The following is a 461373-nucleotide window of genomic DNA, read 5'->3' on the forward strand; positions in this document are numbered from 1 at the left end:
CGACGGATGGATCGAGGATTACAACGAAATCCATCCACATTCAGCGCTGAAGATGGCTTCCCCAAGGGAGTTCATCAACGCTTCATCTCAATAGCTGACCTGTCCGGCGAAACGGGGAGCACTCCAAGGGTGCTACAGGTGTAATTCGCTGGGCGCATCGTGCTTACAAATTTAGTTCTATTCACTCACCTGTGGCATCTTCCCGACGGCGAGATATGGGACACGCCGGTGCATCATCGCGGAGGATCTCAGAAAAAGCTTCGGGTGACTTTGGCTCAACTGCCCGGCGGAATGGCCACTCGGAACCTTTCTTGGCGGGCGTTAGCCGGGAACGGCGTGTACAAGTGTTTTAGCCGATCTAACCGTATGTATAGTATCTGCCATCGCGTTGTCCTCCTACACTTCATGCAAACTCAAGCAAAGGGGATAGCGATGGCGCCAGCTGATCTGATTCATTCGAGCGAACATCCGGCTGCGACAAGACGAACCGCGGTCCTGATTGCTGATCCCGATGTCGGTCCGACCTCGCCGCTCGTCGAGCGCCTGGTTCAAAGTGGGCTGCACGTGTGCCTTGCTGACACCGCGGATGCGGCGAAGCGGCACCTGCGAGAAAGGACGGTGTCCTTCGCCATTGTTGAACTTGTCCTGGATGACGGGGACGGTCTGGACCTTGTCGAGGCAATTGCCAATAGCTATCCGCGCTGTCGCACACTGGTCCACAGCCGGTTCTGCAACCTCTCCAACGCCGTGAGTGCAATCAAGTCGGGTGCCAGCGATGTGCTGCCCAAGCCGACCGATGTCGACCTATTGGTCGGTATTCTCTTGAATAAGCATGCCAACTACCTGACGCTCCCGCCATCCTTCCCGGCCCCTAACAGCATCCGTCACGAGCATATTAGAGAGGTCTATGCATCGTGCGGTTCCAATGTGGCACGTGCGGCGCGTCAGTTGTCGATGCATCGACGAACGCTGCAGCGTCTGCTTAAGCGGCCTCCGTCGCTCTAGGGGCAATGACCTTATGTCGGACGCGCGTCTACTCTCCGTCCCGGTCAGTCGTCTTTCCTATCGAAACGCTGTGTTGTCGACGGGAATGCGTACCGTGCCGGAGGAAGTGCCGATAGCAATTTCATACGCCGGCTCATCGCATGCCGTGATGATGGCAACACCGGGCGACCTTGAAGATTTCGCGATCGGCTTCAGCCTTACCGAACGAATAATAGGCGACGCCAGCGAGATTGCCTCGATCGATGTCGTCGAGACCGAACTCGGGATCGATGTCCAGATATTCCTCACGGAGGATGTCACACAGGCTCTGCGTGCGCGTCGGCGTAGCATGGCGGGTCCCGTCGGGTGCGGTCTTTGCGGCATCGAGTCCATCGAGCAAGCCGTTCGGAAAGTACCCGATGTGTCAGATTCACGCCTCGCCCTCACAGGCGACGATCTGGCTGACGCGGTTTTCCTGCTCAATGGCGCCCAGCCACTCCATCATGAGACACGTGCTGTCCATGGCGCTGGTTTTTATGTGCCGGGCGCGGGGCTGCTCGCGGTTCGCGAGGATGTTGGGCGGCACAATGCACTCGACAAGCTCTGCGGCGCCGTGATGCGGAGCGGCGCAAGTGGACAGCATGGGGCTGTTGTGGTCACGAGCCGCATCTCCGTCGAAATGGTCCAGAAATCGGCAATCCTCGGCAGCCCGGTGCTGATTGCAATCTCCGCTCCAACGGCACTTGCCATACGCGCGGCTGAAGAAGCAGGGATGACACTCGTCGGTCTCGTGCGGGGCTCCGACTATGAAGTTTTCACCGGTGTGGAGCGTATAGCAATTGGGCCTAACATCGGTCAGCTATACAAAATAGGCTGAGGGCGTTAGAGCCCACCTGTTTGATGGGCGGCACCTCAAGTTCATCACCGTCCGATCCCCATTTGCCCTGACAAGCCCCTCATGGCCCAGGTCCGCTTTGCGGCCACTTGTTGTCTTGTCGCGTCTCAATGATATTCCTGACCTCTTCGGACTTTCCCTTTGAACAGATGGTAGACAAGGACAGTGTAGGCGAGGGTCAGCGGCAGAACGAACACTCCGGCGCCCCAGAACATGAAACTTAATGCCGATGCCGGTGCTGCGGCCTGCTTGATGGTCAGCGAGAATGGCACCATGTAGGGCAGGAACGAGACGGCCAGCGTTCCAAAGGCGGACATGAACAGGATTACAGCACCGGCAAATGGGAGCGAATCCTTCTTCGTCCGCGTGCCGTAACAGATCGCCACGACACCCAAGAAGCCGAATAGCGGGAAGACAAAGAGTACTGGCCGATCGAACCACCGTGCCATCACCGGAAGGTTCTCAATCAAGCTATAGACGAAAGCAATCGCCAAGAATGCCAGTAGGCCAAGAAGAAGGCGAGGAATCTGCCGATAGGCTACCGCGCGTGTTTCTCCTTCGGTTTTCTTAACTAGCCAGCCAGCTCCAATCAACGCATAGCCAATGCAAAGGCCGATACCGCAGAGTATGGAGAACGGCGACAGCCAGCCGAACATGTGGCCGGTAAAGCGACCGTGGTCGTTCGGTAAACCGCCCACTAACGCACCGACCGTTGCACCCTGTACGAAAGCGGCCACAAGCGAGCCAGCGACAAATCCTGAATCCCAAAGCCAGCGGAGCCTCGTGCTTCTTTCGCGAAATTCGAAGGCAACCCCTCGAAAGATGAGCGCTCCAAGCATGAGGAAGATTGGAATATAGTAGGCACTGAGCAGCAACGAATAGACCACCGGGAAGGCGCCGAACAGGATCGTTCCTGTCAGGACCAACCAGGTCTCGTTACCGTCCCAAATTGGCGAGATCGCGGAAACCATTTCATGCTTGTGGCTTTCGGATCGCGTCAATCCGAAAAGAATTCCTATTCCAAGATCGAAACCGTCAAGGAGCACGTAAAGAAGCAGCGTGAGTGCGAGTGCAGCAGCCCAGAAATCAATCATCGGATCTACTCCGCGAGGTTAGGGTGGCTTTGGGCTATGGCCAAAGGGCGTTTCGGATTCGCGTTCTCATCAATTTCCTCGGCTACTGGATCGGGACCGGCACATAGCATGCGGTAAACGTAGGCGACACCAGCAACGAAGATCGTGAGATAGATCATCGCGAATACGGCAAGACTGATCGCAACTTCGGGCGTGGTTAGAGAGGGCGTGACAGCGTCTGCGGTGCGTAACACACCATAGACCGCCCAGGGCTGTCGACCGACCTCAGCCGTAAACCACCCGGTCAATGTTGCAATGAAGCCGAGCGGAAAGCTGAAAAACAGCGCCCATAGGAGCCAGCGCCTGCTGGTCAACGATTGCCGGTAAGTGGCCCAGGAGCCGTACCAGGCGAGTGCAAGCATCAGCAAGCCACAGCCAACCATTGCGCGAAACGCGAAGAATGGAATTAGAACCGGAGGTCGTTGGTTGACGGGGAAGGACTTAAGCCCGACTTCCTCCGACGTAAAGCTCATAGATCCGATAAAGCTACCGAGATAGGGAATGCTGAGCGAAAAGTCGTTTGCCTCGGCGCTCTGGTTTGGCCATGCGATCAACACCTCGGCCGCCGGCTTCTCGTTTTCCCAGCGGCCCTCGATGGCCGCAAACTTCGCAGGTTGCTTGTCGTGAACGTAGTCGCCCGTCAGATGACCAAAGGCAATCTGTAATGGAACCAGAATAGCGGCCAGCCCAAGCCCCATGCGAACCATGGCAACTCCTTCCTCGTTGAGCCGTTGGCCCAGCAGATACCATGCACCCGTTGCGGCGACGCAGAAGGATGTCGTCACATAGGCGGCAAGAAGCATGTGCGGAAAGCGGACCCAGACGACCGGGCTGAAGATGATCGCCGCCCAGTTGGTAGGCACGAATACGCCCTCGGCGTTTGTCTCGAAACCTACCGGCCACTGCATCCAGGAATTATTGACCATGATCCAGAATGACGAAAGGCTGGTCCCGAGCGTCACCATCGCACACGCGAAGAGATAGAACCACGCTGGTACCCTTTCTCGACCGAAGATCATGATGCCGAAGAAGCTTGCCTCAAGCGCAAATGCGGTAAAACTCTCGTACCCCAGCAGGGGTCCCTGAATTGCTCCGGATTTCAGGGAGAGCTCGCTCCAGTTGGTGCCGAACTGGAACGCCATGACGATGCCGCTGACAACGCCAAGGCCGAAGGCTATTGCGAAGATCTTCAGCCAGAAGTCGAACAGGCGGCGATAAAGGCCGCGCCCCGTCCAGAGCCGAAGGGCTTCAAGAAATGTCAGCCAGGCGGCCAGACCCACGGTGAAGGCGGGAAAAATGATATGGAACGACACGGTAAACGCAAATTGTAACCGCGAGAGGAAGAGCGCGTTGTCCATTTATCTGAGCTCGCTGAAACTTTACGGGATGGCGGATACTGGTGTTCAGTGATCTGAGGCCGCGGATCCACGCCTGGCGCTGTCGGATGGAACCATTAGCTCCGACGTGCCTGAACTCGTGCGCCCATTGCGGGAGACAGCCCGCCAGAGGACGCGGTACACACCAGGTGATAGCTGGATCTTTATCGGCGCAACGAGGTCTGTACCGTGACCACCAGTACGCAAATCTTCAATCGCTATTTCGTGTCCGGAAGGAGTGAACACGCGTACTGTTGATCGATCCGCATCCACCTGATCAGAGAAGGAGAGAACGACGCTTTGTGTCGTCAAAACCGGAGCCTCGTTGACTGTTGCTTCCAGTGCTGCTTCGGCGCTGCTGGCAAGCGCCAGTGAAAGCGTGAGTGCTACTGCCATCAGTAGTGCCTTGAACATGGTCGTCTCCTGGGTCCACAGCTTGCATTGAGCGTATCGGGATCGTGATGATCCAAGAATGCCGGCCAATCCTGGGGGGCGGCATCATCTGTCGGTCTAGTCGACCTGAACGATGGTCTAGGCAGGGGACGAGTTTTGGAGCACGCGCTTGCGGGGGCATCCGCTCAAGATCGAAAGCCGATCTGAGGGGCTCGCCCTCTGATCGGCATCGCGGTGAATGGAAGCGCGAGGATTGGGTTCAGCGCGGCATGATGCCCGGCTGATCTGCCGGAAACTTGGCGATATCGGCAAGGCTGACATTGAGGTGCTGCGCCACGAGCGCGGCGGGTGTGTGCGTCAGCCACGACGATAGGCCAACCTCCTGGTACTCTGCCACCTTGAAGACGGCTACGAATTGCAGATCCGTCTTGCCGGTGTTCTCAATAATATGCCCTTGGCTTTTCTTGACATAGCCAATGTCGCCTGGCCGGAAATCTGCGGTCTGGCTCCGGGGGCCGGCGTCGAACACCGTCATGCGACCCTCGCCCTTGATCCAATATTGCCATTCGTCTGCGTTCGGATGCCAATGCATCTCACGCACTGCGCCGGGCTTGATCGTCTCGATCGCCGCTGCAATCGTCTTGGATACTTTGAAGGAATTGCTGTCGGCGAGTTGGAGCGTTCCTGATGCATTCTGCTTCAATGGGACCGAGGCTGTCAGTCTGTACGTGAAGGGGTAGGGAGGCAAACCTGCCGATGCTACTGCCTTCTGATCTGCAGAAAGCGGTCCGGGCTCTTTGCCCTGGAAGATCCAGAGATCCTGCAATGGAATGTTCTTGAAGGTATTCTGGGGAACGCCGAAATTCTTGGCCAGCAGCTCCGGTGACGTGTGAGCCAACCAGTCAGTTAGGAGCAACGTGCCGTATTCCGACTGATCGCCCTCGTCAAAGACGATCACAAACTCGCAACCGTCGGGTCCAAGCCCCTGCAGCGAATGCGGGAAGCCGGCTGGAAAATACCAAAGGTCACCTGCTTCTACATCCTGGACGTAGGCCCGCCCCTGAGCATCAAGGACCGTTACACGGCAGCGCCCATTGGTCATGATCGCCCACTCGGCGGCGCGGTGCCAGTGCATTTCCCGGATTCCACCGGGGCCGAGGCGCATGTTGACGCCGGAAACCGCATCGGAGATCGCAAAGTCCGACTTGGTCACTTGGCGCGCCCAGCCGCCATTCTGAATGCGCTTTGCAGCATTGTTGAACGATCCCCAGAACAATTGCATGTCGCCAACATCTGTTGCCGGGGGGCTTTGAAACGAGGGGAATTGCTCGCCGATCGCAGGATTCTTTGGACCGGGATCCGAAAGGCCCGCGGGATTGGCGTTGATGGCACCCTCGGCCGGCTGATCCGGATTGCCGAAACTGGCAGCATGGGCAGCGCCAGCCGCGAGTGCGGTGCCTCCCATTGCTCCAAGGGCAAGCACTGTGCGTCGTGATAGAGGCTCCATAGCTGTCACTCCTTTGACATGGATGGGTTAGGAACTATTCCGCCGGTGCCTCTGCACCGGTAACGGAGCGGCGTTTCCGACTGATGAGTTCGCTGAGTCTTTCGAGGTAGAGGAAGACGACAGGTGTCGTGTAGAGCGTCATGACCTGGCTGATCAGCAAACCACCGACGAGCGCGTATCCGAGCGGCTGGCGAAGCTCTGAACCTGTGCCGTGACCGATCATCAATGGCACGCCTGCAAGCAGTGCCGCGCAAGTGGTCATTATGATCGGACGGAAACGCAGCAGGCAGGCCTGCCGGATTGCTGCTTCCGGCGATAACCCGTCTTGACGCTGCGCTGCGATGGCGAAGTCGACAATCATGATGCCGTTCTTTTTGACGATCCCAATCAGCAGAATGACCCCGATCAGCGCTATCACGGTAAAATCAAATCCAAACAGCCACAGCATCGCCAGCGCTCCAAGACCGGCAGAAGGAAGCGTCGAAAGGATAGTCAAGGGGTGGACATAGCTCTCGTAGAGCACCCCAAGGATCAGGTAGATCACGGCGAGAGCGGCAAGCACGAGCAGTGGTTCGCTCGCCAGCGAGCTTTGATAGGCCTGCGCATTGCCTTGGAAACTGCCGATCAAGGTGGCCGGCTTGCCCATCTCTATTTCGGCTTTGGTAATCGCAGCTACCGCCTGGCTGAGTGCCACGCCCTTACTAAGGTTGAAGGACAAGGTCACCGAAGGAAATTGGCTCTGATGGTTGACCGCAAGAACTGCGGTAGGCTCGGTCGTTTGTGTGACCAGTTGATTGAGCGGTACCTCCTCGCCTGTTAGCGGCGACTTGATGTAGATGCCGTTGATTGCGAGCGGCGAATTCTGGAACTGTGGCGCCAGCTCGAGTACGACGTGGTAGCTGTTCAGATCTGTGAAGTACTGCGTGACCTGACGTTGACCGAACGCATCATAGAGCGTGTTGTCGATGGTCTGTGGCGAAATGCCATAGCGAGAGGCGCCATCCCGATCAATCTTGAGGGTTACAGTAGCGCCTCCGTTCTGCTGGTCTGTTGCCACGTCGGCAAGCTCAGGCAACGTCTTGAATTTGGCGAGCAGTTTGTCTGCCCAGTCGTCCAACTCCTCAGTGTTCCCATCCTGCAATGTGTATTGAAATTGTGTCGCCGAGCTTCTTCCACCCACATTGATATCCTGTGCCGGTTGCAGGAAGACCTGCGCACCTTCCATCTTTGCAAGCCTAGGTCGCAGACGGTTGATGATCTCGCTGGCGGATGCGTCCCGCTCGTCGAGGGGCTTAAGGGTAATGAACATTCGGCCAGTGTTCACCGTCTGGCCCGAGCCGCTTCCTACTGCCATGCCAATTGTCGCAACGCCGGGATCACTGGCGATGATGTCGCCTGCCTCGATCTGATGTCGCGACATCTCGGCGAACGAGATATCCTGGGAAGCCTCGAGGATTCCCGTTATCAGGCCGGTGTCCTGGGTCGGAAAAAACCCCTTCGGGATATTGATGAAGAGGTAGCCCGTCGCCGCCAGCGATGCGAGGAACGCGAGCATCGTCACGCGATGGTGGCGCAAGGCAATATCCAGTGTCCGGTGATAGCCGGCAAGGAGCAGGTCGAAGGCATGTTCGAACGCCATATATAGCGCGCCATGGCTGGACGCGCTCTCATCCCTGAGAAACCTTGCTCCCATCATCGGCGTGATGGTCAGTGAAACAAGTGCGGAAATGCCGATCGTCAATGTCACCGTAATGGCGAACTCACGAAACAGCTCTCCGACGATGCCGCCCATTAGCAGCAGCGGTATGAAGACGGCAACGAGCGAGATACTGATCGAAATGATGGTGAAGCCGATTTCGCTCGCACCGTCGATTGCAGCCTGCGTCGGCGACTTCCCCATCTCCATATGGCGGTGAATGTTCTCGACCATGACGATTGCGTCATCGACGACGAAGCCGGTGGCAATGCTCAGTCCCAACAGCGACAGATTATCGAGGCTGAATCCGGCGACATACATCAGCGCCAGTGTCGCCAGCAGGGCTAATGGGAGTGTGACGCTCGGGATGACGGTCGCCCAAAGATTGCGCAAAAACAGAAAGATCACCATCACGACCAACACAACGGTAATCATCAGAGTCTTTTCGACGTCGAGTACCGAGGCGCGGATTGTGACTGTTCGATCGCTCAAGATCGAAAGGTGGATCGCAGCAGGCGCGATCGCTTGTATCTGTGGCAGTGTCGCCTTGATCTGCTCGACTGTGTTGATGACGTTTGCACCGGGCAGCTTGAAGATCGGAAGCAGGATTGCGTGCTTGCCGTTAGCCCAGGCCGCAAGCTGCGTGTTCTCCGGACCGTCGATCGCCTGACCAACGTCGCTGATGCGCACCGGCGCGCCGTTGCGATATGCAATGATCGCATCATTCCATGGGGCCGCGTCTAATAGCTGATCATTGTCGTAGATCGTGAAGGTCCGCTCTGCCCCTTGAACACTTCCCTTGGGCGCGTCCGTCGTGATGCCTGTGACCGCCGTCCTGACGTCTTCGAGCGAAAGTCCTATATCTGCGATCTTTCGCGGGTCGACCTGAATCCGCACGGAGGGTTTCTGTTGACCGAAGACCAAGACCTGAGAGACACCGTTGATCTGGCTGATGTGCTGCGCAAGAACGCTCTCGGCATAGTCATCGACCTGTGTAAGCGGTAAAGTGTCCGACGTCAGCGCCAGCACCATGATGGGGGGATCGGCAGGGTTGACCTTTCGATAGGTAGGTGGCGAAGGCAGTCCCGTCGGAAGCTGTCCGCCTGCAGCGTTGATCGCGGTTTGCACATCCTGCGCGGCGCTGTCGATGTTACGCGAAAGGTCGAACTGAAGGGTGATGGAGCTGCTGCCGAGAGTACTCGTGGACGTCATTTGCGTGACGCCTGGGATCTGACCGAATTGCCGCTCAAGGGGCTGCGTTACGGACGACGCCATCGTCTTTGGATCTGCACCCGGCAGCTGCGTCGATACCTGGATGGTCGGAAAATCGACTTGCGGCAGAGGGGCAACGGGCAGAAGCGGGTAGGCGACAACCCCGATCACAAGAAGTGCAGCCATAAGCAATGAAGTTGCGATCGGCCGGTGAATGAACCACGTGGAGATAGACATCGTGCTACTCCCCGGATGTCGCAGTGGGTGAAGCCGGCTGCACGGACACACGCGTTCCCGCATCAAGGCGGTACTGACCCGCGGTCACAACCTGCTCGTTGCCGGTCAGGCCATTTGTTATGACGGCGCGCCCGTTTTCGATCGGTCCAACAGTCACCTTGCAGACCGTCGCGTTGCCTTTGGCGTCGATCGTATAGACGAAGAAGCCGTTGGCGCCCCGCTGCAGCGCTGACGACGGGATCGTGACAGCCTGATGCAGTGTCTTCTGTGTCACCCTCAGCAGCACCAGTTGCCCGGGCCAAAGGGCATCGTCCTGATTTTGGAACGTCGACTTGATCCGTACCGTGCCGCTGTTCTGATCAATGACATTGTTGATAACGGAAAGAACACCGGTTGCCAGCGAACGGGATTGATCCATCGAAAGTGCGGCAACCTCAACAGGACCGGATTTCATTGCGTCGCGGACAGCTCCGAGATCGTCCTCCCGAAGCGTGGACACGACAGTGATTGGCTGGATTTGCGTGATGGTAACGATAGGTGTCGTATCGGTCGTATGGACCTGATTTCCTGCATCGATTAGCCTGATTCCTGCGCGACCATCGATCGGTGACATGATCTCAGTGTAGGACAAAGAAACGTCGGCGGCCTCCTTGGCGGCCTGGTCTTGAGCCAATTGAGCAACAAGACTGGCTACCTGGCTCTGCTGCTGTTCCACTGTCTCCTGGGTTGTGATCTGCTGCTGGGCCAGCTTCTGGTCCTTCGAAAGCAAATACTGCGCATTCGCAAGATCGGCCTGGTCCTGTTTAATTTTAGCAGCTGCCTGATCTGAAGCGGCCTGATAGGGACGAGGATCGATGACGGCGAGAAGGTCTCCCTTCTTCACCGGGGCGCCTTCCTTGAAAAGGACGCTCTGGAGTTCACCGTCGACGCGGGTCGTAATGTTCACGGTGAAGTTTGCCTGCACCGTACCGATTCCATCGAGATAGACCGGTACGTCTTCCAAAGTCGGCTTTGTGACCTGTACCGGTACTGTCTGGACGTCAGGCGCCGGTGCTGCCGCAGTCGGCTCGGTTCCGGCAACCCAAAACAGTGCTGCCGATACACACGCGGCCGCCAGCGTGATGATAGCGAATTGCGTCAGCGACCAACCATGCTTGCGAGGGGTCGGAATGGTGCGAATTGTTGTCATTGCCAGGCTCCGGACAATCCAGGGGCTGTGTCAGCGGTGACGGGAATCGTGGATGCGGACAGGCACATACCGCGGCTTGGCCCACAGCCAGTTGGAATGTTGGGCGCTCACCTCGATGGCGTCTTTGAATAGGAACGAGAGGAACTTGACGATGGCGTACAGCACGTGAGCCGGGACAGTCGGTCTGATTTTGAAGCGGAGCATAATGCCCTCCTGTCAAGTTGGTCATGACGAGAGGGTAGGGCCGAAGCGGCATCGACGCACCTATACGCAGGTCTAATCAGCTTCGCGAAAGGTATGAGTTTCCTGGCTTGTGACCCAATTCCTGAGGACACGTTCAACCATTTGCCAGGAGGTAATGACAACCGGAAAGGTTTGGATTGTGGTCTGGACGTCCGACAACGGTGCTTGTTGGCCATCGCCTGAACGCGGTTGATGTCACCTGACGGAAGACCGTGCACCGATGACCATTCGACCCGCTCAGAGGGGGCGATTGGTTTATGAGAATGCTCGGGAGGCTAGTTGTCGGAGAAGGAGTTGTCGATCGATCTGCGCAACGACTCCAGCCGCTTGTCGAAGGTGGCAACGTCGGTCGGCTGAACAGGTTCGCAGCGTCGAAGCTCGCACCGAAACGTGTATGATCGGCGCGACAGGTGATTAAGGAGGCTGACGCTCAGCGACAGCTTTCCGTCGGTCTCAGACAGGTGGGTGTTCGTGAATGAAAACATCATCTTGTCTCCTTGTGCTGGTCTGCCCGGGACAAGCCCGAAACAGGCGACGTGAAGCCACGTGCCCAGACGGCCTGTCTGGGCAGTTATCTGCAAACACCGGCGTGGTGATGCACTCCTCAGCGCCAGTCTCAAGGGACCGCCGTTACCGCGTGTTGAAACTTCGGGCGTAACCCTTGCGTTTTAACGGGGCTTTTGGTCTCAGGCCGCGAGCGCGGACTCCAGGCAACCGATCAGCTTTTCGATATCGACCGGCTTTCCCAGAAACGCGAACGCGCCACCGTTCATTGCCGTGTTGCGCGTCCGCTCATCCTTGTACGAGGTGACAAAGATCATCGGGGGACGCTCGGAGTGCTTGTTCAACTCGGCCTGCAGTTCAATCCCGCTCAGGCCGGGCATCTTGACGTCGACGAGCATGCAATCGATTGCAGATCGCGGCTCGAATGCTAGGAATTCTTCCGCCGAGGCGAACAAACGGCACTCGTAACCGAAGGACTTGACGAGATCATCCATAGCTTCACGGATGGCCTGATCGTCATCGACAACGGCTATGGTAGGTACTGGGGGCAATGAACCGACCTTTTCTTGCTTTTTGGTAGTTCCAGTTATGCGCTCGTGCCCGATTCAAAGATACCATACTAAGATACAGGTGGTCGTACCTCTTCGCCCAGCATTTCGGTCTTCCTCACCAGTTCGGCAACCGAACGGACGTCCATTTTCCGCATTACGTTGCCTCGGTGCAATTTTACGGTGACTTCGCTGATGCCGAGCGCATAGGCGATCTGCTTGTTCATCAATCCCTTGACGACGGCTTGCATGACTTCGCGCTCGCGCGGGGTTAGGCTTTCCGCGAGGGAGGCAACCGCTTCGCTTTGAGCATTTTGGCGCCGGCGGGCGGAATCGCGTTCCATCGCCGTCGCAACTGCGTCAAGAATGTCCTGATCCTTGAATGGTTTGGTCAGAAAGTCGACGGCACCAGCCTTCATTGCCTTCACGCTCATTGGAATGTCGCCAAAGCCGGTCATGAAGATGATAGGCATCTTGTTGCCAATACGCTCCAACTGTGTCTGGAAATCCAGGCCGCTAACGCCAGGCAAGCGGACGTCGAGGAGAATGCAGCCTGGACGGTTGAAGTTCGCCATCTCCAGGAAATTCGCTGCGCTTTCGAATGCCTCTGCATCGAATTTCATCGATCGGAAAAGGTCCGTCAGAGCCTCGCGCATCGACTGGTCATCATCGACAATGAAAATGACAGGTCCAAGCGGTTCGTTTCGGCGCTCGCGTTTATCAGGCATGTTCCATCTCCGGCTTGATCAGCAGGTACATTTCAAAGATCGCCCCACCTTCACGATGATTGCTTCCCTCCAATCTGCCGCCGCGTGCTTCCAGAGTGCTGCGGCAGATAGAAAGCCCCATGCCCATGCCGGTCGCCTTCGTCGTAAAGAAAGGCGAAAACAGTTTGTCTTTCACACCTTCGGCGATTCCAGGGCCGGTGTCACGAACTGCGATGCGGACATGCTCGATGTCAGGCCGCTCTGCTGCAATCTTGATGGTTCGCTTGGGGCTCTTGTTCTCGTCCATCGCCTGAATAGCGTTCGTGATCAGGTTGATGAGGACCTGCTGCAACTCGATCTTGACCGCTGCGACCGCTGGCAGCTGAGGGGAGCGATCAACGAGTACGGTTGTTCCGCTCCGCTGCAGTTCATGCTCCATCAGCGCCATCGTCTCGTCGATGAGGCTTTCCAGGCTGATGGTCTCAAGCGTGTTGCTTGAAGGGGACAGGAGATTGCGCGTGTTCTGAATGATCTCGCTTGCACGCTGACTATCGCGGATCATGCGCTCGGCGGAACGGCGCACTGCAGCAAGATCCGGCGGGTCACGGTCGAGCCATCTCAGCAGGGTCTGCGAGTTGACGACGATAGCACCAAGCGGCTGGTTGAGCTCATGGGCAAGCGATGCCGACATCGCACCGACCGTTGCGGCCTTCGATGCCTTTGTCAGTTCGGCTTGTGCTTCGGCAAGCGCCTTTAAAGCCATTTCGCGCTGGGTTACGTCGACCATGCTCACGACCACGCGATTGAAAGCGGCCGGATCTTCCGGGAAGCTGATGCTAAGCAGTACGAGCTTGTTTTCACCAGCCTCGGTCCTGACCTCGACCTTGTCTTCAAATATCCTGTCGCCATCCAAGAGAGCCTGCAAGACATCAACAAAACTTGCCTTGCCGGGGACGATCGAGCGCCTGAGTGCGTCGGGTGTCGAAGACTGTGTCCCCATCAACTCGCGCGCAGCTTCATTTGCAGCCACGACGTCGATCAGGCCGACGCAGTGATCGACGAAGGCTGGATTGGCATGTGCGTGCGCCCGGATGTCAGTCACCCCCTGCGCCTTGATATTCATCAAATAGTTGCGCAGCCTGGAATAATCACGTTCCCAGAGTGCCACGCGGGTTCGATCGAAGATCGAGCGGTACCTGGCCTCGCTCTCCTTCAGGGCGGAGTTGATGGCAAGCGTCGTAAGGCGCGCTGTTTCTGTCTTCAAAAGCAGGATGGTAGTGACGAACAACGCTGCAAGGGAGACGATCAGGCGGATTGTTGATTGCAGGTCGGCGTCGTCGCTATGCGTCATGGCATAGGAGAGCAGGGTGAGGCCGGCGCAGACGGCTGCTGTGATCAGGAGCCCTAGCCGCGTTGTTGCCTGGGCTGCGATAATCATGACAACGACATAGAGAACCGCGATGGCACCCTCGATGTCGGTATAGGTATCCACATAGAAGACGGCTGCTGCGAGCGCAATGGCGATCAGGCCGAAGGCCACGCTGTGACCCCACTCCGTATCGTGAGGCCGAATTAAAGTTGTCGCTATAGACATTGTTCCCCCAGTCTATTTGGTCGCGAGCATACCCTGTTTCGGGACGGGTCTAACCTATACATAGGTGTGGTCTGCCATATCGATGCAACTGTATCCTGGGCGCTCTTTTGCCGCTGGCAATTGCACTGCGGTTTCAAGGATCGTGCCCACACCGCTGCGAGCCGGTCAAGCCGCCTTCTCCTCTACGGTCTTTCGTGCCCCGCGTTGAAAATCGGGATGCAATGGGCCAAATGGCATGGCTCCCATGAATGCGACCAGCAGCAGGCCGGCAATTGCAAACCAAAACGACAACACGAAACCATCCGCATAGGCGAGGACGTAGGCTTGTGTGCGGACCTCGGTCGCGATTGCCGATAGGGCTTCCAGGCCTCCTCGAGCAGAGGTGCCAAACAGTGTTTCCAGCTTGCTGATCGTACCATGGAGATCGCGCGACGAGGCCGCAATCGGACCGCCTAGGATGTTGGAGTGAAATTGCTCGCGTTGCCGCAGCCATGTGTTCAGTATGCTGACAGCCAGTTCGGCACTCCCGAGCCGTATGACCTGGATGTAGGCGGAAGCAGCCGTTGAACGCTTCGGATCGGTGTTGGCAAGCAGATAGACGACCGTCGAAAAGAACGTGAATGACTGGCCGGCGGTAAACAGGAGAACGACGGGGAGAAAGTTCCACGGTGACCATTCAATCGTCAACCTTGAGCCCAGAAGGGCTCCGATTGCCATCGCCACGAGACCGAGGAGGATGCCCACCCTGGAATCCACCCGGCGCTGCAAGTGCACAGCCAGAGTGATGAAGGCGAAAACGGGAATAACTGCTCCCACAACGTAGAGTTCTGCGATCGAGATTGGCCTCAGCCCGACAACGTTCTGAAGAAAGGACGGGATGACGATCGATCCGCCCGAGCTCGAAAATGTGAAGGCAACGATGATGGCATAGCCGATTCCAATGTTACGCGACAGGATGACGCTGGCGTGAGCCCACGGAGACTTCACCAGGTTCTCATTGATGAAGAATCCGATGGCAAGGATGGCACCACCGATAAAAAGCGATGTGACGATGCCCGACTGAAACCAATTGAGCCGGTTTCCCTGGTCAAGCGCGACGTAGAGCATCGTCATTGAGGAACCAAGAAGCAGCATTCCGCCCCAATCGGCCGTTGCAAGCAGACTGACATTGATCTCTTCCTTCGGGGCCGCAATGATGAGCAACAGCGCGATGAGCGGCGCTACGATCACGTCCTGCCAGTACATCCATTGCCAGCCAAGGTAATCGCCATACACGCCGACGAGAACGAAGCCGAGATTTTGCGAAAGAGGAAGCCGAAGCGCGTAGATCGCTATTCCGACCAGCCAGTACTTCATGTCGAGATTGCGGAAGATCACCATGATGGTGGCGGGAATGAAGAAGCCCAGCAAGAGCGCTCGTACGGCATGAAGCGCAAACAGTGCCGAACCGTCATGCACCAAGGGGATCGAAAACGAGATGCAGGCGTAGATGAGAGTTGAAGGGATCATCACCCGGCGCACGCCAAATACCGTGGCGAGCCATGCCACCGCCGATGAGATGAGGATTTGCGGTGCGTTGGCAATGGTGCTCAGCCAGGACGCCTCGTCGACCCCCAATGAGTAGGCGCCTCGAAGGTCTGGAAGGCCGACGGTAAACACCCTCGTGTCGAAACCAACCACGAAGGACGCGAGCAAAAGGGCAGCGACAATGAGATGTGGGCGGCTGGCAGTGGTGCCGCTTGTCACCGGACCGAAGGCGCTCGGCGCGAGGCTCATGGCTTCGTCTCTACCGCTGTATCGACGTCAACGATCGCCGACATCCCGGGCCTGAGCCTATCGATCAACGGCTGGCCCGGGTCGAGGTCAATCCTGACCGGAATGCGCTGTACAACCTTGGTGTAGTTACCGGTCGCGTTGTCGGGCGGAAGGAGTGCGAAGATGGAACCACTTGCTGGCGACAGCCTGGAAACCTTGCCGCTGAGCGTCTGGCCAGGAAATGTGTCTATCGAAATCCTTGCCGAGCGTCCGGGCGTCATATGAGCCAGCTGTGTTTCCTTGAAGTTTGCCGTGACATAGACGTTCGGAAGCGGGACTTCCGAATTGACGCTGGTGCCCGCTGCAACGAAATCGCCTTCGTGGACTAGTTTGCGCCCAAGGATGCCGTCAAAGGGCGCATATATGCTCGTATAGCCTTGATGAATGAGCGCGGTGTCGAGATTCCCCTGTGCGGCGCCAACCTGAGCGTGCAGCAGGGGTTCTTGTCCATCAAGTACCTTGAGCTGGGCCTTTTGCTGATCGATCGCAGCCGCGGTGGATTTCACGGCGGCCTGGGCCTGTAGATAAGCCGCTTGTGCCTGTTGCAGTTGTTGCTGCGACGTGGCATCCCCTAGACTGGTCTGCCGGTGGAACTCAAGTTCTGTCTGCGTCTGGGCGGCGAGCGCCGACGCGTTTTGCGCTTCGGCGGCCTCAATGACTGCCTTCTGCAATTCGATCTGGTTGGCAAGGTTTGCAAGTGAGGCATTGGCGGACGAAAGGTTTGCCCTTGCGACCTCGACGGCGGCATCAAATTCGCGGGGATCGATCTGCGCGAGCAACTGGCCCTTCATTACCCGCTGATAGTCGCCAACGGGCACGCTCTTTATCGTGCCGCTCACTTGCGAGCTGAGTGTGGAAACATCGGCATTGACGACGGCGTCATCGGTCGATTGCCTGGCTGCGCCCGCCACCCATTGGTTCCAGTCGGCCATGACGAGGGCAACGCTACCACCGACGACGGTTACCGCAAGAAGGGGAATGGCGAGGCGCTTCATTGTCGCGGTGGTCGTCGAGGGTTGTGGGTTCGCACTGGGGGCCTCTTCAACTGGTGCTCGACTGGACGGCGGCGACGGGCTGAGACTTGTAAGAGCGAGTTGGTCGGCCATGGCGGGTTCACTTCCTGTTTCGGTCGGCTGGGACCTTCGCACGGGCAGTTACCGCTGGCGGCACGAACGAAACGTGCCCGCTGCTATGAAACTGTAACCAATAGCCGAGCGCCATGAACACGGAACCCCCGATCAGGTTGCCAAGCGTAACCCAGACCAGATTATGGATCGCGCCAGTGAGGGTGATGTTTGCGGGATGCTCGCCAAGCAGAGCCATCGAGAACGTGAACATGTTGGCGACCGAATGCTCGTATCCAGCTGCCACAAAAATTGTGATCGGCCAGAAGATCAACATGATCTTGGCTGCAGCGTTATCTGTGCGCCCTGCCATCCAGATTGCCAGGCACACCAGCCAGTTGCAAAGGATACCGCGCGCGAAGAGTTCGACAGAGCCTGCTGACATCTTTGCCGAAACCGCCGAAAAGAACGCCTGGCTTCCATCGCCCAAAAGAACGCCACCACCTGCCATATGGAAAAGGGCGGCAAGCATCACGGCACCGATCAGGTTTCCGATCCACGCGCTGGCCCAGACAAGCATCACGTCGGAGGGGCGCGCACGTCCTGTCAGAACGGCGAGCGGCATATACATCGCGGTGCCGGTAAAAAGCTCCGATCCCGCGAACACAACGATTGTCAGGGCCGAGGAAAACACCACGCCCATGACGAGATGAGCCCAGGCGGGGTCGGCATGCGCGCCGGCGGTGAACATGAGGATATCGCCGAAGCCGATATAGGCGCCTGCCATGGCGGCTCCAATCAGGAAAGCGAAGAACTGCGTACGGACAATGAGCGCCTTGTGCTCGCCCGCCTCGGCAAAATTCGTGATGGAATCCTGATACATTGTGAGTTCCTCGCATCTTGCTCGGAGCGAACCGAGTGCCTCGATTGTTGCTTGGGGGAGGCTAGCCCCAGACGCTGGAGCGTTGAATTATACGTAGGTGTAGGTGCACTGGGAGGAACGTGTAGCGCGATGCAAGATATGCGGGCAAACCCTACTGGGCTCGCCCGCATCGATGACACGCAAAGCATGTACTTAACGGGTACTGGTTTAGCCGTTGCTGGCCGCGACCATGACGGGCACGCCCTTGTAAGAGGGGGTGCCCGAGAGACGGTCAAAATGGCGCAGGGACATCACAGCATTCAATTCAGGATAGTACCCAGCTGCCGAGCCTTTCGGGATGTTGTATTCAACCGCCGTAAAGCCCTGGACGACGTGTGTTCCCTCCTTGGCGCCGACGAGACCGCGAACGTCGATGCGATCGCCGTCCTTCAGGCCAAGGCGATTAAGATCGTCCTTGTTCAAAAAGATCACGTCACGCCTGCCAAAGACGCCGCGATAACGGTCGTCCAGGCCGTAGACCGTGGTGTTGTACTGATCGTGGCTTCTGATCGTCGTGAGAACCAGCGCGTCCGGGTTTTTGATCAGTGGATCCTCGTCGAGGCCGGCCGCGACAAGGAAGTTTGCCTTGCCGCTTTCGGTGTTCCATCGGCGAAATGAGGCGGCGACATCGAGGCGGAAGCCTCCGCGCACCCGCACTCGCCTGTTAAAGTCATGGAAGTCAGGGAAAACCACTTCGATCTTCTCCCGGATCCTGTCATAGTCGGCAATCAACCCGTCCCAGTCGATGCCGTAACGATCGCCGAGTGTCGCTTTGGCGATGTTGGCGATAATGGCGGGTTCTGACTTCAAGGCCGCACTGGGTGGCGTCAGGAAGCCGCGTGAGGCATGCACCATGGACATGGAGTCCTCGACAGTCACCGCTTGTGGGCCGGAGGCCTGCGTATCGAGATCGGTCCGTCCAAGGCAGGGCAGGACGAGGGAGGTCTTTGCCGTCAGGAGGTGGGAGCGATTGAGCTTGGTGGCAATATGAACTGCAAGATCGAGCTTGCGCATGCCTTTCCAGGTGACTTCCGGGTCGGACATTGCGACGGCGAGGTTGCCTCCGAGGCAAATCAGCGCCTTCGATTCACCGGCGATGATCGCTTCCACTGACTCGATCGCATTGTGACCCTTTTCCCCGGACGGACGAAAGCCGAATGCCCGCTCCATTCCGTCGAGCAATGCCTTGTTTGGAATTTCGGTGATTCCAACGGTGCGATCGCCCTGGACGTTGGAATGGCCGCGGATCGGTGCAATCCCGGCGCCCTGACGCCCGATGTTGCCACGCAGCATCAGCAGATTGGCAATTTGCTGGACGTTGCCTGTTCCATTGGCGTGCTGGGTTATGCCCATGCCATAGCAAATAATCACATTCTTGGCGTTAATGTAGACGTCGGCCGCGCTCTCGATTGCACTTCGTGCAAGGCCGCTGACGGCAACGATCTGATCCCAACTGGTCGCTTCCACGTCCGCGCGAACCGCTTCAACGCTGAGCGTGTGCTCGTCGATGAACGGGCGGTCGAGGACGCCTGGGCCGCCGGCAGCGATGTCGGTGGCATCTCGCTCAAACACGGCCTTCATCATGCCCTTCAGCGCAGCGAGGTCGCCGCCCGTTCGCAATTGGTGATAGGCTGAGGCAATCGGCGTCGAGGAAAGAGTGACCATCTCAACGGGATCTTGAGGTGCAGCGAAGCGCTCCAGCGCACGCTCCTTAAGAGGGTTGAAGACGACGATCGGCACACCGCGGCGCGACGCATTGTGCAATGTCGTCATCATTCGCGGATGGTTGGTGCCAGGATTGTGACCGAAGCTGAAGATAGCGTCGGCGTAGTCGAAATCCTCGAGCGTTACGGTTCCCTTGCCGACCCCGATCGACATTGGAAGCCCGACGCTCGTTGCCTCATGGCACATGTTGGAACAGTCGGGAAAGTTGTTGGTGCCAAAGGCGCGAACGAAGAGTTGGTAGAGAAAGGCCGCTTCGTTCGAGGCGCGGCCGGATGTGTAAAATTCCGCCTTGTTCGGGTCATCGAGCTTGTTCAATTCGATGGCGATCAGCTTGAACGCTTCGTCCCATTCGATCGGCTCGTAGCGATCGGTCTGGCCGTTGTAGTGCAGCGGCATTGTCAACCGCCCTGCATCTTCCAGCTGATGGTCAGACCACTTCCACAGCTCGGAGACCGTATTGTTCTCAAAGAGCTCCGGTCCTGACCGCTTGGCTGTGGATTCCCAGGTTATTGCCTTCGCGCCGTTTTCGCAGAATTCGAATGACGAGGTGTGCTTGGGGTCCGGCCAGGCGCAGCCGGGGCAATCGAAGCCCTCCGGCTGGTTGGCCTTCAGCAGAGTCAACGTGCCCTGTGCCACCACCTGTTGATGCGCAAGTGTCTTGGCAACCGCCTTGAGCGCGCCCCATCCACCTGCTGGCTGATCGTATTGCTCGATACCTTCTGGACGCTGATCCTTCATGTCGAAGCTCCTTCGTGCTGTTCCGCAGTTGAGTGGCACAATCATTTGTCAGGCTAGCAACGCTGGTGGACGCTGCCCATTATACAGAGGCATAGGGTGTTACCGATCGCTCGCCCGGTATGCGCACATGCGAATAGCGCATGCCCCGGCCATTTAGTGCGTGATATCGCTCTGGGGACTGCGGTTTGATGAACAGGGCGATGATCTGGGGGTGGCGCCGGCGCAAGTCGTCTTCAATATTGGCAATTGCCTGCTCTACACCGGCCTTGGACAGCTCGTCCTCGAACCAAACGCTCATCGCCACCATCAGTTGCTCTGGAGCCAGGTGAGCGCTGATCATGCCGTTTACACATTTGACCGTCGGGTTTTTCCTAGTGTCCTCGATGATCGCGGTAACGACGGAAGGATCGGCCGGAACGCCGATCAGCAACGACTTGCTTTGGGCCGCAAGCTTAAACGCTGTGATCGCCAGGATGGCGGCGATCACCAGTGAAGCCAAGCCATCGAAGCGCGGATCACCCGTTATGCTCGAGGCAAGAATCCCGCCTCCCGTTGCCCCAATGCCGACCAGTGAGGCAACGCCGCCAAACAGGATCGTGGACGCAGTCGGATCTCTTCGCCGTTGTAGGAACCGGAGCAGGCTGTCCTTGCCGCGGCCGGCGCCGGTACGGCGGATCGTGGCCCAGAGAGCTGCACCATCTATGACCGCAGAGGAGGCAAGCACGATGTAGCTGACCGCCTCGTTGTCGATAGGTTTCGGTCGGGCGAGCTGGTGAAGTCCTGCGAGCAGAGCAACGCCGGCGCCGAGCGCAAAGATCAAAACGGCAACGACGAAGTTCCAGAAGTAGAGTTCGCGGCCGTAGCCAAGCTGATGCTCAGGATTGGCCCTCCTTCCCGAGGCAAGCAGGCCATAGAGGAGGATAACCTCGGTTCCGGCATCCACTAGGGAATGAACACCCTCGCTCGACATGGCGGTGCTGCCCGAGATGTTAGCGGCAACGAATTTGATTGCGGCGATTGTCAGGTCGGCGATGAGGCTGAGGACGACGATCCCGAGACTCGCGTGGCTTGTGCTTGAGGCTCCGGATAGATTGGAGATATTGCCATGCATGTCATGCCCTCATACGAGCTAGGTGCCATTTTCTCCTTGGGTTTCAAGGATGTCTTGCAAAGAGCGCAACGATGCGCACCTGAGCTGTGCGAATCGTCCGACGAGGGCATCGGTTCGAACCATTTGCCCTTGTCATCTTTTGAAATTCCGAGCGGTTCTCAAAAAAAGGCCGTCTCCGGGCGGATGGAGACGGCCTTTGCGGACCTTGGGAGGATCCGTAGGCTCGGGCGGAGGGGAGGACGCCGGAGCCCGATAGCGGCAAGTGCGCTACCCGCCTCATTGAGGGGTTGAGGCGATGAATGAACACTAATCCTGTCCCATCGACTGCGTAACTACACTTAGGTATGGCCTGGCCTACACCAGCGGGCGATTTCGGCGTGCGCGTCACCTTCTCTATTCTCTGCCGCGATAAAGGCCGCGTACCGTGCCGGCCTGCAGTCGGTCCACCAGAAAGGAAAGTCACTATGGTTACCCGCTCAGCCGCCAGCGCCCGCAGCCTTCCGCTCGCAACGCCAACCGATCTTGGGCCCAATGCGACACAGGACATTGCAGCAGCCCTCACGGCGTTGCTGGCAGACGTGTTCGCCCTCTATCTGAAAACGAAGAATTTCCACTGGCATGTTTCGGGGCCACACTTTCGCGACTACCACCTCATGCTTGACGAGCAGGGCGCGCAGATATTTGCAATGACGGACGACATCGCCGAACGCGCACGCAAGATCGGTGGAACGACACTGCGCTCGATCGGACATATTGCGCGCCTGCAGCGGCTACTCGACAATGATGCGGATTTTGTTACGCCGGAAGACATGCTGGCAGAGCTTCGCGATGACAACAAGCAACTCGTCTCCGTCCTTCGACAGCTACATGAGCTGACCTCGTCCCACGACGATCATGCGACAACGAGCCTCATCGAAAACTGGATCGACGAAACCGAACGGCGTCTGTGGTTCCTCTTCGAGACCACTCGCCGATCCCTCTGATCGCTTTCATGGGGGAGGTTTCTCCGATTGTGTGTCGCGATACGGGGCGTCGTTCTCGACGGCCATGCCGCTATCCAGACCGGGTAGGCATGCACCTGAAGGCGCTCATGTCCTGACCCAATCGACAAGTGACGTTCCTTCCCCAAAAGACGCAAGCCATCTCATCGCTCTAATCGAGGCAAGGCAATGGACGCTCCTCCCAATTTGAGCCTGCCGGTAGTACGGCCCTCTTTTTCTGGTGAGGGTCTTAATGCAACTCTCGATCCGAGCTTGGAAAATCAGGAGGCGATCCGTGCGATTTCTGGCGCAATGCTGCTTTTGGCGTGGCGCGCATCGAGCCTTGGAAGAGCTGATTTGCATGGGGTTCTAACGAAGATATCTCGAGAACTCGATGCAAATGCCGAAGAGATCGGCGCTTCAAATCGCTTTGCTGAAATCCTGATTGATCGGGCGATGCTCAGCCTCGAACGGATCAGCCAAAGCCTGAACGAGATTGGATAGGGGGCTAGGTGCCCGCGGGTCCCTCAAACTGGGAACCACCCGGCCCGCGAGATATCGTCAAGGGGCGTATCGAAGTGCCGACACACGGCGGTCAATTTTTGGTGGATCTAATTATTGACAGATCGTTCCAGTATCCCTATATCGCTTCCATGGCTAGGACCAAGGAATTCGACAAGGATGAGGCGCTGATCGCGGCGATCGAGGTGTTTCGTGAGCACGGCTTCGAAGGCACCTCGACGGAGATGCTTGTAGGTGCGATGAAAATCGGCAGGCAGAGCCTTTATGATACCTTCGGGGACAAGTGGAAGCTCTACTGCCTGGCAGTCGAGCGCTACTCGGCCGACGAGGCCAGTGCGCACATCGCGGTGATGCGCGGCGAGGCGAATGCCCTGGATGGGATCCGCGCAATGATCTTGAGGGTGATCGAAAATGCCGGCAAGGCTTGCCTCGGCGTAAACTCCATCTGTGAATTCGGCCAGAGCCGACCGGACCTGTCCTCGTTGCGCAACGCTGCCGACCGGCGATTGAAGGCCGCCGCGTGCGAGCGAATTGGCGAGGCGCAATTGGCTGGAGATGTGGACAAAAGCCTGTCGGCCGAAGCGGTTGCCGATTTCCTGTTTGCCAACATTGCCGGTATGCGCATCGCCGTGCGCGCTGGCGCCGGCAGGGACCATCTTCAGTCACTCGGTCAGTTGGCAATTCGGGCGATTACCTGAAGACCAAAAAATTTTGCGCAATAATGGAATGATTAGTCAAGAAAAGGGAAGTGCTATGAAAGCTGTCGTTATGAACAGCATCGGCGGAGCCGATGTGTTGGAGTTTGTCGAGCGTCCGGAACCAGTTGCGGGACCTGGACACGTCGTCGTCGATATAGCCGCTGCCGGTGTGAACTTCATGGATATTGGCGTGCGGCAGGGCATGGCCTGGACGGAAATGCAGAACCCGAAAATTCTCGGTGTCGAGGGGGCCGGTCGCGTGCTTGCTGTTGGCGATGGTGTCGCTGCCTTTAAGCCCGGTGACCGCGTCGCCTGGGTCTATGCACCGGGAAGCTATGCCGAGCGTCACTCGATACCGGCAGATTCTCTTGTCAAACTTCCCGATTCCATCGACGACCGCACGGCTGCCTCCGTGATGATGCAGGGCCTTACAGCCAGTCACTTCGCGACGGACTTCTATCCGGTGCAGCCGGGTGATACGGCGCTCGTTCATGCCGCGGCCGGCGGGGTCGGATTGCTCCTGACCCAGATCATCAGGCTGCGCGGTGGTCGCGTGATCGGGCGGGTTTCGTCCGAAGACAAGGTCGTCGCTGCGAAGCGGGCCGGCGCCGAACACGTCATCGTGGACACAGAAGGACATTTTGCGGACGAGGTTCTGCGTCTTACCGATGGCACCGGCGTGCATGTCGTATACGATGGCTCCGGTCCCAGGACCTTCGAGGGGTCGCTTGCTGCGCTGCGTCGCTCAGGCACGTTTTGCTGGTACGGACCAGTCCTTGGTGGCCCGGGAGCGCTCGATATCATGAGCCTGCCGAAAAGCATCAAGATTGGCTACGCGGTCTTCTTTGATCATATCCACACGCCGCAACTCTTTCGCGAACGCACGCAACAGCTCTTTCGTTGGATCGAAGACGGATCACTACAAGTCAGCATCGGTGGAACCTATTCGCTCGCTGATGCAGCCCGCGCCCACAAAGACATGGAAAGCCGCTCGACGACCGGCAAGTTGCTCTTGATACCTTAGGGGAGGGCGTTCAACTGTTCCCGGCTCGATCAGGGACATGCGCGGAGGTTCACAGCCTGACGTCCGATGTCCTGTAGTCCGTTTGAATTGGAGCTACCGCCGCTAACCGCGCCCGAGCGCAATCAAAACATTATACATTAATTGAGTTCGTTTCTCGGCCCAGCGGCCGAGAAACGGGCAGGTCAGCCAACGAATCGTGCGCAGCCAAGCTCGCACGCGGCAGACCACCTTTGCTCTGCCAAACCGGCTAGTCCGGCGCCCGGACTGCTCTGAGGCAGGTGGCGGCGGTTGCACCTACACCAATGTATAAGTTCAGCCGGCTCATCAATCCTATACATTCACGAGCATGTAATATCGGCGAAATACCCTTCGCCTGGGTTAGTGGTGTGATTTGCAGCCATGAAGTGTCGCAACGGGCGCGCCAGACCCGAGTTCACGTGCCCTGCCAAGAGTTGAGGATCCCACCATGATAAGGATGATTGAAGACCCGGCTGAGCTCGACGGAGTCGACATCACTGGCAAGTATATATTACGGAAATTGAACTACCATTGGTTTGCCTACGGCAAAGCCGGTATCGTGACCGCATGCAAAGGAAGCATATTGCAGATTGACCGCGAGGAGACTGTATATAGCGAGCGATGGGGTCGGCGTGCATACGTCGGTACTGGCAAGCGCTATCCAGGAGGGACCTGCCCTATCTCGGCGGTCGCATGTATTTGCGACACACCCGATGATGTCAATGCGGTCATTCAGCTGGACGTGGACGCGCAGGCCGAATTCTATGAGTTGATCGCAAGGACCGAGGCAAAGATACTGGCGCTCGCCTCCTCGTCAAGGAACGATTATTTCTCGGTGGCTGCCGAATAGGCCTGCAGTCGATTGCCTTTTTCTGTTGCATTTTGACTAGGATTGAGCGCGCCCCGAGCATTTTTGCTGGCAAGAGGATGCTCACTTATCAGTAAGGCCGTGGAGCCGGGATGAGCAGGTTCGCGATTGCTGCCCGTGGCGTCAGGGCACTGAGACAACCCTATGCTTGGCCGGGCCAACCGTCCGAGAGTTCCTCGAGAATGGGACACTCCGGTCTATCATTTCCGTGGCACGCATGGACAAGGTGTTCAAGCGTGCGACGAAGCCCCGTGAGCTCCCGGATCTTGCGGTCGATCTCCGCCAGCTTTGCCTGGGTTAATTCTCGCACGTCAGCGCTCGCCCGCCCCTTGTCTTCGTAAAGTGCCAGTAACTGACGGCATTCCTCTACGGAAAAGCCTAGCCCGCGTGACCGCTGCAAAAAGCGCAGTTTGTGAACGTCAGTCTGCGCATAGTCGCGGTAGCCGTTTCCGCCCCGGGTGGGGCGGATAAGACCGATATCCTCGTAGTAACGAATTGTCTTCGGCGCCAATCCGGACTGGTCCGCTGCTTGCCCGATATTCATGGCATCTCCTATAGTTTGATAAGCCGCAGCCTCAGCGCATTGCTGATGACGGAGACAGACGACAGGCTCATTGCGGCCGCCGCGATCATTGGCGACAATAACAGTCCAAAAACGGGATAGAGGACACCAGCTGCCAAAGGCACTCCGAGTGCGTTGTAGCCGAAGGCAAAGCCGAGATTCTGCCGGATGTTGCGCATTGTCTCCGTTGCAAGTCTCCTCGCCCTGACGATACCGTTCAGGTCGCCTTTGACGAGCGTCAGGCCGGCACTCTCCATCGCAACATCAGCACCTGTGCCCATGGCGATGCCCACGTCGGCTGCGGCAAGCGCTGGTGCGTCGTTGACGCCGTCACCTGCCATGGCGACTGTTGCCCCATTGGCTCGCAGCTCGTCGACCAGATCCTTCTTTCCCTCCGGCAGGATATCGGCGCGAACCTCGTCAATGCCGAGGCTCTTTGCGACGGCGCGGGCGGTGCGCTCGTTGTCCCCCGTTGCCATGATGATCTTCAGACCCTGCTCGTGCAGCGCCTTGATGGCGGCGGCGGTGGTCTGCTTGATGCGGTCGGCAACGGCAACAAAGCCGGCAAGCTCGTTGTCAATAACCACGAACATGACTGTCTTGCCGCCATCGCGCAGCGAACGAACCTGTTCCGCGACAATGACAACGTCGATGCCGAGATCTTCCATCATGGCGGCATTGCCAAGCGCTACTGTTGCGTTGTCGACGTTGCCGACGACGCCTTTGCCGGTTCTAGATTCAAAGTCGCTGACGTCGCTCATATCGACGCCGCCCTCCTGTGCACCGGAAACGATGGCCTCGGCCAGAGGGTGCTCGGATCCTCGCTCAAGGCTGGCTGCAAGCTTCAGCAGGCGCGTGTCTTCGATGCTGCCAAGCGCGACGACATCAGTAAGCCTGGGTTTTCCTTCCGTAAGCGTTCCCGTCTTGTCAACGATCAGCGTGTCCACGCGCGCAAAGCGTTCGAGTGCTTCGGCGTCCTTGATCAGAACACCCTCGTGGGCGCCCCGGCCTGTTGCGATCATGATCGACATCGGGGTCGCCAGGCCGAGTGCGCAGGGGCATGCGATGATCAGTACGGCAACTGCTGCGAGCAACGCATGCGCCATTCGGGGCTCGGGACCGACAACGGTCCAGGCAATGAAGGCAATCACGGCGGCGGCAACAACGGCAGGAACGAAGATTGCCGAAACGCGGTCGACGGCTCCCTGTATGGGTGCGCGCGATCGCTGTGCCTTTGCGACCAAGTCGACTATGCGCGCCAAAGTCGTGTCGGCACCGATTTTCTCGGCGATCATAACCAGGCTGCCGTTCTTGTTGATCGTACCGCCAGTGACGGCATCGCGCTTGTGTTTTTCAACCGGAATCGGCTCGCCCGTGATCATCGACTCGTCGACGGTCGATTGCCCATCCACGACGGCACCGTCAATCGGGATGCGCTCGCCTGGCCGAACACGAAGATGATCGCCCACCTGGATGTCATCAACGGCAATGTCGACTTCCGAACCGTCGGCATTGAGACGTCGTGCAGTCTTTGGGGCAAGATCCAGCAGTGCGCGTATGGCTGAGCCAGTTTTCTCTCTTGCCTTCAATTCCAGAACCTGGCCGACGAAGACGAGAGCGACAATCACGGCGGCCGCCTCGAAATAGACCGGAACAGCGTCCCCATGGCCCCGGAAGGTGTGCGGGAAGATATTGGGCGCGATCGCTGCAACGACACTGTAAAGATATGCTGTTCCAACGCCGAGCCCGATCAGGGTCCACATGTTCGGGCTGCGATTAACGAGCGAAGCCCAGGCACGACGGAAGAACGGCAGGGCCGCCCATAGGACAACGGGCGTGGCGAGGGCGAGCTCTATCCACGTCGCTTCCGGTTCGCCGATCCAATCGCGCAGGGGAAGGCCGACCATCGGACCCATGCTGATTGCCAATAGGGGAACGGAAAGCAGGCTGCTGACCCAAAGCCGGCGCGTAAAATCAACCAGCTCGGGGTTCGGGCCCTCGTCAGCGGGCGGAACCCCCATCGGCTCCAGCGCCATGCCACATTTTGGGCAATCGCCTGGATGATCGCTTATAACTTCGGGGTGCATAGGGCATGTGTAGAGTGTTCCCTTTGGCACCGGTTTCGACGCAGGACCGATCCCGTCGAGATAGGCGGCAGGGTTGGCTTCGAACTTTGCCTTGCAACCAGCGGAACAGAAATAGAACTTCTCGCCACTATGCTTTGCGAAATGCCGGGCGCTGGCGCGCTCGACAGTCATCCCGCAGACAGGATCCTTCGCAGTCAGGTAGTCCTGAGGCATTGCCTCGAACTTTCTCCGGCATCCGTCCGAGCAGAAGTGGTAGGTTTGCCCGTCATACTGAAGCGAGGGCTTGCCAGCTGCGGGGTCAACGGTCATCCCGCATACGGGATCGCGAACAACGGCGTCCGTGGCTGGGTGGTCGTCATTGTGGTGGTGATTGCAATTGGTATGATTGTGATGGGAATGGTCCGGACTGCTGTCCATGCGGTTCTCCTTTGCCCGATCCGGCAGTGGATAACCTTATGAACCTTCCAGCAACTGGAAGGTCAAGCGAAAAATCTCTTCAGTAGATGGGTGCGGCAAAAGGCTCGGATCGGTTTCGGGTTCAGCGGCAAAAAGCGGTCCTTTCGATGAAGGATTACTCGACGAAAACGCCCACGCTCGCCGCCCTCCCCATGGCGTCGATCACCGTGAGCTTCGAGTAGCCGCCACCATCCGGAATCCACTGGTTGGTGCGACGTCTGGTTATATCAGGCAGCGGTTTGCCATTGGCAAGCCAGCGGAATGGCGCACGCCCTCCCTGCAGCTTCAGCATCAAGGGTGAGAGTACGCCCCTCTTCGCACCAAGGTCTACACGCGCACCCTCGGGAGGGTAGACGATCTGTGGTGCCGGCTCGCGACCCGACGTTGCCAGCAGACCGCTTTGGGTGATGGCGAAACGACGCTGGCTGATCGGCAATTGCGCCTGTGCGATCCGCATTGCTCCCGATGGCGCACGGGGCAGGGGCGTGGTGGCGATCCCCGATTTTGCGAAGCCTTCGAACAGGATGGGGGCAGCCGTTCCGTAACCCGTCAATCCTGGCACCGCTCCATTGTCCGGACGGCCGACCCAAACGCCGAGAACGTGGCGTCCGTCGTAGCCGACGGACCAGGCATCGCGATAGCCGTAGCTCGTGCCGGTCTTGTAGGCGATCCCTCGTTTCGGAGCGCCGGGCGGCTGAATGACGCCGGACAGAATGTCGGCGACATTCCAAACGGCCACCGGGTTCAAAAGGGTCTCTCCGTCGAGCTTGCCCGGGTGTTCATTGACGCCGTCGCCGATGCGGGCTGGTTGGCCGCGATTTGCAAGCGCGGTATAGAGTTGCACCAGGTCCTTCAGGGTGATGCCAAGCCCTCCGAGCCCAATGGCGAGTCCCGGCGTTTCATTTGGAGGCAACTGTGGGCGCACTTCGGCGCGGCGAAAGCGGATCAACAGCTTTGCCGGGTTGACGGCATCCAACAACCTCACGGCCGGAACGTTCAAGGACAGTTGCAAGGCTTCACGTACGGTGACGTCGCCCTGATAGGTCATGTCGAAATTTCGCGGGCGATAACCGAAGAAATCGGCCGGGCGATCCTCGATGATCGTCTCCTGGCTGACCAGGCCTTCTTCAAAGGCAAGCCCGTAGATGAAGGGCTTCAGTGTGGAGCCGGGCGAACGGCTGGCCCGGGTCATGTCGATCCAGCCCGAGCGGCTGGCGTCGAAATAATCGGCCGAACCGACCTCACCGATGATATCACCCGTTTGTGCGTCTGCCATGACCATCGCGATCGATAACTTCGGCCCAATCTTGAAAGCGGCAGCACGGGCAACGCTCTCGAGCCCCACTTGCACTGACTTCTTCAGCGTCGTCTCGTGTCTTTTGGCATTTGCATCCTTGCGCCGGGCCGCTTCAGCCACATGCGCCGCGAGCGCAGGCAGCGCCAGGCGTTTCTCCGGCACAGCCACCAGTTCTGCGCGCGCCGCCTCGCCCTCACCAACAGCAGCCGCGACCGCGACACGTTTCAGCACCTTTTCGCGGGCCGCCTTAGCAACCGCAAGATTTCGGTCCGGGCGTCGCTTTTCGGGCAATTGTGGCAGGGCGACAAGAAGTGCTGCCTCGGCGACGCTCAGCCGTCGCGGCTCCTTTCCAAAATAGGCAAGACTTGCTGCGCGCACACCTTCGAGATTGCCGCCATAGGGGGCGTGGGTCAGGTAGAGATCGAGGATCTGTTGCTTGGACAGCCGCCGCTCGATCTGGACCGCGCGCACGATCTGCAGGAATTTGGCCGACAACGACCGTCCCTGGCGGGGTTCAATCAGCCGGGCGACCTGCATCGACAGTGTCGATGCACCCGATACAATGCGACCGTTGGTCAAAAGCTGGATAGCGGCACGCCCGATTGCCTGCAGATCGACACCGCCATGACTGTAAAATCGCTGGTCCTCATATGCGACAAGCATCTTGATGAACTGCTGGTCGACATCGCCGGCAGTTGTCTTAAGTCGCCAGAGACCTTCAGGCGTTGCGAAGGCGCGCAGCAACTGGCCATCGGCGTCCAGCACTTCCACCGATACGGTATCGGTCTTATCAAGCGGGGGCGGATAGGCCCGGTCCGCGGCGTCAAGCAGGAAAACCCCCGCGCCGGCAAGGACAATGCCGGCGGCGCTGACGATTGCAAGTTTCCTCGTCAGTTTCATGGTTGCGCTGCGGTAACCTCCATTTTGCCAGTCGCAGTGCGCGCAGAAAGCACTGGTCGATACATGTCCTCGACGACGGCAGCCGGATGATCGTAGGTGCCGGGCGTAACCGCCCGTACGACATAGGCCACGTTGATTTCGCGATTGTCGTCCGCAGAGCGGTTGAACGCGGCCACAAACCGGTCGGTACGGAATTCGGTGTGGGCGGCTGTCACTTCGCCGATCCAGTCGAAGTTCGTAAGTTGCGCACTGTCGACGAGGCTCGGATTGTCGATTTGAAAGCCCGCCGGCAGCAGATCCGTAACGACGATGCGCGATGGCCAGTTATTGCTTTCCGTGATGTGAAGGACAACGACATAGCGTTGGTTTTGTTTCGCTTCGGTCACGTTCGCGGGTTCGCCGTCCATCGTGTAGTAAGTGCGCTCGATGGCAAAACCATCGCCGCCGGCTGGTGGTGGCACGACTGGGGCGGCGACGGTCGTCACGACCGCCGAAACGGGTTCGCCGGTCTGATTGGTGAGCGTCAGCGCGTTACCCATCAATGCCTCGCCGCTCATCTTCGCCATGTAGGCGCCGTTGTGCAGCGCGCCGTTCACATCGATCCTTATCGAGTCATCGCCGCCCTGAATGGCGCGTGCGGCAAGGAGCATCCATGCTTGCTCCTGGGTGCTGGTGTATTTGCTGCGGTTCCATTCCTTGGCGACGGACTTGGCAAGTTCAGGCACCACGGGTGGAACCGGACGGCTTTCGGCGGCAAGCGCAAGAATTGCGGCACCATCGCGCAGGATCGAACCGTAGTCTGTTCTAGAGAGATTGACGCGTGTGATCAGCGACTGTTCCGACATCTGCAGGGCGTCGACAAAGATGTTCCTCGATCGGGTCGCATCGCCATAGAGCGCTAGCGCTGCCGCGATATGGGCCTTGGCCAGTGGCGTTGGGAAGTCGTTGATCATTGTATCGGCATAATAGCGAAGATCGCTGATCGCCGCCTTCTTGTTGCGGGCGAGAACATAGAGCGCGTAGGCGATCTGGTCGCCCTGGTCCTTGACGTTGACGTCGTAGCTCAGTGCGTTCTGGAGGTTTTCAAGCGCTTGTACAAACGCGCGATCAGGAACGTCGTATTTCTGCTCGCGAGCACGGGTCAGGAAATCGGTCACGTAGGAATCGAGCCAGAGGTCGCCGCTGTCGGGACCCCAAAGGCCGAAGCTGCCGGCCGAGGCCTGATAGGAAAGCACGCGGTAGATGGCGTCCTGAACGCGTTTCTTTATATCGGCGTCATCATCCAGGCCAGCTTGCCTAGCAAGCTCGCTCAAATATAGCAACGGCAGGGCACGGCTCGTTGTCTGCTCGGCACAGCCGAACGGATAGCGGTCAAGCGACATCATGAGGGCGGGAATGTCGAAGGCGGCCGAACGTGTGACGCTGACGCTGACTGAGGCACCTGGTAGCACGCTGTCTGCCAACAACGCCTTGTCGATAGTGAGCTTTGTGCCTGGATTGAATGCCAGAACCCGGCGCTCGGTCATAGGCAAAACAGCGGGTCGGACAGGGACTTCGACCGTCTGGTCCAGCGACAGGCCTGCTGCGTCGGAAAGATTGATCGAAACGCTGCCATTCCCTGGCTGCTTGGCGGTGACGGCAAGCGTCAGGGCCGATTTCGCGCCGGCCTCAAGGCGGATCGTCTGCGAGGCTTGGGCAATGTCCACCGCCTCGTTGCCTGCAACTGTCAGCTTGAAGTCACCTGCCGGTGCGTCCGTGTTGGCAATATCCAGCCGAAGCTCCGAGGTATCTCCTGGGGCAAGGAAGCGTGGCATGCTTGCCGTCACGACGACGGGGTCCCGGATGACGACATCCTTTGTTGCATGGCCAACGCCGGTTTTAGACCAGGCGACCGCGATGACGCGTGCAGTGCCGTTGAACTGCGGCATGTCGAAGGTGACAAGGGCCTTGCCGTCGGCACCCAGTTTCACGGGACCGGAAAAGAAGGCGACCAGCTTCTGCGTTGGGGGGCTTCCCTGGAGGGCGACTGCGCCGCCATCACCGCCGGTTCTAAGTTTACCGGTGGCGCCGAGCGATCCGTCGATCAGCCGCCCGTAAAGATCGCGGATCTCAAGGCCCAGTTGACGCTGGCCAAAATACCAGTCTTCAGGATTTGGAGGCTCGTATCGTGTCAGATTGAGAATGCCAACATCAACAGCTGCTACTGTCACGTAGGCGTCCTCATTTGCTCCTGCACCGGCAACCGCAAGCGTGATCGGTAGCGGCGCTCGTGGTAGCATCTTCTCCGGTGCATCGATCGCGACCTGCAGTGCACGGTCGACCGGGTCCACCTTCAGCCATTTCACGCCAATGGCGCGCATCGGCATATGACTGTCTTGTGCATCACCGGGGCGGAACAACGTTGCGGTTACATACGCTCCCGCACCCCAATCGGAGGTAACCGGAATGTCGACTTCGCCGCCATTCTCTCCAACCGGCGCGTTCTGAACGGCGACGAGACTTTCGGTGCCAGCCGCGATCATCAATTCGCCGGCATATCGCGACGAGACCTTGAGTTTGGCTGTTTCGCCAACCTTGTAGCTGTCCTTGTCGAGAGCGATCTCAAGCCCGTCAGGTGTTTCTGTCGATGTCGCCTGAACGAACCAGCCCGCATCGAATTCGACACTGGAAACGGGGCCATCTGTCTCTGTGCTTTCAACTTCGAGGCGATATTGCCCCCAGGCAACAGCAGAAGATATCTTGCCTCCGTCGACGGAGGCGTCGATATTGCCATTGGCAACCTGCTCGGCAGTATAAATCGGCTCGTATTTCCAGGCGGTGCCGTCCCGATACCATTGATAGTCGCGGTTCAATTTATAGAGCTTCCAACGCAGGCCACTCATTGCCTGCCTGCTGCCGCCTGCATCAACTCCGATGACCGTGAAGTTGGCGATCGAATTCTCGCCAAGGTCGCCGGAAAACTCTGGCTTGATACCGATTGCCGGACCCTCGTTTTTGACGGGAAGAACGAGGGAACGCTCAATGGCACGGCCACCGGCTTCCTGCATACGGACATAGACCGTGGCATTGAGAAGCTGGGTCGTTGCTGGCAGATCACCGACAGTCAGTTCCGTAATACCCTCACCCTTCTCATCGAGCACGGGAAGGCCTTCGATGGTCTGGCGTGTGTCCTCGCTCGCATCCTCGTCAGCGAGGCCGAAGAAGTAACCCGGGAATGCGTCTGCCTGCCGCGTTGGCTTGATGACGACGTCGCCCTCAAGCGAAAGCCCTGCGGCTGGCGCGCCGTAGAGGTACCTGCCGTTGATTTTGATCGTCGCGGGCGTCTCAGGACCGATGACCTTAGCTTCGGTCGTGATTTCCATGTCGGTGCGATCGGGCACGAAGTCATCGACGAGGAAGGTCTTCGTGGCGATGGGAGAGCCTTTTGGGTCGGTGTGAATGTTCATCGTCCAGGTGCCGCGCATGGCGTTTTCCTGAACGGGCAGGTCGATCGCGTAACCGCCGACATTGCTGGTCTGGCTGACGACACGGCGGTCTTCGACCCCATCGGGACGCAGGAAAATGAAGGTGAGCGGCAGGTTCAAGATGGCGTTGCCATCTGTATCGCGGGCAAGCGCAACTGCATGAACAGTCTCGCCGGCGCGGTAGATGCCGCGTTCGGTCCAGCTCAAAACGTCGATGGCGCCCGGCGAGGCTCGTCCGGTTACACCGCGGTCCGAGAGGTCGAAACCAGCACGCGTCATATCAAGGAAGACGTAGTCTGCGCTGCCATTCTTCGCCGTGATCACTGCAGGCGTCAGGGCAGCCGTTGCCCGCATGAGGCCTGCCGTGAATGTCGCCTGGCCGTTCTCATCCGTTGTTGCTGTTCCGAGCACTTCGTTGTTTTTCGCCAGGAGCTGCAATTGAATGCCAGCGAGCGGCTTTGCCGAGGCGAGTGAACGGGTGAACACGTTGAGGCCATCTGTTCCCGCGTAGGTCGTGATCCCAATGTCAGAGACAACAAACCATTGTGTGGCCTGCGCATTCCAGTCCTGGCTCGGGGCGTTCTGGGCCGTTGCGGTCAGCACATAGACGCCAGGCTTGCGTTCAGGCAGCGCCTCGTCCACCGGGAAGCTGGTGACGACGTCCTTGTTCAGGTCGTTGGCAAGGTCGATCGAACCTTGCCAGACAAGCTCCCCGCTTTCATCTTCGATCCGTTGTGCGCTATAGCCGTCGAGCTGGGTAAGGAACTGCGAGCTGGTCAGAAGCGGGGCGATGCCTCGATCGCCGATGCGGTAGAGCTTTAGATTGGCGGCGGTCATATTGACCGAAACGATCGGTATTCCGCGTCGCGCCGTCGACGGCAGCACGAAGCTGTCGCCGGTAAAGCGCACGCTTGCTGTCCGGTCCTTGACGTAGATATCGAGGCTCACCGGGGCCTCGAGGACCTCGTCGACCGAAGAGGGTAGGCCAGTCCGGAAGGTGATCTTGTAGTTTTCGCTATGGGTCAGACCCTCGACGCAAACCTGCTTGTCCTTGGTTTCGAGAGCCTTGGGGGCAACCCCGTTCAGCGTCACGAAAGGCGTGTAGTCGAGGGTCTTCACAAGGGACTCGGAAAATGTCGCGCAGGCGCGCGGATTGGCGCTGTCTGTGTCAACAGTGTGTTCGGTAATCCGGAAGCCCTGTGTTGATATTAACTGCAGGAACGCTGCCTGGACCTCCTTGGAGTCCACCAGCGCCAGGCTTGCCTTGTAGGCGTTGAGGGCGGCGCGATAATTGGTGTTCTTCTCAAGCGCAGCAGCAAGGACGGAAAGTGCCTCGGCGCGACCCGACGTCGTGCGTGTCAACTCATAGCCATTTATGGCAGCAAGCACAGCCTGTCCGTAAATGTCGCTACCGTTGTTGTCGTCGGTCTTGACGAAGCTATCACCAGCACGGGCCGCTTCCAGCCATAGATCAGCGTTTTCGGGGGAGAGAGCGAGCGCACTGCGGAAGGACTTTACCGCATCGATGGCATTGCCTGCTGTCAGGTCGAGGCGCCCGTTGGCGATCAGACTATCGGCGCTCTGGCCCTGCTGATCGTCGGCCACTTCAAGATTTGTCTTGTCATCGCGCGCTTGCTGGATCACATCGCCGGAGAGGAAACTGAGACGAGGGGCAGCGCCGATGTCTGGCTCTGGTTTTGCGGCAGCCGTCGTCTCGACGATCTTGCCCGCAATGGCACCGGGGAAGGCATTCATCGTTTTGAAGTCGGACTTCAGGAAGCACCATTTCACCTTCGGATTATAGGTGAAGGCCTTGCAGGACCTGTCACCGATGCAGGATGCCTTGCACTGATCCAGTGTGAGATTCTGTTCGGTGCGCAGATCGAAGCCGAAGTAATCAGCGTCCTGAATTGTTTGTATCTCACGCTTTGCGTCCGCGCCGAAGGCTGGAAGGCTCACGGAGATAGATGAAAGGACAATGGCGGTGATGGCAAAAAACGCGCGTACGGGCATTGGTCCCCCCAAGATGCTGGCGCAAATCCGCTGCACTCTCCGCACTCCATGGGCGGTTGTCAACTCGAGCACAACCGAGTCGTGGGGCGTGCCAAACTGGAGCAAGGTGCTTTTGTCGTCGAGCCGAGCCGAATCCTGCTTCGCTAGCTCGAGGCACGATTAGTCCTCCCCTTTTGTGCGTTTACTCGTCGCCATTCGCTAGCAAGCAGAACCATACCTATCCCGGCTATCTCCAGGATCCAGTTCCACTCGAAGCCCAAGTAGCGGTTGCTGATGAAGCGGTCAAAATGGTTGAAAGATGCCGTGCGGATTATCACGTACGCGAGTACGAACGTTGAACCGACCAAGGCAAGCCGCGCTTGAAATGGAGACTTTCTGGCTCGGGAAGCAATTGCTGGGGTCGCGGCCAGACAAAAGACCACAGCGACAACAGTGAAGATGGCTTGCAGCGTCCGACGTTGCTCATACCAGCCACCCGATCTCGAGACGACCCTGCCCATTTCCATCAGAGCAGACTGAAGGTCAAGCTGCTTATTTATACCGAGAAAGAGAAAAGCAACGGAGATGACGCGCCAAAGGCCGACATCCGAATAGCGGGTTTGCTTCTCAAGGCAGACAGCCCCCGCAGTTCTCCAGCAGTTGATGCTCGCAATCAGGTACAAGACAGCTGCAATCCATCCGCTAACCGTTGGGTCGCCAATCCCAGGGTGCCAATTCATGCTCAAAGCTCTGTCCAAAATGATGTTGAGGCCATCGAAATTGTAGAATTTTGCTGTCTGCTCGAATTTTGCCCAGTCCCACTTTAGAGGTAATTATTGACGTCAGGACCCCAAGTCTCATGGGGAAAAATTCTTTAATCCTTCGATATCAATGGTCGTGGTGGATAAGAGCCGCCTCTTTCTGCAACGCCTGTAACCTGTTCTAGGTTGTCGTTATTCGTAATAACTGCCTTGGATTGTGGTGAGGTGGTCGGTGTCTGTGGTGCGAAACCTGCGTTTTGCAGGGTTTTATCCTTCTGGATAACCGGTTGATATCCCGGCAGAATTTTAGAGGCCTTACGGACATTGCGGTTCGTGTTAACAATTTGTCAATGTTAACAACGATTTGCCGCTAAACTATTTCGCTCCAGTGCGGAACATATCGCCACAAGCCCCGTTATTTATCCGCCAACATACAGTTGGGCCTAACCAGTTTCCTGGAATGAATGAACAGGGATGATTTATGGACAGTCGTGTCGAAACCAAATCGCGGATGGACGAGCTCGCTACTCAAGGCGTATTGATCGTTGAGGACGAGTTCTTGATAGCCGTCGACCTTGAATCGATTGTCAAGGACATGGGGCTCGATGTCGTCGGACTTGCAAGCGACAAGGAGCAAGCAATGAGACTGGCTCCTTGCGCGGATATCGCGTTTGTCGATGTAAACCTCGCTGACGGAGCGACAGGGCCTGATATCGGGCGACGTCTCGTCGAGGAGTTCGGCGTGACGGTGGTTTTCATGACCGGCAATCCCGAAGCAGTCGCCGGGCGGTTGCAGGGAGCACTTGGCGTCGTCAGCAAGCCAACGACGCCTTCGATCGTGCAGAACTCGCTAAGGCATGCACTTGAGGCCCGAGCCACGGCAAGCCGGTAGCCTACGCAGCCTGAACGTCAAGCTGGTCCACCGCTGCAATCACACCCCTCAGTTCCGCCAGGCCTTTGAGCCTGCCTATGCACGAGTAACCCGGATTGACCTTCTTCGTCTGATCGTCGATCAGAAGGTGGCCATGGTCGGGACGCATCGGAATGACGCTGTCCGTCCTGCCGGATGCCGCCCGACGGCGCTCCTCGCGGCGAAGGACCGAGATCAGTGACACCATGTTGACGTCGCCAGCAAGATGTTCTGATTCTATGAAAGAGCCATCGGGCTCCTTGCTCACGTTGCGCAGGTGGGCGAAATGGATCCGCTCAGCAAAGCGGTCAGCAATGGCAACCACGTCGTTGCCATGGCGCGAGCCATAGGACCCGGCACAAAGGGTTATGCCATTGGCCGTGTGATCGACCGCTGCCAAAAGGACATCTAGATCTTCCGTCTTCGAGACGACGCGAGGCAGCCCGAACAGCGAGAATGGCGGGTCGTCCGGATGGATTGCAAGGCGAACATTGTTTTCGACAGCGACTGGCACGACCTCCTTGAGGAACTCGACGAGATTGCTGCGCATATCGTCGTCCGAAAGGTCGTCAAAGGACGTGATGTGTCTGCGGATCGTTTCGCGGGTATAACTGTCCTCGCCACCCGGCAAACCGGCGATGATGTTCCTTTCCAGGGTTTCCACATCGTGTTCGCTCATGCCCTCCAGCCGCTTGCGAGCGGCTTCGACAAGGGCTCCTTCATAACCTGCTTCCGCACCAGGACGTTTAAGTACGAAGGCATCGTATGCAATGAAATCGATCATGTCGAAGCGAAGAGCCAGTCCGCCGACCGGGGTAGGGTAGAGTAGATTGGTGCGCGTCCAGTCAACGACCGGCATGAAATTGTAGCATACGACGGGCACGCCGCCCTTGCCGAGGTTGGCGAGGCTTTGCTTCCACGCGTCGACATAGCGGCGCCAGTTCTCGTTGCGCAGTTTGATGGCGGAGTTGACGGGAATGGACTCGCAGACTGACCAGACCATGCCGGCATTGCGGACAAGCGCCATCCGCTCGGCAATATCATCCGGGGTCCAGACACGGCCATCATAAAGATGGTGGAGGGCTGTCACGATACCATGCGCACCTGCCTGACGGGCGTGCGACAGCGTGACTGGGTCCTGCGGTCCAAACCAGCGCCAACTCTCGAGCATTTCATCCCCCGTATTAAATGTTGGGCAATTAAGCGCTGTATTGTTGTAAAGAGCCAGAGAAGAACGATACATTGCCAAATTAAGTCCAACATATTAGCTTTGCGGAAACGGAGGTCGTTGGAATGGAGACAAGCAGTCGCGGCTCGGCAGTCGATGATGTCGTCCGACAAATCCGGCTTCTCATCCGTGAGCGCGGTCTTGGAGTGGGCGATGTATTGCCGAGCGAGGCTGAGCTGGCAGAAATGTTCGATTCGAGCCGTAATACTGTGCGCGAGGCCTTCCGCACGTTGAAAGCATATGGTGTTGCCGAATCCAGGCAGAAGGTTGGCGCGGTTCTGACTGACCAGCATCAGAATGCGATGCGCGACCTTTTCTCCTTTGCCATGGAGATTTCAGTTGATGCATTTCGCGATATACAGGGATATCGGCGACTGACGGAGATGAACCTTTTCGATCTTCTCTCCGAACACCTCACAGAAGCGGCCTTGACTGAACTGGAAACAGTTAACGCGGCGATCCTGACAGCGGAGGACGCTGAGCGCGCATCAGAGCTCGATTTCCAGTTTCACCGCCTGCTGGTGGATGCGGCTGGGAATCGCACGATGTCGGAGACCTACGGAATGCTGAAACCGGTCATTCAGCGGCTGATGCTGGCAGGAAAATCGCAGCGACTGGCGTTGCAGACGGTTGTCGTCGAACACAAGGACATCCTCCAGGCGCTCCGCTGTCGCGACCGGATCGGCTTCGTCTATCACATGGATCGACATTTGAGTGCGGGCCTCGAGTTTATTTCCGAATAACGCGATAAGAGCATGGAGAGCCTTTATGGGAGAATTCAGCGGCAAGGTTGCGATCGTCACGGGGACGTCAGGGATCGGACGCGCGATTGCATTGTATCTTGCACGGGAGGGTGCCTCCGTTGCCTCGCTTGGAATTGATAGTGGGGCGAACGGAGAGTTTGAGGAGATTGCTGTCGCAGCTGGGTTGCGGATACGCGTGATCCATGCCGATGTCTCGGCGCCTGCAAGCGTCCGTGACGCTTTTGCACAAGTCGTAGCTGACTTTGGCGGTATCGACATTATCGTCAATTCGGCGGCCGTGCATCCCTATGGCAATGCCACGAATACGCCCTTCGAGACCTTCATGCATTGCATGGCTGTCAATGTCGGGTCCATTCATCTGACAGCGGAGCACGGCGTCCCGGAGATGCGTAAACGTGGGGGCGGCGTGATCATCAATATCTCAAGTGTGCAGGGGTTTGCGTGCCAGCGCGGTGTTTCGGCCTATGTCGCGTCGAAGGGCGCGATCCACGCGCTAACAAGGGCAATGGCGATCGATTTTGCCGATGACCGGATTCGGGTCGTATCGATCAGTCCTGGCTCGGTACGCACACCGATCCTTGAACTGGCGGCACGCATGTTCGAGGGAGAGGATGCGGACGTCGATGCCGTCTTTGAACGTTTCGGCGAAGCACATCCGCTTGGCCGCATCGGGGAGCCGGAAGAGGTTGCTTCGCTCGCGGCCTTTCTCGCGTCCGACAAGGCCGCATTCATTACCGGCTCAGATCACCGCATTGATGGGGGATTAACGGCTGGCATTGGAGTGAGATGAAGGCTGCCCGGTCCTGACCGGGCAGCTAAGTGTCAGACCAGACCAGTGAACAGCGCTACACCAGCCAGCGCGGCGATCCCGCCGGCCGAACGCATCACAATTGCTCCCTTCTGCTCGCTGACCTTGCCAATCAGGAAGCCTGCAGCAATGCCGGCAATGTGCAATGCTGCCGTTGCCAGCATGAAACCCGCTGCATAGGCAAGGCCTCCGGCCGCGGCCGGCATTTCCGAGCCGTGCGCGTGACCATGAAAGATCGCGAACAGGCCAACAACGCCCGCCATGATAGCGACCGGAGCCTTGATTCCCAACGCGACGACGGCTCCAAGCACGATGACGGAAAAGGCAATTCCGGCCTCGACGAAAGGAACGGCGATGCCCATCATGCCGAGTGTGCCGCCAACGGCCATCACGGTCACGAAGGTTGCCGGGACAAGCCAAAGTGCGCGACCTCCAAGCTGCCATGCAAGGATCCCGACGAGAACCATGGCGAGAACGTGATCGAGGCCTGAGATCGGGTGGCTGAAGCCGTGAACGAAGCCAACAGTTTGTCCGACCCCGGTGTGTGCGAAAGCCAGGGAGGGCGCAAGGACGCAGGCGGCAAGCGCGGCGTTAAATTTGGTGGTCTTTGAAAACATGTGTGCCCCTGATTATCTGCAAATATCAGGGCGGAAAATGGCACGACGAGTTCGTGGGATAAAGCAAAAAATCGGAGCCACCGTCATTTGACGTAGATCATCCGGGTGCCGCTGACGCTCAGATCGGTTGCAGCGTGCCGAGCACGGCAACAAGGCCGAGAACGGCAAAGCCCAGCGCTAGTTCTGCGGTGGTCACGCGGATCAAGGGTCGAAGCGACGGATTGCGCGCGAGCCGCGGCACAAGGAGGTAACGATTGGTGAGCGCAAGTGCGACGAGGAGGCATACGAACAGAATCTTGACGCTGAGCAGAAGCTGGTAGTTGAGCCGCCAATCCAGGGGAGGGGATCCGACGATCAGGATCGTATTGATGATTCCGGTCGCAATCACCACTGCGACCGCCACATGTCCGGCGGACGAAAATCGCATCAGTGCTGCGCGTGCGGCCTTCTGCCATCGTGTATCGCGGAGCATCGCTAATGTCACCAGGACGGGCGCCAGTCCCCCGATCCAGAAGCCGCCAGACAGGAGATGGAGGCCATCGTTCAGCCGGTGCAGCGCCCGTAGCCAGCCGCTGTTCATTGCGGCATGGCCGCTGATTGTCAGAGTAACCAGCAGCAATCCGGCGATGATCGCGGAGATCCGGTTCCCCAAACGCATCAGACACGACGCTATCAGTAGAACCGCGGCGCAGGCTTGAAGGATCCAGGCCTGCCCGACATTAGTGTCGGTCAGAATGGACAGTAGCATGTCAGGCTTTAGCGCATCGGCCCAACCTTCCCCGATCGTTGCCGCGCGCAGAGGCAACATCGATACAGTCGTGCCAGTGATCAGGAATAGCGCGAAGGTGAGCCAGTTCCGAAGTCGCTGGAAGACTGGTTGAGCGAGCTCTGCTGGTATTAGCCAGGATAGGCAGGCAAATACCCCCCAAAGGAAGATGGCGGAGCTATCAAACAGGAAGCGGCACAGGACAAGTGCAGCGTCTGGTGTCACGGCTTGACCGTGAAGCTATAGGTGCCATTCGTCTTGTGGCCGTCCGTCGAAAGGACATGCCATTCGAGTGTGTAGACCCCTGGTTCAAGCTTTTCGGGAAGTGGAACCATCAACGTCTTGCCCTCGTCCATCAAAGCAGGCTCTCCCGCCTTGACGGCGGCCTTGCCCGGCCCGGTAATCTTGATACCGGAGAACTTGACGTTGAGTTCTTCTGAGAAATGCAGGTCGATTTCGGCCGGGGAGGTTGCGACAACTGCTTGGTCAGCGGGTACGCTCTTGGTCAGATGGGCGTGCGCGAGGGCCTGCCCGGCAATGCCCACGAGAGCAATGGCGGAGAGCGCGGTCAGACGGGAGAGCTTTGACATTTTCAGGCCTTCTATTCGGGTCGTGGTTGTAGTGCGTTGGCTAGCAGAACTGTCGACCGACCTATTGCGGCTTGGACATGTCTGTGTGGTGGTCCGTTGAGGGCGAATTTGCCCCCGCACCGCCGACAGCAAATTCGACCTCGACCTTACCTGCCTTTTCAAAAGTCATGACCGCCTTGATCGTCTCGCCCGCCTTGAAAGGCTTTGATACATCCATGAACATCAGGTGATAGCCACCCGGTTTCAGTTCGACGGTTTGTCCCGCTGGAACCTCGAGCCCACCGGCGACGGGCCGCATGGTCATCACCCCGTTGGTGACGCTCATCTGATGGATCTCTGTTGATATCGCCCTGTCGGATGTCAAGCTGATCAGGCGGTCATCGGTGGAACCGGTGTTGGTAAGCTTCATATAGCCGGCGCCCACCTTGGCGCCCGGTACCATGGCACGCGCCTGCGGCTGTCGGATCTCTATGGCGCCGACCCTGACGTCATCGGCGGCGGCGATTGAGGCGAAGAGGCCAGCAAAAAGGAAGGCCGTGACAATGTTGGAAAGCTTTTTCATGTGTTCTCCCGACGCAACTCACTGCCCGGCAGGGGCGTGCGAAATAGAAATGGGTACCGCTAGAATATACTTCGAGCCGATATGCCAACTGCCACAAATACAAATGCGGGCATCAGCCGAAGCAGGCCTTACACAAGCGCAGGATCGAGAGGCGGCGCCCGCGGTCCGGAGTTTGGCGGCAGGTTGCGTTGGGGAGAGATGGTTTCCTCGTAAGGGGCAGCTAAAGTAGCCACGACACGAACGTCGATGGCCTGATCCTTGTCAGGAATCGGCAGGAGAACCGAGGCAGCGATCTGGCAAGCCTCGCAACCATGCACCTTCGCCTTGTCATGCTTGTGTATTTTGTCTGCTTTTCCGGCAATGCAGATAACGGGCAAAGTACCGTTTGGAAGAACATACTCCGCAAGCTCTGGGGGAACCGAGGCTCCCTTGGCAAAGGACGGGGGCTGATGAGCAGAACCGACAAACAGCAGCGCAATGATGCAGATCATGCGCACCACCCACTGCGTAATCATGGCGTTCTTGGCTCGCAACAGTCATCCCTCCTGATGGAGATGTCTCTATGCGAGAGTTCAATAAATCTCAATGCGGCATTTTGAAAGTGCACAGTGATCGCCGTATTGATCAGTGGTCCGACCCCATCAATTCTCACCGTTGAATGGAAAGGAGGACTTGTTCATTGTCTTGGGCGAAGAACCGGGGCATTCAATGCGATGCTTGAGCGGCTGAACGGAGCAAGTACATGTCAGACGGAGTGTGGGACTTCTGGATTGATCGTGGGGGCACATTCACGGATATCGTGGGGCGTGCTCCCGACGGAAGCTTGCACCCTAGGAAGCTCCTCTCGGAGAATCCGGGGGCCTATCGAGACGCTGCGATCCATGGGATTCGTGGATTGCTTGGGCTTGCAGGGACAGAGCCCATTCCACCAGATCGGATCGGTGACATCCGCATGGGAACGACGGTGGCGACCAATGCATTGCTGGAACGCAAGGGCGAGCGGGTATTGTTGCTGATCACAAAAGGCTTTCGGGACGCGCTTCGCATCGCCTATCAGGCACGTCCGGATATATTTGCCAAAGAGATCATATTACCGGAGCAGTTGTACGAGCGCGTCGTCGAGGTCGATGAGCGAATACGGGTTGATGGGTCGATCGAGCTCCCGCTTGTTCTTTCGGACCTCGAGCTGGCGATTGCAGAAGCACGAGCGGATGGCTTTGATGCTGTGGCGATTGTGTTCATGCATTCCTATAAATATCCGCAACACGAGGAAGCTGTCGCCAAACTGTGTCGGGCCTCGGGGTTTGCACAGGTCTCCGTCAGCCACGAAGTCTCGCCGCTGCTCAAGCTCATTGGTCGGGGCGACACGACTGTCGTCGATGCTTATCTCTCACCGATCCTGTCTCGCTACATCAGGCAGGTTGCGAGCGACTTGGGGGTCGCGGCCACCGGCAGGTCCATTCCACGACTGAGTTTTATGATGTCATCGGGCGGCCTGACTGCCGCAGACAAATTCCAGGGCAAGGACGCTCTCCTCTCTGGGCCTGCCGGTGGCGTTGTTGGCATGGTGGAGACTGCAAGGCTCGCCGGGTTCACCAAGGTTATTGGTTTTGACATGGGAGGTACCTCAACGGATGTAGCTCACTATGATGGCGACTACGAACGCGCATTCGACACGGAAGTTGCAGGGGTGCGTGTCAGGGCGCCGATGATGCGAATTCATACGGTGGCGGCTGGCGGCGGCTCCATCCTTCATTTCGAAGCTGGCCGCTTCCGTGTCGGGCCTGATTCTGCAGGCGCAAATCCCGGACCAACCTGCTACCGGCGCGGCGGCGAACTAGCGGTCACCGACGCCAATGTGATGCTTGGCAAGTTGCAGCCAGATCTGTTTCCGGCAATCTTCGGACCGGGCCAGAACGAGCAACTCGACGCCGATGAAGTACGGCGCAAATTCGAGGCCCTGGCCGAGCAGGTGGCCACCGGACACAGTGCCGAACGCATTGCTGAAGGGTTTATCAAGATTGCGGTCGAGAACATGGCAAATGCCATCAAGAAGATCTCGGTTCAGCGCGGCTATGATGTCACCGGGTATCTCCTGAACTGCTTTGGGGGTGCGGGCGGGCAGCATGCCTGCCTCGTTGCGGATGCTCTGGGCATGTCTACTGTACTAATCCATCCACTTTCGGGTCTTCTTTCCGCCTACGGCATGGGGCTGTCTTCTGTTTTTGCATCGCGCCAGCGAGCGTTTATTAAAACCTTGTCGGCAGAGGTGCTCTCAGAGTTGGGGGGGCTGATCGGTGCACTGGGCGCCGAGGTTCGTGCAGAACTGGCAGAGCAAGGCGTCTCCGCTGGTTCAGTTGATGTGAAACCTGTTCTGCATTTGCGCTACGACGGTACTGATACCGCCTTGCCGATCGACTTTAGCGGCGGATCGATTGTTGACGCCAGGGCCAGCTTCGAGAAGGCCCACAAGGGACAATTCGGTTTCATCTACGACGGGAAGACAGTCGTCATTGAAACGGTTGCCGTTGAAGGAGCCGATCGGTCGCCTGGCCACCATCACGAGATTGATCGCGAGGCTCTGCCAAGCGCTGCGCGTTCTGTCGAAAACCGTCGGGTGTTCTTCGAAGGAAACTGGTGTGATGCGGCGGTCTTCCTGCGTGCGGATCTGGTCGCCGGTAACCAGGTCTACGGTCCGGCACTAATTATCGAGACCAACCAAACGATCGTTGTCGAACCTGGGTGGCGCGCCGAAATCACATCGAAGGATCATGTGCTGATGCGTCGTGTGCAGAAAAAACGGAACGCAGCCGCACGGGGTACCGAGGCTGATCCGATCATGTTGGAGATCTTCAATAACCTCTTCATGTCGATCGCCGAGCAAATGGGCGTAACTCTTCAAAACACCGCCCATTCCGTCAATATAAAGGAGCGGCTGGATTTCTCGTGTGCAGTCTTTGATCGAACCGGCGCCCTGGTGGCGAACGCGCCGCACATGCCTGTGCACCTTGGATCGATGGACAGATCGGTCGAAACCGTCATCAAGCTGAACGCCGGCCAAATTGGCCCCGGTGACGTGTTCGCCTTGAACGCTCCTTATAACGGCGGCACGCATCTGCCTGACATAACTGTCGTGACGCCTGTTTTTGATGACGCGGGAGATCACATCCTATTCTACGTCGCCTCCCGCGGACATCATGCTGACATCGGAGGAACTGCGCCGGGGTCCATGACGCCCTTGGCAACAACCGTCGACGAGGAAGGTGTGCTTTTCGACAACTTCCGGCTTGTCGAAGGCGGCCGCTTTCGGGAAGCAGAGATCTCCAACTTGCTTACTGATCATCCCTATCCTGCTCGCAATCCGTATCAGAACATTGCTGATCTAAAGGCCCAGATCGCCTCAAATGAAAGAGGAGTGGCGGAACTGCGCAAGATGATCGCACACTTCGGGCTACCTGTGGTGGAGGCGTATATGAGGCATGTGCAGGACAACGCTGCAGAAAGCGTGCGATGTGTCATCGACCGTCTTCCAGATGCGGCCCAATACGAGTATCCAACTGACACGGGCCAGGTAATCAAGGTGAAGATTACGGTTGATCGTCGAAGGCGCGAGGCAACGGTCGATTTTTCTGGAACGTCTGAAGTGCAGGCAAACAACTTCAATGCGCCAGAACCGGTCACGCGCGCTGCCGTTCTTTATGCATTCCGCGTGATGGTTGAAACCAGCATTCCAATGAATGCCGGCTGCCTTCGACCGATAAACATAATAATCCCGGATGGCTGTATGCTGAGGCCCGCATATCCGGCCGCCGTTGTTGCCGGTAATGTCGAGACATCACAGCATGTGACGAATGCCCTATTCGGCGCCATGGGAGCGATGGCCAATTCGCAAGGAACGATGAACAATCTGACGTTCGGAAATGCAAGATACCAGTACTACGAGACGATTTGCTCGGGCTCACCTGCCGGACAGATGAACGATGGCCGGGGCTTTGGAGGAACGGCTGGCGTCCATACTCATATGACGAATTCGCGTCTCACTGATCCGGAGGTTCTGGAACTTCGATTTCCGGTTATTCTGGAAGACTTTCACATCAGAGCGGGGTCAGGTGGAAAGGGGCGATGGACCTCGGGCGACGGAACACAGCGAACCATTCGGTTTCTCGAGCAGATGGAGTGCGCAATTTTATCCTCCCACCGCAATCACCCGCCTCGTGGCGCGGCCGGAGGAGGTGTCGGCGATGTGGGAACTACGAGCGTACGGCGTGTGGATGGCAGCGTGGAGACGCTGAAGGCAAGCGATCAAACCATCTTGAAGGCCGGCGAAGCAATTACAGTGATAACGCCGACACCTGGCGGTTTTGGAACTGATTCTTGACCTAATCACTTCAGTCATCAGTCACTGCGGCTCGAGCATGGTTCCATCGTCCCAGACATTGCCGTGCCAGATGTTGCCCTCGCCCTCAACGTAGAAGGAGGTTGTCGGTCCATATCCGGCACACCGACCGTTAGGTCCGCGTTGCCACACGTTATCCTTAACTACGATGTGTGTAGGGTTGTCGCCATATGGTTTCCCAGGGTTTAATCCGAACGACGTGCAATAGCCACCTGGCGTTGCCAGAAACAAGTTGCGTTCAAACGTGAACCCGGAAAGCGCTGCAAAATCACCGTAAATCTGGGCGCTCCCGGAGCATCCACCTCCCACGTCGTTGTCCGGTACGTCGCAACCAATCGTGTTGTGGCGAAGTGTGACATCGCCCCAACCGAACGCGGCATAACCGCCAAGATGTTGTGGTTGCCCAGGTTGCATGTACTGACCATGCAGCCACGAGTCCTCGATGATGCAGTTTGGCGCGCAATGGATGCTGGCCCCGCCGCCTCGTACTTCGACACGTCTCACAGTCAGATTGGAGTAACCGAGAGCAGCGGCCTGCCAGCGCCCGGCATCAATTACACTGTCCTCGATTGTAAGCGAGGCGCCCGGGGTATCGACATCGATGCGGTTTGTCATACTTCGTGTTATTCGAACACCAGGCGCCTTGATATACAAATCGCAGGTCACACGTCTGGAATCGATCACCGTATTCGGTTCGGTTATCGCGCATGGACCGGCGTAGGGCGTGAGTTCGACTGCCTTGGGTATGCCCGTGTTATGCGGGCCAGGGAACGAGTTGCGGTCGAACGCCTGCGCCCTGCCGGCAAGCTGCGCCAGCCCCAAGGCAGCCGTTAGGCACGCCAGCGCGGTAAGTCTATTCGCTACCTTCTCCATAGCATTTCACCTCGACGGGTAGCAAAGTTCACCAAGTCTCGACGGATCGCCAATGATCGAAGCAACTACGGTGCTTTAGTTATTCTTCAAAGTTTCCAGCAAGGACTGTGGGTTCCAGCGACGACTGAGCGTCGTCGCATCCGTCGCGCCGCAGGCAAGGGAGAACATGATTGCTGCTCTATAGCTACGGATGAGGAATAGCCCCGCAAACGCCAATCCTCGTGCCTTCCACCCAGTGAGACGGTCTGAGGTGCAGATCCGCAGGAGTTCCGCAGCAGGCGAAAGAGCGACCGCGGCAGCGCGCACGATCCAGCGCAACCTCCAGGCGCGCTTGTGCCTTGCCCGCGCCAGGTCGTGGGCAGTGTGCCGTTGCCACTTAAGGGCAAGCTCGGAGAATGTCTTTCGAGCAGGATGGTAGACGATCATTTTTTCGCAGTAATGCGTACGAAACCCCTTCGCCAATGCGCGTTGACCCCAATCGCGGTCTTCGGCGATATCGATGCCGCCGAATTTACCAACTGAGGTGAAGACGGTTGCGCGGACCGCCAAGTTGCCGGTCCCAGTAAAACCCTGCTTGGATATGTATTCTTTCATGCGGTAGGCGAAGACGCTCTCGTATGCTTCCAAAAGAGTGGGTTGGCCTGGCCTTTCCAACCCGATGCGAACGTCGCCGCCAAGAATCGATTTCGTCGCGTCTGCCGAAAATTGACGTTCAATTTCCGATAGCCACCCGTCATCGGCAATGCAGTCAGCGTCGATAAATGCGAGGTATTCACCGTTAGCATTCGCCGCGCCAAGATTGCGCGCGGGGCCTGGGCCAGGAACCGTTTCCGACAGAAGGGTGACGTTTGGAAAGGCTGCGCACACCTCTGATGGCAAGTGGTTGGATCCGTTGTCTACCACGATTATCTCAACTGGCCCCGTTGGGCCGGTCTGACGTGACAGAGCGGCCAAGCAGGTCCGGAGCATCTCGGGTTGGTTAAGATGCGGGATAATGACGCTTATCATTGACATCCAGTCTCCTGCGAAACACCGTGCGATAGGCAGTCAGATAGCGGCGAGCTTCATTCGTCCATTGGAACTCACGTTCGGCTATTGCTTGACCCGCGACTGACATCTCCAAGCACCGTTGCGGATCATCCACTAGTGCAAGAATACCGTTTGCCAGTGCTTCGGGTGAGTGCTCCTTGACGACCAGAGCGGCGTCAGCAGCGTCGCGTGTCGCCTGCCGCAGATTGAACTGAACGATCGGCAGGCCGAGCATCATGTATTCGAAGACTTTGTTCATCGAGAGCTTGTCGTTGAACTCATTGGGTGGGTCGGGAATGATTCCAATATTGAGAGCCGATAGATGCGCCATGAGCGGTTGGCCGCTGAGATAGCCACTGAAGTGCACGGCATCACCGAGATTAAGGTCGGCAGCGAGCTTCTTTAGTCGAGCGAGCTCCGGACCGTCGCCGATGATAAGCCCGTGAACATCGCTTCGCTTGCGCACATGCACAATTTCGGCGAGTGCCCGAACCATGGTCTCTACACCGTCCTGCTCTCCCATGATGCCGAGATAACCGATGAGGTGTTTACCGGGGACGACCAGTGATTGATCGGCGAGCGTGCGCCGGAAACGTGATGCCTCCGGGTAACTCTTGACTACGACCACGCGATCAGGGGCCATCCCGCCGCGAGAGATGGCAATCTCACGGAAGGTCTCGTTCGTCGCAATACTGGCGTCCGCTATCTGGAAAGTGCGGCGCTCAAAGAAGCATAGCAAGCGGTGGAGCAGATCCTTGCGCCCGAACTTTGTGACGTAGAGTTCTGGGCTGAGGTCGTGGTGGTCGAATACAAAGCGGGTACCGAATAGCAGCTTGTGAATAAGCGCCACGAGGAACATCAGGTCCGGCGGATTGCACGCCTGGATGGCGTCGATCGATTGGCGTCTCCGAACGCGAAATGAAAGATAGGTCTGATGAAAAAGCGCAAGACAATACTCGCGCAAGTATCCGGCCGCGCGGGTGGCTTCGCGAAGAGGGTGCCGGTAAATGTGGACCCCGTCCAGGACTTCATAGCTTTCGTTGTGCCCCTTGCCCTTGGGGCAGATCACCGACACTGCGTAACCCGCCTCAACGAGCGCCTTGGCTTCTTGCCAGACCCTGCGATCGAACGGGACGGGTAGATTTTCGACCAGGATCAGAATGTGATGGTTGCTAGAAATGGCAGCCTCCCCCCGTGTGCGTGGAAACACATGAAGGCACGACAATAATGTTCTCGGGTAGCGCCGCTCCAGTTACCAAACCGGTTAAAAAGGGTCGTCTTTGGTTGATCTTTGGCTCAACCATATGGGTATCTATGAATCGATGTAATATTACATGTAAATGCTTTTGAAGATTTGCTTGTTTACATGAGTAGCAAAAGGAAAACACTGCTGTGTCGCGGGAAACGTCTCAAGAAAGCGATAGAAGTACATTGCTTCGTCCGATTTCTTCTGACGACGTGCAATTGGTGGCAGATTTCCTTCACGCGGAACTCAACGGCCGGCTATCGCCCGCAGCCTGGGCATCTGCCATTCAACCTTCATGGCAATCAACAGCGCCCAATCACGGTTACATGTTAACCAATGGAGGGCGGATTGTCGGTGTTCATATCGCCTTTTACTCGGAGCGGCGCGTTGGCAGTAAGATCGAGAGGTTCTGCAACCTAAGTGCCTGGTGTGTGCTGGACGGCTATCGATCGCATGGGCTGCGCCTTTTGAAAGCGCTGCTTGATCAGGGCGGCTATACCTTCACTGATCTTTCGCCGAGCGGAAACGTCGTTCCCCTCAATCGTCGGCTTAAGTTTCAGCAGATCGACACCGCTGCCGCATTGGTCATAAATCTACCTCGACCTCGATGGAGAAGCGGCATTTCGATTGTGACCGATCCGCAATCACTGGAAGGCCTCCTCGACGCGCGTGATCTTGAAATCTATAGGGACCATGCGCTTGCTCCCGCCGCACACCATCTTGCTGTGATCAAGTGTGATCGACACTGCTATGTGATGTTCCGCAAGGACACCCGCAAACGGTTGCGGGTGTTCGCATCGATCTTGCATGTGGGAGACCGTGCCCTTTTTGCGGAGACCGCTCATCACATTTACAGCCACCTGCTGACGCAATTTGGAATTGTGGGAACATTCGTCGAGAAGCGCTTTGCCGACGTGCACCCCCGATTTTCCATGCCTCTTCGATCGCCGCGCCCGAAGATGTTCTTGAGCAACAGGGTGTCTCCAAGCGAGGTCGACTACCTCTACAGCGAACTTACGTGCGTACCGTGGTAGGGAGTTTGGGATTCAATGCAGTCGCCGATCAAGATCAATATTGCCGATCTGCTCCGCCAGGGAGCATCCAACTTTGGTAGTTCTCCTGCACTGACATACAAGGGCGCCACCACCGGCTATATTGAACTGTGGCTGAACGCCTGCGGATTTGCATCTGCCCTTGATACCCTCGGAACGGCTTTGGGCGATCGGGTTGCCGTTCTTCTCGACAAACGGCTCGAAACTGTGGTCTCGATATTTGGCACTGCTGCTGCTCGCTGCGTGACTGTGCCGATAAACCCGATACTGAGACCACAACAGGTCGCCTACATAATGGCTGACTGTGACGTCAGTGTATTGGTAACATCTGCAGATCGACTGGCCCAACTCCATGGCCACCTCGTCGAGACGCCATCGCTCAAACATGTCATCCTTGTCGATGGCACGCGGGCTGAAGCAGGTACGGATGAAACGCACCCAAGGACGCACTCATGGGGCGAACTCGTTTCAAGCGAGGCCCCCCCTCCGCCATTTGGAGGTGTGGACTGCGATGTCGCTGCCATTCTCTATACGTCTGGAAGCACCGGTAAGCCTAAAGGCGTGGTTTTAAGCCATCGCAACATGATCGTCGGCGCCGAGAGTGTAAGCCACTATCTCGGCAATGGTCCGCACGACACGATCCTGTCGGTCCTGCCATTGAGTTTCGATGCGGGCTTAAGCCAACTGACGACAGCGTTCAATTCGGGCGCTCATGTCGTGCTGATGAATTATCTTCTGCCCGGCGATGTCATACGGCTCTGTGAGAAGTACGCGGTTACAGGGATCACTGGCGTTCCGCCGTTCTGGATCCAGGTCGGGGCTCTTGATTGGCCGGCCGAGGTCGGAGGGCGACTGCGTTACTTTGCAAATACAGGCGGACGGATGCCGAAGGCAACACTTGACCGGCTGCGTGCGTCCTTTCCCAATGCGGCTCCATATTTGATGTATGGGCTGACCGAGGCTTTTCGGTCGACCTACCTCGATCCGTCAGAGATCGACCGGCGGCCGGACTCGATCGGAAAAGCGATCCCTAATGCAGAAATTCTGGTGGTCCGGCCCGATGGGACACTCTGCAGTCCTGGGGAACCGGGCGAACTGGTTCATAGGGGCCCCCTCGTCGCGTTGGGATACTGGAACGATCCTGTTCGTACCGGCGAGCGGTTTCGGCCGTGGCCAGGAACGGGCGCTGCCTGGCGGCAACCGGAAATGGCGGTGTTTTCCGGAGATACTGTCGTCAGGGATGAGGAGGGCTTCCTGTACTTCGTTGGGCGTCGTGACGAAATGATCAAGACGTCTGGCTATCGTGTCAGTCCAACCGAAATTGAGGAAGTTGCTTACGCCTCGGGCCTGGCGCGCGATGCCGTTGCCATGGGCATTGACGATCAAGCACTCGGCCAGCGGATCGTGCTTGTTGCTAGCCCGATTGCCGAGACACTTGATGTAGGCGCCCTGCTGACGGCGTTCAGACATCGACTGCCACAATACATGGTACCTTCAAAAGTCGTCGAAATGGCATCCATTCCAACAAACCCAAATGGCAAGTTCGATCGCGTACTCTTGAGGGAGCAACTGGGACAGTGAGCGTACATCCTTCCATTGACATGTTCGAGGTAGCCGAAGACTGTTTGGCAGTTGGCGGCGTCCGCCTTGATCGACTCGCCGAGCGGGTCGGAACAACACCGTTCTTCGCGTATGATCGACGTTTGATAACTGCTCGGGTGGCCTATCTTCGTTCTGTTCTCCCGAAAGACGTCAAACTCAGCTATGCCGTCAAGGCCAACCCGATGCCGGCGGTGGTCCAACACCTTTCTAGCCTTGTCGATTCACTCGACGTTGCGTCAGCGTTCGAGATGAAGACTGCACTCGATACGGTCGTGCCCGCTTCCTGCATAAGCTTCGCAGGTCCTGGCAAGACGTCGGCCGAACTGACGCAAGCGGTCGCCGCTGGCGTGACGATCGAGATGGAATCGGAAACGGAGGCTTGGCGCATCATCGAAGCCGGCAATCGTCTTGGTATCCGCCCCAAAGTGGCCTTGCGGGTAAACCCCGATTTCCAGGTCAAGGGCTCCGGGATGAAGATGGGCGGCGGCCCGCAACAGTTTGGTGTAGATGCGGAAGAGGTACCGTCGCTGCTTTCAAAACTTGCCAGTGCAGATCTGGATTTCCTTGGCTTCCACGTATTTGCGGGTTCGCAAAATCTCCATTCGCACATACTTTGCGAAGCCTTGTCTCGTAATGTCGAACTCCTGCTAAAGCTAGCTGAAAGCTACGGGCAGTCTGTTCGATACCTGAATCTCGGCGGTGGTTTTGGGATTCCGTATTTCGAAAAAGATGATCCGCTCGATCTAGTGCCCGTTGGCAAAAGGCTGAATGAACTGGTTGAAACTGCTATACGGCCTTCAATGCCTGATGCAAGGATTGCGATCGAACTCGGTCGCTACCTCGTCGGGGAGTCTGGCGTCTACGTAACCAAAGTTGTTGACCGCAAGGTTTCGAGAGGACGCACCTATCTTGTCGTCGACGGCGGGCTTCATCATCAGTTGGCCGCATCAGGCAATTTTGGCCAGGTGATCCGTCGGAACTACCCGATCGTCATTGGAAACAAGATGAGCAGACATGAGCGCGAGACCGTGTCGGTAGTCGGTTGCCTCTGTACTCCATTGGACTTGCTGGGGGACAATGTCTGCTTGCCACCCGCCGACGTCGGCGACCTTGTCGTGATCTTTCAAGCGGGTGCCTATGGTCTGACAGCCAGTCCTACCGCATTTTTGGGGCATCCGATGCCGCCGGAAGTGCTCGTCTAATCGTCGTCGTTACCGAGATCCGCTTTTCGATCTCCAAAATAAATGTGAGGCATCATGAACCCTTCAACATTTGAGTCCGTGAAAGATGTTATCGCCGAAACCCTCGGCATCGAAGATAGGACCCGCATCGCGGATCCCTCGACTCCGCTTTTCGGCAATTTGCCTGAACTTGATTCATTCGCTGTGCTGAGCTTGGCGCAAGCTCTCGAAGCCCGCTTTGGCATCCATATAGATGACGAGGATTTCAGCGCTGAGTTGTTCGAGACGGTCGGCTCGCTCGCGTCATTTGTTGATCAGCAAATTGCGGCGCCGCAAGTTGCCGTCGGTTAGGGACAGGGGTCGTGAACCACTCGCAATGGCCCTTTGCAAATTGCGAGTAAGGCGAAACTCAGGTTGGTGAGGGGAACATGACGGCCGTGGCGAGCAATGCACTTGATCATGGACGTAGGCCCAACGACAAAGGGTCGAGCGTTGCAGTGGTCATCGTGACGTTTAACAGTGCCGATGCCCTGCCGGCGCTATTGAATTCCCTCGTCGATGGCTTGGACGAGGTGAATGGGTTTGAAATCATTGTCGTCGATAATGATTCCAAAGACGGATCGGCAGAAATCGCGGAGGCTCACCGGCTGCGCCCCACCGTCATTCGAACGGGGAGAAACGCCGGCTACGCTGCAGCGATCAATATCGGTTCAGAAAGAGCAAACACTAGCTCTCACTTGCTAATTCTAAATCCCGATCTGCGGCTCTATCCGGGGGCGGTGAAGCCACTAATTGAACTCGTTGCGTCATCGACTGTGGGAGTGGTCGTTCCGATAAACTTTAGGGAAGATGGGACGATCGATCCCACGCTACGGCGCGAGCCCTCGATTGTCACAGCCTGGGCAGATGCGATTCTAGGCGGCAAGCTGGCTTCGCGGCTCGGGTTGGGAGAAATAATTGATGAGTCGCGTCATTACGATCAGCGTCGGCCTGTTCAATGGGCGACGGGATCCGCTCTCCTCGTTTCGGCTAACGCGCGCAAAACTGTCGGTGCGTGGGATGAATCATATTTCCTTTACAGCGAAGAGGTGGATTATCAACGAAGGATCCGCGAGGCTGGATTTGAGATTGTGTATGAACCGCGCTCGAAGGTAATGCATGCCAGCGGAGGAAGTGGTACGGGGCCTCGGCTCTTTGCATTACTAACCGCAAACAGAATTCGCTACTATCGCCGTCACCATGGGGCGCTACGAACTTTGATTTTCAAACTGGGGGTAGTCTTTGGACACGCTGCCAGATCGTGGCGTGGTGCATCCCATCGTGCTGCGATGATGAGTGCGGTCACTCCACATAGGTCGGCGGAAGCATTCGTGGAAAGCACGCGGGGCTAGTATGGCAACCACAGGCGCATACCCAATTGTCAATTTCCATGGCATAGGAGCGCCGCTGCGTCCGCTTGAGCCAGGAGAAACAGACTATTGGCTGGGTCGCGAGCGGTTCCAGACAATTCTTGACCTGATCGCGGATCACCCCAATCGTGAGAATATCCAGATCACGTTCGACGATGGCAATACCTCCGATCTATTGATCGCGGCCCCTGAATTGAAAAACCGTGGTCTCAGCGCGGAGTTTTTTGTCCTGACCGGCCGCATCGGGCAACACGGATCTCTCGACATAGACGACATCCGGACCCTTCTCGGGATGGGGATGCGTATCGGAAGCCACGGTGTTGATCATCAAGATTGGACCAAACTTCCTGCCTCAATCCTTGCCTACGAGCTTGAAACGTCGCGGGAACGACTTACAGAAATATGTGAGGCGGACATTCGTACCGCATCGTTGCCATTCGGGTGGTACAACAACTCTGTTCTGTTGGAATTAAAGCGTTGTGGATACACCACGGCCTATTCAAGCAGCGGTGGAAACGCGAGGGTCGCGGATTTTCTGAAGCCGAGGACGTCAGTTCGAGCCGATACGACAGATATCACCGTAAACAGCGTCCTGGCGGGCCAAACTCCCATCTGGCGAAGTCTTCGCAGCCAAGTGCGGGCGCGATTCAGAGTGTAGACGGAGGTTTTGAGATGGCAAAGCTATTGCTGGTTGCACCGACGTGCAATGGAGAGGACATTGGAGAGGCGTGGGTCGCACATCAGTGGGCCCGGCGGCTCGGTGAGCGTCATGACGTGACCCTGCTTACATATCATAAGCAAGGCGCAACTCCTGCTTCACAACAACTGAGCAATGTCAAAATAGTCGAGTGGAGTGAGCCACCAATTCTAGGTCGGGCGGAGCGGCTGAACAGCATTTTAAAGCCGGGCTATATACCGTTTTACTACCGCGCACGACGTTGGATACGCCAAGCGATATCGGACGGGGTCCGCTTCGATATCGTGCACCAGCCTGTGCCAGTTGCTATGCGCTATCCCTCACCGGCCGCAAATCTTGGTCTGCCACTGGTTATCGGGCCGGTGGGCGGTGGACTGTCGACCCCGCCGGGATTTGCCGCTGATGACGGTTCGGCGCCGTGGTATACTAAGCTGCGGAGCATCGATCAGTATCGCCTGCGCTGGGACCCCCTTTTGCGCGCCAGCTACGCGAGCGCTGATTGCGTTCTCGGTATCGCTGGATATGTCGAGGAGATCTTGTCCCCTGTCCGGGTGCGACGGTTCGAGGTGATGAGTGAAACGGGCATTGATGTCGTTCCCCCCTCCATCGACCGCTCAGCACGAGCAGGCCCGGTGCGCTTGCTGTACGCCGGGCGGCTCATCAGAACGAAAGGAGCACGTGACATCATTCGAGCCATGGCAGTGCTTCGCGATCTACCTGTTGAGCTGGCGATAGTTGGAGACGGTCCCGATCGGGGCGAATGCGAGGCACTTATCGCATCGCTTGATCTCGGTAAACGGATCTCAGTTTTAGGGTGGCGTCAAAAAGGTGAGCTTCCGCAGTTCTACCGGGATGCCGACATCTTCGTGTTCCCAAGCTATCGCGAGCCAGGCGGAAACGTTGCGCTTGAAGCGATGAGCTTTTCACTGCCGCTTATCGTGGTTGACCGTGGCGGTCCTGGTAGTGCGACATCTGATCTTTGCGCAATCAAACTCGGGATTTCAACGCCAGAGGCCCTTGCTAATGACATCGCGGCTGCGGTGCGTAAGCTTGTGGCGAACCCCGAATTACGTGCGCGAATGGCTGCGGCGTCGTACGCTCATGCGCAGAAAACCGCACTGTGGTCAGCAAAGCTCGACCAGATGGATGCGATTTATGCCGAATTAATGAACACACCCAAGCTCAGCTTAAGCCAGTCACGCTCGGCATAGGCAGCGAATTGTCGTGTGTACTGCCCTCAAGCCATCCCTGGGCTAGTCCCTTTGGAGGACACAAGCATCGGAAGAACTAGTCGCCGCAGCAGATGGCTACGATTATTATTTTGGTCTGCTCATCTAAGAATTATCTCGAATGACAGGCAAGCGAGAATGAGACCAGGCAGAAATGATAGCAATTAGCCACCGTGGCTCTCACAAGGAGCAGCCAGTTCTGCGCAGTTCTGCTGCCGATCCGGGCGTTCGTTTGAATGTCAATGGTCGCACAAGGATCCATGGTCTAGCTTCCGAACACACGCGTTTGGCGTGGCCGGTCAAAGTCTTCCTATTGGGTCTGATAATCCCCTGGGTATTTCCGATTGGAACCGTGAATCTTTCTCTTTATCGGATTGTTCTCCTAGCCCTGCTCGTACCTTGTCTCTTCATGTGGCTGCGGGGAAAAGCTGGCAAGAAGAAACCGGCCGATTTCGGCCTTCTCCTTTTTTGTGCGTGGGCCGCGATTGCGTTCATCGCTGTTGAGGGTGTCGATCAAGCAATTGAGCCCGCGGGAATTCTCTTTATTGAGACCATGGGCTCGTACTTGCTGGCTCGCGTTTACATAAGAAATGTTCAAGACTTTCAAAATATGGTGATCTTTGTCGCCAAGTTGATTGTTTGCGTGTTGCCATTCGCTCTATACGAATGGGTAACAGGAAAAAATCTCCTCCTGTTGGCCTTTGGATCAATTTTCCGCACGGAAGCTATAACTACGATGGCTCCCCGGATGGGATTTTGGCGCGTCCAGGGCCCTTTTAGCCATTCCATACTGTTTGGTACCTTCTGCGGGAGCATGGTCGCGCTGACTTGCTTGGCAACAAAGGGGAGACTTTCCAATCCTTCACGCCGTTCCCTAACATTTCTCGTGGGATTCGCTGCGTTACTATCGATGTCCTCTGCGCCCATCGGTGGTGTGTTTTTTCAAATTTCGCTGCTGTTGTGGAACTGGATTCTTGGCGGCTTCGCGGGTCGGTGGAAGTTGATTTGGACAATCGCCCTTCTGGGCTACCTTGTTGTCGAGCTTGGTTCGAACCAAACACCTGCGCAGTTCTACATCTCGCATTTCACATTCGAACAGCAAACCGGATGGTATCGGCTTTCGATTTGGGAATATGGCTCTGCGTCTGTCGCCAGCCATCCGTTTTTCGGAATCGGGCTGGGCGATTGGGCGCGGCCGGCTTGGATGGGAGACAGTGTCGACAACTTTTGGCTTTTGATGGCGATGAGGCACGGGTTGCCAGGCCTTTTGCTGATAGTCCTTTCCATGCTTAGTATCTGCTTTGCCATCGCGAAGACTAAGGGTAGTAGTCCTCAGGTCGACGATTGCAGAACGTCATATCTGATCTGCATGGTCGCGTTTGCTTTTGTAGGCTCAACCGTGCACTTCTGGGTGGCTGCATACGCTTGGTTTTTCTTTATTGTCGGATCTGGCGTATGGATTCTTGACAGCAAACTGAGCCGGCACGCGGAAGGTAATCGCCTGCTGGGAATGGGACGCTATGCCCAAGGGGGAGGCCGGGCGGAAACGCCGTACCAGACAGCTCGCTGAAGCACTCGTCACTGCGCGGCTGACCATTGCGAGATGCGTACTTCGAAAATCGGAAGTTAGGCGGCGAGCGCAGGGCAAAAGGAATATCCCTGCCCAAGAAGCCGTCAAGATCGCGCTTCCTGGAAATGCTGCGGACGTTCACAAGGATGAAGCGAGGTTTGCCCTTTATGCTGAGTGAGCCTATTGGTTGCGATCATAAGGCATACCGCAGTCTTAAGGGGGGCGAGGCCGTTTTCGCGGTGCGTGGCGCAGGACGGCCTGGCGCCGTCAGGCTCTTGCGCCCAAAAGCTGTCGTGCCTTTCTATAAGCGCGTTTCGGATTTCGTATCGCCGTGAGTGCAGGGGTCAGGACGTCTCTGTAGTTGCCGTATTTGTTTATCGGGATCTCGGAAATTTCCTTCCACGACCGCTCTATCTGTTGCAAATAGATGTGTCCCTTACGTCTGACATCAGGCGGCAACGAGAGCATGTCCGCGTAGTTTGCCCTGGAAATCATCGGATGCAACTCTTGCTGCTTGGGTTTTACATAAGAATCGCAAAACCCCCATGAGCTCATTCTAAGCTCGATATACGCGAGATCGAGGATCAGGAAGGCGTCGAAATGTGAAATCGGAGCAAGCCACGCGGCGACCGAACGCAATAGCTCGTCATCCTGCGGTAGCTTTAGCCGGCCTATCAGAGTTTTTGCGTCGATTGGAAGGTCCGGTCTGGCATTGAGCCAGAGGAAGCCGCGCCCAACCTCCCCGCCGAGGCCGCCGACAAAGTATCGTCCCTCCAGGGGGATGACGCTCGGATGCATCTTTACATTGTTCCCACCCACGCAATGACCGGCTCTGAGTTTCCAGAGTTCCGCCTGTTTGGGCGTTGCCTCACGATAGGCCAACAATTCGTGCGGTAATTTGAATTTTGTCGCTAGGCGTCGTGCACAGGCGACATCGATGTCAGCATTGGGTGCTCTGACTGTTGCGAAGGACACCTCACCAAGGAGGTCTCGACAACAAGAAAGTAATAGGCGTGAATCGCTACCCGCAGTCAAAGCCACGCTTGTCGTTCCGGTCCGAGCCAGAATTTCGATGGTTTGTCTAACCCGTTCGAATATCCTTGCGCAGGTCAATGTCGGATCCGAAGAAACTTCGAGGGGACGGCTTGGCCAGTGACGAGTAACGGCCCAAGTGTCGAGATCCAGATAATGATTGCAGAGGAGGCGATTGATCCCAGTGTGAGCTGTTAGGTCGCCTGTAAACCAACCGGCGTTGTCGACATCAAGAGCCTTGTAAAGCCGTGCTCGAAAACGCTGTTTATATTTATCACCGGCTAGCAGGGCGGCCGCCGTTGCTCCAGCTATCCGAGCGTCGCGATCATAAACAAGCGATATGGTGCCGTTTGCGTCGAGGTAGATGCGCCTGTGCATTGCAGTGCTTAGCAAGAAAAGAAAGCTGCCTGACAGCTTATAAATGTGCTCCTCGACGAACTCATCAATATTGTCACCTTCTCCAAGTGCGGCTGGGAGCGTGTAGCGACCGGTGATCACCCGGCCGCCCTCGAGATCGATCGGTGTCCCCACAAGCACCCCAATTTGGTCGCCATCCGCACCATACACGTTCAGGACTCTTGTGAGCGGAGCGAGGGAAACGTGCAAACTGCCAACTTGTAGCTGAGACCAGCCACTTCGAAATTTAGGCTCGGTGGAAACGAGAAACTGCCCGTCGAGTTGTTCAGATTCTGTCAACATTTGCTTATCCCTCAGCTCTCAGTGGATGACTGCCCACTTGGCCAACCCCGGGACTCCAGGCGTCCCGGAGCTCCTGCTAGATTCAATTGGCTCGCTATCGCGAGACACCGAGCGCTCCGCGCAGAAGGCGCCAACCTTGTTGGCCAACCAGCTTGTGAAGATACAGCCGTAACCATGGCGCCGTGTAACAGATACGCGGATATATCTCCCTTGCTAAGTCTGCTAGTTGACGTGAGACCTCGGCCTCGTCTTCATCGAATGCTGCCGAGGCCTGTGCAGCGGCGTTCCCGGCCAGATCACGCAACAACAGTCGCCGGAGGCGATCCGCGTTTTTCTGTCGGCTTCCACCAGTAGCGAGGAAATGCATAATTGCGGCATATCTCTGTTGGATGTCAGGCAATCGCGCCGCTGAATATGAATGAGACATGTTGTGCGAATGCATTCTGTAGATCGCCTGATTTGCCCCCACAAAGCCGACCGGTCCTACCGCCGACAAACTAAGCCACATCGCCATGTCGCCGGCATGCGGAAGCTCATGCGAATATCCACCTACGCTCTTTTGGGCGGTCGTCCGCACAACTGCTGTTGGCGTCGGTACGATGTTTCTGCCTTGCATTGCCTTGACGAAATCATTGCAGGAAAAAACAGCGGTCCGAGCGTTCAGCGAGTCACCAAATGGCTTGCGCGCAATTTGCGACCCGTCATCATACTTCAGTGTCGCGTTACCAAACGCGAATGACATTTCCGGTGTTGCTCCGATTAGACTTGCTGCACGAACGAGAGCGCCTGGCGCAAGATAGTCATCTGCCGAGAGAAGAAGAAATAGATCGGAACTCGCCCAATCTATTCCTTCATTATAAGTCGCAATGTGCCCTTGATTTGTTCGGTGCTGACGGAACTCAACTCTGCAGTCCTCTCGAGCAAGCGCCGCTCCAATCTCGCCGGACCCATCAGGTGAGGCGTCATCAATAATAAGCACTCTAACATCAACGCCCACTTGCGATGTCACACTCTCAACACACTCCTTGAGAAACTTTCCGTAGCGATAGCAGGGAATCACGACATCAACGGTTGTCATGGTGACCTCATTAGAACTGGCATGGGGCGGACTCTTGAGCGCGTCTGCTCGAACTCGCCGATCGGCGGCCCTTGGGGTCTAGTGAGCGCTTGACGCAGTGCTCTGTCGACGGCTTCTCCTGCTGCGGCCCAAGACGTGGCTTTAACACTCTCAGCTGCCCGTCGTGACGCGAGGAAAAAGTCGGGCATGGTGACAACAGCCTCTAGGGCCTCCGCGAGGGCATGAGGAAGCAGGGATGCATACCTCACATTGTCATTTTCAAGGACAATCCGGTTGTGTTCAGCATCGTTCACAACTGGTAGGCACCCGCAGGCCAGCATTTCATGCGGAACGAGCGAGACGTTGGTCAACGATAAGCTCAATCCGGCAAAGCAACTATTGTAAATATTGTTGAGCTTCTCCGGAGAGACGAGCCCGTGATTGATGAACTTGAAAGGAAGACGTCCCATCCGCTGGCCAAAAAGATGGAGCTCTATTTCGGGCTGTCGCTTGTTGAACAATTCCAAAGCAAGCAGGCCTATCTCTACTGCACGGCGTGGTGTTCCTCCTCTGGCGTAGAATGCAATCCCGGAGCGTCGCGAACCGGGATCAAACTGATAGCGCCCAGTATCGCACCCGAAGGGAAACCAATCAGTCTCCATCGCGAACTCACGGGAAAGCTTCTCTGAGAGCCAGCGCCCGGCAGTAATGCCGTGAAACCCCATTTTGTATGTGGCCTCTGCCAGGGCGCTGTTGGTCCCGACTGGATAGAAGTGTGGCTCATAGTCCTGGATGAAATAAAACCTCTTGCCGTCGCAGGGCGCATTGAATGCGGCATATGCGGTGGGCCAGCAGGTTGCCACAATGCCGTGTGCATTCCTCATCCCGAGGCGAAGGTCTTCGATGTCGCAGGTAAGACCATAGTGGGACCGTGCGACATGCTCGTAGTATTTTGGATCACCGCCATAGGGGTCGTAAAAATAGACTCGGTTTCGGTAGCCGGCACTCTGGAGGTGCTTTAGTGTCCGGAATATGGTTGTGTGACCGCCCGACCCAGGACTGGCGGGACCAACGAGCCAGTTCATTTCGATCGGTTCACCGTCACTGATAGTAGGAATGGTCGGCTTCGTTGGCTTCGAGAGGTCAACTTGCAGCACATCAGATGGAAACACATGCCACAGGAATGTCTTGGGGCGAAGTGCATCCGACAGCTTGGTTCTGATTTTATCGGATAGAGCCTTCGGACCCTCATTGATGATCAGTCGCTTGGCCTGGCGCTTACAACGGTTGGTTTGCACGCGAGCCGTCATCCAGATCGAAGCTGCCTGCTTCATGAACCTGAAGCTTGCATTCTTTCCCAGTTTAAATGGCAATCGCGACCTCCCCGCTCCACGTATTTTTGGTCGGATCTGAGCGCGGTCCCCGCAAAACATGCGCTATGACGGCTCAAATAAATACATGCGTTTATCCATACAATACTTATCAAGCTGATGTAAAAATGGAAAAATGGTTCCTTGCGTACTCCTTTCGATCGATAAACTACCGATTTTTGTTTCCTTTACTCGAGGGCTGAAAAGAGACTTTTCTATCCTCAGTGCAAAATCATCTGAGGGGCGCGTTATATGCTCAAGTTAAGTGACGATCTGTTGGGGTCGATCGGATGCTGCGCGAGGCAGGCGCCATGATCGCACAAAGCGTAATGCTGGGTGATGATGTTGTCATCCATCACCCAGACCTGGTCAATCTGTACGGATGTTCCATTGGTCGCGGCTCGCGTATTGGGACCTTCGTCGAGATTCAGAAGAACGCTTCGATTGCAGAAAACTGCAAAATCTCCAGCCACTCCTTTATCTGTGAAGGCGTGACTATCGAAGACGGGGTTTTCGTAGGTCATGGTGTGATGTTCACCAATGACCTCCATCCACGCGCGGTCAACCTCAATGGTTCGCTTCAATCGGATGCTGATTGGTCCGTTGTGCCGACGCTTGTCAAGCGCTACGCGTCAATTGGCAGCAACGCCACCATCGTCGCGGGTATTACGATTGGGGAGGGCGCGCAGATTGGTGCGGGTGCTGTCGTCACCAAGGACGTTCCTGCTTACGCAATTGTTGCCGGCGTGCCGGCACGGATTATCGGCCGCGCAAAGGATGCGCCAGTCGAAGTCGTTTCATCCGGGGGGGCACGATGATCGGTATTGCTGTTGTCGGTTACGGATATTGGGGACCAAACCTGGTTCGGAACCTAGCTGAGACGCCGGGCGCAAAGCTTGTTTGGGTATGCGATCTGAAGAAGGATCGCCTTGCTGGCGTTCAGCTGCGATACCCAACGGTTCAGATCACCGACGATTTCGACGAGGTATTGCGCGACCCTCGCGTTGATGCGGTGGCCATCGCGACGCCGGTATCTGCTCATTACATGCTGGCGATGAAGGCACTTATGGCGGGCAAGCACGTGTTTGTCGAAAAGCCTATGGCTTCGACCTCAGAAGAGGCTCGCCGAATGGTAGACGAGGCCGCACGTCGCCGGCTTATTCTCGCGGTTGACCACACCTTCATTCATACTGGTGCTGTTCGCAAGATGCGCGAGATCATAGAGAATGGCCTCGGAGACATCTACTATTACGATTCCGTACGCGTAAATCTCGGCCTTTTCCAGCACGATGTCAGCGTCATCTGGGATCTTGCTGTCCATGATCTGTCGATCATGGACTACGTCCTCCCGGAAAAGCCTGTGGCGGTTTCCGCAACGGGCATGGGTCATGTCGCCGGCGAGCCCGAAAACATCGCTTATCTGACGCTCTTTTTCGAAAGCAAGCTGATCGCCCACATCCACGTTAACTGGCTAGCACCCGTCAAGGTTCGTCGTACTTTGATTGGTGGCAGCAGCAAGATGATCGTCTATGACGACCTCGAGCCGAGTGAGAAAATCAAAGTTTATGACAAGGGCATTACGCTCAACGGCAATCCGCAGACGGATGGCGAAAAAGTCTACGACATGCGTGTGGGCTACCGCACAGGCGATATGTACGCCCCGCAGCTCGATATGACCGAGGCGCTTGGCCGTGAGCTCAAGCAGTTTGTCGATTGTGTCATGACAAACAGTCAGCCGATCGCCGATGGCCATGCGGGGCTGCGCGTCGTGCGTATCCTCGAAGCTGCAAGCCAGTCCCTTGCTCAGCGCGGGCGTGTTGTCGAACTTGAGCCGGCGAGGTTGATTGCATGATCCCCCTTCTCGATCTTAAAGCTCAGTATGCGGCTATCAGGAGTGAGGTTGAGCCCGCGGTGATGCGCGTGCTCGCGTCGGGTCACTACGTCCTTGGCGAAGAAGTCGCCCGCTTTGAGGAGGAGTATGCGACATATTGCGATGTAAAACATGCGATCGCCGTAAACACAGGCACAAGCGCGTTGCATCTAGCTTTGCTTGCTGCTGGCATCGGTCCAGGTGACGAGGTTATCACCGTATCCTTCACGTTCGTCGCGACTGCCTCGGCTGTCTGCTACACGGGCGCTCGCCCGGTCTTCGTCGATGTCGAGCCGATGACGCTGACAATGGATCCTGCCAAGTTGGAGGCAGCGATAACGCCAAGGACCAAGGCCATAATCCCAGTCCATCTTTATGGGCAGATGGCAGACATGGATGCAATCAAGGCGATTGCGGACAGGCATGGAATTCCGGTGATCGAAGACGCCTGCCAGGCCCATGGCGCCGAATACAAGGGACGGCGGGCGGGAAGCATTGGCGTGTCGGGCTGCTTTAGCTTCTACCCCGGTAAAAACCTAGGCGCTTGCGGCGAAGGCGGTGTCGTCGTTACCAATGATGACGACCACGCCAGGCAGATCCGAATGCTGCGAGACTGGGGCCAGGAGCAGCGGTATCACCATACGTTAAAGGGTTTCAACTATCGAATGGATGAGATCCAGGGCGCAATCCTTAGAATCAAGCTTCGGCACCTAGAAACATGGACGGAAGCACGTCGGGTTCGGGCAGATCGCTACTCAACGCTCCTGGCGGACTCGCGCTCTGTGCGTATTCCGGCCGCGATGAAGGATCGTCGCCACGTCTTCCATGTTTATGCGGTGCGCACGCGCGAGCGCGAACATCTCCAGCACTCCTTGAGATCAGAAGGCATCTCTACCGGGCTCCACTATCCGATCCCCATTCATCTTCAAAAGGCGCATGCCGATCTCGGATACCAAGCCGGAGATCTCCCAGTATCTGAGGCTGCGGCTTGTGAGGTTCTCTCGCTACCGATCTATCCAGAGCTGACATTAAAGCAGGTGGAGCAGATTGCAGCCGCCGTGGAGCAGGACGCCTATGTCAGCTGACCCTCTCACCGGCGTGCGCGTCGTACTTGCCGTGCACGGGCGTCAGCAAACCGCTGCGGATCCCGACTACATCGTTCATCTGGCAGAGGAACTGACGCGCTCCTATGGCACCTCAGGTCTTGTGGAACTTTATGCGCGTTTTGCGACGGGAGATGGCTTCGTCGACAGCTTCATGCGCAAGACAATATGGAAGAGCCTAGCACAGGTTTGTGGTGACGGCTTGCAGGTTGGAAGCGGAGCTGGGTTCAAACACCCCGAGACGTTTGAAATTGGCAGCGGGGTCTTTATCGGCGCACAGGCATACATTCAGGGTAGGTTCGACGGTACCTGCCGGATAGGAAACAATGTTTGGATCGGCCCTCAGGCCTACTTTGATGCGCGCGACCTCGTACTTGAGGACCATGTTGGATGGGGCCCGGGTGCGAAAGTCCTTGGTTCAAGTCACACTGCAATGCCGGTCGACATGCCGATTATCCGCACTGACTTGGAAATCAAGCCAGTGCGCATCGGCGCATGGGCAGACATAGGCACCAATGCCACCATCCTTCCTGGTGTAACCGTCGGCAAAGGCGCGATTGTTGGCGCAGGTGCCGTTGTCGTTGAGGACGTTGCACCCTTCTCTGTTGTTGCAGGTGTTCCCGCAAAATTCCTACGCTGGCGAGCGGATCAGGATGCGAGCGGATCAAATTCGGAGAGTTGAAATATGAAGAACAAGCGGATTTTGATCACTGGTGGTGCTGGTCTCATCGGCTCACATATCGCGGATCTCGTCGCGCGAGAGGAGCCCCGGGAAATAGTGATCCTGGATAATTTCGTTCGCGGCCGACGCGAAAACCTCGCTGAAGCAGTGGATAGAGCTAATGTAACTATTGTTGAAGGAGACATCAGGGATCGTGCCCTTCTTAAGGAGGTCAGCAAAGGTATTGATGTCGTCTTCCATCAGGCCGCCATTCGCATCACCCAATGCGCCGAAGAGCCTCGCCTTGCCTTTGACGTTCTCGCAGGCGGGACATTCGATGTACTCGAAGCGGCTGTGCAAGCGGGGGTTTCAAAGGTAGTGGCTGCATCTTCGGCCTCGGTGCTGGGGTTGGCTAATAGCTTCCCGACCACTGAGGAACATCATCCTTACAACAATCGTACCATCTACGGCGCCGCCAAAGCATTCAACGAGGGGCTGCTGAGGAGCTTCGCGGAGATGTATGGCCTGCGATACGTTGCCCTTCGCTACTTCAACGTATACGGGCCGCGTATGGACGTCTATGGCGCCTACACGGAAGTTCTGATCCGGTGGATGGAGCGAATTGCCAGCGGGTTGCCGCCAATCATCCTCGGTGATGGTACGCAGACGATGGATTTCGTGCATGTGCATGACATTGCGCGTGCCAATCTACTCGCGGCGAAATCCGATGTGACCGATGAGGTCTTCAACGTCGCGAGCGGCAGCGAGACGAGCCTTGGTGAACTTGCCGCGCTGCTGACCAAGGTCATGAGCTCTTCACTGGAGCCGCAATTCGGCCCGGCGCGGAAGGTCAACGCCGTGCCGCGGCGCCTTGCCTCGACGGCCAAGGCTGAGACTCTCCTTGGTTTCACTTCGCAGGTGACATTGGAAGAAGGATTGCTTGATCTCGTTGAGTGGTGGCGCCAGGAGAAGTGCTTGAACGCGGGAGAGGCCGCATGAACCCGGTTCCAGTTGCCAAGCCTGTTCTCGACGAGCGCGAGGTCGAGGCAGTCCGGCGGGTCATTCTGTCAGGGTGGGTAACCCAAGGACCTGAAGTTGCAGCCTTCGAGGAAGAGTTCGCCGACTTCGTTGGTGCACGTCATGCCTGTGCCGTTTCCAATTGCACGACCGCGCTCCACCTTGCTTTGCGGGCAGTAGGGGTAGATGCTGGCGATGAGGTCATCACCGTAAGCCACACCTTCATCGCCACCGCGAATGCGATCCGTTACTGCGGCGCTGTGCCTGTCTTCGTCGATATTGAAAAGGGCGGCTATAACATCGATCCGGACCTTATCGAAGGAGCCATCACGCCTCGTACCAAGGCGATAATCTGCGTTCACCAGCTTGGAATGCCATGCGACCTGGCTCGTATCGTTGCCATCGCGGTAAGTCACGGTATACCTGTGATCGAGGATGCTGCTTGCGCGACAGGGAGCGAGATACTCTGGAAAGGTCGCTGGGAGAAAATCGGCAAGCCGCATGGCGACATTGCCTGCTTTTCGTTCCACCCCCGCAAGGTGGTGACCACCGGTGATGGTGGTATGCTTACGACCGCCAATCCAGAATACGACCGAAAGTTCCGCTTGTGGCGGCAACATGGCATGAGTGTCACTGATGCTGTTCGACACGGCTCGAAGCAGGTGATTTTCGAATCCTATCCCGAGCTCGGCTATAATTACCGCATGACGGACATGCAAGCGGCGGTTGGCCGCGAGCAACTGAAGCGACTTCCTACGATCATCGCGCAGAGGCGCAAGATTGCAAAGCAATATGCCGAACAATTATCTGGAAGGTCTGCGCTTGCACTGCCAGTCGAACCTACATGGGCTCGCAGCAATTGGCAGAGTTTTTGTTTGAGGCTTTCAGAAGATCTCGACCAACGCGAAGTAATGCAGCAGTTGCTTGACAAAGGTGTCTCCACGCGGCGCGGGATCATGAACATCCACCTCGAGGATGCCTACACACAAACAGGCTTGCACTTCGTCGCATCTAGCCTGCGCGAAAGTGTATTGGCGCAGCAGCATTCAATCATTCTCCCACTGTTTGCGCAGATGACAAACTATGATCTTGCCGCTGTTATAGAGGCAGTGAGCCTGTCCGTTTCCGAGCGTGACTTGGCAATAGAGCGGGCAGTCTGATCGGTCGGTGCCATCGGCGCTCTTGGGCGCAACAGTGGGTGCCGTATCGGTTTGAAGGCGTCGAGACGCGACCGTTTGTAATCGCTCCAACTTCCCCCAGGAATGCCGTGGCAAGCTGTCGCGGCTATTGGAGTGGCGAACCGGGGCGACAACATCCCTAGCGAGCCACTGGTTCAGTCAATGGCGAACGGTGTAGATCGCTGCAGCTCGATGTCGCTATGTCGGTCAACGTGCACGACCAAAACGCTGATAGATTCTAACCTGTGTTCGTTCTAGCTGGCCACCGACATTAGATGGTTTACACGCTGCGCATACTCTCGAGCAGTGGGCGGATGGCTTTCGGGAGCGTGTGTTGTGGCAGCAGGCTAGCAACCATCCTCAGCGATAGGAGACCCACCAGGATTGCGACAACCAGGCCAAGGGTCGTTGCTTGCCAGAGCGGCAGGAATTGGAATGCGGCGAAGACGAGCGTCGAAACCGGCAGATATGCGGCGATCAGCTTCCGATTGGCGGGTGACCAACGAAATTCCGTGAAGCGTCGCGCCACAAAATACATCAGAACGCTGTGCCAAACATACAAACCAAAGAAGGCAAAGCCAGCGCCAGCAGCACCAAATGCTGGTACGCACAGCCATGCAAGTCCAACGTGCACTATAGCAGCGGCGACTTCCGACCAGAAGAAAATCGCCTTCGCGCCCTTAGCAAGAACAATGAATCCGATGGGCCAAGCCACGATCCGCAGCATCATTCCTAGGCAGATCCAGCGCAGAATATCGACCGCTCCCTGAAAGGCCGATGAGTAGAATAAAGCCATGATGGCGGGTGCTAGCGTCAGCGTCGCGATCAGCCCGGGCCCGGCCAGCAGTATGCTGATTTCGGTTTGCTCATTAACTAGCCGATTGCATTCTTCATTGTCTTGCGCCACAGCCGTGAGGCGCGGGTAGAAATCGGTGCCCATGGCCTGCAGGATGAAGCCTGCATAAAGTCCACCCAGTGACCAAGCGGCTTGATAAAGGCCGGCGGCGTGCAATCCACTCTCTGACGAGACGATAAGGCGGATAGCGTAGGCGCTTCCCATCGTTAGAAACCCGCTTGCCATGAAGATGATGCCAAGCCTTAACAAGGCACTTGTTTCCTGCAATGCCCGTCGCGTCGAGAGGGACACACGCGGGATCTCGATCTTTCGGCTGAACCACCACGAGGTCGCAAAGCTTGCGATCGCCGCAGCAACCAGGGAGATCGCAATTCCAGGCTCTCCGAGGAGGTAAATGATCGGAACTCCGATCAATACACTGAAAAGACCGCCCAGTACGCTCATCCAGGCGAGGCCGGATATATTGCGCATGCCCTGAACCAGCGCCACTCGTCCTCCTGCCGCTACCTGGAAGGCGACGGCCAGTGACAAGACCATTACGCCGAGCGTGTATTGGGAATTTCCGAAGGTCAATTGCGCGACAGGTGCAGACAACATCAGCAAAAGGGCTGCCCCAGCGACACCCAAGAGTATGGAAACGCGACGTAAAACTGCTGCGACCTCGGCAATTCGCCCGGTTTCCTCTGAACTGACAGCTGCAATCTGGCGTACACCGCTAGCGCTGATCCCGACTCCTGCCACGGTCTGTGAAATATCAACAATCGAATTGTAAAGAGCCATCACCCCTATGCCCTCGGGCCCAAGGAGAATAGCCATAGCCTTGTTGCGGACAATGGAGAAGATCACGTTGATGGCCGACGATCCGCCGATAAGCATCGTCGATTTGACTATCTGCACATAGCTCTTGCTATTGCGGCACGTTCCATTGGGAGAACGTATTGTTGAAGGGCCACTAGTGGGCTCGTCAACGTCATCTTCGTTGTCGAATTTGCTGATCATTGGCTATTTTTGTCTGCAGTCGCGTCGGTCGCCTTCGGGGAGGTCGATGCGCTTCGGACAACTTTAAGGACGTCTCCGGGCATCATTGTCGTTGTTTCATACGCGACAATTTCATTGCTTTTCCCAGCGGTAGTCCTGACTATACGAAATTGTAGCTTCGCTTCTTCGTCTGATTTTTGGGCGTCGCCGGACGATAAGCTTTCCATAAGGACCTTCTGGCTAGTTTCTTTTTTTAACCTCAACTGTTCAGCGTTTGCACGCTCAGCCTGCAGTTCCGAAGCAACTTGAGTCCGTCTCTTGTCTTGTAGACCTTCGAGGTCACGCGTCGCCTGACTAATGTTCTGGCGAGCCCGCATGATTGCGACCGTGAGATCAAGTCGATCATTTTGATAGCCCCTCATCATACGCTCGACCTCCGCCTGTCGCGCTGGAACAGCGGCTCCCCGCGCAATTAGGGCGATTGTGCTGTCAAGTTGCTGCTGCACGGAGACGATGTTGGCATCGGTGCCCTTTATCTTTTCCTGCAACACATCGATCTCTTCGGCCATAAGATCACGTAGGCCTGACAGCGATTTCGCTTGCCTCGCCAGTTCATTTGCTCTGGCGGCGAATATTGCCTCTTCCTGCTTGTAAATAGCTGCAGCTAAGGGATTCAAGTTCTCGTTCTCTTGGCGCGAGTGGAAAGTCGTCTCACCGGCCATCTCCGCTTCGAGGCGCTCGATCTTTGCAGCATTGCGGATCGTGGAGTCGTCGATTTCCTTCAAACCACCAACCATCTTGGTGATGTCCAGTGAGCTTTGCATTCCCGCCGCAGCACGTACTTGGCCCCCTCCCATTGCAAGGGCCTGCAGGACGGTGATGTCGTTGTGAAACTCGTACTCACCAGGATTCGTGACGTCTCCTACGACGTAGATTGGGGGGTACTTGAGGATTTCGACTGTGGCGGCCGGCTCATCAACCAGTCCGATCTTTTCCTTCAGCATCTTTGCGACTGATGATGCCAGCGCTGCCTCATCCATGTTGTCGATGGAGACAGGTCCTAGAAGAGGAACCGAAATAGTGCCCATGTTCGAGACGGTGTACTCGCCTCCGACTGTAGCCCATTGCTCGTAAGTCCCCTTGGTCGGGATCCACTGCACAAGTGTTAGTCGGATCTTGGTGTTTGGAAGAAGGGGAGCGCTGAAAGCTGCACTGACGCTGAGAAAAGCCAGCCCAGCAAATGCTGCGGCGGATAGCTGTGCTAGCCGCCGCAGAATAATTCTTAATCTCATCCTCAATATAAATTGATGCATTAGCAGGGGTCCGGAACTGTTAATGCGAACTAGAAATATAAAATGGGGTCATGGCCGCAATTTATACATTCTAATATTCGCCATTGCTTTAATGATACATTGGGCCGCTGCGTCAATGCAATAGAGTGGCGCCTCAGCAAAAATGATTAGCATCTGAGAGACGTGACGGGCAGGGCGGCGCCTCTTGGCTAGAAGATACGGGAAGGCCCAAACCAAATACTAGTCAAATGTACTAGGAGCCATCGGACAGGCACCCACTATCGATCAACTATCGTGGTTCCCGAAACTGGTCGAAGATGTCATCTCCACAGTAGGCCGCTCTCGTTTCTTTTGTTCGGATGACTTCGTGATGGGTGACATTGATGTCCGTTTTTATCTTTCAATTTTGCTGCGGAGATTGCCGTTAATTTTAGCATGCGTGGTTGTGACGACGGCCATCGCTACTGCTGTCGCTCTCCTCCTACCGCGTAGCTATCAATCCACCGCGAAAATCCTCGTAGAGGCGCCTCAGATACCTGTTAATCTTGTGCGGTCGACAGTGCCAACAAGTTCATTGGGCCAACTGCAGATCATCCAACAACAGCTGACGACACGAGACAATCTCGTAAAGCTTGCGAGCAAGCTCGAAATTTATGCAGATGAAAAAGAGAAGCCGCCGATCGAACATGTAGTGAGGGACCTACGCTCACGACTCATTTTTGAGGAAACAGAACTGAGTGGCGGGGACGGTGCATCGGTGTTCACCGTTGGGTTCGAGGCGGGCACTCCGGCATTGGCAGCAAAGGTTGCAAATGAACTTGCGACATCGATTTTGAACAGCAACCAGAAACAACGAACAGATAGAGCAGGAGATACGCTCGAATTTTTCAACGAGGAGGTAAAGAGACTTGACAGTGACCTCGGTCGAATTGAAGGGGATCTCTTGAAATTCAAAAACGACAATCGGGATACCCTCCCTGAGAGTCTCGAGTTTCGCCGGACTCAACAAAGCACTCTACAGGAACGTCTGATATCGCTCGAACGTGAGCAATCGGATCTTCGCACGAGGCGAAGTCTTCTGGTCGAGACTTATATGGTTACGGGCAAATATCCGACAGGCGAGCCTCTTACTGCGGATCAGCAGATGCTTTTGGACCTGAACAAAGCCCTTGCCGACCAGCTCTCCGTTTTTTCCGAAACGAGCCCCAACATCATCGCGTTACGAGCGCGAATTGCCGCCCTGCGCGGAAATGTCGTTCCAAAGAAGCAAGAGGGTGTCGATACCAAGGCGCAAACCGGACTTGATCTTCAGCTGTCCGACGTTGACCGGCGGATAGCCGCGATCGATAAGGAGCAAGGTCAGATAACCGCGAAGATTGCTTCACTCACTCAGTCGATCAGCGCCACGCCTGCCACCGACATCCGTCTAAACGCGCTTGAACGAACGCTCGCGAACACACAGACACAATACAACACGGCAATCGCCAAACGAGCCGAAGCATCGTTAGGTCAACAGATAGAAGCACGCTCGGATGGCGGCCGGTTTTCATTGTTGGAGGCGGCCACAGAACCGCAATCACCGTTGCGATCGCGGCGGCGAATGATCGTGCTCGCGGGCTTCATGGCCGGTGTTGCAATCAGTTTCGCGATCATCGCCTTGCTTGAAATCCTGAACAAAACAATCCGTCGTCCGACCGAGTTGGTCCAGATGCTCCAGGCGCAACCGTTGGCGGTTATCCCGTTCATCAACACCCCCTATGAAGCAAGAACACCTCCACTGAAACGAAGGATCAATAGCGTCAAGCGAGTACTCAGCTTTCGGTAGAATATGTCAACGCCGGACCGTGGGCTGAAAAAGTGAACCCGAATAGCGTCAGGCTTCGACGCAGTGTTAAGGACCTGTAATGGAATCTGTAGGTAGATCGTCGCGTAGTAGAGGGGTTGTCGAACTCGACGATCGGGGCCCGACCTTGCCGGAAACACTGGAGATTGTGAGAGGGACGTGGGAAGGGTTATCCCCACTTGCCATCGACAACGATGCGGCAGCCAATAATCGCATTGTCACTTTGAACCGATCATCACCGGCCCATGCTGCATTTGACATGATGCGGACGAAGCTGCTCCGCCTCCTCAGGGAAAATCACTGGACTTCGGTTGCCATTACCTCCCCGACCGCGGCATGCGGCAAGACTTGCATTGCCCTCAATCTTGCCTTCAGCTTGGCCAACCAGAGGGATTGTCGAACGGCACTTGTTGATCTCGACCTACGGCGACCGCAGATCGGGAAGGCTCTTGCGATAAAGAAGCCAGGTGCGATGGAGAGTTTCCTGAAAGGCGAGGCTGGCCTGCGCGAGACCTTTTTTCGGTACGGAGATAACCTGGCGATCGCACCAAATCGGCAAGCTGTCCAGTTCTCGGCCGAACTTCTTCAAAGTGCCTCGGCAGCCCAGGCCATCCAAACTATGCGTCAGGAGATAAAGCCGGATGTCATTTTATATGATTTGCCTCCTATGCTGTCGACCGATGACGTGCTTGCGTTCCTGCCGAATGTCGATGGTGTCATCCTCGTTGCCGCGTCCGATCAAAGTACAATGAGTGAGGTCGATATCTGCGAACAGAGCCTGCGTGAGAGAACGAATGTGCTTGGTGTTGTCCTCAACAAAAGCCAATATAGCCAGGAACAGTACGGCTACTGACTGACGTCCTGCGTTTGCAGCCTAAACGACGCTTCGTGCCGAAACGTCGTGCCTGCTTCAGTCACCTGTGAAATTGGCGGGCTCGGCCAGATCCATTGCTGCAAGCTCGCTGAGCTTTACGGCAATCTCCGCCAACCCTCGCGCTTCGGCATAGTGCATCAAGCCACCACGCCAACGGGGGTATCCGTATCCATGGATTTCCACGAGGTCGATGTCTTCCGCCCGCAATGCGACCTTCTCTTGCAGGATTTTTGTCGCCTCATTGACCATTGGCAAGATAATGCAGTCGATGATCCCTGATTCATCCCACTGGCGTTGCGGTGTCCGTCCAGCTTCTTCAGCGATAATGCCAGCGACGACTTTCGAGGGCTGTGGACTGCGATCGCCTTTTGCATAGTCGTACCACCCACCACCGCTTTTTTGGCCAAACCGTTCCAATGCGCAGAGACGTTCCGCGATGGGGGCGAAGGGGGTTTCACCGCGTGCCCGCGCCGCCCGGCGCTGGAATCCCGCGATATCGAGCCCGCCGAGATCCTGAGCCTCGAACGGGCCCATTGGCAGACCAAAGGCGCGCATGGCCGTATCGACGGCCTGCGGTGTCGCGCCCGAAAGCAGCAGTCGCTCAGCCTGGGCGCGTGTGGTCTTGAGGATACGATTGCCGATAAAGCCGTCGCAGATGCCGGCACGCACGGGGACCTTGCCGAGCATCCGCGCAAGGGCAAAGCCCGTTGCAAGGGTCGCGGGCGCGGTCTGGGCGGTGGGAACGATCTCCAGCAGCTTCATGACATGGGCCGGACTGAAGAAGTGCAGCCCGAGGAAGCGTTCGGGATGCCTGATATTACCCGCTATCTGCTCTGGATCGAGGTATGAGGTATTGGTCGCCAGGACAGCATCGAGGCGGCAGACCGCAGAGAGCTTGTCGAAGACTTCGCGCTTCACCTCGAGATCCTCAAAGACCGCTTCTATGACTAGGTCAACCCCCGCCAGGCGGCTGTAGTCTATCGTATCGGTTACGCCAGACAGCCGTTCAGCCGCGGTCTCCGCGGTGATTTTTCCGCGCTTGACCGCGCCTTCGAAGATTGATCGCAGATTGGAGAGACCGCGCTCGAGCGCAACTTCATCGCGCTCAACGAGCGTGACTGGAAGCCCCGCATCGCGAAGGGCCGCCGCAATGCCTGCCCCCATTGTGCCGCCGCCGATAACCGCGGCGGAACGGATCGCCCGGGGCTCGACGCCGGTGAGTTCCGGGGGCCTTGGTGCTGCGCGCTCTGCAAAAAACACGTGACGCAAGGCCGCCGCCTGAGATGAACCGCGCAACTCCAGAAATGTCTGGCGCTCGAATGCAATCGCGCCTTCGAAGTCAGCCTCGGCCGCCTTGCGCACGCAAGCCAATGCACGAAGCGGCGCATCCTCGCGCTTGGCACGGCTGGCGACGGCTCTCCGGGTTGTCTCCCAGAACGTCTCGTCCACTGTGGGCACCCCACGTTGGCTAAGGGGGAGCGGTAGGGATTGATCAAGCGCGGCGTGAGCAAAGTCGATTGCGCCTTTTTCCAGGTCCCCCTCGACGATCGCATCGATCAAGCCTTGCGAGCGGGCCTTGGGCGCAGCGACCGGCGTACCGGTCGTCACCATTTCGGCGGCCAATGCCGGACCGACCAGCCGCGGCAGTCGGACTGTCCCGCCTGCGCCGGGAACGATACCGAGCCGGACCTCAGGCAAGCCAACGCTCGCTGACGGTACAGCCACGCGGAAACGGCAGCCGAGCGCCACTTCGAAACCACCGCCGAGAGCGCTGCCATGAATTGCCGCGACCCATGGCTTGGCAGCCGTCTCGATGCGCGCCACCAGATCGGGCAGGTGAGGGGGTATCGGCGGCTTGCCGAACTCGTTGACATCGGCACCGGCGATGAATGTCCGTCCCTCACATATCAGAATGACCGCTCGTACCGACGGATCGGCATCCAGCGCCTCGGCCGCATTCCACAGATCCTGCCGCAGGGCATGCGAAAGTGCGTTGACGGGCGGATTGTCGATGGTGACGACGGCGATATCGCCGGTGCGTTCAATGCTCACGGTCATGGCGTCAGATTCCCAGGTAGGCTTCGCGAATTCGTTCGTCGGCAATCAGATCCTGCGCTGGTCCCGACATTGTAATACGGCCGGTCTCCATCACATAGCCGCGGTCTGCGATCGACAACGCCCCAAAGGCGTTCTGTTCAACGAGCAGTACAGTGACGTCAAGCGCGCGAAGGCCTTTGACCACTTCAAAGATCTGGGCGACTAAGATCGGAGCCAGCCCCATGCTCGGTTCGTCGAGAAGCAGGCAGGAAGGACGTGCCATCAGCGCGCGTGCGATTGCAAGCATCTGCTGCTGGCCGCCTGAAAGGCCACCGGCCGCCAGGTTTCGTTTCTCCCGAAGCACCGGAAACATGGTGAACGCCTCGTCCATGTCACGGTCGACCTTGTCGTCCGAGAACAGAAACGCTCCGAGGCGGAGGTTTTCCTCGACAGTGAGATTTGTGAAGATCTGCCGGCCCTCCGGCGATTGCGATAGACCGAGCGCCGGCCGACGGTAGGCAGGAACAGTGTTCAAGGCTTCTCCCCGGAACACAATGGAACCCGCTGAGACCGGCTGAATGCCGGACAGACACCGCAGGAGTGTCGTCTTGCCAGCGCCGTTCGCGCCGACGACAGTAACGATCTCCCCTGACCCGACCTCAAGATTGATGCCATGCAGTACCTCGATGCGGCCATAGCGCGACCGCAGCCCTTCAACCGTCAACATTGGCTGCCTCCACACCTTGCGCCCCAAGATAGGCTTCGATGACCCGCGGATTGCGTGAGACCAACGCTGGTTCACCTTCCGCGATCTTTTCTCCGTGGTCGAGGACGACGATGTGGTTGGAGATCCGCATGACCATCTTCATGTCGTGCTCCACGAGAAGAATGGAGACGCCCTGAGCAGCGACCTCGACTATCAGGTGATCGATTTCTTCCGTCTCCACTGCATTGCAGCCGGCAGCCGGTTCATCGAGAAGAAGGATGCGCGGCTGCAGCGCAAGCGCTCGTGCTATCTCAAGCCGCTTCAGTGCGCCGTAAGAAAGCGACCCAGCGGTCCGCTGAGCAGCCTGGGCGAGACCGACACGTTCCAGAAGTTCATGAGCGCCAGCCTCGGACACCTGACTGCGGCGCCGTGACGAGGGCAGCGAAAAGAGGTCGGCCAGGATAGAACCTCGCTCATGCAGATGGTGTCCGACGGTCACGTTCTCGAGAACGGTCATGGCCTGGAAGATCTGCAGGTTCTGGAAGGTGCGCGACAGCCCGCGTTCGGCGAGCAGATGCGGGCCAAGACCGGTAACATCCTCGCCAGCAAGCAGAATGCGGCCCCGACCGGGCAGATAGACGCCGGAGATCATGTTGAACAGTGTCGTCTTGCCGGCGCCGTTTGGACCAATCACCGAGACGATCTCACCGGCTTTTACGGAAAAGCTAACGTCATTGACCGCCCGCAATCCGCCAAAATCAATCCCGAGACCCTCGACTTGAAGCAGGCTCATTCTCCCCTCCCTTTGACGAGGCGTGCCAGGCTCGGTAGCAGGCCGTTGCGCATGAAGATCATGACGAGCATCATGATCAGGCCGAGTGCGAGCTGCTCATATTCCTGGAAGACAGTCAGTACCTGCGGCAGCGTTGTGAGGATCGCAGCGCCGAGGATCGCGCCGGCAACCGAACCCGCGCCGCCGAGAACGGCCATGGTGATCAGTTCGATCGAGTGCATGTAGCCTGCGACGTCGGGTGTGATGAACTTGTTCTGCAGTGCCAGGAGCGATCCCGCCACCGACGCATAGACTGCCGAGATCACGAAGGCTTGCAGCTTGTATTTGGCGACATCGACGCCGACTGTACGGGCGGCGACCTCCGAGCCGTGCAGCGCACGCAAAGCCCTGCCGGTCGGGCTGTGAAAAAGGTTGAGGGCAAGCCAGGCGCCAATCAGCATGATGAGGCCGGTAAAGGCATACCAGAAGACGGGGTTTGACATGTCGAGGCCGAGCGATTTCAGCAGCGCCCGGAGTCCGAGATCGGCGACAGCAATGCCGTCAGGACCGCCAGTCCACGCAGCCTCATTGGCAAGCACCATGGCAACCAGTGCTCCGAGCCCAAGGCTTGCGACGGCGAGGTAGTATCCTTTGAGCCGCAAAATCGGTCGGCCGACGAGCCATGCAACAAGACCCGAAAGTACTGCTCCGAGGATTGCCGCCAGGGCAGGGTGCAGGCCGATGTGAACAGGTGCAAGAGCGCAGCTGTAACCTCCGATGCCGACGAAACCGGCGTGCCCGAGGCTGATCTGGCCTGCATAGCCTGTCAGTATGACGAGACCAGTCACAGCAACCCCGTTTACGAAGATCAACGAGCCGACGCGGAAATAGTAAGAGGATGGAAACACGAAGGGCAACGCGACGATGATGAGCGCGAGCACCAGGAGCGTTGTTGCTTTTGAGGAGAGTTTCATCGTCATACCCGATCCGTCACTTTGCGGCCGAAGATGCCCTGTGGCATGGCGAAGAGGACGGCGAGGATCACGATGAAGGCTGCCGCGTCCTTATATTGCGAACTGATGTAGCCCGCGGTCATCGCTTCGAGGATGCCGAGCAGAAGTCCGCCCACCAACGCCCCTTTGGGATTGCCCATGCCGCCTAGCATCGCAGCAGCGAAACCCTTCAGCGCGAGTGATATGCCGACGTCATAACTTGTCAGTGTGATCGGTGTTACGAGAACGCCTGCCAAAGCGCCAATTGCCGCCGAAAGTGCAAAGCTCAGCGTCATGATGTAGCGGGTGTTGATGCCGACTAGTTGTGCAGCGATGCGGTTGTTGGCCGTCGCCAGGACGGCGCGTCCGGTCAGCGTCTTGGTGAAGAACACCCAGAGGCCAATGAAGACCGCAAGCGCTCCGGCCACCACCCACAGGCTTTGCGGTAGAATGGTTGCTCCAGCAAGCGCAATCGGCGTGTCGCCGGAGAAAGCGGGAAGACTGTGCAGTTGCTTGTCAAAAGTGATTTGTGTGAGGCCGCGAATGAAAATCGAGGCACCGATCGTGATAATGATCAGCGACACGACAGGAGCCCCCCGCGCCGGCTCGATCGCGAGCTTGTTCAATGCAACCCCGATTGCCGCCGTGGCAAGGATGGCAAGGATTGCCGCCAGTGGCAGGGGGATGCCCGCCTGGTAGGAAAAGACTGTGATCATCCCGCCGAGCATGACGAACTCGCCCTGGGCGAAGTTCACGACATCCGATGCGTTGTAGATGATGGTGAAGCCGAGTGCGACCAGCGCGTAGACCGCGCCGACCGTCACACCGGACAGCAAAAATTGCATGAACTCGGCCATTTGTGCCTCCCCAATTGGCGCCGCGCAACGGCGGGAGCACTTTTCTGCCCCGACCGTTGCCTGCTCAGTGGCTTACTCGACGATCTTCCAACCGCCGTCACGGATCTCGAGCATGCGGAAGGCCGTGAGGTCGAGCCCCAGGTGGTCGTCGCCGGACATCGTCACTGTCCCAGTTGTCCCCACCAGACCCTTGGTGGACTCAATGGCATCTCGGATTGCCTCAGGTTCGGCTTTGCCGGCACGGTTAATCGCGTCGACAAGAATGCGCAGCGCATCATGCGCATAGCCGCCAAAGGTGGATACCGGTTTGCCGGTGGCCGTCTCGTAGCTCTTTTTGTACGAGGCTACGACGGCGCGCTGTGGATCATTTTCCGGCAGGATGTCCGCGACCAGAAGCGCGGTGCCCGGCAGGCGAATGCCCTCGGCAGCACTTGCGCCGGCGAGATCAATGAAGCCGTTGGAGGCAACGCCGTGCGACTGGTAGAGTGGCAGGCCGACGGCAAGCTGCGCATAATTGCGCGTGACAATGGCGGGCCCATGGCCGAAGCCCGGGTTCAGGATTGCCTGTACACCGGCCGTGTTCTTGATGTTGGTGAGTTGTGGGGTCATGTCGGCGTCAGTCGGCCCGTAGGTCTCATCCGCGACGACCTCGATGCCGTACTCGCCAACGATTGCCAGGCATTGCTTGTGCATCGACGCGCCAAAGCCGTCTGAGCCGGAAATCATGCCGATTTTCGTAAAGCCCTTTTTCTTCATGTCATCGAAGATTTTTGCGCAGGCCATGCGATCAGTATGCGGCGTCTTGAAGGTGTAGGGCTTGACCGGGTCGATGATTTCGATTGCTCCGGCAAGCGAAATGAACGGAATCTCCGCGTCCTCTGCAACCGGGATGATAGCCATTGACGTTCCCGTTGTGGTGCCGCCGATAACCGCGGTCACTTCGTCATCCTCGACAAGCCGTGTCGCGAAGGTACGTGCCTTGTTGGGGTCGCCGCCGTCGTCATAGATAACGAGCTCAAGCTTTTCGCCGAGGACGCCGCCGGCAGCATTGATCTCATCGACCAGGAGCTTCAGCGTCTTTGCTTCGGGATCGCCGAGGAACGAGGCGGGGCCGGTTTCCGAGACGGTTGCGCCGATACGGATATCGGCAAGGGCGGGGCTTGCCAGGCCGAGAGCAAACGCTAGCGTGCCCGCCAGCGCGGTCGTTGTCGCAAATTTCATGTCAGTCTCCTCCCAAGAGAACAAAGGGTTAAGTCAAAGCCATCACGCCGCCTTCGGGCGACGCCACATGACGGTACGGAAGCGGTTGGCTACGAAAGCGGCGTCGGTCAGGCTGGCATTGCCTGACGGATTGGCGCCTGTAACGTGGAAATCACTGAAGGCAGCGCTCTGATTGACGAAGATTGCGCCGGTGAGATTGATCGAGAGGTTGACGCCTGAAGCTGCGAAAGCGTCCACAGCTGTCGCCAATCGTTTCTCGTCGGTCTCATAAAGTGCTGCAGTGATCGCTCCCTTCCGCCGAGCAAGCGAGTTGGCCCGGCCAACGCCGTCGGCCGCATCGGCGACAGCGATGATGAAGGTGATCGGGCCGAAGCGTTCTTCTTCGTAGACGGCCGTTTGATCTGCTTGGACGGCGAGAATAAGCGGGGTAGCGGTGCGCGCCTCTCCGGCAGCGACCGGAGCAGATCGACGAATGACTTTGCCGAGGCTAAGGACGCTTTCGACACGGGCCATAGTGGTCGGATTGGCGATTGCGCCACAGATGCCGGCGGCGCGCGCCGGATCGGCCAAGAGATCATCGATTGCGGCGACAATGCCATTTGCCACGTCGTCAAAGCTCTTATGACCCTCGTTCGACCCTATCCCTGCCTTGGGAACGTAGATGTTCTGGGGGGCGGTGCACATTTGACCGCTGTAAAGGGAAAGCGAAAACGCAATATTTGCGCACATGCCGGCAAAGTCGTCGGTCGAGGCGATCACGATCGAATTGACGCCGGCCTCTTCTGTGTAGACCTGGGCATTGCCCGCATGGTTTCGAACCCATTCGCCAAAGCTGCTGGATCCGGTGTAGTCGATAAGGGAGACCGCATCGTTCTGCACGAGGTCACGGGTGATTTCTGCACCGGGTGCATCGGCTGCAAGCAGCACGATATCGGGCAAGAACCCTTCCTCGCTTAGGACCTCGCGCATAACCGAGATTGTGATCGCCAGGGGCAGGATGGCGCCGGGATGGGGCTTGACGATGACCGTGTTGCCGGTCGCAAGGCTGGCAAAGAGACCCGGATAACTGTTCCAGGTCGGGAAGGTCTGGCAGCCGATCACCAGCGAGATGCCGCGTGGCACGATGCGCCAATGCTTTTCGAGTACGATCGGTTCGCCCTTGCCCTGCGGCTTGGTCCAGGTGGCCTCTGGCGGGGTGCGGACCATCTCTGTGTAGGCGTAGGCAACAGCCTCAAGGCCCCGATCCTGCGCATGCGGTCCGCCGGCTTGAAACGCCATGGCAAAGGCTTGCCCAGTTGTATTCATGACGGCGTTGGCCATTTCGAAACTGAGACGATTGAGGCGGGCTAATATCTCGAGGCAGATGCCAACGCGCGTCTCGACGGAGGCTGCTGCCCATTGCGGTGCGGCAGTGAGAGAAGCCGAAATCAGGGTCTCGGGATCAGACGCGGGATATGTGATGCCAAGAGCGGGGCCGAAAGGCGAAACTTCGTCTCCAACCGTGGTGGTTGCTGGATGTGCGGGAAGTTCAAAAAGCTTGCCGAGTCGCGCATTATAGGATGCGAGACCTTCATCCTTGGCCGTCTCGCCATAGATCTTGCCACTTGGAATTTCGGGATAGGCAGACCAATAGCCGCGTGCCTGCGCCGCCTTTTGGGCTGCTGCGAGCGTTGGCTGGTGGCGGTCGAAAAGGGCATCCATCACATGTTCCTCTCATGCTGTGGTTTTATAATTGACCGGCCGGTCGGTTTATGCAAGAGTTTTTTCATGAACCGCCCGATCCTGGCGGAACTGGAGGAAACATGTCCGAATCCGACACCGTCCTATCGGCGTTTGCCGAAGGCGTCCTTACGTTGACGCTCAATCGCTCCGACAAGCTCAATGCTTTCAACGAAGAGATGCATCTGGCCCTTCGTGCCGGCTTCGAGCGGGCACACCAGGATCTGTCCGTGCGAGCCGTGCTGCTCACCGCTGCAGGTCGAGGCTTCTGCGCCGGGCAGGATCTCGGAGACCGCGATCCCCGAAAGGGAGGAGCTGCTCCGGACCTCGGACGTACAATCGAAACGTACTACAACCCGCTCATTCGGCTAATCAGGACGCTGGACAAGCCAGTCGTTTGTGCGGTGAACGGTGTTGCAGCGGGGGCCGGTGCGAACATCGCGCTTGCCTGCGACATCACTTTGGCCGCCCGCTCAGCGCGGTTCATTCAAGCCTTTGCCAAGATTGGTCTGGTGCCGGATTCTGGTGGCACGTGGAGCCTACCTCGCCTGCTTGGTGAGGCGCGCGCCAAGGCACTCGCACTGACAGCGGAGCCGATCGACGCCGAAACGGCGGCAAATTGGGGTCTGATCTGGAAGTCAGTCGACGACGCCTCGCTCCTTGAAGAAGCGCGCGCCCTCGCAACGAAGCTCGCAGCAGGGCCGACAAGGGGGCTCGGTATGACCAAGCGCGCCATACAGGCCGCCGCCACCAATTCGCTCGACGAGCAATTGGAACTCGAGCGCGATCTCCAGCGCGAAGCCGGCCGCAGTGCGGATTACGCCGAGGGTGTCGCAGCGTTCCTCGAAAAGCGCAAGCCGGAGTTCAAGGGACGATGACGGACAGGACGGCCCTGACGGCGCAGGGGCTCGCCGATGCCTGCGCAGATGCGATGTGGCGGGAGGATAACGCCTCGCGCAATCTCGGCATGGCCCTGGAAAGTGTGGCGCCAGGCATGGCGGTCATCTCCATGATCGTCAAGGGTGAAATGACCAATGGTCACGGAACGTGCCATGGCGGGTATATCTTCACTCTGGCCGATTCCGCCTTTGCCTTTGCCTGCAATACCTACAACCAGCGGGCAGTCGCGCAGCATTGCTCGGTCACCTTCATCGCACCGGCTTTTGCCGGCGATCTGTTGACGGCAACCGCGCGCGAGGTCTCGCGGCGTGGTCGCGGCGGCATCTACGATATCAACGTGACCAATCAGAATGGCGAGCATATCGCCGAGTTCCGCGGTCATTCGCGCACCGTCAAGGGCACCCTTTTATCGGAAGGGGCGTAACGCCGCGGTTGTTTAATTCGGAGGAGACAGACATGGAAGACCTATCACCCCGCCCAGGCGATCTCGAGGCGATTGAAAGAGCCTCGCGTGACGAGATTGCGGCACTTCAACTTGACCGGATGAGATGGTCGCTGAGCCACGCTTATGAGAACTCGCCATTCTATCGCGCGCGCTTCGACGAAGCGGGTGTGCATCCGTCGGATTTGAAGTCGCTGGCCGATCTGGCAAAGTTCCCGTTCACCACCAAGAAGGACCTTCGCGACACCTATCCGTTCGGCATGTTTGCCGTGCCGCGCGAAAGGCTGGTCCGCATTCATGGGTCTTCGGGTACCACGGGCAAGCCGACCGTCGTCGGCTATACGCAAAAGGATATCGACACCTGGGCAGATATGGTGGCCCGTTCAATCCGGGCAGCCGGCGGCCGGTCAGGCGATATGGTCCATGTCGCTTACGGTTATGGGCTCTTCACCGGTGGCCTTGGCGCTCACTACGGTGCCGAGCGACTCGGCTGTACCGTTGTGCCGATGTCAGGTGGCATGACCGAGCGCCAAGTCACATTGATGCAGGATTTCAAGCCACGCATCATCATGGTGACACCCTCCTACATGCTCTCCATCCTCGACGAGTTCAAACGCCAGGGCATAGATCCCCGCGAGAGTTCGCTGGCGGTCGGTATCTTCGGCGCGGAGCCCTGGACGAACGCAATGCGACAGGAGATCGAACAGTCGTTCGACATGCATGCTGTCGACATCTATGGTCTTTCTGAAGTGATGGGTCCCGGCGTTGCCAGCGAGTGCGTCGAGACTAAGGACGGCCTGCACATCTGGGAAGATCACTTCTATCCCGAGATTATCGATCCGGCGACGGGTGAGGTTCTTCCTGACGGTGAAATGGGCGAGCTCGTCTTCACAACGTTGACCAAGGAAGGCTTGCCCATCATACGTTACCGCACGCGCGACCTGACACGCCTGCTGCCGGGAACGGCGCGTTCCATGCGGCGCATCGAAAAAATCACCGGTCGATCCGACGACATGATGATCCTTCGCGGCGTCAATGTCTTCCCGACTCAGATCGAGGAGCAGATCCTGAAGTGTCAGGGACTTGCGCCACACTTCCAGATCGAGCTCAGCCGGGCCGGCCGGATGGATCAGATGACCGTTCATGTGGAATGTACACCGGAGGCCGCAGACGAAATCGCACGTGCCTCCTCGGCAAAATCCCTTGCCCACTACATCAAGAGCGTCGTTGGTGTTACCACAAGGATCGAGATTCGCGACCCGGGCGGAGTCGCCCGTTCCGAGGGCAAGGCAAAGCGGGTCGTCGATAACAGACCGAAGGAATAGGGCGATTGCTTCCCGGCATGCCGAAACGGCCGGGAAGCACCGCCAAAGCTTTCATGAGCTCGTCGCGTGGAGGGCGCGAAGAAGGACAGGACAAAGGATCATATGGCACGAACGCGCGCGATCGATTTTGAAGAGAAGCAACGGAGCCTTTTGAGCAGCGCCGCTGCGGTTTTTGCAGAGATGGGGATGGAAAAGGCTTCCATGGCCCACATTGCATCGCGCAGCAATGTCTCCAAGGCCTTGCTTTATCACTACTATCCGAGCAAGGACGCGCTGATCTTTGACATCATCCGCAATCACCTCGAGGAACTGGAAGCTGCCGTGGCCGCCGCCGACCAACCCGGTGCGACACCCCAGGAGCGGCTTCGGCTCCTCGTTCGCCAGGTGCTGGAAAATTATCGGGGCGCCGACAACGAGCACAAGGTACAGCTCAATGGCACGAGTGCCCTGTCACCCGAACAGCTGGACGAGCTCAGGGCTATCGAGCGCAGGATCGTCAAGCGCTTCTCCAACACGATCATCGAGATCAATCCGGATCTCAATGCCAACAAGCCACTGCTGATGCCAGTGACGATGTCGCTGTTTGGCATGATGAACTGGGTCTACATGTGGTTTCGCCCCGGCGGTCCGGTTAGCCGTGACGAATATGCAGATATCGCCACAACACTGATCCTGGAGGGTGTCAAGGCGGTGCGCTGAGTACTTCAATCACCGAGCTTCAGTCGCTCCAGGATCAGCGGATCATATGCGGGTGCTTCAATCCGGCGACGGTCAACTTCCGGTTCCCTCAGCGGCTTGACGGGTTTGAGTTTGTCCTTCGCTTCCAGCGCAAGGCGTTGATAGACGCCCGTGCCCTGTCGCTTCCAGGCTATCTCCTTTTCGCTGAGCTCCCGGATGACTCTCGCCGGCGATCCGACAGCAAGACTGTTTGCCGGAATTTCTGCGCCGGCCTTTACGAACGCCATGGCGGCAACAATGGCATTTTCGCCAATAACCGCCTCGTCCATGACGACTGCATTCATCCCTACCATTGCATTGCGGCCAATCCTGCAGCCATGCAGGACCGCGCCGTGGCCAATATGACCGTCCTCGCCGATGATAACCTCGACGTTAGGGAAACTGTGCACGACTGAGGTTTCCTGAACGTTTGAACCACGCTCCATGGTAATCCGTCCGAAATCTCCCCTGAGCACGGCGCAAGGCCCGACATAGCAGGCCGGTCCAACGATGACGTCGCCGATCACCACGGCGGCGGGATGGACAAACGCCGTCGGGTGGATGACAGGCACAACACCATCATAGGAATAGACCTGCGCCATTTGATCAGTCCCTTGTCTTGGCGACCATCGTCAACACGTCGTATTGCGCAACCGTCGCGCCATGCTGGTTTGTTACCCGGCAATCCCAGCGCACCTCACCATGCTCTGCGCCGATGCGCGGGTTGATCTCCTTGCAGGTAAGCTGCACCTGCAGCGTGTCGCCCGGATTGACTGGAGTGAGGAAGCGCAGGTTGTCGACACCGTAGTTCGCAAGAACCGGGCCGGGAGCCGGGTCAACGAAGAGGCCGGCGGCAAAGGAGACGATCAGATAACCGTGTGCCACGCGCCCATCGAAGAACGGATTGGCACGGGCAGCCTGCTCGTCCATGTGGGCGTAGAACGTATCGCCAGTGAAATTGGCGAAATGTTCGATATCTTCGAGGCCGACTGTTCGCGTACCGGTGACGAGTTGGTCGCCGATGCGGAGTTCCGCGAGCGATTTGCGGAATGGATGTACGTCGTCTTTGCGCACTTCCGCGTCGGGAACCCAGCGGCCGGTCACAGCGGACAGAAGTGTCGGCGAACCCTGGACGGCAGTCCGCTGCATGTAGTGCTTCACGCCGCGAATTCCGCCGAGTTCCTCGCCGCCGCCAGCGCGCCCTGGGCCACCATGAACAAGGCCGGGCAATGGCGAGCCGTGGCCGGTTGAAGACTTGGCGCTCATGCGGTTACCAATCAGCACGCGGCCGTGGAAAGGCGCCATGCCGAGGACGACCTCTTCGGCAAAACCGGGATCGTTTGTGAACACCGACGAGACCAGGCTTCCCTTGCCGCGGCGAGCAAGATTGACGGCCTCCTCAACACTGTCATAGGGCATGACCGTACTGACCGGACCGAAGGCTTCCACGTCGTGAACTGCCTGCGCTTCCCAAGGCCTGTCGCAGTAGAGAAGAACCGGATTGAGGAACGCTCCTTTATCTGCATTGCCGGAGACAACCCGCACATCGTCAGGATCGCCGGCAACAATCTCGGCATCGGCAAGCAGATCGCGTATTCGCGCGCGCACCTCGTCTCGTTGGGCGAGGCTCGCAAGCGGCCCCATTCGGACGTTTTCATCGGCGGCATTGCCGAGGGTTGTTTTGCCAAGCCTCTCGCCAAGCGCCGAGACCAGCGCGTCGCAATAGGCGCGTGGCGCAATGACACGGCGGATCGCTGTGCACTTCTGGCCCGCCTTTGCTGTCATTTCACGGGAGACTTCCTTGACGAAAAGCTCAAATTCCTCTGTGCCAGGGCCAGCGTCTAGGCCGAGGACAGAGGCGTTCAGGCTGTCCGCCTCCATTGTGAAACGGACCGAATTGTCGATGATTGCCGGATGCGTCTTCAGCTTTCGTCCCGTCCAGGCGGATCCCGTAAAGGTAACAACATCCTGTCCATCGACATGGTCAAGAAGATCGCCGACCGAACCGCAGACCAGTTGTACGGCGCCTTCCGGCAGAAGGCCGGTCGCGATCATGCGACGCACGACGAGCTCGGTTAGATAGGCAGTCTGGCTGGCTGGCTTGATAATTGCCGGCATGCCGGCAAGCAGGGTCGGGGCCAGCTTCTCCAGCATGCCCCAGACTGGGAAGTTGAAGGCGTTGATATGGATTGCGACGCCTTGCAGCGGCGACAGGATGTGCCGGGCCGAGAAAGTACCGTCGCGCGACAGGGTTTCGACGTCTCCATCGACGAGGACGCGAGTGTTTGGCAGTTCGCGCCGACCCTTGGAGGCATAGGAGAGAAGGGTGCCGATCCCGCCGTCGATGTCGATCCAGCTGTCGGTCTTTGTGGCGCCGGTTGCCGATGAAAGGGCGTAGAACTCGTCCTTCCGATCCATCAGCGCCTGACCAAGCGCCTTCAGCATCGCTGCGCGCTCATGGAATGACAATCGTCTCAGTGCAGGTCCGGCTTTTTCGCGGCCATAGGCCAGAGACGCCGCAAAATCGATGCCACTGGAATCGATCAGTGCGACCGGCTCGCCCGTCGAGGCGTCGAGCAGTTGCGTGCCGTCCTTCGTGCCCGGAACCCAGCGCCCAGAAACAAAGCTTTCCAGCCGGCGTGGCGGGTTTACCAGAACGTTCATTGTTTCATCCTTCCGGTCAGTTCAGGTTGAGCGCTGCAAGCTGCGCATCGATGGCAGCCTGCCATTCGGACAGCAGCGCCTCGTTGGGGGTGTGGCGTAGCCCGAAGCGGGCCAGCGTTTCGTAGCGGGCCGAGCCGGAGAGGCCGAAACTTGCCGTAACGCGCGGGCGCCAGTAGGCGATCGCTTCACGTGCCGCCGACGTTCCGTCTTCACTTTCAGCAACCCGCTTCAGTCCCTCGATGCCGAGTTCGGTGTGATGTGCCTCGCGCGGCAGAATAGCGCGGAACACTTCGGCGAGCGGCTGGTAGGAAACATGGGTGAGTTCTCTGAGCTGGATGGCGCCAGCAGTCCCCATCAGGACGTTCATGACGACCGCGTCGATCCAACCGTGCAGGGGATAGTGGAAGACGGATAGTCGCATGTCGCCGCCCTGACGCGCAGACCCGATATCGGCCTCACGGGTGAGGCGGGCGTCCCAGGGGTGATGGACGGCGTATCGTTCGGTATCAGCGCCGAAGCTGCCCATGATTTCGAGGACACGGCCAGCATGGTCGGTCTTCTCGAGAACGATTTTCGCGGAGGCAATGCGCTCCTTGATGCCGGGCGCATCGTTGATCGTGTCGGCAAAGCCGGCTGCGCCAGCAAGCTCGCTATCAACGAAACTCGCCATCAGGCGCAGAAGTTCGCCGCGATAGCGCGGTGTCACATTGTCGGGCGACGTCAGCACACCGCCCTTGAGCAGATACTCCTCGATCGGCATCGTATCGGACATCAGCATTCCTCCCTCGCTTCTGCGCGCCTTACTGGTCGTAGCTGACTACGACCCGGTCGCTCAGCGGATAACATTGGCAGGTCAACACGTAGCCTTGGCGAACCTCGTAGTCCTCCAGCGCGTGGTTGACTTCCATCTCGGTCTCGCCCTCGATCACCTTGGCCCGGCACGTGGAACAGACACCTGCCTTGCAGGCGTAAGGTGCGTCCATATTGTTCTCGAGCGCGGCTTCGAGGAGTGTTTGCCCCTGCTTTGGCATCTTGAATACCCGGGTTGCACCATCGAGGGTGACCGTCGCCTCACAGGCAGCGGACCGATCCTGAGAGCTGAGGCTTTCCGTCTTCCGGCGCGCCCGACCCGGCTGCGAGGATGCAAAGAGCTCGAACTTGATCTGCTCTTCGCGCATGCCGTGATCACGAAGGGCGGCAGCGATCGTCAGCATCATCGGCTCTGGTCCGCAGATGAAAGCGGTGTCGACGGTTTTGAGGTCGATCCAGTGCTTGAAAAGTGCTGTGCACTTGTCAGCGTCGATGCGACCGGTGAAAAGGTCGATATCCTGGGCCTCGCTTTCCAGCACATGCAAAATGGAAAGGCGCCCGAGGTATGTGTTCTTCAGATCTTCCAGTTCCTCACGGAACATGATCGAGCTTATCTGCCGGTTAGCGTAGACGAGCGTGAAGCGGGAGCGCGGCTCACGCGCCAGCGTGGTCTTGATTATGGACAGCACTGGCGTGATGCCGCTGCCGGCGGCAAAGCCAAGATAGGTCTTGGAAATCTCCGGTTCGATCGCCGTGAAGAACGCACCCATCGGAGGCATCGCCTCCACTGTGTCGCCAATCTGCAGTTCTTCATTTGCCCAGGTGGAAAAGCAGCCGCCGTCGACCCGCTTGATGCCGACCCTTAGGACGCCTTCGTCGCGTCCTGCACAGATCGAGTAAGAACGGCGCAGTTCCTCACCATCGAACTTCCGGCGGAACGTCAGATACTGGCCTTGCGTGAAATCAAATGCATCGCGCTCCTCGTCCATCGGAGCGAGGGTAACGACCACGGCGTCACGTGTCTCGCGGCGGATATCGGTGACCTGAAGAGAATGGAAACGTGCCATATTGCGGACCTCACTGGGCAAAGCGTCAGATGCACTTGAAGTAGTCGAATGGTTCCAGACAATCGGTGCAGCGATAGCTGGCCTTGCACGGCGTCGAGCCAAACTGGCTGATCTTTTCGGTGTTTGCCGATCCGCAGCGCGGACAGGCGATCGTCAGGTTGGAGCGACCCGAGAGGCGCTCGACACGTTGGCGCAGCAGGCCATCTATCGCGGTGCCATCAACGGGTGGCGCAATGCCGTAGGCCTTGAGCTTCTCGCGACCCTCGTCGCTGATCCAGTCCGTCGTCCAGGCCGGTGAAAGCTGACGTTCCAGCCGCAGCTTTTCGATCCCCTTTTCAATGAGCGTCCGCTCAATGTCGAGGTTGATGATCGCTGTTGCCGGACAGCCCGAGTAGGTCGGCGTCACCGTTACCACCAGTGTCTCGTCATCCCAGGCGACATGGCGGATGATGCCGAGGTCGACCAGAGAAATCACCGGAATCTCGGGATCCGGAACCTCTGCGAGCCACTGCCAGACGTCGGCTGGCGAAGGCAAAGTCACGGCCATCATGACCGTCTCCTTCCGTTACCAGGTGGCGCCCGGATAGGCGCGCTGCAGGAATTGCAGATCGGCCAGGATGAAGCCCATGTGTTCGGTATGAACGCCGCGCTTTCCGCCCTTGTGCATGAAGCTGTCGGCTGGCTTTTTCAGCGTCGCCTCAGAGAGTGTCTCGCCAATGAGTTCATCCCACGTGGCCTTCAGGCTTTCCGGACCCGGAGCGATGCCGGAAGTTGCGAGCTCTGTGTCGACTGCGTCGTCGATGAAGAGTTCACCAGTATAGGCCCAAAGATCGTCAAGCGCCTCCTGCATGCGGCGATGGCTTTCGGCGGTGCCGTCGCCGAGGCGAATGATCAGATCGCGGCTCCGATCGAGATGGTAGGCAACTTCCTTGACGGCCTTTTCTGCAATATCGGCAATGCGCTTGTCGGTAGAACCGCAAAGCGCCTTGAGCATCAGGAAATGCCATGCATCGAACAGGAACTGGCGCATCAGCGTCTTGCCGAAATCTCCATTCGGGCGTTCGACAAGGAGAACATTGCGGAAGTCGCGAGCATCGCGCAGGTAGGCGAGATTGTCTGCACTGCGACCGAGGCCTTCCACTTCACCCGCAAGGCCGAGCCAGAGTTGTGTCTGGCCGATAAGATCAAGCGCGGTATTGGATAGAGCAATGTCTTCTTCGAGCGCTGGGGAATGACCGCACCATTCGGAAACGCGATGGCCAAGGATCAGCGCATTGTCGCCCATGCGGGTCAGAAACTCGAAAAGCGCGGTCTGGCTGACGGCTGTGTTGGAGGAGACGCTCATCACATATGCCCCACTTCATCGGGAACGTCGAAGAAGGTTGGATGGCGGTAGACCTTCGAATTCGACGGATCAAACAGAGGGCCCTTGTCGGAAGGCGCACTCGCGGTGATGTCGCTTGAGCGCACCACCCAGATACTCACGCCCTCGTTGCGACGTGTGTAGACGTCACGCGCATTGTTGACCGCCATCTCGGCATCGGGCGCGTGCAGGCTGCCAACATGACGGTGATTGAGGCCGTGCTGGCCGCGGATAAAGACTTCCCAAAGAGGCCATTCGCTGGACATGGATGTTTCTCCCGTCTTGCGTCTCTCGCGAGCGATAGCCCGGAAAGTCGCGTGTTGTTAAAAATGCGACTGCTTTGAGCGGACGCCGAGGCATCCAGCCGTTACTCTGCTGCGATGCGCGCAGCGGCGCGACGCGATTTCGTCTTCTCGGCATGAGCAACAAGACCGTCACGGAACCATGCACCCTCGTTCCAGGCCTTTTGTCGGGCGCCCAGGCGTTCAGCATTGCATGGGCCATTCCCGGCGATGACGGCGAAGAACTCGGTCCAATCTGGTTCGCCGAAGTCGTAGCCGCCCTTTTCCTCATTCCACCGCAAATCCGGGTCGGGGACCGTGAGGCCGAGATACTCTGCCTGCGGCACTGTCTGGTCGACGAACTTCTGGCGCAGTTCGTCATTCGAATTCTGCTTGATCTTCCAGGCCATTGACTGGGCAGAATGGACAGATGCGTCGTCAGAGGGGCCGAACATCATCAGCGACGGCCACCACCACCGGTTCAGCGCGTCCTGCACCATTTCCTTCTGGGCGGACGTACCCTTGACCATCTTCATCAGGATGTCGAAGCCTTGGCGCTGATGGAAGCTTTCTTCCTTGCAGATGCGAACCATGGCGCGGGCGTAAGGCCCGTAGGAACAGCGTTGCAGCGGCACCTGGTTCATGATCGCTGCGCCGTCAACCAGCCAGCCGATCGCGCCGATATCGGCCCAACTCAGCGTCGGGTAGTTGAATATCGAAGAATACTTTGCCTTGCCGCTATGCAGTTGCTCGTACATCTCGTCACGGCTTATGCCGAGCGTTTCGGCGGCACAGTATAGGTAAAGCCCATGGCCTGCCTCGTCCTGGACCTTGGCAAGAAGGATCGCCTTGCGCTCTAGCGTTGGAGCACGGGTAATCCAGTTGCCTTCAGGGAGCTGCCCGACGATTTCAGAATGTGCATGCTGGCTGATCTGGCGCATCAGCGTCTTGCGATAGCCTTCCGGCATCCACTCCTTCGGCTCGATCTTCTGGCCGGCGTCGATGCGCTCCTGGAATGAGCGTTCGACCGGGTCCATCTCATCGAGCGTCTTGACGCGGGCGCTGTCGGTTTTGACCATTTGTGCGTACATGGTTCGTCTCCTTTGCCGTCGCGCGTCAGACGCGCTCGATTATGATTGCGATGCCTTGCCCGACGCCGATGCACATGGTGCAAAGCGCATAGCGACCGGCCTGGCGGTGCAACTGGTAGGTTGCCGTCGTTACCAGGCGCGCCCCGCTCATGCCGAGCGGATGGCCCATCGCGATGGCGCCGCCATTTGGATTGACATGGGGCGCATCGTCGGGGACGTCCAGATCGCGAAGCACGGCGAGTGCCTGGGCGGCAAACGCCTCGTTCAACTCGATCACATCCATTTGGTCGATTGAAAGTCCAGCGCGCTCCAATACGCGCCGCGCGGCAGGGGCGGGACCGATTCCCATGATACGGGGCTCAACGCCAGCTGCCGCCATCGCGACGATCCGTGCTTTCGGGGTCAGACCTTGCTCCCTTGCAGCAGCCTCGCTGGCTACGATCAGGGCAGCTGCGCCGTCGTTGACGCCCGAGGCATTGCCGGCCGTAACACTGAGATCGGAACCGTTGACGCCCTTCAATCTTGCGAGCTGGTCTGTCGTCGTGCCCGGGCGAGGGTGCTCGTCTCGGTCAACAATGACGGGGTCGCCCTTCTTTTGGGCAACTTTCACGGCGACAAGTTCATCGGCAAAGTGACCTGCTTCCTGCGCCGCCGCCCACCGGGCCTGACTGCGAGCTGCGAATGCGTCCTGATCGGCGCGGCTGACCCCAAAATCGGCCGCAACATTGTCTGCGGTCTGCGGCATGGAATCGACGCCAAACTGTGCTTTCATCCTGGGATTGACGAAACGCCAGCCAATGGTGGTGTCATAGACCGCATTGGCACGGGAAAAAGCGCTATCTGCCTTCGGCATGACAAAGGGCGCGCGGCTCATGCTCTCGACGCCACCGGCAACCACGAAATCACAGTCGCCGGCACGGATTGCCCTGGCCGCCATTCCGACAGCATCCATTCCGGAGCCGCACAGACGATTGACAGTGGTCGCAGGGACGGTGAGAGGCATGCCCGACAGTAGCGCGGCCATGCGGCCAACATTGCGGTTGTCTTCGCCAGCCTGGTTGGCGCAACCGAAAATCAGATCATCGACCTTGCTCCAATCGACGCCAGGATTGCGTTCCATCAACGCTGTGAGGGGTAGTGCCGCCAAGTCGTCTGCGCGAACCGTAGCAAGCGCGCCGCCATAGCGGCCGATGGGTGTACGAACGGCATCACAGATAAACGCTTCCGACATGCGCGATTTCCTCCTGCTCCCACAGGTCCGCCAACTCATTTGAATTAACCGACCGATCGGTCATGTATTTAGCACGCGATATGTCACGCTTCAACGCAATTTTTCTGAAATTCTGTGATATTTGAAAATCCGCAACAAAATCCTAGCACGAAAGCAGTGTTGCCGGCCAAATTTGATTGATGGCTAGGGTATCTCTTGCAGCAGCGTTGTTAGCCGTCGGTCCGTCGCTGCGGTCTGGGAAGGCAACGGACCTGTGGCAGCCAGAAACGTCCGGGCCACGTGTGCATCGGCAGCGGGTGACAGTTGTCCATAAAGTCGTGCAAACAACCGCCGTGCTGTCTTTCCTGGCCAATTGTCAGGAAGTGCGGCGGCAGGGAGTCTAGGGTCGTGCAGATGAACCGTGCGGAAGCGGTGCACCAACAGCAGGCGGATGGTCAACGCCATGGCAGGCGAAAAATTGATGGGGTCGGCCGGGGCCAAAGTGCCGAACTGCGCGGAGAACGTCTCGTATGCCTGCGCATGAGCTGTCAGGTCAAAATACTCGGAAGCGAATTCTCGCAGGGCACTCGGATCCTCCGGCGGTTCTGCTCTAAAGATAAGGGCGGGGATTGTCGCAGTTATCTGCCTTGCGGGGCCCACCGCCAGACGGGCGCTGAGACGCGCATGGCCTGCACGCTTGAGTGCCTGCATTCCCTCTTCGACCGCAGACCCCGTCACATGGACAAACTGCCACCCACTCTCCTCAGGAGCGCCGAACAGAACGCGTGCGGCAGCCGCGAACTCGCTACCGGCCGACCGGGACAGGCGATAATAGCTGCGCCGTCCTTCCCGTTCTCCCGAAAGCTGCCCGGCGGCCATGAGCCGGGAGACGGCGGTACGCACGAGCGTCTCGCTGATGCCAACTTTCGCGCAGGTCTCGATCAGATTGCCGATCCACGCAATGCCTCCGCGCGGTTCAACGACGTCGCCGTAAATGGTCACGATAAAGCTCGCTGCCTTTAGCGGGCTTTCATCCAGAACGCGTCGTATCAACTCACTTGCCCGGGCATCTGCCGGATTGGTCGCTGCCGTCACCGATTCCTCCTTGGATGGTGGCAGTGCGACGTATCACATTGTTTCGGGCGCTGCACCCCCGCTGCGCAGGGGGGCATCGACCTGCTCTAAAAGCCGCCATGAACCCTCTATTCTAGCCTGGTTCGCGGATTGCGCTGTCGAGACCCCGCAATATGGGATAGAGGAAGTAGGAGATGATGGTACGATGGCCGACCATGATCTCAGCCGAAACCGTCATGCCGGGAAGCAGCCGCACGGGCTCATCCGAGCCTTTCAGCCTTGGGTCCGCGATCGGTATCCGTGCCTTGAAGTAGGGTGCTGCCGTCTGCGTCACTGCCTCCTGCTGCGACGGGGTGAAAGCGTCGCGGCTCACGGTTCTCACGGCCCCAGATGCGGTGCCGAATTTTTGGAATGGGTAGGCGTCAAACTTGATCCGCGCCTCCTTGCCGGAGGTGATGCGGCCAATGTCGCGCGTATTGACCGAGACCTCTGCTTCCAGTGGCACATTGAGCGGAACCAGCGTCACGATTGGCTCTGCTTCGCGAACCACGGAGCCGACCGAGCGCGCTGCGAGGTCAAGCACAACAGAATCGGCAGGCGCGGTCAAAACCACCATGTCGCGCCGAAGCTCCATCTTCTTGAGCTCCTCGGCGGCAGTGTCGCGCTGGCTGCGCAGGTCGACAAGCTGCTCCATGGCGGCGCGTCTAAAGTCCTCGATAAACGCCTGTCGATCTGCCTTCAACTTCGACAAGGTATGCTCGGCCTCAGCTGCCTTCCCCTGGACCGCAGAGAGACTGGTCTCGACATCAAGCCGGGCGTCTCGCGAGCCCAGGAGCGTTATCAAAGATCCACTCTCGCGATTGTAGAGCCGTTCCCTCGCGCCCTCGATCTCTGACAGTGTTTCGCGTCGATTGGTAAGGACGACCTCCTGGTTTCGGCTTGAAGTAATTGTCGCCGCCTGGGCGGCGATCTGTTGATCATAGTTCTGCAGCTGTGCCGTGTAGTAGGCAAGGCGCTGGCCAAACAGCTGCATCTGAAGCAGCTCGTCACGCGATCCACCTGCCGTGCGAGTGTAATCCGTACCAGCAAGTTCGGCCTCGAGGCGTTTCACCTGGGCGTCGAGTGCGACGAATTTTGTCCGCTGCTGATCGACATCAGATTGGCTGAAGGTTGCATCAAGCGTGGCAAGAGTTTGGCCCTTCTGGACGATTTCGCCAGCCGTGACATTGATCGTCCGGATGATCGAGGTTTCGAGCGGTTGCACAACGATGGTGGGTTGGGTGGTGATCAGCTTGCCGGGCGCAATGACGACCTCATCGATCGATGAAACGGATGCCCAGACGATAGCCGCCGTAATCAGCGCCGTGATACCGTAGAGTGTCATGCGGGCGACGCGTGGCGGCGCGCGTTCTTCAAGCTCCACGGCGTCTGACTGAAACTCCGCTATGGCGGCTGGCAAAGAGCGCCTGAGGGCCGGCTGCGTAACGGGAGCAGTTGTCGGAACAGGCAGGTTCTCTCTTGGTTTTTCAGCGCGGGCGTTCATGCTACCTGCCTCATCTGCTGGGACCAAAGGTGACGGTATGTCATGCATCGCGTGACCAGTTGGTCATGCTTTCCGATATCGGCGATCTTTCCGCGTTCGACGACGAGAATGGCATCGGCATCGACGAGCGTTGAGAGGCGATGCGAAACGATGACCACCGTTCGCCCGGCGGCAATCTGGCTGAGATTCTGACGAATGATCGTCTCGCTGTCCGGGTCGAGCGCGCTGGTGGCCTCATCAAGGATGAGCAGTTTCGGATCGGTGATGAGTGCCCTGGCAATGGCCAGGCGCTGCTTCTGGCCACCCGACAGGTTAGAGGCGTTTTCCTCCAGCATCGTGTCGAAACCGCGTGGAAGCCGTTCGATGAACTCTTCGGCACCTGCAATGCGTGCCACCTCCATGATTTCCTCGATGCTCGCATCCGGTTTTGCGGCTGCGATGTTTTCGCGAACAGTGCCGCGGAAAAGGAAGTTGTCCTGCAGGACCACGCCGGTGCTGGTGCGCAGATGCACGAGGTCGATTTCGCGACTGTCATAACCGTCCATGCGGACAATGCCTTGCTGGTTCTGATAAAGCCCCTGGATCAGTCGCGTGATCGTGGTCTTGCCGGAACCGCTCTTGCCAACAACACCAAAGACGGAGCCGGCCGGAATGTTGAAGGAGACGTTGTCGAGTGCCGGCGGACCATCCGGTCCGTAGCGGAACGTCACCTTGTCAAATTCGATGTTGCCTCTGAGGTAAGGGCGGATGCCACGACCGCGCCCGGCCTGCTCCGGGCGCTGGTTCATAATCTCGCCGAGCATGCGGACAGAAAGTGCAACTTCCTGGTATTCGTGTACCATCGTCACGATCTGGACAAGCGGGCCAGAGACGCGACCAGCCAACATGTTGAAGGCGACCAGTGCGCCAATCGTCATCGTGCCGTTAAAGACGTCCAGTGCGCCGAGCCCAATGATGGCAACGCTCATCAGTTTCTCGAGGAGCCCAGTCATCGATTGAGCAGCGGTGGAGATCTTCTCGACTCGAAAGCGCACGGAAATCGATTGCGCCGAATAGTCGTCCCAAGCACGCCGCTGGCGCGGCTCGAGAGCCAGCGATTTGACGGTGCGCATTCCGTGGACGGTTTCAACGAGCAAGGCCTGCCGGTCGCCTTCAGCCTTGTAGAGCGCCTGAAGCCGGCGCTGGAAGGGGCCGACGAGAAGCATGACGACGAGGCCGACAAGCGCTGCAAACCCAATGACAACGAGTGTCAGTTTGACGCTGTAGAGAAGCAGGATCGGAATGAAAACCAGCAGCGATACGCCGTCGAGGAGCGTCAGAAACAGTCGACCCGTGAGAAATTCGCGAATCCTGCCGGTTTGCTGCATGTGTTTGACAAGAACGCCTGCAGAGGCCTGCTCGAACAGTGCTATTGGGAGATTGAGTAGATGACCGAACGTGCGCGTCGCAATGCGTATATCGATCCTGTTGGTTGCATAGAGCAAGAGGTATCGGCGCAGGAAGCTGAAGGCCGCGTCGAAGACAAGTGCAATGCCGATGCCGATGGTCAGAACAGTCAGCGTCGCGTAGCTCTGATGAACCAGCACTTTGTCGATGACAAGCTGGAAGAAGATCGGTGTCATCAGACCTAGGCCGTAGAGGACAATCGCTGCAAGCGCAACGTCGCGGAAGAAGCTTCGCTGTTTGATGATCTCGGGGATGAACCAGCGAAAGCCAAAGGGTTGGTCTGCGTCGTTAAGGCCAAAGTTTCGCTTCATCATCACCACAGATCCACGCCAGGATCTGGTGAACTGCTCCTCGTTCAGGAGAATGAAATCAGGGCGCTCGGCGAGCGGGTCGAGAACCCTGATCTTTGCCTCCTCTTCACCCATGGCGGGTCCGGCAATGACGACCCAGTTACCGTTATCGAGTTCGGCTAGAACCGGGAAGGCCTCGCCCAACTGAAGTAGCGACGTCCAGGACAGGTTTATCTGTCGTGCACGCAGCCCAGCATCCTTGGCCATGCGCAGCAACTGCCGGATCTCGACCGGACGTTCGTCGACCGCATAGTCGTGCTGCAGGCGCTCGGGTGAAAGATCAACGCCGTGATGGCGTGCTACGAGAGCAAGGCAGTGTAGGTTGGTGTGCAAAAATGTACTCATGGCCCACCCGGGTGTCGGCGTTGAACGAAAGCTATTGTCAGTTGAAATTCGGCGAGGCGTTTGCCGAGGCGCCAGACGGCTGGACGATTTCAGCCTTGGGGCTCGATGGCAGATCGCCAATTCGGCGCACAGCACCGGCTTCGACCAGTCCGCCTAATGCCTTTTGCATCAGGTCAACCGCATTTGCAAAGGCGTCCACCGGCATGATGATGCGCTGCCGAAAGACCGGCTTCGGGTTGTTGCTCGCGTCGCGTTCCGTGGCCGACAGCGACATCAGATCGATGCGCACAATGGTGCCCGTAACGGTGATTTCGCCAATTCCGTCTGCATAAAGTTCATTGCTCATTGTCGTCTCCTCGTTGTGATACGTGATTATGGATGGTGATGCTGTAGGTGTTGCCAGGCAGGGAAGGGATCCGTGAGATCCCTGCCGAGATCCGGGTCAAAGCGCGACTGTTCTCCGATCAGGCAGTCATCAAGTGCGGCGCTAATTGCCTTTTGATCAAAGCCCGCGCCAATGAAGACGAGTTCCTGACGGCGATCGCCCCATGCCTCGTCCCAATGGCGGTCGAGCATCTCGCGAAATTGCGGATAACGCGGCCAGTGCGCCTTTGATACGCTCGCCCACCAGAAGCCCCTGGTGTCTGTGCGCCGCTGTGTTCCGGCAATCGAAAGCAGTCCGATTTCGTTCGGCCGGGTAGCAAGCCAGAAGTGACCCTTGGCCCGAATGAGGCCTGGCCATTGCTGTGCCAGAAAGCGATCGAGAGCTGCGGGGTCAAAAGGCCGGCGTGCGCGATAGACGAAGCTCGAAATCCCGTACTCTTCGGTTTCGGGAACATGATCGCCCCAGCCATAGAGCTCCTTGTGCCAATATGGGTGACGGGCCGACTTGGCCTCACTGAAAAGGCCGGTATCCAGAATGGTGGAAAGGGGCAGGTCACCGAAATCGGTCTCAACGACACGGGCATCGGGATTGAGCGCGGCAACGATCTGGCGCACGGTTGTGCGCGTTTCGGCGCTAACCTCGGAAACCTTGTTGATCACGACGACATCGGCAAATTCGATCTGCTCCACGAGCAGGTCGACGAGTGTTCGCTCATCGTCTGTGTCCCGGGTTTCACCGCGATCGCTCAAGAAGTCTGCGCTGGAGTAGTCTGCCAAAAGGTTTGCCGCATCGACAACCGAGACCATCGTGTCCAGCCTGGCAACGTCGCAGAGTGCGCTGCCATTTTCGTCGCGGAAGGAAAAGGTTGCGGCAATTGGCAGGGGTTCTGCTATCCCGGTGCCTTCGATCAGCAAGTAGTCGAAACGATTGTCGGCAGAGAGCCGACGCACTTCGCTCAGGAGATCGTCACGTAGTGTGCAACAGATACACCCGTTGGTGAGCTCAACGAGTGTCTCATTGGTGCGCGATAGGTTAGCACCACCGCCACGAACGAGCTCTGCGTCAATGTTGATCTCGCTCATGTCGTTGACGATCACAGCGACCCGGCGTCCTTCCCGGTTACGCAATACATGGTTCAGGATGGTTGTCTTTCCCGCGCCCAGGAAACCCGCCAAAACCGTTACTGGGAGGCGCTTGTCGCCACCTGTCATCGATACTCCTCCACTCGCTGTTACGCTGCGAGCTGCTGCCTGAATGCCACGTCCACATAGTAGTTTGTGCTGTTATAGCTGCTCGTCGGGAACAGCCCGCTCGAGCCGTAGGCGTAGACGCCGTTGCCGCCGCTCAACGCTGACGACATGGCCTGCAGATTGCCATTGGTCGTGCTGTCGCTGAAGTAGTTGCCCGTTGCCGAATAGTTGCCATTGGTGCTGTAGGATACGACGTATGTCGTATCGGCATCGATCGCGACCTGCTGCGAGAGATTGACGGACTGCCAACCGCTTGCTGTCTCGTTCGTGAATGTTGCACTTGCCAACAGCGTTCCGCTTGCCGTCCACAGGTAGCCGGTGTGAGGGCCGGTATTTTCTTCGCTCTTGTAGAAGCGAATACCAGTGATCCAACCTGCCGCATCGGACTGGAACTTCATGCCGAGGTTGACCGGACTATTGTCATTCACCGAGCTGATCGCAGGCGTGGTTCCCGCCGCAAAGACGTTCTGCTCGTTGCCCTGGTTCAGCACGTTGACCGATACATTGGCTGTCGACTGGTCTCCTTGCGGATCCTGCACCGTGTAGTCGAAGCTTGCAGCGCCGGTATATCCAGCCAGGGGAGTGAAGGTGATCGCGCCGGATTGACTGTCGAAGGTCACAGTTCCATTGATCGCGTTGCCAACGCTGGCAACCGAGATTTGATCCCCGTCGGGATCGCTGTCATTGGCAAGCAGGCTTGATGCCTGGATGACGATCGGGGTTCCGATCCCCGTAGAGAGGCCATTGTCATTGACGGCGACAGGCGCAGCGTTTTGATTTGATTGCTGGTAGATGACGTCGACCCAGTAGTTGGCCGAACTGTAGGTTTCCGATGGGAACAGCGTTCCGGTACCGTATGCATAGACGCCGTTACCACCGCTTGTCGAACTGGATGGTGCCGTCAAAACTCCGTTGGTATGGCTGGTCGTGAAGTAGTTTGGTGTTGCTGCATAGAAGCCATTGGAATGATAGCTTGCGACATAGGTGACGCCTGCTGAAATCGTTATCGGCTGCGAGAAGGTTACGGTTTGCCAACCGCTTGCTGTTTCGTTGGTGAAAGTCGCCGTTGCCAGAAGTTGACCGGTGCTGCTCCAGAGCGAGCCAACGTGGGTGCCGACGTCCTGCGCACTCTTGTAATAGCGCAAGCCGGTGATTTCGCCGCGCGCAGATGCCACGAACTTGACGCCCAATTCGACAGACGATGAATCGTTGCCAGCGGGAACGCTCGGTGTGTCTGAGGTGGCAAACAAGCCGGTGCCGGTAGCCTGGGCCCCGACATTAAGAGAAACAGTAGCCGAGGACGTTCCTCCGCGGCCGTCAGAAATCGAGTAGCTGAAGCTTGCAGCACCCGTGTATCCCGTTGTTGGTGTGAAGATGACGGAGTTGGTCTGGCTATCAAACGTCACAGTGCCGTTGGATGCACCATTGACCCCGGTGATGGTCAGCCCATCTCCGTCAGGATCGGTGTCGTTGGCAAGAAGACTTGCCGCCGCGATCGACAGGGCGGTGTTGGAATAGGTCGTAAACCCGTTGTCGTTGGCCGCGACCGGAGAATTGTTGACCGTGGACTGATTGAATACGACGTCGACCCAGTAGTTCGATGCCTGGTAGCTGGATGTCGGGAAGGTGGTATTGGCACCATAGGAGAACACGCCGTTGCCGCCGCTGGCCGTGCTGGACAAGGCAGTGAGCGCGCCGCTGGTATAAGAAGTCGTGAAATAGTTGGCGCTCGCTACATAGCTGCCGGTCGTGTGGTAGGAGGCAACGTAAGTCGTCCCGGCCGAAATCTGGATCGGTGACGTGAACTTGGCCGTCTGCCACCCGCTCAGGGACTCGTTCGTGAATGTGACAGTGGCAATCAGGGTCCCGTCCGCAGTCCATATTGAACCGGTGTGGGCGCCGGTATCGCCTGCGGCCTTGTAGAAGCGAATGCCTGTAAGCGTGCCGCTTGTCGAGGCCGTAAACTTCATGCCCAATTCCATTGGAGCATTTTCGTGGAAGCCCGCCCCGCTCGGGCCGTCGCCCGGTTGGAATAGCGATTGGCCGACAGGTCCTTCCTCGACGGTCAGGCTGACATTGCCCTGATCCGTTCCACCGCGCCCGTCGGAGAGTGTGTAAGTAAAGCTTGCTGGGCCAGTGTAGTTTGCATTCGGTGTGAAAATGACATTGCCGGTCTGCGTGTCCAGCGAAACCGTTCCGTTCAAGGCATTTCCGACGGACGTAATGGTAAGCGCGTCGCCGTTTGGATCCATGTCGTTGGCAACGAGCGAGGCAATCGAAATCGTCAGCGTGCCATTTCGCGAGATCGACAATCCGCTGTCATCTGTCGCGACCGGAACGCTGTTCGGCCCGGCATCGAAAATGACATCAACCCAATAGTTGGAGCCTCCAGGGCTGTTGCCCGGGAACGTGCCTGCGGTCGTGCTGTAGGCATAGACACCGCCACCGTCGACGGCCTTCAAAGGTCCGTTGCTGTACGTCGAACCGAAATAGTTCTCGGTAACCGAGAAGAACCCGTTGCTATGATAGGAGGCGACATAGGTCGTCCCGGCAGAGATCGCAATTGGGCTGGAGAACATGACGGTCTGCCAACCGGAGAGAGACTCGTTGACGGAGACACCAGTTGCGATCAGCGTTCCGGTGCTGCTCCACAGGCTGACGATATGCTCACCAGTGTTATAGAAGCCCTTGTAGAAGCGAATTCCTTCTACGAAGCCACCCGTTGTCGCCTGAAAACGAACCCCAAGCTCCACGGGATCGCGATCGATCGCTGTTTCCACCGTCGGCTTTGATGCAAGGGTCCAGAGACTGGATGTCTCTGGCAGGACAACGGTCACCTGTTTGCCGGCCGAAGGCGTTTCCATGTTGACGCTGTCATCAACGGCGCGCGACATGATGGTGTAGGTGCCACTTGCCTGCACATTCCAGCTATAGCTCCAGTTCTCACGGCCGGTTGCCTTGAACCAGTGTTGCCCACCATCCGTGGAGATCTCGATGCCAGCAATGATGCCGCCGCCGAAATCCTGGGCTGTGCCGGTGATTGTGACGCGCTGTCCTTCGACAAAACTTGCGCCGATAACAGGCGACGTAATCGTTGACGTCGGCTTGAGTGTATCCGTCGACTGCGTGGCCAAAATCAGGCTCGCATCCAAGGTCGTCGGCTGGATTCCCATATCCGCAAACATGTTGACCATGGCCTGCTGGACATTGGGATCCGTTGGTGTCGCGGGGCCCTCATGCTGGTCGTTCAGGCCCCATGACCAGAACACGGTGCCTGCCCCAAAGACCAAAGCGCCACTTTCGGCCCGATACATGGTCAGGCTATGCTCGACGACGGCATCACCAACCGTTGTTCCGTAGTCACGCAGGTAGCTGTTGACCGATACACTCGATAGAGAAAGGTTTATCAGTCCGTCTGGCCGGAAGCCATTTTCGACGTCGGAATCCCACTCGTAACCGAGCAGGTTCTGAACGAGATTATACGTCTCGCCAGGCTGGAGATTGGCAACGTCGGTGTTTCTCCAGAAGCGTAGGTTGGAATAGTCATAGGGGATGGAGATCGTGTCCAAGCGATAGCTGTCGACCGTGAACATGGTCCCGGTCAGGGAGTTCTCAGGCTCCTGTCCCGGGTCGGCATAGCGTGGATCACGCCAGGTGCCTGTGCCAATGTCACTCGGATCTGTGCTCGTTCCCCAGGTTTCCTTGTAACAGACCATGGTCCGGTAGGCCTGGCCGTTGCCGTCGATACTGCTTTCCCAGCGGACCTTCCAGTAGCACTCGTTGCCACTCCAGAATGCAAGGTTGACACCGGCGTCACGTGCGGCTTCGACATTGGCGCGCTGTTCGGCAGACCAGTATTCATCATGCCCGACCGACAGATAGGCCTGGTGGTTCAAAAGCAGGTTGCCATTCCTCGCGGCGTCCACCCCCGTGACATAGGAGACGTCATAGCCGTTCTGCTCCAGCCACTGGATGGCAGAGTGCTCGACGCCGAAAATGAAGTCGTGCGTACCGCCGATCGGGCTGGTGTTGGTTATGATCGGGCGGTTGTAGCTGATTGCTGAGGCACGGCCGATTGCGGTCAGGCCGCAGCTACAGTTTGGCGGCATGTAGCCGATCATATCTGCTGGATCGACGGGCACCTCGCCGTAGTAGAGGCTTGCTCCGCCCCAGGCGTTGTAAGCCTGCCAGGTCGTATCGGAAGTCTGGAAGACGATGTCACTTGTGGAGGCATCGTCGCGGACGACGAATGGAATGATGCTTTGTCCGGAAGTGCCGTCCTCGCGAACCAGCTTGGCAATATAGACACCGGATACTGCGTCGTCCGGAATCTCCCAACTGGCAGAAACAGACCAGTTTCCACAGTCGATGAGACCAAGCGACATATCGACGATCGGGTGTGGCTGTATCTGCGCCGTCGTCAGGGATTTGTCGATCGAGGCAACCTTGCGCGCACCATCGCCGCCATAATATCCAAGGCGGTATATGTCGATGCGGTAGTGTGTTGAATCAGTTGCAATCTTGAAGTCGACGGTCTGACCGATGTTGGTGCTGATTTCGGTCGCGAAGCCCTGAATGTTGCCATCACCGTCGCCGTCGATGCCCCATTCGCTGATCGGGTTGCCCTGCTTCATGTTTTCAAGGGCGATCTTGTTCAGCGTGGGAGCGGCGGTCGGTTCGGTTGGGGTTGCCTCGGCGGTTGTATCGGAGCCTGCCACCGCTGTCAGCGTTGTCAACGAGGCCGTTACCGGCACGGTCGCAGGCTCCGAAGTGGGTGTTGTTTCCACCTCGGCTGCTGGTACATCTGCTGCCAACAAACGCAGGACCGGAGCGGTGGACACATCACTTGCAACTGGGACCGGTAGCGTGACTGATGGGGCGCCCGACAAGGCAGGCTCCAGCGGAACCATAGTAAGGGTGGACGTGGTGGGATCCGGAGCCAGGACCGTGCGTGGTTTTACGGTTGTTTGTGCATCAGGATTGGAGGAACTCGTAGTCTGCGTTGCGGCGTCGGTTAAGGCGAGACTAGCCCCGCCGGTCGAGTCGCCTGTAGCGGCGGCACTTGCACCTGGTGTCGCTTGCGACGCGGCTGGGTTATCAATCGAAGGCGATAGTGTGGTTGTCGCCGGGGATCCCGTCAGAGATGTTACCGAGCCGACGGTGGTTGGGTCGGTAACTTGCGGGTTGCTGGCCGACGAACTCGCCGTCGCATTCACCAGGAGTGCACTGCCCGTTGCAACTGCGCTATAAACGCTCGAGGTGCCACCATACGCGCTCAAATAGTCGCGGCTTTTTATGTTGATCCTCAGCATGACAAACGCCCCCCAATCGCACTGCGATACATGTCCAGAAACGCTATCCTGTCATGTTTATCGCGAGAGAGAACGACAGTAATCTGCGGTATGGCCCCTCGCATGGCCTACGCCGATAGGCTTATTTATGCGTGTGCGTGGGAGATGTCGGATTGTCGACTGGAGTAAAATTACCCCCTATGGTTGTTAGTCGCTATTGGAGGATCATCCATGGCCCTTCCTGGAGGGTGGATATGCTTCGAAGATGGTTTTGCGCTCGCGATAGCCTTGATCCCTGACCGGTCTCACGAAGCGGATTGAGGTTGCACGTGCCAAGCCGTATGAGCTTTCAGTTTACGCGGCTGTGCGTTCCGCTTGGCCGCACTGGTGTGCAAAGAAACCGCTCAATAGATGAACGCTTTCAACTGCTTCGTTCATAAAAGTTTCATGTCGTCATGATCAGGGAAGCGCTTGTACAGCTTTGCAGCAACGTGCAAAGTCGTTGCAAGCGGGAGACCAAAACGAGTGTCTGAGAAGGTATTTGTAAGCGCCCAGGAAGTCGCTGACAGGGCTGGGGTCTCGCGCTCCGCCGTGTCGCGCACGTTCACGCCTGGTGCCAGCGTTTCGGCCGGGACCCGCCGAAGGGTCCTCGAGGCGGCCGAGGCACTTGGATATCACGTCAACGAGCTCGCACGGGGTCTGATGCGCAATGAGAGTGGCATCGTATGTCTCATCGTTTCCGACCTTGCCACACCATATCGTTCTGCGCTCCTGCGGGAGCTGACCTTGCTGCTCCAGAATGCAGGCAAGGTTGCGATGCTGATCAACACGGACCGCTCTGACGGGAGTGTCGACCATGCGCTTCGCCAGGCGATCCGCTATCGTGCGGATGCCTCGGTCATACTTTCCGGAATGCCGGACAAATCCATTACGCAACTGTGCCTTCGGACTGGACAAAGGCTTGTCCTCATTAACCGTGACGATGATGAGCCCGGTCCTCTTCGGATCAACCTAGACGATCGTGAGGCAGCCGGCCGGGTCGTCACCGCCTTCGTGAGGGCAGGATGCAGACGGCTCGCATTTGCCAATTCGGAGGCGAGGACACCGAGCCTGATGGCGCGCGAACAAGGGTTCGTTGCAGCGGCAGCTGCGCTTGGAATGGAAGTTTCCGTCGAGCGGTATGGCTGGACGGGCTACGAGGCGGGGAAAGTCCTGGCCCAGAGGATGTTGACGCGTGCTATGCGCCCGGACGCTGTCTTCTGCGCAACCGACCTTCTGGCCTGTGGGTTCATGGATGCGGCCCGCCATCAGTTCTCGATCTCGGTGCCTGGCCAACTGTGCATTGCGGGCTTTGATAACATAGAACAGGCGTCCTGGACCTCCTATGATCTTACAACATTCGCCCAGCCGGTTTCGACGATTGCTTCAAAGGCTGTCGAGTGGCTTTCTCAAGCTCGGGGGGAGAGTGGCGACAACAGTCAAGGGCGGTCGATCGAACTTCATGCGGAGCTGGTCTGGAGGGGGTCGATCCGAGGCGGCTGAGCATCCGGCGCTGACCTCAGGAAAAAGACAATGAGCTCCACTGCGCGATGTACCATCCGAACCAGATTGCTGGCGCGAGAAAGGATGCATAGGGAATATGGGCGCTTGCCGTCCAGCCGCCGTTCCGGATCGTTTTCAAAAGCACAAAAAAAAGTGCGGCCAGGGTAGCGAGAAGGACGACCAGGGCGAATTGCTGCCAGCCAACCCACACTCCTGCCGCCGCAGCCAGTTTTACATCACCAAGCCCCAGTCCTTCTATTCCCCGCAATCGGAAATAGCCCTCGCGTACAAGCAACAGTGCGCCTCCGGTCAATGTCGCATCGATGACGACAGTCAGCAATGACCGTGTCGCATCCTGCCCCAGCGGATCAACGCCGACAACGAAGGCGATCATGCCTGTTAGCGCCAACACGGCGTTCATAAGATCGGGAACTCGGAAATGCCGCCAGTCTTCGACGGTAATGGCGGCCGCCAGAGCGGCGAGAACTGCGGCAAGTAGCGTACGATCCAATGGCAGCGTTGCCAACCCGACGACCACCGCTGCCAGTGTTGCCAAGGCTACGGCCGTCAGGTGGAGAGGGATGGTTTTCGGCCACGACACTATCTAATCTTGCGCCCGCTCATGCCCCACATCTTAGACTGCAATTCCTGGGCGATGCTTTGCGCGTCGCGTCCATCACGGATAACCATTGGCCTGATCATGATCAGAAGCTCGGTCCGCTGGTTGCCACGGTTCTTGCTCCCGAAAAGGTTGCCAACGACGTTCAGCCGGTTAAGTCCGGGAATCCCATCCTTTCCGCGCTGCGCCTGTTCGCTGATCAAGCCACCAAGCAGGACGGTCTGGCCATCCACCACCGACACCGAGCTGGATATGCTTCGGTTGGAAATCGTTGGCGTGAGGCTGTTTGGCGAGGATGACGAGGAGATTTCCTGTTCAATCCGCATGGCAACCACGCCGTTCTCGGCAATGCGTGGACGAACGTTCATGATAATGCCGGTATCGCGATATTCCACCTGGTTGCTGACAGGGGCGTCCGCAGTATCGACGGGGGTAACAGTGCGCGTAATGATCGGGATCTGGTCGCCGACCTGGAAACGCGCGACTTCGTTTTCGAGGACGACAAGCGAGGGCGACGACAGGATTTGGACGTCGGTGACCGCGTCCAGGGCACTGATGATGACGTCAGGGCTGCTGTCACTCCCCAGGACGAAGTTGAAGCCGGGAACTTCGCGGGCAATATTGTCGGCAAGCACGTTGAACAGGCCGAAGGATCCCTGGTCGGTCCCTGCTTTCACGGATTTACTCTTGACGAAGTACTGCACGCCGAAACGCATATCGTCGGTCAGCCGAACCTCGGCCATCGTGACGCTGATTGCGACCTGCAACTGCGGCACGTCGATCCTTGTAAGCGCGCCGAGAACCCGCTGGCGCATTTCGAGGTCACCGTAGATTACGATCGAATTGTTCGAGGGGTCTGCCCGAATTCGCACAGAATCCGCACCGAGGCCGTTAGAAGCAGGCGCGCCAAATCGCGCCGGGTCTATTTCGGCAGTGTCCGTCCCTACATCAGGGGTAGCACCCGCATCGGCCGCGGCGGCAGCCGCATCGGTCTCCCCCGATGGCTGGGATGCAGGCGTACTTCCCTCCGTTTCCTCCTCGTCACTGGTCGAGAAGAGCCTTTGCAGCAGTTCGGCAATCTTCGTCGCGTCTCGATACTTCACGCGGTAGACGTGGACACTCTGGCCGAAGTCAGGATTCTCTCTATCCAGGCGCCGGACCCAGGTTTGTGCTCGCTCTGCCAGCGTACGGCTCTGCGATACGGCCAGGATGGCGCCAAGGCGCGGCATTGGCATGAACTGGATGGCGCCATTTTCCGTCCCCTTAGCCGCGAAAATTCGCTCGAGCTCGGGTATCACAGCCTCGGGTCTGGCGTTCTGCAAGGGCAGAATAGCGACGGCCTGATCCTTCATCCAGTCCACATCGAAGGCCCCTGCCGTTTCAATAGCGGCCTGGCGGTCAGCGCCGCTACCGGCGACGACAAGGAGATTGCGCGTTGTTTCGACGCGGATCGCTCCAGGTCTCGCGCCGAAACCATCAATCAGGCGGGCCAAGGTCTGTGCGCCGATGTAGCGGACTGGAATGATCGTGATGCCGAAGCCAGGACCGCTTCCCTTGACCGAGGTTTGACTGGCGACCGCCGAACCGACTTCGACGATCTGGTAGGTATTGTTGCGCCGGACGAGATCGGCGCCGTTCATATTGAGAAGCGTTTCCAGAATCGACAGCAACTCGCCCTTCTCAACCGGGCGAGCGGTGGACAGCGTCACGCTGCCTGACACTTTCGGATCGATCGTGTAGGTCTGACCAAGCGTATCCCCCAGGATCACCTGCACCACGTCCTTGAGGTCAGCTCCCTGGAAGTTCAGGTTGACTTCGTTTCCGGTAGCAGGCGTCTGGCCGGTGTGCATCGGGTCAACGACCCCATCGCCCGCGGTCACATAGGTGACGCCCTGAGCAGGATTGGATCTGCTGCCATTGCCAGAGGCGGTCACTCCGTCAGGACGCGGGGAGCGAGCCGAGAGGTCGGCGTTCGTAACGGAACCGAGAATTGATGTGGAACTGTCCATGGAGCCATGGTCAGGCAACACGCAACTCGTGGCGAGTGAACAACACCAACTCAAAAGCAAAGCCGCCCGGCCGATCGCACTGCTAGATCTCATCTCCCCTCGACTGATTCTCCAGCTTTCAGTGTTTGAGCCTAGCACTTTTCAGGGGTCGTACTATCGATAAAGACCGCTATTCACACCTTACCGTGGAGCGGTTTTTAAGACGTTTTTTCGCTACCACGAATGTCGGCATGGACTTGTCGACCAACTTGGCGGAGGCTGTCGTCATCACCATCCACGCCGAAACGGTGGGATCAGAAACGGGGCAACCGCTCGAATGGCGAACACAACGATTTTGGCCGATTTCGTCCGCTATCTGACCGCCAGCGATGAGCTCATTGGCCCATCCGAACGGCTGTCGCTTGAGCGGATGCTCAAGGACCCGCCCGCGAGCTACAGTGGGCTTTGGGAAAGCGGTGTCCTTTCGGGCGATCAGCTTGCCGCCGCGATCACCGAGTTTCACGGACTTGGTCGTGCTGCGGTGGACCGGGTCGAGTTCCGTCACGAGCTTACCGAGGATCTGTCACCGCGCTTCCTTCGAGCTGCATGGGCTCTTCCAGCGCTCGAGCGGGGGCAGCCGATCCTCGTGATTGCAGATCCGGCGCGCGAGGAGGCAATCGAGGCCGCAGTTGCTGCACTTGGGCGTCGTGTGGAGATGAAGGTCGCGACCTTCGAAGAAATGGCCATGCTGTTCGAACGCCTGCTGACACGGGATCGAGCGCCAGAAGCAGTGCCGGCCGAACCGGCGGGCAGGGACGCGCCGGCAGAGGAGGATCTCGATCGTCTGCACGATCTCGCAAGTGGTGCGCCCATCGTTCGCGCCGTTGACCAGCTTCTGGAAACGGCTCTGAGTTTGTCTGCGACTGACATTCACATCGAGCCGCAGCCTGATGGTGTGAGATTGCGCATGCGTGTCGACGGCATGCTTCGGACCATGCAACCGCTGCCCAATGAAATCGCCCGCGGCGTCGTCTCACGCATCAAGATTCTGGCTGGTCTCAACATCGCCGAACATCGGCTGCCCCAGGATGGGCGCGCGCGCATCACGATCAACACAACGCGCGCCGATTTTCGTGTGGCGACAATGCCGACCCTGCATGGCGAGGCCCTGGTGGCCCGTATTCTGGTCAAGGGTGCCGAGGCACTCGACCTTTCTCGCCTTGGAATGGCGCCGCGCGATTACTCGATCCTGAATACACAGCTTGCGGAACCACATGGGTTGATCGTGGTTGCCGGCCCGACCGGCTGTGGGAAGACGACCACCCTGACGGCGGCGCTGTCCAGTCTCAACAGCCCCGAGCGCAAGATCATGACGATCGAGGACCCGATCGAATATCAGGTTGCCGGCGTCAGTCAGACCCAGGTGAAGCCATCGATCAATCTGACATTTGCCAATGCCATGCGTTCCTTCCTGCGCCAGGATCCTGATATTATGATGGTTGGGGAGATGCGTGACAGTGAAACTGCGTCAATTGGTATCCAGGCCGCGCTCACAGGGCACCTGGTGCTGACGACCTTGCATACGAACAGTGCCGCCGACGCCGTCATCCGGTTGGTGGATCTCGGTGTCGAGACGTTCCTGCTCGCCTCGGCGCTTCGCTGCGTCATTGCGCAACGACTTGTGAGGCGGCTATGCGAACGCTGTCGGTCGCCAGTCACCGATACGACAGGCGTGGAGGCCGCAGCGCTTGCGCGTCGCGGGTTCGTTCCACGCCCCGGCGATACCTGTTTTCGTGCGGTCGGATGTCCGTATTGTGGCGACAGCGGCTATCGTGGCCGCGTCGGAATCTTCGAAGTCCTGCCTGTCGATGCCGAGCTGAGCGGCTTGATCAGGGAGGACGTCGATCCGCAGAAGATACAAGCCGCAGCGGTCGGGGCCGGGATGACCACAATGCTTGACGATGGGATGGCCAAATACCGCAAGGGTCTCACCTCGATCGAGGAGGTCCTCAGGGTGACTGTCTGATTGGCTACTGCGTGGGGGCAAACATCCGATAGTTCTGCTCTTGACCGTTCTGTTCGAGCTTCACGGTGCGATTGTCGACGATTGAGACGACCCAATTCTGGAGCTTGTCGCCGGATTTCAACCGATGGATCTCTCCGCTTGCGGGGTCTTGCAGGAGCGCCCGATGGCTTCCTCCCGTCGAAACAATCCCCACGAGCCTTATCTCCGGCAGCACCGGCGAGGCTTCGGACATGCTCGCGACGGCCGGCGCTGGTTGGGCAACTGGCGCCTCGACGACAGGCGGTTGGCGCGAGGGAGAAAACAATGGGTGCAGTCGTGTGGCTTGGAGTCTTTCGAGCGTGACCCCGCTTAGCCACGGTGCCGGTTGCTCGGTCTGGGACAGTGCGATGCTGGTGATCGAAAGAATGGCGACACCTGCCGCAACGCCTATTCTCGCAAGACACGTCACAGCTTGTCCCTCCGCCAATAGCCTTCGACCGACGCCGAGACGCGAAGGGCCGGTGGTTGTGTCCTGTCTTCGATAGCTTCAGCGCTCTCTATCGTAATGGAACGGAAGACAAGCGCCGTCCGGTTGCTTTCGGCCGTATAGAGGATGTGTTGCAGCGGCTCCGTCGACGTTTCGAAAATCACCCTCATTTCGACCGTGCCGTTGTCGGGTGCGTCGTCCGACGGTTCGATGAATTCGAACTGGGCGATCTTTGCTCCGGTCTGACCAATGACATCAGTCATGATGCGTTGCAGCTCTGCTCCGGCGACCGCCGAGGTATCCCCGGGCAAATAGGCCACTGCAGCGTCTCCATTCGAAATATCGTCGCTGGTGTCGTCGATCGCCGCCAATTTCGCTTTTAAAGCCTCGAGCGAGACCCGCGCTTCGGCGTTGGCTTGCGACAGGTGACGTGCCTCAATCAAACTCCATGTCGCAATTCCGGATGGTACCAGGAGCAGGCCCGCGAGTACCGTGATTGTAGCTGCTTTGACGTTTTTTCCGGCGTTCCTTCTGCGGCTCATTGAGATTTTCCTTCCGCAAGATGGGCAAGGATTTCGAACCGTTCCTTTCCATTGTTCGCGTCTCGAACAACGGGCGCAGAGAAGTTCACGGCCTCAAGCATGTCCGTATCCTCGATGAGACTGATCAGGCGGGAAGCATTCGCCGACAGACCTGTTATGCGGACATTCCGGTCTGCGACGTCAAGAGTGGTCAGATAGGTTGTTTCAGGGATCACCTTTGACAGTTCGTCCAACAAAAGCACCATGGGAACGGCATCAAATTTGCGGGCCAGTCTCAAGCCGGAACTGCCCGCCTGTTCCGCGTTCTGCCGGGCGACATCGATTGTATTGCGTAGCCCTGAAAGCGAGGCCTCGATCCGCTTTGCCTCCTGCGTTTCCACATAGAGGCGCCAGCCGCCGACGGTAATCATTGCCGTTCCAATCGTTGCCAGGACGCAAAGAGAGGCGAGCGCAATGCGCGAACGCCTTGCCGCGAGCGCTGCCTTGGCACCTGGCAACAGGTTGATCGTGCTGGCCTTTCCAGGTGGATCGGCTGCCAGGCCGACGACAACCGACTTGACGCCTGCTGCATTGAGCGGCTCGATCGCCGAGCGCATGGTGGCCAATGAAACCGCGACGACACGCACATGGAGTTGATCTGACGCCTTCGCTGTCTCGCCGTCCTGCAGGTCATAGTCGAATGTCATCTTGTCGGCGGGCCAGGGAACCAGCTGTTCGAGTTGGTGACGAATGATTGCATCAATATGATTTCTGCTGCCATCTGGCAGCTGCAAGGTGCGAACCACTGCGCGCTCGGCTGCCAGGCGAAGTTCGACAGGCTGTGTTCCAACGACCTTGCCGAGCCAGCCGAGATCGTCGCGCGGGCCTTCGGCCTTGTGGATAGGGCCTGCCCGGGAGGTGCGAAAGCAAACAAGCTTTTCAGGCTCCTCGACGACAAGGAACGCTCCCCGGTTCTTCGGGGGGATGTTTGCAGCCGCTTGCCAGGCAACCATCTCGCGCACGAGTGCTGAAAAACTGCGTTTGATGGATGTGATCAACCCTGCCATTTAACATGCCCCGCCATCAGCGAGCCTCCGGACCTGTAAGGCTCCACGCGTAAACGACATAGCCTTTGGGACTGTCGTTGGCATCGCCAACGATCATCTCCGCCGTACCGGTGCGACCGCTCTTGCTGTGCGCGACAAGGTTCAGGCGATAAACGGTCGGGATCTCCTCCGTGAGAAAACCTTTGTATTTTTGTATCAGGGAGCGCTGCTCGTCGATTTCATCATCGCTGGCGAGGCCGGCAAGTGCCGACGCATCTGCCTCACTCATATCTGGGATGGCGAGCAAGGCCTTCCGGGAGGCAGCCCCCGGATAAAGCAAGCCGGTCCGGTTATGCACCGTGAGAAACGACTCGAGTTTCATATAGTCATTCTCGCTCAGTCCACGCAGAAAGCGCAACTCGCCGACAGACTGGAATTTTCCGTTCATGGGAAGTGAACTTGCTTCGCGCCCGGTATAGTCGGCGCGTTCTGCTCCTTCGGGCGTCCGCTCATTGTCCTCGTCACGCCAGTCAACGACGCGTGCGGCAAAAGCCTCAGGCGAAAGTGATTGGCCATCCACTGCAGAAAAGAGCCCCTTCAGCAACTCCGGAGGCGACGTATTCAGATCAAGCCGTGCTGCCTCGGCGGTAACATGTAGCGTGACGGTGCCGGTCGTCAAAGTGATCGTGCTGCCATCGATGGATTGCGCGCTCTTGCCTTCGGTGAACAGGAGGTAGGATGAAGCCGTCGCGCCGCTATCGAGAAGGCTTTCCGTTACGAGATCGTCAACGCCCAGGCGCGTCAGTACCAGGGTCGGCTGTGCCAGCAGAACCAGCGTCGACACGACGCCTGCCAGGAGACAACAGGCGACAAGGGTGGCCAGGGTGACGTATCCTCCGTCACGTCGCATCGGCGCCCTCCTCACATGCAGCACCTTCCGGGCATGTTCGCGGAGGATCAACGCGCGGCGAAACCACGAGTATCAGGGGCGGGCGTTGTGTATTCGAACTGGCCCAAACCTCCAAGCGGATGATATCTGGAAGAATGGGCTGACCAGACCACGAATTGGTCCAGACCAGACCCTTCTTGGTCTTCTGTGCAAAGGAAAAGCGATACTTCCTCGCACCTTGCAGGAGAGCGGTCGGCGCTTCGGATCGTACCTTTTCAAATCCCGTTGCTGAGGGCAGGCGCGCCGTTGCCGATCGAACGAGGTCTCCCGATCGAACCGATATCCAGACCAGTTGGTCGGACGCCGAGCCGGTTGCAAGGCCGACAGCCTGTTCGCTGCCGTAAAACAGCAGGGGCGCGCCGACACTTTCACTGGTCTTGATTGCCGCGATCTCTGATAAGTCACGACGCAGTGCCGTAAGCCCGGTCGCCACCCGCTCAACGCTGCTGGCCTCGCGGGTGGCGGCCGTTGAGGAGCGGGTCACCAGATAAGCTGCCAGAAGAAGCGCCTGGAAGACCAGTGCGCTCAACAGAAGCACAACCAGTGCCTCCAGCATCGCAAAACCACGGTCTCCTCTCTGGCGCGCCTTTCTCATTCTGCCATCCCCAACAAGATCCTGTCGACAGCCAGACTGCGGGAGGGTGAAACCTCGACTGAAAGGCGTGCTTCGAGCAGGATCTGCCCCTCCGGGCCGCGCCCGTCGGCGACAGCTGATGGCGTGATGGTGGCGCTCCATCTGCGGCCGTGGCTCACCCCGCCCAAGGAGCCGGGGCGCATGGTTTTGCCCTGCAATTCCTCCGCGAGCACTTCCTCGGCGACAAGGCGGGCCTCTAGCCAAGCTTGGGACTGGGCTATTGAGACGCGTGCCGAAACTAGGCTTCTTGGGACCACGTAGAGTAAGGCGGCAAGGATGGCGACCGCAACCAGGACCTCCAGGAGCGTAAACCCCCGGCTGTGCCTGGCGCATGTCTCCCTGTCGTCGTGAGATGGGTTCGCATTCATGCCGGGCCTCATTCGACCGTCGACAGCACGATACCAGAGGTCAGGGGATTGACCGATATTCTGAAGCTTCCGCGCGGTCCCTGAATGTCGAAGGTTCCACCCGACGAGCGCCCGCTGGCCTGAAACGCAACCACGCCGGCCGCGGAAGGTCGCAAAACATGCTTCATGCGTATCGCCGTGCCTTCCCGAAGCACAATCCTTTTCGCGGAAGAACCCGAAAGTACTGTGCCATGGTGCGTATCGATCCTGGAGACGACCGTGCGACCTTCGGCCATGGCGATGTTTCGGTCGTAGCGCAAGAGCGCTGCAATCTCTGCGGCCTGGACCTTCAGCTCCATTGCCTGTCCAGTGTTGATGACATACGGCAATGCCATCACGACGACAAAGACCATGATCGCAAGTGCGGAAAGGAGCTCCAGAAGGGCAAACCCGCCGTCTCTCGTCGGGGCGCTATTGGATGGTGATGTCAGCGGCATTGTCGGCTCCCCCTTCAACGCCATCGGCACCAAAGGAAATGATCCGGGGTCGCCCCTTGTCGCCAATGCGGTATTGATATTCATGTCCCCAGGGATCGAGCGGTATGGAAGCCTGCTGGATGTATGGGCCTTTCCAGCGCTTGATCGCCGCGCCGCTCACCAGGGCGTTAAGACCCTCGCGCTCCGTCGGATAGCGCGAGGTGTCGAGATAGAAGAGGTCGAATGCGGAGGTCAGGGCTTCTATCTGCAGTCGCGCTGCTTTTACGCGCGCCTCCGAGAGATAGCCAAGCACACGCGGAGCGGCAATGCTTGCGACCAGGCTCAGGATGACGAGTACCACCAGCAGCTCCAAGAGCGTGAAGCCGCCGTCGCCTCTGTCCTTTCGGCGCCGGTCGGATTTGATGTTGGCTGGGAGCGGCTTCTTCATGGTGATCACAGCAACAGTTCGTTGAGGCTCAGCAAGGCCGTGATCACAGAGACGATGATCCAGGCAATGAGCGCACTGACGGTCAAAAGCACAATCGGACCGATGATCGCGGTCGCACGGGCAATGGAACGGTCAAGTCGCGTTTCGTAGTAGCTTGCGACCCGCAAGGCGGCCTTGCCGGTGTCGCCGGTGGTTTCGCCGACGCGCAGCATCTGCAGACCGTAGGGAGGAAGGAAGGACGCACGCGAAAGCGCTTCCGTAAGTTGGCTTCCGTCCCTGACGCGGGCGAGCACATCGGCCACGAGCTCCGCCGAGCTTTCATCGCGCATCAGGTCGCGGATCAGGCGCAAAGATGTCGGAAGGTCGACGCCGGCTTTGGTCAGCATGGCAAACGTCGAACAGAAGACGACGGCACGCTCCTGCATCAGTAGCGTGTTCAAGCCCGGGAGATGGCCGAGCAGCGAAATTAGCATCGCCCTTGCAGGCTTGCTGCGGCTGATGAAGAGGATGCCGCAGAGAATCCCGATGCCAATGACGGCAATCAGGCCGCTGTTGGCTGCCGTTGCACGCGACAGGGCAAAAACCACGGAGGCAGAATTGTTTGCTGTCGAGCCAATGCTTGCGAGCGCGTTGTCGAACTCCGGAATGACGACTGTGAGAACAAAAAACAGTACGCCCATCGCAGCAAGGACGAGAAACGCAGGATAAGCGAGCGCTGACGTCAGGCGTTGTCTCAGCTCCCGACCTCGCCGTCTCTCCTGCGCGATCACTTGCAGCGTGACATCTAGATTGCCGGCAATTTCGGCCACCTCGACCATTTTGATATAGGTCGGCGGGAAGGAAGCCGGGTGCGACGAGATCGCTTCGCCAAAGCTGTGCCCTTTTGAAACCACCTCCCATAATGACCGTGTCATCACGCTCAACGCATGCCGCTTTGTGGACTGATGGATAATCTGCAACGCGCGGTCGAGAGCGACGCTTGCGGAAAGCAGTGCCGCAAGGTCTTCTGTGAAGGCCGTGATGTCGTCAAAGGACGGGGTCGAGAGCGATTGCAGCGACAGAGACAACCCCGAGCCTGTGCGCGTAACCTCTTCTATGTCGACGGGAAGCAACGATCGTCGCTCCAGCTCAGCGGCCATCAGTGCGCTGGAGCCTGCCTGCAGAACACCCTCGAGCATATGCCCCGAGAGATCGATCGCTCGGTACCTAAAGTTCGGCATCGCCGTATGTCGCCCCTGAACTGTCTAAAAACTATGCAGTATCGATCGAGATAAAATCTTTAGGCGTAAATATTTATAGCTAAACTATACAAAAATTCTGCGAAAAACTCAACTACTCCTTATGTGTTGTGAAGCATAGAAGTCGCAATTTGTATTCTAAAAGTACTACTTGTTATCATGATTTGTGCAGTTAACATTTGTTATTCAGGGTTTTGTGGTGTAGGCTGTTTTTGCCATCATGCGTTGATGCGCTTGATTACATTTGATTGGGGGCTGGTCGAATGTATATTCCTAACGATGCATCTAGAATCAGGCAGAGAGAAGCGCAGCATGCACGAGACAATCGTGCAGAAATTGTCAGGGCGTTAAACCAGGGGCAAGTGACCCGCCGCGAGTTGTTGCGATGGGGCATCTTCACCGCAAGCGGATATCTGGCGTGCAAGAACGGGCTGAGCCCATTCGCAAAGAGCGCTTATGCGGCTGTTCCGACTGGCACGCCGCGCACACCGCTGTTCGGCATCCAGAAATTCACGCAGCCAATGCACAGGCTGAACCATCTCAAACCGCTGCCGATCACCCGAACGGCCGAAGGACACGCGGCCTTTCCGGCCAGCCTCGGCGAGCGGCCGGCCAAGCGGCTGTCCTATCACACGGATTTCTCCGCCGATCCGACCAACCGGCAATTCATCAATCCGCTGACCTATCGCGGGCCGATTGAAGGACGTCCCCCAGGCGAGGTCTTCGCGCACCAGCGCTGGGACGAGTTCTTCCCGAAGGTCGGCTACATCATGCGGCTTGGTCAGGTTGCCCAGGGATCGGGTGGCTATTTCCACGACAATTTCCCGCTGCAGCATCCAAATAGCTGCTGGACCTATGGATCAGGACGATACGGCGGATGCATGCTGCCGCCATTCCTGATCAAGGGCCGCTACGGCGAGCCGATCATCACCAGGGTCTACAACGACCTGCCTGCTGACCGGGCAGCAAACAACGGCTTCGGCCGCAACGAAAGTCAGTTGCATTTCCACAACGCCCACAATGGCGCGGAAAGCGATGGGGCTGCAAACGTCCACCACTTCCCCGGCACCTTCTACGACTATCGCTGGAGCACGACACTTGCCCGTCGCGACTTGATCAACACCCAGGCCGGCGACCCGCGCGCCTCCGGTCCTGACGACAATACCGGCCTCGTCAATGTCGCCGGTGATTTCCGCGAACTGCAGGGGTCGATGTGGGCCCACGACCACCGTTTCTTCTTCACCGCCGAGAATGTCTACAAGGGCAACCTTGGTGCCATCAACTATTACAGCGGCCCGGACCGCGGCAATGAGGAGCTGCAGGACGGCGTCAATCTCAGACTGCCGAGCGGCAAGCTGCTTGGGTGGGGAAACACCGATTTTGACGTCAACCTGATCTTCTCTGACTGCGCCTGCGACGCCTCCGGTCAGCTCTACTTCGACATCTTCGACACCGACGGCATGCTGGGCGACGTTCCGCTGGTCAACTTCGGGTTTGCACCCTTCTTCGAAGTGCTGCCACGCAAGTACAGGTTCCGTGCCCTCAACGCTTGCATGTCGCGCTTCCTGAAGCTCGGGCTCGCGGATGCGAAAGGCAATCCGGTTCCGATCAAGTTCATCGCCAATGACGGAAACCTTGTCGTCAATCCGTTGACGATGCCATCTTTGCCCGTACAGGCTATGGGAGAGCGCTTCGACTTCATCGTCGATTTCTCCGGCTTCAAGGTTGGTGACCGCATCAAGGTGGTCAATCAAGTGCGCCACGAGGATGGGCGGCGACTCAAGGAGGAATTCAGCCTTTCGAAGGCCCTGAAGGGCACGTCGGACGATCCCGTTGTTGGTCCGATGCTCGAGTTCCGGATTGTTGGTGCCGTCGAAAGCGTGGATGTTCCAGGTGTCATTCACCGCGCCACCGACCTAGACAGGAGCCAGGTGCCGGCAGTACTGACCGAGCAGATCCCGATCGTCACACCGGTGCGCACGCGCGTTGTTGAATTTGGCAAGTCGGGAACCGGAGACTCGCGTGGACCGAACGGCTGCACCCCAGACTGCGGGGAATACGTGAACTTCCCGTGGACCATTCGCATCAATGGCGAGACGTCGCATTCCATGAACGCCAACAGGATTTCCCTGCTGGTTCCAAAAGCAGGTGAAGTGGAGCACTGGACCTACAAGAATGGCGGTGGCGGATGGGATCACCCCATTCACCTGCACTTCGAGGAAGGCGTCACGATGCTGCGCAATGGCAAGCCGCCGGGGCCGACCGAAAATCTGGCAAGAAAGGACGTGTGGCGGCTTGGAGAAAGTGGCAGCGTCACCTTCCAGGTCCAGTTCGGCGAATTCGGCGGGTCCTATGTGAACCATTGCCACAATACCGTTCACGAAGACTTCGCCATGCTGCTGCGGATTCAGCTGCTGACCGGGGTTGCTGGAACACCCCAGGCGGCGGTGACGCCTACTCCGAACCCGACCCCCGACGGTGTCTACTTCACGACCCCCGAGATTCTGCCCGAAGGCGCGCCGAAAGGATGGAAAAATACTCAGTCTCAGGTGCAAGCCCAATTGGAGACTGTTCCGAAGCCCTGATGCGGTCGTGTGATTTCGCGGCCGCATCCGGCTTATTGGCAAGCCTCGGGAGGATGCAATGAAGCGCTGGCCGGTGGCTATGCTGATTGTCGCTATCGCACTTTCTCTCCTGTACGGAGGAAGCGCGGCGGCCGGCAGTTCACGTTGGGGCAAGGAGTACTTCCCAAACGTCGAAGTTATCACCCAGAATGGTGAGAAGGTCCATTTCTATGATGATCTGATCAAAGGCAAGATTGTCCTCATCAGCTTCATATTTACCAGCTGTACGGACCTCTGTCCGTTGACGACAGCACGCATTACCCAGGTCGTCGACAGGATTGAGGATCAGATCGGAAAGAAGATCTTCGTTGTCTCGATCACCGTCGATCCGGAAAACGACACACCCGCGAAACTGAAGAGCTTTGCCGATGCCTTCTATAAAGGGCCGGGCTGGACATTCATTACCGGGAAGCCGGATGATATCAGGGCCATCAACGCCAAGCTTGGAAACAAGAGTGACGTTGCAACAGATCACCGCAACGAGATCGTGCTTGGCAATGACGCCACCGGAGAGTGGGCCAGAAACTCACCGTTTGCCGATATCGAGAACGTCGAACTCGCTGTCCGTGACATGGATCCCGCGTGGCGCGAGGGGCATCATGCACCAGCTACTCCCTTGGCACCGGCTACCGACCAAAAGGGTCTCAAGCTCCAGGCTGAACCGGGGCAAGTCCTGTTCAAGAAAATCTGTGCACCATGTCACACGATCGGCGTCGGCGATCGTATTGGTCCGGACCTTCTCGATGTCACCGTCAGGCGCGACCGGCCGTGGCTTGAAAAAATGATCATGAATCCCTTCCGGCTGCGGGCCGAGAAAGATCCAACGCTTGCGGAACTCGACGCAAGGTACAAGGGCGTCCGGATGCCAAACCTCGGCATGTCGGCGACGGATGCTGCAGATCTGATATCGTACCTTGCGACCAAGTCGGATGAGATTGCGGAGCTACGGGCCCAACCCGAGACCTCTCATGTTCATTCCCAAGGCAATGAAGCTGCTCATCATGGCCATGGCTCGATGGGCTCCCATCCGTGAGAGATAACGATCAGGAAGGCAGCTCTAGGTCAAGCCCTTTGTCCTGATTGTTATTTCCATTCCCAGAAGAGGTCGGATCGGAAAGGTCGGTGAGCCACCAGGCCGTCGGTCCTGTCAATTGCCTGCTCATAGACTGCGGCATCCGCCTCACCGTTCAGGCCGACAAGATGCATTCTGGTCGACGCCGTCTTCGGTTGTCCCTTCTTGCGGTAGACGAGATGGATCGCACAGGTCGGATACTGCCAATTGGCAGTCAGGAGCTCGGCAAACCTTCGGGCGTCCTTTTCACGGGTCTGCCCATTGAACGCCAGAAACTGGCCGAGATTGAAGAAGCCACTGAACAGGGCAAAGGCGTTTTTTTGTTGCATCTGCACAGCCTGGCCGGCTTCGAAGTCCCGGCGATAGGCCAGGCCGTCAACCTGTCCCTTTACCTTGCGCTCCGTGTAGCTCACGAGGTTCTTTTGTGCGAGCAACTCCATCTTCAACTCATAGCTTTGATAACTCTCTACCATTGCGTGGATGTCATCGATCCTTGAATTAAGGTCAACGATGTAGTCTCGGTAGAATGCGGCTGCCATCTCTCAAATGCTCCGGTCGGGTGGAGCGCGCCAGCTATCAGATAAAGCGGCAAAGTCCAAATTGGTACTGCGCAGTTGAAGGTGCATGAATGCCACCTCAAATGTGCAATGCGTGCCCAAGCGCCTTAAGGGCAGCTTCCTGGACGGCTTCGCTACGTGTCGGGTGGGCATGGATTGTGCCCGCAAGGTCCTCCAGTCGCGCGCCCATTTCAAGTGCCAACGCAAAGTCGGCGGAAAGTTCGGACACACCGACGCCGACAGCCTGCATGCCAAGAACCAGATTGGTGTCGGCGCGTGCGACGACGCGCACGAACCCTTCCTCTGATAGCATTGTCATCGCGCGACCATTGGCGCTGAAGGGAAATTGTCCGACGCGGATCGCATAGCCCTGCGCACGTGCCTCGTCGGGGGAAAGGCCAGCGGTTATGATTTCCGGATCGGTGAAGCAGATCGCAGGGATTGCACGCTTGTCCCAGGCACGTTTCTTGCCGGCGACGATTTCGGCTACCATTTCTCCCTGTGCCATGGCGCGATGGGCAAGCATCGGCTCCCCTGTTACATCGCCAATCGCATAGATGCCGCGCATCGAGGTGCGGCAGCGATCGTCGACACGCAGGTATGGTCCGGTCCGGTCGAGGTCGAGGTCCTCGATTCCCGATCCCGTAGTTCGTGGCCGCCGGCCAACGGTCACAAGCAGGCGGTCAAAAGCAAGCTGCTGTTGTTGCCCATCCGCGGTTTCGACCGCCAGCGCATCACCGCTGTCCGACAGCGCCTTTGCCTTCGCACCTGTCAGGACCCGTACGCCGAGTTCGCCAAGCCGACGTTGCACCGGGCGCACGAGATCGCCATCATACTGCGGCAGGACCTGCTGCATCGCTTCAACGACGGTTACCTCCGAACCGAGCTTCGCGAAGGCAGTACCGAGTTCGAGCCCTATATACCCGCCGCCCACGACAACGAGCTTCTTCGGCAAATCGGTCAGCGAGAGCGCCACTGTGGACGAGATGACCCGACCTCCAAAGGGCAGGGCTGCGAGTTCTACAGGTTCGGAACCGGTCGCGATAACCACGGTTTCGGCCCGAATGACCTGCAGCCCGACCTCGGTCTCCACTTCCACCGTCTTGCCGTCGCGGAAGGACGCCCGACCGTGAACTATCTTTACTCTTGCCTTCTGCAGCAGCGCAGATACGCCACCGTTCAGGCGGCCGACGATGCCGTCCTTCCAGGCGATGGTCCTCGCAAGGTCTATGGTTGTTGCCTCCACGCGAATGCCCATGGCGTTCTTGCCTGTCATCATCTGCTTCGTCGCGCCAAATTCCTCGGCGGCGTGGATGAGGGCTTTCGAGGGGATGCAGCCCACATTCAGGCACGTGCCGCCCGGCCTGTCGGCTTCAACGATGACCGTGTCGAGGCCGAGTTGCCCGGCCCTGATGGCGCAGACGTAGCCCCCCGGACCGGCACCGATAACGAGAAGCTTGCAGACAATCTCTTTCATGGATCCTAGCCTTCGATGAAAATGAGGGCGGGGGTCTCGAGCAGAACCCGGACACGCTGGATAAAGGTGGCAGCATCCCAACCGTCGACGATGCGATGATCGAAACTCGATGAGAGGTTCATCATCTTGCGCGGTACGAACTGAGTGCCATCCCAGGCGGGGCGCACGGCGATCTTGTTTACGCCAACGATGGCGACTTCCGGATGGTTGATGACGGGCGTTGAAACGATGCCGCCCAGCGATCCCAGCGAACTGATGGTGATGGTGGAGCCGCCGAGCTCGTCACGGGTCGCGGTGCCTGCCCGCGCAGCCTCCGCAAGCCTGCCCATCTCCGCGGCGCAATCCCAAATACCCCGCGCCTCGGCATTCTTGACAACCGGCACAACCAGTCCAGCGGGCGTCTGAGCTGCAATGCCGATATGGACGGCGCCGTGGCGGGTGAGAATACCCTTGTCATCGTCGAAGGTCGCGTTGATGTTCGGTTGATCGGCAACCGCCCTTACGATGGCCCGCATCAGGAACGGCAGGACAGTCAACTTCGCCTGCTCTGGCTTCCGGTCGCGGTTCATGGTGGCCCTGAGTTCCTCCAAGGCCGTCATATCGACTTCCTCGACATAGGTGATGTGGGGGATGCGGGACGTCGAAAGCGACATTTTTTCTGCAATGCGACGCCTGAGGCCTGTGAGTTTGACCTCTTCTGTTGACGTCTTCTTCGCCATTGCAGGCTGAACGGACGGCAGCTCTCCACGAGCCAGGAATTGATCGACGTCTTCGCGAAGTATCCGCCCGGCAGGGCCCGATCCCTTGAGTTGCCGAAGGTCAACACCGGTTTCGCGGGCGAACAGTCGCACTGATGGCGACGCCAACGGTTTTTCGGCAGGTGCCGGAGCCTCGCGTCGTGGGGCGGGAGCAGGCTTTGGCGACTGCGTCTCTGCCGGCTGGACTGTCCGCGGTTCAGAGTCGGGTGCTGTCGAAGCGGCGGGCGCAGCAGGCGCCTCGACCCGATCGTGCGCCACATCGCCGCTCGTCTCTATGCGCACAAGTGGCGCCTTGACAGCAATCTTGTCACCAACTTCGGCACCGAGCCAGATGACGGTGCCAGTCACGGGTGACGGGATCTCGACCGTCGCCTTGTCGGTCATGACGGCGGCGATTACCATGTCTTCCTGGACAGGGTCTCCCGTCTTGACGTGCCACTCGACAAGTTCGGCCTCGGCTACACCTTCGCCGACATCGGGCATCTTGATGACGAATTCGCCCATGTGTCAGGCCTCCATGACTTCGGCAAGTGCCCGCCCGACCCGTCCGGGGCCGGGAAAGTAGTCCCATTCCTGGGCATGGGGATAGGGTGTGTCCCAACCGGCGACGCGCATGACGGGCGCTTCAAGATGATAGAAGCAGTGCTCTTGCACGAGCGACACGATCTCTGCGCCGAAACCTGACGTTAGCGTCGCCTCATGGACAACAACGCAGCGTCCGGTCTTGTTCACGGATTGGACGATGGTATCGAGATCAAGTGGCAACAGGCTGCGCAGATCGATCACCTCGGCATCGATTCCGGAATCTTCCGCGGCTGCAAGCGCCACATGGACCATGGTTCCGTAGGCAATCACGGTCACCGCTGCCCCCGACCGTCGGACCTCGGCTTTGCCGATCGGAATTGAATAGTGTCCGTCTGGAACCTCACCGAGGTCATGTTTCGACCAGGGGGTGACCGGACGTTCGTGATGCCCGTCGAACGGGCCGTTGTAAAGCCGCTTCGGCTCGAGGAACATCACCGGATCCGGATCTTCGATTGCCGAAATCAGTAGTCCTTTCGCGTCATAGGGATTGGAGGGCACGACGACCTTCAGGCCGCAGACATGGGTGAAGAGCGCTTCAGGACTCTGGCTATGTGTCTGGCCGCCGAAGATGCCGCCGCCAGTTGGCATTCGCAGCACGATCGGGCACGTAAAGTCGCCGTTGGAACGATAGCGGATGCGTGCCGCCTCCTGCGTGATCTGATCGTAGGCCGGATACATGTAGTCGGCGAACTGGATCTCGACGCACGGCTTCAGTCCATAGGCGGCCATGCCAATCGCAGTACCGACAATGCCGGATTCGCTGATCGGCGTGTCGAAGCAGCGTGTCTTGCCGTATTTTGCCTGCAACCCTTGCGTACACCGAAACACGCCACCGAAGTAGCCAACGTCTTCACCAAACACGACCACATTGTCGTCGCGGGCCATCGAAACGTCCATGGCGCTACGCACCGCTTCAATCATCGTCATCCTGGCCATGTCAGAAACCTGCCTTCTGCCGCTGACGGCGGATGTGGGGTGGCATTTCGGCATAGACACCTTCAAAGATGTCACGAACGGACGGTCTGCCACCCGCATGCAGCGTACCGTGATGCTCCGCTTGCTTCTGGGCTTCGATAACCTCGTCCATGATTTCAGCTTCGGCCTGGACATGCCGTTCGTCCGACCATGCACCCCTGATGATCAGGTGCTTTTTCAGCCGCAGAACCGGGTCGCCCAAGGGCCACGCTTCGGACTCTGTTTTCGGTCGGTAGGCACTCGGGTCGTCGGAAGTCGAATGAGCACCGACGCGATAGGTGACATACTCGATCAGCGTCGGTCCGAGGTTGCGTCTCGCCCTCTCGGCCGCCCAGCGCGCAACTGCGTAGACAGCGAGATAATCGTTACCATCAACACGCAGCGCCGGAATTCCAAAACCAAGCCCGCGTGCTGCAAATGTCCCCGAACCGCCGCGCGCGATGCCCTGGAATGTCGATATCGCCCACTGGTTGTTGACAATGTTCAGAATGACCGGCGCCTTGTAGGTGGAGGCAAAAACAAGCGCCGAATGAAAATCGGACTCCGCCGTCGATCCATCCCCGATCCAGGCCGCCGCGATCTTGCTGTCGTTCTTGATGGCCGAGGCCATGGCCCAGCCAACAGCCTGCACATACTGCGTTGCAAGGTTGCCCGAAATCGTAAAGAACCCATGCTCCTTCGATGAATACATGATTGGCAGTTGGCGGCCGCGAAGTGGGTCGCTTTCGTTCGAGAAGATCTGGTTCATCATTTCGACCATGGGATAGTCGTCGGCAATCAAAAGCCCGGCCTGCCGATAGGTCGGAAAATTCATGTCGCCCTTGCGCAGGGCCTTGCGGAAGGCGCAGCTCACGGCTTCCTCACCGAGATGCTGCATGTAGAAGGAGGTCTTTCCCTGGCGCTGTGCCATCAGCATTCGGGAATCGAAGGCGCGAAGCTTCATCATGTTGCGCAGGCCGGTCAGCAGTTCTTCGTCAGAAAGCATGCCCGACCAGGGACCGACTGCCTCGCCCTCCCGGTTGAGGACGCGGATGATAGAGTAGGCAAGGTCGCGGATCTCTTCGGGCGCAACATCGACCTCGGGTCGCGGCACCACGCCCGCCTTGGCAATCTTCACGTTGGAAAAATCAGGTTGTCCACCCGGCCGGACGGCGGGTTCGGGAACATGGAGGCTCAGTTGAGCTGTGTCCGTCATGTCGTATTTTCCCTCCCAGGTCCAATGTCCGCAACTCCCTTAAGAAGCGGCCGTCGCAAGTCTTGTTCTTATAGGTTGCGTGCGATCACCATTCTCTGCACGTCGCTTGTTCCTTCGTAGATCTGGCAAATGCGGACATCCCTGTAGATCCGCTCGACCGGATAGTCGGCCATGTAGCCATAGCCCCCATGGATCTGGATCGCATCCGAGCAGACCCGCTCTGCCATCTCGGACGAAAACAGCTTCGCCATTGAGGCCTCTGAAAGGCATGGCAGTCCACTGTCGCGCAGCGCCGCAGCGTGAAAGACGAGTTGGCGGGCCGCCTCGATCTGGGTTGCCATGTCGGCAAGACGGAAGGCAACGGCCTGATGCTCTATGATCGCCTTGCCAAAAGCCGTGCGTTCACGCGCATATTCGCGCGCGGCCTCGAAAGCCGCGCGTGCCATGCCGACCGCCTGGGCGCCGATGCCGATGCGGCCTCCCTCGAGATTCGCCAACGCAATCCGATACCCTTCGCCCTCTGCTCCCAACCTCAAATCGACTGGGATTCGCATATTGCTAAAGGCAATTTGGCACGTGTCGGTCGAATGAAGGCCAAGCTTTTCTTCGACGCGGATCACTTCGTAACCCGGGGTGTCGGTCGGGATGATGAAAGCGCTGATCCCCTTCTTGCCGGCCTCGGGATCGGTGACGGCAAAGACGATGATCATCTGACCGTTCTTGCCTGAGGTGATGAACTGCTTGGCACCATCGAGGACGTAGTGATCGCCATCTAAGCGTGCGCGAGTACGCAGATTGGATGCCTCCGAACCGGCTTGCGGTTCCGTCAGCGCAAAGCCACCGATCCACTCGCCACTCGCGAGCTTCGGTAGGAAGCGCTCTTTCTGGTCCGGGGTTCCAAACTTCAAAATTGGTACGCACGCGACCGAGCTATGCACGCTCATGATGGTGGAACAGGGGCCGTCGCCAGAGGCTATCTCCTCCAGCGCGGCCGCATAGGCGACGGTGCCCGTGTCGGAACCGCCATATTCTTCCGGAACGAGCATGCCGAGCAAACCCAGTTTGCCCATCTCGTTGAGCTCCTCGCGCGGGAACGTGTGATCGCGGTCACGCGCTGCCGCACCCGGGGCGAGCCGCTCGTGAGCAAAATCGCGCGCGAGATCGCGAATCTGTTGCTGTAGTTCGGAAAGGATCATGTTTGTCTCCTCCCTGCCTACCCTAGTTACGCTCGATCGCGACGGCGGTTGCTTCGCCACCGCCAATGCACAAGGCTGCCATGCCCCGCTTGAGGTCATAGCGCTCGAGTGCGGCAAGCAGTGTCACGAGGATGCGCGCTCCGGACGCACCGATCGGATGGCCAAGTGCGCAGGCGCCACCGTGCACATTGACTTTTTCATCGGCAAGTCCGAGATCGCGCATTGCCGCCATGGCGACGACCGCAAATGCTTCGTTGATCTCGAAGAGATCGACATCCTCGAGCCGCCAGCCGGTGCGATCGGAGAGGGTCCGCAAGGCGCCGATTGGAGCCGTTGCAAAGAGGCTAGGCGCCTGTGAGTGCGTAGCATGGCCGCGGATTGTTGCAAGCGGCTGCAGTCCCCTGCGTTCAGCTTCGGAACGGCGCATCAGCACCAGGGCGGCTGCACCGTCAGAAATCGAGCTGGAGTTTGCAGCAGTTACCGTGCCGCCTTCGCGGAAGGCGGGTTTTAGGAGCGGGATCTTGTCGAGCTTCGCCTTCCCCGGCTGCTCATCGCGGCTGACGGTCCTTTCAGCCTTTCCTGACGTGACTGTGACCGGCGTGATCTCGGCGTCGAAATAGCCGGAATCAATGGCTTTTTGAGCGCGTGAGAGCGAGGTCACGGCATAGCGATCCTGTGCTTCGCGCGTGAACTGGTATGCTTCAGCACAGTCCTCGGCAAAGGTGCCCATCAGACGTCCCTTGTCATAAGCATCCTCCAGCCCGTCGAGGAACATATGATCGATGACGCGTCCGTGGCCGAGCCTGTAACCACCACGAGCACGATCAAGGAGATAGGGCGCATTGGTCATGCTTTCCATTCCACCTGCCACGCCAACGCTGGCGCTTCCTGCGGCGAGAAGATCATGGGTCAGCATCACCGCCTTCATGCCGGAACCGCACATCTTGTTGACGGTGGTGGCGCCGGTGGAAAAGGGAAGACCGGCACCGATCGTCGCCTGCCGCGCGGGGGCCTGCCCCTGGCCGGCAGGCAGGACGCAGCCAAAGACGACCTCGTCGACCACATCCGGCTTCAATCGAGCGCGCTGAAGCGCCGCGCGAATGGCCGTCGCGCCAAGGTCAGGTGCTGTCGCCGCCGCGAGCTCACCTTGAAAGCTGCCGATTGGGGTGCGGGCGGTGCCGACGATGACGACAGGGTCCTGCAATGCCATGTATCAAGCCTCCTTGGCCGAATGATCAGCGCGCACTCATGCGCAGCGCGCCGTCGAGGCGAACGACTTCGCCGTTCAACATGCTGTTCTCACAGATATGGCGCACCAGCGCGGCAAATTCCGCAGGTCGGCCAAGTCGGGGCGGGAAGGGCACGCTCTTGCCAAGCGCTTCCTGGACTTCATGCGGCATGCCCGCCATCATCGGGGTTTCGAAGATACCCGGCGCGATAGACACGACCCGAATGCCGTGGCGGGCAAGCTCGCGCGCGATCGGAAGTGTCATCGAGGCAATGCCACCTTTGGACGCCGCGTAGGCTGCCTGTCCGATTTGCCCATCGAAAGCTGCGATGGAGGCGGTGTTGATGATGACACCGCGCTCGCCTTCGCTGTCGGGCTGTTGCTGCATGATTACCGCCGCCGCTAGACGGATCATGTTGAAGGTGCCGACGAGGTTGATAGTGATTGTCCGCACGAAGCTGTCTAGGCCGTGCGGTCCGTCACGGCCGATAATCTTCTCGCCAGGCGCCACACCAGCGCAATTGACCAGGCCACTCAGGCCGCCAAAGGTGGCCAGCGCAGTCGCCACCGCCTCGGCTCCGTCCTCTGCACTGGTTACGTCGGTCCTGACGTAGCAGGCATCCTCGCCAAGCTCAGTGGCGATTGCCGCCCCGGCTGCCTCGTTAAGGTCCGCAATGACAACGCGCGCGCCATTTTCACTGAGCATGCGTGCAGTTGCGGCACCGAGGCCCGACCCGCCACCGGTGACGATAAAGGTTCCTTCACGGATCAGCATCGGTCTGCTCCCATCACCTTGCCATCGTCTCTCGGGCCGCACCATCCTCCCGGCACGATCCCAAGCGCATAGATTCTATTCCGTCGTCGTATTGCAAGCGATGACTAAAGTGCTGCATTATTTCGGACAGTTTTGCCATAGGTGGAGGAGTTCGTGGCGGAGATTGAAAGGCGCATGATCGCGCCGGCATTCGTCGAGGAGGCGCTGGACAGTCTGCGGCGGATGGGCCGCCCGACAGAACCGCTGCTTTCGTCACTGGGGCTGCCGCCCGTCGTCAATCAACCGGTGTCGGCAGAGAGCTATGGCGCTCTCTGGCTCGCAATCGCGAGCGAGCTCGACGACGAATTCTTCGGCATGGGGGGGCGGCCGATGCGTAGTGGTAGCTTCACGCTGCTTTGCCATTGCATCCTGCATGCGCCGACACTCGGCCATGCGTTGCGCCGGGCATTGCGTTTCCTTGATGTTGTGCTTGACGATCCTCGCGGCCGGCTTGTCGTCAGGGACGGGCTTGCCCAGATCGAGCTCGCGGATGCCGGCGGACCGCGTTCAGCTTTCGCCTATCGCACATATTGGATACTCATTCATGGAATAGCCTGCTGGCTTGTCGGAAGGCGCATTCCGATCCGGCTGGTGGATTTCCGCTGTAGCGAACCGAAGCAGGGGGCCGACTACAGGCTCTTTTTTGGTGCGCCGGTCAGGTTCGCGCAGCCAATCAGTCGCCTGGGTTTCGACAGCGCAATGCTTGATCTGCCAGTCATGCGCACTGAGCAGGCACTGAAGCAGTTCCTGCGGGGGGCGCCGGCCAATATCCTGGTACGCTATCGCTATGATGCGGGACTTGCTTCCAGTGTCCGACGGCGACTGGACAAGGTCCCTCCATCCGCGTGGAAGACCTTCTCCGATCTCGCGCTCGAAATGCGTATGCCGCCGTCGACCCTTCGTCATCGGCTGCGCGACGAGGGGCAGAGCTACGCTGGGATCAAGGACGATATACGTCGTGATATTGCCGTCGATCTGCTCCTCAACACGTTCAAGACGACGGGCGATATCGCGAGCCAACTCGGCTATTCAGAGCCCAGCGCCTTTTTCCGCGCCTTCCGCAAGTGGATGTCCAAAAGCCCAGACGCGTTCCGACGCGAGGGGCGTGGCGCTTCCGGCTAGGGTAGACATAACATACGGAATATGCGTAACTTCTTTCGGGTTTAGCTCCCTGATTTACCTGAAAAATTTGAAAGTCTTTCGCTCGCGGCATGGAAATACCCGGCTGGCGATAGTATTCTAATCGGCGCACAATTCCCCTGCCGAATATAAGGCGGCTATTGCTTCGGGACGAAGCCTGGCCGTTGCCTGATCGAGACGATCGCAGTCATCGAAGGGTCGCCAGAAATGGTGTTTGCAAATCGGCCAATGCAATGGCCGGGCGGCCGGAGGAGCTGCTCGGCTCGTGTCATTCGGTCGCGCCGAGCGCGTCGCCAAGGGAGGAAATATGTTTGAACGGCTCTTCAAGCTAAGTGAGTACAATACGACGGTCCGCACCGAACTGGTGGCCGGCCTCACGACATTTCTCACGATGTCGTACATCATCTTCGTGAACCCCGACATTCTGTCGACGACAGGCATGAATCGTGACGCGATTTTTGTCGCAACCTGTATTGCTGCGGCGCTCGGTTCCGGGATTATGGCCTTTGTCGCGAACTGGCCTATTGGCATGGCGCCGGGTATGGGCCTCAATGCCTTCTTTGCCTTCACCGTCGTTGCCGCTCTCGGTTTCACCTGGCAACAGGCGCTTGGTGCAGTATTCATCTCAGGCCTGATTTTCGTCTTTCTCACGGTTACGGGAATCCGGAGCTGGCTCATCCAAGGCATTCCGCATTCGTTGCGCAGTGCGATTGCAGCCGGTATCGGACTCTTCCTGGGGATCATTGCGCTCAAGAATGCAGGGATCGTGGTGGACAATCCGGCAACGCTGGTTGGCCTTGGCGATCTCAAGCAAACGGGTCCGTTGCTCGCTATCTTCGGCTTCTTCGTGATTGCGGTACTCGATGCGTTGCGGGTCCGTGGTGCTATCCTGATCGGCATTCTTGCTGTTACCGTGCTGTCGTGGATCTTCGGAGTGAGCACCTTCCAGGGCATCGTGTCGGCGCCACCGAGCATGGCCCCTACCTTTCTCCAGCTCGACATTGTCGGCGCCCTTCATGGCGGCCTCATCCATGTCATTCTTGTTTTTGTCCTCGTGGAAGTCTTTGATGCGACCGGCACGCTGATCGGTGTCGCCAAGCGCGCCAATCTCATCCAGGAAGGCAAGCCCAGCAATCTGGGGCGCGCCCTACTCGCCGACAGCACGGCAATCGTGGCTGGTTCGCTGATGGGGACGAGCAGCACGACGGCCTATGTCGAAAGCGCTTCTGGGGTTCAGGCGGGGGGGCGCACCGGATTGACCGCGATGGTGGTTGCCGTGCTCTTCATGGCGTCGCTGTTCATCTCGCCGCTTGCCGCTTCCGTTCCGACCTACGCGACTGCGCCGGCACTCCTTTATGTCGCCGGTCTCATGATGCGCGAATTGACGGAAGTGGAGTGGGACGACCTGACAGAAGCGGCACCCGCAGCCCTGACAGCGTTGGCGATGCCATTTACTTACTCGATCGCCAATGGTCTTGCCTTCGGCTTTATCAGCTTTGTCGTGATGAAGGTGTGCACTGGTAAGTGGAACATCATCCACCCCGCCACGCAAATCGTTGCCGCCCTGTTCGTCATCCGCTTCGCGTTCTTCGCGAACTAGGTGTACGACAATCCTCTCAGCTTGATGGGGTTGCCTTGCGCAACCCCATTTCTTGTTGGGAAAGGTCACCGAATTGCTGCAAGCAAAGCTGCCGTAGGTCGTCCGTCATTCGATTGGGTAATGTTATGCGCAGAGCTTGCCCAATCACTACACGCAGACGAGTTGGCGAACGACAAAAGGCCGGCTGATAGGCCGGCCTTCATAGGTGGAGTGGAATTGAAAACTAGCGGATCAGGAAAGGCTCGTTGTAGAAGTGCTCTTCGAGATTGACACCTTCTCCGCCGCGATCGACGACTGCAAAGCCCGATTGGCCTTCGAGAGGTGTCAGGATGCCATGCCAGACGTTACGGCCGATGTTGACGCCCTGACCGGGCGCCGTCCTGAAGGCGAGGGGCTCACCCGGACCTGCTTCTGTTTCCTCAGCCACGACGACAAGGAACGGGTTGTCGGAGAGCGGTATGAATGCCTGGCTGCCGAGCGGGTGACGTTCCACCATACGCAATTCGAGTGGTAACTCATATGGCTCGCCGTTTAACAGACTGATCATCGGACGTGCCTGTTCACCAGTCGTTTCGATCCTGGCAAGGTCATGGTAACGCGTGCACTTGCCGCTATTGATTGGGAAGCTATGGGCTCCGTCAGTCTCAATCACCTCACCGAAGGGTGCAAAGGCCTCGCGAGAAAGCGGGCGGATCTCGATTGTCCTCATCCGTTCGTCTCCTCGTTGATCTTGCCAAAGACTTTCAGACGACTGACGCCGCCATCGGGATAGATATTCAGCCGAACGTGGGTCACAGCGCCAATCTTTCCGATCATGATGCCGTTGAACTCGTGGAGTGCGTCAGCTGAGAGTTTCTTGGCCGAAAGTGCTTCTGGCCAGAACATCGACGAGGCAGTTACCAACGCCTCCAGGTCCTTGCCGGCTGTTGAGAGGTCCGCTGCCTGGACCGAGCAGGCATCAGGAAAGTTGCCTTTGAAGTGCGCGGTATCGACAACGATCCGGTCGATGATGGTGCGTGCTGCGAGTTTGACGATGATCCAGTCGTTGCCCGGTTCCCGCCGTCGGCGGGTTTCCCAGCCGTCACCCATGTTTGAACCTCTTCCCGGCGCTATCAGGCGGTCATGGCCATAGTGGCCGTTGGAAAAGGCAACGATCTTGCCGCCGACAAGGGCCGAGGCGAGATCGATGGATCGGTCGCTGGCAGACACGCGGTCAAGTTCCCCTATGCCATAGATGCGCAAGCGTGCGACGCCTCCGTCCGGATAGATCCGCAGCCGCACGTGGGTAAAGTTTTGTTCGGACTGACACGCGAAATAGTGGTGTGCGCTTGGTCCGAGCGAGGTCAAGGCGAGCAACTCGGTCCATTCGGTCCCGGTATCCGGCCCAGTCGGCGCACGGCAGGCTTCGATGGAGCAGGCGGCCGGGTAGTTGCCAGTGAAATGGGAGGTATCGACGTCAAAGCCTGTAATCCTGCCGGCAGCTGCAAGGGCTACGATGGCGTAGTCGTGTCCGGTCCCGCGCCGCCGCCTGGTTTCCCAGCCGTCCATCCACTTTCCATGGTCGTCGAACCGGCCCGGATAAAAAACGGCCGGTTCATCGTCGAGCATACGCGACAAAGGCGCAAAGAACTCATCCGTCGCAAACACGGGTTTGGCGCCGAGACCAGCGGAAGCGAGGTTTGTCGCGTTGCGGGCAAATGCCGGCAACGATTGTGGTTCTGTGATCATTCTACTCTCCCTCTTTTAGTGTGGCAGCAGTTCGGCAAGGCGCAGATAGGCAATCCTCTCTACCTGTCGGCAGGCTGTTTCGAACTCCGTTGCACGGTCATTAGCGATGCGGCTCTCAAATGCGGTCAGGATTTCAGCTTTGCTCCGGCCCTTAACTGCCATGATGAAAGGGAAGCCAAAGGTCGCGACGTAGCGGGAATTTAGCTGCATGAACCGGACGCGTTCATCATCGGTGAGATGATCGAGTCCGGCTGCCGCCTGCTCGCTCGTCGAGCTTTCCGTAAGGCGCTTTGCGAGGGCCAGTTTGCCCGCAAGATCCGGATGTGCGATCAGCACCTTGAGCCGCTCCTCATCCGAGGCACCCCGAAATACCGCGGTCAACGCGGCATGGAGCCCGGCTGCGTTGTCGTTGGCCGGAGCCAGTGCGGTTGAAAATGCGCGCCTCGCAATCCACTCCGAATGCTCGAAAACGCCCCCGAAGCGGGCAACGAACTCCTGCTCTGAAAGTCGGGAGGGCAGATCTTTTTCGGTCGCGAACGGGTGCGTTCTTGACCAGTGCTCGGCAATATCAATGCGCCGCGCGAGCCACACTTTTTCATGGGCCTTCACGTAGTCAATGAAACGTAAAAGCGCGGCTGCCCGACCAGGCCTTCCGGCAAGGCGGCAATGCAGGCCAATGCTGAGCATTCTCGGCCTGCCCGCCAGCCCCTCGGCATAGAGAATGTCGAAGGAATCCTTGAGGTAAGAAAAGAACTGATCGCCGCTGCTAAACCCCTGGGCAGTCGCGAAGCGCATATCGTTGGTGTCGAGCGCATAAGGGATGACGAGTTGCGCGCGCCCCGCATGTGTCCGCCAGTAGGGGAGGTCATCAGCATAGCTGTCCGAGATATAGGCAAAGCCGCCCTCCTGCGTGATGAGATCTACCGTCCGCGCAGAGCAGCGGCCGGTGTACCAGCCACGGGGCCTTTGACCAGTAACGATTTCGTGCAGCCTGATGGCTTCGGCGATCGCAGCACGCTCTTCCTCCGGGGGCATGTCCTTGTGTTCGACCCATTTTAGGCCGTGCGAGGCAATCTCCCAATTGGCGGCCTGCATGGCTGCGACCTGGGTCGGGGAACGCAACAGTGCTGTCGCAACGCCGTAGACTGTGACCGGTATCTCCCGTTCAGTCAGCAGGCGATGGAGACGCCAGAAGCCGGCGCGCGCGCCATACTCGTAGATCGACTCCATGTTCCAGTGCCGCTGGCCAGGCCAGGCTTGTGCGCCAACAATCTCGGAAAGAAACGCTTCCGAGGCTGCGTCCCCATGCAGGACACAATTCTCGCCGCCTTCCTCGTAGTTGACGACGAACTGAACCGCAATGCGGGCGTCATTTGGCCAGGCTGCGTCCGGCGGTTCGGCACCGTAGCCGTGCAAGTCTCGGGGGTATCTCAAGAAACGCTCCTCCAAACGTTGGGAATGGCAATTCCTACCCAGAAATTCTGGCCGCCATTCCCGTCGAAAATTTTGAAAGTCTCGAAGCATTGGCCCGCTACAAAAGGGTAATCGGGTGGCCGATACTGACCCGACGAAATGCAGTCTTCGGGAGGTACCGCATGCAATCTCACTCTGGCTCCGGTCGGCTCACCACCCATGTGCTCGACACTGCTCGGGGCACACCGGCGCAAGGATTGCGCATCGAGCTTTTGCGCATTTACGGCGAACGCGCGGAGCCAATTGCTGAGACGAGGACAAACGACGACGGTCGCTGTGACGAGCCGCTCTTGAGCGGGGAGGAAATGCAGGCAGGGACCTACGAGCTGCGCTTTCATGCCGGCGACTATCTGGGACGAGAGGATGGCCGGACTGCCTTTCTGGACGTTATTCCCGTCCGGTTCGGGATCACCGAGCAGGCTGGGCACTACCATATCCCTCTATTGCTCTCGCCCTTCAGTTATTCGACCTATCGCGGGAGCTAGGCCATGACCGTCGAAATCCGCAAAACCATACGCTTCCTTCTGAACGACCGATTGGTCGAGCTTTCAACAGTGTCCCCGGTTCGCACGTTGCTCGACTTCCTGCGTCTCGATCGCGAACTTCGTGGCACGAAGGAAGGCTGCGCAGAAGGAGATTGCGGCGCCTGCACGGTTCTGGTTGGTCGCCTTCTGGCGGGACGCCTCAAATACGAAACGGTCAATGCCTGTATCCGTTTTGTCGGGTCGCTCGATGGCTGTCATGTCGTAACTGTTGATGCGCTGGCGGTCCCAGGCGGGCCGTTGCATCCCGTCCAGCAAGCGATGGTCGACACCCACGCATCGCAATGTGGTTTCTGCACGCCTGGCTTTGTGATGTCGCTTTACGGTCTTTGGATGGAAAATCCGAAGCCTTCGATCGACGAGATCGAGAAGGCGCTACAGGGCAACCTTTGTCGCTGCACTGGCTACGCCGCGATCGTCCGCGCTGCCGAGGCAATCTCATCGGTCGGAGATCTCGCAAGCGATCCCCTCGTTCGCGAGAGGGAAGCGATCAGCCGCCAGCTTGCTGCAATCAAGGACAACAAGCGCGTCGTTGTAGGTGAGGGACGTGATCGGTTCATCCTTCCAGCCTCTCTCGACGACCTCGCCGAGGTCTACGCCACGGAGCCTGATGCCCGGATTGTCGCGGGTTCGACCGACGTCGGGCTTTGGGTCACGAAGTTCATGCGTGACATTTCGCCGGTCGTCCACCTCACACATCTAGAGGAAATGCGTCGGATCGAAGTCGACACCAGCGGTGTGACGCTCGGCGCTGGCGTTAGCTACACCGAAGCCTATCCCATTATTGCCGAGCATTTCCCGCAGCTTCGCGAACTCTGGAACCGCATTGGCGGTCAGCAGGTTCGCAACATGGGGACTGTCGGAGGCAATATAGCCAATGGCTCGCCGATTGGTGATACACCGCCGGCGCTGATCGCGCTCGGCGCCTCCGTCACCTTGCGAAAGAACAAGGAACGGCGCGCAGTACCGCTCGAGCACTTTTTTATCGAGTATGGCAAGCAGGACAGGCAGCCAGGCGAATTCGTCGAATCCCTGCACGTCCCCTTCCTTGAGCAAGATGTCCGATATGCCGTTTACAAGATCACCAAGCGGCTGGATGAGGATATCTCCGCAGTTTGCGGTGCGTTTCGCGTCAATGTCGATGACGCGGGACGCGTCAGTGACGCTGTGATCGCTTTTGGTGGCATGGCCGGCACGCCAAAACGGGCCGCCCATGCAGAGGCGGCCCTGATGGGGGCGGACTGGACCGAAGCAGGCATAGAGCATGCGCTGACGGCGCTTGCGGCAGACTATACGCCGCTGACCGATTGGCGGGCCTCGGCGGACTACCGGCTGCTTGTTGCGAAGAACCTGTTGCGGCGGTTTTATCTGGAAACGAGCACTGCTGAGCCCATACGGCTCGACCGGGCCGTCAGGATGGCCGTGTGAGGAGACAAGACATGAACGTCATGCAGCCCATCGATCGCATTCGCGGTGGCGTCCACGACATGGAGCGTCACGAGTCTGGCCACAAGCATGTGACCGGAACGGCGGAATACATCGACGACATTCCTGAGCCGGCTGGGACGCTGCATGCCTATCTCGGCTTGTCTGAGCGGGCTCATGCGGAGATTTTGGCGATCGACTTCGAGGCAGTTTGCACGAGCCCCGGGGTGATCGGTGTGCTGACGGCTGACGATATCCCAGGTGAAAACGATATCAGTCCGGCCCACAAGCACGACGACCCTGTGTTTGCGACCACCCGTGTCGAGTTCCACGGCCAACCGATCTTTGCCGTTATTGCCAAAACGCGTGAGGAAGCCCGTCGCGCCGCCGCCAAGGTCAAGATTGACTACGCCGATTTGCCACACGTGACGGATGTCCTTGAGGCCGCTAAGGCGAATTATCCGCTTGTGATAGACCCTCTCAAGCTGGAGCGCGGGGACATCAAGGCGGGCTTTGAGGCGGCGACAAACATTGTCCAGGGCGAGATGCGCATTGGCGGCCAGGACCACTTCTATCTGGAGGGCCACATCTCCTTTGCTGTTCCGGGCGAGGACGACGAGATCACACTCTACTCCTCAACGCAGCATCCGAGTGAAACGCAGCACATGGTTGGCCAGGTGCTTGGTGTTCCATCCAATGCGGTCACGGTTAACGTGCGGCGCATTGGCGGAGCGTTCGGGGGCAAGGAAACGCAGGCTAACCTCTTCGCCGCCGTTGCGGCACTGGCCGCCAGGAAGTATCGCCGCGCCATCAAGATCAGGCCTGACCGCGACGACGACATGACGGCGACCGGAAAACGTCACGACTTTCATGTCGACTACAAGGTTGGCTTCGACGATGACGGACGCATCGAGGCCGTGGACGCGACGTTTGCGGCGCGTTGCGGCTTTTCGGCCGATCTCTCAGGTCCCGTGACGGATCGCGCGCTTTTCCATGCCGACAACTGCTACTTCTATCCGCATGTGCGGCTGCGCTCGCGGCCCCTCAAGACCAACACTGTCTCGAACACGGCTTTCCGCGGCTTCGGTGGTCCGCAGGGCATGGTTGGGGGCGAGCGGATGATCGAACATATAGCCTACACGCTCGGCAAGGATCCGCTCGAGATCCGCAAGCTAAATTTCTATGGGGACGAAGGACGCAACCTCACGCCCTATCATCAGGCGGTCGAGGACAACATCATCGGTCGGATCATCGAGGAGCTCGAAGCCTCCGCGGATTATGGAGCTCGACGGAGAGAGATTGTCGCATTCAACCGCAAGAGCCGTGTGATCAAGCGTGGCATTGCTCTGACGCCTGTAAAGTTCGGCATCTCTTTCACCAAGACCGAGTACAACCAGGCCGGTGCGCTGGTGCATGTCTATGCTGACGGCTCGATCCATCTCAATCATGGTGGCACCGAGATGGGGCAGGGCCTCTATACCAAGGTGGCACAAGTCGTCGCCGACGAATTCTGCGTCGATCTCGACCGGATAAAGGTGACCGCAACCTCGACGGGCAAAGTCCCGAACACCTCCGCGACAGCGGCATCGTCTGGGTCGGACCTCAATGGCATGGCCGCCGCCGACGCCGTCAAGCAGATCAAGGCACGGCTGGTCGCTTTCGCGTGCGAGCGCTACGGTCTTTCGGAAACGGATGTTGCCTTCGAGCCGAACGTTATCCGTGTTGGCGCCGATAGGATCCCGTTCGCCGATTTCATCAAGTCCGCCTATGGCGCGCGTGTTCAGCTTTCGGCGGCCGGCTTCTACAAGACCCCGAAAATCCACTGGAACCGCGCGGAGGGGCGTGGCCGGCCGTTCTTCTATTATGCCTATGGTGCGTCCTGCTCGGAAGTCAGCGTCGATATTCTCACCGGAGAATATCAGGTTGATCGCACGGACATTCTGCACGACGTTGGGCGTTCGCTGAACCCGGCGCTGGACATTGGCCAGGTCGAAGGCGCTTTCGTGCAGGGCATGGGCTGGCTGACGACGGAAGAACTCTGGTGGGATGCAAAGGGACGCCTGCGCACGCACGCACCGTCGACCTATAAGATCCCGCTCGCATCCGATCGCCCAAGAATATTCAACGTTCGCCTTGCGGAGTGGTCGGTCAACAGGGAAGAGACCATCCGCAGGTCAAAGGCGGTCGGCGAGCCACCCTTTATGCTCGGCATATCGGTGTTGGAGGCAATCTCCATGGCGGCCGCGAGCGTTGCAGACTATCATGTCCCTCCCTGCATCGATGCGCCCGCCACGCCAGAACGCGTATTGATGGCCATTGAACGCATTCGCGCTGTTGAAAGGAAAGGATGACCGGATGCCTGCCGCTCGCGACGATTTGCGGGATTTTCTGCGCAAGCAGCCGGACTGCATCCTTGTCGAGGTGACGGGGGCGCTCGGCTCGACGCCGCGCGATACAGACGCGTGGATGCTGGTCTCCAGAGACCAGTCTTTTTCGACTATCGGCGGCGGGCAGTTGGAGTACATGGCGATGGACCAGGCACGACGGACCTTGCGCCAATCCCAGTCGACGGCAACGATGAACGTACCGCTCGGCCCGGAGATCGGTCAATGCTGCGGAGGCCGGGTTGGTTTGACGTTCACCGCAGTCTCGGATGAAATTGCCCGCCAGTTGATCGCTCGAACCGATGCCGAAATTGCCCGACGGCCCAACGTCTACATTTTTGGAGCCGGACACGTCGGTGATGCGCTCGCCCTGGCACTGTCGCTGGCGCCGCTGCGTACAGTGCTGGTCGATACGCGCGAAGACGAGCTTGCTGCATCCCGCGCAAGCGGCGTCGAAACCTGCCTGACTGCCATGCCGGAGGCTATCGTACGCGGTGCTCCATCAGGCAGTTCCTTCGTCATTCTCACCCATGACCATGCGCTCGACTTCCTGATTGCAGCAGAAGCCCTCCGGCGCGACGACGCCGCCTATGTCGGGATGATCGGTTCGAAAACCAAGCGCGCCACCTTCAAGAACTGGTTGACGCGTGACGCGGGTAGGCCAGAGCTTCTAGATCGTCTTGTCTGCCCGATCGGGGGTACTGCGATCAAGGACAAGCGGCCGTCCGTCATTGCGACCTTGGCGGCTGCCGAGATCATGGTTGCCGCGCTCACCTTTGCGGTGACTGAGCGCGGTAAGCCTATGATCAAGGCAGACAGGCAGTAATGTGACTACCGATCGAATGGTTCACCAAGCGAAGCGACGCCGTTGAGCTTCAGCAGTCGACGGTCGGCCGAGATAATGCCGAGCACAATGATGGTGACGAGGTAGGGCAGGCTTGCAAGCAACTGGGACGGAACGTTCAGTCCGGTCGCCTGCGCTGCAAGGCCCATCAAGGACACGGCCCCGAAGAGACACGCTCCGAGGAATATGCGGCCGGTAAGCCAGGTCCCAAACACGACCAGCGCGATCGCAATCCAACCCCGTCCCGCGATCATGCCGTCTGCCCAGAGCGGGGTATAGACAACAGAGGCATATGCACCGGCAAAGCCTGCCATCATGCCGCCGAACGCTACCGCAGCAACTCGAACCGCGATGACGTGATAGCCGATGGCGTGCGCGGCCTTCGGATTTTCGCCGACAGCGCGCACGATCAGTCCAATCTTCGAATAGGCAAACATTGCCCAGATAGCGAGGGTGGCGGCCAGTGACAGCCAAACGACGATATCCTGAACGAAAAGCCCACCGACAACTGGAATGTCCGAAAGCCCGGGGATCGAAAGCTTGGGGAGCCCTTTGACTGTCAGGCTTTCATATGTCTTTCCGAACAACGCGGACAGGCCCTGACCAAGAATGCCGATTGCGAGACCGGTTGCGACCTGGTTGGCACGAAAGCCAAGGGCGATCACCGCGAAAAGAAGGGATAGTATCGCGCCGCCAAGCCCTGCTGCCAAGAACCCCAGCATGTGCCCGGCGCCGTGATAGACGACAATGAAGCCGAGTGCCGCCCCAAAGGCCATCAGCCCTTCCACGCCAAGGTTGAGAACCCCAGCACGCTCAACGACCAACTCGCCGAGTGCAGCGAGGAGAAACGGCGTTGCTGCCGCGAGCATCCCTGCAAGAATGAACTCGATAGCATTCATGACTGACCCCGGTAGGCGGAACGCCGCCACTCGAAACGATAGCGAACGAAGGCGATGGCAACCAGGTAAGCAAGCAGAAGACTGCCCTGGAAAACACGGACGGCAGCAATCGGCAGGTTTGCCGACACCATGGCGTTGTCGCCGCCGATATAGAGTGCAGCCATGAACAGGGCGGAGATCATAATGCCTATCGGATGAAGGCCACCGAGATAGGCGACAATGATCGCAGAATAGCCGTAGCCAGTCGAAATCGACCGTTGTAACTGCCCCAGGGGACCGGCAACCTCAGCCGCCCCGGCAAGCCCCGCAGCGCAACCACCAATCAAGAGGGAAAGCCATATCGCGCGGCTCTCCTTGAAGCCGGCATAGGCCGCAGCGCGTGGCGCCAGGCCGCCGACCTGGAGTTTGTATCCGGCAAAACTCCTCTGCATGAAAACCCAGGCCGCAAAAGAAAGTGCAATGGTGACCAGAAGAGAGACATTAACACGCGTTCCGGAAATCAGGATGGGAACCATCGCGTCGTACTGGAACATCACGGATTGAGGAAAGTTAAAGCCGTTCGGATCCTTCCAGGGGCCAAGCAGCAAATAGTTGAGGAGTTGCGCGGCGACGAGGCTGAGCATCAGTGATACGAGGATCTCGTTTGCGTTGAGCCGCACCCGCCAGAATGCCGTCAACGAAGCCCACAAGGCGCCACCGAGAACGCCAAGAACAAGCATCAATGGCCATATCCATTGGCCCGTTGCTTCGGGAAGCCAGATCGGGATTGAAGAGGCGAAGATCGCGCCCAGTATGAACTGACCTTCAGCGCCGATGTTGAATACTTTCGCGCGAAAGCCAATCGCAAGTCCTTGGGCGATCAGCAGAAGTGGGCCTGCCTTCAACAACACTTCCGAAAACGATGCCCAGGAGAGGAATGGTTCGAGAAGCATTGCATAGACGACATCGACGGGGTTGCGCCCCATCAGCACGTAGAGACCAAGATTGATTGCGATGGTCACTGCCAGGGCAATGAAAGGCGCGAGGAGGGTTGCCACAAGCGAAGCGCGCTCCCGGCGAACAAGCGTGGGCAAAAAGCCGGCGAACAAGGCGCTCATACGTTGACTTTCTCGGTGGGCCGGGCGCCGATCATGTAGCGACCGATTTCCTCGGGTCGAGTGTCCCGCGTCACGAGCGGCGGGCTCAGCGTGCCGTGATAGAGAACCTGGATGAAATCACAAAGCTCGAAAAGCTCCTCGAGTTCCTCGGATATGACGAGAATGGCCATGCCTTGGTTGCGCAATTCGACCAGCCTTCGGCGCACGGCAGACGCCGCGCCAATGTCGACGCCCCAGGTCGGCTGAGCGACGAAAAGCAGTTTCGGCGCCAGCATGATCTCGCGGCCGACGATGAATTTCTGCAGATTGCCGCCTGAAAGCGCACCGGCTTCCGCTTCAGGTCCGGGCGTGCGCACGTCGTACTGGCGAATGCAGTCATTCGTAAGAGCGGTTACCTTGTCCCTGTTGATCAGGCCCCGGCGCAACAGGTTCAACGGATGAGCCGTCAGCAAACTGTTGAGAACGAGCGACATTTCGGGAACCGCGCCACGCCCGAGCCGGTCTTCCGGAACGAACGCAAATCCCAGCTGACGCCGGGCGGCGGCGTCGAGCCTGCCGACGTCCTGTCCCATCATGTATATCCTGTCACGCTTGTCCCTTGTCAAAACGGTCTCGCCGGAGATCAGTGAAGCAAGCTCACTTTGCCCGTTGCCCGAAACGCCAGCGATGCCGAGGATCTCCCCGGCACGCACGGTAAGCGTGACGTCGGAGAGCGCGACGGCGAACGGATCGTCCGGTCGGTGGTCAAGGCCAACGATCTCAAGACGCTTCTCGCCCCCGGACAAGGCTACCGCAGGCATGGGTTCGGGCATGTCGCGGCCGATCATCATGCGTGCAAGGTCATGGGCGTCGTGTTCCCGTGGATCGATATGTCCCGTAACACGCCCGCCGCGCAGAATCGTCGCCCTGTCGCAGATGGCCCGGATTTCCTCGAGCTTGTGAGAGATGAAAAGGATTGAAACGCCGCCATCACGCAGCCTGCGCAGCGTATCGAAAAGCTTCTCTACCAATTGTGGAGGAAGGACGGAGGTCGGTTCATCCAGGATCAGCAGCCTTGGATTGGTCATCAGGCTGCGAATGATCTCCACGCGCTGCCGCTCGCCCACGGACAGGACGTGAACATGCGCGAGCGGATCGACCTCAAGGCCGAAGTCGCGACCAAGCGAGCGAATGCGTTCAATAAGGTCAGCTTTTTTGCCGGGAACAACCAACTGGATATTTTCAACGACAGTCAGCGTCTCGAACAGCGAAAAGTGTTGGAAGACCATACCGATCCCCCTTCGCCTCGCCTCTGCAGGAGAGGCGAAGGTCAAGGGTTCTCCTTCCCAGACGACGGTCCCGCTGTCTGGTTGCTCGACGCCGTAAATCATCTTCATCAGCGTCGATTTGCCCGCCCCGTTCTCCCCGAGAATTGCATGGATCGATTGCGGCGCTACGTCGAGATCGATGCCCTGATTGGCATGGATCTGTCCGTAGCTCTTTGAGATGCCGCGAAGGGATAGAAGCGGAGCGGTCATGGGTTACTTCGGCAGCGGCGTGGTCACGCCCTTGACGTGCCAGTCCATGGCGACGATTTCGGCATCCGTCATGGTCTTGCCTGAGGCGACGCCTTCGCTTCCATCTGCCTTGGTAATCGGGCCGGTAAATGGTGAAAGGCTTCCATCGGCGATCTTTGCCTCTGCGGCCTTGATCTTCGTCATCGTGTCAGCAGGGACTGCGGGGTTCCAGTCAACCACCTCGACAACCTTGTCGGCCACGCCAAGGAAGGTGTTGGCGCCTTTGAACGTGCCTGCAAGGTGAGCGTCGACCGAAGCCTTAAAGAATGGCGACCAGTCGGTTGAAACGCAGCCGAGATATGTCTTCGGAGCGTAGCTCTTCATGGAGGAGTTGAGGTTGAACGAATAAACGCCGGCTTCTTCACATGCCGCAACGACGGAGGGCGTGTCCTGCGCATTGGAGAAGATGACATCGCACTTTTGCGCGATCAGAGCCTTGGCCGCTTCCTGCTCCTTGGCCGGGTCGAACCAGGAGTTCACCCAGACGACGGAAACCTCGATATCGGGATTTACTGCCTGCGCACCGAGCGTGAACGCATTGATGGAGGTGATGAGTTCGGGGATGGCGAAGGCAGAAACCGAACCGAGCTTGCCGGTCTTGGAAAGCGCAGCCGCCGCCATGCCCAGGAGATAGGTTCCCTGGAAGTATTTGGCAGCGAACGGCGAGAAGTTCGGAGCCACCTGGAAGCCAGAGGCATGCAGGACGGTGACCTTCGGATTGCGACGGGCGATTTGCAACGCACCGTTCTGATATCCGAACGACCCGGCGATCAGGAAGTTGTTCCCGTCTGCGACCGTCTTGTTCATGATCCGGTCGGCGTCCGGCCCTTCGGCGATATTCTCGATAACCGTTACTTTAACCTTGTCGCCATACGCGGCCTTGACCGGTTCCAGCCCGGCAGCCAGAGCATGACCCCAGCCGACGTCGCCGATCGGCGAAGGGACGACGAGCGTAATGCCCAGTGGTTCGTCGGCAGCAAACGCGGCGCGACCTCCAAGTGTACCAGCAAGGCCGACTGCCGCGGCTCCCTGCAACAGTGTTCTGCGAGTGATATTTGTCATGGTCTGGTTCCCCTTCTTGGTGTCTTAGAAATCCACTGTCGCCAGAGCCGCTTCCGCCTCGGCAAACAGCCGCGCTTCATCGAGCCCCACGAATTCGCCCTTTTGCCAGACGACGCGACCGTTGATCATTGTCATATCGGTCGGCATCCCGATGCCGACCTTGGCAATCAGACTGAGTGGGTCGTGTCGTGTTCCGACGTAGTCCATGCGCCGGGTGTCGATTGCAAAGAGATCCGCGGCCATGCCCGGCGCAAGTCGGCCAATGTCGCGACGGCCGAGCAGCGCGGCACCGCCGCTTGTTGCAAAGCTCAGGAAATCGACCGGAGGTGGAACGGGATGCTCGCGCGTCGATGCAGCCAGGCACTGCAGCATGTAGGACGAGTGCACACAATGCATCAGGTTTGAATTGTCGTTTGACGCCGCGCCGTCGCAACCGAGACCAACGCGCAGGCCGAAGGCTGCCATGGCGGGAATATCGGTCACTTCGGCTCCGACCAGATAGACAGGCTCGGGGCAATGGGAAACACCGGTACCGTCTGCCGCCATCTTTTTGAGTTCGTCGTGCGTCAGCTCCCAGCAATGGGCGTAGAAGGCATCAGGGCCTGCAAAGCCGAGGTCCGCGCAATAGTCTACCGTGCGCATGCCATGTCGCGCCTCAATGACCGGACTTTCACCTTCGCCAACATGCGTGTGCATCTGGACGCCGCGATCACGTGCCAGGGCGACCGACTCGACGAAGGTTTCACGGTAGCAATTGACCGGCTGGCAAGGCGCCACCACCACCTGGCGCATGCTGAATTCGCTGACATCATGATAGGTGTCAATCAGACGTGCGCAATCACCAATGAACTCGTCCGTCGTCTCGAGCATGGCATCCGGAATGGTCGAACCTTCGGATTTTGGCAGCGTATTACCGCCACGGCCGGCATGGAAACGCATCCCCAGGAGATCTGCTGCCTCGAACTGGCGATCGATCAGTCGTTTGCCAGCATGTCTTGGGAAGCAGTACTGGTGGTCGAAGGCCGTCGTGCAGCCATGCTTGATCATCTCGGCCATTGCGGTGACCGAGGAATGATAAAAGCAATCTTCGTTCAGCCGCGAGAATATCGGATAGATCCGGTCGAGCCATTCGATGACGGAAAGCTTCGTCCAGTCGAGATCTGCGCGGTTGCGCACGAAGCATTGGAAGAAGTGATGGTGCGTGTTGACGAGCCCGGGATAGACAAACCAGCCGGTGGCGTCCTGTACAATCGTGCCGCCCGGCAGTTCGCCCTGGCTGAGGTTTTCGCGGATCGCTTTGATCGCCGGTCCGCTCGTGAGGACATCCACATTGCGATGGACCGTCGGTCCCTTGCCGTCGTCGACGATCACGGCTGCACAATTCTTCAGTAGGTAGCCGGTCATCTCATTCCTCGCCCGGTGCGATCTGTGGCTCGGGCTTCAATTCGTGCAGCCGATGTATGCCTGGCATCTCGATAAACCGATCAAGCGCTCGTATGGCGCGCGACCAACGTCGAATTGCAGGATAGGGATCGAGTGAAACACCTCCGTCCGGCGCAAGCGCCACGTAAGGGAAGCAGGCAATGTCGGCCACGGTTGGACTGTCCGAAGCCAGGAACTGTTTGCCGCGCAGGTTTTGTTCGACAAGCCCCGCTTCCAATTCGCGTAGCGCAGCAATTCCCTGTGCCTGCAGGACAGCGATATTGCCTGGACGCAATAACATCTCGTGCAGACGCGCGCCTCCAAGGCTCGCGGTCAGCCGATGCGAGAATGACAGCCACTGCTGGACCCGGGCAGCAACGTCAGCCGTCCCGTCACCCAGCCATTCGGGAGCGCTCTTTGCAGCAAGATAGACAAGCATCGCCGAGGACTCTGTGAGGAGGAGGTCCCCGTCCTCAAGGATCGGGATCGATCCGGCAGGATTGAGCGCCAGGAGTTCGGATCCGCGGTGCTCGCCACCGGGGTGAAAATCAACCGGTCTGATATCGAGCTTCGTGCCGGTGAGCGCAGCCATCAGGCGCACCTTGTAGCAGCTGGGCGAAAGGATGTAGTCGTAGAGCTTCATTGCGCCACCAGTTGTGCGCCATAGGTATAGTTGTGGCGTTTCAGCCAGCGGCGATACGCCACCGACGTAAGGTCGGCGCGTGTTGGGATCTCCATTCCGGGATCCAGCGGAAGAAGGCGCGGGATCTGGTTTTCCAGGATCGATCGGTCCTGCAGAAAGATCGTTTGCTGGAAATGGATGAGATCGGTCATTGAGGTTTCATCGTCAAACAGCGCCATCCATGGCCAAACGTCGCACAAGTCCTCGGCCAGAGGCTGCACGAAAAGAGTAATGACATCCCACTCGCTCGGACGAGGTGGGCAGGTCTTATAGAGCACCGAGCAGGTCGGGGCCGGGACACGGTACATATATTCGGTGGTGATGCCGCCGCTTGCGGATTTCGCGGCCTGCGGCTGATAGAACTTCACCTGGGTTGCCCAAACCTCGTCCTCGACGTCCCTGATCTCGACCTTGTAGTTCTGGACTTCGGTGTGTGGTTCTGCACCGAGGATGTCCGTGTGCACAAAGGGGAAGTGTGCAATGTCGAGAAAGTTTTCGACTGCGCGCAGCGGCGAGCAGCGCACCCGAACAACGCCAACATCGACGAAGCGGCGTCCGGGCTGGTCGGCCTCGGGAATGGCAAAAAGTTCCTTTTGGGGTTCGCCGAGGGACGACCAAACGTGTCCATAGCGAACGCAGACGGGCAAGGCACGCCCACTGTCAGCTGTTACACTCGCCGTACCGTCGGCGCCGACCGAGACCTCGATCGGTTCGCCCATGAGGGCGGTCTTGTGTGAATGTTTACCAAGTTGGCTGACGAGGCCGACAGGATACCACTCGTTGAGCATGGCTCCGTATGTCATACCAAGGCCCCCTTAGCCTGGACGCTTTCCGCGCTTCGCCGCAATGTCTCGGCAGCGCGTGACGCCGCGATGCGATCGGAGGAAGCGGTCTTGTCGTCAAGAAGAACATGGATGAGCGTCTGGTCATGATCCTGTTCAACAAGCAGGAACCGGATCTCTCTGGAATCGACGACTTGCCGAACAACCCCGTCGGCACCTGTTTTCGCGCCGGCTGCCTCTTCGATCGCGGCAATACCGGCCTGTGCGGCCAACGAGCGCAGTGGGACCAGGCCCTCAAAGCGCGGCGGCTGGTCAGCCGGTTCTCCAACGGCCACCCAAATCACACCGTCCGATTCGGCGACCTTCTGGGTTGCGACACGGATCGTTTCCGGTGGCACGAGGCCTGGATGTGCCGGAATGCGAAGACAGTGTCCCTCACTTGCGTAGCTCCAGCCATGATAGATGCACGACAGCGCCTCACCGCGAACAAAGCCGTGGGATAGCCGCATGCCGCGATGTGGACATCGGTCGGCCGATGCCGAAAGGCGTCCTGATTCACTTCTCCAAAGTGCGAAAGATCCGGCTGGTGTGCGTGCCGGTATGACCGTTCCCGCCGGCAAATCAGCGGAAAGGGCGACTGGCGTCCAAGAGCCCGTCGTATCGGATGGCATGATCAAACTTTCCAAACATTACCAATGCTTTGCCATGCTTCAGGTGCGGCGGGTGGAGTGGCCGCCTGCGACAGGCAGGCGCAACGTTTGCATAATTATTTCGCATTGGCAACGCTGATGAAATATGGGGCAGTGCATAACTGAATGTCTACCGAACCTGCAGGTGCCGCTCAGCTTGCATTGCTACCGATAGGCGTACGCTCGATGGCCTCGACCCAGACGTCGATGGGGCCGAGAGAGCATCCCATCTCCATCATGTCGATCAGTTCCGCCGGTCCTTCGACCTCGAGTTCGATGCGATCGGCGCTGGTGCGAGATATCGCCTGCGACAAGCCAAGTTTGGCTGCGTGGCGCTGGATCCATGGAATGAAAGAGGCGGCATCAAGATCGCCAAGGATCGTTATCCGTTCCTGAAGGTGGTCCTGATGCTGCTCTGTCATGATAATCTCGCAATCGTCTCTCGTCGGGCACAATAGCGACTGAACGGGTTTATGAAAGCCCTTGATTGGCGCGCTTGCCGGAGATCCGTCGTTTGGTTCTCGTGGAGGGCCCGGGTCGGCGCGGCCGGTTGAAGTCGGCGTCCCCACCTTGCGAGATAAGTTCGACATCAGGCACGTCTTGAAGCGGCCTGGCATTGATGGCCGCAATCTCGGCGGCGAGCTGTTTTAGTTCGGCCGTCACGCGTTCGATCAAGCTCTCGCTCATGACTGATCCCCCTGTTTACTGCTTCGCATATGTAACTATGTCGGCAGCTTTATTGTGGCAACGGTTGAGCGAACGATCGTACTGACGAATTGACATGCACAGGCTGCATGGAAGCCATGCCTTGCCTCGATGCGCTCGGATATCCATCTTACCACCAGGGCGATCGTCGCCTCCTTAATATCAATCAGTCAGAGCGTGTGCGGAGCGGTTGGGTAACCGTGTGGCGATCATGCGCGTTTGGAGATTTCGATGCAGGAACCTGGCAAGACGCTTGACGAAATGACACTTCGTGAACGGACGAACATCATTTCGATGGTCGCGCAAGCCCTGGAAGAGTCGGCGGAAGAGGCGCAAGATATCGGCGACGTTCGCTATGCCGCGAACTCGACCTGTCTTGCCAAGACAATCCGTGGGTTTGTTGGCGACCTCTCGCAGCGCGAACTCAGGGCTGCCACCATCCTGCTTGAACAGGGGATCTCGCTGATTGCGTCATTTGAGGGTCGAATGCGCCCAGAATGCCAATTGCACTAACGGAGTGCGGTAAAGGGGATGCGCCAGGCGATCCAGTGCACGAACTGCCGCTACCCGATGCCAAAGGGAGCGCGCCAAAGCGGTGTGCGAAGGTCGTGCTTTCGATGCGATCGCGACCTGCCGCGTGCCGCGAGCAATCTGTCCATCTCCCGCTGGTGATTGCCGAAGCTCGTCAGCAACCGTCGCGCTTCAGCCTTGTCGAGGCAATATTGTTCTTGCAGTGAGGCAGGTGAGTAGGTCGTTTCAGAGTGTTTCTCGGTCATTCTGGCTCCTTTCATGTGGGATAACCGACCTGTCCCCGCAGTCGTTCCGTCACTCAATGACACGGCGTGTAATGTTAAAGTGAAGGGGCGGGCGGCCAATCCGGACGTTGGCTGTCATCCAGCAGCCTTTTGCGAAACGGCTCCATGCCTCCTTTGAAGCCTCTTGGAAACCACGACGTTGACCTCTAGACTTGGCCTGACGGCCGAATTGGCCGCGACGAGGGAAGGAGGAGCCCGCGTTCGTGAACCAAAGTTTTCGTGGGCTAATCGCTTTCTGCCTGTTATCGGCGATTTGCTATGCTGCGGTCGTCCCTGGCAGGGAGCTTGTAACCCGAAGCTATATGGACGAGGCGTCATCGCAGGCGGGCTCTGCGCTTCGCCTCGCCGTCTCGGCCCTTGCAGGACATCTCAGTCGATACGAGCCGCTTCCGGAACTGATTGCTGACCACGACGACATCAAGAAGTTGGTGAGTGATCCCGATAATCCGGCGCTTCGGCAAGCGGCAAATATTTACCTGAAGGAGATCAACTCGCTCCTTGAGTCATCCGACATCTATGTGATGAGGGTGAATGGGGATACGATTTCCGCGAGCAATTATGACGGCCCAACCAGCTTCGTTGGAGAGAATTTCAGCTATCGGCCCTACTTTCAGGATGCTGCGGAAGGGCGCCAGGCGCGGTTTTACGCACTCGGCACGACATCACTGAAACGAGGCTACTATTTTGCTGCGCCGATCCGTGTGGATGAGGCAATCCGCGGCGTCATTGTCTTCAAAGTGGATATCGACTCAATTGAAGCTTCCTGGAAGGGCGGTGAATACAAGATCCTGGTCTCAGATCCGGAAGGCATCATCTTCATGACCGGCAGCCCGGAGTGGCTCTATTCCGGTATCTTGCCGTTGACGAGTGAGCGCCTTGAACGCACCCAGGCATCGCGTCGCTACGCCGAGGCCGCACTGAGGCAACTTCCCTTGAGGCAGCACGAGCTTGGCGGGCATCGTCTCACGACGATTGCGGACCCGGAGGCAACAAGGGAGTATCTGACGCTCTCGCATTACATGCGGGACGCGGACTGGACTGTCAGTGTCTTGATGGACACGAGTTCAGTGCACGCGCAGGCACGTACAATGCTGATTGCGGTCCTACTTTCCATCGGTCTGACTGGCCTTGTCGTCGCCATTGTCTTGCAGCGCCGTTCGCGTGCGCGGGAAAGAATGCGGATGCAAATCGATGCCCACAACGAGCTGGAGCATCGGGTAAGAGAGCGAACTGCGGATCTCGCGCGGGTCAATCAACGCATCGAGGAGGAAATTGCCGAGCGACGGTTGACCGAACAGAAGCTTCGCCAGACGCAAGCCGACCTCATTCAGGCGGGAAAGCTTGCAGGCCTTGGGCAGATGTCCGCAGCGCTGTCCCACGAGCTCAACCAACCGCTTGCCGCCGCCAAGACATATGTCGACAGTGCCGCCGTGTTGATTGAGCGCGATCGCACGGATGAGGCCCGTGACAATCTTCATCGGATCTCCGGACTGATCGATCGGATGGCTTCGATCAGCCGACACCTGCGCAACTTTGCGCGCAAACCGAACGAGAAGATCGGGCCGGTTTCGCTCGCCGATGCGATGGCCGATACACTTGAAATCGTTGCGGTACGCCTGAAGATCGCGGACGCGACACTTCTGGTCGATCTCGGCGATTCGTCGACTTTGGTGCAGGCTGGCTCGGTGCGGCTCCAACAGGTTCTCGTCAACATCATTACCAATGCGGCCGACGCTGTTGAAGGGTTGGAAGACAGACGCATCCACATCCTTGCGGAGCGCACCGAAAACAAGGTGGTGTTGACGATCCGCGACCACGGGCCGGGTGTGCCGCCCGCGATAACGGAACGCATATTTGACCCGTTCTTTAGCACAAAGGGCGTCGGCCGTGGCCTTGGGCTTGGCCTGTCAATCTCCTACAACATCATCAGGGACTTCGGCGGCAGCCTTACCGTCGCCAACGCATCCGACGGGGGCGCGGAATTCCGTATTGTGCTCAATCAGGCACCGGCGATTAGCGAGGCCGCCGAATGACGGGTAACCGGATTCTGCTGATCGACGACGAGGAGGAGATGCGCCGTTCGTCCGCCCAGGCACTCAGTCTGTTTGGGCTCGATGTTACGACGTTTGCCAGTGCCGAGCCGGTACTGGCGCGTATCGGCTATGGCTTCGACGGCGTTGTGATCAGTGACATTCGAATGCCCGGCATGGACGGGATGACACTATTGCAGCGCATACGCGAAATGGATTCCGAGATACCGGTCATCCTGGTAACGGGGCATGCGGACGTGCAGCTTGCGGTCAACGCGATGCACGCAGGTGTCTACGACTTCGTCGAAAAACCTTTCGCCGCCCAGCACCTCGTCGGCATCATCAGGCGTGCGCTCGATCGGCGGAGTCTCGTTCTTGAGAACAGGCGGCTGCGTGCCGTGGCTGGTAAGCGTGACGACATTGAGGCTCGTCTTCCTGGACGCACACAGATCATGGTAGACCTGCGCTATCGCTTGCGAGCAATTGCTGCAACCGATGCCGACACCCTGATCATAGGTGAAACCGGCGTGGGCAAGGAAGTCGTCGCCAGGGCGCTCCACGATACCAGCGCGCGCGCTGACAAACCGTTCATCGCCATCAATTGCGCTGCGCTGCCGGAAACCCTGATCGAGAGTGAGCTTTTCGGACATGAGGCCGGTGCCTTTCCCGGTGCTCTCCGTTCACGATACGGGAAGTTCGAGCATGGCCGTGGCGGTACGATTCTTCTCGACGAGATCGGCTCGATGCCGTCGGATCTGCAGGCGAGGTTCCTGCGCGTGCTGCAGGAGCGCATCATTACCCGTCTGGGTTCCAACGAGCCTGTCCCACTCGACGTACGCTTCATCGCCACCAGCAAGGTCGATCTCGAAGCCGAGGTTGCACGAGGACGCTTTCGTCCCGACCTCCTTTACCGTCTCAACGTTGCGACCATCCACGTGCCCTCGCTTTCCCAGCGTCAGGCCGACATTCCATTGCTTTTTCTCCAACTCGTGCGCGAAGCGGCGGCTCGCTATGGTCGCAATGACGTGGAGGTGCGACCGGAAACCATTGCCAAGATCGGTTTGCGAAGCTGGCCCGGCAATGTGCGCGAATTGCGAAACGCTGCCGATCGGCTCGTGCTCGGCCTTGATCTCCAGCCCGAAGATATCGGGGACGAGAACCAGAAGCTCGCCGACAAGGTTGCCGCTTACGAACGCGGCCTGATTGCAAGCGCGCTTGCCGCCCATGGCGGGAGCCTGCGGCCCGTCTACGAGACCCTCGGCGTTTCGCGCAAGACGCTCTACGAGAAAATGCAGAAATATGGGCTTGAGAAGGGGAGAAGGAATGAGGAGGAACTCGATGGGTAATGGGTGGAAATCCACCCATTACGGCGCGCCTTTGTCCCCGTTCCTACCCATTTTGCCTGATGAGGTGCTGAAAAATTAGAAATGCGGCGCCTCTGGCGGTTGTCGGTCCGCGCACGCGCTCCACAGTGACATGAGTGATCACCGGTGCGGGGGGAGCCGCCCGGAGAGTTGCTGGGAGGAAGAAACATGAAACTACTGAATGCTTTGCTGGGCGTGACGGCCATTGCTGCCGCTTCGCTCGTGTCCGCGTCTGCACATGCTCAGACCTACCCTGAGCGGACGATCACGATGGTGGTGCCGTTTGCCGCCGGCGGCCCGACGGATACCGTGGCCCGTCTGGTGGCGGAGTCCATGTCGAAGGATCTTGGTCAGCAGATTGTCGTCGAAAATGTCGGTGGCGCTGGTGGCACACTTGGAGCCGGACGCGTAGCTCAGGCCGACCCGGACGGCTACACCGTTCTCTTGCATCATATTGGCATGGCGACGAGTGCCACGCTTTACCGCAAGCTGGCCTATGACACCCTGAACGCCTTCGAATATGTGGGTCTCGTCACAGACGTGCCGATGACGATCGTCGCGCGCAAGGATTTCGAGCCGACTGACCTCAAGGGGCTTGTGGAATACGTCAAGGCCAACAAGGAAAGCGTCACGGTCGCCAATGCCGGCATCGGTGCGGCCTCGCACCTTTGCGGCATGATGCTGATGAGTGCCATTCAGACGCCTCTTACCACTGTTCCCTACAAGGGCACCGGACCTGCCATGACCGACCTGCTCGGTGGCCAGGTCGACATCATGTGCGACCAGACAACGAACACCACCAAGCAAATCCAGGGCGGCACAATCAAGGCTTACGCCGTGACTTCGCCCACGCGTCTGAAGGTTCTCCCGGATGTCCCGACGGCCATCGAAGGCGGCCTTGCCGATTTCCAGGTCGGTATCTGGCACGGGCTCTACGCGCCGAAGGGTACGCCCGCTGACGTGACCGAGCGGCTTTCGAAATCGCTGCAGGTTGCTCTCAAGGACCCGAACGTTGTTGCTCGTTTCGCCGAGCTAGGCACAGAGCCGTCGGCAGAAGCGGACGCAACGCCAGCGGTCCTGAAGGCCAAGCTGGAAACCGAGATCGCTCGCTGGAAGCCGGTGATCGAGGCGGCCGGCCAATACGCAGACTAGCGTCGTCGCTGACGGTTGCCGCCCGGGATGTCCTCGGGCGGCACGGCCTTTTTCCGAGCGGGCTGCCTAACCGCTTTGCAAGGGATCCGCCGTCAGTGCTTCTATTGCCGCGGGGGGAAGCTATGAAATCACTGAAGTTCGACAGCACCAACGCCCTGTGTGGCGGGCTCTTCATAGGGGTGGGTTGCTTCTTCATCTACCAATGCCTGAACCTTGAGCTTGGGACTGCGTTGCGCATGGGGCCGGGTTATTTTCCGCTTGTGCTTGCTGTTGTTCTGACACTTCTGGGCCTGATCGTACTGGTCCAGGCGATACGGGTCCAAGGCGAGCCGCTCGGTCCGATCGCGGTGCGTGGAATGGCCTTCATCCTCCCGGCGCCGATCATATTTGGATTGACTGTACGCGGTCTTGGCTTCGTGCCCTCACTCTTCGTCGCCGCGCTCGTTGCAGCCTTTGCGTCGACGCGGATGAAGGTGCCGCTGGCAATCGCCTTGGCCGCCGCAATAACCCTCTTTTCGGTCATCGTCTTCAGCTACGCGCTTGGGCTGCCGTTCGAGCGTTTCGGCCCTTGGGTTCGGTTCTAGGAGGCGCCCATGGATCTCGTCAGCAATCTCGCACTCGGATTCAGTACGGCCGCTTCGCCGGAAAATCTTCTTTTCTGTCTGATTGGCGTCCTTCTCGGCACGCTCATCGGTGTCTTGCCGGGTATCGGGGCAACTGCCACCATCGCCATGCTGTTGCCGATTACCTTCCAGCTCGAGCCAGTTTCGTCGCTGATCATGCTGGCCGGCATCTACTACGGCGCACAGTATGGCGGATCGACGACAGCCATCCTTATCAACATGCCGGGCGAATCTTCCTCTGCCGTGACCGCGATTGACGGCTATCAGATGGCCCGTCGCGGCAGGGCGGGGGCAGCGCTCTCGATTGCTGCGCTGGGCTCCTTTTTTGCCGGCACCGTGTCGACCTTTCTCGTAGCCATTTTCGCCATCCCGCTGACTGCGCTTGCGCTGAAATTCGGTGCTGCCGAATACTTCTCGCTGATGATCGTCGGCTTGGTTTCCTCGGTTGCCCTTGCGCATGGCTCGATCATCAAGGCACTTGCAATGGTTGCCCTTGGTTTGCTGCTTGGGCTGGTCGGGACGGATATCTATACGGGTACGCCCCGCTTTACCCTTGGCATTCGAGAATACGCCGACGGCCTAAACTTCGTTGCTGTCGCCGTCGGCGTGTTCGGCGTTGCTGAGATCCTCCGCAACCTGGAGGGTGAAAAGACCCGCACGGTGTTGATGGCAAAAGTCAGTGGCCTTTGGCCGACGCGCGAAGACTTCAAACGGATGGTCGCGCCGGTACTCCGGGGCACGGCCATCGGATCAGCATTGGGCATCCTGCCAGGTGGCGGTGCCATCCTTGCGGCCTTTGCTTCCTATACGGTGGAAAAACGCATCTCTGACCGTCCGCAGGAGTTCGGCCACGGAGCAATTGCTGGAGTGGCTGGGCCAGAATCGGCCAACAACGCCGGTGCGCAGACCTCATTCATTCCGCTGTTGACATTGGGCATCCCTGCAAATCCGGTGATGGCGCTGATGGTCGGCGCGATGATCATACAGGGCATAGTGCCGGGACCGAATGTGGCGAGCGAGCAACCGGCGCTGTTTTGGGGGATCATCGCGTCGATGTGGATCGGCAATCTGATGCTGGTTGTCCTCAACCTGCCGCTGATTGGCCTTTGGGTAAAGTTGCTGACGATACCCTACTACGTGCTCTTCCCGATCATCATGGCCTTCTGCTCGATCGGGGTCTACAGCGTCAACAGCAACGTCTATGACCTCTACGCCGTCGCCTTTTTCGGGCTGGCCGGATATCTGCTTGTCAAACTGCGGTGCGAGCCGGCGCCGTTGCTTCTCGGCTTCGTGCTGGGGCCACTGCTTGAGGAAAACCTCAGGCGCGCAATGATCCTGTCGCGCGGCGATCCGACGACCTTTATCACGCGTCCGATCAGCGCTGTGCTGCTTCTTATCGCCCTCGCCGTCCTGTTGGTCGTGTTCTTGCCCTCGGTAAAGGCCAAGCGCGAGGAGGTGTTCCAGGAGGAGGACTGAACAGATCATTCAGGCGCATGGAAATTGGTTTGCAACAAGGAGGAATGAGGATGACAAGACTGAAGCTGACGCGTCGAGGCACGCTTGCCGGAGGATTTTTTCTGGCGACAGTCCTGTCGGCGGGATTGCCGGCGCAAGCGGCTGATTTCCCTGATCGTCAGGTTACGCTGGTTGTCCCATTTGCCGCCGGCGGGTCGACAGACGTGGTCGCCCGCATTCTTGCGCAGAAGATGTCGGAAGACCTTGGCCAGCAGGTCATCGTGCAGAACGTTGCCGGAGCAGGTGGCAATCTTGGCGCCGACAACGTCGCGCGTGCCGATCCGGATGGTTATACGATCCTGATGGGAACAGTTGCGACCCATGCGCTCAATCCGTTGATCCTGAAGTCGACCCCCTATGATCCCGAAAAGGATTTTGCGCCAATTTCGCTGTTGGTCCTGGTTCCCAACGTTCTTGTCGTCAATCCTGAATTGCCAGCCAAGACCCTGGCCGAACTGGTTGCTCTTTTAAAGGCCAATCCGGGGACCTACAGCTATGCCTCTTCAGGCAACGGTACCCCGCTGCACCTTTCCGGAGAGCTTTTCAAGGCAATGGCCGGCGTCGACATGGAGCACATCCCCTACAAGGGATCAGGCCCGGCGTTGAACGATGTTCTCGGCAATCAGGTTCCAATCATGTTCGACAACCTGCCGTCATCATCAGGTCATATCAAGAGCGGTACTTTGCGAGCACTTGCGGTCACCACCAAGGAACGCGCGCCGTCCTTCCCCAATGTTCCAACGGTTGGCGAGACCGTCCCCGGCTATGAAACCTATACGTGGAACGCGCTTTTTGCGCCCGCGGGCACACCGGCGGATGTCGTTGAGCGTCTCAACGCTGCCGCCAACAAGGCGCTTGCCGACCCAGAGGTCAGCAAGAAGATGGCTGACTTCAGCGCCGTCATCATAGCGTCCACGCCGGAGCAACTCGGGGCCCATGTGAAGGCGGAGATTGCCAAGTGGACGCCGGTTGTTCGTGACGCGAAGATTGAACTTGAATGAGGGGTTGCGGCCCTTGCCAAGCATGTTGACGATCCAAAAAGGGTGGGAGCCCGCTGCAATGCGGGCACCGTTTTGCTGCAGGCATGGCATCAAATCCGTGCCTCCGGGGACTTCAGGAAGTCGATGAACGCTCTGAGCGGCGCTGGCACGAGCCGTCGCCCGGGGTAGTAAAGGAATGGGCCGGAGAAGCGCTGCCACCATGGTTCGAGGATGGGTTCGAGGGCGCCGCTCGTGAAATGCGGTCTCAGCCAGTCTTCAAAAAGGTAAATCACCCCTGTTCCGGCGATTGCGGCATCGACGGCAAGGTCAGTCCCTCCACCTACCCGCACGATCAGGGGACCGGTCGGATCGACGCGCACCACTTCGCCGCCGCGCTCGAATTCCCATGGCGTCGTCATCACGCCGCTCGAGAAGCGGCCAAGCAGGCACGCATGCGCAAGCAGATCGCCTGGGTGTTGTGGGCGGCCATTGCGACGCAGATAGGCCGGGGACGCCGCGGTCGCAAATCGCTGGATGCGCGGCCCGATCGGGACGGCGATCATATCCTGCTCCAGCCGCTCGTCGTAGCGGATGCCGGCGTCGCACCCAGCCGCGAGCACGTCGACAAAGCTCTCCTCCGTGACCACCTCCAGTCGAATGTCGGGATAGGTCGCGAGGAACGGCGGAACAATGGCCGGCAGAACAAGCCGGGCTGCGCTGACAGGAACATTTAGGCGCAACATACCTGCCGGTCTGTCGCGAAAGCCATTGACCACATCGAGCGCCAGCTCCACCTCCGTCAAGGCTGGACCAAGGCGCTGCAGCAGGACCTTGCCTGCTTCGGTCGGGACGACGCTACGTGTTGTCCTGTTCAAGAGCCTGACGCCCAGCCTGGTTTCGAGACGGCGGACCGCTTCACTGAGAAAGGAGGCGCTGTTTCCACCAACCCTCGCAGCCTCGCGAAAGCCGCCGGCGCGGGAGACCTCTACGAAGGCGTTGAGGTCGCTCAGATCGATTTTCATTGTTCGCCACTCCGCACAGCCTGTGCAGAATTATCGAGTTTTCATGCACGATTACAACACCTATCCTGGTGATCTCTCGAAAGGAGCAAAGCATGTCCAATGTCGATCCGTCCCGTACCTTCAACCTCGGCGACCGCAGCGTCAGGCGGCTGGGCTATGGCGCAATGCAGCTCGCAGGGCCAGGCGTTTTTGGTCCACCCAAGGATCATGACGCGGCCGTGGCAGTGCTGCGGGAGGCCATTGCGAAGGGCGTAAACCACATAGATACCAGCGACTTCTACGGCCCGCATGTTACCAATCAGCTTATCCGCGAAGCGCTTCACCCCTATCCTGAGGATCTTGTTATCGTCACCAAGATTGGCGCACGACGGGGTGCGGACAAGTCATGGAACCCGGCCTTTTCGCGCGAGGAGCTGACGGCAGCGGTGCACGACAACCTTCGCAATCTGGGTGTGGATGTGCTTGATGTCGTCAACCTTCGGATTATGTTCGACGTGCACGGCCCTGCCGAAGGCTCGATCGAGGCGCCGCTTGCGGTCCTGGCTGATCTCCAGCGGCAAGGTCTGGTGCGTCATGTCGGACTGAGCAACGTAACCCGCAAGCAGATCGTCCAAGGCCGGGCAATCACCGAGATCGTCTGTGTGCAGAACCAGTACAATCTGGCGCAGCGCAAAGACGATGCCCTGATCGACGATCTTGCCCGCGAAGGCATCGCTTATGTACCGTTCTTCCCGCTCGGCGGATTTACACCGTTGCAGTCGTCCATATTGTCTGATGTCGCGGCAAGGCTTGGTGCGTCGTCCATGCAGGTGGCGCTAGCCTGGCTGCTGCAACGCGCGTCGAACATCCTGCTGATCCCCGGCACATCCTCGCTCGGTCACCTTCGAGAAAATCTCGCGGCAAACGGGCTCGCGCTCGGAGACGCCGACGTGGCTGAACTGGACGGCATAGCGGGTTCGGTAGCCTGAGCAAGGTATCGGGCCCCGTGACGAACTGACTGCTCTACATCGTTTGGTGTAGCAAAGTTAGCGCTGACGATAGATCGGGGTGCTGACGTCAAGCAACGTCAGTTCACCAACGCCAATTGCCGCGCATGTCTTTGAACGACAGGCAATCGCGTCTCAAAGCGAATGCCTGCAGTTCAAGCCACACGTTCTTGCGAGCCGGTGCAATACCCCGCCGGATTCGACAAAAGAAAACGGGTGGGCATCTGCCCACCTCCGGCGTCAAACGTCACAAAACGGTTGTGACATGCCTCTAAATGACGGCTGGCAAGGCCGCAAAGGTGCGGCTCCACCCCATCGTCGGCAGGTGTGACATGACAAGAATAGTGGGCCACCGCGGGGCCCGAAGCCTGTGGCCGGAAAACTCGATGGAGGGATTTCAACGGACACTGGCCCTCAATGTGGATGCAATTGAACTCGACGTGCATCTGACGGATGCGGGTGAACTACTGGTCATCCATGACGCAACTCTCGATAGAACCGCCGAGGCGAGCGGAACAGTACGGGCTCTTTCTAAAAACGACAGAATGACCATAGCGCTAAAGGGCTCTCATGCAGGGATTCCGACCCTGGACGAAGCCCTAAGATTTCTCGCGTCTTCACGTCCGGTCGATCTGCATGTGGAGCTGAAGGCTGATCTTAATGGAACCCCATATTCCGGGCTTGAGACGCAGGCGGCCGATGCGATCCGGCGCCACGGCCTGGCCGGGCGCAGCTTGTTGACAAGCTTTAATCTCGATGTCCTCGCGGAATGCCGCCGGGTCGCGCCCGAGATCGGCAGGCTTTGTTCCATCAATTCCCGCTCTGTCGAGGCCCTCGGTCTTACCGCATCGGTGAGCCAAGCAGCAACACTGGCCGAAATCGTCGCCGTGGAGAAGGCGTTGTTTGCGGAGGCATTCGAGGAAATCACCGCCATCGTACCGCGCGAGCGTCTTTGCGTCTGGGTATTGAATGATCGGGCAGGCCTTGAGGGCTGGCTTGCCAGGAATGTCGGTTGGATCACCAGTGACGATCCGATCCTGGCACTTTCGGCCCGCGCTGGAACTCTTGCTGTCGACCTTTGATCGCCTCGCGGGGCCGTTGCAGCGCATGTTTCTGGCGTGCGGGCGATTGGCTTTGTCGCACCGGGCGATCCACGGCCGCGAAGGCGTGAAACCCTCCCGCAAGCTGGAGCAGTTGCGTTGCCGAGGGCTGTGCCGATTTGCGCGGATTGCTCGGCAAGTTCCTGGCCCAGCCAGAGCACGCATTCACCGCGGGATGAGAGCAGCGGACCAACGTGACAGGCGGATCTCAGGATTCTGTAAGGAGATGCATGGATGACTGCAAAGAAGGAAGCCAACGCCAAGCTTGACTTCATGGCGAAGGCTGGCTGGCTCTACTACATGGCCGGAAAAAGCCAGGACGAGATCGCGCACAAGCTTGGCGTGTCCAGGCAGACGGCACAGCGTCTGGTCGCTCGTGCAGTCTCAAATGGGCTAATCAAGATTCGCTTTGACCACGCTGTCGGCGATTGCATGGAGCTTGGTGCCAGACTCAGCCAACGATACGGTCTGCAATTTGTCGAAATCGTGCCTTCTGAGACCCGCGACGCCAACGGGCCCGGCGGACTGGCGCAGGCCGCAGCCGCAGAGATTGAGCGACGCCTTTCCTCCCCGAAGCCGCTAGTGGTCGCAATCGGAACGGGTCACACGCTCAAGGCCGCGGTTGAGGAAATGGTGCCGGTCGAGGCGCCGCAACACCGGATCGTATCACTGACCGGCAATATCACACGCGAGGGCTCGGTATGGTTTTATAACGTCGTCTTCAAGATGGCCGACCTCGTTACCGCCAAATGCTTCCCTATGCCTGTACCTGTTATTGCCTCGTCAAGGCAGGAGCGCACAACTCTTCATAGCCAACCGGGAATCGGAAAGACACTGGCCCTTGCAGCACGCGCCGACGTGGCGTTCGTGGGGGTTGGTGATGTTGGTGCTGAGGCTCCGCTTTCGATCGACGGTTTCATTTCCAGGGATGAATTGGTCGAGTTGCAGCGAGCAGGCGCGGTTGGCGAGATCGTAGGATGGACCTTCGACCGGCACGGCAACTTGATCAAGGGAATGACAAACGATCGAGTGGCGAGCGCCCCGATCCCGTGCTGCAGCCGCACGCTTGTGATCGGGGTAGCCAAGGGCAAGCGCAAGGTTGCGGCTCTTCACGGAGCGCTCACGGGAAAATTGATAAATGGGTTGATGACAGACGAAGCGACCGCAATCGCATTGCTCAATGTCAGCACGGCCTGAGGTAGCTGCCGCGCGGGAAACCTGGATCGCGCTTTCTGCACAAGATCAAAGGTACTGCCGACACGGGCTAGGGAAAGGGAAGTTCGCTGCTTCGCCAACGGCGCAGCAGCGGTCACGGCAGACTTCTTCGGGACTTTGCTCACCGCGCAGATACCAGCGAGAGCCGATGTTTCCCGAGGTACGGGCCGTCCGACCGTGGGCACGCGACAGAAACACCGTGGGTCCCAAGGCGCACGCACATATGATCAGCGCGGTCTTCCGACGGTTGCAACTGCGGCCGCATAGGTGATGCCGCCACCAAAAGCGACGAGGCCGAGCCTGTCTCCGGGATTCGTGGTCGGCAGGGCATCCATCAATGCCAGCGGAATTGTCGAAGAGCTGGTATTGCCGAAAGTGCGAATGATCGAGTGTGCCGGGCGACCGGATCGACGGGCTATGGCATCAATGATGCGTTGATTGGCCTGGTGGACCACCAACAGGTCGATGTCATCAATGGTGATGCCTTCGGCAGCGCAGGCCGAGGTCAACGTCGCGGACATGGCACGGACAGCATCCGCGAAGACCTCGCGGCCATTCATCTTGATGTAGCCTTCGCCGGCAAGCGGTACGCTGAGCATATTACCGGACTCCGGGGCCCCGGCAATCGTCGGCTGTGCGAAGGTAAAGAGTGCTGGCTGTTCGTGATCCCGGCCCTGGACGAGCGAGGCGGTTGCTGCGTCGGCGAACAGCACTGCAGTGTTGAAATCGTCCTGGTCGAGTAGCGGCGACAGCACTTCCGACGTAACGACGAGCACGCGAGCCGCGGGATTGTTGGACACGAAATCGCGCGCCTGGGCGAGGGCAAAAAGGTAGCCCGAGCATGCGGCATTGATGTCGTAGGCTGGCAGGTTTGCGCGGCCCGCCGTGCTTACGGCGTCGGCAACGCGACAGGCCAAGGATGGCGTGACGATGTCAGGAGTGCCGGTTGTGGCGATGACGAGGTCAATGTGCTCTATGCCAAGGCCTTGCTCCTCCAAAAGTTTCTGCGTTGCAGCAGTTGCCAGAGAGAGCACCGTTTCGCCCGGCTGGACCCAGCGACGGCTTTCGATGCCGGTCAACTTGGCGATATCGCCTGCATCGCGCTTAGGCCAGTTGCCGCGCAGGTCCGAATTGTTGACCGTGCGGCCGCCGGTGACGCCGGCAATGGCGGTAACGCCGACGGCGGCCCGCGAGCGGCCGACTACGGCCGGAGCTGCGACGGGAAGGGCTCGACGCTTGAGGATTGCCTTGTCGATGCGTTCGGCGTTGACGGCGGCCTGGCGCGGGGTGGTGCCCGCGTCGGCCTCGACAAATACGAGCGGAGCTCCGATGGCGATCTTCTGCCTCGGCTCGACTGGAACCGAGAGGACCCTGCCGGTCACGGTCGCCTGTATTTCAACGGTGGCTTTGGTAGCCTCGACGACGGCGATGAGGTCGCCAATCTTTATGGTATCGCCTTGCTTCACCAGCAATTCGACAATCTCGACTTCATCGTCGGCCGGGCCGGAGCCGATGGCGGTGATTGCCAGAGGGCCGGTATCGGCTTTCGGTGCTTCCCACTCGAGATCGAATTCGAGCAACGCCGCGGCAGCTTCCATAATCCGGCGGTAGGAAGGCAGGGTCTCGAGCTGGCGATCAAACTGGAATGGCACGTGGATATCGTCGCGCGTGACGCGCCTGGCGCTAACCGGGATGCCGGCCTTTTCCATCACCGTCGCCATCACTTCGGCGCCGAACCCGGCCGTGTGATTGTCTTCGTGAACGACGAGAAGGCGCTTCGTACGACGCACCGAACGCAAGACTGCATCCTCGTCCCATGGTGAGATTGAGCGCAGGTCGAAGAGATCCGTTTCGGCACCGGCCGCTGAAAGTGTGTCGGCCACAAGCAGGGACTGGGTAAGCGGATTGCCCCAGGTGACCAGCGTGAGGTCGCTGCCAGTGCGCACGGTACGAGCACGGCCGGGAAGGACGAAGTGGCGGTCTATATCCGAGGAGGTGCGGCGATCGGAATGGTTCAGCAGGCTCTTGGGATAAAGGAAGACCGTTGGACGCATGCTCTCAAAGGCAGCATTCAGCAAGCCCACAGCATCGCCAGCGCTCGACGGCATGACGACGTCAATACCCGGAACATGGGCAAGGACGGATTCCAGAGTTTGGGCATGGAACGGGCCGAGGCCGGCCTTGTAGCCACCGCAGCTAACCATCAGGATGACTGGAACCTGCCATGCACCGTCCGTGCGCCAGTACATCGAGCCGAGCTCGGAGATGATCTGGTTGAAGGCGAGAGGCAGGAAATCGGCGAACTGCAGGAACGCAACCGGACGCTGGCCTGTCAGCGCTCGGCCGATCGAGGTGCCGACAATGGTCGATTCCGACAAGGGTGCGTTACGGACGCGGCCCGGGAAGGCGGTGGAGAGGCCCTTGGTGACGCCAAACACGTCGCCCTTGGGGTCTTCGATGTCTTGACCTAACAGATGAACATCGGGATTTCCCGCCAGGTGTTCGCGCAGCGCCCGATTGAGCGCCTCGCGCATCGAGAGCGTCGCCGACTGGCTGTCGCCGCGATACTCCTTGGTTCGTACGAAGCTGGCCGGGTAGGGAGCCTTGGCCTCGCCGTTGGTTGTGGGCGTTGCTTCGCGGCGCGCTTCGGCCGCAGCGGCTGCTACCTCGGCGGTAAGGTCGGTTTCGAGCTGCGCCAGCGCGGCGTCGCCAATCTGCGATTCCCGCAGCAACTGGCGCACGGCCTCCAGGGGGTCGCGGAACTTGCCAGTCTTGAGATCGTCGGCTGTACGATAAAGTGCCTGGTCGTCGGCGTTCGTGTGGTCGGAGAGACGCTCCAACTCCATCAGGACGATGGATGGGCCACGAGTAGTGCGGGTGTGGTTGACTGCTGCTTCGAAGGCGGCGCGAGTGGACCCGAGATTGACGCCGTCGACGCGCCGGATTTCCAGGCCGAGAAAACTCTCGGCAGGGCCGTTCGGCAGGTCGAAAAAGGTCTGCCCAGGGGTCTTGGTCGAGATGGCCCAATTGTTGTTCTGGACGACAAACACGACCGGGGCTTCGGTGCGGACAGCCTCCGCGACTGCCTCGAGGAATTCGCCCTGCTGGGTCGTGCCATCGCCAACGCAGCAGATGACGACCGGCGCATTCGGGTGGGATTTTACCGCCTGCGCGTTGCCCACTGCGTGAAGCGCGTTGTTGCCAACAGGGCCGACCATCGAGGCGACCTTTAGGTCGCGTGCGGAATAATGCGCACTCATCTGCCGGCCTGCGGAATGGGAGCCCGCGGTTGCGAGGAGGCTGGAAAAGAACTCTTTCAGCGGCATGCCGCGCGCCACGAGAAGCGCTTTGTCGCGATAGTGGAGGTGCAGCCAGTCCTCGGTGCCCAGGTGGTCGGCGATTAGTGCCGTCGATTCGTGGCCGGCACCAGACACATGGAAATGGGCCAGGCCCTGTTTCACGAGATCCTGTTCAACGCGGTCGATCTCACGGGCCAGAAACATAGCCCGGTGGAGACGCAGCATCGTCGGTATCTCAGAGGTCATCAACATTGCGTGTGGACCCTAGACACCTCGACGGCCAAAATCCAGACCATCCACGAAGCCTTGTGAAAAAGTATGGCTGGTTTCCCCAAAGATGTTGCCCCGCCGAACCTCAGGCGCCGGGGAGCAGGCGAGGCACTTGCCCCCAGCGAGGCATTTTTTGATGGTCGATGGCATTGTCGGTATCCACCGTAACCTTAAAAAGCGGTTGAGGACTGGTCGAGCAGAACATGGCGTCGATTCGGGCAATGGGCGTTCGACTTAGGCAGGTCGACCTCGTTCAGGAAAAAAGCGCTGGTTATAGCGTTCGAATCACGAGGCCGGAGGCACGGGGCAGGCGCGGTGCGACGTGACTGGCCCCCATCCGCAGGTGAACGCGGCCCGTTCGGACCGCAAGCTTGAGGACTATCACCGAAATTTGACTGAAAGGGTACGGCGCGACGTCGCCTCGGGGTCAAGCTATGGTACATTTTTGGCGGGCGAACAAACCCAAGTGATCGGAGTGCCAATGTTTGAAACGCTCGCGATGCTGATCAGCCTCTCCGGTGCTACACCCGTTGCGGAGCAGCTAGGGGGAGGTGAGGTTGATGTGAAGCTGGTCCTTGCTGTTGATACCTCCCGCTCCATGGATCAGGAAGAGGTTCGCATTCAGCGCGAGGGCTATGTCGAAGCGCTGAAGCACAAGGAGTTCATCGACGCGGTGACTGGTGGGCTTACTGGTCGCATTGCCATCAGCTACTTCGAATGGGCAGGCTATGTTGTCCCCGATTCCGTCATCGATTGGCACATGATCGAGACCGAGCAGGATGCAGTGGATTTTGCCAGGAAGCTTGAGCAGCGCCCCATCACGACACAGCGTCGAACGTCGATTTCGACCGCGATTGCCCAAGGGGCGTCAATGATCGTGTCCAGCCCTTACACAGGCATGCGGCAGGTGATCGATGTTTCCGGAGACGGTACAAACAATTCAGGCAATCCCGTCGCGCCAACCCGAGACAAGGCTGTTGAAGCTGGCATTGTCATCAATGGGCTGGCGATCATGCTGCGGCCTTCCGGGGCACCTGGAGGGCTCGATAAATATTACGCTGACTGCGTGATAGGCGGTCCCGGTTCCTTCGTCTTGCCAGTCTACAAGGTCGAGGACTTTGCTGTTGCAATCCGGCGCAAGCTCGTCCTCGAAGTAAGCGGTCTTCCATCTCCGCCAACAACGATCAAAATTGCTGGTCAGCCTGCGACCGACTGCATGGTCGGTGAAAAGCAGTGGCAGGACATGTTTGATCGCTGATCCCGACAAAATGGGTATCCACCTCGGACTCGGCAGGTTTTTTAGCTGTTCAGCACATCGCGAAGGACATCAAAAATACGCGGATCGAGTGTCTGAGACACATTGAAGCGTACAAAGGTCCTTGCGGATTGAGTGAGGCTGAATGCGTTTCCAGGCGCAAGCACGATCTTCCTTTCAAGGGCGGCACGCGCAAGATCGGCTGCGTCGGTGTCGTCGGGCAGCCTACACCATAAAAACATTCCGGCCGTCGGTTCCAGCCAGGGAACGATGCCCAGGTTCTTCAGACGGACCGAAACATCGAACATTGCCCGCGACAAGCGGTCTCGCAAGGTCTCGGTGTGCTTGCGATAGCTGCCGTCGCTCAGCACGTGATAGACAAGCTCGGCCGCAAGCCTGCCGCCGCCGAAGGTTGTCGCGATCTTCAGGTCAGTCAACCCGTCGACCCATTCCCTTTTTGCCGCAATGAACCCGCAACGGGCCGCCGCAGACAGCGTCTTGGAGAAGCTTCCGATGTGGATGACCCTCTCCAGTCCGTCAAAGGCTGCCAGGCGTGGGGCGGGTGTGTGTTCGAAATCAGCGAATATATCGTCTTCAATGACAGTCAGGTCGAATTGATCGGCAAGCTTCAGGACCCTGTGTGCTACAACAGGTGAGAGTGTCGCACCAGTCGGATTGTGGATCGCAGAATTGGTGATGTAGAGCCGTGGCCGATGCTCGGCGACGGTCCGGGCAAAGATCTCGATATCGGGACCTGACGGCGTATAGGGGACGCTGATGACGCTGGCGCGATGCGCTCTGAGCAGGGCCTGAAAATTGAAGTAGCAGGGATCGTCCACCAAGACCGTATCGCCAGGCTCCAGAAGGAGCCTGCAAAGAAGGTCGATCGCCTGGGTGCCGGATTCAGTCAATATGATCTGATCTGGCGAAGCCTCCACCCCTCGTTCGGCCAGTCGCCTGGCGATGAGTTGGCGCAGTGGCGGTAATCCAAGCGGAGGGCCGTAGTCGGTCAGCGCTACGCTGCTGTTGCGCGAAAGCGATCTCAAGGCGCGGCGAATGCCGTCTTCCGGAAGCCACGCAGGCGGAAGCCACCCGCAACCCGGCTTGAGATCGCCTTCCTCTGCCTCGAGCGATTGTCGCGACACCCAGAAGGGGTCGACGGCGCGATCGAGCCTCGGGCCGACGTCCGAAAGGGAAAACGGAGCCGCCTGGTTTGCGACGTAGAAGCCGGATCCCGGTCGAGACAGGATCGTGCCGTCGGCCACCAGGCGTTCGTAGGCATCGACGACTGTCGATGTCGAGACGTCCAATGTAGCAGCCATCGATCGAACCGACGGGAGCTTTGCGCCTGGCGTCAGGTTTCGACCGGCAATCCGTTTTTGGATCGTGGCCATGACCATCGCCACGCGGGTGACGTTCGGTTTCGTATTTTCTTCCATCCGTACTGCCACCTCGAGCATAACAGTTTTGGCAAACTGTACCAGACTGTCGCTGGCGATGCCATGGCTGTGAGCTCATAAGCAAGAGATGGACGAGAGGAATTCGTATGGACCGCATGGCATCTGGATGGCTTAACGGCCTTATCGGCGTTGTGATCTTCAGTGGCTCGCTGCCTGCCACGCGTGTGGCGGTCATGCAATTTGATCCGGTGTTTTTGACCGTCGCGCGGGCGGCAATTGCAGGCATGCTTGCACTTGGATTGCTGCTTTGCTTCGGTGCAAGACGTCCGGGCCGCCATGATGTGCCGCCGCTATTGGTGGTCGCCGCGGGTGTGGTTATTGGCTTTCCCCTGTTGACCGCGTTGGCACTGCAATACGTGACCTCCGCCCATTCGATAGTCTTCATCGGACTGTTGCCCCTTGCCACTGCTGTTTTTGGCGTCGTGCGGGGCGGGGAACGTCCAAAGCCGGCATTCTGGTTTTTTGCGGGCGCGGGAAGTGCGCTTGTCTGCGGCTTTGCACTGGCGCAGGGCTTCACCGCCGCACCCCTCGGAGATGTCCTTATGGTGGCGGCCGTCCTTCTCTGCGCGCTCGGATATGCCGAAGGCGCGAAGCTCTCGCGAACACTGGGGGGATGGCAGGTCATTTCATGGGCGCTTGTCCTGTCGCTGCCCCTCATGATCCTTGCCTCCACCTGGTACATGCCGGCAAGCTTTGACGGCATCGACGCGCCTGCGGTGATCGGTCTCGTCTATGTCTCGCTTTTCAGCATGCTGATCGGCTTTTTCTTCTGGTATCGGGGGTTGGCCCAAGGCGGCACTGCCAGCGTCGGTCAATTGCAATTGCTTCAGCCTTTCCTCGGTCTGACGCTGGCCGCCACACTCCTGCACGAAACGGTGACATGGACCATGTTTGCCGTGACCGCCGCGGTCATTGCCTGCGTTGCGGCCGCCCGCAAGTTCGCTCGCTGAGCTCCCCTGTGGCTAGCCGGCAAGCTTTCTCGAGACTTGTCCGAGCTCGCGATAGGTTGCGCCCGGATGCGGGGCCTGCAGGCGCGGGCCTTTGCCGCCCAGTTTTTCCCGGAGGGTTCCTGCTCTATACTCCGTCTTGTAGGCGCCGCGCCGTTGAAGCTCAGGAACCAGAAGGTCGACCGCATCCTCGAAGCTTTCCGGCGTCACCGCATAGGCGAGGTTGAAGCCGTCGACATCCGTCTCCTCCATCCACTCCTGCATCAGGTCGGCTACAGTTGCAGGCGACCCCACGAAGACCGGGCCAAAGCCACCGACACCGACCCAATCAGCCATCTCGCGTACCGTCCATTCCTTGCCGGGATCGATCGTGGTGAAGGTCTCTACGGCCGATTGCACGGCGTTGGTATGACGATGCCGCAGCACTTCGTCAGGGCCGAACTGACCGAAGTCGATCCCCGTCCAGCCGGAGATCAGCGTAAGCGCGCCTTCAAGCGATGCGTATTGACGATATTCGTTGAACTTGCGTTGCGCTTCTGCGTCCGTTTCTCCGAGGATAATTGTCTGGAGGTTGAAGGCGAGGATTTCGCGCGGGTTGCGGCCCGCCCGCTCGGCGGCCTGTCGGACATTGGCGACATAGCGCTTGAGCACCGGCTTGGACGGAGCTGCAACGAAAATGCACTCGGCATGGGCGCCTGCAAAGTCCTTCCCCCGGCTCGATGCGCCTGCCTGATAAAGAACGGGCGTGCGCTGCGGGGAAGGCTCGCTAAGGTGAATGCCCGGTACGTTGAAATGCTTGCCTGAATGGGCGATCGGATGAACTTTTCGCGGATCTGTGAAGACACCTTTCAGGCGGTCGCGGACAACGGCATCATCCTCCCAGCTGCCCTCCCAAAGCTTGTAGCAGACCTCGAGGTACTCGTCCGCGAGGTCGTAACGATCATCGTGGTTCGTCTGTGCAGGCTGGCCGACATTGAGTGCGCCGCTGTTCAGGTAGGATGTGACGATGTTCCAACCGACCCGCCCCTTGGTCAGATGGTCAAGAGTGGAGATCCGCCGGGCGAAGGTATAGGGGTGCTCGAAGGATAGTGATGCGGTCAGCCCGAAGCCGAGGTGTTCGGTCTCATAGGCCATGGTTGGAATCAGTTGCAGAGGATCGTTAACCGGCACCTGTGCCGAGTGGCGAAGTGCAGCATCGACATTGCCGTTCAGCACATCATATACGCCTAGCACGTCGGCGATGAAGAGCCCGTCGAATTTGCCACGCTCCAGGGTCTTGGCCAAGTGTACCCAGTAGTCGAGATCCTTGTAAGTCCAGGATTTGTCGCGCGGGTGACGCCAGAGGCCTGGCGACTGGTGTCCGACGCAGTTCATGTCGAAGGCGTTCAGCCTGATTTCTCGGCTCATGTCACTGTTCCTGCATTGAGTTTGGTTTGGCGGCCATCAGGCGGTGCCGACGGCTTGCCTGTTGATGAAACTGAAGGCCAGCACCGCGAAGATGAGGCTGCCGGTGCCAACCTGCTGCCAATAGAAGTTCAGTCCGGTTAACAGCAGGCCATTGGAAACGATGCTGAGGAGGAGTACTCCAAGCACTGTCCCGGCGACATTCGGGCGTCCAAGCGGGGAGAAGGTCGTTCCGATAAAGGTGGCGCCGATCGCATTCAGAAGGAAGGCATTGCCCGACGAGGGGATGTAGACGGTGACGGTAGACGTCAGGATGATCCCCGCGATTGCCGCAATTATGCCTGCAAGAATGAAGGTAACGGCGACCTGCCGGCCAAGGCCTATGCCGGAATATCGCACGACGCTCGGCTGAATGCCGATCGCCATCACAACGCGGCCGAACCGTGTTCGCGAAAACATGACGGCCGTGACTGCTATCACGACGGCGACGATCAGGAGCGGAACGGGAATGCCCGCGATCGTTCCGTGACCGATAAATCGGAAAGCATCGGGAACACCATTCGGAGGAAGATAGACGGGGTTGCCGCCATTTGTCAGCAGCTGTTGGACACTTCGCCCGATGAACAGCGTGCCGAGCGTTGCAAGGAACGGCGACACGCCGATTGCGGAGATCAGGATCGCGTTGAAGGCTCCGACAAGGGCACCTGCCAGGAGAGCGGCGAGAAGTGCCAGGGCGACGGGTTGGCCGGCAAGGACGAGCGAGACGAACGCGAAACTTGAAAAGTCAACCGCCGTGCCGACTGATAGATCTATCCCACCAGCCGCTACGGCGAGCGTCATGGCGATCGAGACGATCGCGAGAAGCGTGAAGTTGTTGACCAGGATGCTCTCGAGATTGGCGGCGGTCAGGAATGTCGGCGCAGCCGCAGAAAAGATCGAGGAGACGGCGATCAGGGCGAGCACTAGGCCGTGCCTGGAAAGACCGGCGAGAGACCGCCCGGCGATGGTCGAAGCTGACATGGTCAGAACTCCCGTTTGCGCAGCAGTGTGGTGGCGGAGACGACGATCAGTATCAAGAGGCCCTGTACACCACTGACGAGCGTGCTTGGCAGGTTTAGAAGCTGGAAGCCGTTGACGAGGAAGCCCACGAACAGGGCGGATACCAGGGTTCCCGTGATCGTCGGTACGAGGCGGCGCGAGAATACCGAACCAAGCAGGGCGGTTACGACGACTGGAAGAAGCATCTCGCCAGAACCCGTTGTGCTGCCGGACAGGTATGACACCGAAAGGATACCGGCTAGACCGCCGCACAGGCCGCTGGCGATGAAGGCCCCTGCAAGCAGGCGTTTGAGCGGAAGGCCTGCCGCCTGGGCTGCGTCGGGGAATTCGCCAATCGCGTATAGCCGCAAGCCAAGTGGTGTGTATTGGACGATTGCAGTTGCAAGGGTCGCAATGCCAATCAGGATGTAAGCCAGGACAGGCACCCCGAAGCCGCCAGTGGTTGAAATCGCCGTCAAGAGGTCAGTGGATGCGGGGACGACCGTGTTCTGGGTCAGTACCAGTTCCAGGCCGGCAACGACATTCATTACGGCCAGGGTTGCCAGGAGCGGCACGATGCCGGCCAACACGACTGCTGCCGCATTGACGGCACCGATCAGAAGTCCGGTGGAGATTGCAGCAACAATTGCAACAGGATCGCCATAGCCAAGCTGGATCAGCGAAGCGTAGACCGCGGCGCTCAAGCCCATGTTGGCGGCAAGCGACAGGTCGATGCCGCCGGTGACCACGTTCGAACCACCGGCTATCAGCACCACCGTCAGGCCGATCGCAAGAACACCAGAAATCGCCGATTGGCCGACAACATTTCCTATATTGCCGATTGTCAGGAAGTAGGGCGCCGTGAGCGAGAAAATGAGCAGGACAGCGGCGAAGGTGAACAGAGACCCGAAACGGAGTGCGCTTGCCGCCAGCTTCGCTTGCGACTTAGGCACATCGGGAGCCGGATCAACCGAAAAGGAGGCAAATTGCATATCAGTTGACATGGCGAACCTCTTCGGAGGCGCCGGTCGAGACGGCCAGCACTTCATCCGCTGTCGTAGTTGAAGAGATGAGTTCGCGGACGACACGCCCGCGGAAGAAGACGAGAATGCGGTCGGTAATGCCCACCAGCTCAGGCAGGTCAGAAGAAAGCACGATCACGCCGGCGCCGCGGGCGGCAAGCTCTCCGATCAGTGCGTATATCTCAACCTTGGAGCCGATATCGACACCGACGGTCGGTTCGTCGAGGAGATAGAGTTCCGATTGCCGGCTCAGCCATTTGGCGATTGCGACCTTCTGCTGGTTGCCGCCCGATAGTGTGCGCACGAGAGCATTGCGTCCGGAAGTCTTGATCTGCAGACGCCGGATCAGGTCGCCGGTTTCGGCGCCTTCTCGTGTCCGATTCAGGAAACCGAAGCGGGTATATCGTTCAAGGCTCGATAATGTGATGTTTTCGGAAACGCTGAGATCCAGTCCGACACCGTGGCCGCGCCGATCCTCGGGCACCAATGCGACGTTTCGCTCGACCGCTTGCGTGGGGCTTCGCAGCTGTGTCGATCTGCCATCCAGTTCGATCCGGCCGGTTGTCGCTCGCTCCAATCCGAAGAATGTGCGGATGAGGTCTTTTGCTCCAGAGCCGAGCAGGCCGGTGATGCCGAGCACCTCACCGCGGCGCAGAGAAAAACTGACGTCTTCGTAACGGCTTGCCGCCGACAGTGACTCAATCTTGAGGATTTCCTTGCCCAGAACTACGTTTGACTTTGGGAACATCTCGGTGATGTCGCGCTCGATCATCAGCCTGGCGATCGCCTTTGCCGAAGTTTCGGCGATCGGCTGGGAGGCGACGTCAAGACCGTTGCGAAGCACCGTTACGTGGTCGCAGAGCTTTTCGATCTCGTTGAGGTAATGTGAGATGTAGATGATGGTCACGCCCTCGTCGCGAAGGCGCCGGATCAGACGAAAGAGTGTCTCAGCCTCGCGTTGAACGAGCGCTGCCGTAGGCTCGTCGAAAACCAGCACCTTTGGATGGCTCAGCAAGGCGCGCGTGATCTGGACGATCTGCCGTTCCGCAGTTGACAGCTCGCCGATCAACGCACTCTTGGGCAGGCGCACGCCGAAATGGCTGAGAAGAATTTCCTCTGCGCGCTGCTGCATTGCTCCGCGATCTAGAAACGGGGTGCGGGGAAGTCGTGTCTCACGACCGAGAAAGAGTGCTTCTCCGACCGTAAACGTTGGTACCAGAAGCCGGTCCTGATGAATGAAATGGATACCAAGCTCTTCGCATAAATGCGGCGTCAGGCGGTCATAGATGCGGTTTTCGACGGTTATGTGCCCTTCGTCGGGTATGTGCAGTCCGGCGAGGATCTTGATCAGCGTCGATTTGCCAGCACCGTTCTGGCCGACGAGGCCGTGCACTGTGCCACGCCGCACGGTGAGGGAAGCACCGACCAGTGCCTGCGCGCCCCCGAAGCGTTTGACAATGTGTTCGAAGCGAATGATGTCGTCGCCAAGCTCGACTGTTTCAGTTGCAGCGGGTGCGGTCATGTTGCTGGCTCTTTAGGAGAATGGTGGCGATGCGGCGTTGGCCGCATCGCCTGGACGTAATCAGCCGATGCCGAGCTTCTTGGTAATCTCGCCAACGTTTTCCTTGTTTGCGAGGAGGGCAGGCACATACGTCTCTCGCGGCAGCGTCTGGCCGGCCAGCAGCTTGGCGACGTTTCGAATCGCGATGCGGCCGATCTCAGCCGGCTGCTGGGCAGCGTCAGCGCCGGCCGGGGACTTAGGGTCGGCAACGAGCTGAAGAACCTCGGGGCTGCCGTCGACGCCATAGGTGCGGATCTCGTTGCGGCCGGCAGCAGCGATCGCCTGCGTGGCGCCGAGCTGTGGGATATCCCAGGCGGACCACACCGCCTTGATCGAGCCCTTTTCGGGATACTTGTTGAGGATCGCAGTGATTTGCGTAAACGCGTCCTGGACCGTATTCGGGATGACGTCGCGCAGCTCCGGTTGAAGGATCTTCACCTTCGGGAAATACTTGATGACATTGACAAGCTGGTCGTAGCGGATGGCGCAAGGTGTGACGCCATAGAAGCCGTTAAAGACGACGATGTTGCCTTCGCCGCCGATATCGGAGACCAGCTGCAAGGCGAGATCCTTGCCGATGCCCCAATTGTCAGAGGTTGTGTTGTTCAGCGAATTGGTTGAGCCGACGTCAACCGTCAGCACCGGGATGCCAGCGTCGCGGGCCTTCTTCAGCCATGGGTCGATGACGCTAAGGGTGCCGAGGATCTGCACGAGCGCGTCCGGCTTCTGAGCGACCAGCGTCTGTAACTGGGCGATCAGCTTGCCGTCGTTGCGTCCCGCGTCGACAGCAATCGGCTCACCGCCGAGCCGCTTCACCTCTTCGATCTGGGCGTTATAGACCTGCAGATCGAAATAGTGGTCGGTACCGGTAGCACTGATTGCGACCCGCTTGCCCTTCAGCGAAAGTTCGCCTTCCGCAGCGCTTGCCGATGTCGAAGCGAAGACGCCTGCCCCTGCAAATGTCGCGCCCGCGACGGCCGCAAGTTTCAAGATTTCGCGGCGGCCGAAGCCGGATTCCGTTTCGTTAGTCATGAAATAGCCCTCTCATTCAAAGTAATCCATAAAATATATGGAATTAAATCATTAAGGAGAAACGTCATTCCAAAAGGGCGGCCTCGCGGGAAAATTTCAAAGGGTGGCCACCTGTCCTCAGCGATCCACGTTGCGGCCAACGCCATAGGTGAGTGCCAGGGCACCGACCAGCACTGCGCCCTTGACGAAATCCTGCGTGTAGTAGGGCGCGTTGAGCATCGTCAGGCCGTTCAGGAGCACGCCGACGAAGACTGCCCCCACCACGGTTCCAAGCACGTTGGGGCGACGAAGATTGAGGACCGCGAAGCCGATCAGCGAGGCGGCAACGGCATCCATCAACAACGAACCACCGGAGGACACGTCGCCGCGTCCGACGCGGGCGGCGATTATTACTCCGCCGAGAGATGCAAGGGTGCCTGAAATGACATAGGCAAGCGTCTTCAGTCGAGCGGGAGATGCGCCTGCGAGCCGTGTCGCCACCTCGTTGCCACCGGTTGCATAAAGTAGGCGTCCAATGCGTGTGCGTTCGGTAAGAACAAAGAGGACCAGGGCGACAAGCACCATCAACAGCACAGAGACCGGAATTGTGTCGAAGACGCTGTAGCGGCCGATAAGTAGAAAGGTCGGATCATAACCACCTGTGGCCTTTGATCCATCAGGCAGGACAAGCCCGGCCGAGATGGAGCGACCCGCAGTCGGAATGAGCTGTAGGCCGGACAAGAGGAACATCATGGCAAGTGTGGCCAAAAGATCGGGCACGCGCAGTCTGACTATAAGGAATCCGTTGATGCACCCGATTGCCGCGCCGAGAGCCAGGACGATCGGGACAGTCGCAAAGGCGTCCAGTTGCCAGACGATCATGGCGTAGCTTGCCGCCATGACACTTGAAGCAGCAACTGCGCCGATCGAAAGATCGAAGCCGCCGACAGCCAGCGTTACCGTGACGCCGGCCCCGAGGATTGCGACGACGGATACCGCTTGCAGGATGCTCATCAGATTGCCGAGGTTGATAAAAGCCGGCTCGGCAAGGGCAAAACCGACAAGCATGAGGCCCAGAAGAATGAACACCGCGGCAGAGCGAAGGAGCGTACTCAGGCTTAATCTATCCTGATGATCGCCTACTAATGCTGCTTCATCCTTGGTCAAAGTGGTTTGCTCGGTCATCGTCATGCATAGGTTCCCTGAGTGGCCGGATTGGCGGTTGCGATCGGCCAGAGCGTATGGCGATCAATGTTCAGGATGCGGTCGGCTACCTCGTAGGCTTCCTCCGGATCGGAGGTTGCGATCAAAGTGGCACGGTCGGCGCGGGCGCGGATTGCTTCGATGATGTCGCGTCGTGCGCCGACATCGATACCCTGAAACGGCTCGTCGAGCAGAAGCAACCGCCCAGGCTCCGCCTCCCAACGGGCAATCACAGCCTTCTGCTGGTTGCCGCCGGAAAGGCTCCAGATCGAGGCCAGGGGATCCGACGCCTTGATTCCGAGACGGGAAATTGCCTTGTCTGTCTCGCGCAGCTCCCGGTCTCCAAAGAGGAAACCTCGGCGATACCATTTCGCCAGGTGTGGAAGGCTGATGGTGGCTGCCAGGGCATGTCCGGGCCATCCCTCCGGCATCAAGGACGAGCGGTGGCGGTCTTCCGCAGCCATTGCAACGCCAGCTGCGATCGCCTCGGCAGGGGATCGCGGTGCGTGCGGTTGTCCGTCGAGCACCATCTCTCCGCCAGCAAGCCTGCTCGCGCCGAAGATCGCAGAAAGCAGCCGGCTTTTGCCGACACCGAGTGCCCCGGTGATTGCGACAACCTCTCCCTCTTTTATCGTCAGGTCAAAGGGTAGGCTCGTCGGCACAAGCCGCGCGTTTCGCATCTCAAATACGAGACGACCGTCCTGGCCACCAGCGTTTGGACGTGCCACCTCGAGCCGGCGACCAATCATCGCTTCAATTGCGCTTGAAAAGTCGATCGGCCGACGGAAACTGCGGACGACCTGGCCACCGCGCATCACGATAGCCCGATCCGCGATGGCTTCCAGATCGGTCGTACGATGGGAAATGTAGAGGATCGCAAGTCCCTGTGAACGCAGCTTCAGAAGAATGTTGAACAGGCGTCGGCTCTCGTCGCCTGAAAGGCTGGCAGTCGGCTCGTCTAGGATGAGTAGCTCTGCCTTATCCGCGAGAGCTCTGGCAATCGCCACAAGCTGGCGGTCGGCTGCGGAAAGATCGCCGAAATCGCGATCAAGCGGCAGTGAAAATCCGGGAGCGTCGAGCATTATCCGCGCTTGGCGACGCAGGCTCCGACGAGAGACGAAAAACGGCGTCTTGCGCTCTGCAAGGCGATTAAGGAGGAGCACGTCTGCCACAGTGAGGCCGGCCGCGCCGACGATGTCCGTCGATTGATGCACTGTTGCGATGCCAGCGTGGGCCGCCTCTGATGGCGTCCTTGGCGCAAAGGGAACTCCGTTAAGGCTGATCACGCCGCTGTCGGGAGCTAGTACGCCTGAAAGGATTTTGACGAGCGTCGACTTCCCGGCGCCGTTTGCGCCCATCAGAGCGACAATTTCTCCCCTCTCGATGGAGAGATCGACCCCCGTCAGCGCGCGGGTCGCACCGAAGCTGCGTGTCAGGTGTCCAATATGAAGAAGTGGCATCGCGGCGTTTCCGATCGACTTTGTGCGGCTGATATTGACGTGGGGGCAGGCCGAATTTCCAGGCAAGCCTTTGCCGGGCAGGTCTTTCCAACGAAACAAACAATCTCTCGAGGCGCACAAAATCAGATGATTTAATCTACTAAAAACATAGAGTTTATATCTAATAATTCGAGCGTCGCGGGGATCTGCAATCCATCAGACGACGCTTTCGAATGTTGAGAGGAACGCGACGATGAAACTACTTGCACGGCTCGCCTTGAGCGCCGCCATCCCACTCTTCGTCCTGGACGCGGCCTTTGCCGGGGGCCTTGCCGGTGCACCCGCTCCCTTCGACAAGGGCGGCGTTAAGATAGCACTGATCAGCTATATTTCCGCCGGAGACTTTTTCCAGGCTTATCAGGCCGGCGCCGAGGCGCAGGCAAGATCGCTCGATATCGACCTGCGTGTCTTCCCGGGACGCCAGGACGCTGCTGAGCAACGCGAACAGGTGCTGCAAGCGATCAACCTCGGTGTCTCGGCCATTGTGATCGATCACGGCCTGCCGGAATCGCTCGCAGATGTCGCCCAGCAGGCGCTGGACAAGGGCATCAAAGTCGTGGCTTTCGACGTGAACCTCAACAACCCCAAGATCCCGCAGGTCGAACAGAGCGATCACGAGCTTGCACAACTGGGGCTCGACCAGGCTGTGAAGGACAACGGCAGGAATTTCAGCGCGGGCTATGCCTATGTCGCTGGCTTTGCGCCACTCGATCGTCGCAACGAGGTCTGGGACAAGTTCCGATCGGAAAATTCAGGCGTTTTGGAGAAGGCGCGTTTCGGTGTCGTCAATGACACGACTGCAACCTCGACAGCCGATCAGGCAAAGGCGGCCCTGTCGGCCAACCCTGACATCAGCGTGGTCTTTGCGCCCTACGACGAATTTGCTCGCGGCGTGAAGCTCGCTGCGAACGATCTCGGCATAGCAAACAAGCTGAAAATCTATTCTGCTGATGTTTCGACGGCAGACATTCAGGAGATCACGGAAGAGGGTAGCCCCTGGGTGGCAACCGTCGCAACCAATCCGGCAGTTGTCGGCGCCGTGTCCGTTCGCGCGGCCGCGCTCCAGGTTGCGGGCGAGAACGTCCCGCACCAGATCGTCGTCAAACCGGCTCTGCTGACCCAGGAGAGCCTTCGGGCGGCAGGGGTCAAGACCATTGAGGACCTCGCTCAGAAGGTTCCGGCCTTCAGCGCGAGCGACGCAGCAACCGCAAGCTGGATTCCGGACAAGCTTTTCTAAGCGCCCAATTTCGATCCGTCGGCGGGGCAACATGCGCCCGCCGGTGCCGTTTCATGAACCGGAGTCTGCCCCATGAGTCAGTCTAACGTCCTCTTTGCAACCAATCGTAATACTAGCCGGGAGGATTTGTTCTCCCGTGCAGAGGCCATTTCGGCCGACCTTTCAAGGCGTGCCGCTGAACTTGACCGGGAGGGACGCCCGCCGCTTGCCGAGATCGTCAAGCTCAAGAATTCCGGCCTTTTGAATGCCCTGCATGCGCCCGAGACGGGTGGCGGCGGATTGGACTGGGTAGACGGGCTGAAGCTTACGCGCATTCTCGCACGTGGCGAAAGCTCCATCGGTCAGCTTCTCGGCTACCACTATGTCAACAGCCAGTATGTCTACTGGGCGTTCGACGAGGCGCGAGCCCGCGTCCTTGGGAACGAAACAGTTGCCAGGAACCTCTATTGGGGGGCTGCGGTCAATCCACGCGATCCCGGTCTCGTCCTGACCCGTCGCGGCGGGGGCTACGTGCTGAACGGAAGCAAGTCGTTCTCCACGGCGGCGCACGTGTCAGATTACATCAACGCGAACGCAAGCCTCGACGGCGAGGTTGTCGGTTTTGCGGTTCCTACAAGTCGCCCAGGCTATACCGCCAATGACGACTGGGATAATTTCGGCCAGCGCCTGTCTGACAGCGGCAGTGTCGAGTTTCATGACTTCCCGGTCTATGAAGAGGATTTTGTCGATGCGCCGCATGCTGCACCACCCGTGCTTGCCACCTTCAACACGCCCCTGATTCAGCTGGTCTTCGTCAATTTCTATCTCGGTACGGCAGAGGGTGCGCTGCAGGCGGCGATCGACTACGTCAGATCCACGACCCGACCCTGGGTTACATCCGGCGTCGAGCGCGCTGCAGACGACCCGTATATCCTCGAACGCATTGGCGAATTCACCGCGGCCCTGAAAGCCTCTGTCGCACTGGCCGACAGTGCAGCAGCGGCCGTCCAGGCCAGTCTCGCCAGAGGGCATCATGTAAGCGAACGGGAGCGCGGGGAGGCGGCAGCAGAGGCCTATGCCGCCAAGGTCCATGCGACACATGTGTCCCTCGACATCACGTCACGCGTCTTCGAACTGACAGGGGCTCGCTCCACCGCTGAGCGGCATCGGTTCGATCGATTCTGGCGCAATGTTCGCACCCATACGCTTCACGACCCAGTTTTCTACAAAGCCAAGGAAGTTGGGGAGTTCGTTCTAAACGACAGGGTTCCGGAAGTGAGCCTCTACAGTTGAACAGCCTTTGTCGCGGCTCGGTCCGCCCAACGTGACAGTCGGACACCTTCCTTGGCGCTAGGGTCTTTCCGAAACAGAGGGTCCGGGAAATTTCTCCTTTCCGGGCCTAGAGGCCAGGACTCTCAGGCGCAGGCTAGATCATAGTACACAACGCGGCACGCTACCGCACCATCGTCTGCCTTCGTCCAGCGCTGCAGGAACGGACGTCCCACGGCAACCGCGGATTTGATCGATTTCCTTCTCCGCGCGTTGCGCCAGAGACACCATCATCCCACCAGCCCTCAGGTGTCGACAAATACCAGAACCCGACAATCGCGTTCGCTGTAGTCCGCGAAGGTTCGATGGCAAGCCAGGGGCTGGGTAACGCACCTAAAACGATTAAAAAAACTTTAATCGATTTTAATTTTGGCTTTCAAAATTTCGTGTTGCGGCGCGAAATAAAACTGGTTTCATTCAGTCCCGTCGCATTGTGGAGATACGGAACGGCCGTCAAATTTCCTTCTAACATCGCGGTTTAAGCCTGCTCGGTTTCCAAGGCCCGCCTCCGCATTGCCCCGCTGGTCGAAACGACCTCAGCTAACCGCCTTGTCCGCTGATTGACGCTCTTACGCCGACTGATCGCCCATCTCATTCTTAAAGGATTCAGACTGATGACCTTATTCGAAGCATACCTCGATGGCCACAGGAACAGATTGCTGAGCGATGAACTGATCGTCGTATTGCGCAATATTACTCAGGCTACGAGGCAGATATCGGACAGCTTGAGAAGCTCATCATTGTCTGGACTGACGGGAACAACCGATGCCATCAACATCCAAGGAGAAATCCAGAAGCCGCTGGACGTTCTCTCCAACGAGGTAATGTTGGACGCGTGCCGAAAGTCACCAGCGGTGAGTTTTGCCGTTTCGGAAGATCCGGTCATCTTCGGCTCCAGCCAGGAAGTGGCTAAAATTCGTAACGCCTACAATGTGGAGCCTGCGTTGCGGGCCGTGTAAGTAAACATTCGACGCGTGCGACCCCTGTGGTGGGACGCGGCCGTTCGCGAAATTGGGCGCTTCATACGGGGGACGACGTAGGCGGGAAACTCACATTCGCTGGACCAGACGGTTATTCATTCCCGCGCGGCGAATGATATGCGAAATGGAGCGTGTTCGATTCTTATCAAATATATCGCGCAGGTGACCCGGTCGAATAGATTGAGGGTCCGGCGTTATGATGCGGCTCGCGTCAGCATTTCTTCAGCTGCCTTCAAATCCGCGGTGGTCTCGCCTTCGTCAAACTCATTGACGATTGGCTGAAGGATGGCCGCGGCTTCTTTCTTTTTGCCGCAGTCCGCTTCAAGAGCAGCGAGATCGCACGAGGCGCGTAATTCCCATCCTCGTGCACCCATCTTCCGACTTGCGTCGATGGCGGCCGCAATGTTCCTTCGTGCCTCATCCGAAGGTGAAATCGAGCGCAAGAGGTTCCCCTTCATGCGAAGGAGTTCCGGTTTGTAGCAAAGGTCACCGTTGGCTTCGACCGATTGGATGGCATTCTCGATCCGCTCCAAGCCTTCGTCGACTTTGCCCAACACCGCCAAGCCCTTTATCAGCGAGAGCTCGAGCATGGTGGTGAAGACTTCATAGTTCGACCCATGCAGCCTCTCGATGCATCGACGAATGATATCGACGCCTTCGCTGGGGTCGCCCCGGCGGATGGCGACTTCTCCTTCGAAGCCTTTCGCAACCGATACGTAGGGCGACAAGGAGTGCAGCCCCGCGCGGGATACCAGCCAGTCAATGTGCGCTTCCGCTCCGTCTAGGTCGCCGCGCCAAAGGAAAACAGTGATGCCACCGAGGAGTGCGATGCAAAGCGTTAGCGAATGATCCGCTTCAGCTGCCTCCTTGATCGTCTGCCGCGCCCGGGAATCCGCTCGGTCTGGAAAGCCCTGCAGCCAAAGGTTCCTTGCCAGTATTCCGCCTGCTAGCCCGCGCCCATGGAAGCCGACATAACTGCCCGATACGCGGCTCGGCAGCGGATCGCTCAATAACGCGGCCTCCAGTTCCAGCCTGGCGTGGCCGAGTTCGCCGCAGAAGTGCAATGAGTTGCCGAGAAAGAAGTGTCCAAGCGACATCGCGGATGGCTCTTTGGTTTTCTCAGCAACAGAAGAACACCGAAACCCACATTGGAGCGCCGATTTGAAATCTCCCGTTCGGAGATGAAACATGTTCAATGGGCCGAGAACCCTTAGCTGATCGACCGCGTCACCTCGTTGTTCTGCTATCTCGAGGCTTCTGGTGAGCGCGGGGAGCGTGTCACGGCCGCCCTCAAGATACATGCGGGAAATTCCGCGACCAGCCTGAAGATGCATCTCCTCACGGCTTCCCTGCCGATGATCACCCATTGCAGAAAGAGCGCGCTCGGACCAGCGCTGGCATTCGGGAAAGAGCGACATCGCCTGAAATACAGGAACCGCCGCAGCGGCAAGACTGATGCCGATGTCGGCGTTGCCGTTGTCGCCAAACGCCCATTCCAGGGCCGCACGGACGTTGTTAATGCCAAGGAAATAGGGCAGTCGCTCCGGTCCGCTGGACAACGCTGGCCAATCCGGGCCGAACTGCTCCAACCATCGCCGGTAATAGGATGCATGGCTTTCCGCCAGTCCCACGCAATCTTCTTCAGTTTGCCCATGAAGCGCGTAGGCGCGCGTGGTATCGAGCAATCGATAGCGCATCATCGCGCCAAACGAGTTCGCGCTCAAAAGGGACTTGGCAACGAGACTATCGATGGCCCCGAAGAGTGAAGGTCGATCGAGGGAAGGAGTCGCAATCACTTCCCAGGCGGCGTCAAGCGTGAAATCGCCAACAAAGATCGCCAGTCTCCGAAGTACTGTGCGATCCGGTTCAGACAGCAGCCCGAAGCTCCAATCGAGCGTTGCCTGAAGAGTCTTGTGACGAGGCGGCGCATTACGCGATCCCACCCAGGCGAGGGCAAGATGCTGATCAAGTAGGGCTGCCGTCTGGGTGAGGCCGTAGGCCTCGACCCGCCTCGCGGCCAGTTCCAGCGCAAGGGCCATGCCGTCGAGCTTCCGGCAAATCGTCGCGATGATATGCGCGTCCTGGTCAGTTATGGCAAAGGTCGCGCCGCTTGCAGCAATCCGTTCGACGAACAATTGGGAAGCCGGATAGGATAGGATGGCTTCGGCAGTGATTTCCGGATCGTCAGGAGCGCAGGCCAAGGTGTCGAGCTTGTAGATGCTTTCGCCTTCAATCCTGAGAGCTTCGCGGCTCGTGACCAGGATGCGCACCTGCGGTGCGACATCGATTATGCTTGCCGCAAGGTCTGCCACGGTTTCGACCACGTGCTCGCAGGTGTCGAACACAAGAAGGATACGCTTGTCACGGAGATAGGCGAGCAAGCTGGGTCGCACGTCATCGGAGCCGACCGGTATTCCGAGCATGGACGCGAGGGCAGGCGAAACGAGTGATGGATCGCTCAGCGTTCCGAAATCAGCAAGTACCGCCGCTCCATCGAACGTCGACGCCACATGGTTTGCCAATGCAATTGCGACGGTGGTCTTGCCAACGCCCCCACTCCCCACAATGGAAACGACAGGAAACCTCGACAGCCTCTCCGAGAGATCAATGATGTCACGCTGGCGCCCGACCATGCGTTCCAATCGATTGGGAAGATTGGCATGCCTGAATTTTATTCCGCCATCAGTGAGAAGCAGGGCAGGGGTCGAGTTTGTTTTGATCGGCGCGACGAAGCAGTAGCCCCGGCCGGGAATAGTAGTGATATATCGAGCACCATCCTGCCCATCGCCGAGGGCCTTGCGCAGACCGGTCATGTGAAAGCGCAGGTTACCCTCTTCAACGACAACGTCCGGCCAAATCCGGGCCATCAGGTCGCTTTTGCCCAAAAGCGTGTTCGGAGTGGATACAAGTGCGATCAGAAGGTCCAGAGCGCGTGCTCCAAGCTCGACAGGAACACCATCCTTTTCAAGAAGCCGCTGACCGATGTTCAAACAAAAGGGGCCGAAGGACAGCTCCCCTGCTGCATCGCCACCAGCCCGCGTCATGGCATTCCCCCTGAGCACCTCCGCCGGGTTCGTTATACCCCAACGGCTTCCTCGGAGCCAACATTCGGTTTGCGTACCTTCAGTGCTCAGACGAGATTATAAAACGCTTGGATGTTCCCGCGAGTTGCTCTGCAGTATGGGCACTCAAGGCGAGCCGCTTCGATCAAAATAAATGCAGTCTCGCGATCCAGCCCCGGCAGGCAGATATCCAGACAGACGCCAACGACGTATCCGTGGTCGTCCGAGGATAAATGGACGTTGGCGTATATCCTGACATCGGCCTGGAGCTTGATCTGCCTGAGGTCGGCGACATGCTTCAGCGAACTTGCGAAACTTGCCGACCACGCGATCGCTACAAGCTGTTCCGGGTTGGCGCCCGGCCGATTGCAGGCAGGATTTGAAAGCCTGATATCGAGAACACCGTCCGAGCTGCGGGCGAAGCCATTCTCACGGCTGCCAATCGTCTCTGTCTTGGCAGTATGCACATGTCGCATGATCGTACCCCGGTAAGGAGGGAGGCGCGCGCAGTGCGCGCGCCTGGTGGTGGTCAACCAGACTTCCGTAAGCTGCGGAATCCGGCCCGCACTTCATCAACAAAAAGCTTGGGCTGCTCCCAGGCCGCGAAATGGCCGCCCTTTTCCACCTTGTTGTAGTGGATGAGGTTGGGGTAAGCGGCTTCGGCCCACTTGCGCGGCGTCTCGTAAAGCTCATCCGGGAACACGCTTACTGCGACAGGAACCTTGACGCCCTTGGGCGCAAAGAATGCGAGCTTGTTTTCCCAATAGAGACGAGCCGCTGACACGCCTGTATTGGTCAGCCAGAACAGCGTGACATTGTCGAGAACATCGTCGGGGCTCAGGCCTTCCTCCTGGCCGTCGAAGGCACGGGCGATGAGTTCAAGGCTCCGCGCATCGTGGTCGAGCATGTATGTCGCAAGAGCAATCGGAGAGTCGGCCAATCCGGTCAGCGTCTGCGGCCGTGTTCCCATCAGGAAGGCGTAGTAGACGTGCTTGTAGAAGAAGACCTGGTCGTAGGAACGCCGCTCCTCGTCCGACAAGCCTTCCGGAGCAGGCGCGCCCGCAAACGATGCGTTATTGATGTTCTCCGGAATGGCCCCTGGCATGTTCGTATGAATGCCCAGCAGTTCCGGCGGAGCCTGAACGCCGATCATGTCGGTGACAAGGGCTCCCCAGTCGCCACCCTGGGCGACGAAGTGCTCGTATCCAAGACGCCGCATCAGGGCAATCCAGGCGGTTGCAATCCTCTCTGGCCCCCAGCCCGAGGCCTCAGGCTTCCCGGAGAAACCATATCCGGGCATGGATGGGATGACCACGTGGAATGCGTCGGAGGCTTTGCCTCCATACGCAGTCGGATCGGTCAGCGGGCCGATAATCTTCAATTGCTCGATGATCGATCCCGGCCAGCCATGCGTTACGATAAGCGGCAACGCGTTTTCATGCTTCGAGCGAACATGGATGAAGTGGATATCGAGGCCGTCGATCTCCGTGATGAAGTTCGGTACGGCATTGATCCGGGCTTCGACATTGCGCCAGTCATACGCGGTTTGCCAGTGGCGTAATACCTGCTTGATGGTCTTCAGCGGCACCCCTTGCGAGAAATCGCTCACCGTTTCTTTCTCCGGCAAGCGGGTATGGGCGAGCCGATAGCGTAGGTCATCAAGATCAGCTTCTGGAACGTTGACCCGGAAAGGGCGGATCGCTTCGGGATCGCTCGACGCATCTAAGCGTCCGGGCAATAGGCTTGCGATGCCGAGGGCGGTAATGCCGGTTGCCGCGGCACCTAGAAGTCGGCGTCGGTCCAGGTCGATAACTTCGGTTCTGGTGGTGGTCATGGTCTCTCTCCTCGAGAATTGGCGATTGAGAGTCTGCACCGTTGTGCTGCCCAAATACCTACGCCGAGGAGGCCCGACGCTCACGTTAGGCGTTGTTAATCCTTGTTTGTTGGAGGGCCGCGGCAATCAACGTCTAACAACGCCTAACGTGCGATTTCAGTCGTCCGGCAGTACCTCTGTTGGCAGCACAACGGTGCAGACATTCAACCAACACAGAGGAGTTTCGCCATGACACACAAGGTTCTTTTTACGGGTAAGACCCACAACACAAACGGCCGCGATGGCGGCGCACGCAGCAGCGATGGCCATCTGGACATCAAGATGAAGCAGCCACATCCGGCAGCAGAAAATCTATTCGGGGCTGCCTGGTCGGCCTGCTACATGGGCGCTATCGAGTACGCGGCGTCGCAGAAGCACATCAAGCTTCCGTCAGGAATCGCGGTGGACGCCGAGATCGACTTGAATCTGGAGGATGGATCGTACTTCCTCAGTGCTCGCCTCAATGTCAGCGTTCCCGGCATCGACCCCGCAGTAGCAACCGAGCTCTTGGATGACGCCCACAAAATCTGCCCGTACTCAAAGGCAACGCATGGCAACGTCGATGTTGTGACAACTCTCATCTAAACAGAAACCCGCCTGGCCTGCCTCCATTGGCCGGCCAGGCGGCCAAACTTTGAGGTTAGGACGCTTCAATGGACAAGCCATTCGGACAACTCGAAGCCAGTAGTGACTTTGCCGTACTACTGGACACGAGAACGTACACCCCGTTGCCCGACGACTGGTTGATTGGAATTACCGACGTCGTCGATTCAACCACCGCTATTGCGCGAGGACACTACAAGGATGTCAATTACGTGGGCGCTTCGGCCATAGCGGCGCTGGGCAATGCTCTCGGCAATTTCGACTTTCCATTCGTGTTTCGCGGCGATGGTGCCGCGTTTGCGCTCGACCCCGGTGTAAAGGAGACTGCGATCAGCGTTCTGCGGCGAGTCGCCGGCTATGCTCGCGATCAGTTGAAACTCAATCTCAGAATCGGGCTTGTGGCCGTGAAAGACATACGTGCGGCCGGAAGGGACGTGAAGGTCGCGCATTTCGCCGCATCGGAAGCAGCCACGTATGCCATGTTTGCTGGCGGCGGGTTGAACTGGGCTGACCGGGAAATAAAGGCTGGAAATTATGCCCTACTGCCATGCGCGGAATACGCAACGCCTGACCTGAGAGGATTGACTTGCGAGTGGGCACCTATCCCAACTCAGCGCGGCGATATCCTTTCCCTTCTTGTGGAGCCAAAGGACACAAGGTCGGAGGCCTTCACGCTCCTCGCAAGGCGATTGCTTGCCGCGCTTGGTGCAGAGGACGGATCATCGCGCCCGGTTCCCGACGATGTTGTGATCAGCAAGGACGCCGAGGATTATCTCGGCGGCAAGGGATGGGCAGACGTCGTTTTGAATTCGGACTACAGGAGGTATGACGATGTCCTTCGCCTCACCCTGGACTGTACGCCTGAGCAGATCGAGAGAGTCGAAGCGCTTCTAACTTCGGCAAAAGAACGGGGCGAGGTCTATTTCGGGCTGCATCGCCAGTCGCACGCGCTGATGACCTGCCTCGTGCCAATCGGCGCTCGAGGGTCACATTTGCACTTTCTGGACGGAATGGGCGGTGGCTATACGGCCGCGGCCTCACGGCTCGAGGCACAAAAGAACCCATCAGCCACGCTGAACTAAACACTAGGTTCAGCCTCAAACTTTAGGAAAGCGTCCTTCCTCAATCGGCCGAGACGAGAAGTTCAATCCGTCTCGATGTTTCGGCCGATGCCGAATTATAGACAAGCATGCCAAGGTCTGGACGCCCTTCGATCGCAAAGGAGGAGAATTCAAGTTCAAGGAGCCCCTGTGTCCGATGATGGAGTCGCTTGAACCCGTCCGCCCTCCCGGCGACATTGTTGTCGCGCCACAACGTCTCGAACTCCGGGCTCAGTCTAGACAACTCGTCGACCAGTCGCGTGATCTCCGTCCCGGCACCTGCCCGCATGGCATCGGCGCGGAATGCGCCCACGACGTAGCGCGCAACGCTGAGCCAGTCTTCTTGCGCGGCCTTGATGCCGGAATTGGTGAACATCAGGCGCAGAATGTTGCGCTGCTCGCGTGGCAGTGAGCCGTAGTCGGTGAGGACTTTCGTGGCCGCGTTGTTCCACGCGATGACGTCCCAGGTCGATGTCTTGATGATCGCCGGGCTCATGGGCATCGAATCCAACACTCGCTGAAGTCGCGGGGTGACCTCGTCCGAACGCGTATAGTGCGCCTCCGGGGGACGTCCAAGGCCAAGAACGAAGAGATGCTCACGCTCTGGCTCCGTCAGCATCAAGCCTCTGGCGATACGGTTGAGAACATCGGCCGATGGCGCGCCGCCCCGTCCCTGCTCGAGCCACGTATACCAAGTGGGCGAGATGTTTGCCCGTTGGGCCACTTCTTCTCGACGAAGACCTGGCGTGCGCCTGCGACTGCCCGCGAAGCCGAACGCAGACGGGTCTAGCCGCATACGCCTGTCCCTAAGGAAAGTCCCGAGCGCGTTTTCCATTTCCGTCATGACGATCCTGTTGAAGATTATACTATGATAAAGTCACTACTTTAACAGGACAGAAGTTATGCCAGATTGGGATCCAGAACAATCTCGGAGACCTCCCATGCGCGTATTTTTGACAGGTGCGACCGGCTTCATCGGCTCGCACATCGTTCCAGAACTGCTGGCAGCAGGGCACCAGGTACTCGGATTGACACGGTCAGACACCGGATTGCGATCCCTGGCGGCGGCGGGCGCCGAACCCCATCGCGGCACCCTTGAAGACCTTGGCAGCTTACGTGCCGGCGCAGAAAAGGCTGACGCCGTGATCCACACCGCGTTCGACCATAACTTTTCGAACATGGTAGAGAACTGTGAGAAAGACCGGCGAGTGATCGCTGCGCTAGGGTCTGTCCTGCAGGGATCAGACCGGCCGCTTCTGATCACCTCCGGTGTCGCGCTTGGAGATGCTGGAGACGGCAGGCCCGCCAACGAAGCGGTGTTCAACGCCCTGCATCCGATCCCGCGGATCGCCTCGGAGCAGGCCGCCAACGCCCTGCTCGAGGTCGGAGTTGATGTGCGTGTCGTACGGCTTCCGCAGGTGCACGACACAACAAAGCAGGGCCTTGTCACCCCCTTTATCGAGCACTCCCGTGGAAAGGGGTCGGTTGCCTATATCGGCCAAGGTAACAACCAGTGGTCGGCTGGACACGTGCTCGACGTAGCTAAGCTTTATGTTCTCGCTCTCGATCGCGGCCGAAAAGGCGCACGCTACCATGCCGTCGCTGAGGAAGGGGTTGCCATGAGAGATATTGCCGAAGCTGTGGCCGCTGGTTTGGGCCTGCCGACGGTGTCTCTATCCACCGAGGACGCGCCAGCGTATTTCGGATGGATGTCGATCTTTGCCGGCCTTGGCATGCAAGCTTCCAGCGACTGGACTCGGGAGCAGCTCGACTGGAATCCTACGGGCCCGGGGCTGATCGAGGACCTTCAAGCTATGCACTACTCGAAGTCAGCCGCAGCTGAATAGCTGATCGCGACCAGCGCCGATCCGACGGCGCCGACCGACATCATCGGTGTTCACTTTCCCAGTGTCCGTTTATCCACTCTAGTCAGGCAATCCTGCCCTTTTCAGTGCAGGGGAGAACCCGTCTATCAGCACCCTCTATCCAGTCCGCCGTGCTGTCAGTAGCGCCCAGGTTCGACGGAGCGTCTGCAGGCGTGTGGATACACGTTCCTGCGCAGGGGGAGGGGAAATGGCATTTCGGAAATCGGCCAAGGCTTGCGCCTCTAGCAACGTCTTCTCAGGCGATCCCGCCAGGTCGGAAATTTGTTTCCCGGTATGGTGGTCGGTGACCACCCACTTTCCATTTTCGAGTGGTTCTATCTGGTAACGCTGCATTCTAACGCCATAAATTGGAAAGGGCCATCTCACCCTACAATGCCTTCAATCTCAATATCGAGTGAGGAAGTTTGCGCCTATACTTTGGTGGGATGGTAAATCTGTTCCGTGAAAATCGTTTAATGGTCTTGACGGTAATTGCCTGAACGAGTTTCAGCGTGCGCCCTTGCCAGGGCGGATATAACAACGCTCGACACGCGGTGACACTGCAAAAGATGCTCTACGGCATACTACAAGCCGTCGCCGGCCCGATCCTGCGAATTGACGAGATGGAAGCGGTAGTCGGGTTCGCAACTTCCAGGACCAGTACCGCTCGGGAATGGCCTTCAACATGAAACGCGTCGATACACCGAGGACACCGTCTAGACGTGATCGAGGAGCGGAGGCGTCGAGATTGTCTGCCGCACCCACCTCAGCGGATAGCTGTGATTTCCAAGGGCATGGCATGAAGCGATCGACAAGGGGCAAGCTGACAAACTTGAGGAAGTCGAGGACTAGTGCTTCCGATTGCGGGCCGCAATCTCCATGCAATGGCTTACCGACACGCAGCCGACGCTCTCGCACTGTGCCAAGGGAGTTCAATCAAAGACACAGGATACGGATTGTCGCCTTCCATCGGCGTCAACGTCAATGGTCAGCGTCCACCCGGCCTTGGTCGGGAAAACACTATTGCCCATGTCCGCTACCTTGCCGCAGTCCGGAAGTTCTGTTTCCCCGTAGACCCGGCGCTTTATCGAAATCAGCTTCTTGTCGGCGTCAACCACGCAAATGCTGTCTGCACCAACCTGAAGATCCCGGCAGAACTTTTCCGCCGCTTCCTGTTCAGTGGCGCTAACCTCAGCCGATGAAGTGCAGGTGAGCAGAAGAACCGAAAGTAAAGCTATTCGCTTGGACATTGGGTGGCTCTCGTCGATGGTACCTCAATCATGATCTAGGGCCTAAGCGAGGCGAAGTCGATGGATCAGGTTCTCCAGCATTTGGCCGCAGATTGCCGCAAGTCGTTCGGGGGAGGCTATGGGAACACCTGCGCGAGTTCGATGGATCATCCGCACTTCGCCATGGATGAGAAAATGGTAAGGTCCCGTAGGGTTCGTGTTAGTTCCACGCGGTCGGCCGGGCGGATTATGTCAGAAGGGGTCCGGTGGGACTCGAACCCGCAACCAAGCGGTTATGAGGCGCGGGAACGGTCTGGGCCGAAATTGCCCATGGTCACCATACTGCTCGAACCCGCTGAAGTCGTTGCGTTCGACGGCGTCCGGCGCTTTTCTCGTCGGACGCCGGAAATCCCTCCGGCCGCCACTTCGTTGACCAACCGTTGACCCGACCAGGAGTGCCGCCATGACCAGAGCACGCGCATTGGACACGCAGCGGATCGAGAAGTTCCGCCTCAAGAGGAACGAAAAGCGCCGCGAGGAGTCCGACGGAAAGACCCCGAACCTGTTCCTCCGGATCGGGCGGCGGGACAAGGTGTTCGAGCTGATCGTCCGGTGTCCCGGCGAGCGCGACCCGACCCGCCTCAAGATCGGCACCTTTCCGAAAACGACACTGGACCGCGCAAGCGAGGTCGCGGCCGAATGGAACGCGATGATCGAACGCGGGCTGGACCCGAGAGAGGAGGGCAAGCGGCGCGAGCGGGAGGCGCTCGTGGACGCGCGGAGGACCTTCCGGTCGGCGATGAAGGACCACATCGCCTGGCTACCCAACCGCACACGCAACTGCCATGCCGCGGCGGACGCCAACTGCCTTCGCGCGGAATTCCTCAATCCGAAGCGCAACGACTGGATTGACAAGGCCCTCGCGGACGTCACCAAGGCGGACGTGGGCACGCTGATCGACAAGATACGCGACAGGGGCGTTCCCGGCCGGGCGTTTGAGGCGCTCGGCCTCATAAAGCAGTTCTTCGTCTGGGTGAACGCTGCGTCCAGGTACCAAGCCTACGGCCTGCCGGGCAACGTGACGGGCAACCCCGTCGCCGACGTCACGCCCGAGTCGATGCAGTTTGTGCGGGTGGTTCGCGAGAGGACGCTCGACGTGGTGGAACTGCGCGCGTACTGGCGGGCGTCGGTGGCGATGGATTACCCGGACGGGCCGATGTACAGGCTGGTGCTGCTGACGGGCGGGCGACGCAGGGACGAGTGCGAGGGCATCCGGTGGTCGGAAATCGACATCGGGAAAAAACTCTGGACCATTCCGAAGGACCGGGTGAAGCACGGGAACGAGCTCGGCGATCTGTATGTCGCCCTTACCGACGAGGCGGCCGCGCTGCTGGAGGAACTGCGCCGGGGACAGCCGAAGGGCTGGGGAGACTGCGTTTTCAGCGTGACGAACGGCCAGACGCCGTACACCGCGTACGACATGGACGACTTCCGCGCGCGGGTGGAGGAGGAGTTCCGCAAACTCATGCCCGGATCGGCGATGGACCGCTTTTGGTTGCACGACCTGCGGCGGGTGGTCCGCACGGCGCTATCGAAGCTGGGCGTTCCCAAGGAGATCGCGGAGTATGTCATCGGGCACCGGAAGAAGAAGGACTACAACCAGGACCTATTCATCGCGCCGTGCCGGAAGGCGATGCGGCAATTCACCGACAGGCTGCTTCGGGTGCTCGACGGCTCCGCCGCCGGCTTCCGGGCGGACGATCCGGACAGTGACGAATAGGCGAGCGCGACGGGAGGCCGACATGGCGAGCCGCAGGGATGGCAGGGTGATATCAAGGGAAGAGCTTCACGAACTGGCCTGGTCGGTTTCGGCCAAGAGGGCGGGACTACTGCTGGGGGTTTCGGGCAAAATCTTCGCCCGGATCTGCAGTGCCCTGGAAATCCCCCGGCCGCCGCTCGGCCATTGGGGCAAGAGGGAGCCGCGGCCACCGCCGCCGGCGCTGCCGCCCCCGTCAGCCGGAGTGAAGGATGGCTGGAAGCCAGGCGACCCGACGGAGCACGGGAACCATTCGCGCTGGGTTCCGCAGCCGCAGGGACCTCTGACCTTCGCGGATTTCCAGGACAGCAGACGGCTTCACGAGCTCGTCAAACCCGCCGCGAAGGCGTTGCGGCGTGCCGAACCCGGCCCCGACGGATACTATCTCAAGCCGGGCATAAGAAGGGGGCTGGTCGACATGGCCTGCTCGAAGGACGGCCTCGAGAAGTGTCTGCGGTTCACAAGCGACCTGTTCAAGCGGCTCGAATCGCCGGAGAACGGTCACTGGGTGGCGATCGCGCCCGCGACCAGGGGGTTCGTCCGGACAAGGATCGACACCGCCGAAGTCGGGGCCGGACGGCGCAAGGGCGTTTTCCCCCCCTGGTCGCCGCTCCGCCCGACCTTCGTGTCCGTGTTCGGCGTGCCGATCGGGCTTGCGGTCGTGGAGACGAGCAGGCCGACGCGGATGCGGTACGTCGGCGGCGGCCGCTATGTCGCCGACAGCGGCCGGGCGGAAGACCACGTCCCGCCGACCTGGGTCGAGACCCGGAACGTTCCCACGGGCCTGCTGAAGCTGGTGGCCTACAGTCCGTACTACGACGTTCCGTGGCAGCGGCAGTGGATGGAAACGCCGGGCAAGCTTTTTTCGTTGTCGCTCGACGCGATCGTCAGGGGATTGGTGGCGGGGGCCCACGAGCTCTTCCTGGAGCTCGAGAAGGCGGGCATTCGCTCCGGGTAGACGCCGCCCAGGCGGCGTCAACCGCGGTCGGCGAGCCACTTCAGGACCTCCGACACCCGGAAGCCCTTGCGGCCGAGGGGATTGTCCGTCAGCGGGACTTTTTCGGGAAACAACTTGTCCTCCACCAGTCGGTCGATCGTACCCCTCGACAGCGAGGTGATTTCGCAGGTCTCCCTCATGCTGTAGAAGCCGCGCGGATCCCTCGCTATCAACTTTCTCCTGTCCGGCACCCGCCGCCGCGTTCGTTTCCTGCCTGGCATCGGATATTCCTTCCGCAGTTGGCACCTACCGTTCGGGCCGACGTCCCGCATGGCGGCTGGCGCATGCGGGCCCTGAGCGCGGGCTACGGCGAACCTTCACAATGCTGCTCCGCAATGGCGCGCAGCAGTGCCTTCGTCGAGCCTCCGGTCCACAGCACGCCCCCCCACTTCCCCAGCCGCATCAAGGGACCGAGGGCCGAAATCCAGCCGATTGGACGACGTCGCGGCCGTCTTGAATGCGGGCGCGGCCGCCCTGCATCGCCGTTCCCGCCGTCGTCTCCACCCGCCTCCGCCGGGTTCCGGCGGACCGGGCTTCTAGCTTTCCAAACAGCAAGGGGTGGATCACGTCCTCCGGCCACACCGTGCGGCCGGTCGCAAATCTCCATCCCTCGGAAAACAAGCGCCGCTGCCTCAGGCCAAAGATCGTCTGCCTGGAAAGCGCCGTGAGGGCGCAGACCTCACGTTGCGGATGGACGCTGCGCGGCGGGCGCTTGGCCATGGCTGTTCACCTTCCTCGTCCGGCGATACCGACAAAGGAAAGCACGATGCGCAAACCGGGTCAAAATCAGCTCCAATTGTACTGGTTTCGTTTCCAGACGGTCGGAATCCGTGTGAAAAGGTGGTCGCCGCGGTTTACCCAGAGCGATTGCGGCGGGGATACTTCATCAGAAGCCCGGCGCACCCCGAGGCCAACGAACCGATGGCAAGCCAGAACACTCAGAAATTCCACTCCGCGGCCCACGTAGAAATCGCGGAGGCAATCGTGGCTCTTCTTGGTAAAGGACCCGCCGTTCTCGAGGTTTCCCACCTGGCGCGACGTCAGGCCCGCGCCATCGGCCGCCTCCCGCCGTTCAAGTCCCAAAAGCGCCCTGGCGGCTGAGAAGTTCCTCTCTTTGGGTAGCGGTAAGCGGCGCAACACCGCCGCCTGGTAATGCCAGTACGCGCCCGAGCCGTGCACCACGTTTTGTGCCCAGTCGGTCCGTCCCAGAAATTTTATGCCACGCCCTTGGTAGAATTCCCGCAGCGCGGCGATGGTCTTCAACGTGGTATCCACCGATCCCGTCTCGCAAGCGGCCAGCGATGCACGGGAGATACGGATGGCCCCCGCCGCTTGTGTTTGCGTGAGTCCCATGAGCGCCCGGGCGGCTCGCAATGCGCCGGGCGGGATCGTAGCTGCGAAAGGCCGGATTCCAGGGGGCTCGTGGGGTGCCGGCTCGCGCTCGATCATGGCGGGGCCGGATGCGGGGGACATTCGCGCCCGGACGCCTTTGAGGCCCAGCGGACGCCTATGCCGAAATAGCCGTTGGTGACCGGGTCGCCCCAACCGACGAACTCGACACCGGCGTTTTGGTAGAACGTCAGAAGCGTCCGGTGCGACTCCTCCCAGACCTTTCCGGATTCCAGGCTTTTCACGGTGGCCCGGCTCAGGCCGGCAAGTTCGGCGATCTCGGCCTGCCCTTTGTTCACCAAGGCCCGCGCCGCCCGAAACGACACCCGGGTGTCCTCGACGTGAAACGCCGCTTTCCCGGCTTCGCCGACGTCCGGCGAAGCCGGGGCCGACCACCGGGCTCCGGCCCGGCTGATCTCGCTTCCGATGGCTGCCTCGCCAAGCAGCTCGATTCCCGCCGCGGTGTAGAAGTCGACAAGTTCAAGGTTGGTGCCGATCCGCGCGTCCGAGGTCTCGACGATCGTGAGATACCTGTGCGGCACGCCAGCGGCCGCCGCGGCGGAGCGCTGCGAGAGGTTCATCAGCGCGCGAGCGACGCGCAGGGCGTCCGGTGGGGCAGGTATCCTCATTGCTATTGAGAAGCCGGCCCTCCGAAAAAATGTCAATTGATACCGTATGAGGTCTTTTACTATCTCAAATGGAGTCTATAAGACTCCGTACGCCTTTCTAAATGAGGGCAATGATTCGAGGACTCGCGATGCGGCATGATGATTCGGTTTCCCGCGCTCGGTTTGAAAGGTCAGGAGCGGAACTCGTGGAGAAGCTGCGACGTCTCGCCGACGACCTCGAAAACATCGACCGTTGCGTCGATGCGATCGAACCGAAAGCGGTCCTGACCAGCTGGGCTCTGGGGACCCGCCCGGTGCCCTGCCTGGTCGGCCGGCCACTCGGACATCCGATCATCGCCGACGGAAGGCCGGCGTGTTCGAGCGAACTTTTCTATCTCGATCCGGAACGCGGCATCGCGCGCACGATGTCCCGCTGGTACGGGTTGGGCGCACGCGTCGAACCGGAATACTGGGAGGAGAGGTCCCGGACGAGGGGCAAGTCGTTCGGGGATTCACATTGATGGACACCGTAGAATTTCTGGAGGTTCCAAACGAGCCCCCGCCGCCGTCGACCAGAAAGCCTCCAGTCCCGTGGAAGCCGAGCAATCCCGGCGAAGAAACCTCCATTACCCTTCCGGTCTTCATCGCCTTCTGCGGGATCGCCGCGGCACTTCGACCCTGGAACAAGAAGAACGCCAGGTTCAAGGGAATCCTTTGTCTTCAGGAGGAAGGCTGCCTTTCCGTCTATATGGCCGCCGCCCGAGTCTTCCTACACGGGGTCGCGGATTACAAGGAAGGTGCCCGCCCATTTGTCAGTGACTGGGGCGGACGCTACTCCAACCGCGACCAGTTCGAAGTCTTGGGAGTAGATCGATCAATCTTTGCAAAGGAGCCTGACAAAGCCCTGGATGACGAGGCGAGGCTCTTCGCGGACATTGTGGTGGATGTTCCGCTGCGGAGCCGGGGGCATGTCGAGGCCGCGCTCAGGCGTTTCGGGATGCCCATCGTCGAGAGAGACGTCGAACTTCTTCTTTCGGAGCCGTGGTCCCGGTTGGACAAGGCCTTCCAGGAAGGCCGCTCGCCGATACTCTCTCTTCAGAGGTTACGGCAACTTCCGTCGACGCGCTCCAACGTGCCAGAACCAAAGGTCAGTGGGCCGACACTCGCGGACATGGCCGGATACGGTCCATTGGTGGAGTGGGGGTATGATCTCGCGCGCGACCTTGCGGATTACAAGGCGGGTCGTATCCGGTGGGAGGACGTCGATGACGGAGTCTTGATTAGCGGGCCGACGGGAACCGGAAAGACGACGTTCGTCCGTGCCCTGGCCAACACCTGCCTGGTACCCGTCATCGCCGGGTCATTCTCGACATGGCAGAGCGCAGGTTCACTTAGCGACTTTTTGAAGGCCGTGCGGGATGCCTTCGAGGAGGCCAGGTCGAAAGCTCCGTCCATTCTGTTCATTGATGAAGTGGAGGCCTTTGGCACCCGAAACCGCCACGATCACAACAACGCATACATGACGACCGCCATCTCGGGGCTTCTGGAACTCCTCGACGGTTTCCATCAGCGCGCGGGTGTGGTTGTGGTCGCGGCGTGCAACCATCCACAAAACCTCGACCCGGCAATTCGGCGGGCCGGACGGTTGGATCGCCATTTCATAGTCGGGCTCCCCGACGCGCAATCCCGGCTGGCGATTTTGGCATTTCACAGTGGGTTCGAGTTGAATGAATCCCACGCCGATCGTTTCACGAAGGCAAGCGAGAATTTCTCTGGTGCCGACATCGAACAGCTGGTTCGGGACGCCAGGCGACAAGCGCGGCGGAGCCTCGAAGCCCTTTCGGCGGAACACATCATCGATCAGTTGCGGCCATTGGCGGAGCTTACCGAAGACTACCTCCGGGTACTCGCCGTCCACGAAGCGGGTCATGCCCTCGTTGCGGTCGAAATCGGCCACGGACATGTCAACGAGGTCAAGATTTCGCGCTATCGTATCCAGGGGCAACCCAGCGAGTTGGGTTATGTCGAATACGGTCAGGCCGAGGGAAGGCCGAAGACGCGGTCGGACTACCTCAACGCGATCGCCGTCTGCGTCGGCGGTTTAGCCGCCGAATTGGAACACTTCGGCACTTTCGCCGACGGTTCGTCGGGGTTCGAAACCGCAGACCTCAATCTCGCAACGGAGCTCGCAACGGCGCTCGAAGGAGGACGGGGCATGGGGCACACGCTGATTGTCGAGGACCTCCAGTCAGAGCGACTGAGAGCGTTGCGTGTCCACAATTCCGAGTTTCGTCGCCGTGTCCATGATGTCCTGGAGTGCGAACTTGTCCGCGCGAGGTCGATAATCAATGCCAACCGTGCCGCCCTTGATGAAATCGTCGGGCGTCTTATGGAAACGAAAGCCATGACGGGGGACGAGGTCGTTGAGATCGTGAAACGACACCGAAGGCCGACGGTGAGCCTTGCGAAGCTGCCGCGCAGCGCCACGGGGGCTTAGATGATGGCAAAGCGCTCGAGAAAGCTCACACATCGCCGCGGCAAGACCGGACCCGACCGAGAAAAGTCCCTGGGAGCGGGCCTCGCCGAAATTGACCTCCCGCCCCTCGGACGCCGGATCGTGATAGGAGGCGCGCGGACTGATGAACCGAGATTGCAACACCCGGCCGCAAGCGCCGCCCGCTACGACCAGGCCTCGGGACGGATCGTCGTCGAGTTCGACAACGGCTCGACCTTCACGGTTCCGGCCCGGTCGCTGCAGGGCCTGGTCGATGCACCCGAGGGCGACATCGCGGAAGTCGAGCTGATCGGTGGCATGCGGCTTCATTGGAAGCGGCTCGGTGTGGACCACCAAATCGCCCGCCTGATAATGGGTGTGTTCGGCACGCCGGAGTTCATGAGGGGAAAACAACCATGAAGCTCTGGATTGTAAGCGATATCCATCTCGAATTTGGCGAGCCTTTTTTGCAGACCCCGCCGAATGGTGTCGACGTCATTGTTTGTGCTGGCGACGTTGCGATAAAAGGCATCGTTAACGGCCTTCGTTGGTTGGCCAAGGGTTTCGCGCAGCAAATTCCGGTGGTCGTCGTCGCAGGGAATCACGACTTTTATTCAACCGCGATCGAGGAAGGCATTCGTGACGCCCGCGAGTACGCCTCCCACCTTCCAAACCTTCATTTTCTCGAGAACGAGGCGTGCGAGATCGACGGCGTCAGGTTCGTCGGCGGGACCTTGTGGACCGACTTCAGGCTGTATGGCCGAAATCCCACCGTCGCCATGTCCTACGCCGGATCTGGAATGAATGACTTCAAGAAGATCAAGCTGTCAAAGCGACCGTTTCGAAAATTCAGACCGCTCGACGCCTACCAGAAGCACGTCGAAACCCGCAATTTTATCTATGCCGAGCTTCGCGAGAACGCAGGAACAAAGACGACGGTTGTCGTCACCCATCATGCCCCATCGCCGCATTCGCTCGGCTTGGGCTTTCGGCACGATCCACTCAGCGCCTGTTATGCGTCGGACATGGAAGACCTGCTCCGCGAGGTCGGGCCTCGGCTATGGGTGCATGGTCACGTCCATCACCGTAACGACTACTTGGTCTCCGACACGCGGATCGTCTCGAACGCGCGTGGGTATCCGCAAGAGGAGACCGGGTTCGATCCGAATTTGGTCGTCGAGGTTACTCCGAATCCGGGACCAAGAGGCGAAATTGTAGACGCCGCGTTGTCCATCCTCGACCGCGCGCCCGACGCCGATCCCGACCCGGGTGACGAATTGTAGACCAACAACCACCTTGAGCGCTGGAGTTCGAATGTCCCATCCAACACCGCGCACTGTTCGCTACGACAGACGGGCCGGAACCGTCGTTGTCGAATTCACCAATCGCTCGTCCTTCGCGGTTCCTGCCCGTTCGTTGCGGGGACTGGCGAGCGCCTCCGAAAGGGAAATTGCTGAAGTCGCGTTGCTGGGCGAGACACGACTTTATTGGAAGACCCTAGAGATCGCTTTTGAGCTCGGTGATCTGATGGAAGGTCTTCTCGACCATCCGGTTTTCATGCCGGGTCTGGCGAAAGCCGCAGAGGACGCGCAGGGCGGGAAAGGCGAGCCGCCGACGGCGGAGTGGGTCGGACCGGTCATCGAGTTCCTGGCGGCGAATCTCCCGGGCAGTCGCGAATCGGGATGGCAACATCATTTCGTGACGGCCTTTCAAATTGCTTGCGAGGCGCTTGTCGCAATGGGTCAGGCCGACGAAACCATTGATGGAGCAGTACCGCGGGAAAACCCCGAGTTGCCCGCAATCTTGCCCCGCTGCGACGATGTCGCGGTTGCGGTTATCTTTCTCGCGGCTGAGAACGGGTTGATCACGTTTCTTCCGTCCGAAGACATCGGCCCACAGCAACCGCTCGGGGCAGAAAACGAAAGTCTCCATCAGCCGCCCGGATACGAGAAGTGGGCTGCCTATGCCAGTCCGGGCGTTGCTTCACTCCTGCGCATGCTGGGCTTGCTCGATGGGAACGAATGGACTGCAGCGTCCGAAGCAATTTTTTGGCGTGACAACCCCGTGGAATGGCGGATCGATTTCACAAAGGATTCCCGTTTCCTTGATGCAGTTAACGATGCATGCGAGCAGATGCCGGCGAGGATACGAGAGGAGGTAGAACGTCTGGCTCTGGTTACCGACGAAGATATCGCAGTATACATGACCGGGGATAGCGAACAGGACGAGGGGGCCTCAAAAGAATGGGTGCTGAGGATGCCGCCAAAAACTCACGAGGAGGTGAGGGCGACTATACACTGGATAAGGCGGTATGACTTCGATGCACTTTTCTACAAATCTTGGCGGATCGACGAAGGCTGGCTGACCGAGGACGAGGCAAAACGGGCACTGGAGATTTTCAACGATGCGCTTGCCATCGCGATGAGGAAGGCCGTGGCCGCGCGGATGTATCCGCACTGGCCTCATTTAGCCGAGTAACGTCATTCAGGTAGCCCTGGTCATCCTCCTTAGCCGCGATGGAGAGGCCCTCTACGCTGAAGCGAAGTGATCCTTGAACAAATACGGTGTTTCGGAAAGCGACTGAGATGGTTGTTTTCAGCGGCATGCTTTGAATCAAGTGAATCGCCTGGAGATTGCGCGCGTTCATGAAAGCGTGGCGAGGTTTTTCGCAAAGCAAATGCGGAACTGAAAATTGCGAGACGGTCCGAGAAATCAAATCAGCCAAATGCCCCAAACCGGCTTGACCCGATCAGGCGCTTAGGCCCAACATTCTGACAACGGAAATTGTTGGAGAAGGAAAATGACCGAACTTTTGACTGCCGCGATTGATCGCCTGAAGATCATGCGGTCCGATACGGAACTTCTTGTCAACGCGCTGGCTGGGGCCGTCGTGCTTGCCGCCGCCGAAGATGCAAGCGCTAACGCCGCGATCAATTACGATGACATAACCACGTTGCATGCGCAGCGCAAAACCGAGGACCAAAAGGTCGCGCTGCAGCTCGCATGGCGCGAAACGCAAACCTTGGCGATCGCCATCCAGAAGCGACTTGATGGCTTTCGCGAACTGCAAGATCGTTTCGCCGAAGCTGCGTAAGGTGGCAGGGGTTGCAAGATGCCCACTGCTGTCGGGGGCATCTACCCGTCTCATAGCGTGCCGTTGCCTCCGTGGTAGTCCCTGACACCTGCAAGCAATCTCGCATTCCCTGTAGGGCCTTCGCAGCGAGTTCTGAGCCGCTCGAACTTCCCAGTCGTCGGTGGTACTTCCGCTCCTCAGGAGCTTTCTATCGAATTTTTACAATGCGAAGTTACGTGGATATGGGCTCTTGCGGCCGAAGCGGATCCACGGCACGCTAAATGGGCACCCTCGCTTTTTATTGTAGGAGTCAGAGCGCCAATGTCGTACGAGATCCACGTGGTCCGGACCAAGTTTGATACTATAGATGAAACCGGGTGCGTCATTAGTACGAAGTATGGTGCTCGCTGAACGAGCTCGCCTTCATGGGCACTCCTCTGCACATTCTCACAGGCTGATGTAGCCAATGCCTCCGGCTAGCTGCGCCCAGCGGCTATATCCAATCGCCGGTGAAAACCGTTCTATCAAAGTGTCTTTTCCCAGTTGTCGCCGACGAAATCTGGCACCATCCTTGTCTTACAAGGGAGCCCCGAGGATGGATCAGAAGATTGAACTTACCGACGTGCAGGAGCAAAGGCTGGATCTGTATTATCGACGGCAGTTGGCTTCGCTGCTTCGAAAAGATGCCACCGAAAAGAGAGTTGAAGAGGCATTGTCAATCACGCGGGACGCTAGTTTGCCGAGAGTCGCATTGGAATTTCGGGTAGCAGAATACGGCTGCATTTCTGACCGGTGGCCCTTTGAGAAAGGACTAGGCGCAGCTATCGAAAACTACGTGTCATCTATTCGACGCATGCAGATGGTCCGGTTCTCAAACAGCTCGTTCAATGGTCTTACTGAAGAACATCAAGAGGCATTCGACGCTGTTGTATCATCGGCGCGGGTCCTCGAAGACCTTGAATGGCCTGTCAACTGGGAGCAGAACGTGCAGGCGATTTTGGAGCCGACCGAATACGGCCTTCGTGGCGGGAAATTAGTTCATCGGTTTGAGAATTTGCCGGAACTCACCACATTGGGCGACGAGATGCTTCTCCTTGGAACCCTGACTTTTTACAGTCAGTCGCGGTCCGGTCACCGAGACCCCAAGCCTTTCAAAGCTGTGCCTTTATCCGCGGCCAACAGCGCTCGCTACGGCAACATCGAGCTCCATCTTCGTCGTCACGATGAACAGGTACCCGATCGGTTCAGATATTGCAGCGACTGGATGGCCATTGCTTCCGATGGATGCCAAAGGATAGCGATTTAGAGTGGCTTTTTTGAACGCCTTGTTTTCCGGCTTTCCATGCGCGTCAAGCGTGGAGAAAGCCACGGTGGATTTCCCGCAATTCAAGCACGGGGCTGACTGGTGACAGGCAGCCACACGAAATTGGCGGGATAGGGCAAGAATGGCTCGTCGGCACCAAGCCCGATCCGGAGGTCGGACTTTCAAATGCACCATGCGATTGTAGCGGCGCAGCCGGAACCGTGGAGTATGTCCGAGTTTGCGACGCCTACGGCACGGGCTACTTTTTCATTCCCGGCTCGGATACCTGCCTCAAGATTGGAGGCTATATTCGTACGGAGGTTCGCTTCGGTAGGGATATTAGCGGAACTTCCGACTGGTCATTCTTCACCAGAGGTCAGGTTTCGTTCTCATCGAAGAGCGATACCGAGTGGGGCACGCTCACTGGCCTCATCACGCTGCGGACAAACATCGATGACGAGACGTTCCTGAATGAAGGATATATCGACATCGCTGGCTTGCGCGTCGGTATGCAATATAGCTGGTGGGATGATGATGCGAGCGGCGAAACCGACATTCTCGCCACAAACGACACTCGCTGGAATGCTATTCGCTACCAATACGGGTCGGATAATTTCGATTGGTTTGTCGCTCGATGATCTACCGGATGATTTCACGGATGGCCCGAACGACTACGGCGTTTCTGGTCAGATATACGGCAAGTATGGGCCAGTCAGCGGTTATCTCCTTGCCAGTTACGATCAAGACTCTGATGAGGTCGCAATTCGTGCGATTGGATATGCCGATATCGGCCCAGGCCAGCTAGCCGTTTATGGACTGTGGGCGAGCGGCGCGAACTGACGATGCGCGGCCCTGAGGGGCCGGGCATCCTTTGGACTTTATGGGTCGGCCGTAAACGATGGTTCTATATACGTCCGGCTGAGTTTCTCGTCTTCAGGACGTCCCATTGGACGATTTGGAGTGTGAGATGAGAAGATTTGCTGCTGTTGCCTTGGGACTCTGGGTTCTAACAGGTGGTAGTCATTGCATGGCGGAGGCCGTATTGGCCGATAGTCCGTCCGCCAGGACCAACTCGATAGTCGACGGGAAGTCGAGTGTTGACGGTGTATCCTACCATTACCTACTTGCTCGCGGTGGATCAAAAACGGTCGTTCTGCTTCATGGCTGGGGGACCACATCCTACATGTGGCGATATGTTATGCCAGACTTGGTAGCTCGGGGGTACACGGTTCTCGCGCCCGATCTGCGCGGGTTGGGCGATACGGCAAAGCCCGCCGCCGGATACGAAAAGGCGGCTATTGCACAAGATATTCGGAAACTGGTGGACAATCTTGGTCTTGGCCCTACGATAAATCTAGCAGGCCACGACATGGGCGGGATGGTCGCTTACGCCTACGCTGCTCAGCATCCCGCCGAGGTCGAGACTTTGGCGATTTTGGACGTGCCGTTGCCGGGAATAGAGCCTTGGGACGAGTGGGTCCAGGGCCCACGCACCTGGCATTTCAGATTTCACGCGCTGCGAGACGTTCCGGAAATGCTGATTGCTGGGCGTGAGCTCGAATACCTGAAATGGTTTCATAACGTAGAAGGTGTCAATTCGCGCGCATTCGACAACGAGGCGGACGAAATATATGGCCGTTCCTATTCTCAGCCTGGAGCGCTTCGTGCTGGTTTCGAATACTATCGCGCGTTTCCTGAGGACGTCGTAGCGAACAGGACCTTCGCTCAGCGCAAGCTTAAAATGCCTGTCCTCGCGATGAGCGGTGTTGGCGGATTAGGCGCGGTATACGGCGACCATATTGGCCACGTTGCGAGGAACGTTCGTTCTGTGGTCGTGGAGGGGGCGGGGCACTGGATCCCCGAAGAACAACCCGCAGCCGTGACGACTGCACTGACTGCTTTTTTGCCTCCGCCAAAATGAACAATGCGGCCGGGCCGGCGATCCTTACGGGTCGTCGGCTCCAAGAGGCCGGACTTCGGCGAGGATGCAAGCACCAAGTAAACGTCTTCGATTGCTCCGCCGTCGGTCGATGTTACCCAAAGGATGTCATCAACTCGGAAAACTCCAGTTTGATCGGAAATCAAGTGGAGTCGGAATGTCATTGGGCTGCCGGCTTGTTTGAAAGGACTGAGATCAGAGTGCGATATTGCTCTATCCGGCGATTGCTTGCCGTGCATCCTAAACTTCGGTTCACCTAGCAGCACGCTTCGTACGAATATCCGGATGGTTTCAATGCGCAATCAAACTGAAGTGTACGTTGTTTGAGGTGTCGGTACCTGATTTGACAGGGCAGCTCCGATGCTCAGAAAGCTGATGCATCTGTGACAGTTGATCGAGATATCCATGGATTCCCTTCTGCCGACTTTCATCTTGCTCGCCTTCGCCGTCCGCTTCGTGAGTTTGGCTGTATCAACGGTCAATGAAATTCGCCTGCGGGCTCTCGGTTCCCGCGAAATTGGGCGTGCCAACACGATAACTCTCGCGTTGTCCCATGCGGCATATTATGTCCTGGCGACAGTAGAGTGGCTACAGAATGACACGCCGGTGGTGACATGGATATGGCACAAGTGTGCTGCTGTACTGCTGTCGATGGTCGAGTTGGTCTTTGTGATTAGAAGTCTCGGCTATATTTGGACCGTGAAGCTCCTGATCGCGCCGGACCATCCGCATATCAAATCAGGGCTATACCGAATCTCACGGCACCCAAACTACTTCCTCAACGTGTTGCCAGAGCTGGTTGGATTCGCTGTAGCTCTGAATTCTTTTTGGACGCTGATTCTCGGCTTGCCGCTTTTACATGATCCCGCTGTCTATCCGGATCCGACAGGAAGAGGCGGCAATGAATGTCGCCGTTGAGTGCTATTGAGGCACCCCCTCCCATACCAGTCCGCCGCCCGCCCAAGGTCTATCGACGTCTTGGGTCTAAACTGCGTTAACCCTTCTGGAGCCACCCAAGTGCCGAACCTATCTACTGATCCTGCCTTTTTCGAACTCCTGACAAAGAGCTACCTGCGACTGGTCGGGCGGCCACTCGTCCACCTTGGCTTGGGTCCTGCTTGGCTATACGGAGAGGCTCGTTTTGTCGTGGTAGCGCACAACACCGATTCTGACCCGAGGTTTGTTTACGCGAATCGAAGAGCCCAAAATCTCTTCGGTTACGGATGGTGGGAATTTACCGCTTTGCCCTCACGGCTCTCGGCTGAAGCACCGGAAAGAGAAGAGCGACAACGATTGCTCGATGCCGTCACGACCAATGGCTTCATTGAGAACTACCGTTGTCTCCGTGTGCGCAAATCGGGTGCTCGGTTTAGAATGGAAGACGGTCTTGTCTGGCAGCTATTGGACGAGGATGGGAAGAGCCACGGCCAGGCAGCAACATTCTCAAAATGGACCGACCAGGTCTGACGGGCTGCGTCATCGGCTATTGAGATGTAATGGAGGCTGATATCGGAGAGTGCATGAGGCTGCGACGGATTGTCATCGAGCAGGCGTTCCGACAATGCAAGCGTCGGGGATCAGCGGGCGATCCGAGTTGGATCGAATAACGGTCTGGCTACACACAACGTATAGTGACCAAGATTTTCCAAGTTATCTAACAATACCATCCCAGTGGAAGTCGAAATGCTACCCCAGAGATGAAGATGTCCGTTGAGAAAAAGCGAATCCTAGCTGGCGTTGTTGTGCCGGACACAGAAATAGTGCGGAAGGCCTTGGAGTACGCTGGAAAAGTATACGAGCCATATCTGTTCAATCACGTGGTGCGATCATGGCTGTTCGCTGTGAGCCTGGCAAAAATCCAGAATGTCGATCATGACGAAGAGGTCGTGGCGTTGGGTACCCTTTTGCACGATGTGACGTTGAACACCTCCTTTCAGGGACCCCGCCGCTTCGAGGTGGAGGGAGCAGATATCGCGAGACGTTTTGCTTGGGAGGCCGGCGTTCTAGGCAAGCGTGCGCAACTCATCTGGGATAGCGTTGCGCTCAACTCCACTCCGTCGATCGGGCTCTACAAAGAGCCGGAGGTAGCGCTGTGTACAGCCGGCATCTGCCTCGACGTCGTAGGACTGCAATATTCTCGGATCTCGGTTGTCGAGATAAGAGCGATCGTCCAAGCTTTCCCACGGCTAGGACTGAAAAAGAAGATGACCAGCTGCTTTTGCCATATGGTTAGAAACGTCCCCGAGACAAGCTATGACAATTTTCTGCGCGACTTTGGCCAGCGGTATGTACCAGGTTATCAAGTGCCATCTTCAGCAGATTTCATCATGGACACTCCGTTCGATAGCTAGCGGGCGGTAGTGGGCCTCACTTTCTGTTGGATACGCCTGAGCAAAAAGTCTCGTTCAATAACCGTCGCAAAAAATTGGTGCGCCGTCGCAGATAGCGTTTCTCCAAGCCGAGCCAAGCAAAACTAAGGTATAACTGTTCCCGAATGCCCGACGGAGTAACATATAATCGTCAAGATCGCGGCCCTCCCCCTCCCAAGCGACTTGACCTCTCCTCGGCTCCCTCATTGCCGAGGACAGCGGACGCCACGTCCTTATAGTGGGCCGTCTTCCCGCCGGAGACGGCCCCTTTTTCTTACGAGCTATAGGAATCAGGATCAGTTCGAGAACCCGATTGACTCGCTGACGGCCAACCATTTCGCGGCGTCCAGCGCCCGCGATCGATCACCACCATCTACGCGCTTCACCGCATCGCTCCCAAGCAACAGATGTTGTGGTAACTCTGAGCTCAGCGGAAGGTCGCAGATAACCGCGGCACACCTTCGCGGATCGCCCGGCTCCTGACCAACGATCGTCTTGCCGAACTCCATGTTTGGCCCAATGATCGCTTCGTAGTCCGGCAAGAGTTCAGGTGGATGTGCAAGGGCGGTCGCAGTCCAGTTTGTCCTGAGGCTTCCCGGTTCGATGGAGACAACTCTCACGCCCAATGGGCCGACTTCTTGCGCGAGAGCTTCCGAGAACCCGCTAACCGCAAATTTCGCCGCGCAATAGGCGACAGTTCCCGCTGCCGCAACGCGCCCGGCGGATGAGGAGATGTTTAAGATGGTACCCGACCTATTTGTGCGCATTATTGGTAGCACGGCGCGCACCATGTTGACGACACCGAAGAAGTTCACATCGATCTCGTGGTTGAATTCGTCGGCACTCGTCTGCTCAAATGGTGCAACGCGCGCGAAGCCGGCATTGTTGACCAGGACATCGATCCCGCCAAAAGCGCGAACTGTCTCACGAACGGCTTTCTGGCAGAGGGTTTCAGCAGTAACATCAAGTTCGGATAGGCGGATGCTGTCACCATATTGGCGATCAAGGTCCTCCAATCCTGTGAGGTTTCGCGCGGTCGCCATCAACCGATCGCCGCGTGCCAAAACGGTCTCTGCAATCGCGCGCCCCAGGCCGCTCGAGCACCCAGTCACCAACCACGTCTTGACCATCTAATATCTCCTTGAGAGTTGAAGCACCGGCTAGGTAGGCGGGGAGAACCAGGGCCCGAAAGTGCGCCTTGTTGGACGCAGCGTCCAAGACCGGGCTGCGACCGGCCCTACAACGTTGGCTGCCTCAGGGTCGAGTCCGGTATCTAACCGCAACTTCGATGGACCTCACAAATGGAGGACTGTACAGCTTGCCAACTCGTTCACCTGCTTTCAGCTGCAGCGCGACGGCGCAGTTCGCCGAGATCTGGGCGCTTTCGGGTACAATGAACGTCGAGCTTGGCAGTGATGTCACGTCGAGAGTCCAACAACTCTTTGTCTCAACATCCAGGATCATGAGTCTAAGCAGAGCGAAATCGCTCCACTCGCCAAGCCTTCCGGTATCCCAATTCCATGTCAATGAAACCACACGGCTCGGATGGGTGATCAGGAATTTTGGGCAGAGTGCGACTCCGTTGACCCACTCACCGCCGATAAGAGCAACAGGCCCAGGTCCTGAAGCTGTCCAGTTGGCGAGGCGGCCTTCAGGTGCCCCGATTGTGCGGGTGGACACCATACCCCCGAGCCGCTGCAAGGCGTTCTGCTCTTCTGCGGAGAGAATAAGTTTTGTTAGCATTATACTACCGGATGTCGAGGCGATACAAAGCGACGCTTAATTTCGCGTTCTAGCGAGATGAAAAGGCGCGGTTGGCAATCAATGGAAGGACCGAAGCCGGGCGCACGGCGGTAGCGCCCGGCCGCGTATCGATTATCTCTTCAGGTTTACGAGGACGTCGAGGATATCGGAGCCCGTCTGGAATACCTTTGAGTTGGCGGTGTAGCTGCGTTGCGCTTCCACCATCGTCGTCAACTGATCGGCGAGGTCCACGTTTGAGCCCTCAAGCGAACCGGAATTGATGACACCAAGTCCGTTCGTTTGGGGGAAGCCTGTAACAGTTACGCCCGAATCTCCGTTGGCAGCGTAGACGTTACCATTCAGGGGCGTTAGCAAATCCGGGCTTGCGACCGTCGCCAGAGGGATGCGGTAAATCGGCTTGGGGTCGCCCGACTTGTAGATTGCGTAAACCGTGCCGTCTTTGTCGATCTTGATATCCGTGACGGCGCTTGGTGCCTGTCCATTCAGCTGACCGTTGCCGGAGAAGTCGGACGCGACTTGGCCCATTTTGCTGAAGTCCATGTCGATCGTGTTGCCGGTCACCGGGTCGTCGATGGTGACTGTGCCGGTACTCGTCTGCTTTCCGTTCTCGTCAAAGGTCAATGTCTCTACAGCAACCGCGTCGCTGGAATAGGGGAACGGGCTATTTCCAGACGCAGCGTCAGCATGGCGGAACATCGCAATTTCCCACGTCGAATCGACTGGTGGGGTAGCCGTCGGATCTCCCGCTGAGGTTTTAGTGAAGTACAAATCGTACATCACTGTATTGCCGAGGTTGTCGTAACCGACGACGGACATCTTTTTCGTGTCCGCCGTTGTGGTGGACGGATTATTCGCGCTCGGGAGTGTATCTGTCCCAGTGGGCGCGACAGTCGCGTTAGAGTTTAGGTTGCCGCTAAAAGATCCTGCATCGGATGGCCTTGCAACGAGACCTCCGAGGTCTTTGACGTTGATTGGAACGAGGCCATCAAAGCCGTTGACCACGACCGCGGGAGATCCGGAAGTGTAAGGGTATCCCATCAGGGTGTATTGCGCCGAGTTCTTGAGATTACCATTCTCGTCAGGGAGAAAATCGCCCGCCCGCGTCAGAACCGTAGTGCCGTCGTCGCCCTGAACAATGAAGAAACCATCACCCTTGATCGACAGATCACTCCCCGACGTCGTCGCACTGTAGTTGCCTTCAGTTGTGATGGAATATCGTGTCGTGCTTTGCACGCCACCAGAGTTGTAGTTGCCGGAAGAGCCCGGCACCACAAGTGTGGAGAATGCGATCGACGCGCTCTTGTAGCCGACCGTGTTGACGTTAGCGATGTTGTCCGCAACCGTGCTCAGACGATTTGCCTGCGCGTTCATGCCGGATATCGCAGTTTTCATGCTGCCAAAGATGCTCATTGAAATGCTCCTGAAGTAACGATTGAAAAGGTTAAGTGCGTAAATTGCGCAGGCGTTCGGCGTAGCCGGGATCGAGATGTCCGACGCTCACTGGAAACATTTTCGCGAGGCCGTCGCCAAGCTCGGTCTCGTTGACCCAGCCCTTGCCGGTTGTGTCAATTGCTGCCCACCGTTCCTCGTTGCCTGCAACATCGTTCGGATTGTTACTGAGTTCGGCGAGACGAGCTTGGCCAGCCATGTACTCATCCTTGGTCACTCGCCCGTCCTTGTCGGAATCAGCCCAGTCGAGAGATTGGCGAGCCATGCGCGCGTGAAAATCGGCGACCAGTTGGCTATCGCTCGTCGCGGGCGGAGCCTTTGTCCGTGCCGAGGAAGGTAGAGCCATCCTCTCGTCCGCGGCTATTGGCGGCTTGTTACTGGCCGGCGGAATTGGTCTGTAAATTGAAGTAAGGGACCCAACTTTCATGACGCTCCATTTCCCGTTGGTGGCGGTAAGTGGGCGCAAGCTGAAACCAAGGCCTTGCTTCAAACTTGCCGAAAACGGGTATTGGACTGCTATGTTGCAACCGCAACCATTTATATATTTCCAGTTGTACTCGCTTGAGTGCTCGCGCGCCGCTGCGCGACCAAACGAGGGTATAGCTGTACTGAACAAGATGTCGGTGGCCTATTGCCCTCGTTCAGAAGCGAGGGCAAGCACGATGACTCAGGACAAGCTTACGACGGCAGCGGGTGCGCCCGTAACGGATAACTTCAACATTGAAACGGCTGGGCCACGGGGTCCGGCACTCCTCCAAGACATCTGGCTGATAGAGAAGCTGGCACACTTCGATCGAGAGGTTATCCCGGAGCGCCGGATGCATGCCAAGGGTGCTGGTGCTTTTGGTACGTTCACCGTCACCGGCGACATTACGCGTTACAGTAAGGCGGCGCTTTTCTCAGAAGCTGGTAAACAAAACGCCGATCTTCATCAGATTCTCAACGGTTGCCGGCGAACGTGGCGCGGCCGACGCTGAGCGTGACATTCGTGGCTTCGCCATCAAATTCTATACTGAGCAGGGGAACTGGGACCTTGTCGGGAATAACACACCAGTCTTCTTCTTCCGAGATCCACTTCGCTTCCCCGATCTCAACCACGCGGTCAAGCGGGACCCCCGGACAGGTATGCGAAGCGCTGAGAACAACTGGGACTTCTGGACCCTGTTGCCTGAAGCACTTCATCAGGTGACGATCATCATGTCCGATCGCGGGATCCCCAAAACTTTTCGGAACATGCATGGGTTCGGTAGTCACACATTCAGTATGACCAACGCTGCCAATGAGCGGCATTGGGTGAAGTTCACGCTCAAATCCCAACAGGGCATCGCGAACCTTTCGGATGATGAAGCAGCTCATCTGATTGGACGAGACCGAGAAAGCCATCAACGGGATCTCTACGAGAGTATCGAGAACCGCCAGTATCCGCGTTGGAAGCTCTATATCCAAGTCATGTCGGAAGAGCAGGCGAAGACCCATCGGCACAATCCGTTCGACCTCACCAAAGTATGGCGACACTCCGAATATCCGCTTATCGAAGTCGGAATGCTCGAACTCAACCGAAATCCGGAAAACTTCTTCGCCGAGGTTGAGCAGGCATCCTTCACGCCGGCGAATATTGTACCGGGCCTTGGCTTCTCACCGGACCGGATGCTGCAGGCACGTCTATTCTCTTATGGCGATGCGGCGAGGTATCGTCTCGGGGTCAATCACCATCAGATCCCGGTTAACGCGCCACGTTGTCCCTATCATTCGTATCATCGGGACGGAGCTATGCGAATCGATGGCAACTACGGCGCACAAACAAGCTACGTGCCCAACTCTCACGGGAGTTGGGAGGAGCAACCAGAATATCGCGAGCCGCCGCTCGAGCTATCCGGCTCGGCTCAGCGGTATGATCATCGGGTTGAAGAGGACCACTATGAACAGCCCGGTGACTTGTTCAGGCTGATGAGCGAGGCTCAGAAGGAGGCACTCGTCGCTAACACCGCCAACGCGATGACCGGAGTCTCGATGGCCGTAAAGGCGCGGCATGTCGAGAACTGCCGTCGTGCTGACGTGGAGTATGGCGTGCGGCTTGCGGAAGCGCTCGACCTGGATACCCAGTAGCGAAATAAAGATTTGCGCGTAGGGATCTGCCCTGATTTCCCGGCAGGTAATCAAGGGCTTTTCTACGCGCCTCAAGGAAACGGCGCGGAACATTTCGCGCCGTTTCCCCAACCGGCCGTGATGTGCCGGAAGAGTGCGTCGGACATTTTATTTATGGCCCGCCAAGGGGCACTGCAATGCTGACCTATTCCGAAATCGACAATGCTGGCCGGTCGCGAGCCGGTCTTCTCAAGGCCCTTCTGGCTGACCCCATGCAGCGAGCGAGCAGCCCGTTGTTGACTGAGCTCAAAAATTGCGGTCTCGAAGTGTTGTCGCCAAGACCCTCGACGATGCCTTAGACTTCGTCGCCAACGAGAGCATTGACCTAGCGCTTCTCGAATCGAGGTTTGAGGGGGATGACTGCCTGGAGCTCATCGCGAAAATAAGAGCGCTGAATCCGACCAGCCGGATAGTCGTGCATACTTGGCTTGCCGACGTCAGGGCAACGGTCGCGGTCGTCAAGGCTAGCGCGGATGATCTGCTGCCTAAGCCACTGGACGTCGCGTTTGTTGTCGCGTTTCTGCTGGACGGTCACAATCCCGAGAGCGGTTCTCTCGAAAACATTCCTGATATCGAGACGGTGAGGCGGGCGCACATACTCACGGTGTTCCAGTGGTGCGACAGAAACCTGTCGCTCGCATCGCGGCAGCTGTGCCTCAATAGGCGATCCCTCCAACGTTTGATGCAGAGATACAGACAGGAGGCTGGCGAAAAAGGGTATTCGGTGTCCACTGGTGAAGGACCGGTCTAACAGGCGTTGCGCAGGGCTATCGGGCGACCCCGCTGTGTGTGGGCGCGTCGACTGAATTCGCTGTGGCCCGCATGTCCACCCGACTCGGTCAATTCCTCAACCTGAGGAACGACTGATGTTCCAAGGAGGCCGCTAATACTCGTCGGTGCCTGATCGTATCTCCGTCAAATCGAAAACGGAGTTCGATCAATGAAATCACTTGAAGGTAAAGTCGCTATAATAACCGGTGGAAACAGCGGAATTGGGAAGGCGTCCGCCAAGCGCTTCGCGCAGGAGGGGGCGCAGGTCTTGATCACGGGTCGACGCCAGGAGGTCGTTGATGCTGTGGCCGTAGAAATCGGCAACAACGCGATTGGCGTATGTGGTGATGTCGCCGAAGTCGACTTCCATCGCCGCTTGGCCGATGTCGTACAGCGGCAATTCGGCGCTATTGACATTTATATGGCGAACGCTGGGATCATTAACTTAGAAGGCTCGTCGACGGTCACCGAAGCCGAATTCGACCGGCATTTTGATATAAATGCGCGGGGTGTCTTCTTTGGGGTACAGGCGATCGCGCCATTGATCCGTGACGGCGGAAATATCATCGTCACAAGCTCCTTGGCGGCAACAAAGGTACTTCCTCAGCATACTGTTTATGCTGGCTCGAAGGCAGCTTTGGCGGCCTTTGCTCGAAACTGGGCTATCGAGTTCAAAGACCGTCGCATTCGTGTCAACATCCTAAGCCCTGGCCCAGTCGAGACTGAGATTCTCGGAAAGCTGGGCGTCAGCGATGTAGAGCGGCCGGGGTTCGAGGCACATATGGCGAACTTGATACCCGCGGGTCGAATGGGCCGCCCTGAGGAACTCGCGGAGGCGGCGCTGTTTCTCGCGTCGAAGGGGACCTTCGTCAACGGAATCGAACTGATCGTTGATGGTGGCATGCATCTAGCTTGAGGAATGTTCGCCGACCCGCCATGCCACAGCGGGTCGGCGAAACCGTTTAGCTCAGCCCTTCGACTGCCAAGGCCACTTTCACAGCGGGCCTAGCTCTCATTCGTTCGCGGAATGCCAACAGGGGCCTCGGAGCTTCGAGACCGAAGCGCTCGGCCCAAAGCAACATAACAAAGAGGTAGCAATCGGCAACGGTGACGTCGTCGCCGAATAGGTAGTCGCCGGCAAGACTCTCTGACAGATATCCCAGACGGGTTTCGATCGCCGAGCGTGCGTCTTCCATTTCCTGAGCACTAGCGGAATGCCAAAGTGGCCGCAGGCTACGATGCAATTCAGTTGAAATATAAGCGAGGGTCTCCAGCAGGCGCGTGCGCCCCAATTCTCCTCGCACACCGAGCTTGGGATAGTGTGACGCTATCCAGTCGAGGATTGCGACGTTTTCGGTGAGGATTTCGCCGTTGTCTAATTCGAGCGCAGGAACATAACCCTTCGATGTGAGCTCGTTGTAGTTCCGTCCCGTTGCAGTCATCTTTGACTTGAGGTCCACGCGCTCGCGTTCAAAGTCGATGCCAGCCTCTTCCAAGGCGATGTGATCGGCAAGGCTGCAGGCAAACGGGCAGTAGAAGAGCTTCATAGGATGTCTCTCAGTGTTGGCTGAAGGGATGCTAGCTAAATCCCGCATCCGGGGTCGCGCGGGATGCAGCGGGTTTAGCCTCGCATGTTTGGATCGCCAATTAAACGAGTGGTTGGCTTGCAGCGCCGGAGAAGCTAAGGCGGGCCCAAGCTTGGAATGCAGCTTACGCTTATGGTAGACGCCGAGAATGAGCATTGAACCAACTTCTTACTCGCTAAAGGTGATAGGCTCAACAGAAGCGCAGTCGCGAGGCCCGTCAAAGGATTATCGCCGCCGCCGAGATTGTTCTCAGGGATAAGGGCGTCGATGGGTTCTCGATGGCGGCCGTTGCCACCGCGGCAAATATGCCCGTTGGTAACATCTACAGGCGCTTTGACGGCAAGGAGTTGCTGACTTGGGTGATCGGCCAGGACATCGTGCTTGCTGACGACGTGGTATCCGAGCTTTTTGGCTTGAACCGGAAGGCCGCCGAGAGGGGACGCAGATTCAGAAGTTCGGTACGAGGGTTGCCGAAACAGACCGGCCGCGCCTCGCGAACGAGCTGCATCGATTCATCGGTGAAGGCTGCGGCTATGTTAAGGCAATTGAGGTCGACACCCGATATGGGAGTCGCCGCTTGATAGCCAAAGGCTCGGCCGTTGGTGATGTTCCCTTTACTTGCATCTTTGCTGAGAGCATCCACCATTGGCTCGGGCTGAATCTACGCCTACCAGACTATAAGGTTGCCGGGCTGGAGAACAACGTCCCAGTTGCCGATTGCGTTATGCCGTCGGTAGGGCCGCTGAAGGGGACGAGAAGACTAGAGGTGCTTCATTGATGGCAGCCGCAAACCTTTGTTTAGGTTGAGCTGGAGGGGGACGGTAATCAAACTGTCGTTGCCGCTTGTCGTCAGATCCGCCAAAGCTCCCGACCCAATATGATCCACAATGCGTCAGCGGCGGGTAGAGCTTCTAAAAATCAAAGGAAAGCAAATGCGCAACATCGCACGGCTCGCAGTCGCGGCGGGCCTTTACCTGGTGTCATCAATTGCCGGGCATACGGACACGCCGAAGCCGACAATCGTATTGGTTCATGGAGCCTTCGCCGATTCATCAAGCTGGAACCAAGTGGTCAGCCGCCTCGAGAAGGATGGATACTCTGTAGTGGCGGTCGCCAACCCTCTCAGGGGCGTTAAGAGTGATGGAGAGTACGTCGCCGGAGTTATCAAAACCCTGAAGCGACCTGTCGTGCTAGTCGGGCATTCCTACGGCGGCTCCGTCATAAGCGGCGCAGCAGCTCGTGCCGATAATGTTAAGGCGCTTGTGTTTGTAGCTGCCTTCGCGCCCGAAAAAGGAGAGTCCGCTGTCGATCTATCCGCTAAATTTCCGGGGAGTACGCTCGCAACTGCTCTGGATGAGCCCGTCGCGCTGCCGGGTGGTGAGAAGGACCTCTACATTGAACAGAGCAAGTTTCCCAAACAATTTGCAGCAGACGTCCCAGTCGTCACGGCTCGGCTCATGGCGGTAGCGCAGCGCCCTATCTCCGACGCTGCATTGGCCGAAGCCGCCTCGGACGCCGCCTGGAAGGATATTCCGTCATGGTTCATTTACGGTGACGCAGATAAAAACATCCCGCCCAAAACCCTGCAATGGATGGCTGCTCGAGCGAAGTCAAGGAAGACCGTTGCGGTTCAGGGTGCTTCCCATGTCGTGATGATCTCTCACGCTGGCGAAGTTACAAAGCTGATTGAACAGGCCGCTTCCGCGAACTGATAGCTTCAGGCAGGAGGCAGGTCGCTTTGCCTCCTCCGACATCTCAAGCCAAGAGCAGCGCTGAGAGGAATGCAGAGCCTCACATGCCGCATCGAATGGAGTCGCACGGCATGGCACAGGTTCTCATTGTCGATCACGACGAATACGCACGGTTCTCGTTACTGAACCTCTTCCAGCTAGCGGACATCGACGCGCGCGGCTTTGGGACCGGCGCGGAACTTTTCGGTTCTGCCGACCTCGGGAGCCCGGGTTGCTTGCTTTTGGACGCCAACCTTCCGGACATCAACGGATTCTATGTCCAGCAACGACTCGCGACCCACGGCTATTCACTGCCGATTGTGTTCATGACTGGGGATGCGACCATTCCCATGGCTGTCGAGGCTATGAAGCGGGGGGCGTGCGACTTTCTCCTGAAGCCGCTCGATGACGCTGCCGTTCTCGATGCGGTGCGCTGTGCCATGCACCGAGACTCGGCTGCTCGCGCCCTCGCAGCCGAACAGGCCCTCACACGTCGATTGATCGAAACATTGACACGCCGGGAACGCGAAGTGATGAAATACGTAGTGGTAGGGGATCTTCACAAGCAGATCGCTCACCGTCTCGACGTGAGCGAAATGATGGTCAAGATCCATCGGAGTCGAATGATGAAGAAAATGGAAGTGGGCTCACTTATCCAGTTGATAAAAAAGCTCGATCTCGTCTGTGCCAAGTCCACATATCGGTAGAAGTCGGGTCTGAATGCAAGAGTCAGACAGACGGTTTGCAGCCGGACGCGAGCCCGTCGACCACCGTGAGGTCTGTATGGCTCGTCGCTCGATGCCCAAACCTTTGTTTGGGAGGTTTGGAGTATGTCACGATGATAATTTCCTCGGCAGTCAACCGAAGGAGATTGAAATGCAAACTCTCAAATATTGTATATTCGCAATGGTTTGGTTCAATGTGGTTCTGGCCGCATGGCTCTCGATTCACATGCTCTACGATCCCGAGGGTTGGTACTATTTCGTTCCGGGTGTTACCGATACAGGCTTTTACAATCAGCACTTCATCCGCGATATTGGCATCATCCAAGGGTTTATTGCAGTTGCCTTCGCGATCGGTACGTTCAAACCGGAGCGCCGCACCGAACTGTGGGCAGCCGCAACCCTCTGGCTGATCGCTCACGCCTGCTTCCATCTCTGGGAGGTCGCTGTTGGCATTTGCTCGGCATCTGTCTTGGTTCGCGATTTTCCCGCCGTAAGCCTGCCGGCACTTTTTGGCATCGCTGGTACTGTTTGGGCTTGCATGCAGTCCAGTATGGCGCACAAAAGTCTGACAGCATCACGCTTCTGACTGGGAGCGCCCGACAATTAGTGCCGGAGCCGTGGGCTCCGGCAATCAATTCAAGCGTACAGAGTCCTCGACAGCCAGTCGTGATATGTGAGTTTTCCCAGAGCGGTGGGCCCTTTGGGGACCAGACCTTCACGGAGTACCGAAATCCCAAAGTATCGCGTTTCCGGTTGTGAAGCCATTGGCCGCGTGTCTTCGGTGATCGTCAGCAGTTCTTTCGCAAGATCCAGGAGATCGGCAGATTCTGGGCCTCCGATTTCCACGATCGAGTTTTGAGGTTCTTGGGCGGCGAGTTTCGCTATCCAGGCAGCTACTTCGTCGCCGGCGACTGGCTGGAGCAGAAGAGATGGAAGCCGGATGATACCGTCGTCCGCAGAGGTGTTCACTATACTGTTCAAAAATTCGAAGAACTGTGTGGAACGGATAATGGTATGGGGGATGCCGGAGGCGCGGATGAGGTTCTCCTGGACGAGCTTTGCACGGAAATAGTCGTTTTCGACGAGGCTTTCCACTCCGACCACAGACAGGGAGAGATAATGCCTGACGTTGTGCTTTCGTGCCGACGTCAGTAGATTGGTTCCGGCCTGTTTGAAGAACTCGAGGGCGTCACCGGATCCAAACGAGCCAAAGTTCGTCACGTCTATTATTGCATCCGCGCTATCGAAGGCTTCGTCCAAACCTTGACCGGTGAAGGCGTTTACTCCGGTCTTCTTGGACGCCTCTACGACATCCCTTCCATCGCGCTCAAGATATTTTACGGCCTTTGAGCCCATGGTGCCGCTAGCACCCACAACGACCACCCTCATGGCTAACTCCTTTGCAAATGATGCCGGATCGTAGGGGTTTGAGGCGGGCGGTTCGACTAAACGAAGTGTTGGCTTGACCTTTTGTCTCTATATCGAGAGTTGGCGCGGCCTCAATATTGTAGGTGGACGGCTCGTGTGCTGAGGACCTAAACCAAGGTTTATGATCCCGCCGGCGCTGAACCGTGCTAAATGATCTCGAAAGGCCGGATTGGCGGTGCGCTGTCAATTTGACGCGCGCAGGGGCTGAAAGGCGGGTACGAAGATGCCAAACGCAGACGTGAAACCGGAAGCGATCGCTGAACCCATCGTCTACGTCGTCGATGACGATGAGGCGATGCGGGAAGCGCTGCTCGATCTCTTTCTGGTCACGAAGAAGCGTGCATCTGCATTCTCCTGCGGCTCGGAGTTCTTCCAACGAGCCGATACGACTGCGCCCGGATGCGTTGTCGTTGATCTGAGGATGCCGGACGGCACCGGGCTTGACCTCCAAGACCGCCTCATTTCGATTGGAAGCAAGCTCCCTGTGATCTTCTTAACCGCGTTTGCCGACATACCCTCCAGCGTTCGTGCAATGAAGGCGGGAGCTACCGATTTCATAACCAAGCCGTTTTCCAATAAGGACCTTCTCCAGGCCGTCGATCACGCAATCGAATTGGACACTAAGCGCCGCAACACTGCTGCCGAGGTCGAGAGGGTAAGGGTGCTTGCTGATATGCTCACGCCACGGGAAACTGAGGTCATGTTTGCGGTCGTGAGAGGCCTGATGAACAAGCAAGTGGCCTACGAGCTCGGCATCAGCGAGATGACCGTCAAGCTCCATCGTATGAGCGTTATGCGGAAGATGCAGAGCCGCTCTCTTCCCGATCTGGTCCGCAAGGCGGAAATTATACAGCGGGACTAAACCACAACCTTCGGACCTCCCTTTCTTGTCCTCCTCGAGGGACACACACCCGCGAGAGCAAGCGCGGGTGTATTTCGCGGTTCGAAATGAATATCCCCAACCTACGTTTAGCTATGCCCACAGGGATAATCCCCTAGAGTTTCCACAGGTCAGGGCGTCATCGTTCAGCTAAACTGGATAAATCCTCAACCGAACGGTCGTTCGGCCTCTTGTCTGTAACCCTGACCGCACGGTCCGCCGTACCGGTATTTCCGGCGCTGCGGCTATATCACTGTAATAGGAGCGAACAATGAAAATCGTCGTGATTGGCGGAACCGGCCTGATCGGTTCGAAACTGGTAAAGCGCCTCGAGGCCAAGGGTCATGAAGTCATTGCCGCATCTCCGGCGTCGGGCGTGAACACCGTAACCGGGGAGGGGCTCGCAGAAGTGCTTACAGGGGCGCAAGTCGTCGTCGACGTCGCGAACTCTCCGTCGTTCGAAGACAAGGCAGTGATGGAGTTCTTCCAGACTTCGGGGCGTAACTTGCTTTCGGCAGAAGCAACTGCCGGGGTAAAACACCATGTGGCGCTTTCTGTCGTCGGTACCGAGCGGTTGCAGGACAGCGGTTATTTTCGAGCCAAGCTGGTTCAAGAGAATCTTATCCGGGAATCGAAGATTCCGTATACCCTGGTTCACTCCACGCAGTTTTTCGAGTTTATGTTCGGGATCGCTCAGTCTGGTGCGCAGGGCGATAAGGTCCACCTTTCTCCAGCGATGATGCAGCCGATTTTCTCCGACGACGTCGCGGACGCTCTCGCGGAAATAGCTGTGGGTTCACCTTCTAACGGCGTGAAAGAGATCGCGGGACCGGAACCGATCCGCATCGCGGATGCCGTGGAGAGGTACCTCCGTCAGATCGGCGACAAGCGGGAGATCGTCGTCGATGACAAGACACCGTATTTCGGCGTGGTGCTCGATGACAAAATGCTGATGCCGGGGGCTGGCGTCCACCTTGGGCGGACTTCCTATTCAGAGTGGGTGAAGACGGCAACGCCGCCGCCGGCACGCTAATCGGTTCCGAAACAGGTGCTTAATAGAAAGGCCGCAGAAATCTGCGGCCTTTTGTTTTCCCACCGCCTTCGCGGATATCCGTGACGACGCCTTAGCGCAGCGCGGTCGCTGGTAGGCGCTCCATCCATTCGCTTGCGACTACTGCTCGGAAAAGGGGCGCTCGTCACCTCGCGCCCCAAGGCAGTTATGCTTGAATGAATGTGAGGATGTCGGCGTTCACGACATCTGGGTGCGTTGTCGCCATACCGTGGGGCAAACCTTTGTAAATCTTCAGTGTTGGTTTCTGAAGGAGCTTCGCGGATAGTTCCGCCGAGTCGGCAACTGGGACCACCTGATCGTCATCGCCGTGCAACACGAGCGTGGGCACGTCAATGAGCTTTAGATCTTCGGTGAAATCCGTCTCGGAAAAAGCCTTGATCCCCAAGTAGTGGGCGTTCGCAGCTCCCGTCATTCCCTGACGCCACCAGTTCTGGATCACGGCGTCGTTTGACTTCACTCCGTCACGGTTGTAGCCATAGAATGGACCGCTTGCCACATCAATGTAGAACTGCGAGCGATTGGCGGCGAGTGCAGAGCGGAACCCGTCGAAGACCTCGATCGGGAGCCCGCCCGGATTCGCGGGCGTCTTCACCATGATTGGTGGCACAGCACCGATTAGTACCAGCTTGGAGACGCGACCCTTCCCATAGCGAGCCGTGTAGCGCGCGGCCTCGCCGCCGCCGGTAGAGTGGCCGACGTGGATCGCGTTGCGAAGGTCGAGATGTTCTACCACCGCGGCAACGTCGGCGGCGTAGTGGTCCATATCGTGGCCACCGCTCACCTGCGAAGACCGGCCGTGTCCTCGTCGATCATGCGCAATGACCCGATAGCCTTTCCCCAGGAAGAAGAGCATCTGGTTATCCCAGTCATCGCCACTAAGGGGCCAGCCATGATGGAACACGATAGGCTGTGCGTCTTTGGGTCCCCAATCCTTGTAGAAAATCCGGGTGCCATCGGTGACGGTGACAGAGTTGTGGCTGTTTGACCCCACCGCCTGTGCCTTCTTTTTGGTTGCCGCTGTCGCCGACTGCGCTCCAACCGCCGCCGCCGCAGCAAGGGTCAAGGTTCCAGCTACGACGTTGCGGCGCGTGGCGCTAAGGGAAGGATTCTTCATTGTTTTCTCCGAAGTAAAAAATTTCTTTTCTTGCATGAGTTACTATAAGCAGACTCAAGCAAGAAGTTTAAAATATAGATATAGTTACGTATTAAAACGTATACATGAGTTATATGTGTTGACGGTCTTATGAAAATTGCGATCGGACTGAGGGCGTGATCTCGAGGTCACTCAGCCAAGACCGGCATCGATAGCGACGTCGTTTTGTTTTGGAGAGTCTCCCGCCACTCATACAGATCGGTTCCGGGTTGGTGGTTCTGGACTAAAAGATCGCGCTCCACCGCAAGAAAGAACTCGGCGTGTATCAGGTCTGTGAAGCCCGCGAACAGCATGCGCTGTCCACGAGGAGGCAGAAGCCGCTCGCGGACTTCAATCTCGACAATACCAATCGTCGCATCCCAATGCGCGACGGACAGTGGGTTCTTATCGGCATGTAGAGCGCGATCCGAGTACGCGAAGACTTCTGGCAGTTCGAAGAACTCGTCGATCTCAGCGCGTGCGAGTTGCTCGTGGTCAGGCTGCCAACCATGGCCATTTAAAGGTCCAATATCGTGCTCTGAGAAGAGCTGCCCATTTTCGACGCGATTACGGCATCTGTAGCCAAAACCATTCTTGCACAATGAAACCTGAACATCCGCACCGTCGAATTTGAAGGGTTTATTGCGAATGCCATCAATGATCCGTTTAAGATCTCGCAGGTATTGCGTGTAAGAGGTGATGGCCATACTGAGACCTATAGTGCTGACATCCGTTGCCTGCCTGCGGCAGCAGTGGGAGGCGCGCTGGTGATTGGGGCGATCTGTCAACCGAAACCCGCCGCCAGGATGCGGATTCCCCGCATCCTGGCGGCTGCTTTGCGGCTTTAGCTGACCTTAGGCGTTAAACGACAGTTCTTGAAGCTATACCGAAGTTTGCACCGGAACCCCTTTGCAGGCTCATCGGTCAGGGGCGTGATTTGGCCGGGCCTTTGATTTCGGAGACGACGTCACTGTCGAAAAGATAGCCAGTGCCGCGTATTGTGCGTATCAGTCGCGGGTTCGCGGGATCAGTTTCGACTTTTCGGCGGAGTCGCAATATCAACGCATCAAGACTGCGATCTGAAATCTCGCCCTCGTGAAGCCTGCTTGCCGACAGCAAGCGCTCCCGCGTCAATACGCTTCGTGGACTGGCAAGAAATACAGTTAACAGATTGAATTCCGCTGTTGTTAGTTTGATCTCCCCGGCATGGGAATGAGTTAGCAGTCGTTGACGAATGAGAAGTTGATAGCCGCTGAACGTATACGAACGTCGCTCCGGCCGGAGAACTGAAGTTGGCCTGTCCCTCATTGCTGCCCTTAGCCGAGCTACGAGCTCTCGTATTCCGACAGGCTTACAGATGTAGTCGCTCGCGCCAGCTTCCAGCCCGCGAACTTTGTCCTCTTCAACGGACTTCTGTGCCCCGACAACAAGTATGGGGGCATGCGTAACCGCCTTGAGTTGGCGAATTACACTAACCAATTCATCAGTTGCGATCTCGATCAACAAGGCGTCAACCACATCAGTAGACAGGACGTCCAGCAAATGTTTGCTGTCGGAGACAGGGGTAACCCGCATGTCGTGCTGCCCCATGAGCTCGATAAGTTCCAACCTCGTCGCCTGGTCTCGATCGAGTACGAGGACATGCTTCATGACGAGCTCTGCTGATGCTATCGTTAGGGTGCAAATCGTCTTCGAGCGGGGAAGATGGGCGCGACTACGGCTCTATGTCCGTGACTAGGTTCGTCTCGTTGCTGTCGACGACGAACACGGCGAGGAGGCTGGCAGGCTCGGTCGCGCTGGCGTTGGCGCTCACCCCGTGGCGATCACCCGGCAGTTCGGAAAAATTCTCGCCTGCTTTGAAGACTTTCTCGGGGCCGTCGTTCACCTTGCTTTTGATCGCGCCTTCGAGAACCGTCGCGTAGATGAAGGCCGACTTTGGGTGGATATGTGCTGCGGACGAGCCACCTGGTCCATACTCGACGAGTACGCCCTTCATGCTCTTTCCCGGAACGTTTGGTAGCGGTTTATCGAACACAACCGATATTTTCGCTGGCGCTCCCTGGACGTCCGATGCGCTAACAGTATGCGTTGACAACGTCGCGGCGGCCAGTATCAGAAGCGCTCGGGTAAACATATCGACTCCATCATGTTCAGCTTTTGGGGACCATGATCCAAGGGGCTGAAACTCGATAGGCCCAATAAGGTAGAAAGGCGTTGTACCGAATGACGGGTGTATTTCTCCCGCTGCTGGACCGTGAGCGCAGGGTCTCTATTACTCAACAGATTTTCATCGGAATGCGCTCGGCAATCCTGAGTGGCGCGCTCGAGAAGGGATCGCGTGTTTCCTCTTGGCAGGATCTTTCTGCGCAGTTGGGTGTGTCCCGGGGGACCATCAAACGAGCCTACGAACTGCTGAAAGACCAGGGCCTAATCGTTACCAAGGGGAGGGGTGGAACTTGGGTGTCCACGACACTTCCGGACGAGCCTTCCGAGAACCTCCCTTCGGCGCGGGCTCCGCGGGGATTGTTTTACGATTTCGAGGGAGGTCCCCAGTATTTTCAGTTGGGCGTTCCGGCGCAGGATCAGTTCCCGTCAAAGGCGTGGCACGGTGCCTGGCGTAGAGCGATCGCGATGGAAAGTGCGCAAACCCGGATTTATCCGGATCCACAGGGACTCCTTTCCTTGCGGCGCGAGATAGCCGGATATCTCGCGACCGCCCGTGGCTATAGCTGCCATCCCAACCAAGTATTCATCACATCAGGTTTCGCTGGAGCGCTCGGCGTCGTGCTTGGCGCTATGGGACTCCGTGGCACTAAGGCTTTTGTAGAAGACCCTGGATTTCCCCGTACTCGGCTCGCGCTACAGCAAGCTGGAGTTGAGACCATTGCTGCCCCTGTCGATCATGAAGGAGTAAAGCTTCCAATTTCGGAGCGGGATGTACGGTTTGCCGTCTTAACACCAGGCCAACAAGCGCCGCTCGGAATGTCTCTGTCGGCCGCCAGACGCGCAGACGTCGTGGATTGGGCTAACGCGGCCGATGCCTGGATCATTGAGGACGACTACGCTGGTGAATTGCAGCTATCGGGCAGGGCAACGTCGGCTTTGGCTGCGGATGACAGGTTTGAGCGAGTACTCCACATCGGCAGCTTCAGCAAGACGCTAAACCCGGGTCTCAGGCTTGGTTACCTCGTCGTGCCTTCAATGCTCACAACCTTGTTTCGCACATTCGTGGAGTGTCTTGCGCCCGCCGGCTCAGTCGTCGCCCAACAAGCAGTGCAGAACTTCATGGCTGGCGGGCATTTCTACCGGCATCTCCGACGTATGAAGACATTGTACGCCCGACGTAAGACATTGCTGGTCGAGAACCTCCGTCGTGAAATCCATCCTGGAGTTCGATGCGATTATGAAGGGGGGCTGTCGGTTCGCTTGTTCTTTCCTGGAACCGCCGACGATGTCGCGATTGCCAACGAGGCTCAGAAGGCCGCCCTTGGCATCCTTCCGCTTTCGCCGTGGTATCAATCTCAAGAACCGGGCAAAGGGCTCCTTCTTGGAATATCCAACGTCAGAGAACGCTCGGTCCGGGCCAAAAGCGAACAGCTCTCACGGCTTATCTCAACCCATACCTACGGTTAGGTTGATCTAGCGGTGCGCTAGGTCCAGCTTGAAGAAGTCGCATCCAACTCTCCTTGGACGACATCGACATACCGCGGTGTCGGCTAAAGCGTCGTCCGGCACCGCGGATGTACGAAGGAACCGACGCCGATTTTCAGATCTTGAGTGCATGGACTTCGATCATTTCGTCGAAGCCCTTGATATTGTGCATCCCGAGGCAATCTGTCTGCGCCGCACATTCAGCCGAAGCGACGAAGTCTGCGGAAATCAAAACGGGCCTCTTGAGTTGTTTCGTCATGGTTTCGAGCCTCGACGCGAGGTTAACCGCTGGGCCAATTACCGTGAAATCCAGCCTCCGCTGCGAACCAATGTTCCCATACATCACTTCTCCTACGTGAACCCCGGTTCCGAACTGGACCGGAAATTTTGCTGAAGTGCCGCGTGCGGATGATTCGTAAGCAGCGGTTAGGGCTGCGATCAGCCTCTGGCACGCGTTCGGCTGGTTGAGAGGGAACACAGCCAACAGGCCGTCGCCCATGAACTTCAGAATCTCTCCGCCGTGCTTTTCAATTGGATCAGCCATTAGATCGAAGTAGTCGTTCAGGATGTCGATGACCCGATCCCTATGCTGGCTTCCCGAAAGAAGCGTGAAGTTCCGCAGATCGCAGATCATAATCGCGGCACTCACCGTCGTGCCACTTCCCCGTGTCGTCGCACCGTCCAGGATTTGTTCACTGGCGTGCGGTCCGACGTACGTTTGAAGCAGCGTTCGCGCTAACTGGTTTTTAAGCCGGATTTCTGTGACCAAAGAAAAGAGCGGCAAGGTCCTGTGGATCAAGGTGATATCGGCCTCGTTGAAACCGTCCGGCCTGTCCGTGGCAAACGTTATTAGATGCCGACGCCCCTGCGTATGGTCGAGTGGCCACGCAGCGTAGTCAGTGTGGCCCTGATCGCGTAGTTCCTCGTAGACGGGAAACTTGTGAGGGCCGTGTATCTGGATTTTCTGCCGGACCTCATTTCCAGTGGTTATGACAAAGTGAAACGGGCTTTTTAGAAAGACGTCCGTTGCTTCGACATCGTAGGCAACGTTCTGCACGTCCGCGTCGCTATGCCCTCTGTGCCATATGAGGCGCGTCCCTAACCATTGTGGATGGTGAACCCTGAAGTGCAAGGTCGCTCGACTGAGTGCAATGCCAGCCCTCATCAGGCGTTCGCAAAGCTGTACGAAAATCCTTTCGGACGAGGCTTCATCTCGAAGACCCTGTGACAGCCATTCAATCACCTCCAGGTGGCGATCAGCCGTTCTTCCGTTCATCTTTCTCTCCTTTGGGTCAAGCTGACCTGGGGTCACCAATAGCGAGACCAAAGCTCATGGATAGCCTCGTGTGCCGTCTCTCCGGTTACTTCTTGCAGGAAGTCAGGAGTGTGCGGCGGGAGGGTGAATCGAGCATCGTCGCCGTCCAGCGCAGCACAAAACTCGATGCTGGTTATCCCCATCGCGGCGAAAATTGTCCGGAGGTATGGACGCAAAAAGTCCGTGCCGTCGCCCAATCCAAAGCCCCGCGACGAGGATATGTTTACGAATACGGGTCGATCGGAGAGGAGGCCAACCATCCTGTTGCCAACGTAGCGGAAGGTTCTGTTCGGCCTCACGACGTGGTCTATCCAGGCCTTCAGTGCGGATGGTATCGTCAGGTTATGCGTCGGTGTGGCGAGCACGATGGCTTCGCTTTCGACGACCTCATCGATAAGTTCGTCGGAAAGAAGGCGCGACCCAAGCGGCTCGTCGACAACAAAATGCGCGCGCGACGACATCGAAAACTCGCGATCAATATGCGGCATGTTCGAGTCGTTCAGGCATCGAACGGTAACCTCAACTTCGCTATTTGATGCGACCAATCTCTCAATCGTCCGACGAGAACGACCGGCGCTGGCAGATGCGTGTCCGCGGGGACTGCAGATTAAATGCAGTATCCTCATGGATTTTGATTCTCGTGATTTCCGAGATCAGGCACGCGATCGGGCCCACGCCTTCCGCCAAATGGTAGACCATCAGGATATGCCTGCGGCACATAGGTTGGGATTACAACCGGTTCAATCTTTCGGCCACATAGGCGATCGGTTGCTAACCTCTTCCACAATGATTTCGTCAGGCTAATGAGGTCCCTAAAGCCCCGCTCTCCAAACACGATGCCGTACTCCTGTTGCAATGAACAAGAAACTACGCGTTCCGGACGAAGATATGCACTATACGTCAGTTTGAGCGTGAGCGGTGTTTTCGTCGCACATTGACCCAGCGCGATAGGCCGGTGCGAAAACTACCGCTGTGGCAAATAGCACTAGCATGGATCCACGCTCAGTCCGTAAAGCTCAATGCAAAGACGGTCGCGATGCCGGCACGCGAAAGCGCACGAAGGAGGCGCTGGACACCGCTTCACATCGCTGCCCGAACGTCCACGTGCTGAACCGCCGTGCGGTCGCTGTTGGCGGCTATAGGTTCGTTGGCGCGACGCTGTGGAGTGACATCAACATTTACGGCAACATGTCCTGGGCGATGCGCAGTGCGCAGACCGAACTCAACGACTATCGAAAAATCAAGGTTTCGAAGGAGCCGTTTCAGCGGTTCACGTCAGCCCATGCGAGCGGTTTCAATCACATGGACAAGCACTTTATCCGGACCACCCTTGACGAGGCATATGTTGGTCCGACGGTCATCGTGACGCATCACGCGCACAGTATCCTTTCTCTTGCTCCGGAATTCGTCGGCGATCCGCTGACGCCGAGCTTCGTCTCGAACCGGACATCGCCAAGTACCAACCCCTCGCGTGGATTCACGGACACCTGCACAATCGAAGCGACTACACCATCGTCGACACCCGGGTGATCTGCAACCCACGAGGCTACCCCGACGAACCAGTCCTGGATTTCGACCCGAGCCTTGTAATCGACCTGGAAGATCACACAGTTGGCTAGACGTTCTGACAAGCGGTTTCGCTGCCCATGGAAGCTGTCAAAACCGAACGACGATCCTTATGTCACCCTGCCGGTTTACCTTGCAGGATCGCCGCGGCGCTTCGTCCCCGAAGAGCATGGTGCCGCCACCGCAGAAGAAGAACTGGCTTCAGGAATTTTTCTCGTCGGGGCCCGTCACCGAGGCTTACGCACAGGACAGCAAGGACGCTACGGTGGTCGCGGTCAGTTGGATGCGGCAAGGCATCGTGGTTTTCATGATTGTCTGCATCACTATCCTGCTTATCGGCTTCCTCATCCTGTATTTCAAAACCAGTGACCCCGAAAAGTTGAAGTTCGCTGACCGCATGATACGGATGATCGTGGGTTTCTACATCGGGGTCGTCACTGGGCTGTTGGGAATTCCGCCCGTATAGCTCAGTTCGACGGAGCCGCTGGCGGTGGCGTGGACGCAGGAGCTGTCGCCGCACTTGCCCGTGCAGCGAGCGCCGCGCGCCGCGCCAGGAAATGCTTGCGCTTCTTGCGGCGCTTCGCTCCTACACGCCATGTATGCGACTTCACGATATCGCAATATGCCTCGAACGCCTGTTCACCTGCGGCAGTATGAGGCTCACGGTGAAATTCAGCGATACGATGCGGCAACACCTCAGTGATGCCGTTCTCCAAGCTGCAGTTGAAAATGTCGATTTGAGGCGATGGTGTGCGTGTCTTCTCTCCATTGAGAGTGAACCCCGCATCTTTCAACGCAGCAATCAAGCCCTCAAACGACTCGCGAAGTTGGTCCTCATCCTGAGCGGACAAGCAGATGTCATCCATGTAAACCGAAACCGCGACGCTCGGATGCAGATTGCGGAGGTAGATGCCGGCGGGGGATTTCGCCAGCACAAGCGTTGCCGCGATAGGCGACTGGACGAAACCATATGGGATGACGTACCCACCGCCTTCATAGGGGTTCTTGACCGTAGACCACCTCGCGTAGAATTCGGGCTTCGGAATCCCGATAGCCTTCAGCGCACGCTTCAGACGGTTGCGGTTGATGCTGTAGAAAAACCGCTTGATATCGACACGACAGAAGAACTTGTTTTGACGATGCCGATGCAGGGCGGCGACGTGCGAGCCGTCCTTGAAATGGTAGATGAATTTGTCGAACGTGAAGCGGTTGGAAATCTTACGCTTCAGCGCCTTGCCGAGCTAACGCGTCTGACCTAGACATTGGACTATTGCCATCTCTGGCTTCAGCCAAAACGGAACCCAAAAAGGCCGCCATCTGGAGTGTCTTCGAGAACGACGGGCAAAACATGGCTCGTAGCATCGAAGCCTTCGGCGAACTCCAATCTCTCAAACTCGTCCGAGTTTAGCATCGCAATGTACTGACCGCCGACCTCAGCCGTCAGGCGCGCTCCGAGTTCCAGGGCGGTCGCTCTTTGTCGGCTGTCGACGGGGTCGAACAGATGACTGTCGTGAATAAGGAAGCCTGGCCCGCCGAGCCTTTTGGAGGCGACCTTATACAGCGCGTAGTCGAAGCAGAAGATTTCCATGCTGGCGATCCCACCGCTGGTCCCGGCTTCGATCTCGACCTTGAATTCTGGACCCGACGGCAATGCGTTGATCTCAAACACGCCCCATCGATCGGCGTAGAGCGCGGTACGGGCTTCGCGGACCGCGCTGACAGCTTCGCCAATCGCATGCGAGCGGGCGGCAAGGTCATTCTGCAGTCGCAGGAGAAGCGTGTTCTCGACGGCTTTCGTCTTCGTCTTCTTTGACTCGATGGACTGGGCGTCCTCAAACTGTCCTTGCAATCGAGCGAACGTCTCTTCCTTTTGCGCAAGCCGCTGCTGCATCATCGCCATATCGCTGAACGCTCCTTTGCCTTCGAGTTGTCTCAGGATTTCCGAACGTCGGCCGGCAGCCACGGTCTTCTCGCCGTCGATCTCAGCAAGCCTCGTTTCGACAGAGGCCAGTTCCTCCCCGAGATGAACACGTCGGTTCGCGAGGATGGATTCGTGAAAGATTTTCACGTCTTCAAAACGCTTGGACACTGATCCTGGCAGGTTGATGCCAGCTTCGCTGTAGACACGGTTGACCACTTCAGCGTCTGCAGGCACCTCCTCCTCCAGGCTCTCATTGATGTGCCTTAGCGCGGTCGTGAGGCGGGCAGCTTCGCGGGCGAGCCTCTCAAGCTTCAATCGTTCCGCGTCAGCCTCACTTACGAGTTCGTCGAAGTGCTGCTCGACCTGAAAGTCGGCCACATCCCTCCGAAGTGCCTTGGCGTCGGCTTCGGCGGCGGTCATCGCATTGAAAATGCGCGACAGAGTGTTCGTCTTATCGTCAAGCTTGGCTTTCAGACGCTTGCCTTCTGCCTTTTGGAGCTGTCGCTCCTCCCGCAGTTTCTCGAACTCGATCGCGAGCGTCCAGTCGAGATCGAACAGGTAGGACAAGGCGATCCTCTGCGCGCTCTCGGACTGTTTTCTCTGAAATTGCGTGGCAGACAGGAAGCCCCCGTTTTCGCGGCGACGGGCAAAGTAGCCGATCAGTCCTCGGTAGGTCGGTGCGTGTGGAGCATTGAACGGAGGCTTGTTGCGCTCGAGAGGCAAGCCGAATGTCACAGTGCCAAGCCAAGCCTTCCAATCTTCGTTTTGCACCGCGACCAGACCAAGTAAGTCGGTGGTGTAGGCGATGCCCTCCGGGATACCTCCTGCAAAATCCGGGTAGACCACGCCGCTATTGTTGACCTGACGCCTCACGCGAACCCGAACACCGGAAAACTCGAAATCTCCCCAAAAGGATGCGTCCGCCACATCGGGATACTGCAGAAACGTGTCGCTCGTCTTGTCGCCGCCAAGCAGGAAGTGGACGATTTGTATAATGCTGGACTTGCCGGCGCTATTGCGGGTCTCAGTCTCCCCGGAAGTTTCGTTGCGCTCGGCCAACAGGATGTTGAGACCTTCATGAAACCTGAGCGTTTTGAAGGTTTTGATTGAGCTGCCAATCTCGAAAATCATGAACTCGATCCGTTCTTCAACGCAATTAGCCCCGATCTCCAGTCAACGGCGTCGATCATATAGAGCAGGGTGAGGGCGAGGGTGAACCAGTCATAGCCTACCGGGTATTTTCGGGCCTTGTCACTACGGATACGTTCCCACAACTCGCTCACCGAGCGCGGGCCATTTCTGAGAAGGGAGATGATCTCGCCTCCTATGACGATTAGGGATCGTTCCGCGGGAAGGAATTTAGTTGGCAAAATCATCGATCGTCACCGTGGGGGTCGATACGGGACTTTCTTCGAAGATCACGCAAACCTCAAACATTGTAGCGAGAATGGCCATAGCGGCCGGTTCGCGGTACTCCGCGTTCTCCTGCGTGACACGCCCCATGATTGCTGAGTGGAGTTCGTGCAAAATGTCGTTTGGCGGGAGTCCCTGGTCACGAAAATCCTTGTAGAGACTGCGCAGCCCGTTCGTAACGGTGTCGCTGTCCACTGTTGCTAGGCTTGCCTTAACTTCAGGCGAGAAAACATAGTACTGGCGCATGCGGATGCGCCATCCGAGCGGTATATCGTTGTATGTCAACTTGTTGACGGGTACGACCCATTTGCCATTGGAACTGTCCATAGCTGGTCCGAAAGACTTGACGAGGTCCGCAATTACAAGCGACAGGGCCGGTGGCAGCTTTGATTTGTCGACATCCTGCGAGTCCATGAAACCGATTATTTCCTGGCAATCGTCGTCACTCATACTGCGCAACAGCGACCGGAAATCCCTCGATACCGAAGTGACCCACCTCTACGCCGTCGGACTTTCCTCGCTTGACCAGGCCGTCGAGCGCCATCACCATGTCGGCCGTGAGACCGTCAACCATGTTATGGGTGAACTTCCAAGCCTTCATATCGAGGCCAGACTTCCGGGCTTTGTCATAATCGTCGACCATCTTCTTGCAGACATTTGACGACTTCTGGCTTTTCCCGTTCTCTGCCCCATAGCACTGGTATACGGTTCCGCCGGGAGCCATGAAGCCATCCAGTCCTTTGTCGCCTTTCGAGCCGTTCGCCCGGATCGGAATAAATTCGTTGCCGTGGATGCGCCCGAATACCTTGTTCACGAACGCCTGGAAGGCTGTGCCGTGGTTCTGGCGCAAATGCAGTTCGAGGAGCTTGCTCCAGTTTTCGGGGCGGGCCATGAATGTCTCGTATCGGTCGGAACGACAGAACCTCTATCCTATAGTTCCCTTAAAAAATCGCTGACACAACCGGAACCTGTAACGCGTCGCGGGTCCCGATCCGATCAAGGAAACGTGGACGGTTTCGCAGGTTTAACCGCGTGTCACCTCCGAAGCCTGCGGTCTTGACGAAATTGTCTCATATATCTTCTTCCATGGCATAACTGGCTCGTCGCTTGAGGAGAGCTTCTTCGGTTTGATTATGGAGCGATTGGTATCTATTGCGGTGTGCTAACGACCGCCGGCCAGAGGGTCGACTTTGCCATGGCCGACAGATCGCCAGCCGTTAGATTGCCTTCAGCACGACATAGGTGGGCCATACTCCCTTTCGAGACAGCATAGTGTTCGCTTTGCTCATCGACACCGCTTGAGCGGAGTCCGACTGCTTGAAATCGTGGACCGTGCGACTGTCGCGGACAGTCGGGGACCAAGCGCCGAACCCTTGATCAAAGATCACGGAGGCTGTGCGGCCGTCCGCGAAGGATAAGTCCAGGAAACGTCCATGGCCGCACTCGCCCACGACGACATCGACGGTTACGTTCTTGAGCAAGCCGTATTGCTTCTGCACTGACGCCAACGCAACCTGATCCGGCCAGTCATTCCAGAGGTACTTAGGGGGAGATACCGCGGGCTTCGGTGGCGACGTCGTAATTTTCAGGGACCCGGAAGCTGATCCCTTTAGCAGCGCAGACGCGGTGTCGATCAGCAACTTGGCTGTGAGTGGAGATCGGACATAGGGGTCCTTGTATTCGATCCGGGTGATGGGCGCACCAGCCTCGAAGCCGAGCTCGACCAGGTTCGCCCGGATAAGGCTTGCCATTCCACTCCCGAAAAGGCTCATAGGTCGGTCGAGATTGCTCTCGATGAGAAGCACCTTGGCGCTCGACTGGGGCAGTAAGTCGGATGGAGGGATTGGGGATGTGGGATTGATTTCCGAGATCGTGCCTCGGTAGATCGAGCTTTCTCTCGGCTGACCCCACGTTACCCCCGGGTAGCGCGGCGCTCCGTCCCGCGTCACCCAGACTGTGGTATCCGGACCGCCGGTGACGCTGGCGAAAATCGGTGCCCCGCTTCTGCTGGTCGGCGTGGGGCCAGTATGGATCGCGAAGTCTCCGTCGGCTTGGGAGAGACGATGACCCAGTGCGTGGAGTGTGAGCTTCGAAGCCTGATCAGCCAGCGCGATCGCTGAGCGCGGGACTACGACGACGATTCGATATCCTCGATACGCCCAAGTACTCAGGTTCTGCATGATTGACCAGGATGGGACTTGGCCTAAGTCAGCGTCTTCGGGGAAGTAGATGCGGACGACTGGACTGTGTCGACGCTTGAGTTCCCGGTCGATTTCGTCAGTGACTGAAATGGAGAGTTTGGTGTCGTCGGAGAAACGTTCCGCTGGGTCAACCGCAGCACCAAAGCTCAAATGCGATCTGACGAAGGCAAGAGCGGTCGTTCTGTCGAGCTTGCCGTCCTCGAACGGCGCATCTGGCGTCAGCACGCATGCGGCGCAGCCATCGACGCATCCCGGGTTGCGGCAGTCGAGAATAGTTTCCGCATCGCGCAGAACTTGCGCGATATCGTCGCCCATCGAGATCGAGAAGCCGGCACCGCCTGCGTTTCTGTCGAAAACAAGAAGCGAGCTGCAGTCGCCACCGAGTTCGTTTTTCGACCCGTGAACCGAGTATCCCATCTCATCGGCCTCGACGCCCAGAGAACGTGCGAGCGCCTCGCGCAGAGCGATGACCAAAGCCGTTGCGGCAGCATCTGGAATCCGAAGCGATGACTGCAGCTCGAAGACGTCGGTCGTTATCTCGTAGCCTAGAGCGAGATGACGCTTGATTTTCCACTTTTTCTCGACGCCTTCGCAGACGATGGGGCCGTCGGCGGCCTTCCGTCTCAGCGGGCGATGGCCGTCGAGCGGAGACGGTGAAATCTGTCCCTCGGTGGCTGGAACCGCTTCCTTCTCGGGTTCGGCGCGACCGCAGTGCAAGCAAACCGCGTAACCGTTCTGGGATGGGCCATTGTTTGAATAGTAGACGCTGCCTTCACGGCTTCCACGGTACCGCCCGAGCGAAGGTATCGGGAGGGAGACCCACGGCTCGTCCGAGATCGACACGATTGGTTCTTCTGGCGGAACGTATTCGATCCTGTCGGTGTCGGCATGTTCCTTTTTCCAGTAGTCCACGGCGAAGCCGCTCGGGCGGAGATACTCGACGCTGAGAACCTGAGACCCGCATTCCCGGCACGCGCGAACATCCTGGAGGGTGGTTTCCGCAGCTCCACACTGGGCGCAGTGCCAATGCCGCTTGATGCTTTGAACTTCTCTTACCTTCTCCTCGGTCGCGGGTCTTTTCCAGTTGAGCAGAACACCTGCCGATCGGTGGACCAAACCGTCCAAGACCACTTCCGATCCGGGCGCATAATCGCGGATCGCCAGATCGAGCGATCGTTGTGGTCCCGACAAGCGCGTGTGCCGGCGACCGTCTTTTGACTGCTCCTCGTCTTTAGCTTTCTTCGATCGATGCGGGATAAACGTCACGACGTTCGTCGGGAAGCCGTGGCCTGGAAGAAACCCGCGGTCGGCCAGTGCGCTTAACAGAAACTCGCCGCACAACCTTTGGAGCTCAAGAGACATGCGGGCGCGCCCAGCTTCCTTCATCGTCTCGCCTTCGTCGCGGGCGAGTTGGCGCAGGCCTTCCCATTCATGGACGAAGGCTTCCTCGACCTGCTGCATCGCCACCCTGCAGTCGTCGATCAGCGTGTTTTCCATCTCCAGGACTGATCGCGCGACGAGTTTCTTGAGGTGCTGCTGGCTGGCAACGGCGGTTGACGGTTCTCCGAGCCACTGCAGGAATTGCGAAACCGGAGAATTTTCGACGCGGCCTTCCAATACCTTCACCGGGCATCCCATCAACGCCCCGATGGTCAACTTGAGCGCATCACCGCCCCGTGAAAGCATGTATTGACGGAGAAGATAGGCATTCACGTGCCGTTGAACGATAGGGCGGCTGTTGAGCGCCACCTTAGGCGGGGACATTGATCTTTCGAGATAGGCGAGCGGATTACTAAACGCTTCGCGATCCAACGGCCTGTCTCGGCAGAACGTAAACGCCATGGAGAATGGTTGGCGGCGACGGCCAGCTCGACCTACACGCTGCCGATAGTTGGCGATCGATGGCGGGACGTTTGTCATCATCACGGTGGACACCGACCCGATGTCAACGCCCATCTCCATGGTCGTGGAGCAATTCAGGATGTTGATCCGTCCGTCTTTGAAATCTCGTTCGTAGTCCCTGAGGCGTTGGCTCTCCTGCTGTGCTGAATGCTCGGCCGACCGGAAGTAATCCACGAACAGCGCGAGGCGATCCGAGATATTGATCCAGATTCCTGCCTGTTTCAGGTCGGCAACAGACTGGTCCGCGATCAACCAGTCCGAAACAGTGGACCTTGCCGAATCCGGGTCATCCGGCGCAATAAGCTGAACTGGCATCACCGGCATTTTCAAAGGCGTAGCCGGAGCCGGTGCAGCATTCATACGACTATAAGGAGAAAGCCCGAACGGAGCTATCTCCACAGCCTTCCTCGTGACCGGGCAATTGTACGCTTCGGTCACGGGAGCGATCATCGCCTTGGTGAAGTCGAGCGCGGGATTGTCGCGGTCGGAATTCAGGACGTGCTGCAGCTGATCCCAAGCCATCTGAAGACAGTCCTGCATGTCGTCTTGGTCGCCCGGGTCAGCGATGTTTAGGTTGAGGCCCAGGATAAGCAGCGTCTGGGGCGTGGACAGGCTCGAGAGGTTCCGCGGTACCTTGGGCCACACGACGAAGCGCTTGTCGCCGCCGCTAGATCGTCCGGGGCCGAGTAGCGGGCGCAATCTGATTTGAGGGGCGATCCACCGCATCGTCCGCGGATCAACTGCCACTGCGGATTTCGCGCGGATAAAATGATTGACGACGGCTGTGAGGTAGTGACGCCAGTCTGTCAGGGTCTTCCCACGATCCGCGAACGCGCGGGGCATAGTGGCAGCACGTTCGATGGAGGAGAACTTCAAGCTTGCCAGAGCCAAGGTCTCCAACGAGTTGGCGCGACGCGGCCGCCGGAACAGCTCTCTCAAGACAAGGAATTCGGCAAGCTTTCGTGGATCGCCGAAGCGGTCGGGATCGCGCGGTTCCCAGACTTCCTTGAGCCAGAACTCGATCTCCGGGCGTTTGGACAGGCGCTCAACGAGCTCGTTCCATCCGACGCCAGCCATACTGGCGCTTGTCAGCTTAGCGATCTCGGCGCGCTGCTGGTCAATAATCTGTTGAAGGCCGGGGTTTGCGGCAACCATCGGCTCCATCTGGCTGATAACATTACGCAGATTTGTGACTTCCGGAGTTTCAGCGGTGTCCGACAACGATCCTTGCACAGCGTGATAGATAAACGAGCGGACGAAGTTACGTTCGGACTCGGCCTGGAACTTTGCCGACATTCGTGCCGTTCCCTGTCGGCTATCCGTAAAAGAAATCAGGCCTCTTCCCGACGACGGCAGAGTACGTTGACTATTCGGCCTCGGATCGACTGCTTCAAGAAGGATCGGTGCTGCCGCCGTAACAAGGAATGGCGCGCCGAACCTTACTGGTCGAAGAAGATTGTCGATCCCGCGCAGCGCGTTCGTACCACAGCATGGGCATGTGCCGTCGGCATCCGATTTCTCCTCGTAACGCAAAGCTATCGAGCCGTCGGAGGGACCCGCCAACACGCGCCAGTCCGTCGTTGAGAGATTAATCGTACGTGACGCACGCGACGGTTTGGCAGCGAAAAGGATCGTTTGCTTGGCTACGTACTGCGCCTGCGTGGCTTGCTCCTCGCCGTCATCCTCATCATCGGATTCTTCCGGATCAAGCCCTCCATCGCGTTCGGCCTCGTACTGGAACTCGTCACGGGCGAGACCTCTTCGGGAAGGGCGGAGCCTCCCTGCTGTTCGGTCCTCCTCCGCCTCCAGCATCGGCTCTCCGCACTCCGTGCATGTGATCAACTCGACCACGGGTGCGTCACACGCGTCGCAAGTGTCGAATTTCACCGAGAAGAGCTTCCCGAAAGGCCACCCTGCGGGAGACTTGCCGCAGCCAGGATTGATGCATCCCCAGATGCCCGGGATCGCGCGCTCGAAACTATGTACCCTCATCGGCGCAAGCCGTTCGGGCTCTCCTGTTTCTGGATGCGGCTTCTCGGCCGACCCAAGAAGAGAGAGCAATGCCTCGGCATCGGTTCCCATTGACTTCGCCAACCTTGTTAGGGAGGTCAGCGGCTGCGGCTTCTCTTTGAGCGCCTTCACGAAATCCCAGACCTGGGATTGACCACCCAGGTGGTCGTAGAGTTCCGAGGCTGACGCTGAGAACACATCAAGCTGCGCGGTGCTAGCGCGCGGCTGGTGGGGAAGCGTCCTTTCCCCCTTAATGACGTGGACCTGGCTGTCAGGTACCCCGGCAACCTCGGCGAGGAATTGCCGAAGCTTGTCGTCCGTATCGCGATCATCCCCGATCGTCGCCGAGGTGGCGACGAAATGTACATTCTCCGGTGCGGTGTCGAAGGCGAGGAGAACGCGGCGGATAAGCAGTGCCGTCTCGGCGGCGGCGGCACCAACGAGAGAATGAGCTTCGTCGAGAACAATCCAGCGAAGTTTCCCGCGGGATTTTTCGATGATCGGCTGATCCTCGGCACGCGCGAGCATGTATTCGAGCATTGTGATGTTGGTAACAAGGATCGGCGCGGGAGAAGATCGCAGCTGGTGCCGGTCGATCTGCCGTTCCGGATTGGCTTTGCGTTCACTCTCGGGTTGCGCTGGTTGAGGCAGGTCGCCGTTGTACAGGCAGTAGCGAACTTTGCCCTTGAGAGGACTTGTCCATGCTGAAAGACGTGCGCGCTGGCTCTCGATCAGTGCATTAAGGGGATAAAGCAGGATTGCCTGAACGCCCTCGAGGGTGGCGGCATTCCCCTCGTTTTGCCTTAGCAGATCGCTCAGGATCGGAAACAGAAAGCACTCCGTTTTCCCAGAACCCGTACCGGACGTTACCAAGACAGACTGTGGGACCCCCGGTTGGGAGAGCGTTTCCCAAGCTGCCATCTGGTGTCGGAACGGCTTCCTGGATTTGGGAAATCGATACTCGTCATCTTCGGCAAGCCCATCGAGAATGGAGACCAGCTTAGGATGTAGTACCTCCGAAGGGACCTGCTCCATGTTCTTTGAGGCGGCAACGAATGGATGCGCCCCCTCGATGACGGGGTCCTGGATTACAGAGCCTTCTGCGGCACTCTCGCTGCCCAGCATGGCGCGCAGATGCCTGTTGAGGTCCTCGTTGTTGGTGCCAAGCTGCGCCACGACAGCGTCGACCGAGCGGCGTCTGATGTCGGACAAAGTTTCGAAAGGCTTCATTGTTTGGTCCTGAGCATGCTGAAGAAATGGGGGTAGGCTTGGGAGACAAAGCCGCCGTGATCACGGAGCGTTACGCGCAATAAAACTTCGAGGTCTGGGTCGATAGTAGCGCGGCCCAACGCCGCGGCAGCCAGAAGAACCGGCGCGTTGACTGCATCGAATTCGGCAAGGGTGAAACGGACTTGGAGTTCTTTGGGCAGCGCCATGCCTAGTGCCTCAAGCCGAAGCGCTAGAGGAGAGGCTCGATGGACAGGAGTGCCCTCGGTTTCGCGCTCGCGCTCATCTTTGATGAAATCCTCGAAGACGCTCTCGATAGGCTTCGCCGAGGTTGCTAGCGGAAATCCGATTGCAGAGACGATGACAGCTAAGGCCGGCTCGATTCCGACGAGATCGTAGAACTTATCCCGGAAATATTTGACTAGAATTTGCATCCGGAATTCGTCGGAGCCCGGAACTTGAGAGAGCGCTTCTTCGAGCATCGTGCGTTCGACATCGAATGCCTCTTTCCAGCAGCGAAGGGGTATGGCGAGCCAGATGAAGGGTAGTTGCCCCTGCAGCCCCCACACCGACAACCGTTCCTGATTATCCGCAGCCCCCAAGAGCGCGCGCACCAACGCCTTTGGATGCTGAGGGAGATGACGCAAGGCTTCCATGGCAGAAGGCGGTAAGCCCGCGAGATTGGTGATCATCGACCGGAGATATTTGAGGTCATCGACGGCATCCATTTCGGTGCCCATTTCCTCCAAGCGCTTGGAAATGGCCGCTTGCAGATCGTTGAATGACCGAATAGCGAGGCCCCACCGCAGGGAGCCTACCCGGAAATTCGGAAGGTCGGCGATACCAAACAAGAGCGCGGGTCTGGTCAAGATATCCGGCCCGTCCCGCAGATAGGCGAGGCAGGGTCCATATGCATCGTCAGGCAGCCTATACTTGCCGTCATCGTCCTTAACCAAGTTGCGTTCACGCTCTGGTGCAAGAACCGCCCGGAACACTGCCGATCCGACTGATGGGAGGGTTACCGCGCTACCCTGGATGGGAGGGCGATCCAATCGATATCGCGCCAACCGGATTGGAGGCTTCGAATCGCCAACAAAATGCAAATCAAGCTGTACGTCTTGCTGGTCGGAGCTTGCCAGAATCTGCTCGATCAATGGCTTCAAGGAGGAAATTGCCAGCTCGCCATCGACTTCTACGCAGATGTCTTGTGACTTCGAGCCTTTTCTTGATATTACGAGATTGGCTTTATGGGACGATACCGCTCGCGACCCACGCAGTGATGCCAGGTCTATCTGCTGTCCTTCCCGCACCAATTTTCCCGCGCGGTCCACCACCATCGCGTCGCGTGCAGAGACAGGTACGACGATGGGAATAGGGTGTCCCGATGCTGGCACCAGTTCGGCAGAAAGTCGGTACTTGGGCGTCGCCAAATATTCGAAGCCGTTACCGCTCGGGTCTCCCGTTACGGTTCTGACCGCGCTGTCCTGTAGGCGGACTTTCCACCCGGGCAGATCGGTGATGGACAGCTGCCCTTGAGTCTGCGCGGCTATTTTGGCCTTAACAGAAGCGCCGTGCTGAACGACGGCGACTTTCCTTTTCTCGATCTGGATGTTCGCCTTGGGATCACGCCAGGATATCTCTAGCATCCCGAGATCGGCGATCTCGCCGCGGGGAATAGCCATCCACTGGCCACCAGGTACACGGTAGAATAGCTCATCGCGCTCGATGGATCGTTGCACCCCGTCTCGTAATATGCGGAACGTCAAAGGCGTTTCCAGGATGTCAAAGTCACCGTTCGCCATCACGCCCGTGGAGTGGCGCGCATTCACATCTAGGGTTTCTACTCGTCCTTCCCGGCCAGCCTCGACTCGGTATCGCCCATCTGCGGAAGCGCTGGGTTCCGAAAAGTAGACGGTCCCGAGAACCTCAACGAGAGACTTGTCATCTATCGACCAGATACGCCCCAACGCTTTTTCGTCACCGTTCACCGTCCAGATCGCAGGGACGAGGACGTAAAGTTTCTTTGACGGCAGGCTGGCTGACCCGGTCTTAACCAACCGCAACAGAGAAGGGTACGCCGTGGGCTCATCTTCGTCGAAAACCACGACCTCCGACGAGACCCGATTTCCATTCGGCCAATTAAACGTGTGGAACCTGCTGTTGTCACTCAGGTCAACACTTACATGAGCTGAAAAGGGGAAGCCGACAATCAGGCGGCTCAGGTCAGCGAGTGGACGGGCTCGCCACGTTTGTTGGTCCTCTGACGGCGGCTCGAGGAGTGCGAACTGGCTGGGAATGTAGTCGGCGAGTACGCCCGTAGGAATCGCCCGCCAACGGCTTAACGTCGAAAGACCAAGAAGCTTGCCGACAGGAATATCGCCCGCCGCTTGAATACGCAGGGCAGGTTGCCAACCGCTTGCTTCAAGGCAGAGATATCGTTCGCAGCCAATACCCACTCCCGTGAACGACTCAATTTTCTCGGTAATGAGCCCAGTCAACAGAACTCGTGCCGCAGAGTCCCCTCCTGGCGGCAAGTAGACCGGGATCGTGTCCTTCCACGCAGGGTACTTCGCGTCCAGGAAGGAGACAGGGTCAATGCCTGAGAGTGCTTCGCTCTCCACGAGGGCGCGCCACTTTGCGAGTTCGGTGACAAGCTCGGCGCAGAGGTCGACAAAAGTGTCGTGCCTATAGCTCAACTTGACGCGATAGGACTCATCATGTGCGAAGCTACGGACAGCCTGAAGTTCGTGGGCTGCAATCGCATGGCGCAGCAGCCGTCGCAGATAGTCCCGGAGCCAACCAGCGCCTTCCTCGGCGATAATCCTAACTGGGACGCCACCTTCGAGCGCAAGCGATAGCAAATATTCTTTCGCTCCGCCAATTTCAATTACGCGACGATGCCAGAACAGAAGACCAACCTCTGCCATCTCCCGCTTCTGGTTTCCGTGGATGGCGGGAAAGATATCCGGTGCCAGGGCGTCCCACTTGCGAAAGGTCGACTTCGCCTCCCGCCTGAACCACTCGGCGCAGAACGCGGCGAAGATACCACACGCATTGCGGTTGCTCGGGACCAGTCTGCCTTTGGTCGCGAGCACACGAAGTAGCGTTCTGCCGGATTCGAACTCCCGATCCGTCATCCTGTATCTGTGAAAAGGGCGTCCATCAGGTTGGCCAAGGTCACGGGTTTGAAGGAATGCTTGCATCCAGTTCGTGGCTGGGTCGGCGCTCGATGGAAGCGGGCTTGCCGAGGTTCGTAGCTCCCTGAGCCGTCGGATGACCAGTATCTGCAGTTCGTTGGCGGCGTCAGAGTACCGCTTTTTTAAAACTTCGTTGAGGCGTTCGAGCGTTGGCAGATGGTGGTAGCAGCGCCTGAATTCCGCGCGCAGTCCGTCGTCATCAATATCGTTCGAAATCACAACCGTCCCCACCCAGCGATTCGACTTTATTGTTATCTAAAGTTGAGTGCGCTTCAATATTCAGAATATATAGTCAGAGTAGAAACCACCGGCTTCAATGGTTTCTGCACTTCAAATCCTGAAAACTATAGGTGTCCGCGCGCCCGAAGAACCTCCAAGCGGCAACCAAGCCGCCCGCCATATTTCCCACTAGGAACCGAGCTTGTGTCCCTTATGGCGCGCTCATGGCTGTTTGGAGATACAATGAAGTTCGCCTTTGTAGACGGAATCCGGCAGGAAGCGACGAGTGGGCTGCGCGGTAGCTGCCCAGGTTGTGGATCGCCGACGCTGGCTAAATGCGGCGTCAAGCGCTTGCACCACTGGGCTCATGTCAGCACGGCTGTTTGCGACCGATGGTGGGAACCAGAGACGGAACGACATCGAGCATGGAAAAACCAGTTTCCCGCTGAATGGCAGGAAATCCGTCATCTGACAACGGATGGCGAGGTTCACATAGCGGACGTCAAGACAGCGAGTGGAACCATTGTCGAGTTCCAGCACTCGGCGATCTCGCTGCACGAGAAATCGTCTCGAGAGGCATTCTACGACCCCCTGGTTTGGATCGCGGACGGCACGCGACTCAAACGAGACCTGCCGTCGTTCCGCCAGGAAATCACCACAACCGCCCCGTCGGCCGAGAGCAGGACCCGAGCTTGGGTCGGCGGCCAGATGGCTCAATAATACCCAAGGTGTGGCTCTAATGGGTAAGGACGAGACAATGGGCGCATGGGGAGAGCTGCTGCTTGAAAGGATGGATTTGGCTGAGGCAACGGGAAGCTGCGCCACAAGCACATCTCCGTCGTGATTTCCAGTTACAGTCGCCGCCTGCTGCGTATCCCCTCCCGATAAATCCCTTTTCACAACGTGTATTGCAAGTGATTTAAAAGGATAGCGTGTCAACGATCGAGTTATTCAGAACGCTCCCTGTAGGCGGAACGCCGCTTACTCAATGCCGGCTCTTCGTGGAGATGAAGGCGAGCAGGTCAGTGGAGTTGATGGGCTTTTCCAGAAATCCCGCTGCGCCCCCGTTTATGGCAGTTGCTTTGGTTCTGGTGTCAGCGAACGAAGTCATAATACATACTGGAGGTCCGCCTTGCCTTACCAGCGACTCCAAGAGCTGCAGACCGCTAGTGCCCGGCATTTTTAGGTCGGCGAGCACGCAATGCACATTACTCACATCACCGGAAGCGAGGAATTCATCCGCGGAGCTGTAGGTCTTGCTGTCAATGCCAATTGCTTCGAAGAAGTCGTGGAGTGACTCCAGAACAGACTGATCATCATCAACTATCGCGACCGTGGTGTAGGGCTTGGGGCGCATTGAACCTCTGGTTGTGGCGCTGTTGCATTGGGGTTGTCTATCTCTGTTGTCGAGAGGTTGGGACCCAGTTAATAAGTTCATATTGCCGAACCAAGTCGGCTAACGATTTGGCTTGCATTTTCCTCATCATACTGCCGCGATGAAGTTTCACCATTATTTCGCTGATCCCCAGTTCAAAAGCGATTTGCTTGTTCATCAATCCACTGGCGACCAGCCCGAATATCTGGGTCTCGCGGGGCGTAAGAGTCTGAGCACGCGATCGGACCTCAATGCGGTGGAGCCTCTCTTGTTGCTGATCCCGATCCAGGGAAAAGGCTGCCCTGATGGCATCAACCAGTTCAGTCGTACGGAGCGGTTTTTGGAGAAAATCCACCGCGCCGGCCTTCATCGCTGTTACGCTTGTCGCGACGTCACCGTAGGCGGTCATGAAGACTACCGGCAGGTCGAACCCATTGGCGCTCAGGGTCGCCTGGAACTCGATGCCGTCGACCCCGGGGAGCCGGACATCCAGGAGAACACACCCCGAGCTGGCTTTTGACGCCCTTTCAAAGAAGGAGGCCGCGTCCTCGAACGCTTCGGCCTCTATATCGAGGGATTGGAAGAGATCCAGAAGCGATAGCCGAAATTGGTGGTCGTCCTCGACGATGTGGACGACTTGCCGCGGCACCAGTTCGGGCTCGACGAATTTGGCAGCGTCTGCCATTGCGGGTCCTCCAACCGGAATTGATGGTAGATCAGCGCCCATTCTACCGCACATACCTCGCCGAACAAGTAAACCAACGTTTGTTATCTGTTTGCAATTCCACGCGAAACTGTTTCAATTGCAACTTCTCCCGTACCATCGACGATCGGCAACGTTACTCGAAACACGGCACCACGGGCTCCATCGTTTCCTGCCCAAATCGTGCCGCCGTGATCACCAATGATCGACCGGCAAATGGCGAGTCCCATCCCCATCCCGTCTGCTTTACGCGAGAAGAAGCCCTCGAAGATTTTGTCAATGTCATCGGCTTGGATGCCTCCTCCAGTGTCCCTGACGACGAGGGTTATGTTGTCGGCCGACTGGTTTGTCTCGACAGAAATTTCGCGGGTGCGAGAATTGTCGGCAGCAATCGCCTGAATGCCGTTGATCAAAAGGTTGACCACGACCTGCTGGAGCTGGACGCGATCTCCCAGAATGCGGGGAAGGCCACTGGCGAGCCTGGTGGTAATGGCTATGCAGTGTGTTTGGCTCTCCGATCGCACGAAGAGGACGGCCTCCCGCACGATATCGTTGATATCGACGAGATCTCGGACGGGGTCGGACTTTACCGCCATATCCTTTATGCGGCGGATCACCTCGTTCGCCCTATGAGCGTTCTCCATTATCCGCGCCATGATCGACCTCACCTTGGGAAGGTTGGGTTCCTCTCTACCCAACCAGCGCATTCCGGTGTCGGCGTCGGTGACGATGACTGAAAGCGGCTGACGTACCTCGTGCGCGATCGACGTCACCAATTCACCGAGAGCGGAAATTCGAGCGGCGTGCGCGAAATCGGCCTCGATCTTCCTCAGTTGTCGCTCGATACGACGCTGTTCTGTGACGTCGATCATCATGATCAGCGTTTTGTCCAACTTTTCTGGATATTGGGGAAAAGTAACGTAGAACAAAACGTCGATAAGCTCGCCGTCGAACGTCAGGATCTTCATTTCTTCGCTGTAATTTCTCTCGCCTCCGAAGTGGGCAACCACCACGCGAGCGGCTGCAGTGGGCGTGCCAGCAAAGAGATATGATACGTCCTGCAGGAACTCTTCTCGTCTGTGTCCTCGGAATAGACGCATCGCGCTGTCGTTTATCTCCGTGACAACGACTGCCTCGCTTGCGAAACGGACTAGGTCGGGTTGCGCCGCAAGGTAATCCTCGATGCCATCGACACCGGAGGACTTCAGGTTTTCGATGACGCCACTCATGACGCGAGCGTCCACCTGCCATACAGGAAGAGGGATGTTATCGATCAGGTTTCGATAGCGTTGTTCGCTTGCGGCGATTTCCCAATAAGCCTCAGGATCGCTCCACGATCCGGTCACGCTAATGGATATGAGCGAAGGGTGTTCGGCGCTAACGCGCCAGACGGTAAGCGTGTCTGCCCCGATGACTCGCCTGATGATCGGGGTGTCGCTCTCCGCCATTTGCAGCACAGTCAGCGTCATATCCAGCAGGGAATCCCTGTGGTTCTTTGGCCAGCAGCGATACGCGCTCTTTCCAATGACCGCGACTGGGGAGCTCTCGTTTGCAAACAGCTTGGCAGCGGTGAGGTTGAGATCTTCAATTCTTAGGTAGTCCGCCACAAGTCCTGGATCTATGGATGATAGATGGTTCGCTCCGCTTTGGGTGTTTCGAGTCATCTCAAGGAGCGCCGCAGTTGCACCCGATGCATCGATATTCCAGACAGCTACCCAGTCTTTTTGGATATCGACCGAGCGGCCGTCGACTGTGCGTGGATCTGCCCGGCGACCAAATTCGATCAAAAGGTCCTTTCCGTTGTGTTTGTCTCGATGAAACCGCACTCGAATTTCGACGAGCAGACGCACTCCGTCCGCCGAGCGGCGCTGGACCATACCCTGCCAGGAGCGTTTCCAGGCTATCTGGTCCAGTTCGGGAATATCGATTGACGCCCCAAACAACTCAGCCGATGTCCTTCCAACAGCCTCGGAATTCGCGACGCCATAGAGCAAGTGGGACGCCTCGTTCCAGTGAACGATGCGTCCTTCCGCGTCATAGATAACAATGCTTTCGCTGGACACGTCAGCAATTTCGACGGCTAAATTGTCCATGACGTGCCTTGTGGTATCGATCTCGGTGTTAGCTCTTCCGGCCATTACACCTCTTCAGTGGCCCGACCGGGGCCTGTACGTTCGCTTCGATCGGGTCATTCGGTTGGTTCCCTCGACGGTTTAAGTCGAAGCGAAAATTCGGTTGGTGTTGAGAAATCGTGAACGCAGTAGGATTTTCCGAGCTCGCCCATTGAGCGCCACATGGCAATGGCATAGCCGACGAGGCGAACGGACAATGATCTACCGTGACTGAAGATGGGTTTTAACATACCTATTCCGATCGATGACGATGCGCCGAGGGCGCATCGTCATCGCGTTGTCAGGCGGCTTCGCCTGGAATTTTTGTGTGAAGCAACCCGCGAGCCACGGAGGTGACGCGCCGACCTTGGAAACGTGCGACGGCCAGATGTTCGTCATCCGGCTTTAGGCTGTCGCGCGCGGAAACGTGTGTCGCGCCGTAAGGGGTGCCAGCCTTGAACATCGCGGGGTCAGCGTAGCCGAGCGGGACTATGATAAGTCCAAGGTGTGCCATAGGGGTATAGATGGACAGCAGCGTGGACTCATTTCCACCGTGGAGGGAAGAGGTGGAGCCGAAGACCGAACCAACCTTTCCATTGAGTTTACCCTGGAACCAAAGGCCGCCGAGGCCGTCGATGTAGGCCTTGAGTTCGGAGGAAATGGAGCCGAATCGGGTAGGTGTCCCGAACACAATGGCATCTGCCCATTCGGCGTCTGCTTCGCTCGGGGCTTCGTACTTCTCATTCATCGCGCGTGCGTTTTCACGCCAACCCGGCACCTGAGACATCACTTCGTCACCTACAAACTCGCGCGTGCGCCGCAGGCGAACCTCCGCACCCTCCTCGATCGCGCCTTGGGCGATCGCGTTTGCAAGGGTTTCAGTAGAACTGTTTCGCGAATAGAACGCGATCAGGACTTTAGGTTTCGACATAACGGCCTCCTGGTTACGGCTGTCAGCTCATGCCACAGCTTTGCCACCAAAAATGACGAACCCGAGCCAGAGTAAGAAGCCGTTAAAAGCCAGAATGTGCGTCCAAAAATTTGGACGATGCGCGCGGATTCGCGTGCTGCCCCATAGTCCGTCCTTCGCGGCAAGCGCCGTCCATGATTTTGGACGCTCCGTTTCGGCCGTGCCAGCTGTTGAGGAATTGATTGTAGTTCTAGGCTGCCCAGCAATCGAGCCAGGAAAGGCCGAGAAGGAACGATAATTCGCAAAGGTGGAACATGAACCAGATGGTAATTAGAGGCGTCAGCAGCCAAACTTTTGTTGCAGCCAATATCAAGCGCACGGAGGACTTCTATAGTAGGGTCCTCGGTCTGCCGGTCGTTAAGCGGACAGTTCACCATCATGACGCCCGTTTGCCGATTATCACCTTTGGGTTTCAAGCGTTCCATGGCGAGCCTCGACGCGGCGAAACCATCACCTATATCGAATGGAACCCTATTTTCTATATGATGCCCGACAAGGGCTTCATCGAGCAGGACGCGACGCGCGACGGTGTCGCTAATCCTCGCGTCGGCGATCCCAAAGGGCGATGGGGAGCCGGTACCAACCATCATCTTGCCCTTCACGTGCCGAACCGTGACGGCCTGCTGATGTGGAAGCGGAGGCTTTCAGATCACGGCGTACACGTTACAGGGCCCTACAACAGACACTATTTCCATGCGATATATTTGCGCGATCCCGATGGCGCAATTATCGAAATAGCGACGACAGAGCCGGGGTTCGGACATGATGAGGCCGTCCTCGGCTCAGGGTTCCGACCGCAACCCAAGGAAAACCAAATCGGCGGTCGTGACGAGTTGCAGGTTGCCGCCGAAACATGGCCGCAGCCGCTTCCACAGGTAACGTCCGACTTCGCTCTCCGCGGCTTCCACCACATCACGTCCATCTCAAGTGACGCAGAAAGAACCGAGAATTTCTTCGTGGAGAAGGTCGGCCTCAGACTCATCAAGAAAACCGACTATCTCGACGAAAAGGGTGGAACACATTTCTACTACGCTTGCGACGAGGATCTGTCGCCTGGCTCGGTGCTGACGTTCTTTGGCCTGCCTGGCTACAAGAGCGGCAGGCTTGGTACCGGACTTTCGCATCACTTCGCTTTGGAAGTTGAGAACGAGGACGCTCTTGCCCACGAATATGCGCGGTTCAAGAAGGTCGGGATCGACGTTTCGACGATTCAGAACACGGTATACGCGCGGCAGTTCCTTTTCCGTGATCCGGATGGCCATATCTGCGCGCTCTCCACTCCGAATCGCTTCTCGGTTGACGAAGACGCAGGCTATCTCGGTCAAAGGCTATGCCTCCCGGAGCGGCTTGAGAGTGAACGCCGTGAAATCGAGCGTCATATCGCGTACCGGCCCGCACCGGTCCCCGTGCTGCCGTAAGCGATGATGGCCCTAGATGGCAGGAGTGAAACATGCAGCAGCTTGATTTTCTACCGCAGGAAAAAGTCATCTGGGGCCGTCAGGTTCTTACCTCCGCCCTGGCAAAGCTTAATCATTACGGCATCGAGAGGCCGATATTGTTTACGGTCGAGCCGCTGGCTGGCTTAGCCAATGAAATAGCCGCGGCCATCGGCCCAGATGTGGTAGGGGAGTACCTGGAATTCCCGCCGCATGTCCCTGAGACCGCTGTCAACAATGCGCTTCGGGCGTGCGAAAGCACCGGGGCCAAATCGATCATCGCTCTCGGCGGCGGCTCAGTACTCGACGCTGCAAAGGCAGTGTCACACTTCAACCAGCGGCGTCATGGATTGCACCTCCCAATCGTCGCACTCCCGACCACATTGTCGGGCTCAGAGTTCTCACATTACTTCGGCGTTACCGAAACGGCAGGGGCGGTCAAGTTCAAGCGGAGTTATGCAGTTAAGGAAACAGCTCCGCGGGTCGTAGTTATCGACCCAGAACTAATACGAGGAACACCGCGCGGCCTACTACTATCCTCTGCCATCAAGGGGATCGATCATGCCGTTGAGGGAATGCGGTTGGTTGAGCCAGACCATCCGCACGCGGTACTCGCGGCGAGCGGCGTAGCTCGGTTCTTGGGTGTTCTTAATCGCTGGCCTTCGGGCGGCGAAACACAAAATGCGCTCGAGGCTGGATCAATCGCGCTGGAAGACTTGCTCCAACTTCAGTTGGCCGCCTGGCAATGCTACTTCTTTCCAGCTTCCGTAGTTTACGGTTTGAGTCATCGTATAGGTCACATCCTCGGCGGCACCTTCGGTGTTCCGCACAGCCTCACCTCGTGCATCACGTTGGCACCGGTCATCGAAGCCTGCGCACCATTCTACGGCGAGAAGCTCAGGGTTTTCAATGGTCGGGCGTCCGGACGCGAGGCCGCGTCCGTTCTCTCAAGAGACATTGGCGGAGTCGTCAGTTTGCTCGGCTTGCCTTCCAAGTTGAGGGAGGTCGGCTTCGAGAGAAAGATGCTCTCGCAGGTCGCCGAATTGCTAGTCGAAAACTATCCACGGGAGGTCGAGGACCTTGGCATCGATGCCCATGCCAAACTCGCCGCCCTGCTCGAAAGTCTCTGGTAAAGTTAGAAACCGACATGAACGACTCACTAGCCGGATTGCTTCAAGACTACGCTGCGGGGCGGCTACTTCCCTCGGGCGTAACTGACACGGCAATCGCGGTCGCCAAGGACTGCCGCGCCCAAATTCGTGCGTTTGCGGAAATCGACGAGCCGGGGGCTAGACTAGCTGCGGCCTTGTCTGACGATTACTATCGAAATCGAACGCCTCGAGCATTGGAAGGTATTCCTATTGGCGTCAAGGACCTGTTCGATACAGCTGGATTAACAACGCGATATGGCTCGCCGGCGTATTCAGAGAACGTACCTTCGACGGATGCCGAGGTTGTTCGTAGCCTGAAGCAAAGTGGGGCGGTTGTTGTTGGCAAGACAACAACGCATGAATTCGCCTGGGGTGTGACCACTGCAAGCGAGCGATTTGGTGATACGCTCAACCCCTGGGATCACAGTAAGATTCCCGGCGGTTCGAGCGGCGGGATGGCGGCGTCTATCGCCTATGGAGCTGTCAATGTGGGAATTGGCACCGATACAGGTGGGTCGGTCCGCATTCCCGCGGCGCTCTGCGGAGTTGTTGGTTTCAAACCCACCTATGGCCTCCTGTCTACACATGGTGTCTTTCCTCTTGCTCCGTCGTTGGACCACGTGGGAATTATGGGTAGGTCGGTAGGCGATACGAAGATGGTGGCAGCCGCCCTCGGCATTAGAAGCAACGATGCGCCGCGCGGTTCGCGGTATCGTGTGGGGATCGCGGTCAAGGCCACTGACCTGCCGATTTCGCGGGACGTCGAGATATCGTTCGAGCTGGCCCGGACTGTCCTTGAGCGGCATTATGAGGTGGTCGAAGTGGATGACCTCCCATCGTTCAAGCGAGGGTTTGAGGCGTTCGCGGGGATCGTGCTTGCCGAAGCCGGAATGGTCCATTTCAGCCGGCACGACAGAGAACATGTCCAGGCATCTTATGGGGCCGAGACCGCTAGTCGCCTTGCGTTGGCGGAAGAGACGACGATCGGAAACTACGCCGCCAGCCAACGCCTTCGCCGAGAGTTCGTCCGCAAGCTCGATAACGCAATGATAAATTGTGACTTTCTGGTTTTGCCAACCTGCCCGTGCTCCGCGCCGACACGTGGGACCGATCGGATTACGATTGGCAAATGGAGCGGCAGCATTCGAGAGGCGCTGATGATCTACACCGCGCCGTTCAACCTCGCCGGCACGCCAGCCCTCTCATTGCCAATGTCTCCGGCGCGTACGGATGGGATGCCAGTTGGATTGCAGATCGTCGCCGGGAGGGGGCGCGATGGAGAGCTTCTGGCTTTCGCCTCCGAGGTTGAGGCTCGACTAGGTTTCCGCGAGAGCCGCGTCGATCCTATGAAACGTTAAAGGGGAGGGCAAAATGTCTGTACTTGCGATTTTGATGGAGAAGGGCTGCCATGTCGTAACCGCTGCTGGCACCGATACGGTAAACGACGCGTGCCGCTTGCTACACTCGAACCATATCGGCGCGGTGGTCATCGTTGACCGGGAGAACCGTATAGAGGGCATATTCACCGAGCGGGATGTCGTCGCCGCGATCGCTCAGCGTGGTATCTCGTGCATGGAGATGCAGCTATCGGAGGTCATGTGGAGGAACGTATTTTCCTGCACGCGAACGACCAGCATCAACGGCCTGATGGAGATTATGAACGAACAAAAGGCACGACATCTTCCCGTAGAGCACGACGGTCGTCTGGCGGGCATCGTATCGATTGGTGATGCCGTCAGACACCATATCAGAGCCATCGAATACGAGGCCGAATACATTCGGTCATACATCGCCGGTTGAACTCAGGAGATCGAATACAAACGCAGATTTGATAGCCATACCTGTAGGTTAGGAGATAAAGTGTGACTCGTTGGATCAAAAAAGCGAGGGGACGCACGCGATGCTCAGACTCTATGACAGCCGTTATTCAGGCAACTCATGGAAGATTAGAATCCTGCTCAACCAGCTGAAGGTACCCTTCGAGAGACACACTCTCGACCTAGAGTCGGGCGAGACCAAAACCGACGATTTCTACAAGTTGAGCCGCTTCAGCCGCGTTCCTGTTCTGGAGCTCGAAGACGGGCGCACAGTGGTGGAGTCCGCTGCCATCCTACTTTACCTAAGCGAGGGTACACCGTACCTTTATGATGACCCATATCTTCGGTCGCAGGTGATCGGCTGGATGTTCTTCGAACAGGGAGATCTCCAGCGATTTCTTGCGATGGCCAGAGTCTATCATATTCGTGGATTGGCGGACAGAATGTCACAGCAGATCGAGCGACTGCATGCTGATGGCTACTTGGGACTTGAAAAATTGGAGCGCTGGCTAGCCAATCATGAATGGCTAGTGGGCGACCGATACACAGTCGCCGACTTGGCGGTTTTTACTTACGTTTCGCTGGCACATCAGGGAAAATATGAAATGGGCCGCTTTGCGGCCATCGAGGCATGGCTTGCGCGAGTGAAGGCGCAGCCGGGCTGGATCGACATATTCGATCAGAGCCCCTACCAATTGGTTTAATATCCTGGTCGCGCTCCAGAGGGTACGCTTTCGAGCAAAATCCTCTGAAAGGCGGCGGGATAGAGCGGATTTTCTGCGCACTGCCTGTCGAGTCGCGGCTCGAATGTTTCAAAATACCATTTTGCTTACTGCCTTTATCAATGTGCTCGGCATTGCGGGCATAGTCGTGTGGCATCTCCAGGGCCGATCTCGACCAAATGAGCGGCTCGTCACGCAGATCGCCTTCTTTCTGGCGATGACCGCGACGCTTGTCGCGGCGCGAATCATGCCTTTTCGGTTCGACGCACCACACTTGGACGGCGCGGGCTCACTCGTTGTTGTAGCCAAGATCCTTTGGTGGACGCATCTTTCTTGGGCCACGATCGGATTTGTCAGGATCTATATCGTGCTGGATGGGAGGCCGCGGGAAGCACGCCTTATACAGGATCTGCTGGTTGCTATGGTCTACCTCGGTGTGCTGTTGTCTGTCATGGCCTTCGTTTTTGGAGTGCCGATCGGGACCATTCTCGCAACGTCTGGCGTCTTCGCTATCATTCTCGGTCTCGCGTTGCAGAATACCCTCGGCGACGTTTTCTCGGGTGTAGCCCTAACTCTTGGAAGGCCCTACACAATTGGAGACTGGATATTGCTGCCTGACGGAACGGAGGGCCGCGTGGTCGCCAGCAATTGGCGTTCGACTTACCTTCTGACGGGTGCCCAGAATCTCGTAGTGATGCCCAACAGCGTGCTCGCAAAACAGGGGTTGACCAATGTTAGCAAGCCTGACGAAGCTCATCAGTTGGTGTTGGGGGTCCGAATTGTACCAACACACAACCCCGCGTTTTTGCTCCGCGTGATGCTGGATGCCCTCAGTAGTTGCAACAGCATTGTTCAAGAGCCGCCATCAAATGTATCTCTTATGGGCATCGATGCGGCCGCGGTCGACCTTCAACTTTACTTCAGGGTCACCAGCCTGGCTCAGCGTAGCGCCGCTAGGAACGAGGTCATCGACCTTATTTATAGGCATTGCAACGCCAACGGCCTTAGTTTGGCGACGCCGCTAGGAAGCCAGATTTCTCAAGCAAGCGAGATTGCCGCTCCTAAGGTCTCGGCCCTGACATTACTGCGATCCATGCTATTGTTTTCCGGTCTGTCCGAGGAGGAGATAAAGCTGATCGCCGCTGGAGCGACCGAGAAGAAACTGGCCCCGGGTGAGGAGCTGCTGCCAAAGGGTTCGATCTCCAACAAATTGCTTGTGATCCGGGAAGGCGTGGCTTTGCGCCGTGATCAAGGTGAGATCATTGCGAGGCTCGCGCCCGGCGATGCTCTGGGCGCGTGGGGAATCTTTGCTGGGCAGTCTGAGAAAAGCCAATCTGTGACACTGACTCCCGTCACCATCTACGAGATTGAAAGGGCAGTGTTCGACGACCTAGTAGCCAGCCGGCCGCATTTAGCGGACGAGTTGGTGAGACGACTACATCTACACGGATCACATGCCGAGGCAGGGTCGCCCCCTCCTAATCATGAAGATGGAAACCGCGCGCATTTGGTGCACGCGATACGCAATATGTTCATCGGGCACTAGCTGACGCGCCCTTGCCTCGGATGCTCGGACCCATCGTTCAAGTCGTTGGACCGTGCGTACAAGCACAGGAACTTCTAAAACTCGAAAGAGCGACTACTCTTCTCAACAGCTCAAAAAAACGAAAGGGGAGCTGTCATGCACGCTAATCTAAAGTGGGAAAGATCCGAAATTGACCGAGCGGCTGTCGTTGACCAGACAATGATGGAAAGGCGCGCTAAACGGGGCTTTCTAAGTACTCCCGTTCCTACCCAGACGGTTACCGACATCCTCAACGCGGCTCGCTTCGCTCCTAGCTCCAGTAATACCCAGCCTTGGCGGTGTTACGTGCTCACGGGTGATGCGCGAGATCGTATCACAGCCAAGGCAGTCGACATATTTCGGGCAGGTCCAGAAAAACTCGCACCGGAGTATCCATTTTTTCCACAGCCGTTGCATGACCCATTCATCGGTCGTTTTAATCTCTTCCGCGGCCAACTTGGCGATGCTGTCGGGGTTCCTCGGAGTGATAAGTACGGCAGGCTAAAGGACGTCGAGCGCCAGTTCAGATTCTTCGAAGCCCCCGTTGGTATGATTTTCACGATGGACAGAAAGCTAGAGTGGGCAAGCTTCATCTGCTACGGGTGTTTCCTGCAGAATCTGATGCTTGCGGCCAGAGCCAGAGGGCTGGATACGTGCGCACAGCAGATTTGGTCTCTGCAGCATCGACTGCTCCGAGAGGAACTGGGATTTCCAGAGTCGGACATGGTGGTCGCGGGTATGTCGTTGGGCTGGGCAGACGACGGCCTGCCCGAGAACAACATGGAAAACCACAAGCTGGCGATCGAAGATTTCGTTGAATTCGTGAGCTGAACGCGTCAGGTACTTGACGTCACACCACCATGCCGCCGATTAATTGGTCGTCGCGATGCGTCGCGAGGACCTTCTCGTGCTTACATGCGCCAAAGTGATAGGTACCAATGCTCGATCTCAAAGATGTTTACTTCTTTGTCCAAGTGGTGGATCGCGGGGGGTTTACCGCAGCGGGCGAAAGCCTCCGCGTGCCCAAGTCAACCCTTAGCCATAGAGTACGCGAACTTGAGGACTCCCTTGGGGTACGGCTGATCAACCGGACATCCAGGCAATTCGGAATGACGGATGTAGGGGCGGAATTCTATCAGCATGCACTCCAGCTTATTCAATCTGCAGACACCGCTGAGGAGTTCGTCCGCCAGAGGTTACATGAGCCAAGCGGAACGATCCGGATCACAACGGCAGTCGAGATTGCTCAATTCGCTCTTCGCGATGTCATTCCAATTTTCTTGAACCGATATCCGAAGGTGAGGATCGTTGAGATCGCAACCGATCGCTTGGTCGATATGGTTGCCGAGGGATTCGATCTAGCGTTGCGTGGCCATGTCGCATCCCTTCAGAACTCAACCTTGGTCCAAAGAGGGATTGCCAGTGTGCCATGGTATCTGTTCGCCAGTCCGGAGTATCTGCGCCAAGCGGGAGAAGTGGCCGATCCGGATAATCTTTCGTCACATTCAACGCTTGCGAACGACCGCCACGGGGCGCAGGTATGGCGGTTGAAGGGGCCGCTAGGTCAAGAGGTTGAAGTTCCCATAGAGCCACGGTTTCTCAGCAATAATATGATTGCCTTGAAAGAGGCAGCATGCGCCAACCTGGGTGTTGCTGCATTGCCGGGCTATATGTGCCGCGAGGACATAGAAGCGGGGAGACTCTGTCAGATACTCCCGGGGTGGATGGCTGCGGACGCCCGCATGAGCGCGCTGATTCCCTACAAGAGTGGGTTGCTTCCGGCAGTTCGGTCGCTCGTCGATTTTCTCGCGGTCGAGGTCCCCAAGGTGACGGCCTTTACGCCCCTAACAACCAGCCGATAGTACAAAGCGCTGGGCGGATATAGGCATACCTCAGTTCAATACCCACAGATTGCAGGTTGCACTACCCTCGCATCCGCCGGCTTATCCGGCGTGACAGCGCGTTTGACGTCTTTCCGGAAAGTTAGCGATGAAATTGCGGACGTGGGTTAAGCAAGCACTCCAATCCTGCGCACTCATCGCGGGGTCCGGCGTACCACTCACAACGATCTTTCTCTCCGAGGTCCGCGGTTTCTCTGGAGAATACCTCGCAAAGACGCTCCAAGCCCTAGCACGCACCGAGGTGTTGGTAGGTACCCCGGTCTGGGGGGAGGCTACCAACTCAGTAGAGGCGCGCGACATCACCATTCTTGAGATCCTTGAAGCTATCGAAGGCCCGTCGGACAGTTTTAGGCCTAACGGTCGCCAGCGATCTATCAGCGGATCGCGAAACCGAGCTATAAATCTGCGTGTTGGACGACTTGGTGGCAACCGGTGCTCGCCGGAACCAGCATCGAAGACTTAGTTGTTTAGGGGGAATCCAAAATGCAAGCTCTATGCTGCCGGAGATTGGAGGGGTCGCGTTGCAAGGTCTCCTAAATGAGACCGCGGGCTTGCTCGCGTTTTGTCGGACCGTCGAGACGGGATCGTTCACCGCGGCAGCGCTTAGCATCGGAACGAGCCCCTCTTCGGCCTCAAAGGCTGTGTCTCGGCTTGAGGCGATGCTTGGTGCTAAGCTCTTTCGCCGCACCACACGGACCCTGAGTCTGACACAGGAGGGCGAGGCGCTCTTTCGACGGGTTCGGCCTATCCTCACGGAGATCGAACAAGCTGGCGATGCCGTTCAAAGCAATCAAAACACGTCGGGTCACCTGAGGGTCAGCTTGCCCGGCGAATTCGGCCGACAGCTTCTTGCGCCGATCTTCGAGAAGTTCATGGCCGTGCATCCGAGTATATCGCTGCAACTGGATATGACTGACCGCCATTCGGATGTCGTCCGCGACGGTTACGATGCGGCGTACCGAGTAGGCTATACAGACCAGAATTCGCTTGTTTCGCGCACGCTGACGCAACTGGAAATGGCCGTGGTAGCGGCCCCTTCGTTTGCGGCAAACCCGGACAAGGCTGCGACCACGGACGCACTGCGCGAGCTACCCTTTGCGCGGTACTCAATCGGGGGGCGAGCTTATCCCGTACGGTTTGCTGACGGCACGGAGTTTGTCCCAAAAGGCCGATTGGATCTTGATACAGCTGTGGCAATCCGACAGGCGGTAAAATCCGGGATTGGGCTCGGGTATGTGATCAGATTGATTGTGCAAGAAGATCTGGCTCGCGGATCCCTCGTTGAAGTGGTTCCATCGACAATCCTCAAGCCAATGCCTTTCCAGGTGCTCCATGCGTTGGGCAGAATGCCCACACATCGATTGCAGGTGTTCACCGAATTCATCGCCGAGACTGTTAGAAGGCTTCAAAAGAGCGACCGTGCGAATGGGTCATCGTTTTGCTGACCCGATAGCGGCTGCGTGTGTTTGATCAGCCAATGAGCGCGGTACCTGCTTGAATTTTGGCCGCCGTTTCTCGCAAGCAGCCGCGCAGCCAACAGTGTGCGAGATTACTGGTATGTCTCGGGTGCCAGAACATACGCTCATGAATATCAGGCAACGCAACGGGCGGCTCCACGCCGATGACGCCGGACACGCCCAGCTCGGATATAGCCCGTTCCAGTACCAAGGTGATTAAATTGGTTCGCCGCAGGAGGAATGGAACCAGCACAAAGCTTTCAACGGTTACCGCTATTCGGCGACTAACACCCTCACGCGCCAGATGCTGATCGGCTAAGTTGAGTTGTCGATCGGGGCCAATGCCGTATGCGAGATGGGGCGAGTTCAGGAATGCCTCCATGGAGATCTTCCCTGGCTTAGCGAAGACCTTACTTTGGGAATCAGCTGCGCACAGCCATCGGTCGCTGAGAAGAGGTTCGGAGGGAAAGTCGCTATCCGGCAGAAGCTCGCTGGGTTCAATTACGACGTCCGCCAGATCCTCGTGGAGCATCCTTTCGGGATCGTGCGAGCGTGGTATGAGGTGAAGTGTGATATGCGGTGCTTCGGCCTCAAGACGCTTCACCAGCGGGCCAAGCAAGACGAGAACTGCATAGTCCGAGGCGCTTATCGTGAAAGTTCTCGCATCCTGGCGGGGATCAAATCCCCCTTGCTGCATCAGAGTTTGCTGAACTTTGCTCAGAGCATCTTTGAGAGGCTCAATCAAATTCTGTGCGTTTTGGGTTAATGCAAGCTGGCGTCCGACACGCACCAACAGCGGGTCATGAAACAAGTCTCTCAAACGGCTGAGAGCCGCGCTCGTCGCCGATTGACTTAGCCCGACAACCTCACCCGCGCGACTGACGCTCTTTTCTCGAAGAAGCGCGTCGAGAACCACAAGCAGGTTTAGATCGACGCCACGTAGGTTCATAGATTGTCCTCCAGATGTATCGATACGCTGGATAGATGAGTTCCGAATAATCGATTGGACACATTACGACAGAACCGTAACATCGCTGTCAACAAAAAATAAAATAACGGGGAACGCAAAGCTTGCTGCTTCGTAAAGATGAAGCACAATTGGCGTTCTGAAGCGCAATTCTTTGTTTTTAGCAAGTGCAAGTTAAGTAATGCTTGCGCCAAGGAGGAAATATGCGTGATTTAGACGAAAGAACGCACTCATTTCAGTGTGGAGACGCTTTGGATGTACTTCAAAAGTGGGAACTTAACTCTGGGCCAGAGGCACTGGCATTCCGTTCGGCAATGCGCAAATTCGTGGGTGGCGTGACGGTCATCTCAACGCTCCACGAGGGGCGTCCGTGGGGAATGACCGTGAGCGCTTTCAGTCCGGCGTGCATGGATCCACCCATGCTAATTGCATGCGTAAATCGAGAAACGGTCACTGCGAGCGACATCACCCGGGATCCGCGGTTCGCGGTCAACATCCTTAGCGACGAGCAGGTCGCAATCTCCCAATTCTGCTCACGACCGCGTGAGGACAAATTCATCGAAGCCTTCGTTCTTCCATTCGAGGAAGTCCCTGACACAGTCCAGATGCCAGTGTTGAGGAATTCACTCATCACGTTCGACTGTAGGGCCAATACGACCTTCGTTGTGAACAGTCACCTCGTTCTTCTTGCGCAGGTTCGGGCAGTGCTTGCACCCTCCTCGAAAAAGCCGCTTCTCTACGGCGAGGGGCAGTACATGCAGGGCGTCTCAATAAAGATGGCGGCCGCGTGATGAACGCCGCCACGAATGCAACCGAACTCGTCGAGGCTCTCTACGTTGCCTACAACAGTCACCGGATGGGAGATGTTGCGGCATTCTATGCAGTAGGCGCAACGCATGAGGACATCGCGCATGGGCGTCCAAAGGTAGGCGCACAGGCTATTGTCGAAGGGCTTCAGAAATTTCTCGGCTGGTTTCCGGACGCGGCATGGAAGCTCGAGTCGATCATTACCGACACCAACGAGAAAGCTGCGGTGCAGTACACGCTGACTGGCACCTTGTCAGCCGCACTGGGACCGATCGTGCCTCGTGGCCAAAAAATCTCACTCCGTGGGCTTATGGTTCTCACACTCGAGGACGGAAAAATCTCGCGCAGCGAAGACTACTGGGACGCAACGACGTTCCAGAAACAACTGAACTCCAACACTCCAGAGGATAGATCATGAGAACGGGTAAAGAATACCTCGAGTCGCTACGCGACAACCGAAAAGTCTACGTCGGCGGAGAATTAATTGACGACGTAACGACACATCCCAAGACGCGTGGCTACGCCAATGCAATTGCGGAATACTACGACCTTCATCTCGATCCGGCCAACCAGGATATCGCGACGTTTATCGACGAGAAGGGTAATCGTCAGTCGATGCATTGGTTCCTTCCCCGCACCAAGGAGGATGCTGTCCGTCGCCGCAAATACGCCGACTTTATTTTCCGCCACTTCAAGGGCGGTATCTTCACCCGTCCGCCGATGGGAATGAATTGCGTGATGTTCACCCAGGTCGACGATCAGCAGCCGTGGGCTGACAACTCTATTTTCAAGAACGGTCATCGCGATCTCTCGGGCAACATTCAACGCCAATGGGAGGAGGTGACCAGCAAAGACTTAGCCATCTCCCCGATGTTCGTCGACGTCCAATTTGATCGGGGCCGCGTCGAAGCGCTCGGCGAGACCCCGATGCTTAGTATCGTGGAAGAGCGCGATGATGGCATCCTGGTAAGGGGCTGGAAGGCCATCGGAACATCAGTTCCCTTCGTCAACCATATCCTCATTGGCAACTTGTGGCGACCTGGCCAGACAGCAGAGCAGACGGTCTATGCGCTGGTTCCGATCGCTACCAAAGGCATCTCCGTCGTCGCCCGTGAATCTCGCGTTCAGCCAAACGCGGATCCGTATGATCGTCCGCTGGCGACGATCGGTGACGAACTGGACGCGATGGTCTACTTTGACGACGTCCTGATCCCTTGGAGTCAGGTCCAACATATCGGAAACCCCGAGCATGCGAAGTGGTACCCGCAGCGTCAGTTTGATTGGGTCCACCTGGAAACGCAGATCCGCCACTGCGTTCATGCCGAACTAATGGTTGGCCTCGCGCTATTGCTCACTCAATCCCTGGGAACGAGCAATAACCCAGTCGTCCAGTCCCAGCTCGCCGAACTGATCAGATTCCGCGAAACGTGCACGGCGTTTATGCTCGCGGCTGAGGAAACAGGGTTCGCCACCCCTGGTGGGCTTTTCAAGCCGAACAACATCTATATCGACTTTGGGCGAGCACATTATCTCGAGCATCAGCCTAAGATGGTCAACATGCTGATCGAATTCTGCGGCCGGGGTATTGTCCTTCAACCGACAAAGCGAGAACTCGACGATCCGTACATTGGCCCCAAGCTGGCAGAGGCGCTGCGCGGTGCGGAAATCAGCGCGCACGATCGCATCAAGATCTTCCGCCAGATAAGCGAGCGTTTCCTTACGGAGTGGGGTACTCGTCACGAGATGTTCGAAAAGTTCAACGGCACGCCTCTGTATCTGATCAACCTACTCACTCTCCAGCGAACTGAGTATCACGTTGATGGTCCACTTACTGCGCTGGCACGGGAGGTTCTCGGTTTCGGTGACACGGCGGAACTCGGGAAACGTGCACAGGAGGCCGAGAAGAACGCTCACTATGCCAACGTGCGCTTCCAACCGGAATATGCGCGGGCGCAGGACGTTCACGAGGGTTACATCACTTCTCCAGGCGAGCGCACAAGCGTCAACGCCGCCTGATGAAGACCGTGCTGGCGCACCGTTGCGCCGGCACGGAACCTCTATTGATGAGCATCACCCGGAACAAGACAATGTACTCGTTCACGTATAACGCTTCTTCCACTCGGGTCTTGTTCGGCACCGGGACGGTGAGCGAACTCGGAATCGAATTGGAGCGGCTCGGACTCAAGCGTGCGCTGTTTCTCGCCACGCCAGGGCAGGAGGGGTACGTTAGGCGCTGCGCTAGTTCGGTAGGGGCAGTCGCCGCCGGTGTTTTCGCCGATGCGACGATGCATACCCCAGTTTCGGTTACGGAGGATGCCCTGCGAGTAGTTCGAGATCTGGACATTGACGGAGTTGTTGCGATCGGCGGCGGCTCTACGACAGGACTTGGCAAGGCGATCGCTTGGCGAACGGACCTCCCTCAAATCGTCATCCCTACGACCTACGCCGGGTCCGAGATGACGCCAATCCTGGGCGAGACAGCTGACGGTCGGAAGGTTACGAGGTCCGATCCGCGGATTCAGCCCGAAACTGTCATTTACGATGTGGAACTGACCAAGACGCTTCCTCGTGGGGCTGCCGTGGCCAGCGGGATGAATGCGATGGCACACGCCATTGAGGCCCTCTATGCGGAAGATCGAAATCCAGTCGTAAATCTGATGGCTCTCGAGGCGATCTCGGCCTTGTATGGCTCCTTGCCGCAAATTGCGGAAAGTCGCGATGACGAAGATGCTCGAGCAAAAGCGCTCTACGGTGCTTGGTTGAGTGGTATTTGTCTTGGGTCGGTCTCGATGGCTCTTCATCACAAGCTATGTCACACGCTTGGCGGGATGTTCGATTTGCCGCACGCCGAACTACATGCCACGCTGCTTCCCCACACGTTAGCATACAACAGTCCGGCTATTCCCGAGGTCGTAGAGAAGTTGTGCGGGGTCTTCAACCAGCGCGATCCCGCTCAGTCGCTCTACGAATTCAATCAGCGGCTCCGGATCAAAACCACTCTGGCAGACCTCGGTATGGCCAAGGATGGCATCGAACCTGCTGTCGATGCTGCCCTTTCGAAGCCATACAAAAATCCCAGAGCTCTCGAACGAAATTCGCTGATCGCATTACTGAGACGTGCCTATACCGGAAATCATCCGGCACCGTAGGTTTAAGCAGCTGAAGTTGGAGGACACAATGGATACGAGAACGACTGCGACAACAACTGCGACAACGCAAGATGCACGCTTTCTTACCGAGGCGAATTCTGTTGCGACAGTAAATGCGCGCATGGGCTCAGAAGTGAGCCCGCGGATGAAACTGGTAATGTCGGCGGTCGTGGAGCATCTCCACGCGCTGACGAAAGAGATCGAGCCAACACACGATGAGTGGCAACAGGCAATCGAATTCCTGACGGCAGTGGGCCACAAATGCACAGACTGGCGACAGGAGTTCATCTTGCTCTCCGACATACTTGGTGTGTCAATGCTGGTCGAAATAATCAACAGCCGCAGACCGTCGGGTGCCACCGAAAACACCGTTCTTGGCCCGTTCTACGTGCCTGCAGCGCCTCGCTACGAAAACGGCAAAAATATTTGTCTTGATGGGAAGGGAGACCGGCTGATCGTCAGAGGAAAGGTTACAGATCTACAAGGAAAACCGATAGCTGGAGCTCTCGTCGATGTCTGGCAGACAAACAACGATGGCTTCTATGACGTCCAGCAAAAAGATATTCAGCCTGACTGGAACCTACGTGGCGTATTTGCTGCCGAGCAAGACGGCACCTATTGGTATCGGTCTACAAAACCGAGATTCTACCCTATTCCGGATGATGGGCCCGTTGGGCAGCTTTTGGGGCAGTTAGACCGCCATCCAAATCGGGCTGCCCATATACATTTTATCGTTAGCGCGCCGGGTTACGATCCCGTAATCACGCATATATTTCCGGACGACTGCCGATATCTCGACGAGGACACAGTCTTCGGCGTTAGGGAAACACTCATCGCCAAATTCCAGGAGGTCCGCTCAACCGACGACGCCACGAAGTTGGGCTTGCAAGACCTTGACGAGCGCCTCCCATACTACTTCGTCAACTGGGACTTCGTTCTCACGCCAAGCGCGATGTAACCCGCGTCCCCAACATACAGAATCTGGCACCAATCGAGCGCTCATCGTGTTCCGAACGGCGATGAGCCTCCCACATGGCATTCCAGCACAGGGGCTTCGTTATGCTTGCTATTCGTATTGCCACTTCAAATCCAGACATGGAGCATGAGCGGGACCAGCATATGAAAAGGCATAGGCACCACTTACGTTCGGCCACTTTCAAAATCGTCCTATCTGGACCGGTATTCGATAAATTCGGCAGCCAGAACGGTGCGGTGGTATTAGCGGAGGTCGACGATTTGGTGGAGTTACAAACCTTCAGCGATAGCGATCCCTTCGTGGTTCATGGTGTCTATCGAGAAGTCACTATTTCCAGATGGTCAGCGACAATCGATAATCGCTAGCGTTATGTACAGTGCACATTGGACTGGTGGGTCGCGTCGGCGACTCGCGAGCGGGTGCCGTGCCGGGCTCTTGATGTGTAGGGAATTTGTACCACGCGCTGTTCGCAAGCGTGTGCCAGACCTGTCAGCGAAGCCACTTATGAGCTCGCAATTTGAGTCGCTTCCGTTTCGGAAAGTGTGACCGAAGGCTCCCCATCTCCTCTGCGATCTGCTACCTTGCAATCCTGACCGTCAGCGCAGCGTGATGGTGTTTTTTTGCCAATTGAACGCGGCTGAGGGCCATGCCACGAAATACAATGCAGTCGGTAACCCGGCTTGGCGGTTTGTCCCGTCGTCAGCGAGTTGTTCTAGCTATCGCCCTCGGACTTTCGTTAGGTGTCGTTGTCTTGGTTTTTGCCGGGACAACACTGGGCTTTCTTCCCGTCGTCGCCACGGTGCTTGTTTCGGTCCGAGGTCGAATTCTGCGGAGGATGCAATTTGGTATAGTCGCTGCACTCCTCAGCTGTGTGTTAGCGATGATATTTGTTGGACATGAGCCGGGAGTCATAGACGTATCGCTGCTGTTTGGCGCGTCGCTCTGCCTGGCTTTGGCGTTGAAGTGCGTCTCAGCAGGCGAATCCATAGGTCAGGCGCGTGACGCTGCTGCGGTGCTTCGGGACGGAGAGGTGGACTTGCTCGAGATCGTGAATTCAGTCCCCAGCAATCTATGGAGGTTGGGACCTGATGGCGAGCCGACGTTTTTCAACAGGCCGATGGTCGAGTTTCTGGGGATAGACGTCGATGCGTTGGATCAACCGGGCGCTAGTCGCCTTGATGCAATGATTCACCTCGCAGTCCATTCTGACGACCGCGCGAGGTTCCGCGCCGAACTTGTGCAATCGATATCTACAGGGCAGGCTTTTTCAGCTGACTATCGGCTTCGCCGGCACGACGGAATATATCGCTGGATGTCGAGCAGAGCCGCCGCGTTACATGATCACAATGGACGCATTGTGCAGTGGAGCGGCCTCTGCCTTGATATTGACGATCAGGTTCGGACGGAAGAGGCGCTTAAACGGAGTGAGTGGCACCTTCAGCAATTGATCGACGTCATTCCGGTCCACGTCTGCAGTTGGACGCCCGAGGGCGAACTTCTCTATGTCAGCAGGCGGTACTTGGACGAACTCGGATTATCGACCGCCAATCTTGCAGAGCTCGTCAAGACGGCTCTGCAATATGTCCATCCGCGAGATGTTGGAATAGTAGGGGCGGTATTGCGAGGCATCGAGAACGGTGAGGCGTTTTCCGTGAAGTATCGCCGGAGGATTCCTGGCGGCGGTTACCGGTGGACAGATGGCCGGTTCGAGCCTCTCCGCGACGGCAATGGGCACATCACGGAATGGTTCGGGCTCTTGATCGATGTAGATGACGAGATGGCGGTTCAGGAAGGCCTGCGAGAAAGCGAGCGCGCACTGAGGGAACTCGTCGAAACCCTTCCGACGATGATCTATTGCGCCACGCCAGAAGGAATGCCGATTTATCGCAGCAGAAAGCTCCAGGAATTCCTCGGCTTTGGAATCGAGGACAAAGATGGCATTCGTGAATCTCGACTGGAGGGAACGCTCGATGCGATCATCCATCCTGACGACCTTGATCTTGTGCGGCAGCGCTACGGGCATTCACTGCGCTCTGGCGAGCCTTACGTGATGAAACATCGGTTAAGGCGATACGACGGAAAGTATCGCTGGGTCGAAACTCGCACAGCGCCTATGCGCGATGCCGAGGGCACGATTGTTCAGTGGAATGGCGTCTGTGTCGACATCGACGACTGGATGCGCGATCAGGAGCAACTTGGCCTTGCCCAACGAAACCTCGAGCGCGCCAGCCAGGCGGCCAGTCTTGCCGAGCTGACTGCTTCGATAGCCCACGAGGTTGGGCAGCCCCTCGCAGCTATTGTCTCGAGTGCGGATGCAAGTCAACGTTGGCTTACAGCGGATCCGCCAAATGTTGAGCGCGCACTCAAAGCTCTGGAACGGGTGGTACGGAGCGCGGAGACGACGACCGATGTTTTCAAGCGCGTGCGTGCACTTTTCAAACACAGCAACGAGGCCAGGCAGCCGAGCTCTATCGAGCGGGTCATCAGTTCAGCGCGCGAATTGCTAGTGGAAGAGGCGGTCCGCAGAAATGTGCTGCTGGACGTGACGATAGAACCAAATCTACCGAGCATTTCACTCGACCGCGTGCAGATTCAGCAGGTCCTTGTCAACCTAATACGAAACGGCTTGGAGGCCGGACATAACGGCGCTGGCCGAGCAAGGCTCTCGATTGATGCCCGCCGGGAAGGGGATGCCGTAAGGGTTGAAGTGCGCGATAGCGGGCCGGGACTGGCGTTCGCCGAACGAGTGTTTGAACCATTCTTTACGACGAAGTCGGATGGCATGGGGATGGGCCTTGCCATCTGCAAGTCGATTGTTGAAGCTCATGGCGGGCGGCTGTGGGCGGAGAAGGCCGAACCGACGGGAGCTGCGTTCGTCTTCACTTTGCCGCTAGGCCTCGCCGTGTCGGAACCAAAGCAGGAACTGTTGGGCCAAGCATAGACTATTGGGCGATGGCAGCCTCGATTGCTGCCTTTAGTTCCTTGCCGCTGAACGGCTTGAAGAGGCATGTCCCCGCTGATCTTGCCTCCGAAATGATCGCTTCCTGTGCGTGTCCCGTCATGAATACCACGGGGATGGCAATCGAACGGCTCGTCAGCTCCGCATTGAGCTCAACCCCATTCATGCCAGGCATCGATATGTCGAGCAATAAGCAATCTGTCCGCGAGAGCGACGGAGAAGCTAAGAAGTCGAAGGCTGATTCATATGAGGTCGGTGAAAAGCCCAAAACCTCAAGGAGATCGATCATCGATTCCCGCACCGATTGATCGTCGTCGATGATCGTGATGGTCGGCCGGGAGTGCATGTCGATAACGTCTCCAGTCAGGAGCTGCGGTCTGGCAGTGATCTTTTTTCTTCAATACTGCGTCGCTTGCCAGCCCAATTGCTGGCACGTTTGAGCGTAAAAGAAAAGGTCGCGCCGCCCCCCGAATTTGTCGCCGCCCAGATTTGTCCCCCAACGCTGTCGATGATCGCTTTGCTTACCGACAGTCCAACGCCCATGCCGTTCTGCTTGGTCGTGTAGAAGGCTTCGAATAGACGTTCGTTGTCTTCATCGTCAATACCACAACCATTGTCGCTAATATCCATTCGGATTTCGTCACTGCCATAAGATCTGGAGGAGACGCTAACGACGCGCTGGCCACCGGGCTGACACTGAACGGCATCTACCGCATTGAGCAGGATGTTCAGCACAACTTGCTGCACCTGAACCCTGTCCCCGGAGGCAGCGGGCAATCCGTGTTCAAACGAGGATTTGAGCAGGATACCATGAGCCTGAAGTTCGCTACCGGCAAGCGCAAGCACCTCGCGCACCACGTCGTTTAAATCAAAAGGCTCGACAGTAGGCGTCCTGTTGCCGAACAAGCTGCGCAAACGCCTGATAGTCTCGGCCGCGCGGTTTCCATCCCTGAGGCTGCGGGCCGCCGTACGCCGCGCGCCATCGAGATCTGGAGGCTCTGAGTTAAGCATGATCTGGCAGGTTTCGGCGTTTGCTACAACGCCTAGTAAAGGCTGACTGACTTCGTGTGCGATCGACGCGGCCAGTACTCCCAGCGTGGCGGTGCGCGAGACATGCGCGAGTTCTGCACTGATGCGCGCGAGAACATCCTGCGTTCGCTGCATTTCGCTGACGTCCTGTAGGGAGCCAAGACGCCTGCGGCCACCGGCGGGGTCGTTTGCCGTTCGTGTAACGAGACGGACGTCGCGGATGCTTCCGTCGTGCAATTGTAGTTTGAATTGACGATCGATTTCCGTGCCGAGATGCCGGGCGTTTTCGACCAACTGGTGGAAATCCGACCGCTCCGCAGGATGAATGAGCTCTCCGAGCTGGAAAATGGTCAGCGGGTGATCGTGGGGAAGGCAACAGATGCGATAGATTTCCTCGGAGCATTCGAGCCTATCGAGTTCGTCGCTCCAGTAAAAACTACCTGTGCGGCTCAGGCGCTGCGCCTCACGTAACCAAGCCTCGCTGCGTTGGAGTTCCGAGTAAAGTCTTGCATTCCCAAGCCATATTCCCGCCTGCGAGGCGAGGAAGTCCAGGACCGAGGTCCGATCCTCCGAGAAGACATCGGAGACGATCTTGTTCTCGACGTAGAGAAGACCGATTAGACTCGTTGCATTGAATACGGGCACACATAGGATCGATTGTGGTTGGTTCGCGTGGAAGTATTCGTCACCGGGATCGAACATTCCGACCGCCGTGTCGTGCAAGGCGACGGGAGACTTGGTGCGCAGCACGTAGTTGAGAACCGACGACGGAAGCTCGGACCCAGCACATCGCCTCCTATTCTGTTGGACTTCGATTTCGGTTTCCCCGGTGACGGCCGTCGCTTCTATGTACAGGTCGTTTCCTGATAGGAGCATCAAAACGCCGCGCTCGGCCCCCGAATTCAGTACGACGAGTTTCATCAGCTTTTCGATAAGACTGGCGAGTATGGTCTCGCTCGACAATACGCGCGAAGCCTTGCCGACTGCATCGATATCCAGCGAGGCGACAGGCAAAGCCAGCGACGCGTGTGATTGAGGTAGGGATTCACGGTTGGTCAGGTTGATAAAACGGAAATCGAGGAGTCTCACTTTCGCAACCGCGCCCCATCGGGAGAAAGCCTCCCTCGCGCGCTTCAAGTAGGCTTCCGCCGCGATGTCCAATCCGTGGGTGACATAGAACCGGCCTGCGAGCTCGCTGGCGATGGCCTCTACTTGGAGGAATCCGTTTGCCCTGGCACCCCGGATAGCCCTCTCGTAGAGTGACTGCGCATCAACACTGTTCCCCTCCAGTTGTGCTATCTCGGCACCAAGCAGAGATTCACGGCAAGCGAAAGTCGTTTCACATCCGCTTGCCCACGCCTCTAGGCGGGCGTGACGCCGGCGAAGGTCTTCGAGATGCTGCTCGCGGCGACCGCTAGGTATGACGTCGCGAACTGCCAATGCGGCAGCGTTAAGGCCAGCGTAGAATTCGAACTCGGCTTCCTCGATCGAGGATCGCATTGCCCATTTGATCGGCTCGACGCGCGAGACGGCTTCCCGAGCGGCTGGGAAATCTTCCGTCAGATAATCTTCGATCAGGCGAAAAACCCAGTGGTAACTGATCATCATTGCGTTACGAGGTTGTGGGTTGCTATGCCCGGTCGCCCAACTGTCGACATCATCACTCCCTTCGGTGGGAAGTCCCCTTAGCTTCTTTATGAACCGCGCTTGGCTGAAGAAGTTTTCGTGCGGAATTCCAAGCTCCACGGTTCGTGCGAACGCCAGCGTTTCTTCCGTCACCTTTTGCACGTCAGGCAGCGGTTTGCCCGACATCAGTCGATGCGTGATATCGTTTCGGGCGTTGTAGGCGGCGAAGGCTAGATCGCCGGTTGACGTGCTGATCCGAAACGCCTCTTCGGTGAGGGGAGTACTATAACTCAGTGGTTTGATCCAAGGGACCGCGAAGCCCGCAAACAGTGCGTATACGCGTGCCTTGTATCTTCCACCACGGCCCCGATCGACGAGCTTTCGCGAGAGCTCCCCAAACCTGTAAGCCGTTGCGTAGTCACCGAATTGAGCGCCCAGTGCCATGTTTAACGCGGAAAAGGCGACGCTCGAGCTGTCGCATAAGCCGTGTTGCAAACTGAGTACAGTCATGCGTAGCAGAAGGAATTCCATCAGCCGTCGGTCCACTGCATAGGCCGCGGGGAAGACTTCGGTCATTACCGCCATACAAGACGCTATGTGGGGATCAGCCATTTCGGGAGCGAAAAGGAGGTTCTCGATCGGTCGTTCGATCAAAAGCCGATGAAGCTCTTCGAATTCGCAGACCACCTCCGCGTGTTCTGGTTTTGAGGGCCATTGGATGCCAGCAGTCACTAAGAATTCGACCCCGGTTTCCACCGCCTCGACATTTCGTCCTGTCGTAAAGAACAGCAGCACCATCAGGCATATCACCTCTGCCCGGTCCGCGAAGGCGCTTGTCGCTTCACTCAGCGCCGCGAGCCGCATTTCGGCGGACGATAGGTTTCCAGTGACAATATCGCATTCAGCCAAGCCCAATCGCAGTTTGAAGGTAAGCTCGTGGCTCTCCGCGCTTTCGCGATTTAGGACAGATATCCCTTTTTCGTAATAGGCCTGCGCGGACGTGTAGGCACTTGCATGTTTCGCTCGTTCGCCTGCTGCAATGAAGACCTTGGCGACGGCTACTCGCTGGTTGTCGGAGATGCAATCCAGTGCTTTGTCGAAGTGGCCGGCGATCTCGTAAACTCTTTCATCAAACTCACTGATGTCGGCGGTGGCAAGCAGGAGGCGTCCTATCCTCAGATGTTCTTTGGCACGCTCCGAACTATCTATCGAAACGTAGGCAGCCATCTGAATCTGGTCGTGAATGAAAAAGACGTTATCGGATGACATCCGCACCATGCCCGCTTCGACGGCCGGCCGCAAAGTCGGCTCCAGTTCGTTGACCTGCATTCCCAGTGCGAGTGTGGCTGTGTTGATGTCGGTCGTGCTGCCCAAGAGCGACAGAATTCCGAGTGCGGCCCTTGTTCTGTCCGGCAGCCCGTCTAGTTGAAGTCCAAGAAGTTGGGCCACGTTCTGAGTAACGCTTCGATTTGCGACTTCTCTATCGTTCCAACCCCATTCCGAACTTTCGGCTTGGAATACTAGCAAGCCATCGGTGGCTAGCTGTCGAATAAACTGGAAGGTGAAAAACGGATTTCCGTCCGTCTTCTCGTTAACGATGGCAGCCAGGGTTTCAACGCGTTCTAAAGCGCACGACAATACATTTGCCAACAGCCGCTGTTGGTCGGCGTTCGATAGTTTCTCGAGCCTGATCTCCGTGACACGGCCAGGCATTTGCCTTACATTGCGCAAGACGGTGGCGATCGTTGGATCGACTTCGTCATCACGGTATGCGACGACCAGAAGCGTGTGTTGGAGCTGATGCTCTGTTGCGAGGCCTTGGATCAGATCCAAGGTCGCCGGATCGAGCCATTGCAGGTCGTCGAAAAAAACTACGAGCGGATGCTCGGCGGTGGCAAAGACACTCAGGAAGGCTTTGAACAGGTATCTGAACCTCACTGCGGCGGTAGAAAGCTCAGCGGCCGGAATGGGCGGATGATTCCGAATTAAATGTACAAGCTCGGGGACGAGATCGATCATCAGTCCCGCATTCTCTCCCAGAGCCGTGGTAAAGTTCTCCCGCCATTCCAGGAGTTCCGACTCGTCCTTCGCCAGCAATTGTCGAACGAGCCCCCGAAATGCCTGAACAATTGTGGCGTAAGGGGTTCCCCATCTGTTTTGATCAAATTTTCCTTCTGCGAAGAGGAAGCCCCGCCCTACAAGCGTCTGCTGGATGCCCGCGACGAGGGACGACTTTCCGATACCCGCGACCCCGGTAACGATCACCACTTCGCTATCCGATCCTGCTGCTACCCGTTCTGCCGAGTTCAGGAGTAGCTGTCGGGCCACATCGCGTCCGTACAAAGCCGCTTCGTAGCCCGAGCGCCTGAGTAGATCTCCCCGCGCAACGGGAAAGCGTTCAACTTTCCCTTCGGCGGCCCATTCAGTTGCGCAGCGTCTGAGGTCGCTTTCCACCGCTTTGGCAGACTGATATCGATGATCCGGATCCTTCTCCAGCAACTTGAGCAAGATGGCGTCGAGCTGTTCGGGGAGCCCGTCAGACCTGAGGCTGGGTTTGGGGGCGCGCGTAGCCAGATGTCGATGCGCCCAGTCCAATGGGTCCGACGCGAAGAATGGCAGGGTCCCAGTAAGCAGCTCAAACAACGTCACGCCTAAGCTGTAGAGATCGCTGCGTTGATCAGGGTGGCGGTTTGTCCTGCCTGTCTCTTCAGGGGACATATATGCTGGCGTTCCGAACGATGACCGAACAGAGTTTATGGTCCGGCCTGCCCGACCGAAACCGGTCAGTGCGACCTTACCTGATGTCTCGAGAAAGCAATTCTCGGGCCGCACGTCGCCATGGATTAATCCTGTCTCGTGAACTTGGCGCAGCGCCCCGGCGATAAGGCAAGCCAGCTCCAGCTTGCGACCGAAGAAAGAACTGGACTGCCATTCGACTGTTCGGAGGACCCCGCCGAGCGGGATGCCCCCGGGGTCCTCCAGCGCCATTCCGGCCCGTTTGGCTCCTACACTGATGTCGAGCGGATGCAATATCGCTGGGCTATTGGCGAAGAGGCGGAGTAGTTCGAGCTCTTGAGTCAACTCCTCCTCCCTGCTCGAGGAGGGGTCGACATCCGCCACGACAACAAGAACGGCCCGGCCGTTCGGCGATGTCGCCCGATACCATTTGCGGCCAACGTCGGAATGCAGTTCCTCTGTCACGATGTGAGGGCCACCGATAATCGCAGCGGCTATCGATGCGGCGAAGGATGTGTCTGCTTCGACGGTTAGGTCGGACTGCGTGCTTGGCTCGGTGGACATACGCCGATTTTAGACGATCCGGCCCCTAAACGGAGGTAAACCAACGTTCTATTGCGGTTGTTACGCAAGGCCGGCACCGTCAGTTAGACGTCCGTCGACATTTTTCCGGGCCATGTGAAATAATAGTAATTGCCGTCAATCTTGTCGAAATAAGCGTTCTGTCCAGTTTTTGCATCGATGTAGGACCCATCTGGTGATTTTGAAAAGTTGCCATTGGCATCGCGTTTCAAGTGCTCATCCAGGAACTTGTTCCAGGCCTTCGGGTCGCCTTTGTCCGGCTTAGGGGCGCTCTTGTTGCCGTCGGGCTCATAGGCAGTCACCGTTTCCCCAGTTGTGGGATTTGTGACGGTAAGCGCTCCGTCTTTCATTGCCTTGAGCATGTTCTGATTGTTAACGTAACTTATCGGGTTACTAGCGCCGTCTGCAAACCGGGCCTTTAGTTTCGTCATAAAGTCGCTTGAGCTGATCGATCCGGTCGTGTTCTGTTGAGTGTTGTCTCCGACGGCAACTCCATCACCGCGATTGTGCAAAGCCTGCAGAATTACTGAGAGCGTTTTGGAGTCGAGGCGGGTCGACGTGCTGTCACTGAAGTTTAGCGAGTTGAGAAGTTTGGATGCAGGGCTGGTGTTCGCTTCCGTGGACGATTTGTTTTGCAGGACGCCAAGTGCGAGCCTTGCGGAGTAACTGCGAGCCAAAGATATCGCGGAAATCATGGGGCTACCTTTCCTATGTGCCTCTGAGAATTATGTGGACGTTCGGACACGGCGTTCGGCCGGGCGACGGAACACGCGAAGGCCTGATCAGATCCTCGATCTCAGCCTGCCGGAGATTGAAATCCCCCGTTGCGCACCTGACGGCTAGAAACGCGAGCTTGTGCCTAGCTGGAAATTACAGACGCTGAACCCGCCGTCGAAGTCGTGAGAGTGGACGGCATTTCGTATCAAAAACAGGCGGTTAGGCCACCAAGAATTCGAATTCAGCTGACCATCAATGTTGCAGCTGCAACCATATTGTTCGTACAGGTGAGCGTGGTGCTCACGCCGAAAGCAGCGAGCGGAGCAGTTCTCTACGCCGAACGAGATCGGCGACAGTGTACTTATCAAAAACTCCGATGAATGCGGCGGTAGCTTCAGACAGGATGCTGGGCATTCCGCAGCCGCTTCTGACCATGCAGGCAGGACAGTCCAATAAGTCAGTGATGCCCTCCGTATGTCGGAGTAGGGTTCCCAGATTGATGTCCGCGGCCTCGCGTGAGAGCCGCAGGCCGCCGTTGCGCCCACGAACGGAATTGATGAAGCCCGCGGCAGCTAGGTCCTGTACCACTTTCATCAGATGGTTTTGCGAGATTGAGAAGGTTGCGGCAATAGAGCGGATCGAGCATATCTCGCCATCTCTTGCTCCCAGAAATATCAAAACTCGTATCGCGTAGTCAGTGTAGCGGGTGAGGCGCATTACGGTTCCTGCGTCAAAAAGACCAACTCAAAAAACATGCATGTAGATAGCATCTTTTTCGTTGCGGATATACATGCATGTCGAATGAATGTTTAGGAGCACTCAATGGCAGGACTCGACCAGAAAAAAATCGAGCAGGTGGTTCGGCGGTTCTATGACCGTGTTCGCGTCGACGGACAGCTCGGGCCAGTTTTCTCCGTCGTTGAGGATTGGGACGAACACTTGGCCAGGCTCAGCGAGTTCTGGTCATCGGTGACGTTGATGACTGGCCAGTACAAGGGAAATCCGCTGGCAATGCACCTCATTCATATGAACCGCTTCAAGCCCGAAATGTTTGAACGCTGGCTCACGCTGTGGAAGGCGACGACAAGCGAGATGCTTACCTCCGAAGAAGCGTCGTTACTGCAGGCCAAGGCTGCCAGAATTGCCACCCGATTTCGGATGGCGATGTTCGGTACACGTGAGACAGCCCCTCAAGCCTCGGACCTGCGCCCATACAAAACGTCGTGCGAGTTTACCCATCAGAACCTGCCGCCTGTTCTTCTTCGTGGACACCGCCTTGACCAGAAAACATGGGCAGTCGTCCGTGTTAGCACGGGTGACATCCGCTACTTCGAAGGCGAGTCGTCAAACGGTCGCTTGATCGGGGCCGGAACGGCGGTGGTGGTAAGACCTGACACGCCGCACCGTCTGGAAATAGCAGGCCCAGTCGCCCTCACGTTCGAATTCTACGACCGAAACCCGGCCACTCTGGTTCATTGAAAAGAAAGGAATATCCATGCCAAAGCCGTTGTCACCACGAACGATCGAACTCGTCAAACTCAGTGTTCCCGCCCTTGCGGCACACGGAGCCGAAATCACCCGTCGGATGTATTCGATCCTGTTCCAGGACGAACACATCCGTGAACTCTTCAATCATGCAAACCAGGGAGAAGGAGGATCTCAAGTCAAGGCGCTGGCCGGAGCAATATTGGCCTACGCGCAGAACATCGAAAATCTTGAAGCCCTCGTCCCGGTGGTCGAGCGGATAGCACACAAACATATCGGATATCACATATTACCCGAGCATTATCCGTTCGTTGCCAAGGCACTGCTCTCGGCTATTGCAGACGTATTGGGGGAAGCCGCCACGCCAGAGCTCCTCGAGGCCTGGGGCGAGGCGTACTGGTTTCTGGCGGACATTCTAAAGGAACGGGAGCTCGAAATCCGAAACCAACTCGAGGCGCAAACCGGAGGATGGAGCGGTTGGCGTAGGTTCCGGATCGAGGCTAAGGTGAAGGAAAGCAGTGTAGTCACCTCGTTCACTCTGCGACCGGTGGACGGAGGTCCGATCTTGCGCCAGAAGCCAGGCCAATATCTGACAGTTCGATTTGCGATTGCGCCGGGAGAGACCGTTAAGCGCAATTACTCGATATCGAGCGCTCCGAATAATGAATCGTATCGGATCTCAGTGAAGCGCGAAATGAACGGGCAGGGAGGGTCGAAGTATTTGCACGACGCTATGGATGTTGGTTCCATTCTCGAAGTCACCCCGCCCGCCGGAGACTTCTACTTGCCGGACGAACCGTCGAAACCCATTGTACTTCTCTCGGGTGGTGTGGGGTTGACGCCTATGGTGAGTATCCTCGGGGCGATCTCCTCTGAATATCCCGAACTGGAGACGCATTTCGTGCACGGTGCGCTAAACAGTCAGACACACGCAATGGACCGTCATGTCCGCAAGCTGGCGACCGATCACGGCCGTGCGACCGTGCATACGTTTTACAGCGAGCCGACCGCGGACGACGCCGTCGGATTGTCCCATGACCACGACGGGTTCATCACCGTTCCATGGCTCAAGGAGAATACACCGTTCGATACAGCGGACTTCTATATCTGCGGTCCCAAGGGCTTTTTGTCGTCCATGGTCACCGGCCTTCTGAAAGAGGGCATCCCTCCCGGCAGAATTCACTATGAATTCTTCGGACCGACGACCGAACTCCTCGCGGCATGAAAGTCTGTGTTCCCGGCGGCGCGACACCCGCCGGGAACACATCATGTGCGTAACATAAACGCGTGTATAGCTATCCTGACGGAGCATCGTACCCCACGGTTCATCCGGCCCGCGGACTTGAAAGTGGTGCGGGTGCTCAATGAACTTTTAAGTGGAAGAAGACGATGACACAGCGGATCAACTACGCACAGCTCTCGCCCGAGCTCTTCAAGAGCCTCATGGGCTTCAGCATGGAAGTGAAGAAGGGCTCCATCGAGCAATCCATCCTCGATCTGGTCGACATCCGTGCCTCACAGATCAACGGATGCGCATTCTGCCTGGACATGCATTCGAAGGAAGCCAAGATCCACGGCGAACGCGAATTGCGACTCTATCACCTTGCGGCATGGCGCGAGTCCACCTTGTTCAGCCCCCGCGAACGTGCCGCACTGGCATGGACCGAAGCGCTGACGAAGCTGCCCGAAGGCGGCGTTTCTGACGAAATCTACGAAAGGGTTCGCGGCCAGCTCTCGGAAAAGGAAATCTCCGACCTGACGTTCCAGATTATGGTCATCAACAGCTGGAACCGCGCGAGCGTCGCGTTCCGTGCAGTTCCAGGCTCCGCCGACAAGGCATTTGGCCTCGACAAGGCTGGCCTCGCGTAATCACCCATGGCATGCGGCCGCCCAAGTCGGCCGCATGCCACTTGGCCGACATCGTCCAGCTTTTTGAACGCTGAGTCGAAGAACGGCTGCCTGTCCGACCCCAAGAATTGGTCATACGCTGCCCTGTACCGGATGCGAACAGCCGGTGGCGACAAGCCAAAACAAGAGGACGGAACAATGAATGATACCGGGACTAGCCAGCCGATCCGTAGTGACGGCCATACGCCTTACAGCAGATACGTCCAGACTGAAGTCCTCCATACGCTGCAGGACTTTGTTAGCGACAGTCCTGCCGAGCCTGCGTTTCTCGCTAACGTGCAGATTAGCGAGATCTACTGGGCGCTCATCACCCGAGAACTAATAACCGCGCAGGCCGAGTTACGTCGTGATCAGATCGCGGCGACGAACCGGATTCTACGGCGCATCGTCAGCCACATGGAGGCGTTCAATGCCAACTGGCGTTCGCTTTCCTGGCTCACGCCGGCAGAGCTGATGCCCATCCTAAAAGGCCTGAGCGCCAAGCACGGCAAGGACACTGCCCTGCAGGGCTGGACGTTCCGTGAGATGACCTTCCTTCTTGGAGTGAAAGACCGTCCGTCGCTTGAGCACTTCGAGCCGCAACCGCAGAGACATCGACAGCTAACAGAGCGGTTAAACTCGCCGAGTATATACGACGACATTCTGGCCGCGCTGGCGCGCGACGGGAAACCTGTGCCCCAAGCCTGTCTGAAACCGGCCTACGCCGAGGCTTACAAACCTAGCAAAGAGGTCGAAGCTATATGGGCAGAGATCTATCGAAATGACGATCCTGCAGACCATTGGCGGGCTTTGGCCGAACTGCTTGCCGACATTGCGGTGGAATTCACCAACTGGAAATATCTACACCTCATGGCAACGCGCCGGACATTTGGCTCCCGGCCCGCGTATCACGGCGTCGATGCGATCCAGTGGCTCCTCCCCACTATGGAAGAGATTCCGTTTCCCGAAGTCTGGACCGCTCGCGGGCTGGTGGCCTAACGAAACGCCAGCCTCGCAGCTGGCGTCCTTCATCGAAACGCCAACAACAGTGTCGAGGTCTGCCGCCGATTTCGGGCAGCTCGTGGTGCGACACTAGGGGATACGACATGCAGGAAATTCAATTGAAGTCGATGGTCGCGAAGGCGAGAGAATGTATAGCTGACAGCGAGCGTGCCGGCGTGGAGCGGAGTTCCGAGGGCCTTGAAAAGGGACGCTTTGTGCTTTTCCATGCAGCGATGTCGTTTTGTTCACAGAAGGTGCGAGCGACCCTATCGCAGCGAGGCGTAGCTTACGAGTCTAACGAGATGCTCATACTCGCGAGCCGTAACCAAGAAGGTAAACTGATTGCAGCAGAAAATTACGGTCCTGACTATGTCCGACTAAGACGCCTCGGCCAGGCTGCCGGTTCTGGAGTGCTTGCGGACGCTTACTCCGGAGTGTCGTCAGTATCGAGTTGCGGCTTGGATGCATGCGCTGTGCCGACCTTGGTCGACCTCAAGACCGGAGAGGTGATCGTAGACTCTTTACGCATTTGCATTCATATCGATGCGGCCATTCCGGGGGCGGGTTCGCTAATGCCGAAGGTGCAGGAAGACAGACAGAAGGTGCTTCGCCAATTGGAGGCAGTCGATCTCACGCCGCATCCTGGGCTCCTGTATGGCTTCCATCCGGACAGTGACCGGCGTCCAGCACTAATCAAGGACGGTATGAGGACCGTCTACGACGAAAAGATCGAAGCGCTTAACGCACTCATTTCCAGCAATTCGGACGACCCGGCGCTCATTCAGGCTTACCGAGCCAAAATATCGAAGGAGAGTGGCGGCAAGACGCTGCAGTTCGACGCGGCCTTCCAGAAAATCCTCCGGACTTCCACGCGTGACCGGCTTGTAGAGCTTAACCACGACCTTGAGCGGAGCACAACAGATTGGTTGTGCTCCGATAGCCTCAGTCTCGCTGATATCTTCTGGGCTGTCAGTTTGGTAAGGCTCCGTTATCTGGGCCTGGCTGTGCTTTGGGAGGATTTGCCTCTCGTCGAGGCCTACTTCCGAATGGTCACATCCTTGCAGTCCGTTCGCGAAGAAGTCGTGTCTGCGACAATTGCTTCGATGCCACCCTCGGCATACTTGGCTACCGATGTTTTGGAGCGAGCTTTTTGATCGTCGGGTCTGGAGGACGCGATGGCGTCAACGTAAACCATTGTTTGGCTCACGCGATCAGCGAATTGCTGGTTAAATTTCGAGATCGCTTGGTAATTGGTCGCCCAGTCCAAGCATCTTGATCTCGAAAGGACAAGCCCTTGACCGATAACGCGACGCAGACTCTGTCCATCGACACCAACCCTCACAAGATTGTCGCGGGCCGCTATCTGGTCGATCCGATCCACACCCGGGTGCTCTTCAAAGTGCGGCATTTTGGTGTAAGCAATTACTGGGGAGAGTTTCTGAGCCCGGTAGGCTGGCTCGAAATAGACCCCGACTACCCAGAAAACACCTCGCTCGAGGTCAGTGTGCCAACCGCGCAAATCAAAACCAACAGCATACACCTCGACGAGGAGCTAAGGAGTGGCGAGTGGTTCGACGCGGACAGCTTTCCTAGCATCACGTTGACCGGGCGCGGACTCAAGATGCTTAGCGACGCTCGCGCCGTATTCGAGGGCTATTTCACGTTGCATGGTGTTGCCAGACAGGTAGCCTTTGGAGTTGATTTCATCGGAGGGGGACGAAACCCGTTTAAGGGTGGACCGACAATTGGATTCGAAGCCACGGCGGTAATCAGTCGAACGGAGTTCGGTGTCAGTGCCAAATATCCGATCGTTGGGGACAGGGTTGAGATCATTGTTAGCGCGGCCTTCGACTTTGCTTGAACCCGAAAACGGTCGCGTTTGCTTCCACGGGCGCTGAATGCTCGGCTGTAGAGCCGAGCGACTGCGCATCGGACAAATCTAGTTAAAGTGCGCGCGAAGGCGTCTCGCCGGTAGTTTGCGACGGCGCTACAGGCAAGGTCGCGATTCCGCTCCAAGGGCGCGTCGATCTTCGAGTCCATATCGCATGGTAGGTAGATGCCTTGGGAGGGATGGACGTCTCAGAGTGCGAGATCGCGTTCGCGCCGAGCGGTCAAAAAGCTCGGTACCATCATGGTTTGGGGCAGCTAGTCAGCCTGCAGAGTGACCCACGGGTATCGCAGGTGGCCATACACGACCTTCTCAGGCTGAAGGTCAGAAGGATCTTCGAAGCAACCTAAACCAATGGCCGTCAGGCCGGGGTAGGCGTTTGGCATCCAATAGACGGTCGTGCCGCAGGATGGGCAGAATTTGAATGTTACATTGTGCCCACTATCGCCAGCCCGTGTATATGCTCGTCCTTCGCCGAAGCATTGCACATTCTCTGAGTTAAACAGGACAGCCACACCGAAGGCGGAGCCAGTGCGACGCTGGCAAGATTGGCAATGGCAGAGGACGACCATGGCTGGCGATCCATTCGTAGTTGCCGTCAGTTCACCACAGCAGCACGCCGCCAATCTTCTCATCTCACGTCAACCTCGTAGGCCCGGGGAGGGGTCGTGTTTTCCACTTTTGGCCGGCTAGTTGAACCTAAACGCAGGTGTATGCAGCTGGCCCGAACGGAGAATGGATGTCCGGCTATTGCCGGACATCCGCGCTTGCATTGAATTTAGGACAGCTACTGCTGCCGCAAATGCCACCGCATTTTCCTCGTTTCGCAGGTGTCATCGCTGCGGCGACCGGCATTGTTTCCGCGGAAACGCCGTTATCCTTAGTAGTCCCAGAATACCGGGACCCAACGGAAAACCTCACCGGCGACGGCAACACGGCCGAGGGACGGGAAGGGCAGGTGGGTTGCGACGAGGAGCTCGCCAGTTCCTGCGAGTTTGCGGAGGAGATCAATGCGGACACGTGCGGCCTCCTCAGGGTCGTGTTCAAAACCATTGTGCCAATTGGGCTGGTCAAAGCCGACCGCAAAGATCGCGTCGCCGGCGAAGGTTAGGGCCTCGTCCCCCGATGCAACACGGATGATTGAGTGACCCGGGGTGTGACCACCGGTTCGGTGGGCAACGACTCCCGGCGCGACTTCGACTTGGTCATCAAACGGCACCAGATTTGCTCTATACTGCGCCAAAAAGCTCTTGGCGGTCGCCTTGAGCGCGTCCGGGAACCCTTCTGGCATCTTCGTCTTGGTGAAGTCCGGCGACTCCCAAAACGCTACCTCGGCGGCTGCGACATGGATGCGAAGATTTGGATGCAAACGCTCCTTGATGCCTTCGACTAGCAGGCCACCAACGTGGTCCATATGCATGTGGGTCAGAACGATATCGGTGACGGAAGCGAGTTCGATGTCTGCGTGCTGAAGGCGCTGGAGCAACTGTCCCGCGCGCGGCAGGTTGAGGTCGGGATCAAGGCCCAATCCCGCATCCAGAAGGACGGTTTGCGAACCACTACGAACGACCACTGCGTTCAATGGCCAGTCGAACGCATCCGGCGGAAGAAACTGGTCGACCATCCAGTTGGCGCGAACAGTAGGGTCGGCATTATGCCCCATCATCACCGTCGGCAGTGGCAAGACGCCGTCGCTGACAACCATCACGTCGATGTCGCCGATCTTGACCGCGTATCGCGAGGGAACCAGTTCCTCAGCACCCTTCTTGCCGGTATGGAACGCACTTTCGGGCGGAACCTGCAGCTGTCGGACGGGTGACGGGTGATTTGACGGTTGCGACATTTCGCACTCCTTTGTTTTGGAATAATGGTCACCGTCAACGAGCACTTGATTTCGAACCAACTGCATCGTGCGTTTGTATCGCAAGGCCCGTTGCGTGACACCTCGAGAAGCTAGCTTTGTGGGTCGCGGTTGGTAACCAAACTTTAGTTTGGGAGGACCGTGCCGTGCAGCGTCTGTGTGCGCGGTTCCAAGTGAGTCCCGTTGCAGACCCCGACGCCGGACCGGGGATACCAGCTATACCCAAACCTGTGTTTAGCTTCGGTCATATCTGTCAGTCGAATAGAAAGACGCGGCCGCTTTTGGATTTTCCCCGTGTGGGTACATGCCCCGATTGCGGCATCTGGCTAGGAAATATCAAAGGAGATCAATATGGAAACCGAAGTCTCAACCCGTCCCCGTACGCAATTGGATGAGCTGGTTCCGTCTCGTTATGCGGTCAAGGTCGGTGACATCGAAGTTATAGTTATCAGTGATGGCGTGCTTGCCCCACCGGCAGAGTCAATGGCGACAAACGCTGACACCAAGAGCCTTAACGCCTGGCTTGATGATAGGCTTCTCGCGCACGATACGTTTGGCTGGGCGCTCAACGCAGTCGTTGTCAAAACACCAAAGCAGACGATCCTGATCGACAGCGGTCTCGGGGAAGAATACCCGGATTTTCCGCGCGCAGGACACATGATCCAGCGAATGGAGGCAGCGGGTGTCGAATTAGGCTCGGTAACCGACGTTGTCCTAACCCACATGCATTTCGACCATGTTGGGGGCCTGCTAGCTCACGGGGTAAAGCAGCAGCTCCGTCCGGACCTGCGGGTGCATCTTTCCGCCCTTGAAGCGAAATTCTGGGAGCAGGAGCAGCCCGATTTCTCCAAGACCGCGATGCCACCAGCTCTCGCAGATCTAGCTCGCAAAGCGTCGAAGGAGTTCCTGAAGGAGTATTCGGGCTATTTGCGACTCTTTGAGCAGGAAGCTGAAGTCGCGGATGGTGTCACCGTGAGCGTGACGGGCGGTCACACTCCCGGTCATAGCGTCGTTCGGGTGAAATCCGGGAACGATAGATTGATGTTCGGAGGCGATGCAATCTTTCCCGTCTCGTTTGACCATCCAGAATGGCATAATGGATTCGAGCATGATCCGGAGGAAGCAACGCGGGTCAGGTTACGGCTTATGGCGGAATTGGCAGCGTCGGGCTCGTGGCTTGTCTCGACTCATATGCCGTTTCCATCAGTGGGCCGGGTGGTCGCTGCGGGAGACTTGTATCGTTGGGTTCCGGTCCAATGGGACTATTAAATCGAGCATCGCGCCTCGATGTTGCGATGACCGTGCAAATATCCTCTTCGTAGAGGTGTGAACTCAGACTTGACGGGTAACAAGTTGGGGCCACGGCCGCCTGCTCCCGTCAAGCTATGCGTATGATGGCATCAGTTCCCGCGTCCAAGCAGGTGGTCTGCGGCGAGGTCCCGGTTCGCCGGCTCCCTTTGTCTCCAGCCGATAGCAAAACTCCTTTTTGCGTTTCACCAATGTCGAGTCTTTGGCAGATCGAATTGCGCTGGGACGGCGCGAGGCCGCTATCAACAGGGGACGGGACTAACCATCGTATAGCTCAGATATCGACAGTGGATTGCATAGCGTAAGCCAGCCGCTCGTTCGTCAAGGCGGCGCTAAACAGGAGATACAAAATGCTTCGCATCCTTACCACCGCCGCCATCGCGATGTCCTTGGCTATGCCCGCGATCGCGGCAGACAAGCCGCATCGCGCAAAGATAACTGTTGTTTTCGATCATGTTCTTCCAAACGTACCGGGCAAGAGCTTACGAGGTGTCTTGGTCGAATACGGCCCAGGCGGATCCAATCCGTCACACACACACGCCAAGAGCGCCTTTATCTACGCCACCGTCCTCGAAGGGAGCATTAAGAGCGCCGTGAACGATGACGAACCAAAAGTATACAAAAAGGGTGAGCATTGGATAGAATCGCCGGGCGATCATCACAAGATTAGCGCCAACGCTAGCGAGACCGAACCCGCAAAACTGCTCGCCGTGTTTGTCGTTGATACGAAGGAAACGGAGCTGACGACCCCGGACAAATAGTTGCTAAGGTAGAGCAGTGCCGTCATCGCTGCTCTACCAAACTGGGCATGAGTGTATGAGAATCTGGAACACCTTTCCTCGGTTCGATCAGCTCAACAGACGGGGACCGTCGTCGATCGAGAAATAGCTAAGCAATTCTTCGTCTGAACGGACCGGCGTCGGTGCGAGGACGTATGATCTTGCCGCTGTGGAGGAAATGGTTTGGTCGCGTGGGCGCTACTGAATAAAAGACAGGCCCGGCTGTTCGGCGATCGGCAAAGTAAACACGAAGACCGCGCCATGTGGCACGTTGCTCTCGACCCACAATCGGCCCCCATGTGAGGTTATGATTGACCTGCATATCGCGAGCCCCATCCCCATGCCATGCCCCTTAGTCGTATAGAAGGGCTCGAATATTTTCGATGGGGTCTCTACGCCTGGACCCGAGTCGCTGATGGCTATTTGAATTGCATCATCAACACGGTGTATCCGAATGCCAAGGCTTCTAGTATCGGAGTTCGGGCCGATTGCCTCTATGCCGTTCCTCATAAGGTTGATAATCGCCTGTTGTATCTGAATCCTGTCGAGCTGGAGAGCGGGCAGGTCACGATCAATTTCGATCTCCAGCGTCACGCCATGGCGCAGGAGTTCTTCGGCTAGCAGGTCGCGGGCTTCCCCAACAATGCGGCTGATACTACTCGGCTCGCGCGCATCGCCCGAGTGAGCAAACAGGGCGCGGATACGGCTGATAATATCGGTCGCCGCGTTCCCGCTTCGGATGATACGTTGCAGTGCCTGCCGGGCTCGATCCAGGTTTGGCGGATCAAGCGCAAGCCATTCCTTGCAGGCTTCGGAGCTTGACAGCAACGCGGCCAGAGGCTGAGCAACTTCATGTGCGATTGATGCGGACAACTCCGCTAGATTTGCGGCTTGGGTCGCTTTGGCTAGATCCTCGTGCGCGAGACGCAGTTCCTCCTGTGCAATGACCTGATCGTGGATGTCTAGCGAAACAGCGTACCACTCCACGATGGTTCCGCTCGCGTCTCGTATCGGCTCCGCACGACTGTCCATCCACCGAAAATTTCGGTCCGCGCCACGGACCCGATAGCGTATTGCGATTCGATCGCCGAGTTCCGCGCCTTGACGAAGAGCCGACGTCAGCCTCACAGCGTCATCGGGATGTATGGCGCTTCGCATGGCCGCGAGGGTCGCCTCGGAGTGCTCAATGTACTGGTCATCCAGCGCAAAATAGTCCAGCGTAGCTTTGCTGAGGAATGTCGGCTTCCCCTCGTGACTTAAACGCATGATATGCACTGGGACCATATTCACGAGCTGTGACAGTTCTTGTTCACGCACGCGCAAGGCGGCTTCGGTTTGTTTGTAGACGGTGATGTCAATCGACATTCCGTACCACCCAGTAATATGACCGTCGCGATCCCGGGTTGGCCTCATGGCGACCCGGTGCCAGCCGTATTCGCCGGTGGAAACGCGCCTCAGCCGATACTCATTATTCCAATGATCTCCTACCCGTAGACTATGGCGAAGAGAGGCAGCCACTCGTTCGTACTCGTCGGGGTGGAATATGTGCTTCCAGCCCAGATCTCCGCCGTCGAGAAAATCCAGATCAGTAAGCTGTTTGTTCATTTCCTCAAGCGTTTGGCCAATCGTCGTCTGGGCGTTGGGTGTCGCATAGGTAAAGCGGCCAGTCGTGTCCATCGCCCATCCCGTTCCGAATATCGTCTCGAGTATGAGTGCGGTTCGTGTGGCTTCAGCCGTTTCGCCGATCGCGTTGGTTGTGGACCAAGGCAGATGTTGGGCCGAGATTTTTGCAGGGGTGTCATCGGCGATCGAGTAACCTGGCTCGGCCCTGAGTTCGGTCCAGCTGTAACTGCCATCGGGTTGAAGCTGCCTGTAGCGTACAATCTGTGGGAATCCGCTCCAGAAAGCACGTGACGATGCGTGGCTTGCGATGTCTCTGTCATCGGGATGGACGGTGCTGAGGAATTGTGCGTCTAGCAGGGATGGATGCTGGCTGACGGCGTCCCGCGATGCACCGCCAATTTGCGACGGAGACTGTGACGGACGGTTGAACCTGGTAATAAGGACGCATCCCAGGGCTACAGCAGAAAACGTCGCCCACGATACCGCCAAGGTGCCTATCCCGCCATGATTGACAGAAGCGACAACCACCGCGCCCGCTAACATCAAGGCCAGCACCCAGCACGCAAAGAACAGGACTTTTCGATCAAAGAAGTGTGCCAACGCAACGATTGGCAACAACAGCCCCATCGGGCTCGAGCTAAGCCAATACAGGAAGCTGCCGGCTATGAAAGAGGCGACCAAGATGGCCAGGCGTGGGAAGGCAAGTCTCTGTGTCATCGCCGCGTCATCCGTCACGATCTCCGCGATCTTGTCCACAACAAGAATTGGCGGTCGGGTGCTGCTTTATGTCGCCCCGCGGGAAACCCGGTCGTTCACGGCCTGCAGAGTTCACGATCTACTATCGAAATTCTATACATTGACCATTAGGGGGCGGTGGGGCGAATGTCCATCGCTGACTGTCATTTCGCAATGGCGCGTGCGTCGCGGGATATGAAAGTGAGAAGAAAGATGCCCACGACTAGGGCCAGCGAACCCCAAATAGGGGCGTCGTGGTTAGCCTGATAAAGCGTGGTACCAAGCACCGGGCCGATCGCGGAGCCTAGCCCGCGCGCCGCCATGTTGATTCCTCCGATTTTTCCCTGCGCTCCCCGTCCGCCGAGGAGACTTATCGCCCCTAAGACTGCCGGTGCCAAGAATCCTACAGCGAAGCCAATAACGGCCATCGAAAAGCACATCGCCAATATGTCGTGGGCAAACAGAAGCATTGCCAACCCGATGAAAATGCCTCCACTGCCAGCGCGCAGCATCACGCGAGGGCGCTTCAAATTGCACACCGCAATCAAAACTTGTGCGAAACAAACGGCTAAAACACCGGCAGTGAGCACAAGCCCGGTTTGGGCGGCGGCGGTGCCTCCGTCCATCCCAAATCGATCCATAAGTCGGAGTGCAAAAATCGGCGGAACGGTTGTATAGCACGTGAAGCCAACAAGGGTTATCGCCAGATAGGGCCAGATATTGGGGAGAGGCAGTGTCGTTTCCTCGCGTGGTAGCGCGGCGCGAGGGAGGGCGTCTGGTAGGTACGCCAGTACCATCAGGAACGCAATTATGCCGAGCGCCGAGATTATGACAAAGCCGGAGGCCACCCCCAGCATGCCCGTGAGCCATAGTAAAAAGGAACCGCTTAGGGTCCCAAAGCTGATGGCGGCGCTCAAGCCGCCCATAGCGCGAACCCGTTGCGAAGGCTGAGTGAAATCCGCCATGTAACCTTGTGCCACTGGGATCAGAGCTGCACCGAAGACCGCTTGGATCAGGCGAGCAACGCTAAGCACAATCCCCGACAGGGCTGCCGACAGCACCACGGGCTGTCCCGTAACGACCGCCATTACCGCTGGCCCTAACGCAACCATCGGGACGGCCCAAAGAATCAGCTTCCGACGGCTCCATATTTCGGAGGCGTAGCCCCACCCCGGTGCGGCGATGACGCCGATCAGAGCCCCGAGGCCAAGAATCAACCCAACCTCGACTTCAGTCAATCCTAGCTGCCGCCCTGCAACTGCTAGTCCCCCGGTCATAAAGCCGTTAGCGGAAGTGTATATGACGACGCCAGATAAGGCGGCCGCTATTTCTATTTTGGGTCGAGCCTGCGTGGGCTCTGGGGTCGGATATTCGATTGTGGCCATCACTTCGTAATCTAAAATTCAATCTGCCTTTTATACGACAGATCGCCGTCCGGCCAACATGCCAGCACGGTCGGATATTTGCGGCCTTATGGAGCAGGTGCCAATTTGCGAAGGCTCCGGGGAGAGGTGCTTGTTCCCAAACGGTGGAAAGTGTTCGACGGGGTAATTCTGTCTCCACGCAGGGCGAAGTGAGCTCGCATCGATTGCTGGAGCCGCCACGGCGAAGAGCCGTGGCGACGCTCGATATTCTCCTGTGCACGAGGTTGAAGCCGACCTCGTGCAGTATTTCGTGGAGACGTTGGGACAGGCACAATCGACCGGTGTCTTTGGCTGCGCTCTAGTCGACCCGAATGCTTTGCTCCATAGCGTAGCATTGGTCCCAGATGAATGTATCGAACGCGGCTAGCCTATCCTTCCATTTCGGTGTCATCGTTGCAACACATTGACTAGCGACACGCGCCGTATAGTCACTGACAAAGGCCCAGGAGTTCGCCGGCTCGATCCCGGTGGCCGCCGTGGCGAAGGCTTGGCCGCGCAAGGCTGCGGAGGCCGCGGCCTTGATGTCATCATTGAACTCGATCTGTAGTTCTACGTCCTCATGTGTGCCAATGCGGCTCACATGTCCGCCAACCAGCTTTTCAAATGGATGGTGGCCAAGTTCGCGAACTTGCTCAAAGTACCCCGGAATATCCTGAGCGACGCCAAAGCGTCGGAACGGCATCCAGCCTGGAAAGACAACATCGACAAACATGAGAACCTTCTGGGCCGGCGCGTATATCATGATGTTGCCGGGCTCATGGCCATTTCCGGGATACGAGAGCTCGAGAACTTGAGATCCCAGTTTAAGGGTATACCGTTTGTTGAACGTTACATTTGGAAGAGGGCGCTGCGAGTCTGCGTCACGCACCAGTAGGCGTTTTGTCTCAGCGTGAGCGATGACTACGGGAATGTCTCCGAGACCGCCCGCGCCGCCAATGTGGTCGGCATGCGAGTGGCTGTAGATAAGATACGTAATTGGTTTGTCGGTAACCTCGCCAATAGCTTCCTTGAGTTTCCCGGCATAGGACGGAGGAGCATCGACAACGACAACGCCGTGATCATAGACCATAAACATCGACTGGTAGGCGTTGTCGGTGACCATATAGAGACCCGAGCCAAGGCGTTCGATCCGATAGCCGTTTTTTCGGTCAATCTCCGGCCCCTGTGCCGAACCCGGTACTTTCATGAATGCGGCCGGTCTGACCCCAATCGGAGCGATTTCAGGCGCTTCGATGGTCGTGCCCATGTGCTCGCCGTTGGTACTTTGCGCGTACAGTGGGGCTGACGTCATAATCGCCGTTGCCAACGCAACGGCGCGAACACCCTTGGATCCATCTGTTTTTTCGGATTTCATCACATGATCCTCGTTACGTGCCGCCTAGTGCTCCCGAACATGAGCGCGGTAGCAAAAAAGGGACCGAGGCTGCCCAACCCGCAAAGGACTAGAGCCCGAACTAAGTTGTCCGGCTTGGCAGTCGCCACCCCGAACGAAAACCCCGCTACCCAGCAGCACCTGCGGACATATTTTTCAGTGTCCGCTGTTACTCCATTGTTTGCTGACTTCATGTGGCCAATACGCAGCCTATTTCTTTGGAAGCCATTCGAAATGATCTTTCGTCGACACGACCCATCCCACGCCCGGGTAGGGAAAATGTGGAGCGAAAATGAGCTGGTGATCCGTTGCAAGCTTGGTGAGCACACCTCGTCGGCTCGCCTCGCCGACCGCAAGATCGCTATCGTACCCCATCGCCCAGTCTGGCTTGGCAAGGGAAACAATGGAGCTGTGAACCGTGTCGCCTACGTCCAGCAGCGTCTTGCCTTGAGATGAGATCATGTATCCGACGTGGCCAGGGGTGTGTCCCGGAATGCGGACCGACTTGATGCCCATAGCCACATCCTCTCCAGGTTTGAATGTCTTCACCTGCGGTGCAATCACTCTAGTGATCTCCGCCATCGCAGGCTGCGTGTGAAGCCAATCCCAATCGGCTTCCGAAATCCTTATCACGGCATGCTTGAACGCTGGTTGTCCGTCTTTAGTGACAAGGCCGCCTATATGGTCGCTGTGTACGTGGGTGATCAAAACCGCCGTCACTTCCTCTGGCGCGATGCCTGCTAGGGAGAGGCTGCTGACTAGCGCGCCAGGTATCGTCGGACCTAGCCCCGCGTCAATGAGGATAGCTTCGCCACCTTTCCGGACGAGTAGGGCATCAACGGATAGTGTGATGGCCCCCGTCGTTTGTCCGGCCTTTGTGAGAACCTCAGCCACTGCCTTCGGCCCTACATCCGCGCCAAACACGGAACCGTCGTTCGGTACGACGTTCACCGCATCTCTCAGCGAAGTGATGCGGAAGTCCCCCAGAGTGAAGGTTTCAGCACCGGGCTGCGCAGGCTGGGGGCCTGTGTCACCTGCAAGCGCTTCGGCGGCAGCGAATAGCGTGATCAGGATTGAAACGCATATGGATTTCATGTCTTCTCCTTTTCCGATTAGACCATCACGATCCGCTACAGGGTTCTCAGACGCAGGTGACTTGCGCCAGACTAACTTGCGTATAGTTCAGGCACCGCCGAGCGATCCAATAACTGGGAAATCTGGAAAGCTGACCACGGCGAACGTCCGCAGGGTTCACGCGTTTCGGTATTGCGCTGACCTTTGGAACATGGAGCAACCGCCCCGAAGATCGCTACCGAGGTGAATGCGAAGCATGCCACTCTGCAAAAGGCGAGCGCCCTTTTAGCATTGATGGCCACGTTGGAATCCGAAACAACGGCGCTCCAAGTCGCTCTGGAAGCTCGGCGTTCGACCGCTCAAATCACGGCCTCGCAGCTAGATCGTGCGAATGCCGCGTTGGCTACCGCAGCGTCGCATGTCGAGGCCGTAATCCATCAGTTGAACCAATATGGCGGACCTGCAATCGGGAGCGTTCTTGAGGGATGCTCAACCCGTCAGCTATTCGAGTTACTTGCTCTCGGACGCTGACGTAGGACGCGCGTGGCAGTAGGCAGAGGAATTGGGCTTTGACATGACTAACTATGCGACCGACCAACAGAAGGGCTAGTTACTAAACACTAATCATGGCAAGCAGGCTTGCGGAGATGAAGAGCTGTTTGCCGGAGACCTAACGCGGTTCAAGTTCTGCGATCCGATCGCGGATAGTCGCACTGGCCTTGTCGACCTTTGGGGGAACTCCGTTTTCGTAGCTGAGGTGAGTGATCCCGGCAAGGTCGGTCGGGACCTTTACCTTCTTTCCATTAGGAACTGCGTAAAAAGCGCGCTCAATTCCCATTTTGCCAGCGAAGAGGCCAAGCTCGAAAACGGTGTTGTCCCTTGGCGAATTGAGGAGTTTTCGTCGGCTCCAAAGGCTGTCATCAGGGCTGAAAATAGCGACTACGAAATCCATCTGATCCAGCATGCCCCGCAAGCTGTTCATTGTGTTAGTCGATGGCTTAAAGACCCTGTCATCCGCCCATACTTGGATGTCTCCAACTGGAGACAGTGCCGCCTCGAAAGCTTTCGCTACGGGTAACGACTCCGACGCCGACGCGACAAAGACCCTCGGACGCGCGTATCTTGGCCTGATCATGCCGCTCCGCTGCCTAAGCCGCGCCCCTAATTCCTTGGCGAGTTGCCTCGACATACTTGGGACTTGGTGCACGATATCGGAAAAATCAGCTTCCTGAACCTCGAGTGCCCGGTAGGTTCGGATGGCGGCTCCACGCACCGAGTCCGACAACAGGTTGCCAATCGCCTTGCGCTTCGAAAATCCGCTGACGGGGAGTGCGCGCTCGAGGCATTCGCGGAAGAAGTGGAGGAAGCGGGCGAAAGGCGATTTTCACTGAACTCAAGGGCGGTCGCGTGTACCGTCCCAGGTTGTGTGGGCGATCTTTCTCGGGACGATCTCGCGACGGTGGAGTTATTGATGGGGAGGCAGTTCTTTTGATGCATGCCTACAAATCCCGAAATCCCTGTGTCGATACCGTCCAGTAGAACCTGCGTGGAGGGTCGGCCGCCTTAGTCGTCATCGAGCGGCGTAAATCTTCCCACGGGACGAGGAGGAAGCCGCCGGCCAAAGCGACCTGGCTGAAAAAGGCGTCCGACAGGGGCGAAGCCGTGATTGCCCCGGAAAGCCATGATAATCCGAGGACCAGCGCGGCGATTATTGGTCCGGCGGCCGCTTTGAGCTTTTCGTTTAGTGATGCCAATGTTTTCGTTCCCAACGATATCAAGGCGGAGATTCGTCGCTACCTCCGCCCGAGAAAAGCAAACCGACAAACGCGCGAGGGTTTCAACCATACGTGCGTATAGTCGCTGGTGGCAGGTGAGGGTGTTAGGCAGTTCTCCTAAAGGTTGATCGGTGAGGCAGTCGGCCTATCTCACCCGCGTGCCGAATGAGAAAGAGAACTGTTGTGATTGTCGAGAAAGAACTTATTTCAAAGATTACATGGCGCTTGATGCCGTTCCTGGGCGTTCTTTATCTGATCGCGTATATCGATCGCCAGAATGTGAGTTTTGCCAAGCTCGAAATGGTCGATGCCCTTGGGATGAGCGAATACGCTTACGGTCTCGGTGCGTCGCTGTTTTTCATCGGCTATTTTCTTTTCGAGGTGCCGAGCAATCTGCTCTTGGATCGGTTCGGCGCTAGCAAGTGGTTCGCCCGGATTTTGGTGTCCTGGGGCTTGGTCACCATTGCACTGGCCTACACGCAGAACGCTACGATGTTCTACCTACTGAGGTTTCTGCTGGGAGCGTGCGAGGCGGGGTTCTTTCCGGGCGTCTTGTACCTTCTGACACTTTGGTACCCTTCATCTTATCGCGGACGCATGGTCGGGCTGTTCATGATTTTCAGCGCAGTCGCCAACGCAGTCGGCGCACCATTGGGCGGCGTGCTGCTCGATCTGGACGGTCTCTACGGACACGCGGGCTGGCAATGGGTCTTCCTCGCTACCGGATTTCCGGCCGTCATCGCCGGGTTCATCACGCTGTTCTACCTCTCGGACCGACCGGAGAGCGCGAAATTTCTTAGCGCGCAGGAAAAGGACTGGCTCAAAAGTCGGCTTTCTTCAGAAAATTCCGGGATGGAAGCGAACGCCGGCGATGGCTTCAAAGCTCTGGTCAACCCACGCGTTCTCTTGATGTCGGCTTGCTACATCGGGTTCCCACTCGCGGCCTACGGATTGAGCTATTGGTTGCCCACGATTGTGAAGAGCTTTGGGGTAAGCAACACTGCCAACGGGTTTCTCAACATCATCCCATGGGTTCTTGTCGCGATCGCACTCTACGTGGTCCCAACCCGGGCAGACAAGGCTGCCGCCAAAACCCCGTACATCGTTATTCCCGCGGTGATCGGAGCTATCTGCCTGGTCCTTTCCGCCGTCATCCCCAATCATCTTCTCCAGTTCGTGTTTCTCAGCATCGCTGCAGCGGGGATTTTTGCTGGCCAACCCGTATTCTGGAGCCTTCCATCACGCTTTCTAAGGGGTGCGGGTGCGGCGGCTGGCCTCGCGGCGATCAACTCCGTCGGGAACCTCGGGGGATTCGTGGCCCAGAATGTCGTGCCGTGGATCAAGGACACGACCGGCAGCACCATCGCTCCGATGTTCTTCCTTGCCGCCTGCCTGGCGGTAGCGGCGCTCCTTGTCCTGATCGTAGGCAGGATGATCCCGCGAGCCCCTGATCGCGTTGACGTCGGCGGTAACGCAGCTCGCGAAACCGACGCAGTGACTTGAGGAGGTTTTGAAGGCGGCGGCTGCAAGAAGCGGCTTAGATTGCAACAATGGTGATCGGTGGGACCTTGGTCCAATGTGCAGGCGAGGTTCACTGACCTACAATTCTCGGATGCCAAGCGCCAGGGCACGAAGGATCCGGGAGCAACGATGGTCACCGCCGCGGTCCTGGCACCGTCGCCCCATCAATGCATCGCTTGGCTATGGAGATGATGTCGGCGGAAGACCTGAAGATTCGGGGTTTGTGGTGAGTAAGTCTTTTGAAGAAATGACGATCATCGAGAGACACGAGGCATGCGCCCGTCTGATTTGTCTCCTTCACAAGATGCACCAAGATTCAGCAGGTGACGGAAACGAAAACCTCGTAAGGGCCGTCGAGGACATGTTCCGCTCGATTCAAGCTGCGCTGCCGTTGCTGCTAGACGGCGACGGAAGTCGAGCGGCGGATGTGATGAAGCAGGCTACGAAGCTCATCATCGCTAACCTAGACGTTGATGGCAGCACCTCAGATGGTATCCTTCATTGATAGGCTTTCCACTGCCCGTTCGCCCTCGATGGGACTTCAGTCCAGCTTTCGTATAAAGTTAAAGCGATTTATCGTCGTTGAGCGTCGGCGGCCCCTCCGCCATCGCCTATGCGAAGGAACCGCGGCTTCAGCCCAACTCCAGCCGTGGCTTCTTCGTATAAGCTCGCATTTTACAGCCTCGATTTTCCCGCCCGTCAGGGCGTTCAGGAGTTGCGCCCCAGGGCGACCTCGGGTGGCGTAGCCCTCGGGGCAATCCAATAGGAACCGGAAAATCCAAACTGGTGTCACCCTTGCGTCCCGGTAGCGTTCAAACGTGTTGGCGATACGCACCCGCCGAACGACAGGATCACGCGTCTCTCTTCGATGATGGAAACTGTAGGAGTCGCAAGAGCGGCTTAATCCTCGGATCGGCTACCTCATAGTACGCCGAGCGCCCAACCTTTCGGCGAGCAAGGACGTTCGCCGTTCGAAGCTGAGCTAGGTGCTGGGAGACCATCGCTTGCGGGACGCCAACGCTTTGCTGGATATCGCTAACGGTCTTCGCTTCATCCACCAGAAGCAATAAGATCAAGACTCGTGTCGGATGCGCTATCATTTTGAGAAGATGGGTTATCTCTCTAGCGTTTTGAATTGAAGTTCGCCCAAGATCATCCATTGCTGCGGTTCGAAATTCCTGATTAATTTTCGGTTCCCCCGGAGATAGTCTCTTCAGTCGGAAATCAATAGTGTGATCATTATTTTCGTGCACATGTTCGGCCAGGATGCGTGCTGGGATGGAGATATTACCGCCGCACTTGTTGCCCTGCTGACGGTCCCCCTTATTCGAGCTTCAAGAGTTTACGGAACTGGATAGTCGCTAGAATTGTGCCGCCGCCATCGGCGATCTCAAGGGCCATGCCGTCGCCGTTCCTCCTGCAGCGACATCTCGGCGACCATTTCCTTGGCGGCCCGTCTTGCCTCTTTGCGGGCCGTCTCGAGGTCCGGGAGTTCCGTTCCTTCTAACTACCGAAAGCCCCGAATACCTTCTCGGTTGGCTTCAGCTTTCACTCAGATTCTGTTGAGTTTCGGGCGAGGTCGCGTCCCGCCTCGAACCGCACCTCCGGCATAGAACAAGCCGTAGAACGCGAGAAGACAGAAAGCCCGGCTGCGTAGCCGGGCTCTCGCGCATTCTCAGCCGTTGTCAGTCCTGACGAAACGAATTGTTCTTTCCGGTCTGAGACTGTCCAAGGCCGTTCTGGGACTGCGATTGAGGGCTGCGTTCGTCATCGACTTCGACTTCTGTCTTGCGCACAGTCTCATTAATTGTCTCGGTTCGACCAGATGCGGTCTTCCTAATGCCTATCTCCTCGACCACGCGAGCTTCCTTCCGCACGACAGCTTCTTCGTGATGCTCTTCAGCCGAAATCATCCGATCCCGGAAGGCGTCGTCAGCGTCGCTCACTGGACGATCGACTGCTCTGCGCTCGATCTCGACGTTTTCGTCATGGAGGCGAACATCTTCGCTGACGGGCTCTTCGACCGTATAGGCTCTGACGCGAACGGAACCGTGGTTCACGTCTCGCTTGCCGACACGAAGATTTTCCTCGACCACTGGAATGGTCTGGGTGCGGTCACCGGCATCAAAAACATCCTCGCGGGATGCGTTCGCCTGCGGGACGACGCGGTCGAGATCGTCATCGAATTTTCGCTGTTCAGATAGGCCGGAGCCCGCGACGCGCCCGCGTTCCGTGGCCGCGTTTCGGTCGTACGTGGAAGAGCCATAGGCTTCATTGGATAGAGACTGCCAGCCTTCGGTACGCCATTGATCGGCGCGCTCGTCGATATCGATTGAACCCTCGTCATCGAGAAGGTCGTGAGCCGATTCGTAGTTGGCATCGTCTACCTGAACGGAAACCAGAAATCCGCAGCGGCGAAGGCCTTCGGCGTAAGTTGCACGATCCTCATCTGGAAAGAACCAATCCTCAAGCGTGGCCCAGAAGCCGGATCGGTCGTCGCTTGCCACGTTTGTGCGGTCGCTATCGCTTTCGTAGCCGGGAAGGAAACGAATGGAATCGTTGCCAATCCCAACGTCTTTCAGTCGCGAAATCGCGTTCTCCGCTTCCGACCAACCGCGTCTCGAAGAATGCCGACAGTGTGTTGTAGGAAGAGCCCGATACGGAAGCCAGGGGCGTTCTCGTTGTACAGGTTAGCCACGATTTTTCTCCTTGGCTTGCTTGTCGTTCGAAACCATCGATCCGGACGCGCTCTACGTCCACCTCATCTCGGCGAAGATCGAGCAGCAGGTCCTCGTGAACCTTGCACGTCCTCGTCCGAACCTCGACACATCCGTCGGCGACGAGCTCCTTGTCGACCGAGAGCTTCTCCTCGGTAACCCCCAGCTTGAGTTTATTGTCGTGCATTTGTTTTACCTTCCGGGGAGGCAAACGAAGACGATTCCGGATGGTTCCGAAGTTGATCACCGTCGTCCGAGATGGTCTTCGATCGCACAATCGGCCTCGAAGTAACGCATGGCTTTGCACGACACCCAGCCTTGCCGCGCCACAAAGTGGACGTTCTCGACGCCCAAAGTGGTGCAAGAGGAGAGTTACAACTTACAGCACACAAGTTCAGGGAGGGATGTCATGCAACGACGAGATGACCTTAATCTCAAGATGATGTCGAACGCCGTTCGGGCATGGTATGTTTATTACGAGGAAAGCCCGGATCAACGGACATCCACCGTGCTATCCAGCGCGGCTGTTGACTTGTACCGCAAAGGTCATCGCACGGCGGAGAACATTGCCGCAATGCTGATCGGCACATACGTTGGACTGTATTCGACGAGAGTAAACGCTCCCACTTCACGGGCCATCCACTAACTGGTTTAGCGAAGCTGACATCACGCCCGGGGGGAACCTTCTACTGACAGGCGACTGGGCGTGGATGGCTGCGAACAGAATTCTGCCGCTGGGGAAGCCAAGCTCCTAACGGCCGAGCACATCGGCTATTTGGACAGCCTCTTGTCGCGCGTCGCTTGCCCTGTAGGGATAATGTTCCCAACACCACCACCTAGTTACCTCGGATTTTGAGGAGGAGTGACCGAAGCCGCCCCATACGCTGCATCCAGCGACAGAACACCAGTGATTAACGTGCATAGTTGCGCCAACGGCGCTGCTGCGGCCATCAAGGCTCATGATCCGCGGTTCCCGAGCAATCTCAGTGACCAACCTGCCTTCGGCGGATTTAAGCCGTATTCACGGAAGCGACGGTCGGCCTCCTTCACGGCAAGGGCTCGGGCGGAGCCAACATCAGCTGCCCAGATGGTGATCTTCATTTTGCCCGTCATGAACGTATACCGCCTGGACGTCTTCTTGCGGCCCGCCGTGAAGCCGGCCTTGAAGCCGCGCCTGTGTTCCAGTTCGTCATGAGTTGACCTGAAGTCATCGGTCTGCGCCGCCCACCATGCGTTGAAGGCGGTTTCAAAATCGCTCGTTATCTTCGGAAGGCGAACGAGCATTTGCGGGGCTTCCATACGGTAGTTTGAATGATACATCTCGTAATGTTCCCATTTTGTTCCTTGTCGCTATCAAAGTCAACCTCCTCGTTGGTGGACGAAAGAGCTGTGCTACATTCTCGGTAACCCAAGGAGATCAAATTGCGGGACGCTTTGAGGCTTTCGCCGGAACAGCTCGTCAGTGATGCGATTGCCAATTCGCGGCTCGACGGCTTCGATGTTAGCGACGAGACCAGGATCGTAGGGCTACGCGTGGCCATTGGTGAAATGTCTCTGCAACAGCTGGAAACTTGGGAGAACGAGCAAGCTGTGAAAATTGAGCCACCGTCGGGCGGCCGAGATGAGCTTCCAGCAAACGCTTGCGACAGCGTTGAGCCGGGTAGGGAGGACGACGCCCGAGGGATTAGCCGACCGTTGAGACGGCATGGACCTTCATGTCATCACGCACTTCGTAGAACCTGTTCCCATCGATGTAGATGGTGTGGCACGACGGCTTCTCTCCCTTTGGTGTCGAGCACGCCTTATCGCCCTTGAAAGTGAGCTTTGTCTTCACGTCTATCATTTTTCCGTCGACCTTGGCCTTGCCGGTGATCGATGCCTTTTTCCAGTTCCAAACCAGATCAGTGGTCACCGGCTTCTCGAAATCGAAGATCTCGACTTTCACTGGCTTCCCGTCGGCAAGAGCTTTGAACTCTTCCATCGTGGCCTTCTTGGCGGTAGCGGGGATCTCTGGAGGCTCGCCGGCATGCGCGCCGATACCATGAACACGATCGCGCCGATGCTTAAAAGAGCCTTTCTCATTTTGAAGTCCCTCCGCCCCAATGCTGATACCCGCTAATTTAGCATCCAATGGTTGCTGCCGCAATGTGGAGACTGCAACCACTTACCCCTGGGTCCGTTCATGTCGAGCAGGCTCAGAGCTGGTTGACTCTGGGGGGCAGGGAGCTTTTCCGTCTGTTGGATCGACCGGCTACAGCGTCCGCATCTTGGACCGGCCCGGCCCTGTGGAATGTCCGCCGGACAATTGCTATGCGTTGGCTTGAGATTTGGCGTATACTGAAACGGAGGGATGGTGCAACCGGTGCTTTTGCTACGCTGGGGAGCGAAAGCGGTGACCTGACAGCCAATCGGCCTTCCTTTATTCGCCAGTCATTTGATACGGGCAGGACCCTGATTCGTTGACCATTTGGTTGACCAGCCGCTGGAGCACCGCGAGCGAATTCCTGTCGAGCCGCGGCGGGGCGAGGCGCTTCGAACCGTTGCTGTCGCGGTCGTTGAGCGTTCCAGACGCCGAAACAGCTCGGTGGGCCGCGGGAGTGACCAATCCATGGGTTCACTAAGTGTTTGGAAAAGCCGGCGATTTCCTGTAAAATAGGAGGGGCAGGAGGCGATTTAGAGCCGTCAGCCTGTTGACCAGGAGAAGCCGACGATACGGGCCGCACGGCGCGAATTCCTGGAAAAAGTGGTGGGCCCGGAGGGACTCGAACCCCCAACCAAGCGGTTATGAGCCGGCGGCTCTAACTCTGGGATCCTGTCGCGTTACAAAGCGCCGCTTTTCGGCGGAATAGCACCGTTCAGATGGTAGTTGCCGACGACGTGATATTTCCAGCGTACCGGATCGTGGAGCGTATGCGTGCGCGCGTTTCGCCAGTGTCGGTCAAGATTGAGATCGAGCTTGACCGAAGCAGTCCCTGCAAGCTCGAAGAGTGTGTTGGTGGCCTCGAGCGCAATCTCGCTGGTCAGGACCTTCGCGGCCGCCACGGCAAGTGTTGCTGTGACGACCTTGTTTTCCGTCGCGTCGATTTGTGCTGCGTCAACCTTGCGACCGGCTCGCTCCAGCGTTGCGGTGGCCGCATCTAGTCGAATGGCGATCTGACCAACTCTCGCGATCGTTAGCGGATCGTCCGATGCCTGTTCGACACCGCTGTTCGTCCACGGGCGTGACTTTGTGCGTACAAAGTCAAGCGTTTCGGCAAAGGCTGCGCGAGCGATGCCGAGATCGATCCCGGCGTGGATAATCTGACCAACTGAGCCGATCGTCGTTGGACGCTCGAACCCCTTTTGGTGGTGCACAACGGCATCACCGTGCACGTAGACATTGTTTAGCGCCGTGGTGCCGCTGCCCGTCACTCGCTGACCGAAGCCGTCCCAGTCGTCGACGATCTCGACGCCTTCCGTTCCCTTCGGAACAAAGGCCATGACCAGCCGCTCTTCCTCATCGAGTGCGAATATTGTGATCCAGTCCGCAAACAGAACGCCTGTCGAATAGTATTTGCGTCCATTGACACGATACCCGATCCCGTCGCGTATGATGCGGGTATTGTAGTGGCCTACTGTCTTCGTGCCACGCTCCGAAAGTGCGTTGCCGAAGCGATCGCCCGCAAGTGCACGGCCGAAATAGTAACGCTTCTGCTCTTCCGTTCCGTCCGTGCGTAGTGCCTCCAAGATATAGAAATGGTTCTGGGGAATCTGCCCGATTGAGCCATCTGCCTCTGCAAGGATGGCAGTGATTTCGGCAAGCACCGAGTTGGAAACGTCCAACCCGCCATACTGCTCCGGAACGGTGATTCCGAGCAGACCGGATTTCGACAAGGCGTCAAGCTCGGCGTAGGGGAGCAGCCTTTCCCTATCACGCCTCGATGCTGTTGCCTTAAACCGCTCGGCGAGGTCCTGCGCGACAACAATCGCCTCTTGTTCGTTCTCTAGCACGTTGGCGGCAGATCGGTCCGAGTTGAGGTGGTGCAGTTGCGCGTTCATAGGCTGTCTCCCGTTTACTTCGGCGCCACGATGCAGCATCCTGAGAAAGGCTTCGAGGCAAGACTTTTCCTTTTTGGCGAGCGGCGGAACTCACGCTTTCTTTAATCTATAGAAATCATAGGTTATTGCCGCCGGCGGCATGTGTGGGAGGAAGGCAAAGGGATCCAATCCATGGCCGGCGTTCAACTTATTTGCAACTCGCACAAAACGTGTCGAGGCGATCTTGATTGGTTTTCGCCGTCCCCTAGCTCCGTTAATTAGGGCGTACGTGTGAATGGGGTTGCGTATTTCTCAGCCAAATGGAGCCCACCATGAAACACCAGACATTGGAGCAACTGCAACACATCGCGGATATCGACCAGGAATATCCGCACCGGGTTATGTCGCGAAGCGAGCGTCTCGAGCGATGGGTGGAGCTCCTCGATCGTGCTCCGCATCGGCGGCTGGCAACTCTTTACCAGACCGAGCATCAACCGACCGCAGTGCTAGCGCTCCTGCGCAGCGATAACTCACCGATCTCGGTGGCCTTCGAAGATCCGATCATGCGGGCAGCCGGGCTCGAAAATGATACCTATGGCCAGGCCAAGAAGTTCTTCGGCCTCTCCGATGGCGAGTTGCACAATGTTTTGTGCTATTGCCATTTCGGCGCGACGGTGAGTGCAGCGACAGCGGCTCACTATGTGCGGGGTGTCCTTGGTGTGGAACGGCCAACTCTGTTTGCTCGCTTACGGGCCATGTTTTTGGGATAGATAATCCGCCCAGAAACGCTCGCGAGCCTGGTCAATGCTCCCTCTCCAGCCGCCGGTTGGGCAAACGGCGGCCCTTGGTGTACGAGCGGGAGTCTCGCGACCTACTCGTCGCCGGACAGACCGGTCTGCTGTTCCAGATTGCTGAGGCATGCGTCGTTGTGAGCAAAGCGAAAAATGCTGTAGACTGCCAGGCCCCAGTCCTCACTACCCGATATGGTGACGCTCGCTGATTGTGCATTTTGAAACTTGCCGCTCAGATTGTCCCACTGTTCAAACACTTGTCGTTCCTGCGCGATAACGGCATCACGAAACATCCCGTCCTTTCCAAATTTGGCCGTAACGACGTGATCGACCTTTTCATCGGCGGGACCGAACTCGGTGGCGAGCAAGGTGGCCGCTTCGTGATAGACCTGTCGTGTCGTCGTGCCCCGCTGATCGTCGTCGATATAGCGTGACACTGCAACCACGTTACAGATTCCCATGCCGCGGACGTACGCAAGCACATATTGGTCAAAGAGGTCATTTCCGTCGGGCAGGCTCGTGCACGCGTACTGTCCGGTTGCACCCGGCTCTATGCCCTGGATCGGCTTGCAGCCAAGCGCAGAGGGCGAGGCATCCTGGGCAACGCCGAACGGGCGAAAGGTAGGTACGCTGGTCTCTTGTGGCGAAATGGACGCCGTCATGGTCGAGCTTGCAGCGAGAGCCACGGACGTCAGAATGTCAATTATGGCCATCGAATCTCTCCCGGGTGAGATCGGGCAATACCACAGCAACGGTTATCAGAAACCCAATTGGGCGCCTGCCATGGTGTCGCAACCCGACTTTCCACAGCCTTTCGTTCCAGCACAACTATACTTAAGGATCGAAACCCTCAGGACGCGCGTTGTTCCATCACGATTTCGTACGTTTGGCGTTGCAGCGAGCCACTGACGCAATCGCTATTCCAGAATTCTGGCGATGAGCCGCTGACAGCGCTCGGTCATGAAATCGATCATCAGGCGGACCTTGGGGTCCTGGAAGCGCTTGTGGGGATAGATCGCCGCCAATTGTACATTCGCCGGCGGGGTATCCGTGAGGATCTCGACTAGCGTGCCGTCGTTGAGGTGGCTCTTAACCTCGAAAAGTGGTTTGTTGATGATGCCGCGCCCCTCCAATGCCCACTGCGTCAGCACATCGCCATCATCAGAATCGAAGGGGCCCGAAATTTCGAGTTTACGCAAACCCTCCTGGGTCTGAAGCGTCCAGTAATACTCCTTGGAGCCGGGATAACGCAGCAGAAGACACTCGTGCTTGTCGTTGATCAATGCATCGGCATCGGCGGGTATTCCACGCCTTTCGAGATAGGTTGGGGCGGCGCAAATCACGCGTGCGCAATTGAGGATATTGCGCATGCGCAAGTCGGAATCCTCGATGACTCCGAGTTTGAATGCGACATCCACGCCTTCGCCAAGAATATCGATATTGTGATCGGAGAGGCGAAGCCGGACTTCAATATCGGGGTATCTGTCGTGGAATTCCGGGATTCCTGTTGCGATCAGCCGCCTTCCGATGCCGAGAGGCGCGGTAATTCGCAGGGATCCTTTCGGATTGTGTGACAGATCGGCAATTGCGCTCTCAGCTTCGTTGATGGCATCCAGGATTTTCAGCGCACCCTGGTAAAAGACGCGGCCATGTTCGGTCGGCGAGAGTTTTCGCGTGGTGCGGTTGAAAAGCCGCACGCCAAGATGGCGTTCCAGTTCGCGGATTCGGTTGCTGGCAACGGCCGGCGTAACCCGTTGGTCGCGTCCGGCAGACGACAACGTCCCAAGCTCAACCACCCGGACAAAGACGCGCACATTATCGAGATAGGACATAAGTCTTCCTGAAGTCTTGCGAAATGGAACCGTAGCACAGGTGATCTTATAGATTTTTTTGAAAGTGTTGAGGATTAACCGCCGTTTCGGCGAGGGTCAGGGAATGGCAAGAGTCTCCCAAATAGGGAGAGTTGCATGTACGAATATGCCATCGCATGGGACTGGCTGACCTTTGCCGTCCGCTGGCTTCATGTCATCACGGCCATCGCCTGGATTGGGTCCTCCTTCTACTTCGTGGCCCTCGATCTTGGGCTGCGCAAGCGTCCGGACCTACCCATGGGTGCATATGGCGAGGAGTGGCAGGTCCACGGCGGTGGTTTCTATCACATACAGAAGTATTTGGTGGCACCCTCGAACATGCCAGAGCATCTCGTATGGTTCAAATGGGAATCCTACGTTACCTGGCTGTCAGGGTTTGGCATGCTTTGCCTCGTATATTATGCCGGCGCCGATCTCTACCTGATAGATCCGCACGTGCTCGACGTGTCCAAGCCCATTGCAATCGGCATCTCCCTTGCGTCGATCGCCCTTGGCTGGATTGTCTATGACCTCGTCTGCAAGTCGCCGTTTGGCAACGACAACACGCGGCTAATGGTGTTGCTCTATTTCATGCTGGTGGCGATGGCATGGGGCTACACCCAGCTCTTCACCGGGCGTGCTGCATTTCTGCATCTCGGCGCCTTTACCGCGACGATCATGTCCGCGAACGTCTTTTTTATCATCATTCCGAACCAGAAGAACGTTGTCGCCGACCTCATCGCCGGGCGCACTCCTGATCCTGCACTCGGCAAGCAGGCCAAGCAGCGCTCCACGCACAACAACTATCTAACGCTGCCTGTCCTCTTCCTGATGCTGTCCAACCACTACCCTCTGGCGTTCGGCACTCAGTTCAACTGGATCATCGCCTCGCTCGTCTTTCTTATGGGCGTGACGATCCGACACTACTTCAACACGCGTCATGCAAATGCCGGCAACCCGACCTGGACGTGGTTGGTCACCGTCCTTCTCTTCATCGTCATAATGTGGCTGTCGACGGTACCACGGATCCTCACTGGAGAGCCCGAGCAGATTTCGGAAGCGCAAAAGCCCTTCCTGGCGGCGGACGTGTTCCCGAAGGTGCGCGATACCGTCCTTGGACGCTGTTCGATGTGTCACGCAAAGGAGCCTGGCTGGGAGGGTATCATCGTGCCGCCTAAGGGCGTGATGCTCGAAACGGACGTGCAGATTGCAACCCATGCCCGTGAGATCTACCTGCAGGCCGGCCGCTCGCATGCGATGCCCCCCGCCAATGTCACGGCCGTCTCGGATGACGAGCGCCGCCTGCTTGTCGCTTGGTATGAACAGGCCACTAAACAAGGAACTGCAGAATGACAGAGATACTGATCCGCGGTCGTGTGCTGACCTTTGTCGAGGAGCCGCGGCATATCGATGACACGTCAGCCTTCCGATATTTCGAAGACGGTGCTGTCCTCGTCCGCAACGGCAAGATCGCCGGCCTCGGCCACTTTGCCGAGGTGAGGAAAAGCACATCAGTCGAAACGCAGATCGCCGACCACCGGCCGAATCTCATCCTCCCGGGTTTTATCGACACGCATCTTCATTTCCCGCAGACCCAGGCAATTGCCTCCTATGGTGCGCAGTTGCTGGAATGGCTGAACACCTACATTTTTGTTGAGGAACAGAAATTCGCAAAGCCAGAGCACGCATCGATGATTGCAGGGCGCTTCATGGATGAACTCTTATCGAATGGCACGACAACTGCGGCTGCCTACTGCTCGGTGCATCCTGAAAGTGTCGACGCCTATTTCACAGCCGCAGAGGAGCGCGGCATGTTGGTGATCGGCGGCAAGGTCATGATGGACCGGAATGCACCGGAAAAGCTCCGCGATACGCCGCAACAAGGGTATGACGAGACAAAGCGGTTGATTGCAAAGTGGCATGGTCGCGGCCGCGCGCAGTACGCAATCAGCCCGCGTTTTGCGATCACGTCGACACCGGCGCAGATGGACGCCAGCAGAGTGCTCGTTGCGGAGCACCCAGATTGCTATGTCCAGACCCATCTCTCGGAAAATCGCGACGAGATTGCCTTCGCAACGTCGCTCTATCCGGACGCGAAGGACTACACCGATATTTATGCCCGTTACGAGCTTCTATCGTCGAAAACGCTGCTTGGGCACTGCATCTATCTCAGCGATCGAGAGGTGTCTGTTCTTGCCGAGACCGGAGCGGTTGGTGTCTTCTGTCCGACGTCCAATCTCTTCCTCGGCAGTGGGCTTTTCGACCGCGACCGGTTTGATCGCGCCGGTGCGAGGTACTCTGTCGCCACCGACGTAGGTGCAGGGACGAGCTTTTCAATGCTCGAAACCATGGACGAGGCTTACAAGGTGCTGCACTTGCAAGGACAGCGGCTTTCACCGCTTAACTCCTTCTACATGATGACGCTCGGCAATGCGCGTGCGCTTGGTCTTGATGATCGGATCGGCTCGCTTCATCTCGGCGCTGATGCCGATCTCGTTGTCCTCAACAGTCGTGCCAAGCCGTCGATGGAATTGCGTATGCAGGTTGCTTCGTCCCTGGTGGACGAGCTTTTTGTGATGCAGACAATGGGCGACGACCGGTGCGTTGCGGAGGTTTACGTCGCTGGCAAAGCACGCAAACACCCTCTTCAGCGGCCCCACCAAATTGAACGACCCGAGCCGGAACTTATATGACGCGCTGATGCCTCGGCCAATCCTCTGTGACAGGCCGAGGCTAAAGCTCCTCGGGCCTCTTGCCTCCCATGGCCCGGGTCAAGCGATCGGCACTGTCGCGCACAACGGGTCCGAGCAACGACGCCTTCTCATCACTAATCCGCACAGAAGGGCCGGAAATCGAAATTCCGGCGATTGTCTCGCCGTACTCATTGAAGATCGGGGCTGCGACGCAACGCATTCCGACAGTATGCTCCTCGTCATCGAGCGACCACCCTCGACGGCGGATCTCCTGAATATCACGCAACAAGGAAGGAAGCGTATTTCGGGTCCTGTCGGTGAAACTCTGGAGCTTTTTGCCTGATAGCAACTGGCCAATTTCCTTGTCAGACCAAGTTGATAGAATAGCTTTGCCAATGCCAGACGCATGGATTGGTCCGCGCTTTCCCGGTCGAAAGAAAGCCCTCATCGGCGCGTGGCTTTCCATTTGCGAGATGAAGACAACATTACCGTCGTCCTCAATTCCGATATTCGCGGTCTCCCCGGTTTCTTCCATAAGTTTCTTTAGAAAGGGGCGGCTGATCGTTCCAACCTTGCGGTTGCGGAGGAAGGCATTGCCAATTTCGAAAGCGCGCAGCCCAACGGTCCACAAACCGGTGTCGCTGTCATTCACCACCATACCGTGCGCGGACAGCGATGTGAGCAGGCGATGTACGGTTGAGGTTGCCATTCCTGTCGCATCTGCCAAAGCCGTTAATGTCGATCCGTCGGCCTCAGCAACGATTGAAAGCAGCACGAGACTGCGATCGAGAACCTGGACGGACGCGGGGGCCGCGTTCTCACCTGCTTTGCGTCCGCGTTTGGACCTTGTGTCCATCATCAGTTTCCTTTTCCGGCAAAGCATTCGTGGATGCCCGACATGCCGGATATTCGACTCGTCCCGTGGCGAACAATGGTGGTTGAACTATTGACGACTTTTTGCCGCGACAATCGCTTCCGCCTGTATGACGCACAGTTCGACCTCTTGTTTGCTCATGCCATTGGCAGCATTGGCAAAGCGTTCGATAAATTCCGCCAATTCCGGATCGCTAGTAGTCGTCGATACGCCGAGCATCCAGTTTGGCGAAGTTCCCAGAGCGGAAGCAATTCGGACGAGTGTGACCAGGTCGGGCTCGCGGCGACCCGAAGCGTAGTGGGCGTAACGGCGCTCGTCTAGACCCGCCCGCCGCGCTGCTTCGGCGTTCGAAATGCCCAATTGCCGGGCTCTTTCCTGTAAGCGTCTAGCGAGTGTCTCCATAGGAACACTTTGTTCCTCACTGACACGCCTCTGGCCACGAACAATATGGAGTGATATAAGAACAAAATGTAGTTTTCGAAACTGGGCTGTTGTGGCCGGAGGGATTAGTCGATGGAACTGCGCCAACTTTCGTATTTCAAGGCAGTGGCCGAGGAACTGCACTTTGGCAGGGCGGCAGCCAAGATGCGGATTGCCCAGCCAGCGCTGAGCAATCATGTCATGTCGTTGGAACGCGAGCTTGGCTGTGCCCTGTTCATCCGCTCCACCAGGCGGGTCGAACTGACGAGGGCAGGGGAGACGTTCTACGATCGCTGTGTCCGCATCCTCAGCGAGGTCGAGCTCGGCACCGAGCTGACGAGGGCTGCCGGCGGCAGCCGCATCCGACAGATCAGGATCGGCACCGTCTATCCCGCCACTATCGGCATGCTGCCGACGTTCCTGTCGAAGATCGCCCGCAAGTTCCCCGATGTCCGCATCCATATCTCGTCGGGCAACACCGGCGACATCATCCGCAACCTGGAGAGTGGCCAGATCAATCTCGGCTTCATCCGCCCGGTCGAAAACATCGGCTCGCTGCGCTTCTTCTCGATTGCCCATGAGCGCTACTATCTGGCCGTTGGCCATTCCAATCCGCTGGCAAAGCGCGATGACATTTCGATCGATGACCTCCGCGATCAGAAGATCATTGCCTTCAACCGGCAGAACCTGTCGTTCACAGAGCGCTACTTCAATGAGAAGTTCGAGGAGTACGACCTGACCAAGAACATCGCCTATAGCTGTGATGACACCTGGTCGCTGGTATCACTGGTCTCGGCCGGGCTCGGTATTGGCTTTGCGCCGGAATGGACGCTTGAGCTTCCAAACCGTGCGTTTGAGCTGAAGAAGGTGAGGGGGATCGACTTCCGGATCGGGCTTGGCGTTGCCTGGAACAAGGAAGACCCAACTGCCTCACGCGACGACATCGTCGATATCGCGAGGTCATTGGCAAGGCCGCCTGGAAAAGTCGGCAGTCGCGAACGAGCACAGTAATCTTATGACTGTCGATTGATCCGCGCAGGTCAACCCTTCGAACCGGACTACGCATCCAGGCGTTGCTGGGTTTTCTGGTCGAAAAAGTGAACCTTCGAGGTCCCTAACGAAAGCTTTACTCGCTGCTCGGGGACAAGTTCAACGCGCTCTCTGACAACCCATGTCAGTTCCTTGCCTTCAACTTCTACAGCGACGTGGGTCTCGGAGCCGGTCGGTTCGATGACTTTCACGACCGCATCGACCCCTTCCTCACCGGCCAGCGCGATGTCTTCGGGTCGAATGCCGAGCACCACGGCCCTGCCTGCCGATGCGCTCGGAGCGCTAGAAAGGTTCACCCGTGCGCCCCCTACGAGGGTCAATGCCGGGCTGCCTGCGTTCTGAAGAGTTCCCTCGAGGAAGTTCATGGAGGGCGACCCCAGGAAGCCGGCGACAAATATGTTGCGCGGGCGGTCATAAAGTTCGAGAGGGCTGCCAATCTGCTCGACTCGGCCACCCTGCAGAACAACGATTTTGTCAGCCATGGTCATGGCTTCGATCTGGTCGTGTGTCACATAAACGATGGTCGTTTTTAGACGCTGATGCAGCGCCTTGATCTCCGCACGCATTTTCACCCGAAGCTTGGCGTCGAGGTTGGACAGCGGCTCGTCGAACAGAAAAACCTTCGGATCTCGAACGATAGCCCGCCCCATGGCAACGCGCTGCCGTTGGCCGCCGGATAATTGTGCGGGCTTACGCGCAAGCAGAGGTTCCAAGCCAAGGACAGCAGCGGCCTCGCTGACTTTCTTGTCGATCTCTGGCCGTTTCACACCTGCAAGCTCGAGGGCGAAGCCCATGTTCTGGGCGACGGTCATCTGGGGATAAAGCGCATAGTTCTGGAAGACCATCGCGATGTTGCGGTCCTTCGGCTGCAGATCGTTAACGACCCGGCCGTCGATGCTGATCTGCCCGGATGAGATTTCCTCAAGGCCGGCGATCATCCGCAGCAAGGTCGACTTGCCGCAGCCGGAGGGGCCGACAAGAATCACGAACTCACCGTTGGCGATGTCGACGTCGACGCCGTGGATGATGTCTACCGCGCCGAAGGACTTCTTTACGTTCTTTATGTTCAATCCAGACATTTGGAACTCCCTAGACTAGCGCTTCCTGCGAACCCGCAGCGCCTGGTACGGTTTGCGTGGAATAGCGACGCCGAAGGCGGCGTCCGGTTTTCCACCACGTACGATTGCTCCATGGCGGGTCGGATGGGGTACAGGCGCCGCGATCTTTTCGGCAGGCGTTATGGTCATCTCCCAGGTATCGATGACATCGACATCGTAGTCATCACTGTCCAGCGGCAGGCCGGATGACCAAACGATGGGCTGGTGCTCACCGAGATAGATCAGCCGGAAATCTCTATCACCGTCGCGAGCGCCAGACACCCGCGACCACGGCCACTCGCCAAGTATTCCAAGGGGTTCCAGCCCGTGCTTCACATCTGCTTCGAGAAGATCTCTGAGGAAGCCGATGCGCTTCCAGGCTTCGCCACGCAGTTCGCCCCCCTTGGCCCACCAGATTAGGTCCTGCGGGTGGGAGTAGGTTTCGCCGTGGCCGGCATAGCCCCCCCGCGTCATCGTAATCCAGTAGCGGTGCACCAGTTCCTGCGCGGAGAGGTTGCCCCAAGACTGCAGAATGTCACCTTCATATTCCGGTTCGTCGTTGACGACCGGCTTACCGTAGGCATTTCGCCATTCCTGGGTGCGCTTGACGTCGGGATTTTGAATGCAGGTGTGCGTGACCCAGGGCTTACGGTGGTCAAAATTCGCTGTCACGTCGCCATTGTGGATCGAGCGAAGGTGCTGGTATGGATCGTTTTCCTCGAGAATGTGGAAATAGCGATCCCATTGGGCCATCGGCTTGGTGTCGATCAGGAAGTCGTACTCGTTGGCAAGCGACCACCAAACATTCCTGTAGGCCGACAGGCGCGCCGCCAAATAGGCGACGTAGCGGTAGTCCTGTTCCGCTGACATGTCCGCATAGCCCCAGCGATCATAGGGGTGGAAGATGATGATGTCAGCTTCAATGCCCAGCTCGCACAAGGCTGCAACCTGTTTTTCAAAGTGGCGGAAGAGCACGGGATTTGGACGGTCGAAGTCTTCCTTGCCCTCGGCGCCTTTCTCGAAGCAGGCATAGAGGGGCTCGTTGACGTTGTAAGGGTAGTCCTTCGGGAAGACGCCCATGCGGATCTTGTTGAACTTCGTCTTCTTCAACGTCTCGAGAGTCTGCTGCTGCATCTCAAGCGGCTGGTGCGTCCAGGCATAGCAGGTCGTGCCAAACGAGAAGAAGGGTGTCTCGTCTGCGTAGGCAAAGTGGAACTTGTTGCGGACCCGGACTGGGCCATGGTTGCCCGGAGAAGGTGCCGTGGCAACTAGGGCTCCAGTCTTGCCGTCAAGCGCTCCGGTCTTCGAACTGGTACGGAAGGACCATTCGCCCTCGATATCGGGCATGAAGCGAACCCGATAGACACCATTGCCGTCGTAAAAGCCTGGTACCCGTACCTCCCGGCTCTTGTGCACAAAGATGGCATCGAACGCCACGTCGAGATAGGGGTTGCCATCGGAGGGCCCTTGGAAGGAGGCCTCGAACACTCCCCATTTTTCGACTGTTGCATCGGACATTGAATACTCTCCTCGTAGAATAAATCTTGCGGCCTCAGCCCTTTACCGCACCGGATGTGAGGCCGGACACGAAGTAGCGTTGGAACATCAGGTATACGATCGTCGCGGGCAGGACCGTCATGACGATGGCGGCGTTGAGTTGCCCGTAGTTGCTCGAGAACTGGCCCTGGAAGGACATGAGGCCGAGTGGCAGCGTCCACATCTTCTGGTCTTGCAGAAGGACCAGTGCCATCGCGAATTCGTTCCAGGTGGATACGAAATCTAGGATGAGAAGGGCGGCGAGCACCGGCAGGCAGACAGGAAGGAATATCCGCCTGAAAATTGTGAAGTGTGTTGCTCCGTCGATCAGGGCTGCCTCCGACAGCTCCTTCGGAATCCCTTTGAAGAAGCCATGCAGAATAAACACCTGGTAGGGAACGCCGAACGCGATATAGGGAAGGATGACACCCGGATAGGTATCGATCAGCCCGAACGAATTTACGAGGGTGAAGAGCGGTGCGAGCATGACCTGGAACGGGATCATCGTGCCGAAGACGACAAGCAGCAATAGAACCTTGCTGAACCTGAGCTTTATCTTGGCTAGCGCGTAGGCCGCCATTGCCGACAGCATCAGACCCAGCGGCACCTTGATGACGGTAATAATGACGCTGTTGAAGAACGAATTGGCGAAGTTGCCTCGACTCCACGCACCACTGTAATTGTCAAACGCAAGCTCGGTCGGCGGCATGAACGCGCCGGTGCTCGTTACCGCGGCAGGCGTCTTCAGGGAGGTGAAGACGATGAAGACGAATGGTGCGACCCAGATCAGCGCCACGATCACCAAGGCGATCCAGAGGCCAATCAGGATGGGATCATGCTTCATCGAGGACGGTTTCGCATCGAGATGCACATCGGCAGGATCGGTCGGGATTGCTGTCACGATTCAACCTCCTCGTGCTTCTGTGTCCACCGAAGATAGGGAATGACGACCGCCATGGTGATCAGCAAGAGAACGACCGAGATCGCTGCGCCTCGGCCAAAATCGAAGATCTGCATCGCTTGCGTGAAGGCCCAAAGTGCGAGCATCTGCGTGGACTGGGCCGGACCGCCGCCTGTCAGTCCGTAGACAATATCAAAGGCCTTGAGCGACGAGATAATAGAAAGGACGAGCACGATGGTAATGGTCGGACGCAGCGCCGGCAACGTCACGTGTTTGAAGACGGCCCATCGGCCCGCCCCGTCGATTCGCGCGGCTTCGACGAGCGTCTGAGAGACGTTTTGCAGGCCGGCGAGGAACAAAACCATCGAAAAGCCGACCGTCTGCCAGATATAGGCGACGAACACGGAGTAGAGGGCTATGTCCTTGTTGCCCAGCCAATCCTTGATCCAGGCCTGCATGCCCCAAGAGGTCAGTATCTGGCTGAAAAGACCGAAGAACGGGTCATACATCCACTTCCACATGGTCGCGACCGCGATCGGGGCGATGATGACCGGCAGATAGAAGATTGCCCTCAGGCTGTTGCGTCCGAAGATCTTCTGGTTGAGGCTGAGCGCCAGGAGGAGGCCCACCATCGGTGGAAACACCAGGCTCATCAGAGTCCAGATAACCGTATTGCGAAAGGCAACCCAAAAGACGGGGTCGCGTGTGAAAATTGCGCTGTAGTTGGCGAGCCCCACAAACTGGCGGTTCGCGTCCAATCCATTCCATTTCTGAAAGCTCAGAAAAACGACGTTAAGCATCGGATAAAGCGCAAACACTGCGTAGATTGCCAATGCTGGAACGAGCAGAATAAGCGCTTGAATGCGGGGATCGTGGGAAGTTTGACGTAGTGACATGCTCTCCTCCTGGCAGCGCAAGGACCCTGCCAGCTCATTGAACGGTGCCCCAGCCGACCAACATTCATGTCAATCGGCTGGCGCTCTGGGAGGAATTAGGTCCGGCCTGCAATGAAGCTCTGGAGTTGCTTTGCCGCGTCCGCTGGTTCAACGTTGCCGGAGGCAACTTCGTTGATGATGCGGAAATACTCCGTCGTAACGTCAAGCGGGAACGCTTGGTCGCCGTTCATGTACACGTTGCCGTACTTCTTGAAGATGTCGAGCCACTCAGCTTCAAGTGGCTTCTGGTTTGTGTACTTAACGTTCTTGTTGACGGAAATCGAGCTGACCTGTCCGACCAGGTCCTGCTGAACCTTGTCGGACAGGAAGTAGTCGAGGAACTTCGCCGCTATGTCAGGGTTCTTGCTCTTTGTGCTGACGTAGTTGTACTCAGCAAACCCATAGAGCCGATCGGTGTTCGTTGGAAATGGGAAAATGCCGTAGTCATCCAGGTTTGCGCCGCTGCCGCTGAGCTGGCCTACCAGCCAGTCGCCTTCCAGCATCATCGCCGCACGCCCCGCTGTGAACAGGCTATAGGACTGCTTGTTGTCGATGCCCATGAACGGCTGCAGGGTGTAGTCCTTTGTCCACTTTCCAAATTCCGCAAAAGCGTCGGTCGCACATGGCTCCTTCGTCCAATCGACCTTCATCGCCTTTAGTGCGTCATGCTTCTCGGCACCGCATTTCGTTTCGAGGATAACGTCCATCAGGCGCATGACGTGCCAGTTTACCGTCCCGCCGAACGTAAAGGCGGGAATGCCGGCAGTCTTCAGCTTCTCCGCTGCGGCAAGAAGCTCATCATAAGTCTTCGGTTCTTCTTTGATGCCGGCCTGGTCGAAAAGCTTCTTGTTGTAGTAGACGGCTTCACCCTTGAACGTGAACGGGACGCCGTGTTTGCCACCGGGGTAGAGGTCAGCGAAGGCAGCGGCGGACGGCAGTAATTCGTCGTTCCACTTGTATTCCGTGTAATACTTGTCGAGCGGTAGCGACAGCCCGGCTTTCACGTACTCGCCGCCGAGGCCCAGTCCGGCCCAGCTAAAATAGATATCTGGACCCTTGTCGGATCCAGCAGCGACGCGAAGTGCCGTTTTGTGCTCGTCCACGGCGCGCTGGACGATTTCGACGTGCGTGCCAGGATTGGCTGCTTCGAAGTCGCTCGCAACCTTCTTCAGGGCGATGTTGGCTGCGTTGTTGTCGAAGTTAAGCGTCCAGAGGGTAATATCTTCAGCCAGTACAGGCGTCGCCGACAGGGTTGCCACGGCAATGGCAACGATGCTCGCGGATTTCAATTGTGCACTTAGGGTCAGCATTACCATCCTCCTCTATGTAAGCTGAGCCCTTTTTACAGATAGTGATCGACATGTCAACTGGTATGATGAGCTAACCATCGCGCTGAGCTAGAAACGCAGACATCGCTTCAATAATGATGACCGCGGAGGCAGCACCCGGATCAATATGGCCAATCGCCCTATCGCCTAGTCGCGAGGCCCTTCCTTTCGCCGCGACCATGCCACGCGTCGCCTCGCAGCCGTCGTGCGCCGCTCGAACCGCCGCCTCAAGGCATGCCGAGACGTTGGCCCCCGTACGCCTGGCTTCCGTCGCAGCGTCTGCCGCCGGCTTCCACGCGTCGATCATGGTCTTCTCGCCGATCTCCGCCTTGCCCCTGTCCTGAATTCCCTGTGCCATCGCACTGAAGGCGATCAGGAAATCGTCGTCTGACAAAACGTGCTTATCCTTGACTGCAGTACCTGCGCGCATGAATGCGGTCGCGTACAGCGGACCAGACGAGGCGCCCACTGCATTCAAGAACGCCTTGGCGGCGATGTTGAACAGCGCTGTTGGGGAAACGTCGTTCTCGTCAAGTTGGAGCACGGCCTTCGATGCCGCTTGCCAGCCTGTATCCATGGCAAGACCGTGATCTCCATCGCCGATCACGCCGTCCAGCTCGCACAAGCGGTCGCGGTTTTTTGCGGTTTCGTCCGCAATCAGCAAAAAAATCTGCTGCAGTTCCCCCGAGGCTATCGCCATCTTGCTACCTCCTGAACATTGCGCAGTCGCAGGGATGATCGATTAATTTCTCCAGCTCGTCGTCGAGATGCATCACCGTGATCGAGGCCCCGGCCATTTCGAGCGAGGTGCAGTAGTTCCCGACGAGTGACGTGTGGATCAGCAGTCCGGCGTCCTCAAGACGGGCCTTTACCCGCCGCATCATGATGTAGAGCTCCATCATGGGCGTCGAACCGAGCGAATTGACCAGTATCGCTACCCGATCACCGGCGACAGCGGCGCCCATCTCCCGGAGAATGCCGTCCATCAACTGATCGGTCACCTCGTCTGCCGACCTCAATGGGCCGCGAGCCACACCTGGTTCTCCATGGATGCCCATGCCGATCTCCATCTCGTCTTCGCCGATGAGGAAATTGGGCTTCAGGGTTTGCGGAAGAGAGCAAGGCGAGAGAGCAACGCCCATGGTATAGGTTCTCGAGTTCGCGTGGCGAGCTACACGCTCCACATCATCAAGTGAATACATGAGATCGCATGCGGCGCCCGCCGCCTTGAATATGAAGACGTTACCGGCCACGCCTCGCCGCTTTTCGTTCTGTTCGGGAGGAGCCGAGGCCACATCATCTGTCGTCAAGACAGTTCGCACCTCAATCTCGTCCAATGCGAGCAACTCGGCCGCCATGTCGAAATTCATGACGTCGCCAGCGTAGTTGCCGTACATGAAGAGCACACCGGCGCCACTGTCGGCGGCCTTTGCACATGCGATGATCGGATCGGGCGGCGGTGATGCGAAGACGTTCCCAATGGCCGCTGCGTCGGCAAGTCCTTTGCCAACATATCCGAGGAAGGTCGGCTCGTGGCCGGAGCCACCTCCTATGACAAGTCCGACCTTTCCATTTCGGGGACCGTTCTTCGCGACAATCGCGCGAGGCACGCCTTCAACCGCATACAAGTACTCGGGATGGGCCGCCAGAATGCCCTCCAGCATTTCGTCGACGGCATCCGCACCGGAATTTATTAGCTTCTTGGTCTTCACGCCAACCTCCCCAGATCGAGCTCCGATACGATAGATGCAGCCGCGGCGCTCGAGGTCAATCCGACAGCAGGAGGAGGGCGGTGCCGAAGGGAGGCAGCCCACGCCTGAGACCACCGCATTCGACCACCTGTTCGTCGTTTGTCAGGTTAACAATGTGGAGCTGCGAGCCCTCTGCGGTGATACAAGCGAACGCGAGAACCCTGGACGGGGAGCTCGAGATGCATTCTCGCCATTCTGAACCCGCCAGTGCTGCGAGTGTGCGAATGGTGCCGAACAACGGTCGCCAATCACCTTCTTCGCTCGGTTCGTCCGCGCCTGCGATCAATCCAAAGGGTCCCGTCAGCGCTGAGAGCGTCAGGCACTCGAGATTTGCATCCAGAACGCTTGCCGCATAAGCCAGCGCGAATGCCGCACCAAACTTTCCATTGTGGCGAGGATCACGGTTGGCCATCGGGATGCGCTCACCCGACGGGTTATCCATTGTGCGGCTACCGTAGGGATTTTGCCGCATTGGGATGGTGGAGGGCCCGATCCGGTAAGGCTTGTCGCCATAAATGGCTCGCACCGAGCGCGTAATGAAGGGTAGCGCCTCCAGAGTCTGCATCACGCTGAGATCGTCGGCAGCATGCACGATCGGATTGGTGCAGTGGCTGATGAAACCGAGCTGAGCCTCCGGCACACGCTTGCGGTTGAGTTCGGTGAAGTAGCTCAACATGCCGCCGCCGATGCGAATGTCAGGAAATGCTGTATGAGCCGCAGCATAGATCTCTTCGAGCGGCGGGCAGTCGGGCCACTTGCTGCCAGGCGGCGTGGATTGCCGATCGACGGAGGGCGAGATCGTGATCGCACCGGGCTTGAAACCTGCAGAACGCAACTGCCGGGCAATGTCGTGCGCCTCGCTTCCTGGAGACTGCTTGCAGGGAAGCGCGATTTCCAACATCGAGCGCCCGGTGTGCGCGGCGGCAATCTCCGCGAACCGCTTGAGCGCTTCCACCCCATGCCCGGCACCTGGGTCGAAATGGAAGAGCAGTTCCTGGGGGGCGATCTCCGAAAGGAAACCTTGTGCGGACAGACAGGCCTCAGCCTCCTCGGGCGTAATGATCAGACCAATTGCCGGCATCGTGCCGGTTTGGGTTCCAAGCTGAAGCTTGATCGCTTCACCCGAGGCGGGCGCGCAGGATGGCTGTTCGGGGCGGCTGTCCTTGATGATCAGTGATATCTTCTGCCTGACGGGCTGATCGGCCGGGATCTGATAGGGCCACGGAAGAGCAAGCGGTCTGACATAGGTCTTGTAGGAGGCGTCCGACCAATTGCGCTGATCCTCCATTTCGAAGGTGTCGCCCTCCATGCGGCATTCGGCGGTGACACCTCGGATTGCCTCGTGGGTGATGGCGCGCATGTCCTTGAAGGGCTGCCAGGGCTCGATGAAATCGGGAAAGCTTGTGGTTTGCGTCGCGCCGTCGACGTGTTCGACCAAAGCGGGGGCGCCGGCCACCCCAACGATCGGATGAAGAACGCAGAAGCCGCAGCGGTTGGTCTCGAAACCCGTTTCCGAGACCGCATCGGCCTCAAAGTCGAGGCGGTCACTTTTTCCGTGGATGCGCACATCAATGACGAGGTTAGTGTCATCCGGGCCGTTGCATCGAGCTCGATAGGTTACCTCGAACGAGCCGTCACCCTGCGTGACCTTCAGACCTGCGATTTCCGGGCTGTATGTGCCCCAGTCGCGGTCGCGAATAAGGTAGGAGATTGCCCGCAGCACCTCGGTTCCATCGTAGCGGATTGTGCGCAGGTTGCCTTTGACGAGATCGACTTCGAGCTTTCCTGCACTCAGTCGAACCGGTGGCGCTTCGACGTCGTGAGTGCCATACAGGGTGAAAGCATCGACGGTCATTGAAGCATTGCTCCGACGTCCACAGTCTGGTGGCTGGCTGCACTTGCATACGCTCCTTCGACAAGCGCAAAAGTCTTCAGATTGTCGTGCCCTGAGGTCGAATGGTCCTCGCTCTGCTTCAGTTTGTCGACCCAGTGCTGCTGGATTGCGTAGACGCTCTCCTGGATGTTGTGCCAGGGGCGCGAGGCCCACGACAGAAGTGTCGGAGACACGTCGTGGGTCATAGTCCCGGTGGCGCTTGTCACCTCCAGTTGGTAGCCCTGCGTAAGTCGGATCGTTCCCTCGGAACCATCGATTTCGATCAACGTCTCGGGAAAAGGCTCGCGCGAAAGCTTCGTAGCGTAGCTGACGTCGACAATCGATGTTGCGCCGCTTTTGTGATCGAGGAGGATCGTCGCTACATCCTCTCCCTTGATGCGCGGGTTGACGCGCCCGGTCCGGGCCGTAACTGTGCGCACGTCGCCAAGGATGTAGCGGGCGATGTCCAGTGTGTGGATCCCGAGGTCCTCGATGATGAACCTTTCTCCCTCGGCGAGGTAGGGTTGTCCGGAGAAGACATCGTAGCCGGAGCGGAAGGAGAAGCGGCCCCAGAAGGGGCTCCCGATCGAGCCCTCGCTCAGAACCTTGTGGACCGCCTGGATCGGCGTCTGCCACCGAAAGTTCTCATGGACCATTAGTGGGACACCTGCGGCGCGGCAGGCTGCGACCATTGCCTTGGCATCGGCAAGCGTCTTGGCGAACGGCTTCTGGCAGATCGCAGGCACCTTATGCTGAGCCGCCATCTCGACGAGAACACGATGGCTTTGTACCGTCGTGGCGATGTCGACGAAATCAAAGCCACCGTCTGCGAACAAGGCATTCGCATCACTGTAGCGTCGCTCAATGCCAAATTGATCGCCGACGATTTTCAACCTTTCGGGATCGCGGTCGCAGATCGCAAGGATCTTTGCGCCATCGACATCGTTCCAGGCGTGCATCTGGTTGACCGCAAAGAATCCGCAACCGATTAATGCACCGTTCAATTCAGACATTTCAACTTGCCTTTGCCATTTGCATCAGAGTAACGCGCTGCTGCAGGCGGCGCTGCGCCTGATCGACAACCACAGCGATGATAATCACCAGTCCTTTGATGACCATTTGCCAGAAGGACGAGACGCCCATCATCACCAAACCGTCGGAAAGGATGCCGATGACAAAGGCGCCGATGATGGTTCCGCCGATTGTCCCTCGACCGCCCGACATCGAGGTGCCGCCAAGGACGGCTGCCGCAATCGCGTTGAGTTCGAAGCTCTCACCCGTCGCCGGATGGGAAGCCATCAGCTCTGAGGAGATGATGACTCCCACGATTGCTGCGCAAAGCCCGGAAAACATGTAGACGAAGATTTTCACGATATCGACACGGATGCCCGACATACGGGCAGCACGCTCGTTGCCCCCAACGGCAAAGATGTGGCGCCCGATTGGCGTGGAACGTGCGACATAGGCAGCCAGCAACGCCAATGCGATCAGGATCCAGATCGACACCGGCAGCCCGAGAATGCGTCCCGCACCGAAGAAGTCGAAGCCAGTCGTTGAATATTCAGGGCGGCCAACGAGGTTTGGAAAGGTCTGCCCGTCCGAGGAAAGCAGGGCAAGGCCACGGGCGATGTAGAGCGTGCCGAGCGTTGCGATGAACGGAGCAACATTGAGCTTGGTAATCAGCAGGCCGTTGATGAGGCCAATCAGCAGCCCGATCGACAGCGTGATCAACACAATCTCGAAGAGGTTGAAATAGATCGTATAGCCAATTGGCAGCTCGATGCCGTAGAGGATCAACCCGCCGGCTACCATGCCGCAAAGCCCGACGATCGAGCCGACGGACAGGTCGATGCCGCCGGTAACGATGACGAAGGTCATGCCCATGGCGAGGAATGCATTCAGCGCCACGTGTTTCGACATGAGGATCATGTTCGCCGTCGACGTGAAATTCGGGGCGAAGATCGCGAAGAAGATAATAACCGCGAAAAGCGCGATAAACGTCCTGAGCTTCATCAGCGTAAGTAGAACAGAGCCGTTCGTGCTCGTCGGCGAAGAAGTGGATGAGGTGGCCGCCGTCATGACGCGAGTTTCCCTTGATGTCCGTGTCCCTTGGCCGAAGCCGCGATGATGGCGTCTTCCGTCGCCTCGTTCCGGTTGAAAACAGCAACCAGTTGGCCATTGCTCAAAACGGCGATGCGATCCGAAAGGGCCATGACCTCCTCGAGGTCAGAGGTCGAAAACAGGATCGCGAGACCGTTTGCGGCCAGCCGGCGCATGGTGCGGAAAACGTCCGCCTTTGCGCCGACGTCGATGCCGCGGCTCGGTTCGTCCATGAGAAGGACCTTCGGATTGGTCATCAACGCCTTGCCGATCACTACCTTCTGCTGGTTGCCACCTGACATCGAGGTTACCTCGAAGTCCGGATTGGATGCTTTGATCGATAGATCCTTGATGGCGTCGCGAATGGCATCCTTCTCGGCGGCAGCATTGATATGGAAAAAGCGGGCGAAGCGGTTGAGGCTCGCAAGCGACAGGTTGCTGGCGATCGAAAGGACCTGGACCAAGCCTTCCCGCTGCCGATCTTCAGGGATCAGAGCCAGCCCCTTGCGGATACGGCGGGTCACATCGCGCGCGTGGATCTCTTCGCCATCGATGAAGATCTTCCCGGTCGAGTGCATGTGGCGCCCCAGCACACACTCGAAGAATTCGCTGCGACCAGCGCCCATCAGGCCATAGATTCCAAGAATCTCGCCCGATTTGACCGAGAGTGACACATGATCGACGGCAAGACCCCCTGTCGCTCGTGGAAGGCTGATGTCCTCAGCACGGAACATCTCCTTGCCGACCGCGTGATCTACGGATTTTGCGAAGTCCTTTGCGTCGGAGCCGATCATGGACCGTACGATCCAGCGTGTGTCGATGTCGCGGACCACTGCTTGGCCGGTGATCTGTCCATCGCGAAGGACCGTGATGTAGTCCCCGATCCGCATCAGTTCTTCAAGCCGATGCGAGATGTAGACGATGGCGACCCCTTGGGCCTTGAGCTCGGCAATTACCTTAAAGAGGATCTCGACTTCCGCAGCCGAAAGCGCCGAGGTCGGTTCGTCCATAATGAGGATGCGTGCATTGAGCGACATCGCTTTGGCGATTTCAACGAGTTGCTGCTGGCCGATGGGAAGGTCTTCCACCATCGTTTCCGCGTTGATCCCGGCGTCCAGGCGCTTCAGAAACGCGTTCGCCTTTTCGACCTGCGCTTTATGATCGATGCCCCGCAGGCCGCGGGTGATTTCGCGGGTCGCGAAGATGTTTTCAGCGACGGACATGTTGGCGAAGAGATTGAGCTCCTGGAAGATCATGCCAATGCCGTGGGCCTGAGCTTCGGCAGGGCTGTCGAAGGAGACCTGTTGACCATCGACAATTATCTTGCCAAGCGTCGGACGCTCCACACCAGCGATGATCTTCATCAGCGTCGATTTACCTGCGCCGTTTTCGCCGACCAGGACGTTCACCGCGCCCCGGCGAAGCTCGAGATTGGCACGCTTGACAGCAACGATGCCTGAATAAACCTTCGACACGTCTTCGAGACGCAGGATGATATCGTCCTTTGGTGCCTCGCTCACGCTCATGATCCCACCGTCAGTTCCGAAGGCGTGACAAGCGGAGGTTGGCCGCCGCTAGGTAACGGAAATGCTCCAACTACCGTAACTGTCTTGCCGACCAGCCCGTCGCGGGGCACTGCGGCAAGGAAAGCAGAATTGGCTTTTTCATTGAATGCCTTGCCGAACTGGGCCCATTCAATCTGGTTCTTGAATTCGTTGAAATTGACGAAGTCCAGCGTGTCGCGAAGCGCCGTACCGCGAAGGGCCGGGCCGATCTGTACTTTGGCGTCGGCCTTACCATCGCCGTCCGTATCGACATCCAGAGTTGCCGCGCGTGAGGCTGTATCGGCGGCGATCACCTTTCCGGTGAATTTCACCGCATACGTCCACGGTGAACTGCTTTGTTTTCCCGGGTTGCCGTATTTCTGCCCCGCCTGGTCGGGGCTCGTGGCCACGAGGAGTATCACATCCTTCAGATCGCCCGCTCTCTTCTCAAAATAGGGGACTACTTCTGGCTGCCAAATCGCATCGACTTTTGCATTGGGATCAAAGGCGTTCTTGGCCGCAGCCGCCGCCTTTTCCTCAGGGGTCGGGGTCTTGATGATTTTGCAGCCTGGCAGCACCGCGACGATAATTGCGGCGAGCAAAGCGCCCTTCATTCTCCACATGCGACAGGCCTCTGTGACAACATAAAACTTGCAGAGGGCGTCGTGGACGCCCTCTGCATTGAACGGTGCGGCGATCAGTTTGTAAGGGCGAAAGTTTCGAGCTCGCCGGCGTTGTCAGCGTTGATGAGAACGCAGTCCATCAACTGCTTCTCTTCCTTGGGTGTCGTCTTGTTCTTGATGTAGGCGTCGGCCTGCTCGACCGCGAGCTGTGCTTGAGCGTAAGCTGGCTGCAGGACGGTGGCCTTGATGCCTCCGGATTTGATGGAGTCACGCACGTCGTTGGAACCATCGAATCCTACTACAATCACGTCCTTGCGGCCGGCTGCCTGTAGGGCTGCGATTGCGCCCATGGCCATTGTGTCGTTGCCGGAAATCACGCCCTTGATGTCTGGGTTGGCCTGTAGAATGGTTTCCATCTTCGAGTAGGCTTCTGTCTGGCTCCAGTTCGCGGACTGCTTGGCTACCAGTTTCAGATCGGGATAGTCGTCGATGACGTCATGGTAGCCCTGCGAGCGGATGCCAGCGTTCGTATCAGACTCCTTGCCGACCAATTCGACATAGTTGCCCTTTTCTCCCATCAGCTTCACGAACTCCTGAGCTCCAAGCTGTGCACCCTGATAGTTGTTGGAAACGATCTGGGCGACCGCCACACCGGTGGCATTGATTTCGCGGTCGATCAGGAAGGACGGGATGCCGGCATCCTTGGCCTTCTTGACCGCAGCAACAGATGCATCCGCACCAGCGTTGTCGAGGATGATCGCCTTGGCGCCGCGACCGATCGCCGTGTCGATCATTTCGGACTGCTTGTTGGCGTCGTCGTCATGGGTCATGACGAGGGCTTCGTACCCGAGTTCCTTGGCCTTGGCTTCGGCGCCCACAGCTTCTGCCTTGAAGAAGGGGTTGTCATGGGCGGGCGTAATGATGGCAATAAGGTCGGCGGAGAATGCCGGCATTGCGGTTCCGAGCGCCAAGGCTCCAGCGAAAGCTGCCAGTGTCAGTCTGCGTGTCAGTTTCATATTTTCCTCCCGAGTGTGAACGAAGCCCCAACTCCCCTGGGGCGGTAAGAGGGGAGGCATTGCCTCCCCAATGGTGTCAGGTGATACGCCGAATACTTTCGGCGATCTCCTTTGGTTCAAAGACGTTCTTCCAATCGTCGCGCATCAAGGCAGGGATGCCGAATTCGATGGCCTTGTTGCAGGCATCCGAGAACACGCCGTCTACTTCCTTGAAGATGACCGCGCCGAGAACATTCATGTGGCCGAGCAGGAAATCGCGTGCTGCTTCCTCAGGCACGCCACGAGCCACGCACTCGTCCATGGCCTGCTTCATGACGACGAGCAAAGACGCGCAGACCGTTTCGGAAAGGCCGGGTTCAAGCATCGCCAGTTGATCCACTGTTACGCGATGCGATCGCATGACCGGAGCCCAGATAACCTTGGCGATTTCCTCTCCAAGCTCATAGGCTCCCTCCGGACCCTGCATCAGCGCCGAGACGATGTGCTGCTTTGCAAACAGGCCGCCGAAATGGTCTTTCTTGGCCTGCATCTCGGTTTCATCATTGAAGATCGGCGGATGACAGGGATGGGTGACGAAATAGGTGAGATCATCCCGTTTCGGCAGGTGGCCCGCAAATGGAGCTGCGGCGTCGAGAGCAATGACCATTGTCCCTGGCTTCAGCTTGTCGACGATGCCTGAAGCGACTTTCCCGATCGCTGTGTCGGGAACGGCCAGGATGACGACCTCGGCCCCGTCGAGTCCTGCGTCGGGGGCGACACAGTCGACCCCGAGATCGTTTTTCAACCGCGCCTTGCCGGCGTCACTCACCTCAATGTGGCGGACGTCGAAACGCGAGCCCTTCAGGTTTTTTGCAAGCCGGTAGCCCATTTTGCCACCGGCGCCAAAGAGGGCAATAGTCGTCATGTTTCCTCACCTTTTTCTATATCTGGATAGGAGCACAAACTGGTATGATGAGTCAATCACCATGTCATCGATATGTCTAGTTGTGCGACGGTTTCTGCGCATCAAGTCGATCGATCGCTTCGACATTCCCGGCCGACGCTCCCTGGGGATCGAATTCGGATGCAAGCCAGACGTCGACAATCGATTTGGCGAGTTCGGGTCCGATGACGCGTGCGCCCATCGTGATAATCTGGGCGTTGTTCGATTTTGCCGCGCGCTCGGCCGAATAGGTGTCATGCGTTAGCGCAGCGCGGATGCCCGGAACCTTATTTGCAGAGATACAGACCCCGATGCCTGTGCCGCAGATCAGGATACCGCGTTGATGCTCGCCATCGACGATCGTCTGTGCGAGTTTTTGGGAAAGGTCAGCATAAAAGCCCGATTGGCTAAGATCATGAACTTCCAGGTCGGCCTTGCCCGCAAGGTGTGAGGCAATAACGTCGAGCAGCGGTTTCCCGGCGCTATCCGCGCCAATCGCGATCTTCATGGTAGGTTCCTTTCGCAAACCTTGGAGCACTTGAAATCAGGGTTCGATCGCCGCAGAGACGCGGCGCAGAATGTCGAGATAGCCGTCGACGGACCAAGCCGATCGACCTATGAACAGGCCATCGACATGCTCCTGTGCGATCAGTTCCTCGCAGTTTTGCGGATTGACGCTTCCGCCGTAGAGGACGGGCACCGGACGTTTGAGAATCCCCATGGCAACCTCTGCGATTTTGCCATGGCGTTCGGATGCATAGTTGGCCGTGGCCGGAATGCCGTTGACGCCAATCGCCCAGACGGGTTCGTACGCGAGTAGGACTTGCTCGTCAGCCACGTCGGCAACGGGGCTCAGTGCAGCCTCAACTTGCTTTCGCAAGATCGCGTCAGCCCGCCCCGACTCGCGCTGGTCCAATGTCTCGCCGATGCAAATTAGTGGCGTCAGGCCGTGGCGAACCGCGGCCGCCACCTTGAAGCCGACGGTTTCGTCAGTTTCTCCGAAGTGTTCCCGCCGCTCCGAGTGGCCAAGTTCCACCAGGTCAAGTTCGCAGTCCCTTAGCATTGGCGCCGAAATTTCGCCGGTCCATGCACCCGCATCCTCCCAGTGCATGTTCTGTGCCCCAACCTTGACAGAGGTACTCGCGAGAGCTCGCTTGACTTCGCGCGCCGCGGTAAAGGATGGAATGACAAACCGCTGTATTCGCGGATCGCGGTCTCGGTCAACTTCCGCCAGGCGGCCTGCAAAGGCGAGCGCCTCGGCAAGGGTCTTGTTCATCTTGAAGCTGGTGCCCACCCACAAAGTCATATCAATGTGTCCTTCCGTCGCGTATCTGCGCGAAATAACCGTCCATTCCGATTTGCCCGCCCTTGAGCGCGATCTGGAGCCCGTCGGTTGGTTGGTAGCTTCCGTGTGCGAGGCAAAGCGGTGAACCGGGAGTCTGAGGGAGCGGGAGGAGAGTGGTCAGCGCCTCGACCTTCAACTGTCTTAGGGCGTGGCTTGAAGTATCGCCGCCAGCGATAACCACACGACGAAGTCCTTCGCGTTCCACGAGTTGGCGCAATATCGTACCCAGCGCTCGACCAAGCGTGTGGCGGGCACCGGATATTCTATCGATATCGCTGCCAACATCGGCCGAAGGCCCGAGCGCTGTATGAAGAATGACGCTCCGTCCCTCGTTAAGCCTCTCGATGCCCTTGCGAACGGCAGTGTCTATTGCACGTTCGCCGTCCGAAACCAGTGCTAGAGGATCAAGCGCAATCTCAGCGAAGCCGTCTTCCTTCGCTTGTCTGATCTGACGTTCCGTCGTCGGGGAGACGCTTCCAGAGACGACGGCGATGCGGTCGACGGGGCCAACGTCGGGAAAGGTCGTATTGCCGGTTACGCTCCCGCTCTGCCGCCACGCGTTGAGGAGGGCGTATTCGATCCCGGACGATCCGGCGAGGAGGCCTCCGAACCGGCCAGCAAGGCGAATGAGCTGCCGCCCCGCGGCAGCCTGCGTCGCTTCCGAATCCACGTCGATGAAAAGGATTCCGATCGCGTCTGCCAGCAATTGATCAACGCGCATGTCGGCATCGCTGGCCGTGATCGTTGCAAGGTCCGCCAAGGCAACAGGCAGGCTAGTCTGCTTCGACAGATGAGTAGTCAGATCCGCTTCTGCCATGGGTGTGACCGGGTGACGGCTCATGACCGGGTGGCGATCTATGCGATAGACGCTGCCTTGGTAAGCGGCAAAAAGATTGCCGAACGCGGTGTATCGCTTCAGTTGCGGCGCGCCAACGACGACCGGAACGATGGTCTGCTTGAAGGTCGTACGCCCTATGTCGATCGCCTTTCCAATACTCCCTGTCTCGGGACTGGAATCGAACGTCGAGCAGACCTTGTAGTGGCAGAAATTCGCTCCGAGCGACTTGAGCCATTCAAAGATCGGGGTGAGGTGCGACTGCATCCATTCCGGCGTCTCGCTACGGCTCGTTCCGGCGATTCCGATCGCACGGCAGTCCTTGAAGCGAGCGAGCAGTTCGGGCGAGGGGATATCGAGAAAGAGGACTGTTGCGACACCATGCGAAGTCAACGCCTCCATCACGTCGGTTGAGCCGGTGAAGTCATCGCCATAGTAGCTAACGAGGAGGTTTTTCATGGCGGTCAGGCGCCCTTGCCGTCGCTGAATTTGGCGATCGAGGCGGCCAGTTCAGGGTGGTCCTTTGCATACGTCTGAAGGGGGATGTCCGCCACCGCGGCCTGCCAGGCCTGCTGCACGGCACGGACGCCGGAAGCCGGACCGCCAGGATGGCTGACAATCCCGCCGCCGCAAAGATAGAGGAGATCTGTGGTGCGACCTGTTCGTTGATACGTCTCGGGCGCTTGGCCGCCCCATTGGCCGGAACCAGCCACGGGTAGAGGGCAGTCGGACGCATCGAAGAGAGGCGTGCTGACCGCCTTGAACGAAGAGACGAAACTCTCGTCCGGCTCCCAATACTTCACCCGAATGCCGTTGATCTGAAACTGGTCGACGCCGAGCAGCCGCCAGAATTGCTGGTAGACCCGGAAGTCCATACCGGCGCCCGGATCCCGTGTAAGGACGTCCCAACCGTTGCGGTGGGCATGAAGTACCAGGCTTGACCTTTTGCGCAGAAAGCTCATGCCGCCGAAGCCGATCGAATTGATGTTGATGACGGCGCAGTTACCGCCGGCTTTGGCGACAATGTCGTGGTTGCGCATCATCTCGTCGGGGTCGGCGTGCGAGATGCCGAAGGCATACATCACCTTCTTGCCGGTCTTCTGCTCGTGATCGAGAATCCGCGGCATAATGGCCGCCACTCGCGCCTTGAGGGGCGAGTACGACGGGCTCATGAGCTTCTCGTCGTCCTTGATGAAATCAACACCGGATTCGATAAGCTCACCGACAAGCTCTGCCGTCTCATGCGGGCGCAGCCCAAGCGCCGGCTTGACGATTGTTCCGATGATTGGGCGTCCTTCGACACCGGTCAGGCGGCGGCTTCCTTGAATACCGAACTGTGGTCCAGGGTGCGCGGCTCGGAAGACATTGGGTAGCTTCATATCCACGATGCGGATGCCGGTCATACCCTTGATGGAGTAGACGCCACCAATCGCAATGGTCATCAGGGCGGACAGATCAGTTCCGATTGCGTCGAGGGGAAAGGCGATGTCGACGTCGGCGCGCCTGAGGCGCGTACCGGGAGCAATCTCCGGCCAGGTCGGCTCACTTGTGTCCTCGAGCGGGCGAATCGCTAGTACCCGGGCGGCGACACGCGACTTCAGTTCTTCCGTCTCACCAGGAACCGGCACGAAGGTTCCGGTCGACTGGTCGCTAGCGATCTTGTCCGCCATTGCCTCGACACTACCGGGCGTCTCGATGCGATAAGTCAGCGTAATCATCATGAAATGCAGTTGCTCCTCTCGCCAGGTCAATTTGTCATGGCGTCAACTCATGATGTGGTATAATGAGTATCCCATATGATTGAAAGTGAAATTTTCAGAGCTGAAATTTGGTGGCGCTTTGCGCAGGGCGCGGAAAGTAGTAGGAGGGGGTGACACGTGAGTCAGCGAGACCTAATGAGCCAACCCATCGAACAGATCGTACGCCGAAAGCTGTCGGACGAGGTTTTTGACAGACTTGAACGGATGATTACGTCGGGCGAATTGCAGCCCGGCGACGAAATGCCTTCCGAACGCGTGCTAATGGAGCGCTTTGGGGTCGGTCGTCCGGCGATCCGTGAAGCGATGCAATCCCTTGCCAACAAAGGCCTCGTAAACATTTCGCACGGAGAGCGCGCAAAGGTTTTGAAGCTGACGGCCAAGTCAATATTTCAGCAGGTCGACCTGACGGCGAAGATCATGCTCTCGCAATCAACAGACTCTCTCGAGCAGCTGAAGAGTGCGCGCATATTTTTCGAGCGAGGCATGGCCCGGGAAGCCGCGCAGCGGGCCTCAGCAAATGACATCAGCGATCTCAGGAAGATAATAGAGCGCCAACGAAACTCCCTCGGCCGAGCGGAAGAGTTCATAAATGCGGATATGGGTTTTCACACCCGCATCGCTCAGATTTCAGGCAATCCTATCTACGTGGCTGTCAGCGAAGCAATGCTCGCCTGGCTAAAGGAATACCATACGGAAATGCTGATCTGGACGGGCAAGGAGAAGTTCACCTTGGCGGAACACGAGGAAATCGTGAATCGTCTCGAGGCCAATGACGTCGACGGTTCGGAAATGGCGATCCTCAAGCATCTTGAGCGCTCGAGTGCCCTCTACGCGAAATGACGCTATGGCAGAGGCGCGCCCGTCAGGCCGTTCTCACTGGCTAGCCCGATTGTCGCCCAATCAGCGTTGTCGCAACCACTGCCCGGACGACGACGTCGGGCAACGGTAACGCGGCTGATCTCTCGACCAATTTCATACATTCCTCGCCGCTGGCGTCTTCGCTTGCTCGACAGACGTTAGTGGTGGCGCCAGAAGACGAGCTGTATTGTCACGAAAAATCATCGGCGCTCATCGCACGCGGAAGGTTCAGGAAGGATCGTAGGCCGAAATCAGAGGGGAGTATCGCAGAGCAGTACCCCGATGTGACTACGTTCATAGATGTCGTGGACAGCGCGGCTTTCCGGCCTGATTGGTTGGACCACCAACGCCAAACGATGACCGAGGGACCTTTCAAGCGGAATGCCTTGGATCGAGCCAGTCTCCAACCTCGTGATGAGGGGCGCGGATCAAGACTGACGCCGCCCTCGGCAAATAGGGACCCCGCCATACGAGCGGGGCCTTCGTGACTTACTTGTTCAGTACGTCCTTCAGTGCCTTGGCAGGCTGGAAGGTCAGCTTCTTGGCCGCGGCAACCTTGATAGTTGCGCCCGTCGATGGATTGCGTGCCTCGCGCTCAGGTGTTGCCTTTACCTTGAACTTTCCAAACCCAGGCAGGGACGTCTCATTGCCTGCAACGGCGGCGCTTGTGATGGAGGCGATCACGGCTTCAACGATTGCTTTGCCCTGTGCCTTTGTTAGCCCATGCTCGGTGGCGATCTTGTCGGCGATTTCATTTGTGGTTGTCATTGTCGTCTCCGTATTACTGATACGAGAATCCCTGCCACCTGTTCCGGTCGCTGTCATTGACGCGTCGCAGTAAAAGCGGGCAAGAGTGCCAGATTTCCACAGCTTCCGACAGAAAACTCACTGACTCGACAACCCTTTGGCCCATCCTGAAGGGAACAAGCGCGCAAGATGACTATGGCCACGCCCCTAACTTCTGGGTGAAAAAGGTTGATCGATCGAAAGCGAGAAAGGTCCACTTTTAAGAGCGGTCGTCGCGCTCGGTAAGATGGGCGTTGCTGATGCCAGCTCCTCAGTTTCGCACGCCGTCGAACAGTCCTGCAAATTCCCGGTCGCCGTAGTATCGCAACTTCTGCGCCACGATCGGCCGTTGCCCTGCAATGAACAGAAGCTCGACACCAGAAGGCAGATTGCGAACCTCGTCCGGGGTGAGAAGCGGACGGGCGACATGCTGCTCGGCGAAGGACAGGCTGGTTCTTTCTGGATCGAGGGCCCGAGCGGTCGTATTGAATACAACGGTCTCCTGGCCAAGGAGATCCGAGTAGAGCTGGGCACTGTCGTGATCGTTGACGCCAAAGACCTGCAAGACGCCGGCATTCGACAGAAACGTGCCAGCGCGCTGACCATAGGTAGCTCGCAACTGGTGGATATCCTGAACGATCGGCCAAAGCTGAACACCGTAACCTGCCATCAATCCCATTGCACTTTCGATCGACGCCAGATGACCAAGAGCTGCAAATTCGTCGAGAAGATAGAGAACGGGTGCGGCCGAGGCGCGCGGCGACGTGCATGCCATTTCGGTCAGGCTTTGCGAGATCAACAGGCGGAGCCAGCGTGAATAGGCTGCAAGCCTGTCTGGTGGCAACACGAGGAAGACGGTCGCGTTGTCTCCCTTCAAATCTCCGAAGTAGAAATCCGACCGCGACAGCACATCGGTCATGCGTGGGCTGTCGAGAAAATGCGTGTGTCTTTGTGCAGTGGAAAGCACGCCGCTCGCTTCACGATCCGATTTACCAAGATACCGGTTAGCAGCACGCGCAATCAGTCCATTGACCGCGTCACTCCTTTGCATGTCGTCGAGTACCGCTCGGAAGTCACCTGGTGCAAGGGTGAGATAGCTTCTCAGGACCGTCAGTGTGCGGCGGTCCTCTGGCTGGCTCGCAACAACATGAAGCATCATCCCTGCGATCAGCGCCTTTGCCTCCTCATTCCAGTGGGCATCGCCGGAAAGTCCTGGCTCGTCGAACACAAGCGCGTCGGCGAGTGTCGACGCGTTTTCGGCGACGTCGATGCTGTCAGGGTCAAAACGACAGAGGGGATTGAAGGCCGCAGAGGGTTTGCCGGCGATACCAAATGGATCAAGGATATGTACCGGACCGAATCGCAATCGCGCATCAGCAGATATTGTTGCGTTCTCCCCTTTCGGGTCGACGCAAATTATAGAGCGATCAGCTGTCAGGAGGTTCGGGATGATCGTCCCAACCCCTTTGCCGCTTCGCGTTGGGGCCATGGTAAGCAGGTGTGCCGGGCCGTCATATCGGATGAGCCGTCCTGAGCTCGGTGCGCGGCCGATGAGCAAGCCATGGCCAGACCTTGTCAAGGGTTTGATTTCTCGCCTACTGGCAAAGCGCGCGGTTCCGTGGGTGTGCTCATTAGTGCTTCCGAAATGAATGATCAGAGGCGCAAAGAGCATTCGGAAGAATAGGACGACGGCAAACAGTGAGAATACGCAATGGCCAAGAATGAATACAATGCCGCCTTCGCTACTGCCGAGGACTTTGAGGGTCAGATAGTCGATTCCAAATGCAACGGTCAGCGTGACGAATGCATAGCTCAACACCCCCAATACGAACACTTTGGCATACCGAAGCGGGAAAACGACCAGTGATACGATTGCCCATATTGGGTCTCGAGCAGCAGTGCGTAACATGTTGATGATAGCGCGTTTAACAAGAGCTATTTGATTCATCGTTCCATATCGCCCTGATGGGTGTTTGCGAACGCAGGTGGCTTTGCGAGCAAATCCGCAAACAGCTCTTTGTCCGCGTCCCGGACCAGGAATCTCGGAAGCTCAAATTTCAGCCATCGGGCCAGCCCACCAGCGACCTGCAGATCGGGGTCGTTCTCCAGCCGGTGCAGCACCAGCGCGCCAATCAGCACCTTGCGCCGCGTATCCATGGCACGCTCCTGCTTGCTGAGGCGCATTTGCAGAGTCTTTCGCTGTGCTTCCAGTTGGGCCAGCCGTTCACTGATTGTCTTGCGTGCCACGACGATCGTTCCCCTTGTCGGTACGGGTGCGATCGACGACGAGGCACCGGAACGATGCGCACGCACGATCACATGCGCCAATCTTGCGCTCGGCAAGTGCGCCGAAACAACTGGCAAAAATGCTAGGAGTGGATACCGATAGGTGCGTGCCCGTTAGCCTCTTGCACCGGCATCATCGCAGACGCTTAGATCACAATCCGGCCATACGGTTGCATGCAATTTTTGCGTCGCGCGGTCATGCGAATTCGGCCCGATGCTCGGTGCTGAGGTCAGATGGAAAATCCTCAGGCAACCAGCGGATCAGCGCAATAGGCTCGTTACCAACGCTCCTTCGCTCTTACCTGAGGACCATGCCGTCTGTTAATCAATCTCAGCTGTGGCTGTATACGAACTGTTCGATGCACCGTAGGCAGCGAGCATTTCGGACCACAATGAACGCGATCGTGCTGCGGGCAACCGATGCGAAGGCCGATGGCGATGGATGGTAGGGCGGTCGGCATTTGTAGACGCCGCAGCAAAACAAACCGGCGGGCGCCAAATCAACGCAGGGCCAACGTGCCCGTCTTCCATTCGCGAAAAGCCCTCGAGCACCGACAATGGCCATCGCGATCTGTTGCCCTGCGTGGTTTCAGGGCTCCGGCAAAACATTCCCAAATGTCGAAAGCCTTATGCAGAACGGCATCAGGCTTTTGGCATTTCGACGGTGGACTATAGAGCCCTCAGGTGTAGCGGGCGATCGCAAGGTCGGTGGCGTCAATCTCCGTTTTGCGGCCACTGACGAGGTCGGCGATAACGCGGGCGGAGCCAGAGCTCATCGTCCACCCAAGCGTGCCGTGTCCGGTGTTGAGGTAGAGACCGGAGACACTTGTCGGACCTATGACGGGCGTGCCATCGGGTGTCATCGGGCGAAGGCCAGACCAGAAGCTTGCTTTTGAGACGTCTCCGCCGGGGAACAGGTCGGTGACGGAATGTTGGAGTGTAAGGCGACGGGGCTCGCCGAGATCGTTGGTGTAACCGGATATTTCCGCCATGCCGCCGACACGGATACGGTCCCCAAGGCGGGTTATGGCAATCTTGAAGGTCTCGTCCATGACGGTCGATTCCGGCGCACGCGCGGCGTCTGTGATCGGGATCGTCAACGAGTAGCCTTTGACCGGATAGACCGGAAGGCGAATGCCGTGCGGCCGGACGAGGAGTGGCGAGAAGCTGCCGAGCGCTACAACTACCGCGTCGGCCTGCGTCGTTCCGTGCGCAGTTACCACGCCGCGTACGCGGCCAGCCTCCACGTCAAGTCCGCGGACAATGCTCCCGTAGCGGAAGCGGACGCCGAGTTCCACCGCCTTCTTGGCCAAGGCATTGGTGAACTTGAAGCAATCACCTGTCTCGTCCTTGGGGGTCAGTAGACCGCCGACGATCTTTTCGCGCACATGTTTCAGCGCCGGCTCGACCCTGATGCAGCCATCGCGATCAAGAACCTCGTAAGGAATGCCGTCGGCGCCGAGCGCCTTGACGTCCTTGCCCGAGGCGTCGAGCTGCTGCTGCGTACGAAACAGTTGCAGCGTACCCTGCATCCGCTCGTCATAGGAGATACCCGTTTCCGCCCGCAGGATAGCGAGCGAAGTGCGGCTGTAGTCGGCCAGGCGAAGCATGCGGCTCTTGTTGATCGCATAGCGTCTGGACGTACAGTTGGAGAGCATCTTCACCATCCAGCCTAACATCGCCATGTCGACCTTGGGGCGCAGGATCAAAGGCGCGTGTTCCATGAACAGCCATTTCATTGCCTTCATCGGAATGCCCGGTGCTGCCCAAGGCGAGCAGTAGCCAAAGGAGACTTCGCCGGCATTGGCGAAGCTCGTCTCCAGCGCAGGGCCCGGCTGTCGGTCGACGACCGTCACCTCATGGCCCGCCTTGGCAAGCTCATAGGCCGACGTTACGCCGACGATGCCGGCACCGAGAACGGTGACTTTCATGATGTCCTCATTGCGTGCGAAAGTTTATCGGTAATGCCGGTCATATCGATCTCCAAGACCGGTCAGAATTTCGTAGGAAATGGTGCCGGCGTCTCTCGCGATATCTTCCAGAGTCTGGTTAGGGCCGAGGACTTCCACCAGGCTGCCGAGTGAAAGCCGACCGGCAGGAAGCGCGGTGACATCAATCGTAACGCTGTCCATGGAAACGCGGCCAACAATCGGTAGGCGCACACCGTCGCAGTAAAGGGCTCCTTTGCCGCTGAGACTACGCGGAAGGCCGTCGGCATAACCGGCAGCGACGGTCGCGAGACGGGTTTCAACGGATGCGACATGAGTGCCGCCATAACCGACGCGCGCACCCGCTGGCACAGTGCGCAACTGCACGATGGCGACCTCGAGCTGCACGACTTGCTCCATCGGGTTGGGCACGCCCGCCGTTGGCGCGCCGCCATAAAGCGCGATGCCGGGGCGAGCAAGCACGCCATGGTAATTGCTACCGAGGAATACACCACCAGAGTTGGCAAAGCAGATGTCGAATCCAGCGAACTCCTGTGCAATTCGCGTCATCTCTGCGAGTTGGTCGCCGTTCTGTCCGCTCTCAAAATCGTCGGCGGATGCAAGGTGGCTCATGATGAAGAGGACTTCGACCGTACCTCCCATTCCAAGCGCCGCGGCGACAGCCCCACGCTCCTCCGGCGGCAGGCCGAGCCGCGACATGCCGGTATCGAATTGAAGCACGGCGGGCAACCTGCGACCCAGCGTCTGCGCCTGCGTTGACCATCGTTGCCACTGTTCCAAGGAGTTGATGACGGGGACGATGCCTTCCCGCGCGCAATCTGGTTCGTTGCCAGGTTGCAGGCCATTCAACACGAATATCAGCGCGTCCTTGTCCAAATGTGGTCGCAACCGAACCGCCTCGACAAACTGGGCGGTAAAGAAATGCCGGCAGCCCCTGGCGTAGAGCGTGGCGCCGATCTTTGAGGCACCAAGTCCATAGGCGTCGGCCTTGACAACGGCCGCTGCGCGCGCCGGTGCCACTTCCTTCGCCAGCCTTTCATAGTTGCGCTCAAGAGCGGCGAGATTGATGGTCAGATAGCCGCAGGCCCCGCTCGTGCGGGTTGTCCTACTAGGCCCGTCCTCCCCAAGAGCAGTATCCATGTGGCGCCTCCGATTTCATGCTGAGCCTATTGAAACGATCGTGAAATTGCCGAGGAAAGAGTGATTGATAATTGTGTGTATTCATGATCATTGAATGAAAAGACGACAATTTGGAATAATCTGCAATGACTGGTGTAGATGCGATAGACCGCAACATCCTTCGACTGCTGCGGCTAGATGCGCGAACCAGCAATGCCCGGCTGGCGAGCGAAGTGGGGCTCTCGCCGTCGGCCTGCCTCAGGCGCATAAAGCTGATGGAGCAGGCCGGAGTTATCAGAGGCTACACTACGCTGGTGGATACGTCGAACGTCGAGACGACCATTGCGGTGATCATCAACATCACGCTCGACCGTCAAACGGAGGATTATCTCGACCGTTTTGAAGCAGCTGTGCGGCGACACCCCGAGATCAAGGAGTGTTTCCTAATGACCGGAGGGTCGGACTATTTGCTGCGCGTCGAAGTCGCCAATGCCGGAGAATTCGAGCGCATCCACAAGGAAATTCTCTCGGCCTTGCCAGGGGTTTCGCGCATTCATTCAAGTTTTTCGATTCGCAATGTGCTCGCAACCCGGCCCAAGGCACGTCGTTAGGCGTCCGTCTTTGCACCTTGCCAGATCTGTGCCCTTGGAGGCTGAAAAAGCCGGTCGCGACATGACAGTTCTTTGAGCTACCGTATGCAGAACATGATCATGACGGCGTAACCGGCGATTTTTGGAAGTTGGCAACATGAACTGCTCGTTCATGTGGGCTTCATCAGGCGATTGCTACCGTGGGTTCGTCGTCAACTGCAATGAATCACCAGGACAATTCAGCAATGTATCATCCTGCCGCACTATCGGCCGGCCGCGATCCGCGCCTTGATTTCTTCCGTGGCCTTGCTCTGGTTATGATCTTCATCAACCACGTGCCAGGCAACATGCTGGAAGGGGCTACGTCGAAGAACTTCGGTTTCACGGATGCTGCCGAAGCTTTCGTCCTGATGTCAGGCATGTCGGCTGGTCTCGCCTATTCGAGTGTTTACGCGCGTGATCGAGTCCATGCGATTGCCGGCATCTTGCGTCGTGCGGGCAGGCTTTACAGCGTTCATTTGCTAACGACTGTGCTGGCAGTCGTCATTCTCATGGCCGGCCACAATTATTTGGGGACAACCGCGCTTTCGGAACGCGTTAATATGGTGTCCTATCTGGAAGCTCCGTGGACGACCGCCTTGGGCGTACTTTCGATGACGCACCAGCTCGGCTACTTCAACATCCTTCCGCTCTACATGGTGCTGCTGGCGGCGACACCAGTTTTTCTCGCCCTAGCCTCCCATAGTCGGGCTGCTTTGCTGGGTGTATCGGTATCGATCTGGGCGGTCGCTGGACTGAACAATATCAATCTTCCAAATTTCCCTACCGAAGGCTTCTGGTTCCTGAATCCGTTCTCATGGCAGCTGATTTTCTGCGTGGGATTGTGCGCTGGTATCGCTTCAAAGAAGGGTGAGACGTTCGTTGGATACAGTCCGGTCCTGATGGCGGCTGCGATTGGATACCTTGTCTTTGCAGCATTCGTTATTCAGGGCCAACACTATGACCTGACCAACTGGGGTGATCATCCGGCTCTGCTTGTTGGTTTTGACAAGGGAATGCTGCCGCTTCCGAGATTACTGCATATTCTTGCCTTGGCGTATGTGATCTCGCATTTCGCAAGCTTCCGCGCCATTGCTGGAAGTGCCAAGGCTGCCCCGGTGTCGTTGCTTGGAAAACAGGGACTGGCTGTGTTCGCCTGGGGCTCGCTCGTATGCATCGCCCTTCAGGTTCTAAGAGATGCGTATGTGTTCTCTCCCGCCGTAGATCTCGCCACGCTCATGGCCGGCTTGGCAATTCAGTATGCAGTAGCCTCAAGACTGCAGGTCGAGAAAATGGCCGTACGAAATCATGTGCAGATCGCCTAGCGGCTCGGGTAGTGCCGCCTGCAGTTGACCTGCCTGACCTGCTATTCGATCTCCCTCGGTCGAGCCTATGCCTGTTGGTCCACTCGCCATTCCTGATTGGCTTCATCACGCAAGTCTGGAGGAGAAAAGCTCCGGAACGATTGCATGAGCTGCTTGGCGAAGGCGTTGAGCGTGATGGGCGTCGATCGAACGGTAAGGCCAGCGCAATCTGGTTCCGACGGGTGCCCAATTTCCGACAGCAGCGAGCAGCTTGTCCAATGCGGCGTTCGAATATCCCTGATCGCGGCGGAATGGGACGATATAATCGTCCATGAACGAACAAATGCGCCGCTCGATATCAAGCGCCGCTTCAATGTCAGTGGCCATCAGATCGGTCCACTTCTGGGCCCCATATGGGCTCAAGCACGCCACATTGGAGAAGGCGCCAGCTGCGATCCCTTCCTGCTTTCCCGTTGCAAGATGATGGCCCGGGACGAACAGACTGAACTCGGCCAGATGAGCCCGCGCATCCTCATACCACGAGGCATCACCGTCAGCGAGCTTGATGCCAACGACCGAAGGGCAGGGAGTGCAGATCGCGGAAAGGTCACGGGGCTCTAGCGCGCGCTTGGCATGCGGCGGATTGTAGAGGATGAGGGGAATGCCTTCGCTGGCTTCCGAAGCCCCTTTCAAAAAATCGATGGCTTCTAGATTGGTCACCGGCCACCAGTCTGGAAGTATGACCTGGATCGCCATTGGCTCGAGCGCTACTGAGCGGCGCAGTCGGGAGAGCATGATGGCGGGCGCGGGCTGGCAGGCTCCGATCACGAAAGGCACCCCTGCAGCATGGCAGCGGCTGGCCAGAAGCTCCTGAATACGATCGTATTCCTCTTCCGTCTGATTGTGAAATTCGCCTGCCGTTCCATTTGAATAGATCCCGTCGACCTGGGCCTCGATCAGAGTGTCGATCTCCCGCTCAAGGGCGGCATAGTCGATGCTGTCGTCGTCGGCAATCGGCAGAAGCAATGTTGCCCAGTTGCCGGAGATCGGATGGCGTCGGCTATTCTTGCTCATGGTGTGCATTTGCCCTCAGTTCAGGTCGTCGCGGATGCAGGCTTTGAAATGACCGGGTGAGGTTTCCCGGAGTTGGGGAACGAGATCTGCACATTTGGGCAGGGCGTTCGGACAGCGTGTACGGAAAACGCAGCCACTTGGAGGATTGGCGGGACTTGGAATATCGCCTTTTAGAACCTGCCGGTTGCGGGGGGCATCAGGATCGGGTGAGGGGATCGCGGAAAGCAAGGCCCTGGTATAGGGGTGCTCTGGTCTGGCATAAAGTTCCGCGCTGGTAGCGATCTCCATGATGCGTCCGAGATAAAGAACAATCACCCGGTCACAAATATATTCAACGACGGCGAGATCGTGGCTTATGAACAGCATCGTCAGGCCGAGCCTTTGCTGTAGATCGCGAAGCAGGTTGATCACCTGGGCCTGGATCGACACGTCAAGCGCGGAGACCGGCTCATCGGCGACGATAAACTCTGGAGAGAGCGTCAGTGCCCGGGCAATACCGATACGCTGGCGTTGCCCGCCGGAGAACTCATGGGCATAGCGATTGACAGCATCAGCGGGTAGGTCGACCTGCTCCAACGCCTTGCGGGCCCGCTCGATCCGTTCCTTCGACGTCCCAATCTTTTGTATTCTTAAACCTTCGGTCAGGATTTCACCGATCGTCATGCGTGGCGATAGACTGGCGAACGGATCCTGGAATATGTACTGCATTCGCGGCCTGGCGCGCCGCAACTCGGATGCCGACAGCTTTGTGATCTCTCTACCTGCGAAGCTGACGCTGCCGGCAGTTGGCTCGATAAGTCGCAGGACTGCACGGCCAATCGTTGTCTTGCCGCTGCCCGATTCCCCGACCAGTCCTACGACTTCGCCCTTGCCGATCTCAAAGGTTATGCCACGTAGTATGGTCAGTTTCGTGCCGCCGGAAACATAGTCTTTCTCAAGATCGCGCACTGACAGGAGTGGTTCGCTCATCGTCTATATCTCCTGCCAGTGGATGCAGCGGGTCTTGTGGTTCGCATCGACGTCGAAAAGCGGCGGCATGGCGCGACGACAGTCTTCGGTCGCAAAGCGGCACCGTGGTTCGAAGGCGCAGCCCGGAGGCATGTTTGCAAGGCTTGGCACCATGCCCGGAATGGCTGCCAGCTGCTCGCCGGCCTGCTTCATACGGCTCGCATCGCCGAGCTTTGGCATCGAAGCCAGTAGGCCGATCGTGTAGGGGTGCCTAGGATTGCGGAACACGTCCGCCACAGGGCCCGTCTCGACAATCCGGCCGGCATACATGACCGCCACTCGATGGGCGATTTCTGCAACGACACCGAGATTGTGCGTGACGAACAGCATGGCCATGCCGCGCTCGCGCTGCAGCCTCTGGAGAAGTTGCAGGATCTGCGCCTGGATTGTGACATCAAGGGCGGTCGTTGGTTCGTCCGCTATCAACAATGTCGGATCGCAGGCAAGCGCCATGGCGATCGTCGCTCTTTGGCGCATCCCGCCCGAGAGTTCATGCGGATACTGACCGGCCCGGCGGCGTGCGTCCGGAATGCCGACGCTGTCTAGAAGTGTCACGGCCGCATCCATCGCCGACTTTCGGTCTGCGCGGCGATGAATGCGGATCGGTTCGGAAATCTGGTCGCCTATGGTGTAGACCGGGTTGAGACTAGACATCGGCTCCTGAAACACCATGCCGATGTCATCGCCCCGAATGGTTCGCATCTCGCGCTCGCTGAGCGCGGTCAGGTCGCTGACGGCACCATTCTTGCGCTTCAGGTGGATCGTACCTTCGGCTATCTGGCCGATCCCTCGCGTCAGAAGGCGCATGATCGACAGGCTTGTCACCGACTTGCCCGAGCCGGACTCGCCAACGAGTGCCAATGTCTCGCCGGCTGCAACCGTAAGGTCAACGCCGTTGACCGCCGTCACTTCGCCGGAACGGATGCGAAAGACGGTTCGCAATCCCTTGACGTCGAGAATAGTGCCGGCGGTCTTCGTCATGGTATCCATCAGGAGAGAAGGCCTGCAGTGCGCAGGATGTCATTTATCTTGGCGGTCTCGGCCTCGTTGAGAGGTGCACGCGGACGCGGCATCAGCGCCGTGTCAATGATACCGAGGCTTTTCATTGCGGCTTTGAAAGCTCCGATGCCGGACGCTCCTCCACTGACCCGGCCGCTGCCCACCCAGACGATCTCGAAAAGCTTGCAAAGGCGTTCCTGTTCCTTGCGAGCTGCGGCCCAGTCACCACTTTTGGCAGCATTCCAGAGCCGGACGTAGCCGTGCGGATCGACATTGGCTATGCCGGGGACGACGCCGTGCGCACCCATCAGAAGCGCATTATCGACAACGATCTCGGAGCCCGTCATCAGGAAAATGTCCTTGTTGTCGGCAAGGTCGAGCAGAACGTAACGGAAGTTGCCATCGTCACCGCTGGAATCCTTCAGGCCGATGATTGTGCCTTCCTTGGCAAGTGTGACAGTCGTCTGGCGCTGCAGCTTGACGTGCACGCAAACTGGAATGTCGTAGGCGATCAAGGGCACATCGACGGCATCGCGGATATAACGGAAGTGGTCGAGGATTTCGCTTTGGCTGGTCACCGTATAGTAGGGGGCGGTGACGACCACCGCATCTGCTCCGGCAGCCTTGGCGACGGCTGCATGATTGATGACCAGATCAGTTGTTGCGTCAATAACGCCAGCAATCAGTGGGACGCGGCCATTATTGACCTTTGCCGAGTGTTCGATGATTTCCCGGCGTGTCTTGGCATCGTGGAAAACGACCTCGCTGGTCGAGCCGAGGACGAAAAGTCCGTGGCACCCGGCCTCGATAAGATTTTCTAACACCCGCGTGTATGATGGGTAGTCGACGGTGAAATCCGCATTCAACGGAACGACGACGGGAGGAACGACACCTTTGAACTTGCTCATTTTCGCTTTCTTTCAATGGTCAGTTTAAGTCTGCGCGAGGGTCGAACGCGTCGCGAAGACCGTCGCCGATGAAGTTGATGGCAAGGACAGTGAGGACGAGCGCCCCGCCGGGAAATAGCCATTGCCAGGGATATTGTTCGAGAACGGCAGTCGAGCGTGCCGCATTCAGCATGTTGCCCCAGCTTGCTGCAGGCGGGGCAATACCGAGCCCGAGGAATGAAAGGCCAGCCTCCAGCAGTATCGCATTGGCGATCTGCAGCGTTGCGAAGACCACGAGAATGTCGACCGAGTTCGGCAGGCCGTGCCGGAACAGAAGGTGCGGAAGGCCCGCGCCCATACCCCTGGCAGCTGTAACGAAATCTCGCTCGCGAAGTTCGAGAAGTCGCGCGCGGACCATGCGAGCCAGAAGTGGCCAGGATAGAAGCGAGATCACGAATACGGTCGGCGCGATGCCAGTACCGGCAATTGAGGCAAGCACCAGCAGGAAAATCACTGGTGGGAGCGTCATGACCAGATCGACGAACCGCATGGTGACTGCATCTGTGAACCGGCCGGCAAGCGCTGAGATCGCGCCAACCAGGAAGCCGATCCCCGCCGAAATGACGGTCGATGCGACCGCGACCATGAGTGATATTCGCCCTCCCTCCAGAACGCGAGCGAAGATATCGCGTCCGACCCCATCGGTACCGAACCAGTGCTTGGCGCTCGGCCCTGCATTCATGGCCAGAAGGTCGATATCGTTGGGCTTGAAACCCAACCAGAAGGAATAGGTGAGAATGGCGATCAGCATGGGAAGGATGATCGCCAAGCCGAAAAGCGCCGCCCTATTCAGACAGAAACGCTCAAAAGCACGGGCAAGCGGGCCTGGGCTGCGTCGTTGGGTTTTTGCCAGCATCGCTCAGCTCACCTTGATGCGCGGATCGATCACTGCATAGGCAAGATCGGTCAGGATGTTGACAAAGATCACACATGCGCCGATCACCAGTGTCGATCCCATGATGACCGGGTAGTCGCGGGTCTCGACTGCGTTGACCATAAGGAGGCCCATGCCTGGCCAATTGAAGACGCTTTCGATGAAGATCGCGCCGCCGATGGCCAGTCCGATCGTTGAGCCGATCAGAGTTACGACAGGCAGCAGCGCATTGCGTGTGGCATGCTTGACGATCACCCAGAATTCGAAAACACCTTTGGCCCGGGCGGTGCGCACGTAGTCCTGATTTAGGACCTCAAGCATTGAGGCGCGCATGTAGCGCATGATGAGCGCCGTCTGTGCAACGGCAAGCAATGATGCCGGCAGGATGAGGTGATAGAGGAGGTCGCCAAGGGAAAAGTCGCGACCCGGCGTCAGCATCCCGCCGGATGGTAGTATGTTGAAGTAGACGGAAAAGAGATAAAGGCCGACAAGCGCACTCAAGAACGGCGGGCTGGAGATGCCGGTAACGGCGAAGACAGAAAACGAGATGTCGGCGATCGAGTTGCGGCGAACCGCGCTGATGATGCCCGAAGAGATGCCGGCAAATATAGCGATTGCGATCGCGGTGCCCATCAGGAGAACGGTTGGGCCAATGCGTGATAAAACGAGACCGAGAACAGGCTGGTCCGGACGCTTGGTGGAGTAGCCGAGATTGCCGGTCACGGCTTCCTGTAACCAGGCCAAATACTGGACCGGCAATGGTTGATCCAGACCAAGCCTTAGGCGCAGCTCCGCAAGCACGGCCGGTGAGACCGGAACATTCGGGTCTATATAGGCGTCGATTGGATCGCCGGGTGTGAGGCGCAGCATCACGAAGATAAGCAGGCTTAAAGCAACAAGCATGCCCACCCCGATCAGCAGGCGCCGGAGAGTGTAGTTCAGCATTGGATTTCCGCTTCAAATGAGGAGGTGGTATCAGCCACCACCTCCTTTTCCCTTGATGCGCGCCCTATTCGGCGATCGCCCATTTTTCCGGATGGGCCTCGTAGGGGCCGCCGCCAGGAGCAGGGGTCCAGACAAAGTCCTTGAGCTTGGAGGAGGCAACGCCATAGCGGTTTGCGACCCAAAGCGTGCCCCATGGAAGCTCGGTATTCATCACCTTGCAGACATCCTGGTACCGCGCGTCGCGCTTGCCAACATCGGTCTCAGTGAGTGCAGCATCGAGCGCTTTTGTCAGATCCGGCATTCGGACACGCGCAACGTTCGGACCGGCCGGCGGGATTTGTTTTTCGTTCAATCCAACATTGATGCTGCCTGCATCCGGGCCGTTCTGGAGTCCGGCGTAGACCATCTGGAACTGTGCAGTATCCGGAGTGGCATTGAGGACGATGCTGTTATAGGTCGGCGTGTCGACCGCCCGTGGCGTCACGTTGATGCCGACCTGCGCGAGCATCGCCTGTACAGCGGCCATCACGTTAGCCGCAAGTGGGGTGGTGTAATAGGTCAGCAGCGTGATCGGCTTATCGCCGTTGATCTTGTCCCACCCGGCCTCTTCGAGCAATGCTTTGGCCTTGTCCGGGTTGTAGGCGTAGGTTTCGAGATCCTTCGGTACGATCCGGTCAGTGACATAGGCGCAATTTGCCTGCTTGGCTGCTCCGCCATAAAGGCTTTGGATGACCGCATCCCGATTGATCGCATACATCACTGCCTGGCGGACGCGAACATCCTTCCAGATCGGCGAGTCGTGATTGAAGCCGAGATAGTTGACCACGAAGGAGTCTCCTTCGATGATCCTGAAATCGGCGTTTTCCTTGAAGGCAGTCAGATCATTGGCATCGACGTAGGTGAACTGGATCTCGCCGGCTCGCAGAGCAGCAATTGCGGCCGCGGGATTTGCGAAGTAGCGGTTGATGATCTTTTCGAGCGCTGGCTTGCCGCCCCGATAGTCCGTATTGGCCGCCAGCTCCACATATTGGTCGGTCACATATTTGGTGAACTTGAACGGACCTGTCCCGATCGGGGAGGTCGACCACCAGCTGTTCTTGGCAAGCTGGTCGGATGGGATCTTCGACAGTGCATGCTCAGGCAGCATCATAACCTTGGTCAAAGTGTCCATAAGGCTCGCCGAAGGGGCGGACAGCTTGATCACAAGGGTCTTGTCGTCGGGAGCGTCCACCGACGAGATTGCGGTCAATCTTGCCGCAAGGACCGAGCCGGTTTTTGCATTCTGGGCTAGTCCCATGGTGAACTTGGCGTCATTGGCGGTGAATGGTTGGCCGTCATGCCATTTCGCGTCTGCGAGCTTGAAGGTGTATGTCAGCTGGTCCTGGCTGACCTCATAGGATGCTGCAAGCTTGCCGACGACTTTCTGCAGCTTTTCGTCATAGGTGACGAGCGGCTCAAAATAGATGCTCAGCCAGGTGAAGCCGCTGGTTGCCGCAAGCGGATTGAAGTTGCCCTGGAAGCCGCCAGGGCCGACGTCGAAGCCGCCCGACAAGGTAGCTGCTTGCGCTGGAGCAGCTGTCAAGACAGGGATGGCCGTCGTTGCCACCAAGGCGGCGAGCGTGATCGCTGATGATAATTTTGCCAGTCGTTTCATCGTGTTCCTCCCACATTTGAATTCGTCTTGTTGGCGGCGATAACCTGCGAAATGCCTTCATAATGGCGGTCCAGACGCCGCTGCGCCTCGAGCACATCTCGGGCCTCGACAGCATCGACGATGGCTGCATGATCCTTCCAGGTTGCGACGGGATCGACATTGGCAAGGTTCACGAAATCGGAAGCTTTGTAGAAGGCCAGCCAGAAGACATCGAGCAGCCTCGCAAGCATCTCGTTGTTCTGGCAACGGAAGAGCAGCGTGTGAAACTGCTGGTCGTCTGATGCGAAGGACTCGCCACGCTGCGCGTGTTCGCCCATCCTGTTGACGGTTGCGCGCAGCTCAGCGATGTCCTCATCGCTGATCATCACGAGAGTCTTGCCGATCAGCCCGACCTCAAGCGTCCGGCGGATTTCGATGACCTCCTCGATCTCGCGAAGGGCACCGCCGAGCCCGTATGCGAGGTTGTCAAGCAACGGCTCGAACGAGAATGCTTTGACGAAAACCCCGATGCCGCGGCGCGATTCCAGCACGCCGACCGACTCCAGTGCCTTTATACCTTCGCGAAGCGAATTGCGGCTTACGCCCAGTTGCGTCGCCAACTCTGATTCCGGCGGAAGTAGCGTTCCAGGCTCCAGGCTGTTGTCGTCGATGTAGGCGCGAAGGCTCTCCTGCACGGAAACATGTAGAAGAGGCGCGCGCGTCAGGGGCTTCATTGACTTGAGGGCCATGCTGGTACTTTCCAAGGCTGGATCCTAATTCAAGTATGGATATCCACTTGTAGGATATCTGTCAACGGGTCAACCTGGTATCCAGCTCTGGCTGTGGATATGCCTCCAGCTTGGCCCATCGGTGGCGAGTAGAACTGCCCGGGTGCATCAGGCGTCAAGACGGCCAAGAAATGCGTGGAAATTCTCGACAATTGGACTAGGGGATGATCAGCCGCATCGGCGCCCACAGACAGATTTCGGGGACTTGGCGGCTGCTCGGCGATGTGTGGCGTCAGTGGGGAATGATTCTACAATCCGTATAGCCACGCCTCGTCGAGACCGATCGCGTCGCTGATGACCGACGAGAGGGCCACACCTATCTCGGCGTCACAAGGTTCAATCGGCGCTACAATTCCTGATCGGAAGAGTCACTCGCGCCCAGTCGCGTTCGTTGCAAGGTTATGCAACGAAATAAACGAGTGCCGGCGCAACCCGCTGCTGTCATTCTTGCCGCTTCGCTAGATACCAGACCCGTCAAGTTCCTTAGCGTCATCGCCTTCCCATGGTGAGGGTGTAGAGGCGCGGCTGACCGCTGGCATCGGCATCCAGCACTTAAGCTCGGGCTCGGCATATTCAATGATGCGGCCAGGGGAAGAATCAGAGGCACGCCAGCCTTCTGGGCCAAACTGATCTCCATTCGACCAGTAAGCGAGATCAACCTCTGCCGGCCCTTGTTCGGATGGGCGGACGGTGACGAGGATTCGAGTCCCGTCTTTCGGCGCATTTGCCATGTGGCGCCACCGGTCTGCCTCATCCATCGTTTGTCCTCCCGCGACACTGAGAGACGAAGTGTCTCCTCGCCATTGATAGTGGTCAACCCAAACTTTGTAGAACACAGCCATTTCTATTGGCACAACCAACAGCCATGCCACTCTGCACGTTCGTCAGAACGGATGCATCCTGTTCCGCTGCTCCAAGCGAAGACTCAATCGCCAGCGCGTTGATCAATTTTGATCAAGATAGGTTTCGGAGGACGACCGCCTGGGTGGTAGTTTTCAAGTTGAGGAGGAGCGGCGTGATGGAGCGTACCTTGTTCGCGCGCCTCTGGAGGAGAGGAAATGGACGATCTGAGATTTGGCGTTCGCAACAAGCGAGGTGACTGGGCCCCGAACCGGCCCGTTGAATACGCCCCGCTGTTTCAGCTTCCCATACGGTTCAAGGCCATACTCAAATGGCTGCCCCACTATTTCCTGCCATGGAACGCAATTTTCGCGGCGTCAGCAGTGGCATACTGGGCTTGGATCATTCCCCCCACCGAGGTGATGCGGACCTTTGGCATCGACTGGATCACATGGCTCTTTGCCGTCAATGCCGTTTGCGTTTTCCTTTTCTACGGTGCCTTCGAGCTTCATCTCTATGTGCTCAAGCGACAGGAAAGACGCTTCAAATACAACGGCAAGTTCCCTACCGAACAGAAGAGCAAGGCATTCTGGTTCGAGAGCCAGAACATAGACAACATAGCGCGGACTTTTCTGTCTGGCGTGACGATCTGGACTTTGGTCGAGGCGGGCATGTTATGGGCATATGCTAACGGCTACGCACCATGGCTGGGCTTCGCGGAAAACCCATTGGCGCTTGCATGCGTCGCACTCGTGGTGCCCGTCATTCACGAATTCCACTTCTTCTGCATTCATCGGCTGATCCATACACCTTTCCTCTACAAGTGGGTTCACTCGGTTCACCACAACTCGGTCAACCCGTCTCCTTGGTCATCACTTTCCATGCATCCCGTGGAGCATCTGCTCTATTTCGGCACCGCATTCTATCATCTGATCCTGCCCTCCAATCCTGTCCTCATGCTTTACCAGCTCCATTACGCCGGATTTGGAGCAATTCCGGGCCATGTGGGCTTCGACAAAGTTGAGGTCGGTGACAACACGCTGATCGATAGCCACGCCTATGCTCACTACCTGCATCACAAGTACTTTGAGGTGAATTATGGGGATGCACTCATTCCGCTGGATAAGTGGTTTGGCACCTGGCACGACGGCTCTCCGGAGGGGGAAGCGCGCATGCAGGAGCGGTACCGCAGACGGAAGGAAAAACTCGCAGCGCGCAGTGCGCGAGCTGGCGCCGAGGAGGCTCTGAAATGACCAATTGGATCCCCGTCTGCAAACTGAACGACATCGAGCAGGAAGGCGCTATCCGCTTCGACCATGGCGGCCGTACTTTTGCGGTCTACCGCGCTCCCGATGACAGCGTTTACTGCACTGCCGGCCTCTGCAGTCATGAGGCAGTCCATCTGGCCGACGGTCTCGTGATGGATTTCGAGGTCGAATGTCCCAAGCACTCCGGCGCGTTCGACTACCGGACAGGTGAGGCACTCAGGCTCCCCGCATGCGAGAACCTCAAGACCTACCCTGCTGAAATAGTCGACGGTGAGATTCGCGTTGGTCTCGCCTAGCGGCCGCAAAATCCGTGGAACTTGGGGGCAGGCAGCATGTATGCCAGCCGACCCGGACAACGCGTACACCCATCGAAATTAGGCTCTCGCGACTGGCACGCCGAGCGCGCGTCAGTTACTTCGGAGACGGACCATGGACGGAATTGTTATCGTCGGGGCAGGCGAGTGTGGAACCAGGGCTGCATTTGCCGCGCGTGAAGCAGGGTTCTCGGGGACCGTCACATTGGTGGGGAATGAGCCCCATCTTCCCTATGAGCGTCCTCCATTGTCAAAGCCCATGGATGGCGCCGTGCAATTGAAGGCGATTTGCACGGCCGGGGCTCTCCAGGCGTTGGGTATCCGCTATCTTCAGGGCGTTGCAGCGTCACAGTTGGATACTGCAGCGCGCTCTGTGAAGCTGAGCAGCGGCACGACAATCTCCTATGACAAGCTCCTTCTTGCGACCGGTGCGCGTCCGCGAGGCATCAGTTGTGTCGGATCGGAGCGGGCGTTGGAGTTCCGGATGTACTCGGATGCGGATGCGATCTTCGCACGTGCGGACAAGTGTAGCTCGGTCGCCATCATCGGAGGCGGCCTGATCGGCATGGAGCTTGCGGCAGTCTTGCGAAGCAAGGGGATGGATGTGGGTATCGTCGAGGCCGCGCCGAAGCCGCTTGGGCGGGCCGTCCCGACAAGATTTGCAGAAAGCCTGCATGCAAAGCATGTCAGGCAGGGCGTAAAATTTCACCTGGGCCAAGCGATACGCGAGATTGCCGACGACGCCGTCGTTCTGGCCGATGGTAGCGTAGTGCCAGGCGAGATGGTGGTGACAGCAATCGGCGTCGTGCCTGAGGTGGCTCTTGCGGAGGCCGCCGGCATCGGCACTGGAAATGGAATTCTAACGGACAGATTTCTTTCTACCACCGACCCGAATGTATTTGCGGCCGGCGACTGTGCGGCGGTCTCGCAGCTCGGCGGTGGACACATGCGTTTTGAGAGTTGGCGAAACGCGCGGGCGCAGGGCGAAACGGCCGGCAGAAACATGGCCGGCGGCAACGAGCCCTTTGCTGCGATCCCCTGGTTTTGGTCCGACCAGTACGATCTCGGTCTGCAGGTGGTGGGGCTGCCGCAGCAACGGCATCAGCGTGTCATTCGCACTGGCCAGGATGGCGAACTGGAGTTTTATCTCGATGCTGGCAGGCTGGTGGCGGCCGCCGGCCTTGGCGTCGGAAATACGACCGCCAAGGATATCAAGCTGGCCGAGATGCTGATAGCAGCGGGAGCAATGCCCGACATCTCGTCTTTGGTTGACCCAGGGATCAACCTCAAGGCGCTCTTGAAGACTGCGAGAGCCGCATAACTCACCTCCGGGCTACCTTCCGGGTGCAACTGTCGGTGCCGAAGAAACCTTGCACGTCTCTTCCTCATGTCCGCAGCTTAGCAGGTACGATCAGCGTTTTCGCGCTGGCGCCTTCCTGTGAGAATCACCAGTATTGATAGCGGCCCCATGCCTTCGTCTTTTGCTGCCGTAAAAGGAGTAGTGCTTCAATGAAAAAGGTCACGTTGAAGGATGTCGCGAGGGAAGCGGGCCTGGGCACTGCTACCGTCGAGCGGGTCATCAACGGCCGCGGCGGCGTGTCCGAGAAGACCGCAGAGAAAGTGACAAGGGCGGTCAAGAGACTGAAGTACGGGGTTAGAGACGCCGAACTGCATCGAAGTGCACTCCGCATCGAGGTTATTCTCGTGCGGCCCGAGACCAGCTTCTTTGCTCGCCTCAATCGAGCTTTCGAGCGGATTGCCGCCTCTTTAGACCGCGCCGTGCTTCTTCACAGGACGTTCGTTAAGGAAAATGATCCGGCGGCCATGGCGCGCCATATAGCGAGCACGACACTGCGCCGCTCCGGGCTCATTATATGTGCGCAGGACGATCCGGCGGTTAAGCAGGCTCTGCGCGCCGTCATGGCATCCGGTGTGGTGGTCGTGCAGATCGTGACCAGGTGCGATGACGGACGACTGCCATATGTGGGTATCGATAACTACGCTGCGGGCCGAACCGCCGCTTACTATATGTCCGGACTGCTCGCGGCCAAGGCCGGCAATTTCGTCGCAATCTGTCACAGTGGGACCTACAAGGGCCATCGCGACCGGATCCAGGGCTTCTCCGACTATCTTGCGGAGCGAGGTTCCCCGAACCATGTGTTCTTGCATGCGATCCTTGGGCAGGATGACGATCTTCAGATCGCAGAACTTCTAGCGGAGGCGCTCCGTCGTGATCCGAATATAATTGGTGTCTACTCCGCGGGAGGCGGGGATGAAGGTGTCGCGGCCGTTCTGCAAAAGTGGTCGCGCATGCGGGACATCTTCTGGGTTGGTCATGAGCTGACGCATAGGAAGCAGCGCTACTTGCGATCGGACCTCATGAATATCTGCATAGATCAGGCTCCGGAAGTTCAGGCGCGTCGATCTGTGGACATGGTTCTCCACAAGCTGGAGATCATTCCAACGGAGATCAATTCCGACCCTGTACGGTTCCTTACGATCACGAGGGAAAATGTCTGACCGAGTTGCTTCTAAATGAGATGGCACTGATCGACACTTGCACGCTCGTTCACGGATAGGTGTGGCAGAATGCTTCAAATTCTCTCGCCGGAGCAGTCCGATGACGCTCCTTGTGTCGCAGGAGCGTAAAGTGGCGGGGCGGAAGGTCAAAGTTGAGAAGTCGCAACTGCCCGTTTTCAACGAACGGCGCGACGATGGTTTCAGATAGAGCAGCAATGCACCCGCCGCCCCTTACTGCCGTCAGCATTGCTTCGTTCGATGGCAGGATAAGCGAGATATCCATTCCATCTGGATTGATGCCCATTTGCTGCAAGGAGTCTTCCAAAACACTTCGTGTTCCTGAACCTTTTTCGCGCATTATCCACCTCGCCGTCGCAAGGTCGACATCGGATTGAGCATCGTCGTAACCCGACGCTGCGACGACTACCAGTTTGTCGCTGGCGACCCTAAAGTTTGCCAATACGGGCTCGTCAAGCAATCCCTCTATGAAACCGAGTTCGGCATCGCCATGCTTGACTGCGGCCGCTACCGTTGTTGTGTTGCCAATCGTCAGCTTGACCTTGATTCCGGGGTAAGCCCGCGAAAAAGCAAGCAGCTTTGACGGGAGCCAGTAGTTGGCAATGGTCTGACTTGCCTGGACATCGAGGGTTCCGGTTTTCAATGTGCCCAGCTCGGCGAGAACCGACTCCGCTTGCCTCACGCGTGCCAGGGTCTCTTTCGCCTCGCGCAGAAATACTCTGCCTTCCGGCGTTAGCTGGATGCCGCGCCCGACCCGGTCGAAGAGGTGCAGGTCATAAAAGTGCTCAAGCGATTTTATCGAAGAACTGACGGCGGACGGTGTGAGGCCGAGCGTAGCGGCAGCCTGTGTCAGATGTTGCCGTTCTGCGGTGGCAACGAAGATGGCGAGCTGTTCGAAGGTCATCATCTATCGTTCGATTGTATCGAATAAAATGTCAAATATTATCCGATGGAAATGAATAGATTGGAGGATTATTCCTGAGAATGGCTCAGCTACGAGCTGTGTGTTTTGTAAAGCGCGAACATGTTGAAATGCTATCCTGGAATTCTGCTTGCTCTTTCGGTGACGTTGGTTTCGAGCATCCTGGTCTGGTTTGAAAAGACGCTATTCGGCTTCGAGGCCCTAGACGGACTTGTGTTTGCGATCATTTTGGGCACGCTCGTGAAAACAGTGGTTGGCGTTGGACCGAAAATGAGGGACGGCGTTGATTTCTCGGCCAAGTACCTCTTGGAAATTGCCGTCGTGTTGTTGGGTGCGACCGTCAGTGTCACGACGATCGCGGACGCAGGAGTACGCGTGGTGATCATTGTCGTTGCGACGGTCCTTTCCTCACTGGCTATCAGCTATGGAATAGGCCGCGTGCTTGGTTTGTCCGACCGATTGGCGACCTTGGTTGCATGTGGCAACTCGATCTGCGGCAACTCTGCAATCGTTGCCGCGGCCCCTGTGATCGGCGCGAAGTCTGACGATGTTGCAGCCTCGATCGCGTTTACGGCGGCTCTTGGTATCCTCGTCGTTCTTCTGTTGCCGTTGCTGTTTTCAATGCTGCATCTCACCGAGATCCAGTATGGGATGTTCGCCGGATTGACGGTATATGCCGTGCCGCAGGTGCTGGCCGCCACCGCACCGATAGGCGGTTTGAGCGTTCAAATGGGAACACTGGTGAAGTTGATGCGCGTGCTGATGCTTGGACCTGTCGTATTGGTGCTGCGACTAAAGAGTGGGTGGTCGGACCGTGCTCAAAAGCCTATCTCGATTACCCAGTTGGTTCCGTGGTTTATCGTCGGTTTCTTCATCGCAATGTGCCTGCGCAGCATTGGATGCTTCTCACCTCTTGCCGTTGAGACAGCAAGCCAGTCGTCTGCGATCCTGACGACGGTGTCGATGGCGGCGCTTGGTTTGTCGGTAAATTTGCGCACTGTATTTTCATCGGGCGGGCGTGTTCTCTTGGCAGGGGTGCTGTCGCTGACCTCCCTCGGCTTGCTTGGGCTTGTCGCCCTTGCCGTCGTCCAGCCTTGATGAGGTTTTGCCGGCCCGCGCGCCGTGTGTTTGAAGAGGAAGCTTCCGCTTCAGTCAACCAAGTACTTTGGTCCCGGAGGACCTACTTCAATAGGAAGGTTTCGCGCAGCAAGCTGCAGATGACGTCGCCGCGCCGCGCTCTCGAGGATTTGCGCGAACTGGCCGAGGCTGGTCTTGTCCGCACGCAGCAAGAGCTGGATCAGCGGATCTTTCAGTGCTTCGGAAACCGTAAGATCTTGCATGGATTTCTCTCCTTGGATTCGAGAATACCACCCTTTTGTTAAGTTCTCATGTAGTCATTGTGGCGGAAATAAGCGGATCGTCTGGAAGTAGTACTTTGAACGTGAAGGTAATATCTAAAACAACACCGAATATTTACCTGTCGCCGGCACTGTAGTTGCATTGGGATCAGCGATCAGGCAGGGCTTCCGTGTTTGTTGTGTCAGTAATCGATGATGGCGAAGAGCGAAATTTTGTGGCGACGGACCTCAGGGTGACGCTGGACGACGTGCTGATTCAAGCCGGTGGCGTCTGTCATCTTTTCAGGCTGGTCGATCTTATCGATGTCCTGCCCATTGGAAAGGAACCTTCTAGCGTCGCAAGGAGTCCGTCTTTTCGAAACCGACGAGTGAACTAGGTTGGCCCTTGGAGGGCAAGTGATCTAACCCGACCTTTTCCCTTGGGTGGCCAACGATCGCTGCCAGTACAGAAGGGCGACAACGTCACCACTTGACGCCGCCCCTCGCAAGGGTTCGACTGCCGCGGCAGGAAGCAGTTATGGTATCGACGAAACTGTCTGAAGCTGGGAGTGAATGGCTTGCCTCAGTCTGTGCTCGGGTTTTGCGTAGCTTCCGTTTTCCTTTTGGCGGTCGGGATCGGGTATTCCAAGGACGGGCCCTCCCCAAAATGCCTTCAGGTGGGATCGGAAGCGTTCGAGAATATCGTTACTTCCCGGCTCCATGTCTCCTCTGATGGAACGGTTTTCGCGGGCGACAACGCGGAGGACACGCAATCGGCCTTCGCCAACGTTCCGGAAAGGGCGCGTGGACTTGTCGAGCAAACCATCCGTGACGGAAAGGGCTTTGCCGCCTTCGGAACCAAGGCAAACTCCGAGAACCAACTGGAGGTCCGGGTCCTCTACCTCCTCGAGGACGCCGATACCTGCGTGACCATCCAGGAAAAGCCCGAAAGGATCAGTCCTATCTATCTTCCGGAAGAGGTCTCGCGCGCGCTCCTCCTCTATTTTCGACAACCAACCGATGGCGACCGGGTCGAGTTGCGCTCGAGACTGCAGGCCTTCCTGACAAAAGCCAATGAGGGCAGGCCGACTTCGACGGCGCCGCGGATTGTGAAGGGGGCAAAGCCAAGGCGAATAGATGCGCAGGAATACGTCAAGAAATGGCAGGGACGCTTTCCGCAGGCGATGCTGGAGAGTCTTGCTCGTCTGCAGGACGTGTGCAACGCGCGCAATGACGGCTCAGAGCTGGATCTTGCAAACGATTTCGTGACAGGGCGAGATATTGATGGGGACGGCGATGAGGACTGGATCGCAAACGGCTACGGTGTGTTCTGCACGGGCCCCGATGGACGTCGCCGACAGTTGGCCGGAGATGAAAAAGGTGCGACAGTCTGGATCATGCTGGCTGACAAGGGCGAGCTGCAATTGACCGCGGAACTTCGGATGGCACCGGGAGACACTATCCGGCAGTACGACGGCTATGTTGTCCTAGACTCCAAGCTTGGTGTCTACTCGTTAAAGGGGGGCGCGCTCAGCGAGCCTCTGAAATCGCTGCCGTCCGGTGGAACGACCGTATTGACGCTCTCCAAGGCATTGCCATAGCTTAAGGGGCGCATTGTGTGTAGGAGGCGAGTAGGCTTTTGCTTGAAAGCATGTGCAAGGAGATCCAGGTTCCGTATTCTGCCGACTTCTGCTGCTGGCTAAGGCAGCTCAAATTTAATTACGCAGCCGTTCTTCACAGGGCAGACCAGGAATCGACACGAGCTTCGCTCAGCTAAGCAGGCTGCCCAAGCGCAGGACCAGTCTCCTGTCGAACAGGTGTCCTCGGTCGAACATCCATTTAAGCGCCTCCGTTGTGGTCCACGCGCGTTTATACGGGCGCACGCTCGTAAGTGCGTCAAATACGTCGCATATGGTGCATATGCGTATTGGCAAAGTCAGTTGGGCTGCGCGTAGGCCGAGCGGGTAACCGCTGCCATCAAGCGCCTCGTGGTGGAACCGGCAGATTTCGAGAACGAGATCAGGCACTCCCGGGTGCTGCTTCAGGAGTTGATAGCCTCGCTCGGGATGGCTGTGCATGATGCGTCGCTCGGCATCCGTCAACTGTCCGCCCTTGTTAAGGATTGCGTTGGGGATGAGCACCTTGCCAATGTCATGCAACAGTCCCGCAATGGTTAGGTCTCGTGTCGTTTCCTCTCCGAGATTCGACAGGTGGCCGAGCCCCGTCATGAGCCCGCTGACAGCCAGAGAGTGAATGTACGTTCCCTCATCCTTGGTCTTCAGGCGTGTCATCTCGACCAAAACATGCGGCGAAAGCAGTATGGAATTGGTGATGCTTCTGGCTGCGGGTGCGAGCCGGGCGATATCGAACCTGCCAGCTTTGAAATCGTCAAAACCGTCCCTTAGAGATACGGTTGCTTGCGATAAGGCGTGTTGGATCCGCACACGCTTTTCTGAGTCGCGCAGAGATTTCTCGACGTGTTCTTCGGGTTGCCGGGAGTCGGCTATCCCGCAGTCGACCCGGCTTTTGGTTGGATTGACCAGAACGTTTTCGGCCGAAGAGGCGATGATGGAATGCAGGTCGGAATCTGTCTCCAGCAGAAAGCGTCTCCCGGAAAACTCCAGGTCTGTGCATTCCACCAGCTCAATATACATTCCCTTACGAAGTAAATTTTTTGGAATACGCAGAACCACGCTAAGTGACCCCTCACTTCTGCTGATCCATTCACCCTATACGCCTATACATAGTATATAATTTCTAATGAACTCCTTACTGGTTTCGCGGCGATCGAGTGACAACTTGCGCATTATGCTTCGAGTGAAAGCTGTGGTGTTGGTATTGCGACATTGACACATGCACTCCTTGTTAGAGCACAACAAAGCGCCATTGCTCGGTGGCGCATCTGCTATAACGTCGCAGCCCGAACGCCTGATCTCTACGAGTTAAGCTGTTCTCTGCAGAGTCATTGGGGGGGAGACGATGGCAGGTCACGGGTGGCGCTTATGCGTTAGCATTTTTTCGGCGAGAACCTCTGGGAGGAAGAAGTGACGACCTACGACCAACTGCGCAAGGCACCATTCAACCTTGATGAGGCGGCAATCTCGTGGGTTCGCGACGTCTATTCGTCGCTCGACCTGGACGACAAGATCGGACAGCTTTTCACGCTGATCATGATTGGGACAGATCAGGAGGAGCTCGACCGCATAGGTTCGCTAAGGCCCGGCGGTGTGACCCGCTTCTTCACCGCTGATCTGGACTTTGAGAGGCGGATCATTTCCGAACTCGTCGCGAAATGCAAAGTCCCACCCATCATAAGTGCGGACCTTGAAGGCAGCCGTCATTCCTTTGCCTTCGGAACTCCCGTACTCGGTCAACTCGGTCTCGCGGCCGTTGACGATGTCGAGGCCACGGAGAAAAGTTCAGAAATTCTGGCCCGCGAAGGGCGTGCGATGGGTGTTCGTTGGTCGTTCACGCCTGTTGTCGACGTAAATGCCGCGTTCCGCTCTCCTATTGTAGGCACGCGATCTTACGGCTCAGATGTCGACAAAATCGAGCGGCATGCGGTCGCCCACGTTCGGGGTCTCCAAAGAAACGGAGTTGCAGCTACGGCAAAGCATTGGCCGGGAGAGGGGTATGACGACCGCGATCAACACCTGGTAACAACGACCAATCCGCTTTCCATGGAGGAGTGGAGGAAGACTTTCGGTAGACTTTACAAAACACTCATCGACGAAGGTGTCTTGGCGGTCATGAGCGCACATATATCGCTTCCGGCCTTTATCCGATCGAAAGTACCTGACGCAGCTCTGGAAGCCTTCCGTCCAGCATCGGTCTCTCGGTTGCTGAACGTTGATCTCCTGCGCAACGAACTTGGATTCAATGGCATCATCGTTTCAGATGCGACGCCGATGGGCGGGCTTTCTTCCTGGGGTCATCATTCTGAAACAATGCCTGACATCATTGCCAATGGTTGCGACATGATCCTCTTCAGTGATGCACCCTTGGAAGACATGGCTGCAGTCCGGGCCGCTGTCGAAGAGGGACGAATTACTTCCGAACGCCTTGAGGAGGCGGTCCTTCGTGTGCTGGCGCTCAAGGCGCACCTCAATCTATTCGAGCCTTCTGATGTACTTTCCGACGCGGCCGATGCGCGCGAGATACTTGCGCATCCAGACAGCGTCGCTGCGTCGAGCGAGTATATCAGCCGCTCGCCTACACTTGTGAAAGATGTCCAGGGTATTTTCCCGCTGAACCCCGTGAAAACAAGGCGTGTGCTGCTGGTGGACGGAGGCATCGTTCATCCGCTGATCCCACAACCCCTGAAATTCGTGCTGCCAGATCTACTGGCGAAGGAAGGGTTCGAGGTCACGATTGACCGACCCGACATCATACCAAGCCCGAACGACTTCGACCTCGTCATTTATGCGTTAGGCGACGAGTCGCTGCTTGTGCGTGGTCGGATGTTCGTTGACTGGCACAAGATCGGAGGTGGGGGCCTGTTCAAGGCTATGTACCGCCCTTGGACCAACATTCCGTCGGTTATGATCTCCTTTGGCCATCCATACCATCTCTATGATGCGCCGCGCGTACCAGCCTACATCAACGCATACTCCACGATGGACAGCGTTCAGGAAGCTGTTGTGGACTGTATGCTCGGTCGTAAGCCGTTTGTCGGAACGAACCCAGTCGACCCATTTTGCGGGCTGGAAGATACCCGCTACTGACGGGTTAATTGTAAATGAATTCAATTCGTTGAAAGTTTCGTAGGCTCGTTGAATGAGCGAAATGCGTCCAATCCCGAGACTGTTGTCATAGACTATCGCGATTTTGTCGTTGTGAATGGTTGGAAGGAAGAAAAAGTCTTACTCACTCACAAAAACGAAGAGCGAGCAGCGGCTGATTATCTCGAAAATCTTGAAAATGTTTATTTCCGTATGGTGGGAATAATTCCCATAATTTGATTGTCAATCTCGGCCTATAGATTATCGTCCCATTGAAACAGGGAGGAACAATCCATGGTCAAGATGCGTGCCGTCGATGCGGCCGTCCACGTGCTGGAAAGGGAGGGGATTGACTGTGCTTTCGGCGTCCCGGGAGCTGCGATCAACCCATTTTATGCGGCCTTGAAGGCTCGCGGAACGATCCGTCACATCCTTGCCCGTCATGTCGAGGGTGCATCTCATATGGCAGAAGGATACACCCGTGCTGAGCACGGCAATATCGGTGTCTGCATCGGTACATCGGGTCCTGCCGGGACTGATATGATCACTGGTCTCTACTCGGCTTCCGCCGACTCCGTTCCGATCCTTTGCATCACCGGTCAGGCACCGCGCGCACGTCTCGACAAGGAGGATTTCCAGGCCGTTGACATTGCAGCGATTGCAGCGCCTGTCACGAAATGGGCGGTCACTGTAATGGAGCCGGCGCTTGTCCCCTTCGTCTTCCAGAAGGCCTTCCATATCATGCGCTCCGGGCGTCCAGGCCCCGTCCTGATCGACCTGCCCCTAGACGTTCAAATGGCGGAGATTGATTTCGACCCCGAGACCTACGCACCGCTCAAGCCATACCGGCCTGAGGCGACGCGGGCGCAGGCCGAGAAGGCCATTGCGATGCTGAACGCGGCCGAGCGGCCACTGATTGTTGCCGGCGGAGGCATCATCAATGCCAACGCGTCCGACCTCCTGGTAGAGTTTGCCGAGATCACGGGCATCCCCGTCATCCCGACGCTTATGGGCTGGGGCGCAATCCCTGACGATCACAGGTTGATGGCTGGCATGTGTGGACTGCAGACATCGCATCGCTATGGCAATGCAAGCATGCTTGCAGCCGATTTCGTACTGGGTGTCGGCAATCGTTGGGCAAACCGGCACACCGGCAGCATCTCTACCTATACGGAGGGGCGTAAGTTCGTTCACGTCGATATTGAGCCGACGCAAATCGGTCGCGTCTTTGCACCAGATTTCGGGCTCGTCTCCGATGCGGGGGCGGCGCTCAAGCTTTTCCTCGACGTAGCTACCGAATGGAAGATGGCCGGCAAGCTGCGCGATTGGTCCACCTGGGCGCAGGAGTGCCATGAGCGCAAGCGCAGCATGCTGCGAAAGACGCATTTCGATCAAACACCGCTAAAGCCTCAGCGTGTCTACGAAGAAATGAACAAGGTCTTCGACAGGGACACCTGCTATGTCACTACCATTGGCCTCAGCCAGATCGCCGGGGCACAATTCCTTCACGTCTACAAGCCACGCAACTGGATCAATTGCGGCCAGGCGGGTCCGCTTGGCTGGACACTGCCAGCCGCGCTTGGTGTGCGCGCCGCCGACCCGAAACGGCCGATTGTCGCCCTCTCCGGTGACTACGACTTCCAGTTCATGATCGAGGAACTGGCGGTCGGAGCACAACATAAGCTCCCCTATTTGCATGTAGTCGTGAATAATTCTTATCTCGGCCTGATCCGCCAAGCACAGCGCGGCTTCAACATGGATTTCGAGGTCAGTCTGGCCTTCGAGAACATCAATGCAAGTGGAGATGCGGAGAAGGGGTATGGCGTCGATCATGTGGCGGTTGCGGAAGGATTGGGCTGCAAGGCGATCCGCGTTCGCAGCGCAAATGAATTTGCCGGCGCCTTCGATCGGGCCAAGGCAATGATGGAAGAATTCCAGGTCCCTGTCGTCATCGAAATCATCTTGGAGCGTGTGACCAACATTGCGATGGGCACCGATATCAATGCGGTCATCGAGTTCGAAGAGCTTGCAGCTCATGGCGAGGATGCGCCGACCGCCATCACTGCCTTTCTAAATTGAGCTTGTCGCCGAGGAGAAACCGAATGCAGCGTTTTGCAGCAAATCTCACGATGCTTTTTAACGAGGCGACGTTCCTCGATCGTTTCGCGCTTGCCGCCAAGGCGGGGTTCGAAGGCGTCGAGTTCCTTTTCCCCTATGACTTCGACAGGCAAGAGCTGCGCCGTGCATTGGATGACAATGGCCTGACACAGGTGCTGCATAATTTACCCGCAGGTGATTGGGCGCGTGGAGAGCGCGGGATTGCGGTTCTGCCCGACCGCATCGATGAGTTCAGGAGGGGAGTTGCCAGCGCAATCGCTTATGCAACGGCCCTCGGTTGCACTCAGGTCAATTGCCTCGCAGGCATTGCGCCGGGCGAGCTGTCCGAGGAGGCGGTCCGGACGACCTTCGTATCCAATCTCACTTTTGCAGCAAGGGAATTGCGCGACCACGGCATTGCGTTGCTGATCGAGCCGATCAATCGCTTCGACATTCCCGGTTTCTACCTCGAAACCGTGGACCAGGCGGCATCGATTATTGCCGAAGTCGGCAGCGACAATCTGTTCATCCAGTATGACCTCTATCACCAGCAACGGACGCGCGGCGAACTGATTGGCACCTACCGGCGACATACTGGGCTAATCCGCCATATCCAGCTGGCTGACAATCCCGGGCGCAACGAGCCGGGCAGCGGCGAGATCAACTATGCGTTCGTCTTCGATGCACTTGAGGACGCGGGCTATGGCGGCTGGATCGGCTGCGAGTACAAGCCGCGCACAACGACCGCCGAGGGTTTGGCTTGGCTCACTGCCGAGCGCCGACGCACCCAATCTGCAGACATCATCAAGATCAGGAGCTAATCCACATGGCAACAATCGGTTTTATTGGCCTCGGTATCATGGGCACCCCGATGGCACGTCACCTTCAAAATGCCGGTCACAAGGTCATCACCTCGAAATTTGCCATTCCACCCAGGCAGGAGCTTATCGACAACGGATTGGAATTTGTTGAGACGCCAGCGGCTCTGGCAGAGGCCACCGACACGATTATCCTGATGCTGCCGGATACGCCGGAGGTCAAGGATGTTCTCTTCGGTCAGAACGGCATCATCGGCGGCCTTTGCCAGGGCAAGCTGGTCGTCGACATGAGCTCCATCTCGCCGATCGAAACAAAGGAGTTTGCCAAGAAGGTCCGCGCGACCGGTGCCGAATATGTCGACGCGCCTGTGTCGGGCGGAGAGGTTGGCGCGCGAAATGCGACGCTCAGCATCATGGCAGGCGGTACGCAGGCTTCGTTCGATCGCGCCCTGCCGTTGTTCAAACTCATGGGGAAGAACATAACGCTGGTCGGGGATTGTGGCGATGGTCAGGTGACGAAGGTCGCCAATCAGATCATCGTCGCGCTGACCATCGAGGCGGTTTCGGAAGCGCTTGTCTTTGCGTCGAAGGCAGGTGCTGATCCAGCCCGCGTGCGTGACGCGTTGATGGGTGGATTTGCCTCCTCGCGCATTCTCGAAGTACACGGAGAGCGGATGATCAAGCGCACATTCGATCCCGGTTTCCGCATTTCACTGCATCAGAAGGATCTCAATCTGGCGCTGCAAGGGGCGAAATCACTCGGTATATCGTTGCCGAACACGGCCTCCACGCAAGAACTCTTCAACATCTGTGCTGCGAATGGCGATAGTGGGTTGGATCATTCCGGCCTGGTGCGCGCGCTAGAGCGCATGGCGAACCACGAAGTGGCATGACGACAGGAAATCGGGCATGGGAGCGCTTGAAGATACCCGTACATTTCTCGCATCACTCTTTGATGCAGCCGTAAGGGCGGCGGATCCTGCAACAGTGATTGAGGCAAATCTGCCGCCAAGGCCACGCGGTCGCACGATCATCGTCGGCGCAGGCAAGGGGGCGGCACAGATGGCTCGCGCTTTCGAGAGGCGTTGGGATGGCCCCTTGAGCGGAGCCGTTGTTACCAGATACGGCTTCGGTGTACCATGTGAGCGCATCGATGTCCTTGAGGCAGCCCATCCCATCCCCGATCAGAACGGTATGGTGGCATCGCGGCGGCTGCTTAGCGAGGTAAGCGGGCTGACTGCCGACGATCTTGTCGTGTCACTGGTCTGTGGTGGGGGATCCGCACTTCTGCCGGCGCCGCCCGGTGACCTGACACTGGAGGACGAGATTGCAGTCAATCGCGCACTGCTGGCGTCGGGCGCTCCGATCCGTGCCATGAATGCCGTGCGCAAACATGTCTCGTCTATCAAGGGCGGACGACTTGCCGCTGCGGCATATCCGGCACGGGTTGTGTCACTGGTTGTCTCCGACATCCCAGGCGATGATCCTGCGGTGGTTTCCTCGGGGCCGACAATAGCAGACGGAACCACGCAGGCCGACGCACTCAGAGTTATCAAACGTTACGGTTTGTCGTTACCGGATCGGGTGATGCGCTGGATCGTGAGTGATGCCGCATCCGCTCCCAGGCCCGATGATCCGGTCTTTGCTCGCAACGACGTTCGGCTCATTGCCTCGGCCTCAGTCTCCCTGCAGGCCGCTGCCGCTAGGGCACGGGCGGGCGGCATTGAAGCAGTCATCCTCTCCGACGCCATCGAAGGAGAAGCGCGCGAGGTCGCTCGGGTGCACGCAGCGATCGCCCGCGAAGTCGCTACCAGGGACCAGCCATTCACGAGGCCGGTCGTCATCCTGTCAGGAGGAGAAACGACGGTGACCCTCAAGTCAAACGGAAAGGGTGGGCGTAACAGCGAGTTCCTGCTAGCTCTTGCCCTCGACTTGGAAGGCATCGAGGCAGTCGCGGCACTCGCTGCGGATACCGATGGGATCGATGGTTCCGAAGATAATGCGGGTGCGTTCGCGGACGGACAGACGATACCCCGCTTGCGGCAGTTGGGCATGGACGGCGCAGAATATTTGCATCGAAACGATAGCTGGACGGCCTTCGATGCGCTTTCAGATCTGTTCATTCCTGGCCCAACGGGTACGAACGTCAACGATTTCAGAGCGATCCTGGTGGGCTCGCCGGGTGCCGGTTTCAAACAGGATTAGCCCAAGGCATTAAGCATTCCAGTGGCTCTCGGCACCCGTTCCTGCGGTCGCGACCAAGCTGCCGCAGCCCAGGAAAGGATCAAATATCGCTCGATCGGTTCCGGCTGTCTCGGCAGACTTCGATGATCATTAGTCTCGGGCGTCTTCCGCGATATTGCTTAAATATGTCAGCTTCTTGGATGCGGTTCATAGATTTTTGGTTTAGGAACAGCGCCGCTGTCGACCGATGCTAGTGGTCCTCTGGCAACTCCGGCAGGTGTGTTTCTCAAGACCCCCAATGTTCGTGGAGTTGGCGTTCGCGCCTGGCGATACTGCACATGGCACGTTGCTGTGCCTCGTGCTGTCGAATGTTGGGGCGGACAGTCCGCGTTCGAGAGTCTCGTATAATGTTGATTTCTCTTTAAAAACAGATTGATAGAGAGATTTTCTCGTGTCACAGTTTCAAATCACCGCCGCGAGGAGACGTTGATGAGGGCATGAGACTTGTCAGATGCAAGTACTCCTCGCGCCCGTCACTGTTCCCAGCGTGATGGTATTGGCAGGAGAACCTGATTTCGCGGCCGCAAGTCCGGCGACTGGTTTGCCGATGGTTACACGCGAGGGCGAAGGTAGGTGCGCGGCGACCCGATTGTGGCGCGCTCAACGATCTTGACTGCCAACCCAATCCTTCGCGGCCTTGCCTCGCTATTCTGGGCCCGTTCCCTGAGGATCTCCCAACCGACCCGACCGATCTCCTCTCGCTCGATTCTAACGGTTGTCAGTGGGGGATTGCTGTGCTGTGCGATAGAGATGTCGTCCATGCCGATGACCGAGTAGTCTCGCGGGATGCTGCGGCCAAGTGCGCGAAGGGCATCGATCACCCCGAGCGCCATGATGTCGTTGCTGCATACGAATGCGGTGGCTTTGGCAAATCGCCCTCTTTGCATTGCCTCGATGAGAGCGTTCGACATATCCGGCTCCAGGATTCCTGCAGCTGTCAGATCAAACAGATGTCTGTCGGGGTCGATGGCGATCCCAGCTTCCTGCATTGCGTCGCGGAACCCGTCGAATCTCTCCTTTAGAGACGTCCGGAAAAGTCGACTGACATGAACAATTTCAGTGTGCCCTTCAGACAGGAGGCGGGAGGTCGCTAGCCAGCCGGCTGATCTGTTGTCGGGTAGAACGCACGAGAGCCGCATGGTCCGGTCTATCCCATTCAGTATGACTGCTGGCGCTTGGCTTCTGACGACCTGATCGATCAAAAGGGGATGGTCGAGGCCGACCAGCAGCAGGCACGCGCGTTCTTCGGCAACTAGCCTTTCAACATTGACGCTGCCTGTTTCAATGTCGGGCGTAAGTAAGTGTACTTTCGCAGCCACGCCCGCCTCATTGGCGGCCTTGAGCGCTCCGCCAATAACTCCTTCGTAGAACTGCGAGTTTAGGTAGAGAGCAGCGGTGGTCACGACCGCAATGCCTGAGGGAAAGGCGTCAGCCAGATCTGCGGTTTTGTGCCGATAATCAAGACGCGCTGCGACTTCAAGGATGCGTTCGCGGCTCTCGTTTCCAACTCCAGACCTGTTGTTGAGCGCCTTCGACACCGAGGCGATGGAAACCCCTGCAGCTTCTGCAATGTCAGCTATTCGCGATTTCCGTGTCATCAGGCCCTCTCTCCTCGGCGGAAGGTCTAGCATGAGAAAGGTAATACGACCAACGATTTAAAAAGTTTCGTAGAAAACGAAATTTTTCTTCTATTGCGTATTTTTTCGTATATCGTTGCCAAGTCGCCGCATCAAGCGGGCGGCATTGACCTGGGAGGGGAAGATGCTGAGACGTAGAGAATTCATTGCGAGTGCAATTGCCGCTGCAATTATCGACATCCCCGGCGCGTCGGCCGCCGAGGAAGCCCTGAGGGTCTTCTGGTGGGGAAATCCTGATCGGGCAAAGCGAACCGGCGCGGTTATCAAGCAGTTCGAGACGTCCGCTCCTGGGGTGAAATTTGTCGGACAGGTCGCGACATCTGACTACTGGGTGAAACTAAGTACGATGGTGGCTGGCCGGAACGTTCCGGATGTCTTTGCCTTGGAACCCGTTACCTTTGCTGACTATTCGCGGCGCGGCGCGACTCTGGATATGACCCAGTTCCAGGACAGCATTATTAGCTCGCACGACTTCGCGCCCGGCGCGCTGGATCTCGGAACAGTCGACGGCAAGCTCACAGGTGTCCCCACCTCTCTAAACGCCGCGGCTCTTATCATCGACAAGACGGCTCTGGAAAAGGCCGGGGTAGCAGCACCGACAGCGACCACAACCTGGGCGCAGTTCAAGACGATCTGCACGGACTTCAGGAAGTCGGTAGGGACTCAGAACATTTTCGCCGTAGGCAACGGCGCGCGCTATAGCTTTGTTTTCGAGGTGTGGTTGCGCCAGCGGGGAAAGACGCTCTTCACGCAGGACGGTCACCTCGGGTTCGAGGAAGCCGACGCTGCCGAATGGTTCGACTACTGGGACCAGCTTGCGAAGGCGGGGGGGTGTGTGACAGCCGACATCCAGGCGCTGGACAAAGGCAATATCGAGACTAACCCTGTGGCCAGCGGAAACGCCGTCATGGCATTCGCATACTCCAATCAGCTTGCCGGTTACGGCAATCTGGCAAAGTCCGAGATGTCGATCGGCGCGCTACCCACGCACGAGGCTGCGGGTCCGTCTGGGTTGTTTTACCGGCCTTCGACATTATGGTCGATATCGCCATGGTCGAAGTCGCCGGAGACAGCCGCAAAGTTCATCAACTTCTTCGTCAATGATCCCAACGCTGGACATGCGCTTGGTACCGAACGTGGTGTTCCAGTGAACATGAAAATACAGGGAGACGTGGCGGCTACGGGAGACAAGGTTTCGAAACAGACAATCGAGTACATCATGTCATTGAAGGAGAGGGTCGGCCCGTACCCACCTGCCATTCCAATTGGGGCCGCCGAGTTTTCGCAGCAGGTTCTAACGGCCACCGCCGACAGTCTCGCCTTCGAGCAGATCAGTCCCTCGGAGGCTGCAAAGCAGCTAATGGCGGAAGGCAAGCGTATATTCGGAGGCTGATTTGGCCCAGGAAACGACAATGGACACTTTGAGTGTACCGCCGCAAGGTGTTGAAGGCGAACCTCGCAGGCTCCAGTTTCTGCCCTGGGAGCGTGTGGCCGCCGACATTGACCACCCTGATCATCTCGCACGCAAGGCGGAGCTTCGAGAAGCGTGCGGAGCGAAGTTGGCAGACACGTCCTACGTCGCCGAACATGCAGCGGTTTTCACTGAGAGGCTCGAGTTGGGTGAGCGATCGTGGATTGCGGGCTACGCTCTGGTTAGAGGAGAAATTGTCCTCGGCGACGATTGCACTGTCAATCCTTATGCCTGCCTCTCTGGACGGGTTACGTGTGGCAACGGTGTGCGCATCGCATCACATGTTTCGATCGTCGGCTTTAATCACGGCTTTGAGAGCACCGAGATTCCGATCCATCGCCAGAAGGTGACGACTGTCGGGATATCGATCGGTGACGACGTTTGGGTCGGGGCAAATGCAGTCATACTGGACGGCTCAATCATCGGGAGCGGCGCTATAATCGCAGCTGGAGCTGTCGTTGTTGGCGATATCCCGCCAATGTCAATTGCCGCTGGTGTTCCCGCGCGGGTGATACGCAATCGGCGTGTGGCTACTGGGACGTCCGTCGGGGTGGATGTTGATACCTGCCTGCGTAAGCTTGGCAAAAAGGCGCGAGATCAATGGCACGAGATTCTTGCTCAATGGAAGACGGTCGACTCCTACGAATCTTTGGAAGCAGACGGCATCCGAAGGCCGGCGGCTCGTCACCTATGCGACGCTATTGAAATCGCTGCGGGTTTTGGAGAGGTTCCCCCTGGTCTCGATGTTCCTGAAACGATCGAGCGGCTTCAGCGACTACAAGATGTCGAGAGCGGATTGTTTCCCGAAAAAGATACTGTCGGACATACCGCCACACTCAGGGAGGACCCCAAAGCACTCTATAACGTCCTTTCTGTCGGCTATGCACTTGAGATTCTTGGCGCAAATCCGCGGCAAGCCATACAGACCGTACAAATTACTCCCGATGAGCTGGACAACTGGCTTTCAAGGCTGCCGTGGAAGACACACGCGTGGAGCGCTGGCAGTGTGGTCGATGCAATCGGGACGGCCATGTATTTCAACGCGAGGTACTTTGGCGTGAAACAGCCGCGGGACGAATTGTTCGACTGGCTTACACGAAACCTCAACCGGACGACCGGCCTCTGGGGCTCGCCAACGTCAGCTGAAGGATGGCTCCAGCCTGTTAACGGCTTTTACCGCCTGACTCGCGGCACCTATGCTCAGTTCGGAGTTCCGCTTCCATTACCTGAGCTGTCGCTTGAGACGGTCGTCCTCAACTATCGCAACCACAGGGGATTCACCGGGACAACATATACCGCGTGCAATTTGCTCGACACCATCCACCCGCTCTACCTGATCGCGCGGCAGACAGACTACCGTCGCGGTGATGCCGAGGACATCGCTCGCACGATCATTGTCAAAGCGTTGGATCGATGGCAGGACGGGAAGGGTTTCGCTTTCGCCGACGGGGGGGCGCCGAGCCTCCAGGGGACCGAGATGTGGCTCTCCGTTGTCCATCTAGCGGCGAACTACCTCGGCGTTTCCGATGCCTTCCCTTTTCTGCCCAAGGGTGTCCATCGCACCACCGCGGTCGGGCTTGGAGTGTAGGTTTGGTTGCTGGTCATTGCCTGGCGCCATTGTTCCGCGAGCTGCCTTTGCTACTATGACGCCGGGATGAGAGCGAGGTGGCCGTTGGCTCGAGACCATCGTGGGCTTCCCGCCACCTCCTGAGCGCCACTGATCAATCGACGCCGCTCGTCGCGCGAGGCGTGGCCGGTGTTTACACCTTGCGTGCGTCAGCGGCACCTCCCAAGCCTGTTTGGCAAGATCGCTTCGAGATGCTTTGGGCAAACCAAGGGGGCAATTCTCCTGGGCGGAGCCAAGTCCGCACTCAAATGTCGGCGGTCGAGCACTCGTAAAGGACCGCATCCGTCGTGGCATCGATGCCCGTGAGGCTCACGTCGTAGCCCCACAGATGACGAATATGGCCAAGCGTAGCGTCACGACTAGCTTCGTCCAGCAGGATGCCGTTCTTGACATTGTGCTGTAGACGAAGCTGTCGGTCCCCGAGTAGGTCGACATCGATCACCTGGATGTCAGGTTGCCGTGTCCCGATATCGTAACTGCGGGCAAGCGCGGAGCGGATCGTTGAATAACCACGCTCGTTATGAATGGAGGAAACCTCGCAGTAACTGTCTGAGGCGCGATCGGAAAGCAGGAACAGCCGGAACTTGCGGATCATCGCCGGGCTGAGATACTGCAGTATGAAGGACTCGTCCCGGTGGTTCGCCCAGGCATCGAGCAATGTTCCCTGTGGGTCGCCATTGCCTGCAAAGGACGGAAACCAATCCCGGTCTTCCTCTGTCGGTGCTGTGCAGATGCGCTCGATATCCTGCATCATCGCGAATCCCAACGCATAGGGGTTTATACCAGGAAAGCGGGGGTCGTCGAAGTCAGGCTGGAATACGACGTTCGAGTGGCTTTTCAGCAGTTCAAGCATCGCGCCTTCGCTTATCCGCCCCTGGTCAAAAAGCCGGTTTATGATTGTGTAGTGCACGTAGGTCGCGCACCCCTCATTCATCACCTTGGTCTGGCGCTGGGGGTAGAAATATTGTGCGATGACACGAACGATGCGCAGCAACTCGCGCTGCCAAGGGTCGAGAATGAGGCTGTGTTTCTCGAGAAAATAGAGGAGGTTTTCTTCCGGGAGATTGAGGACCTTCTTGCGTTCGGATGCGTCTCGCTCAGCATCCTCCGGATTGCGATTTTCTGCCGTCAACGGCAGGGTGCGCCACAGGTCGCTGTAGGTCTGCTCTTCGTATTCCAGCCGTTCGCGTGCCCGTTCGCGGACCTTCTCGGAGGACAGGCGGGGCGGCCGCCTGTAGCGAAACACGCCCTGATCCATCAGGGCGTGTGCTGAATCGAGGATAGCCTCCACCGCGCTCAAGCCGTGCCGTTCCTCGCACTTCGTGATGTATTTCTTCGCGAAGTCCATATAGCTCAGGATGGCACCCGCGTCAGTCCATTGCCGGAAGAGGTAGTTGTTCTTGAAAAAATGGTTGTGGCCGAAGGCGGCGTGTGCTGTCACCAGCGTCTGCATCGCCATGGTATTTTCTTCCATCAGATAGACAATGCAGGGGTTGGAGTTGATGACGATTTCGTAGGCGAGGCCGCGCTGCCCCTTGCGATAGAGGTTGTCCTCGAAGATGAAACGCTTGCCGAAAGACCAGTGCTGATACATCAACGGCATGCCAACGGAGGAATACGCGTCCAGCATCTGCTCTGAGGAAATGATCTCAAGCTGGTTCGGATAGACATCCAGTCCCATCTCATCGAGCGCAATCGTCTCAATGGCATCGTAGGCACGCGAAAGCGTCGCAAAATTCCAGTCGGAACCATCAAACAGGAGGCCTGAACTCGAGCGTCTCGCCATCGGTTGTCCTTACTTGCGCGTGCGCATGGCAGGCTGTCGGGTAAAGAGCTTGCGGAATACCGGATAGATGTCTGCAGGTCGGGAGATCCGCGTCATCTGGAAGTTCGGCACCTCTCCATCGACACTGCGATAGGCCCGCCAGAGCGACGTGCCGTTGTCGGTCGTTCCAAATATTTCTGTTTCGCGCTCGTCAATGATCTCAACATAGGCGTAGTACTGGCAAAGCCGCATGAGATGATCGCGAAGCAGTGCAGCACAGCGCTCTGAATCGCCGCTGATGTTATCACCGTCCGAGGCCTGGGCGGCGTAGATATTCCAAAGATGTGCCGGATATCTCTCCTCGATGACGCGAAGCATTTCTTCAAGGGCAGTGGAGACGACGGTGCCGCCGCTCTGCTTGCTGTAGAAGAAAGTTTCCTCATCGACCTCACGCGCCTCGTCGGTATGGCGGATGAAAACGATATCTATCCGCTCGTAACGACGGGTCAGGAAGAGGTGGAGCAGGACAAAAAAGCGTTTTGCAAGATCCTTTTCCCGCTCGCCCATAGATGCTGACACGTCCATGAGGCAGAACATCACAGCACTGGCGTTGGGAATTGGCTGGCGCTCGAAGCGATTGAAACGAATGTCAACCGGATCGACATAGGAAATTCGCCGCCGCCTGCGCTCAAGTTGCTCCAGTTCTTCGCGCAGCGCCTGCAAGCGGCGCCGATTAGGCGCTGACAGCTCCTTTTCGGCTTCCAGAGCAACGATCTCGTCCGAAAGCGCCTTCACCGCAGCTTCGCTCGGTCGCTGAAGAGCAATACGGCGCCCGAAGCTATTGCGCATGGTTCGCCCGACATTGATATTGGTGGGGGTCCCAGCCGTGCTGAAGCCGACCCGATGCGGCTTGTAGGTCACCGTCTCCTTGAGGTTCAGCTTGACCATGTCGGGCAGTTCAAGGTCCTCGAAGAAAAGGTCCAGAACCTCTTCTCTGGAGAGAATGAAATGGAACTCATCCTCGCTTTCGCCGCGGCCAGCGCCGCGGCCGCTTCCGCCCCCACCGCCTTGAGGTCGCGACAACTTGTCGCCAGCCATATACTCCTTGTTTCCAGGAAGAATGTATTCCCGTTCGCCGCTGCCGGAGGAAGGCTGAAAGGTCGGCTCGCCGGCGCCACGCTTGGGCATGGGGACACCATGAGCGGCGTCCACGTCGGCAATTTTGTCGGACTTGACCTGCTCCTTGATTGCTCGCTTCAGTTCTTCGCGGGCACGCTTCAGGAAACGTTGCCGGTTGCCGAGGCTCTTATCCTTCGGGTTGAGCCGGCGGTCGATGAAATTCGGCATCTGCCAATCCCTCGCTTTGGCATCGTCAACCGGCCTTGTTGACCCGCATGTACCAATCGACCAGACGTCGGACCTGGCGAACCGTATAGCCACGCTGGGTCATGCGCTGGACGAATTCGGCATGCTGTTTTTCCGTCGAACTATCCTTCTTGGAGCCGAAGCTGATGACCGGGAGGAGATCCTCCACCTGGCCAAACATGCGCTTCTCGATAACCTCGCGAAGCTTCTCATAGCTCGTCCAGGACGGATTTCGGCCGTGGTTCTTCGCGCGGGCGCGCAAGGTGAACTTGACGACCTCGTTGCGGAAGTCCTTGGGATTGGCGATACCGGCCGGCTTCTCGATTTGCGATAGTTCGCTGTCGAGAATTTCGCGATTGAGAATCTGACCGGTGTCGTAGTCCTTGAAGTCCTGGTCTTCCAGCCATGCATCGGCGTAGGAGATGTAGCGGTCGAACAGGTTCTGCCCATATTCGCTGTAGGATTCCAGATAGGCCTTCTGGATCTCGTGGCCGATAAATTCGGCATACCGCGCAGCAAGCTCGGACTTTATGAAATCAAGATAGCGTGCCTCGGTTTCCTTGGGAAACTGTTCGCGGCGGATCGCTTGCTCCATGATATACATCAGGTGCACGGGGTCGGCTGCCACCTCCTTCGTGTCGTAGTTGAAAGTTTCGGAAAGAACCTTGAAGGCAAAGCGGGTGCTAATGCCAGTCATGCCCTCGTCAACACCGGCCGCGTCACGATACTCCTGCACGGACTTGGCCTTGGGATCGGTGTCCTTCAGGTTCTCCCCGTCGTAGACCCGCATCTTCGTATAGAGCGGTGAGTTCTCGTGAACGTGGAGGCGCGTCGCAACCGTGAAGCGGCTCAGATTCTCGAGCACCTCCGGCGCGCACGGGCTCTTTGCCAATTCACTTTCGCGTAGCAACTTCTCATAAATCTGGCGTTCTTCAGTCACCCGCAGGCAATACGGCACCTTTACGACCAGGATGCGGTCAAGGAAGGCCTCATTGTTCTTGTTATTCTTGAATTGCAGCCACTCGGACTCGTTGGAGTGGGCGACGACAATACCTTGGAAGGGGAAGGCACCGAAATTCTCGGTCCCGTTGTAACTGCCTTCTTGCGTTGCGGTCAGCAACGGATGCAGCACCTTGATCGGGGCCTTGAACATTTCGACGAATTCGAGAAGGCCTTGGGTCGTCCGGTTCAGTCCGCCGCTGTAGGAATAGGCATCCGGATCTGCCTGACTGAAATTTTCAAGCTGGCGAATATCCACTTTACCAACCAGCGCAGACACATCCTGGTTATTCTCATCACCCGGTTCAGTCTTGGCGATCGCGATTTGTCGCAGGCGAGATGGTGTCAGTTTGACAACACTGAACTTCGATATATCGCCGCCAATTTCGTCGAGGCGTTTGGTTGCCCAGGGTGAAATAAGGCCCGTCAGTCTCCGTCTTGCAATCCCATATTTGTCCTCCAGGAGGCCTGCCATCCTTTCAGGATGAAAGAGTCCGAGAGGAGATTCGAAGATCGGGCTGATCTTGCCGTTCACGGCAAGGGTATAAATTGGACGCTGCTCCATCAGTCTCTTGAGGCGTTCTGCAAGCGACGATTTGCCACCGCCAACGGGCCCAAGGAGATAGAGGATCTGCTTGCGCTCCTCGAGACCCTGCGCGGCATACCTGAAATAGCCCACAATACGCTCGATTGTGTCTTCCATCCCGTAGAAGTCAGCGAAGGACGGATAGATCTTGACTGTACGATTGGCGAAAATTCGGCCTAGTCGCTCATCTGCGCTAGTGTCGATCAGCGTTGGTTCGCCGATCGCTTCTACCATTCGTTCCTGCGCCGTCGCATAGAGACTCTTATCATCACGGCAGGCTAGCAGATATTCTTGTAGGCTCAGTTCTTCTTGCGCGGCGCTTGTATAAATTTCCGAGAAAAGATCGAAGACGTCGCTTTCACCCTTTTGCATGATGCTCTCCCGCGGCCGGCTGGTTGAAACGGGATCGCTGCCCTGTCGGCGCGCTCAATGAGAAAACGGCAAAACCTAGTATTCGTTCCTTCAAATAGTCAGAGGAATTCGAAATTGGCTTGGGAGGGCCATATAGCATCTTTATCGTCTCCATTCTTGCGCTTGATCGCGACTCAAATGTTGAGCAGTGCTGCAGCTAATATGGCACGAAAGACAAGCAATAACCATGGGTAAGGTAATCACGCTATTGCTAGGAACCGCGTAATTTCGGTTGATGGGACGCTACGCCGGCAAACAAAACTCCACCTTTGGCGGGCCGCATTTCAGGGTAGGGCGCACTCCGCACCCCTGCCATCCCTACCTAATAAGGGCATCCAGGCCATGCGGCCCGGGGTAATATCAAGCGCTTACCTGATCCCACCTAGGCAGACGTACTTGATCTCCATGAATTCCTCGATGCCGTATTTGGAGCCTTCTCGTCCAAGGCCGGAAAGCTTGACACCGCCGAACGGTGCTTCGGCCGTCGAGATCAGTCCCGTATTGACGCCAACCATGCCGTATTCGAGTGCCTCTGCTACGCGGAAGACGCGGGCGAGATCCTTTGCATAGAAGTACGAGGCAAGGCCAAATTCCGTATCGTTTGCCTGGTCGATCACATCTGCCTCGTCCTTGAAGCGGAAGAGCGGCGCCACTGGCCCGAAGGTCTCTTCGTGGGCCACGACCATTTCCTTCGTGACATTTGAGAGAACCGTCGCCTCATAGAAGGTGCCACCGAGTGCGTGACGTTTCCCGCCCTGGACGACGCTTGCACCCTTGGCGAGTGCATCAGCAACGTGCTCCTCGACTTTCTCAAGGGCCGGCTGATCAATCAGCGGTCCGAGAATGACGCCTTCGTCGAAACCATTTCCGGTTTTGAGCTTGCCGACGGCTGCAGCGAGCTTCTCTGAGAACGCATCATATACGCCTTCCTGCACGTACAGGCGGTTGGCGCACACGCAGGTCTGGCCATTGTTACGAAATTTGGCGATCAAGGCACCTTCTACCGCTGCATCGAGATCGGCGTCGTCGAAAACGATGAATGGGGCGTTGCCCCCGAGCTCCAACCCCAGCTTCTTGATCGTCGGAGCGCTCTGCTTGTAAAGTTCGGCTCCGATCTCGGTCGAACCGGTAAAGGTCAACTTGCGAACGGCCGGATTGGCGGTCATCTCGGCGCCGATCTCGCGTGCGGAGCCGGTGACAACGGAAAACAGCCCTTTCGGAAGCCCGGCGCGTTCGGCAAGCACGGCAATCGCGATGGCCGAGAAGGGCGTCTGACTGGCGGGCTTCAGCACCATCGCGCAACCGGCGGCAAACGCCGGCCCGGCCTTACGGGTAATCATGGCGTTTGGGAAATTCCAGGGGGTGATTGCGGCAACCACGCCGATCGGCTGCTTCATCACCATGATACGCTTGTCGGGCTGGTGCCCGGGAACGAGATCGCCATAGACGCGCCGCGCTTCTTCAGCGAACCACTCGATGAAGCTCGCGCCGTAGACAACTTCACCGGTTGCTTCGGCAAGCGGCTTGCCCTGCTCCAGCGTCAAGATGCGGCCGAGATCGTCCTTGCTTTCGATCATCAGCTCAAACCATTTCCGAAGAATGCCTGACCTTTCCTTTGCGGTGCGGGCCGCCCACTCTTTCTGAGTAACCCGCGCGGCCTCGATAGCCGCTTTCGTTTCAGCCGTGCCAAGTTTCGGTACAAGTCCGATAGTCTCGCCGGTCGCAGGATTATTCACCTCGATGGCATTCGCCGGATCAGCCTCCATCCATGTGCCTCCGATGAGGGCAGCTTGACGGAAGAGTGTTGGGTCCTTGAGGTTCATAGTGTCCATCCCATCCAGAAGCTTTGTCGGTCTCGCGTGCTTGCGTCCGCTTCGTTGAACTCGTTGGGCAATGTCGGCATCCTTTTCCAACATGTCAAACGATCTGCCCAAGAATGCGTGCAGGCGATGACTAAGACGCGTCGGTCGTGATGCGTGCCGGACGAATTGCCCTGCTTTTGGCACGGACCGGCATGCATCTCGTGGTCCTGAGCCAGCAAGTGGATCGCCGGCGTTTCTGCCATGTCGAAGATTCCGCGCCAGCCATCTTCGCGCCGCGGCGGCGCTGGCATATACAGCGATCATGTTTTCTCTGGAACGTCCCATATCCGTCGAACAGGTGGCAAAGAAAAGTCGCTTCCTTGCGACAGGCATTCCTATTGCCACCGAACTCGACGCGAAGGAGGCGCTTGCCACGCACTCCCATGTAGATGCGAACCATAACTGCTTTGCCTGGCGCATCGGCCAGTCGTACCGTTTCAGCGACGACGGCGAACCGAGCGGAACCGCGGGAAAACCGATATTGCAGGCCATTGATGGCCAGTCGCTCGACAAGGTCATTGTTATCGTGACGCGGTGGTTTGGTGGTGTTCTTCTCGGAACTGGAGGGCTCATCCGTGCATACGGAGGCGCTGCAGCGGCATGTCTGCGCGCCGGCGATCTCGTTGAGGTAGTCCCCACTGTGGAAGGGACGATCCGTATTGGATTTTCCGATCTTGCGCTCCTCAAAGCACGGCTCGCGGCCTTGGGAGTTAACATCCTGCAAGAGGCGTTTCTTGACACCGGCGCGCAGATCACTGCGCGTTTCCCGGCGGCACGGGCTGATGAAGTTGCTGAACTTGTCGCGGACACGACGAGCGGGCGCAGCGCGCTCGTCGTCAAAAAGTAGGCGGGGGATTGCAAGGAAGCATTGATCCCTTGATCTTGCCTCCTTGCTTCGCTTCTAGAATAGCCTCCTATCGCCAGCCGAGTGCGGGGGCCACGTGCTTGAGGATCGCCTCGATCACATGCGCGTTGTAATCGACGCCAAGTTGGTTTGGCACGGTAAGCAAGAGGGTGTCGGCTTCGGCAATGGCCTCGTCCTCTGCCAGCTGTTTAACGAGTGCGTCCGGCTCGGCAGCATATGAACGGCCAAAGATCGCACGCGTGTTTTCGTCGATGTAGCCAATCGAATCCTGTTCCTTGCTGCTGCGACCGAAGTAGGCGTGATCGCGGTCGTCGACGAGCGCAAAGATGCTGCGGCTGACCGATACCCGCGGTGTACGGCTATGGCCGGCTTCTTTCCATGCATCTCTGTATGCACGGATCTGGGCCGCCTGCTGCACGTGGAATGGCTCGCCGGTTTCATCGTCCTTCAGTGTCGAACTCTGCAGGTTCATGCCGAGCTTGGCCGCCCAGACGGCTGTCGCATTGGATCCCGCTCCCCACCAGATACGCTCTCGCAATCCTTCCGAATAGGGCTCAAGGCGCAGAAGACCCGGTGGGTTCGGGAACATGGGGCGCGGGTTGGGTTGTGCAAATCCTTCCCCCTTCAGCGCTTCCAAGAATACTTCTGCGTGGCCACGGCCCATATCAGCATCCGTCGAGCCCTCTTGGGGGTGGTAACCGAAATAGCGCCATCCGTCGATCACCTGCTCCGGGGAGCCACGGCTCATCCCGAGCTGCAGGCGACCACCTGCAATCAGGTCGGCCGCTCCGGCATCTTCGGCCATGTAGAGCGGGTTCTCGTACCGCATATCGATTACGGCGGTGCCGATCTCTATCTTCCTTGTCCTGGCACCGACTGCTGCCAGGAGGGGGAAGGGAGATGCGAGCTGCCTGGCGAAATGATGCACGCGGAAATACGCCCCATCTGCGCCCAGCTCTTCTGCGGCAACGGCCAGATCGATGGATTGAAGCAGCGCGTCGCCCGCAGATCGGGTTTGCGACTGCGGTGAGGGTGACCAGTGGCCGAAAGACAGGAAACCGATTTTCTTCATGATTTGAACTCGTTGGATGGCGCGTACTGCCGTGGGATTTGCGATCGACATAACATGGGATGAGGCGTCCATCATAAAAAGACAACTGAACGCTGTGTTCACCGTTTAACGCGGATGATCGAAAGAAGGGCGATGTTCCGGCTTCGCAAATGGCAAAAAGAGCAGTGCGCAGCCTGTCAGGAGGGCAATGATCAGCCAGGCTTCGTTGATTGCTTGAACGCTTGCTGCAGTTTGTACCAGCGGATCCAGCATGGCGATCGCATCGGGGCCGAGGGTGCCTTTGGCGCTGTTGATCGTGCCCGCCGGTGCTCCGACAAACGCTGCCGTGGCTGCATCGCCAGCTCGCAGTTCATCCCATAGTCTCTGTTCAAGGGGTTCCGATCGCGTGTAGATAATCGTGTCGATCATCGCGATGCCGATCGCCCCGCCAAGATTGCGCATCAGGTTGAAGAGCCCGCTTGCATCGGGCACCTGCGCCGGCGGCAGGCTTCCGAGCGCAAGACGCGTCGGAGGCAGCAAACAGAACATGATCGCTGCGCCACGTACAACCTGGGGCCAGAACATGGCGTCGTAGTCCGAGCGTGGGTCCTGCAACGCGCTCATCCCAAGTCCGAATGCGAATACAGCGAAGCCCACTGCCGAAAGAAGACGTGGATCCGTTCGCTTTTCGAGCGCAACTGCAATTGGTGCCACAATCAACTGGGTCACTCCTGTAACCAACATCGTCGTGCCTATTTCCAGGGCATTGTGTCCCCGGATGAAAGCAAGGAAAACCGGAATGAGATAGACCGAGCCAAAGAGGCCGATCCCCAGCAGGAAGCTGAGCGCTGAGCCGACGAGGAAATTGCGATCGCGGAAGTGACGCAGCTCGACAATCGGACGTGCCTTTCGCAGCGACCGGGATGCAAACCAGGCCCCGCACGACAGGCTGGCCAACAGCAAACCCAGAACATATGGTGAGAGCCAGCCCTGCGTCGGCGCTTCCTTCAGTCCCAACTCCAGGCTCGTTAGCGCAAGCGCCATCATTACAAGGGACAAACCATCTAGCTCTCGAAGTTCGGAGCCGGATCCGTTCTGCCGCGGCAGGAGCCGCCAGGCGAGGAGCGCCGAGATGATCCCTGGGGCGATGTTGATCAGGAAAAGCCAGTGCCATGAATAAGTCGATGTCAGCCACCCGCCGATGATCGGCCCCACTGTTGGGGCGAGGACGGCGAGCACGCCCGCAATTGTAGTGGCAATTGCCTGTCTCTCGTTTGGGAAGAGGATGAAAACAGCCGAAAACACGGAGGGAATCAATGTCCCGCCGGAGAATCCTTGAAGGATGCGCCAGGCGATCAGCTCGCCGAAGTTGTTGCTCGCAGCGCAACCTGCTGAAGCGACGACAAACAGGCCAATGGAGGCGACAAATAGCCATCGCATCGTCAAGACGCGCGTCAGTAGGCCGGTAAGGGGAATTGCGACCACCTCGGCGATGAGGTAGACCGTCTGGATCCAGCTCATCTGGTCAGGATCAATGTTGATTGCCTGCTGGATCGTTGGAAGTGATGTGGCGACGACCTGCACGTCCAGGATCGCCATGAACATGCCGATGCACATCGCAATGAAGCCCACCCACAGCACTGCTGAGGGCGCACGAAATGAAGTGGGCTCAATTTGCTCCGACATGCAGGTGCTTCTATTGAGTGGCAGTCCGGTTGATCCCTATCGCGGGCATCTGGAACGGGTAAGCCTTCCCGGAGAAGGTCCATCGGCATCAACAAAGAATGCTGGATAGTAGAGCGTTGCCGGCTTTGCGTCGATACTGCCGACCAAATGGCAAAATGATCGGGCGTTCCACCTCATGTCCGGTGGCCCCTCAGGGAGTAAAGCGAAATAGTGCTGCGGCCGAAAATGGGTGTTGAGACTAGCAATTGCGGGCGGTTGTTCCAGGAATTTTATCGTCTGGACCGCTATGGTCCCCGACCTGCCGCCTCGCTAGATCGCGAAGCGGCAAGCGGTCCTTGCTGAAGGGTTCCGGCACTTCGCGCTGGCTTCCCGCGAAGTGTGGATGGTTACTCAATACTAGTTTGCCGGTATCCTTCGAGCGAGTGCCATTACGTAGTCGTCGGCAATATCAGCCAACTTCATGGCAACTTCCATTTCGTTCCAGCCTGCGCCGAGCGTCCTCTGTACGAAATCGTGGAACGCCGCCGCAAGCGCTTCCTCGCGGTCGAGGGCGCTATTGGGATCATTCGCAGCTTGCATTTTCAGGCGGATAGGCTCCATTGGACGCTCCCTCACAGTCTGCCTTTGCTACACATCCAAGTGCATTCAACAGGAGTGCTACCTCCCGCATTTCGTTATTTATGCTTCGTTTCTAAAGGCTTATACCGTCGCTGTCGTTAGCTGCGGATCCTGAAACTTGCAGCAGCGTACATTTCTGCAGGTCCGTTCGCTCGTCATGCTTCCCAAGCACGAGCGACTTGCTCACGATTGCCAGACACGGATTTCTCGCCGGAGCGCAAGGCGGGTCCGGCCCCGAGCCTCAGATGACACGCGACACGTTCAGCCTTGACGGCTGTGTCCGAGCGTTCTTAGCCATTTGTCGAAAGACTGGGCGCCTTCGCCTTCTGGAGCTGGCGCAATCGCCTGCGCGAGATAGGGCGGGACGGCGACGTTTCTCGCCTCGCGCGGGCTGTAGCCGAATTCCTTGCTGAAGGCGCGACTGAAATGGGCGGCGGAGGAAAAACCGGCTTCAAGGGCGATATCGACGATTGGCCGCCTGTTGGCCGTGTCACTCAGCGTAGCGTGCGCTGACAAAAGGCGGCGCCGCTGAATATAGTGGTGGACACCGCCCTCCGGCTCAAAGACCTGGTAGAGGCGTGTGCGTGATACGCCCAATTCCCGGCACAAGCGGTCGGTGGTGAGGTCTGGGGACATCAAATTGGACTGCACGAAGCGATGCACTCGCTCCTTCAGCGGCAAGCTCGTGAGTTGCTCTGGAACGGTGGACGGATGCCCTGTCGAGGAAGCACAGGCTAAGATCATGTCGCGAACGGTTTGGACAACATGCGGAAGGTCTCCTTCTGCAAGCTGCGTGAGCTTTGCCTCCACACCATCCAGGAAATCAATTAGCAGTTTCGTGCGCGTCCCAGAGAGAGCGATGTTGTTCGTGATCTCAGTGGACGAGGGGTAAAACAGTTCGCGAGGCATGAAGATGGATAGGGTCTCGGCATCCGTCGATCGCCCGCGAAATGGGTAGCCGAGTGTCCGCAACTCCACCTTTCCTGGCTCGCCGGCTGTGACATTTCCATCAACCTCAGTCCATGTTCGGCCACTGCGAAGGACAGAAATCTGCCAGTGGTCGACCAGGCTTGACCTCACCTTCGCTTCCGAACGCACGTAGCTGTGGGCAGGGGTCGTTTGCTGCACGACCAGCATGCCACCCAAGTTCCAGGCAGCATGATCGGCTGCAAAAGCCGCATCGGGCGGAAAATTGTCCGGACGGCGGACGTCGACAAGCGGTGCCATGTAGGCCTGCCACGCGGCAAATTGCTTGTCCGGTTCGAAATCGCGTGTGGAAAAGCGCAAAGGCTTCAACGCCGGTGGAGGCGATGGTTGCTCGTCCAGCTGTTTTGTCTCGCGGGGAAATCGGCGGCGTTCGATCTGCACGGCCTTGCCGTCGCCATCGTCAGGTGGCGCAGACGGGGGGCGAGATCGTTCGTCGTCAGGCAATTGGGCCTCCATTCCGATTGGGCAAGCATTCAGGTTCGCTTGACCCCGGATCTTGATTGCTCAGGTCATTCTTAGGTCCACACCCGGGTGCAGCTTCTTCAGGTTTGGCAACGACTTCGTTTGCCATGAGACCTGGGATGAACCCAACACAGTCAGGTGGACGTCCGGGCGCTTGCGCGCCTCGATCGTTAGCTTGGCAAGCAAGTTTATGCCAGAGGAGTTAAGAAACTCCAGTCCGGTCAGATCCAGAACTGTCTTTCCATTGCCGTCTGCAAGCGCCTTCATGGCGAGAGCTTGGACGGGCGCGTAGGCCTCAGGCCCGGCCAGACGCATTGTTCCATCAAAGTATACCGTGCCGCCTTCGGACCAGACGCGGTAGGCTTCTTCTCTAATTTCCACAGGGAGACCTCTCGCAGTTTCATGATAGCGGAATTGCCATTGCGGCATAGGTTTCAAGTCTCGAGCGTTGGTGAGGTCCGTCCTCCTCGAAGAGCCAGGCAAATTGTACCTCATAGTCGCTCATCAGCGTCAACAATCCCAATCCTGACGCATTGCCGCTTGCTGACGTTGCGCTTGCCTCTATCTGTTGGATCAGCAGATCGCCGGGATCGCCGTTCGTGACCGTGACAAGCAGCCGCTGGAACCGTACGGCTGTCTCGCGATCGACAAAGTTGCATACACGTAGTCGAACGCAATCGGACTGCGCCAGTGCTTCTACGACGACCTCTCCTGGCGCTCGAAATTTTATGGCGTTTTCAATGAGCTCGTTGGCGAGATAGCCGATATCCTGGCGAAGCTGATTGTAGAGCCGCTTCGTAGGATGGAATCTGGGCGCCATCATTTCGGCAATGAAGTCGGACGTCATGCCCGAATGCTTCCAGGCAAGGTCAAGGGGGCCGTCAAGCAATCTAAGTCGAACGGCAGGCGTCACCTCCGGAGAAGCGAGGTATTCGTGTCCAAAAAGCACGGTTGTCATGACGTCACCTATGCCGCATCACGACCAGCGTGATGTCATCGTGTATCTTCTGCGTTCCGATGTAGGCCATAAGACCCTTTATGATACCGTCCTTCACCTCTTCCGCCGAATGACCGTGCAGGCGGCGCGCACTCTGACAAAGCCTCTCTATCCCGAAGAGCTCGCCGCGGGGATTTTCAGCCTCCGTCACGCCATCTGTGTGAAGCACGATCAGGTCACCTTTTTTGAAGGGTATTTCGCGGGTATCGACGAAGGGCGAAATGTCGGACTCCAGGCCAACCGGCAATCCAAGGTCGCCTGTGTCGATCCGCTCGACCTCTCCCGTCTGGCGAATGACGATCAGGTCTTCGTGTTGCCCCGAAATCGTCAAACGCTCCCCGTCATAGTCCAGGAAGGACAATGTCAGGTGCTTGTCCGTCTTCGTCCGTTCGATGTTCTTGAAAATCGCCCGGTTGAGATTGGCGAGGAATTTCGACGGGTCCGTCTCTCCCGCTTCGAGGAGCGCACGGGCAACAGACTGCACCATGAGCATCAGAACGCCGCTCTCTAGCCCATGGCCAGTCACATCGCCGATGCCTATCTTCAGGCTCTGGCCGTTCTGCAAGACGTCATAGTAATCGCCACCAACTTCGTCGGCGGGGCGCATGAAGGCGGCGATCTCGAGATGCTCGACCGCCCCGAGTTCCTTTGCGCGTGGCAATACCATCATCTGGATATGTCGGGCCACATCGAGTTCTGCCCCGAGGCGCAGGTTCTCGCTCTTGAGTTGGGTATTGAGGGCGGAGATTTCCTCTTTCGCCGCCTCGATCTCAGTGGTGCGTTCCGCGACCATGTTCTCGAGGTTTTCCGTATGGAAACTGATCTGCTCGGCCATTCGATTGAAGGCATGACCGGCCTGCGCAACCTCATCCTTGCTTTTAATGTCGACCCTGACTGAATAGTCCTTCGCTTCAATGCGCTTGGCGGCCGAGGCAAGGGCGCTGATGCCGCTCGTAATACGCTTGGACGCAGCAAAGACGGCGGCTGCGACAATCAGCAGCGAAACGAGGACCGCCAGAATCTGGTAGACTAGGATACGGTTGGTTGCCTTCGTGATCTGCTGCCTGGCGGCAATGAGAGAGGCATAAATCTCCCGTTCGGGCACGACGATGCCAAGTGACATCGCTTCGCGCTGCACCGGACCGTTGACCCATAGGTTGGAGGCGCTGAGTTGCTTGGTGACGATGAGATAGGGCACATCTTCGCCATTTTCGGCGAGGGAAATGTGCTGAACAACGCCGTCTGCATCGAGTGGAAGCGAGGCAACCGCCTTCTGTGAGCTGTTGCGCAGCGAGCGATCCAGCCCCGTCACGCCTTTTCCAGTCTCGTCGCTAGCCGCACGCAGGCCGATGACCTTTTCGCCGGCTGCATTGATCGCAACGACATTGCCGTTCGACATCGCCAGAAAGCCGAAGCCTGTTTCAGCGACCTTCACATGTTCGACAACCTCGGCAAGCTGATCGAGCGTAATATCGGCCCCGGCTGTCCCTGTCACGCCACGGCGATCGGCGGTCCAAAGGGGATGAAAGAAGCTGACGATCTGCTTTCCTGTAATGGCATCCTTGTAAGGAGCAGTCTGGGTAATGTTCTCCGGAACGGGACGGAACGCCGGATTTCTCGCCCATTGCTGCCATGACTCATAAATCCCGGGAAAGAAGAAGTCCCAGAAATTTGCCTCGTTGTGGCCGGGATACAATTTATCGAATGTTTGGGCCTGATCGGTATAAGGAGCCGTTCTGAAGATCGGCCTCTCCTTGGGGCCGATGTAATACATCTGGAGCTTCGAGGCACCGGTGCGCAGAAGGTTCGGCGCAACAAGATCAAGGACAGCGCTCGTGTCGATATCGGTCTGTACCTGCGGCAGCGGACGGTGATCCTTGTCGAGGAGATAACCCCAGACGCTAACGACCGAAGGTGAGCCGGGTAGGTTCTGTGCCCAGTTGCCAGCGCTGTTGAAGGCGACGGTCACAGCGCCAGGAGTCGCCTTTGCCATCGCCGCGCCGATCGCGGTGTTTCTGGTCGGTTGATCAATTTGATCCTGGAGAACGCCGGCGAGGGCTTTGACATCGGAATGTACCTGTCCGAGAAGCAGGCTAACCTGCGCCGCCGTCGAATCTATCGATGACTGGATGTAATCCTGGCTCGCTTTCTCGAGGCCCTCGCCGACCTGGGTCGTTGCATCCCGCGACAGCCGCTGCACATTCCAAAGCGCCAGGCCGCCGCTGACGAGAAGATCGAAGAGAACCGCGCCGCCGACAACGATAATGAATTTCGTTCGAAACGAACGTAATCCGAGAGTCTTCGCGGGGGTCGCCGTCATAGCGGCTTTTGTCCTGATGCGGCCCAGATCGGCCAGCCGGCATAGCCTCGCGGATGAAGCGCGGCGAAGATGTGATCCCTGAAACCTTGCCTGAACCTCGTTATGAAGTCCGGTGGATCCCCCCGTTTGACAGACATTTCGCCGGCGTACACATCCTCCCATGCAGCAATGACATCGGCGAACTCCTGCGGATCTCCGTCGAGGTTGGTTACCATAAAGCTCTCGATCTTGACGTTCTCGAAGCCGGCATCCAGCAACAGGCGAGCGCCCTTGGGGCCCATCTCCACGTCCATGTCGAAATGCCGAAAGAGCTTCGCAACCTCGTTGTAGGTCCACTGGATGCTGTCGGCGCGTGGTTCACCCAAACAATGGGAGTTTTTCTCGTTTGTGATGTAGACCCGTCCGCCAGGCTTGCAAATTCGATAGAGTTCCCTGAGGAGAAGCTCAGGCCGGTCGAAGATCTGTAAGGAGTGCCGGCATGTCACGAAATCGAACTGGTCGCTTTCGAACAACATCTGCGATGCGTCGCCATAGGTGTATTCGATATCCCGGACCTGAAATTGCTCCGCAACAGCGCGCGCATATTTGAGGCTGGGCATGGAGTGATCGAGGGCAACAATCCTGGCGGGATTGAATTCCTTCCTGATGAGCATCGCGAAATCGCCGATGCCGCAACAAATGTCGGCAATCGTCATTCCGTTGTGAAGCCCGTGGCGCGGCAGAATTTCCCGCTCGTGCCGCCACGTCATTTTCGTTTGCGTCCTCAGTATGGGAATGAAGCTCTGGTTTTCGACGAACGTCTGGCCCGGATAGAATGCGGAGTCGTAGATCTCCATCTTGATATTGGGCGAGAGGTCACTCAAGTGACGAAACATTTGGGTCGCCCATGTGACAACACTCGATGCGAGAACGATTATCTGCAGCTCCGGTCTCGAATGGGAGGCGTCGACAAGGACGCGTGCAAGGGCACGGAATGCCGTGCTATTCATGTGGGTGACACGCTTCAGATTGACGTAGAAGACACCTTGAACGGTCTCTACACCGTCTCGCAGCAGCCGGAGATCGTCCGCGATGTCAGCAATCGATCGCGGGCGTAGAACGCCCGTTGCAATGAATTCCTGATTGCTCATGTCGAATTGCGAGGTGAAGACAGACGAAGAACTGTTCGCGGTCAATTGAGCAGCCTCTCAAGTGGGAGGTCGACAACGAAGGTAAGCGCCTCGGCAGAAGAGAAGCGCAGTTCTATTTCCGCATCATAGTTCACCGTTAGTCCCATCAGCACGGCTTGCTCGATAGGTGATGTTTCGTCCGCGATGATGTCGACGTAGCTCGCAAGCGTATTGCCGTCTTTCAGGCCCTCAACGAGAGCAGAATAGAAGCGATGCTGCTGCGACGGGCATGGAAAGCTCAGCTCAATCCGCTCGATGTGCTGGTGACGATAAAAGCCGCATATCAACTCGCCGTCTTTTGCATCGGACCGAAACGACATCTCTAAAAGTTCGTTGAGAGCCGACGAAAGTAGGTTGGAATGGCGCAGCGGATCGTGGCGATCATGACTGACGACCCGGGCAACATAGTTCGAAAGCTGATCGCAATGGAGCCAATCGGCAGTGAAGGTCGCCATCTCCATTTCCAGATTGAGCAATTGTTTAAAAGCCATGTTTTTGGTCACATCCTGCTTCAACCAGCACCTCCCTGACCAACTGCCATCCGTGCGCCGTCGGCGGCTGCGTTGTTGCTGGCAGCATTCCCGATGGCCCCTCGTCCTTTGCGGTGACCGGCGAATTGGCCTATGCGGTCAACATGCATTGGCGGACTGAGGAAGTACCCTTGAAGCCGATCGCACCCTTCGGACAGTAGCCAGGCAGCCTGTTCCGCCGTTTCGACGCCTTCCGCTGTGACGCACATGCCAAGCCCGTGCGATAGTGAGATCACGGAGCGCACGATCGTCTGGCTCTTTGCATCGTCCAGGAGGTCATTGATGAAATATTTGTCGATCTTGATGTTATCGAACGGAAAGTTCTTGAGGTAGCTCAGGGATGAATATTCGGTCCCGAAGTCATCGAGCGAAATTTGGATGCCAAGCACGTTTAGCGTATTCAAGGTGTCGAGATTGTTGATCGTGCGTTCGAGAAGCACCGTTTCGGTAATTTCGAGCTCCAGTCGTTCGGCGGGGAAGCCGACGATGTCGAGTGTTTGCGACACGCGATCTGTGAAACCTGCCGTCAGAAACTCCGCGGGCGACAGGTTGACCGCAACCGTATAGTGGTCCGGCCAGCTCAGAGCCGCACGGCACGCTTCTTCAAGCACCCACTGTCCGATATCACTCATCAAACCGTCTGCCTCGGCCATCGGGATAAAGGCGATCGGCGGGATGACCCCCAGGATTGGATGGCGCCAGCGCAATAGGGCCTCGAAGCCGGTGACAGAACGAGAGCGATCCACAATAGGTTGATACTCGAGGAAGAACTCGCCGTGGGCGAGGGCAACCCTGAGGCTGCGCCTCAGCAATTCCCGTTGCTCGAGCACATGAAGCATACTCGGATGGAAGGTTCGCGCGCAGCGGCGTCCTTCCTTCTTGGCCGCGTAAAGGGCGACATCGGCGGCCTTCATCAGTTGTTCGCCTTCATTGCCGTCACGGGGAGCAATCGCAACACCGATACTGGCGCCGACGAAAACTGCGATCCCGTCCACGAAGAAGGGCTTCTTGAATTCAGCAACGAGCGCATCCGCCAGTCTCTCGGCTTCTCCCGGTTGCTCATGGTACACTTGCAGCACCGCAAACTCGTCACCAGCCAGCCGAAAGGCAGTCTCGTAGGTGCCGAGCACGCTTTTAATCCTGTTGGCCGCAAGCTTGAGTACAATGTCTCCGGCGCCGTGGCCGAGCGTATCATTAACAGGCTTGAAATCGTCCAGGTCGATCTGCATGAGGGCCATGGCGCCTCTGTTGCCGGTCGGGAGCAAGCGGGCCAACTCGTCGCTGAATTGTCGACGATTTGGCAGGCCCGTTAGGACGTCATGGGTTGCCTGATGGCGAAGCAGTGCTCGTTCCGCTTCCTGTGCGCTGGTCTCGCTCGGACCATCCGCGCTGATTTCGATGACTGCCAGGCCCCCGCTGGCCGGCAGGAGCAGCAAGTCATAGCGTTCACCGGTCGATGTGCTGAGGCGGATGGTCTGAGGCTTGTGAGTGTCTATGACCAGCCGAACCAGATCTGCTGAGGGAGGATGTGCCAACGCTGGATAGACATCCGATAATCTTACGGCTGTCTGACTGTCGAAATCCTGGCGCTTCATGAGTTTCTCGGACCAGTCGACAAGGACGAAGCCTGTATCCCAAAGTGAGAAAACTGCCTCGGCGCGGCTGAAGAACTCGGATCCCTGTGGAACCAGCTTGGGCCAATTCGCACGTATTTCCGGCATAGGGATTGGACCTCCACATTCCGCCGCACCTAGGTTCGTCGAACGATTCGCATCAGCCTAGAACAACCGCTCTGCATGAAAACTAGCGCATGCCGTGTTGTAGTCAATGCAGAACGCTACCATAGGGCAGTGCTATACACGCCAATGGCGATTGGGCGCGAAAAGATGCGGTTTTCGACGTGTGTATCGCGTCGAGAATGTCAGGAAGGATGTGAGGGGCAGACGCTGGCAAAAAGCTGGCCGGCACTACCTCGATCAGGCAGAAAGGATCTCGGTACAAGGGACGAAGGCACTAGCTGCACCCGCTATTCCTGCCATGCTTCCAGTTCCTCGACAAAACGTGTCAGCCAGGCATTCGTTTGATGGGCATCAAGTGCGCGATGATCAATCGTCAACGAAACATAGGACATTGGCCGGATCTGGATGGCGTCAGCACCATCTACTTGGCGCACGACCACACGTTTTTCCAATTTCCCAACACCGAGAATCGCCGACTGCGGCTGATTGATGATAATCGGAGCCGCGACCAGAGAGCCTGACACGCCGTGGTTTGATATGGTGAAGGTGCCGCCGCGCATATCAGCGCTGGTCAGTTGACCGGCTCGCCCTCGATTGGTCAACTCCTGGAGTTTTGCGGCAATGTCAGACAGTGAGAGATCTTGTGCCTGCCGGATCACCGGAACGACAAGTCCCTTGTCGCCAAGCGCCATGCCCACGCCGATGTTGATATCATCGAAAACTTCGAGATGGTCATCATGCCAGCGACTGTTGATGTCAGGTACGGCCTCCATGGCCCTAACGCATGCGGCAATGAGGTACGCGGTATAGGACAGATTGATGCCGTCGGCGGCCAAGGTCGCCTTGTTTTTTTCCCGATGCTTGGTGACCGCGGTGAAATCTGCTTCAAAGATTGCGGTCACGTGCGGGGCCGTCGTCGCTGATTCCAGCATGTGACGGGCGATGGACAGTCGCATAGGCGTATGACTGACCATGTGAGAACGGGGGGCGTTCGGCTCGCGTGCAATGCTGGCCATGTTGGTAGCGTTCGGGATGCCTTTAAGGGATGGGGCTTTAGGCGCCGACGCTCGTTTTGCTTCGAACGCGGCCTCCATGTCCCGTCGGGTAACGCGACCTTCCCGCCCAGTGCCGATGACACGGGTCGGATCGATACCATATTGTTGGCCGGCGCTGCGAACCGCCGGCGAGAAACGCTCGTCACCGCTGCTTCCCTTCTCGTCGTGGGCCGGTGGTTGAGCATCGGAGCTGTGCGTGTCGGCGGTCGTTGCGTTCAATCGAATGCGGCCAAGGACGGCACCGGGCGCCACATCCGTGCCGGAGACGACGACGATCTCGTCAAGGATGCCTGCTGCGGGTGCAGAAATCTCCTGTGTCACCTTGTCCGTCTCAAGCTCGACCAATGGATCATCGAGGGCGACCCTTTCGCCTGGCTGCTTCAGCCAATTGCGGACAACCGCCTTCGTTCCCTCCTGCTCGACGGGAACGAGGACTTCGGCAAAATCGGCCATGGTTTAGTACTCCACGAGGGCAGTGATCTTCTGCTTGATGCGGTCGACCGATGGGAGCGCCCAGTCGAGCAACGCCGGATTGTGCGGACTTGGAATGTCGGGCATCGTCAAACGGGAGACCGGGGCGTCGAGATCGATGAACGCTTCGTCGGCGACAACAGCGGCAATCTCAGCGCCGAAACCTGCAGTTCCGAGATCTTCATGGACAATCAGGCAGCGTCGCGTGCGACGGACGGATGAAATCACACTCTCACGGTCCCAGGGCATAAGTGTTCGTAAATCAATTACGTCGGCGGAGATGCCTTCAGCCGCTTCTTCGCATCTGTGAACCATGGCGCCCCAGGTTATGATGGTGATCGCGTTACCCTTACGGGTAAAGCGTGCCCTGCCAAACGGAAGCACATAGTTATCGCCGGGGTAGGGGCGGCGTGCCCACTGATGGTCGAGCATCGCGCGATGCTCGAAGAAGATCACGGGGTCGTTGCCGCGCAAGGCGCTACGCAGCAAGCCGACGGCATCCTCCGCATTCGAGGGAACTGCGACCTTCCAGCCCGGCTGATGAACGAAGGCGACCTCGTTCGTCTGGCTGTGCCACGGGTCACCACATTTGAAGAAGCCGCCTGGCATGCGCAACACGACGGGCGCTGCGAACCGGTTGTTGGTGCGCCAGCGGATGGTCCCGCAATCGTTGATCTGTTCTGTCGCAGGCTCCGCATACTTGCGAAACTGGATTTCGGGAACGGGTACGAGCCCTGCTAGCGCCATTCCGACGGCGCGGCCGACGATGCCTTCCTCCGAGAGCGACGTGTCGAACACGCGCTCCTTGCCGAACTTTTGCTGCAGTCCGAGCGTGACTGCATGAACGCCACCTTTGGGGCCAATGTCCTCGCCAAACAGTACTATGCGTTCGTTGAGTGCAAGTTCGTGCTCAAGTGTACGCCTGATAGCCGTGACCATGTTGATGCGCTGGCCATCGGGAAGAGCCTCGTCGATGCTCTCGGGCGCTTTATAGCCGTGGCAATGCTGGCCGCCCATGGCCTGCATCTCACCATCAAAAAACACATGACGGGTGACCGTCTCGGGGGACGCAACGACGCGGCTTTCGGCCTCAGCACGGGCCACCTCGGCAATGTCGTTGGCTTCTTGCCGGCAGCTTTCCCAGTCATTTGAGCTGAGTACGGACGGAACCAGATAGTCGCGCAGGCGTGGTAGGGAATCGCGGGCCCATTCAGCCTTTACAAGCGCTTCGCTCTTGTATGACTGAGTGTCCTGAAAACTGTGGCCCTCAAGTCGGGGAACAGACAGACGCAAGAGAGCCGGCATTCTGTGCTCACGGACAAAATTGACTGCCTCCTGCGTCAATCGCGCGACCTGGCCAGGATCGCATCCGTCGCCTTCGAATATTGCAAGGTCGCGCCAGCTTGCGAGATTGGCTGCGATATTTCCGCCAGGGGTCTGTGTATCCGAGGGAACCGAGATTCCGTAGCCGTTGTCCTCGACATAAAAAAGCATCGGCAGCTTCTGCGTTGTGGCGATCGTCAGTGCCGACCAGAAGCCGTTTGATGCGACCGATCCATCGCCGCCGAGCACGACCGCAATTGCATCCCGGTATTCGTGCTTTCTTAAAACTGCTTCATAGTAGTTAAGCGCCTGGGCCCAGCCGGCTGTCGGCGTGTACTGAGCCCCCACACCACCGCACATGGGCAGTGCCGACGCGCCATGACTATTGGGGTAGTTGAAGACCACGCCGATGTCGCGCCCGTCGGAATAGCCGCCGGCTCGTCCCATGGCCGAGCCAAGAGCATCGGCCGGATCGACACCAAGGGACAGGAGCAACGGGCGGGAGCGGTAGTACCCGCAGGCGGCATCGTGGCGGTTTGTCAGCTGCAGGCCAAGGATGATCTGCGCCATGTCGTGGCCGCGGGCGGAGAATTGATACAGAACTTTCTTTTCTGGGACGAGGCGCGTCTCTTCCATCTCGTCAAGAATTCGAGACAGGTGCAAAAGGCGGGTAACGCGTTGCCAGTCAATTCCCTCATCCGGTGCGTTCCGGCCATGCGCCAAAGCCGCAACTGCCTGCGCCATGTTTGATCCTCCCAAATCTCAACATGAATAGATTAGTCTCGAGGGGGCGGGATTTCATTTCAGCTTTGAGCGCTGAACGCCATAAATTGAAATGAGTGTTGCAAAAATGAGCGTCATAAAGCGATTTCAATTCATGCCTCTTTCCAATCACGGCGCCTGTTGTCTCCCGCAACTCTCGATGGCGATGGCGATGGCGATGCCGAGGCGCTGGGGGCGCTCTAGTTCTCAACCCGCATGCCGAGGTTGCAAATTTGAGATGCCTCATATGCGGTTTTCGAAGTGCTCATTCACGAGGCAATGAGCTATATAATTGTGCAATGCACAAGGAGATATGATATGAAAATCGGCAACAGGATCGGAGAGTTCCTTCAACTTCGCAAGGCATACAGAGACCTGTCCAGGCTCGACGATGCAGCGCTGAAGGATATTGGCGTGACCCGCGGCGACATCAAGCGTCTGGTTTACGGTCGCTAAAACCTCGGCAATACGAAATGATCAAGGCCTGCTCGCGCGGGCCTTTGTTGTTTTTGAATGCTGCCTCAGCCCGGCCTTGCAGTGGAGCTCAACTGCGTAACTGGTTACTTTGCAAGGCTAGTGAGTGGGGCAACCAGGTTCAGTTGTTTCCACGGGAACAACGATTCGCGTGCCGTGCATCGGCTTTTCTTCGCGCTCGCGAACCAACGAGCGAGGGCGGGCACCTTAAGGTGCTTCGCGTTCAGCGCCAATCGACCTCCCGGATTCGGCGTCGGGAGCATGCCTTTGGCTTTACCTACCCGCAAATTTCCGATTGAGAAGGGTGCCTGACATCCAGAACTTATATTGCTCTGGCGAGCTTGGTTGTGCCGCCGCGCTCAAACAGCTGCCCGAGTACTTCAAGGATTTTTCGAACGCCCGGATGCGACGTTGAATAATAGACGGTCTGTGCGTCGCGTCGGGTGGTAACAACCTTCGCGGCGCGAAACTTCGCAAGATGCTGGGAGAGGGCGGACTGGGAAAGCCCTACTTTTTCGGCGAGTTCGTTGACGCTCAGTTCCTCGTCGAGAATGTGTGCAGCGATGAGTAGCCGCTTTTCATTTGCAAGAAGGGAAAGGAGGCTGGCTTGTTCAACGAACGCAGTGTCATCACGCATTTTATTTCACCGAATCGAACTAAATTACGGTTTACTTATACGTAAGATGTCTTCGGGACCAGAGAAACAATATTACAATTTCGAAAGGTTTGCGTTTCTTGCTTGCCGACTGAAACTCGTTCGAAGGAAGCGCCGGCTGCCAGAATGGGCTATTTGACCCTCCAGGAATTGCCCGGTTTATATGTCTGACAAAACGGCATGGTTCGAATGCCGGTCTCCAATGTCGCCCGCTTCCTCTTCGGTGACGGTTGGTTTGTGGGGATAGTGCTCCCAGGACCACCACTCGGTAGCAGCATACTTCGATCTGGCATGACCAAAGCCACCCCATGCCCTGCACCCTTCAGTCAGGCACCAATGGTTGATATGAATAGTGGCTGCTGCCGTGCTGCTGCGTCCATCAATGCTCATGGTCGTACTCATGAGATGGTGTGAAGGGGCCAGACGGTCCCCATGCCTGATACTGGCTCTTTGTCGTTCCGCGCATCCCGGCGCCAGAGCCTTTTTTCTGCCATAACGTTGGCTGGAAAGCCTTATCCCGGGCCGTTGCGTGTCCGGCCGCGACCAAGGCCTTTCTACGCCAGCTCGAATGAAAGGTAGAGCAGTCCCAAATTTTTCCATTTTTCTTTTATCCGTCACTTGCTTGCGCGGCGAATTGCACTGGACAAAACGACTCATTCGGCAATTTACTAATTTATAAGATTGTCAAGGGAGATTGGGAGTATGGTTGGCGAGGTCCCCGTTTATATCAGCCCGATAGATGTCGAATTTGAAGGCAACGCCGGCCGCTATCGTCACGCTGATACAGTCGGAGATCTCGCTGCCATACTCCTGAGCCGCAAATGGAATTGGTCGAATGCGCCATCTTTTCACCGGGCGCTGATGACATCCGTGGAGGCTCTTGAGTTCTATGTCGAGTCTGAAGACGCAAGGTCAGCTTTCATCGCTGCCGCGCATGAGCTAGGGCTTCGCGTGTTGCCCGATGATGCAACCTCGCTCAAACAGGCGAGCTGAGAAAAAAAGGAGCCCCAATAGGGTGGGGCCCAGATTGATGAGCAGCGCCCAAGAGTGGGCAGCGCGCGGACAATACGCCTCGAGATCGAGGTGCTCAAGCAAAACAACGCCCGTTTATCTTTCGTGACGGGAAATTTATTGGTCTCCGCTCGGTTCGTTTTCCGTGACGATGTCATGTGGCTCGCGACCGCATTCCTTTCGGCCTTTGCCTTGCCAAGGCTAAGGCTATCGCCGCGACGGTGCCACCTGAGACGTTGAATCGGTAAAGTGGGAGGCCGCGAGGGCGTCATCCGTTGCCGCAAGAATAATAGACTCAGCGTTATGCTGGCCGTGCTCTCCGGGCGGGCTTAGTCAAGGTGCTTTTCCCGGTTTTTTCGAGTTTTTTAGATGGTCAAACCGACATTTGTTAACGGTCCGGCGGTCGGAAATTAACTATTTGTTAACCAAATCAGAACTAGAAATGTTCAACGATTTCTTAACCTAGATGACCAAAGTGCTAACAGACGCTCGCTCGATCCGTATCAAGGGCCGCTCTTTCCTGGCGGTCATGCTCTCGCCAGATCTTCCCTTCGATGACTGGCTCGCAAGACTAGATGACCTTGCCGCGCGGTCGGCTGGCTTCTTCCTTGGAAGGCCGGTCGTGCTGGATCTCAGCGATCTTGAGATCGACCGCGATCAACTCAAGGGGCTTATTGGCGAGCTTGGGCAGCGCAACGTCAGTATCATGGGCATCGAGGGTTGCCGGCCCTCGCTGATCGGGCCTGGTATGCCACCCGCTTTGAAGGGAGGGCGTCCGGTGTCGGACTTCGAGGTTCCACAGCAGGAACCGGTCATCGACGTTCGCTCGCAGGCTCCGGTTGCTGAGGTGAGGCCTGCGCTGCAGTCGATCGTCATTCGCGAGCCGATTCGCTCCGGTCAGTCGCTCATTTTTCCGGAGGGTGATGTCACGGTCATCGGTTCCGTCGCATCCGGTTCAGAGATAATCGCAGGCGGCTCGGTCCATGTCTATGGGACGCTGAGGGGGCGTGCGATGGCCGGATCGGTCGGGAATACTTCGGCGCGCATATTCTGCCGCAAGCTCGAGGCAGAGCTGGTCGCGATCGACGGGATCTACAAGATGGCGGAAGACATAGCGCCAAACCTTCGCGGACAAGCTGTCCAGCTCTGGCTGGAAGGCGATTCCATCAAGGCAGAGAAACTTACTTAGGCCCGAAGCTGGCTGTCACACAGGAGAGAAAGATGGGGAAAGTCATCGTCGTCACTTCGGGCAAGGGCGGAGTGGGTAAAACCACCTCCAGCGCGGCACTCGGCGCGGCCCTGGCGCAAAGAAACGAGAAGGTCGTCGTGGTCGATTTTGACGTCGGTCTGCGAAACCTCGATCTCGTGATGGGAGCGGAGCGCAGGGTCGTCTATGATCTGATCAACGTCATCCAGGGTGACGCAAAGCTTTCTCAGGCCCTCATCCGTGACAAGCGGCTTGAGACGCTCTTCCTGCTGCCAGCTTCGCAGACGCGCGACAAGGACAACCTCACGGCCGAGGGTGTCGAACGCGTTATCAACGACCTAAAGCGCCATTTCGATTGGATCATTTGCGACAGCCCTGCGGGAATTGAGCGCGGGGCAACGCTTGCCATGCGTCACGCCGATGTCGCCGTGGTGGTGACCAATCCCGAGGTCTCCTCCGTTCGCGACTCTGACCGCATCATCGGACTTCTGGACGCCAAGACCGCCAAGGCCGAACGCGGCGAAAGGATGGAAAAGCACCTGCTCCTGACCCGCTACGACGCCAACCGGGCGGAACGTGGGGACATGCTGAAGGTCGACGATGTGCTGGAGATCCTTTCGATCCCGTTGCTCGGTATCGTCCCGGAGAGCACGGATGTGCTGCGCGCGTCCAATATTGGTGCCCCAGTGACGCTGGCCGATAGTCGCTGTGCACCTGCGATGGCATATTTCGATGCAGCACGCAGGCTGGCAGGTGAGGAACTGCCGGTTGTCATTCCTGGCGAGAAGCGGGGTATCTTCGGCAAGATCTTCGGACGGAGGGCCGCTGCATGAGCATTTTCAGCTTCTTTGGCAAACAGAGGACCGCGCCGGCGGCCCGCGAACGCCTGCAGGTGTTGCTGGCACATGAACGAGTCTCATCCGGATCCGATCTTGTATCGCTGCTGCGAGAAGAGATCCTTGCGGTTATCGCGCGGCATGTCGAAGTGGACAACGACCGGGTTCGCGTGACGATGGATCGAGACGAGCACATGTCCGTGCTGGAGATCGATGTTGAAATTCCGCTTGGTGCAGCCGTCCGCGCTGCCTGAGGTCTGAGCGGCGCGCAAGCGCCGCTTTTTCTGTCCGGTGCCCAATGACGAGAGGTCTCGTATGTGTCGTCACGGTCGGCAAGCCGGTTAGTGATCGGTCGTACGACTATTTCCGTGCCCGCAACCCATCCATCAGCAGACCGATGAGCCGGTTCGAGCGGTCTCTCCATTCTGGGGACGCCGGAAGCGAATAGATGCTCGATAGGGCGTGCAGAAGATCCGTCGTGTCTATATCGTCCCGAACGAAGCCTTGGGCGGCCGCTGTGCTTAGGAGTTCTTCGGCAGCGCCACGTAGGATTCCGCTACCTTCGGCAAACAGTGAGGCGTTGGAATCCATGAGGATCTTCAGGCTGGTTGCCATCCCCCGCTTTGCTGCAATGTAGCCAACGAAGCGGCGCATCCACTCTTCCAATGCAACGTCCGGGGGGTGGCTTGCCGCAAGTTCCCTTGCCGCGGCTGCAAGACTTTCCAACTCCCTGCGATAGACGACCTCGACCAGGTGCTCGCGCGAAGGAAAGTGCCGGTAAAGCGTGCCAATTCCCACGCCGGCTCTTCGGGCGATGTCTTCCAGTGACGTTTCGACACCAGTCTCTGAAAAGGCCGCTGCCGCGACCTCGGCAAGCTTGTCACGATTGCGCCGTGCGTCGGCGCGCAGCGGCGGTAATGTTGACGGTGCTGTCTTCGGCGGGGCCGAGGCCAAAATTAGCTCCAAACGCGTTCAGGACTTGACGCAAGGCGGCAAGTCACTAGATTAAACGGAGGCGCCTCCGTTTGTGGGGTGCCTTCCACTTCTTAATCCAGAAGGGGGCAGAATGTCATGCTGAAATGTGCCCGGACTTGCAACCCGACGCTTTACCTAGGGCATCGACTGGCCGAGACAATCTTTCTGGACCGGGGAATTCCAAATCTCGTGGCGATAGCAGGAGCTTGTCATGACACGAATGATACACCTTTCCCTTGATATTAACGGGCGGCGCCATGAGTTTGACGCCGAGCCTCGAACAACCCTGCTCGATGCATTGCGCGAGAAACTTGGGCTTACGGGAACAAAGAAGGGTTGCGACCAGGGGCAGTGCGGCGCCTGCACCGTTCACGTCGATGGCAAGCGTGTGCTTGCGTGCCTGACGCTTGCCGCCCAGGTTGAAGGTCGCAGCATTACAACGATTGAAGGGCTGGCAACCGAAAACGGGGACCTGCATCCACTCCAGGTCGCCTTCCTCGAGCAGGACGCCTTCCAGTGCGGCTATTGTACTCCCGGCCAAATCATGTCTGCTGTCGCGTGCATTCGCGAAGGCTGTGCAGGCTCTGATGCGGAGGTTCGCGAATACATGGCAGGCAATCTCTGTCGATGTGGCGCCTACAATCATATTGTGGCTGCGGTGCGCCAAGCTGCGGAGATGGCGTGATGAGAAACTTCAGCTATTCCCGGGCAACCTCGATTTACGATGCTCGCAAGCGTGCCGCGCAAGCAGGCTCGGTGCTCCTTGCTGGCGGTACGACGCTTCTCGATCTCGCCAAATGCGGCGTAGTTGAGCCCGAGGAGGTTGTAGACATCAGCCATCTTTCGGAGCTGTCGCAGATCTCCGCTGATGCCGATGGAGTGACGATCGGCGCGCTTGCGAAAATGGAAGAGGTCGCCAAAAGCCCCGGGATTCGCGCAAATTACCCGGCCATTTCACAATCGCTCCTGCTCGCGGCATCGGCACAACTGCGCAACATGGCAAGCATCGGTGGCAATCTTCTGCAGCGGACGCGCTGTCCCTACTTCCGCGATCCCGGAGCATTTTCCGCATGCAACAAGCGAAATCCAGGCTCGGGCTGTTCTGCGATCGGTGGTGTAACGCGCAATCACGCGGTACTTGGCACGAGCGACGCGTGTATTGCGTCCTATCCCGGTGATCTCGCCACCGCACTGGTTGCCCTGGATGCAACGATTGATCTGGGTGATCGCAGTGTGGCTGCGCAGGATTTCTTCCTCCTTCCCGGTGACACACCAGAACGCGAGACACTCCTGGAAAATGGCGAGATGGTGATCGCCATCAAAGTTCCAGCGTCACAGCTTGCCAGAAACTCGACCTACCTGAAAGTTCGCGATCGGCAGTCCTATGAATTTGCCGCTGCAAGTGCTGCTGTCGGACTGGAATTGGAGACTGACGGTAGGACGGTCCGCGATATTCGCGTCGCGTTGGGTGGTGTTGCTGCCAAGCCGTGGCGCGCAAAGTCGGTCGAACAAGCGCTGATTGGCAAGGTCCTCGATGTCGGCGCAGTCGAAACCGCAAGCCGACTGGCCGTGGAAGGCGCAGTGGCCCATGGCAGCAATCGCTACAAGATAGAACTCGCGCCGCGTGTCGTTGCGCGCGCCATTTTGAGCATGGGAGGTCTCGCATGACCATCGTGGAACCCCGCAAACGTGGTGATGCCTCTGACGGTACGATCGGCAGTCGACTTTCACGCTTTGACGGAAGGCTGAAGATCACCGGTGCAGCAACATATGCCTTGGAGCAACCGGTCGAGGGGCTCGCCTACGCAGTCCTGGTACAGACCAGGGTCGCTGCCGGTCGGGTTATGAAGGTCGACACTGCAAAGGCAAGAGCGGCGGCAGGCACACTGCTGGTACTGACGCCCGATGACGATCTTGGCTTGAAGGTCGCATCCGACTGGTATGGAAACCGGCCGGAAGACCAGCCGTACCATCCACTTTCACCTGCTATCAGCTTCAATGGCCAGGCGGTCGCCGCTGTGGTCTGCGAAACGCTGGAGCAGGCCACCGAAGCTGCACGGCTGGTCGACGTCACCTATGAGGAGGCTTCTGCCATCATCGGATTTGATGATTCCGAGGCAGGCGAGGCAAGATCGCTCGATGCGCTTACAGTAAGCTGGGGAGATGCGGAGGCAGCACTTGCGACTTCGCCGGTGCGCATCGAGGCGGAGTATCGTACGCCGCGGGAGTATCATGTGGCGATAGAGCCGCATGGTCTCGTGGCGAAATGGCAAGGAGATCAGCTTACCATTTGGGAACCCAGCCAGTGGACGCACGGCATGGCGCGCACCTATGCCGAATGGTATGGGCTACCTTACGAAAATGTTCGCATCGTTTCCCCATTCATCGGCGGCGGATTTGGTTCCAAGGCCACAGCCTATGCCTATGGCGCTGTTGCAACGGCAGCGGCACGCAAGTTGGGGCGGCCGGTGAAGCTTGCTGTGACACGCCCGCAGACCTTCACTGCATATGGTGGCCGCGCGGCAACCAGGCAAACAATCGCCCTCGGCGCAAGTGCCGACGGCGTGCTGCAATCGATTGTCCACGGGGGTTCCAGCGAGACCGCCACCTATGCCGATTTTCCCGAGCAGACAAACGCGGCAACGCCTTTGATGTATGCTGTGGATAACTTCAGGGCGAAACACAGTCTGGTGTCGGTGAACACGGTCATGCCCGGAGCACTGCGTGCGCCCGGCAAGAATCCGAGCGCTTTCGGTCTGGAAAGTGCGATGGACGAACTCGCCTATGCTGTTGGGATCGACCCGGTCGAAATCAGGCTTCGCAATTACGCCGAACGTGATCCACAATCAGGTAAACCGTGGTCGACCCGAAGATTGCGTGAAGCGCTTTTCGAGGGCGGCAAGGCGTTCGGTTGGTCACGCCGCAGTTTCGCGCCGCGCTCCATGCGCGATGGCAGGCAACTTGTCGGCTGGGGTGTGGCGTGCGGTACGTTTCCGGTGCTGCGCGCATCGAGCGAAGCTCTCATCCGCATTCTCGCCGATGGCTCGATCGAAGTCGTAAGCGGCGCGATCGACATGGGGCAGGGCACCTATACGATTCTTGCCCAGACGGCAGCCGAGGTACTCGGTGTTCCGCCCGAACGTGTTGATGTTCGGCTGGGCGATTCATCACTTCCCGGCGCCACCGTTGCTGGAGGCTCGATGCTTGCCGGCGCCATCACTGGCGCGGTCCATAAGGCTGCATCGGCTGCGCGCGACGAATTGATCGGACTTGCGCTTGCCGACGCCGCTTCCCCATTTCGCGACACCGGCGCCAATACGTTGGTCGTCGCCAACGGATTTGTATCGGTTCCTCGAGACGGAGGCCTTTCAGTCTCAATTCCTGAGCTGATGAAAGCACTCGGGCGCGAAAGTATCGAGACGCAGCGCAATACACTGCCGGAAGGAGAGCAGGGGCCGGATGGCCATAAGAAGGCGTGGACGACAATGGGGAGCATTCAGGGGCCGACCGCCGGCGAGTTTTCGATGCATAGCTGGTGCGCGCATTTCGTGGAGGTGAAGGTGGACGAGGATTTCGGCACGACCCGTGTCACGCGCATGGTCTCCGCATTCGATTGCGGTCGGATCTACAACCCGAAGCTCGCCGAAAGCCAGTGGCGCGGCGGGATTATCATGGGGATCGGGCAGGCATTGCTCGAAGAGGGGTTGGTGGACCAGCGCAATGGCCGCATCGTCAACAACAATCTCGGTGACTATCTCGTTGCGACCAATGCCGATATACCGCCGATCCAGGTGATCTCGGTTGGTATTCCCGACCTCAATGCTTCAGTCCTGGGTGGAAAGGGCGTTGGTGAAGTCGGCATCGTCGGTGTTGCGCCGGCAATCGCCAATGCAGTGTTTCACGCAACCGGCAAGCGGGTTCGCGACCTTCCCATAACCCTTGAGAAGCTGTTGTAATGGGGCGGTTGGCAAGCTGATTGGACGGCAGGGTCGTCGTACGCAGAAACCATGTTCCTGCGTGGGCGGCCAACAAGTGCGAGTGGCCATCTTGTGACGTGTCTGATTTGGGGATTGTCAAAGGATGGACTTGCGCGACAAGCGGGACGATCACACATTGCACCACCGATCTCTCGCGAAGGACAAACAATGAGCGGCAGTTTCTTTCAACCGGTCGATGCTGCCGAGGTTCCACGCTTTGCGGGTCACTCAACCTTCATGCGCCTGCCTGCCGTGAAGGACGCAAAGGGCCTGGATGTCGCGCTTGTTGGCATTCCGTGGGACGGCGGCACGACGAACCGGGCCGGCGCCCGCCATGGCCCACGCGAGGTTCGAAACCAGTCAAGCCTGATGCGACGGGTACATCATGTCTCAGGTACGGAACCATACAGTATTGCCAACGTCGCCGACGTTGGAGATCTCGCGGTCAACCCGATCGATCTCATGGATGGTCTCCACCGTATCGAAAAAGGCATGACGGAGATCGTTGCGGCAGGCGCAATACCGCTTTCAGTTGGCGGCGACCATCTAACCACGCTTCCGGTTTTGCGCGCTGTCGCGAAACAAGGGCCGGTCGGTCTCATCCATTTCGATGCGCATTCCGATACCAATGACCGCTACTTTGGAGACAACCCCTACACGCACGGCACGCCGTTCCGTCGTGCAATCGAGGAGGGATTGCTTGATCCCAGGCGCATCGTTCAGATCGGTATCCGTGGATCCATTTACGATCCCGGCGAACACGACTGGGCAAAGCAACAGGGCGTGCGCATCATCTACATGGAAGAGTTTGTGGGTCGTGGCGCGGAAGCGGTGATGCGGGAAGCACGCGACATTGCGGCCGGTTTGCCGACCTACGTTACCTTCGATATTGACAGCATCGATCCGTCAATGGCGCCGGGAACCGGAACTCCTGAAGCCGGGGGCTTCACGACCCGTGAAGCTCAGCAGATGATCCGGCTGCTTGCTGATGTGCCGATCATCGGCGCCGATGTGGTCGAGGTGTCTCCGCCCTTCGATCTCGCCGGCATGACTGCACTCGCTGGTGCCACAATGATGTTCGAGCTTCTCTGCGTGATCGCCAGCCAAGTCGACGAGCGCCGGAAGAAAAATCAGGCCTGAGCGCGTTCCACTTGAATACTGCTATGCAGGCGGCGATAGCCACCGCGCCAGTAAAGCAGTGGCTCGACGTCTTCGCGGGTCTCAATTGCGCACACGCGCCCGATCAGGATGGCATGCGAGTGATGATTGAAGGCGGCCTCCAATTCACAGTCCAGAACGGTCAGGGCATCCTTCAGGGCCGATGTTCCGGTGGAAAGGCGGTACCACTGCGCACACGCATACCGTTCTGCGCCACGTCGTCCGTCAAATCCGGCAAAGGATTGCGCAACGTCTTCCTGGCCAGATGACAGTACGTTGACGCAGAAGCGGCGGTACTTCTCTAGAGCGGGCCATGACGAGGAGGCTCGGTTGACGCTGACAATGAGTGACGGCACTTCGGCTGACAGTGAAGAAACCGAGGTCGCCGTGAAGCCTGTGCGGTCGTTGTGTTCGCCAACGGTGATCACGCTGACCGCCCCCGCCAATTGTCGCATCGACAGTTTGAATGTGGATTGTTCGACAACTGCTTGCGGTGAAAGATTGTCCATTGCTTTGTCTCCTGCGTCGGGTCGCGATCTAGGCCATCGCAAAACGGTTCACCGGCATAGAAAGCCCGAGGTTTTCTCGTAGAGTTTTGCCCTCGTATTCGTCACGGAAGAGCCCGCGGCGCCGCAACTCCGGCAAGACAAGCTTGATGAAGTCGTCAAGGCTGGATGGCAGTGTCGGAAACATCAGGATAAAGCCATCTGCCGCTCGGGTTTCGAACCATTCCTCCATGAAGTCTGCGATCTGCGTCGGCGTACCGGTGATGCCGTTTCCCGTATGCTTCTCGGCGTAGTGACGTACCAGTTCCCCAACCGTGCGGCCGCTCTTCACGAAGTCGACCAATTCCTCGAACAGCGCGCGCGACCCCTTTGGAGAGGCCGGTAGGCGCTCCATCGGAAAGGGTTTGTCGAGTGGCACGCCGGTAAGGTCTGCTTCCAGGAACTCCGACAGCATCAGGCGCCCGACGTCCGGATGCATCTTGTCAATTAGGTAGCCGACTTTGGCCTTCGCCTCAGCCTCGGTCTCACCGACATTCAAAACCACGCCCGGCATGATCTTGAGGTCGTCGGGCTTGCGTCCATAGGCCGGCATACGGCTCTTGACGTTTTCGTAGAATGCTCGGTTCCGGTCGATGTTGGAGGCGAGACTGAAGACAATCTCGGCCGTGCGCGCAGCCATGTCCATGCCGGGCTCAGAGCCGCCGGCCTGGGCAATGACCGGCCGGCCCTGCGGCGAGCGGGCAATGTTCAGGGGACCGCGGACCTGGAAGTGTTTACCCTTGTGGTTGAGCGTGTGATGTTTGTTCTTGTCATAGTAAATGCCGCTCTCGCGATCGAGTAGAAGCGCGCCGTCTTCGAAGCTATCCCAGAGGCCAAAGACAACATCCACGAACTCGTTGCCGCGCTCATAGCGCAAGGCATGCGGATCGAGGCCTTCTCGATTGAAGTTGTAGCCGGTCTCGTCGTGGTCGGAAGTCACGACATTCCAGCAGGCGCGGCCACCACTCAGATGGTCAATCGAGGCGAAGAGACGCGCGACATTGTAGGGTTCGTAGTAGCTGGTCGAAACGGTGGCCACCAGGCCAAGTTCCTTGGTGGTCACGGATAGGGCGGAAAGCAACGACAAGGGCTCAAAGCGATTCATCTTTGTCGGTATGCGGGCAAGCGCGTCAGGATCGCCGACTGCGGCAGCGGGCGAGTCCGCCATGAACATGAAGTCGAACTTCGCCGCCTCCGAGCGCCTTGCAACCTCGAGAAGATGACTGAATTCATTGGCGCCGTGGACGTCGCTTGCCGGGTGAAGCCAGGACGCGGGGTGGAAACCGAACGTATAGACGAAGGTCCCGAGTTTCATCTTGTCGCTGCGCGCCATGTCATTCTCCTAAAGGCCCCGATTGCCTAAGGTAACGCCACGCGCCTTTTTTCATCAATGCGACGATGCTAACTTCCAGTTTAGTTTTTCTAAATGGTCCCTGCCTCAATTAATCGAGACAGCTGATCATCATCAACAAACAACAATAAAATAATCAGATCATCATCAGGAGCAGCAGCGGCAACAGATTGATGAAACCGGTCTAGTTGTGCCTGTGAGGGAACTGAGTTTGGTGCAACGCTGGTCACGTCTAGCAGGGACGGTTGATCAGTGTGGCATCAGGTCAGAAGACGTAATCCATACTCGCCCATCATAGGCCAGTTGGCCGTCCGCGAACTTGCGATCGGCGATCCCTTCGTACACACGCAGGTTGCGTATGATGCCTTGGACCAGGTCACTTTCGCCAGCTGGCATAGCATCGTTGGAGATGCATACCGTCTGATACAGACCTCCTTCAGACATCACCAAAATAGCGTGGCTGCCATACAGCTTGATTTTACCGGGAACGGTTGAGAGCGACATAGCGTCCTCCTCGAAAATTTCCGGAGACTGAGACTTTGTTTTCCCCGAAGCTAGGCAGGCATGGTTAACGAAAAGTTAACGCGGGGCAATTCCGCCATCCGGAGATGCGGAGCCACAAAAAGACTGATTGGGGTTGCCCCAGCAAGCTCGGAATGAGTACTTCCTGTGCGCTGGTACAATGTCGGCACCGCAGAGAGAAATGCTTATGCATGTGGACGGGTTGACGATCTCGTACGGCATGCAGCAATCCACGCTGAAGCTCGGCATTGCCGCCATATTACCCGTGCCACAATGCGGTCTTTGACGATTGATGATCGATGGGTTGAGTTTCAATCCATCTGCTGCGCCCGACGGAACTACAATTAGTTGAATGTCGATTTTTCGGCGTCGGCTAGATGGCCGCAAGCGCCTGCAATTTTTGCATAATCTGCCTGTGCGTCTCGCGCGGGGGCTGTCGGAGCACTACTCGCTCGAAAGAGCGGGACTGAACCAACCGCCACCTACACTTAGGTACGAATTGCGTAGCGTTCTGGACAGGGTGTCATCATGACAATGATGCGTTACGACGTTGCCAGAGACCAACCCGCAACAAGCGCGTCGCGAGCGCAAGGAGCCACATGCGAAACCCTGTACTCTTTAACCCCTTCCGCGTGGCTGGGCTGGAGCTTTCTAACCGCATCGTCATCGCCCCTATGTGTCAGTACTCAGCAGAGAACGGGTGCATGACTGACTGGCATCTGATGCACTTGGGGCAGCTAGCTCTTTCGGGAGCGGGATTGCTGACCATAGAGGCTACCGCCGTAGTGCCGGAGGGCAGGATCACCTTCGCTGATGTTGGGCTGTACGATGACGCAACCGAAGCCGCCATGGCTCGGACGCTGGAGGGCGTGCGAAGATACTCGGACGTCCCAATCGCCATTCAACTCGCCCATGCCGGTCGTAAAGCATCCACGGACATCCCATGGCGAGGCGGCAAACAGATCCCGCCCGATCATGCGAATGGTTGGCAGACTGAAGCGCCTTCTGCCGTGGCCTTTAACTCAGACTACGCGCCACCCAATGCTCTGGACCAGGGTGGGTTGGAACGCATTCGCAATGCTTTTGTCTCGGCGGCAAGGCGTGCCGCCAACATCGGTATCGATGCCGTCCAGATCCACGCTGCGCATGGCTATCTCCTCCATCAATTCCTTTCGCCACTGTCCAATCTGCGGACTGACAACTACGGCGGAACGATCGCGAATAGAATGCGCTTTCCGCTGGAAATCTTCGATGCCGTAAGGAGCGCGTTCCCGGCGAGCAGGCCGGTCACAATAAGAGTTTCGGCTACAGATTGGGTTCACGGAGGTCTGGAACTGTCGGAAGTCATTGCCTTTGCAAAGGAGCTTGAGGCGAGGGGATGTGACGCCATCCATGTATCGAGCGGCGGGCTTGATCCCAAGCAATCAATCCCCGTCGGCCCAAGCTACCAGGTCCCACTTGCGCGGGCCATCAAGAACGAGGTCAAGGTCCCCGTTGTGGCTGTTGGTTTGATAACGGAGCCTGCTCAAGCCGAAGCGATTGTGTCCACTGGTGACGCTGATCTGATCGCGATTGCACGGGCCGCACTCTATGATCCTCGTTGGCCATGGCACGCAGCCGCCGCACTTGGGGGCCAGGTATCCGCACCCCCGCAATATTTGAGATCGCAGCCCTCGCAATACAGGGATTTGTTCCGAACGTAACGTTGGAATTGGCGCGGTGGGAGCGCGCATGGTTTCCGCGGCTGGCCCTATTCGGAATAATGTCTCGAAAAGCAAAGCCCGGTGCTGCGAGCGGCAGCTCCGGGCCTCTTTGGCTGTGGCTTATGGAGCTGGAAAGTTCCGACGCAGTTCAACAAGCATTTGTTGAATGATCATGAGGCGAAGGACCCCCCACCCAACCTGCATTCGATTATACGCTTGCGATCAAAGCGCTTTGTTACGGGGTGCGAGCTTTCCTTTTCCGGTTAAGTCGCCATGTCGTACTCGTGGGCACTGTTGAATGTTGTTCGGCCGCGAGAATGAAGATTGATTGTGCGGCTTGGACATTGGCGGTGCGCGGTTTGAATGAGGCTGGGGAATGCCGGGTGTTCGAAAGACCATTACCCTGTCCGCGTTTGACGTTGATGAAAGCGGCACTCTTATTCCGGCGTTTGAGCCCATGCAGATGAGGGCCGAGGAGACTGCGGTCTACTTAGCCGAAACCATGGTGAACGATCATATTGGAGTTCTGGTTGTCGAACAGATCTCCGAGCCGGGTGTGGGCGAGGTGGGTGATACGATCATCCTCTTTCGATACGGCCGAACACCCGACATTGGTTAGTCGGACGTCGGTTTCGCGCGTCAGCTTCGACAAGGCCCGGTCCGGTGGACCGGCATTGGGGACGCTGTGTTCACAAGCAAGCTCGGCGGAGGCCGGTAACGAAGCATCGGGAATTTTGCCGGCTGGATGATGGCGACAACTGTCCCGGTTCAACTTATCCAGCAAAATATGTTTGCATTTCATCATTTTGCGGCGCACAATAATTGTGTGGAATCTGGATGTATCTCGGTGAGAATTTGCATCTATAAATCCGACGAAGTGCCTCATATCACGCTATTTTTGCGCGAAGGATCGCCTTTGCCCGCAGGTGCGAGAAGCCAAAAGTGGCGCCATTTTAAGGCGGTAGCGCGGGAAGAGGTGAGAGCGGATCTTCTCAAACAGATCGAGGTCGGAAACGGTCACGTTTTTGTCCAGCTCAGCGCCACGCCCTAGTGTTAGTCCAAAGTGCGCATGAATGCGTAGTCCGCCTGCAGAGACGGACTGGGGCACGCGCTGTTCAGATATCCCTGAGGCTGCGCGCCCGACAGGCGCCCTTGAATCCTTGCCAGGCCGATCTCACGTTAGGGATCAACATTCATTTGCTGACAGCTTCTTGCAATGCATCTGCTGCCGGTCCTCAGCTAAGACGCCTGATGACGTCCGGGAAGCCACTATGGGTATCATTGATGGAAATATTGTCTCCGCCGACGAGGCGGAGCTGACTGATGTCTATTCTAGAACTATCGCCGGCGCAGTCGACCTCGTCGGTCCGGCGGTCAGTCGCATAGAGCGCATCGGGGGGCGAGGAGGCCATGGTTCCGGCTTTGCGATTTCTCCCGATGGCTTGATCGTAACCAACAATCATGTGGTTGAGGATGCCAGAACTGTCCGGATAAAGACCGCCGAGGGACTGACAACGGAGGGTCGTGTCCTGGGGCGTGATCCCGACACAGATATTGCCCTCATCCGTGCGAATACCAGTGTCGGCTCATGGGCTCGACTTGGCGACTCAAAACGGTTGCGGCGTGGCCACATAGCTGTTGCGATCGGCAATCCACTTGGTTTCGAATGGACGGTCACTGCCGGCATCATATCCGCACTCGGACGCTCGATGCGGGCATCCAATGGCAGATTGATCGACGATGTCATTCAGACTGACGCAGCCCTTAATCCAGGCAACTCAGGCGGTCCGCTGGTTTCCTCAAACGGCGAGATCATCGGCGTTAACACAGCCGTTATCAGGGGTGCACAGAGCATCGCCTTCGCGGTCGCGTCCAATACGGCGAACTATGTGGTGTCGGAACTTCTGCGTTTTGGCCGCGTTCGGCGTGGCTATGTCGGCATTGCAGCAGATACGGTCGATCTGCATCGAAGGATAGCTTTGAATGCGGGTTTGCAACAGACGACTTCGGTGCGGATACGGCGTATAGAACCCGACAGCCCGGCTCAACTTGGCGGTCTGCAAGAGGGCGACCTAGTGCTGGCGATTAATGGAACTGCGGTCACCGGGATAGACGATGTCGTGAAACTGCTGGACGGCGATCGGATCGGTCAGGAGACGGAGTTTCTTGTTTTCTCGGTCTACGGCACCCTCGAGCGCAAAACGCTGATTCCGTCCGCGCGTCTCTCGTGATGCAATAAATCTCCTACTGGAGAAAGGAATTATTGGCGCGAGTGTTCGGGGCATTGGACCTGCGTTCAGAGCGCCTTGGATCTGATCATGCCGTCAGGCCATTTCCGGTCTGAGCGGGTTGTCGGGCACTCGGTTGTCTGAAGAGGTCTCCCTGGACCAACAACGCAACGTCGCTCTGATTGGTTGATCAGTGCACGACGCGGATAACCGGAATTCCCGCTTCGTCGGCGGCGCGAATTGGGGCGTCGCGAGCTTCTTGTGCCGATAGCTTTCCATGGATTGCATCCAAGCAGATTTTCACTGCCGCCATGTATTCCTCGCCGTCTTCGGATTGCCACTCGCCGATGAGGGTTTCCGCCACCTCCCGAAGTGAACTCACGAGCCTGTATTTTTCTTGACCGCCCATCACAAGCATCAGGGGAGCGAAATGATCGCTGCTGTGCCAATTCATTACAAAACGCCTCCGTAGGACAAGATACATTAGTAACCTTGCAAGAACTGTTCCTGGTCGTCGAAGGGAGGGCCGCGCTGAGGTGGATACGCCGGAAAAGGCCCCGTTTCCTCGTCGTGAGATATTGCGCTGGGAGAGTTGCCGCTATCCGGCATCTGGACGTCGCCGCGGGTTTCCCTGGCGGATCATTTACTTCGGCCGCTTCCTTTTCGGGCCGGTCACAAAGATCAAGTTGTTGAGGCGCTCGCCAAATGACTTGGTAGCCGGCCCTGATCTGCGATTTGAAAGTGACAGCAAGTGGCATGGGCCGCTCAGAGACCTTGGATCCGTGTCGCCCTCCGCGAGCTTCCAACTGCCTGATCTTCGTTAACCGTTTGATAACCATCGCGGCTGACCCTTGATCTATCGCGAGCCCTCGATTCTAGCTGTCTCCGACAGCCCGCAATTTGGGGAACCGCGGTGGAGCGAGTGGTATGAGGCGCGAAGGGTTTTTCAGTGGCGGACGCGGTATCTCTTTTGAATGGCCAAGCTATTTCGAGCGTGGACGCTTCATCCATGGCTGTCGCACGAGTCCTTGCCTATTGGGAGAGTGTCGAGCGATACACTGCTCCAATCGCAGAGGACGATGGAGACGAAAATGCGAATCTTGCGGTTGCGCACATCCTCGAACACAAGGATGCCTGGCCCCTTACAATCAATCAAGGCAAGGCATATCGGCACTTCGTGCGATTTGGGATCACAGCGATCGGCGAGTGCGACCGGCTGATCATCAATCATTTCCTGCCAGATCAAGCGCAACCTGATCGCGCAGAGACCCTCGAGGACCAATATACTTTCGCTGGTACCTTTGCTGTTTCCGAAAAGGGGGCAGTTGAGAAAGGTTCCTTGGTCGTGAGCCGCTTTCTATATGATCTTGCTGCTCTCGTAGTAACACCACATATGAGCTTTAAGGAGTATTCCCAAGCGCTTGCCGACGCCTTCAATGTGCTCGCTAAGAGAAAATCGAAGCCGGTCGCAGTTGCTGAAGCGATGGCGGAGCGAGCGTTCACGGCCTTGCAGCTGCCGAATATGTTGCGGGCGCCTGTCAAGTGTGTCGTTGTTACGCGCTCCAGGCAGGTGGTCGAAGGCAAGGCAAAGAGAACAATTCGCGATGCTCGCGTCTTTGCAAACGTCTACCCCCACCTGTTGCGAGAAATGCGCAGCGATGTGGAAAATGGAGTTTGTGTCGGTGCGGCATGGGATGTCTTGACCAAGCCATCAGCAGCCTCCGATTTCGATGCGACCAGCGATGAAACGGTACTCAACGCATTGGGGGCCGAACGATATCCGTCCGCACGATGGCCATCCGACTTTTCGCTTTCTACTCATCAGCAAGTGGCTGTGAACGAACTGTTTGCACGGCTTTCGAAAGAAGGCACCTTCTCGATCAATGGCCCTCCGGGGACGGGGAAGACGACACTGCTGATGGACGTTATTGCAGAGATTATCGCCCGTCGTGCAGATTTGTTGGTGCGCTATGACGATCCCTGCACGGCCTTTCGCCGGGCCGCCGGGCATGGTCCCCACTTTGAGATCGATACAGCTCTGCACGATTTTTTGGTTGCGATCGCCAGTTCCAACAACGGCGCGGTTTCCAACCTGACGCTCGAGCTGCCGAAGCGATCCAAGATCGGATCGCGATACAAGGATGCGCTGAGTTCCTTCTCAAAACCGGGCGAGCAGGTCATGGCCAAGCATCAGGTAACGGCACATGCATGGGGCGCAATCTCAATCCCGTTGGGAAATAAGCAGAACCGAGATCGGTGTTCGAACTTAATCCTCGAGATGCTCGAGGACGAGAATCTCTTTGACCAGAGCGCACCCCTTTCATGGGATGCGGCCCGCAAAATATACAGCAATGCGAAAGCGAAGGTCGATGAGATCAAAGCGAAGCACTTGCGCCTGCACGAGATTGTAAAGGCGACTGACAGTCTCAAATCTGCGTCTGGCTTTGATCGCAACTTGGCAACAGTCTCTCCTTCAAGGAAACGCGCTGGTACAGCACTTGTCGTCTCACCAAGCCTTGACGAGCCAACACATCCGATGCTTGCCCTCGCCGCGGAGCAAATTCAGCAAGCCATGCACGAACTCGGTGATGTCATCTTGCCAGCGGACTTTCGAAACGCGACCCCGCTGGCCAAGGCTCAGATGCTGGTGGGAACGTCGACGTCGCTGGAAGAGGCTCGGGCAGATCTCTTCGTCGCAGCGATAAAGCTGCACCAATCTTTTATCTTTGCTGCATGGGATCGTATCAAGGTGAACCTGGCTGGCTGGGTAGATCTGAATTCGGGAAGTAGCGCAGATGCTGCCTCGAGTGCCAATCACCTGTGGAGTTCGTTCAGTCTTCTATTTCCGGTCGTTTCCTCCACCTTCTGTTCCTTTGCAAATTCCTTTCAAAGTCTAGATCGAGGCTCCATTCCCTGGTTAATTGTCGATGAGGCAGGGCAGGCGTCCAGCCACCATGCCATCGATGCATTGTCCCGTGCAAAGCGCGCGGTTGTCGTCGGGGATCCAAGCCAACTTGAGCCGATTTGCACGATTAGCAGCGCGGTAGACAATGCACTCGCATCAAAGTTCGAGGTCGCGCCTGCGTTTCGCTGTAAATCAACGTCGCTTCAAACACTCGCGGACCGGGTCAATCCATTCGGAGCGAACCGTCGAGGAAAATGGATTGGTGCTCCACTTCTCGTCCACCGAAGATGCGCGGAGCCGATGTTTTCGATCTCCAACAGCCTCGCTTACGATAAGTCGATGGTGCTGGCTGACAACAGCTTGCGCAGACCAGTTTCTTGGCCAAGCGCCTGGATCAACGTTGTAAGTAAGAGCGAAGCGCCGAATGACGTCTACATCCCTGAGGAAGGACAATTGGCAGGGTATGTCATATCGCGCCTTGTAGCCCACCTCGGCACATTGCCGGACCTCTTCGCCCTTACGCCCTTCAGAAAGGTTTCTGCTGGTCTTAAGCAATATCTGATGGACAACGCATCAGACATCTTTGGAAGCTTCGACACTCTAGTCGTGGAGAAATGGGTTGATCGCTCCGTAGGAACGGTTCACGCCTTTCAGGGAAGAGAAGCCGATACGGTTCTCTTCGTATTGGGTGGACAGCACCCAGCGAGCATCAACTGGACGCTCGAAAAACCGAATATCATCAATGTCGCCATGACGCGTGCTCGCCATCGGATTCTCGTTATCGGAAATCGAGGCAATTGGTTCCAGGACGAACTTCGGGACGCGTGGATGCTAGGAAATGATCGAGACTGGCTTATGGAGCAAGCCGACGTTAGAGCGATCCTTGGCGAATACCTGCTAAACGCCGTTCCTTCGCATCATCGGCTGGTGAACGACTTTGAGACCCCAACCAACGCACGTTGTTCCGTGGGCCACTTGCCCGCTGATCTCAGAAACGGGCAAAATAAGCACAACCGTACCAGAACGACAAAATCTGGCCTGTTAACGGCATGCCCCATCCGTTAGATACCGCTTGTTTAGTCCGTTGGAAGCCACGCCTGAGCCTCGGAGACGAGGCTCTCTTTTTCTGCGGCTTCAACGTGCATAGGCATCTGCGGGGGCGCCGAAGGCGGAGGTATCATGCGCAAGTTCGTTGCGGGAAAGCTTCATGGGATCCATGTCACTGCGGCAAATCTCAATTATCATGGATCGATCACGCTGGATCCTGATCACTGCGAAGAAGCAGGAATCTTCCCAATGGAGTTCGTGGAAATCTGGAACAAGAACTCCGGCGCCCGAATCTCCACTTATGTCATTCTTGGCGAACGCGGCTCCAGATGTTGCGTTCTTAACGGCGCCGCTGCCCGCACGTGCCAACCAGGTGACCAGATCATCGTGTGTAATTCAGTCTATCTCGACGAAAGCAAAGTTACGGCCCTCACGCCTAAGGTCCTCACTTTCGATGCCAGCAACAACGTTATCGACCGGCTAACTTACTGCGTTTCGTACGATGACGATAATCGATATCGCTTCAGCATTTTGGACGAAAACGCTCGGCACCTTTCGGTGCCCCTGCTGGTCTCTGGTGTGTCCTAGAGACCCTTTTGAGCATCGAAGCGAAACGGACACCTGTTGCAGGCAATCTTTTTGAATGGGGGACGATAAATGAACATGCGCCAGCGTGTTGGGCTTAAGTTTAAAGATGAGATTGCCTTTCTAAAAGGCTGGAAACGCGATCGAACTTCTGTTGGGGCGATTGCTCCAACGTCTGCAGTAACCGCCAGAAAGATGGCAAGTGTTGTGGATCCAAGTTCAGGTCGCCCTGTCCTTGAGCTCGGACCAGGAACGGGCGTTATCACCAAGGCAATCCTGGCACGCGGTGTTGCACCTCACAACGTCACCTCCATCGAATATTCGCCGGAGTTCTGTCGGCATCTCAGAGGTCTCTTTCCAAGTGTTGATGTCCGATGTGGCGACGCATTTGCACTCGACCTCACGCTGGGCGACAAGCGAGGCACGAAATTTGATTGTGTCATTTCCGCCATTCCGCTTCTGCACTTGCCCACGGCCCGACGGCTGACGCTGGCCCTTGATCTGCTGGAGCGCGTGCCCGTTGGGAGGCCTGTCGTGCAAATAACCTACGGTCCGCTGTCGCCGGTCGTAGCACTTCCTGCTGGCTACGAGGTCCGCCATCTGGCGTTTATGATACGCAACATACCCCCTGCGCAGCTTTGGATTTATAGGAAGATTCCATCCTGACCATTCTTGGGCGAGTTTGTCTTCAGAGCCTCACTCCATCAAAAGTCTAGTCGTTTGGCTTTTTGCTTGCGCAAACGGCAGTGTGCCTTGCTCCGTCCACAAGAGGCTTTTCATTGGAGCGGCAACTGGATAAACAAGGGTATCCGACAACCGGGAAACCAACTTGGCGAGAAGCTCGAAAAACGGAACGCCAAGCTGCCTCTTCAACGGTTCCCAGAAGCCTTTTGGATTGAGTTGAAATGAGAACACAGCAACGAAAGTTCGTTGTCGAAGTGAAGTCTTCGCGTCGCCGGCTTGCCGCCACTCCGAAGTCAATTTGGGAGAGCACCGATCTTAAGGCCCTCATTCGGGCCGCCGAGGCCGAGGCGGAACCTCCGCTTGGCTCTGAGAACGAGGTTCCACAATCTGGCGACCATCCGGGCGTTGTTCAGGACAAGCCCGTAGCCCTCGATGCTGTTGAGGTTGCCTACGCCGCAGAGCAAATCCCACCTGGCAGCCCGGTCGCCCAGAGCGAAGCGGTGGCTGAAACACAATTGAGCGTGGAGCGTGAGGTTGTCACCAACTCGAGCGCATCCCTCGAAAGCAGCAAAACCCCTCGTCGGATTGCGCGACTTCCCAAACGTCAGCAACAGAAACGACTTCCCCGCGCAGGAGAGGCAGGTATTTCCGGTGAGACCCCGGCACATGTCGTCGACGGCCTGGCTGCTGATGACTTGGTAATGCTGGACCGGGAAAATCGACGTCTCAAGGCTCTACTCAGAGAGAAGATCATCGAGGAGAACAAACTGCTCCGGATGATGCTCAGCCGATTTTAGTCGCCAGCAATAGCGATCGTCTGTCGTTACGGGGTCTGATCAGTGCGGCGCACGCAACCTGCGTGGATAGGCACCGTCTGCGCGTCCAGATTTTTCTGCCGATAAGTGCAATCAAACCCCTCCTTCGCGCAGTCATTTGACTGTGCTAATAACGTGCGTATTGCATGATTTCAGAAATCAATAAGTTTTAAACAAAAGTAAGTGCATATTGACCGCGCGATTGCACGTTCGATAACATTTTCGATCTTAAGGAGTTCAACATGGCTGACGAAATCAACACCACAGCTTCGACCGAAGTCGCTGCTGCGAGCGCACCAAAGGAAAAGAAAACCCGCGGGCCTCGCAAGGCCAAGACAGTCACTGAAGCGGCCCCGGCAACTTCAGTGAGTGCACCGGTGAAGAAGACCCGCGGTCCTAGAAAGGCCAAAGAAGTAGCAGCTCCAGCAGCAGCCGTAGCAGAAAAGAAAGCTGCCGCAGGCAAAGTCGCTGCCAAGGCTCAACCCGCCAAGCGTGGGCCGCGGAAAGTTGAACTGAAGGCATCAGCGACAGACGGCTTCGCTGACCTTCTGAAGCTTGAGGAAGAAAACCAGAAGCTTCGCAAGGCGCTGTCCGACAAACTACGCGCCGAAAACGCTGATCTTCGCAAGAAGCTCGGAGTGGCGTGAAGAGTAAACGATCGCCGGGCTTCGAGAAATCGGGGAATTCCACAGGCGATCAGACTTGTGACCGGGCAAGCATTGCAAGCCCGGTCACCGACCCGGTATAATTTCGTAGAACACCGAGTCGGGAGGCTGATCGATGAGATCACCGTGGAAGGTCATTGCCGGATTCGTATCTCGACGTGATCCGGAAATGTATGACGAGGCCGCGCACGAAAAGTCTGTGGCACAGGATTTGCAGGCAGAAGAACCCGACGTCCAAGTCGCGGAACATTCTCGTATTGTTTCGTTCCAAAGTCCGGGTTCCACTCAACGTGCCGAAGACCGTCCGGCAGAACCGCTGAACGCTCAGACCGATGATGGTGGGCAGCGCGCCGAGCTCGATACAGTTCGTCCTGTCGGCGAAATTTATCCCAACCCTTCTTTGGCGGATGACATCGAGCCGGTGTTGGCAACGACAATTAGGCTGGTGACGAAAGACAGGTTGAGCATACGACAATCGTTGCCAGGTTCCGACATGCCGGACGCGGAGGCTCATGATATTTCCTTCGAAGCTCAAAGCGAACTCGGTGCAGCAAAGACCGAACCCGACGTTCAACTGCAAAAAGCTGCAGAGGCACGCCAAAACGGGGTTGTTGTAACGAAGCCTGAGCAAACGCATAAGCGGCGAACGAGGAAAAGCATTGACGTCGCTGAACGCGCAATCCCCACATCTATAGTTCGCAATGCTCCACCAAAAAAGGTCGATGGGCCAGAGGTCAAATTGGTTGGAAACGCTGCCAACACCGATGCGCTGGAACTGGACGGCGAGATCACCGAGCTTAGGTATCTGTTGGCTCAGAAATTGCTGTTACAGAATGAGCAGCTAAAGCAACTACTTGCGCGTTACGATGGGTCTGAGCAGTAAGGCAATCAAATCCGGTGGGTTCGTTTTGGTTACAGGATCGGGGCAAATCGACATTGCTTGTTGCCGAGCGAGTGTTGCTTCACGGCGCTCGGGACATTGAAGCCTGTTGCCGTGAGATGGCGATGATCCAATCCCGAAACTCCGCACCGTAGGGCTTCTGTAGAGCCGAACGATCCCATGCCAGGAAATAGCTCTCACGCAGGGGCATTCTGATATCGACCGGAATAACCAAGGTCTGTGCTTCCAGTTCGTCTGCGATCATCGACATTTGTGCGAGCACGATGCCGCGTTTATTCACGGCGGCATCGATCGCGCTGCTTGACAGGGTGAAGGAAAGTCCGGGCACGGTACCCTTCAACTCCGTCCCGATCATCGTCGCAAATTCGGCCCAACTCGGATAGGGCGAGAAATGGCGTTCCCACTCGACATGCAACAATGGGTAATCGAAAAGCCCTGCTGCTGTTACGCTACGACCCTTCAGTAACGCGGGCGAGCAGGCAGGCACGACCCAGTCGCGAAACAACTCAGTGTAGTGGTCGTGCTGGAGCACATCCGATCCGTAGCTGACACGGAAATCGACCTCATCAAATCCCATGCGCGGTTCCCTGTCGCGGCCGGTTACGCGGACATGGGCGTCCGGATACAGCGCTTGCCAGTCGAATATTCGCCGCCCGATCCATTTATTGACGACCGACGACAGTGCGCTCAGAACCAGCGCATTCTCGTTCAGGGCCCGCTCAAGAACCTTTTGGGCTAATGCAAATTGCTCAAATCCCTTGGATATTTCGGCATGATAGAGACGTCCCCATTGGTTCAGTTCCACCGTGCGACCGCTTCGCTCCAGGAGTGTCACCCCAAGAAAACTCTCGATCTTTCGTATCTGTTGGCTGATGGCGCCTGGAGAGACGTTGAGCTCAGTTGCCGCTGCCATGACGCTGCCGCAACGGCCAACCGCTTCGAAAGCCTGTAGGCCCCTGAGTGGAATCCCCCTGACGAACTGTTCGCCGCTCAAGACAATGCCTCATGCGGGTGTTGGCGCGAAGAGGCCTTTTCGGCCGGGTGAAAGATACCTGCGAACTGAAAACGATCACCCGGATGGGTGATTTCCACATAGGTGACGATACGCTCGTTCTGCCATGTTTGTCTGATGAGGTTCAAGCAGGGCTCGCCGCGTTCGATGCGAAGGATGCGTGCTGTGGCCGCGTCCGCAGAAACCGCACGGATCACATGCTTTGCCTTGGACCACGGCACCTGTGACAGAAGCCACTTTGCGGGAGGTGCATCTAGAAATGGTTCGCTTCGGGCCAGTGGTACCGCGTCCAGAAAGATGATCCTGCGTTCTATGGCCGTTGGCTTGTTGTCGACGATATGAAGGCACTGGACCCGCAACACCTCGGCACCTGCCGACCAACGCAGTTGTACGGCCTCCGTCTGGCTCAAAGCGTCGACCTTGTGGGCCAATATCTCGTGGCGATGCTCGTGACCGGCCGACACTGCCTCTGTGCCGATGTCCTGTATGTCCATGACCGTTCGTTCTATCTGAGGGGACGCGACGAACGAGCCGGTCTTTCGCTTGCGCACCACAAGCCCTCGCTCGACGAGGGTTGCAAGTGCTTTGCTAACTGTCATGCGCGAACAGCTGTAGTCCTTAACCAGATCGTGCTCTTTCGGGATGCGGTCTCCCGGTCGCCAGTCACCGTTCAGGATCCTTGCCTCGATATCCTTGAAAATCCTGAGATAAATCGGCTCCAATTTGCGACCTCTGGAAGGCTATGCCTCGTTTGCCGAGCGGACCACAATCGTCTGTTGTGCGTCTGGTCATGCAGTGGTCCGGCACAAAATTTGCGTCCATCGACTTTGATCGTTGACACCTTAGGCCATGCTATATCTATTTGTATAGTCAAAAGCGGATCAAAGAAATCCGCGGCACGGGACTAAATCGGGAACGCGACTCCCTTGCGGGAGCGAAAACTGGAGAGAGAAGATAATCATGATCGCACGTTCTTTGCTTAAGGGCCTGGTTGGCGCCGCCTTCCTGGTCGGCGCGACGCTCTCGGCGCAGGCGGCCGACACGCTCGCCGCCGTCAAAGCCGCCGGTACACTCAAGGTAGGCACCGAAACCGCTTTCGCCCCTTTCGACTTCATCGACGCTGGCGAGCATGCCGGCCTGAACGTTGACCTCTTCGCGGAAATCGGCAAGGAACTTGGTGTCAAGATCGAGTGGGTGGCTCTTCCCTGGGATGGCGTTTTCCCGGCGCTGGAAGCCGGTAAATTCGACGTTGTTGCCGGTCCGGCGACGATCACCAAGAAGCGCATGGAGCGCTATCGCTTCACGCCTCCGATCGCTGAGGCAACAATTGCCGTCCTGAAGAAGGCTGGTGATACGGCGATCAGCAAGCCGGAGGATATCGCCGGCAAAACGGTTGGCGTCGGCAAGGCTACGTCGCAGCTTGACCAGCTGAAGGAGTTTTCCGCAACGCTGCCCTCGAAGGTGGAAATCCGTGAGTATCCAGCCTTCACCGAATCCTACGCCGATCTTGCTGCTGGTCGCATCGAAGCTGTTGCCAATTCGCTGCCAAACATTGCCTTTGTTGCCAAGCAACGCGAAGGCACCTTCGAAGTCGTTCTGCCACCCTTCGGCAAGAAGTCTTACTTCGGCTTTATCGGACTGAAGGACGCAGATCATGCCCCGTTGATGGATGCGATCGACGCTGCGCTGCTGAAGATCAAGGCTGATGGCCGTATGGCCGAGCTACAGAAGAAGTGGTTCGGCGCGACATTCGATACGCCAGACGCGGTCAAGGATCCGGCATTCTGATTGCCGAATGACCGATCGACTGCGCCTTGAATACGGCGCAGTCGAATTTGCTCGAGCCTTTATGACAGCCAGGCGGACAAAAGCCGGATATGTCCATCAAACTCTTCGAATTGCTTCTCTACGCATCGATCTACACGGTGACGATCAGTGTCGTCTCCATTCTGATCGGCTTTGCAATCGCGATCCTCCTTTCCAGCATGCTTTTGTCAAAGAAGCGGCTCTTTATCGCGCCTGCACAGATTTTCATCAGTTTCTTTCGTGGCGTGCCACTGCTTGTGCAATTGCTTCTGATCTACAACATGCTGCCGGCCATTGGTCTGAATGTGCCGAGCATTGTCGCTGCAATCGTCGGGTTGTCGCTTTGCACGGCTGCCTACCAGGCTGAGAACATGCGCGGTGGGTTTGCTAGCGTTCCGGTCGGTCTCATCGAGTCGGCCGAGATGGTCGGGCTGACAGCGGGCCAAATCTTTCGCCGCATCAAGGCGCCGATCGCGCTACGCCTGACGTTTCCGGCCCTTGTCAACGAAGCCATACTCATCCTCAAGGCTTCGTCGCTGGTCTCGGTCGTCGGCGTCATCGAGTTGACACGCATGGCGCAGGACCTTGCCGGAAGCACATTCTTGCCATTGCAGATCTTTGCGGCCGCTGGCCTCATCTACCTTGCCATAAACTGGATCGTGGCGTTTGCCGGCGGTCTGATCGAACGCTCCTTGCCTGGAGTGCCGCGATGACTTTCGACATCAATGTCATTCTCGACCAATTGCCGGCGATCGCAAGTGGCGCTGGCGTGACGATCATGATTTGGATCGTGGGGACAATCGCGGCAGCCTTTATTGGCTTCTTCGTCGCCGTCGGAAGGCGGTTCGGCGGCGTTCTGCTGGACAGGATACTCGGCTTGCTTGTCGCCGTTCTGCGCGGCACCCCGTTCCTGATCCAAATCTTCCTGGTCTACTATGGCGGTCCGTTCATCGGCTTGTCACTTGATCCCGTACCTGCGGGCCTGATCGGCATTTCAATCTACGGTGCGGCATATTACAGTGAGATCTTCCGCTCCGGTTTCCTGGCAGTTCCCAAGGGCCACATCGAGGCTGGTGAGTGTGTTGGTCTCAGCCAGGGCCAGATCATCCGGCGCATTCTGCTGCCCGAAATGACCATGCTGGTGCTGCCGCCCTCGCTCAACATGGCCGTTTTGCTGATGAAGGAAACCGCCGTCCTCTCGATTATCACCGTACCGGAACTGACAGCGACATTGAGCGCAATTGGCGCGCAGCAGTATGCCTTCGTCGAGGCACTTACGGTGTTGGCAGTGTTTTATTGGGTTCTTGTCGAGATCACCGGCCGTCTTGGCCGAATTGTAGAAACGAAACTCACCAGATTCAGGTTTTTCAACGCATGAGCCTTCCCGCGATCTCAGTCAAGAATCTCGTCAAGACCTTTGGGGAAACTACCGTGCTCCAGAACATCGATCTGGAGATCCCTCAAGGGCAGGTTTCCTGCCTCATCGGTCCCTCTGGCTCGGGCAAGAGCACGCTGCTGCGCTGCATGGCTTTCCTGGAAGAGGCGACATCCGGGACGATTTCCGTCAATGGCGAAGTCCTTGGCTTTTCTGAGAATGCGCACGGCGTGCGCGAGCGCATCCCGGCTGCGGCGAACCGTGCGATCCGTGCGCAGATTGGCATGGTGTTTCAGCAGTTCAATCTCTGGCCGCACATGACGGCGCTCGGCAACGTTAGCGAAGCCTTGAAGACGGTTCACAAGATGAGCCGCAAGAACGCCGAGGAGCGGGCCATGGCCCAGCTCGTCAAGGTCGGCCTGGAGGCGAGGGCGGGGCACTACCCATCTCAGCTCTCGGGGGGGCAGCAACAGCGCGTCGCAATTGCTCGAGCGCTTGCTCTGAAGCCGAAGATCATGCTCTTCGACGAGCCGACCTCTTCACTCGATCCGGAGCTGACGGGCGAAGTGCTCAACGTCATGCGCGATCTCGCAAAGGAAGGCATGACGATGGTGGTCGTCTCTCACGAGATCGGGTTTGCCGCTACCGTTGGCCAACAGATCGCTTTCCTTGACCACGGGAAGATTCTCTTTACCGGCGCTCCGCAAGAGGTCTTCAAGAAGCCGCGGCACCCCCGTCTGGAACAGTTTCTCGACACTTATCTCGATCGCGGCGCGTCGATGTTGCTCTAACCGGGTACTTGTTGCCCTGTCTGATCTCAATTGAGCTGGCGAAGCTGCTTCGTCGGCACCTTAGGTCTGGGTAGCGTGAGGCTATCTCTAAAACTGCGCATCTGCTCAATCGTGGAAGCAGGTGTCATGCAACGGTTATCTGGCCTTACTATACCTCGCCATCAATGTGCTGACACCTGATACGCGCTTGCTGGATCATGCCTGCGCGGCCCATCCCGTGACAGGCTTCCCAGAGGCTTTATCAGGCCGTCAACCAAGAACACAATCCATCCAGGCTCCTTCAAAGCCGGGAAGCCTTGGCTATTCGGTGCGGCAGCCCGCCGCCCGTATCCTGACAACCGCCCTCCTAAACAAGGAAACGCCATGACCAACATCATCTCCACTGGTTTCAACTCGGGCTCGACAGACGGGGAACTCGACAGCCTCGAGGCTGATTTGCGCCGTCTTGCTGGACTTGGAGTCGAGACCGTCGAACTTGGCTTGACCAGCATCGACCTTGTTTCAGGTGGCAGGGTCATCAAGGAGCGCCTCGAGCGCCTCGTGGCACTCACTCGACAGTTCCCTTTCCGCTATACGGTCCATGGACTTGTTTCTTCCAATTTCATGGACCCTGCAACCGCCCGCTACCAGATTGACGCTGCCAAGGCGCTCGTCGAGGTTTGCGACAGGGTTGGCGCGAGAGTGATCGTTCAGCACGGCGGCCACCTGCGTGCAGACCAACTCTTCGAACGGGCCGAGGCAGATCGACGCGAGCGCGATGCCCTTTTCGAACTGGCAGAGTTTTCCGGGCGCTACGACGTGCGCATCGCATTTGAGAACATCTTCACCACCGAGCCTGGACAATACCGCCAGACGCCGGCCGAGGTTGCCGAAACTGTCAAGGCAGTCGGTCACCCAAACCTTGTGGCTCTGATCGATTTCAGCCACGCCTACATCGAAGCGACGTATCGCGGCTTGAGCTTCCGTGATCAGATCCGCGCCATGGCACCGGTCGCCGGACACCTTCACGTCCATGATTCTTTCGGCCGACCGCAGGCCTTCTACAAGCCATACCATTTGCAGGAATCCACTGCGCTTGGCATCGGCGATCTGCATATGCCGCTCGGTTGGGGCGATATCGATTGGGAAGATATCTTTAGTGAACTTGAGTTTCTCCCTGGCACCGTCTTGATGATGGAAATCGGCGCGCGCTACCGCAATGAGCAGAGTGCCTCACTTGATCGCGCCAGGCGCCTCATCGCGTTGAACAGCAACCGTGTCGCCGTAGCTGCGGAATAAGCACGCAAACAGACATGTGCAAGCCGGCTGTGAGGACGGCTTGCACGCACTGTCGGGCATCGCCTTGCAACGGTCGAGGCAATGTCAGGCAAATAAAATCCGTGTCCATGTCACACTGACAGGACCTCGCTCGTCATGGTGTCGGAACCAACAGAAGGAACCTGGAACCATGACTGCCAAGCTCGATCTCTTTTCTGCCGCTCCCTCGCTCATGAAGACCTGGATGAATACGTCGATTGCCGTCGCGTCCAGCCTGGAGCCAACCCTCATCGAACTCGTCAAAATCCGCGCATCCCAGATCAACGCCTGCGCCAATTGCATCAACATGCATACTGCGGAAGCGCGCGCCAAGGGCGAGACTGAGCAGCGCATTTATTTGTTGTCGGCCTGGCAGGAGGCTCCGTGCTATTCCGATCGCGAACGCGCCGCGTTAGGATGGACTGACGCGCTTACTCGATTGTCGGAAAGCCACACTCATGAGAAAGCTTACGATGCCCTAAAGGCGCAGTTCACGGAGGAGGAGCAGGTGAAGCTTACGCTCATGATCAACGTCATCAACGGGTGGAACCGCCTTGCCGTTGGCTTCGGTCTGTGGATCGATCCCGCTGCGGCAAAAGCTGCTCAGGCCGCCGCCTAATGGTAAGCCAGGTGTCCGATGACGCAGCGGAAAGCTTTCATCCGTTGCGTCCCAAGCTCATGCGAGTGGCCTATCGTATGCTGGGCTCGGTCGCCGACGCGGAGGACATCGTGCAGGAGGCCTTCATCCGCTGGATGGGGGCCGACCGCGGTTCGGTGTTGGAACCCGAGGCATTCCTGCGCCGCACAGTTACGCGCCTTTGTCTCGACCAGCTTAAATCGGCACGGCGTCAGCGCGAGACCTATGTAGGCCCCTGGCTCCCCGAACCTGTTGTCGAAGAGGAGCAGGAAGAGGATGTTACCCTGCCGCTGATGCTTGCGCTCGAACGGCTCTCCCCGCTCGAACGTGCTGCTTTCCTGCTTCACGACGTCTTTGGATTAGGCTTTGAAGAGATTGCGGCGACAATCCAGCGTGATCCTGCTGCTTGCCGCAAACTCGCAACTCGTGCCCGGGAACACGTTCGCGAGGCGAGACCGCGCTTTCAGATTGAAAGCGCGCAGGGCCTCGAACTTGCCAAGGCCTTTTTTGCTGCTTCGCGGAGCGGCGACATGAAGGCGCTTGGTGCAATGCTGGCGGCCGATGTCAGTGTTCATGCAGACGGCGGCGGCAAGCGTTCGGCGGCGATCGAACCGATTATTGGATCTTCTGCTGTGCTTAGGCTTCACGAACATCTGGCTGTTCTTTTCCGGAAGAATGGTTCAAGCCTCGCGCATGTAGGCTTCGTCAACGGACTGCCGGGATTTGTCACGCGCGAGGCGGATGGCGAACTGCAGACGACCGCCCTTGAGATCGCCGACGGCAAGATCATTGCAATCTATGTCGTACGCAATCCCGACAAGCTCAAGCATCTGCACTAGCTGGTTGCCTCGCTTCATGACGATCGCTGGCCAGCTCCTCGTCGGCGGAAGTTGCACAGCTGTGCAATATTTGTCTCGAGGTTGCCGGCCTGTCATGACACTGTTACGCGCCGGGGATAGCACAGCCTTCTACACGCGAGCCAACGGAGAAGGCTATGAACAGACGCGACTTCCTTGTCACCTCAACCGCTGCGGCGGCCGGCATGCTGATGCTGCCCCGTCTGGCTTCTGCCGCGACAACGACCATCGATCTCTATAGCGGATCCGACGCGAACATCATCGACTTCTGGACCAATGTCGTGCGTCCCGCTTTCGAAAAGGCGCACCCGGATCTGGCCGTGAAGATTATCGATGGTGGTGACAACACTGGATTGCGCGCGATTGCAGACCGCGCCTTCGCCGCGCTCAAGACCAAGACGGATCCCCAGGCCGACATCTTCGAACACTTCGACCCCCGCCTTCCTCCGTCGGGTTCAGAAGCTGGCCTTTGGGTGGAATTCTCGGCGCAGAACGTCGACGGTTTTGACCACGTCAACCCCTTGGCTGTCGACAGCAAGTACTCGCTTCCCTATCGCGGATCGCAGGTGCTGTTGGCCTATGACCGGACCAAGCTCGATCCGAAAGACGCCCCGAAGAGCTGGGAACAGCTGACGGCGTGGATCAAGGCCAATCCGGGCCAGTTCATTTACAATCGGCCTGATAAGGGCGGCTCGGGCGGAAACTTTGTCCGTCGTGCCATTCATGAAGCCAACGGGCGTGACCCGAAGAAGTTTACGATAGACAATTTCACCGCTGACTATGCCAATCAAGCGCTGACGCCAGCCTGGGCGCTGCTTAACGACCTGGCGCCGTCGCTTTATGAGAAGGGCGCCTATACCGCGGGAAATACCCAGTCGATTCAGCTTCTAGCGCAAGGCGTAGTAACAATGACGCCCGTCTGGTCGGACCAGGTGCTGCAGGCAATCGCGCAGGGCGTGCTGCCGGAGACCACGGGGCTCGTGCAGTTGGCAGATCTGGCGCTTTGCGGTGGCTTTTCCCGCATGACCGTGTTTTCCAACGGCGCCAACAAGGACGCTGCAATGAAGCTTGCCGCCTTCCTTCTGACCAGGGAGATGCAGGAAGCGATCATCACCGAAATTGGTGGCTTCCCCGGCGTTTCCTGGGAGAACATCTCGGATGAACTGCGCCACAAGTACGCAGACGTCATTCCTGCGACGATCCCCACATTCCCTGGCGGTGATTGGGAAACCACCATCAACGACGGATGGTATCGCAACGTTGCCCCGGGCATCAGCCGCAGCTGATGCGCAGGCCCATGACACGTCCTCTGCCGGCACGACGTTCCGTGTCGGCAAGCAGGGCAGGTTGGGTGGGACTTCCATTGGTTGCACTGCCTGTGCTGCTCCTTGCGTGGTTGATCATCTATCCAATCCTGTCGGCCGTCACGAGCACGCTGCTTGTCGCTCGCCCAGACGGCTCGTCCACGCTATCTCTCGCCTCCTACCACTTCTTCTTCAGCGACCCGTATAGCCGTGCCAATCTTTGGATCACCCTCTGGACGACATGTGTTTGCGGGATGCTGCTTCTGGTGACCGGACTACCGATTGCGCTCTACCTGCGCTTTGCACGTGGGCGGCTCTCCGCCTATGTGCAAGGACTTGCCATTTTCCCGATGTTTGTTCCGTCGATCATCCTGTCCTATGCGCTCATCCGCACGATCGGTCCAAACGGCGCCGTTGACGTGCTGCTCAATGCGGCCGGGCTGCCGAAGTTACCGTCCCCGTACCTTACGCCATGGGGGCCTGTCATAGGCCTGGTCTGGGACAACCTGCCCCTCACGGTCCTGATGCTGACGGCTGGCCTGGGCAGCATCCCGAAAAGCTCGATCGAGGCAGCGCGGGATGTCGGTGCTTCGCCACTGCGCGTGTTTCGATCAATCATTCTCCCTCGCATGGGAAATTCGCTTCTCGTTACGATGTCCTTCGCAATCCTCGGAATATTTTCTTCCTTCACGCTGCCCTATCTGCTCGGGCCGGCCTCGCCTGAGATGATGGGCCCGTTCATGCAGCGAACATTTTCCGACATGAATGACCCCGTCAACGCCCTGACGCAGGCTGTTGTCACATTCGGCTTCTGTCTCGTCTTCGGGATCTTCTACGTGCGATCGATCGCCCGCAACAGGGGAGGCTCCTGATGAGGCTGAGGAAGCTCGCAGTTCAAGAGGCCGATTGGATAGGCGTCGTTCTGGCAGTGCTGCTGACCTTTTTCATCGCACTGCCGCTTATTGTCGTTGGGACCTGGGCCTTCAGTGAGATCTGGCGCTATCCTGCTGTGATTCCGCAGCAATTCGGTGTGCGCTACTGGTCGCTGACGCTGTCGAGAACAGACGTCTGGGAAGCACTTTTCCTCAGTCTTCGCCTGACGACGACGGTAACCATCCTCTCCGCCATAATCTGTCTACCGGCGGCCTATGCTTTCGCACGGATGACATTTCCGGGCCGAAATGTGCTTTTTCTGTCGTTCCTCGCCTCGCACGCATTTCCGAAGTTCGGGTTGCTGGTGGCAATTGCGGGGATCTTTCTGCAGATCGGGTTGATCAGCTCCTTTTGGGGCGTGGTGCTCATTCAGCTGGTCGGAACGCTGATGCTGATGATCTGGATTCCAGTCTCCGCATTCCAGAACGTCGATCGCCGAATGGAAGAGGCAGCGCGCGATGCCGGGGCGACACCTTTGCGTGTCTTCTGGTCGATTACCCTGCCGCAGGCGGCGCCAACGATTGTTGCCGCAGTACTCCTCACCTTCGTGGGCACGTTCTACGAAACTGAAGGGGCATGGCTGATCGGTGCGCCGGAGATCCGCACGATGCCTGTGCTGATGGTCACCTTCATCAACAACCAGATCGTCGTTCAGTACGGGGCCGTGCTGTCCGTGATGCTGTGGGTACCCTCCTTCGTCGCCCTGATGTTCGCCCGAAGGGTGATCGGTACTGGAACTTTTGCGAGGGGATTGGGCGCATGATGTTCGTTGCGGCGGATGACGCCAGGAAGGGCTTCAGATGGCACGCTTGACCATCAATGGAATATCCAAGAGTTTCGGCGCCACGTTTGCGGTCCGCGAAATTTCCCTCGATGTGGAGGACGGAGAACTGGTCTGCCTGCTTGGTCCTTCAGGTTCAGGCAAGTCGACGTTGCTGCGCATGATTGGAGGCTTCGAAGCGCCGACCGCGGGCAACATTCTGATCGATGCAAGAGATGTTACCTCACTGCCCCCCGAAAAACGTCCCACGGGCATGGTGTTCCAGAGCCATGCCCTTTGGACCCATATGGATGTCTTCAACAATATCGCATTCGGTCTCAAGCTCCGCCGTCTCCCAAAAAGGGAGATCAGGGAGCGCGTCGAGCAAGCACTGGCGCTCGTTGGCCTCGCGGACTACGGCCAGCGCATGACATCGCAGCTTTCCGGCGGACAGCAGCAGCGAGTGGCGCTTGCCCGTTCGCTCGTTCTCGAACCAAAGATCCTGCTCCTCGACGAGCCATTCGCCAGTCTCGATCAGCACCTGCGGGAGCGGTTGCGTGAGGAGGTGCGTGACATTCAACAGCGACTTGGCATCACGACGCTCTTCGTGACCCACGGACAGGATGAAGCGCTCGCGCTCGCTGACAGGATCGTCGTGATGCGCGATGGCGGCATGGAGCAGATCGCTTCGCCCGATCGCATCTATCGCGAGCCTGAGACAGAGTTCGTTGCCGGGTTTATCGGTTCCATGAATTTCGTTCGTACGACTATCAGGGATGGTTTCAGTCAGCATCAAGCCTTTGCGCTCCCTGTCCCCGTTTGCGACGGCGAGGTCGTCCTGGCTGTCCGACCCGAAGCTCTGTCGCTTGTCGCGGCAAAGGGCACGGGGACCGGCATTGTCCATCGGAGCATCGACTTTGGTACCCACAAGATTGTTGACGTGGATCTTACTGATGGAACGAGGGTGAAGGTCATGGCACCCAGTAATAGTGGCTGGACAAAAGGGGCCGCGGTAGAGCCGGTGGCCGCCGCCTTCCGGGCATTCAGGGACAACCGGCTTGTTTACGAGACCTCGGCCGTGTCAGCTACACATAACGATCGGATGTTCGGACATGCTTGAGGGCCGCGGAATTGCAATTGAGCAAGCCGGGCATCGGACCTGGCTAAAATGGCACCGAGGACACCGATTTGCCGGTGACATATCCTTCACAGGCGAACGCATTGTTGAGGGGTTGGAACTCGGCGCTAGCGTGGAGATCGATCTTGTGCGCTTCGCCGGTGATGGTTTTGTTGTCCTGCATGACGAGACATTGAATGCTGCGACAACCGGTTCCGGCCCGGTTCGCGAGGCGTCGGAGGTGTATTTGCGTGACCTCCATCTTCGCGATCCTTTCGGCGCGCCGAGCAGACACAGGGTTATGCTCCTCGATGATCTGGGGCGGCTGCTCGCTCAAGTCAGCAGATCGAGGAAAGCTGGACTGCAACTGGACCTCAAGGAAACATCGTACGCCATTCGCGACAGGGACGTAGCCGCATTCGCGGCTGCCATTTCCCAGGTTGCCGATAAGGTTATCCTATCAGGCGGTGACTCGGTCGCCGTTGCGCGGCTCTCTGAGGCTCTGCCTGACATGGCAATCGGTTACGATCCTTGTCACGACGGCGCCATTGAACGGCTCATGGAAACACACGATTTCACTGGTTTTGTCGCAGGCGCTGTGCGCGCCGTTGCGCGTGCTCAGATGATCTATCTCGATCGTCGATTGGTGCTTTATGCCGACCAGGCAGAATATGATCTGATTGGTGCTTTTCATGAGGCGGGACGCCTTGTCGACGCTTACACCATCAAATCCTCTGTGCCATCCGTCCTACCCACGGTCCGGCGCTTGCTGGAGTTGAAAGCCGATCAGATCACGACCGATGATCCGGTAGGCCTGGAAAGACTTTTAATGGAAGATCAGACCTGAAAGCCCTCTACAAGCCAGGAGTGGAGAAACGCGGTCGCGGCCAGTATGTCTCCGGTTTCGGTGACAGGTCCGCCATTGAACGCTGAAACAATGCCACCTGCCTCGCGCACCAGCAAGGCGGATGCGCCGTAGTCGTGCAGAGACAATCCATCCTCAAAGAAGCCGTCCAGCCGTCCACAAGCGACATAGGCGATCGACAGCGCAGCCGAACCCAGGCGCCGCACGCCTGCGGTGGTTGCCATCAAACGCTTGAGCGCAGCGAAGTAAACCTCCTCCTGCACGGCCTTGAGTTGACCCGGGATCGGCAGGCCTGCGCCAACAAGGGCATTTTCCACGCTCCCTGAGCTGACGCAACGGACCTGTTCGCCGTTCAGATACGCACCGCCCCCAGACTCGGCGCTGAAGAGTTCGTCCAGCATAGCATCATAGACGACGCCCGCTACGACCTGGCCATCTTCGACGATCGAGATTGTCATGCCAAAATGGGGAATTCCCCAGGCAAAATTCGTTGTCCCGTCGATGGGGTCTATGTAGATGATCGGGGCGCCATTCTCGGCAGTGCGATTGCCGACAGCTTCCTCACCCTTGATCGCGTAAGACGGAAAAGACCTGCTTACTGCGTCGACGATGATCTGCTCAACGGCAATGTCCATCTCTGTCTGATAATCTCTCGGTGCCTTGGCGATCAACTCGCTATCAAGGCGGCGGCGCAGCGAACTACGTGCTTTGGCACCGCCGAGGAGGATGGCGTCAGCCAATAGGGCGAGACGGGGCGAAGCGTTGGGTGAAATTCGGGGGGACACTGGGAAGGAATCTGAAATGTACATCGTTGCGCGGTGATGACAGAGCTGCGTGACGCTTTGATGACTGATGCGTCCAAAAAAATCGCTAGAGCTTGCTAAGTTACTGTACGATCACGCGTGTTCCGGGCTGGACCATCTCGTAAAGTTCCTCGACATCTTCTCGATACATGCGAAAGCAACCACTCGATGCGTTGGTGCCGATGGAGGATGGATCATTTGTGCCATGGATACGCAGCAGACCGTCGGCAAGGTAGATGGCGCGTGTGCCGAGTGGATTTGCAGGCCCCGGTTCGACCACTGCGGGCAGCTTCGGGTTCTTTCTCCGCATGCTGGCCGTTGGCCGCCACTCCGGGTGTCTACGCTTGGAAGTGACATGAGTTGTACCAAACCATTGCTTTCCCTCGCGGCCGACAGCAATCGGGTAGGCAAGTTGCTCGCCTCGAGGCGTCGTATAGACAAGGGTGTGTTCGCGGGTGGCGATGACGATTGTTCCTCTGCCACTCCTCGTTCTTTGTTGACGCTGCGGCGCTGGCTCGCCGTAAAAATAGTCAGGGGGCGGACCATATGGTCCATACGGATCGTTATAGTAGCCTTCGCTGCCGCGGTAGTCGTAGTCGTCATATGGCCCCCAGATCTGGGCCTGCGCCTGGAAGGCAATGAGAAAAAAAGCTGTCGCAAATAGAACCAGGAACTTCATTTCCGCTATCCGCTTGTTTTGCAAGCAGATAGCCGTGAAATCTATGGCGGCATTGTGGCGGACAATTGCACCAGCCGTGTAGCACGACCCCAGTGTTGGGCACTGCGTCACGCGCTGTGGGAAAGTAGATTTGTCGTCTTCACAAGTCGATGCCGGATGCGCGCGGGTGCCATACGCAGAATATCGGATCAGTTCTATGCTTTGTTCCGGTGTTTGCTAATAAAGATTTTGCCGATGCAACGCGCTACTTCGCATTGCCCTTCCAGAGCCTGGCTTGCTGCGCGGCTTTTGAGTTTCATTCCTCGCCAACCGGCTGGCTGGCGCAGATCATCCGGCGTGAGATCATGCTCCTCTAGTCCCAGATCAATCTTGCGCCCGTGATTGAAGCTCAAATCGAACCGCGTGCGCAACCATCACTTTATAGTAGTTAAAAAATGCTCGCGCAGGTCATAATCGATGACCGGGTGACGACAACGCCGGACTGCAAAGGGGACAGTGTCTTAACGTCGCAACTTGGCGGTAACTTCGGGTTTAACAGCTGGTTTGGTGAGTTAGCTTTCGGTGGAACAACAACCGCTCTTTATGGTCGTCATGCGCCCCTTTTTGGCTCAGTCTAGGCAAACCCACGACCCTCCCGGATGACCGGTATCAAGCGACGGCCGCGTCTGGGCGATGATCCAAAGGAGCCCATTTGTCTGAAACCAGATCCGTTTCACCGTTGCGGCCGCAGAGTGGCCTGCTTTCGTACTTGCGCGCAGGAGCCATCGGAATTGGTGTGACGAGTTGTCTCGTCAACATCCTGGCGCTCACTGGTTCGTTCTTCATGCTACAGGTCTATGACCGTGTCATTCCAAGCCGGAGCTTGCCGACGCTCGTCGGACTGATCGTCATTGTCTTGGCCCTCTTTGTGTTCCAATGGCTGCTGGATCTCACGCGATCCCTTCTCCTGGGGCAGATTGGACGGAGCGTGGACGAGCGCCTCTCTGGCCGCGCCTTTCAATCGGTTGCCCTGTCAGCATCGCGCAAGCCGTCGCCAGGAGACGGCTTGCAGACGATCCGCGATATCGACTCAGTCCGTGGCTTTCTCTCCGGTCCGGGGCCTGCAGCGCTGTTCGATCTGCCCTGGATGCCTTTCTATATTGCACTGTGCTTCCTGTTTCATACCTGGATCGGTGTGACGGCCACGGCTGGCGCTCTGATACTGATGGGGCTTGCGTTACTTGCGGAACTCAAGTCACGGGCGCCGACAAGAGAAACAGTCACGATGCTTGCCGAGCGCATGGCGTTTGCCGAAACGGCCAGACGCAATTCGGAGGCTATCGTTGGAATGGGGTTTGCATCTGCGCTGTCGGAAAGGTGGACCGAGATCAATGGGCGTCATCTCGACAGCCAACTGCGGACTGCAACCCTGATCAATTCGCTGTCAACGCTGTCGCGGTCTGCTCGCATGGTGCTGCAATCTGCAGTACTTGCGGTTGGCGCCATACTGGTTATTCGCCAGGAAGCGACGGGTGGCATTATGATTGCCAGCTCTATTCTCGTCAGTCGCTCACTTGCTCCAATCGAGCTCGCCATTGCGCACTGGAAGGGATTCGCCGCTGCGCGGCAGGCCTGGCGACGGCTTGGACCGGAGATCCTATTGAAGGAGGACACATGCCGTGGCGTTGCGCTCCCTGCGCCGATGCAATCGTTGACGGTCGAAAACCTTCACCTTGGTGCTCCCGGCTCGAAGATGCCGATCATTCGAGGACTGTCCTTCGATGTCAGAGCCGGTCAAGCCGTTGGGATCGTCGGTCCGAGCGCCTCGGGCAAGTCGTCGCTGGTGAGGGGCATCGTCGGGCTGTGGCCGGCCTTTGCGGGCGATATCCGACTAGACGGGGCGTCGCTTTCCCAATGGTCGCCGCAGGCGCTCGGACGAAACATCGGCTATCTGCCGCAGGATGTCTCGCTGTTTCAGGGGACCATCGCAGAGAATATTGCTCGCTTTGATCCGGCAGCGCCCTCAGAACTCATCATTGCCGCGGCCAAGGCTGCGGGCGTCTACGACATGATTGTTGGCTTTCCCGATGGGTTCGATACCCGGATCGGCGAGCAGGGCAGGGCCCTGTCCGCTGGCCAGCGACAACGGATCGGTCTCGCAAGGGCGCTCTATTCTGATCCCTTCCTCGTCGTACTCGATGAACCGAACTCCAACCTTGACGTGGAGGGTGAAATGGCTCTGGCAGAGGCCATTGGGCGAATTCGATCGCGCAATGGTGTGGTGCTTGTGGTCGCCCATCGCTCAAGCGTGCTTTCCGTGGTTGACAAAGTGCTGGTGCTCGAAGGTGGTCGCGCGAAGGCGTTCGGCCCCAGGAGGGACGCGTTGAGGGCGGCGACGAAACCTGCGGCAGCTACCGGTTCCTTCGTGCGACTGCTACGCGCCAGCGGGGAGGGGGCGTAATGAAGGTGCGTGTTGTGACATCGGAAGGTGCTATCCGTCGCCTTACATTGGTGGCTCTTGCGCTTGGTCTCCTTCTTGTAGGTGTCGTTGGAGGGCTAGCATCAGTGATCCAGATCAACGGTGCGGTGATCGCCCAGGGAACGCTGGTTGTCGACAGCTACGTCAAGCCGGTGCAGCACCAGAAGGGTGGGACGGTTGGTGAGGTTTTCGTCCGAAACGGCGACCGCGTAAAAGCGGGCCAAACAGTTGTTCATCTGGACGATACCCAGACCAGGGCAAGCCTTGCCATTGTAACGCGACGGTTGATGGAACTTGCAGCGCGAACTGCCCGGCTTTCGGCGGAGCGCGACGGCAGTGATGCAATTGTCTTTCCGGCGCTGGTCACCGCCGCAGCTGCCCAGACAGCATCACTCGTCAGTGGCGAAAGGCGCCTGTTCGAGGACCGGCGTGCGTCCCTCAGTGGACGCCGGGCGCAACTGCGGGAGCGTGTCCAGCAGCTCGAAATGCAGGCCGAAGGCCTGGGCGCTCAAGACGACGGAAAACGTCGCGCTATCGGGATTATCGAGAAGGAATTGGCTAGTCTCGAGCCGTTGCTTCGGCAGGGCGCCATACCGGCGACGCGGGTCTTCGCCTTGCAGCGTGACGCAGCCGACCTGACGGGCGAACTCGGCAGCCTCGTCGCCTCGACGGCTGAGGTCAAAGGTAAACTCGCGGAAACCCAGCTGCAGATCATCCAGGTGGATGACGATCACCGCAGTGAGGTTTCTGAGCAACTAAGGCAAGCTGAGAGCGACAGTGGCCAATACGTCGAGCGCCAAATTGCCATTGAGGACGAGCTGAGACACGTCGACATCAAGGCGCCTCAAGACGGTATCGTCCACCAACTCGCCGTTCACGCAGCGGGAGCGGTGGTTTCGCCCGGTGAGGCGATGATGCAGATCGTGCCTGACCATGATCTGCTAACGCCCGAGCTCAGGCTGTCGCCGCAGGACATCGATCAGGTTGCTGTCGGTAAGGACGTCAGCCTGCGGTTCTCCGCTTTCAACTACAGGGCGACGCCGGAACTGAGTGCGCGCGTGTCCTCCGTTTCGGCAGATCTGACGACGGACACGCATTCCGGGCAATCCTACTACACCGTTCGGATTGCTGTGCCGCAGGAGGAATGGAAAAGGCTGGGGAAGCTGAAGCCAATAGCGGGCATGCCCGTCGAGGCCTTCATTGAAACCGGAGAGCGGACAGCACTCGGATACCTTGCCAAGCCGTTTGCGGACCAGTTGGCCCGCGCATTTCGGGAGGAATAGTTGCAGCCACGGGAGGAGAGAAACCGTTGATCCGCATCAAAACCAAAGGAGATGATAATGGCAAAGTCGATAACGAATGCCGTCGGCCAACCGCTTTACTATAGTGGCACCTCAACCGCATGGTTTTCTGCCACCGGCTCCGGCCCGGTGCTGAACGGCACATCAGGCAATGATTCCATATGGGGTGACAGTTCCGTCAACGTGACCATGCATGGGGGAACCGGCGACGACATCTACTACCTCTATTCGGGCATCAATCGCGCCGTGGAGGCGCCTGGTGCGGGTGTCGACACGATCAGCACCTGGATGAGCTATACGCTGCCTGAAAATTTTGAGAACCTGACTGTGACTGGCAATGGGCGCTATGCGTTCGGAAACGCGCAGGACAACATCATTTCCGGGGCGTCCGGAAGTCAAACGATCGATGGCCGTGCCGGAAACGACGTGCTGATTGGCGGCGGTGGCGCGGACACATTCATCCTTACCCGAGGGAACGGAAGCGACCTGATCGTCGATTTCAGCAGTGACGATACCGTCCGGTTAAACAGCTACGGGCTTTCATCCTTTCAGCAGGTTCTGGCCCATACCACTCAGGAAGGCGCCAATCTCAGGCTCGATCTTGGTGGTGGTGAGAGCGTCGTTTTTACCAACACGGAGATTTCGGACCTTCAGGCCAGCCAATTCCAGCTGACCCTGGACCGTTCCCACCTTGCCCTGACTTTCGCCGACGATTTCAACAGCCTATCGCTGCGCAATGGAGATCAGGGAACGTGGGATGCGAAATTCTGGTGGGCGCCGGAGCGAGGGAGCACGCTTTCGGGCAATGGCGAACTACAGTGGTACATCAACCCGTCCTATGCACCGACCGCAGCGGCAAATCCGTTCTCGATCAACAACGGCGTCCTTACAATCTCCGCAGAGCCAGCCTCGCAAGCAATCCAGTCCCAGATCAACGGCTATGACTACACGTCAGGCTTGTTGAACACTCATTCTTCCTTTGCGCAGACTTACGGCTACTTCGAAATCCGGGCAGACATGCCGACCGAGCAAGGTGTGTGGCCGGCATTCTGGCTCCTGCCTGAAGACGGCTCCTGGCCGCCGGAGCTCGATGTCGTCGAAATGCGCGGGCAGGAGCCAAACACGGTCAATGCCACCGTTCACACCAATGAGAGCGGGGCGCATACGATGACGTCATTTCCCGTGAAAGTGCCCTCCACTGACGGGTTCCACAACTATGGCGTCCTCTGGGACGAGGACCATATAACGTGGTACTTCGACGACGTCGCTGTCGCCCAGACAGACACCCCTGCCGACATGCATGACCCCATGTACATGCTAGTGAATCTTGCCATTGGCGGTCCGGCAGGGACACCTGCCAACGGTCTGGCAAACGGTTCGGAGATGCATATCGACTATATCAGGGCATACGCGCTCGCAGACAGTCCGGCCGCTGCGACCGCAAGCTCGGGTACCGACTGGCACATCTGATGGAAACAAAATTGGCGGAGTTGCCATAGTAGCTGCGAGCGGTGCCGGCGTGGGCTTTCTTTTGCCTAGGTCGATCCGCTTTGATATCGCGAACGCCTATCGCGCAGGCGTTCGCGATATTGTTCCTATCCGTTCGAGCTTCTGTCGAGGGGAACTCAAGTCGACGGAGGGCGATATGGTGTTATATCTTTTTCACACGGCAAACCGGTCGTGGACGGAGGATGGCGTGCGCGATGAGGTGAATCGGCTTAGCCGTCACTGGTGGGCAAACGAGTAGCCCTCCCGACACAGCGTGGCCGGGATGCCAATCAGCCGGCTGTCGGTCCACTTCCACGCTTATGGTGAGTTGATCGACGGTAGGAAAAACTCGACTTCACGCCGTCGATGCGCCTCCAGCGCTTCGACGCGGTCATGCCAAAATTGTTCGGCGGCAGGTGGATCCGCCTCCCACGCCCGCACTGTCTGCAGATTGTCATCGATCTTTACGCGTCTCTTGCCTCCGAGCCGGAGATATTCCTCCGCAAGCTCGCGGCCTTCCGTCATTTCCATCTCGGATCACATCCCTTCTGATGGTTACACGACACATTCCGCCGCTAACATGAAAAACGCTCACCAAAAGATGTTGTTCCCCGGCTTAAGCGATAATGGCGGTCGACCAAACTTGAGCGCAGATTTCGTCGCGATGGATGGTTCTCGCTAATTCCTTGTGTCCCATTGCCCGTCAGCCTGGCTGCGGTCAGCGATCCGTGGTGTTGCCGTCAATAATGTCGATGACGCTGTTCCATAGCGTGTCGACCTCAGCCATCGCATCAATGGGTACTATGCCTCCTCGCGCTGCTTCCAGCACAGCGTTAGCCATCGCGCCGACATCGGCTTGTGTTTCGACCAGGCGAATTGCGCCGCGGTCAATCAACTTCTGAAACAGGCGATGGTGGTTAAGGGCGTCATGGCGACGCGGCGCATTGACGACAACAGGCTTTCCGGAAAAGCTTGCGGCAAGCACGCTTGCCCGGCGTGCCGTCAGCCCCTCCGAGAAGAGATAGCAGAATACATCGATCTGTCTGAAAATACCGAACAGTTCTTCGGCATTTGCAACGTAGCCCGTGACGATCACCCGATCTGAAATGCCAAGCTGCTCAGCCAGCGCGTAGAAATCGCGCTCCACGTTGTCGGTTCCGCGAATGAAGGAACCGACAAACACGACGCCAACGTCGTGTCCAAGTGCCAAGAGGCGGGCTGCAACCTCTAGAACGGCCGTGGACTGCTTCTTCGGATAGATCGAGCCGAATTGCCCGAGCATGAACCGCCCGGCCTTTCGCTGCTCTTCGAGTGACCGAGCCAACGCTCCCTCACGCAATGCCACTGGTAGCGCAAGATTGGGAGGAATGGGTATGATGCCGCGCCGACCGGTCGAGAGGGCAGACATTCGGCTTCTGGCGTATTCCGCCGCCACTTCTGGGGCCGAAAACAGGATCCGAGACGACATCATAACAACCGGAGCCAAGACGAGGCGTCGCTTCCAGTCGAGAGCGTCCCACTCGTGCAGCACGATGGCAAGCTGTTTGCGCCGCAGGCGCGTGACGAGAGCCGCGGCGATCGGTTGCAGCAGTTTTCTTTTCCAGGCAACAACAGGAAAATTGATGATCGCCGCATCTGCTCCATCGAGTGCAGACTTCAAACGCAGGGTATCACCGTCCAGAACGTGCTTGGCTCCGCGGTTCCCGAGCCGCGAAGCGGTTTGCCGGGCAAATTCCTCAACGCCGCAGGTTTGGGCAGCGTCAGAGACCAATGCGAGATAGCGTTGCTTGGGCATGCGGGACCTATGTGAGCAGGACGAACGGCGGCAGAACCGCATCGTGTAGATACCGTCTTTTGGTAAAGGGCGGCTTACAATTTCCGGTCATCCGCCGTACCGGGGCGCCTGTGCGGCTGGTTGGGTCGGAGTTGATGCTGGCAAAGCCGGATGGAAATCGTAAAACCTGGTCGTGCGACAAGTCACCACGATTGCTCGGAATGGTGGTGTGCCTCGATCCCAAGCAAAAACAGTAGGATGTGTGGCTCGCGATCATCAATCCAGCCAAGTTGCACACGCTGGCGATGTGCAGCAGAGGTTAACTATAGCGCGAGGTTTTGCAGCGATCACTCATCGAAACAGCTAATGATCGGCTTGAACCGATGCCTGTTTCGAAGGTGCGTGAATGGCTAGACATAGCAGTGCGTCAGCCCATCTGAGTTATTCGATGACTGAGTGGCCGACGAACAGGCTCGGAAGCCTGCCTATTGTGCGGGCCGGGATGGAAGATTCGGCAGATGCCTTCGTTCGCCTGGCGTTGGAGCGCAGGGGCGCCGGTGGCCGGCCCTTCTATTCCACTTCGGCAAACGGACAGGTCATCGCACTCTGCGAGCAAGATTCCAGCTTCCGCACAATGACCCGACAGGCCGACCAGATCCATGCCGACGGCATGTCGGTCGTACTCTTTTCGAAACTCTCCTCGACCAATCCACTCCCGGAGCGTGTTGCCACGACGGATCTCGTGCATGCGGTCGCTGCGCGTGCGGCGACGGCCGGCGTAAGTTTCTATTTTCTCGGCGCCAGCGAAGAGGTGAATGCCCGCGCAGTCGAAAACATGGCCAAAGCCTATCCTGGGCTTCACTTTGCCGGCCGTCGCAACGGCTACTTCGATCGTGCAGAGGAGGATGCAATTGTCGAGGCAATCAATGCGGCGGCTCCAGACATCCTCTGGATCGGCTTCGGCGTGCCTCTCGAGCAACAATTCGTTGTTCGCAACATCGACAGATTGCACAATGTCGGATTGATCAAGACCTCTGGTGGCCTTTTCGATTTTCTCGCCGGAAGCAAAAGCCGAGCCCCACAATGGATGCAGAAGCTGGGACTAGAGTGGCTCTACCGCATGCTGCTTGAGCCACGCCGGCTGGCCATACGCTACCTGACCAGTAATCCAGTCGCCATCTATGCCATGCTTCGACATTCGCTGCGGGCCATGGGCAAACGCAATTAACTGATGCAAGGAAGCGCGACGATGGGCCCTTCGATCTCGCTCATCACACCGAGTTATCGCGGCGACCTCGACAGTTGCCGGCTGCTCTGTGACTCGATCGACCGCTATGTGACGGGCTACGACGTACACTACATCGTGGTAGGTGACGAGGACGCCGAGGCATTTGCCGCTCTCGAGGGAGAGAGGCGCCGTGTCGTCGTCTCTTCCAGCTTGTTTCCGCCTCTTTGGCCGCTGCCGAAATGGCGCGGTCGTCGCTACTGGTGGGCGCCATTTCTCCGCTTACCAATCTATGGATGGCACCTCCAGCAATTGCGCAAGATCGCCATGACGTTGGCGCAGCCAAGCGAAAGGGTGATGTGCATCGATTCAGACAACTGCTTTTGTCGTCCGCTCGACCTGAGTTTGGCTGCAACGGCACCCAGGCTTAGTCACTATGTTGCGCTTGGTGATGTCAATCAGTCGCGGCCAAGCCATGTCCGGTGGTGGCAGAATGCGCACAGGTTGCTCGGCCTGAGCACCCCATCACTGCCTGGCGACGACTTCATCAGTCAGATGGTGCTTTGGGAGCGCAAGTCGGTTGAGGCAATGACGAAGCGTATCGAACGCGCAAGCAATCTGCCCTGGTGGCAGGCAATGGCGCGCATCAGGCACTTTTCAGAGTACCTAATCTATGGCGTTGCTGTCGCGACCGATGCAGAGCTCGCCGAGCGACATGAGCGCGTCTCGCAAAGCCCCTGCCTGACCTACTGGCAGGGGCCGGCTCTCGACGGAGCCGGGCTTGCCGCGTTCGTGAAAGGATTGCGGGCTGACCAGACGACCATCGCTATCCAGTCGCATACGCGCACGCCAATCGAAGTGATCCGTGAGGTTGCGCTAGGCTCAGCGACCTAATTGCTTGCGCGGTACGGGGTTGGCAGGAAGCCAAGGCTCGCCAATGTGCGGCCAAGCGATACCAGAAGCGGATGGCTTGCCGGCAGCAGTCGCCAGGTTCGAATGAATAGCGCGATCGACCTTAAACCGCCGGCGCCGAGGCTGAGACCGTTCTTTGCAAAGACATGTACTGCCGAAGTGCTGTGAATCCGATCGATCACATAGTTGATGCTGCCTGTTCGTAGGGAGCGCGTCATCAGAAAGCGTGCCGAAACGCGTTCCTTGGGGACAAATTCCCTGATAACGGCTTCGGCGCACCACCACGTACGGAAGCCTGCCTTACGGCACCGCGTAAAGAACTCCATATCGCCGCCGCCAAGAAAGTTGAAGCGAACATCGAAGAGTGGCGATTCGAGGCCCGCAAACACTCGGCGGCGTATGAGGCAATTGCCAGAGCCGTGGATTTGCGCAATGGCCCGTGTGGCTCCTTCTATAGAGCCAAAGAGCAGATGCTGGGTGACGGCGTCGGAAACGGGGACCTCGAACTGCCTTACTACAGGTCCGCCCACGATATCGGCGCTCTCACGCCGAGCGGTGTCGACAATCGCGGCGAGCCAGCCTGGAAGAGCCATTTCATCGTCATCGATCATCAGCAAAAATTCGGCTTCCGGAAAAGCTGTCAAAGCTTCGCCAAATGCTCGATTGATGGCGTGACAATTGCCCTGCTTTTCTTCTGTGAAAATCAGGAAAGGAACGTGCGTGGTGTCGAGATAGTCTTTGGCTTGCCGCGCGCCGGCCGGATTGCTCCCGTCATTGTCGACGACGACTATGGCAAAGCGAAAATTGGTAGCTTGAGCGACGACAGATGTGAGAGTTCGTATCAGCCACGTCGGCCGCCGAAACGTCGGGATGCAAATAACAGCCTCAACGGATCCCTTGCTTTCCTCAATCATGCAAACCTCGATCAGCGACATGATATTGCCCGCTGGCGGCGGTGAAGCTGTAGTCGCGTTGCGGGCATTCTACAATCAGCCGTTAAGGACGAGGTTAACGGGGTTTTCCGAAGGGTGTCGAATTGATCGGAGACACTGGTCGAGCGGTGGCATTCAGTACCGGCAGGGCAGGTGCGCTATTGAGAAGACCTGCATTGGCCTGCAATCTCAAGCCGAAGACGGAGACAAGCATCGTAAACCAGATTGGCCCGCTGTTGCCAAAGAAAGGGCTCTCCAGGCAGGCGAGAAACAGAGAGAATAACCAGATACGCAAAAAAAGGCGCGTCAATACAATATCGTTCTTGCCTGCCAAAGCGCGACGCGCGTAGCCGACAGGTAGGATCACCAGCCAGATAACTGTCATTATGAGGGCGGGAACACCACCATTGATGAGTTGCTCGACGTAGCCATTGTGGGAGTTCGCGGCCGTGACCGCCCAAGTGGTCATGGCTTGTCCACTGTTGAAAAGTGCCTCCGTCTGCCAGAACGACTGGAAGCCGTATCCGATAATCGGTCGGTCGGCAATCGCAGAGAGAGCTAGGCGCCAGATCGAACCGCGATCGGTAAAGGTTGGGTCGATCCCTACAGCGGAAAGTAGGCCGCTGAAGGTCGGTGATACCGATGCTGTCAGCAAAATACCGTTTAGTCCGATCAGCCCGCCAACCAGAACGAGCGTGCCGAGCTTCGGCCAACGTTCGAATATCCAGGCAAGCAGCAGAATTGCAGGGAGCATCGCTGACGAGGTCTTTCCTCCAGCATGAAGAACGAAGAACGCTGCCGCCAACGCCATCATGAGGCCCAGTCGGGCATATTCACTCCTGGCGATGTAGAGGCTGAAGAACACAGCATAGACCATGGCAGCGGCGGCAACGTTCTTATGGCCGAAGTGGCCGCGCCAGTCACCGGCGAGCGACTGCTCCAGCGCATCCGATGCCTGATGAATCGAAAGACGTGGCAGGGCAAGGATACCGAAATAGGAAAGTCCGACCGCAAAGATCAGGCCGACGCACATCAGTTTTGCGAATTGCGTCTCGTTCTTGGGAATAAGGAGAACAGCATTGCTGCAGAGGCAGACAAGGATCGCAAAGACAATGCGCCTGAATGCTGCGCTCGGATCGCCTGCGAAGAGGCCGGTGAAGAGCAGCCACAGTAGCAGGCAGATCAGCAACCCGTGCGGCCGAAGCAACAAATGCCGCGCGGGATTTTGCAGCACCGCGACCAGCACCACGCCTGACATCGCGATCACAATCAACTGATTGAGCAGGTTGGAGCTTCCGCCATAGGGAGTGGACAGGCTGGCGGCGTTTGGATCGGGGAAGGGGTTCAAACCAATCCAGAAGTAGCTGAAGACAGCCAGGAAAAGCACAGCGGCAAAGAAGGTGCCCTTGCCGGCGGTGTTAGCCCCTCCGTCACTCATCTGCTTTGGTTCGGCACTGGAGGAGCCGGCGATAATCTCGCCACAAGCCCGAGAGAACTGCGAACGCAAGGCCAAGCCCAAGGCCGCCAATAGCGCCCGTACCCGCGAGGACGTAGCCACGCGGCGGGAAGCTGCGCGCCGTCGGTACGACTGCCGGCGAAACGATCCGCACGTTGGTCGTGTCGATTTGCTGGCGCTCAGCGGCTTCGCCGGCCCGCGCCATGAAGGCCTCATAGACGGTCGCCTTTGCGCGTGCCTCACGCTCCAGTTCGCGAAGGTGTATCTGCGCGGCGGTATCCTGGAAGACGGAGGATTTCATCTGGTTGGCTTGCGAGTTCAGCGCCTCGAGAGCCGATCGCGCCTGATCGAGTTCCGCCTTGGCAGCTTGCACGATGCGTGCCGTCTCGGCGTCGATCTGCCCCTCCAGTGCCCGCAACTGCGGCTCGAGTGCGACGATCATTGGATGACGAGGTCCAAGAACCGCAGACTGAGAGGTGACGCGCTGGCGCAACGTGGAATATTGTGTGCGCAGCATTGTCATTGTTTCGGACTGCAGCGCCGACGCATTGAGGCGGTTCTTCGGGTTGGTCGACACAAGCTCGTTATAGCGCGATTGCGCCTGGATCAGACGGGCCTTCGCGTCGACCAACTGGGTGTTGGTCTGGTTCGACATCAGGCTGCTGACCAACTCCCCTGAGCTCGACTGCAGGCCCTGCTCGCGTTTGAAGGACTCAACGGCGGCTTCTGCCTTTGCGACGTCGGCCTTTAGGTCTCCAAGGCGTGCAAAGAGCGAGCTTGCCGCCCGACCGGCACCCTCGGATTCAGCTCTGGCAAGCTCTTCCTGAAAAGCGGTCGCTATGGCGTTGGTGATGGTCACCGACTTTGCCGGGCTTTGCGTCCACACGGCCACGTTGACGATAAAGGAGCGCTCATCGCGTCGGGCTGTCACGCGTTTTGCAAGCGCACGAAGCGCATCGCCAGCGGGGTCCTGCGACGCCGGCGAAACGAACTCCGGATCGGCTTTGAGCTTCAGGTCGTCAATCACGCGCGTAAGGACGTTGCCGGATGTCAGGACACGCAGCTTGCTCTCAACGTCGAGCAACTGGGTATCTCGCTGCATGCTCTGTGAAAAGATGTCGTCGGCAACGACCCGAAGGTTCGATGGATCGACCAGCAAATCGATGCCGGCCGTGAAGCGTGGCTTGACCACGAAGACGACCGCGTAGCCGGTGGCCGCCCCGAGGAAGGCACAGACCACGATCCAGACAAAGCCGCCACGCAACCAGTTAAGGACACGCGCTAGGTCAAGCTGGAAGAGTTCCTGGAAGACTGCAGGGCTATGGCTTTCCCGCGCAGGGGGCTCGGCAACTCTCAGCACGGGTCGTGGGATCGCGGCGGCGTTCTCATCCCGGCTCGCTGTCCAGCCACGCGTACTGACGACCGGAGTTTGATGGCGGGGAGCGGCTTCGTACATGGCGGCGAGATCTGATTGACATGGCGCAACAGCGCAAACTAATGGTTAAGAGACCTGATTTTCCTTAAGTATCCATTAATGGCAATTTCGAATGCCGCGTGCGCGCGTGGCAAGGTTTCGCTAGAAAGCAGACAGGCGAGGCTCTGTCCGCATGCGCGGTCGAAACCTGCTCCATTTAGACCCAATCCAAGGATGTTCATTCATGCGCAGGCGGGATTTTGTTGTCGGCGCACTTGGTGCTGGACTGGCATCTTCCGGCGGGTTCGATCCTTTCGTCTGGAACGCCTCAACCGCTAAGGCCGCAACAGCCCGAGGAAGGGTCCCCTATGGCGCGGCGGTGCGTACGGACTTGCTCGATACAGAGTTCGATTACAAGGCAGCGATCGTTGACCGTTGTCAGCTTGTCGTTGGTGAGGGCGGACTAAAATGGTTCGACCTGCGTCCGAGCCAGGAACAATTCGTGTTCGATCAGCCTGACCGTCTGATCGATTTCGCCGAAAAGAATGGCATGCAAATGCGTGGCCACACACTTGCATGGTACGGAGCGATGCCTGAATGGACCAAGACGATCGCCAGCGCGGCCGAAGCCGAGCGCGAGCTTGTCCATCACATCACCACAGTTGTCGCACGCTACCAGGGGCGGATCCCTAGCTGGGACGTCGTTAACGAGGCCATTGCAGAATATCCAGGGGACGGTACACCGATCCGCGATTCAATCTGGCAGGAGCGGCTCGGCAAACGCTACATCGAGCTGGCGTTTCGCACCGTATCGGCGATCGATCCCACAGCCCAGCTCGTCATCAACGACTACAACATCGAAAACCCGACATCGCAATGCCGTGATCGGCGTACCGCATTGCTCGACCTGCTGCGTGACCTCAAGGATCGCGACGTGCCTGTTCATGCTGTTGGAATCCAGGGGCACCTTCCAGGGGACCTCGAAATCGACAAGGACGGCCTGTCGAGGTTCATCGAGGAAGTGAAGGGAATGGAACTCGAGGTGCTCGTGACGGAGCTCGACGTTATCGACAACAAGCTGCCGGCTCTGGAATATGATCGTGACCAGATGGTTGCCGCGCGTGCGCGCGATTTTCTATCCGCGATCTCTGACGTGACGCGGCCGAGCGCAATTCTTACCTGGGGCATCACCGACCGGTACACGTGGGTTCCGATTTGGTTCAAGCGCGATGACGGCAGGGCCAACCGTCCGCTGCCGCTGGATGCCGCCTGCAGACCGAAGGCGCTGATGAAGGTCATCAACGAATTCACGCGTGCGGCCGAATGATGGTTCGTCAGATCTCGGCATACATGATCGCAAACGCCGTTTCCGCATTGTTCGGCTTTGTTTCAGTCGTCCTCTTCACACGCATGCTCAGCCCGCACGAGTACGGCATCTACGTCGTGGGAACCGGCGTCGCCGGCGTGCTTTCGACCTTGCTGTTCAGCTGGATAAAATTCTCGGTGCTGCGCTTCGATTCCGAAGGCGGATCGAAAGATGTACGCACGACCGCGCTTTGTGGCTATGCGGCTTTGGTGCTTTTCAGTCCTCTCGTCATCCTTGCGACGTGGTTGATTGCCGAGGATGCTTCGGCCTATGTCGTTCCCGCAGTGTTCGTGGCATTCATGGTTGGGCTCTTCGAGTTCGTACAGGAAGTCTTTCGCGCGCGACAACAGACCAGCGCCTATATGTGGTCAGTCATTCTGCGGGCTGTGCTGACGCTGTTGTTTTCCTTTGGCCTGGTGATGATGCTTGGGATGGGTGGGCAAGGCCTACTCGTCAGCGTGGCCTGCTCCTATCTCGTGACACTTCTGGTCTACGCGCCGGGTGTGTGGCGCCGGCCCCGCCATCCCTTCGATGCGGGCATGTTGAAGGATATGCTGCTATTTGGTCTGCCAATGACCGTTTCGTCTTTCATTTTTGTGCTGCACACCGTCCTCGACCGGATAATTATTGTGACCTATCTCGGCGAGACGGCAGCGGGCGTCTACGGCGCGGCGGCTGATCTTGTCAGGCAAATCATCCTGTTTCCTGGCGTTGCAATTGGATCGGCAGCGATTCCAGTTGCAATACGTCTCCTGGCTCAGGACGGCCACAAGGCAACAAATCGACACCTGCTGGAAACGACGGAAATTCTGTTGACCGTGCTGATGCCGATGGTAGTCGGGCTGGGTCTGGTGGCTCCGGGTTTCGCGAGCTTGATCCTTGGGGCTGAGTTTCGCGATGCGGCCGCCGTTCTCATTCCGATCCTTGTGTTTGCGTGGCTGTTCCGTTCGGTTTCCTATCAGTTCGTGCATGTCAGTTTTCAGCTGGCGAAAAAGCCGAGCCTGATGGCGGCGCAAGGCGTCATCATCCTCGCGATCAATATCATCGGCATGTTCGTACTCGTTCCGCGTTACCAACTTGTTGGCGCGGCTTGGGCTTTGCTGATCGCTGAGGTCGGAGGAGCGTTTGCCGGATACTTCCTGTCCTATCGCGCTCATCGCTTGCCATTTGAATTTCGTCCAATCGCCAAAGTCGTTCTAGCCACCGGGACAATGGCGGTTCCTACTTACTTCGTGAGTAGGCATCAGGTCGGGAATGCTCTCTTCGATCTGGCAATGCCGATCGTAACTGGCGTCATCGTCTATTCGGCAGCGGCATTTGCCCTCAACCTTGCAGGCGTGCGCACGGCGCTTACAAGGCGGTTGCGACCAGCCTGAGAAGAGAACACGTTTTCGTGAAAGTCGCGCGGACTCAAGGAGTCACTAGAGCTTGTATAGATTACGCTAATTCTTGGAACCTAAAGTATCTGGTTGGGGCGTAATACGCAGGGCGTACGGGGGATCAGGATTGTGAGCGGTATCGAGACGAATTTTGACGAAGGAAGGGCGCGTCCAGCCTCGCAGCCGATCGTCTTCGGGTCGCATATCGGCTTGTTTGAAGAAGCTAAAGAAGGCGGGCGCGACATGGCTGTGCTTTTCCTCAATCCTTGGGGAATCGAGGAGATGTGCACGCGCAAATTTTATCGGATCCTGGCAGAACAGCTTGCAGACATCGGTGTCTCAAGCTTGCGCTTCGATTATGCTGGAACAGGGAATTCGCTTGACGATACTTCAGCAGAAGGCGGCTTGTCGGTGTGGTCTGACCAGGTCGGCAAGGCAGCCGAGGAGCTTAAAAATCTCTCGGGTGCCAGCAACCTTGTCTTTATCGGGCAGGGGATCGGTGGCAGCCTTGCGCTCATTGAGGCCGGTTCCAAGGCGTCGCCTGCGGCGGTCGCACTTCTCGCGCCGGTCTTGAAGGGACGTGTCTATTTGCGGGAGCTCTCGTTGTATTCAAGGTTGATCGACGACGGCCTCGGCATCAAGGCGGAGCTGCGCGAGCGCGACCCCGGATCGATTGCGGGCCTAACCATGCCACGCGCGGTCGCCGAAGACCTGAAGGCCGTCGACCTCAATCGCGTGGAGGTCCGGACAAACCTGGACATTTTCCTGGCCGAGCGACCAGGCTTGGAGAGCGACAATTCGTTTCGAGAGCACCTGCAGGCCGCCGGCTGTCATCTGCGGGCGTCGGCTTTTTCGGGCTACGACGCCCTGGTCGCCAATCCGCTGAATCAGGAAATCCCGGACGACCTCGTCGATAATCTCGTCGTCTGGATCAAATCGCTATCACAGTATAAGCCGCACGCCGCGTTGCCGAGCAAGAAAGCTGGAATGACCGCATCGGTTCATTCCGCCGGGATTCGCGAAACAGCCGTGCGCTTTGGCCCAGATCAAAGGCTCTTTGGAGTCCTCTGCGAACCGACAGAAAATTCCATTGGCGTTAGCGCGCTAATACTCACAACCGCATATGATCATGCAGCAGGTTGGGCCCGCTCGTCGGTCGAGCTTGCCCGCCAACTGGCGAATGTCGGGGTGTCGTCGTTGCGCTTTGACAGTGCCGGCGTCGGCGACAGTCCGCCCGTAGCTGGGCGACGGAGACAGGTCCTTTACGACGAAGCGCAGATCGCCGACGTGGAAATGGCACGTGACTTCATTGAGGGCCACGGCGGAAGCGAGCGAACCATACTCATCGGGCGCTGCAGTGGAGCCTACGTCGCCTTTCGTGGCGTGCTTGCCGATCCGCGCTGGGATTCCTGCATACTGATCAATCCAGTTGCATTCCGGTGGCGTTTTCGTGGTCTGCCAAAAACGCTCAAGGCGTATATGAAAAATGCGCTCGATATGGACACCGTTCGTCGACTTTGGGCAGGTGGCGTCGACCTGACCGCGGTCACCAAGAACATTTCAGTGCGTCTCGTTGATCGAATGGCTGGCGGGCTTTCATTGGTCTTTGCTCCCGCAAAGCCGATCGTACAACTGACGGGACATGTGCACCGCGACTTTCAGACGCTGGCTGATCGAGGCACCTCACTTACAATTATCTATACTGAGGGCGACGAAGGCCAGGAGATGTTCCGGACAAACTTTGGAGATGCGGGAGAAAAGCTCTCGGCCTATTCCAATGTTCAATTGCATCTTCTCCCAGATGCCGACCACAATCTGACGCCGAGGCCGGCGCGGGAGAAGGTGATCGAGCTTGCCAAGATGCAAGCCCGCTCCCTTGGCGACCATTACAGTAGCAGGCGAGCAGCTCAGGGCTGAACCCGATCTGTTGGTGCAGCAAATCCGACCTGTTCTCCTGGGGGGGCACGCGACACCTTCGCCAATTGCTGCCGCATGAAAACGGTCAGGGCTGTGTCCTGTCTAAATCCTGATCCTATACTTTCAAAGGAGAATGGCGGCGGCAACGCATAAAGTATTGTTCGGGCTTGTCTTGAATAAAAGAGCCTGCCTCACCAAATTATATACTTAAGCGCGAAGTTCGCGCGATGCCTGGTAAGCTTCATATAGGGAGGTCATCATGGCAAATATTCTGATGGAAGGAAGGAAGAGGCAGGATCTGGTTAATCTGGTTCTGGCTGTGTGTCTGTTCATATCGCCCTGGGTCATGGGCTTTAGGCCCGAGACGATGGCTAGCTGGAACGTATGGCTCGTTGCCATAGTGCTTGGTGCGCTGGCGACAGCCGCACTGTCCGTGTTCGCCGAATGGGAGGAATGGGCAAATCTCGCGCTTGGCGCCTGGTTGATTGTGTCCCCCTGGATACTCGGTTTCGCAGCCAATGCGAGCGCAATGTGGACGGCTATGGTCGTCGGCGTGCTCGTTGCCGCAGTGTCGCTGTGGGCCCTTTGGGATGTTCACCATCCGCACGCTCACGCTTAGCGATTTGGGCGGACAACACTGGCGGCGGACATGTGACGCGTCCGCCGCTCCAGGATGAAACGGGTCGAAGTCAACCTCATCCGGTTTCGAATATCAGCAGGAAATAGGCAACGAACAGGACTAGATGCACCGCCCCCTGCATGAGGTGGGTACGTCCGCTGGCGAAGGTGATGATGCTCAGCGCCAGGGTCAATACGAGCATTACCGTGTCTGTGCGCTCCAGTCCCAGCACGACTGGGTGGCCGGTGACATGACTAATGACTAGCATGGCTGGTACTGTCAGGCCGATGGTCGATAGAACCGATCCCAGGAAGATGTTGACCGACCGCTGCAGATGATTGGCGACGGAAGCACGAACGGCACCGATTGCCTCAGGGGTTGCGACGAGAATGGCCATGATGACGCCACCCAGTCCTATCGGGGCGTGAAGTGTCTCGATGAAGTAGTCGATCGGCGCAGCCAATTGGTCAACCAGAAACACCACGAGTGCCATGTATGCGACGAGCAGCATAACCGGGAGCCAAAGCGGGCCTTCAGTTGCTTCGCTGTGGTTTGGCGCCTCGCTGGCGTCGTCGATAAAGAAGCCTCGGTGACGTCCGGTCTGCAGGCTCAAAAAAATGATGTAGAGACCGACAGAGATGACGGCGAGGACCGTTTGCTGAACGGACGAGTAGCTCGGCCCGTTTGCTGGATGCGTAAAGTCTGGCATGATCATGCTCAGGGTTGCCAGAGGCACGATAACCCCGAGATAGGCATTAGCGCCCTGAAGGTTGTGGTGTTGCTCGTGCCGCCGCCAGCCGCCGACCAGCAGAGATAAGCCGACCATCCCGTTGAGGATGATCATCACGACCGCGAAGAGGGTGTCGCGAACCAGCGTCGGGTTGTTTTCGCCGTGCGACATCACCGCTGTAATAGCCATGACCTCGATCGACGTGATGGAGAGCGTCAAAATCAGGGTCCCATATGGTTCCCCCAGTCGTTCCGCCAGGTAGTCGGCATGACGCACGACCGACAGCGCACTACCAAGTACGACGGAAAACAACCAAATGAAGATGAGGGTCAGCAACAGCGGGTTGTCAAGCAAACCAAGTAGAATGTCACCGTAGACGAGGTATACTACGCTCGTCGCTATGCTGACAGCGAGCAGCCACTCGCGACGGAAAAGCGCCAGGGTGGGGCGCAGCGGTGCTGCCACTTCCGGGTTCATTTTTCGGCCTCCCATCGTCGGTTGATTGAATACGCCACAATGTGGCTCATCAGTCTACCGCTACGCGTCTGGGTTTCCGTCTGGAACGACCTAGGTCATAAATATCGGCACGATCGGCCATCGGCCGGCTCGCAACGTCGCTACCCGATGTTTCATGAGGCGGGTTGCGAGGTTTGCACCTAGAACCAAACGTCTGCGACTGTGCGTGAGTCCGGAGCAAGGTCTTCGAAGCTGTGGAGACCGTCAAAGCGTTGCAAGCGAATGTTTGCCACATCGGCAGGATCTGCTAGGCGCAAGTTAACGGCTATTCTTGTCTGTCCATTGCTGCTTGGACTCAACGCACGCCAGCTCACGAGGTTGCCGCAGCGTCCACAAAAATTAAAGGAAAGGCTCTTTGAGCCGCACGTATAGGCCGTGAGCGCGCTGCTCGGGTCGTCGACATGGATGCCTTGACCATCATACTCATAGGCCCAAAGTACGCCGTATCGCCGGCAGGCCGTGCAATTGCAGATCGTTGCGTCAGGAATAGCGCCGCGAAACTCCCAGCCAACGGCACCACAATGACAGGTGCCGCGGGTTATCTCGGGTGTGGTCTGCTGCGCTTCTTCCGTGGTCATCCAGGGTCTCTCCTGATGAACGCTTACTACCTTTAGCGCAGATGAAAGAGGCTCGGTAGGTGCAATCTGCGAATTCCAATCGACCAGGGTTGTTCGCATAGAGCCGATAAATTGTTCTGCCAAGTCTTACTTCGCAGCGGCATCCCCTGTGCCCTTTCCGGCCACCGTATTGATGACAAGTACGATGTCTTGCCAGAAACCAGCGTTTCTGATGTAGCGAGCGTCAGCCTCGGCGAGGGCCTCAGGCGTCGACATGTCAATTCCCTGTAGCTGGGCCAGTCCGGTTATGCCGGGTCTTACGGAAAATACGTCGTGCTTGCGCCGCGCGGCGATGACGTCAGATTGTGTTGGAAGGCAGGGGCGTGGACCCACGAAGCTCATCTCACCTCGGACTACGTTGACTAGCTGAGGCAGTTCGTCGAGCTTGTATGCCCGCAGCTTTTTCCCAAGAGGTGTTATCCAGGATGATGCCGCGTCATGGGAGCCAACATTGGGAGAACCCGCGGCCATTGTCCGGAATTTGAGGCAGATAAAAGGGACTTCGCTCCGGCCGACCCGTTCCTGACAAAACAGGGCGCCGCCAGGCGATGATCTGCGCACGAGGATCACAAGAACGAGAAAGACCGGTGAGAGAACGATGAGCCCAATGGAGGCTGCGCAAATGTCAAACAGTCGCTTCAGAGATCGGTTAAAGCCGTCGATCATCGGGAAATCACGTTCCTATGCAAAAGGGTTGGCGCCGGAGCGCTCAGAATGAGCGCTTCAACCCGGTCCGCATATCAAAAGGCGGCGTCCAATCCAAGAGTTCGCGCGTACGCGATATGTCGACTTCCAAGGAGTCTGTAAGGCGCTCTATCAACTCTACTTTGCCGGTTGCGCGCCCAAGCAGGCGAAGAACGGCGAGAGGACAGGGAACCAATCGCGCCGAGCGGTCCATCGCAGCGGCAAGCCGTCTCAAGAGTTCGGGCGTCGAGACGGCTTCGGCATCACCGGCCAGCAATATTTGCCCTGCTGCCGTGGGATGGTATCCGGCGGTTGCAATAAGGTCGGTGAGGTTCTCGACGTATACCATCGACCGGCGATTGTCGATCGAAGCAAGTGGTAACGGCAGCCCACTGCGAAGAAGCTGCGTGAGGGCTCGAAAGCTACCGCCCACGCCGCGACCATAGACGAGAGGTGGGCGTATGATGACGATCTCCATGCCAGAGGACCTGGAAAGCGCGATCAGTGCTTGCTCAGCTTCAAGCTTGGATGCGGCGTAGTCGGTCGTCGGTTTTGGAGAATCATACGGCGTGAACGGAGATCCCTTGGCTGATCGTTCGCCGTTCACCTTGATCGTGCTGACAAATATAAAGCGTCGGACGCCAGAAGCAGCGGCCTGTGCAGCAAGGTTGATTGTTCCTTCGGTGTTGACCGTCCGGAAAGCGTCAGACCCCACGTTCGATCCGTCGATGACGTTCTGGTTTGCTGCAGCGAGATGGATCACTACGTCGACATGGGTCAGAGGAGCCTTCCAATCGGTTTGACCATCGATATGGCCAACTGAGTGGTCTGCCGCCCCAGCAGCGCGAGCAGCCGTCTTGAACTCGAGCTTGCGTTCGCGCAATGTCTGCTGCAGTGCTCGACCGACAAAGCCTGTCGCACCGGTTATCAGTAGCATTGTTCGCCCCGGGCCCACTGTCTTGCGCAGCCTGTCACTGCGAAATACCCTGGCGAACCGACACGAGATCGACAACCCCGTCGAACGGACGATAGTCCTGAACGAGTTCGCTTAGAATACTGCGCAGCCCCTCAACATCGCCCCCGGCAGCCAAGTTGAGTTGCTGAAGTTTGGGTGCCAGTTGCTCCCATGTCATGAAACGTTCGCGTGCCCGCATGATTTTCAAATGCTCAGTCGGTTCCGGGTTGTCACCAATGAGGAGCTCCTCGTAGAGCTTCTCGCCAGGGCGAAGCCCGGTCGTGATGATACCGATGTCCCCCGATGGATTTCGTTCATCCTGTATGGTCAGGCCGGATAGCTCGACCATGCGGCGGGCAAGATCTATTATCTTGACGGGCTCGCCCATGTCGAGGACGAAGACATCCCCACCCTTGGCCATCGAACCGGCCTGAACCACCAGAGCGGTGGCTTCTGGCACCGTCATGAAGAAGCGCGTGATTTCTGGATGCGTCAAAGTGATCGGTCCGCCCTGGCGGATCTGTTGCCGAAAGAGGGGGACGACTGATCCGGATGATCCCAAAACGTTGCCAAAGCGGACCATCGTCAGGACAGTTGACGCTCCATCTGCCGCCAGGGCCTGAAGGGTCATCTCGGCCAGCCGCTTTGTTGCTCCCATGATGTTGGTCGGCCTGACAGCCTTGTCAGTGCTGATCAGTATGAAACGGTCAGCTCCGGCGGCAATTGCAGCCTTTGCAACCGTCAACGTCCCAAAAACATTGGTTTTCACACCCTCTACCGGATTTTGCTCGACCAGGGGAACGTGCTTATAGGCTGCCGCATGGTAGATCGTATTCGGCCGCCAAGTCTCCATAATGGTCTTGATCCGAGACTCGTCGCAAACACTTGCAAGCAGAGGCACGATCTGGAAATCGGCATCCGGATCGCTGCCAACGAGCTCATTTTCCAGAGCATAGAGACCATATTCATTCTGGTCGAGAATTAGCAAGGCGGCTGGCTTCAGCCGTGCAACGCCACGGCAAAGCTCGCTCCCAATCGATCCGGCCGCACCTGTGACCAGGACGACGCGGTCGCGGATGTTGCGTTCCAGCAGCGCCTGATCGGGCTGGACGGGTGTTCTCCCCAGGAGGTCCTCGATATCCAGCTCCTGCAGATCGGTGAATTCCGCCTGGCCGCCGGCAAGGGCGTTCAGATCGGGGACCGTGCGGACCGCAACGCGGGCGCCCCGGAGTTGCTCGAGGATTTCATTGCGGCGTGAACGATCGATTTTTGGGAGCGCCAGGAGGATGGTGCGTACGTTTAACCGCGCGCTCAGTTCCACGATCTTTTCGGGGTCGTAGACTGCGATACCCCCAATGAGGCTTCCGTGCAGGCTGGTGTCATCATCGAGGTAGCCGACGACCTTGAAATCAGCGCTGCCGCTAAGCGCGCCCGCCACCTGTCTGCCACCCGAACCAGCACCGTAGATCAGCATGTTCGTCTGCGCGTTTTGGCGCAGTATCCGCTTATAGGCCTCGCTCAGGAAGTATCGCGCCATGAAGCGGGACAGGCCGATGGCCAGCAAAAGCAACAATGGCTGCATGATGCCAATCGTGCGTGGGATACCAGGAAAGCTGATGGCAGTAAAAACCACCATGAACGCAAGGCCGTAGATCGTGATGGCCTTGATCACTGTGATGAACGCCGACCAGCCGAGGAAGCGGAAGATTGCTCGGTAGAGACCCATTGTGATGAAAATCGGCAAGGCAATCACAAGGGAGACCGGAATGGTCAGCAGCTGTGCTCCCTCCAGCGCTACCCAGTCGTTGAGGCGGAAACAAAAGGCGAGCCAGATGGTCAGAATGCAAAGACATGAATCGACGAGCACTGCCAGGACCCGCTTTGTGGACCTCGGCAGGTCAAGAATGCTTTGAACGTATCTATCCGAAACCGCCTGCATCAAGCTTACCCCTGCATGCGCGCCGGGATTGCGTTCGGCGAAGTGCCAGTCGGCAAAGCAGCGTCATTTCGTTCAGACTTCCGGGATCGCATTCTTATCGAACAGGCAAAACACGTGGCTGCAAAAAGCAATGAATAGGATTCGCCGATTGCAAGCCGGTTGTTTGAGTTGCTGAGGATTGTGAAGGCAAAATAGACAGCAAAAGTAAGGTAGCAGGCAAAGGCGCTCCTGCTTATTACGCCCGCCGACGACGCCTGAAAAACGCGGTAGATGGCCGACACGACGATCGCCGCCAGTATCGCGAGGCCAACGAAGCCGTAGCGGACCAGAATCTCAAGATAGCCATTGTGCATGAGCGTGTAGGTAACGCTGTTGGCATATGGGGTCGTGCGCCAAACTGTAAGCCACTGGTTCCCGTTTCCAAAGAGCGGCGCAGCCGAGATAACATCGAGTGCATTGCTCCACAGCTGCAACCGCTCATCCAAAGAGATTGGCGTCTCCGACGACACAATCGCATCCTGCATGATCCGCTGCAGGGGGACGCCGCTATCCAATCGACCTGTGATCGTCACCACCGAGTTGAGGGTGGCGCCGCCAAAGTGTGCCACATTGTCACGAACCTCGTAGACACCCCATGTCAACAGTATGACCCCACCAAGGGCGGCTGCGAGCACTGTCTTTCGCCTGAAATAGAGAAGTGTCGCTGCAGCCATGATGCAAAGAGCTGGCAGCAACGCAAGCCATACACCCTTCGATTTGGCGCCATAGATATTGAAGGTCGCCAATCCCATTACGATGACCGCGATCGAAAGAATAAACAGCTTGCTCCGCAACGAGCTACCGATCTCCCATTGATGCAGTGCCCAATAGAAGGCTCCGATGAAAATGAAGCCGCAACCGACCGCGCCGTGGATCGAATTGTGATGGAGTAGAGGAGATATCTGAACGCCAGCGTGGATCGCCGAGTATGGCGTCGAGAAGATAAAGAGGATCAGCGCGCTACAGAAAAAGGCCAGGAAAACTGGCTTGACGAGGCCCCAGCTCATGTGGAGTGCCACGCCCATTGCGGGAAAGAAGATCGCAAAGGCGTAAAGCCACTCCGACGCACCTCGTTCGCCCACGACAACCAATCCGAAGAGGAACCGCGAGAGAGCAAGGACGCCCCAGGCAACACAGAGGATCGCTAGCCAGTCGCCGCGGACCGCACGGGAGTCGGCCTTTCGGATGAAGAAGGTGAACCCCATCAACAGCAGTGCTGCGTATCGATAGACGTCACTTTCGATCAGCGTTGCAGACATCATCGCCAACCACAGCAAGCCGACGCCGAAATCGGCGATGACCGACTTCACTTCACTTCGCAATGTCAACCGCCTCATGAGAATGCATACCGGATTCGGCGCGCATATTCGATCAAGCGAAGAAAATGGGTTCCAATTTTTCGGGGTCCTCGCAACTTGACGGCACGATACTGGGCTCTGCTGGCAATCTGGCTCACCGCGGAGCGCTCGGACAGTTCGACGATGTTTTGCCGTACGGTATAGATGCTGACACCCGTCTCCCATCCTCGCTCAAGCGTCATGTCGTATGGAAATTCGATGTTGTCGGCTCTCTTCAACAGCTTTCGGGCGCCTTCGCGTGTGACCAGGTAACAGGCGGCAGATCCCTGCGGGCCGTGCAGACAGCGTCCAACCGCGTCTCCATACTCCGAAACAGCCACCGTCCGACACCATTTTGATCTGTGGTTGAGCAACTTTACCACCTCAGCAGACGGGACCGCTTTCAGGATCGCAGCCGCCCTGAGGGTGAAATCCTGGCGCAGTTCGACGTCGTCTTCCATAATGATGGCATTTTCGTAGTTGCTCGAAAGAAATGCTTCCAAGGCCCTCATATGGGCTCGATAACAGCCATACTCGCCAGGCAGCATCTGCCGGCCGTTCTGGCGCACGAACTCTTTCTCGTTGAACCCTGACCGTTGTGCCGGTGGAATCGACGTTCCGTCGACGCCCGGGATCCGATCAAGATGAATGCCAGCCGTGGTCGCTTGAGACGATACTTCTGCCCAGCGCCTTGAGGAGCTGTCGAGATTAATCACATACGCGCCGATCAAACCTTGCGAAGTCGTCATTCCTGTTGCCATGTTCAATTCGAGCATATGTTCCGCGTCGTTTGTGGCACTCGTTGAGCGCTGCTTTCCACCTTCTGCTTCCGAAGCGATCGCAGAAAACTGCAAAAATCGGCCGGTATCTCCCGCAGTGTAACCGATATTATTTCTGTTTTTGCTGATCTACAACATCTTCTGCGTGTGCGTCCACAATTGCGGTCCGCAATATTCTTGCTCATCGGCAGCAACCGCTCGTTTTCTAGTCACGTCCCAAGCTCCTATCGTCCGTCTCGGGCCACGAAACAAGTTTGATTCCGATTGTAAACAGCAATTTTCAGTATCAAATTGTGTGCGTGCGATGGTTATTGCCGAAGCCAGCTCGGCATGACATTCATTCATCAGGCAGACGAGACGCATGAGCGAGGTAACACGCTTAAGTTGGCGGGGCCTCGGGTGATCGCACTTGCGTGTGTTCGAGCCTCTGTTAAGCATTGCTCGTTGGAAAAAACGAAACGCAAACGAAAGAGACAGGACAGATGTTCCTGAGCGATCGTCAAACGGAAATAGTCGGAATGGCCAAGTCGAATGGCCGCGTTTTCGTCGAGGAGTTGGCTGCCCATTTCTCAGTCACACCTCAGACGATACGAAAGGATCTGAATGATCTTTGCGATGCACAGATTTTGACGCGCGTGCACGGCGGCGCCACATTTCCGAGTGGCACCGAGAATGTAAAGTATGAGGCAAGGCGCCAGATTGCCGCCGCCGAAAAGCAGGCGATCGGAGTGGCGGCGGCTGGTCTGATCCCCAATAAAGCCTCGCTCTTCATCAACATTGGGACGACGACCGAGGCCGTGGGCGAGGCACTGACAAACCATCACGAACTGATGGTCATTACCAACAACATCAATGTCGCCAACCGACTGCGGCTGCTGCCGGCGATTGAGGTCGTCATTGCAGGTGGTGTCGTTCGCGCCTCCGACGGAGGTATCGTGGGCGAGGCTGCTGTCGACTTCATCAGGCAGTTCAAGGTGGATTATGCCGTCATCGGTGCATCTGCGATCGACGAGGACGGTGCGCTGCTCGACTACGATTTTCGCGAAGTCAAAGTGGCGCAGGCCATCATTGCGAACGCCCGCCACGTCATTTTGGTGGCCGATTCGACAAAATTCGAGCGCACCGCTCCCGTTCGCATAGCGCAGCTTCCGCAGGTCCATACATTCATCACTGACCGGTGCATCACGCCTTCAATCCGTCGCCTCTGTCAGGAAAATAGCGTGAAATTGATTGAAACCGGTTCGGCGCAGTGAAAATTATGGGGTTCATTCCGTCAAGGTCATGCGCTAGCCTTCAATTATGAGTCTAGAAACCGTCCGCGCGTTCCTGAACGCACATGCTCCCGATATTGAGATCATCGAAACCGCTGAAAGCTCGTCGACAGTGGCCTTGGCAGCCGAGGCACATGGCGTCGATCCCGCTCAGATCGCCAAGACGATCTGTCTGCGTGTTGGCGAAGAAATCATGCTTCTCGTAGCCAGCGGTCTCGCGCGGCTGGACAACAGGAAGTTCAAGGACACCTTCGGAGGCAAGGCGCGCATGCTCGGACCTCAGGAAGTTGTGGAAATCACCAGCCATCCCGTCGGAGGGGTGTGCCCCTTTGGATTGCCGACTGTGCTGCCCATTTATTGCGACGTCTCACTGAGGCGTTTTGATGAAGTGGTCCCAGCGGCCGGTTCGACCAACTCGGCCGTTCGGATATCAACACAGCGTTTGGCGGAACTCGCCGGCGCGACCTGGGTTGATGTCTGTCAGTAAAGATCTGCACACGCAAAGCTTCAAACCTGTAAAGCAGTTCCTATATAGGTTCCTGACACGCCATTCATCATGACAGGAGAGATCTGGATGCCTCGTGCCGTTTCGCGTTTTGCCAAGATTGTGGCGATTGCCACCCTGACAGGCGCTACCGTATTTGCCTCGATCGGCGAGGCTGATGCGCGGCGCGCAGGAGGCTCGGGGTTCGGCAGTCGCGGCACCCGCACCTTTCAGGCGCCTCCGGCCACTAGCACGGCGCCGTCGCCGGCTGCGCCGATCGAACGCTCGATGACGCCTCGTTCGCAGACCACTTCACCTTCGACAGCACAGCAACCTCAAAACACCCAGAGGCCTGGCCTGTTCAACGGCGGCTTCGGTCGATCCATGGTTGGCGGCCTCATTGCTGGTGGCCTCCTTGGCATGCTGCTCGGCCACGGTTTCGGCGGTGGCTTCGGTTTCCTCGGAATGCTATTGCAAATCGCCCTGATTGCGATCGCGATCTCCTTTGCGATGCGCTATTTTGCCAACCGCCGTCAGCCCGCCTATGGCCCTTCCGGCAGCGTCGGGACCAGCAGGATGGCACCGGGTGACAACAGGTCGTTTCAAATCCCATCCATCGGGTCAGGGGCTGGCTATGCGCAAAGGCAGCCAACCACGAAACCTCAGGACGAGATCGGCTTGAGCCAACGCGATCTTGACCGTTTCGAGCAATTGCTGACAGAGGTGCAGACAGCTTACGGCGCCGAAGACTATGGCACGCTGCGTCGTCTGACCACACCAGAGGCGATGTCCTACCTTGCCGAGGAACTCGGCGAGAATGCAACGAACGGTGTGCGTAACGACGTCTCGAACGTAAAATTGCTGCAGGGCGATATCGCAGAGGCTTGGCGCGAGGATGGGGCGGACTACGCAACGCTTGCCATGCGATACTCGTCGATCGACGCCCTCGTCGAGCGCGAGAATGGCAAGCTTGTCAGCGGTGACAATAATCGCCCGACGGAAACCACGGAAGTCTGGACGTTCGTGCGCAAGGGCGGAAATGAATGGAAGCTCGCCGCAATCCAGGGAACCGAGCAACGCGCCGCGTAACCGCGGCGCAAGCTTATCAGACTTCCTGCGCAGCAGCGGGAACGACCCAAAGCGGTCGGTCTTCCCGCTTAGGGCGAGTTGTTGGTGTCGCCTGATCCTCCACGGCCAGGGCTTCGTCACCGTCCTGGGCATCCACTTCGTAGGCGTAGTCGTAGAGCATTTCGCACGCGCGTTCGTTGGCCCTGATCTTGGCCTCCGTCTCCCCAATCGCGGTTGCGATTGCCTTGATACGGGCTCGCAACATCGAGCCCAGGATATCAGTCGCAGGTCGCTTGTCCAGGCGCTCCAGGTGATGCTCGATGCGTGAGGAGTGCCGCTCGAGCTCGCGTTTGCTGAAGCGCGCCTTTCGCATTTCCTCCGACAGGTCGGATCTCATTCGCGCCAAGGGATCGAAAGTGCCTGGCTCGCGCTCGTCCAACGTCAGTTGATTGACCAGCTTCTCAATAACCATCAGGGCTTGTAAATCGACGGGGTCGGCGAGTTCCACGTCATAACCAGTGTCATCGAAAACCTTTCTACGCACCGGATCCAACAGCAGTTCGTAGGCCTTCTGTACACGGCTGAATGCATCCGGGTCACCGCCTGAGTCGGGGTGCGTCGCCTTCGCGCGACGCCGATACGCGGCCTTCACCTGGTCGTCGGTTGCATCGCGCCGGACGCCGAGAATCTCATAAGGATTGGTCACCATCCCTCCGTCGTTGTTCGGACATTGCCGTGACACCCATGAAGGGTATTCGTCCATCGAGGCCTTCTTCTACCATCACTGGGGCGGAGTTTGGACAAAAAGAATAAAGAAATCGATGAAGAGGACGCCGAATTCAACAAGGCAGTTTTCCGCGAGGTGCACGAATTTTGCCCCCTATTAGGCTGCGATAAACGCCAGCGCAGACAGTGAATGCCGACAAATGCGACGTTTGCAGCTGCTGGTGCCGATCTGTCTCGTTTAGAGCTCACGTGAAAGCACAGTCTGCGCCATGTCGGCAGGAGAAATAACGCATGCCCAGCCTGCTGCTTAATCGATATAATAGAACGGCCCGCGTTGACGCTTTTTGTCAAATCGAGTTCTATCCGCCACCATTTGTCCGGCCCGAGGTGGGGGCGGGGAGTTCGGAGGAGGTTATATGCGTGTTGTCCGTACAATAGCAGAGTTGCGAGACCAGCTTTGCGGCTGGCGGCGCGAGGGCAGGGCGATCGGCTTTGTACCGACCATGGGGTTCCTGCATGTCGGGCACATGGAGTTGGTGGCCCGCGCCCGCAAGGAAAATGACGTGAGCGTCGTCTCGATTTTCGTCAATCCGCTGCAGTTTGGTCCAAATGAGGATCTCGCCAAATATCCGCGCGATCTGGCTCGTGACAGCGCCATGCTCGACGCTGCCGGTGTCGATATCCTGTTTGCGCCTGATGTCAGTGACATGTATCCGCGGCCGATGCTGACGGTTGTCGATGTGCCGGTACTTGGAAACCAGCTCGAAGGAGAGGCGAGGCCGGGACACTTCGCGGGTGTTGCGACCGTCGTGACGAAGCTCTTCAATATTGTTCAGCCGGATAGCGCTTATTTTGGCGAGAAGGACTATCAGCAGGTCGCACTGATCAAACGGATGGCCGAGGATCTTGCCCAGCCCGTGCGGGTTGTTGCGGTGCCAACGGTTCGGGAGGCCGATGGGCTCGCTTGCTCATCGCGCAACGTCTATCTCAATGAGCGCGAACGAGCGGCGGCCATTATTGTGCCGAACGCATTGGCAGAAGCCGAACGCCTTTATGCCAATGGTTGCAGTGACCCGAATGAAATGGAGCTCGCGTTAAGGAAATTCATAGCCGCAGAACCGCTCGCCACCCCCGAGGTCGTCGCCGTGCGTGATCCTGAGACCCTGGAGCGCCTGGCCTCGCTGCAGGGCGGTCCGGTGCTTGTCGCGCTTTTTGTGCGCATCGGAGCGACAAGGCTCCTCGATAACCGGGTTATAGGTGCGAGATCCCTCGAGAGTTCGAGGGCCGCATAGTGAGCACGCACGGCAAGCAAAAGCGACTGACGACGGCTTCGATCCGGGCGATGAAAGGCAAAGAACGCGTGGTGTGCCTCACCGCCTACACCACGCCGATTGCACGCTTGCTCGATGAGCACT

Annotated in this window: 404 protein-coding genes and 3 pseudogenes (1 of these 407 only partly in view); 178 read left to right on the forward strand and 229 right to left on the reverse strand. The window is 57.7% G+C overall.

Translation table 11 applies throughout. From position 1 onward, the window contains the following. The 3 genes from JNB88_RS08595 to fdhD all read left to right on the forward strand — a co-directional run. On the forward strand, positions 1 to 94 hold a 94-nt coding region (locus tag JNB88_RS08595), incomplete at its 5' end, for an integrase core domain-containing protein (protein WP_220355436.1). Positions 95 to 432: 338 nt separating this feature from the next. Further along, complete coding sequence (locus JNB88_RS08600; protein WP_220355088.1) at positions 433 to 1005, forward strand: response regulator transcription factor; 573 nt, start codon at positions 433 to 435, stop codon at positions 1003 to 1005. A 13-nt stretch (positions 1006 to 1018) separates the two neighbouring features. Further along, positions 1019 to 1861 carry a formate dehydrogenase accessory sulfurtransferase FdhD gene (gene fdhD, locus JNB88_RS08605; RefSeq protein ID WP_220355089.1) on the forward strand — a complete coding sequence of 281 codons (843 nt, stop codon included), beginning with the start codon at positions 1019 to 1021 and terminating at the stop codon, positions 1859 to 1861. A 125-nt stretch (positions 1862 to 1986) separates the two neighbouring features. Here the strand turns inward: fdhD and cydB are convergent, their stop codons facing one another. From cydB to JNB88_RS08685, 16 genes are all read right to left on the reverse strand, one after another. Continuing rightward, positions 1987 to 2973 carry a cytochrome d ubiquinol oxidase subunit II gene (cydB, locus tag JNB88_RS08610; protein WP_220355090.1) on the reverse strand — a complete coding sequence of 329 codons (987 nt, stop codon included), beginning with the start codon at positions 2971 to 2973 and terminating at the stop codon, positions 1987 to 1989. Between the two features lie 5 nt (positions 2974 to 2978). Then, on the reverse strand, positions 2979 to 4370 hold the full coding sequence (locus tag JNB88_RS08615; protein ID WP_220355091.1) for a cytochrome ubiquinol oxidase subunit I: 1392 nt from the start codon (positions 4368 to 4370) through the stop codon (positions 2979 to 2981). Between the two features lie 45 nt (positions 4371 to 4415). Next, positions 4416 to 4802 (reverse strand): copper resistance CopC family protein, encoded by a 387-nt coding sequence (locus JNB88_RS08620; protein ID WP_220355092.1) that lies wholly within the window; start codon positions 4800 to 4802, stop codon positions 4416 to 4418. A gap of 238 nt (positions 4803 to 5040) precedes the next feature. Beyond that, a complete protein-coding gene (locus JNB88_RS08625; protein ID WP_220355093.1) occupies positions 5041 to 6288 on the reverse strand; it encodes an oxalate decarboxylase family bicupin in 1248 nt (415 codons plus the stop codon). Positions 6289 to 6322: 34 nt separating this feature from the next. Further along, positions 6323 to 9433, reverse strand: coding sequence for an efflux RND transporter permease subunit (locus JNB88_RS08630; RefSeq protein WP_220355094.1), 3111 nt, complete (start codon positions 9431 to 9433; stop codon positions 6323 to 6325). Between the two features lie 4 nt (positions 9434 to 9437). Next, entirely contained in the window at positions 9438 to 10622 is a 1185-nt protein-coding gene (locus JNB88_RS08635; protein WP_220355095.1) for an efflux RND transporter periplasmic adaptor subunit, read from the reverse strand. Positions 10623 to 10652: 30 nt separating this feature from the next. Further along, positions 10653 to 10826: a hypothetical protein gene (locus JNB88_RS08640; RefSeq protein WP_220355096.1), complete on the reverse strand. Its 174-nt coding sequence runs from the start codon at positions 10824 to 10826 to the stop codon at positions 10653 to 10655. Positions 10827 to 11140: 314 nt separating this feature from the next. Next, positions 11141 to 11353 carry a hypothetical protein gene (locus JNB88_RS08645; RefSeq protein WP_220355097.1) on the reverse strand — a complete coding sequence of 71 codons (213 nt, stop codon included), beginning with the start codon at positions 11351 to 11353 and terminating at the stop codon, positions 11141 to 11143. Between the two features lie 198 nt (positions 11354 to 11551). Continuing rightward, positions 11552 to 11920, reverse strand: coding sequence for a response regulator transcription factor (locus tag JNB88_RS08650; protein ID WP_037136795.1), 369 nt, complete (start codon positions 11918 to 11920; stop codon positions 11552 to 11554). A gap of 68 nt (positions 11921 to 11988) precedes the next feature. Further along, complete coding sequence (locus tag JNB88_RS08655; protein ID WP_037136793.1) at positions 11989 to 12645, reverse strand: response regulator transcription factor; 657 nt, start codon at positions 12643 to 12645, stop codon at positions 11989 to 11991. Beyond that, positions 12638 to 14218: a sensor histidine kinase gene (locus tag JNB88_RS08660; RefSeq protein WP_220355098.1), complete on the reverse strand. Its 1581-nt coding sequence runs from the start codon at positions 14216 to 14218 to the stop codon at positions 12638 to 12640. The genes JNB88_RS08655 and JNB88_RS08660 overlap by 8 nt, the downstream gene beginning before the upstream one ends. A 165-nt stretch (positions 14219 to 14383) precedes the next feature. Continuing rightward, positions 14384 to 15994, reverse strand: a complete 1611-nt coding sequence (locus tag JNB88_RS08665) for an MFS transporter (RefSeq protein WP_220355099.1) — start codon at positions 15992 to 15994, stop codon at positions 14384 to 14386. Next, the gene (locus JNB88_RS08670) at positions 15991 to 17139 is read right to left on the reverse strand and encodes an HlyD family secretion protein (protein ID WP_220355100.1); all 1149 of its coding nucleotides are present in this window, start codon (positions 17137 to 17139) and stop codon (positions 15991 to 15993) included. The genes JNB88_RS08665 and JNB88_RS08670 overlap by 4 nt, the downstream gene beginning before the upstream one ends. Positions 17140 to 17146: 7 nt before the next feature. Next, complete coding sequence (locus JNB88_RS08675; RefSeq protein WP_037136786.1) at positions 17147 to 17980, reverse strand: formate/nitrite transporter family protein; 834 nt, start codon at positions 17978 to 17980, stop codon at positions 17147 to 17149. A 207-nt stretch (positions 17981 to 18187) separates the two neighbouring features. Next, the gene (locus JNB88_RS08680; protein ID WP_220355101.1) at positions 18188 to 20482 is read right to left on the reverse strand and encodes an FdhF/YdeP family oxidoreductase; all 2295 of its coding nucleotides are present in this window, start codon (positions 20480 to 20482) and stop codon (positions 18188 to 18190) included. Between the two features lie 79 nt (positions 20483 to 20561). Beyond that, positions 20562 to 21593, reverse strand: coding sequence for a cation diffusion facilitator family transporter (locus JNB88_RS08685; protein WP_220355102.1), 1032 nt, complete (start codon positions 21591 to 21593; stop codon positions 20562 to 20564). Between the two features lie 464 nt (positions 21594 to 22057). Here JNB88_RS08685 and JNB88_RS08690 point away from each other — a divergent pair, with 464 nt between their 5' ends. The 5 genes from JNB88_RS08690 (at position 22058) to JNB88_RS08710 (ending at position 25685) form a co-directional block, all read left to right on the forward strand. Then, on the forward strand, positions 22058 to 22576 hold the full coding sequence (locus tag JNB88_RS08690) for a Dps family protein (protein ID WP_037136782.1): 519 nt from the start codon (positions 22058 to 22060) through the stop codon (positions 22574 to 22576). 186 nt (positions 22577 to 22762) lie between these two features. Continuing rightward, the gene (locus tag JNB88_RS08695; protein ID WP_220355103.1) at positions 22763 to 23077 is read left to right on the forward strand and encodes a hypothetical protein; all 315 of its coding nucleotides are present in this window, start codon (positions 22763 to 22765) and stop codon (positions 23075 to 23077) included. A gap of 149 nt (positions 23078 to 23226) precedes the next feature. Next, on the forward strand, positions 23227 to 23793 hold the full coding sequence (locus JNB88_RS08700; RefSeq protein WP_220355437.1) for a TetR/AcrR family transcriptional regulator: 567 nt from the start codon (positions 23227 to 23229) through the stop codon (positions 23791 to 23793). 55 nt (positions 23794 to 23848) lie between these two features. Further along, the gene (locus JNB88_RS08705) at positions 23849 to 24817 is read left to right on the forward strand and encodes a quinone oxidoreductase family protein (protein WP_220355104.1); all 969 of its coding nucleotides are present in this window, start codon (positions 23849 to 23851) and stop codon (positions 24815 to 24817) included. A 466-nt stretch (positions 24818 to 25283) separates the two neighbouring features. Then, positions 25284 to 25685 carry a hypothetical protein gene (locus JNB88_RS08710; RefSeq protein ID WP_037136775.1) on the forward strand — a complete coding sequence of 134 codons (402 nt, stop codon included), beginning with the start codon at positions 25284 to 25286 and terminating at the stop codon, positions 25683 to 25685. A gap of 160 nt (positions 25686 to 25845) precedes the next feature. Here the strand turns inward: JNB88_RS08710 and cueR are convergent, their stop codons facing one another. The 5 genes from cueR to JNB88_RS08735 all read right to left on the reverse strand — a co-directional run bounded on the left by cueR (position 25846) and on the right by JNB88_RS08735 (position 37201). After that, positions 25846 to 26247: a Cu(I)-responsive transcriptional regulator gene (gene cueR, locus JNB88_RS08715; protein ID WP_037136772.1), complete on the reverse strand. Its 402-nt coding sequence runs from the start codon at positions 26245 to 26247 to the stop codon at positions 25846 to 25848. A gap of 8 nt (positions 26248 to 26255) precedes the next feature. Next, positions 26256 to 28769, reverse strand: a complete 2514-nt coding sequence (locus JNB88_RS08720) for a heavy metal translocating P-type ATPase (RefSeq protein ID WP_220355105.1) — start codon at positions 28767 to 28769, stop codon at positions 26256 to 26258. Between the two features lie 154 nt (positions 28770 to 28923). Then, entirely contained in the window at positions 28924 to 31005 is a 2082-nt protein-coding gene (gene pbpC, locus JNB88_RS08725; protein WP_220355106.1) for a penicillin-binding protein 1C, read from the reverse strand. Continuing rightward, positions 31002 to 36482, reverse strand: coding sequence for an alpha-2-macroglobulin family protein (locus JNB88_RS08730; RefSeq protein ID WP_220355107.1), 5481 nt, complete (start codon positions 36480 to 36482; stop codon positions 31002 to 31004). The genes pbpC and JNB88_RS08730 overlap by 4 nt, the downstream gene beginning before the upstream one ends. A 143-nt stretch (positions 36483 to 36625) precedes the next feature. Continuing rightward, the gene (locus JNB88_RS08735; protein WP_220355438.1) at positions 36626 to 37201 is read right to left on the reverse strand and encodes a hypothetical protein; all 576 of its coding nucleotides are present in this window, start codon (positions 37199 to 37201) and stop codon (positions 36626 to 36628) included. Positions 37202 to 37703: 502 nt separating this feature from the next. On the opposite strand from JNB88_RS08735, the gene JNB88_RS08740 reads away from it, so the two are divergent. Then, the gene (locus tag JNB88_RS08740) at positions 37704 to 38114 is read left to right on the forward strand and encodes a response regulator (RefSeq protein WP_220355108.1); all 411 of its coding nucleotides are present in this window, start codon (positions 37704 to 37706) and stop codon (positions 38112 to 38114) included. A 1-nt stretch (position 38115) separates the two neighbouring features. Here the strand turns inward: JNB88_RS08740 and uxuA are convergent, their stop codons facing one another. After that, the gene (gene uxuA / locus JNB88_RS08745; protein WP_220355109.1) at positions 38116 to 39303 is read right to left on the reverse strand and encodes a mannonate dehydratase; all 1188 of its coding nucleotides are present in this window, start codon (positions 39301 to 39303) and stop codon (positions 38116 to 38118) included. Between the two features lie 122 nt (positions 39304 to 39425). Between uxuA and JNB88_RS08750 the strand changes: the two genes are divergently transcribed. Next, positions 39426 to 40103: a FadR/GntR family transcriptional regulator gene (locus JNB88_RS08750; protein ID WP_220355110.1), complete on the forward strand. Its 678-nt coding sequence runs from the start codon at positions 39426 to 39428 to the stop codon at positions 40101 to 40103. Positions 40104 to 40128: 25 nt separating this feature from the next. Further along, a complete protein-coding gene (locus JNB88_RS08755; RefSeq protein ID WP_220355111.1) occupies positions 40129 to 40914 on the forward strand; it encodes an SDR family NAD(P)-dependent oxidoreductase in 786 nt (261 codons plus the stop codon). Positions 40915 to 40946: 32 nt separating this feature from the next. On the opposite strand, the gene JNB88_RS08760 is transcribed toward JNB88_RS08755, so the two are convergent. From JNB88_RS08760 to JNB88_RS08780, 5 genes are all read right to left on the reverse strand, one after another. Then, positions 40947 to 41549, reverse strand: a complete 603-nt coding sequence (locus tag JNB88_RS08760) for a HupE/UreJ family protein (RefSeq protein ID WP_220355112.1) — start codon at positions 41547 to 41549, stop codon at positions 40947 to 40949. Positions 41550 to 41667: 118 nt separating this feature from the next. Then, complete coding sequence (gene copD / locus JNB88_RS08765) at positions 41668 to 42540, reverse strand: copper homeostasis membrane protein CopD (protein WP_220355113.1); 873 nt, start codon at positions 42538 to 42540, stop codon at positions 41668 to 41670. After that, positions 42537 to 42905, reverse strand: coding sequence for a copper homeostasis periplasmic binding protein CopC (gene copC / locus JNB88_RS08770; protein WP_220355114.1), 369 nt, complete (start codon positions 42903 to 42905; stop codon positions 42537 to 42539). The genes copD and copC overlap by 4 nt, the downstream gene beginning before the upstream one ends. 61 nt (positions 42906 to 42966) lie before the next feature. Further along, positions 42967 to 43467, reverse strand: coding sequence for a copper chaperone PCu(A)C (locus JNB88_RS08775; protein ID WP_220355115.1), 501 nt, complete (start codon positions 43465 to 43467; stop codon positions 42967 to 42969). A gap of 128 nt (positions 43468 to 43595) precedes the next feature. Further along, a complete protein-coding gene (locus JNB88_RS08780) occupies positions 43596 to 44000 on the reverse strand; it encodes a hypothetical protein (RefSeq protein WP_223217128.1) in 405 nt (134 codons plus the stop codon). 209 nt (positions 44001 to 44209) lie between these two features. Between JNB88_RS08780 and JNB88_RS08785 the strand changes: the two genes are divergently transcribed. Further along, a complete protein-coding gene (locus JNB88_RS08785; RefSeq protein WP_220355116.1) occupies positions 44210 to 47845 on the forward strand; it encodes a hydantoinase B/oxoprolinase family protein in 3636 nt (1211 codons plus the stop codon). Positions 47846 to 47866: 21 nt separating this feature from the next. Here the strand turns inward: JNB88_RS08785 and JNB88_RS08790 are convergent, their stop codons facing one another. The 3 genes from JNB88_RS08790 to JNB88_RS08800 form a co-directional block, all read right to left on the reverse strand. After that, a complete protein-coding gene (locus JNB88_RS08790) occupies positions 47867 to 48736 on the reverse strand; it encodes a hypothetical protein (RefSeq protein WP_220355117.1) in 870 nt (289 codons plus the stop codon). A gap of 75 nt (positions 48737 to 48811) precedes the next feature. Beyond that, a complete protein-coding gene (locus JNB88_RS08795) occupies positions 48812 to 49744 on the reverse strand; it encodes a glycosyltransferase family 2 protein (protein WP_220355441.1) in 933 nt (310 codons plus the stop codon). Beyond that, complete coding sequence (locus tag JNB88_RS08800; RefSeq protein WP_223217129.1) at positions 49716 to 50990, reverse strand: glycosyltransferase family 4 protein; 1275 nt, start codon at positions 50988 to 50990, stop codon at positions 49716 to 49718. The genes JNB88_RS08795 and JNB88_RS08800 overlap by 29 nt, the downstream gene beginning before the upstream one ends. Positions 50991 to 51232: 242 nt before the next feature. On the opposite strand from JNB88_RS08800, the gene JNB88_RS08805 reads away from it, so the two are divergent. From JNB88_RS08805 to JNB88_RS08840, 8 genes are all read left to right on the forward strand, one after another. Further along, positions 51233 to 52045 (forward strand): hypothetical protein, encoded by an 813-nt coding sequence (locus JNB88_RS08805; RefSeq protein ID WP_338110976.1) that lies wholly within the window; start codon positions 51233 to 51235, stop codon positions 52043 to 52045. A gap of 15 nt (positions 52046 to 52060) precedes the next feature. Continuing rightward, entirely contained in the window at positions 52061 to 53644 is a 1584-nt protein-coding gene (locus JNB88_RS08810) for an acyl-CoA ligase (AMP-forming), exosortase A system-associated (protein ID WP_220355118.1), read from the forward strand. Positions 53645 to 53664: 20 nt separating this feature from the next. Further along, positions 53665 to 54867 (forward strand): pyridoxal-dependent decarboxylase, exosortase A system-associated, encoded by a 1203-nt coding sequence (locus JNB88_RS08815; RefSeq protein WP_222857978.1) that lies wholly within the window; start codon positions 53665 to 53667, stop codon positions 54865 to 54867. A 54-nt stretch (positions 54868 to 54921) separates the two neighbouring features. Next, positions 54922 to 55197, forward strand: coding sequence for an acyl carrier protein (locus JNB88_RS08820; RefSeq protein WP_220355120.1), 276 nt, complete (start codon positions 54922 to 54924; stop codon positions 55195 to 55197). A gap of 77 nt (positions 55198 to 55274) precedes the next feature. Beyond that, positions 55275 to 56237: a glycosyltransferase family 2 protein gene (locus tag JNB88_RS08825; RefSeq protein ID WP_220355121.1), complete on the forward strand. Its 963-nt coding sequence runs from the start codon at positions 55275 to 55277 to the stop codon at positions 56235 to 56237. 1 nt (position 56238) lies between these two features. Further along, a complete protein-coding gene (locus JNB88_RS08830) occupies positions 56239 to 56913 on the forward strand; it encodes a polysaccharide deacetylase family protein (RefSeq protein ID WP_220355122.1) in 675 nt (224 codons plus the stop codon). Between the two features lie 14 nt (positions 56914 to 56927). Next, entirely contained in the window at positions 56928 to 58163 is a 1236-nt protein-coding gene (locus JNB88_RS08835; protein WP_220355123.1) for a glycosyltransferase family 4 protein, read from the forward strand. A 172-nt stretch (positions 58164 to 58335) separates the two neighbouring features. After that, positions 58336 to 59751, forward strand: coding sequence for an O-antigen ligase family protein (locus tag JNB88_RS08840; RefSeq protein WP_220355124.1), 1416 nt, complete (start codon positions 58336 to 58338; stop codon positions 59749 to 59751). A 267-nt stretch (positions 59752 to 60018) separates the two neighbouring features. Here JNB88_RS08840 and JNB88_RS08845 read toward each other — a convergent pair whose 3' ends face one another. The 3 genes from JNB88_RS08845 to JNB88_RS08855 form a co-directional block, all read right to left on the reverse strand. Further along, a complete protein-coding gene (locus tag JNB88_RS08845) occupies positions 60019 to 61482 on the reverse strand; it encodes a hypothetical protein (protein WP_220355125.1) in 1464 nt (487 codons plus the stop codon). A gap of 94 nt (positions 61483 to 61576) precedes the next feature. Continuing rightward, positions 61577 to 62560, reverse strand: coding sequence for a glycosyltransferase family 2 protein (locus JNB88_RS08850; protein ID WP_220355126.1), 984 nt, complete (start codon positions 62558 to 62560; stop codon positions 61577 to 61579). Next, complete coding sequence (locus JNB88_RS08855; protein WP_223217130.1) at positions 62557 to 63912, reverse strand: rhamnosyltransferase WsaF family glycosyltransferase; 1356 nt, start codon at positions 63910 to 63912, stop codon at positions 62557 to 62559. Before JNB88_RS08855 ends, JNB88_RS08850 begins: the two co-directional genes overlap by 4 nt. Before the next feature lie 308 nt (positions 63913 to 64220). Here JNB88_RS08855 and JNB88_RS08860 point away from each other — a divergent pair, with 308 nt between their 5' ends. Genes JNB88_RS08860 through JNB88_RS08885 form a run of 6 tightly spaced genes read left to right on the forward strand, consistent with a single transcriptional unit; the run spans position 64221 to position 69720 of the window. Next, entirely contained in the window at positions 64221 to 64727 is a 507-nt protein-coding gene (locus JNB88_RS08860) for an acyltransferase (protein WP_220355444.1), read from the forward strand. Next, a complete protein-coding gene (locus JNB88_RS08865; RefSeq protein WP_220355127.1) occupies positions 64724 to 65761 on the forward strand; it encodes a Gfo/Idh/MocA family protein in 1038 nt (345 codons plus the stop codon). Before JNB88_RS08860 ends, JNB88_RS08865 begins: the two co-directional genes overlap by 4 nt. Then, a complete protein-coding gene (locus JNB88_RS08870) occupies positions 65758 to 66864 on the forward strand; it encodes a DegT/DnrJ/EryC1/StrS family aminotransferase (protein ID WP_220355128.1) in 1107 nt (368 codons plus the stop codon). The genes JNB88_RS08865 and JNB88_RS08870 overlap by 4 nt, the downstream gene beginning before the upstream one ends. Further along, positions 66854 to 67564, forward strand: a complete 711-nt coding sequence (locus JNB88_RS08875; protein WP_220355129.1) for an acyltransferase — start codon at positions 66854 to 66856, stop codon at positions 67562 to 67564. Before JNB88_RS08870 ends, JNB88_RS08875 begins: the two co-directional genes overlap by 11 nt. 3 nt (positions 67565 to 67567) lie before the next feature. Next, a complete protein-coding gene (locus tag JNB88_RS08880; RefSeq protein ID WP_220355130.1) occupies positions 67568 to 68542 on the forward strand; it encodes an SDR family NAD(P)-dependent oxidoreductase in 975 nt (324 codons plus the stop codon). Further along, positions 68539 to 69720, forward strand: coding sequence for a DegT/DnrJ/EryC1/StrS family aminotransferase (locus JNB88_RS08885; RefSeq protein WP_220355131.1), 1182 nt, complete (start codon positions 68539 to 68541; stop codon positions 69718 to 69720). The genes JNB88_RS08880 and JNB88_RS08885 overlap by 4 nt, the downstream gene beginning before the upstream one ends. A gap of 298 nt (positions 69721 to 70018) precedes the next feature. On the opposite strand, the gene JNB88_RS08890 is transcribed toward JNB88_RS08885, so the two are convergent. Both JNB88_RS08890 and JNB88_RS08895 read right to left on the reverse strand, forming a co-directional pair. Beyond that, positions 70019 to 71470, reverse strand: coding sequence for an O-antigen translocase (locus JNB88_RS08890; RefSeq protein ID WP_223217155.1), 1452 nt, complete (start codon positions 71468 to 71470; stop codon positions 70019 to 70021). Between the two features lie 119 nt (positions 71471 to 71589). Further along, positions 71590 to 72885, reverse strand: a complete 1296-nt coding sequence (locus tag JNB88_RS08895) for a polysaccharide biosynthesis/export family protein (RefSeq protein WP_223217131.1) — start codon at positions 72883 to 72885, stop codon at positions 71590 to 71592. A 349-nt stretch (positions 72886 to 73234) separates the two neighbouring features. Here JNB88_RS08895 and JNB88_RS08900 point away from each other — a divergent pair, with 349 nt between their 5' ends. Further along, positions 73235 to 74689, forward strand: a complete 1455-nt coding sequence (locus JNB88_RS08900; protein ID WP_220355133.1) for a GumC family protein — start codon at positions 73235 to 73237, stop codon at positions 74687 to 74689. A gap of 79 nt (positions 74690 to 74768) precedes the next feature. Further along, on the forward strand, positions 74769 to 75560 hold the full coding sequence (locus JNB88_RS08905; protein WP_220355134.1) for a CpsD/CapB family tyrosine-protein kinase: 792 nt from the start codon (positions 74769 to 74771) through the stop codon (positions 75558 to 75560). A gap of 57 nt (positions 75561 to 75617) precedes the next feature. Here the strand turns inward: JNB88_RS08905 and JNB88_RS08910 are convergent, their stop codons facing one another. From JNB88_RS08910 to paaN, 7 genes are all read right to left on the reverse strand, one after another. Beyond that, on the reverse strand, positions 75618 to 77639 hold the full coding sequence (locus tag JNB88_RS08910; RefSeq protein WP_220355135.1) for a 3-hydroxyacyl-CoA dehydrogenase NAD-binding domain-containing protein: 2022 nt from the start codon (positions 77637 to 77639) through the stop codon (positions 75618 to 75620). A 4-nt stretch (positions 77640 to 77643) separates the two neighbouring features. Further along, on the reverse strand, positions 77644 to 78345 hold the full coding sequence (locus tag JNB88_RS08915; RefSeq protein ID WP_220355136.1) for an ABC transporter ATP-binding protein: 702 nt from the start codon (positions 78343 to 78345) through the stop codon (positions 77644 to 77646). Continuing rightward, positions 78332 to 79117 carry an ABC transporter ATP-binding protein gene (locus JNB88_RS08920; protein WP_220355137.1) on the reverse strand — a complete coding sequence of 262 codons (786 nt, stop codon included), beginning with the start codon at positions 79115 to 79117 and terminating at the stop codon, positions 78332 to 78334. The genes JNB88_RS08915 and JNB88_RS08920 overlap by 14 nt, the downstream gene beginning before the upstream one ends. Further along, the gene (locus JNB88_RS08925; RefSeq protein WP_420832180.1) at positions 79114 to 80070 is read right to left on the reverse strand and encodes a branched-chain amino acid ABC transporter permease; all 957 of its coding nucleotides are present in this window, start codon (positions 80068 to 80070) and stop codon (positions 79114 to 79116) included. The genes JNB88_RS08920 and JNB88_RS08925 overlap by 4 nt, the downstream gene beginning before the upstream one ends. A gap of 2 nt (positions 80071 to 80072) precedes the next feature. Next, complete coding sequence (locus JNB88_RS08930) at positions 80073 to 80945, reverse strand: branched-chain amino acid ABC transporter permease (RefSeq protein WP_220355139.1); 873 nt, start codon at positions 80943 to 80945, stop codon at positions 80073 to 80075. Between the two features lie 72 nt (positions 80946 to 81017). Next, positions 81018 to 82166, reverse strand: a complete 1149-nt coding sequence (locus tag JNB88_RS08935) for an ABC transporter substrate-binding protein (RefSeq protein WP_220355140.1) — start codon at positions 82164 to 82166, stop codon at positions 81018 to 81020. Between the two features lie 42 nt (positions 82167 to 82208). After that, positions 82209 to 83867, reverse strand: coding sequence for a phenylacetic acid degradation protein PaaN (paaN, locus tag JNB88_RS08940; RefSeq protein WP_220355141.1), 1659 nt, complete (start codon positions 83865 to 83867; stop codon positions 82209 to 82211). Between the two features lie 101 nt (positions 83868 to 83968). Between paaN and paaG the strand changes: the two genes are divergently transcribed. From paaG to JNB88_RS08960, 4 genes are all read left to right on the forward strand, one after another. After that, positions 83969 to 84763, forward strand: coding sequence for a 2-(1,2-epoxy-1,2-dihydrophenyl)acetyl-CoA isomerase PaaG (gene paaG / locus JNB88_RS08945; protein ID WP_220355142.1), 795 nt, complete (start codon positions 83969 to 83971; stop codon positions 84761 to 84763). Beyond that, entirely contained in the window at positions 84760 to 85209 is a 450-nt protein-coding gene (gene paaI, locus JNB88_RS08950) for a hydroxyphenylacetyl-CoA thioesterase PaaI (RefSeq protein WP_037136696.1), read from the forward strand. Before paaG ends, paaI begins: the two co-directional genes overlap by 4 nt. 32 nt (positions 85210 to 85241) lie before the next feature. Then, complete coding sequence (gene paaK, locus JNB88_RS08955) at positions 85242 to 86552, forward strand: phenylacetate--CoA ligase PaaK (protein ID WP_220355143.1); 1311 nt, start codon at positions 85242 to 85244, stop codon at positions 86550 to 86552. Positions 86553 to 86654: 102 nt separating this feature from the next. Continuing rightward, positions 86655 to 87251 carry a TetR/AcrR family transcriptional regulator gene (locus tag JNB88_RS08960; protein ID WP_220355144.1) on the forward strand — a complete coding sequence of 199 codons (597 nt, stop codon included), beginning with the start codon at positions 86655 to 86657 and terminating at the stop codon, positions 87249 to 87251. A gap of 5 nt (positions 87252 to 87256) precedes the next feature. Here JNB88_RS08960 and JNB88_RS08965 read toward each other — a convergent pair whose 3' ends face one another. The 15 genes from JNB88_RS08965 to JNB88_RS09035 all read right to left on the reverse strand — a co-directional run bounded on the left by JNB88_RS08965 (position 87257) and on the right by JNB88_RS09035 (position 107460). Then, complete coding sequence (locus JNB88_RS08965; RefSeq protein ID WP_220355145.1) at positions 87257 to 87871, reverse strand: transferase hexapeptide repeat family protein; 615 nt, start codon at positions 87869 to 87871, stop codon at positions 87257 to 87259. A 4-nt stretch (positions 87872 to 87875) separates the two neighbouring features. Next, positions 87876 to 89933, reverse strand: a complete 2058-nt coding sequence (gene paaZ, locus JNB88_RS08970) for a phenylacetic acid degradation bifunctional protein PaaZ (protein ID WP_220355146.1) — start codon at positions 89931 to 89933, stop codon at positions 87876 to 87878. 16 nt (positions 89934 to 89949) lie between these two features. Then, positions 89950 to 90705 (reverse strand): Phenylacetic acid catabolic protein, encoded by a 756-nt coding sequence (locus JNB88_RS08975; protein WP_220355147.1) that lies wholly within the window; start codon positions 90703 to 90705, stop codon positions 89950 to 89952. A gap of 28 nt (positions 90706 to 90733) precedes the next feature. Continuing rightward, positions 90734 to 91810, reverse strand: a complete 1077-nt coding sequence (gene paaE, locus JNB88_RS08980) for a 1,2-phenylacetyl-CoA epoxidase subunit PaaE (protein ID WP_220355148.1) — start codon at positions 91808 to 91810, stop codon at positions 90734 to 90736. Positions 91811 to 91835: 25 nt separating this feature from the next. Beyond that, the gene (gene paaD / locus JNB88_RS08985; protein WP_220355149.1) at positions 91836 to 92360 is read right to left on the reverse strand and encodes a 1,2-phenylacetyl-CoA epoxidase subunit PaaD; all 525 of its coding nucleotides are present in this window, start codon (positions 92358 to 92360) and stop codon (positions 91836 to 91838) included. Positions 92361 to 92375: 15 nt separating this feature from the next. Beyond that, on the reverse strand, positions 92376 to 93155 hold the full coding sequence (gene paaC, locus JNB88_RS08990) for a 1,2-phenylacetyl-CoA epoxidase subunit PaaC (protein WP_220355150.1): 780 nt from the start codon (positions 93153 to 93155) through the stop codon (positions 92376 to 92378). After that, positions 93155 to 93439 carry a 1,2-phenylacetyl-CoA epoxidase subunit PaaB gene (gene paaB / locus JNB88_RS08995; RefSeq protein WP_037136679.1) on the reverse strand — a complete coding sequence of 95 codons (285 nt, stop codon included), beginning with the start codon at positions 93437 to 93439 and terminating at the stop codon, positions 93155 to 93157. The genes paaC and paaB overlap by 1 nt, the downstream gene beginning before the upstream one ends. Positions 93440 to 93540: 101 nt before the next feature. Beyond that, complete coding sequence (paaA, locus tag JNB88_RS09000) at positions 93541 to 94545, reverse strand: 1,2-phenylacetyl-CoA epoxidase subunit PaaA (RefSeq protein ID WP_037136678.1); 1005 nt, start codon at positions 94543 to 94545, stop codon at positions 93541 to 93543. Between the two features lie 25 nt (positions 94546 to 94570). Next, positions 94571 to 95776 (reverse strand): 3-oxoadipyl-CoA thiolase, encoded by a 1206-nt coding sequence (pcaF, locus tag JNB88_RS09005; protein WP_220355151.1) that lies wholly within the window; start codon positions 95774 to 95776, stop codon positions 94571 to 94573. Positions 95777 to 95959: 183 nt separating this feature from the next. Continuing rightward, on the reverse strand, positions 95960 to 96850 hold the full coding sequence (locus JNB88_RS09010; RefSeq protein WP_220355152.1) for a PaaX family transcriptional regulator C-terminal domain-containing protein: 891 nt from the start codon (positions 96848 to 96850) through the stop codon (positions 95960 to 95962). 112 nt (positions 96851 to 96962) lie between these two features. Continuing rightward, positions 96963 to 98372 (reverse strand): HlyD family type I secretion periplasmic adaptor subunit, encoded by a 1410-nt coding sequence (locus JNB88_RS09015; RefSeq protein WP_220355153.1) that lies wholly within the window; start codon positions 98370 to 98372, stop codon positions 96963 to 96965. Continuing rightward, positions 98369 to 100513 carry a peptidase domain-containing ABC transporter gene (locus JNB88_RS09020; protein WP_220355154.1) on the reverse strand — a complete coding sequence of 715 codons (2145 nt, stop codon included), beginning with the start codon at positions 100511 to 100513 and terminating at the stop codon, positions 98369 to 98371. Before JNB88_RS09020 ends, JNB88_RS09015 begins: the two co-directional genes overlap by 4 nt. Before the next feature lie 37 nt (positions 100514 to 100550). After that, positions 100551 to 100859, reverse strand: a complete 309-nt coding sequence (locus tag JNB88_RS09025) for a hypothetical protein (RefSeq protein WP_220355155.1) — start codon at positions 100857 to 100859, stop codon at positions 100551 to 100553. 26 nt (positions 100860 to 100885) lie between these two features. Continuing rightward, positions 100886 to 102109 carry a GTP-binding protein gene (locus tag JNB88_RS09030; protein WP_220355156.1) on the reverse strand — a complete coding sequence of 408 codons (1224 nt, stop codon included), beginning with the start codon at positions 102107 to 102109 and terminating at the stop codon, positions 100886 to 100888. A gap of 20 nt (positions 102110 to 102129) precedes the next feature. Continuing rightward, entirely contained in the window at positions 102130 to 107460 is a 5331-nt protein-coding gene (locus tag JNB88_RS09035; RefSeq protein WP_220355157.1) for a DUF4082 domain-containing protein, read from the reverse strand. 504 nt (positions 107461 to 107964) lie between these two features. Between JNB88_RS09035 and JNB88_RS09040 the strand changes: the two genes are divergently transcribed. Continuing rightward, a complete protein-coding gene (locus tag JNB88_RS09040; RefSeq protein WP_220355158.1) occupies positions 107965 to 108981 on the forward strand; it encodes a LacI family DNA-binding transcriptional regulator in 1017 nt (338 codons plus the stop codon). A gap of 16 nt (positions 108982 to 108997) precedes the next feature. Here JNB88_RS09040 and JNB88_RS09045 read toward each other — a convergent pair whose 3' ends face one another. Together JNB88_RS09045 and gspD are read right to left on the reverse strand one after the other, a co-directional pair. Next, the gene (locus tag JNB88_RS09045) at positions 108998 to 109582 is read right to left on the reverse strand and encodes a prepilin peptidase (protein ID WP_338110977.1); all 585 of its coding nucleotides are present in this window, start codon (positions 109580 to 109582) and stop codon (positions 108998 to 109000) included. Beyond that, positions 109582 to 111609, reverse strand: coding sequence for a type II secretion system secretin GspD (gene gspD / locus JNB88_RS09050; protein ID WP_223217132.1), 2028 nt, complete (start codon positions 111607 to 111609; stop codon positions 109582 to 109584). The genes JNB88_RS09045 and gspD overlap by 1 nt, the downstream gene beginning before the upstream one ends. 316 nt (positions 111610 to 111925) lie before the next feature. On the opposite strand from gspD, the gene JNB88_RS09055 reads away from it, so the two are divergent. Further along, complete coding sequence (locus JNB88_RS09055; RefSeq protein WP_220355160.1) at positions 111926 to 113614, forward strand: GspE/PulE family protein; 1689 nt, start codon at positions 111926 to 111928, stop codon at positions 113612 to 113614. A 4-nt stretch (positions 113615 to 113618) separates the two neighbouring features. Here the strand turns inward: JNB88_RS09055 and JNB88_RS09060 are convergent, their stop codons facing one another. From JNB88_RS09060 to JNB88_RS09100, 9 genes are read right to left on the reverse strand one after another with little or no spacing between them, the layout of a single operon-like run. Next, positions 113619 to 114062 (reverse strand): pilus assembly protein PilP, encoded by a 444-nt coding sequence (locus JNB88_RS09060; protein ID WP_220355161.1) that lies wholly within the window; start codon positions 114060 to 114062, stop codon positions 113619 to 113621. Then, entirely contained in the window at positions 114059 to 114622 is a 564-nt protein-coding gene (gene gspM / locus JNB88_RS09065) for a type II secretion system protein GspM (RefSeq protein ID WP_220355162.1), read from the reverse strand. The genes JNB88_RS09060 and gspM overlap by 4 nt, the downstream gene beginning before the upstream one ends. Then, positions 114619 to 115668: a PilN domain-containing protein gene (locus JNB88_RS09070; RefSeq protein ID WP_220355163.1), complete on the reverse strand. Its 1050-nt coding sequence runs from the start codon at positions 115666 to 115668 to the stop codon at positions 114619 to 114621. Before JNB88_RS09070 ends, gspM begins: the two co-directional genes overlap by 4 nt. A gap of 16 nt (positions 115669 to 115684) precedes the next feature. Then, complete coding sequence (locus JNB88_RS09075; protein WP_220355164.1) at positions 115685 to 116557, reverse strand: type II secretion system minor pseudopilin; 873 nt, start codon at positions 116555 to 116557, stop codon at positions 115685 to 115687. Further along, positions 116547 to 117191: a hypothetical protein gene (locus JNB88_RS09080; protein WP_220355165.1), complete on the reverse strand. Its 645-nt coding sequence runs from the start codon at positions 117189 to 117191 to the stop codon at positions 116547 to 116549. Before JNB88_RS09080 ends, JNB88_RS09075 begins: the two co-directional genes overlap by 11 nt. Continuing rightward, positions 117188 to 117598 carry a type IV pilus modification PilV family protein gene (locus JNB88_RS09085; RefSeq protein ID WP_220355166.1) on the reverse strand — a complete coding sequence of 137 codons (411 nt, stop codon included), beginning with the start codon at positions 117596 to 117598 and terminating at the stop codon, positions 117188 to 117190. Before JNB88_RS09085 ends, JNB88_RS09080 begins: the two co-directional genes overlap by 4 nt. An 8-nt stretch (positions 117599 to 117606) precedes the next feature. Beyond that, complete coding sequence (locus tag JNB88_RS09090; RefSeq protein WP_037136651.1) at positions 117607 to 118074, reverse strand: GspH/FimT family pseudopilin; 468 nt, start codon at positions 118072 to 118074, stop codon at positions 117607 to 117609. After that, on the reverse strand, positions 118049 to 118501 hold the full coding sequence (gene gspG, locus JNB88_RS09095) for a type II secretion system major pseudopilin GspG (protein ID WP_220355167.1): 453 nt from the start codon (positions 118499 to 118501) through the stop codon (positions 118049 to 118051). Before gspG ends, JNB88_RS09090 begins: the two co-directional genes overlap by 26 nt. A 5-nt stretch (positions 118502 to 118506) precedes the next feature. Further along, the gene (locus JNB88_RS09100; RefSeq protein ID WP_220355168.1) at positions 118507 to 119721 is read right to left on the reverse strand and encodes a type II secretion system F family protein; all 1215 of its coding nucleotides are present in this window, start codon (positions 119719 to 119721) and stop codon (positions 118507 to 118509) included. A gap of 380 nt (positions 119722 to 120101) precedes the next feature. On the opposite strand from JNB88_RS09100, the gene JNB88_RS09105 reads away from it, so the two are divergent. Both JNB88_RS09105 and JNB88_RS09110 read left to right on the forward strand, forming a co-directional pair. Beyond that, positions 120102 to 122324 (forward strand): multicopper oxidase family protein, encoded by a 2223-nt coding sequence (locus JNB88_RS09105; protein WP_338110979.1) that lies wholly within the window; start codon positions 120102 to 120104, stop codon positions 122322 to 122324. Positions 122325 to 122382: 58 nt separating this feature from the next. After that, on the forward strand, positions 122383 to 123396 hold the full coding sequence (locus tag JNB88_RS09110; protein WP_220355170.1) for an SCO family protein: 1014 nt from the start codon (positions 122383 to 122385) through the stop codon (positions 123394 to 123396). Between the two features lie 50 nt (positions 123397 to 123446). On the opposite strand, the gene JNB88_RS09115 is transcribed toward JNB88_RS09110, so the two are convergent. From JNB88_RS09115 to JNB88_RS09150, 8 genes are all read right to left on the reverse strand, one after another. Beyond that, entirely contained in the window at positions 123447 to 123974 is a 528-nt protein-coding gene (locus JNB88_RS09115) for a hypothetical protein (RefSeq protein WP_220355171.1), read from the reverse strand. A gap of 97 nt (positions 123975 to 124071) precedes the next feature. Then, entirely contained in the window at positions 124072 to 125469 is a 1398-nt protein-coding gene (gene lpdA, locus JNB88_RS09120; RefSeq protein ID WP_220355172.1) for a dihydrolipoyl dehydrogenase, read from the reverse strand. A 5-nt stretch (positions 125470 to 125474) separates the two neighbouring features. Next, a complete protein-coding gene (locus JNB88_RS09125; RefSeq protein ID WP_220355173.1) occupies positions 125475 to 126731 on the reverse strand; it encodes a dihydrolipoamide acetyltransferase family protein in 1257 nt (418 codons plus the stop codon). A gap of 3 nt (positions 126732 to 126734) precedes the next feature. Continuing rightward, on the reverse strand, positions 126735 to 127748 hold the full coding sequence (locus JNB88_RS09130; RefSeq protein ID WP_220355174.1) for an alpha-ketoacid dehydrogenase subunit beta: 1014 nt from the start codon (positions 127746 to 127748) through the stop codon (positions 126735 to 126737). A gap of 1 nt (position 127749) precedes the next feature. Further along, a complete protein-coding gene (locus tag JNB88_RS09135; protein ID WP_220355175.1) occupies positions 127750 to 128982 on the reverse strand; it encodes a 3-methyl-2-oxobutanoate dehydrogenase (2-methylpropanoyl-transferring) subunit alpha in 1233 nt (410 codons plus the stop codon). Positions 128983 to 129050: 68 nt separating this feature from the next. Beyond that, positions 129051 to 130178 (reverse strand): acyl-CoA dehydrogenase family protein, encoded by a 1128-nt coding sequence (locus tag JNB88_RS09140; protein WP_220355176.1) that lies wholly within the window; start codon positions 130176 to 130178, stop codon positions 129051 to 129053. A gap of 22 nt (positions 130179 to 130200) precedes the next feature. Then, the gene (locus tag JNB88_RS09145; protein WP_037129338.1) at positions 130201 to 131388 is read right to left on the reverse strand and encodes an acetyl-CoA C-acyltransferase; all 1188 of its coding nucleotides are present in this window, start codon (positions 131386 to 131388) and stop codon (positions 130201 to 130203) included. 25 nt (positions 131389 to 131413) lie between these two features. Beyond that, positions 131414 to 132181 (reverse strand): 3-hydroxyacyl-CoA dehydrogenase, encoded by a 768-nt coding sequence (locus tag JNB88_RS09150; RefSeq protein ID WP_220355177.1) that lies wholly within the window; start codon positions 132179 to 132181, stop codon positions 131414 to 131416. Positions 132182 to 132334: 153 nt separating this feature from the next. On the opposite strand from JNB88_RS09150, the gene JNB88_RS09155 reads away from it, so the two are divergent. Continuing rightward, positions 132335 to 133342 carry an AraC family transcriptional regulator ligand-binding domain-containing protein gene (locus JNB88_RS09155; RefSeq protein WP_037129343.1) on the forward strand — a complete coding sequence of 336 codons (1008 nt, stop codon included), beginning with the start codon at positions 132335 to 132337 and terminating at the stop codon, positions 133340 to 133342. 325 nt (positions 133343 to 133667) lie between these two features. After that, positions 133668 to 134960 carry an NCS2 family permease gene (locus tag JNB88_RS09160; RefSeq protein WP_220355178.1) on the forward strand — a complete coding sequence of 431 codons (1293 nt, stop codon included), beginning with the start codon at positions 133668 to 133670 and terminating at the stop codon, positions 134958 to 134960. Between the two features lie 223 nt (positions 134961 to 135183). On the opposite strand, the gene JNB88_RS09165 is transcribed toward JNB88_RS09160, so the two are convergent. The 3 genes from JNB88_RS09165 to puuE are packed head-to-tail and all read right to left on the reverse strand — an operon-like array spanning position 135184 to position 138122. Next, positions 135184 to 135669, reverse strand: a complete 486-nt coding sequence (locus tag JNB88_RS09165) for an ureidoglycolate lyase (RefSeq protein ID WP_037129346.1) — start codon at positions 135667 to 135669, stop codon at positions 135184 to 135186. After that, positions 135666 to 136688 carry an allantoicase gene (gene alc, locus JNB88_RS09170; protein ID WP_220355179.1) on the reverse strand — a complete coding sequence of 341 codons (1023 nt, stop codon included), beginning with the start codon at positions 136686 to 136688 and terminating at the stop codon, positions 135666 to 135668. Before alc ends, JNB88_RS09165 begins: the two co-directional genes overlap by 4 nt. 15 nt (positions 136689 to 136703) lie before the next feature. After that, a complete protein-coding gene (puuE, locus tag JNB88_RS09175; protein WP_220355180.1) occupies positions 136704 to 138122 on the reverse strand; it encodes an allantoinase PuuE in 1419 nt (472 codons plus the stop codon). A 161-nt stretch (positions 138123 to 138283) separates the two neighbouring features. On the opposite strand from puuE, the gene uraH reads away from it, so the two are divergent. Genes uraH through xdhC form a run of 4 tightly spaced genes read left to right on the forward strand, consistent with a single transcriptional unit; the run spans position 138284 to position 143338 of the window. After that, positions 138284 to 138646 (forward strand): hydroxyisourate hydrolase, encoded by a 363-nt coding sequence (uraH, locus tag JNB88_RS09180; protein WP_220355181.1) that lies wholly within the window; start codon positions 138284 to 138286, stop codon positions 138644 to 138646. Positions 138647 to 138649: 3 nt separating this feature from the next. Continuing rightward, positions 138650 to 140131: a xanthine dehydrogenase small subunit gene (gene xdhA / locus JNB88_RS09185; RefSeq protein WP_220355182.1), complete on the forward strand. Its 1482-nt coding sequence runs from the start codon at positions 138650 to 138652 to the stop codon at positions 140129 to 140131. A gap of 11 nt (positions 140132 to 140142) precedes the next feature. Further along, positions 140143 to 142479: a xanthine dehydrogenase molybdopterin binding subunit gene (gene xdhB, locus JNB88_RS09190; protein ID WP_220355183.1), complete on the forward strand. Its 2337-nt coding sequence runs from the start codon at positions 140143 to 140145 to the stop codon at positions 142477 to 142479. A gap of 4 nt (positions 142480 to 142483) precedes the next feature. Then, positions 142484 to 143338 carry a xanthine dehydrogenase accessory protein XdhC gene (gene xdhC / locus JNB88_RS09195; RefSeq protein WP_220355184.1) on the forward strand — a complete coding sequence of 285 codons (855 nt, stop codon included), beginning with the start codon at positions 142484 to 142486 and terminating at the stop codon, positions 143336 to 143338. Positions 143339 to 143343: 5 nt separating this feature from the next. On the opposite strand, the gene JNB88_RS09200 is transcribed toward xdhC, so the two are convergent. The 10 genes from JNB88_RS09200 to JNB88_RS09245 form a co-directional block, all read right to left on the reverse strand. Further along, on the reverse strand, positions 143344 to 144255 hold the full coding sequence (locus JNB88_RS09200; RefSeq protein WP_220355185.1) for an ABC transporter permease: 912 nt from the start codon (positions 144253 to 144255) through the stop codon (positions 143344 to 143346). Beyond that, positions 144252 to 145352, reverse strand: coding sequence for an ABC transporter permease (locus tag JNB88_RS09205; RefSeq protein ID WP_220355186.1), 1101 nt, complete (start codon positions 145350 to 145352; stop codon positions 144252 to 144254). The genes JNB88_RS09200 and JNB88_RS09205 overlap by 4 nt, the downstream gene beginning before the upstream one ends. After that, positions 145349 to 146869, reverse strand: a complete 1521-nt coding sequence (locus JNB88_RS09210) for an ABC transporter ATP-binding protein (protein ID WP_220355187.1) — start codon at positions 146867 to 146869, stop codon at positions 145349 to 145351. Before JNB88_RS09210 ends, JNB88_RS09205 begins: the two co-directional genes overlap by 4 nt. Before the next feature lie 3 nt (positions 146870 to 146872). Then, positions 146873 to 147970, reverse strand: coding sequence for a BMP family ABC transporter substrate-binding protein (locus JNB88_RS09215; protein WP_220355188.1), 1098 nt, complete (start codon positions 147968 to 147970; stop codon positions 146873 to 146875). Between the two features lie 24 nt (positions 147971 to 147994). Continuing rightward, the gene (locus JNB88_RS09220) at positions 147995 to 149374 is read right to left on the reverse strand and encodes an amidohydrolase (protein ID WP_220355189.1); all 1380 of its coding nucleotides are present in this window, start codon (positions 149372 to 149374) and stop codon (positions 147995 to 147997) included. A 1-nt stretch (position 149375) separates the two neighbouring features. Beyond that, complete coding sequence (locus tag JNB88_RS09225; RefSeq protein ID WP_037129376.1) at positions 149376 to 150035, reverse strand: glutathione S-transferase family protein; 660 nt, start codon at positions 150033 to 150035, stop codon at positions 149376 to 149378. Next, complete coding sequence (locus JNB88_RS09230) at positions 150032 to 150877, reverse strand: aromatic ring-hydroxylating oxygenase subunit alpha (protein WP_220355190.1); 846 nt, start codon at positions 150875 to 150877, stop codon at positions 150032 to 150034. The genes JNB88_RS09225 and JNB88_RS09230 overlap by 4 nt, the downstream gene beginning before the upstream one ends. Continuing rightward, positions 150874 to 151527, reverse strand: a complete 654-nt coding sequence (locus JNB88_RS09235; RefSeq protein WP_220355191.1) for a Rieske (2Fe-2S) protein — start codon at positions 151525 to 151527, stop codon at positions 150874 to 150876. Before JNB88_RS09235 ends, JNB88_RS09230 begins: the two co-directional genes overlap by 4 nt. A gap of 170 nt (positions 151528 to 151697) precedes the next feature. Beyond that, a complete protein-coding gene (locus JNB88_RS09240) occupies positions 151698 to 151967 on the reverse strand; it encodes an acylphosphatase (protein ID WP_220355192.1) in 270 nt (89 codons plus the stop codon). 49 nt (positions 151968 to 152016) lie between these two features. Beyond that, complete coding sequence (locus JNB88_RS09245; RefSeq protein ID WP_220355193.1) at positions 152017 to 152232, reverse strand: hypothetical protein; 216 nt, start codon at positions 152230 to 152232, stop codon at positions 152017 to 152019. Positions 152233 to 152481: 249 nt separating this feature from the next. On the opposite strand from JNB88_RS09245, the gene JNB88_RS09250 reads away from it, so the two are divergent. Next, positions 152482 to 152763, forward strand: coding sequence for a hypothetical protein (locus JNB88_RS09250; RefSeq protein ID WP_220355194.1), 282 nt, complete (start codon positions 152482 to 152484; stop codon positions 152761 to 152763). Between the two features lie 50 nt (positions 152764 to 152813). On the opposite strand, the gene JNB88_RS09255 is transcribed toward JNB88_RS09250, so the two are convergent. Beyond that, positions 152814 to 153026 carry a hypothetical protein gene (locus JNB88_RS09255; protein ID WP_037129387.1) on the reverse strand — a complete coding sequence of 71 codons (213 nt, stop codon included), beginning with the start codon at positions 153024 to 153026 and terminating at the stop codon, positions 152814 to 152816. A gap of 242 nt (positions 153027 to 153268) precedes the next feature. On the opposite strand from JNB88_RS09255, the gene JNB88_RS09260 reads away from it, so the two are divergent. The 6 genes from JNB88_RS09260 to JNB88_RS09285 all read left to right on the forward strand — a co-directional run bounded on the left by JNB88_RS09260 (position 153269) and on the right by JNB88_RS09285 (position 160750). Then, positions 153269 to 155098, forward strand: coding sequence for a sensor histidine kinase (locus tag JNB88_RS09260; protein WP_420832177.1), 1830 nt, complete (start codon positions 153269 to 153271; stop codon positions 155096 to 155098). Then, the gene (locus JNB88_RS09265) at positions 155095 to 156441 is read left to right on the forward strand and encodes a sigma-54-dependent transcriptional regulator (protein ID WP_220355195.1); all 1347 of its coding nucleotides are present in this window, start codon (positions 155095 to 155097) and stop codon (positions 156439 to 156441) included. The genes JNB88_RS09260 and JNB88_RS09265 overlap by 4 nt, the downstream gene beginning before the upstream one ends. A 186-nt stretch (positions 156442 to 156627) precedes the next feature. Continuing rightward, on the forward strand, positions 156628 to 157611 hold the full coding sequence (locus JNB88_RS09270; protein ID WP_220355196.1) for a tripartite tricarboxylate transporter substrate-binding protein: 984 nt from the start codon (positions 156628 to 156630) through the stop codon (positions 157609 to 157611). 122 nt (positions 157612 to 157733) lie between these two features. Then, on the forward strand, positions 157734 to 158195 hold the full coding sequence (locus JNB88_RS09275) for a tripartite tricarboxylate transporter TctB family protein (RefSeq protein WP_220355197.1): 462 nt from the start codon (positions 157734 to 157736) through the stop codon (positions 158193 to 158195). Positions 158196 to 158204: 9 nt separating this feature from the next. Then, entirely contained in the window at positions 158205 to 159710 is a 1506-nt protein-coding gene (locus JNB88_RS09280; protein ID WP_220355198.1) for a tripartite tricarboxylate transporter permease, read from the forward strand. A gap of 50 nt (positions 159711 to 159760) precedes the next feature. Beyond that, positions 159761 to 160750 carry a Bug family tripartite tricarboxylate transporter substrate binding protein gene (locus tag JNB88_RS09285; RefSeq protein ID WP_220355199.1) on the forward strand — a complete coding sequence of 330 codons (990 nt, stop codon included), beginning with the start codon at positions 159761 to 159763 and terminating at the stop codon, positions 160748 to 160750. Between the two features lie 89 nt (positions 160751 to 160839). On the opposite strand, the gene JNB88_RS09290 is transcribed toward JNB88_RS09285, so the two are convergent. After that, positions 160840 to 161751 (reverse strand): LysR family transcriptional regulator, encoded by a 912-nt coding sequence (locus tag JNB88_RS09290; RefSeq protein WP_220355200.1) that lies wholly within the window; start codon positions 161749 to 161751, stop codon positions 160840 to 160842. Positions 161752 to 161843: 92 nt separating this feature from the next. Here JNB88_RS09290 and JNB88_RS09295 point away from each other — a divergent pair, with 92 nt between their 5' ends. From JNB88_RS09295 to JNB88_RS09305, 3 genes are all read left to right on the forward strand, one after another. Then, the gene (locus JNB88_RS09295) at positions 161844 to 162719 is read left to right on the forward strand and encodes an aldo/keto reductase family oxidoreductase (protein WP_220355201.1); all 876 of its coding nucleotides are present in this window, start codon (positions 161844 to 161846) and stop codon (positions 162717 to 162719) included. A 350-nt stretch (positions 162720 to 163069) separates the two neighbouring features. After that, the gene (locus tag JNB88_RS09300) at positions 163070 to 163819 is read left to right on the forward strand and encodes a glycerophosphodiester phosphodiesterase family protein (RefSeq protein ID WP_220355202.1); all 750 of its coding nucleotides are present in this window, start codon (positions 163070 to 163072) and stop codon (positions 163817 to 163819) included. Between the two features lie 252 nt (positions 163820 to 164071). Further along, the gene (locus JNB88_RS09305) at positions 164072 to 165034 is read left to right on the forward strand and encodes a sugar-binding transcriptional regulator (protein WP_220355203.1); all 963 of its coding nucleotides are present in this window, start codon (positions 164072 to 164074) and stop codon (positions 165032 to 165034) included. A gap of 245 nt (positions 165035 to 165279) precedes the next feature. On the opposite strand, the gene JNB88_RS09310 is transcribed toward JNB88_RS09305, so the two are convergent. Next, positions 165280 to 168597, reverse strand: a complete 3318-nt coding sequence (locus tag JNB88_RS09310) for a thiamine pyrophosphate-dependent enzyme (RefSeq protein ID WP_223217133.1) — start codon at positions 168595 to 168597, stop codon at positions 165280 to 165282. A gap of 505 nt (positions 168598 to 169102) precedes the next feature. Between JNB88_RS09310 and JNB88_RS09315 the strand changes: the two genes are divergently transcribed. Further along, positions 169103 to 169879 (forward strand): DUF1194 domain-containing protein, encoded by a 777-nt coding sequence (locus JNB88_RS09315; protein WP_220355205.1) that lies wholly within the window; start codon positions 169103 to 169105, stop codon positions 169877 to 169879. Positions 169880 to 169920: 41 nt separating this feature from the next. Here the strand turns inward: JNB88_RS09315 and JNB88_RS09320 are convergent, their stop codons facing one another. Then, positions 169921 to 171336: an aminotransferase-like domain-containing protein gene (locus JNB88_RS09320; RefSeq protein ID WP_220355206.1), complete on the reverse strand. Its 1416-nt coding sequence runs from the start codon at positions 171334 to 171336 to the stop codon at positions 169921 to 169923. Between the two features lie 86 nt (positions 171337 to 171422). On the opposite strand from JNB88_RS09320, the gene JNB88_RS09325 reads away from it, so the two are divergent. Continuing rightward, entirely contained in the window at positions 171423 to 172286 is an 864-nt protein-coding gene (locus tag JNB88_RS09325; protein ID WP_220355207.1) for a DMT family transporter, read from the forward strand. Positions 172287 to 172298: 12 nt separating this feature from the next. Here the strand turns inward: JNB88_RS09325 and JNB88_RS09330 are convergent, their stop codons facing one another. The 7 genes from JNB88_RS09330 to JNB88_RS09360 all read right to left on the reverse strand — a co-directional run bounded on the left by JNB88_RS09330 (position 172299) and on the right by JNB88_RS09360 (position 180982). After that, the gene (locus JNB88_RS09330) at positions 172299 to 173690 is read right to left on the reverse strand and encodes an LLM class flavin-dependent oxidoreductase (RefSeq protein WP_220355208.1); all 1392 of its coding nucleotides are present in this window, start codon (positions 173688 to 173690) and stop codon (positions 172299 to 172301) included. Positions 173691 to 173726: 36 nt separating this feature from the next. Continuing rightward, entirely contained in the window at positions 173727 to 174707 is a 981-nt protein-coding gene (locus JNB88_RS09335; RefSeq protein ID WP_220355209.1) for an ABC transporter permease, read from the reverse strand. Between the two features lie 2 nt (positions 174708 to 174709). Then, positions 174710 to 175729 carry an ABC transporter permease gene (locus tag JNB88_RS09340; RefSeq protein ID WP_220355210.1) on the reverse strand — a complete coding sequence of 340 codons (1020 nt, stop codon included), beginning with the start codon at positions 175727 to 175729 and terminating at the stop codon, positions 174710 to 174712. Beyond that, positions 175719 to 177269 (reverse strand): sugar ABC transporter ATP-binding protein, encoded by a 1551-nt coding sequence (locus JNB88_RS09345; RefSeq protein WP_220355211.1) that lies wholly within the window; start codon positions 177267 to 177269, stop codon positions 175719 to 175721. Before JNB88_RS09345 ends, JNB88_RS09340 begins: the two co-directional genes overlap by 11 nt. 60 nt (positions 177270 to 177329) lie before the next feature. Beyond that, positions 177330 to 178340 carry a sugar ABC transporter substrate-binding protein gene (locus tag JNB88_RS09350; RefSeq protein ID WP_220355212.1) on the reverse strand — a complete coding sequence of 337 codons (1011 nt, stop codon included), beginning with the start codon at positions 178338 to 178340 and terminating at the stop codon, positions 177330 to 177332. A 117-nt stretch (positions 178341 to 178457) separates the two neighbouring features. After that, positions 178458 to 179510: an ABC transporter permease gene (locus JNB88_RS09355; protein ID WP_220355213.1), complete on the reverse strand. Its 1053-nt coding sequence runs from the start codon at positions 179508 to 179510 to the stop codon at positions 178458 to 178460. Then, positions 179507 to 180982, reverse strand: coding sequence for a sugar ABC transporter ATP-binding protein (locus tag JNB88_RS09360; protein WP_220355214.1), 1476 nt, complete (start codon positions 180980 to 180982; stop codon positions 179507 to 179509). Before JNB88_RS09360 ends, JNB88_RS09355 begins: the two co-directional genes overlap by 4 nt. A gap of 232 nt (positions 180983 to 181214) precedes the next feature. On the opposite strand from JNB88_RS09360, the gene JNB88_RS09365 reads away from it, so the two are divergent. From JNB88_RS09365 to JNB88_RS09375, 3 genes are all read left to right on the forward strand, one after another. After that, positions 181215 to 182258 (forward strand): substrate-binding domain-containing protein, encoded by a 1044-nt coding sequence (locus JNB88_RS09365; RefSeq protein WP_220355215.1) that lies wholly within the window; start codon positions 181215 to 181217, stop codon positions 182256 to 182258. A gap of 72 nt (positions 182259 to 182330) precedes the next feature. Further along, positions 182331 to 183530 carry an acyl-CoA dehydrogenase family protein gene (locus JNB88_RS09370; RefSeq protein ID WP_037129426.1) on the forward strand — a complete coding sequence of 400 codons (1200 nt, stop codon included), beginning with the start codon at positions 182331 to 182333 and terminating at the stop codon, positions 183528 to 183530. Positions 183531 to 184180: 650 nt separating this feature from the next. Further along, complete coding sequence (locus tag JNB88_RS09375; protein ID WP_220355216.1) at positions 184181 to 184525, forward strand: FIG domain-containing protein; 345 nt, start codon at positions 184181 to 184183, stop codon at positions 184523 to 184525. A 215-nt stretch (positions 184526 to 184740) separates the two neighbouring features. Here JNB88_RS09375 and JNB88_RS09380 read toward each other — a convergent pair whose 3' ends face one another. The 3 genes from JNB88_RS09380 to JNB88_RS09390 form a co-directional block, all read right to left on the reverse strand. Continuing rightward, positions 184741 to 187590, reverse strand: a complete 2850-nt coding sequence (locus JNB88_RS09380) for an ATP-binding protein (protein ID WP_220355217.1) — start codon at positions 187588 to 187590, stop codon at positions 184741 to 184743. An 86-nt stretch (positions 187591 to 187676) separates the two neighbouring features. Beyond that, positions 187677 to 188084, reverse strand: coding sequence for an Ohr family peroxiredoxin (locus tag JNB88_RS09385; protein ID WP_220355218.1), 408 nt, complete (start codon positions 188082 to 188084; stop codon positions 187677 to 187679). Between the two features lie 53 nt (positions 188085 to 188137). Beyond that, complete coding sequence (locus tag JNB88_RS09390; protein WP_220355219.1) at positions 188138 to 189442, reverse strand: epoxide hydrolase family protein; 1305 nt, start codon at positions 189440 to 189442, stop codon at positions 188138 to 188140. Positions 189443 to 189670: 228 nt separating this feature from the next. Between JNB88_RS09390 and JNB88_RS09395 the strand changes: the two genes are divergently transcribed. Beyond that, positions 189671 to 190066, forward strand: coding sequence for an Ohr family peroxiredoxin (locus JNB88_RS09395; RefSeq protein ID WP_220355220.1), 396 nt, complete (start codon positions 189671 to 189673; stop codon positions 190064 to 190066). Positions 190067 to 190134: 68 nt separating this feature from the next. Continuing rightward, positions 190135 to 191166 (forward strand): DUF3095 family protein, encoded by a 1032-nt coding sequence (locus JNB88_RS09400; RefSeq protein WP_220355221.1) that lies wholly within the window; start codon positions 190135 to 190137, stop codon positions 191164 to 191166. 40 nt (positions 191167 to 191206) lie between these two features. On the opposite strand, the gene JNB88_RS09405 is transcribed toward JNB88_RS09400, so the two are convergent. Further along, positions 191207 to 192028, reverse strand: a complete 822-nt coding sequence (locus JNB88_RS09405) for a helix-turn-helix transcriptional regulator (protein ID WP_037129441.1) — start codon at positions 192026 to 192028, stop codon at positions 191207 to 191209. Positions 192029 to 192125: 97 nt separating this feature from the next. On the opposite strand from JNB88_RS09405, the gene JNB88_RS09410 reads away from it, so the two are divergent. The 4 genes from JNB88_RS09410 (at position 192126) to JNB88_RS09425 (ending at position 197052) form a co-directional block, all read left to right on the forward strand. Further along, a complete protein-coding gene (locus JNB88_RS09410) occupies positions 192126 to 193031 on the forward strand; it encodes an SDR family oxidoreductase (protein WP_220355222.1) in 906 nt (301 codons plus the stop codon). 974 nt (positions 193032 to 194005) lie between these two features. Then, positions 194006 to 194251: a hypothetical protein gene (locus tag JNB88_RS09415; RefSeq protein WP_220355223.1), complete on the forward strand. Its 246-nt coding sequence runs from the start codon at positions 194006 to 194008 to the stop codon at positions 194249 to 194251. A 490-nt stretch (positions 194252 to 194741) separates the two neighbouring features. Next, positions 194742 to 196058 carry an integrase arm-type DNA-binding domain-containing protein gene (locus JNB88_RS09420; protein ID WP_220355224.1) on the forward strand — a complete coding sequence of 439 codons (1317 nt, stop codon included), beginning with the start codon at positions 194742 to 194744 and terminating at the stop codon, positions 196056 to 196058. After that, positions 196048 to 197052, forward strand: coding sequence for a hypothetical protein (locus JNB88_RS09425; RefSeq protein ID WP_220355225.1), 1005 nt, complete (start codon positions 196048 to 196050; stop codon positions 197050 to 197052). Before JNB88_RS09420 ends, JNB88_RS09425 begins: the two co-directional genes overlap by 11 nt. 17 nt (positions 197053 to 197069) lie before the next feature. Here JNB88_RS09425 and JNB88_RS09430 read toward each other — a convergent pair whose 3' ends face one another. The 4 genes from JNB88_RS09430 to JNB88_RS09445 all read right to left on the reverse strand — a co-directional run bounded on the left by JNB88_RS09430 (position 197070) and on the right by JNB88_RS09445 (position 199061). Beyond that, complete coding sequence (locus JNB88_RS09430) at positions 197070 to 197312, reverse strand: helix-turn-helix transcriptional regulator (protein ID WP_220355226.1); 243 nt, start codon at positions 197310 to 197312, stop codon at positions 197070 to 197072. 181 nt (positions 197313 to 197493) lie between these two features. Beyond that, positions 197494 to 197811 (reverse strand): hypothetical protein, encoded by a 318-nt coding sequence (locus JNB88_RS09435; protein WP_220355227.1) that lies wholly within the window; start codon positions 197809 to 197811, stop codon positions 197494 to 197496. Positions 197812 to 197877: 66 nt separating this feature from the next. Next, the gene (locus JNB88_RS09440) at positions 197878 to 198564 is read right to left on the reverse strand and encodes a helix-turn-helix transcriptional regulator (protein ID WP_338110980.1); all 687 of its coding nucleotides are present in this window, start codon (positions 198562 to 198564) and stop codon (positions 197878 to 197880) included. Beyond that, a complete protein-coding gene (locus JNB88_RS09445; RefSeq protein WP_223217135.1) occupies positions 198537 to 199061 on the reverse strand; it encodes a helix-turn-helix domain-containing protein in 525 nt (174 codons plus the stop codon). The genes JNB88_RS09440 and JNB88_RS09445 overlap by 28 nt, the downstream gene beginning before the upstream one ends. A gap of 233 nt (positions 199062 to 199294) precedes the next feature. Here JNB88_RS09445 and JNB88_RS09450 point away from each other — a divergent pair, with 233 nt between their 5' ends. The 12 genes and pseudogenes from JNB88_RS09450 (at position 199295) to JNB88_RS09505 (ending at position 210248) form a co-directional block, all read left to right on the forward strand. Continuing rightward, on the forward strand, positions 199295 to 199609 hold the full coding sequence (locus JNB88_RS09450; protein ID WP_338110981.1) for a hypothetical protein: 315 nt from the start codon (positions 199295 to 199297) through the stop codon (positions 199607 to 199609). After that, a complete protein-coding gene (locus JNB88_RS09455) occupies positions 199609 to 201585 on the forward strand; it encodes an AAA family ATPase (protein ID WP_220355231.1) in 1977 nt (658 codons plus the stop codon). The genes JNB88_RS09450 and JNB88_RS09455 overlap by 1 nt, the downstream gene beginning before the upstream one ends. Continuing rightward, a complete protein-coding gene (locus JNB88_RS09460; RefSeq protein ID WP_220355232.1) occupies positions 201586 to 202002 on the forward strand; it encodes a DUF2442 domain-containing protein in 417 nt (138 codons plus the stop codon). Then, positions 201999 to 202865 (forward strand): metallophosphoesterase, encoded by an 867-nt coding sequence (locus JNB88_RS09465; protein ID WP_220355233.1) that lies wholly within the window; start codon positions 201999 to 202001, stop codon positions 202863 to 202865. Before JNB88_RS09460 ends, JNB88_RS09465 begins: the two co-directional genes overlap by 4 nt. A gap of 181 nt (positions 202866 to 203046) precedes the next feature. Beyond that, positions 203047 to 204060, forward strand: a complete 1014-nt coding sequence (locus JNB88_RS09470; RefSeq protein WP_220355234.1) for a hypothetical protein — start codon at positions 203047 to 203049, stop codon at positions 204058 to 204060. Between the two features lie 322 nt (positions 204061 to 204382). Beyond that, positions 204383 to 204676, forward strand: a complete 294-nt coding sequence (locus tag JNB88_RS09475) for a hypothetical protein (RefSeq protein ID WP_220355235.1) — start codon at positions 204383 to 204385, stop codon at positions 204674 to 204676. Positions 204677 to 205250: 574 nt separating this feature from the next. After that, complete coding sequence (locus JNB88_RS09480) at positions 205251 to 205961, forward strand: hypothetical protein (RefSeq protein ID WP_220355236.1); 711 nt, start codon at positions 205251 to 205253, stop codon at positions 205959 to 205961. Between the two features lie 162 nt (positions 205962 to 206123). Beyond that, positions 206124 to 206795 (forward strand): annotated as a pseudogene (locus JNB88_RS09485) (porin); the annotation flags it as partial. Between the two features lie 190 nt (positions 206796 to 206985). Next, positions 206986 to 207879: an alpha/beta fold hydrolase gene (locus JNB88_RS09490; protein ID WP_223217159.1), complete on the forward strand. Its 894-nt coding sequence runs from the start codon at positions 206986 to 206988 to the stop codon at positions 207877 to 207879. A 423-nt stretch (positions 207880 to 208302) separates the two neighbouring features. After that, the gene (locus JNB88_RS09495; RefSeq protein WP_220355237.1) at positions 208303 to 208815 is read left to right on the forward strand and encodes an isoprenylcysteine carboxylmethyltransferase family protein; all 513 of its coding nucleotides are present in this window, start codon (positions 208303 to 208305) and stop codon (positions 208813 to 208815) included. A gap of 99 nt (positions 208816 to 208914) precedes the next feature. Continuing rightward, the gene (locus tag JNB88_RS09500; protein WP_220355238.1) at positions 208915 to 209364 is read left to right on the forward strand and encodes an MEKHLA domain-containing protein; all 450 of its coding nucleotides are present in this window, start codon (positions 208915 to 208917) and stop codon (positions 209362 to 209364) included. A 236-nt stretch (positions 209365 to 209600) separates the two neighbouring features. Further along, positions 209601 to 210248 carry an HD domain-containing protein gene (locus JNB88_RS09505; protein WP_220355239.1) on the forward strand — a complete coding sequence of 216 codons (648 nt, stop codon included), beginning with the start codon at positions 209601 to 209603 and terminating at the stop codon, positions 210246 to 210248. Between the two features lie 314 nt (positions 210249 to 210562). On the opposite strand, the gene JNB88_RS09510 is transcribed toward JNB88_RS09505, so the two are convergent. From JNB88_RS09510 to JNB88_RS09520, 3 genes are all read right to left on the reverse strand, one after another. Further along, positions 210563 to 211396, reverse strand: coding sequence for an SDR family NAD(P)-dependent oxidoreductase (locus JNB88_RS09510; RefSeq protein ID WP_220355240.1), 834 nt, complete (start codon positions 211394 to 211396; stop codon positions 210563 to 210565). 745 nt (positions 211397 to 212141) lie between these two features. After that, entirely contained in the window at positions 212142 to 213440 is a 1299-nt protein-coding gene (locus tag JNB88_RS09515) for a flagellar hook protein FlgE (protein WP_220355241.1), read from the reverse strand. A gap of 31 nt (positions 213441 to 213471) precedes the next feature. After that, positions 213472 to 213825 carry a CREC-EF hand family protein gene (locus JNB88_RS09520; RefSeq protein ID WP_223217136.1) on the reverse strand — a complete coding sequence of 118 codons (354 nt, stop codon included), beginning with the start codon at positions 213823 to 213825 and terminating at the stop codon, positions 213472 to 213474. 316 nt (positions 213826 to 214141) lie between these two features. On the opposite strand from JNB88_RS09520, the pseudogene JNB88_RS09525 reads away from it, so the two are divergent. The 3 genes and pseudogenes from JNB88_RS09525 (at position 214142) to JNB88_RS09535 (ending at position 217311) form a co-directional block, all read left to right on the forward strand. After that, a pseudogene (locus JNB88_RS09525) lies at positions 214142 to 215585 on the forward strand (catalase). Positions 215586 to 215877: 292 nt separating this feature from the next. After that, complete coding sequence (locus JNB88_RS09530) at positions 215878 to 216375, forward strand: response regulator (RefSeq protein WP_220355243.1); 498 nt, start codon at positions 215878 to 215880, stop codon at positions 216373 to 216375. Between the two features lie 189 nt (positions 216376 to 216564). Then, the gene (locus tag JNB88_RS09535) at positions 216565 to 217311 is read left to right on the forward strand and encodes an SDR family NAD(P)-dependent oxidoreductase (protein WP_220355244.1); all 747 of its coding nucleotides are present in this window, start codon (positions 216565 to 216567) and stop codon (positions 217309 to 217311) included. A 46-nt stretch (positions 217312 to 217357) separates the two neighbouring features. Here JNB88_RS09535 and JNB88_RS09540 read toward each other — a convergent pair whose 3' ends face one another. Next, positions 217358 to 218137: a glutathione binding-like protein gene (locus JNB88_RS09540; RefSeq protein ID WP_223217137.1), complete on the reverse strand. Its 780-nt coding sequence runs from the start codon at positions 218135 to 218137 to the stop codon at positions 217358 to 217360. A 71-nt stretch (positions 218138 to 218208) separates the two neighbouring features. Here JNB88_RS09540 and JNB88_RS34565 point away from each other — a divergent pair, with 71 nt between their 5' ends. From JNB88_RS34565 to JNB88_RS09560, 4 genes are all read left to right on the forward strand, one after another. Further along, on the forward strand, positions 218209 to 218562 hold the full coding sequence (locus JNB88_RS34565; RefSeq protein WP_420832181.1) for a helix-turn-helix domain-containing protein: 354 nt from the start codon (positions 218209 to 218211) through the stop codon (positions 218560 to 218562). A 306-nt stretch (positions 218563 to 218868) separates the two neighbouring features. Next, complete coding sequence (locus JNB88_RS09550; protein WP_223217138.1) at positions 218869 to 219693, forward strand: alpha/beta fold hydrolase; 825 nt, start codon at positions 218869 to 218871, stop codon at positions 219691 to 219693. A gap of 110 nt (positions 219694 to 219803) precedes the next feature. Next, complete coding sequence (locus tag JNB88_RS09555; protein WP_220355245.1) at positions 219804 to 220418, forward strand: response regulator transcription factor; 615 nt, start codon at positions 219804 to 219806, stop codon at positions 220416 to 220418. A 169-nt stretch (positions 220419 to 220587) separates the two neighbouring features. Continuing rightward, a complete protein-coding gene (locus tag JNB88_RS09560; RefSeq protein WP_220355246.1) occupies positions 220588 to 221022 on the forward strand; it encodes a hypothetical protein in 435 nt (144 codons plus the stop codon). 50 nt (positions 221023 to 221072) lie between these two features. Here the strand turns inward: JNB88_RS09560 and JNB88_RS09565 are convergent, their stop codons facing one another. After that, complete coding sequence (locus tag JNB88_RS09565; protein ID WP_220355247.1) at positions 221073 to 221825, reverse strand: SDR family oxidoreductase; 753 nt, start codon at positions 221823 to 221825, stop codon at positions 221073 to 221075. Positions 221826 to 222087: 262 nt separating this feature from the next. Between JNB88_RS09565 and JNB88_RS09570 the strand changes: the two genes are divergently transcribed. Both JNB88_RS09570 and JNB88_RS09575 read left to right on the forward strand, forming a co-directional pair. Continuing rightward, entirely contained in the window at positions 222088 to 222726 is a 639-nt protein-coding gene (locus JNB88_RS09570; protein WP_220355248.1) for a response regulator transcription factor, read from the forward strand. 289 nt (positions 222727 to 223015) lie between these two features. Then, positions 223016 to 223777, forward strand: coding sequence for an SDR family oxidoreductase (locus tag JNB88_RS09575; protein WP_220355249.1), 762 nt, complete (start codon positions 223016 to 223018; stop codon positions 223775 to 223777). A 184-nt stretch (positions 223778 to 223961) separates the two neighbouring features. Here JNB88_RS09575 and JNB88_RS09580 read toward each other — a convergent pair whose 3' ends face one another. The 4 genes from JNB88_RS09580 to JNB88_RS09595 form a co-directional block, all read right to left on the reverse strand. Beyond that, complete coding sequence (locus tag JNB88_RS09580; RefSeq protein WP_220355250.1) at positions 223962 to 224930, reverse strand: alpha/beta fold hydrolase; 969 nt, start codon at positions 224928 to 224930, stop codon at positions 223962 to 223964. Between the two features lie 167 nt (positions 224931 to 225097). Continuing rightward, positions 225098 to 225655: a hypothetical protein gene (locus JNB88_RS09585; protein WP_220355251.1), complete on the reverse strand. Its 558-nt coding sequence runs from the start codon at positions 225653 to 225655 to the stop codon at positions 225098 to 225100. A gap of 217 nt (positions 225656 to 225872) precedes the next feature. Continuing rightward, positions 225873 to 226598 carry a winged helix-turn-helix domain-containing protein gene (locus JNB88_RS09590; RefSeq protein ID WP_220355252.1) on the reverse strand — a complete coding sequence of 242 codons (726 nt, stop codon included), beginning with the start codon at positions 226596 to 226598 and terminating at the stop codon, positions 225873 to 225875. Positions 226599 to 226662: 64 nt separating this feature from the next. Continuing rightward, the gene (locus tag JNB88_RS09595; RefSeq protein ID WP_220355253.1) at positions 226663 to 227082 is read right to left on the reverse strand and encodes a cupin domain-containing protein; all 420 of its coding nucleotides are present in this window, start codon (positions 227080 to 227082) and stop codon (positions 226663 to 226665) included. 89 nt (positions 227083 to 227171) lie between these two features. On the opposite strand from JNB88_RS09595, the gene pdxR reads away from it, so the two are divergent. Next, on the forward strand, positions 227172 to 228581 hold the full coding sequence (pdxR, locus tag JNB88_RS09600; protein WP_220355254.1) for a MocR-like pyridoxine biosynthesis transcription factor PdxR: 1410 nt from the start codon (positions 227172 to 227174) through the stop codon (positions 228579 to 228581). Between the two features lie 133 nt (positions 228582 to 228714). Here pdxR and JNB88_RS33520 read toward each other — a convergent pair whose 3' ends face one another. Then, a complete protein-coding gene (locus tag JNB88_RS33520; RefSeq protein WP_223217139.1) occupies positions 228715 to 229398 on the reverse strand; it encodes an adenylate/guanylate cyclase domain-containing protein in 684 nt (227 codons plus the stop codon). 509 nt (positions 229399 to 229907) lie between these two features. Beyond that, entirely contained in the window at positions 229908 to 230540 is a 633-nt protein-coding gene (locus tag JNB88_RS09610; protein ID WP_220355256.1) for an FMN-dependent NADH-azoreductase, read from the reverse strand. A gap of 478 nt (positions 230541 to 231018) precedes the next feature. Here JNB88_RS09610 and JNB88_RS09615 point away from each other — a divergent pair, with 478 nt between their 5' ends. After that, a complete protein-coding gene (locus JNB88_RS09615; protein ID WP_220355257.1) occupies positions 231019 to 231444 on the forward strand; it encodes a metallophosphoesterase family protein in 426 nt (141 codons plus the stop codon). 148 nt (positions 231445 to 231592) lie between these two features. Beyond that, the gene (locus tag JNB88_RS09620) at positions 231593 to 231946 is read left to right on the forward strand and encodes a hypothetical protein (protein ID WP_220355258.1); all 354 of its coding nucleotides are present in this window, start codon (positions 231593 to 231595) and stop codon (positions 231944 to 231946) included. Position 231947: 1 nt separating this feature from the next. Here JNB88_RS09620 and JNB88_RS09625 read toward each other — a convergent pair whose 3' ends face one another. The 7 genes from JNB88_RS09625 to JNB88_RS09650 all read right to left on the reverse strand — a co-directional run bounded on the left by JNB88_RS09625 (position 231948) and on the right by JNB88_RS09650 (position 245570). Continuing rightward, entirely contained in the window at positions 231948 to 232709 is a 762-nt protein-coding gene (locus JNB88_RS09625) for a reverse transcriptase domain-containing protein (RefSeq protein WP_220355452.1), read from the reverse strand. 56 nt (positions 232710 to 232765) lie between these two features. Continuing rightward, positions 232766 to 234532, reverse strand: a complete 1767-nt coding sequence (locus tag JNB88_RS09630) for an ABC-three component system protein (RefSeq protein WP_220355259.1) — start codon at positions 234530 to 234532, stop codon at positions 232766 to 232768. Continuing rightward, a complete protein-coding gene (locus JNB88_RS34370) occupies positions 234529 to 234777 on the reverse strand; it encodes an ABC-three component system middle component 6 (protein ID WP_338110982.1) in 249 nt (82 codons plus the stop codon). The genes JNB88_RS09630 and JNB88_RS34370 overlap by 4 nt, the downstream gene beginning before the upstream one ends. Beyond that, positions 234761 to 235228 carry an ABC-three component system protein gene (locus tag JNB88_RS09635; protein WP_220355260.1) on the reverse strand — a complete coding sequence of 156 codons (468 nt, stop codon included), beginning with the start codon at positions 235226 to 235228 and terminating at the stop codon, positions 234761 to 234763. Before JNB88_RS09635 ends, JNB88_RS34370 begins: the two co-directional genes overlap by 17 nt. Before the next feature lie 28 nt (positions 235229 to 235256). After that, a complete protein-coding gene (locus tag JNB88_RS09640) occupies positions 235257 to 235706 on the reverse strand; it encodes a hypothetical protein (RefSeq protein WP_220355261.1) in 450 nt (149 codons plus the stop codon). Positions 235707 to 236031: 325 nt separating this feature from the next. After that, positions 236032 to 242157, reverse strand: coding sequence for a DEAD/DEAH box helicase (locus JNB88_RS09645; protein WP_220355262.1), 6126 nt, complete (start codon positions 242155 to 242157; stop codon positions 236032 to 236034). After that, on the reverse strand, positions 242154 to 245570 hold the full coding sequence (locus tag JNB88_RS09650) for an STY4851/ECs_5259 family protein (protein ID WP_338110983.1): 3417 nt from the start codon (positions 245568 to 245570) through the stop codon (positions 242154 to 242156). Before JNB88_RS09650 ends, JNB88_RS09645 begins: the two co-directional genes overlap by 4 nt. A gap of 243 nt (positions 245571 to 245813) precedes the next feature. Between JNB88_RS09650 and JNB88_RS09655 the strand changes: the two genes are divergently transcribed. Further along, positions 245814 to 246290: a competence protein CoiA gene (locus tag JNB88_RS09655; RefSeq protein WP_220355264.1), complete on the forward strand. Its 477-nt coding sequence runs from the start codon at positions 245814 to 245816 to the stop codon at positions 246288 to 246290. A 265-nt stretch (positions 246291 to 246555) separates the two neighbouring features. On the opposite strand, the gene JNB88_RS09660 is transcribed toward JNB88_RS09655, so the two are convergent. From JNB88_RS09660 to wrbA, 4 genes are all read right to left on the reverse strand, one after another. Then, positions 246556 to 246927 (reverse strand): response regulator transcription factor, encoded by a 372-nt coding sequence (locus tag JNB88_RS09660; protein WP_220355265.1) that lies wholly within the window; start codon positions 246925 to 246927, stop codon positions 246556 to 246558. Between the two features lie 37 nt (positions 246928 to 246964). Beyond that, on the reverse strand, positions 246965 to 247630 hold the full coding sequence (locus JNB88_RS09665; RefSeq protein ID WP_220355266.1) for a response regulator transcription factor: 666 nt from the start codon (positions 247628 to 247630) through the stop codon (positions 246965 to 246967). A gap of 83 nt (positions 247631 to 247713) precedes the next feature. Continuing rightward, a complete protein-coding gene (locus tag JNB88_RS09670) occupies positions 247714 to 249786 on the reverse strand; it encodes an ATP-binding protein (protein ID WP_220355267.1) in 2073 nt (690 codons plus the stop codon). Between the two features lie 274 nt (positions 249787 to 250060). Beyond that, on the reverse strand, positions 250061 to 250690 hold the full coding sequence (wrbA, locus tag JNB88_RS09675; protein ID WP_220355268.1) for an NAD(P)H:quinone oxidoreductase: 630 nt from the start codon (positions 250688 to 250690) through the stop codon (positions 250061 to 250063). A gap of 302 nt (positions 250691 to 250992) precedes the next feature. On the opposite strand from wrbA, the gene JNB88_RS09680 reads away from it, so the two are divergent. From JNB88_RS09680 to JNB88_RS09720, 9 genes are all read left to right on the forward strand, one after another. Continuing rightward, positions 250993 to 252147 (forward strand): VOC family protein, encoded by a 1155-nt coding sequence (locus tag JNB88_RS09680; protein ID WP_220355269.1) that lies wholly within the window; start codon positions 250993 to 250995, stop codon positions 252145 to 252147. Positions 252148 to 252179: 32 nt separating this feature from the next. After that, the gene (locus JNB88_RS09685; RefSeq protein WP_220355270.1) at positions 252180 to 253298 is read left to right on the forward strand and encodes an iron-containing alcohol dehydrogenase; all 1119 of its coding nucleotides are present in this window, start codon (positions 252180 to 252182) and stop codon (positions 253296 to 253298) included. A gap of 14 nt (positions 253299 to 253312) precedes the next feature. Next, a complete protein-coding gene (locus tag JNB88_RS09690; protein ID WP_220355271.1) occupies positions 253313 to 254674 on the forward strand; it encodes an amidase in 1362 nt (453 codons plus the stop codon). 13 nt (positions 254675 to 254687) lie between these two features. Further along, complete coding sequence (locus tag JNB88_RS09695; RefSeq protein WP_220355272.1) at positions 254688 to 255116, forward strand: CBS domain-containing protein; 429 nt, start codon at positions 254688 to 254690, stop codon at positions 255114 to 255116. A 100-nt stretch (positions 255117 to 255216) separates the two neighbouring features. Further along, positions 255217 to 255837, forward strand: a complete 621-nt coding sequence (locus JNB88_RS09700; RefSeq protein ID WP_220355273.1) for a glutathione S-transferase family protein — start codon at positions 255217 to 255219, stop codon at positions 255835 to 255837. Positions 255838 to 255940: 103 nt separating this feature from the next. Next, positions 255941 to 257401 (forward strand): mechanosensitive ion channel domain-containing protein, encoded by a 1461-nt coding sequence (locus tag JNB88_RS09705; protein WP_220355274.1) that lies wholly within the window; start codon positions 255941 to 255943, stop codon positions 257399 to 257401. A gap of 201 nt (positions 257402 to 257602) precedes the next feature. Continuing rightward, positions 257603 to 258250 carry a nitroreductase gene (locus tag JNB88_RS09710; protein WP_223217161.1) on the forward strand — a complete coding sequence of 216 codons (648 nt, stop codon included), beginning with the start codon at positions 257603 to 257605 and terminating at the stop codon, positions 258248 to 258250. Positions 258251 to 258357: 107 nt separating this feature from the next. Further along, complete coding sequence (locus JNB88_RS09715; RefSeq protein ID WP_220355276.1) at positions 258358 to 259281, forward strand: LysR substrate-binding domain-containing protein; 924 nt, start codon at positions 258358 to 258360, stop codon at positions 259279 to 259281. Between the two features lie 533 nt (positions 259282 to 259814). Further along, positions 259815 to 260765, forward strand: a complete 951-nt coding sequence (locus JNB88_RS09720) for a LysR family transcriptional regulator (RefSeq protein WP_223217140.1) — start codon at positions 259815 to 259817, stop codon at positions 260763 to 260765. A gap of 25 nt (positions 260766 to 260790) precedes the next feature. Here JNB88_RS09720 and JNB88_RS09725 read toward each other — a convergent pair whose 3' ends face one another. After that, positions 260791 to 261726 carry a LysR family transcriptional regulator gene (locus JNB88_RS09725; RefSeq protein WP_220355278.1) on the reverse strand — a complete coding sequence of 312 codons (936 nt, stop codon included), beginning with the start codon at positions 261724 to 261726 and terminating at the stop codon, positions 260791 to 260793. 221 nt (positions 261727 to 261947) lie between these two features. Between JNB88_RS09725 and JNB88_RS09730 the strand changes: the two genes are divergently transcribed. The 7 genes from JNB88_RS09730 (at position 261948) to JNB88_RS09760 (ending at position 269617) form a co-directional block, all read left to right on the forward strand. Next, positions 261948 to 262535 carry a flavin reductase family protein gene (locus JNB88_RS09730; RefSeq protein ID WP_220355279.1) on the forward strand — a complete coding sequence of 196 codons (588 nt, stop codon included), beginning with the start codon at positions 261948 to 261950 and terminating at the stop codon, positions 262533 to 262535. Further along, positions 262535 to 262969 carry an ester cyclase gene (locus tag JNB88_RS09735; RefSeq protein ID WP_220355280.1) on the forward strand — a complete coding sequence of 145 codons (435 nt, stop codon included), beginning with the start codon at positions 262535 to 262537 and terminating at the stop codon, positions 262967 to 262969. Before JNB88_RS09730 ends, JNB88_RS09735 begins: the two co-directional genes overlap by 1 nt. Then, positions 262966 to 264567 (forward strand): 4-hydroxyphenylacetate 3-hydroxylase N-terminal domain-containing protein, encoded by a 1602-nt coding sequence (locus tag JNB88_RS09740; RefSeq protein ID WP_220355281.1) that lies wholly within the window; start codon positions 262966 to 262968, stop codon positions 264565 to 264567. Before JNB88_RS09735 ends, JNB88_RS09740 begins: the two co-directional genes overlap by 4 nt. 47 nt (positions 264568 to 264614) lie before the next feature. Then, positions 264615 to 265700: a maleylacetate reductase gene (locus JNB88_RS09745; RefSeq protein WP_223217141.1), complete on the forward strand. Its 1086-nt coding sequence runs from the start codon at positions 264615 to 264617 to the stop codon at positions 265698 to 265700. A gap of 28 nt (positions 265701 to 265728) precedes the next feature. Continuing rightward, positions 265729 to 266658, forward strand: coding sequence for a dioxygenase family protein (locus tag JNB88_RS09750; RefSeq protein WP_220355282.1), 930 nt, complete (start codon positions 265729 to 265731; stop codon positions 266656 to 266658). A 74-nt stretch (positions 266659 to 266732) separates the two neighbouring features. Next, positions 266733 to 267041 (forward strand): YciI family protein, encoded by a 309-nt coding sequence (locus tag JNB88_RS09755; protein ID WP_220355283.1) that lies wholly within the window; start codon positions 266733 to 266735, stop codon positions 267039 to 267041. A 515-nt stretch (positions 267042 to 267556) separates the two neighbouring features. Further along, the gene (locus JNB88_RS09760) at positions 267557 to 269617 is read left to right on the forward strand and encodes a PAS domain-containing protein (RefSeq protein WP_223217142.1); all 2061 of its coding nucleotides are present in this window, start codon (positions 267557 to 267559) and stop codon (positions 269615 to 269617) included. Position 269618: 1 nt separating this feature from the next. Here the strand turns inward: JNB88_RS09760 and JNB88_RS09765 are convergent, their stop codons facing one another. The 4 genes from JNB88_RS09765 to JNB88_RS09780 all read right to left on the reverse strand — a co-directional run bounded on the left by JNB88_RS09765 (position 269619) and on the right by JNB88_RS09780 (position 277042). Then, complete coding sequence (locus tag JNB88_RS09765; RefSeq protein WP_220355285.1) at positions 269619 to 269981, reverse strand: response regulator; 363 nt, start codon at positions 269979 to 269981, stop codon at positions 269619 to 269621. Positions 269982 to 269998: 17 nt separating this feature from the next. Beyond that, positions 269999 to 275590, reverse strand: a complete 5592-nt coding sequence (locus JNB88_RS09770) for a trifunctional serine/threonine-protein kinase/ATP-binding protein/sensor histidine kinase (protein WP_223217143.1) — start codon at positions 275588 to 275590, stop codon at positions 269999 to 270001. Positions 275591 to 275673: 83 nt separating this feature from the next. Then, positions 275674 to 276303, reverse strand: coding sequence for a hypothetical protein (locus tag JNB88_RS09775; protein ID WP_220355287.1), 630 nt, complete (start codon positions 276301 to 276303; stop codon positions 275674 to 275676). A gap of 322 nt (positions 276304 to 276625) precedes the next feature. Further along, positions 276626 to 277042 (reverse strand): RrF2 family transcriptional regulator, encoded by a 417-nt coding sequence (locus JNB88_RS09780; RefSeq protein ID WP_220355288.1) that lies wholly within the window; start codon positions 277040 to 277042, stop codon positions 276626 to 276628. 105 nt (positions 277043 to 277147) lie between these two features. On the opposite strand from JNB88_RS09780, the gene JNB88_RS09785 reads away from it, so the two are divergent. The 6 genes from JNB88_RS09785 to JNB88_RS09810 all read left to right on the forward strand — a co-directional run bounded on the left by JNB88_RS09785 (position 277148) and on the right by JNB88_RS09810 (position 282560). Further along, positions 277148 to 277804 carry a TehB-like domain-containing protein gene (locus tag JNB88_RS09785; protein ID WP_220355289.1) on the forward strand — a complete coding sequence of 219 codons (657 nt, stop codon included), beginning with the start codon at positions 277148 to 277150 and terminating at the stop codon, positions 277802 to 277804. Between the two features lie 16 nt (positions 277805 to 277820). Then, positions 277821 to 279035, forward strand: coding sequence for an NO-inducible flavohemoprotein (gene hmpA / locus JNB88_RS09790; protein ID WP_220355290.1), 1215 nt, complete (start codon positions 277821 to 277823; stop codon positions 279033 to 279035). Positions 279036 to 279199: 164 nt separating this feature from the next. Then, positions 279200 to 279679: a carboxymuconolactone decarboxylase family protein gene (locus JNB88_RS09795; RefSeq protein ID WP_184400668.1), complete on the forward strand. Its 480-nt coding sequence runs from the start codon at positions 279200 to 279202 to the stop codon at positions 279677 to 279679. Positions 279680 to 279856: 177 nt separating this feature from the next. Continuing rightward, entirely contained in the window at positions 279857 to 280696 is an 840-nt protein-coding gene (locus JNB88_RS09800; protein WP_220355291.1) for a tryptophan 2,3-dioxygenase, read from the forward strand. A gap of 107 nt (positions 280697 to 280803) precedes the next feature. Continuing rightward, a complete protein-coding gene (locus JNB88_RS09805) occupies positions 280804 to 281853 on the forward strand; it encodes a glutathione S-transferase family protein (protein ID WP_220355292.1) in 1050 nt (349 codons plus the stop codon). A 140-nt stretch (positions 281854 to 281993) separates the two neighbouring features. Then, a complete protein-coding gene (locus JNB88_RS09810) occupies positions 281994 to 282560 on the forward strand; it encodes a YceI family protein (RefSeq protein WP_220355293.1) in 567 nt (188 codons plus the stop codon). Positions 282561 to 282844: 284 nt separating this feature from the next. Here JNB88_RS09810 and JNB88_RS09815 read toward each other — a convergent pair whose 3' ends face one another. Beyond that, entirely contained in the window at positions 282845 to 283222 is a 378-nt protein-coding gene (locus JNB88_RS09815) for a GFA family protein (RefSeq protein ID WP_220355294.1), read from the reverse strand. 245 nt (positions 283223 to 283467) lie between these two features. Then, positions 283468 to 284430, reverse strand: coding sequence for an MBL fold metallo-hydrolase (locus tag JNB88_RS09820; protein WP_220355295.1), 963 nt, complete (start codon positions 284428 to 284430; stop codon positions 283468 to 283470). Positions 284431 to 284799: 369 nt separating this feature from the next. Between JNB88_RS09820 and JNB88_RS09825 the strand changes: the two genes are divergently transcribed. Together JNB88_RS09825 and JNB88_RS09830 are read left to right on the forward strand one after the other, a co-directional pair. Then, a complete protein-coding gene (locus tag JNB88_RS09825; protein WP_220355296.1) occupies positions 284800 to 285717 on the forward strand; it encodes an MBL fold metallo-hydrolase in 918 nt (305 codons plus the stop codon). Positions 285718 to 286106: 389 nt separating this feature from the next. Then, a complete protein-coding gene (locus tag JNB88_RS09830) occupies positions 286107 to 286517 on the forward strand; it encodes a cupin domain-containing protein (RefSeq protein ID WP_220355297.1) in 411 nt (136 codons plus the stop codon). Positions 286518 to 286733: 216 nt separating this feature from the next. Here JNB88_RS09830 and JNB88_RS09835 read toward each other — a convergent pair whose 3' ends face one another. The 5 genes from JNB88_RS09835 to JNB88_RS09855 all read right to left on the reverse strand — a co-directional run bounded on the left by JNB88_RS09835 (position 286734) and on the right by JNB88_RS09855 (position 293952). Then, positions 286734 to 288875, reverse strand: coding sequence for a PAS domain-containing sensor histidine kinase (locus tag JNB88_RS09835; RefSeq protein WP_220355298.1), 2142 nt, complete (start codon positions 288873 to 288875; stop codon positions 286734 to 286736). Between the two features lie 182 nt (positions 288876 to 289057). Continuing rightward, entirely contained in the window at positions 289058 to 290278 is a 1221-nt protein-coding gene (locus JNB88_RS09840) for an MFS transporter (RefSeq protein ID WP_220355299.1), read from the reverse strand. Between the two features lie 337 nt (positions 290279 to 290615). Continuing rightward, positions 290616 to 291671 carry an MBL fold metallo-hydrolase gene (locus JNB88_RS09845; protein ID WP_220355300.1) on the reverse strand — a complete coding sequence of 352 codons (1056 nt, stop codon included), beginning with the start codon at positions 291669 to 291671 and terminating at the stop codon, positions 290616 to 290618. Positions 291672 to 291899: 228 nt separating this feature from the next. Next, entirely contained in the window at positions 291900 to 292784 is an 885-nt protein-coding gene (locus JNB88_RS09850; protein WP_220355301.1) for an MBL fold metallo-hydrolase, read from the reverse strand. 649 nt (positions 292785 to 293433) lie between these two features. Further along, complete coding sequence (locus tag JNB88_RS09855) at positions 293434 to 293952, reverse strand: TIR domain-containing protein (protein ID WP_220355302.1); 519 nt, start codon at positions 293950 to 293952, stop codon at positions 293434 to 293436. Between the two features lie 769 nt (positions 293953 to 294721). On the opposite strand from JNB88_RS09855, the gene JNB88_RS09860 reads away from it, so the two are divergent. Then, entirely contained in the window at positions 294722 to 296041 is a 1320-nt protein-coding gene (locus tag JNB88_RS09860) for an MFS transporter (RefSeq protein WP_220355303.1), read from the forward strand. 869 nt (positions 296042 to 296910) lie between these two features. Here the strand turns inward: JNB88_RS09860 and JNB88_RS34570 are convergent. From JNB88_RS34570 to JNB88_RS09890, 7 genes and pseudogenes are all read right to left on the reverse strand, one after another. Further along, on the reverse strand, positions 296911 to 297219 hold the full coding sequence (locus JNB88_RS34570) for an ArsR/SmtB family transcription factor (RefSeq protein WP_220355304.1): 309 nt from the start codon (positions 297217 to 297219) through the stop codon (positions 296911 to 296913). A gap of 230 nt (positions 297220 to 297449) precedes the next feature. After that, positions 297450 to 297515 (reverse strand): annotated as a pseudogene (locus JNB88_RS34575) (hypothetical protein); the annotation flags it as partial. 229 nt (positions 297516 to 297744) lie between these two features. After that, complete coding sequence (locus JNB88_RS09870; RefSeq protein ID WP_220355305.1) at positions 297745 to 298566, reverse strand: YsnF/AvaK domain-containing protein; 822 nt, start codon at positions 298564 to 298566, stop codon at positions 297745 to 297747. A gap of 13 nt (positions 298567 to 298579) precedes the next feature. Next, positions 298580 to 298963, reverse strand: coding sequence for a DUF2382 domain-containing protein (locus JNB88_RS34580; protein WP_220355306.1), 384 nt, complete (start codon positions 298961 to 298963; stop codon positions 298580 to 298582). 770 nt (positions 298964 to 299733) lie between these two features. Continuing rightward, positions 299734 to 300060 carry a hypothetical protein gene (locus JNB88_RS09880; protein WP_220355307.1) on the reverse strand — a complete coding sequence of 109 codons (327 nt, stop codon included), beginning with the start codon at positions 300058 to 300060 and terminating at the stop codon, positions 299734 to 299736. A gap of 400 nt (positions 300061 to 300460) precedes the next feature. Continuing rightward, positions 300461 to 300922, reverse strand: a complete 462-nt coding sequence (locus tag JNB88_RS33535; RefSeq protein WP_223217146.1) for a hypothetical protein — start codon at positions 300920 to 300922, stop codon at positions 300461 to 300463. Positions 300923 to 301596: 674 nt separating this feature from the next. Continuing rightward, positions 301597 to 302814, reverse strand: a complete 1218-nt coding sequence (locus JNB88_RS09890) for an SfnB family sulfur acquisition oxidoreductase (protein ID WP_220355308.1) — start codon at positions 302812 to 302814, stop codon at positions 301597 to 301599. A 311-nt stretch (positions 302815 to 303125) separates the two neighbouring features. Here JNB88_RS09890 and JNB88_RS09895 point away from each other — a divergent pair, with 311 nt between their 5' ends. Beyond that, positions 303126 to 303563: a hypothetical protein gene (locus tag JNB88_RS09895; RefSeq protein WP_037129446.1), complete on the forward strand. Its 438-nt coding sequence runs from the start codon at positions 303126 to 303128 to the stop codon at positions 303561 to 303563. 101 nt (positions 303564 to 303664) lie between these two features. On the opposite strand, the gene JNB88_RS09900 is transcribed toward JNB88_RS09895, so the two are convergent. Continuing rightward, positions 303665 to 304297, reverse strand: coding sequence for a hypothetical protein (locus JNB88_RS09900; RefSeq protein ID WP_220355309.1), 633 nt, complete (start codon positions 304295 to 304297; stop codon positions 303665 to 303667). A gap of 204 nt (positions 304298 to 304501) precedes the next feature. Continuing rightward, a complete protein-coding gene (locus JNB88_RS09905) occupies positions 304502 to 305416 on the reverse strand; it encodes a LysR family transcriptional regulator (RefSeq protein WP_220355310.1) in 915 nt (304 codons plus the stop codon). A 135-nt stretch (positions 305417 to 305551) separates the two neighbouring features. Between JNB88_RS09905 and JNB88_RS09910 the strand changes: the two genes are divergently transcribed. After that, positions 305552 to 306787 (forward strand): urate hydroxylase PuuD, encoded by a 1236-nt coding sequence (locus JNB88_RS09910; protein ID WP_220355311.1) that lies wholly within the window; start codon positions 305552 to 305554, stop codon positions 306785 to 306787. Then, positions 306784 to 308127: a guanine deaminase gene (gene guaD / locus JNB88_RS09915; protein WP_220355312.1), complete on the forward strand. Its 1344-nt coding sequence runs from the start codon at positions 306784 to 306786 to the stop codon at positions 308125 to 308127. The genes JNB88_RS09910 and guaD overlap by 4 nt, the downstream gene beginning before the upstream one ends. 40 nt (positions 308128 to 308167) lie before the next feature. Here guaD and JNB88_RS09920 read toward each other — a convergent pair whose 3' ends face one another. Next, positions 308168 to 308983 (reverse strand): IclR family transcriptional regulator, encoded by an 816-nt coding sequence (locus JNB88_RS09920; RefSeq protein WP_220355313.1) that lies wholly within the window; start codon positions 308981 to 308983, stop codon positions 308168 to 308170. A gap of 87 nt (positions 308984 to 309070) precedes the next feature. Next, the gene (locus JNB88_RS09925; RefSeq protein WP_220355314.1) at positions 309071 to 309403 is read right to left on the reverse strand and encodes a helix-turn-helix domain-containing protein; all 333 of its coding nucleotides are present in this window, start codon (positions 309401 to 309403) and stop codon (positions 309071 to 309073) included. A gap of 111 nt (positions 309404 to 309514) precedes the next feature. On the opposite strand from JNB88_RS09925, the gene JNB88_RS09930 reads away from it, so the two are divergent. Next, positions 309515 to 310432, forward strand: coding sequence for a LysR family transcriptional regulator (locus JNB88_RS09930; protein ID WP_220355315.1), 918 nt, complete (start codon positions 309515 to 309517; stop codon positions 310430 to 310432). Positions 310433 to 310479: 47 nt separating this feature from the next. Here the strand turns inward: JNB88_RS09930 and JNB88_RS09935 are convergent, their stop codons facing one another. The 18 genes from JNB88_RS09935 to oiaX all read right to left on the reverse strand — a co-directional run bounded on the left by JNB88_RS09935 (position 310480) and on the right by oiaX (position 329998). Further along, on the reverse strand, positions 310480 to 311550 hold the full coding sequence (locus JNB88_RS09935) for an ABC transporter ATP-binding protein (protein WP_220355316.1): 1071 nt from the start codon (positions 311548 to 311550) through the stop codon (positions 310480 to 310482). A gap of 15 nt (positions 311551 to 311565) precedes the next feature. Next, positions 311566 to 313086, reverse strand: coding sequence for a DUF5060 domain-containing protein (locus JNB88_RS09940; RefSeq protein WP_220355317.1), 1521 nt, complete (start codon positions 313084 to 313086; stop codon positions 311566 to 311568). 34 nt (positions 313087 to 313120) lie between these two features. Continuing rightward, positions 313121 to 314005, reverse strand: coding sequence for an ABC transporter permease subunit (locus JNB88_RS09945; protein ID WP_156142430.1), 885 nt, complete (start codon positions 314003 to 314005; stop codon positions 313121 to 313123). Beyond that, a complete protein-coding gene (locus tag JNB88_RS09950) occupies positions 314002 to 314901 on the reverse strand; it encodes a carbohydrate ABC transporter permease (protein WP_220355318.1) in 900 nt (299 codons plus the stop codon). Before JNB88_RS09950 ends, JNB88_RS09945 begins: the two co-directional genes overlap by 4 nt. A 95-nt stretch (positions 314902 to 314996) precedes the next feature. Further along, positions 314997 to 316250, reverse strand: coding sequence for an extracellular solute-binding protein (locus JNB88_RS09955; RefSeq protein WP_220355319.1), 1254 nt, complete (start codon positions 316248 to 316250; stop codon positions 314997 to 314999). A gap of 70 nt (positions 316251 to 316320) precedes the next feature. Further along, a complete protein-coding gene (dhaL, locus tag JNB88_RS09960; protein WP_220355320.1) occupies positions 316321 to 316968 on the reverse strand; it encodes a dihydroxyacetone kinase subunit DhaL in 648 nt (215 codons plus the stop codon). Between the two features lie 4 nt (positions 316969 to 316972). Beyond that, complete coding sequence (locus JNB88_RS09965; RefSeq protein ID WP_220355321.1) at positions 316973 to 317980, reverse strand: dihydroxyacetone kinase subunit DhaK; 1008 nt, start codon at positions 317978 to 317980, stop codon at positions 316973 to 316975. Positions 317981 to 318035: 55 nt separating this feature from the next. Next, complete coding sequence (gene apnL / locus JNB88_RS09970) at positions 318036 to 319874, reverse strand: D-apionate lactonase (protein WP_220355322.1); 1839 nt, start codon at positions 319872 to 319874, stop codon at positions 318036 to 318038. After that, the gene (locus tag JNB88_RS09975; protein ID WP_220355323.1) at positions 319871 to 320905 is read right to left on the reverse strand and encodes a Gfo/Idh/MocA family protein; all 1035 of its coding nucleotides are present in this window, start codon (positions 320903 to 320905) and stop codon (positions 319871 to 319873) included. The genes apnL and JNB88_RS09975 overlap by 4 nt, the downstream gene beginning before the upstream one ends. Position 320906: 1 nt before the next feature. Then, the gene (locus JNB88_RS09980) at positions 320907 to 321971 is read right to left on the reverse strand and encodes an ABC transporter permease (protein WP_220355324.1); all 1065 of its coding nucleotides are present in this window, start codon (positions 321969 to 321971) and stop codon (positions 320907 to 320909) included. Continuing rightward, positions 321968 to 323518 (reverse strand): sugar ABC transporter ATP-binding protein, encoded by a 1551-nt coding sequence (locus tag JNB88_RS09985; RefSeq protein ID WP_220355325.1) that lies wholly within the window; start codon positions 323516 to 323518, stop codon positions 321968 to 321970. The genes JNB88_RS09980 and JNB88_RS09985 overlap by 4 nt, the downstream gene beginning before the upstream one ends. Next, positions 323515 to 324159: a DUF2291 family protein gene (locus tag JNB88_RS09990; RefSeq protein ID WP_220355326.1), complete on the reverse strand. Its 645-nt coding sequence runs from the start codon at positions 324157 to 324159 to the stop codon at positions 323515 to 323517. Before JNB88_RS09990 ends, JNB88_RS09985 begins: the two co-directional genes overlap by 4 nt. A 74-nt stretch (positions 324160 to 324233) precedes the next feature. Continuing rightward, on the reverse strand, positions 324234 to 325175 hold the full coding sequence (locus tag JNB88_RS09995) for a D-ribose ABC transporter substrate-binding protein (protein ID WP_037129498.1): 942 nt from the start codon (positions 325173 to 325175) through the stop codon (positions 324234 to 324236). 76 nt (positions 325176 to 325251) lie between these two features. After that, a complete protein-coding gene (locus tag JNB88_RS10000; RefSeq protein ID WP_037129500.1) occupies positions 325252 to 326079 on the reverse strand; it encodes a phosphogluconate dehydrogenase C-terminal domain-containing protein in 828 nt (275 codons plus the stop codon). 76 nt (positions 326080 to 326155) lie between these two features. Next, a complete protein-coding gene (gene derI, locus JNB88_RS10005; RefSeq protein WP_037129502.1) occupies positions 326156 to 326605 on the reverse strand; it encodes a D-erythrulose-4-phosphate isomerase in 450 nt (149 codons plus the stop codon). A 36-nt stretch (positions 326606 to 326641) separates the two neighbouring features. Continuing rightward, positions 326642 to 327403: a triose-phosphate isomerase gene (locus JNB88_RS10010; RefSeq protein ID WP_220355327.1), complete on the reverse strand. Its 762-nt coding sequence runs from the start codon at positions 327401 to 327403 to the stop codon at positions 326642 to 326644. 1 nt (position 327404) lies between these two features. Beyond that, positions 327405 to 328736, reverse strand: coding sequence for a four-carbon acid sugar kinase family protein (locus JNB88_RS10015; protein ID WP_220355328.1), 1332 nt, complete (start codon positions 328734 to 328736; stop codon positions 327405 to 327407). Between the two features lie 5 nt (positions 328737 to 328741). Beyond that, the gene (oiaX, locus tag JNB88_RS10020) at positions 328742 to 329998 is read right to left on the reverse strand and encodes a 3-oxo-isoapionate-4-phosphate decarboxylase OiaX (RefSeq protein ID WP_220355329.1); all 1257 of its coding nucleotides are present in this window, start codon (positions 329996 to 329998) and stop codon (positions 328742 to 328744) included. 174 nt (positions 329999 to 330172) lie between these two features. Here oiaX and JNB88_RS10025 point away from each other — a divergent pair, with 174 nt between their 5' ends. Beyond that, positions 330173 to 330877 (forward strand): transcriptional regulator NanR, encoded by a 705-nt coding sequence (locus JNB88_RS10025; protein WP_220355330.1) that lies wholly within the window; start codon positions 330173 to 330175, stop codon positions 330875 to 330877. A gap of 507 nt (positions 330878 to 331384) precedes the next feature. On the opposite strand, the gene JNB88_RS10030 is transcribed toward JNB88_RS10025, so the two are convergent. The 5 genes from JNB88_RS10030 to alr form a co-directional block, all read right to left on the reverse strand. Further along, positions 331385 to 331663: an HU family DNA-binding protein gene (locus JNB88_RS10030; RefSeq protein ID WP_220355331.1), complete on the reverse strand. Its 279-nt coding sequence runs from the start codon at positions 331661 to 331663 to the stop codon at positions 331385 to 331387. Between the two features lie 289 nt (positions 331664 to 331952). Beyond that, positions 331953 to 333629, reverse strand: coding sequence for a type IV secretory system conjugative DNA transfer family protein (locus JNB88_RS10035; RefSeq protein WP_220355332.1), 1677 nt, complete (start codon positions 333627 to 333629; stop codon positions 331953 to 331955). Then, positions 333626 to 333928 carry a mobilization protein gene (locus tag JNB88_RS10040; RefSeq protein ID WP_220355333.1) on the reverse strand — a complete coding sequence of 101 codons (303 nt, stop codon included), beginning with the start codon at positions 333926 to 333928 and terminating at the stop codon, positions 333626 to 333628. Before JNB88_RS10040 ends, JNB88_RS10035 begins: the two co-directional genes overlap by 4 nt. A 719-nt stretch (positions 333929 to 334647) precedes the next feature. Then, on the reverse strand, positions 334648 to 335898 hold the full coding sequence (locus JNB88_RS10045; RefSeq protein WP_220355334.1) for a D-amino acid dehydrogenase: 1251 nt from the start codon (positions 335896 to 335898) through the stop codon (positions 334648 to 334650). Positions 335899 to 335922: 24 nt separating this feature from the next. Beyond that, positions 335923 to 337056 (reverse strand): alanine racemase, encoded by a 1134-nt coding sequence (gene alr / locus JNB88_RS10050; protein ID WP_220355335.1) that lies wholly within the window; start codon positions 337054 to 337056, stop codon positions 335923 to 335925. A 125-nt stretch (positions 337057 to 337181) separates the two neighbouring features. Between alr and JNB88_RS10055 the strand changes: the two genes are divergently transcribed. Together JNB88_RS10055 and JNB88_RS10060 are read left to right on the forward strand one after the other, a co-directional pair. Next, positions 337182 to 337646 carry an Lrp/AsnC family transcriptional regulator gene (locus JNB88_RS10055; RefSeq protein ID WP_037129528.1) on the forward strand — a complete coding sequence of 155 codons (465 nt, stop codon included), beginning with the start codon at positions 337182 to 337184 and terminating at the stop codon, positions 337644 to 337646. Positions 337647 to 337870: 224 nt separating this feature from the next. Further along, positions 337871 to 338989 (forward strand): OpgC family protein, encoded by a 1119-nt coding sequence (locus JNB88_RS10060; RefSeq protein WP_220355336.1) that lies wholly within the window; start codon positions 337871 to 337873, stop codon positions 338987 to 338989. A gap of 105 nt (positions 338990 to 339094) precedes the next feature. On the opposite strand, the gene JNB88_RS10065 is transcribed toward JNB88_RS10060, so the two are convergent. The 9 genes from JNB88_RS10065 to JNB88_RS10105 form a co-directional block, all read right to left on the reverse strand. Continuing rightward, positions 339095 to 340042 (reverse strand): dihydrodipicolinate synthase family protein, encoded by a 948-nt coding sequence (locus tag JNB88_RS10065; RefSeq protein WP_220355337.1) that lies wholly within the window; start codon positions 340040 to 340042, stop codon positions 339095 to 339097. Positions 340043 to 340057: 15 nt separating this feature from the next. Beyond that, positions 340058 to 341011 carry an ABC transporter ATP-binding protein gene (locus JNB88_RS10070; RefSeq protein WP_220355338.1) on the reverse strand — a complete coding sequence of 318 codons (954 nt, stop codon included), beginning with the start codon at positions 341009 to 341011 and terminating at the stop codon, positions 340058 to 340060. Between the two features lie 3 nt (positions 341012 to 341014). Beyond that, positions 341015 to 342040, reverse strand: coding sequence for an ABC transporter ATP-binding protein (locus JNB88_RS10075; protein WP_420832178.1), 1026 nt, complete (start codon positions 342038 to 342040; stop codon positions 341015 to 341017). Then, entirely contained in the window at positions 342040 to 342957 is a 918-nt protein-coding gene (locus JNB88_RS10080) for a dihydrodipicolinate synthase family protein (protein ID WP_220355340.1), read from the reverse strand. The genes JNB88_RS10075 and JNB88_RS10080 overlap by 1 nt, the downstream gene beginning before the upstream one ends. 19 nt (positions 342958 to 342976) lie before the next feature. Further along, a complete protein-coding gene (locus tag JNB88_RS10085) occupies positions 342977 to 343852 on the reverse strand; it encodes an ABC transporter permease (RefSeq protein WP_037129535.1) in 876 nt (291 codons plus the stop codon). A 3-nt stretch (positions 343853 to 343855) separates the two neighbouring features. Further along, positions 343856 to 344815, reverse strand: a complete 960-nt coding sequence (locus JNB88_RS10090) for an ABC transporter permease (RefSeq protein WP_220355341.1) — start codon at positions 344813 to 344815, stop codon at positions 343856 to 343858. 64 nt (positions 344816 to 344879) lie between these two features. Beyond that, complete coding sequence (locus JNB88_RS10095) at positions 344880 to 346469, reverse strand: ABC transporter substrate-binding protein (RefSeq protein ID WP_220355342.1); 1590 nt, start codon at positions 346467 to 346469, stop codon at positions 344880 to 344882. Next, complete coding sequence (locus JNB88_RS10100) at positions 346466 to 347197, reverse strand: FadR/GntR family transcriptional regulator (protein ID WP_220355343.1); 732 nt, start codon at positions 347195 to 347197, stop codon at positions 346466 to 346468. Before JNB88_RS10100 ends, JNB88_RS10095 begins: the two co-directional genes overlap by 4 nt. Before the next feature lie 497 nt (positions 347198 to 347694). After that, on the reverse strand, positions 347695 to 347994 hold the full coding sequence (locus JNB88_RS10105) for a hypothetical protein (protein WP_037129547.1): 300 nt from the start codon (positions 347992 to 347994) through the stop codon (positions 347695 to 347697). Between the two features lie 300 nt (positions 347995 to 348294). Between JNB88_RS10105 and JNB88_RS10110 the strand changes: the two genes are divergently transcribed. The 4 genes from JNB88_RS10110 to JNB88_RS10125 all read left to right on the forward strand — a co-directional run bounded on the left by JNB88_RS10110 (position 348295) and on the right by JNB88_RS10125 (position 352178). Continuing rightward, a complete protein-coding gene (locus tag JNB88_RS10110; RefSeq protein ID WP_220355344.1) occupies positions 348295 to 349329 on the forward strand; it encodes a sterol desaturase family protein in 1035 nt (344 codons plus the stop codon). Then, positions 349326 to 349640 carry a MocE family 2Fe-2S type ferredoxin gene (locus tag JNB88_RS10115; protein ID WP_220355345.1) on the forward strand — a complete coding sequence of 105 codons (315 nt, stop codon included), beginning with the start codon at positions 349326 to 349328 and terminating at the stop codon, positions 349638 to 349640. The genes JNB88_RS10110 and JNB88_RS10115 overlap by 4 nt, the downstream gene beginning before the upstream one ends. A 133-nt stretch (positions 349641 to 349773) precedes the next feature. Beyond that, the gene (locus tag JNB88_RS10120; RefSeq protein WP_220355346.1) at positions 349774 to 350979 is read left to right on the forward strand and encodes an NAD(P)/FAD-dependent oxidoreductase; all 1206 of its coding nucleotides are present in this window, start codon (positions 349774 to 349776) and stop codon (positions 350977 to 350979) included. Between the two features lie 188 nt (positions 350980 to 351167). Then, entirely contained in the window at positions 351168 to 352178 is a 1011-nt protein-coding gene (locus JNB88_RS10125; RefSeq protein ID WP_220355347.1) for a LacI family DNA-binding transcriptional regulator, read from the forward strand. A 49-nt stretch (positions 352179 to 352227) separates the two neighbouring features. Here the strand turns inward: JNB88_RS10125 and JNB88_RS10130 are convergent, their stop codons facing one another. Continuing rightward, entirely contained in the window at positions 352228 to 353100 is an 873-nt protein-coding gene (locus JNB88_RS10130) for a LysR substrate-binding domain-containing protein (protein WP_220355455.1), read from the reverse strand. Positions 353101 to 353220: 120 nt separating this feature from the next. Between JNB88_RS10130 and JNB88_RS10135 the strand changes: the two genes are divergently transcribed. Beyond that, complete coding sequence (locus JNB88_RS10135; RefSeq protein ID WP_037129561.1) at positions 353221 to 354216, forward strand: YeiH family protein; 996 nt, start codon at positions 353221 to 353223, stop codon at positions 354214 to 354216. Between the two features lie 50 nt (positions 354217 to 354266). Here the strand turns inward: JNB88_RS10135 and JNB88_RS10140 are convergent, their stop codons facing one another. Further along, on the reverse strand, positions 354267 to 354458 hold the full coding sequence (locus tag JNB88_RS10140) for a hypothetical protein (RefSeq protein WP_037129563.1): 192 nt from the start codon (positions 354456 to 354458) through the stop codon (positions 354267 to 354269). Between the two features lie 674 nt (positions 354459 to 355132). On the opposite strand from JNB88_RS10140, the gene JNB88_RS10145 reads away from it, so the two are divergent. Beyond that, on the forward strand, positions 355133 to 356056 hold the full coding sequence (locus JNB88_RS10145; RefSeq protein WP_220355348.1) for a hypothetical protein: 924 nt from the start codon (positions 355133 to 355135) through the stop codon (positions 356054 to 356056). A 168-nt stretch (positions 356057 to 356224) separates the two neighbouring features. Here JNB88_RS10145 and JNB88_RS10150 read toward each other — a convergent pair whose 3' ends face one another. Continuing rightward, on the reverse strand, positions 356225 to 357148 hold the full coding sequence (locus tag JNB88_RS10150) for an HD-GYP domain-containing protein (RefSeq protein ID WP_220355349.1): 924 nt from the start codon (positions 357146 to 357148) through the stop codon (positions 356225 to 356227). A gap of 351 nt (positions 357149 to 357499) precedes the next feature. Here JNB88_RS10150 and JNB88_RS10155 point away from each other — a divergent pair, with 351 nt between their 5' ends. The 5 genes from JNB88_RS10155 to JNB88_RS10175 all read left to right on the forward strand — a co-directional run bounded on the left by JNB88_RS10155 (position 357500) and on the right by JNB88_RS10175 (position 364296). Continuing rightward, a complete protein-coding gene (locus JNB88_RS10155) occupies positions 357500 to 359179 on the forward strand; it encodes a glycoside hydrolase family 3 protein (protein ID WP_220355350.1) in 1680 nt (559 codons plus the stop codon). A gap of 291 nt (positions 359180 to 359470) precedes the next feature. Further along, the gene (gene gcl / locus JNB88_RS10160; protein ID WP_220355351.1) at positions 359471 to 361255 is read left to right on the forward strand and encodes a glyoxylate carboligase; all 1785 of its coding nucleotides are present in this window, start codon (positions 359471 to 359473) and stop codon (positions 361253 to 361255) included. Between the two features lie 23 nt (positions 361256 to 361278). Further along, positions 361279 to 362094: a hydroxypyruvate isomerase gene (hyi, locus tag JNB88_RS10165; protein ID WP_220355352.1), complete on the forward strand. Its 816-nt coding sequence runs from the start codon at positions 361279 to 361281 to the stop codon at positions 362092 to 362094. 5 nt (positions 362095 to 362099) lie between these two features. Continuing rightward, positions 362100 to 362984, forward strand: a complete 885-nt coding sequence (locus JNB88_RS10170; protein ID WP_220355353.1) for a 2-hydroxy-3-oxopropionate reductase — start codon at positions 362100 to 362102, stop codon at positions 362982 to 362984. 16 nt (positions 362985 to 363000) lie between these two features. After that, on the forward strand, positions 363001 to 364296 hold the full coding sequence (locus tag JNB88_RS10175) for a glycerate kinase type-2 family protein (RefSeq protein ID WP_220355354.1): 1296 nt from the start codon (positions 363001 to 363003) through the stop codon (positions 364294 to 364296). Between the two features lie 590 nt (positions 364297 to 364886). On the opposite strand, the gene JNB88_RS10180 is transcribed toward JNB88_RS10175, so the two are convergent. Continuing rightward, positions 364887 to 365933 carry a LacI family DNA-binding transcriptional regulator gene (locus JNB88_RS10180; protein ID WP_220355355.1) on the reverse strand — a complete coding sequence of 349 codons (1047 nt, stop codon included), beginning with the start codon at positions 365931 to 365933 and terminating at the stop codon, positions 364887 to 364889. A 163-nt stretch (positions 365934 to 366096) separates the two neighbouring features. Between JNB88_RS10180 and JNB88_RS10185 the strand changes: the two genes are divergently transcribed. Together JNB88_RS10185 and JNB88_RS10190 are read left to right on the forward strand one after the other, a co-directional pair. Continuing rightward, the gene (locus JNB88_RS10185) at positions 366097 to 367365 is read left to right on the forward strand and encodes an ABC transporter substrate-binding protein (RefSeq protein WP_220355356.1); all 1269 of its coding nucleotides are present in this window, start codon (positions 366097 to 366099) and stop codon (positions 367363 to 367365) included. 19 nt (positions 367366 to 367384) lie between these two features. Then, the gene (locus JNB88_RS10190) at positions 367385 to 369031 is read left to right on the forward strand and encodes an acyltransferase (protein WP_220355357.1); all 1647 of its coding nucleotides are present in this window, start codon (positions 367385 to 367387) and stop codon (positions 369029 to 369031) included. Positions 369032 to 369314: 283 nt separating this feature from the next. Here JNB88_RS10190 and JNB88_RS10195 read toward each other — a convergent pair whose 3' ends face one another. From JNB88_RS10195 to gabD, 4 genes are all read right to left on the reverse strand, one after another. After that, positions 369315 to 370856, reverse strand: a complete 1542-nt coding sequence (locus tag JNB88_RS10195) for a SpoVR family protein (protein ID WP_220355358.1) — start codon at positions 370854 to 370856, stop codon at positions 369315 to 369317. Positions 370857 to 370865: 9 nt separating this feature from the next. Then, positions 370866 to 372182, reverse strand: a complete 1317-nt coding sequence (locus tag JNB88_RS10200) for a YeaH/YhbH family protein (protein ID WP_220355359.1) — start codon at positions 372180 to 372182, stop codon at positions 370866 to 370868. Between the two features lie 25 nt (positions 372183 to 372207). After that, entirely contained in the window at positions 372208 to 374157 is a 1950-nt protein-coding gene (locus tag JNB88_RS10205) for a PrkA family serine protein kinase (RefSeq protein ID WP_037129597.1), read from the reverse strand. A gap of 407 nt (positions 374158 to 374564) precedes the next feature. Beyond that, positions 374565 to 376019: an NADP-dependent succinate-semialdehyde dehydrogenase gene (gene gabD / locus JNB88_RS10210; RefSeq protein WP_220355360.1), complete on the reverse strand. Its 1455-nt coding sequence runs from the start codon at positions 376017 to 376019 to the stop codon at positions 374565 to 374567. 301 nt (positions 376020 to 376320) lie between these two features. Here gabD and JNB88_RS10215 point away from each other — a divergent pair, with 301 nt between their 5' ends. Then, positions 376321 to 376905, forward strand: coding sequence for an IMPACT family protein (locus tag JNB88_RS10215; protein WP_220355361.1), 585 nt, complete (start codon positions 376321 to 376323; stop codon positions 376903 to 376905). A 67-nt stretch (positions 376906 to 376972) separates the two neighbouring features. Here the strand turns inward: JNB88_RS10215 and JNB88_RS10220 are convergent, their stop codons facing one another. The 12 genes from JNB88_RS10220 to JNB88_RS10275 form a co-directional block, all read right to left on the reverse strand. Beyond that, the gene (locus JNB88_RS10220; protein ID WP_220355362.1) at positions 376973 to 377995 is read right to left on the reverse strand and encodes an LLM class flavin-dependent oxidoreductase; all 1023 of its coding nucleotides are present in this window, start codon (positions 377993 to 377995) and stop codon (positions 376973 to 376975) included. Between the two features lie 105 nt (positions 377996 to 378100). Further along, entirely contained in the window at positions 378101 to 379660 is a 1560-nt protein-coding gene (locus JNB88_RS10225) for a DHA2 family efflux MFS transporter permease subunit (protein ID WP_220355363.1), read from the reverse strand. A 396-nt stretch (positions 379661 to 380056) separates the two neighbouring features. Further along, entirely contained in the window at positions 380057 to 380260 is a 204-nt protein-coding gene (locus JNB88_RS10230; RefSeq protein ID WP_037129615.1) for a hypothetical protein, read from the reverse strand. 279 nt (positions 380261 to 380539) lie between these two features. After that, entirely contained in the window at positions 380540 to 381709 is a 1170-nt protein-coding gene (locus JNB88_RS10235) for a helix-turn-helix domain-containing protein (protein ID WP_223217149.1), read from the reverse strand. 60 nt (positions 381710 to 381769) lie between these two features. Next, entirely contained in the window at positions 381770 to 382108 is a 339-nt protein-coding gene (locus JNB88_RS10240; RefSeq protein WP_220355365.1) for a slr1659 superfamily regulator, read from the reverse strand. Between the two features lie 19 nt (positions 382109 to 382127). Next, positions 382128 to 382685 carry a slr1658 superfamily regulator gene (locus JNB88_RS10245; protein ID WP_220355366.1) on the reverse strand — a complete coding sequence of 186 codons (558 nt, stop codon included), beginning with the start codon at positions 382683 to 382685 and terminating at the stop codon, positions 382128 to 382130. A 4-nt stretch (positions 382686 to 382689) separates the two neighbouring features. After that, complete coding sequence (locus tag JNB88_RS10250; RefSeq protein WP_220355367.1) at positions 382690 to 385044, reverse strand: SpoIIE family protein phosphatase; 2355 nt, start codon at positions 385042 to 385044, stop codon at positions 382690 to 382692. Then, positions 385041 to 386219 (reverse strand): methyltransferase domain-containing protein, encoded by a 1179-nt coding sequence (locus tag JNB88_RS10255; protein WP_420832179.1) that lies wholly within the window; start codon positions 386217 to 386219, stop codon positions 385041 to 385043. The genes JNB88_RS10250 and JNB88_RS10255 overlap by 4 nt, the downstream gene beginning before the upstream one ends. Then, entirely contained in the window at positions 386216 to 386704 is a 489-nt protein-coding gene (locus JNB88_RS10260) for a ubiquinone biosynthesis methyltransferase UbiE (RefSeq protein ID WP_220355456.1), read from the reverse strand. The genes JNB88_RS10255 and JNB88_RS10260 overlap by 4 nt, the downstream gene beginning before the upstream one ends. A gap of 20 nt (positions 386705 to 386724) precedes the next feature. Continuing rightward, positions 386725 to 388464 carry a putative bifunctional diguanylate cyclase/phosphodiesterase gene (locus JNB88_RS10265; protein ID WP_220355369.1) on the reverse strand — a complete coding sequence of 580 codons (1740 nt, stop codon included), beginning with the start codon at positions 388462 to 388464 and terminating at the stop codon, positions 386725 to 386727. A gap of 305 nt (positions 388465 to 388769) precedes the next feature. Beyond that, a complete protein-coding gene (locus tag JNB88_RS10270; RefSeq protein WP_220355370.1) occupies positions 388770 to 389990 on the reverse strand; it encodes a dihydrolipoamide acetyltransferase family protein in 1221 nt (406 codons plus the stop codon). A 3-nt stretch (positions 389991 to 389993) separates the two neighbouring features. Further along, complete coding sequence (locus JNB88_RS10275) at positions 389994 to 392075, reverse strand: alpha-ketoacid dehydrogenase subunit alpha/beta (RefSeq protein WP_220355371.1); 2082 nt, start codon at positions 392073 to 392075, stop codon at positions 389994 to 389996. A 336-nt stretch (positions 392076 to 392411) separates the two neighbouring features. On the opposite strand from JNB88_RS10275, the gene JNB88_RS10280 reads away from it, so the two are divergent. Beyond that, positions 392412 to 392549 (forward strand): DUF1127 domain-containing protein, encoded by a 138-nt coding sequence (locus JNB88_RS10280; protein WP_007797120.1) that lies wholly within the window; start codon positions 392412 to 392414, stop codon positions 392547 to 392549. Between the two features lie 340 nt (positions 392550 to 392889). Here the strand turns inward: JNB88_RS10280 and JNB88_RS10285 are convergent, their stop codons facing one another. Continuing rightward, positions 392890 to 393204, reverse strand: a complete 315-nt coding sequence (locus JNB88_RS10285; RefSeq protein WP_220355372.1) for an ArsR/SmtB family transcription factor — start codon at positions 393202 to 393204, stop codon at positions 392890 to 392892. Between the two features lie 177 nt (positions 393205 to 393381). After that, on the reverse strand, positions 393382 to 393612 hold the full coding sequence (locus JNB88_RS10290; RefSeq protein WP_220355373.1) for a hypothetical protein: 231 nt from the start codon (positions 393610 to 393612) through the stop codon (positions 393382 to 393384). A gap of 312 nt (positions 393613 to 393924) precedes the next feature. Here JNB88_RS10290 and JNB88_RS10295 point away from each other — a divergent pair, with 312 nt between their 5' ends. The 4 genes from JNB88_RS10295 (at position 393925) to minE (ending at position 396530) form a co-directional block, all read left to right on the forward strand. Beyond that, positions 393925 to 394215 (forward strand): DUF982 domain-containing protein, encoded by a 291-nt coding sequence (locus JNB88_RS10295; protein ID WP_220355374.1) that lies wholly within the window; start codon positions 393925 to 393927, stop codon positions 394213 to 394215. Positions 394216 to 394699: 484 nt separating this feature from the next. Further along, positions 394700 to 395422 carry a septum site-determining protein MinC gene (gene minC, locus JNB88_RS10300; RefSeq protein WP_220355375.1) on the forward strand — a complete coding sequence of 241 codons (723 nt, stop codon included), beginning with the start codon at positions 394700 to 394702 and terminating at the stop codon, positions 395420 to 395422. A gap of 32 nt (positions 395423 to 395454) precedes the next feature. Further along, entirely contained in the window at positions 395455 to 396273 is an 819-nt protein-coding gene (minD, locus tag JNB88_RS10305) for a septum site-determining protein MinD (protein WP_037129643.1), read from the forward strand. Beyond that, entirely contained in the window at positions 396270 to 396530 is a 261-nt protein-coding gene (gene minE, locus JNB88_RS10310; RefSeq protein WP_220355376.1) for a cell division topological specificity factor MinE, read from the forward strand. The genes minD and minE overlap by 4 nt, the downstream gene beginning before the upstream one ends. 106 nt (positions 396531 to 396636) lie before the next feature. On the opposite strand, the gene JNB88_RS10315 is transcribed toward minE, so the two are convergent. Further along, positions 396637 to 397230, reverse strand: a complete 594-nt coding sequence (locus JNB88_RS10315; protein WP_037129649.1) for a TetR/AcrR family transcriptional regulator — start codon at positions 397228 to 397230, stop codon at positions 396637 to 396639. A 232-nt stretch (positions 397231 to 397462) separates the two neighbouring features. On the opposite strand from JNB88_RS10315, the gene JNB88_RS10320 reads away from it, so the two are divergent. From JNB88_RS10320 to speB, 4 genes are all read left to right on the forward strand, one after another. Then, positions 397463 to 397936 carry a (2Fe-2S)-binding protein gene (locus tag JNB88_RS10320; RefSeq protein ID WP_220355377.1) on the forward strand — a complete coding sequence of 158 codons (474 nt, stop codon included), beginning with the start codon at positions 397463 to 397465 and terminating at the stop codon, positions 397934 to 397936. Further along, positions 397936 to 398919, forward strand: a complete 984-nt coding sequence (locus JNB88_RS10325) for an FAD binding domain-containing protein (protein WP_220355378.1) — start codon at positions 397936 to 397938, stop codon at positions 398917 to 398919. The genes JNB88_RS10320 and JNB88_RS10325 overlap by 1 nt, the downstream gene beginning before the upstream one ends. Further along, the gene (locus tag JNB88_RS10330; RefSeq protein WP_220355379.1) at positions 398916 to 401207 is read left to right on the forward strand and encodes a xanthine dehydrogenase family protein molybdopterin-binding subunit; all 2292 of its coding nucleotides are present in this window, start codon (positions 398916 to 398918) and stop codon (positions 401205 to 401207) included. The genes JNB88_RS10325 and JNB88_RS10330 overlap by 4 nt, the downstream gene beginning before the upstream one ends. A gap of 189 nt (positions 401208 to 401396) precedes the next feature. After that, positions 401397 to 402368: an agmatinase gene (gene speB, locus JNB88_RS10335; protein ID WP_037129656.1), complete on the forward strand. Its 972-nt coding sequence runs from the start codon at positions 401397 to 401399 to the stop codon at positions 402366 to 402368. On the opposite strand, the gene JNB88_RS10340 is transcribed toward speB, so the two are convergent. The 3 genes from JNB88_RS10340 to JNB88_RS10350 all read right to left on the reverse strand — a co-directional run bounded on the left by JNB88_RS10340 (position 402359) and on the right by JNB88_RS10350 (position 404786). Beyond that, the gene (locus JNB88_RS10340) at positions 402359 to 402895 is read right to left on the reverse strand and encodes a flavin reductase family protein (RefSeq protein WP_220355380.1); all 537 of its coding nucleotides are present in this window, start codon (positions 402893 to 402895) and stop codon (positions 402359 to 402361) included. The genes speB and JNB88_RS10340 overlap by 10 nt on opposite strands. 28 nt (positions 402896 to 402923) lie before the next feature. After that, positions 402924 to 404264 (reverse strand): LLM class flavin-dependent oxidoreductase, encoded by a 1341-nt coding sequence (locus JNB88_RS10345; RefSeq protein ID WP_037129660.1) that lies wholly within the window; start codon positions 404262 to 404264, stop codon positions 402924 to 402926. A 267-nt stretch (positions 404265 to 404531) separates the two neighbouring features. Further along, positions 404532 to 404786: a hypothetical protein gene (locus JNB88_RS10350; protein WP_220355381.1), complete on the reverse strand. Its 255-nt coding sequence runs from the start codon at positions 404784 to 404786 to the stop codon at positions 404532 to 404534. Between the two features lie 617 nt (positions 404787 to 405403). Here JNB88_RS10350 and JNB88_RS10355 point away from each other — a divergent pair. From JNB88_RS10355 to JNB88_RS10365, 3 genes are all read left to right on the forward strand, one after another. After that, a complete protein-coding gene (locus JNB88_RS10355) occupies positions 405404 to 406507 on the forward strand; it encodes an NADH:flavin oxidoreductase/NADH oxidase (RefSeq protein WP_220355382.1) in 1104 nt (367 codons plus the stop codon). Between the two features lie 376 nt (positions 406508 to 406883). After that, entirely contained in the window at positions 406884 to 407126 is a 243-nt protein-coding gene (locus JNB88_RS10360; protein ID WP_220355383.1) for a hypothetical protein, read from the forward strand. A gap of 652 nt (positions 407127 to 407778) precedes the next feature. Beyond that, entirely contained in the window at positions 407779 to 408738 is a 960-nt protein-coding gene (locus tag JNB88_RS10365) for a S1C family serine protease (protein WP_220355384.1), read from the forward strand. A 187-nt stretch (positions 408739 to 408925) separates the two neighbouring features. On the opposite strand, the gene JNB88_RS10370 is transcribed toward JNB88_RS10365, so the two are convergent. Continuing rightward, positions 408926 to 409189, reverse strand: coding sequence for a DUF982 domain-containing protein (locus tag JNB88_RS10370; protein WP_220355457.1), 264 nt, complete (start codon positions 409187 to 409189; stop codon positions 408926 to 408928). Between the two features lie 1116 nt (positions 409190 to 410305). Here JNB88_RS10370 and JNB88_RS34375 point away from each other — a divergent pair. The 6 genes from JNB88_RS34375 (at position 410306) to JNB88_RS10400 (ending at position 416319) form a co-directional block, all read left to right on the forward strand. Beyond that, positions 410306 to 412705: an AAA domain-containing protein gene (locus JNB88_RS34375; RefSeq protein WP_220355385.1), complete on the forward strand. Its 2400-nt coding sequence runs from the start codon at positions 410306 to 410308 to the stop codon at positions 412703 to 412705. Positions 412706 to 412819: 114 nt separating this feature from the next. Continuing rightward, positions 412820 to 413275 carry an aspartate 1-decarboxylase gene (gene panD / locus JNB88_RS10380; protein ID WP_220355386.1) on the forward strand — a complete coding sequence of 152 codons (456 nt, stop codon included), beginning with the start codon at positions 412820 to 412822 and terminating at the stop codon, positions 413273 to 413275. Positions 413276 to 413344: 69 nt separating this feature from the next. Beyond that, entirely contained in the window at positions 413345 to 413938 is a 594-nt protein-coding gene (gene pmtA / locus JNB88_RS10385) for a phospholipid N-methyltransferase PmtA (protein ID WP_037129677.1), read from the forward strand. Positions 413939 to 414177: 239 nt separating this feature from the next. Further along, positions 414178 to 414753, forward strand: a complete 576-nt coding sequence (locus JNB88_RS10390) for a hypothetical protein (RefSeq protein WP_220355387.1) — start codon at positions 414178 to 414180, stop codon at positions 414751 to 414753. Positions 414754 to 415013: 260 nt separating this feature from the next. After that, on the forward strand, positions 415014 to 415418 hold the full coding sequence (locus tag JNB88_RS10395; protein ID WP_220355388.1) for a hypothetical protein: 405 nt from the start codon (positions 415014 to 415016) through the stop codon (positions 415416 to 415418). 133 nt (positions 415419 to 415551) lie between these two features. Further along, positions 415552 to 416319, forward strand: a complete 768-nt coding sequence (locus JNB88_RS10400) for a hypothetical protein (protein WP_220355389.1) — start codon at positions 415552 to 415554, stop codon at positions 416317 to 416319. A 79-nt stretch (positions 416320 to 416398) separates the two neighbouring features. Here JNB88_RS10400 and JNB88_RS10405 read toward each other — a convergent pair whose 3' ends face one another. Both JNB88_RS10405 and JNB88_RS10410 read right to left on the reverse strand, forming a co-directional pair. After that, positions 416399 to 417331: a LysR family transcriptional regulator gene (locus tag JNB88_RS10405; protein ID WP_220355390.1), complete on the reverse strand. Its 933-nt coding sequence runs from the start codon at positions 417329 to 417331 to the stop codon at positions 416399 to 416401. After that, positions 417328 to 418071, reverse strand: a complete 744-nt coding sequence (locus tag JNB88_RS10410) for a UTRA domain-containing protein (RefSeq protein WP_220355391.1) — start codon at positions 418069 to 418071, stop codon at positions 417328 to 417330. The genes JNB88_RS10405 and JNB88_RS10410 overlap by 4 nt, the downstream gene beginning before the upstream one ends. A gap of 238 nt (positions 418072 to 418309) precedes the next feature. Here JNB88_RS10410 and JNB88_RS10415 point away from each other — a divergent pair, with 238 nt between their 5' ends. From JNB88_RS10415 to JNB88_RS10470, 12 genes are all read left to right on the forward strand, one after another. Next, positions 418310 to 419137 carry a transporter substrate-binding domain-containing protein gene (locus JNB88_RS10415; RefSeq protein WP_037129689.1) on the forward strand — a complete coding sequence of 276 codons (828 nt, stop codon included), beginning with the start codon at positions 418310 to 418312 and terminating at the stop codon, positions 419135 to 419137. A gap of 89 nt (positions 419138 to 419226) precedes the next feature. Beyond that, the gene (locus tag JNB88_RS10420) at positions 419227 to 419868 is read left to right on the forward strand and encodes an amino acid ABC transporter permease (RefSeq protein ID WP_037129691.1); all 642 of its coding nucleotides are present in this window, start codon (positions 419227 to 419229) and stop codon (positions 419866 to 419868) included. Continuing rightward, on the forward strand, positions 419865 to 420533 hold the full coding sequence (locus JNB88_RS10425) for an amino acid ABC transporter permease (RefSeq protein ID WP_220355392.1): 669 nt from the start codon (positions 419865 to 419867) through the stop codon (positions 420531 to 420533). Before JNB88_RS10420 ends, JNB88_RS10425 begins: the two co-directional genes overlap by 4 nt. Then, positions 420530 to 421321, forward strand: coding sequence for an amino acid ABC transporter ATP-binding protein (locus tag JNB88_RS10430; RefSeq protein WP_037129695.1), 792 nt, complete (start codon positions 420530 to 420532; stop codon positions 421319 to 421321). The genes JNB88_RS10425 and JNB88_RS10430 overlap by 4 nt, the downstream gene beginning before the upstream one ends. A gap of 363 nt (positions 421322 to 421684) precedes the next feature. Then, entirely contained in the window at positions 421685 to 422599 is a 915-nt protein-coding gene (locus tag JNB88_RS10435; RefSeq protein WP_037129697.1) for a TIM barrel protein, read from the forward strand. 169 nt (positions 422600 to 422768) lie between these two features. Continuing rightward, complete coding sequence (locus JNB88_RS10440) at positions 422769 to 423236, forward strand: carboxymuconolactone decarboxylase family protein (protein ID WP_220355393.1); 468 nt, start codon at positions 422769 to 422771, stop codon at positions 423234 to 423236. Continuing rightward, positions 423236 to 424093, forward strand: a complete 858-nt coding sequence (locus JNB88_RS10445) for a sigma-70 family RNA polymerase sigma factor (RefSeq protein ID WP_220355394.1) — start codon at positions 423236 to 423238, stop codon at positions 424091 to 424093. Before JNB88_RS10440 ends, JNB88_RS10445 begins: the two co-directional genes overlap by 1 nt. 155 nt (positions 424094 to 424248) lie before the next feature. After that, complete coding sequence (locus tag JNB88_RS10450) at positions 424249 to 425397, forward strand: extracellular solute-binding protein (protein ID WP_220355395.1); 1149 nt, start codon at positions 424249 to 424251, stop codon at positions 425395 to 425397. A gap of 11 nt (positions 425398 to 425408) precedes the next feature. Next, on the forward strand, positions 425409 to 426287 hold the full coding sequence (locus tag JNB88_RS10455; protein WP_223217150.1) for an ABC transporter permease: 879 nt from the start codon (positions 425409 to 425411) through the stop codon (positions 426285 to 426287). Beyond that, the gene (locus JNB88_RS10460) at positions 426287 to 427111 is read left to right on the forward strand and encodes an ABC transporter permease (RefSeq protein WP_220355397.1); all 825 of its coding nucleotides are present in this window, start codon (positions 426287 to 426289) and stop codon (positions 427109 to 427111) included. The genes JNB88_RS10455 and JNB88_RS10460 overlap by 1 nt, the downstream gene beginning before the upstream one ends. Before the next feature lie 37 nt (positions 427112 to 427148). Then, positions 427149 to 428228 carry an ABC transporter ATP-binding protein gene (locus JNB88_RS10465; RefSeq protein WP_220355398.1) on the forward strand — a complete coding sequence of 360 codons (1080 nt, stop codon included), beginning with the start codon at positions 427149 to 427151 and terminating at the stop codon, positions 428226 to 428228. After that, the gene (locus JNB88_RS10470) at positions 428221 to 429072 is read left to right on the forward strand and encodes a glycerophosphodiester phosphodiesterase (protein ID WP_220355399.1); all 852 of its coding nucleotides are present in this window, start codon (positions 428221 to 428223) and stop codon (positions 429070 to 429072) included. Before JNB88_RS10465 ends, JNB88_RS10470 begins: the two co-directional genes overlap by 8 nt. On the opposite strand, the gene JNB88_RS10475 is transcribed toward JNB88_RS10470, so the two are convergent. Further along, positions 429063 to 429899 (reverse strand): inositol monophosphatase family protein, encoded by an 837-nt coding sequence (locus JNB88_RS10475; RefSeq protein WP_220355400.1) that lies wholly within the window; start codon positions 429897 to 429899, stop codon positions 429063 to 429065. The two genes, JNB88_RS10470 and JNB88_RS10475, sit on opposite strands and share 10 nt — an antisense overlap. A gap of 76 nt (positions 429900 to 429975) precedes the next feature. After that, on the reverse strand, positions 429976 to 430572 hold the full coding sequence (locus JNB88_RS10480; RefSeq protein ID WP_220355401.1) for a L,D-transpeptidase: 597 nt from the start codon (positions 430570 to 430572) through the stop codon (positions 429976 to 429978). Between the two features lie 691 nt (positions 430573 to 431263). Between JNB88_RS10480 and JNB88_RS10485 the strand changes: the two genes are divergently transcribed. Genes JNB88_RS10485 through eglC form a run of 3 tightly spaced genes read left to right on the forward strand, consistent with a single transcriptional unit; the run spans position 431264 to position 435801 of the window. Continuing rightward, complete coding sequence (locus JNB88_RS10485) at positions 431264 to 433012, forward strand: type I secretion system permease/ATPase (protein ID WP_220355402.1); 1749 nt, start codon at positions 431264 to 431266, stop codon at positions 433010 to 433012. Further along, the gene (locus tag JNB88_RS10490; RefSeq protein WP_220355403.1) at positions 433012 to 434313 is read left to right on the forward strand and encodes an HlyD family type I secretion periplasmic adaptor subunit; all 1302 of its coding nucleotides are present in this window, start codon (positions 433012 to 433014) and stop codon (positions 434311 to 434313) included. The genes JNB88_RS10485 and JNB88_RS10490 overlap by 1 nt, the downstream gene beginning before the upstream one ends. A 57-nt stretch (positions 434314 to 434370) precedes the next feature. After that, entirely contained in the window at positions 434371 to 435801 is a 1431-nt protein-coding gene (gene eglC, locus JNB88_RS10495) for an endo-1,3-1,4-beta-glycanase EglC (protein ID WP_220355404.1), read from the forward strand. Positions 435802 to 436137: 336 nt separating this feature from the next. On the opposite strand, the gene JNB88_RS10500 is transcribed toward eglC, so the two are convergent. Both JNB88_RS10500 and JNB88_RS10505 read right to left on the reverse strand, forming a co-directional pair. Then, positions 436138 to 436350 carry a hypothetical protein gene (locus JNB88_RS10500; protein WP_037129730.1) on the reverse strand — a complete coding sequence of 71 codons (213 nt, stop codon included), beginning with the start codon at positions 436348 to 436350 and terminating at the stop codon, positions 436138 to 436140. A gap of 187 nt (positions 436351 to 436537) precedes the next feature. Further along, positions 436538 to 437614 carry a glycosyltransferase gene (locus JNB88_RS10505; protein WP_220355405.1) on the reverse strand — a complete coding sequence of 359 codons (1077 nt, stop codon included), beginning with the start codon at positions 437612 to 437614 and terminating at the stop codon, positions 436538 to 436540. 427 nt (positions 437615 to 438041) lie between these two features. Here JNB88_RS10505 and JNB88_RS10510 point away from each other — a divergent pair, with 427 nt between their 5' ends. Together JNB88_RS10510 and JNB88_RS10515 are read left to right on the forward strand one after the other, a co-directional pair. Then, the gene (locus JNB88_RS10510; RefSeq protein WP_220355406.1) at positions 438042 to 438821 is read left to right on the forward strand and encodes a WecB/TagA/CpsF family glycosyltransferase; all 780 of its coding nucleotides are present in this window, start codon (positions 438042 to 438044) and stop codon (positions 438819 to 438821) included. Between the two features lie 21 nt (positions 438822 to 438842). Then, positions 438843 to 439712, forward strand: a complete 870-nt coding sequence (locus tag JNB88_RS10515; RefSeq protein WP_220355407.1) for a DUF6492 family protein — start codon at positions 438843 to 438845, stop codon at positions 439710 to 439712. Here the strand turns inward: JNB88_RS10515 and JNB88_RS10520 are convergent. From JNB88_RS10520 to JNB88_RS10530, 3 genes are all read right to left on the reverse strand, one after another. Continuing rightward, the gene (locus tag JNB88_RS10520) at positions 439709 to 440644 is read right to left on the reverse strand and encodes a glycosyltransferase family 2 protein (RefSeq protein ID WP_220355408.1); all 936 of its coding nucleotides are present in this window, start codon (positions 440642 to 440644) and stop codon (positions 439709 to 439711) included. The genes JNB88_RS10515 and JNB88_RS10520 overlap by 4 nt on opposite strands. Before the next feature lie 94 nt (positions 440645 to 440738). Beyond that, positions 440739 to 442100 (reverse strand): O-antigen ligase family protein, encoded by a 1362-nt coding sequence (locus JNB88_RS10525; protein WP_220355409.1) that lies wholly within the window; start codon positions 442098 to 442100, stop codon positions 440739 to 440741. Further along, positions 442093 to 443574 carry a GumC family protein gene (locus tag JNB88_RS10530; protein WP_220355410.1) on the reverse strand — a complete coding sequence of 494 codons (1482 nt, stop codon included), beginning with the start codon at positions 443572 to 443574 and terminating at the stop codon, positions 442093 to 442095. The genes JNB88_RS10525 and JNB88_RS10530 overlap by 8 nt, the downstream gene beginning before the upstream one ends. A 202-nt stretch (positions 443575 to 443776) precedes the next feature. Between JNB88_RS10530 and JNB88_RS10535 the strand changes: the two genes are divergently transcribed. From JNB88_RS10535 to JNB88_RS10550, 4 genes are all read left to right on the forward strand, one after another. Then, positions 443777 to 444859, forward strand: a complete 1083-nt coding sequence (locus JNB88_RS10535; protein WP_220355411.1) for an endo-1,4-beta-xylanase — start codon at positions 443777 to 443779, stop codon at positions 444857 to 444859. Next, positions 444856 to 446274, forward strand: a complete 1419-nt coding sequence (locus tag JNB88_RS10540) for an oligosaccharide flippase family protein (RefSeq protein ID WP_220355412.1) — start codon at positions 444856 to 444858, stop codon at positions 446272 to 446274. Before JNB88_RS10535 ends, JNB88_RS10540 begins: the two co-directional genes overlap by 4 nt. Positions 446275 to 446406: 132 nt before the next feature. Then, positions 446407 to 448194 (forward strand): serine aminopeptidase domain-containing protein, encoded by a 1788-nt coding sequence (locus tag JNB88_RS10545; RefSeq protein ID WP_220355413.1) that lies wholly within the window; start codon positions 446407 to 446409, stop codon positions 448192 to 448194. A gap of 259 nt (positions 448195 to 448453) precedes the next feature. After that, a complete protein-coding gene (locus tag JNB88_RS10550; protein ID WP_220355414.1) occupies positions 448454 to 448813 on the forward strand; it encodes an SPW repeat protein in 360 nt (119 codons plus the stop codon). A gap of 76 nt (positions 448814 to 448889) precedes the next feature. Here the strand turns inward: JNB88_RS10550 and JNB88_RS10555 are convergent, their stop codons facing one another. From JNB88_RS10555 to JNB88_RS10585, 7 genes are all read right to left on the reverse strand, one after another. After that, a complete protein-coding gene (locus JNB88_RS10555; protein ID WP_220355415.1) occupies positions 448890 to 450020 on the reverse strand; it encodes a calcium:cation antiporter in 1131 nt (376 codons plus the stop codon). 179 nt (positions 450021 to 450199) lie between these two features. Then, positions 450200 to 450760: a GFA family protein gene (locus tag JNB88_RS10560; RefSeq protein WP_223217151.1), complete on the reverse strand. Its 561-nt coding sequence runs from the start codon at positions 450758 to 450760 to the stop codon at positions 450200 to 450202. A 3-nt stretch (positions 450761 to 450763) separates the two neighbouring features. Beyond that, positions 450764 to 451342, reverse strand: a complete 579-nt coding sequence (locus tag JNB88_RS10565) for a sugar transferase (RefSeq protein WP_220355416.1) — start codon at positions 451340 to 451342, stop codon at positions 450764 to 450766. A 43-nt stretch (positions 451343 to 451385) separates the two neighbouring features. Continuing rightward, complete coding sequence (locus JNB88_RS10570) at positions 451386 to 452297, reverse strand: NAD-dependent epimerase/dehydratase family protein (RefSeq protein WP_220355417.1); 912 nt, start codon at positions 452295 to 452297, stop codon at positions 451386 to 451388. Between the two features lie 34 nt (positions 452298 to 452331). Further along, positions 452332 to 454254, reverse strand: coding sequence for a polysaccharide biosynthesis protein (locus JNB88_RS10575; protein ID WP_220355418.1), 1923 nt, complete (start codon positions 454252 to 454254; stop codon positions 452332 to 452334). Between the two features lie 5 nt (positions 454255 to 454259). Further along, positions 454260 to 455615 carry an O-antigen ligase family protein gene (locus JNB88_RS10580; RefSeq protein WP_223217152.1) on the reverse strand — a complete coding sequence of 452 codons (1356 nt, stop codon included), beginning with the start codon at positions 455613 to 455615 and terminating at the stop codon, positions 454260 to 454262. Positions 455616 to 455626: 11 nt separating this feature from the next. Then, positions 455627 to 456379 (reverse strand): glycosyltransferase family 25 protein, encoded by a 753-nt coding sequence (locus JNB88_RS10585; protein WP_223217153.1) that lies wholly within the window; start codon positions 456377 to 456379, stop codon positions 455627 to 455629. 512 nt (positions 456380 to 456891) lie between these two features. On the opposite strand from JNB88_RS10585, the gene JNB88_RS10590 reads away from it, so the two are divergent. The 3 genes from JNB88_RS10590 to JNB88_RS10600 all read left to right on the forward strand — a co-directional run bounded on the left by JNB88_RS10590 (position 456892) and on the right by JNB88_RS10600 (position 459253). Beyond that, complete coding sequence (locus JNB88_RS10590) at positions 456892 to 457662, forward strand: DeoR/GlpR family DNA-binding transcription regulator (RefSeq protein WP_220355421.1); 771 nt, start codon at positions 456892 to 456894, stop codon at positions 457660 to 457662. 46 nt (positions 457663 to 457708) lie between these two features. After that, positions 457709 to 458167 carry a YbaK/EbsC family protein gene (locus tag JNB88_RS10595; protein WP_220355422.1) on the forward strand — a complete coding sequence of 153 codons (459 nt, stop codon included), beginning with the start codon at positions 457709 to 457711 and terminating at the stop codon, positions 458165 to 458167. An 87-nt stretch (positions 458168 to 458254) separates the two neighbouring features. Continuing rightward, entirely contained in the window at positions 458255 to 459253 is a 999-nt protein-coding gene (locus JNB88_RS10600; RefSeq protein ID WP_220355423.1) for a Tim44 domain-containing protein, read from the forward strand. A gap of 16 nt (positions 459254 to 459269) precedes the next feature. Here JNB88_RS10600 and JNB88_RS10605 read toward each other — a convergent pair whose 3' ends face one another. Further along, positions 459270 to 459938, reverse strand: a complete 669-nt coding sequence (locus JNB88_RS10605; RefSeq protein ID WP_220355459.1) for a J domain-containing protein — start codon at positions 459936 to 459938, stop codon at positions 459270 to 459272. Positions 459939 to 460374: 436 nt separating this feature from the next. On the opposite strand from JNB88_RS10605, the gene panC reads away from it, so the two are divergent. Next, a complete protein-coding gene (gene panC / locus JNB88_RS10610; protein WP_220355424.1) occupies positions 460375 to 461250 on the forward strand; it encodes a pantoate--beta-alanine ligase in 876 nt (291 codons plus the stop codon). Further along, positions 461250 to 461373: the 5' end (the start) of a 3-methyl-2-oxobutanoate hydroxymethyltransferase gene (gene panB, locus JNB88_RS10615; RefSeq protein WP_220355425.1), read on the forward strand. The gene runs 698 nt beyond the window's last position; only the first 124 of its 822 coding nucleotides appear in the window; the start codon lies at positions 461250 to 461252; its stop codon lies off the right edge, out of view. The genes panC and panB overlap by 1 nt, the downstream gene beginning before the upstream one ends.

This window comes from Rhizobium cauense (genome assembly GCF_019511525.1).
Lineage (GTDB): Bacteria > Pseudomonadota > Alphaproteobacteria > Rhizobiales > Rhizobiaceae > Rhizobium > Rhizobium cauense.

Coding starts and splice junctions, on each gene's coding strand:
- JNB88_RS08600 (WP_220355088.1), top strand. CDS start 433: ATGGCGCCAGCTGATCTGATTCATTCGAGCGAACATCCGGCTGCGACA.
- fdhD (WP_220355089.1), top strand. CDS start 1,019: ATGTCGGACGCGCGTCTACTCTCCGTCCCGGTCAGTCGTCTTTCCTAT.
- cydB (WP_220355090.1), bottom strand. CDS start 2,973: ATGATTGATTTCTGGGCTGCTGCACTCGCACTCACGCTGCTTCTTTAC.
- JNB88_RS08615 (WP_220355091.1), bottom strand. CDS start 4,370: ATGGACAACGCGCTCTTCCTCTCGCGGTTACAATTTGCGTTTACCGTG.
- JNB88_RS08620 (WP_220355092.1), bottom strand. CDS start 4,802: ATGTTCAAGGCACTACTGATGGCAGTAGCACTCACGCTTTCACTGGCG.
- JNB88_RS08625 (WP_220355093.1), bottom strand. CDS start 6,288: ATGGAGCCTCTATCACGACGCACAGTGCTTGCCCTTGGAGCAATGGGA.
- JNB88_RS08630 (WP_220355094.1), bottom strand. CDS start 9,433: ATGTCTATCTCCACGTGGTTCATTCACCGGCCGATCGCAACTTCATTG.
- JNB88_RS08635 (WP_220355095.1), bottom strand. CDS start 10,622: ATGACAACAATTCGCACCATTCCGACCCCTCGCAAGCATGGTTGGTCG.
- JNB88_RS08640 (WP_220355096.1), bottom strand. CDS start 10,826: ATGCTCCGCTTCAAAATCAGACCGACTGTCCCGGCTCACGTGCTGTAC.
- JNB88_RS08645 (WP_220355097.1), bottom strand. CDS start 11,353: ATGATGTTTTCATTCACGAACACCCACCTGTCTGAGACCGACGGAAAG.
- JNB88_RS08655 (WP_037136793.1), bottom strand. CDS start 12,645: ATGCCTGATAAACGCGAGCGCCGAAACGAACCGCTTGGACCTGTCATT.
- JNB88_RS08660 (WP_220355098.1), bottom strand. CDS start 14,218: ATGTCTATAGCGACAACTTTAATTCGGCCTCACGATACGGAGTGGGGT.
- JNB88_RS08665 (WP_220355099.1), bottom strand. CDS start 15,994: ATGAGCCTCGCGCCGAGCGCCTTCGGTCCGGTGACAAGCGGCACCACT.
- JNB88_RS08670 (WP_220355100.1), bottom strand. CDS start 17,139: ATGGCCGACCAACTCGCTCTTACAAGTCTCAGCCCGTCGCCGCCGTCC.
- JNB88_RS08675 (WP_037136786.1), bottom strand. CDS start 17,980: ATGTATCAGGATTCCATCACGAATTTTGCCGAGGCGGGCGAGCACAAG.
- JNB88_RS08680 (WP_220355101.1), bottom strand. CDS start 20,482: ATGAAGGATCAGCGTCCAGAAGGTATCGAGCAATACGATCAGCCAGCA.
- JNB88_RS08685 (WP_220355102.1), bottom strand. CDS start 21,593: ATGCATGGCAATATCTCCAATCTATCCGGAGCCTCAAGCACAAGCCAC.
- JNB88_RS08690 (WP_037136782.1), top strand. CDS start 22,058: ATGGTTACCCGCTCAGCCGCCAGCGCCCGCAGCCTTCCGCTCGCAACG.
- JNB88_RS08695 (WP_220355103.1), top strand. CDS start 22,763: ATGGACGCTCCTCCCAATTTGAGCCTGCCGGTAGTACGGCCCTCTTTT.
- JNB88_RS08700 (WP_220355437.1), top strand. CDS start 23,227: ATGGCTAGGACCAAGGAATTCGACAAGGATGAGGCGCTGATCGCGGCG.
- JNB88_RS08705 (WP_220355104.1), top strand. CDS start 23,849: ATGAAAGCTGTCGTTATGAACAGCATCGGCGGAGCCGATGTGTTGGAG.
- JNB88_RS08710 (WP_037136775.1), top strand. CDS start 25,284: ATGATAAGGATGATTGAAGACCCGGCTGAGCTCGACGGAGTCGACATC.
- cueR (WP_037136772.1), bottom strand. CDS start 26,247: ATGAATATCGGGCAAGCAGCGGACCAGTCCGGATTGGCGCCGAAGACA.
- JNB88_RS08720 (WP_220355105.1), bottom strand. CDS start 28,769: ATGGACAGCAGTCCGGACCATTCCCATCACAATCATACCAATTGCAAT.
- pbpC (WP_220355106.1), bottom strand. CDS start 31,005: ATGAAACTGACGAGGAAACTTGCAATCGTCAGCGCCGCCGGCATTGTC.
- JNB88_RS08730 (WP_220355107.1), bottom strand. CDS start 36,482: ATGCCCGTACGCGCGTTTTTTGCCATCACCGCCATTGTCCTTTCATCT.
- JNB88_RS08735 (WP_220355438.1), bottom strand. CDS start 37,201: ATGAATTGGCACCCTGGGATTGGCGACCCAACGGTTAGCGGATGGATT.
- JNB88_RS08740 (WP_220355108.1), top strand. CDS start 37,704: ATGGACAGTCGTGTCGAAACCAAATCGCGGATGGACGAGCTCGCTACT.
- uxuA (WP_220355109.1), bottom strand. CDS start 39,303: ATGCTCGAGAGTTGGCGCTGGTTTGGACCGCAGGACCCAGTCACGCTG.
- JNB88_RS08750 (WP_220355110.1), top strand. CDS start 39,426: ATGGAGACAAGCAGTCGCGGCTCGGCAGTCGATGATGTCGTCCGACAA.
- JNB88_RS08755 (WP_220355111.1), top strand. CDS start 40,129: ATGGGAGAATTCAGCGGCAAGGTTGCGATCGTCACGGGGACGTCAGGG.
- JNB88_RS08760 (WP_220355112.1), bottom strand. CDS start 41,549: ATGTTTTCAAAGACCACCAAATTTAACGCCGCGCTTGCCGCCTGCGTC.
- copC (WP_220355114.1), bottom strand. CDS start 42,905: ATGTCAAAGCTCTCCCGTCTGACCGCGCTCTCCGCCATTGCTCTCGTG.
- JNB88_RS08775 (WP_220355115.1), bottom strand. CDS start 43,467: ATGAAAAAGCTTTCCAACATTGTCACGGCCTTCCTTTTTGCTGGCCTC.
- JNB88_RS08785 (WP_220355116.1), top strand. CDS start 44,210: ATGTCAGACGGAGTGTGGGACTTCTGGATTGATCGTGGGGGCACATTC.
- JNB88_RS08790 (WP_220355117.1), bottom strand. CDS start 48,736: ATGGAGAAGGTAGCGAATAGACTTACCGCGCTGGCGTGCCTAACGGCT.
- JNB88_RS08795 (WP_220355441.1), bottom strand. CDS start 49,744: ATGATAAGCGTCATTATCCCGCATCTTAACCAACCCGAGATGCTCCGG.
- JNB88_RS08810 (WP_220355118.1), top strand. CDS start 52,061: ATGCAGTCGCCGATCAAGATCAATATTGCCGATCTGCTCCGCCAGGGA.
- JNB88_RS08815 (WP_222857978.1), top strand. CDS start 53,665: ATGTTCGAGGTAGCCGAAGACTGTTTGGCAGTTGGCGGCGTCCGCCTT.
- JNB88_RS08820 (WP_220355120.1), top strand. CDS start 54,922: ATGAACCCTTCAACATTTGAGTCCGTGAAAGATGTTATCGCCGAAACC.
- JNB88_RS08825 (WP_220355121.1), top strand. CDS start 55,275: ATGACGGCCGTGGCGAGCAATGCACTTGATCATGGACGTAGGCCCAAC.
- JNB88_RS08830 (WP_220355122.1), top strand. CDS start 56,239: ATGGCAACCACAGGCGCATACCCAATTGTCAATTTCCATGGCATAGGA.
- JNB88_RS08835 (WP_220355123.1), top strand. CDS start 56,928: ATGGCAAAGCTATTGCTGGTTGCACCGACGTGCAATGGAGAGGACATT.
- JNB88_RS08840 (WP_220355124.1), top strand. CDS start 58,336: ATGATAGCAATTAGCCACCGTGGCTCTCACAAGGAGCAGCCAGTTCTG.
- JNB88_RS08845 (WP_220355125.1), bottom strand. CDS start 61,482: ATGTTGACAGAATCTGAACAACTCGACGGGCAGTTTCTCGTTTCCACC.
- JNB88_RS08850 (WP_220355126.1), bottom strand. CDS start 62,560: ATGACAACCGTTGATGTCGTGATTCCCTGCTATCGCTACGGAAAGTTT.
- JNB88_RS08860 (WP_220355444.1), top strand. CDS start 64,221: ATGATCGCACAAAGCGTAATGCTGGGTGATGATGTTGTCATCCATCAC.
- JNB88_RS08865 (WP_220355127.1), top strand. CDS start 64,724: ATGATCGGTATTGCTGTTGTCGGTTACGGATATTGGGGACCAAACCTG.
- JNB88_RS08870 (WP_220355128.1), top strand. CDS start 65,758: ATGATCCCCCTTCTCGATCTTAAAGCTCAGTATGCGGCTATCAGGAGT.
- JNB88_RS08875 (WP_220355129.1), top strand. CDS start 66,854: ATGTCAGCTGACCCTCTCACCGGCGTGCGCGTCGTACTTGCCGTGCAC.
- JNB88_RS08880 (WP_220355130.1), top strand. CDS start 67,568: ATGAAGAACAAGCGGATTTTGATCACTGGTGGTGCTGGTCTCATCGGC.
- JNB88_RS08885 (WP_220355131.1), top strand. CDS start 68,539: ATGAACCCGGTTCCAGTTGCCAAGCCTGTTCTCGACGAGCGCGAGGTC.
- JNB88_RS08890 (WP_223217155.1), bottom strand. CDS start 71,470: ATGCTTATCGGCGGATCGTCGGCCATCAACGTGATCTTCTCCATTGTC.
- JNB88_RS08895 (WP_223217131.1), bottom strand. CDS start 72,885: ATGCATCAATTTATATTGAGGATGAGATTAAGAATTATTCTGCGGCGG.
- JNB88_RS08900 (WP_220355133.1), top strand. CDS start 73,235: ATGGGTGACATTGATGTCCGTTTTTATCTTTCAATTTTGCTGCGGAGA.
- JNB88_RS08905 (WP_220355134.1), top strand. CDS start 74,769: ATGGAATCTGTAGGTAGATCGTCGCGTAGTAGAGGGGTTGTCGAACTC.
- JNB88_RS08910 (WP_220355135.1), bottom strand. CDS start 77,639: ATGACCGTGAGCATTGAACGCACCGGCGATATCGCCGTCGTCACCATC.
- JNB88_RS08915 (WP_220355136.1), bottom strand. CDS start 78,345: ATGTTGACGGTTGAAGGGCTGCGGTCGCGCTATGGCCGCATCGAGGTA.
- JNB88_RS08920 (WP_220355137.1), bottom strand. CDS start 79,117: ATGAGCCTGCTTCAAGTCGAGGGTCTCGGGATTGATTTTGGCGGATTG.
- JNB88_RS08925 (WP_420832180.1), bottom strand. CDS start 80,070: ATGAAACTCTCCTCAAAAGCAACAACGCTCCTGGTGCTCGCGCTCATC.
- JNB88_RS08930 (WP_220355139.1), bottom strand. CDS start 80,945: ATGGCCGAGTTCATGCAATTTTTGCTGTCCGGTGTGACGGTCGGCGCG.
- JNB88_RS08935 (WP_220355140.1), bottom strand. CDS start 82,166: ATGAAATTTGCGACAACGACCGCGCTGGCGGGCACGCTAGCGTTTGCT.
- paaN (WP_220355141.1), bottom strand. CDS start 83,867: ATGGATGCCCTTTTCGACCGCCACCAGCCAACGCTCGCAGCAGCCCAA.
- paaG (WP_220355142.1), top strand. CDS start 83,969: ATGTCCGAATCCGACACCGTCCTATCGGCGTTTGCCGAAGGCGTCCTT.
- paaI (WP_037136696.1), top strand. CDS start 84,760: ATGACGGACAGGACGGCCCTGACGGCGCAGGGGCTCGCCGATGCCTGC.
- paaK (WP_220355143.1), top strand. CDS start 85,242: ATGGAAGACCTATCACCCCGCCCAGGCGATCTCGAGGCGATTGAAAGA.
- JNB88_RS08960 (WP_220355144.1), top strand. CDS start 86,655: ATGGCACGAACGCGCGCGATCGATTTTGAAGAGAAGCAACGGAGCCTT.
- JNB88_RS08965 (WP_220355145.1), bottom strand. CDS start 87,871: ATGGCGCAGGTCTATTCCTATGATGGTGTTGTGCCTGTCATCCACCCG.
- paaZ (WP_220355146.1), bottom strand. CDS start 89,933: ATGAACGTTCTGGTAAACCCGCCACGCCGGCTGGAAAGCTTTGTTTCT.
- JNB88_RS08975 (WP_220355147.1), bottom strand. CDS start 90,705: ATGTCCGATACGATGCCGATCGAGGAGTATCTGCTCAAGGGCGGTGTG.
- paaE (WP_220355148.1), bottom strand. CDS start 91,810: ATGGCACGTTTCCATTCTCTTCAGGTCACCGATATCCGCCGCGAGACA.
- paaD (WP_220355149.1), bottom strand. CDS start 92,360: ATGATGGCCGTGACTTTGCCTTCGCCAGCCGACGTCTGGCAGTGGCTC.
- paaC (WP_220355150.1), bottom strand. CDS start 93,155: ATGAGCGTCTCCTCCAACACAGCCGTCAGCCAGACCGCGCTTTTCGAG.
- paaB (WP_037136679.1), bottom strand. CDS start 93,439: ATGTCCAGCGAATGGCCTCTTTGGGAAGTCTTTATCCGCGGCCAGCAC.
- paaA (WP_037136678.1), bottom strand. CDS start 94,545: ATGTACGCACAAATGGTCAAAACCGACAGCGCCCGCGTCAAGACGCTC.
- pcaF (WP_220355151.1), bottom strand. CDS start 95,776: ATGTCGGAAGCGTTTATCTGTGATGCCGTTCGTACACCCATCGGCCGC.
- JNB88_RS09015 (WP_220355153.1), bottom strand. CDS start 98,372: ATGAACGCCCGCGCTGAAAAACCAAGAGAGAACCTGCCTGTTCCGACA.
- JNB88_RS09020 (WP_220355154.1), bottom strand. CDS start 100,513: ATGAGTACATTTTTGCACACCAACCTACACTGCCTTGCTCTCGTAGCA.
- JNB88_RS09025 (WP_220355155.1), bottom strand. CDS start 100,859: ATGAGCAATGAACTTTATGCAGACGGAATTGGCGAAATCACCGTTACG.
- JNB88_RS09030 (WP_220355156.1), bottom strand. CDS start 102,109: ATGACAGGTGGCGACAAGCGCCTCCCAGTAACGGTTTTGGCGGGTTTC.
- JNB88_RS09035 (WP_220355157.1), bottom strand. CDS start 107,460: ATGCTGAGGATCAACATAAAAAGCCGCGACTATTTGAGCGCGTATGGT.
- gspD (WP_223217132.1), bottom strand. CDS start 111,609: ATGGACAGTTCCACATCAATTCTCGGTTCCGTTACGAACGCCGACCTC.
- JNB88_RS09055 (WP_220355160.1), top strand. CDS start 111,926: ATGGCGAACACAACGATTTTGGCCGATTTCGTCCGCTATCTGACCGCC.
- gspM (WP_220355162.1), bottom strand. CDS start 114,622: ATGAGCCGCAGAAGGAACGCCGGAAAAAACGTCAAAGCAGCTACAATC.
- JNB88_RS09070 (WP_220355163.1), bottom strand. CDS start 115,668: ATGGCAGGGTTGATCACATCCATCAAACGCAGTTTTTCAGCACTCGTG.
- JNB88_RS09075 (WP_220355164.1), bottom strand. CDS start 116,557: ATGCGACGTGACGGAGGATACGTCACCCTGGCCACCCTTGTCGCCTGT.
- JNB88_RS09080 (WP_220355165.1), bottom strand. CDS start 117,191: ATGAGAAAGGCGCGCCAGAGAGGAGACCGTGGTTTTGCGATGCTGGAG.
- JNB88_RS09085 (WP_220355166.1), bottom strand. CDS start 117,598: ATGAATGCGAACCCATCTCACGACGACAGGGAGACATGCGCCAGGCAC.
- JNB88_RS09090 (WP_037136651.1), bottom strand. CDS start 118,074: ATGCCGCTGACATCACCATCCAATAGCGCCCCGACGAGAGACGGCGGG.
- gspG (WP_220355167.1), bottom strand. CDS start 118,501: ATGAAGAAGCCGCTCCCAGCCAACATCAAATCCGACCGGCGCCGAAAG.
- JNB88_RS09100 (WP_220355168.1), bottom strand. CDS start 119,721: ATGCCGAACTTTAGGTACCGAGCGATCGATCTCTCGGGGCATATGCTC.
- JNB88_RS09110 (WP_220355170.1), top strand. CDS start 122,383: ATGAAGCGCTGGCCGGTGGCTATGCTGATTGTCGCTATCGCACTTTCT.
- JNB88_RS09115 (WP_220355171.1), bottom strand. CDS start 123,974: ATGGCAGCCGCATTCTACCGAGACTACATCGTTGACCTTAATTCAAGG.
- lpdA (WP_220355172.1), bottom strand. CDS start 125,469: ATGAAAGAGATTGTCTGCAAGCTTCTCGTTATCGGTGCCGGTCCGGGG.
- JNB88_RS09125 (WP_220355173.1), bottom strand. CDS start 126,731: ATGGGCGAATTCGTCATCAAGATGCCCGATGTCGGCGAAGGTGTAGCC.
- JNB88_RS09130 (WP_220355174.1), bottom strand. CDS start 127,748: ATGGCCAGGATGACGATGATTGAAGCGGTGCGTAGCGCCATGGACGTT.
- JNB88_RS09135 (WP_220355175.1), bottom strand. CDS start 128,982: ATGACGGACACAGCTCAACTGAGCCTCCATGTTCCCGAACCCGCCGTC.
- JNB88_RS09140 (WP_220355176.1), bottom strand. CDS start 130,178: ATGATCCTTTCCGAACTACAGCAACAGATTCGCGATCTCGCGCGCGAT.
- JNB88_RS09145 (WP_037129338.1), bottom strand. CDS start 131,388: ATGGCATTGCAGGACCCTGTCGTCATCGTCGGCACCGCCCGCACCCCA.
- JNB88_RS09150 (WP_220355177.1), bottom strand. CDS start 132,181: ATGCTGATCCGTGAAGGAACCTTTATCGTCACCGGTGGCGGGTCGGGC.
- JNB88_RS09160 (WP_220355178.1), top strand. CDS start 133,668: ATGTTTGAACGGCTCTTCAAGCTAAGTGAGTACAATACGACGGTCCGC.
- JNB88_RS09165 (WP_037129346.1), bottom strand. CDS start 135,669: ATGAGGACAATCGAGATCCGCCCGCTTTCTCGCGAGGCCTTTGCACCC.
- alc (WP_220355179.1), bottom strand. CDS start 136,688: ATGATCACAGAACCACAATCGTTGCCGGCATTTGCCCGCAACGCGACA.
- uraH (WP_220355181.1), top strand. CDS start 138,284: ATGCAATCTCACTCTGGCTCCGGTCGGCTCACCACCCATGTGCTCGAC.
- xdhA (WP_220355182.1), top strand. CDS start 138,650: ATGACCGTCGAAATCCGCAAAACCATACGCTTCCTTCTGAACGACCGA.
- xdhB (WP_220355183.1), top strand. CDS start 140,143: ATGAACGTCATGCAGCCCATCGATCGCATTCGCGGTGGCGTCCACGAC.
- xdhC (WP_220355184.1), top strand. CDS start 142,484: ATGCCTGCCGCTCGCGACGATTTGCGGGATTTTCTGCGCAAGCAGCCG.
- JNB88_RS09200 (WP_220355185.1), bottom strand. CDS start 144,255: ATGAATGCTATCGAGTTCATTCTTGCAGGGATGCTCGCGGCAGCAACG.
- JNB88_RS09205 (WP_220355186.1), bottom strand. CDS start 145,352: ATGAGCGCCTTGTTCGCCGGCTTTTTGCCCACGCTTGTTCGCCGGGAG.
- JNB88_RS09210 (WP_220355187.1), bottom strand. CDS start 146,869: ATGACCGCTCCGCTTCTATCCCTTCGCGGCATCTCAAAGAGCTACGGA.
- JNB88_RS09215 (WP_220355188.1), bottom strand. CDS start 147,970: ATGACAAATATCACTCGCAGAACACTGTTGCAGGGAGCCGCGGCAGTC.
- JNB88_RS09220 (WP_220355189.1), bottom strand. CDS start 149,374: ATGACCGGCTACCTACTGAAGAATTGTGCAGCCGTGATCGTCGACGAC.
- JNB88_RS09225 (WP_037129376.1), bottom strand. CDS start 150,035: ATGAAGCTCTACGACTACATCCTTTCGCCCAGCTGCTACAAGGTGCGC.
- JNB88_RS09230 (WP_220355190.1), bottom strand. CDS start 150,877: ATGACATACGGAGCCATGCTCAACGAGTGGTATCCTGTCGGCCTCGTC.
- JNB88_RS09235 (WP_220355191.1), bottom strand. CDS start 151,527: ATGCCATCCGATACGACGGGCTCTTGGACGCCAGTCGCCCTTTCCGCT.
- JNB88_RS09240 (WP_220355192.1), bottom strand. CDS start 151,967: ATGACAGAGCAGCATCAGGACCACCTTCAGGAACGGATAACGATCCTT.
- JNB88_RS09245 (WP_220355193.1), bottom strand. CDS start 152,232: ATGAGCGAGAGCTTGATCGAACGCGTGACGGCCGAACTAAAACAGCTC.
- JNB88_RS09250 (WP_220355194.1), top strand. CDS start 152,482: ATGCAGGAACCTGGCAAGACGCTTGACGAAATGACACTTCGTGAACGG.
- JNB88_RS09255 (WP_037129387.1), bottom strand. CDS start 153,026: ATGACCGAGAAACACTCTGAAACGACCTACTCACCTGCCTCACTGCAA.
- JNB88_RS09265 (WP_220355195.1), top strand. CDS start 155,095: ATGACGGGTAACCGGATTCTGCTGATCGACGACGAGGAGGAGATGCGC.
- JNB88_RS09270 (WP_220355196.1), top strand. CDS start 156,628: ATGAAACTACTGAATGCTTTGCTGGGCGTGACGGCCATTGCTGCCGCT.
- JNB88_RS09275 (WP_220355197.1), top strand. CDS start 157,734: ATGAAATCACTGAAGTTCGACAGCACCAACGCCCTGTGTGGCGGGCTC.
- JNB88_RS09280 (WP_220355198.1), top strand. CDS start 158,205: ATGGATCTCGTCAGCAATCTCGCACTCGGATTCAGTACGGCCGCTTCG.
- JNB88_RS09285 (WP_220355199.1), top strand. CDS start 159,761: ATGACAAGACTGAAGCTGACGCGTCGAGGCACGCTTGCCGGAGGATTT.
- JNB88_RS09290 (WP_220355200.1), bottom strand. CDS start 161,751: ATGAAAATCGATCTGAGCGACCTCAACGCCTTCGTAGAGGTCTCCCGC.
- JNB88_RS09295 (WP_220355201.1), top strand. CDS start 161,844: ATGTCCAATGTCGATCCGTCCCGTACCTTCAACCTCGGCGACCGCAGC.
- JNB88_RS09300 (WP_220355202.1), top strand. CDS start 163,070: ATGACAAGAATAGTGGGCCACCGCGGGGCCCGAAGCCTGTGGCCGGAA.
- JNB88_RS09305 (WP_220355203.1), top strand. CDS start 164,072: ATGACTGCAAAGAAGGAAGCCAACGCCAAGCTTGACTTCATGGCGAAG.
- JNB88_RS09310 (WP_223217133.1), bottom strand. CDS start 168,597: ATGACCTCTGAGATACCGACGATGCTGCGTCTCCACCGGGCTATGTTT.
- JNB88_RS09315 (WP_220355205.1), top strand. CDS start 169,103: ATGTTTGAAACGCTCGCGATGCTGATCAGCCTCTCCGGTGCTACACCC.
- JNB88_RS09320 (WP_220355206.1), bottom strand. CDS start 171,336: ATGCTCGAGGTGGCAGTACGGATGGAAGAAAATACGAAACCGAACGTC.
- JNB88_RS09325 (WP_220355207.1), top strand. CDS start 171,423: ATGGACCGCATGGCATCTGGATGGCTTAACGGCCTTATCGGCGTTGTG.
- JNB88_RS09330 (WP_220355208.1), bottom strand. CDS start 173,690: ATGAGCCGAGAAATCAGGCTGAACGCCTTCGACATGAACTGCGTCGGA.
- JNB88_RS09335 (WP_220355209.1), bottom strand. CDS start 174,707: ATGTCAGCTTCGACCATCGCCGGGCGGTCTCTCGCCGGTCTTTCCAGG.
- JNB88_RS09340 (WP_220355210.1), bottom strand. CDS start 175,729: ATGTCAACTGATATGCAATTTGCCTCCTTTTCGGTTGATCCGGCTCCC.
- JNB88_RS09345 (WP_220355211.1), bottom strand. CDS start 177,269: ATGACCGCACCCGCTGCAACTGAAACAGTCGAGCTTGGCGACGACATC.
- JNB88_RS09350 (WP_220355212.1), bottom strand. CDS start 178,340: ATGACTAACGAAACGGAATCCGGCTTCGGCCGCCGCGAAATCTTGAAA.
- JNB88_RS09355 (WP_220355213.1), bottom strand. CDS start 179,510: ATGACGATGACCGAGCAAACCACTTTGACCAAGGATGAAGCAGCATTA.
- JNB88_RS09360 (WP_220355214.1), bottom strand. CDS start 180,982: ATGCCACTTCTTCATATTGGACACCTGACACGCAGCTTCGGTGCGACC.
- JNB88_RS09365 (WP_220355215.1), top strand. CDS start 181,215: ATGAAACTACTTGCACGGCTCGCCTTGAGCGCCGCCATCCCACTCTTC.
- JNB88_RS09370 (WP_037129426.1), top strand. CDS start 182,331: ATGAGTCAGTCTAACGTCCTCTTTGCAACCAATCGTAATACTAGCCGG.
- JNB88_RS09375 (WP_220355216.1), top strand. CDS start 184,181: ATGACCTTATTCGAAGCATACCTCGATGGCCACAGGAACAGATTGCTG.
- JNB88_RS09380 (WP_220355217.1), bottom strand. CDS start 187,590: ATGACGCGGGCTGGTGGCGATGCAGCAGGGGAGCTGTCCTTCGGCCCC.
- JNB88_RS09385 (WP_220355218.1), bottom strand. CDS start 188,084: ATGCGACATGTGCATACTGCCAAGACAGAGACGATTGGCAGCCGTGAG.
- JNB88_RS09390 (WP_220355219.1), bottom strand. CDS start 189,442: ATGACCACCACCAGAACCGAAGTTATCGACCTGGACCGACGCCGACTT.
- JNB88_RS09395 (WP_220355220.1), top strand. CDS start 189,671: ATGACACACAAGGTTCTTTTTACGGGTAAGACCCACAACACAAACGGC.
- JNB88_RS09400 (WP_220355221.1), top strand. CDS start 190,135: ATGGACAAGCCATTCGGACAACTCGAAGCCAGTAGTGACTTTGCCGTA.
- JNB88_RS09405 (WP_037129441.1), bottom strand. CDS start 192,028: ATGACGGAAATGGAAAACGCGCTCGGGACTTTCCTTAGGGACAGGCGT.
- JNB88_RS09410 (WP_220355222.1), top strand. CDS start 192,126: ATGCGCGTATTTTTGACAGGTGCGACCGGCTTCATCGGCTCGCACATC.
- JNB88_RS09420 (WP_220355224.1), top strand. CDS start 194,742: ATGACCAGAGCACGCGCATTGGACACGCAGCGGATCGAGAAGTTCCGC.
- JNB88_RS09430 (WP_220355226.1), bottom strand. CDS start 197,312: ATGCCAGGCAGGAAACGAACGCGGCGGCGGGTGCCGGACAGGAGAAAG.
- JNB88_RS09435 (WP_220355227.1), bottom strand. CDS start 197,811: ATGGCCAAGCGCCCGCCGCGCAGCGTCCATCCGCAACGTGAGGTCTGC.
- JNB88_RS09440 (WP_338110980.1), bottom strand. CDS start 198,564: ATGTCCCCCGCATCCGGCCCCGCCATGATCGAGCGCGAGCCGGCACCC.
- JNB88_RS09445 (WP_223217135.1), bottom strand. CDS start 199,061: ATGAACCTCTCGCAGCGCTCCGCCGCGGCGGCCGCTGGCGTGCCGCAC.
- JNB88_RS09455 (WP_220355231.1), top strand. CDS start 199,609: ATGGACACCGTAGAATTTCTGGAGGTTCCAAACGAGCCCCCGCCGCCG.
- JNB88_RS09460 (WP_220355232.1), top strand. CDS start 201,586: ATGATGGCAAAGCGCTCGAGAAAGCTCACACATCGCCGCGGCAAGACC.
- JNB88_RS09465 (WP_220355233.1), top strand. CDS start 201,999: ATGAAGCTCTGGATTGTAAGCGATATCCATCTCGAATTTGGCGAGCCT.
- JNB88_RS09475 (WP_220355235.1), top strand. CDS start 204,383: ATGACCGAACTTTTGACTGCCGCGATTGATCGCCTGAAGATCATGCGG.
- JNB88_RS09480 (WP_220355236.1), top strand. CDS start 205,251: ATGGATCAGAAGATTGAACTTACCGACGTGCAGGAGCAAAGGCTGGAT.
- JNB88_RS09490 (WP_223217159.1), top strand. CDS start 206,986: ATGGCGGAGGCCGTATTGGCCGATAGTCCGTCCGCCAGGACCAACTCG.
- JNB88_RS09495 (WP_220355237.1), top strand. CDS start 208,303: ATGGATTCCCTTCTGCCGACTTTCATCTTGCTCGCCTTCGCCGTCCGC.
- JNB88_RS09505 (WP_220355239.1), top strand. CDS start 209,601: ATGTCCGTTGAGAAAAAGCGAATCCTAGCTGGCGTTGTTGTGCCGGAC.
- JNB88_RS09510 (WP_220355240.1), bottom strand. CDS start 211,396: ATGGTCAAGACGTGGTTGGTGACTGGGTGCTCGAGCGGCCTGGGGCGC.
- JNB88_RS09515 (WP_220355241.1), bottom strand. CDS start 213,440: ATGAGCATCTTTGGCAGCATGAAAACTGCGATATCCGGCATGAACGCG.
- JNB88_RS09520 (WP_223217136.1), bottom strand. CDS start 213,825: ATGGCTCTACCTTCCTCGGCACGGACAAAGGCTCCGCCCGCGACGAGC.
- JNB88_RS09535 (WP_220355244.1), top strand. CDS start 216,565: ATGAAATCACTTGAAGGTAAAGTCGCTATAATAACCGGTGGAAACAGC.
- JNB88_RS09540 (WP_223217137.1), bottom strand. CDS start 218,137: ATGCTCATTCTCGGCGTCTACCATAAGCGTAAGCTGCATTCCAAGCTT.
- JNB88_RS09550 (WP_223217138.1), top strand. CDS start 218,869: ATGCGTCAGCGGCGGGTAGAGCTTCTAAAAATCAAAGGAAAGCAAATG.
- JNB88_RS09555 (WP_220355245.1), top strand. CDS start 219,804: ATGGCACAGGTTCTCATTGTCGATCACGACGAATACGCACGGTTCTCG.
- JNB88_RS09560 (WP_220355246.1), top strand. CDS start 220,588: ATGCAAACTCTCAAATATTGTATATTCGCAATGGTTTGGTTCAATGTG.
- JNB88_RS09565 (WP_220355247.1), bottom strand. CDS start 221,825: ATGAGGGTGGTCGTTGTGGGTGCTAGCGGCACCATGGGCTCAAAGGCC.
- JNB88_RS09570 (WP_220355248.1), top strand. CDS start 222,088: ATGCCAAACGCAGACGTGAAACCGGAAGCGATCGCTGAACCCATCGTC.
- JNB88_RS09575 (WP_220355249.1), top strand. CDS start 223,016: ATGAAAATCGTCGTGATTGGCGGAACCGGCCTGATCGGTTCGAAACTG.
- JNB88_RS09580 (WP_220355250.1), bottom strand. CDS start 224,930: ATGAAGAATCCTTCCCTTAGCGCCACGCGCCGCAACGTCGTAGCTGGA.
- JNB88_RS09585 (WP_220355251.1), bottom strand. CDS start 225,655: ATGGCCATCACCTCTTACACGCAATACCTGCGAGATCTTAAACGGATC.
- JNB88_RS09590 (WP_220355252.1), bottom strand. CDS start 226,598: ATGAAGCATGTCCTCGTACTCGATCGAGACCAGGCGACGAGGTTGGAA.
- JNB88_RS09595 (WP_220355253.1), bottom strand. CDS start 227,082: ATGTTTACCCGAGCGCTTCTGATACTGGCCGCCGCGACGTTGTCAACG.
- pdxR (WP_220355254.1), top strand. CDS start 227,172: ATGACGGGTGTATTTCTCCCGCTGCTGGACCGTGAGCGCAGGGTCTCT.
- JNB88_RS09610 (WP_220355256.1), bottom strand. CDS start 230,540: ATGAGGATACTGCATTTAATCTGCAGTCCCCGCGGACACGCATCTGCC.
- JNB88_RS09620 (WP_220355258.1), top strand. CDS start 231,593: ATGTCACCCTGCCGGTTTACCTTGCAGGATCGCCGCGGCGCTTCGTCC.
- JNB88_RS09630 (WP_220355259.1), bottom strand. CDS start 234,532: ATGATTTTCGAGATTGGCAGCTCAATCAAAACCTTCAAAACGCTCAGG.
- JNB88_RS34370 (WP_338110982.1), bottom strand. CDS start 234,777: ATGATTTTGCCAACTAAATTCCTTCCCGCGGAACGATCCCTAATCGTC.
- JNB88_RS09635 (WP_220355260.1), bottom strand. CDS start 235,228: ATGGACTCGCAGGATGTCGACAAATCAAAGCTGCCACCGGCCCTGTCG.
- JNB88_RS09640 (WP_220355261.1), bottom strand. CDS start 235,706: ATGGCCCGCCCCGAAAACTGGAGCAAGCTCCTCGAACTGCATTTGCGC.
- JNB88_RS09645 (WP_220355262.1), bottom strand. CDS start 242,157: ATGAAGCCTTTCGAAACTTTGTCCGACATCAGACGCCGCTCGGTCGAC.
- JNB88_RS09655 (WP_220355264.1), top strand. CDS start 245,814: ATGAAGTTCGCCTTTGTAGACGGAATCCGGCAGGAAGCGACGAGTGGG.
- JNB88_RS09660 (WP_220355265.1), bottom strand. CDS start 246,927: ATGCGCCCCAAGCCCTACACCACGGTCGCGATAGTTGATGATGATCAG.
- JNB88_RS09665 (WP_220355266.1), bottom strand. CDS start 247,630: ATGGCAGACGCTGCCAAATTCGTCGAGCCCGAACTGGTGCCGCGGCAA.
- JNB88_RS09670 (WP_220355267.1), bottom strand. CDS start 249,786: ATGGCCGGAAGAGCTAACACCGAGATCGATACCACAAGGCACGTCATG.
- wrbA (WP_220355268.1), bottom strand. CDS start 250,690: ATGTCGAAACCTAAAGTCCTGATCGCGTTCTATTCGCGAAACAGTTCT.
- JNB88_RS09680 (WP_220355269.1), top strand. CDS start 250,993: ATGGTAATTAGAGGCGTCAGCAGCCAAACTTTTGTTGCAGCCAATATC.
- JNB88_RS09685 (WP_220355270.1), top strand. CDS start 252,180: ATGCAGCAGCTTGATTTTCTACCGCAGGAAAAAGTCATCTGGGGCCGT.
- JNB88_RS09690 (WP_220355271.1), top strand. CDS start 253,313: ATGAACGACTCACTAGCCGGATTGCTTCAAGACTACGCTGCGGGGCGG.
- JNB88_RS09695 (WP_220355272.1), top strand. CDS start 254,688: ATGTCTGTACTTGCGATTTTGATGGAGAAGGGCTGCCATGTCGTAACC.
- JNB88_RS09700 (WP_220355273.1), top strand. CDS start 255,217: ATGCTCAGACTCTATGACAGCCGTTATTCAGGCAACTCATGGAAGATT.
- JNB88_RS09705 (WP_220355274.1), top strand. CDS start 255,941: ATGTTTCAAAATACCATTTTGCTTACTGCCTTTATCAATGTGCTCGGC.
- JNB88_RS09710 (WP_223217161.1), top strand. CDS start 257,603: ATGGAAAGGCGCGCTAAACGGGGCTTTCTAAGTACTCCCGTTCCTACC.
- JNB88_RS09715 (WP_220355276.1), top strand. CDS start 258,358: ATGCTCGATCTCAAAGATGTTTACTTCTTTGTCCAAGTGGTGGATCGC.
- JNB88_RS09720 (WP_223217140.1), top strand. CDS start 259,815: ATGCTGCCGGAGATTGGAGGGGTCGCGTTGCAAGGTCTCCTAAATGAG.
- JNB88_RS09725 (WP_220355278.1), bottom strand. CDS start 261,726: ATGAACCTACGTGGCGTCGATCTAAACCTGCTTGTGGTTCTCGACGCG.
- JNB88_RS09730 (WP_220355279.1), top strand. CDS start 261,948: ATGCGTGATTTAGACGAAAGAACGCACTCATTTCAGTGTGGAGACGCT.
- JNB88_RS09735 (WP_220355280.1), top strand. CDS start 262,535: ATGAACGCCGCCACGAATGCAACCGAACTCGTCGAGGCTCTCTACGTT.
- JNB88_RS09740 (WP_220355281.1), top strand. CDS start 262,966: ATGAGAACGGGTAAAGAATACCTCGAGTCGCTACGCGACAACCGAAAA.
- JNB88_RS09745 (WP_223217141.1), top strand. CDS start 264,615: ATGAGCATCACCCGGAACAAGACAATGTACTCGTTCACGTATAACGCT.
- JNB88_RS09750 (WP_220355282.1), top strand. CDS start 265,729: ATGGATACGAGAACGACTGCGACAACAACTGCGACAACGCAAGATGCA.
- JNB88_RS09755 (WP_220355283.1), top strand. CDS start 266,733: ATGGCATTCCAGCACAGGGGCTTCGTTATGCTTGCTATTCGTATTGCC.
- JNB88_RS09760 (WP_223217142.1), top strand. CDS start 267,557: ATGATATTTGTTGGACATGAGCCGGGAGTCATAGACGTATCGCTGCTG.
- JNB88_RS09765 (WP_220355285.1), bottom strand. CDS start 269,981: ATGCACTCCCGGCCGACCATCACGATCATCGACGACGATCAATCGGTG.
- JNB88_RS09770 (WP_223217143.1), bottom strand. CDS start 275,590: ATGTCCACCGAGCCAAGCACGCAGTCCGACCTAACCGTCGAAGCAGAC.
- JNB88_RS09775 (WP_220355287.1), bottom strand. CDS start 276,303: ATGATTTCCGCGATATCTTTGGCTCGCAGTTACTCCGCAAGGCTCGCA.
- JNB88_RS09780 (WP_220355288.1), bottom strand. CDS start 277,042: ATGCGCCTCACCCGCTACACTGACTACGCGATACGAGTTTTGATATTT.
- JNB88_RS09785 (WP_220355289.1), top strand. CDS start 277,148: ATGGCAGGACTCGACCAGAAAAAAATCGAGCAGGTGGTTCGGCGGTTC.
- hmpA (WP_220355290.1), top strand. CDS start 277,821: ATGCCAAAGCCGTTGTCACCACGAACGATCGAACTCGTCAAACTCAGT.
- JNB88_RS09795 (WP_184400668.1), top strand. CDS start 279,200: ATGACACAGCGGATCAACTACGCACAGCTCTCGCCCGAGCTCTTCAAG.
- JNB88_RS09800 (WP_220355291.1), top strand. CDS start 279,857: ATGAATGATACCGGGACTAGCCAGCCGATCCGTAGTGACGGCCATACG.
- JNB88_RS09805 (WP_220355292.1), top strand. CDS start 280,804: ATGCAGGAAATTCAATTGAAGTCGATGGTCGCGAAGGCGAGAGAATGT.
- JNB88_RS09815 (WP_220355294.1), bottom strand. CDS start 283,222: ATGAGAAGATTGGCGGCGTGCTGCTGTGGTGAACTGACGGCAACTACG.
- JNB88_RS09820 (WP_220355295.1), bottom strand. CDS start 284,430: ATGTCGCAACCGTCAAATCACCCGTCACCCGTCCGACAGCTGCAGGTT.
- JNB88_RS09825 (WP_220355296.1), top strand. CDS start 284,800: ATGGAAACCGAAGTCTCAACCCGTCCCCGTACGCAATTGGATGAGCTG.
- JNB88_RS09830 (WP_220355297.1), top strand. CDS start 286,107: ATGCTTCGCATCCTTACCACCGCCGCCATCGCGATGTCCTTGGCTATG.
- JNB88_RS09835 (WP_220355298.1), bottom strand. CDS start 288,875: ATGACACAGAGACTTGCCTTCCCACGCCTGGCCATCTTGGTCGCCTCT.
- JNB88_RS09840 (WP_220355299.1), bottom strand. CDS start 290,278: ATGGCCACAATCGAATATCCGACCCCAGAGCCCACGCAGGCTCGACCC.
- JNB88_RS09845 (WP_220355300.1), bottom strand. CDS start 291,671: ATGAAATCCGAAAAAACAGATGGATCCAAGGGTGTTCGCGCCGTTGCG.
- JNB88_RS09850 (WP_220355301.1), bottom strand. CDS start 292,784: ATGAAATCCATATGCGTTTCAATCCTGATCACGCTATTCGCTGCCGCC.
- JNB88_RS09855 (WP_220355302.1), bottom strand. CDS start 293,952: ATGTCGAGGCAACTCGCCAAGGAATTAGGGGCGCGGCTTAGGCAGCGG.
- JNB88_RS34570 (WP_220355304.1), bottom strand. CDS start 297,219: ATGGATGATCTTGGGCGAACTTCAATTCAAAACGCTAGAGAGATAACC.
- JNB88_RS34580 (WP_220355306.1), bottom strand. CDS start 298,963: ATGCACGACAATAAACTCAAGCTGGGGGTTACCGAGGAGAAGCTCTCG.
- JNB88_RS09880 (WP_220355307.1), bottom strand. CDS start 300,060: ATGCTCGTTCGCCTTCCGAAGATAACGAGCGATTTTGAAACCGCCTTC.
- JNB88_RS09890 (WP_220355308.1), bottom strand. CDS start 302,814: ATGAACGCGCAACTGCACCACCTCAACTCGGACCGATCTGCCGCCAAC.
- JNB88_RS09895 (WP_037129446.1), top strand. CDS start 303,126: ATGAAACACCAGACATTGGAGCAACTGCAACACATCGCGGATATCGAC.
- JNB88_RS09900 (WP_220355309.1), bottom strand. CDS start 304,297: ATGGCCATAATTGACATTCTGACGTCCGTGGCTCTCGCTGCAAGCTCG.
- JNB88_RS09905 (WP_220355310.1), bottom strand. CDS start 305,416: ATGTCCTATCTCGATAATGTGCGCGTCTTTGTCCGGGTGGTTGAGCTT.
- JNB88_RS09910 (WP_220355311.1), top strand. CDS start 305,552: ATGTACGAATATGCCATCGCATGGGACTGGCTGACCTTTGCCGTCCGC.
- guaD (WP_220355312.1), top strand. CDS start 306,784: ATGACAGAGATACTGATCCGCGGTCGTGTGCTGACCTTTGTCGAGGAG.
- JNB88_RS09920 (WP_220355313.1), bottom strand. CDS start 308,983: ATGGACACAAGGTCCAAACGCGGACGCAAAGCAGGTGAGAACGCGGCC.
- JNB88_RS09925 (WP_220355314.1), bottom strand. CDS start 309,403: ATGGAGACACTCGCTAGACGCTTACAGGAAAGAGCCCGGCAATTGGGC.
- JNB88_RS09930 (WP_220355315.1), top strand. CDS start 309,515: ATGGAACTGCGCCAACTTTCGTATTTCAAGGCAGTGGCCGAGGAACTG.
- JNB88_RS09935 (WP_220355316.1), bottom strand. CDS start 311,550: ATGTCTGGATTGAACATAAAGAACGTAAAGAAGTCCTTCGGCGCGGTA.
- JNB88_RS09940 (WP_220355317.1), bottom strand. CDS start 313,086: ATGTCCGATGCAACAGTCGAAAAATGGGGAGTGTTCGAGGCCTCCTTC.
- JNB88_RS09950 (WP_220355318.1), bottom strand. CDS start 314,901: ATGTCACTACGTCAAACTTCCCACGATCCCCGCATTCAAGCGCTTATT.
- JNB88_RS09955 (WP_220355319.1), bottom strand. CDS start 316,250: ATGCTGACCCTAAGTGCACAATTGAAATCCGCGAGCATCGTTGCCATT.
- dhaL (WP_220355320.1), bottom strand. CDS start 316,968: ATGGCGATAGCCTCGGGGGAACTGCAGCAGATTTTTTTGCTGATTGCG.
- apnL (WP_220355322.1), bottom strand. CDS start 319,874: ATGACCGTCGATGCTTTCACCCTGTATGGCACTCACGACGTCGAAGCG.
- JNB88_RS09975 (WP_220355323.1), bottom strand. CDS start 320,905: ATGTCTGAATTGAACGGTGCATTAATCGGTTGCGGATTCTTTGCGGTC.
- JNB88_RS09980 (WP_220355324.1), bottom strand. CDS start 321,971: ATGACGGCGGCCACCTCATCCACTTCTTCGCCGACGAGCACGAACGGC.
- JNB88_RS09985 (WP_220355325.1), bottom strand. CDS start 323,518: ATGAGCGTGAGCGAGGCACCAAAGGACGATATCATCCTGCGTCTCGAA.
- JNB88_RS09990 (WP_220355326.1), bottom strand. CDS start 324,159: ATGTGGAGAATGAAGGGCGCTTTGCTCGCCGCAATTATCGTCGCGGTG.
- JNB88_RS09995 (WP_037129498.1), bottom strand. CDS start 325,175: ATGAAACTGACACGCAGACTGACACTGGCAGCTTTCGCTGGAGCCTTG.
- JNB88_RS10000 (WP_037129500.1), bottom strand. CDS start 326,079: ATGACGACTATTGCCCTCTTTGGCGCCGGTGGCAAAATGGGCTACCGG.
- derI (WP_037129502.1), bottom strand. CDS start 326,605: ATGAAGATCGCGATTGGCGCGGATAGCGCCGGGAAACCGCTGCTCGAC.
- JNB88_RS10010 (WP_220355327.1), bottom strand. CDS start 327,403: ATGACTTTGTGGGTGGGCACCAGCTTCAAGATGAACAAGACCCTTGCC.
- JNB88_RS10015 (WP_220355328.1), bottom strand. CDS start 328,736: ATGAAAAACCTCCTCGTTAGCTACTATGGCGATGACTTCACCGGCTCA.
- oiaX (WP_220355329.1), bottom strand. CDS start 329,998: ATGATGATTACGCTGACTTATCGCATCGAGACGCCCGGTAGTGTCGAG.
- JNB88_RS10025 (WP_220355330.1), top strand. CDS start 330,173: ATGAGCCAACCCATCGAACAGATCGTACGCCGAAAGCTGTCGGACGAG.
- JNB88_RS10030 (WP_220355331.1), bottom strand. CDS start 331,663: ATGACAACCACAAATGAAATCGCCGACAAGATCGCCACCGAGCATGGG.
- JNB88_RS10035 (WP_220355332.1), bottom strand. CDS start 333,629: ATGAATCAAATAGCTCTTGTTAAACGCGCTATCATCAACATGTTACGC.
- JNB88_RS10045 (WP_220355334.1), bottom strand. CDS start 335,898: ATGAAAGTCACCGTTCTCGGTGCCGGCATCGTCGGCGTAACGTCGGCC.
- alr (WP_220355335.1), bottom strand. CDS start 337,056: ATGGATACTGCTCTTGGGGAGGACGGGCCTAGTAGGACAACCCGCACG.
- JNB88_RS10055 (WP_037129528.1), top strand. CDS start 337,182: ATGACTGGTGTAGATGCGATAGACCGCAACATCCTTCGACTGCTGCGG.
- JNB88_RS10060 (WP_220355336.1), top strand. CDS start 337,871: ATGTATCATCCTGCCGCACTATCGGCCGGCCGCGATCCGCGCCTTGAT.
- JNB88_RS10065 (WP_220355337.1), bottom strand. CDS start 340,042: ATGAGCAAGAATAGCCGACGCCATCCGATCTCCGGCAACTGGGCAACA.
- JNB88_RS10070 (WP_220355338.1), bottom strand. CDS start 341,011: ATGAGCGAACCACTCCTGTCAGTGCGCGATCTTGAGAAAGACTATGTT.
- JNB88_RS10075 (WP_420832178.1), bottom strand. CDS start 342,040: ATGGATACCATGACGAAGACCGCCGGCACTATTCTCGACGTCAAGGGA.
- JNB88_RS10080 (WP_220355340.1), bottom strand. CDS start 342,957: ATGAGCAAGTTCAAAGGTGTCGTTCCTCCCGTCGTCGTTCCGTTGAAT.
- JNB88_RS10085 (WP_037129535.1), bottom strand. CDS start 343,852: ATGCTGGCAAAAACCCAACGACGCAGCCCAGGCCCGCTTGCCCGTGCT.
- JNB88_RS10090 (WP_220355341.1), bottom strand. CDS start 344,815: ATGCTGAACTACACTCTCCGGCGCCTGCTGATCGGGGTGGGCATGCTT.
- JNB88_RS10095 (WP_220355342.1), bottom strand. CDS start 346,469: ATGAAACGACTGGCAAAATTATCATCAGCGATCACGCTCGCCGCCTTG.
- JNB88_RS10100 (WP_220355343.1), bottom strand. CDS start 347,197: ATGGCCCTCAAGTCAATGAAGCCCCTGACGCGCGCGCCTCTTCTACAT.
- JNB88_RS10105 (WP_037129547.1), bottom strand. CDS start 347,994: ATGGATGAGGCAGACCGGTGGCGCCACATGGCAAATGCGCCGAAAGAC.
- JNB88_RS10110 (WP_220355344.1), top strand. CDS start 348,295: ATGGACGATCTGAGATTTGGCGTTCGCAACAAGCGAGGTGACTGGGCC.
- JNB88_RS10115 (WP_220355345.1), top strand. CDS start 349,326: ATGACCAATTGGATCCCCGTCTGCAAACTGAACGACATCGAGCAGGAA.
- JNB88_RS10120 (WP_220355346.1), top strand. CDS start 349,774: ATGGACGGAATTGTTATCGTCGGGGCAGGCGAGTGTGGAACCAGGGCT.
- JNB88_RS10125 (WP_220355347.1), top strand. CDS start 351,168: ATGAAAAAGGTCACGTTGAAGGATGTCGCGAGGGAAGCGGGCCTGGGC.
- JNB88_RS10130 (WP_220355455.1), bottom strand. CDS start 353,100: ATGACCTTCGAACAGCTCGCCATCTTCGTTGCCACCGCAGAACGGCAA.
- JNB88_RS10135 (WP_037129561.1), top strand. CDS start 353,221: ATGTTGAAATGCTATCCTGGAATTCTGCTTGCTCTTTCGGTGACGTTG.
- JNB88_RS10140 (WP_037129563.1), bottom strand. CDS start 354,458: ATGCAAGATCTTACGGTTTCCGAAGCACTGAAAGATCCGCTGATCCAG.
- gcl (WP_220355351.1), top strand. CDS start 359,471: ATGGTCAAGATGCGTGCCGTCGATGCGGCCGTCCACGTGCTGGAAAGG.
- hyi (WP_220355352.1), top strand. CDS start 361,279: ATGCAGCGTTTTGCAGCAAATCTCACGATGCTTTTTAACGAGGCGACG.
- JNB88_RS10170 (WP_220355353.1), top strand. CDS start 362,100: ATGGCAACAATCGGTTTTATTGGCCTCGGTATCATGGGCACCCCGATG.
- JNB88_RS10175 (WP_220355354.1), top strand. CDS start 363,001: ATGGGAGCGCTTGAAGATACCCGTACATTTCTCGCATCACTCTTTGAT.
- JNB88_RS10180 (WP_220355355.1), bottom strand. CDS start 365,933: ATGACACGGAAATCGCGAATAGCTGACATTGCAGAAGCTGCAGGGGTT.
- JNB88_RS10185 (WP_220355356.1), top strand. CDS start 366,097: ATGCTGAGACGTAGAGAATTCATTGCGAGTGCAATTGCCGCTGCAATT.
- JNB88_RS10190 (WP_220355357.1), top strand. CDS start 367,385: ATGGACACTTTGAGTGTACCGCCGCAAGGTGTTGAAGGCGAACCTCGC.
- JNB88_RS10195 (WP_220355358.1), bottom strand. CDS start 370,856: ATGGCGAGACGCTCGAGTTCAGGCCTCCTGTTTGATGGTTCCGACTGG.
- JNB88_RS10200 (WP_220355359.1), bottom strand. CDS start 372,182: ATGCCGAATTTCATCGACCGCCGGCTCAACCCGAAGGATAAGAGCCTC.
- JNB88_RS10205 (WP_037129597.1), bottom strand. CDS start 374,157: ATGCAAAAGGGTGAAAGCGACGTCTTCGATCTTTTCTCGGAAATTTAT.
- gabD (WP_220355360.1), bottom strand. CDS start 376,019: ATGAACCTCAAGGACCCAACACTCTTCCGTCAAGCTGCCCTCATCGGA.
- JNB88_RS10215 (WP_220355361.1), top strand. CDS start 376,321: ATGTTTTCTCTGGAACGTCCCATATCCGTCGAACAGGTGGCAAAGAAA.
- JNB88_RS10220 (WP_220355362.1), bottom strand. CDS start 377,995: ATGAAGAAAATCGGTTTCCTGTCTTTCGGCCACTGGTCACCCTCACCG.
- JNB88_RS10225 (WP_220355363.1), bottom strand. CDS start 379,660: ATGTCGGAGCAAATTGAGCCCACTTCATTTCGTGCGCCCTCAGCAGTG.
- JNB88_RS10230 (WP_037129615.1), bottom strand. CDS start 380,260: ATGGAGCCTATCCGCCTGAAAATGCAAGCTGCGAATGATCCCAATAGC.
- JNB88_RS10245 (WP_220355366.1), bottom strand. CDS start 382,685: ATGACAACCGTGCTTTTTGGACACGAATACCTCGCTTCTCCGGAGGTG.
- JNB88_RS10250 (WP_220355367.1), bottom strand. CDS start 385,044: ATGACGGCGACCCCCGCGAAGACTCTCGGATTACGTTCGTTTCGAACG.
- JNB88_RS10260 (WP_220355456.1), bottom strand. CDS start 386,704: ATGGCTTTTAAACAATTGCTCAATCTGGAAATGGAGATGGCGACCTTC.
- JNB88_RS10265 (WP_220355369.1), bottom strand. CDS start 388,464: ATGCCGGAAATACGTGCGAATTGGCCCAAGCTGGTTCCACAGGGATCC.
- JNB88_RS10270 (WP_220355370.1), bottom strand. CDS start 389,990: ATGGCCGATTTTGCCGAAGTCCTCGTTCCCGTCGAGCAGGAGGGAACG.
- JNB88_RS10275 (WP_220355371.1), bottom strand. CDS start 392,075: ATGGCGCAGGCAGTTGCGGCTTTGGCGCATGGCCGGAACGCACCGGAT.
- JNB88_RS10280 (WP_007797120.1), top strand. CDS start 392,412: ATGAAAATCGGCAACAGGATCGGAGAGTTCCTTCAACTTCGCAAGGCA.
- JNB88_RS10285 (WP_220355372.1), bottom strand. CDS start 393,204: ATGCGTGATGACACTGCGTTCGTTGAACAAGCCAGCCTCCTTTCCCTT.
- JNB88_RS10290 (WP_220355373.1), bottom strand. CDS start 393,612: ATGAGCATTGATGGACGCAGCAGCACGGCAGCAGCCACTATTCATATC.
- JNB88_RS10295 (WP_220355374.1), top strand. CDS start 393,925: ATGGTTGGCGAGGTCCCCGTTTATATCAGCCCGATAGATGTCGAATTT.
- minC (WP_220355375.1), top strand. CDS start 394,700: ATGACCAAAGTGCTAACAGACGCTCGCTCGATCCGTATCAAGGGCCGC.
- minD (WP_037129643.1), top strand. CDS start 395,455: ATGGGGAAAGTCATCGTCGTCACTTCGGGCAAGGGCGGAGTGGGTAAA.
- minE (WP_220355376.1), top strand. CDS start 396,270: ATGAGCATTTTCAGCTTCTTTGGCAAACAGAGGACCGCGCCGGCGGCC.
- JNB88_RS10320 (WP_220355377.1), top strand. CDS start 397,463: ATGACACGAATGATACACCTTTCCCTTGATATTAACGGGCGGCGCCAT.
- JNB88_RS10325 (WP_220355378.1), top strand. CDS start 397,936: ATGAGAAACTTCAGCTATTCCCGGGCAACCTCGATTTACGATGCTCGC.
- JNB88_RS10330 (WP_220355379.1), top strand. CDS start 398,916: ATGACCATCGTGGAACCCCGCAAACGTGGTGATGCCTCTGACGGTACG.
- speB (WP_037129656.1), top strand. CDS start 401,397: ATGAGCGGCAGTTTCTTTCAACCGGTCGATGCTGCCGAGGTTCCACGC.
- JNB88_RS10340 (WP_220355380.1), bottom strand. CDS start 402,895: ATGGACAATCTTTCACCGCAAGCAGTTGTCGAACAATCCACATTCAAA.
- JNB88_RS10345 (WP_037129660.1), bottom strand. CDS start 404,264: ATGGCGCGCAGCGACAAGATGAAACTCGGGACCTTCGTCTATACGTTC.
- JNB88_RS10350 (WP_220355381.1), bottom strand. CDS start 404,786: ATGTCGCTCTCAACCGTTCCCGGTAAAATCAAGCTGTATGGCAGCCAC.
- JNB88_RS10355 (WP_220355382.1), top strand. CDS start 405,404: ATGCGAAACCCTGTACTCTTTAACCCCTTCCGCGTGGCTGGGCTGGAG.
- JNB88_RS10360 (WP_220355383.1), top strand. CDS start 406,884: ATGCCGGGTGTTCGAAAGACCATTACCCTGTCCGCGTTTGACGTTGAT.
- JNB88_RS10365 (WP_220355384.1), top strand. CDS start 407,779: ATGGGTATCATTGATGGAAATATTGTCTCCGCCGACGAGGCGGAGCTG.
- JNB88_RS10370 (WP_220355457.1), bottom strand. CDS start 409,189: ATGAATTGGCACAGCAGCGATCATTTCGCTCCCCTGATGCTTGTGATG.
- panD (WP_220355386.1), top strand. CDS start 412,820: ATGCGCAAGTTCGTTGCGGGAAAGCTTCATGGGATCCATGTCACTGCG.
- pmtA (WP_037129677.1), top strand. CDS start 413,345: ATGAACATGCGCCAGCGTGTTGGGCTTAAGTTTAAAGATGAGATTGCC.
- JNB88_RS10390 (WP_220355387.1), top strand. CDS start 414,178: ATGAGAACACAGCAACGAAAGTTCGTTGTCGAAGTGAAGTCTTCGCGT.
- JNB88_RS10395 (WP_220355388.1), top strand. CDS start 415,014: ATGGCTGACGAAATCAACACCACAGCTTCGACCGAAGTCGCTGCTGCG.
- JNB88_RS10400 (WP_220355389.1), top strand. CDS start 415,552: ATGAGATCACCGTGGAAGGTCATTGCCGGATTCGTATCTCGACGTGAT.
- JNB88_RS10415 (WP_037129689.1), top strand. CDS start 418,310: ATGATCGCACGTTCTTTGCTTAAGGGCCTGGTTGGCGCCGCCTTCCTG.
- JNB88_RS10420 (WP_037129691.1), top strand. CDS start 419,227: ATGTCCATCAAACTCTTCGAATTGCTTCTCTACGCATCGATCTACACG.
- JNB88_RS10425 (WP_220355392.1), top strand. CDS start 419,865: ATGACTTTCGACATCAATGTCATTCTCGACCAATTGCCGGCGATCGCA.
- JNB88_RS10430 (WP_037129695.1), top strand. CDS start 420,530: ATGAGCCTTCCCGCGATCTCAGTCAAGAATCTCGTCAAGACCTTTGGG.
- JNB88_RS10435 (WP_037129697.1), top strand. CDS start 421,685: ATGACCAACATCATCTCCACTGGTTTCAACTCGGGCTCGACAGACGGG.
- JNB88_RS10440 (WP_220355393.1), top strand. CDS start 422,769: ATGACTGCCAAGCTCGATCTCTTTTCTGCCGCTCCCTCGCTCATGAAG.
- JNB88_RS10445 (WP_220355394.1), top strand. CDS start 423,236: ATGGTAAGCCAGGTGTCCGATGACGCAGCGGAAAGCTTTCATCCGTTG.
- JNB88_RS10450 (WP_220355395.1), top strand. CDS start 424,249: ATGAACAGACGCGACTTCCTTGTCACCTCAACCGCTGCGGCGGCCGGC.
- JNB88_RS10455 (WP_223217150.1), top strand. CDS start 425,409: ATGACACGTCCTCTGCCGGCACGACGTTCCGTGTCGGCAAGCAGGGCA.
- JNB88_RS10460 (WP_220355397.1), top strand. CDS start 426,287: ATGAGGCTGAGGAAGCTCGCAGTTCAAGAGGCCGATTGGATAGGCGTC.
- JNB88_RS10465 (WP_220355398.1), top strand. CDS start 427,149: ATGGCACGCTTGACCATCAATGGAATATCCAAGAGTTTCGGCGCCACG.
- JNB88_RS10470 (WP_220355399.1), top strand. CDS start 428,221: ATGCTTGAGGGCCGCGGAATTGCAATTGAGCAAGCCGGGCATCGGACC.
- JNB88_RS10475 (WP_220355400.1), bottom strand. CDS start 429,899: ATGTACATTTCAGATTCCTTCCCAGTGTCCCCCCGAATTTCACCCAAC.
- JNB88_RS10480 (WP_220355401.1), bottom strand. CDS start 430,572: ATGAAGTTCCTGGTTCTATTTGCGACAGCTTTTTTTCTCATTGCCTTC.
- JNB88_RS10490 (WP_220355403.1), top strand. CDS start 433,012: ATGAAGGTGCGTGTTGTGACATCGGAAGGTGCTATCCGTCGCCTTACA.
- eglC (WP_220355404.1), top strand. CDS start 434,371: ATGGCAAAGTCGATAACGAATGCCGTCGGCCAACCGCTTTACTATAGT.
- JNB88_RS10500 (WP_037129730.1), bottom strand. CDS start 436,350: ATGGAAATGACGGAAGGCCGCGAGCTTGCGGAGGAATATCTCCGGCTC.
- JNB88_RS10505 (WP_220355405.1), bottom strand. CDS start 437,614: ATGCCCAAGCAACGCTATCTCGCATTGGTCTCTGACGCTGCCCAAACC.
- JNB88_RS10510 (WP_220355406.1), top strand. CDS start 438,042: ATGACTGAGTGGCCGACGAACAGGCTCGGAAGCCTGCCTATTGTGCGG.
- JNB88_RS10515 (WP_220355407.1), top strand. CDS start 438,843: ATGGGCCCTTCGATCTCGCTCATCACACCGAGTTATCGCGGCGACCTC.
- JNB88_RS10520 (WP_220355408.1), bottom strand. CDS start 440,644: ATGATTGAGGAAAGCAAGGGATCCGTTGAGGCTGTTATTTGCATCCCG.
- JNB88_RS10525 (WP_220355409.1), bottom strand. CDS start 442,100: ATGAGTGACGGAGGGGCTAACACCGCCGGCAAGGGCACCTTCTTTGCC.
- JNB88_RS10530 (WP_220355410.1), bottom strand. CDS start 443,574: ATGTACGAAGCCGCTCCCCGCCATCAAACTCCGGTCGTCAGTACGCGT.
- JNB88_RS10535 (WP_220355411.1), top strand. CDS start 443,777: ATGCGCAGGCGGGATTTTGTTGTCGGCGCACTTGGTGCTGGACTGGCA.
- JNB88_RS10540 (WP_220355412.1), top strand. CDS start 444,856: ATGATGGTTCGTCAGATCTCGGCATACATGATCGCAAACGCCGTTTCC.
- JNB88_RS10550 (WP_220355414.1), top strand. CDS start 448,454: ATGGCAAATATTCTGATGGAAGGAAGGAAGAGGCAGGATCTGGTTAAT.
- JNB88_RS10555 (WP_220355415.1), bottom strand. CDS start 450,020: ATGAACCCGGAAGTGGCAGCACCGCTGCGCCCCACCCTGGCGCTTTTC.
- JNB88_RS10565 (WP_220355416.1), bottom strand. CDS start 451,342: ATGATCGACGGCTTTAACCGATCTCTGAAGCGACTGTTTGACATTTGC.
- JNB88_RS10570 (WP_220355417.1), bottom strand. CDS start 452,297: ATGCTACTGATAACCGGTGCGACAGGCTTTGTCGGTCGAGCACTGCAG.
- JNB88_RS10575 (WP_220355418.1), bottom strand. CDS start 454,254: ATGCAGGCGGTTTCGGATAGATACGTTCAAAGCATTCTTGACCTGCCG.
- JNB88_RS10585 (WP_223217153.1), bottom strand. CDS start 456,379: ATGACGACTTCGCAAGGTTTGATCGGCGCGTATGTGATTAATCTCGAC.
- JNB88_RS10590 (WP_220355421.1), top strand. CDS start 456,892: ATGTTCCTGAGCGATCGTCAAACGGAAATAGTCGGAATGGCCAAGTCG.
- JNB88_RS10595 (WP_220355422.1), top strand. CDS start 457,709: ATGAGTCTAGAAACCGTCCGCGCGTTCCTGAACGCACATGCTCCCGAT.
- JNB88_RS10600 (WP_220355423.1), top strand. CDS start 458,255: ATGCCTCGTGCCGTTTCGCGTTTTGCCAAGATTGTGGCGATTGCCACC.
- panC (WP_220355424.1), top strand. CDS start 460,375: ATGCGTGTTGTCCGTACAATAGCAGAGTTGCGAGACCAGCTTTGCGGC.